413 protein-coding genes, 11 tRNA genes, 2 other RNA genes, 5 pseudogenes and 2 riboswitches (2 of these 433 running past the window's edge) are annotated in these 458,646 nt (G+C 63.6%); of the genes and pseudogenes, 155 read left to right on the top strand and 276 right to left on the bottom strand.

Features of this window, described 5'->3' with window-relative positions; all coding sequences use genetic code 11:
• The 10 genes from AC3ZI9_RS08080 to AC3ZI9_RS08125 form a co-directional block, all read right to left on the bottom strand.
• Window positions 1-319, bottom strand: the 5' portion of a protein-coding gene (locus AC3ZI9_RS08080) for a hypothetical protein (protein WP_444553647.1). Its footprint begins 818 nt before the window's first position; only the first 319 of its 1,137 coding nucleotides appear in the window; it begins with the start codon at window positions 317-319; its stop codon lies off the left edge, out of view.
• Window positions 320-343: 24 nt separating this feature from the next.
• Window positions 344-913 (bottom strand): nicotinate-nucleotide adenylyltransferase, encoded by a 570-nt coding sequence (gene nadD, locus AC3ZI9_RS08085; RefSeq protein ID WP_489923432.1) that lies wholly within the window; start codon window positions 911-913, stop codon window positions 344-346.
• Window positions 914-959: 46 nt separating this feature from the next.
• The gene (locus AC3ZI9_RS08090; RefSeq protein ID WP_444553649.1) at window positions 960-1,190 is read right to left on the bottom strand and encodes a hypothetical protein; all 231 of its coding nucleotides are present in this window, start codon (window positions 1,188-1,190) and stop codon (window positions 960-962) included.
• 101 nt (window positions 1,191-1,291) lie between these two features.
• The gene (locus tag AC3ZI9_RS08095) at window positions 1,292-2,584 is read right to left on the bottom strand and encodes a glutamate-5-semialdehyde dehydrogenase (RefSeq protein WP_444553650.1); all 1,293 of its coding nucleotides are present in this window, start codon (window positions 2,582-2,584) and stop codon (window positions 1,292-1,294) included.
• Between the two features lie 53 nt (window positions 2,585-2,637).
• The gene (gene proB, locus AC3ZI9_RS08100) at window positions 2,638-3,837 is read right to left on the bottom strand and encodes a glutamate 5-kinase (RefSeq protein ID WP_444553651.1); all 1,200 of its coding nucleotides are present in this window, start codon (window positions 3,835-3,837) and stop codon (window positions 2,638-2,640) included.
• Window positions 3,834-5,402, bottom strand: coding sequence for a GTPase ObgE (gene obgE, locus AC3ZI9_RS08105; RefSeq protein WP_444553652.1), 1,569 nt, complete (start codon window positions 5,400-5,402; stop codon window positions 3,834-3,836). The genes proB and obgE overlap by 4 nt, the downstream gene beginning before the upstream one ends.
• Window positions 5,403-5,530: 128 nt before the next feature.
• Entirely contained in the window at window positions 5,531-5,785 is a 255-nt protein-coding gene (rpmA, locus tag AC3ZI9_RS08110; RefSeq protein WP_086996933.1) for a 50S ribosomal protein L27, read from the bottom strand.
• 46 nt (window positions 5,786-5,831) lie between these two features.
• Window positions 5,832-6,140: a 50S ribosomal protein L21 gene (gene rplU / locus AC3ZI9_RS08115; protein WP_444553653.1), complete on the bottom strand. Its 309-nt coding sequence runs from the start codon at window positions 6,138-6,140 to the stop codon at window positions 5,832-5,834.
• A 385-nt stretch (window positions 6,141-6,525) separates the two neighbouring features.
• Complete coding sequence (locus tag AC3ZI9_RS08120; RefSeq protein ID WP_444561677.1) at window positions 6,526-9,924, bottom strand: Rne/Rng family ribonuclease; 3,399 nt, start codon at window positions 9,922-9,924, stop codon at window positions 6,526-6,528.
• Window positions 9,925-10,300: 376 nt separating this feature from the next.
• Window positions 10,301-11,911: a peptide chain release factor 3 gene (locus AC3ZI9_RS08125; protein WP_444553655.1), complete on the bottom strand. Its 1,611-nt coding sequence runs from the start codon at window positions 11,909-11,911 to the stop codon at window positions 10,301-10,303.
• A 119-nt stretch (window positions 11,912-12,030) separates the two neighbouring features.
• On the opposite strand from AC3ZI9_RS08125, the gene AC3ZI9_RS08130 reads away from it, so the two are divergent.
• On the top strand, window positions 12,031-12,678 hold the full coding sequence (locus AC3ZI9_RS08130) for a vitamin K epoxide reductase family protein (RefSeq protein ID WP_444553656.1): 648 nt from the start codon (window positions 12,031-12,033) through the stop codon (window positions 12,676-12,678).
• 85 nt (window positions 12,679-12,763) lie between these two features.
• Here the strand turns inward: AC3ZI9_RS08130 and ndk are convergent, their stop codons facing one another.
• The 4 genes from ndk to ileS are packed head-to-tail and all read right to left on the bottom strand — an operon-like array spanning window position 12,764 to window position 18,294.
• A complete protein-coding gene (gene ndk / locus AC3ZI9_RS08135; RefSeq protein WP_444553657.1) occupies window positions 12,764-13,180 on the bottom strand; it encodes a nucleoside-diphosphate kinase in 417 nt (138 codons plus the stop codon).
• A 40-nt stretch (window positions 13,181-13,220) separates the two neighbouring features.
• Window positions 13,221-13,667, bottom strand: coding sequence for a DUF4233 domain-containing protein (locus AC3ZI9_RS08140; protein WP_444553658.1), 447 nt, complete (start codon window positions 13,665-13,667; stop codon window positions 13,221-13,223).
• A gap of 7 nt (window positions 13,668-13,674) precedes the next feature.
• Window positions 13,675-15,036 (bottom strand): bifunctional folylpolyglutamate synthase/dihydrofolate synthase, encoded by a 1,362-nt coding sequence (locus tag AC3ZI9_RS08145; RefSeq protein ID WP_444553659.1) that lies wholly within the window; start codon window positions 15,034-15,036, stop codon window positions 13,675-13,677.
• The gene (ileS, locus tag AC3ZI9_RS08150) at window positions 15,037-18,294 is read right to left on the bottom strand and encodes an isoleucine--tRNA ligase (protein WP_444553660.1); all 3,258 of its coding nucleotides are present in this window, start codon (window positions 18,292-18,294) and stop codon (window positions 15,037-15,039) included. It lies immediately after the preceding gene.
• Window positions 18,295-18,651: 357 nt separating this feature from the next.
• Between ileS and AC3ZI9_RS08155 the strand changes: the two genes are divergently transcribed.
• The 3 genes and pseudogenes from AC3ZI9_RS08155 (at window position 18,652) to AC3ZI9_RS08165 (ending at window position 20,453) form a co-directional block, all read left to right on the top strand.
• Window positions 18,652-18,999: a PadR family transcriptional regulator gene (locus AC3ZI9_RS08155; RefSeq protein ID WP_444553661.1), complete on the top strand. Its 348-nt coding sequence runs from the start codon at window positions 18,652-18,654 to the stop codon at window positions 18,997-18,999.
• Window positions 18,996-19,541, top strand: coding sequence for a hypothetical protein (locus AC3ZI9_RS08160; protein WP_444553662.1), 546 nt, complete (start codon window positions 18,996-18,998; stop codon window positions 19,539-19,541). The genes AC3ZI9_RS08155 and AC3ZI9_RS08160 overlap by 4 nt, the downstream gene beginning before the upstream one ends.
• 222 nt (window positions 19,542-19,763) lie before the next feature.
• Window positions 19,764-20,453: pseudogene (locus tag AC3ZI9_RS08165) on the top strand (SDR family NAD(P)-dependent oxidoreductase).
• 13 nt (window positions 20,454-20,466) lie between these two features.
• On the opposite strand, the gene AC3ZI9_RS08170 reads toward AC3ZI9_RS08165, so the two are convergent.
• From AC3ZI9_RS08170 to AC3ZI9_RS08180, 3 genes are read right to left on the bottom strand one after another with little or no spacing between them, the layout of a single operon-like run.
• A complete protein-coding gene (locus AC3ZI9_RS08170; protein WP_444553663.1) occupies window positions 20,467-21,369 on the bottom strand; it encodes an aminoglycoside phosphotransferase family protein in 903 nt (300 codons plus the stop codon).
• A 29-nt stretch (window positions 21,370-21,398) separates the two neighbouring features.
• Window positions 21,399-21,911: a hypothetical protein gene (locus AC3ZI9_RS08175; protein WP_444553664.1), complete on the bottom strand. Its 513-nt coding sequence runs from the start codon at window positions 21,909-21,911 to the stop codon at window positions 21,399-21,401.
• Between the two features lie 51 nt (window positions 21,912-21,962).
• On the bottom strand, window positions 21,963-23,588 hold the full coding sequence (locus AC3ZI9_RS08180) for an amidohydrolase (protein WP_444561676.1): 1,626 nt from the start codon (window positions 23,586-23,588) through the stop codon (window positions 21,963-21,965).
• A gap of 79 nt (window positions 23,589-23,667) precedes the next feature.
• Between AC3ZI9_RS08180 and AC3ZI9_RS08185 the strand changes: the two genes are divergently transcribed.
• On the top strand, window positions 23,668-24,495 hold the full coding sequence (locus tag AC3ZI9_RS08185) for an MBL fold metallo-hydrolase (protein ID WP_444553666.1): 828 nt from the start codon (window positions 23,668-23,670) through the stop codon (window positions 24,493-24,495).
• 30 nt (window positions 24,496-24,525) lie between these two features.
• Here the strand turns inward: AC3ZI9_RS08185 and AC3ZI9_RS08190 are convergent, their stop codons facing one another.
• Entirely contained in the window at window positions 24,526-25,209 is a 684-nt protein-coding gene (locus tag AC3ZI9_RS08190; RefSeq protein ID WP_444553667.1) for a hypothetical protein, read from the bottom strand.
• A 108-nt stretch (window positions 25,210-25,317) separates the two neighbouring features.
• Here AC3ZI9_RS08190 and AC3ZI9_RS08195 point away from each other — a divergent pair, with 108 nt between their 5' ends.
• The gene (locus AC3ZI9_RS08195; RefSeq protein WP_444553668.1) at window positions 25,318-25,671 is read left to right on the top strand and encodes a serine/threonine protein phosphatase; all 354 of its coding nucleotides are present in this window, start codon (window positions 25,318-25,320) and stop codon (window positions 25,669-25,671) included.
• Window positions 25,672-25,681: 10 nt separating this feature from the next.
• Here the strand turns inward: AC3ZI9_RS08195 and AC3ZI9_RS08200 are convergent, their stop codons facing one another.
• From AC3ZI9_RS08200 to AC3ZI9_RS08250, 11 genes are all read right to left on the bottom strand, one after another.
• Window positions 25,682-27,199: an FAD-dependent oxidoreductase gene (locus AC3ZI9_RS08200; protein WP_444553669.1), complete on the bottom strand. Its 1,518-nt coding sequence runs from the start codon at window positions 27,197-27,199 to the stop codon at window positions 25,682-25,684.
• A gap of 17 nt (window positions 27,200-27,216) precedes the next feature.
• Entirely contained in the window at window positions 27,217-28,473 is a 1,257-nt protein-coding gene (cobA, locus tag AC3ZI9_RS08205; protein WP_444553670.1) for a uroporphyrinogen-III C-methyltransferase, read from the bottom strand.
• Window positions 28,470-29,366, bottom strand: coding sequence for an ABC transporter permease (locus AC3ZI9_RS08210; RefSeq protein WP_444553671.1), 897 nt, complete (start codon window positions 29,364-29,366; stop codon window positions 28,470-28,472). The genes cobA and AC3ZI9_RS08210 overlap by 4 nt, the downstream gene beginning before the upstream one ends.
• On the bottom strand, window positions 29,353-30,150 hold the full coding sequence (locus AC3ZI9_RS08215; protein WP_444553672.1) for an ABC transporter ATP-binding protein: 798 nt from the start codon (window positions 30,148-30,150) through the stop codon (window positions 29,353-29,355). The genes AC3ZI9_RS08210 and AC3ZI9_RS08215 overlap by 14 nt, the downstream gene beginning before the upstream one ends.
• Window positions 30,147-31,265, bottom strand: coding sequence for an ABC transporter substrate-binding protein (locus tag AC3ZI9_RS08220; protein ID WP_444566907.1), 1,119 nt, complete (start codon window positions 31,263-31,265; stop codon window positions 30,147-30,149). Before AC3ZI9_RS08220 ends, AC3ZI9_RS08215 begins: the two co-directional genes overlap by 4 nt.
• Window positions 31,262-32,602 carry a sulfate adenylyltransferase subunit 1 gene (locus AC3ZI9_RS08225; protein ID WP_444561673.1) on the bottom strand — a complete coding sequence of 447 codons (1,341 nt, stop codon included), beginning with the start codon at window positions 32,600-32,602 and terminating at the stop codon, window positions 31,262-31,264. The genes AC3ZI9_RS08220 and AC3ZI9_RS08225 overlap by 4 nt, the downstream gene beginning before the upstream one ends.
• Window positions 32,602-33,564 carry a sulfate adenylyltransferase subunit CysD gene (cysD, locus tag AC3ZI9_RS08230; protein WP_444561672.1) on the bottom strand — a complete coding sequence of 321 codons (963 nt, stop codon included), beginning with the start codon at window positions 33,562-33,564 and terminating at the stop codon, window positions 32,602-32,604. The genes AC3ZI9_RS08225 and cysD overlap by 1 nt, the downstream gene beginning before the upstream one ends.
• Before the next feature lie 60 nt (window positions 33,565-33,624).
• Complete coding sequence (locus AC3ZI9_RS08235; protein WP_444553676.1) at window positions 33,625-34,335, bottom strand: phosphoadenylyl-sulfate reductase; 711 nt, start codon at window positions 34,333-34,335, stop codon at window positions 33,625-33,627.
• A complete protein-coding gene (locus AC3ZI9_RS08240; protein ID WP_444561671.1) occupies window positions 34,332-36,050 on the bottom strand; it encodes a nitrite/sulfite reductase in 1,719 nt (572 codons plus the stop codon). The genes AC3ZI9_RS08235 and AC3ZI9_RS08240 overlap by 4 nt, the downstream gene beginning before the upstream one ends.
• Window positions 36,051-36,126: 76 nt before the next feature.
• Window positions 36,127-36,858 (bottom strand): sirohydrochlorin chelatase, encoded by a 732-nt coding sequence (locus AC3ZI9_RS08245; protein ID WP_444553765.1) that lies wholly within the window; start codon window positions 36,856-36,858, stop codon window positions 36,127-36,129.
• Window positions 36,858-37,625 (bottom strand): SDR family oxidoreductase, encoded by a 768-nt coding sequence (locus tag AC3ZI9_RS08250; protein WP_444553678.1) that lies wholly within the window; start codon window positions 37,623-37,625, stop codon window positions 36,858-36,860. Before AC3ZI9_RS08250 ends, AC3ZI9_RS08245 begins: the two co-directional genes overlap by 1 nt.
• A gap of 148 nt (window positions 37,626-37,773) precedes the next feature.
• Between AC3ZI9_RS08250 and AC3ZI9_RS08255 the strand changes: the two genes are divergently transcribed.
• The gene (locus tag AC3ZI9_RS08255; protein ID WP_489923433.1) at window positions 37,774-39,387 is read left to right on the top strand and encodes a carboxylesterase/lipase family protein; all 1,614 of its coding nucleotides are present in this window, start codon (window positions 37,774-37,776) and stop codon (window positions 39,385-39,387) included.
• Between the two features lie 69 nt (window positions 39,388-39,456).
• Here the strand turns inward: AC3ZI9_RS08255 and AC3ZI9_RS08260 are convergent, their stop codons facing one another.
• Window positions 39,457-39,813 (bottom strand): DUF488 domain-containing protein, encoded by a 357-nt coding sequence (locus tag AC3ZI9_RS08260; RefSeq protein WP_444553680.1) that lies wholly within the window; start codon window positions 39,811-39,813, stop codon window positions 39,457-39,459.
• A 115-nt stretch (window positions 39,814-39,928) separates the two neighbouring features.
• On the opposite strand from AC3ZI9_RS08260, the gene valS reads away from it, so the two are divergent.
• Window positions 39,929-42,595 carry a valine--tRNA ligase gene (gene valS / locus AC3ZI9_RS08265; protein WP_444553681.1) on the top strand — a complete coding sequence of 889 codons (2,667 nt, stop codon included), beginning with the start codon at window positions 39,929-39,931 and terminating at the stop codon, window positions 42,593-42,595.
• Here the strand turns inward: valS and AC3ZI9_RS08270 are convergent.
• The 7 genes from AC3ZI9_RS08270 to AC3ZI9_RS08300 all read right to left on the bottom strand — a co-directional run bounded on the left by AC3ZI9_RS08270 (window position 42,582) and on the right by AC3ZI9_RS08300 (window position 48,390).
• Window positions 42,582-43,226, bottom strand: a complete 645-nt coding sequence (locus AC3ZI9_RS08270; protein WP_444553682.1) for a mycothiol-dependent nitroreductase Rv2466c family protein — start codon at window positions 43,224-43,226, stop codon at window positions 42,582-42,584. The two genes, valS and AC3ZI9_RS08270, sit on opposite strands and share 14 nt — an antisense overlap.
• Window positions 43,227-43,305: 79 nt before the next feature.
• Window positions 43,306-44,598, bottom strand: coding sequence for an ATP-dependent Clp protease ATP-binding subunit ClpX (gene clpX / locus AC3ZI9_RS08275; protein WP_444553683.1), 1,293 nt, complete (start codon window positions 44,596-44,598; stop codon window positions 43,306-43,308).
• A gap of 157 nt (window positions 44,599-44,755) precedes the next feature.
• On the bottom strand, window positions 44,756-45,418 hold the full coding sequence (locus AC3ZI9_RS08280; protein ID WP_444553684.1) for an ATP-dependent Clp protease proteolytic subunit: 663 nt from the start codon (window positions 45,416-45,418) through the stop codon (window positions 44,756-44,758).
• A 46-nt stretch (window positions 45,419-45,464) separates the two neighbouring features.
• Entirely contained in the window at window positions 45,465-46,058 is a 594-nt protein-coding gene (locus tag AC3ZI9_RS08285) for an ATP-dependent Clp protease proteolytic subunit (protein WP_444553766.1), read from the bottom strand.
• A gap of 288 nt (window positions 46,059-46,346) precedes the next feature.
• The gene (gene tig, locus AC3ZI9_RS08290; RefSeq protein ID WP_443348794.1) at window positions 46,347-47,720 is read right to left on the bottom strand and encodes a trigger factor; all 1,374 of its coding nucleotides are present in this window, start codon (window positions 47,718-47,720) and stop codon (window positions 46,347-46,349) included.
• Between the two features lie 85 nt (window positions 47,721-47,805).
• Window positions 47,806-47,879 (bottom strand) — tRNA-Pro (locus AC3ZI9_RS08295).
• Window positions 47,880-47,967: 88 nt separating this feature from the next.
• A complete protein-coding gene (locus AC3ZI9_RS08300; protein ID WP_441392037.1) occupies window positions 47,968-48,390 on the bottom strand; it encodes a hypothetical protein in 423 nt (140 codons plus the stop codon).
• Between the two features lie 181 nt (window positions 48,391-48,571).
• Here AC3ZI9_RS08300 and AC3ZI9_RS08305 point away from each other — a divergent pair.
• Both AC3ZI9_RS08305 and AC3ZI9_RS08310 read left to right on the top strand, forming a co-directional pair.
• Window positions 48,572-48,642: transfer RNA gene (locus tag AC3ZI9_RS08305), tRNA-Gly, on the top strand.
• Window positions 48,643-48,716: 74 nt separating this feature from the next.
• Window positions 48,717-49,397, top strand: a complete 681-nt coding sequence (locus tag AC3ZI9_RS08310; protein ID WP_489923434.1) for an alpha/beta hydrolase — start codon at window positions 48,717-48,719, stop codon at window positions 49,395-49,397.
• On the opposite strand, the gene AC3ZI9_RS08315 is transcribed toward AC3ZI9_RS08310, so the two are convergent.
• The 3 genes from AC3ZI9_RS08315 to AC3ZI9_RS08325 are packed head-to-tail and all read right to left on the bottom strand — an operon-like array spanning window position 49,394 to window position 51,872.
• Window positions 49,394-50,302, bottom strand: a complete 909-nt coding sequence (locus AC3ZI9_RS08315) for an Fpg/Nei family DNA glycosylase (RefSeq protein ID WP_443384244.1) — start codon at window positions 50,300-50,302, stop codon at window positions 49,394-49,396. The two genes, AC3ZI9_RS08310 and AC3ZI9_RS08315, sit on opposite strands and share 4 nt — an antisense overlap.
• A 1-nt stretch (window position 50,303) precedes the next feature.
• Window positions 50,304-50,777 (bottom strand): ribose-5-phosphate isomerase, encoded by a 474-nt coding sequence (locus tag AC3ZI9_RS08320; protein WP_086998194.1) that lies wholly within the window; start codon window positions 50,775-50,777, stop codon window positions 50,304-50,306.
• A gap of 42 nt (window positions 50,778-50,819) precedes the next feature.
• The gene (locus AC3ZI9_RS08325; protein ID WP_443384245.1) at window positions 50,820-51,872 is read right to left on the bottom strand and encodes a lactonase family protein; all 1,053 of its coding nucleotides are present in this window, start codon (window positions 51,870-51,872) and stop codon (window positions 50,820-50,822) included.
• 235 nt (window positions 51,873-52,107) lie between these two features.
• Between AC3ZI9_RS08325 and pepN the strand changes: the two genes are divergently transcribed.
• From pepN to AC3ZI9_RS08345, 4 genes are all read left to right on the top strand, one after another.
• Window positions 52,108-54,654, top strand: a complete 2,547-nt coding sequence (gene pepN, locus AC3ZI9_RS08330; RefSeq protein ID WP_443427591.1) for an aminopeptidase N — start codon at window positions 52,108-52,110, stop codon at window positions 54,652-54,654.
• 100 nt (window positions 54,655-54,754) lie between these two features.
• Entirely contained in the window at window positions 54,755-55,222 is a 468-nt protein-coding gene (locus AC3ZI9_RS08335; RefSeq protein WP_443384247.1) for an OsmC family protein, read from the top strand.
• A 2-nt stretch (window positions 55,223-55,224) separates the two neighbouring features.
• Window positions 55,225-55,908 (top strand): DNA alkylation repair protein, encoded by a 684-nt coding sequence (locus tag AC3ZI9_RS08340; protein ID WP_443427590.1) that lies wholly within the window; start codon window positions 55,225-55,227, stop codon window positions 55,906-55,908.
• A gap of 44 nt (window positions 55,909-55,952) precedes the next feature.
• Complete coding sequence (locus tag AC3ZI9_RS08345) at window positions 55,953-56,558, top strand: globin (protein WP_443348774.1); 606 nt, start codon at window positions 55,953-55,955, stop codon at window positions 56,556-56,558.
• 33 nt (window positions 56,559-56,591) lie between these two features.
• On the opposite strand, the gene AC3ZI9_RS08350 is transcribed toward AC3ZI9_RS08345, so the two are convergent.
• Window positions 56,592-57,962 (bottom strand): HNH endonuclease, encoded by a 1,371-nt coding sequence (locus AC3ZI9_RS08350; RefSeq protein ID WP_489923435.1) that lies wholly within the window; start codon window positions 57,960-57,962, stop codon window positions 56,592-56,594.
• A 90-nt stretch (window positions 57,963-58,052) separates the two neighbouring features.
• Window positions 58,053-58,727, bottom strand: a complete 675-nt coding sequence (locus tag AC3ZI9_RS08355; protein ID WP_443348770.1) for a DUF8185 domain-containing protein — start codon at window positions 58,725-58,727, stop codon at window positions 58,053-58,055.
• Window positions 58,728-58,843: 116 nt separating this feature from the next.
• On the opposite strand from AC3ZI9_RS08355, the gene AC3ZI9_RS08360 reads away from it, so the two are divergent.
• Window positions 58,844-59,800, top strand: coding sequence for an acyl-CoA thioesterase (locus tag AC3ZI9_RS08360; RefSeq protein WP_443411265.1), 957 nt, complete (start codon window positions 58,844-58,846; stop codon window positions 59,798-59,800).
• Between the two features lie 79 nt (window positions 59,801-59,879).
• Here the strand turns inward: AC3ZI9_RS08360 and ettA are convergent, their stop codons facing one another.
• Window positions 59,880-61,562 carry an energy-dependent translational throttle protein EttA gene (gene ettA, locus AC3ZI9_RS08365; RefSeq protein WP_086998166.1) on the bottom strand — a complete coding sequence of 561 codons (1,683 nt, stop codon included), beginning with the start codon at window positions 61,560-61,562 and terminating at the stop codon, window positions 59,880-59,882.
• A gap of 132 nt (window positions 61,563-61,694) precedes the next feature.
• The gene (locus tag AC3ZI9_RS08370) at window positions 61,695-62,240 is read right to left on the bottom strand and encodes a single-stranded DNA-binding protein (protein WP_441392108.1); all 546 of its coding nucleotides are present in this window, start codon (window positions 62,238-62,240) and stop codon (window positions 61,695-61,697) included.
• 212 nt (window positions 62,241-62,452) lie between these two features.
• Here AC3ZI9_RS08370 and AC3ZI9_RS08375 point away from each other — a divergent pair.
• Together AC3ZI9_RS08375 and AC3ZI9_RS08380 are read left to right on the top strand one after the other, a co-directional pair.
• Window positions 62,453-62,528: transfer RNA gene (locus tag AC3ZI9_RS08375), tRNA-Arg, on the top strand.
• Window positions 62,529-62,753: 225 nt separating this feature from the next.
• The gene (locus tag AC3ZI9_RS08380) at window positions 62,754-63,998 is read left to right on the top strand and encodes an MFS transporter (RefSeq protein WP_443411264.1); all 1,245 of its coding nucleotides are present in this window, start codon (window positions 62,754-62,756) and stop codon (window positions 63,996-63,998) included.
• 13 nt (window positions 63,999-64,011) lie between these two features.
• Here AC3ZI9_RS08380 and AC3ZI9_RS08385 read toward each other — a convergent pair whose 3' ends face one another.
• Both AC3ZI9_RS08385 and AC3ZI9_RS08390 read right to left on the bottom strand, forming a co-directional pair.
• Window positions 64,012-64,671 carry an SDR family oxidoreductase gene (locus AC3ZI9_RS08385; protein WP_443348761.1) on the bottom strand — a complete coding sequence of 220 codons (660 nt, stop codon included), beginning with the start codon at window positions 64,669-64,671 and terminating at the stop codon, window positions 64,012-64,014.
• 28 nt (window positions 64,672-64,699) lie between these two features.
• Window positions 64,700-65,539, bottom strand: a complete 840-nt coding sequence (locus AC3ZI9_RS08390; RefSeq protein ID WP_441392106.1) for an aldo/keto reductase — start codon at window positions 65,537-65,539, stop codon at window positions 64,700-64,702.
• Window positions 65,540-65,636: 97 nt separating this feature from the next.
• On the opposite strand from AC3ZI9_RS08390, the gene AC3ZI9_RS08395 reads away from it, so the two are divergent.
• Together AC3ZI9_RS08395 and AC3ZI9_RS08400 are read left to right on the top strand one after the other, a co-directional pair.
• Window positions 65,637-66,347, top strand: coding sequence for an HAD-IA family hydrolase (locus AC3ZI9_RS08395; protein ID WP_441392105.1), 711 nt, complete (start codon window positions 65,637-65,639; stop codon window positions 66,345-66,347).
• 117 nt (window positions 66,348-66,464) lie between these two features.
• Complete coding sequence (locus AC3ZI9_RS08400) at window positions 66,465-67,091, top strand: malonic semialdehyde reductase (protein WP_086998146.1); 627 nt, start codon at window positions 66,465-66,467, stop codon at window positions 67,089-67,091.
• Between the two features lie 38 nt (window positions 67,092-67,129).
• On the opposite strand, the gene AC3ZI9_RS08405 is transcribed toward AC3ZI9_RS08400, so the two are convergent.
• Window positions 67,130-68,248 carry a GTP pyrophosphokinase gene (locus AC3ZI9_RS08405; protein WP_086998143.1) on the bottom strand — a complete coding sequence of 373 codons (1,119 nt, stop codon included), beginning with the start codon at window positions 68,246-68,248 and terminating at the stop codon, window positions 67,130-67,132.
• A gap of 290 nt (window positions 68,249-68,538) precedes the next feature.
• Between AC3ZI9_RS08405 and AC3ZI9_RS08410 the strand changes: the two genes are divergently transcribed.
• Together AC3ZI9_RS08410 and AC3ZI9_RS08415 are read left to right on the top strand one after the other, a co-directional pair.
• Window positions 68,539-69,171: a uracil-DNA glycosylase family protein gene (locus AC3ZI9_RS08410; RefSeq protein WP_086998263.1), complete on the top strand. Its 633-nt coding sequence runs from the start codon at window positions 68,539-68,541 to the stop codon at window positions 69,169-69,171.
• Between the two features lie 142 nt (window positions 69,172-69,313).
• On the top strand, window positions 69,314-70,801 hold the full coding sequence (locus AC3ZI9_RS08415) for a DUF2079 domain-containing protein (RefSeq protein WP_489923436.1): 1,488 nt from the start codon (window positions 69,314-69,316) through the stop codon (window positions 70,799-70,801).
• Between the two features lie 185 nt (window positions 70,802-70,986).
• Here AC3ZI9_RS08415 and AC3ZI9_RS08420 read toward each other — a convergent pair whose 3' ends face one another.
• From AC3ZI9_RS08420 to AC3ZI9_RS08430, 3 genes are all read right to left on the bottom strand, one after another.
• The gene (locus tag AC3ZI9_RS08420) at window positions 70,987-71,442 is read right to left on the bottom strand and encodes a hypothetical protein (RefSeq protein ID WP_489923437.1); all 456 of its coding nucleotides are present in this window, start codon (window positions 71,440-71,442) and stop codon (window positions 70,987-70,989) included.
• Window positions 71,443-71,480: 38 nt separating this feature from the next.
• The gene (locus AC3ZI9_RS08425) at window positions 71,481-71,819 is read right to left on the bottom strand and encodes a hypothetical protein (RefSeq protein ID WP_443411261.1); all 339 of its coding nucleotides are present in this window, start codon (window positions 71,817-71,819) and stop codon (window positions 71,481-71,483) included.
• A 540-nt stretch (window positions 71,820-72,359) separates the two neighbouring features.
• Window positions 72,360-72,965 (bottom strand): HAD family hydrolase, encoded by a 606-nt coding sequence (locus AC3ZI9_RS08430; RefSeq protein WP_086998132.1) that lies wholly within the window; start codon window positions 72,963-72,965, stop codon window positions 72,360-72,362.
• Window positions 72,966-73,100: 135 nt separating this feature from the next.
• Here AC3ZI9_RS08430 and soxR point away from each other — a divergent pair, with 135 nt between their 5' ends.
• The gene (soxR, locus tag AC3ZI9_RS08435; protein ID WP_086998129.1) at window positions 73,101-73,541 is read left to right on the top strand and encodes a redox-sensitive transcriptional activator SoxR; all 441 of its coding nucleotides are present in this window, start codon (window positions 73,101-73,103) and stop codon (window positions 73,539-73,541) included.
• A gap of 104 nt (window positions 73,542-73,645) precedes the next feature.
• Window positions 73,646-74,173, top strand: coding sequence for a flavin reductase family protein (locus tag AC3ZI9_RS08440; protein ID WP_096223452.1), 528 nt, complete (start codon window positions 73,646-73,648; stop codon window positions 74,171-74,173).
• Here the strand turns inward: AC3ZI9_RS08440 and AC3ZI9_RS08445 are convergent.
• From AC3ZI9_RS08445 to mptB (AC3ZI9_RS08460), 4 genes are read right to left on the bottom strand one after another with little or no spacing between them, the layout of a single operon-like run.
• The gene (locus AC3ZI9_RS08445) at window positions 74,170-74,997 is read right to left on the bottom strand and encodes a formylglycine-generating enzyme family protein (protein ID WP_443411259.1); all 828 of its coding nucleotides are present in this window, start codon (window positions 74,995-74,997) and stop codon (window positions 74,170-74,172) included. The genes AC3ZI9_RS08440 and AC3ZI9_RS08445 overlap by 4 nt on opposite strands.
• Window positions 74,994-76,310 carry a glycosyltransferase family 87 protein gene (locus tag AC3ZI9_RS08450; protein ID WP_441380396.1) on the bottom strand — a complete coding sequence of 439 codons (1,317 nt, stop codon included), beginning with the start codon at window positions 76,308-76,310 and terminating at the stop codon, window positions 74,994-74,996. The genes AC3ZI9_RS08445 and AC3ZI9_RS08450 overlap by 4 nt, the downstream gene beginning before the upstream one ends.
• Complete coding sequence (gene mptB / locus AC3ZI9_RS08455; protein ID WP_441392100.1) at window positions 76,307-77,914, bottom strand: polyprenol phosphomannose-dependent alpha 1,6 mannosyltransferase MptB; 1,608 nt, start codon at window positions 77,912-77,914, stop codon at window positions 76,307-76,309. Before mptB (AC3ZI9_RS08455) ends, AC3ZI9_RS08450 begins: the two co-directional genes overlap by 4 nt.
• Window positions 77,915-79,456 (bottom strand): polyprenol phosphomannose-dependent alpha 1,6 mannosyltransferase MptB, encoded by a 1,542-nt coding sequence (gene mptB, locus AC3ZI9_RS08460; protein WP_489923438.1) that lies wholly within the window; start codon window positions 79,454-79,456, stop codon window positions 77,915-77,917.
• Window positions 79,457-79,690: 234 nt separating this feature from the next.
• Here mptB (AC3ZI9_RS08460) and AC3ZI9_RS08465 point away from each other — a divergent pair, with 234 nt between their 5' ends.
• The 4 genes from AC3ZI9_RS08465 (at window position 79,691) to def (ending at window position 81,476) form a co-directional block, all read left to right on the top strand.
• Entirely contained in the window at window positions 79,691-79,888 is a 198-nt protein-coding gene (locus tag AC3ZI9_RS08465; RefSeq protein WP_096223455.1) for a hypothetical protein, read from the top strand.
• Between the two features lie 98 nt (window positions 79,889-79,986).
• On the top strand, window positions 79,987-80,604 hold the full coding sequence (orn, locus tag AC3ZI9_RS08470) for an oligoribonuclease (protein WP_489923439.1): 618 nt from the start codon (window positions 79,987-79,989) through the stop codon (window positions 80,602-80,604).
• A gap of 150 nt (window positions 80,605-80,754) precedes the next feature.
• Window positions 80,755-80,830 (top strand) — tRNA-His (locus AC3ZI9_RS08475).
• A gap of 67 nt (window positions 80,831-80,897) precedes the next feature.
• Window positions 80,898-81,476 carry a peptide deformylase gene (def, locus tag AC3ZI9_RS08480; protein WP_489923440.1) on the top strand — a complete coding sequence of 193 codons (579 nt, stop codon included), beginning with the start codon at window positions 80,898-80,900 and terminating at the stop codon, window positions 81,474-81,476.
• 84 nt (window positions 81,477-81,560) lie between these two features.
• Here the strand turns inward: def and AC3ZI9_RS08485 are convergent, their stop codons facing one another.
• The 4 genes from AC3ZI9_RS08485 to AC3ZI9_RS08500 all read right to left on the bottom strand — a co-directional run bounded on the left by AC3ZI9_RS08485 (window position 81,561) and on the right by AC3ZI9_RS08500 (window position 86,273).
• A complete protein-coding gene (locus AC3ZI9_RS08485; protein ID WP_489923441.1) occupies window positions 81,561-82,181 on the bottom strand; it encodes a hypothetical protein in 621 nt (206 codons plus the stop codon).
• A gap of 68 nt (window positions 82,182-82,249) precedes the next feature.
• Complete coding sequence (locus AC3ZI9_RS08490; protein ID WP_489924029.1) at window positions 82,250-83,668, bottom strand: glyceraldehyde-3-phosphate dehydrogenase; 1,419 nt, start codon at window positions 83,666-83,668, stop codon at window positions 82,250-82,252.
• A gap of 1,113 nt (window positions 83,669-84,781) precedes the next feature.
• Window positions 84,782-85,150, bottom strand: an RNA gene (gene rnpB, locus AC3ZI9_RS08495) — RNase P RNA component class A.
• 13 nt (window positions 85,151-85,163) lie between these two features.
• Window positions 85,164-86,273 (bottom strand): acyltransferase family protein, encoded by a 1,110-nt coding sequence (locus AC3ZI9_RS08500; protein WP_489923442.1) that lies wholly within the window; start codon window positions 86,271-86,273, stop codon window positions 85,164-85,166.
• A gap of 200 nt (window positions 86,274-86,473) precedes the next feature.
• Between AC3ZI9_RS08500 and AC3ZI9_RS08505 the strand changes: the two genes are divergently transcribed.
• Complete coding sequence (locus AC3ZI9_RS08505; RefSeq protein WP_443390220.1) at window positions 86,474-87,256, top strand: YaaA family protein; 783 nt, start codon at window positions 86,474-86,476, stop codon at window positions 87,254-87,256.
• A 16-nt stretch (window positions 87,257-87,272) separates the two neighbouring features.
• On the opposite strand, the gene AC3ZI9_RS08510 is transcribed toward AC3ZI9_RS08505, so the two are convergent.
• Genes AC3ZI9_RS08510 through AC3ZI9_RS08520 form a run of 3 tightly spaced genes read right to left on the bottom strand, consistent with a single transcriptional unit; the run spans window position 87,273 to window position 89,491 of the window.
• Complete coding sequence (locus AC3ZI9_RS08510) at window positions 87,273-87,659, bottom strand: VOC family protein (RefSeq protein WP_489923443.1); 387 nt, start codon at window positions 87,657-87,659, stop codon at window positions 87,273-87,275.
• A 44-nt stretch (window positions 87,660-87,703) separates the two neighbouring features.
• The gene (locus AC3ZI9_RS08515) at window positions 87,704-88,441 is read right to left on the bottom strand and encodes a zinc ribbon domain-containing protein (RefSeq protein ID WP_443390221.1); all 738 of its coding nucleotides are present in this window, start codon (window positions 88,439-88,441) and stop codon (window positions 87,704-87,706) included.
• 54 nt (window positions 88,442-88,495) lie between these two features.
• On the bottom strand, window positions 88,496-89,491 hold the full coding sequence (locus AC3ZI9_RS08520) for a Nif3-like dinuclear metal center hexameric protein (RefSeq protein ID WP_096223465.1): 996 nt from the start codon (window positions 89,489-89,491) through the stop codon (window positions 88,496-88,498).
• 187 nt (window positions 89,492-89,678) lie between these two features.
• Between AC3ZI9_RS08520 and msrA the strand changes: the two genes are divergently transcribed.
• The 3 genes from msrA to epsC all read left to right on the top strand — a co-directional run bounded on the left by msrA (window position 89,679) and on the right by epsC (window position 91,834).
• A complete protein-coding gene (gene msrA, locus AC3ZI9_RS08525; RefSeq protein WP_443413998.1) occupies window positions 89,679-90,203 on the top strand; it encodes a peptide-methionine (S)-S-oxide reductase MsrA in 525 nt (174 codons plus the stop codon).
• Between the two features lie 71 nt (window positions 90,204-90,274).
• The gene (gene cysK / locus AC3ZI9_RS08530) at window positions 90,275-91,210 is read left to right on the top strand and encodes a cysteine synthase A (protein ID WP_096223466.1); all 936 of its coding nucleotides are present in this window, start codon (window positions 90,275-90,277) and stop codon (window positions 91,208-91,210) included.
• Between the two features lie 39 nt (window positions 91,211-91,249).
• Window positions 91,250-91,834, top strand: coding sequence for a serine O-acetyltransferase EpsC (epsC, locus tag AC3ZI9_RS08535; protein WP_086998077.1), 585 nt, complete (start codon window positions 91,250-91,252; stop codon window positions 91,832-91,834).
• 84 nt (window positions 91,835-91,918) lie between these two features.
• Here the strand turns inward: epsC and AC3ZI9_RS08540 are convergent, their stop codons facing one another.
• A complete protein-coding gene (locus tag AC3ZI9_RS08540; RefSeq protein WP_443427884.1) occupies window positions 91,919-92,923 on the bottom strand; it encodes an aldo/keto reductase family protein in 1,005 nt (334 codons plus the stop codon).
• A 123-nt stretch (window positions 92,924-93,046) separates the two neighbouring features.
• Window positions 93,047-94,483, bottom strand: a complete 1,437-nt coding sequence (gene gndA / locus AC3ZI9_RS08545) for an NADP-dependent phosphogluconate dehydrogenase (protein ID WP_489923444.1) — start codon at window positions 94,481-94,483, stop codon at window positions 93,047-93,049.
• Window positions 94,484-94,836: 353 nt separating this feature from the next.
• Between gndA and AC3ZI9_RS08550 the strand changes: the two genes are divergently transcribed.
• The 4 genes from AC3ZI9_RS08550 to arfB are packed head-to-tail and all read left to right on the top strand — an operon-like array spanning window position 94,837 to window position 97,501.
• The gene (locus AC3ZI9_RS08550) at window positions 94,837-95,652 is read left to right on the top strand and encodes an endonuclease/exonuclease/phosphatase family protein (RefSeq protein WP_489923445.1); all 816 of its coding nucleotides are present in this window, start codon (window positions 94,837-94,839) and stop codon (window positions 95,650-95,652) included.
• On the top strand, window positions 95,649-96,278 hold the full coding sequence (locus AC3ZI9_RS08555; RefSeq protein WP_489923446.1) for a DUF2238 domain-containing protein: 630 nt from the start codon (window positions 95,649-95,651) through the stop codon (window positions 96,276-96,278). The genes AC3ZI9_RS08550 and AC3ZI9_RS08555 overlap by 4 nt, the downstream gene beginning before the upstream one ends.
• Window positions 96,275-97,075 (top strand): glycosyltransferase family 2 protein, encoded by an 801-nt coding sequence (locus AC3ZI9_RS08560; protein ID WP_489923447.1) that lies wholly within the window; start codon window positions 96,275-96,277, stop codon window positions 97,073-97,075. The genes AC3ZI9_RS08555 and AC3ZI9_RS08560 overlap by 4 nt, the downstream gene beginning before the upstream one ends.
• A 3-nt stretch (window positions 97,076-97,078) precedes the next feature.
• The gene (gene arfB / locus AC3ZI9_RS08565; RefSeq protein WP_489923448.1) at window positions 97,079-97,501 is read left to right on the top strand and encodes an alternative ribosome rescue aminoacyl-tRNA hydrolase ArfB; all 423 of its coding nucleotides are present in this window, start codon (window positions 97,079-97,081) and stop codon (window positions 97,499-97,501) included.
• Between the two features lie 53 nt (window positions 97,502-97,554).
• Here arfB and AC3ZI9_RS08570 read toward each other — a convergent pair whose 3' ends face one another.
• On the bottom strand, window positions 97,555-98,217 hold the full coding sequence (locus AC3ZI9_RS08570) for a mismatch-specific DNA-glycosylase (protein WP_489923449.1): 663 nt from the start codon (window positions 98,215-98,217) through the stop codon (window positions 97,555-97,557).
• Window positions 98,218-98,886: 669 nt separating this feature from the next.
• On the opposite strand from AC3ZI9_RS08570, the gene AC3ZI9_RS08575 reads away from it, so the two are divergent.
• The 5 genes from AC3ZI9_RS08575 (at window position 98,887) to AC3ZI9_RS08595 (ending at window position 101,348) form a co-directional block, all read left to right on the top strand.
• A complete protein-coding gene (locus AC3ZI9_RS08575; protein ID WP_489923450.1) occupies window positions 98,887-99,090 on the top strand; it encodes a hypothetical protein in 204 nt (67 codons plus the stop codon).
• Window positions 99,091-99,371: 281 nt separating this feature from the next.
• Complete coding sequence (locus tag AC3ZI9_RS08580; protein WP_489923451.1) at window positions 99,372-100,061, top strand: HNH endonuclease; 690 nt, start codon at window positions 99,372-99,374, stop codon at window positions 100,059-100,061.
• A complete protein-coding gene (locus AC3ZI9_RS08585; protein WP_489923452.1) occupies window positions 100,058-100,699 on the top strand; it encodes a hypothetical protein in 642 nt (213 codons plus the stop codon). Before AC3ZI9_RS08580 ends, AC3ZI9_RS08585 begins: the two co-directional genes overlap by 4 nt.
• 41 nt (window positions 100,700-100,740) lie before the next feature.
• A complete protein-coding gene (locus AC3ZI9_RS08590; protein WP_489923453.1) occupies window positions 100,741-100,983 on the top strand; it encodes a nucleotidyltransferase domain-containing protein in 243 nt (80 codons plus the stop codon).
• Window positions 100,984-101,105: 122 nt separating this feature from the next.
• Entirely contained in the window at window positions 101,106-101,348 is a 243-nt protein-coding gene (locus AC3ZI9_RS08595) for a transposase (protein ID WP_489923454.1), read from the top strand.
• Between the two features lie 107 nt (window positions 101,349-101,455).
• Here the strand turns inward: AC3ZI9_RS08595 and AC3ZI9_RS08600 are convergent, their stop codons facing one another.
• The 3 genes from AC3ZI9_RS08600 to AC3ZI9_RS08610 are packed head-to-tail and all read right to left on the bottom strand — an operon-like array spanning window position 101,456 to window position 104,627.
• Window positions 101,456-102,445: a tyrosine-type recombinase/integrase gene (locus AC3ZI9_RS08600; protein WP_489923455.1), complete on the bottom strand. Its 990-nt coding sequence runs from the start codon at window positions 102,443-102,445 to the stop codon at window positions 101,456-101,458.
• A complete protein-coding gene (locus AC3ZI9_RS08605) occupies window positions 102,442-103,383 on the bottom strand; it encodes a tyrosine-type recombinase/integrase (protein ID WP_443384260.1) in 942 nt (313 codons plus the stop codon). The genes AC3ZI9_RS08600 and AC3ZI9_RS08605 overlap by 4 nt, the downstream gene beginning before the upstream one ends.
• The gene (locus AC3ZI9_RS08610) at window positions 103,380-104,627 is read right to left on the bottom strand and encodes a tyrosine-type recombinase/integrase (RefSeq protein WP_443384259.1); all 1,248 of its coding nucleotides are present in this window, start codon (window positions 104,625-104,627) and stop codon (window positions 103,380-103,382) included. The genes AC3ZI9_RS08605 and AC3ZI9_RS08610 overlap by 4 nt, the downstream gene beginning before the upstream one ends.
• Window positions 104,628-104,850: 223 nt before the next feature.
• Between AC3ZI9_RS08610 and AC3ZI9_RS08615 the strand changes: the two genes are divergently transcribed.
• The gene (locus AC3ZI9_RS08615; protein WP_489924030.1) at window positions 104,851-105,747 is read left to right on the top strand and encodes an IS3 family transposase; all 897 of its coding nucleotides are present in this window, start codon (window positions 104,851-104,853) and stop codon (window positions 105,745-105,747) included.
• A gap of 625 nt (window positions 105,748-106,372) precedes the next feature.
• On the opposite strand, the gene AC3ZI9_RS08620 is transcribed toward AC3ZI9_RS08615, so the two are convergent.
• The 3 genes from AC3ZI9_RS08620 to AC3ZI9_RS08630 form a co-directional block, all read right to left on the bottom strand.
• A tRNA-Val gene (locus tag AC3ZI9_RS08620) sits at window positions 106,373-106,448 on the bottom strand.
• A 72-nt stretch (window positions 106,449-106,520) separates the two neighbouring features.
• A complete protein-coding gene (locus AC3ZI9_RS08625) occupies window positions 106,521-106,946 on the bottom strand; it encodes a redoxin domain-containing protein (protein ID WP_489923456.1) in 426 nt (141 codons plus the stop codon).
• A 50-nt stretch (window positions 106,947-106,996) separates the two neighbouring features.
• Window positions 106,997-107,413, bottom strand: coding sequence for a DUF3052 domain-containing protein (locus tag AC3ZI9_RS08630; RefSeq protein ID WP_441380672.1), 417 nt, complete (start codon window positions 107,411-107,413; stop codon window positions 106,997-106,999).
• Between the two features lie 362 nt (window positions 107,414-107,775).
• On the opposite strand from AC3ZI9_RS08630, the gene aceE reads away from it, so the two are divergent.
• The 6 genes from aceE (at window position 107,776) to fabF (ending at window position 115,710) form a co-directional block, all read left to right on the top strand.
• Window positions 107,776-110,517 (top strand): pyruvate dehydrogenase (acetyl-transferring), homodimeric type, encoded by a 2,742-nt coding sequence (gene aceE / locus AC3ZI9_RS08635; RefSeq protein WP_086994496.1) that lies wholly within the window; start codon window positions 107,776-107,778, stop codon window positions 110,515-110,517.
• 158 nt (window positions 110,518-110,675) lie between these two features.
• On the top strand, window positions 110,676-111,887 hold the full coding sequence (locus AC3ZI9_RS08640) for a PucR family transcriptional regulator (RefSeq protein ID WP_086994493.1): 1,212 nt from the start codon (window positions 110,676-110,678) through the stop codon (window positions 111,885-111,887).
• A gap of 77 nt (window positions 111,888-111,964) precedes the next feature.
• Window positions 111,965-112,921 carry an ACP S-malonyltransferase gene (locus AC3ZI9_RS08645; protein WP_096223479.1) on the top strand — a complete coding sequence of 319 codons (957 nt, stop codon included), beginning with the start codon at window positions 111,965-111,967 and terminating at the stop codon, window positions 112,919-112,921.
• Between the two features lie 49 nt (window positions 112,922-112,970).
• Window positions 112,971-113,978: a beta-ketoacyl-ACP synthase III gene (locus AC3ZI9_RS08650; RefSeq protein ID WP_443427892.1), complete on the top strand. Its 1,008-nt coding sequence runs from the start codon at window positions 112,971-112,973 to the stop codon at window positions 113,976-113,978.
• A gap of 87 nt (window positions 113,979-114,065) precedes the next feature.
• The gene (locus AC3ZI9_RS08655; protein WP_086994485.1) at window positions 114,066-114,311 is read left to right on the top strand and encodes an acyl carrier protein; all 246 of its coding nucleotides are present in this window, start codon (window positions 114,066-114,068) and stop codon (window positions 114,309-114,311) included.
• Window positions 114,312-114,471: 160 nt separating this feature from the next.
• Entirely contained in the window at window positions 114,472-115,710 is a 1,239-nt protein-coding gene (gene fabF / locus AC3ZI9_RS08660) for a beta-ketoacyl-ACP synthase II (RefSeq protein ID WP_086994500.1), read from the top strand.
• A gap of 190 nt (window positions 115,711-115,900) precedes the next feature.
• Here fabF and AC3ZI9_RS08665 read toward each other — a convergent pair whose 3' ends face one another.
• From AC3ZI9_RS08665 to AC3ZI9_RS08685, 5 genes are all read right to left on the bottom strand, one after another.
• A complete protein-coding gene (locus AC3ZI9_RS08665) occupies window positions 115,901-116,404 on the bottom strand; it encodes a DUF3145 domain-containing protein (protein WP_086994482.1) in 504 nt (167 codons plus the stop codon).
• Window positions 116,405-116,555: 151 nt separating this feature from the next.
• The gene (locus tag AC3ZI9_RS08670; protein WP_489923457.1) at window positions 116,556-117,572 is read right to left on the bottom strand and encodes a tyrosine recombinase XerC; all 1,017 of its coding nucleotides are present in this window, start codon (window positions 117,570-117,572) and stop codon (window positions 116,556-116,558) included.
• 87 nt (window positions 117,573-117,659) lie between these two features.
• Window positions 117,660-118,889: a DNA-processing protein DprA gene (dprA, locus tag AC3ZI9_RS08675; RefSeq protein WP_489923458.1), complete on the bottom strand. Its 1,230-nt coding sequence runs from the start codon at window positions 118,887-118,889 to the stop codon at window positions 117,660-117,662.
• A complete protein-coding gene (locus AC3ZI9_RS08680) occupies window positions 118,886-120,451 on the bottom strand; it encodes a YifB family Mg chelatase-like AAA ATPase (protein WP_489923459.1) in 1,566 nt (521 codons plus the stop codon). The genes dprA and AC3ZI9_RS08680 overlap by 4 nt, the downstream gene beginning before the upstream one ends.
• Entirely contained in the window at window positions 120,448-120,807 is a 360-nt protein-coding gene (locus AC3ZI9_RS08685; protein ID WP_096223483.1) for a YraN family protein, read from the bottom strand. Before AC3ZI9_RS08685 ends, AC3ZI9_RS08680 begins: the two co-directional genes overlap by 4 nt.
• Before the next feature lie 477 nt (window positions 120,808-121,284).
• Between AC3ZI9_RS08685 and AC3ZI9_RS08690 the strand changes: the two genes are divergently transcribed.
• Window positions 121,285-122,253 carry an Ltp family lipoprotein gene (locus tag AC3ZI9_RS08690; RefSeq protein ID WP_489923460.1) on the top strand — a complete coding sequence of 323 codons (969 nt, stop codon included), beginning with the start codon at window positions 121,285-121,287 and terminating at the stop codon, window positions 122,251-122,253.
• 45 nt (window positions 122,254-122,298) lie between these two features.
• On the opposite strand, the gene AC3ZI9_RS08695 is transcribed toward AC3ZI9_RS08690, so the two are convergent.
• The 6 genes from AC3ZI9_RS08695 to rplS form a co-directional block, all read right to left on the bottom strand.
• Window positions 122,299-123,498, bottom strand: a complete 1,200-nt coding sequence (locus AC3ZI9_RS08695; RefSeq protein ID WP_489923461.1) for a methyltransferase — start codon at window positions 123,496-123,498, stop codon at window positions 122,299-122,301.
• 9 nt (window positions 123,499-123,507) lie between these two features.
• Window positions 123,508-123,831 carry a DUF2469 domain-containing protein gene (locus AC3ZI9_RS08700; protein WP_086996372.1) on the bottom strand — a complete coding sequence of 108 codons (324 nt, stop codon included), beginning with the start codon at window positions 123,829-123,831 and terminating at the stop codon, window positions 123,508-123,510.
• Between the two features lie 15 nt (window positions 123,832-123,846).
• Complete coding sequence (gene rnhB, locus AC3ZI9_RS08705) at window positions 123,847-124,569, bottom strand: ribonuclease HII (RefSeq protein ID WP_489923462.1); 723 nt, start codon at window positions 124,567-124,569, stop codon at window positions 123,847-123,849.
• A gap of 3 nt (window positions 124,570-124,572) precedes the next feature.
• Window positions 124,573-125,301, bottom strand: a complete 729-nt coding sequence (lepB, locus tag AC3ZI9_RS08710; RefSeq protein WP_489923463.1) for a signal peptidase I — start codon at window positions 125,299-125,301, stop codon at window positions 124,573-124,575.
• Window positions 125,294-125,887, bottom strand: coding sequence for a signal peptidase I (lepB, locus tag AC3ZI9_RS08715; RefSeq protein WP_444566526.1), 594 nt, complete (start codon window positions 125,885-125,887; stop codon window positions 125,294-125,296). Before lepB (AC3ZI9_RS08715) ends, lepB (AC3ZI9_RS08710) begins: the two co-directional genes overlap by 8 nt.
• 118 nt (window positions 125,888-126,005) lie before the next feature.
• Window positions 126,006-126,362: a 50S ribosomal protein L19 gene (rplS, locus tag AC3ZI9_RS08720; protein ID WP_086996363.1), complete on the bottom strand. Its 357-nt coding sequence runs from the start codon at window positions 126,360-126,362 to the stop codon at window positions 126,006-126,008.
• A gap of 323 nt (window positions 126,363-126,685) precedes the next feature.
• Here rplS and AC3ZI9_RS08725 point away from each other — a divergent pair, with 323 nt between their 5' ends.
• Complete coding sequence (locus AC3ZI9_RS08725; RefSeq protein ID WP_489923464.1) at window positions 126,686-128,986, top strand: cell wall-binding repeat-containing protein; 2,301 nt, start codon at window positions 126,686-126,688, stop codon at window positions 128,984-128,986.
• A gap of 67 nt (window positions 128,987-129,053) precedes the next feature.
• Here AC3ZI9_RS08725 and trmD read toward each other — a convergent pair whose 3' ends face one another.
• The 6 genes from trmD to AC3ZI9_RS08755 all read right to left on the bottom strand — a co-directional run bounded on the left by trmD (window position 129,054) and on the right by AC3ZI9_RS08755 (window position 135,044).
• Entirely contained in the window at window positions 129,054-129,881 is an 828-nt protein-coding gene (trmD, locus tag AC3ZI9_RS08730; protein WP_489923465.1) for a tRNA (guanosine(37)-N1)-methyltransferase TrmD, read from the bottom strand.
• A 3-nt stretch (window positions 129,882-129,884) separates the two neighbouring features.
• Window positions 129,885-130,421, bottom strand: a complete 537-nt coding sequence (gene rimM / locus AC3ZI9_RS08735) for a ribosome maturation factor RimM (RefSeq protein WP_489923466.1) — start codon at window positions 130,419-130,421, stop codon at window positions 129,885-129,887.
• Between the two features lie 113 nt (window positions 130,422-130,534).
• Window positions 130,535-130,777 carry an RNA-binding protein gene (locus AC3ZI9_RS08740; RefSeq protein WP_086996354.1) on the bottom strand — a complete coding sequence of 81 codons (243 nt, stop codon included), beginning with the start codon at window positions 130,775-130,777 and terminating at the stop codon, window positions 130,535-130,537.
• A 2-nt stretch (window positions 130,778-130,779) separates the two neighbouring features.
• Window positions 130,780-131,208 (bottom strand): 30S ribosomal protein S16, encoded by a 429-nt coding sequence (gene rpsP, locus AC3ZI9_RS08745; RefSeq protein WP_086996351.1) that lies wholly within the window; start codon window positions 131,206-131,208, stop codon window positions 130,780-130,782.
• A 225-nt stretch (window positions 131,209-131,433) separates the two neighbouring features.
• The gene (locus AC3ZI9_RS08750; protein WP_489923467.1) at window positions 131,434-132,540 is read right to left on the bottom strand and encodes a PrsW family glutamic-type intramembrane protease; all 1,107 of its coding nucleotides are present in this window, start codon (window positions 132,538-132,540) and stop codon (window positions 131,434-131,436) included.
• A 650-nt stretch (window positions 132,541-133,190) separates the two neighbouring features.
• Window positions 133,191-135,044, bottom strand: a complete 1,854-nt coding sequence (locus AC3ZI9_RS08755; protein WP_489923468.1) for a glycosyltransferase — start codon at window positions 135,042-135,044, stop codon at window positions 133,191-133,193.
• A gap of 373 nt (window positions 135,045-135,417) precedes the next feature.
• Here AC3ZI9_RS08755 and AC3ZI9_RS08760 point away from each other — a divergent pair, with 373 nt between their 5' ends.
• Window positions 135,418-136,206, top strand: a complete 789-nt coding sequence (locus tag AC3ZI9_RS08760; protein WP_489923469.1) for an aldo/keto reductase — start codon at window positions 135,418-135,420, stop codon at window positions 136,204-136,206.
• Here AC3ZI9_RS08760 and AC3ZI9_RS08765 read toward each other — a convergent pair.
• The 12 genes from AC3ZI9_RS08765 to ffh form a co-directional block, all read right to left on the bottom strand.
• A complete protein-coding gene (locus tag AC3ZI9_RS08765; RefSeq protein ID WP_489923470.1) occupies window positions 136,203-138,749 on the bottom strand; it encodes a bifunctional lysylphosphatidylglycerol flippase/synthetase MprF in 2,547 nt (848 codons plus the stop codon). The genes AC3ZI9_RS08760 and AC3ZI9_RS08765 overlap by 4 nt on opposite strands.
• Window positions 138,750-139,763 (bottom strand): alpha/beta hydrolase, encoded by a 1,014-nt coding sequence (locus AC3ZI9_RS08770; protein ID WP_489924031.1) that lies wholly within the window; start codon window positions 139,761-139,763, stop codon window positions 138,750-138,752. It lies immediately after the preceding gene.
• A 160-nt stretch (window positions 139,764-139,923) separates the two neighbouring features.
• Entirely contained in the window at window positions 139,924-140,658 is a 735-nt protein-coding gene (gene istB, locus AC3ZI9_RS08775) for an IS21-like element helper ATPase IstB (RefSeq protein ID WP_443349346.1), read from the bottom strand.
• Entirely contained in the window at window positions 140,655-142,112 is a 1,458-nt protein-coding gene (gene istA / locus AC3ZI9_RS08780) for an IS21 family transposase (RefSeq protein WP_443349347.1), read from the bottom strand. Before istA (AC3ZI9_RS08780) ends, istB (AC3ZI9_RS08775) begins: the two co-directional genes overlap by 4 nt.
• A 251-nt stretch (window positions 142,113-142,363) precedes the next feature.
• The gene (locus tag AC3ZI9_RS08785) at window positions 142,364-142,564 is read right to left on the bottom strand and encodes a hypothetical protein (RefSeq protein ID WP_489923471.1); all 201 of its coding nucleotides are present in this window, start codon (window positions 142,562-142,564) and stop codon (window positions 142,364-142,366) included.
• Window positions 142,565-142,987: 423 nt separating this feature from the next.
• A complete protein-coding gene (locus tag AC3ZI9_RS08790) occupies window positions 142,988-145,648 on the bottom strand; it encodes a CDP-glycerol glycerophosphotransferase family protein (RefSeq protein ID WP_489923472.1) in 2,661 nt (886 codons plus the stop codon).
• 147 nt (window positions 145,649-145,795) lie between these two features.
• Complete coding sequence (locus tag AC3ZI9_RS08795; protein ID WP_489923473.1) at window positions 145,796-146,035, bottom strand: hypothetical protein; 240 nt, start codon at window positions 146,033-146,035, stop codon at window positions 145,796-145,798.
• 126 nt (window positions 146,036-146,161) lie between these two features.
• Window positions 146,162-146,365, bottom strand: a complete 204-nt coding sequence (locus AC3ZI9_RS08800; RefSeq protein ID WP_489923474.1) for an integrase core domain-containing protein — start codon at window positions 146,363-146,365, stop codon at window positions 146,162-146,164.
• Window positions 146,366-146,976: 611 nt separating this feature from the next.
• Window positions 146,977-147,330 carry a transposase gene (locus AC3ZI9_RS08805; RefSeq protein ID WP_489923475.1) on the bottom strand — a complete coding sequence of 118 codons (354 nt, stop codon included), beginning with the start codon at window positions 147,328-147,330 and terminating at the stop codon, window positions 146,977-146,979.
• Window positions 147,331-147,661: 331 nt separating this feature from the next.
• On the bottom strand, window positions 147,662-149,215 hold the full coding sequence (locus AC3ZI9_RS08810) for a glycosyltransferase (protein WP_489923476.1): 1,554 nt from the start codon (window positions 149,213-149,215) through the stop codon (window positions 147,662-147,664).
• A gap of 587 nt (window positions 149,216-149,802) precedes the next feature.
• Window positions 149,803-150,432, bottom strand: coding sequence for an NUDIX hydrolase (locus AC3ZI9_RS08815; protein ID WP_489923477.1), 630 nt, complete (start codon window positions 150,430-150,432; stop codon window positions 149,803-149,805).
• Window positions 150,433-150,452: 20 nt separating this feature from the next.
• Window positions 150,453-152,021 carry a signal recognition particle protein gene (gene ffh / locus AC3ZI9_RS08820; protein WP_443348373.1) on the bottom strand — a complete coding sequence of 523 codons (1,569 nt, stop codon included), beginning with the start codon at window positions 152,019-152,021 and terminating at the stop codon, window positions 150,453-150,455.
• 140 nt (window positions 152,022-152,161) lie between these two features.
• On the opposite strand from ffh, the gene AC3ZI9_RS08825 reads away from it, so the two are divergent.
• Window positions 152,162-153,646 carry a glucose-6-phosphate dehydrogenase gene (locus tag AC3ZI9_RS08825; RefSeq protein WP_489923478.1) on the top strand — a complete coding sequence of 495 codons (1,485 nt, stop codon included), beginning with the start codon at window positions 152,162-152,164 and terminating at the stop codon, window positions 153,644-153,646.
• A 130-nt stretch (window positions 153,647-153,776) separates the two neighbouring features.
• Window positions 153,777-154,220 carry a universal stress protein gene (locus AC3ZI9_RS08830; RefSeq protein WP_218778260.1) on the top strand — a complete coding sequence of 148 codons (444 nt, stop codon included), beginning with the start codon at window positions 153,777-153,779 and terminating at the stop codon, window positions 154,218-154,220.
• Window positions 154,221-154,388: 168 nt separating this feature from the next.
• On the opposite strand, the gene istB (AC3ZI9_RS08835) is transcribed toward AC3ZI9_RS08830, so the two are convergent.
• The gene (istB, locus tag AC3ZI9_RS08835; RefSeq protein ID WP_443349346.1) at window positions 154,389-155,123 is read right to left on the bottom strand and encodes an IS21-like element helper ATPase IstB; all 735 of its coding nucleotides are present in this window, start codon (window positions 155,121-155,123) and stop codon (window positions 154,389-154,391) included.
• Complete coding sequence (istA, locus tag AC3ZI9_RS08840) at window positions 155,120-156,577, bottom strand: IS21 family transposase (RefSeq protein WP_443349347.1); 1,458 nt, start codon at window positions 156,575-156,577, stop codon at window positions 155,120-155,122. Before istA (AC3ZI9_RS08840) ends, istB (AC3ZI9_RS08835) begins: the two co-directional genes overlap by 4 nt.
• A gap of 378 nt (window positions 156,578-156,955) precedes the next feature.
• On the opposite strand from istA (AC3ZI9_RS08840), the gene AC3ZI9_RS08845 reads away from it, so the two are divergent.
• Complete coding sequence (locus AC3ZI9_RS08845; protein WP_489923479.1) at window positions 156,956-157,414, top strand: universal stress protein; 459 nt, start codon at window positions 156,956-156,958, stop codon at window positions 157,412-157,414.
• 98 nt (window positions 157,415-157,512) lie between these two features.
• Here the strand turns inward: AC3ZI9_RS08845 and AC3ZI9_RS08850 are convergent, their stop codons facing one another.
• Window positions 157,513-158,562 (bottom strand): acyltransferase family protein, encoded by a 1,050-nt coding sequence (locus AC3ZI9_RS08850; protein WP_443349313.1) that lies wholly within the window; start codon window positions 158,560-158,562, stop codon window positions 157,513-157,515.
• Between the two features lie 409 nt (window positions 158,563-158,971).
• Here AC3ZI9_RS08850 and AC3ZI9_RS08855 point away from each other — a divergent pair, with 409 nt between their 5' ends.
• A complete protein-coding gene (locus tag AC3ZI9_RS08855; protein ID WP_443349315.1) occupies window positions 158,972-160,192 on the top strand; it encodes an IS110 family RNA-guided transposase in 1,221 nt (406 codons plus the stop codon).
• Window positions 160,193-160,516: 324 nt separating this feature from the next.
• On the opposite strand, the gene ftsY is transcribed toward AC3ZI9_RS08855, so the two are convergent.
• Window positions 160,517-161,728 (bottom strand): signal recognition particle-docking protein FtsY, encoded by a 1,212-nt coding sequence (gene ftsY, locus AC3ZI9_RS08860; RefSeq protein ID WP_489923480.1) that lies wholly within the window; start codon window positions 161,726-161,728, stop codon window positions 160,517-160,519.
• Window positions 161,729-161,763: 35 nt separating this feature from the next.
• Between ftsY and AC3ZI9_RS08865 the strand changes: the two genes are divergently transcribed.
• Window positions 161,764-162,951 (top strand): MFS transporter, encoded by a 1,188-nt coding sequence (locus tag AC3ZI9_RS08865; protein WP_489923481.1) that lies wholly within the window; start codon window positions 161,764-161,766, stop codon window positions 162,949-162,951.
• A 273-nt stretch (window positions 162,952-163,224) separates the two neighbouring features.
• The gene (locus AC3ZI9_RS08870; RefSeq protein ID WP_443349363.1) at window positions 163,225-164,604 is read left to right on the top strand and encodes an integrase core domain-containing protein; all 1,380 of its coding nucleotides are present in this window, start codon (window positions 163,225-163,227) and stop codon (window positions 164,602-164,604) included.
• A 72-nt stretch (window positions 164,605-164,676) separates the two neighbouring features.
• Here AC3ZI9_RS08870 and AC3ZI9_RS08875 read toward each other — a convergent pair whose 3' ends face one another.
• A complete protein-coding gene (locus AC3ZI9_RS08875) occupies window positions 164,677-166,215 on the bottom strand; it encodes a glycosyltransferase family 2 protein (RefSeq protein ID WP_489923482.1) in 1,539 nt (512 codons plus the stop codon).
• A 71-nt stretch (window positions 166,216-166,286) separates the two neighbouring features.
• Window positions 166,287-167,162: a polysaccharide pyruvyl transferase family protein gene (locus tag AC3ZI9_RS08880; protein WP_489923483.1), complete on the bottom strand. Its 876-nt coding sequence runs from the start codon at window positions 167,160-167,162 to the stop codon at window positions 166,287-166,289.
• Between the two features lie 1,184 nt (window positions 167,163-168,346).
• Between AC3ZI9_RS08880 and AC3ZI9_RS08885 the strand changes: the two genes are divergently transcribed.
• Window positions 168,347-169,315 (top strand): IS481 family transposase, encoded by a 969-nt coding sequence (locus AC3ZI9_RS08885; RefSeq protein ID WP_489923484.1) that lies wholly within the window; start codon window positions 168,347-168,349, stop codon window positions 169,313-169,315.
• Here AC3ZI9_RS08885 and AC3ZI9_RS08890 read toward each other — a convergent pair.
• Window positions 169,296-170,252, bottom strand: coding sequence for an IS110 family RNA-guided transposase (locus AC3ZI9_RS08890; RefSeq protein ID WP_489923485.1), 957 nt, complete (start codon window positions 170,250-170,252; stop codon window positions 169,296-169,298). The two genes, AC3ZI9_RS08885 and AC3ZI9_RS08890, sit on opposite strands and share 20 nt — an antisense overlap.
• 87 nt (window positions 170,253-170,339) lie before the next feature.
• On the opposite strand from AC3ZI9_RS08890, the pseudogene AC3ZI9_RS08895 reads away from it, so the two are divergent.
• Window positions 170,340-171,484 (top strand): annotated as a pseudogene (locus AC3ZI9_RS08895) (IS3 family transposase).
• Between the two features lie 38 nt (window positions 171,485-171,522).
• On the opposite strand, the gene smc reads toward AC3ZI9_RS08895, so the two are convergent.
• Both smc and AC3ZI9_RS08905 read right to left on the bottom strand, forming a co-directional pair.
• Entirely contained in the window at window positions 171,523-175,152 is a 3,630-nt protein-coding gene (smc, locus tag AC3ZI9_RS08900) for a chromosome segregation protein SMC (protein ID WP_489923486.1), read from the bottom strand.
• Window positions 175,153-175,494: 342 nt separating this feature from the next.
• The gene (locus AC3ZI9_RS08905) at window positions 175,495-176,916 is read right to left on the bottom strand and encodes an IS1380 family transposase (protein WP_444554719.1); all 1,422 of its coding nucleotides are present in this window, start codon (window positions 176,914-176,916) and stop codon (window positions 175,495-175,497) included.
• 198 nt (window positions 176,917-177,114) lie between these two features.
• Between AC3ZI9_RS08905 and AC3ZI9_RS08910 the strand changes: the two genes are divergently transcribed.
• From AC3ZI9_RS08910 to AC3ZI9_RS08925, 4 genes are read left to right on the top strand one after another with little or no spacing between them, the layout of a single operon-like run.
• Complete coding sequence (locus tag AC3ZI9_RS08910; protein WP_179204237.1) at window positions 177,115-178,140, top strand: 3-oxoacyl-ACP synthase III; 1,026 nt, start codon at window positions 177,115-177,117, stop codon at window positions 178,138-178,140.
• On the top strand, window positions 178,134-180,815 hold the full coding sequence (locus AC3ZI9_RS08915; protein ID WP_489923487.1) for an alpha/beta fold hydrolase: 2,682 nt from the start codon (window positions 178,134-178,136) through the stop codon (window positions 180,813-180,815). The genes AC3ZI9_RS08910 and AC3ZI9_RS08915 overlap by 7 nt, the downstream gene beginning before the upstream one ends.
• On the top strand, window positions 180,812-181,834 hold the full coding sequence (locus AC3ZI9_RS08920) for an NAD-dependent epimerase/dehydratase family protein (RefSeq protein WP_489923488.1): 1,023 nt from the start codon (window positions 180,812-180,814) through the stop codon (window positions 181,832-181,834). The genes AC3ZI9_RS08915 and AC3ZI9_RS08920 overlap by 4 nt, the downstream gene beginning before the upstream one ends.
• A 39-nt stretch (window positions 181,835-181,873) precedes the next feature.
• Window positions 181,874-182,689 (top strand): serine hydrolase domain-containing protein, encoded by an 816-nt coding sequence (locus AC3ZI9_RS08925; protein ID WP_489923489.1) that lies wholly within the window; start codon window positions 181,874-181,876, stop codon window positions 182,687-182,689.
• Here the strand turns inward: AC3ZI9_RS08925 and mutM are convergent.
• From mutM to AC3ZI9_RS08945, 4 genes are read right to left on the bottom strand one after another with little or no spacing between them, the layout of a single operon-like run.
• Complete coding sequence (gene mutM, locus AC3ZI9_RS08930; protein WP_489923490.1) at window positions 182,686-183,615, bottom strand: bifunctional DNA-formamidopyrimidine glycosylase/DNA-(apurinic or apyrimidinic site) lyase; 930 nt, start codon at window positions 183,613-183,615, stop codon at window positions 182,686-182,688. The genes AC3ZI9_RS08925 and mutM overlap by 4 nt on opposite strands.
• Window positions 183,616-184,335 carry a ribonuclease III gene (rnc, locus tag AC3ZI9_RS08935; RefSeq protein ID WP_443358948.1) on the bottom strand — a complete coding sequence of 240 codons (720 nt, stop codon included), beginning with the start codon at window positions 184,333-184,335 and terminating at the stop codon, window positions 183,616-183,618.
• Between the two features lie 9 nt (window positions 184,336-184,344).
• The gene (rpmF, locus tag AC3ZI9_RS08940) at window positions 184,345-184,548 is read right to left on the bottom strand and encodes a 50S ribosomal protein L32 (protein ID WP_086996298.1); all 204 of its coding nucleotides are present in this window, start codon (window positions 184,546-184,548) and stop codon (window positions 184,345-184,347) included.
• A gap of 2 nt (window positions 184,549-184,550) precedes the next feature.
• Entirely contained in the window at window positions 184,551-185,069 is a 519-nt protein-coding gene (locus AC3ZI9_RS08945; protein ID WP_489923491.1) for a YceD family protein, read from the bottom strand.
• Window positions 185,070-186,068: 999 nt separating this feature from the next.
• Between AC3ZI9_RS08945 and AC3ZI9_RS08950 the strand changes: the two genes are divergently transcribed.
• The 3 genes from AC3ZI9_RS08950 to AC3ZI9_RS08960 all read left to right on the top strand — a co-directional run bounded on the left by AC3ZI9_RS08950 (window position 186,069) and on the right by AC3ZI9_RS08960 (window position 192,466).
• On the top strand, window positions 186,069-187,283 hold the full coding sequence (locus AC3ZI9_RS08950) for a CDP-glycerol glycerophosphotransferase family protein (RefSeq protein WP_489923492.1): 1,215 nt from the start codon (window positions 186,069-186,071) through the stop codon (window positions 187,281-187,283).
• Window positions 187,284-187,808: 525 nt separating this feature from the next.
• Window positions 187,809-190,967, top strand: coding sequence for a CDP-glycerol glycerophosphotransferase family protein (locus AC3ZI9_RS08955; RefSeq protein WP_489923493.1), 3,159 nt, complete (start codon window positions 187,809-187,811; stop codon window positions 190,965-190,967).
• On the top strand, window positions 190,964-192,466 hold the full coding sequence (locus AC3ZI9_RS08960; RefSeq protein ID WP_489923494.1) for a CDP-glycerol glycerophosphotransferase family protein: 1,503 nt from the start codon (window positions 190,964-190,966) through the stop codon (window positions 192,464-192,466). Before AC3ZI9_RS08955 ends, AC3ZI9_RS08960 begins: the two co-directional genes overlap by 4 nt.
• Before the next feature lie 38 nt (window positions 192,467-192,504).
• On the opposite strand, the gene AC3ZI9_RS08965 is transcribed toward AC3ZI9_RS08960, so the two are convergent.
• From AC3ZI9_RS08965 to coaD, 10 genes are all read right to left on the bottom strand, one after another.
• A complete protein-coding gene (locus tag AC3ZI9_RS08965; protein WP_086998712.1) occupies window positions 192,505-193,932 on the bottom strand; it encodes a bifunctional cytidylyltransferase/SDR family oxidoreductase in 1,428 nt (475 codons plus the stop codon).
• Between the two features lie 89 nt (window positions 193,933-194,021).
• The gene (locus AC3ZI9_RS08970; RefSeq protein WP_086998709.1) at window positions 194,022-194,483 is read right to left on the bottom strand and encodes an FAD synthase family protein; all 462 of its coding nucleotides are present in this window, start codon (window positions 194,481-194,483) and stop codon (window positions 194,022-194,024) included.
• A 154-nt stretch (window positions 194,484-194,637) separates the two neighbouring features.
• Window positions 194,638-195,540 carry a glycosyltransferase family 2 protein gene (locus AC3ZI9_RS08975; protein WP_489923495.1) on the bottom strand — a complete coding sequence of 301 codons (903 nt, stop codon included), beginning with the start codon at window positions 195,538-195,540 and terminating at the stop codon, window positions 194,638-194,640.
• A 9-nt stretch (window positions 195,541-195,549) separates the two neighbouring features.
• Window positions 195,550-196,374, bottom strand: a complete 825-nt coding sequence (locus AC3ZI9_RS08980) for a CDP-alcohol phosphatidyltransferase family protein (protein ID WP_489923496.1) — start codon at window positions 196,372-196,374, stop codon at window positions 195,550-195,552.
• Window positions 196,371-197,441 carry a glycosyltransferase family 2 protein gene (locus AC3ZI9_RS08985; protein ID WP_489923497.1) on the bottom strand — a complete coding sequence of 357 codons (1,071 nt, stop codon included), beginning with the start codon at window positions 197,439-197,441 and terminating at the stop codon, window positions 196,371-196,373. The genes AC3ZI9_RS08980 and AC3ZI9_RS08985 overlap by 4 nt, the downstream gene beginning before the upstream one ends.
• Window positions 197,438-198,235 (bottom strand): ABC transporter ATP-binding protein, encoded by a 798-nt coding sequence (locus AC3ZI9_RS08990; RefSeq protein ID WP_489924032.1) that lies wholly within the window; start codon window positions 198,233-198,235, stop codon window positions 197,438-197,440. The genes AC3ZI9_RS08985 and AC3ZI9_RS08990 overlap by 4 nt, the downstream gene beginning before the upstream one ends.
• A 220-nt stretch (window positions 198,236-198,455) precedes the next feature.
• Window positions 198,456-199,301, bottom strand: a complete 846-nt coding sequence (locus tag AC3ZI9_RS08995; protein ID WP_489923498.1) for an ABC transporter permease — start codon at window positions 199,299-199,301, stop codon at window positions 198,456-198,458.
• 13 nt (window positions 199,302-199,314) lie between these two features.
• Entirely contained in the window at window positions 199,315-200,367 is a 1,053-nt protein-coding gene (locus AC3ZI9_RS09000; protein ID WP_489923499.1) for an LCP family protein, read from the bottom strand.
• 139 nt (window positions 200,368-200,506) lie between these two features.
• On the bottom strand, window positions 200,507-201,409 hold the full coding sequence (gene galU / locus AC3ZI9_RS09005) for a UTP--glucose-1-phosphate uridylyltransferase GalU (RefSeq protein WP_489923500.1): 903 nt from the start codon (window positions 201,407-201,409) through the stop codon (window positions 200,507-200,509).
• A 42-nt stretch (window positions 201,410-201,451) separates the two neighbouring features.
• Window positions 201,452-201,925 (bottom strand): pantetheine-phosphate adenylyltransferase, encoded by a 474-nt coding sequence (coaD, locus tag AC3ZI9_RS09010; protein WP_489923501.1) that lies wholly within the window; start codon window positions 201,923-201,925, stop codon window positions 201,452-201,454.
• A gap of 78 nt (window positions 201,926-202,003) precedes the next feature.
• Here coaD and AC3ZI9_RS09015 point away from each other — a divergent pair, with 78 nt between their 5' ends.
• Together AC3ZI9_RS09015 and AC3ZI9_RS09020 are read left to right on the top strand one after the other, a co-directional pair.
• Window positions 202,004-203,212, top strand: coding sequence for an aminotransferase class I/II-fold pyridoxal phosphate-dependent enzyme (locus AC3ZI9_RS09015; protein WP_489923502.1), 1,209 nt, complete (start codon window positions 202,004-202,006; stop codon window positions 203,210-203,212).
• Window positions 203,209-204,000, top strand: a complete 792-nt coding sequence (locus tag AC3ZI9_RS09020; RefSeq protein ID WP_489923503.1) for a spermidine synthase — start codon at window positions 203,209-203,211, stop codon at window positions 203,998-204,000. Before AC3ZI9_RS09015 ends, AC3ZI9_RS09020 begins: the two co-directional genes overlap by 4 nt.
• On the opposite strand, the gene rsmD is transcribed toward AC3ZI9_RS09020, so the two are convergent.
• From rsmD to AC3ZI9_RS09040, 4 genes are all read right to left on the bottom strand, one after another.
• Window positions 203,965-204,546: a 16S rRNA (guanine(966)-N(2))-methyltransferase RsmD gene (gene rsmD, locus AC3ZI9_RS09025; RefSeq protein ID WP_489923504.1), complete on the bottom strand. Its 582-nt coding sequence runs from the start codon at window positions 204,544-204,546 to the stop codon at window positions 203,965-203,967. The genes AC3ZI9_RS09020 and rsmD overlap by 36 nt on opposite strands.
• Before the next feature lie 6 nt (window positions 204,547-204,552).
• The gene (gene recG, locus AC3ZI9_RS09030) at window positions 204,553-206,715 is read right to left on the bottom strand and encodes an ATP-dependent DNA helicase RecG (RefSeq protein ID WP_489923505.1); all 2,163 of its coding nucleotides are present in this window, start codon (window positions 206,713-206,715) and stop codon (window positions 204,553-204,555) included.
• 64 nt (window positions 206,716-206,779) lie between these two features.
• Window positions 206,780-207,742 carry a DAK2 domain-containing protein gene (locus AC3ZI9_RS09035; protein ID WP_443359055.1) on the bottom strand — a complete coding sequence of 321 codons (963 nt, stop codon included), beginning with the start codon at window positions 207,740-207,742 and terminating at the stop codon, window positions 206,780-206,782.
• Between the two features lie 22 nt (window positions 207,743-207,764).
• Complete coding sequence (locus AC3ZI9_RS09040) at window positions 207,765-208,796, bottom strand: LCP family protein (protein WP_443359056.1); 1,032 nt, start codon at window positions 208,794-208,796, stop codon at window positions 207,765-207,767.
• Between the two features lie 210 nt (window positions 208,797-209,006).
• Between AC3ZI9_RS09040 and AC3ZI9_RS09045 the strand changes: the two genes are divergently transcribed.
• Complete coding sequence (locus AC3ZI9_RS09045) at window positions 209,007-209,357, top strand: DUF3515 family protein (protein ID WP_489923506.1); 351 nt, start codon at window positions 209,007-209,009, stop codon at window positions 209,355-209,357.
• Window positions 209,358-209,509: 152 nt separating this feature from the next.
• Window positions 209,510-210,502 (top strand): IS481 family transposase, encoded by a 993-nt coding sequence (locus AC3ZI9_RS09050; protein WP_489923507.1) that lies wholly within the window; start codon window positions 209,510-209,512, stop codon window positions 210,500-210,502.
• Here the strand turns inward: AC3ZI9_RS09050 and AC3ZI9_RS09055 are convergent.
• The 6 genes from AC3ZI9_RS09055 to leuC form a co-directional block, all read right to left on the bottom strand.
• Window positions 210,499-211,623 carry a D-alanine--D-alanine ligase family protein gene (locus AC3ZI9_RS09055; RefSeq protein ID WP_443359057.1) on the bottom strand — a complete coding sequence of 375 codons (1,125 nt, stop codon included), beginning with the start codon at window positions 211,621-211,623 and terminating at the stop codon, window positions 210,499-210,501. The genes AC3ZI9_RS09050 and AC3ZI9_RS09055 overlap by 4 nt on opposite strands.
• Complete coding sequence (locus AC3ZI9_RS09060) at window positions 211,620-212,651, bottom strand: NAD(P)H-dependent glycerol-3-phosphate dehydrogenase (protein ID WP_489923508.1); 1,032 nt, start codon at window positions 212,649-212,651, stop codon at window positions 211,620-211,622. The genes AC3ZI9_RS09055 and AC3ZI9_RS09060 overlap by 4 nt, the downstream gene beginning before the upstream one ends.
• Window positions 212,648-213,427: a lysophospholipid acyltransferase family protein gene (locus tag AC3ZI9_RS09065; RefSeq protein WP_443414002.1), complete on the bottom strand. Its 780-nt coding sequence runs from the start codon at window positions 213,425-213,427 to the stop codon at window positions 212,648-212,650. The genes AC3ZI9_RS09060 and AC3ZI9_RS09065 overlap by 4 nt, the downstream gene beginning before the upstream one ends.
• A gap of 7 nt (window positions 213,428-213,434) precedes the next feature.
• Entirely contained in the window at window positions 213,435-214,760 is a 1,326-nt protein-coding gene (gene murA, locus AC3ZI9_RS09070; RefSeq protein ID WP_489923509.1) for a UDP-N-acetylglucosamine 1-carboxyvinyltransferase, read from the bottom strand.
• A gap of 144 nt (window positions 214,761-214,904) precedes the next feature.
• Complete coding sequence (gene leuD, locus AC3ZI9_RS09075) at window positions 214,905-215,507, bottom strand: 3-isopropylmalate dehydratase small subunit (RefSeq protein ID WP_489923510.1); 603 nt, start codon at window positions 215,505-215,507, stop codon at window positions 214,905-214,907.
• Between the two features lie 10 nt (window positions 215,508-215,517).
• Complete coding sequence (gene leuC, locus AC3ZI9_RS09080; protein WP_443410528.1) at window positions 215,518-216,996, bottom strand: 3-isopropylmalate dehydratase large subunit; 1,479 nt, start codon at window positions 216,994-216,996, stop codon at window positions 215,518-215,520.
• A 106-nt stretch (window positions 216,997-217,102) separates the two neighbouring features.
• On the opposite strand from leuC, the gene AC3ZI9_RS09085 reads away from it, so the two are divergent.
• The gene (locus AC3ZI9_RS09085; protein ID WP_086998657.1) at window positions 217,103-217,822 is read left to right on the top strand and encodes an IclR family transcriptional regulator; all 720 of its coding nucleotides are present in this window, start codon (window positions 217,103-217,105) and stop codon (window positions 217,820-217,822) included.
• A gap of 1 nt (window position 217,823) precedes the next feature.
• Here AC3ZI9_RS09085 and thiL read toward each other — a convergent pair whose 3' ends face one another.
• The 8 genes from thiL to AC3ZI9_RS09125 form a co-directional block, all read right to left on the bottom strand.
• Entirely contained in the window at window positions 217,824-218,903 is a 1,080-nt protein-coding gene (gene thiL, locus AC3ZI9_RS09090) for a thiamine-phosphate kinase (protein ID WP_443411196.1), read from the bottom strand.
• Window positions 218,896-220,590 carry a GTPase family protein gene (locus tag AC3ZI9_RS09095; RefSeq protein WP_489923511.1) on the bottom strand — a complete coding sequence of 565 codons (1,695 nt, stop codon included), beginning with the start codon at window positions 220,588-220,590 and terminating at the stop codon, window positions 218,896-218,898. The genes thiL and AC3ZI9_RS09095 overlap by 8 nt, the downstream gene beginning before the upstream one ends.
• Entirely contained in the window at window positions 220,587-222,383 is a 1,797-nt protein-coding gene (locus tag AC3ZI9_RS09100) for a dynamin family protein (RefSeq protein ID WP_489924033.1), read from the bottom strand. Before AC3ZI9_RS09100 ends, AC3ZI9_RS09095 begins: the two co-directional genes overlap by 4 nt.
• 130 nt (window positions 222,384-222,513) lie before the next feature.
• Window positions 222,514-222,586 (bottom strand) — tRNA-Glu (locus AC3ZI9_RS09105).
• 48 nt (window positions 222,587-222,634) lie between these two features.
• Window positions 222,635-222,707, bottom strand: a tRNA-Glu gene (locus tag AC3ZI9_RS09110).
• Between the two features lie 64 nt (window positions 222,708-222,771).
• Window positions 222,772-222,843: transfer RNA gene (locus AC3ZI9_RS09115), tRNA-Gln, on the bottom strand.
• Between the two features lie 123 nt (window positions 222,844-222,966).
• Window positions 222,967-224,475, bottom strand: a complete 1,509-nt coding sequence (gltX, locus tag AC3ZI9_RS09120) for a glutamate--tRNA ligase (RefSeq protein ID WP_489923512.1) — start codon at window positions 224,473-224,475, stop codon at window positions 222,967-222,969.
• A gap of 330 nt (window positions 224,476-224,805) precedes the next feature.
• Window positions 224,806-225,567, bottom strand: coding sequence for a fumarylacetoacetate hydrolase family protein (locus AC3ZI9_RS09125; protein WP_441380803.1), 762 nt, complete (start codon window positions 225,565-225,567; stop codon window positions 224,806-224,808).
• A gap of 410 nt (window positions 225,568-225,977) precedes the next feature.
• Between AC3ZI9_RS09125 and AC3ZI9_RS09130 the strand changes: the two genes are divergently transcribed.
• Complete coding sequence (locus tag AC3ZI9_RS09130) at window positions 225,978-226,946, top strand: IS481 family transposase (RefSeq protein WP_489923484.1); 969 nt, start codon at window positions 225,978-225,980, stop codon at window positions 226,944-226,946.
• On the opposite strand, the gene AC3ZI9_RS09135 is transcribed toward AC3ZI9_RS09130, so the two are convergent.
• The 7 genes from AC3ZI9_RS09135 to AC3ZI9_RS09165 form a co-directional block, all read right to left on the bottom strand.
• Window positions 226,890-227,345 carry a hypothetical protein gene (locus AC3ZI9_RS09135; RefSeq protein WP_489923513.1) on the bottom strand — a complete coding sequence of 152 codons (456 nt, stop codon included), beginning with the start codon at window positions 227,343-227,345 and terminating at the stop codon, window positions 226,890-226,892. The two genes, AC3ZI9_RS09130 and AC3ZI9_RS09135, sit on opposite strands and share 57 nt — an antisense overlap.
• Window positions 227,346-227,995: 650 nt before the next feature.
• Window positions 227,996-228,652 carry a hypothetical protein gene (locus AC3ZI9_RS09140; protein ID WP_443411066.1) on the bottom strand — a complete coding sequence of 219 codons (657 nt, stop codon included), beginning with the start codon at window positions 228,650-228,652 and terminating at the stop codon, window positions 227,996-227,998.
• Window positions 228,653-228,980: 328 nt separating this feature from the next.
• Window positions 228,981-230,285 carry an IS256 family transposase gene (locus AC3ZI9_RS09145; protein WP_096197741.1) on the bottom strand — a complete coding sequence of 435 codons (1,305 nt, stop codon included), beginning with the start codon at window positions 230,283-230,285 and terminating at the stop codon, window positions 228,981-228,983.
• A gap of 66 nt (window positions 230,286-230,351) precedes the next feature.
• Entirely contained in the window at window positions 230,352-231,461 is a 1,110-nt protein-coding gene (gene galE, locus AC3ZI9_RS09150; RefSeq protein WP_489923514.1) for a UDP-glucose 4-epimerase GalE, read from the bottom strand.
• A 19-nt stretch (window positions 231,462-231,480) separates the two neighbouring features.
• A complete protein-coding gene (locus AC3ZI9_RS09155) occupies window positions 231,481-232,299 on the bottom strand; it encodes a hypothetical protein (protein WP_489923515.1) in 819 nt (272 codons plus the stop codon).
• Window positions 232,300-232,388: 89 nt separating this feature from the next.
• The gene (locus tag AC3ZI9_RS09160) at window positions 232,389-233,480 is read right to left on the bottom strand and encodes a branched-chain amino acid aminotransferase (RefSeq protein ID WP_489923516.1); all 1,092 of its coding nucleotides are present in this window, start codon (window positions 233,478-233,480) and stop codon (window positions 232,389-232,391) included.
• Window positions 233,481-233,549: 69 nt separating this feature from the next.
• The gene (locus AC3ZI9_RS09165) at window positions 233,550-234,608 is read right to left on the bottom strand and encodes a 3-isopropylmalate dehydrogenase (RefSeq protein WP_489923517.1); all 1,059 of its coding nucleotides are present in this window, start codon (window positions 234,606-234,608) and stop codon (window positions 233,550-233,552) included.
• Between the two features lie 140 nt (window positions 234,609-234,748).
• Here AC3ZI9_RS09165 and AC3ZI9_RS09170 point away from each other — a divergent pair, with 140 nt between their 5' ends.
• Window positions 234,749-235,942, top strand: a complete 1,194-nt coding sequence (locus AC3ZI9_RS09170) for a sensor histidine kinase (RefSeq protein ID WP_489923518.1) — start codon at window positions 234,749-234,751, stop codon at window positions 235,940-235,942.
• Window positions 235,943-236,632: a response regulator gene (locus AC3ZI9_RS09175; protein WP_489923519.1), complete on the top strand. Its 690-nt coding sequence runs from the start codon at window positions 235,943-235,945 to the stop codon at window positions 236,630-236,632. It abuts the gene before it with no gap.
• A 13-nt stretch (window positions 236,633-236,645) separates the two neighbouring features.
• On the opposite strand, the gene AC3ZI9_RS09180 is transcribed toward AC3ZI9_RS09175, so the two are convergent.
• Window positions 236,646-237,017 (bottom strand): hypothetical protein, encoded by a 372-nt coding sequence (locus AC3ZI9_RS09180; RefSeq protein WP_489923520.1) that lies wholly within the window; start codon window positions 237,015-237,017, stop codon window positions 236,646-236,648.
• 100 nt (window positions 237,018-237,117) lie between these two features.
• On the opposite strand from AC3ZI9_RS09180, the gene AC3ZI9_RS09185 reads away from it, so the two are divergent.
• A complete protein-coding gene (locus AC3ZI9_RS09185; RefSeq protein WP_489923521.1) occupies window positions 237,118-237,684 on the top strand; it encodes a hypothetical protein in 567 nt (188 codons plus the stop codon).
• A 63-nt stretch (window positions 237,685-237,747) separates the two neighbouring features.
• Here the strand turns inward: AC3ZI9_RS09185 and AC3ZI9_RS09190 are convergent, their stop codons facing one another.
• Window positions 237,748-238,908, bottom strand: a complete 1,161-nt coding sequence (locus AC3ZI9_RS09190) for an LCP family protein (RefSeq protein ID WP_489923522.1) — start codon at window positions 238,906-238,908, stop codon at window positions 237,748-237,750.
• 180 nt (window positions 238,909-239,088) lie between these two features.
• Here AC3ZI9_RS09190 and AC3ZI9_RS09195 point away from each other — a divergent pair, with 180 nt between their 5' ends.
• Together AC3ZI9_RS09195 and AC3ZI9_RS09200 are read left to right on the top strand one after the other, a co-directional pair.
• Window positions 239,089-239,838, top strand: a complete 750-nt coding sequence (locus AC3ZI9_RS09195) for an ABC transporter ATP-binding protein (RefSeq protein WP_489923523.1) — start codon at window positions 239,089-239,091, stop codon at window positions 239,836-239,838.
• A gap of 31 nt (window positions 239,839-239,869) precedes the next feature.
• Entirely contained in the window at window positions 239,870-242,431 is a 2,562-nt protein-coding gene (locus tag AC3ZI9_RS09200; protein ID WP_489923524.1) for an FtsX-like permease family protein, read from the top strand.
• A gap of 102 nt (window positions 242,432-242,533) precedes the next feature.
• Here the strand turns inward: AC3ZI9_RS09200 and AC3ZI9_RS09205 are convergent, their stop codons facing one another.
• From AC3ZI9_RS09205 to ilvD, 19 genes are all read right to left on the bottom strand, one after another.
• On the bottom strand, window positions 242,534-243,484 hold the full coding sequence (locus AC3ZI9_RS09205; protein ID WP_444561182.1) for a cytochrome b/b6 domain-containing protein: 951 nt from the start codon (window positions 243,482-243,484) through the stop codon (window positions 242,534-242,536).
• 14 nt (window positions 243,485-243,498) lie between these two features.
• Window positions 243,499-244,479: an electron transfer flavoprotein subunit alpha/FixB family protein gene (locus AC3ZI9_RS09210; protein ID WP_489923525.1), complete on the bottom strand. Its 981-nt coding sequence runs from the start codon at window positions 244,477-244,479 to the stop codon at window positions 243,499-243,501.
• 14 nt (window positions 244,480-244,493) lie between these two features.
• Entirely contained in the window at window positions 244,494-245,264 is a 771-nt protein-coding gene (locus AC3ZI9_RS09215; RefSeq protein ID WP_489923526.1) for an electron transfer flavoprotein subunit beta/FixA family protein, read from the bottom strand.
• The gene (locus tag AC3ZI9_RS09220; RefSeq protein WP_489923527.1) at window positions 245,261-246,181 is read right to left on the bottom strand and encodes a MaoC family dehydratase; all 921 of its coding nucleotides are present in this window, start codon (window positions 246,179-246,181) and stop codon (window positions 245,261-245,263) included. Before AC3ZI9_RS09220 ends, AC3ZI9_RS09215 begins: the two co-directional genes overlap by 4 nt.
• Before the next feature lie 108 nt (window positions 246,182-246,289).
• Window positions 246,290-247,792: an MFS transporter gene (locus AC3ZI9_RS09225; RefSeq protein WP_489923528.1), complete on the bottom strand. Its 1,503-nt coding sequence runs from the start codon at window positions 247,790-247,792 to the stop codon at window positions 246,290-246,292.
• 155 nt (window positions 247,793-247,947) lie between these two features.
• A complete protein-coding gene (locus AC3ZI9_RS09230) occupies window positions 247,948-249,414 on the bottom strand; it encodes an aldehyde dehydrogenase family protein (protein WP_086998589.1) in 1,467 nt (488 codons plus the stop codon).
• A 1-nt stretch (window position 249,415) separates the two neighbouring features.
• Window positions 249,416-249,844: a Zn-ribbon domain-containing OB-fold protein gene (locus AC3ZI9_RS09235; protein ID WP_086998587.1), complete on the bottom strand. Its 429-nt coding sequence runs from the start codon at window positions 249,842-249,844 to the stop codon at window positions 249,416-249,418.
• A gap of 11 nt (window positions 249,845-249,855) precedes the next feature.
• Window positions 249,856-251,061 (bottom strand): thiolase family protein, encoded by a 1,206-nt coding sequence (locus AC3ZI9_RS09240; RefSeq protein ID WP_086998584.1) that lies wholly within the window; start codon window positions 251,059-251,061, stop codon window positions 249,856-249,858.
• 98 nt (window positions 251,062-251,159) lie between these two features.
• On the bottom strand, window positions 251,160-251,981 hold the full coding sequence (locus AC3ZI9_RS09245; protein ID WP_489923529.1) for a VOC family protein: 822 nt from the start codon (window positions 251,979-251,981) through the stop codon (window positions 251,160-251,162).
• 58 nt (window positions 251,982-252,039) lie between these two features.
• Window positions 252,040-252,654: a TetR/AcrR family transcriptional regulator gene (locus tag AC3ZI9_RS09250; protein ID WP_086998579.1), complete on the bottom strand. Its 615-nt coding sequence runs from the start codon at window positions 252,652-252,654 to the stop codon at window positions 252,040-252,042.
• Between the two features lie 78 nt (window positions 252,655-252,732).
• Window positions 252,733-254,859, bottom strand: a complete 2,127-nt coding sequence (locus AC3ZI9_RS09255) for an acetate--CoA ligase family protein (RefSeq protein WP_489923530.1) — start codon at window positions 254,857-254,859, stop codon at window positions 252,733-252,735.
• 83 nt (window positions 254,860-254,942) lie between these two features.
• Window positions 254,943-257,150 (bottom strand): acyl-CoA dehydrogenase family protein, encoded by a 2,208-nt coding sequence (locus AC3ZI9_RS09260; RefSeq protein WP_443348083.1) that lies wholly within the window; start codon window positions 257,148-257,150, stop codon window positions 254,943-254,945.
• Window positions 257,151-257,445: 295 nt separating this feature from the next.
• Complete coding sequence (locus AC3ZI9_RS09265) at window positions 257,446-259,215, bottom strand: BCCT family transporter (RefSeq protein WP_443348082.1); 1,770 nt, start codon at window positions 259,213-259,215, stop codon at window positions 257,446-257,448.
• A gap of 184 nt (window positions 259,216-259,399) precedes the next feature.
• Window positions 259,400-260,962, bottom strand: coding sequence for a methionine--tRNA ligase (gene metG / locus AC3ZI9_RS09270; RefSeq protein WP_443348081.1), 1,563 nt, complete (start codon window positions 260,960-260,962; stop codon window positions 259,400-259,402).
• Between the two features lie 164 nt (window positions 260,963-261,126).
• Window positions 261,127-262,722: a phosphoglycerate dehydrogenase gene (gene serA / locus AC3ZI9_RS09275; RefSeq protein ID WP_441380597.1), complete on the bottom strand. Its 1,596-nt coding sequence runs from the start codon at window positions 262,720-262,722 to the stop codon at window positions 261,127-261,129.
• Between the two features lie 245 nt (window positions 262,723-262,967).
• A complete protein-coding gene (ilvC, locus tag AC3ZI9_RS09280; RefSeq protein ID WP_179204284.1) occupies window positions 262,968-263,993 on the bottom strand; it encodes a ketol-acid reductoisomerase in 1,026 nt (341 codons plus the stop codon).
• Between the two features lie 56 nt (window positions 263,994-264,049).
• The gene (gene ilvN / locus AC3ZI9_RS09285; RefSeq protein WP_086998562.1) at window positions 264,050-264,568 is read right to left on the bottom strand and encodes an acetolactate synthase small subunit; all 519 of its coding nucleotides are present in this window, start codon (window positions 264,566-264,568) and stop codon (window positions 264,050-264,052) included.
• A gap of 4 nt (window positions 264,569-264,572) precedes the next feature.
• Complete coding sequence (locus AC3ZI9_RS09290; RefSeq protein ID WP_096223544.1) at window positions 264,573-266,453, bottom strand: acetolactate synthase large subunit; 1,881 nt, start codon at window positions 266,451-266,453, stop codon at window positions 264,573-264,575.
• 271 nt (window positions 266,454-266,724) lie between these two features.
• The gene (gene ilvD, locus AC3ZI9_RS09295; RefSeq protein WP_096223545.1) at window positions 266,725-268,428 is read right to left on the bottom strand and encodes a dihydroxy-acid dehydratase; all 1,704 of its coding nucleotides are present in this window, start codon (window positions 268,426-268,428) and stop codon (window positions 266,725-266,727) included.
• Between the two features lie 101 nt (window positions 268,429-268,529).
• Between ilvD and AC3ZI9_RS09300 the strand changes: the two genes are divergently transcribed.
• The 4 genes from AC3ZI9_RS09300 to AC3ZI9_RS09315 all read left to right on the top strand — a co-directional run bounded on the left by AC3ZI9_RS09300 (window position 268,530) and on the right by AC3ZI9_RS09315 (window position 271,541).
• On the top strand, window positions 268,530-269,033 hold the full coding sequence (locus tag AC3ZI9_RS09300; protein WP_489923531.1) for a hypothetical protein: 504 nt from the start codon (window positions 268,530-268,532) through the stop codon (window positions 269,031-269,033).
• 180 nt (window positions 269,034-269,213) lie between these two features.
• Window positions 269,214-269,525 (top strand): hypothetical protein, encoded by a 312-nt coding sequence (locus tag AC3ZI9_RS09305; RefSeq protein ID WP_443359092.1) that lies wholly within the window; start codon window positions 269,214-269,216, stop codon window positions 269,523-269,525.
• A gap of 257 nt (window positions 269,526-269,782) precedes the next feature.
• Window positions 269,783-270,460 (top strand): DUF6318 family protein, encoded by a 678-nt coding sequence (locus AC3ZI9_RS09310; RefSeq protein ID WP_489923532.1) that lies wholly within the window; start codon window positions 269,783-269,785, stop codon window positions 270,458-270,460.
• A gap of 10 nt (window positions 270,461-270,470) precedes the next feature.
• The gene (locus tag AC3ZI9_RS09315) at window positions 270,471-271,541 is read left to right on the top strand and encodes a hypothetical protein (protein WP_489923533.1); all 1,071 of its coding nucleotides are present in this window, start codon (window positions 270,471-270,473) and stop codon (window positions 271,539-271,541) included.
• Window positions 271,542-271,599: 58 nt separating this feature from the next.
• On the opposite strand, the gene AC3ZI9_RS09320 is transcribed toward AC3ZI9_RS09315, so the two are convergent.
• Window positions 271,600-272,343 (bottom strand): NAD(P)-dependent oxidoreductase, encoded by a 744-nt coding sequence (locus AC3ZI9_RS09320; RefSeq protein ID WP_489923534.1) that lies wholly within the window; start codon window positions 272,341-272,343, stop codon window positions 271,600-271,602.
• A 381-nt stretch (window positions 272,344-272,724) separates the two neighbouring features.
• Here AC3ZI9_RS09320 and AC3ZI9_RS09325 point away from each other — a divergent pair.
• From AC3ZI9_RS09325 to AC3ZI9_RS09365, 9 genes are all read left to right on the top strand, one after another.
• Window positions 272,725-272,797: transfer RNA gene (locus AC3ZI9_RS09325), tRNA-Lys, on the top strand.
• 68 nt (window positions 272,798-272,865) lie between these two features.
• A complete protein-coding gene (gene bcp / locus AC3ZI9_RS09330) occupies window positions 272,866-273,354 on the top strand; it encodes a thioredoxin-dependent thiol peroxidase (RefSeq protein ID WP_086998535.1) in 489 nt (162 codons plus the stop codon).
• 76 nt (window positions 273,355-273,430) lie between these two features.
• Window positions 273,431-273,515: transfer RNA gene (locus tag AC3ZI9_RS09335), tRNA-Leu, on the top strand.
• A 106-nt stretch (window positions 273,516-273,621) separates the two neighbouring features.
• Entirely contained in the window at window positions 273,622-275,475 is a 1,854-nt protein-coding gene (locus AC3ZI9_RS09340) for an ABC transporter substrate-binding protein (RefSeq protein WP_489923535.1), read from the top strand.
• A gap of 78 nt (window positions 275,476-275,553) precedes the next feature.
• Complete coding sequence (locus AC3ZI9_RS09345; RefSeq protein WP_245806665.1) at window positions 275,554-277,047, top strand: malate:quinone oxidoreductase; 1,494 nt, start codon at window positions 275,554-275,556, stop codon at window positions 277,045-277,047.
• A gap of 188 nt (window positions 277,048-277,235) precedes the next feature.
• Window positions 277,236-278,381, top strand: a complete 1,146-nt coding sequence (locus AC3ZI9_RS09350) for an LLM class flavin-dependent oxidoreductase (RefSeq protein ID WP_086998527.1) — start codon at window positions 277,236-277,238, stop codon at window positions 278,379-278,381.
• Window positions 278,374-278,829, top strand: a complete 456-nt coding sequence (locus tag AC3ZI9_RS09355; RefSeq protein WP_086998524.1) for a MarR family winged helix-turn-helix transcriptional regulator — start codon at window positions 278,374-278,376, stop codon at window positions 278,827-278,829. Before AC3ZI9_RS09350 ends, AC3ZI9_RS09355 begins: the two co-directional genes overlap by 8 nt.
• 53 nt (window positions 278,830-278,882) lie before the next feature.
• The gene (locus AC3ZI9_RS09360) at window positions 278,883-280,529 is read left to right on the top strand and encodes an ABC-F family ATP-binding cassette domain-containing protein (protein WP_086998521.1); all 1,647 of its coding nucleotides are present in this window, start codon (window positions 278,883-278,885) and stop codon (window positions 280,527-280,529) included.
• Between the two features lie 28 nt (window positions 280,530-280,557).
• Window positions 280,558-282,474 (top strand): hypothetical protein, encoded by a 1,917-nt coding sequence (locus tag AC3ZI9_RS09365; RefSeq protein WP_441392348.1) that lies wholly within the window; start codon window positions 280,558-280,560, stop codon window positions 282,472-282,474.
• A gap of 25 nt (window positions 282,475-282,499) precedes the next feature.
• Here AC3ZI9_RS09365 and AC3ZI9_RS09370 read toward each other — a convergent pair whose 3' ends face one another.
• The 12 genes from AC3ZI9_RS09370 to AC3ZI9_RS09425 form a co-directional block, all read right to left on the bottom strand.
• Window positions 282,500-282,727, bottom strand: coding sequence for a hypothetical protein (locus tag AC3ZI9_RS09370; protein ID WP_086998515.1), 228 nt, complete (start codon window positions 282,725-282,727; stop codon window positions 282,500-282,502).
• Between the two features lie 268 nt (window positions 282,728-282,995).
• Window positions 282,996-284,387 (bottom strand): IS1182 family transposase, encoded by a 1,392-nt coding sequence (locus AC3ZI9_RS09375; RefSeq protein WP_489924034.1) that lies wholly within the window; start codon window positions 284,385-284,387, stop codon window positions 282,996-282,998.
• A 200-nt stretch (window positions 284,388-284,587) separates the two neighbouring features.
• Complete coding sequence (locus tag AC3ZI9_RS09380; protein ID WP_489923536.1) at window positions 284,588-285,778, bottom strand: cysteine desulfurase family protein; 1,191 nt, start codon at window positions 285,776-285,778, stop codon at window positions 284,588-284,590.
• Window positions 285,775-286,746 carry a carboxylating nicotinate-nucleotide diphosphorylase gene (gene nadC, locus AC3ZI9_RS09385; protein ID WP_489923537.1) on the bottom strand — a complete coding sequence of 324 codons (972 nt, stop codon included), beginning with the start codon at window positions 286,744-286,746 and terminating at the stop codon, window positions 285,775-285,777. Before nadC ends, AC3ZI9_RS09380 begins: the two co-directional genes overlap by 4 nt.
• Before the next feature lie 7 nt (window positions 286,747-286,753).
• Window positions 286,754-288,406 carry an L-aspartate oxidase gene (gene nadB, locus AC3ZI9_RS09390; protein ID WP_489923538.1) on the bottom strand — a complete coding sequence of 551 codons (1,653 nt, stop codon included), beginning with the start codon at window positions 288,404-288,406 and terminating at the stop codon, window positions 286,754-286,756.
• Window positions 288,403-289,686, bottom strand: coding sequence for a quinolinate synthase NadA (gene nadA / locus AC3ZI9_RS09395; RefSeq protein WP_489923539.1), 1,284 nt, complete (start codon window positions 289,684-289,686; stop codon window positions 288,403-288,405). Before nadA ends, nadB begins: the two co-directional genes overlap by 4 nt.
• Window positions 289,683-290,435 (bottom strand): NUDIX hydrolase, encoded by a 753-nt coding sequence (locus tag AC3ZI9_RS09400; protein WP_096223561.1) that lies wholly within the window; start codon window positions 290,433-290,435, stop codon window positions 289,683-289,685. Before AC3ZI9_RS09400 ends, nadA begins: the two co-directional genes overlap by 4 nt.
• A gap of 119 nt (window positions 290,436-290,554) precedes the next feature.
• A complete protein-coding gene (locus AC3ZI9_RS09405) occupies window positions 290,555-291,874 on the bottom strand; it encodes an MFS transporter (protein WP_158225924.1) in 1,320 nt (439 codons plus the stop codon).
• 384 nt (window positions 291,875-292,258) lie between these two features.
• Window positions 292,259-292,576, bottom strand: a complete 318-nt coding sequence (locus AC3ZI9_RS09410) for a hypothetical protein (protein WP_086998498.1) — start codon at window positions 292,574-292,576, stop codon at window positions 292,259-292,261.
• Window positions 292,577-292,656: 80 nt separating this feature from the next.
• The gene (locus AC3ZI9_RS09415; protein WP_086998495.1) at window positions 292,657-293,463 is read right to left on the bottom strand and encodes an energy-coupling factor transporter transmembrane component T family protein; all 807 of its coding nucleotides are present in this window, start codon (window positions 293,461-293,463) and stop codon (window positions 292,657-292,659) included.
• Window positions 293,460-295,094, bottom strand: coding sequence for an ABC transporter ATP-binding protein (locus AC3ZI9_RS09420; RefSeq protein ID WP_489923540.1), 1,635 nt, complete (start codon window positions 295,092-295,094; stop codon window positions 293,460-293,462). The genes AC3ZI9_RS09415 and AC3ZI9_RS09420 overlap by 4 nt, the downstream gene beginning before the upstream one ends.
• 86 nt (window positions 295,095-295,180) lie before the next feature.
• Window positions 295,181-295,813: an ECF transporter S component gene (locus AC3ZI9_RS09425; protein WP_241895363.1), complete on the bottom strand. Its 633-nt coding sequence runs from the start codon at window positions 295,811-295,813 to the stop codon at window positions 295,181-295,183.
• 34 nt (window positions 295,814-295,847) lie between these two features.
• A riboswitch (TPP riboswitch) is annotated at window positions 295,848-295,957 on the bottom strand.
• Window positions 295,958-296,014: 57 nt separating this feature from the next.
• Window positions 296,015-296,109, top strand: a riboswitch (TPP riboswitch).
• A gap of 324 nt (window positions 296,110-296,433) precedes the next feature.
• Here AC3ZI9_RS09425 and AC3ZI9_RS09430 point away from each other — a divergent pair.
• Complete coding sequence (locus AC3ZI9_RS09430) at window positions 296,434-297,198, top strand: 3-oxoacyl-ACP reductase (protein ID WP_086998489.1); 765 nt, start codon at window positions 296,434-296,436, stop codon at window positions 297,196-297,198.
• Between the two features lie 2 nt (window positions 297,199-297,200).
• Window positions 297,201-298,532: an LLM class flavin-dependent oxidoreductase gene (locus AC3ZI9_RS09435; RefSeq protein WP_086998486.1), complete on the top strand. Its 1,332-nt coding sequence runs from the start codon at window positions 297,201-297,203 to the stop codon at window positions 298,530-298,532.
• Between the two features lie 22 nt (window positions 298,533-298,554).
• Here the strand turns inward: AC3ZI9_RS09435 and AC3ZI9_RS09440 are convergent, their stop codons facing one another.
• A complete protein-coding gene (locus tag AC3ZI9_RS09440) occupies window positions 298,555-299,028 on the bottom strand; it encodes an Lrp/AsnC family transcriptional regulator (RefSeq protein ID WP_086998483.1) in 474 nt (157 codons plus the stop codon).
• 156 nt (window positions 299,029-299,184) lie between these two features.
• Between AC3ZI9_RS09440 and AC3ZI9_RS09445 the strand changes: the two genes are divergently transcribed.
• The 10 genes from AC3ZI9_RS09445 (at window position 299,185) to AC3ZI9_RS09490 (ending at window position 309,575) form a co-directional block, all read left to right on the top strand.
• The gene (locus AC3ZI9_RS09445; RefSeq protein ID WP_086998480.1) at window positions 299,185-300,216 is read left to right on the top strand and encodes a thiamine pyrophosphate-dependent enzyme; all 1,032 of its coding nucleotides are present in this window, start codon (window positions 299,185-299,187) and stop codon (window positions 300,214-300,216) included.
• Window positions 300,209-301,240: an alpha-ketoacid dehydrogenase subunit beta gene (locus tag AC3ZI9_RS09450; protein WP_198962409.1), complete on the top strand. Its 1,032-nt coding sequence runs from the start codon at window positions 300,209-300,211 to the stop codon at window positions 301,238-301,240. Before AC3ZI9_RS09445 ends, AC3ZI9_RS09450 begins: the two co-directional genes overlap by 8 nt.
• Entirely contained in the window at window positions 301,233-301,562 is a 330-nt protein-coding gene (locus AC3ZI9_RS09455; RefSeq protein ID WP_086998474.1) for a biotin/lipoyl-containing protein, read from the top strand. Before AC3ZI9_RS09450 ends, AC3ZI9_RS09455 begins: the two co-directional genes overlap by 8 nt.
• Window positions 301,563-301,564: 2 nt before the next feature.
• Window positions 301,565-302,422 carry an alpha/beta fold hydrolase gene (locus AC3ZI9_RS09460; protein ID WP_489923541.1) on the top strand — a complete coding sequence of 286 codons (858 nt, stop codon included), beginning with the start codon at window positions 301,565-301,567 and terminating at the stop codon, window positions 302,420-302,422.
• 200 nt (window positions 302,423-302,622) lie between these two features.
• Window positions 302,623-303,156 (top strand): hypothetical protein, encoded by a 534-nt coding sequence (locus AC3ZI9_RS09465; RefSeq protein ID WP_489923542.1) that lies wholly within the window; start codon window positions 302,623-302,625, stop codon window positions 303,154-303,156.
• A gap of 499 nt (window positions 303,157-303,655) precedes the next feature.
• Window positions 303,656-305,227, top strand: a complete 1,572-nt coding sequence (locus AC3ZI9_RS09470; protein WP_489924035.1) for a fumarylacetoacetate hydrolase family protein — start codon at window positions 303,656-303,658, stop codon at window positions 305,225-305,227.
• A gap of 9 nt (window positions 305,228-305,236) precedes the next feature.
• Window positions 305,237-305,896, top strand: coding sequence for a GntR family transcriptional regulator (locus tag AC3ZI9_RS09475; RefSeq protein WP_489924036.1), 660 nt, complete (start codon window positions 305,237-305,239; stop codon window positions 305,894-305,896).
• A gap of 27 nt (window positions 305,897-305,923) precedes the next feature.
• On the top strand, window positions 305,924-307,429 hold the full coding sequence (hpaE, locus tag AC3ZI9_RS09480; protein WP_489923543.1) for a 5-carboxymethyl-2-hydroxymuconate semialdehyde dehydrogenase: 1,506 nt from the start codon (window positions 305,924-305,926) through the stop codon (window positions 307,427-307,429).
• A 47-nt stretch (window positions 307,430-307,476) separates the two neighbouring features.
• Window positions 307,477-308,574: a 3,4-dihydroxyphenylacetate 2,3-dioxygenase gene (gene hpaD / locus AC3ZI9_RS09485; RefSeq protein WP_441380065.1), complete on the top strand. Its 1,098-nt coding sequence runs from the start codon at window positions 307,477-307,479 to the stop codon at window positions 308,572-308,574.
• 77 nt (window positions 308,575-308,651) lie between these two features.
• Window positions 308,652-309,575, top strand: coding sequence for an alpha/beta hydrolase (locus AC3ZI9_RS09490; RefSeq protein ID WP_489923544.1), 924 nt, complete (start codon window positions 308,652-308,654; stop codon window positions 309,573-309,575).
• On the opposite strand, the gene AC3ZI9_RS09495 is transcribed toward AC3ZI9_RS09490, so the two are convergent.
• The 3 genes from AC3ZI9_RS09495 to AC3ZI9_RS09505 form a co-directional block, all read right to left on the bottom strand.
• Complete coding sequence (locus tag AC3ZI9_RS09495; protein ID WP_489924037.1) at window positions 309,572-310,969, bottom strand: MFS transporter; 1,398 nt, start codon at window positions 310,967-310,969, stop codon at window positions 309,572-309,574. The genes AC3ZI9_RS09490 and AC3ZI9_RS09495 overlap by 4 nt on opposite strands.
• 192 nt (window positions 310,970-311,161) lie before the next feature.
• Window positions 311,162-311,725, bottom strand: a complete 564-nt coding sequence (locus AC3ZI9_RS09500) for a DUF6036 family nucleotidyltransferase (protein ID WP_489923545.1) — start codon at window positions 311,723-311,725, stop codon at window positions 311,162-311,164.
• The gene (locus tag AC3ZI9_RS09505; protein ID WP_489923546.1) at window positions 311,722-312,309 is read right to left on the bottom strand and encodes a helix-turn-helix domain-containing protein; all 588 of its coding nucleotides are present in this window, start codon (window positions 312,307-312,309) and stop codon (window positions 311,722-311,724) included. Before AC3ZI9_RS09505 ends, AC3ZI9_RS09500 begins: the two co-directional genes overlap by 4 nt.
• Before the next feature lie 355 nt (window positions 312,310-312,664).
• On the opposite strand from AC3ZI9_RS09505, the gene AC3ZI9_RS09510 reads away from it, so the two are divergent.
• A complete protein-coding gene (locus AC3ZI9_RS09510) occupies window positions 312,665-313,276 on the top strand; it encodes a phosphoribosyltransferase (protein ID WP_443425376.1) in 612 nt (203 codons plus the stop codon).
• Between the two features lie 84 nt (window positions 313,277-313,360).
• Here the strand turns inward: AC3ZI9_RS09510 and AC3ZI9_RS09515 are convergent, their stop codons facing one another.
• Together AC3ZI9_RS09515 and AC3ZI9_RS09520 are read right to left on the bottom strand one after the other, a co-directional pair.
• Window positions 313,361-314,692, bottom strand: a complete 1,332-nt coding sequence (locus AC3ZI9_RS09515) for an MFS transporter (RefSeq protein WP_086998443.1) — start codon at window positions 314,690-314,692, stop codon at window positions 313,361-313,363.
• A gap of 145 nt (window positions 314,693-314,837) precedes the next feature.
• Window positions 314,838-315,377 (bottom strand): flavin reductase family protein, encoded by a 540-nt coding sequence (locus tag AC3ZI9_RS09520; protein WP_489923547.1) that lies wholly within the window; start codon window positions 315,375-315,377, stop codon window positions 314,838-314,840.
• Window positions 315,378-315,536: 159 nt separating this feature from the next.
• Here AC3ZI9_RS09520 and AC3ZI9_RS09525 point away from each other — a divergent pair, with 159 nt between their 5' ends.
• Complete coding sequence (locus AC3ZI9_RS09525; RefSeq protein WP_441391719.1) at window positions 315,537-316,253, top strand: IclR family transcriptional regulator; 717 nt, start codon at window positions 315,537-315,539, stop codon at window positions 316,251-316,253.
• A 22-nt stretch (window positions 316,254-316,275) separates the two neighbouring features.
• Here AC3ZI9_RS09525 and AC3ZI9_RS09530 read toward each other — a convergent pair whose 3' ends face one another.
• The 3 genes from AC3ZI9_RS09530 to AC3ZI9_RS09540 all read right to left on the bottom strand — a co-directional run bounded on the left by AC3ZI9_RS09530 (window position 316,276) and on the right by AC3ZI9_RS09540 (window position 321,947).
• Complete coding sequence (locus AC3ZI9_RS09530; RefSeq protein ID WP_489923548.1) at window positions 316,276-317,568, bottom strand: MFS transporter; 1,293 nt, start codon at window positions 317,566-317,568, stop codon at window positions 316,276-316,278.
• Between the two features lie 66 nt (window positions 317,569-317,634).
• On the bottom strand, window positions 317,635-320,784 hold the full coding sequence (locus AC3ZI9_RS09535; protein WP_489923549.1) for an AAA family ATPase: 3,150 nt from the start codon (window positions 320,782-320,784) through the stop codon (window positions 317,635-317,637).
• Window positions 320,781-321,947 (bottom strand): exonuclease SbcCD subunit D, encoded by a 1,167-nt coding sequence (locus tag AC3ZI9_RS09540; protein WP_489923550.1) that lies wholly within the window; start codon window positions 321,945-321,947, stop codon window positions 320,781-320,783. Before AC3ZI9_RS09540 ends, AC3ZI9_RS09535 begins: the two co-directional genes overlap by 4 nt.
• Before the next feature lie 161 nt (window positions 321,948-322,108).
• On the opposite strand from AC3ZI9_RS09540, the gene AC3ZI9_RS09545 reads away from it, so the two are divergent.
• From AC3ZI9_RS09545 to AC3ZI9_RS09565, 5 genes are all read left to right on the top strand, one after another.
• Window positions 322,109-322,648, top strand: coding sequence for a CBS domain-containing protein (locus AC3ZI9_RS09545; RefSeq protein WP_443347319.1), 540 nt, complete (start codon window positions 322,109-322,111; stop codon window positions 322,646-322,648).
• Window positions 322,649-322,694: 46 nt separating this feature from the next.
• Entirely contained in the window at window positions 322,695-323,756 is a 1,062-nt protein-coding gene (gene pdhA / locus AC3ZI9_RS09550; RefSeq protein ID WP_489923551.1) for a pyruvate dehydrogenase (acetyl-transferring) E1 component subunit alpha, read from the top strand.
• Between the two features lie 20 nt (window positions 323,757-323,776).
• Window positions 323,777-324,769, top strand: a complete 993-nt coding sequence (locus AC3ZI9_RS09555; RefSeq protein ID WP_489923552.1) for an alpha-ketoacid dehydrogenase subunit beta — start codon at window positions 323,777-323,779, stop codon at window positions 324,767-324,769.
• 9 nt (window positions 324,770-324,778) lie between these two features.
• Window positions 324,779-326,074, top strand: a complete 1,296-nt coding sequence (locus AC3ZI9_RS09560) for a pyruvate dehydrogenase complex dihydrolipoamide acetyltransferase (protein ID WP_489923553.1) — start codon at window positions 324,779-324,781, stop codon at window positions 326,072-326,074.
• Between the two features lie 190 nt (window positions 326,075-326,264).
• Window positions 326,265-326,462: a DUF4177 domain-containing protein gene (locus AC3ZI9_RS09565; protein WP_086998421.1), complete on the top strand. Its 198-nt coding sequence runs from the start codon at window positions 326,265-326,267 to the stop codon at window positions 326,460-326,462.
• 137 nt (window positions 326,463-326,599) lie between these two features.
• Here AC3ZI9_RS09565 and AC3ZI9_RS09570 read toward each other — a convergent pair whose 3' ends face one another.
• Window positions 326,600-327,469 (bottom strand): DUF1295 domain-containing protein, encoded by an 870-nt coding sequence (locus AC3ZI9_RS09570; RefSeq protein WP_489923554.1) that lies wholly within the window; start codon window positions 327,467-327,469, stop codon window positions 326,600-326,602.
• 132 nt (window positions 327,470-327,601) lie between these two features.
• Here AC3ZI9_RS09570 and AC3ZI9_RS09575 point away from each other — a divergent pair, with 132 nt between their 5' ends.
• The 3 genes from AC3ZI9_RS09575 (at window position 327,602) to AC3ZI9_RS09585 (ending at window position 330,900) form a co-directional block, all read left to right on the top strand.
• Window positions 327,602-328,069, top strand: coding sequence for a MarR family transcriptional regulator (locus tag AC3ZI9_RS09575; RefSeq protein ID WP_489923555.1), 468 nt, complete (start codon window positions 327,602-327,604; stop codon window positions 328,067-328,069).
• Window positions 328,070-328,215: 146 nt separating this feature from the next.
• The gene (locus AC3ZI9_RS09580) at window positions 328,216-329,934 is read left to right on the top strand and encodes an AMP-dependent synthetase/ligase (RefSeq protein ID WP_443382665.1); all 1,719 of its coding nucleotides are present in this window, start codon (window positions 328,216-328,218) and stop codon (window positions 329,932-329,934) included.
• A gap of 30 nt (window positions 329,935-329,964) precedes the next feature.
• Window positions 329,965-330,900 (top strand): ADP-ribosylglycohydrolase family protein, encoded by a 936-nt coding sequence (locus tag AC3ZI9_RS09585; RefSeq protein WP_443384086.1) that lies wholly within the window; start codon window positions 329,965-329,967, stop codon window positions 330,898-330,900.
• On the opposite strand, the gene AC3ZI9_RS09590 is transcribed toward AC3ZI9_RS09585, so the two are convergent.
• Window positions 330,901-331,902: a 3'-5' exonuclease gene (locus tag AC3ZI9_RS09590; RefSeq protein ID WP_441380072.1), complete on the bottom strand. Its 1,002-nt coding sequence runs from the start codon at window positions 331,900-331,902 to the stop codon at window positions 330,901-330,903. It abuts the gene before it with no gap.
• A gap of 104 nt (window positions 331,903-332,006) precedes the next feature.
• Here AC3ZI9_RS09590 and AC3ZI9_RS09595 point away from each other — a divergent pair, with 104 nt between their 5' ends.
• Window positions 332,007-332,699 (top strand): DedA family protein, encoded by a 693-nt coding sequence (locus AC3ZI9_RS09595; RefSeq protein ID WP_443384090.1) that lies wholly within the window; start codon window positions 332,007-332,009, stop codon window positions 332,697-332,699.
• 89 nt (window positions 332,700-332,788) lie between these two features.
• On the opposite strand, the gene rdgB is transcribed toward AC3ZI9_RS09595, so the two are convergent.
• The 6 genes from rdgB to clpS form a co-directional block, all read right to left on the bottom strand.
• On the bottom strand, window positions 332,789-333,418 hold the full coding sequence (gene rdgB, locus AC3ZI9_RS09600) for an RdgB/HAM1 family non-canonical purine NTP pyrophosphatase (protein ID WP_443384085.1): 630 nt from the start codon (window positions 333,416-333,418) through the stop codon (window positions 332,789-332,791).
• Window positions 333,415-334,167 (bottom strand): ribonuclease PH, encoded by a 753-nt coding sequence (gene rph / locus AC3ZI9_RS09605; protein WP_086998408.1) that lies wholly within the window; start codon window positions 334,165-334,167, stop codon window positions 333,415-333,417. The genes rdgB and rph overlap by 4 nt, the downstream gene beginning before the upstream one ends.
• 43 nt (window positions 334,168-334,210) lie before the next feature.
• Entirely contained in the window at window positions 334,211-335,071 is an 861-nt protein-coding gene (locus AC3ZI9_RS09610; RefSeq protein WP_489923556.1) for an MBL fold metallo-hydrolase, read from the bottom strand.
• Window positions 335,068-336,030, bottom strand: coding sequence for a glutamate racemase (gene murI / locus AC3ZI9_RS09615; protein WP_443384084.1), 963 nt, complete (start codon window positions 336,028-336,030; stop codon window positions 335,068-335,070). Before murI ends, AC3ZI9_RS09610 begins: the two co-directional genes overlap by 4 nt.
• A 64-nt stretch (window positions 336,031-336,094) precedes the next feature.
• Window positions 336,095-336,679 (bottom strand): DUF2017 domain-containing protein, encoded by a 585-nt coding sequence (locus AC3ZI9_RS09620; protein ID WP_443347346.1) that lies wholly within the window; start codon window positions 336,677-336,679, stop codon window positions 336,095-336,097.
• 4 nt (window positions 336,680-336,683) lie between these two features.
• Window positions 336,684-336,989 carry an ATP-dependent Clp protease adapter ClpS gene (gene clpS / locus AC3ZI9_RS09625; RefSeq protein ID WP_086998398.1) on the bottom strand — a complete coding sequence of 102 codons (306 nt, stop codon included), beginning with the start codon at window positions 336,987-336,989 and terminating at the stop codon, window positions 336,684-336,686.
• Window positions 336,990-337,091: 102 nt separating this feature from the next.
• On the opposite strand from clpS, the gene AC3ZI9_RS09630 reads away from it, so the two are divergent.
• Together AC3ZI9_RS09630 and AC3ZI9_RS09635 are read left to right on the top strand one after the other, a co-directional pair.
• The gene (locus tag AC3ZI9_RS09630) at window positions 337,092-338,405 is read left to right on the top strand and encodes a nicotinate phosphoribosyltransferase (protein WP_443347348.1); all 1,314 of its coding nucleotides are present in this window, start codon (window positions 337,092-337,094) and stop codon (window positions 338,403-338,405) included.
• Between the two features lie 38 nt (window positions 338,406-338,443).
• Window positions 338,444-339,082 carry an isochorismatase family protein gene (locus AC3ZI9_RS09635; RefSeq protein ID WP_443384083.1) on the top strand — a complete coding sequence of 213 codons (639 nt, stop codon included), beginning with the start codon at window positions 338,444-338,446 and terminating at the stop codon, window positions 339,080-339,082.
• 27 nt (window positions 339,083-339,109) lie between these two features.
• Here the strand turns inward: AC3ZI9_RS09635 and AC3ZI9_RS09640 are convergent, their stop codons facing one another.
• Window positions 339,110-339,604: a GNAT family N-acetyltransferase gene (locus tag AC3ZI9_RS09640; protein WP_443384082.1), complete on the bottom strand. Its 495-nt coding sequence runs from the start codon at window positions 339,602-339,604 to the stop codon at window positions 339,110-339,112.
• Window positions 339,605-340,348: 744 nt separating this feature from the next.
• Here AC3ZI9_RS09640 and AC3ZI9_RS09645 point away from each other — a divergent pair.
• Both AC3ZI9_RS09645 and AC3ZI9_RS09650 read left to right on the top strand, forming a co-directional pair.
• Complete coding sequence (locus tag AC3ZI9_RS09645) at window positions 340,349-341,326, top strand: hypothetical protein (protein ID WP_443384081.1); 978 nt, start codon at window positions 340,349-340,351, stop codon at window positions 341,324-341,326.
• Window positions 341,323-341,826 carry a GNAT family N-acetyltransferase gene (locus AC3ZI9_RS09650; protein WP_443384080.1) on the top strand — a complete coding sequence of 168 codons (504 nt, stop codon included), beginning with the start codon at window positions 341,323-341,325 and terminating at the stop codon, window positions 341,824-341,826. Before AC3ZI9_RS09645 ends, AC3ZI9_RS09650 begins: the two co-directional genes overlap by 4 nt.
• Before the next feature lie 34 nt (window positions 341,827-341,860).
• On the opposite strand, the gene AC3ZI9_RS09655 is transcribed toward AC3ZI9_RS09650, so the two are convergent.
• The 5 genes from AC3ZI9_RS09655 to AC3ZI9_RS09675 form a co-directional block, all read right to left on the bottom strand.
• The gene (locus tag AC3ZI9_RS09655) at window positions 341,861-342,268 is read right to left on the bottom strand and encodes an ASCH domain-containing protein (protein WP_443384089.1); all 408 of its coding nucleotides are present in this window, start codon (window positions 342,266-342,268) and stop codon (window positions 341,861-341,863) included.
• 32 nt (window positions 342,269-342,300) lie between these two features.
• Window positions 342,301-343,284: an ArsA family ATPase gene (locus AC3ZI9_RS09660; protein WP_443384079.1), complete on the bottom strand. Its 984-nt coding sequence runs from the start codon at window positions 343,282-343,284 to the stop codon at window positions 342,301-342,303.
• Window positions 343,275-343,499: a cory-CC-star protein gene (locus AC3ZI9_RS09665; protein WP_086998377.1), complete on the bottom strand. Its 225-nt coding sequence runs from the start codon at window positions 343,497-343,499 to the stop codon at window positions 343,275-343,277. The genes AC3ZI9_RS09660 and AC3ZI9_RS09665 overlap by 10 nt, the downstream gene beginning before the upstream one ends.
• 73 nt (window positions 343,500-343,572) lie before the next feature.
• Window positions 343,573-345,300: a carbon starvation CstA family protein gene (locus tag AC3ZI9_RS09670; RefSeq protein ID WP_443347359.1), complete on the bottom strand. Its 1,728-nt coding sequence runs from the start codon at window positions 345,298-345,300 to the stop codon at window positions 343,573-343,575.
• Window positions 345,301-345,624: 324 nt separating this feature from the next.
• On the bottom strand, window positions 345,625-345,912 hold the full coding sequence (locus AC3ZI9_RS09675; RefSeq protein WP_441379718.1) for a hypothetical protein: 288 nt from the start codon (window positions 345,910-345,912) through the stop codon (window positions 345,625-345,627).
• Between the two features lie 420 nt (window positions 345,913-346,332).
• On the opposite strand from AC3ZI9_RS09675, the gene AC3ZI9_RS09680 reads away from it, so the two are divergent.
• Window positions 346,333-346,641: a hypothetical protein gene (locus AC3ZI9_RS09680; RefSeq protein ID WP_443347360.1), complete on the top strand. Its 309-nt coding sequence runs from the start codon at window positions 346,333-346,335 to the stop codon at window positions 346,639-346,641.
• Between the two features lie 427 nt (window positions 346,642-347,068).
• On the opposite strand, the gene AC3ZI9_RS09685 is transcribed toward AC3ZI9_RS09680, so the two are convergent.
• Together AC3ZI9_RS09685 and AC3ZI9_RS09690 are read right to left on the bottom strand one after the other, a co-directional pair.
• Window positions 347,069-348,199 (bottom strand): FAD-dependent monooxygenase, encoded by a 1,131-nt coding sequence (locus AC3ZI9_RS09685; protein ID WP_443347362.1) that lies wholly within the window; start codon window positions 348,197-348,199, stop codon window positions 347,069-347,071.
• A 793-nt stretch (window positions 348,200-348,992) separates the two neighbouring features.
• Window positions 348,993-350,672 (bottom strand): APC family permease, encoded by a 1,680-nt coding sequence (locus tag AC3ZI9_RS09690; RefSeq protein WP_441379720.1) that lies wholly within the window; start codon window positions 350,670-350,672, stop codon window positions 348,993-348,995.
• Window positions 350,673-350,850: 178 nt separating this feature from the next.
• Here AC3ZI9_RS09690 and AC3ZI9_RS09695 point away from each other — a divergent pair, with 178 nt between their 5' ends.
• Window positions 350,851-351,399 carry a DinB family protein gene (locus AC3ZI9_RS09695; protein ID WP_441391708.1) on the top strand — a complete coding sequence of 183 codons (549 nt, stop codon included), beginning with the start codon at window positions 350,851-350,853 and terminating at the stop codon, window positions 351,397-351,399.
• 22 nt (window positions 351,400-351,421) lie between these two features.
• On the opposite strand, the gene AC3ZI9_RS09700 is transcribed toward AC3ZI9_RS09695, so the two are convergent.
• The 7 genes from AC3ZI9_RS09700 to AC3ZI9_RS09730 all read right to left on the bottom strand — a co-directional run bounded on the left by AC3ZI9_RS09700 (window position 351,422) and on the right by AC3ZI9_RS09730 (window position 359,387).
• Window positions 351,422-351,883, bottom strand: a complete 462-nt coding sequence (locus AC3ZI9_RS09700) for an NUDIX hydrolase (protein ID WP_443347365.1) — start codon at window positions 351,881-351,883, stop codon at window positions 351,422-351,424.
• A 46-nt stretch (window positions 351,884-351,929) separates the two neighbouring features.
• Window positions 351,930-353,681 carry a DEAD/DEAH box helicase gene (locus AC3ZI9_RS09705; protein ID WP_443347491.1) on the bottom strand — a complete coding sequence of 584 codons (1,752 nt, stop codon included), beginning with the start codon at window positions 353,679-353,681 and terminating at the stop codon, window positions 351,930-351,932.
• A 217-nt stretch (window positions 353,682-353,898) separates the two neighbouring features.
• Window positions 353,899-354,210, bottom strand: coding sequence for a DUF3039 domain-containing protein (locus AC3ZI9_RS09710; RefSeq protein ID WP_086998353.1), 312 nt, complete (start codon window positions 354,208-354,210; stop codon window positions 353,899-353,901).
• A gap of 28 nt (window positions 354,211-354,238) precedes the next feature.
• Complete coding sequence (locus tag AC3ZI9_RS09715; protein WP_443347366.1) at window positions 354,239-355,813, bottom strand: transporter; 1,575 nt, start codon at window positions 355,811-355,813, stop codon at window positions 354,239-354,241.
• Window positions 355,795-356,574, bottom strand: coding sequence for an ABC transporter ATP-binding protein (locus AC3ZI9_RS09720; RefSeq protein ID WP_443347368.1), 780 nt, complete (start codon window positions 356,572-356,574; stop codon window positions 355,795-355,797). Before AC3ZI9_RS09720 ends, AC3ZI9_RS09715 begins: the two co-directional genes overlap by 19 nt.
• A gap of 104 nt (window positions 356,575-356,678) precedes the next feature.
• Window positions 356,679-357,635: a tetratricopeptide repeat protein gene (locus AC3ZI9_RS09725; protein WP_443347369.1), complete on the bottom strand. Its 957-nt coding sequence runs from the start codon at window positions 357,633-357,635 to the stop codon at window positions 356,679-356,681.
• A gap of 60 nt (window positions 357,636-357,695) precedes the next feature.
• Complete coding sequence (locus AC3ZI9_RS09730; protein ID WP_096223591.1) at window positions 357,696-359,387, bottom strand: hypothetical protein; 1,692 nt, start codon at window positions 359,385-359,387, stop codon at window positions 357,696-357,698.
• A gap of 199 nt (window positions 359,388-359,586) precedes the next feature.
• Between AC3ZI9_RS09730 and AC3ZI9_RS09735 the strand changes: the two genes are divergently transcribed.
• A complete protein-coding gene (locus AC3ZI9_RS09735; protein WP_443347493.1) occupies window positions 359,587-360,870 on the top strand; it encodes an AI-2E family transporter in 1,284 nt (427 codons plus the stop codon).
• A 62-nt stretch (window positions 360,871-360,932) separates the two neighbouring features.
• Here AC3ZI9_RS09735 and AC3ZI9_RS09740 read toward each other — a convergent pair whose 3' ends face one another.
• A complete protein-coding gene (locus tag AC3ZI9_RS09740) occupies window positions 360,933-361,277 on the bottom strand; it encodes an Rv1322 family protein (protein ID WP_245806661.1) in 345 nt (114 codons plus the stop codon).
• A gap of 73 nt (window positions 361,278-361,350) precedes the next feature.
• Between AC3ZI9_RS09740 and nucS the strand changes: the two genes are divergently transcribed.
• From nucS to AC3ZI9_RS09755, 3 genes are all read left to right on the top strand, one after another.
• Complete coding sequence (gene nucS / locus AC3ZI9_RS09745; protein WP_443347371.1) at window positions 361,351-362,046, top strand: endonuclease NucS; 696 nt, start codon at window positions 361,351-361,353, stop codon at window positions 362,044-362,046.
• 79 nt (window positions 362,047-362,125) lie between these two features.
• Entirely contained in the window at window positions 362,126-363,361 is a 1,236-nt protein-coding gene (locus AC3ZI9_RS09750; RefSeq protein ID WP_489923557.1) for an N-acetylglucosamine-6-phosphate deacetylase, read from the top strand.
• Between the two features lie 207 nt (window positions 363,362-363,568).
• Window positions 363,569-363,772, top strand: a complete 204-nt coding sequence (locus AC3ZI9_RS09755) for a cold-shock protein (protein ID WP_086998333.1) — start codon at window positions 363,569-363,571, stop codon at window positions 363,770-363,772.
• Between the two features lie 104 nt (window positions 363,773-363,876).
• On the opposite strand, the gene AC3ZI9_RS09760 is transcribed toward AC3ZI9_RS09755, so the two are convergent.
• The 10 genes from AC3ZI9_RS09760 to AC3ZI9_RS09805 all read right to left on the bottom strand — a co-directional run bounded on the left by AC3ZI9_RS09760 (window position 363,877) and on the right by AC3ZI9_RS09805 (window position 372,155).
• A complete protein-coding gene (locus AC3ZI9_RS09760) occupies window positions 363,877-364,308 on the bottom strand; it encodes a DUF2550 domain-containing protein (RefSeq protein WP_086998330.1) in 432 nt (143 codons plus the stop codon).
• Window positions 364,309-364,315: 7 nt separating this feature from the next.
• Window positions 364,316-364,600, bottom strand: coding sequence for a F0F1 ATP synthase subunit epsilon (locus AC3ZI9_RS09765; RefSeq protein WP_086998327.1), 285 nt, complete (start codon window positions 364,598-364,600; stop codon window positions 364,316-364,318).
• A gap of 2 nt (window positions 364,601-364,602) precedes the next feature.
• Window positions 364,603-366,063: a F0F1 ATP synthase subunit beta gene (atpD, locus tag AC3ZI9_RS09770; protein ID WP_441379725.1), complete on the bottom strand. Its 1,461-nt coding sequence runs from the start codon at window positions 366,061-366,063 to the stop codon at window positions 364,603-364,605.
• Window positions 366,064-366,120: 57 nt separating this feature from the next.
• Window positions 366,121-367,011 carry a F0F1 ATP synthase subunit gamma gene (locus AC3ZI9_RS09775; RefSeq protein WP_443347374.1) on the bottom strand — a complete coding sequence of 297 codons (891 nt, stop codon included), beginning with the start codon at window positions 367,009-367,011 and terminating at the stop codon, window positions 366,121-366,123.
• A gap of 70 nt (window positions 367,012-367,081) precedes the next feature.
• The gene (gene atpA, locus AC3ZI9_RS09780) at window positions 367,082-368,716 is read right to left on the bottom strand and encodes a F0F1 ATP synthase subunit alpha (protein ID WP_086998943.1); all 1,635 of its coding nucleotides are present in this window, start codon (window positions 368,714-368,716) and stop codon (window positions 367,082-367,084) included.
• A 112-nt stretch (window positions 368,717-368,828) separates the two neighbouring features.
• Window positions 368,829-369,644: a F0F1 ATP synthase subunit delta gene (locus AC3ZI9_RS09785; protein ID WP_443347376.1), complete on the bottom strand. Its 816-nt coding sequence runs from the start codon at window positions 369,642-369,644 to the stop codon at window positions 368,829-368,831.
• Entirely contained in the window at window positions 369,644-370,195 is a 552-nt protein-coding gene (locus AC3ZI9_RS09790) for a F0F1 ATP synthase subunit B (protein ID WP_086998937.1), read from the bottom strand. Before AC3ZI9_RS09790 ends, AC3ZI9_RS09785 begins: the two co-directional genes overlap by 1 nt.
• Window positions 370,196-370,250: 55 nt before the next feature.
• Window positions 370,251-370,469 carry an ATP synthase F0 subunit C gene (atpE, locus tag AC3ZI9_RS09795; RefSeq protein WP_086998932.1) on the bottom strand — a complete coding sequence of 73 codons (219 nt, stop codon included), beginning with the start codon at window positions 370,467-370,469 and terminating at the stop codon, window positions 370,251-370,253.
• 69 nt (window positions 370,470-370,538) lie between these two features.
• Entirely contained in the window at window positions 370,539-371,345 is an 807-nt protein-coding gene (atpB, locus tag AC3ZI9_RS09800; protein WP_096223596.1) for a F0F1 ATP synthase subunit A, read from the bottom strand.
• A 327-nt stretch (window positions 371,346-371,672) separates the two neighbouring features.
• Window positions 371,673-372,155: a hypothetical protein gene (locus AC3ZI9_RS09805; RefSeq protein WP_143413295.1), complete on the bottom strand. Its 483-nt coding sequence runs from the start codon at window positions 372,153-372,155 to the stop codon at window positions 371,673-371,675.
• A gap of 252 nt (window positions 372,156-372,407) precedes the next feature.
• Here AC3ZI9_RS09805 and AC3ZI9_RS09810 point away from each other — a divergent pair, with 252 nt between their 5' ends.
• Window positions 372,408-373,376 (top strand): IS481 family transposase, encoded by a 969-nt coding sequence (locus tag AC3ZI9_RS09810; RefSeq protein WP_489923558.1) that lies wholly within the window; start codon window positions 372,408-372,410, stop codon window positions 373,374-373,376.
• Here AC3ZI9_RS09810 and AC3ZI9_RS09815 read toward each other — a convergent pair.
• The 11 genes from AC3ZI9_RS09815 to argS all read right to left on the bottom strand — a co-directional run bounded on the left by AC3ZI9_RS09815 (window position 373,373) and on the right by argS (window position 388,249).
• On the bottom strand, window positions 373,373-374,380 hold the full coding sequence (locus tag AC3ZI9_RS09815; protein WP_489923559.1) for an MraY family glycosyltransferase: 1,008 nt from the start codon (window positions 374,378-374,380) through the stop codon (window positions 373,373-373,375). The genes AC3ZI9_RS09810 and AC3ZI9_RS09815 overlap by 4 nt on opposite strands.
• Window positions 374,380-376,200 carry a polysaccharide biosynthesis protein gene (locus AC3ZI9_RS09820; protein ID WP_444553576.1) on the bottom strand — a complete coding sequence of 607 codons (1,821 nt, stop codon included), beginning with the start codon at window positions 376,198-376,200 and terminating at the stop codon, window positions 374,380-374,382. Before AC3ZI9_RS09820 ends, AC3ZI9_RS09815 begins: the two co-directional genes overlap by 1 nt.
• A gap of 112 nt (window positions 376,201-376,312) precedes the next feature.
• Window positions 376,313-377,146, bottom strand: coding sequence for an L-threonylcarbamoyladenylate synthase (locus AC3ZI9_RS09825; protein ID WP_444553577.1), 834 nt, complete (start codon window positions 377,144-377,146; stop codon window positions 376,313-376,315).
• Window positions 377,130-378,035 (bottom strand): peptide chain release factor N(5)-glutamine methyltransferase, encoded by a 906-nt coding sequence (gene prmC / locus AC3ZI9_RS09830; RefSeq protein WP_444553578.1) that lies wholly within the window; start codon window positions 378,033-378,035, stop codon window positions 377,130-377,132. Before prmC ends, AC3ZI9_RS09825 begins: the two co-directional genes overlap by 17 nt.
• Window positions 378,036-378,042: 7 nt before the next feature.
• Entirely contained in the window at window positions 378,043-379,125 is a 1,083-nt protein-coding gene (gene prfA / locus AC3ZI9_RS09835) for a peptide chain release factor 1 (RefSeq protein ID WP_444553579.1), read from the bottom strand.
• Between the two features lie 151 nt (window positions 379,126-379,276).
• A complete protein-coding gene (gene rho / locus AC3ZI9_RS09840; RefSeq protein WP_444553580.1) occupies window positions 379,277-381,433 on the bottom strand; it encodes a transcription termination factor Rho in 2,157 nt (718 codons plus the stop codon).
• Between the two features lie 315 nt (window positions 381,434-381,748).
• Window positions 381,749-382,765: a homoserine kinase gene (thrB, locus tag AC3ZI9_RS09845; protein ID WP_444553581.1), complete on the bottom strand. Its 1,017-nt coding sequence runs from the start codon at window positions 382,763-382,765 to the stop codon at window positions 381,749-381,751.
• Window positions 382,766-382,768: 3 nt separating this feature from the next.
• Window positions 382,769-383,869, bottom strand: a complete 1,101-nt coding sequence (gene thrC, locus AC3ZI9_RS09850; RefSeq protein WP_444561567.1) for a threonine synthase — start codon at window positions 383,867-383,869, stop codon at window positions 382,769-382,771.
• On the bottom strand, window positions 383,870-385,177 hold the full coding sequence (locus AC3ZI9_RS09855) for a homoserine dehydrogenase (protein ID WP_444553583.1): 1,308 nt from the start codon (window positions 385,175-385,177) through the stop codon (window positions 383,870-383,872).
• A gap of 7 nt (window positions 385,178-385,184) precedes the next feature.
• Window positions 385,185-386,603 carry a diaminopimelate decarboxylase gene (gene lysA / locus AC3ZI9_RS09860; RefSeq protein ID WP_444553584.1) on the bottom strand — a complete coding sequence of 473 codons (1,419 nt, stop codon included), beginning with the start codon at window positions 386,601-386,603 and terminating at the stop codon, window positions 385,185-385,187.
• A gap of 2 nt (window positions 386,604-386,605) precedes the next feature.
• Window positions 386,606-388,249 carry an arginine--tRNA ligase gene (gene argS, locus AC3ZI9_RS09865; protein ID WP_444553585.1) on the bottom strand — a complete coding sequence of 548 codons (1,644 nt, stop codon included), beginning with the start codon at window positions 388,247-388,249 and terminating at the stop codon, window positions 386,606-386,608.
• A gap of 116 nt (window positions 388,250-388,365) precedes the next feature.
• On the opposite strand from argS, the gene AC3ZI9_RS09870 reads away from it, so the two are divergent.
• From AC3ZI9_RS09870 to AC3ZI9_RS09900, 7 genes are all read left to right on the top strand, one after another.
• Window positions 388,366-389,136: a DUF4129 domain-containing protein gene (locus AC3ZI9_RS09870; protein WP_444553586.1), complete on the top strand. Its 771-nt coding sequence runs from the start codon at window positions 388,366-388,368 to the stop codon at window positions 389,134-389,136.
• Window positions 389,133-389,630 carry a hypothetical protein gene (locus AC3ZI9_RS09875; protein WP_444553587.1) on the top strand — a complete coding sequence of 166 codons (498 nt, stop codon included), beginning with the start codon at window positions 389,133-389,135 and terminating at the stop codon, window positions 389,628-389,630. The genes AC3ZI9_RS09870 and AC3ZI9_RS09875 overlap by 4 nt, the downstream gene beginning before the upstream one ends.
• Entirely contained in the window at window positions 389,627-390,631 is a 1,005-nt protein-coding gene (locus AC3ZI9_RS09880) for an AAA family ATPase (RefSeq protein WP_444553588.1), read from the top strand. Before AC3ZI9_RS09875 ends, AC3ZI9_RS09880 begins: the two co-directional genes overlap by 4 nt.
• Entirely contained in the window at window positions 390,628-392,013 is a 1,386-nt protein-coding gene (locus AC3ZI9_RS09885; protein ID WP_444566474.1) for a DUF58 domain-containing protein, read from the top strand. The genes AC3ZI9_RS09880 and AC3ZI9_RS09885 overlap by 4 nt, the downstream gene beginning before the upstream one ends.
• Window positions 392,010-392,609 (top strand): hypothetical protein, encoded by a 600-nt coding sequence (locus tag AC3ZI9_RS09890; protein ID WP_444553590.1) that lies wholly within the window; start codon window positions 392,010-392,012, stop codon window positions 392,607-392,609. The genes AC3ZI9_RS09885 and AC3ZI9_RS09890 overlap by 4 nt, the downstream gene beginning before the upstream one ends.
• An 86-nt stretch (window positions 392,610-392,695) precedes the next feature.
• Window positions 392,696-392,768 (top strand) — tRNA-Arg (locus AC3ZI9_RS09895).
• Between the two features lie 217 nt (window positions 392,769-392,985).
• Complete coding sequence (locus tag AC3ZI9_RS09900; protein WP_489923560.1) at window positions 392,986-393,792, top strand: hypothetical protein; 807 nt, start codon at window positions 392,986-392,988, stop codon at window positions 393,790-393,792.
• Window positions 393,793-393,892: 100 nt separating this feature from the next.
• Here the strand turns inward: AC3ZI9_RS09900 and AC3ZI9_RS09905 are convergent, their stop codons facing one another.
• Together AC3ZI9_RS09905 and AC3ZI9_RS09910 are read right to left on the bottom strand one after the other, a co-directional pair.
• Window positions 393,893-394,348 (bottom strand): universal stress protein, encoded by a 456-nt coding sequence (locus tag AC3ZI9_RS09905; protein ID WP_444553592.1) that lies wholly within the window; start codon window positions 394,346-394,348, stop codon window positions 393,893-393,895.
• A 228-nt stretch (window positions 394,349-394,576) separates the two neighbouring features.
• Window positions 394,577-395,467 (bottom strand): LysR family transcriptional regulator, encoded by an 891-nt coding sequence (locus AC3ZI9_RS09910; RefSeq protein ID WP_444553593.1) that lies wholly within the window; start codon window positions 395,465-395,467, stop codon window positions 394,577-394,579.
• Window positions 395,468-395,537: 70 nt separating this feature from the next.
• Here AC3ZI9_RS09910 and AC3ZI9_RS09915 point away from each other — a divergent pair, with 70 nt between their 5' ends.
• Complete coding sequence (locus AC3ZI9_RS09915; RefSeq protein WP_444561568.1) at window positions 395,538-396,578, top strand: YeiH family protein; 1,041 nt, start codon at window positions 395,538-395,540, stop codon at window positions 396,576-396,578.
• Between the two features lie 73 nt (window positions 396,579-396,651).
• On the opposite strand, the gene AC3ZI9_RS09920 is transcribed toward AC3ZI9_RS09915, so the two are convergent.
• Window positions 396,652-397,656, bottom strand: coding sequence for an ABC transporter substrate-binding protein (locus AC3ZI9_RS09920; RefSeq protein WP_444553595.1), 1,005 nt, complete (start codon window positions 397,654-397,656; stop codon window positions 396,652-396,654).
• 364 nt (window positions 397,657-398,020) lie between these two features.
• On the opposite strand from AC3ZI9_RS09920, the gene AC3ZI9_RS09925 reads away from it, so the two are divergent.
• The 5 genes from AC3ZI9_RS09925 to AC3ZI9_RS09945 all read left to right on the top strand — a co-directional run bounded on the left by AC3ZI9_RS09925 (window position 398,021) and on the right by AC3ZI9_RS09945 (window position 401,081).
• Window positions 398,021-398,656, top strand: a complete 636-nt coding sequence (locus AC3ZI9_RS09925) for a biotin transporter BioY (protein ID WP_444553596.1) — start codon at window positions 398,021-398,023, stop codon at window positions 398,654-398,656.
• A gap of 61 nt (window positions 398,657-398,717) precedes the next feature.
• Entirely contained in the window at window positions 398,718-399,404 is a 687-nt protein-coding gene (locus AC3ZI9_RS09930; protein ID WP_444561569.1) for an energy-coupling factor ABC transporter ATP-binding protein, read from the top strand.
• Complete coding sequence (locus AC3ZI9_RS09935) at window positions 399,398-399,994, top strand: energy-coupling factor transporter transmembrane component T family protein (protein WP_444553598.1); 597 nt, start codon at window positions 399,398-399,400, stop codon at window positions 399,992-399,994. Before AC3ZI9_RS09930 ends, AC3ZI9_RS09935 begins: the two co-directional genes overlap by 7 nt.
• Window positions 399,991-400,320 (top strand): CHY zinc finger protein, encoded by a 330-nt coding sequence (locus AC3ZI9_RS09940; protein WP_444553599.1) that lies wholly within the window; start codon window positions 399,991-399,993, stop codon window positions 400,318-400,320. Before AC3ZI9_RS09935 ends, AC3ZI9_RS09940 begins: the two co-directional genes overlap by 4 nt.
• 62 nt (window positions 400,321-400,382) lie before the next feature.
• Window positions 400,383-401,081 carry a DJ-1/PfpI family protein gene (locus AC3ZI9_RS09945; protein ID WP_444553600.1) on the top strand — a complete coding sequence of 233 codons (699 nt, stop codon included), beginning with the start codon at window positions 400,383-400,385 and terminating at the stop codon, window positions 401,079-401,081.
• A 28-nt stretch (window positions 401,082-401,109) separates the two neighbouring features.
• Here the strand turns inward: AC3ZI9_RS09945 and AC3ZI9_RS09950 are convergent, their stop codons facing one another.
• Together AC3ZI9_RS09950 and AC3ZI9_RS09955 are read right to left on the bottom strand one after the other, a co-directional pair.
• Window positions 401,110-401,541 (bottom strand): VOC family protein, encoded by a 432-nt coding sequence (locus AC3ZI9_RS09950; protein WP_444553601.1) that lies wholly within the window; start codon window positions 401,539-401,541, stop codon window positions 401,110-401,112.
• Window positions 401,542-401,632: 91 nt separating this feature from the next.
• Entirely contained in the window at window positions 401,633-402,847 is a 1,215-nt protein-coding gene (locus AC3ZI9_RS09955) for an amidohydrolase family protein (protein WP_444561570.1), read from the bottom strand.
• A gap of 326 nt (window positions 402,848-403,173) precedes the next feature.
• Between AC3ZI9_RS09955 and AC3ZI9_RS09960 the strand changes: the two genes are divergently transcribed.
• On the top strand, window positions 403,174-403,572 hold the full coding sequence (locus AC3ZI9_RS09960) for a hypothetical protein (protein WP_444553603.1): 399 nt from the start codon (window positions 403,174-403,176) through the stop codon (window positions 403,570-403,572).
• A 410-nt stretch (window positions 403,573-403,982) separates the two neighbouring features.
• Here AC3ZI9_RS09960 and AC3ZI9_RS09965 read toward each other — a convergent pair whose 3' ends face one another.
• The 4 genes from AC3ZI9_RS09965 to AC3ZI9_RS09980 form a co-directional block, all read right to left on the bottom strand.
• Entirely contained in the window at window positions 403,983-404,525 is a 543-nt protein-coding gene (locus tag AC3ZI9_RS09965) for a GNAT family N-acetyltransferase (RefSeq protein ID WP_444566473.1), read from the bottom strand.
• A gap of 163 nt (window positions 404,526-404,688) precedes the next feature.
• Complete coding sequence (locus AC3ZI9_RS09970; protein WP_444555445.1) at window positions 404,689-405,480, bottom strand: ABC transporter ATP-binding protein; 792 nt, start codon at window positions 405,478-405,480, stop codon at window positions 404,689-404,691.
• Between the two features lies 1 nt (window position 405,481).
• On the bottom strand, window positions 405,482-406,393 hold the full coding sequence (locus AC3ZI9_RS09975; protein ID WP_444555446.1) for an ABC transporter permease: 912 nt from the start codon (window positions 406,391-406,393) through the stop codon (window positions 405,482-405,484).
• 89 nt (window positions 406,394-406,482) lie between these two features.
• Complete coding sequence (locus AC3ZI9_RS09980; RefSeq protein ID WP_444555447.1) at window positions 406,483-407,490, bottom strand: ABC transporter substrate-binding protein; 1,008 nt, start codon at window positions 407,488-407,490, stop codon at window positions 406,483-406,485.
• A 332-nt stretch (window positions 407,491-407,822) separates the two neighbouring features.
• Here AC3ZI9_RS09980 and hrpA point away from each other — a divergent pair, with 332 nt between their 5' ends.
• Window positions 407,823-411,818 (top strand): ATP-dependent RNA helicase HrpA, encoded by a 3,996-nt coding sequence (hrpA, locus tag AC3ZI9_RS09985; RefSeq protein WP_444561840.1) that lies wholly within the window; start codon window positions 407,823-407,825, stop codon window positions 411,816-411,818.
• A gap of 72 nt (window positions 411,819-411,890) precedes the next feature.
• Here the strand turns inward: hrpA and AC3ZI9_RS09990 are convergent, their stop codons facing one another.
• Complete coding sequence (locus tag AC3ZI9_RS09990; protein WP_444555474.1) at window positions 411,891-412,319, bottom strand: HIT family protein; 429 nt, start codon at window positions 412,317-412,319, stop codon at window positions 411,891-411,893.
• Between the two features lie 59 nt (window positions 412,320-412,378).
• Window positions 412,379-413,218, bottom strand: coding sequence for a sulfurtransferase (locus tag AC3ZI9_RS09995; RefSeq protein ID WP_444555449.1), 840 nt, complete (start codon window positions 413,216-413,218; stop codon window positions 412,379-412,381).
• Window positions 413,219-413,305: 87 nt separating this feature from the next.
• Between AC3ZI9_RS09995 and AC3ZI9_RS10000 the strand changes: the two genes are divergently transcribed.
• Both AC3ZI9_RS10000 and map read left to right on the top strand, forming a co-directional pair.
• Window positions 413,306-414,409, top strand: a complete 1,104-nt coding sequence (locus AC3ZI9_RS10000) for a PLP-dependent cysteine synthase family protein (protein ID WP_444555450.1) — start codon at window positions 413,306-413,308, stop codon at window positions 414,407-414,409.
• A 65-nt stretch (window positions 414,410-414,474) separates the two neighbouring features.
• On the top strand, window positions 414,475-415,242 hold the full coding sequence (map, locus tag AC3ZI9_RS10005) for a type I methionyl aminopeptidase (RefSeq protein ID WP_444555451.1): 768 nt from the start codon (window positions 414,475-414,477) through the stop codon (window positions 415,240-415,242).
• Between the two features lie 20 nt (window positions 415,243-415,262).
• Here the strand turns inward: map and AC3ZI9_RS10010 are convergent, their stop codons facing one another.
• Window positions 415,263-415,925 carry an MBL fold metallo-hydrolase gene (locus AC3ZI9_RS10010; RefSeq protein WP_444555452.1) on the bottom strand — a complete coding sequence of 221 codons (663 nt, stop codon included), beginning with the start codon at window positions 415,923-415,925 and terminating at the stop codon, window positions 415,263-415,265.
• A gap of 125 nt (window positions 415,926-416,050) precedes the next feature.
• Between AC3ZI9_RS10010 and AC3ZI9_RS10015 the strand changes: the two genes are divergently transcribed.
• Window positions 416,051-416,491 (top strand): Fur family transcriptional regulator, encoded by a 441-nt coding sequence (locus tag AC3ZI9_RS10015; protein WP_444555453.1) that lies wholly within the window; start codon window positions 416,051-416,053, stop codon window positions 416,489-416,491.
• Here AC3ZI9_RS10015 and AC3ZI9_RS10020 read toward each other — a convergent pair.
• From AC3ZI9_RS10020 to AC3ZI9_RS10035, 4 genes are all read right to left on the bottom strand, one after another.
• Window positions 416,488-417,369: a metal ABC transporter permease gene (locus tag AC3ZI9_RS10020; protein ID WP_444555454.1), complete on the bottom strand. Its 882-nt coding sequence runs from the start codon at window positions 417,367-417,369 to the stop codon at window positions 416,488-416,490. The two genes, AC3ZI9_RS10015 and AC3ZI9_RS10020, sit on opposite strands and share 4 nt — an antisense overlap.
• Window positions 417,366-418,226: a metal ABC transporter ATP-binding protein gene (locus AC3ZI9_RS10025; RefSeq protein WP_444555455.1), complete on the bottom strand. Its 861-nt coding sequence runs from the start codon at window positions 418,224-418,226 to the stop codon at window positions 417,366-417,368. Before AC3ZI9_RS10025 ends, AC3ZI9_RS10020 begins: the two co-directional genes overlap by 4 nt.
• 82 nt (window positions 418,227-418,308) lie before the next feature.
• A complete protein-coding gene (locus AC3ZI9_RS10030) occupies window positions 418,309-419,400 on the bottom strand; it encodes a hemolysin family protein (protein ID WP_444555456.1) in 1,092 nt (363 codons plus the stop codon).
• Window positions 419,397-420,719 carry a hemolysin family protein gene (locus AC3ZI9_RS10035; RefSeq protein WP_444555457.1) on the bottom strand — a complete coding sequence of 441 codons (1,323 nt, stop codon included), beginning with the start codon at window positions 420,717-420,719 and terminating at the stop codon, window positions 419,397-419,399. Before AC3ZI9_RS10035 ends, AC3ZI9_RS10030 begins: the two co-directional genes overlap by 4 nt.
• Window positions 420,720-421,176: 457 nt before the next feature.
• On the opposite strand from AC3ZI9_RS10035, the gene AC3ZI9_RS10040 reads away from it, so the two are divergent.
• The 3 genes from AC3ZI9_RS10040 (at window position 421,177) to AC3ZI9_RS10050 (ending at window position 425,857) form a co-directional block, all read left to right on the top strand.
• Window positions 421,177-424,980 carry a multifunctional oxoglutarate decarboxylase/oxoglutarate dehydrogenase thiamine pyrophosphate-binding subunit/dihydrolipoyllysine-residue succinyltransferase subunit gene (locus AC3ZI9_RS10040; RefSeq protein ID WP_444555458.1) on the top strand — a complete coding sequence of 1,268 codons (3,804 nt, stop codon included), beginning with the start codon at window positions 421,177-421,179 and terminating at the stop codon, window positions 424,978-424,980.
• A gap of 106 nt (window positions 424,981-425,086) precedes the next feature.
• Entirely contained in the window at window positions 425,087-425,692 is a 606-nt protein-coding gene (locus AC3ZI9_RS10045) for a GDSL-type esterase/lipase family protein (RefSeq protein WP_444555459.1), read from the top strand.
• A gap of 90 nt (window positions 425,693-425,782) precedes the next feature.
• Window positions 425,783-425,857, top strand: a complete 75-nt coding sequence (locus AC3ZI9_RS10050) for a 50S ribosomal protein bL37 (RefSeq protein ID WP_444555475.1) — start codon at window positions 425,783-425,785, stop codon at window positions 425,855-425,857.
• 59 nt (window positions 425,858-425,916) lie between these two features.
• Here the strand turns inward: AC3ZI9_RS10050 and rsrA are convergent, their stop codons facing one another.
• Together rsrA and AC3ZI9_RS10060 are read right to left on the bottom strand one after the other, a co-directional pair.
• Window positions 425,917-426,183 (bottom strand): mycothiol system anti-sigma-R factor, encoded by a 267-nt coding sequence (gene rsrA, locus AC3ZI9_RS10055; protein ID WP_444555460.1) that lies wholly within the window; start codon window positions 426,181-426,183, stop codon window positions 425,917-425,919.
• The gene (locus AC3ZI9_RS10060; protein ID WP_444555461.1) at window positions 426,183-426,839 is read right to left on the bottom strand and encodes a sigma-70 family RNA polymerase sigma factor; all 657 of its coding nucleotides are present in this window, start codon (window positions 426,837-426,839) and stop codon (window positions 426,183-426,185) included. Before AC3ZI9_RS10060 ends, rsrA begins: the two co-directional genes overlap by 1 nt.
• Before the next feature lie 279 nt (window positions 426,840-427,118).
• Between AC3ZI9_RS10060 and AC3ZI9_RS10065 the strand changes: the two genes are divergently transcribed.
• The 4 genes from AC3ZI9_RS10065 to hisN are packed head-to-tail and all read left to right on the top strand — an operon-like array spanning window position 427,119 to window position 431,001.
• On the top strand, window positions 427,119-427,646 hold the full coding sequence (locus AC3ZI9_RS10065; RefSeq protein ID WP_444555462.1) for a DoxX family protein: 528 nt from the start codon (window positions 427,119-427,121) through the stop codon (window positions 427,644-427,646).
• A 10-nt stretch (window positions 427,647-427,656) separates the two neighbouring features.
• Window positions 427,657-428,982 (top strand): 3-phosphoshikimate 1-carboxyvinyltransferase, encoded by a 1,326-nt coding sequence (gene aroA / locus AC3ZI9_RS10070; RefSeq protein WP_444561841.1) that lies wholly within the window; start codon window positions 427,657-427,659, stop codon window positions 428,980-428,982.
• Window positions 428,983-428,984: 2 nt separating this feature from the next.
• Complete coding sequence (rsgA, locus tag AC3ZI9_RS10075; protein ID WP_444555464.1) at window positions 428,985-430,088, top strand: ribosome small subunit-dependent GTPase A; 1,104 nt, start codon at window positions 428,985-428,987, stop codon at window positions 430,086-430,088.
• Between the two features lie 40 nt (window positions 430,089-430,128).
• On the top strand, window positions 430,129-431,001 hold the full coding sequence (hisN, locus tag AC3ZI9_RS10080) for a histidinol-phosphatase (RefSeq protein WP_444555465.1): 873 nt from the start codon (window positions 430,129-430,131) through the stop codon (window positions 430,999-431,001).
• 3 nt (window positions 431,002-431,004) lie between these two features.
• Here the strand turns inward: hisN and AC3ZI9_RS10085 are convergent, their stop codons facing one another.
• The 9 genes and pseudogenes from AC3ZI9_RS10085 to AC3ZI9_RS10125 form a co-directional block, all read right to left on the bottom strand.
• Window positions 431,005-431,454: a YrdB family protein gene (locus AC3ZI9_RS10085; RefSeq protein WP_444555466.1), complete on the bottom strand. Its 450-nt coding sequence runs from the start codon at window positions 431,452-431,454 to the stop codon at window positions 431,005-431,007.
• 172 nt (window positions 431,455-431,626) lie between these two features.
• Window positions 431,627-432,013, bottom strand: a transfer-messenger RNA (tmRNA) gene (ssrA, locus tag AC3ZI9_RS10090).
• Between the two features lie 115 nt (window positions 432,014-432,128).
• A complete protein-coding gene (smpB, locus tag AC3ZI9_RS10095) occupies window positions 432,129-432,608 on the bottom strand; it encodes an SsrA-binding protein SmpB (RefSeq protein WP_444555467.1) in 480 nt (159 codons plus the stop codon).
• A gap of 163 nt (window positions 432,609-432,771) precedes the next feature.
• Complete coding sequence (locus AC3ZI9_RS10100; protein WP_444555468.1) at window positions 432,772-434,331, bottom strand: peptidoglycan DD-metalloendopeptidase family protein; 1,560 nt, start codon at window positions 434,329-434,331, stop codon at window positions 432,772-432,774.
• Between the two features lie 71 nt (window positions 434,332-434,402).
• On the bottom strand, window positions 434,403-435,317 hold the full coding sequence (ftsX, locus tag AC3ZI9_RS10105) for a permease-like cell division protein FtsX (RefSeq protein WP_444555469.1): 915 nt from the start codon (window positions 435,315-435,317) through the stop codon (window positions 434,403-434,405).
• Window positions 435,314-436,096, bottom strand: a complete 783-nt coding sequence (ftsE, locus tag AC3ZI9_RS10110) for a cell division ATP-binding protein FtsE (protein ID WP_444555470.1) — start codon at window positions 436,094-436,096, stop codon at window positions 435,314-435,316. The genes ftsX and ftsE overlap by 4 nt, the downstream gene beginning before the upstream one ends.
• A gap of 203 nt (window positions 436,097-436,299) precedes the next feature.
• Window positions 436,300-436,950, bottom strand: coding sequence for a CoA transferase subunit B (locus tag AC3ZI9_RS10115; protein ID WP_444555471.1), 651 nt, complete (start codon window positions 436,948-436,950; stop codon window positions 436,300-436,302).
• Between the two features lie 4 nt (window positions 436,951-436,954).
• Window positions 436,955-437,746 (bottom strand): CoA transferase subunit A, encoded by a 792-nt coding sequence (locus AC3ZI9_RS10120; protein WP_444555472.1) that lies wholly within the window; start codon window positions 437,744-437,746, stop codon window positions 436,955-436,957.
• 133 nt (window positions 437,747-437,879) lie between these two features.
• Window positions 437,880-438,179: pseudogene (locus tag AC3ZI9_RS10125) on the bottom strand (SDR family oxidoreductase); the annotation flags it as partial.
• Between the two features lie 104 nt (window positions 438,180-438,283).
• Here AC3ZI9_RS10125 and AC3ZI9_RS10130 point away from each other — a divergent pair.
• Complete coding sequence (locus AC3ZI9_RS10130; RefSeq protein WP_301497610.1) at window positions 438,284-439,258, top strand: IS481 family transposase; 975 nt, start codon at window positions 438,284-438,286, stop codon at window positions 439,256-439,258.
• A gap of 5 nt (window positions 439,259-439,263) precedes the next feature.
• Here AC3ZI9_RS10130 and AC3ZI9_RS10135 read toward each other — a convergent pair.
• The 9 genes and pseudogenes from AC3ZI9_RS10135 to AC3ZI9_RS10175 form a co-directional block, all read right to left on the bottom strand.
• Window positions 439,264-439,725: pseudogene (locus tag AC3ZI9_RS10135) on the bottom strand (SDR family NAD(P)-dependent oxidoreductase); the annotation flags it as partial.
• A gap of 154 nt (window positions 439,726-439,879) precedes the next feature.
• The gene (gene prfB / locus AC3ZI9_RS10140; protein WP_444555101.1) at window positions 439,880-440,998 is read right to left on the bottom strand and encodes a peptide chain release factor 2; all 1,119 of its coding nucleotides are present in this window, start codon (window positions 440,996-440,998) and stop codon (window positions 439,880-439,882) included.
• Window positions 440,999-441,015: 17 nt separating this feature from the next.
• Window positions 441,016-441,447 carry a hypothetical protein gene (locus AC3ZI9_RS10145; protein ID WP_444555102.1) on the bottom strand — a complete coding sequence of 144 codons (432 nt, stop codon included), beginning with the start codon at window positions 441,445-441,447 and terminating at the stop codon, window positions 441,016-441,018.
• Window positions 441,448-441,538: 91 nt separating this feature from the next.
• Window positions 441,539-441,922, bottom strand: coding sequence for a hypothetical protein (locus tag AC3ZI9_RS10150; protein ID WP_444555103.1), 384 nt, complete (start codon window positions 441,920-441,922; stop codon window positions 441,539-441,541).
• Between the two features lie 64 nt (window positions 441,923-441,986).
• On the bottom strand, window positions 441,987-442,412 hold the full coding sequence (locus AC3ZI9_RS10155; protein WP_444555104.1) for a TadE family protein: 426 nt from the start codon (window positions 442,410-442,412) through the stop codon (window positions 441,987-441,989).
• 25 nt (window positions 442,413-442,437) lie between these two features.
• The gene (locus AC3ZI9_RS10160; protein WP_444555148.1) at window positions 442,438-442,617 is read right to left on the bottom strand and encodes a hypothetical protein; all 180 of its coding nucleotides are present in this window, start codon (window positions 442,615-442,617) and stop codon (window positions 442,438-442,440) included.
• 114 nt (window positions 442,618-442,731) lie between these two features.
• Entirely contained in the window at window positions 442,732-443,673 is a 942-nt protein-coding gene (locus tag AC3ZI9_RS10165; RefSeq protein WP_444555105.1) for a type II secretion system F family protein, read from the bottom strand.
• The gene (locus tag AC3ZI9_RS10170) at window positions 443,670-444,521 is read right to left on the bottom strand and encodes a type II secretion system F family protein (protein WP_444555106.1); all 852 of its coding nucleotides are present in this window, start codon (window positions 444,519-444,521) and stop codon (window positions 443,670-443,672) included. Before AC3ZI9_RS10170 ends, AC3ZI9_RS10165 begins: the two co-directional genes overlap by 4 nt.
• A pseudogene (locus AC3ZI9_RS10175) lies at window positions 444,518-445,324 on the bottom strand (TadA family conjugal transfer-associated ATPase); the annotation flags it as partial. The gene AC3ZI9_RS10170 and the pseudogene AC3ZI9_RS10175, both read right to left, overlap by 4 nt.
• Window positions 445,325-445,492: 168 nt before the next feature.
• Between AC3ZI9_RS10175 and AC3ZI9_RS10180 the strand changes: the two are divergent.
• From AC3ZI9_RS10180 to AC3ZI9_RS10200, 5 genes are all read left to right on the top strand, one after another.
• Entirely contained in the window at window positions 445,493-446,164 is a 672-nt protein-coding gene (locus tag AC3ZI9_RS10180) for a hypothetical protein (RefSeq protein WP_489923561.1), read from the top strand.
• Window positions 446,165-446,234: 70 nt separating this feature from the next.
• Window positions 446,235-447,296 (top strand): ImmA/IrrE family metallo-endopeptidase, encoded by a 1,062-nt coding sequence (locus AC3ZI9_RS10185; protein ID WP_489923562.1) that lies wholly within the window; start codon window positions 446,235-446,237, stop codon window positions 447,294-447,296.
• Window positions 447,297-448,490, top strand: a complete 1,194-nt coding sequence (locus tag AC3ZI9_RS10190; RefSeq protein WP_489923563.1) for a tyrosine-type recombinase/integrase — start codon at window positions 447,297-447,299, stop codon at window positions 448,488-448,490. It abuts the gene before it with no gap.
• Window positions 448,483-450,744 carry a tyrosine-type recombinase/integrase gene (locus tag AC3ZI9_RS10195; RefSeq protein ID WP_489923564.1) on the top strand — a complete coding sequence of 754 codons (2,262 nt, stop codon included), beginning with the start codon at window positions 448,483-448,485 and terminating at the stop codon, window positions 450,742-450,744. Before AC3ZI9_RS10190 ends, AC3ZI9_RS10195 begins: the two co-directional genes overlap by 8 nt.
• Entirely contained in the window at window positions 450,741-451,142 is a 402-nt protein-coding gene (locus tag AC3ZI9_RS10200; RefSeq protein ID WP_489923565.1) for a DUF6262 family protein, read from the top strand. Before AC3ZI9_RS10195 ends, AC3ZI9_RS10200 begins: the two co-directional genes overlap by 4 nt.
• A gap of 239 nt (window positions 451,143-451,381) precedes the next feature.
• Here AC3ZI9_RS10200 and AC3ZI9_RS10205 read toward each other — a convergent pair whose 3' ends face one another.
• The 5 genes from AC3ZI9_RS10205 to AC3ZI9_RS10225 form a co-directional block, all read right to left on the bottom strand.
• Window positions 451,382-452,722 carry a 5-methylcytosine restriction system specificity protein McrC gene (locus tag AC3ZI9_RS10205; RefSeq protein ID WP_489923566.1) on the bottom strand — a complete coding sequence of 447 codons (1,341 nt, stop codon included), beginning with the start codon at window positions 452,720-452,722 and terminating at the stop codon, window positions 451,382-451,384.
• Window positions 452,719-454,596: an AAA family ATPase gene (locus tag AC3ZI9_RS10210; RefSeq protein WP_489923567.1), complete on the bottom strand. Its 1,878-nt coding sequence runs from the start codon at window positions 454,594-454,596 to the stop codon at window positions 452,719-452,721. The genes AC3ZI9_RS10205 and AC3ZI9_RS10210 overlap by 4 nt, the downstream gene beginning before the upstream one ends.
• A complete protein-coding gene (locus AC3ZI9_RS10215; protein WP_489923568.1) occupies window positions 454,597-455,577 on the bottom strand; it encodes a DNA adenine methylase in 981 nt (326 codons plus the stop codon).
• 49 nt (window positions 455,578-455,626) lie between these two features.
• Complete coding sequence (locus tag AC3ZI9_RS10220) at window positions 455,627-457,294, bottom strand: N-6 DNA methylase (RefSeq protein ID WP_489923569.1); 1,668 nt, start codon at window positions 457,292-457,294, stop codon at window positions 455,627-455,629.
• A gap of 385 nt (window positions 457,295-457,679) precedes the next feature.
• Window positions 457,680-458,021, bottom strand: a complete 342-nt coding sequence (locus AC3ZI9_RS10225) for an ArsR/SmtB family transcription factor (RefSeq protein ID WP_489923570.1) — start codon at window positions 458,019-458,021, stop codon at window positions 457,680-457,682.
• A gap of 375 nt (window positions 458,022-458,396) precedes the next feature.
• Between AC3ZI9_RS10225 and AC3ZI9_RS10230 the strand changes: the two genes are divergently transcribed.
• A protein-coding gene (locus AC3ZI9_RS10230) for a hypothetical protein (RefSeq protein WP_489923571.1) crosses the window boundary here: on the top strand, window positions 458,397-458,646 show its 5' portion. Its footprint extends 986 nt past the window's final position; the window shows 250 of its 1,236 coding nt (coding positions 1-250); it begins with the start codon at window positions 458,397-458,399; its stop codon lies off the right edge, out of view.

A 458,646-nucleotide genomic window follows, 5' to 3' on the forward strand; every position in this document is an offset into this window, starting at 1 on the left:
GGGCCGCTTCGGCTTCCCGGCGGCTCTTCAGTGCCTCCCGGTCGCGGGCCCGTTGCAACGAGCTGCGTTCGCCTGCTTCGCTGTGTTCCTCACGGTCGGGCACCATGTCGAAGGGGACGTCGGCGGCACGTCGGCTGCGGTTGGCCTGAGCGATGCGGTCGAGCTGGTTGGTGTCCTCGGATGAGCGCGGCTCGGGCTGCTCAGCCGGGTCTTCGCCCGACAGGTGCCCACCCTCGTGGTGGCCGTCAGCGGTCTCGCTGGCACGGCGTTGTTCACGCAGGGACCGCCGCGTCGGCGGGAGCCCCAAATCGTCGCTCATGTTGTCCATTCCAGGCAATCCCCCTCAGGTGTCGCCGTCGTAGTGATACAACTCATATTTCGCAATGTACTGAACCACCCCATCGGGCACCAGATACCAGACCGGCTTATTTGCCTTGACCCGGTCCCGGCAGGCCGTCGAGGAGATCGCCATGGCCGGGACCTCCAACAGGCTGATGTCCGTACGCCCCAGGTCCGGTAGTTCGTGCCCGGGGCGGGTGACCCCGACGAAATGCGCCAGGCTCCACAGCTCGTCGATGTCCTTCCAGGACATGATCCGCTCCAGCGCATCGGCCCCGGTGATGAAGAACAACTCGGCGTTGGGTCGAAGCCGACGCAGATCGCGCAAGGTGTCGATGGTGTAGGTGGGTCCCGGCCGGTCGATATCCACCCGGCTGACCGTGAAGCGTGGGTTCGAGGCCGTGGCCACCACCGTCATCAGGTAGCGGTGTTCGGAATCGGCGACGTCTTTTCCCGACTTCTGCCACGGTTGACCCGTGGGAACGAACACGACCTCGTCCAAGTCGAACTCCGCGGCCACCTCGCTGGCGACCACCAGGTGCCCGTGGTGGATGGGATCGAACGTCCCGCCCATGACACCGAGGCGGACCGGGCGCCGGGACCCGATCGCCCCAGCCCGCCTAGAGATCGTCGTGGCCGTGCTTGTTCGAGAACTGCTTATGCGAGTCGGGGATCTCGGCATGTCCCTCGTGGCGGTTGCCGACGTTGGTGAATGAGACGACGACGAAGAGCATCAGGAGGAAGATCGCGAAGATTCCCCCACCGATGAGAAAGGGCCAGATGCCCTCGTTTCCGGCAACCTCGGCCTCCGCGCCACTTGCCATGACCGTACCCAAGACCTGCGTGAGCATTTTTCTCCTTCGTGCCCGTCGTCGACCGGCGCCCCCAACGGGCGATGCGATCCGTCGATCGTCTGATGTCTGCTTACCATCCTACCTACCCGGCAGGCACTCTACGAACGGATGTGGCCATCTCCTTGGACAATCCACTTCGTGGTCGTCAGCTCCCGCAGACCCATGGGGCCCCGGGCGTGGACCTTCTGGGTCGAGATGCCCACTTCGGCCCCCAGTCCCAGCTGTCCCCCGTCGGTGAAACGGGTGGAGGCGTTGACGATCACGGCCGCCGAATCGATCTCCGCGACGAACCGTTCGGCGTTGGCCAGGTCGTTGGTCAGGATGGCTTCGGTGTGCCCGGTGGTCCAGGTGCGGATATGGTCCAGGGCCCCGTCCAAGTCATCAACCACCGCCACCGCAAGGTCCAGGTCCATGTATTCGCGGGACCAGTCCTCTGCGGTGGCCGGGACCGCGTGGAGCCCCTCCATGAGGGCCATCGCCCGTTCGTCGCCGTGCAGGGTGACCCCTGCCTTCGACAGGGCCCGCAGGACTTCGCCGGCGGCAGGGGCCTGCGCGTGCAGAAGCAGGGTCTCCACCGTGTTGCACACGGAGGGGCGTTGCGTCTTGGCGTTGAGCAGGATCTCCGAGGCCGATTCGGCCGTGGCCGTGGCGTCGACGAAGATATGGACGTTGCCCTCCCCCGTTTCGATGACCGGGATCCGCGCGTTCTGCAGCACCGTCTGGATCAGTTCGTGTCCGCCCCGCGGGATCAGCACGTCGACCTTGCCGCGGGCCCCCATCAGGGCCGTGGCCCCGGCCCGGCCGAAGTCATCCACGCTTTGGACCACGTCGGCGGGCAGTCCCACCGATTCGAGGGCATCACGGATCAGGTACAGCAGCGCCTCGTTGGAGCGGGCCGCGGCCGAACCCCCGCGCAGCAGGACCGCGTTGCCGCTCTTCAGTGCCAACCCGGCAATATCGACGGTGACGTTCGGGCGCGCCTCGTAGATGGTCCCGAGCACTCCCATCGGGACGTGGACCTGCCGCAACCGCAACCCGTTGGGCAGGGTCTGCCCGCGTTGGACGGTACCCACCGGGTCCGGCAGTCCGGCCAATTCCTCGAGGGCCGAGATGAGGCCGTCGACGCGGGCGTCGTCGAGTTTCAACCGATCGAGCAGGCCTTCGCTAGTGCCGGCGGCCCGCCCGCGTTCGAGGTCCTCGGCGTTGGCGGCGATCACGGAGGCCCGCCGCTCATCCAGGGCGGTGGCGATGGCCCGCAGGGCGCGGTCCTTCCAATCACGGGTGGCCCGGGCCAACACGCGGGAGGCTTGGCGGGCTCGGTCGGCGCGTAGACCAACCTGATGGGCGATGTCTTCGGCTGTACTGGTGGAATCGGTGACGCTCTGGCTCATGACCCAAGCCTAGTCGGCTCCAGGGGGACGGTGGCGATTGTTGAGCAACAGTGTCAGGCCCGGGGCTCCGCGGCCGGTGGGGTCTGCTTTTTCCGGGTGCGCACGGGCGGTCGCAGGACCACCAGGTCATCGATGTGGACGACTTCGCGCTCGTAATGCGACCCGAGGGTCCTGGCCAGTTCCCGGGTGCCGTGTCCCAGCATGTCCGGGAGTTCCTCCGAGGCGTAGTTGACCAGGCCGCGGGCGACGACCGTGCCTTCCGCGTCGGTGATCTCCACGGCGTCTCCGGCTTCGAAATCCCCGCTGACCGAGGTGATGCCCGCCGGCAGCAGCGAGCGCGCCCCCGAGGCCACCGCGGCGACCGCCCCGTCATCGAGCATCAGCCCGCCCTGGGTGTTCGCCAGTTGGGCCAGCCAGAGCATCCGGGCCGGGCGGCGTCCGCCCCGGGCGGAGAACCAGGTGCCGACATCCTCGCCGGCCAGGCCGCGGCCGGCCTGATCCGTCGAGGTGATCAGCGTGGGGATGCCGGAGTCCGCGGCCATGGTGGCCGCTTCGACCTTGGTGACCATGCCGCCGGTCCCCACCCCGGAGCCCCCGGTGGTGCCGATGCTGACCCCGTCGAGGTCCGCGGCACTGACGACGTCCGCGATGCGGCTGGCTCCCTTCGCCGGTGGACCGTCATAGACGGCGTCGACATCCGAGAGCAGGATCAGGGCATCGGCCTTGACCAGGTGGGCCACCAGTGCGGCGAGCCGGTCATTGTCCCCGAAGCGGATCTCGTGGGTGGCCACGGTGTCGTTCTCATTGACCACGGGGACGACCCCCAGGGTCAGCAACCGGCCTAGAGCCCGGAAGGCGTTGGCATACTGTTGCCGGCGAATCAGGTCATCGGCGGTGAGCAACACCTGGGAGACGGTGATCCCGTGCGCGCCGAAGGCCTGGGTGTATTTGGCCATCAGCAGTCCCTGCCCGACGCCGGCGGCCGCCTGCTGGGTGGCCAGGTCCCGGGGCCTGCGACTCAGTCCCAGCGGGGCGATGCCGGCGGCTATGGCGCCCGAGGACACCAGGATCAGTTCGATCCCCCCGTTGCGCACCGCCGAGAGTTCAACGACCAGCCGGTTCAGGGCATCCTCGGAGATCCCCCCGTTGACGGTGGTCAGTGACGAGGAACCGACCTTGACCACGATCCGGGTCGCCTCGGTCAGTTGCGAACGGTGGCGGATCGAGGAGGGAAGGCGGTTCTGCCGGTTCACTTCCCGCTGTCCTTGGGTGAACCCTGCTTCTTCGGGTTCACGGATTCGGTCCACACGCCGGCCTTGCGTTCGCTCTCCAGTTCGGCGCGGGCCGCGGCCCGGGCATCCTTGCGATCCTGGTGGTCCTGACGCTTCTGGTCACGGGTGGGACGGCTGCCGTCGTCGAACCGGTCGTCTTGTCCACGACGTGATCCCAGCAGTTCGGCGCCGGCGGCCATGGTCGGCTCCCAATCGAAGACCACGCCGTTGTCATCGTCGCCGATGACCACGGCGTCCCCGGGTTTCGCCCCGGCCTTGAACAGCTTGTCCTCCACACCGATCTTGGCCAGTCGGTCGGCCAGGTAGCCCACGGCCTCGTCGTTGCTGAAATCGGTTTGCTTGACCCACCGGACCGGCTTTTCACCCTCGACACGGAACAGCGGCTCGAGGTTGCGTTCTTCGCGGTGGATGGTGAAGGGGGCCCGGTTCACGCCCCGGGGGCGCAGCACCGGGACTTCCACCTGGGCCGGCTCCTCGGCCGATGCGGTGCGTGCTTCGGTGACGAGCTCGGCCATGGCATAGCCCAGTTCCTTCAGCCCGGTCCGGGCCAGGGCGGAGACCTCGAAGACGCGGTAGCCGCGGGACTCCAGATCGGCGCGGACGAACTCGGCCATATCCGAGCCGTCAGGCATGTCGGTCTTGTTCAGGGCGATCAAGCGGGGGCGGTCGTTCAGCGGGATCACGGTGCCATCGGAGCCCGCATAGCTGGAGTCGGTCGCATAGGCGGCCAGTTCCGCCTCGATGGCCTCCAGATCACTGAGCGGATCGCGGTCCGATTCCAGCGAGGCACAGTCCAGGACGTGCACCAGCGCGGCACAGCGTTCGACGTGGCGGAGGAATTCGTGTCCGAGGCCCTTGCCCTGGCTGGCGCCCGGAATGAGTCCGGGGACGTCGGCGACGGTGAATCTGACGTCCCCGCTTTGCACGACGCCCAGGTTGGGGATCAACGTGGTGAACGGGTAGTCGGCGACCTTGGGACGGGCGGCGGACATGGCGGCAATGAGGCTTGATTTGCCGGCCGAGGGAAAGCCCACCAACGCGATATCGGCGACCGACTTCAGTTCCAGGACGATGTCCTGTTCCCCGCCGGGGACGCCCAGCAGGGCGAACCCGGGGGCCTTGCGCTTCTGTGAGGCAAGCCCCGCGTTGCCCAGTCCGCCCATGCCGCCGGCGGCGGCCACGTATTCGGTGCCGGCGCCGACCATGTCGGCCAGGATGTTTCCTTCACGGTCCTTGACCACGGTGCCGTCGGGCACCGGCAGGATCAGGGTCTCGCCGTTGCGGCCGGGCTGCATGTCTCCCCGGCCCGGTTCGCCGTTGCCACCGTGCCGGTGGGGGGAATGGTGGTAGGACAGCAGGGTCGTGGTCTGGGGGTCGACGCGGATGATCACGTCGCCGCCCTTGCCACCGCTGGCGCCATCGGGCCCGCCGAGAGGCTTGAACTTCTCCCGACGGATCGACACGCAACCGTGCCCTCCGTTTCCGCCGGAAACGTGAAGGACTACGCGGTCTACGAACGCTGCCACTACTGGGACTCCTCTATTGGGTGGCCGTTACGGTCCTGCTGGTCCGTGCTACGGCCGGTGATAAAAAGAACTGGAGGGCGGGCCAAGCGGCCCGCCCTCCAGTCTAGCTAAATTCGGTTCTGCCGAAACTAGCCGGCATCCACGATGTTCACGACACGACGGCCGCGACGGGTGCCGAACTCCACCGAGCCGGCTGCCAGTGCGAACAGCGTGTCGTCGCCACCGCGGCCGACGTTCGCGCCGGGGTGGAAACGGGTACCGCGCTGGCGAACGATGATTTCACCGGCGGAAACCACCTGGCCTCCGAAGCGCTTGACGCCCAGGAACTGAGGGTTGGAATCGCGGCCGTTGCGAGTGGAACTCGCGCCCTTCTTACTTGCCATTGAATGTGCCTACCTTTGAATCGTGGGTGATCTGGTCTCCGTCGCCTTAGGCGATGGAGGTGACCTTGACCTTGGTCAGTGCGGAACGGAAACCCTGGCGCTTCTTGTAGCCGGTCTTGTTCTTGTACTTCTGGATGACGATCTTCGGGCCACGGAGGTTCTCGAGAACCTCGGCAGTCACGGTGATCTTCGCCAGGTCGGCAGCAGCGGAGGTGACCTTGTCGCCGTCTACCAGAAGCAGTGCTGGGAGCTCAATGGTTCCACCAGCTGCCTCGGGGACGCGGTCAAGGGTCACCCAGTCTCCTACGGAAACCTTTTCCTGCCGGCCGCCTGCGCGGACAATCGCGTACACCACTTGGGAACTCACTTCTCTCGACGTCTATTACTCTTACTGCGCACATTCCACCGGACCAACCGATCGGGGATAAGCGCTGTGCTGTCACGCCGAGCGGAAAATCCGATGAGCGGCGCATGCACCGAGGATCTAGATTACGCTATTTCGGTCCGCAGGAGCAAATACATCCTCCGACGGCGGGTCGTCAAGACCCCCGGGAGGGTGAAGCACCTTTTAACGGTACCTTCCCGACCCGCGGACCGCGAACGGCGGGCCTTCCCCTGTGTCCCGGCCCCGCAGTGGTTCCGCCGCAAGGCAGGGGCGGGAACGCGTGGGGGCGGGACCCGATCGACCGGGTCCCGCCCCACGCATGGTTCCTGCCGACGAGCAGCCTCGTCCGATCCGGTTACAGCTCGGAGGCCGGTACCCCGACGCCGAACATCATCGGCGCGTCCTCGGAGGCCTTCTTCTTCGCTTCCGGTTCCGACTGCTCGAGCTTGGCCACGTGGCTGGTGCCTGCGGCAGGGGTCGACGCCGTGGCCTCCACCCGCTCGATCGGCGTGTTCGCGCTCCCCTGGGCGCTGGATGCCGCCCGGCTGCGCCGTGGACGGCGTGCCGGGGTGCTGGTGGCCGGCGGCGTTGCGGCCACGGCGGAGGAACGCTCCTGCGCCGGTGCCGACGCCACTGTAGCCGGTTCCTGCTTGGCCACGGCAGCCGGTTCCTGCTTGGCCGCGGGAGCCGGTTCGTGATCGGCTTCCCGGGACGGCTCAGGGGTGCCGCCGAAGGCGGCGCTCAAGGATTCCAGCGTCAGATCGGGGGTCTGCGTGGGCGCCGTGGCCCGGCGGCTGCGACGGGCGCCCGGCAGACGGACTTCCTCTCCCGCGATGCTCACCACGGGACCTTCCCCATCAGTCCCGGCCTCCGCCGTCGCGTCATGGCCTGGGCCCTGACCGGACTGCGTTGATCCGGGGCCCTGCTCGCGGCTGGAGGCGGCGGTGGAGGTGCCTGCGGTGTCCCCAGGCTGCTCCCCCGACCCGCTGGTGGGCGACATTTCGGCCGAGCCGGCACGACCACGTCCGCGTGAGCGCCCGCGTCCACGACGGCGCGAACCGGAGTCGGAGCCATCCTGCCCGTCGGTGCCCCCCTGGCCGGACGCGGCGGAGGTCCCGGCGTCGTGCCCGTCCCGCTGCTTCGTCTCCCCGGTCTGCTCGTGGGACGCCTGGGTGGCGGCGGCGATGGAAGCCAACGCGGCCCGGGTGGTTTCGGCCTTGGCCTCCGCCTCCGGGTCGTGCTTCTTCGGCTCCGGTGCCGACTGCTCGGGGGTCTGCTCGGTGCCTGCTCCCCCGCCCTTGCCGTGGCGGTTCCCGCGTGGCTTGCGCTCGTTGCGCTTCTGGTTGTTCTGGTCTTGCTGCTGGTTCGACGCCCGGCGATGTTCGACCGGTTCGTCATGGGTGACCACGCCGCGGCCGTTGCAGGCTTCACAGTTTTCGCTGAAGACCTCCAGCAGTCCGGTGCCCATGCGCTTGCGCGTCATCTGCACCAGGCCCAGCGAGGTGACTTCGGCGACCTGGTGTTTGGTCCGATCCCGGCCCAGGCACTCGACGAGCCGGCGCAGGACCAGATCCCGGTTGGCTTCGAGGACCATGTCGATGAAGTCGATGACGATGATCCCGCCGATATCGCGCAGCCGCAGCTGACGGACGATCTCCTCGGCGGCTTCGAGGTTATTCTTGGTCACCGTTTCCTCGAGGTTGCCGCCACTGCCGGTGAACTTGCCGGTGTTCACGTCCACCACGGTCATGGCTTCGGTCCGGTCGATGACCAGTGAGCCGCCCGAGGGCAGGAAGACCTTGCGGTCCAGGGCCTTGTGGATCTGTTCCTCCAGCCGGCGGGCGGCGAAGATGTCCTCGTCGCTCGTCCACTTCTCCAGGCGGTCCAACAGGTCCGGCGCCACGTAGGTCACGTAGGCCTCGATGGTGTCCCAGGCGTGTTCGCCGGAGACGATCAGCTTGGAGAAGTCCTCGTTGAAGACGTCGCGGACGACTTTGATGGTCAGATCCGGTTCCGCGTACAGCAGCTCGGGCGGGGTGGTCTTCGTCGAGGTGGACTTCGCCTCGATCTCCTCCCACTGGGCGCGCAGCCGGTTGATGTCGTTCATCAACTCCTGCTCGCTGGCCCCTTCGGCGGCGGTGCGCACGATGACCCCGGCGTTCTGCGGCAGGTGGTCCTTGAGGATCTTCTTCAGGCGGTTGCGTTCCACGTCGGGCAGCTTGCGTGAGATGCCGGTCATCGACCCGCTGGGCACATAGACCAGGTAGCGTCCGGGCAGGGAGATCTGGCTGGTCAGCCGGGCCCCCTTATGGCCGACCGGGTCCTTGGTGACCTGCACCAGCACCGGGTCCCCCGACTTCAGCGCATGCTCGATGCGCCGCGGCTGTCCCTCGAGCCCGGCCACATCCCAGTTGACCTCCCCGGCATAGAGCACGGCGTTGCGGCCACGGCCGATGTCGATGAAGGCGGCCTCCATGGAGGGCAGGACGTTCTGCACCTTGCCCACATAGACGTTGCCGATCAGCGAATCCTGCTGCGTCTTGGAAACGAAGTGCTCGGCCAGGACCCCGTCTTCCAGGACGCCGATCTGGATGCGCTCATCACGCTGGCGGACCACCATCTGCCGGTCCACCGATTCGCGGCGGGCCAGGAACTCGGCTTCGGTGATGACATGGCGTCGACGACCGGAGTCGCGGGAATCACGACGGCGCTGGCGTTTGGCCTCGAGCCGGGTGGAACCCTTGACGCTGGTGACCTTGTTCGACGGTGCCGGATCTGCGGCGGCCCGGGGGCCACGCACCCGGGTGACCGTGTTGGGCGGGTCGTCGTCGTTGCCGCCACTGAGTTCCAGGTCCGAGTCCCCGCGCCGACGACGCCGGCGGCGCCGTGAGCTGGTGCCGGCCTCCTCGGTCGAGTCCCCCGCCTCGGGCCCCTCGTCGCGGTTCTGTGCGTCGTCGCGGGAGCGGGAGCGGTTGCGGCGGCTGGTCCGGTTGCCCGAACCGCTGTCGTGGCTCTCCTCGGAGCCGGGCTCCTCCGCGGACCGCGCCTCGGGGGCGGCGGTGGCCAGATCGGGGGCCTGGAAGAGGACGGAGATCGCCGAGTCGGGGACGGCGAACGGATCCGCCGGAGTGGCTGTTTCGTCGCTGGTTTCGGCGGCCGGCTCACCGGGAGCCTCCGCGGCAGGTGCGGCGGTGCCGGTTTCCTCTGCCGTGGTGGTCTTCGGGCTGGCCGCGGCGGCGCGGGATTTGCGCGCCGGTGCCTTGCGCGCCCCGGTGCTCTTTGCCGGGGTCTTCGCTGCTTCCGGGCTCTCGGCGGCGGGGTCGGCGGAAGCGTCGCCGCCGGTTTCGGTGGCCACGGTCTGCTCGGCGTCCGCGGTGGTGGACGCGGCGGTCTTGCGGGTGCGGGGGGCCCTGGCTGGTTTCTTGGGCAGTTCGGCGTCGGCGTCCGGTCCGGCCGTCTGGGTGGCCTCGTCCTCGCTGGCTGCCGTGGCGGCCGGTTTGCGGGTCCGGGGTGCCCGGGTGGTCTTCTTGGCCGGTGCGGTGGCGGGCTCTTCCGCAGTGGCGGCGGCTTCGGGCTCCGGCTCGCTGGCGGCGGCGGTGGCCGGTTTGCGGGTGGTGGCCCGTTTGCGCGGTGCGCGTTTGGCCGGTGCCGGCGTCTGGGGGGCCTCGGCGGTCTCGGTGGTGGCGGCGGTGTCGTCATTCATCGGAAGGGACGACTGCGCCGGCCCATTCAGCTCTTCGTTCGTTGCTTCCATGAAAGGCCATGCTCCTAGCCGGAGTACCCTCCACAGCCGGGACGCCGGCGATCGGTTCGGGAACCGCGGCCTCGTCGGCCTTCCGATCCCCGGAAGTCAGTTTTCATATTTCCCGAGGTGTACCAACGTCGGCGGGTACGGCGGCCCGGGAAACCAACCCAGTTCCCCGGGCGAGCCGCTTTCTGTTGCGGCGACCGTCCGCGGTTTTCATCCGCCGGCATCAGGGTCGATGCCTACGGTGATCCATCGCGTGAGGGCCCGGAATCCTGTAGTTGGGTTGGAAACAAACTGTGGATTCGCCACCAACCACTGCCATTGTCTCATACGCGTCGAATCCCGAGTCGGTGGCCGGCGCCGGCGGATCATCCCAAAGGGCTCAGACGGCGGCGTCCTGGTCGACACCGATCCGGGTCAAGGGCAGGTCCGGGTGGTTCTTCGTCACCCGACGCAGCGCCCACACGTCGTTGAACAACGCCAGGTACTCGCCGTCGGAACGGATGATCACCTCGACACCCCGGACCGGCGCCAGCGCCGTCACCGCCTCCTTGGTGGTCAATCGCGCCAACGAGTACCCCAGGGCCTCCATCCGCATGGGGGCGTTGAAGTCCTGGGCCATCCTGTCTTCGACGACCTCGAACTGCATCGGTCCCACGGCCGCCAGCACCGGCGCCTGATCGCCCCGCCGGTCCGAACGCAGCACCTGGATGATGCCCTCGTGCTCGAGCTGGTCGATCCCCCGGCGGAACTGCTTATACCGGCTGGGATCCTTTGCGTGGGCCACCCGGAAGTGCTCCGGGCTGAAGTAGGGAATGGGCGGGTAGGTGACCGGCGCGTCCTCATAGAGGCTGTCCCCGACCCGCAGGGCCGAGGCGTTGACCAGTCCCACGACGTCCCCGGGCCACGCCTGGTCGATCACTTCGCGGTCCCGACCGAACAGATGCTGGGCATACTTGGTGGCGAACGGCTTTCCGGTATTGGCGTGGGTGACCACCATGCCGCGTTCGAAGATCCCCGAGCAGACACGGATGAAGGCCACATGGTCGCGGTGGGCCTGGTTCATGCCGGCCTGGACCTTGAAGACGAAGCCGGAGAAGGGGGCATCGACCGGTCGGACTTCCCCGTCGGCGTCGGCGCGCGGGGCGGCCGAGGGGGCCAGGTCCACCAGGGTGTCCAGGATCTGCCGGACCCCGAAGTTCTGTGCCGCCGAGGAGTAGAGCACCGGGGTCGCCGTCCCGGCATGGAAGCTCTCCAGGTCGAACCCTCCCGGGCTTTCGAGCAGCGACGCCTCATCCAGGGCGTCGGACCACAGTTGCCCTTCGGCCTCCAGGGCCTGTTCGGGGGTGAAATGTTCCTCCAGGGCCAGGGAGGCCCCGCTGGAATTACGGGTGAAGCGGACGTATTCGTTCTTGCGCAGGTCTGCGACGCCGTGGAATTCCCCGGCGATGCCTACCGCCCAGGTCAACGGCATGGGCCGTAATCCGGTGCGTTCGGTGATCTCGTCCATCAGCTCCAGGGATTCCAGCCCGGGGCGGTCCCATTTGTTGATCACGGTGATGATCGGCAGATTCCGTTGCCGGCAGACCTCGAAGAGCTTCATGGTCTGCACTTCCAGGCCCTTGGCCGCATCGATGAGCATCACCGCGCAGTCCACGGCGGCCAGCACCCGGTAGGTGTCCTCCGAGAAGTCCGCGTGGCCGGGGGTGTCGACCAGGTTGATCACCGTGTCTCGGTACTCGAACTGCAGGGCGGTGGAGCTGATCGAGATCCCGCGGTCCTTCTCCATCTGCATCCAGTCCGAGACGGTGTCCTTGCGGTTGGACTTGCCGTTGGTGGCCCCGGCGGTCCCGATCACCCGGGCGTGGAGGGCCAACGCTTCGGTGAGCGTGGATTTGCCCGCATCCGGGTGCGAGATCACCGCAAAGGTACGACGGCGGGAGGACTGGTCGATGATCCGGGGATCGGCGGCCTGGGTTGGAATCTGCGACACTACACTTCTCTCACGTTGGCGAACCAGACAAGTCTACCGTCCATGCCCCGGGCCCCGGGCCTAGAATCGAAGTGGATGGCGGCAACCGCCGCCGCCCCGATCGACCCGAGGAGCCCCGCGTGGCCCAGCATGCCCCGAACAGGAACGAACCGGTCCCCGCCGTGAGCCCCGCGGCCGAGGGGGCCCTTCCCGGTTACGCCCGGGAACCGGTGTTCGGGTGGATCCTGGCCATCACCGGTTTCGTGTCCTGGATCGCGTCCTCGGCGCTGACGCTCGAACGGCTGGAGATCTACAAGGACCCGGACTACGTCACCTCCTGCGACATGAATCCCTTCGTCTCCTGCGGCAGCGTCATGCGGACGGCCCAGGCGGCACTGTTCGGCTTCCCCAACCCGCTGATCGGCGTCGCCGGCTTCGCGGTGGTCACCACGATCGGCATCACGCTCATCGCCGGGGCCCGGCTGCCCCGCTGGTATTACGTGGGTCTGCAGGTCGGGGTCACCCTGGCCATGGCGATGATCGGGTGGCTGTGGTTCCAGGCCCTCTACGTCATCGGGATCCTCTGCCCGTACTGCATGGTCGTCTGGGCCATGATGATCGTCCTGTTCACCTACACCACCGTCAGGAACATCAGCCACGGGGTCGTTCCCGCACCCGCCGGGCTGCGCCGGTTCCTGGCCGAATGGCACTGGGTGATCGCCGCGTTGATCGTCTTGTTGTGTGCCGGGTCGATCCTGGTCACGTTCGCCAAGGTGTTCTTCGGATAGAGCGCCGCCGCCCTGGCCGGACGACGTCGGCCGCCGCTCCCCCGGCAGGGGTGCGGCGGCCGACGTCGTGGGAGGGTGGAAGGTGCTAGGAGAACCAGATCCCGATCTCGCGTTCGGCCGACTCGACGGAGTCGGAACCGTGCACCAGGTTCTGCTGGACCTTCACGCCCCAGTCGCGGCCGAGGTCACCGCGGATGGTGCCGGGGGCGGCAGCCGTCGGCTCGGTGGCCCCTGCCAGGGAGCGGAAGCCTTCGATGACGCGTTCGCCTTCGAAGATGGCGGCCACGACCGGACCGGAGAGCATGAATTCCACGAGCGGCTCGTAGAACGGCTTGCCGACGTGCTCCTCGTAGTGCGCCTCGAGTATCCCGCGGGTGGCCTGGACCTGCTTGAGTTCGACCAGGCGGTAGCCCTTGGCCTCGACGCGGGACAGGATGGTGCCGGTGAGCTGGCGCTTCACGCCATCGGGCTTGACCAGGACAAGGGTGCGTTCTGTGGACACGGTGGTGCTCCTTCTATGCTGCGTGGGGTCGGTGACCAGTCTAGTGGTCGGTTTCGGGCTCGGGGTTCGCGGCTTCCCATTCGGCCTGGCGCCGGTCCCGTTCGGCGTTCTCCAGATCGATGGTCCGGCCCTTGGTGACGGCGTACCACCAGCACAAGGCGAACAGGACCCCGATGACGAACATCGAGGTGTCCACGAATCCGAGCAGGATCAGCAGGATCTGGACGATCCAGCCGATCCAGTAGCCCAGGGGTTTGGTCAGGAAGGCGCAGGCGATGATGCACACGGCCATGATCCATCCGCCGGTCAAGAAGATCAGCAGCGGGTCGATCGTGTCCCGGTAGAGCCCGAAGACCGCCAAGGTGGCGAACAACGCGACACCGGCTTCGAGCACCAGGACCGTGGAGGCGAAGAGCACCCGGGTGGAGCGGCGCTTCTTCTTCATCCCGGGGCGCCACTCGCGCTGGGCTTTGGTCATGCGTGCCATGGGGTGCTTACTTTCCTAACAGGGTGCGTGCTTCGCCAACGACGGTAATCGATCCGGTGATCAGGACGCCACCGGTGAGTTCCTCGCTGGATTCGGAGCGCCCGATCGCCCATTCCAGGGCGTCGTCGAGACGATCGGTGACGTGGATGCCGGCATCGCTGAACCCGGCCTTCAGGGCCAGCTCCCCCAGTTCTTCGGCCGGGATGGACCGGGGGGAGGTGGACTGGGTCAGGCAGATGTCCTGGACGAGTTCCCCGTATTGCAGATACAGCTCGTCGAGCATCGCCGGGGCATCCTTTTCGGCCAGGATCCCCACCACCAGCACCAGGGCGCTGAAGTCGAAGGCCTCCTTCACCGCCTGCGCCGAGACGGCCAGGCCCGCGGGGTTGTGTCCGGCGTCGACCAGGACGGTCGGGGCCGAACGCACCAGTTCCAGCCGTCCCGGGCTGGAGACGTTCCCGAAGGCCAGCTGGACCAGATCCTCTTCCAGTGCCTTCTCCCCGCCCCCGAGGAAGGCCTCCATCGCAGCCACGGCGACGGCGGCGTTCTGCCCCTGGTGGGCCCCGTGCAACGGCAGCGCCAGATCCTCATAGCGTCCGGCAATGCCCTGGATCGTCAGCGACTGCCCGCCGACGGCCAGCTGGCGGGACTCCACGCCGAACTCCACGCCTTCGAAGCGGAAGGGGACCCCGGTGTCGCGGGCGGCCTCCAGGAGGACCTGGGCCGCTTCGGGCTCCTGGGCCGAGGAGATCAGGAATCCTCCGGCCTTGATGATGCCCGCCTTTTCCAGGGCGATCTCGTGCACGGTGTCCCCGAGCAGGTCGGTGTGGTCCAGGGAGATCGGGGTGATGACCGAGACCTGCCCGTCGGCCACGTTGGTGGCATCGGTGATCCCGCCCAGGCCGACCTCGATGACGGCGACGTCCACGGGGGCGTCGGCGAAGACCGCGAAGCACAGGATCGTCAGGGCCTCGAAGTAGGTCAGCGGGTTCTGACCGGCCTCCTCCAGTTCGGCGTCGACGATTCCCAGGAACGGCCGGATCTCATCCCAGTTGCGCACGAAGTCCTCGTCGGAGACCGGTTCCCCGTCGATGCTGATGCGTTCGGTCACGCTGGACAGATGCGGGCTGGTGTACCGGCCGACCCGCAGGTCGTGGGCCAGGACCAGTTGTTCGATGATCCGTGCGGTGGAGGTCTTGCCGTTGGTTCCGGTCACATGGATGATCGGCATCGCCCTGTTGGGCTCGCCGAGGACCTCCATGGCCCGGAACATCGGGGCCATGCGCGGCTCCATCTTGTTCTCGGGCGCGCGGCCCAATAGTTCGGCGTAGACGCTTTGGACCGAGAACTCGTCGTGGTCGGGGCTCATTCAGGCAACCGTCCGTTCTACCGAGATGGTGGTGTCGACATCGCCGGGGATCAGTTCCAGATCGAGGGTCAGGGTTTCGTGCTTGACCAGCTCGGCGTTGGCGTGCAGGGCGTCGATGATGTCCTGCGGGGCATTGATGGTGGTGAGGATCCGATCACTGACGTGCAGATCGGCGTCCTTGCGGGCCTGCTGGATCGACCGGACCATGTCCCGGGCGGTGCCTTCGGCCTCGAGTTCGGCGGTGACCTCGGTGTTCAGGACCACGAAGCCTCCCCCGGGGAGCATCGAGACGGCGGTGGACCCGTTGTCGTCCCCGTCGGCGACCACCGTCTCCAGGGTGTATTCGCCGTCTTGCAGCTCCAGTCCGCCCGAGGTGACGACCCCGTCGGTCAGTGACCAGTGGCCCGTTTTGGAGCCCTTGATGGCGACCTGGACGTTCTTGCCCAGCCGGGGTCCCGCGGCCCGGGCGTTGACGACCAGCTTCTGCTCGATCCCGAATTCCTCCGGGGAGGCGTCGGCGGCGTCGACCAGCCGGACGTGGCGCAGGTTCAGTTCATCGGCGATGACCTCGGTTCCGGATTCCAATTCGGAGGAGGCGGGAACGACGACGGTGAGCTCCTGCAGCGGCAACCGCACCCGTAGCTTGGCGGCCTTGCGCAGGCTGGAGCCCGTCGAGCAGACCTGCCGGATCCTGTCCATGCGGGCCACCAGCTCCGGATCCGCGGCGAAGGTGCCGGTTTCGGGCCAGTCGGTCAGGTGGACCGAACGCCCGCCGGTCAGACCACGCCAGATCTCTTCGGTGATCAGCGGCAGCAGCGGTGCGGCGACCCGGCAGAGGGCTTCCAGCGCCGTGTACAGGGCGTCGAAGGCATCGGTGTCCTCGGCGAAGAAGCGGTCGCGGCTGCGCCTGACGTACCAGTTGGTGAGCATGTCCAGGTAGTGCCGCAGCCCGTCGCAGGCCCCGGAGACGTCGTAGGCGTCCATATGGGCGCCGATCTCCGCCACCAGCTGACCCGTGTTGGCCAGCAGGTACTGGTCCAGCGTGTCGGTGTACCCGTCATACCGCAGCTTCGCCTCGTAGCCGGCCCCGGAGTTCGCGGAGTTGGTGTAGAGGGTGAAGAAGCTGTAGACGTTCCACAACGGCAGGATGACCTGGCGGACCCCGTCGCGGATCCCTTGTTCGGTGACCACCAGGTTCCCGCCGCGCAGGATCGGGCTGGACATCAGGAACCAGCGCATCGCATCGGAGCCGTCACGGTCCAGGACCTCGTTGACGTCGGGGAAGTTATGCAGTGACTTGGACATCTTCTGTCCGTCCGAGCCCAGCACGATCCCGTGGCTGATCACGTTGCGGAAGGCCGGGCGGTCGAACAACGCCGTGGACAACACGTGGAGCATGTAGAACCAGCCGCGCGTCTGTCCGATGTATTCGACGATGAAATCCGCCGGGCTGTGGGTGGAGAACCAGTCCTTGTTCTCGAACGGGTAGTGCACCTGCCCGTAGGGCATGGATCCGGAGTCGAACCAGACGTCCAGCACGTCCTCGACCCGGCGCATGGTGGATCCGCCGGTGGGGTCGTCCGGGTTGGGCCGGGTCAGTTCGTCGATGAACGGACGGTGCAGATCGACCTCGCCCTCGTGGTTCACCGGCAGCCGGCCGAAGGCCTCTTCCATTTCGGCCAGCGAACCGTAGACGTCGGTGCGCGGGTAATCGGGGTTGTCCGAGACCCAGACGGGGATCGGGCTGCCCCAGTAGCGGTTGCGGGAGATGGACCAGTCACGGGCGTTTTCCAGCCACTTGCCGAACTGTCCGTCCTTCACGTTGGAGGGGATCCAGTTGATCTGCTGGTTCAGTTCGCTCATCCGCTCCTTGAACTGGGTCACCTCGACGTACCAGGAGGAGATGGCCCGGTAGATCAGCGGGGTGCGGCAGCGCCAGCAATGCGGGTAGGAGTGCACGTAGCTGGCCTGGCGGACCAGCCGGGCCGAGGACTTCAGGTCAGCGATGATGGCCTTATTCGCGTCGAAGACCTGGACGCCGGCGATATCGGCCAACGGGCCTCCGGCGAAGAGCGGCAGGAACTTGGCGCCCTCATCGACCGAGAGGACCACGGGGATCCCGTTGGCCTCGCAGATCTTCTGGTCCTCCTCGCCGTAGGCGGGAGCCTGGTGGACGATGCCGGTGCCGTCGGTGGTGGTGACGTAGTCGGCGACCAGGATCCGCCAGGACTTCGCGGTGCCGTAGGTCTCGTCGTCGGCGAAGTAATCCCAGAGCCGCTCGTATTCCAGCCCCTCCAATTCGGAGCCGCGGTAGGTGGCGGTGACTGCTTCGGCGGCGGACGCCGCGTCCTCGTACCCCAGGTCCTTGGCGTAGGCCCCGAGCAGATCCGAGGCCAGCATGAAGGACTCCCCCGCCGCACTGGTTCCGGCAGGTCCTGCGGGCACCACGACGTAGTAGACCTCGGGTCCCACGGCGAGGGCCTGGTTGGTGGGCAGGGTCCAGGGGGTGGTGGTCCAGGCGATTGCCTGGGTTCCCGCCAGCTGCCGGGAGATCTCGCTCTCTCCGGCCAAGATGCCGAAGGTGACCGTGACGGTCTGGTCCTGGCGGTCCTTGTAGACGTCCTCGTCCATGCGCAGCTCGTGGTTGGACAGCGGGGTTTCGTCCTTCCAGCAATACGGCAGCACCCGGTAGCCGTTATAGGTCAGGCCCTGGGTGTGCAGCTGCTTGAAGGCCCAGAGGACCGATTCCATGTAGTCGACGTTCAGCGTCTTGTAGTCGTTGTCGAAGTCCACCCAGCGGGCCTGGCGGGTGACGTATTCCTGCCATTCGCCGGCATACTTCATGACCGAGGAACGGCAGGCGTCGTTGAACTTGTCGATGCCCATGGCCTCGATCTGCTGCTTATCGGTCATGCCCAGCTGCTTCATCGCCTCCAGTTCGGCGGGCAGTCCGTGGGTATCCCAGCCGAAGCGGCGCTCCACGCGTTTGCCACGCTGGGTCTGGTAGCGCGCAACGAGGTCCTTCACATAGCCGGTGAGCAGGTGGCCGTAGTGCGGAAGTCCGTTGGCAAAGGGGGGACCGTCATAGAAGACGAATTCATTGGACCCGTCGGTGCCGGCGGGTCGGGCGTCGATGGAGGCCTGGAAGGTGTGGTCCTCGTCCCAGTACTTCAGTACGCGTTCCTCGATCTCGGGGAACCGCGGCGAGGCGGGCGTGACGTTCTGCGGATCGGTGGAGGCCTTGGGGTACAAACTCATCAGCGGCAGTCCTGGCATCGGTTCGGCGTCGGGTCACAACGCCTGGTGTTCTCGATGCGGGGACGATTCCCGGCATTCGGTTGCCGGTTCTCGCGGTACCACCCCGCTTGTCCGCGGGCCCTCCGGAGAGAGGACTGCGCGAACCGCTCGCACTGGGCTTTCACGCGCCCAACCGCCCGGTTCTACTGGGTCCGCACGGGGCGGACCGTTCTTCCGGAAGCTCACCGGTGATGGCCGGGTCGTTGCTGGTGGGACCAGTCTAGCGGATACCACGGCGGTGGCGCTCGCCCCGTGCACCAGGAGAAGCATCCTGGTTCGGACGTTCCCTCAGGCCACTATTCATGATTCACTACTAGTATGAGTAGAACAGATGCGCAACGAGACGGGCAGCTCCTGCGCGGGGCTCTGCCCTTATTGATCCTCACCTTGCTCTCCGAGCGGGAGTCCTACGGCTATGAACTCGTCGAGCGTCTGAGCGCCTTGGGCCTGCAGGCAGGTACCGGACTGGTCTATCCCGCGTTGAGCAGGATGGAACGCGATGGGCTCCTGGCCGCATACACCGCCGCCTCCAGCCAGGGGCCTCCACGGAAGTACTTCGGGCTGACCGCTGCGGGAGAACACCAACGCAACGATTCCCACCAGCAATGGAAACACCTCCAACGAGCGGTCCAGGACGCGCTCACCTCGACAGGAGAGCTGCGATGAACGATCTCCACGACACCGACACCACTGCGCGTCGCTCCATGATGGACCGGCTACGCATCGATCTCTATCTGATGCGGCTGGACTGGCATTTGGAAGGCGGCCTGCCCGGAGCCGGCCGCAAGAACGTGATCCGGTCCCTCCGCGATGACCTGCTGGTCGAGCCACGCAGCACCGGCGCGGCGTTGCGCGACCTCGGCCCCGCCTCCGGCCTGGCGGCCCGCTACGGTGACGAAGGAATGAAACGACCCCTCTGGTCCATCGGCATCATCACCGCAGGCGCCGCCCTCCTGGTCTACTGGGCCCTCTTCCTCTCCTACGTCTGGGGCATGCTCGCTGCAGTCGATGATGCCGGAGCCCAGCAAGCCCATTCCGCGTTCCTCTTCCTGGTCCCGGTCACCGCCTTCGACACCGAAGCCGGCGTGGGGATCGGCTGGAGCAGCGGACTCGCATGGCTCGTCGTACCACTGGTCATCACCCTGCTCGCCTTCGCCCTCGGGGCCCACCTCTGGCGCCTGACCCGCCGACGCAACAGAAGGGGATGACACAAAACCCCTGACCACCAGCTCATTCCACCCTGCGCCCGTCCCCACGCACCCGTACCGGTTTGCGTCGCCGGGGGGACAGGAGTGGAATGAGGCCAGGACCCCAGGGAAGGCACTGGCCTTCCCGACCGGGTCCCAATCAGTCCTCCCCCTCTATCGAAGGAGCACGAGATGGGTTTGCTGGATCACAAGGTCGCGTTGATCACCGGAGGCGCACAAGGCATGGGTGCCTCGCATGTGCGCAAATTCGTCGAGGAAGGTGCGCGGGTCGTCATTGCCGACATCCTGGTCGAAAAGGGCCAGTCGCTGGCCGACGAGCTCGGCGACGTCGCCGCCTTCGTCGAACTCGATGTGACCCAGGCAGCTGCCTGGGACCAGGTGATTGCCCGGACGGAATCGACGTTCGGGCCGGTGGACATCCTGGTCAATAATGCCGGGATCGACGTGATGAAGAAATTCGTGGACTTCACCGAAGCGGACGTCCAGAAGATGTTCGAGGTGAATTTCTTCAGCCAGTTCCATGGCATGCAGAAGATCCTCCCCTCGATGCAGAAGGCAGGGGGAGGTTCGATCGTGAACATCTCCTCCGACGAAGGCCTGCGTCCCACCGCCGGCAATGCCGTCTACAGCGCCTCCAAGTTCGCCGTGACCGGGCTGACCAAGGCCGTCGCCTAGGAGTATGCCGAATTCGGGATCCGCGTGAACACGGTCCATCCCGGGGCCATCAAGACCCCCGGCATCGAACCGGAGAACATCAAGAAGGTCATCGAGGACTTCATGGAGAAGATCCCGATGAAGCGCATCGGCGACTCCGAGGAGGTCTCCAATCTGGTGGCCTTCGTCGCCTCCGACCGGGCCAGCTACTCGACGGGCGTCGAATTCATTGCCGACGGCGGAATCATGGCCACCTGATCCGTGCGGGCCTTCAGCGTGCCCCAACCTCGGGATCGTCCAAGAGGCGTTCCACCGTGCTGTGGCCCAACCCAGCCATCGCCGGGTTGGACCGTTGGTAGTACCAGACCAGCCCCATGGCCTGCTGGAAGGCCCAGGCTGCCCCGCGCTGCCATTCGACGTCGCTGCTTCCCAGGCCCTCCTTGAAGGTCGTCCGTGCCGGCCGTCCCAGCAGGTGCCAGGCGGCAACCAGATCGAGGGACGGATCGGCGGGGGCGAACCCTCCGCCGTCCAGGACTCCGGCCAGGCGCCCCCCGTCCACGAGGAGGTTGGCCGGGGTCAGGTCGCCATGGCTCATCGTGTCGTTGCCTCCGGCCGGAAGTCCGCGGAAACCGGCCCACATCCAGCGCAGCCGGGGAACGTCAAGCAGGCCGGCACTCCGGGTGAAGCAGTGCTCCATCCATTCGTCGTGATCAGGCAGGGCTCCCCCACGTCCACGTCCATTGAAGCTCCGGCCGTCCAGGTCGGTCGCCCGGAGGGCCTGGATGAACCGGACGAGGTCGGCGGCGAACTTCGGGGAGTCCGAGACCATCGTGGGGGTGGCGACGTGTCCGGGTATCCAGGTCTGGAGCGTGAACGGCAGGGGGTAGGACTTGTCGGGCCGGCCCAGACCGACGCAGGTCGGTGTCGGCACGGGGCTGCGCCCCGCGAGTTCGCCCATGGCATCGGCATCGGTACTCAGGGATTCGGCCAGTTCGGCCGGGTCGGATTCGTGGAGCGGGAAGCGGGCGGCCAGCAGGTCGCCGACGCGGAAGATGGCATTGACGGTTCCCGTGCTGGGAAGAAACCTGATGGGTTCGCTCCTCAGGTGTGGAAATTGTTGGCGGATCAAGGCCTGGGCAGTGGGAACGTCGATCGGAATCTGGTCGTGGCGCACGGATCCTCCTTGACCTGAGCTGGTCGGTTTCAATGGAGGAAGACCTTCAAGCCCACGATCAGCAGCCCCAACAGTGCCGTGCCGCCGGAGACCACCAGACGCACCCGGACCGTCGGGGCCCAGCGCAGGGACGAAAGATATCCCACCACCCCGAGTAGAACGACGTTGACCCACAATGCCGTCCACAGCGCCACCTCGTCGCTGATGACCCCCAGGACCCCCAGCAGCAGGACGCCCAGGGGAATGACGGCGGCCAGGAGCAACCCCGCCGAGTGGCGCCAGGCATGGCTGAGTTCGCCTCGAAAGCTGGCCTGGCCCGGTTCGCTCTGGTTCAGGTGCGCCACGCAGACGGCGAAGAGGTGGGCCGCCCAAAAGACGACCACCGTGCCGAGCACCTTGAAGAAATTCTCCGCCGAGGTGTCGCCGTACCTGCCCATGACAATGAGCATCGCGGAGACCACGATGAGCCCATATACGGAGGACTCGAACGAGAAGCCGGGGCGCCGGGTCCAGGTCCCGCTGCTCCCGGGTTTCTTCATCATGATGACAGTATCCCGAACAGACCGCCCCCGAACCAGAGGCAGCGGGACCCACTAGCCGAAACGCACCGCCCCGGCCAGACGGGTCTGGACCACGGCGATGTCCTGGATGCGGGTGGGATCCACCGCCGTCGGATCCTGATCCAGCACCACCAGGTCCGCATATTTTCCGACCTCGATCGAACCGGTGACGTCATCGGCCCGGCACTGCCAGGCGGCGTCGATGGTCACGGCCCGCAAGGCCGCTTCGACGCTGATGCGCTCGCCGGGGTTCAACACTTCCCCGCCTTCGGCCATGATGCGGGTGACCGCATCCTGGACGTAGCGCAGCGGTTCCAACGGGGTGACGTTCCAGTCGCTGTGCAGCGAGATGCGCAGGCCACCAGCCAGCGCCGAGGCGCAGGGGTCGTAGAAGTCGGCGCGTTCGGGGCCCAGCAACCGTTCACGGAACGCCCGGCCCCACCATCTGACGTGGCCGATCAGGAACGACGGCGAAATCCCGGCAGCTGCCATGCGGGCGATGTGTTCGGGACGGGTGAGACTGCAGTGTTCGATCCGGTGCCGGTGGTCGGGGCGCGGGTCGGAGGCCAACGCCTGCTCGAAGGCCTCCAGGGTCGTGTCGATGGCTGCATCACCATTGGCATGGACACCGATCTGCCAACCGTCCCGATGGGCCCGGGACACCACAGCCGCCAGTTCCGCCGGCGAATGGTTCAGGGCCCCGCGGCTGGTCTGGCCCAGATAGGGTTTGCGTTGGAATCCGGTACCCGCCTGGTTGGACCCATCCGACCACGCCTTGATGCCGTCGACCCGGAACAGATCGTCCCCGTCCCCCGGGCGGATCCCCTTCGCCATCCAGTCGTCATAGCAGCTCGAGACCAACATCCCCCGGTATCTGACCGGGGAGTCGTCGTCGAGCACCGTACGCAGCACGTCCAGATCCGACGTTCCGTCGATGGAGCCGATACCGCAGTCGTGCAGCAGGGTGACCCCTTGGCTGGCAGCCTGCCAAAGCAGATCGCGGATCCGCCCGGCCAGTGCCTCGCCGGTGGCAAAGGGAAGCCCTGCCCCGAACGCGGCCAGGGCAGAGGATTCCTCCAGCCGGCCGGTCGGCTCACCCTGGGCGTCGCGGGTATAGCGGCCCGCCGGTGGATCCGCGGTGTTGCGGTCGATACCGGCCCGGGCGAGGGCCGCGGAGTTGGCGTAGGCGATATGCCCGTTGCTTTCCAACACCAGCGCCGGAGCATGCGGAACGAGTCGGTCCAGTTCATGGCGGTCCAGCATCGGGTGGCCGGCGGTGATGCTCGGGTCGAATTGCTGGGCCAACACCCAACCGGTCGACGCCGGGATGGCCTCGCGCAGTGCGATAAAAACGTCGTCCGCGGTGGGACAGGTCATGGGGCTCACATCGGCCCAGTCGGCCAACTGGACCATGGAGGAATGCATATGCGGGTCGATCAACCCCGGCAGCAACGCCCTGCCCTCGAGATCGACCTGTTCGGTCCCTGCCCCGATCAGCGAAGAGAGTTCCTCGATGGAGCCCACGGCCAGGATGCGCCCATGCCCCACTGCCACCGCTTCGGCCCGCGGCCTCTGCGCGTCCATGGTCAGGATCGTCCCGCCGGAGAAGAACAGGTCGGCGTGCTGGTGGGTGGCCTGCGAATCAGTGGCTTCAGACATGTCCCCGATGATAGACCCGCCCGGCTTCGGCCCGGCGAGCCCTTGACGTGTCACCGGTTGAGCACCGAAGAATGGGTCCATGACCATCTGGATCTGTGCGACCTGCGGTATCGGGCACCCCGATACCGGGGCCCCGCCGTCGTCCTGCGCCATCTGCCTGGACGAGAGGCAATATGTTCCGGCCACCGGGCAGCGGTGGACCCATCAGCGAGAACTCTCGGCCGACGGCCACCGGATGCGGATCGAGCCCCTCGAACCGGGGTTGCACGGGTTGTCGGTGGTCCCCCGGTTTGCGATCGGCCAGCGGGGGCTGCTGGTGTGCACCCCGGCAGGGAACCTCTTATGGGAGCCTCCGGGATATCTCGACGAGGAGACCCTGGCTGCCGTCGAGGCGCTGGGAGGGGTGGCGGCGATCTCCGCCAGCCATCCCCATCTGACCGGGGCCTGCATCCAATGGAGCCATGCCTTCGACCGGGCCCCGGTGTGGGTGGCCTCTGCCGACCGGGCCTGGATCCGCCGCCCCGATCCGGTCATCGAGCTCTGGGCCGGAGTGCATGAGGTGTTGCCGGGATTGACGATGATCCAGTGCGGCGGCCATTTTGCGGGCAGTGCGGTGGTGCACTGGGACGCCGGGGCGGGTGGGAAGGGAGCCATGCTCAGCGGGGACACGATCCAGATCGGTGCCGACCGGGCCTCGGTGAGCGCCATGCGCAGCTATCCCAACAACATTCCGTTGCCGGCCCGTTCCATCCGCCGGATCCTTGAGGCCACCGCGGTCTATGACTATGACCGGCTCTACAGCGCCTTCGCCGTCATCGAGCAGGGGGCCAAACCGTTGGTGGAAGCCTCACTGTCCAGGTATATGGAGTGGATCCAGGGCCACGTCCCGGACGAACCGGAGCGGTAGCAGGCACCGGCCCCGGCCGCGGAGGGCGCACTATTTACGTGAGATGACGTCCCCGCTGTTGATGATGACGAATTCATGGTCCTGGGTCAGCAGGTTCAGGTAACCGGAATCGACGCTGAGGACGTAGGCGGTCAGCGGCCCGTCGGTGGTTTCAATATGTTCCTGCGGAACCCAGGGGGTCTGGACGAATGCGGCGACCAGCAGCAGGGAGATCCCCGACACCCAGCCCACGCTGGCCATGGCCTTGGCGAACGCGCGGCGCACCGGGTTCTGCGGGGAAAGTATCCGGATCAGGGCGAAGAGTCCGAAGACCGCAGCCACCGCGACGGGAAGCCACCAGATCTTGAAGGACACCGTCAGCGCGGCCAGGGTCACCAGGGCCAGCGTGGTGGCCAACAGCACCACCGGGCGTCGGCCCAACGGGGACCACACGTAGGTGGCCAACAGCAGTGGCAGGATCACGATCATCAGGTAGGTGACCAGCAGGTGTCCGGCCATCAGCGAACCGAACAGCAGGGCCAGGCCGTCACTCAACCCCAGCGTCGTACTGACCGCGAAGGCCGTGTTCCAGTCGTAGCCGGACACCGCGAAGATCCGCAGGATCAGAAAGACGAATCCACCGGCGGCGGCGGGGGCGACGCTTCCTGCGTACCGGTGGGCGATCTCTGCCGGCCGTGACTCGTCGAGGGGCGGCTTCGGGTTTTCGGCGGTCATCCCTCGAGGCTACTTCTCCCCCGCGATGCCTGCCGTGGGGCCGCGCCGCAGGGCAGGCTTTCCACCACGGCCCCCTTCTCCCGCCCAACGCCCCGATAGGGTGGCTGCATGAGTGAAGACGTGGTGTTTCCGCATACCCGGGATGGCGACAACGAGAAATTGGGCTACCTGAAGATGACGGAGGAAGGGTTCGTACCCATCGACCTGTTGTGGAACGAACTCGACGCGGCCATGGAACTGACCGCGGCCGAAGCCCGCCTCGAGGAGCCGGGGCTGCAGTATCTGGCGGAGGACTGGTGGCTCGATATCGACGACCATCCTGAACGGGTCAAGGTCAGCATCCGGGAAGTGTCGATGGAGCGGGTCGTGGTGGCCAATGCCGACTTCGGGTATCCGGCAGACATCGGCTTCGAGTTCATCCTGGCCAATCCCACGCCCCGGCTCCATCCCGCCGCCTCCTAGCTGAACGGCTTCAGGCCAAGGCACCCACCTCCGCGCGGCGGCGCTCGCCGTCGATGGTGGAGGCCTCCACCATGGCCTCCCGGTCGACGACCTTGATGCGTTCACGGGCCACCGGCCCCGCGGCGGTGGCCACTGGTCCGGCGGCCTCCCCCAGGGCCCGTTCATGGCGATCAAGGGCGACCCATCCTTCCCAGCCGGTGAACTCCACCCCTCGGGCGGCCAGCAGTCGGGGCACCGCCGCGGGGTCGGGGACGACGGCGGCCGGAAGGTTGGCCAGGTCCTCGAGCAGGAGCGTGATGGTCTCCAGGGCATCGCCCTTGGTATGGCCGATCAGGCCCACCGGACCGCGCTTGATCCACCCGGTGGCATATAGCCCCACCACGTGGTCTCCGGCCTCGTCCAGGACCCGTCCGCCGGCATTGGGGATGACCCCGTGGCTCCCGTCGTAGGCCAGTTCGGGCAGGGCCGAGCCGAAGTAGCCGATGGCCCGGTAGACGGCCTGGACCCCGTAGTCCACGATTTCCCCGGTCCCGCGCACGTTGCCGGTCCCGTCCAGTTCCTGGCGTTCGAACCGGATGGCTTCCACGGACCCGTTGGACCCGGTGATCTCCACCGGGGCGTGCAGGAAGTGCAGATGCAACCGCCGCGAGGCCGGGGTCCGAGTCCCGGCGTCCTCGGCCTCCTCGCGGTCCTCCTGCTCGACCAACCAGTTGGTGAGTGTATTGACCATCGTCTTGGCCTGGTTGTTCGTCTTGATCGCCTCATCGGAGGCATCGTCGAATTCGAAGTCCTCCGGGTAGAGGACGATGTCCACATCCCTCGAATGTGAGAGTTCACGCAACTCCAACGGGGTGAACTTCACCTGGGCGGGGCCCCGCCGGCCGAAGATATGCACATCGGTCACCGGTGAGGCGGCCAGGCCCGCATGGACGTTGTCCGGGATCTCGGTGACCAGCAGGTCCTCGGGATGCTTGGAGAGCATCCGGGCGACGTCCAGGGCGACGTTGCCGTTGCCGATGACCGCGATCTGCTGCGCGTCCAGGGGCCAGGTCCGCGGCACATCGGGGTGCCCGTCGTACCAGGACACGAAGTCCGCGGCCCCGTAGGCGCCCTCGAGGTCCATGCCCGGGATGTTCAGGTCGGCGTCCTTGATCGCCCCGGTGGCGAAGATGACCGCGTCGTAGTGGGTTTCCAGGTCCGTCAGGCTCAGATCGGTGCCGTACTCCACGTTCCCGAAGAAACGGATGTCCCCCCGGTCCAGGACCTTATGCAGTGCCTTCACGATGCCCTTGATCCGCGGATGGTCAGGGGCCACCCCGTAGCGGATCAGCCCATAGGGTGCCGGGTACCGGTCGAAGAGGTCGATGGATACGGTCAAGGCCCCGGAGCTCACCGGGCCGCTTTTGGTCAGCAGATCGGCGGCGTAGACGCCGGCCGGGCCGGCGCCGATGATCGCGACCCGTAACTGGCTGGCATCCAACGGGTGGGGCGGGGACGGTGTGGGACGGGGATGGTCTTCAGTGGTCATGGTTCTCCTTGGGTGGTTCAGACGGCCAGGCTGGCCGCGGGGGCAGGAACGGCAACTGTGTCGGGGGTGTAGGTACTCAGGTTCACGACGTCTCCGATGACGATGACCGCCGGGTTGGCCACGCGGCGTGCGGCGGCCTGGTCGGTGATCGTGGCCAGGGTGCCGATGGTCACGCGTTGGTCGACGGTCCAGCCGCTTTCGATGATGGCCACCGGGGTGTCGGGCCCCAGCCCGCGCCGGCCCAGGGTGGCTACGGACTCGGCGAGCCGGCGGACCCCCATCAGCAGCACGAGCGTGTGGTCGCTGCGGGCCGGCAGATCAGCCAGTTCATCGTGTCCGGTGGCCACGGTGAATCCTGCGGCGACCCCCCGATGGGTCACCGGGATCCCGGCGGCTGCCGGGACCGACAGGGCACTGGTCACCCCGGGAACGACCTCCACTGCGAGCCCGTGGCCCCGGCAGTGCTCTGCCTCCTCTCCCCCGCGCCCGAAGACGAAGGGGTCCCCGCCCTTGAGCCGGACCACGAGGTTCCCGGCCCGGGCCTGGCCCACCAGCAGGTCGTTGATCTGGTCCTGGGTGGCGGTATGGGCGCCGGGGGCCTTGCCGACCTCGATGACCCGGACGTCCGGGCCCAGTTCCTCGAGCAGGGCGCGTGGACCCAGCCGATCGGCGACCACGACGTCCGCCTCGGCCAGCAGCTGGCGTCCGCGCACGGTGATCAGCCCGCTCTCCCCCGGTCCGCCGCCGACCAGCGCCACCCGACCGGCCGGCGTCGTGCCCTGTTCCTGTGCAGCGCGGGGGCGGAAGCGTCGCCATGGCAGGAGTCCTGTCTGGGCGGCCACCCGGATCGCAGTGCGGATTCGTCCGGCCCGCCGCGGATCACCATCGGTGTTCACGGCCACCACGACCTCGTCGATCCGGGCCACCGCAGGCGTGAAGACCGTCGAGGTGCGATGGTTCGAGGCGTTGACGCACCAGAGGCGTGCCTTCTCGGCATCGGAAGCCACCGCGGAGTCCACCGCAGGGTCTCCCGTGGCGGTGTGGACGAACCAGGTGTCCTTCAGGTCGGTGGCGCGGTAGGGCCGGGGGTGCCAGTCGAGGAGCCCGGCGGCATGAAGCCGGCGGATCCCCTCCACCGCGTCGGGGGCGACCACGGTGACCCGGGCCCCGGCATCGAGCAGTGCCTTGAGGCGTCGTTCGCTCACGGGGCCGGCACCGACGAGCAGGACGCGGCGTCCGAGCAGGCGCAGAGAAGTGGGATACAGGTCGTTCATTTCGCTCCTGAGGTCAATAGGCCGCGGCGTTGGAGCAGACGGCGTTGGATGGGTGAGAAGACGAGCAGTTCGACGATGATGCCCACGCTGAGGATGACCAGGATCGCGGCCATCACCAGCGCCATGCTGGACAGATCACGGCCTTGTTGGAGCATCGAGCCCAGGCCGAAGCCGATGCTCCCGCCCACGGCGATGATCTCGGCGGCCATGAGCGAACGCCAGGAGAAGGCCCAGCCTTGTTTCAGCCCACCCAGATAGGCAGGCAGCGCCGCGGGCAGGGTGATCAGCAGGGTCTGTTGGCGCCGGGTGGCGCCGAGTACGGTGCCCACCGATCCGTAGTGCGGGGGGATCTGGTCGATTCCCGAGAGCAGCCCGTTCACGATCGAGGGCGTCGCGCCCATGAGGACCACGAAGTACACGGTCGCGTCGGTGAGCCCGAACCAGATGATGGCTGCCGGCACCCAGGCGACCGACGGCAGGACCTGGAGCCCGGAGACCAGGGGCCCCAGGGCGGCACGCAACGTGGCCGACTGGGCGAGCAGCAGGGCCAGTGGGGTGGCGATGGCCACGCTGATGGCAAAACCCGTCACGCCCCGGCCCAGCGAGGTGGCCACCGCATTTTGGAGGGTGCCATCCAGGAGGGCATCGCCCATGCCCGCAGCGACGGCTCCCGGTCCGGGGAACAGGTCGGGGCGTTTGAGGCCGCTCCAGGACAGGATCTGCCAGAGGCAGATGAGCACGAGCAGGGCCGCCGCCGGAAGCAGAACGGTCCCGAGGTCGCGTCGGGTGGCTGGTGCTGGCATCGGCAGCCGGTCCGGACCTGCCTCCGGGCCGGCGGGTTCCGTGGGATCAGGCCCTGTGGCGGGACGTTCCACGGTGTCAGGGGTGGGCATGGCCGCTGATCTCCTGTCGTAGCTGCCGGGTGATTTCTTCGGTCAGTGCGGCGGTCGCCGCCGGGTTCCTGCGTACCTCTGGTCCCACCTGCCATTGCCGGGCGATCCGGCCTGGCCGGCAGGAGAACAGGATGACGCGTTGGCCCAGCCGGACGGCCTCTCGGACGTTGTGGGTCACGAAGACGATGGTCCGGCCGGTGGAGGTCCACACGCGATCGAGTTCCTCATGCAGCAGGTCACGGGTGATGGCATCCAACGCGCCGAAGGGCTCATCCATCAGCAGCAGTTCGCGGTCCTGGGCCAGGGCCCTGGCCAGCGCGGTGCGTTGGCGCATCCCGCCGGAGAGCTGGTGGGGGCGCCGTTCGCCCACCCCTGCCAGGTGGACCAGTTCCAACAGGGCGTCCGCCAGTGCCCGGCGTTCGGCCCGGGGAACCCCGCGCAGCCGCAGCGCCAGTTCCACATTGGCCCGGGCACTGAGCCAGGGCAGCAGGGAGGCGTCCTGGAACATGAAGGCCGCCCCGTCGGAGGGGACCTGGACCGTTCCTGCGGTGGGGAGCTGGAGACCGGCCAGGATCTGCAGCAGCGTGGACTTCCCGCAGCCCGAGGCGCCCAGCAGGCAGACGAACTCGCCGCGGGCGATCGTGGTGCTGATCCCGTCCAGGACCGTTGGCCCCGCGGCGTAGGACGTGCCGAGCCCGTCGAGCACCACGGACGCCGGTGGGCCGGCCGGGGCCGACGGTTCGGTGCCGGTGCCGGGGTCTTCATCCAGGACGCTGGTGGTCATCGTCTCGTTCCTTTCGGTGGGGTGGTGTCCGGGTCGAAGAGGCCGTCCAAGGATCCGTCCCGGGTCACTCCGGCGGCGACCCCCTGCTCCAGGAGCCGGTCGAAGGCGCCCGGGAACGGGTCGGTGGTGAAGTCGGTGGTGTCCAGGGCCCGGGCCAGCACCTCATCGGGCAGCCGGGCCCCCGCGGCGTCTTCGATCCCTGCGTTGATCGTTTCGGCCCGTTCGGCCGCGTCCGCCTCCTGCAGCCAGGAAACGGCCTCGGCGTTTCCTGCCACGAGTGCGGTGACCGTGTCCGGGTGCTTGGCGGCGAAGTCGGCGTCGACCACCAGGACCGTGCTGGGGAAGTGGCCAGGGCGTGCGGTCGGGGACCCGTCCCGCAGATCACGTTCGTCGACCAGGACCCGGGCCCCGGCTTCGAGCACCAGACGCGAGGCCCATGGTTCGGGCAGCCACGCCCCGTCGATCCGGCCGGCCTTGAACAGGGCGAGGGCCCGGCTGTTGTCGGTGGGGTTGATGTCCACGTCCCCCGACCCGTCGGCGGCCACCACATATCCCTGGTCAGCCAACCAGCTGCGTAGGGCGACGTCCTGTGTGCCCCCGAGTTGCGGGCTGGCCAGGACCGTTCCCCGCAGCCGGGCCGGTGAGGTGATGTCCTGGCGCACCACCAGTTGGGCGCCCCCGGAGGTGGCCCCGGCCACGACCTTCAGTGACCGTCCGGCACTGGAGGTGTAGGAGCCGATGGCCGGGGTGGGTCCCAGGTAGGCGGCGTCGATGGCCCCGGCGTTCAGGGCCTCCACCGCCGCCGGGCCGGCGTTGAAGACCTGGGTGCGAAGCCCGGTCCCGTCCGCCGCCAGTTCCCGGGCCAGGAATCCGCGCTGGATGCCCACCAAGGCCGGGGCGTGGGTGACGTTGCCGAAATATCCCAGCCGCAGCTGCGAGGCGGGGTTTCCCTCCCCGCCCGGGCCTCCCCCGGCCGGCTCGGCGGCGGCCGCCGGACCGAAGGGGGCGGGAACCCAGAGTGTGGCCAGGGCGGCGCCGACCAGCAGGGCCAGGGCCACGGTGGAGCCGATCATCCGCCGTCGGGCACGGCGAGGCCCGGGGCCACCGGCGTTCACGAGGAGATCACCAGTCCGGCGGCCACGGTGTTGCCGGTCTGCGGATCGATGACCAGCAGGGACCCGGCCCGACGATTGGCCGCGTAGTCCTCCACCGGCAGTTCGGCGGCGACACTGAGGCCCACGCTGCCGATGTCGTTGAGTTCGAGCGTGTCGGCGGGAACGAGGGCGGAGGTTTCCAGATCCAGGAGCCCCTCGACGCTGGTGACCAGGCCGCGGACGGTGGCGGTGCCGTGCTTGATCAGCACCTTGGCCCCGGGGGCAAGCGGTTCCTGGCCGAGCCAGCACAGCCGGGCCGCGAACTCCCGGCGGGGCGTGGCCACGGGGCCGGAGACGATGGTGTCCCCGCGGCTGATGTCCACGTCGTCACCCAGTCGCAGCGCCACCGATGCCGGGGCGGCCGCCGCCTGACGGGGGCCGTCGGCGGTGTCGATGCCTTCGATCGTGGTGTTGCGCGGTGGTTGGCCGGAGGACAGGACGCTCACGCTGTCCCCGAGGCCGATGCTGCCGGAACTCACTTGTCCGGCATAGGCCCGGTAGTCGCGGTAGTCCTCCGCGGCGAGCCCGGGGGCCAAGGCTCCCTGCGGTCGCAGCACGGTTTGCACGGGGAACCTGAAGGGCAGGCCGAGCTCGGTGACTTCGTCCTGGGTGGGGAGGGTTTCCAGCAGTCCGAGCAGGGTCGGACCGGTGTACCAGTCGGTGAGTTCGGAGGGCACCGCGATGTTGTCGCCGAGCAGGGCAGACACCGGAACGGCCCGTGCCCCGGTGATCCCCAGCCGTTCGGAGACGGCCAGAACCTCGCGTTCGATGTCCTCGAAGACCTCCCGGGAGTAGTCGACCAGGTCGATCTTGTTCACCGCCACGATCACGTGCGCCGTGCGCAGCAGCGCCAGCACGCTCAGATGCCGTCGGGTTTGTTCCAGCACCCCCTTGCGGGCGTCGATGAGGACGACGACGGCGTCCGCGGTGGAGGCCCCGGTGACCGTGTTGCGGGTGTACTGCACGTGTCCGGGGCAGTCGGCAAGGATGAAGCTGCGCCGGTCGGTGGCGAAGTAGCGGTAGGCGACATCGATGGTGATCCCCTGCTCGCGTTCGGCACGGAGCCCGTCGGTCAGCAGGGCCAGGTCCAGTCCGCCGTCGGCGCCGCCGAAACCGCGTTCGGTGGAGGTGCGGGCCACCGCCTCGAGCTGGTCGGCCAGGATGGCCTTCGCGTCATGGAGCAGCCGGCCCACCAGGGTTGATTTGCCGTCGTCGACGGAGCCGGCGGTGGCGAAACGGAACAGGGTCCCGGTCGCTGCGGACTCGCCGGGGCCTTCTTCGATCAGGGTGGTGCTCATTAGAAATACCCGTCCTTCTTGCGGTCTTCCATGGCCGCTTCGGAGATCCTGTCGTCGGCGCGGGTGGCCCCGCGTTCGGTGAGCGTGGAGGCGGCCACTTCGGCCACCACCGCGGCGACGGTGGCGGCGTCGGAGAGCACCGCCCCGGTGCAGGACATGTCCCCCACCGTCCGGTACCTGACCGTGCGGCGGACGATGTCCTCGCCCTGGCGGGCCGGGGAGAATTCGCCGACGGCCCGCCACATGCCCTCGCGGTGGTACACCTCGCGTTCGTGGGCGTAGTAGATGCCCGGCAGTTCGATGCCTTCACGTTCGATGTAGCGCCAGATGTCCAGTTCGGTCCAGTTGCTGATCGGGAAGGCCCGCACATGGTGTCCGGGGCGGTGCCGGCCGTTGTACAGGTTCCACAGTTCGGGCCGCTGGTTGCGGGGGTCCCACTGGCCGAACTCGTCCCGCAGGGACAGGATGCGTTCCTTGGCGCGGGCCTTGTCCTCGTCACGGCGTCCGCCGCCGAAGACGGCGTCGAACCGGTGCCCGGCAATGGCGTCCAGCAGCGGGGTGGTCTGCAGCGGATTGCGGGTGCCGTCGGCGCGTTCGACCAGCTCACCGGAGTCGATGTACTCCTGCACGCTGGCGACCTCCAGCCTCAGTCCCCGCTGGATGACGGTGCGGTCCCGGAACGCCAGGACCTCCGCGAAGTTGTGGCCGGTGTCCACGTGCAGCAGCGGGAAGGGCACCCGGCCGGGCCAGAAGGCCTTCGCCGCGAGGTGGAGCATGACCACGGAGTCCTTGCCGCCGGAGAAGAGCATGGCCGGGCGGTCGAATTCGGCGACGACCTCGCGGATGATGTGGATGGATTCGGCCTCGAGGGCGTCGAGGACCTGTCGGGGGCCTGCCGGGCCGTCCGCGGGGACCGAGGCGCCGGCGTCCCGCGGATGGGCCACGTCCTGGGTGATGGTCATGGGGTGTTCCTCCCTGGGGAGTCGAAGGGTTCGTGGGGGCTGGCCGGGTGGGGGCCGGGGTCAGACATGGATGCCGCATTCGGTTTTGGTTTGTCCCGACCAGCGGCCCGCCCGCGGGTCCTCGCCGGGGGCGACCTTGCCGGTGCAGGGCCGGCATCCGATCGAGGGGTACCCCTGGTCCAACAGCACATTGCGTGGGAGCCGGTTTCGGGTGGAGTAGTCGTTCAGTTCCTTGGCGCTCCATCCGGCCAGGGGGTTCACCTTCACCAACGAGTGGGCTTCATCGAAGTCGACCAACGGGGTGTTCGTGCGGGTGGGGGCCTCATCGCGCCGCACCCCGGTGAACCAGAGCCGGTAGCCGGCCAGGGCACGGTTCAACGGGTCCACCTTGCGCAGGGCGCAGCATCGGCCCGGATCGGTGGCGAAGAGGTCCCGTCCTTCGGTGGCGTCCTGGTCGGCGACGCCCTGTTCGGGCCTGACGTCCACGACGTTCACCTCGAGTGAGCGGGCGACCTCGTCCCGGGTGTCCAGCGTCTGGGCGAAGTGGTAGCCGGTGTCCAGGAACAGGACGTCGATCCCGGGAAGCGTTCCGGAGACCAGATGCGGCAGCACGGCGTCGGCCATGGAACAGGCGACGGCGGCTTCGGCGGTGGAGAAGTGCCGGGCCACCCAGGCCAGGACGTCCTCGCTGGCGGCGTCGAAGCCGAGTTCGGCCGCTCCGCTGCTGGCCAGCTCGCGCAACGCTGCGGTGCCCGTGGACGGCCCGCTCATCGCAGGCTCCCGTCGTCGGCCCGATGGGCCCAGGCCGCGAAGGTCTCCCCCGTGGCGGATTCGTCGGCATAGGTGCGCACGAGCCGTTCGACATACCCGGGCAGGTCGTCGGCGGCGACCTTGAGCCCGCGAACGGTGCGGCCCAGACCGGCTTCCTCCCGGGTCTCATCCGCCAGGCCGCCGCCCAGGTGGACCTGGAAACCAGCCTTCTGGCCGCCCTCCCCGTCGGGCAGGAGCTGGCCCTTGAGCCCGATGTCGGCGGTCTGGACGCGGGCGCAGGAGTTGGGGCAGCCGTTGACGTGGAGGCTGAGTTTGCGCGGCATCTTCCCTTCAAGATCCGCCAGTCGTTCCTCCAGGCTGTCCACGGCGGCCGCCGCCGTGTCCTTGGTGTCCACGATGGCCAGCTTGCAGAATTCGATGCCGGTGCAGGCGATCGCGGACCGGCGCACCACGGAGGGCCGGGTTTCGAGTCCGAGCTCCCGCAGCCCGGTGATCACCGCTTCGACGTCGTCCTCCTGGATGTCCAGGACGACGATCTTCTGGTGGGGGGTGGTGCGCAGACGGGCGGATCCGTGGCGTTCCAGCAGTCCGGCCAGCCCGGTCAGCCGGGTTCCGGAGAGCCGGCCCATGCTGGTGGTGGCCCCGAGGTAGAAGAGTCCGTCCTTCTGCCGGTGCACCCCGCTGTGGTCCCCGGGCACGTTGGTGGGTTCGGGGGCCGGACCGTCGGGCAGCGCATGGCCGAGGTACTCGCGTTCGAGCACCTCGCGGAACTTCGCAGGGCCCCAATCGGCCATGAGGTATTTCAGCCTCGCCTTGTTCCGGAGCCGGCGGTATCCGTAGTCACGGAAGATCCCCACGACGCCTTCCCAGACGGCGGCGGCCTGGTCGGGGGCGACGAAGGCCCCGAGTCGTTCGGCCAGCCGTCCGTTGGTGGACAGTCCGCCGCCGACCCACAGGTCGTAGCCGGCCCCGAGTCCGGGGTGGCGGACCCCGACCAGGGAGATGTCGTTGATCTCGTGGACGACGTCCAGGGAAGGGTGTCCGGTGATCGCGGTCTTGAACTTCCGTGGCAGGTTCGAATACAGCGGGTTGCCGATGTAGCGTTCGGCGATCTCCTCGATGGCCGGGGTGGGGTCCAGGATCTCGTCGGCGGCGATCCCGGCCACCGGGGAGCCGAGGATGACACGGGGGACGTCGCCGCAGGCTTCGGTGGTGTGCAGGCCGACGGATTCCAGTCGCCTCCAGATTTCGGGGACGTCACGAACATCGACCCAGTGCAGTTGGATGTTCTGCCGGTCGGTGACATCGGCGGTGTCGCGGGCGAATTCGGTGGAGATGGAACCGATGACGCGCAGTTGTTCGGTGCTCAGGGCGCCGCCGTCGATGCGTACCCGCATCATGAAGTAGCGGTCCTCGAGTTCGTGCGGTTCAAGGGTGGCGGTCTTCCCGCCGTCGATCCCGGGTTTGCGTTGGGTGTAGAGACCCCACCAGCGGAATCGGCCGTGCAGGTCCTCGGGGTCGATCGAGTCGAAACCCTCCCGGGCGTAGATGGTCTCGATCCGTTCGCGGACGTTGAGCCCGTCGTCGTGCTGCTTCCATTCCTCGTTGGGGTTCAGCGGGGTGGTCCCGTCGACTTTCCATTGGCCCTGGGGCCTGGTCGGTGGGCGGGACCTGGAGGGCCCGGGGGTTGGCTGGGTATCGGTTGCCTGAGTCATGGCTGCGAGCCTAGGGCGGGGTTTTCACCGCTGTCGCGCCCGCCGGTCATCAGCCGACACGTTGCTTTTCGTGACCTCAGCCGGCCTCGAAATCAGCCTCCGACAGGGCACTGTGAAGTCTTGCGGCGACACATTCGGCGATCGTGACGTCCGGGAGCAATGGTGCGGTCACATAATTTGCCCCGGCGCCGCCGAGGCGTTCCTGGAAGAATCCCGGCGCCAACAGATAGGACACGACGCCGACCCGGACTCCGGGGGTTTGCCGTCCCGCCTGCTCCACCGCATCCTCCACCCGGGGGTCGGCCGCCGAGCAGAACGCGGCCTGGACCGGGGCCCCCAGGGCCGCTGCCAGGGTCCCGGCGCTGTCCCGGGCCTGCTGTTGGCCCGAAGGCACGCGGGTCCCTGCCGAGGCGAGCACCACGGCGTCGTCGGGGCCCCATCCGGCCTCGGCCAGGCGGCGGGCCATCACCCCGGCCAGCCGGGGATCGGCCCCGATGGGCTCCGCTGCGATGGTGTTCGTCCTGGAGGCGACGGCCTCGGCCACGTCGACGCCGGTGTGGATTCCCAGCGAGAGCAGCAGCGGCAGCACCACCGCCGCCTCCCCGTCGGGGAGCTGTCCCAGGACCCTGGGCAGGTCCGGGTCCTGGACGTCGACGTAGGCCTCATGGACCTGCACCGACCAGCCATCCTCGGCGTGCTGGTCGTCCACCAGTCCTGCGACCTGGGCCCGGAGCTGGTCGATGAGCTGGCGCCCGCGGGGATCATCGGTGCCGTGGGCGCAGGCGATCACGTGCAGTGGGCGGCGCATCACGTGGTGCGGATCATCTTGTGGTTGGCGGCCTGGGCCACGGGACGGACAACGATCTGGTCGAGGTTGATGTGATGCGGCAGGGCCACCGAATACAGCACGACGTCGGCGACATCCTCTCCGGTCAGCGGTTTCTCCACCCCGGCATAGACCTGGTCGGCCGCCTGCTGGTCCCCTCCCAGCCGGTTGAGCGCGAATTCCTCGGTGTGCACCAGACCGGGCACGACCTCGATCACCCGGATGTTGTTTTCGGCCTCCTCGAGCCGCAGCGCCTGGGTCAGCCCCTGTTGGGCGAACTTCGCGGCGTTGTATCCGCCCCCACCCTCGTAGCCGCCCAGAGCCGCCGTGGAGGTCAGGTTCAGGATCGTCCCCTCGCCGTCGGCCCGGAGCATGGGCAGGAACGCCCGGATCATGTTCATGGTGCCCACCACGTTGACCCGGTACATCCAGTCCCAGTCGGCGCTCTTAGCCGTACCGATCCGGTCGACCCCCCGGGCGCCGCCGGCGATGTTGATCAGGGTGTCGATCCCTCCGGATCCGGCGACCACGGCCAGCAGGGCCGCGACGTCGTCCGCGTCGGTGACATCGGCGACGACCGGGGTGATCCCCGTGTCCCGGGCCAGGGCCTCGAGCCGTTCCGCCCGGCGGGCCACCGCATAGACCGTCCAGCCCTCGGCCGCGAGCCGACGGGCCGTGGCCTCGCCGATCCCGCTGCTGGCACCGGTGACAACTGCTCTTTTCATGGACTGCTGGGTCATTGAGGTCATGCCTCCAGCCTAGCGAGGCCCGGGCCGGAACCCTGCCCCGGCAGCTGTGGACCTCCCGCGTCAACGGTGCAACTCTGGAGGGACAAACCTCCAGTTGGAGGACTGCCGACGCCGGAGGGCGTTGCCACCCCGACGAAAGCGGGCGACCGTGAGGCACCACCGGCATCTGATTCCCCGGCATGACGGGGCCCGACGTTCCCCGGCCCCGGGAGCAACCGGCCTGCCGGATGTCCAGGTGTTCGGCGGAGTGGTCCGCGGCGTGCGGGAAGGCAACGTGCTTTCCTGGCGCGGCATCCCGTATGCGGCGCCGCCGGTGGGGCCACTGAGGTTCCGGGCCCCGGCCCCGCCGTCCGGCTGGAACGGGGTCAGGGACGGCTCCCGGTTCGGGCCGACGGCTCCGCAACCCACCAGGGCCCATCACAGCCGGGCCGGGGCCCCGGACTGGTCCAGCGAGGACTGCTTGAGCCTGAACGTCCAGGCCCCGGTGCCGGCCCTGGCGGATGCGGATTCCCTGCCCGTCATGGTCTTCATCCACGGCGGAGGATACTTCCAGGGCTCTTCGCGCGACTTCTCGGGGCAGGGGGAAGGCTTCGTCGGGACGGGGCGGGCCGTCTACGTCAATTTCAACTACCGTCTGGGCCCCTTGGGATATCTGGATTTCAGCAGGTACTCCACCGCCGAGCGTCCCATCGAGTCCAACCTGGGTCTGCGCGACCAGGTGGCCGCCCTGGAATGGGTCCAGCAGAACATCAGGGCGTTCGGGGGCGACCCGGACCGGGTGACGGTGTTCGGGGAATCGGCGGGAGGGAATGCGGTGACCACCCTCATGGCCACACCGCAGGCCCGGGGGTTGTTCGCCCGCGCCATCGCCCAAAGCGCTCCGGCCGACGCCGTCTACCCTCCGGGGCTCACCGCACGGTGGGCGGAAGAATTCCTGTCGATCCTCGGGGAACAACACCCTGCCAGCTCCCGGCCGGGGCCTGCTACGGACCCGGTGCGGGATCTGCTGCTCAACGGTTCGGTCCCCGATCTGCTCGCCGCCGCCAGGATCCTGCAGGTGCACACCCCGGAGGCCTATCCGGGAGGTTTTTGTTTCGCCCCGGTCATCGACGGACGCTACGTCCCCGAACACCCGATCGACGCGATCGGCAGTGGCCGGGCGGCCCGGGTGCCGCTGATCATCGGGACCAACGATCGAGAGGGATCGGTCTTTCGTGGCCGCTGGGATATCCTGCCCGGTTCCCCCTCGCGCATCGCGGGGGTCTTTTCCCGCTCCCCCCGGGAGACCTGGTCCCAGATGCACGCCGCCTATCCCGGACTTCCCGAATCCAGGACGGCGGCGGACTTCGGTGGGGATTACGGGTTCTGGTATCCCTCCACCCGGGTGGCCGACCTGCACTCGCGCTTCGCACCGGTCCACGTCTACCGCTTCGACTTCGCCCCGCGGCTGCTGAAGATCGTCGGTCTGGACGCCACCCACGGGGTGGAGATGTTCGCCCTCTTCGACCGCACCGACGTGCCCTTGGCGCGGATGATCACCTCACTGGGAGGCCGGGAGGCCTATGCCCGCGCCGGGCAGCGGATGCGCGGGCGGTGGCTCAGGTTCGCCGAATCGGGCACCACCTCTGCGACGTGGCCGCCCTACGACGAGGCGACGAGGTCGACCCTGATCATCGAAAGCACCGACCACGTGGAGAATGATCCGCGCCGCCGGCGCCGAATGGCCTGGAGCGCGTTCATGCCCCGACCCGACCAGCCGTAGAGCCCGGCCCGGGCCCCGGAGGATGAGCCGTCACCCGGGGCGTGAGTACCCCCTGGGGGCTGCGGCTGCTCAGAGGTTTTCGTCCAGGAACTCCAACAGGACCACGGCATTATTATGTTCCTCGTCCTTGGTGGCATAGACGAGGACGACGTCGTCCTTGTCCTTGACCAGCTCCAGCAGGCGTTCGGCCTCCTCGGTGGCCGGACCGTCCTCGAGTTCGGCGATGTACTGTTCACGGAATTCCTCGAACCGGTGCTCGCGGTGGTTGAACCAGGCCCGCAGTTCCGCCGAGGGGGCGACTTCCTTGGCCCATTCGTCGAGCTCGGCGTCCTCCTTGGCGATGCCTCGGGGCCACAGCCGATCAATCAGGATCCTGTAGCCGCCGTCCGGGGCCGAGTAGGCCCGCTGCATTCTGATCTTGCCCATGACTCGATGGTAGGCCGAATCCTTCCGTGCTGCTCGTCGCCTCCGGACCTTGTGGATGACCAGGAGGCAGGGGAATGGAATCGGGGCTGACCTGCCGACATGGAATACTGGTCCCATGGCTGAACAGAACTTGGGCACAGACACGCCCGCGACCGTAAGCGTCCCCGACAAACCGGCACTGGAGGGCCTGGAAGCCAGGCTCGGACAGCGCTGGCGTGACGAGGGAACCTACGCCTTCAACCCCGAGACCACCCGCGATCAGGTCTACTCCATCGACACTCCCCCGCCCACGGCGTCGGGCTCCCTGCACGTGGGACACATGTTCTCCTACACGCAGACCGACGTGTTGGCCCGGTACCAGCGCATGCGAGGCAAGAACGTCTTCTACCCCATGGGGTGGGACGACAACGGCTTGCCGACCGAACGCCGCGTGCAGAACTTCTACGGGGTGCGCTGCGATCCCAAGACCGCCTACGACCCGGCCTACCGTCCCCCGGAAAAGCCGGCGAAGAACCAGCGTGATTGGGACGTCGTCTCCCGACGGACGTTCATCGAGCTGTGCGAGGAGCTGGCCGTCCAGGACGAGAAGGTCTTCGAGCACCTCTTCAGCACCCTCGGCCTGTCGGTGGACTGGAACCTGACCTACCGCACCATCGACGACACCTCCCGTGCCGTGTCCCAGCGGGCCTTCCTGCGCAACCTGACCGATGGCGACGCCTACATGGCCGAGGCACCGACGCTATGGGACGTCACCTTCCGCACCGCCGTGGCCCAGGCCGAACTCGAGGACCGCGAAGTCGACGGAGCCTACTACCGGTTCCCGTTCTTCGCCGAGGACGGCACCGAGATCCACATCGAGACGACCCGTCCCGAATTGCTGGCCGCCTGTGCCGCGCTAGTGGCCAACCCCGATGACGAGCGCTACCAGCCACTGTTCGGCAAGAAGGTCACCTCCCCGCTCTTCGGCGTCGAAGTCGAGGTGCATCCGCACCATTTGGCCAAGGCCGACAAGGGCTCGGGCATTGCCATGGTCTGCACCTTCGGCGACCTGACCGACGTCACCTGGTGGCGCGAACTGCAGTTGCCCACCCGCGCCATCATCGGCCGGGATGGCCGCATCCAGGGCCAGGCCCCCGAGTGGATCACCTCCGAGGCCGGGCGCGAGGCCTTCTCCCTGCTGGCCGGCAAGACCGTGTTCTCCGCGAAGGAAGCCGTGGCGTCGATGCTGGTCGATGCAGATCTGCTCGACGGCGAACCCCGCAAGATCACCCATCCGGTGAACTTCTTCGAAAAGGGCGATAAGCCCCTCGAGGTCGTCAGCTCGCGCCAGTGGTACATCCGCAATGGCGGACGGGATGCGGAGCGTCGCGAACGCATGATCGCCCGCGGCCAGGAGATCGAGTTCCACCCGGAATTCATGCGCTCGCGCTACACGAACTGGGTCAATGGGCTCAACGGCGACTGGCTGGTCTCCCGGCAGCGCTTCTTCGGTGTGCCGATCCCCGTCTGGTACCCGTTGGATGCCCAGGGCAACCCGGACTACGAGCATCCGCTCGTCCCCGACGATGCCCAGTTGCCGGTGGACCCGGTGGCCGAAACGGCTCCGGGCTATACGGCGGACCAGCGGGACGTCCCCGGCGGCTTCACCGGGGATGCGGATGTCCTCGACACCTGGGCGACCTCTTCGCTGACCCCGCAGATCGTGGGCCGGTGGAGCCGCGACGATGAATTCTTCGCCAAGGTCTTCCCCTTCGACCTGCGTCCCCAGGCCCACGACATCATCCGTACCTGGCTCTTCTCCACCGCGGTGCGCGGCGATGCCCTGCACGATTGCGCCCCGTGGAAGCATGCGGCGATCTCCGGGTGGATCCTGGACCCGGACCGCAAGAAGATGTCCAAGTCCAAGGGCAACGTCGTGGTCCCCACCGATGTCCTGAACGACTTCGGGGCCGACGCCGTGCGCTATTGGGCCGCATCGGCGAAGCTGGGCGCCGATACCGCCTACGAGGTCGCGCAGATGAAGATCGGCCGCAGGCTGTCGATCAAGATCCTCAACGCCTCCAAGTTCGTGTTGAATCTCGGGGCCACCCAGGCCAACGTCCTGGACGGTGATGCCCACCTGATCATCAATGGTCTGGACCGGTCGCTGCTGGCCCGCCTCTCGGAGGTCATCGAGGAGGCCGAACGCGCCTTCGGGATCTACGACTACGCCCGGGCCCTGGACATCGTGGAGACGTTCTTCTGGTCGTTCACCGACGACTACGTCGAACTGATCAAGGACCGGGCCTACGGGGCCCGCGGCGAGGCCGAACAGGCCTCGGTGCTGGCGGCCCTGGCCACCACCTTGGATGCCGTGTTGCGCCTGTTCGCACCGTTCCTGCCCTTCGCTACCGAAGAGGTCTGGAGCTGGTGGCGGACCGGCTCGGTCCACCAGTCGGCCTGGCCGACGAACACCCACCTGACCGGCGCGGTGGAAGGCGCGGACACCGCCGTGCTGCCCACGGTCGGTGACGCCTTGGGCGGGATCCGCAAGTCCAAATCCGAGGCCAAGGTCAAACAGCGCACCCAGGTGCTTTCAGGGGTCGTCCGCGGCCCCGCAGTGATCCTGGACCAGGTCAGGGCCGGACTGGGCGATCTGCTCGCCGCGGGCAACGCAGTGGAGTTGGACCTGCAGGAAGGCGGCGAGGAACTCGTGGTCTCCGATGTGGTGTTGGCCCCCGCCGAGGAGCCGGCCACCACTGTCGGGACCCTACCGGGCCCGGAGGCGCTTAGGACGCATTGACCTGGGAGAACTGCTGACGTTCCTTGGTGAACTGCGGTGCCCCGGTGCGGGTGCGCTTCAGTTCGAAGAAGTACGGGAACGAGGCCAGGGTCACGGAGGCGTCGAAGAGGCGTCCGGCTTCCTCCCCCGAGGGGATCTCGGTGATGACCGGTCCGAAGAAGGCGGTGCCGTTCAGTGCGACGACCGGGGTACCGACCTCCTGGCCCACCAGGGAGATACCCTGCTCGTGGCTGGCCCGCAGGGCCGCATCATGCTCGTCGTTGGCGCCGGCCTGGGCCAGCTCGGCGGGCAGCCCGACACGCTCCAGCGCGCGGGTGATGACCTCGGCGAAGTCCTGGATTCCGGCATAGTGGATGAGTTCACCCATGGCCGTGTAGAGCTCGCCGACGACTTCCTGTCCGTGGGCTTCCGCGGCGGCGATGACGACCCGTACCGGGGCCCACGCGCTGCTCAGTCCCTTAGGGAATTCGCGTTCGACATCTTTGTCCTCGTTCAGGACGGCCAGGCTCATGACATGCCATTGGACTTCGATGTCACGGACCTTCTCCACTTCGAGGATCCATCGCGAGGTGGCCCAGGCGAAGGGGCAAAGCGGGTCGAACCAGAAATCTACGGCCGTGGTCTCGGACAAGGTGTTCCTCCTGAAATCGGTGCATGAACTCGGTGCCGACCCATGACGAGCCTGCCCCGCATTCGGTACAACGACCGGATCAGGCGGACTTATTCCGTCGTTTATTCACTACTTCGGCAGAAATGAGCGTCGGTTCACTCACCCGGGCCACCACTTCGGCGTTGATGACGACCTCGGCGATGTCCTCGCGGCCGGGCAGATCGAACATGATCGATCCCAGGGTCTCCTCGAGGATGGCCCGCAGCCCACGGGCCCCGGTGCCGCGCTCCAACGCCAGATCGGCGATGGCTTCGAGGGCATCGAGTTCGAAGGTCAGTTCCACACCATCGAGGCGGAACATCTTCTGGTACTGCTTCACCAGGGCGTTCTTCGGCTCGGTCAGGATCTTGATCAGGGCCTCGCGGTCCAGGTTCTCCACGGTGGCGATGACCGGCAGGCGCCCGATGAACTCGGGGATCAGACCGAATTTGAGCAGGTCCTCGGGGCGGACATCGGAGTACTTGGCATCCTCGGAGTTCAGTGCGGTCAGCGGCGCCCCGAATCCGATCCCCTTCTGCCCGGCCCGGGAGCCGATGATCTCCTCGAGACCGCCGAAGGCCCCGGCCACGATGAACAGCACGTTCGACGTGTCGATCTGGATGAACTCCTGGTGTGGATGCTTGCGCCCACCCTGGGGCGGGACCGAGGCCACGGTTCCTTCGAGGATCTTCAACAGTGCCTGCTGCACCCCCTCCCCGGACACGTCACGGGTGATGGAGGGGTTCTCGGATTTACGCGAGATCTTGTCGATCTCGTCGATGTAGATGATGCCCTGCTCGGCCTTCTTCACATCGAAGTCCGCGGCCTGCAGGAGCTTGAGCAGGATGTTCTCGACATCCTCACCGACGTAGCCGGCTTCGGTCAGGGCGGTGGCGTCGGCGGCGGCGAAGGGCACATTCAGCCGGCGCGCCATCGTCTGGGCGAGGTAGGTCTTGCCGCAACCGGTGGGCCCGATGAGCAGGATGTTGGACTTGGAGACCTCGACGTCATCCAGGGCATCCACGTCGCCCAGCTGGGCCGCTGCCGTGGAGCCGGTCCCCGATTGGATGCGCTTATAGTGGTTGTACACCGCGACCGACAGCGAACGCTTGGCGCCCTCCTGGCCGATGACATATTCCTGCAGGGAGTCGAAGATCTCGCGGGGACGCGGCAGTTCGAAGTCGGGACCGGCCTCGATCTCGGCCAGCTCCTCCTCCATCAACTCGTTGCACAGCTCGATGCACTCGGTGCAGATGTAAACGCCTGGACCGGCGATGAGCTTGCGGACCTGCTTCTGGCTTTTGCCGCAGAACGAACACTTCAGCAGGTCGGAGCTTTCACCCATACGAGCCATGGTGTTCTTCCCCTAACGTGTTACAGAAACCACACGGCGGACGCCGCATGATGATGTCTAGCTACAACTCTAGGTGAGTTGCCCGACAGAATAGGTGACCGGACGGCCCGTGGTGCGAAAAACCTACGGGACGCCCGGTCACGGCAGCCATCATCGACTACTTGTTGATGGCCTGCTGCTTGATCTTGCGGGGGCTGAGCACCTCGTCGATCAAACCGTATTCCTTGGCCTCGTAGGCGGTCATGAACAGATCGCGTTCGATGTCGTTGCCGACCTGCTCGGGGCTCTTGTGGCTCTGCTCGGACAGCGTGGTCTCCAACCAGGTCCGCATGCGCATGACCTCTTCGGCCTGGATCTGCAGATCGGTGGCCGTGCCGCGTTCCCCGCCGCCCATGGCCGGCTGGTGGATCAGCACGCGCGCGTTGGGCAGTGCCAGGCGCTTGCCGGGGGCACCGGCGGCCAGCAGGACCGCAGCGGCGCTGGCCGCCTGGCCGAGGCAGACGGTCTGGATCTCGGGACGGATGAACATCATCGTGTCGTAGATCGCCGTCATGGCGGTGAAGGACCCGCCCGGTGAGTTGATGTACAAGGTGATGTCACGCTCGGGGTCCATGGACTCCAAGACCAGCAGCTGGGCCATCACGTCGTCGGCCGATGCGTCATCGACCTGGGTGCCGAGGAAGACGATGCGGTCCTCGAACAGCTTGGCGTAGGGGTCCTGGCGCTTGAAGCCGTAGGGAGTGCGTTCTTCGAATGAAGGGAGGATGTAGCGGGCGGACGGCATTTCGCCAGCGGTGCCTTCGTTGCCGGTGTAATTCATGTTCTTCTCCTGGGGGGGTCTGTGGGGATGCTCGTCGGCTGGGTGGCTAGTTCTTGACTCCGCCGCCGCCGGAGACCGTCACGGAGTTCACGGCGATGTGGTCGAAGAAGCCGTACTCCAGGGCCTCGGGGGCCGTGAACCACTTATCGCGGTCGTTGTCCTTGAGGATCGTTTCCAGCGTCTGTCCGGTCTGTTCGGCGGTGAGCTCGGACATGACCTTCTTCATGTGCAGGATCAGTTCGGCCTGGATCCGGATATCGGAGGCCGTGCCGCCGATGCCGCCGGAGGGCTGGTGCATCAGGATCCGTGCGTTCGGGGTCGCGTAACGCTTGCCCTTGGTGCCCGAGGAGAGCAGGAACTGCCCCATCGAGGCGGCCAGCCCGGTGGCCACGGTCACGACGTCGTTCGGGATGTAGTTCATCGTGTCGAAGATCGCCATGCCGGCGGTGATGGAACCACCCGGTGAGTTGATGTACAGGAAGATGTCCTTATCCGGGTCCTCCGCGGAGAGCAGCAGCAACTGGGAGGAGATGGCATTGGCCGACTCGTCGCTCACCTCCGTGCCGAGCCAGATGATGCGCTCCTTCAGGAGTCGGTTGTAGATGTAGTCCTCGCGACTGGCTGCATCGACCGAGGCCATCTTCGGGGTGTGGGATTCCGTCGTCATTTTCGAATACCTCTCCATGGGTGCCATGCGACGTGGCTCTTCCGGCCACGTACGGTAGCGCTTGCTTTCCTTGACACTACTGCAGTCACAACGCGCGCCGCGCCCGCGATCATTCGCTGTTCGCTGATGGCGCATACCCCTGTGACGGGCCCATCGCCCGTGGCTTAACTGCAGGTGCTTTCGGCTTAAAATACGACGGCGGGACCACCCTTTCGGGCAGTCCCGCCGAGGCCGCTCATCGGCGGCTCTACATCGCGGTGGTTACTTGGCGGACTCTGCTGAGTCGGCCGAAGCTGACGATGCCGAGGAGGCGGAAGAATCCGAGGACTCGTCGTCTTCTTCGCCGGCGGGCCGGACGAAGTCCGTCAGGTCGACGTCCTTGCCATCGGTATCGGTGACCTTGGCCAGCTCCAGGACCTTGGCCAGCGCCTTGCGGCGGCGGACCTCACCGATCATCATCGGCACCTGGCCGGCACTGTCGAGCATCTGGGCGAACTGGTTCGGATCCATGCCGTACTGGCTGGAGCTCTGGACGATGTAGTCGATGAGCTCTGACTGCTCGACGCCTACCTCTTCCTTTTCGGCGATCTCGTCGAGGATGACCTCGTTCTGGAAGGCGCGCTCCGTGTTGGTCTTGACCTCGGCGCGGTGCTCCTCGGTGTCGTGCTCTTCACCGGGGTTCTCGCCGCCCTGGGCGAAGTGCTGCTCAACCTGTTCGTTGATCACGGACTCGGGAACCGGAACGGGGACCAGCTCGGTGAGCTTGTCCATGACCTTGTCGCGGGCCTGTACTCCCTGATCGACGAGCTTGGACTCGGCAGCCTTCTGGGTCAGGTCCTCGCGCAGTTCGTCGATGGTGTCGAATTCGGAAGCCAGCTGGGCGAACTCGTCATCTGCGGTCGGGAGCTCGCGCTCCTTGACGGCCTTGATCACGACCTTGACCTGTGCGGTTTCCCCGGCGTGCTCGCCGCCGGCCAGCTTGGTCTCGAAGGTGGCATCCTCATCGGCGGACAGGCCGGTGACTGCTTCGTCGAGGCCATCGAGCATGGTGCCCGAGCCGACCTGGTAGGACAGATCGGTGGCTGCGTCGACCTCATTGCCCTCCACCGTTGCGGTGAGGTCCAAGGTGATGAAGTCCTGGTCGGCCGCGGGACGGTCGACGTTCTTCAGGGTGCCGAAGCGTCCACGCAGTTCGTCCATGGCGGTCTCGACGTCGGCCTCGGTGGCTTCGACGGCGTCGACCTGGACCTCCAGGCCCGAGTACTCCGGCAGTTCGATCTTCGGGCGGATGTCCACCTGGACATCAAAGACCAGGTTGCCCTCGGTGGCCGTCGGCTCCGGGACCTCGGTGATCTCAACCTCGGGGCGGGACAGCGGGACGATCTCCGTCTCACGGACCGCTTCCTGGTAGAACTCGTTGAGCCCGTCGTTGATAGCCGTCTCCAGCACATAGCCGCGGCCGACACGCTGGTCGATCAGGCGGTTCGGGACCTTGCCCTTGCGGAAGCCGGGAACATTGATCTGCTCCGCGATGGACTTGTAGGCCGCGTCGATGTTCGGCTGCAATTCGGTGAGGGGAACCTCGACATTGAGCTTGACCCGGGTGGGCGTGAGGTTTTCGACGGCGCTCTTCACTACGTAGCTCTCCTGAATGATCTGGGCTATAAAGACACTGCACACTCGTCCCCGTTGTGGAGCTGACGGGACTGAAAGTTCAGAGTCGGGGTGACAGGAGTTGAACCTGCGACCTCACGCTCCCAAAGCGCGCGCTCTACCAAGCTGAGCTACACCCCGATTGGTGCAGAGGCTAGTTTACGCAGAATCCTCGCGGAACAACTAATTGCTGACAGGCACCGCTTCCCGGCATGGCGCGGGCCCGGCCCTAGAAGCCCTCGGCGATGTCGGGGACCGGCCGACGAATGATCCATTCGTCGCTGGGCAAGCGGTCCATGTAGTAGAAGCCGCCGACGGCCGATGCACGATTCGGCGGGGCTTCCGGATGGTAGTTCAGCACCAGTCCTCGCCGTTGCACCCAATCCAGCCACGCGTGCAGGGCCTGGACCTCCTCGACCGGAACCTCCTGTCCCGCTCGCTGCCGCAGCAGGACCCGCACATGGGCCATGACGGAGCTGCGGTGGTGCTCGGTTTCGATGGCCCAGGGCAGGACGTCACGGTAGGAAGGCCGCCCCGCACGGGCCTTCCCACGATTCAGGGCCCGTTGGACGCCGGCTGCGGTGACCCCGTAGCGCTCGGCGATCTGCTCGTTGGTCAGTCCCAGCTCGCTGAGTCCTTGCAGGATCCGCACATCCGGTACTTTCCTGGGTCCAGCCATCTTCCACCCCCATGCCCCGCTGCCCGGGGCTTCGTCACGACGTCGGATACCGACCTTCCGAGCATGCGCCGCACGAGGACGAGCGTCAATTTTGCAGTGCTCCGAACCCACTGCTAATGTTGTCCAAGCAACGGGCCGCAAGGCCCGTCTTTGCGGGGATGTAGCTTAATGGTAAAGCCTCAGTCTTCCAAACTGATGACGCGGGTTCGATTCCCGTCATCCCCTCCGCAAACGTTGGGCCGCCTTAGGGCGGCCCTTCGTCGTTAAGGGGGTGCGGAACCGGCTGCTAGTGTCCGGCTATGCGCATCTACGTTCCGGGAGCCAACCGCACCGGCAGGGCCGCCTGGCCCCAATCCACCGATGAAGAGGGACTGTACGTCTCCTTCCCCATGGAGTCCCCTGTGGAGGCCCGGGCCGCCACGGTGGGAAATCTGACGACGGCTGAGCCGGTCACCGTCATTGCCCACTCCTTGGGCGCGATTCCTGCGTTGCTGGCAATCGCCGCGGGGCACCTGCAGCCGGCACGGCTGGTCCTGCTGGAGCCGGCGCTCTTCGACATCGTCAGGGGCGTTCCGGCGGTGGAAGAGCACATCGCGGTGATGACCCGGGCCCGGCAGAAGGCCGCCGACGGTGACCTTTTCGGTTGTTGGGCACTGGTCAAACCGTTCATGTTTGGCGGCCGCGCCCTGGTGGAGGATTGGCAGCAGGATGAACCCCACGCCCGGCGGTTCAGCACCCAACCGGCACCATGGGGTCACAACATCACGCCGGATCTGATCGCGACCCTGCCCACCCTGGTGCTCACCGGCGGCTGGAACGAACAGTATGAGGCAATCGCCGCGGTTTTGACCCAGCACGGGGCCGACCATCGCATCCTGCCAGGAAGTGGTCACCGGGCTCAAGACGCTCCGGAGTTCGAAGCACTGATCGCCGCCTTCGAACAGGACACGCCGGTCCGAGGCCGGAACCAGGGTCGCTAGGCCGACCGACCCGTGCGGGGCTGGCAGGCAGGACACCAATAGAGTTTGCGCGCCGCCAGCTCGGCCAGTCCGATCGGCGTCCGGCAGATCAGACAGGGCTGCCCCTGGCGTTGGTAGGTGTAGTAGGCATGATCGGGCCAGACCGGGGCCTCGGGGTCGGCACGGTCTGGGGCCCGGGTGGTGATGATGCGGCCATCGCGGACCCCATCGGCCATGAGCACGCAGATATCCTGCCACAACCGGCGCACCACCGGTACCGGCAGGTCGCGGCCTCGCGTCCACGGATCGAGTCCTGCACGGAAGAGTGCTTCGGCCCGGTAGATATTTCCGACCCCCGCAATCAGGGCCTGGTTCATCAGCGCGGCCGCGATCACGGTACCGGTGGCCCCGATCCGTCGGAGGAATTCCTCTTCACCGGTAGCGGTATCAGCCCCCAACGGGTCGGGTCCCAACCGCCCCCGAACCGCTTCGGCCTCCGGCACGGTCAGCACCTCGCAGACCGAGGGGCCGCGCAGGTCGGCCCAACCGTGTTCGGAGACCAGACGCATTCTGACTTGGCCCACCGGTTCAGGAGGTCCGTCGTAGGCGACGGGAGTCCCGTCGTCGTAGGCCTCCTTCTCGCCGATGCGTCGGGGGGCACCGATGCTCGAAGCGCCCCGGAAACTCTCGTCTCCCCCGAAGCCGAAGGCACCGTAGAGCCCCAGATGGACCCGCAGAATCTGTTCGCCAGCGAAGCGGACGAACAGCTGCTTGCCGTGGGCCGTGGCCTCCAGGAGCTCACGCCCGTCTAGCAGTGCGGCCCCTGCCGTGAATCTTCCTTGCGGGCTGGACACCCGCAGTACTTCTCCGGCGAAAACATCGTCCAGTTGGCGGGCAAGCCGGTGGACGGAGTGGCCCTCGGGCACCCTAGTCCTCGAGTTGGCCGGTGGTTTCGTAGGCACCGATCTGCTGGATTCGACGAATATGGCGTTCTGCTTCGCTGAACGGTTCAGCCAGGAAGGCGTCGATCAGGCCAGTGGCCTCTTCGATACTGTGCTGGCGCCCACCCACGGCAACAATATTGGCGTTGTTGTGTTGGCGGGCTAGTCGGGCGGTGTCCAGATTCCAGGCCAAGGCGGCGCGGATGCCCTTGACCTTATTAGCGGCGATCTGTTCGCCGTTGCCCGAACCTCCCAGCACGATCCCCAAGGCATCCAGTCCGCGGGCCTGTTCGGCGGCGACGGCTTCGGCGGCGTTAATGCAGAATCCCGGGTAGTCGTCCTCGGCATCGTAGGAGGTCGGGCCATGGTCCACGACGTCGTGGCCGGCGCCGCGCAGATGCGCCACCAGGTGGGCGCTGAGTTCGAGTCCGGCATGGTCGGTGGCAATATGAACGCGCATGATGTCCTTCGGGTCATCCGTGGGAGGGGAACGTTTCCTAGCCTACAAGGGGGCGACGACCTCGATCCACAGGGGCCCCTCACCGGTGGCTGCCCGTCCGGTGGCCGTGAGTGTTCCGTCGTGCGGGGAAATGCTGTAGGCGCTCAGGTGGCCCGAACGTTCCCCGCAGACAAAGAGGTATTCCCCGTCCGCATCCACGCAGGCCCCGCGGGGTTGTTCTTCGGTGTCAGTGGTGCGCAGATAGTCCAGCCTGCCGGTATCGGGGTCTATGGCGAACGTGGAAACCGTCGAGGTTGAGCGTTCGGTGGTGAAAAGGAATTTTCCCCGGCCCCCGATGCGGATATCGGCGCACCAGATGGCGTCGGGACCGGGCACCGGGCCTCCTGGATGGCGGGCGAAGCCGGGGACGAGGCCCAGGGAGGCGGGGACGGTGTCAATGCGCTGGATTTCGGTGAGGGCCCCGGTATCTGGATCCCGTTCGTGGGCGGCAACTTCCCCGGACATCTCATGGATGACGTAGACCCGGGATGCGTCGGCGTTGAAGAGGAGGTGTCGCGGCCCCGAGCCGGTCGGGGCATCGAGGGACCCGGCCAGCGTCAGTTCCCCTGTCTGGGTGGAATACCAGACCACACGGTCGCTGCCCAGCGAGGCAGCATAAACGTAGCGGCCATCGGGGCTCGTACGGACGCTGTGGGCTTTTTCCCCCGGGCTGGGCGCCCGCAGGGCATCACCGGTCGGCAGGCCGTCGGCGTCGAGCGGCACTGAGTTCACCGCGTCATGGTGGTAGGAAGCGCTGCGGACCGTCCGACCGTCGGCATCCAGACTGATATAGGCCGTGTTATCGGCCAGCTGGACCCTGGCGGCGTTGCTCAGTCGGCCGGTGGAGCCGTCGATGTCCAGGACGTTCAGCATCGGCGGTTTGCTGGAGGCCCCGGCATAGAGCAATCCGCATTCCCGGCTCGAGGCCAAAGAGCGGACCCCCTCCACGCCAACCGGTTCGCCGGCGGGGCTCAAGGTTCCTGTTGCGGGCTCGAAGGCGAAGGTCTCGACGGTTCCGGCCTTCGCGCAGCCAACGTAGACATGGGTCTGGTTCACGGTGCTTCTCCTGGTCATCGAGGCGGTGTGGCGGGACGGATCCCGTGAACCGATCCTATCCGGCGCCCGCGGGCCCGGACACGGGCCCCGGAACACACTGCCGGTATTTCCTTCCGCCAGGTAGCGCCATCGCGCCGTTTAAGTGAGACAATATCCGTAATGTTCAGGAATCGCTTCAGATATCCGCGCTCTCTGGACCGCCATCAACCGCGAAAGACCACAGGGAGGCATCACCGTGCCAGGATTGAATCTCACCCGCGACGAAGCGCGTGAACGCGCCGGGCTAGTCAACGTCGAAACCTACGACATCGAGCTGGACCTCACCCGCGGAGAGAAGGTGTTCGGTTCCACCACAACCGTGAGCTTCGAGGCCACCGCCGGAGCCAGCACGTTCATCGATGCGGTCACCGATACCGTCCATTCGGTCACCCTCAACGGGGTGGAACTGGATCCGAGCCAGGTCAGCGACGGCGTACGCATCCAGTTACCGCAGCTCGCTGCCCGCAATGAGCTGCGCATCGTCGCCGACGCCCTCTATATGAATACCGGCGAAGGCCTGCACCGTTTCGTGGACCCGGTGGATGATGAGGTCTACCTCTACTCCCAGTTCGAGGTCCCCGATTCACGACGGATGTTCGCCGCTTTTGAGCAGCCCGACCTGAAGGCAGCCTTCTCCTTCACCGTCACCGCCCCCGACTACTGGGACCTCATCTCCAACTCCCCCACCCCGGCTCCGACTCCCGCAGGCCAGGGAAAGGCCACCTGGGCGTTCTCCCCCACCGCGCGGATCTCCTCCTATATCACCGCCCTTATTGCCGGCCCCTATGAGGCGGTGCGCAGCGAGCTGACCAGTTCCGATGGGCGGACCATCCCGTTGGGCGTTTTCGCGCGCAAATCGATCATGGAGCACCTGGATGCTGAGAACATCTTCACGCTGACCCGCCAGGGCTTCGAGTTCTACGAGGAGCAGTTCGGCACGCCCTACCCGTTCGAGAAGTACGACCAGCTCTTTGTCCCGGAGTTCAACGCCGGGGCCATGGAAAACGCCGGGGCCGTCACCTTCCTGGAGTCCTATGTCTTCAGGTCCCGTCCCACCGATGCCATGGTTGAACGCCGGGCGATCACCATCCTGCACGAACTGGCCCATATGTGGTTCGGGGACCTGGTGACCATGCGCTGGTGGAACGACCTCTGGCTCAACGAGTCCTTCGCCGAATTCATGTCGGCGCTGGCCGCCGCGGAGAACACCGAGTTCAGCCAGGCCTGGACCACGTTCTCCTCCATGGAAAAGTCCTGGGCCTACCGCCAGGACCAGCTGCCCTCAACACACCCGATCAAGGCCGAAATCAAGGATCTGGAGGACGTACAGGTCAACTTCGACGGCATTACCTATGCCAAGGGCGCCTCGGTGCTGCGCCAGCTGGTGGCCTGGGTCGGACAGAAGGAATTCATGGCGGGGGTCCGCGAATACTTCTCCAAACATGCCTACTCCAACACCGAACTTCCCGACCTGATGCGCGAGCTCGAGGCCTCCAGTGGTCGCGACCTTTCCGAATGGACCCGGCTCTGGCTTGAAACGGCGGGCGTCAATAAGCTCGAAGCCGAGATTGCTACCGCCGAGGACGGAACGATCACTTCCTTCGCCGTCGTCCAGTCGGCCCCGGCGGATTACCCCACCATCCGTCCGCACCGGGCAGCAGTGGGCTTCTATGACCTGAACGAAGTCGGAAAGCTGGTCCGCACCCACCGTCAGGAACTCGATGTCGCAGGTGAGCGCACCGAGGTCGAGGCCTTCGTGGGCAGGAAGCGCCCCGACCTGGTGCTGGTGAACGACGACGACCTGGCCTATGCGAAGATCCGTCTGGATCCCGCCTCACTCCAGGTGGCGATGAAGCATCTGAAGGATTTCGAGGCTTCGCTGCCCCGCACCCTGGTCTGGGGTTCGGCGTGGGATGCCGCCCGCGACGCCGAAACACCGGCCCGCGAATTCGTCGAACTGGTGCTGCGCAATATTGGCCACGAATCCGACTCTTCGGTGGTCCTGGTCATCTTGGGCCAGCTGAACACCGTTGTGGACTACTACGTGCGCGCCGAGGATCGCCAGCGGATGGGTGAGCAGGCAGCCGATCAGCTCTGGGAGTTGGCCCGCAGCGCGGAGGCCGGCTCGGATAAGCAGCTCCAATTCGTGAAGGCCGCGGCCTCACGCTCACGGACCGCGGACCAGTTGGATACGGTAGCTGCCCTGCTCGGTGGCGAACAGCAGCTGAAGGATCTGCAGATCGACGCCGACCTGCGCTGGCATCTGCTCACCGTCTTGGTCGCCGGCGGGCGAGCCGGCGCAGCCGATATCGAGGCCGAACTGGCCACCGACGATACGGCCAACGGCCGGCTGGCCGCCGAGGTCGCCCGGGCAGCCATCCCCACCGCCGAAGCGAAGCTGGCCGCCTGGGAGGCCATCATCGATGGCAGCGAGCTCTCCAACACCCATCAGCGTTCGGCCATCAACGGGTTCAAGCAGGCCCACGATCCAGCACTGTTGGAGCCCTTCGCCGCGAAGTACTTCCAGGTCATCCAGGGTGTTTGGGAGTCCAAGAGCTGGGAGATCGCCCAGCAGATCATCGTCGGCTTGTTCCCGATGGCCCAGACGACGGAGGCGACGTTGACAGCCACCGATGCCTTCTTGGATCAGCTGGGTACCGGTAGCCCTGCCTTGCGCCGGATGCTGGTGGAAAGCCGCGACGCGGTGGTCCGGGCCCTGGCCGCGCAGGCAGTGGACGGATAGTCCCTGAGCGGCTGATCGGATCAACCGGCTGGGTCCTGGCTCCACATGGAGCCGGGACCCAGCCGGTTCAGGCCCGGGGATTCGGGCCTACAGTGGTGCCATGGACCCGAATCTGCATCAATACCGCGTCGACGTCGAGTGGACGGGCAACCATGGCACCGGGACCAGCGGTCATCGCGACTACGGCCGGGAACATTTCTTGCGGGCAACCGGATTACCGGATCTGCCAGGGACCGCGGACCCGACCTTCCACGGCGACTCCTACCGGTGGAACCCCGAGCAACTCCTGCTGGGTGCCCTCGCCCAATGCCATATGTTGTCCTATTTCCATGTGGCGGTGAAATATGGGGTCCACGTCACCGGATACACGGACTCCGCCGCCGGAACCCTGCGCTTGAACCGTGACGGGAGCGGCGAATTCACTGAAGCCCTCCTGAGTCCGCGCGTCGTGTTGGCCGATGAGTCCCAACGTGGCCTCGCCGATTCCCTCCACGAACGGGCCCACCAGCTGTGCTTCATCGCCCGCTCGGTGAACTTCCCGGTCCTCAACCGACCCGTCGCATCCTAGTCATGGCAGGTGAACTCGGGCAGTTGATCACCTCGCGGTTGGCGGCCGTCGCCGATCCGACCGCGGCGGGAGCCATGCAGCGCTATCTGAAGACCGAGATGGACTTCTTCGGCGTCCGGGCCCCCACGGTCCAGCGGATCGTCCGTGAGGCGGTCCGCGAAACGGGGGTCGGCCGCTGGGAGGATCTACTCGACGAGGCCAGGAAGTTGTGGGACGGTGCCCAGTGCCGCGAGCAATGGTATGCCGCCCAACAACTCACCGGTTACCGGCCCTGCAGGGGCCGGCTCGAGTTCCTGGACCTGTTCGAAGACATGGTCGTTGACGGGGCCTGGTGGGACATCGTCGATAATTGCCACCGCAGGTTCGCCCATCTGCTCGCCCACCATCGCGAGCAGATGGATCCGCTCTTGCGTCGCTGGGCGGTGGATCCGAACCATTGGAGACGTCGAATAGCCATCATCACCCAGCTCAGTTCGAAGGAAGACACCGACGTCGGCCTGCTGGAAGCTGCCATCTACCCGAATATGGCCGAACAGGATTTCTTCCTCCGCAAAGCGATTGGTTGGGCTTTACGCGAATACGCCAAAACCGATCCAATCTGGGTCCGCTCCTTCGTTGCCAGCCATCACTCTGAGCTCTCGGGCCTGAGCCAACGCGAAGCAGTGAAGCACCTGCGCATTCGATAGTGTGGAGAAGGCTGGACCGTGCCAGCCGTGGAAGGAAACGACTCGTGAGCGACCAACAAAACCAGCAAGACGGGCCCATCCGTTTGCCCGGAGGGGAATCCTTGGGCATCCATGTCGGACAGGCACGCCCGCTGTCCTCCCCCTCGGTATCCCCCGGCGCCCCGGGCGGGCATCCGGAGAACACCGATGCCTCCGGGCAGAGCACCGACCGGTTCGGCGGAACCACCCCGGCATCCGCAGACGTGGGCGATCATGAGGACCTCTCCCCCTATCTGGGGACCTTCTACGCCGAGGTCGGCGGCTCGAAGACCTTCCAGCAGCTGACCGAGTACTTCTACGAGTCCGTCGCCAACGATGCCGAGTTCCGGTCGATCTACCCGGAAGAGGATCTGAAGCCCGCAGCCATCCGACTGCAGTTGTTCCTGGAACAATATTGGGGTGGGCCCACCACCTACAGCCAACTGCGCGGGCATCCCCGGCTGCGGATGCGTCACGTCCCCTACATCGTGGACACCGCAGCCCGGGATACCTGGTTGGCCCATATGCGCCATGCCCTGGACCGGATCGCCCTACCACCGCTGCAGGATGCGACGATCTGGGACTACTTCGACCGGGCGGCCCGCTCGCTACAGAACGCCGCCGATAGTTAACCATCTGGGGAAACGTGTCCGCACCAGGTCAAGCTAGCTGGTGTCGCCGGGTAGGGGTGGTGCCTGGGACCGATAATGATGCCCGGTCGGGGTGGTGATCACCGTGGTATGCCGGTCCCCGGGCACGGTTTCGGTCGTCCAACCGGACGCTTCCTTGCTGTAATTGCAATCAGCACACAGGCCCGCGGAATTCTTTGCCGTGGTCTTGCCACCGGCAGCCCACCCCAACACGTGGTCGTGATGACGGACCGGGGCATCACACCACGGGCTACGACAACATTGGTCACGCGTCTCGATGAAACGAGCCAACCCCGCAGGGAAGATCCGTGCCCGCGAGTCCATGGCGACCAGGTCCCCGGTCTCCGGGGCCGTATATAACCGTCGGATCCACGCCAACTGTTCCGGCGCGGGAAGATCATCAGTCCCGCCGGCATCGGAGCCTGGGGCACGGGAATCTTCGGTACGGGTCCCGTGGGCACGGAGTCCGCCGGCTCGACGGATCAGATCCCGGGCGATCTGGGCCGGGATCACCCCGTACCCGGGAAGGAACGCCGGTTCACCCTCACCGTGGAACAGGGCCCGGTCGGTCATAACCAACTGGATCGCCACCGGCACCGCAGCCGCCGTGGCCTGACCGGTCAGGCGTTCGACCAGGGTATCGGCCATGATCTGCCCCCGGGTCCGCCCGTCCCCGATACCCACCAACCGGTCAGCCTCCCCGGTCAGGGCCTTGAGCACGGAAACGCCTTGAGCCACCGGTAGCAACCCCGAAAGGATCGACATGGTATCCGGGGCCGGCCGCAGGGAGACCCTGCGGTCGTTCACCGCCCGACGCGCCCGATCCACCACCGCCGACGGGGAGACCGCGTACGCCAATTTCTTGGCCCGGGCCACCAGCGCCCGGGTCCCGACACCCTCGAGGACCGAGGGATCAGCCAGGAGTTGCTCATCGACCTGGCGGCGTTGTTCAACACTGAGGCAGGCGGTTTCTTTCACGAGCAACGTCGCCCGCCATTCACTGAGCCGGCCGGTAGCCAACGCCTGGTGGGTATGGGGCATCTCATTCACCACGGCCTGAGCCATCCCCACCAACCGGTGCCCCATATGAGGTGACTCCGAGCGGGCCAACGCGACTTGGGTATGGATCCCGGCACCGGCCTTCTCGCGGGGGATTCCTTCGGCCGCGTGGCGGGTGCGAACTACCGTATCCAGGGCCACTGCAGCCCGGGCTTGAAGGGCGGAGAGGGCATTCTTGGTGGCCTCGGCGCCGGCCAGGACATCGATCAGTGCGCCTTCGTTCAGTTCGGTCGTGTCCAGAGCGGGCAGCAGGTCCAGGAACGAGGCCAGTGCCCCGATGGCAGGTACTGCTGCCGGGGTTTCTGGGGGCCTCGTTGATTCGAACATGTCTTCGACTCTATCGAAGGCACCCCACGGATTCCCCGAAATACCAGCCCTGTGAGGGGCCCGTGGAGGCACCGAACAGGGCGACTAGCCCTACAACAGCTGTGCTGCGTGACGGATGAGGGTGTGGCCCCCGGAGGAGGACAGGCGCAGCCAGCGACCTTGCCCGAAGAGCCGGCTACTGCCCCCGGGGCGCAGGAAGCCCAACGTATGAGCGGCGAAAGCAGCCCCCAGGGGCAGTTCGATCTCCGTGGGGCCGGTGCCGGTGACCGGTGCCGACCAGATTCTCCCGCGCACCGTATCGAGGACCGGGCGGCCCACGCTGGTCGGTACCGCCTCGGCCACCGAGCGCATCCCGGCTTCGGCCTGCCGGCGGAGCTCGTCGTCGTCGTAGGCTCCCCGTTCCTCCCACCCCGTTAAGGGTGGGGTGATGCCGGCCCATGCTGCCCTGGATTCTGCTGGTGGCAGGGCCAGGATCGTCTCTGACTCCTCCACCCGGGCCAGCCGGTCGGTCAGGGCACCGAGCTCATAGACGGCTTCGAAGCCGTCTGCTTCCGGGGTGGCTAATTGGGCCACGCGCAGCCCGAGCACCGTGGGAGTCACCGCGGCAATGGCTTCCTGGGCCAGCACCGGAACATATACCGCCAGCGCCGTCCTGACCGCTTGGAGCCTGACCTGTCCGTCTTCGACGGTCCGGGCCCGGGCCAGGAACGTGCGTAGATCGGTCATCGTGTCGGCATCGGCGAGGGGCAGCGTATCGTGAAGCATGATCCCATGCTGTCACCCCCGGAGTCGGCACGCTATTTTCCGGTTCTTCCCGCTTGATCGGCGAGGTGGCCCACGGATAGTCTCAAGCGCAGGACAATCCCTACCAAGGAGTAATAGTGCCCGAACATGAAGTGCCCGAATCCCTGGTCAGGGTGTTGGCTCTCGAAGGAGACGGTCAAACCCGCACGGACGAGGACATCTTCGTCGGCCACACGCCCGCACAGAGCCGGGACCGAGTTTTTGGCGGGCAGGTCTTGGGCCAGTCGGTCATCGCTGCCTCGCGCACCGTCGAGGGTGAACGCCCCATCCACTCCATGCACGGATACTTCTTGCGTCCAGGTGATGTGAAGGTTCCCATTACCTTCGGTGTGGAGCGGCTGCGCGACGGCCGGTCCTTTTCCGCCCGGCGGGTCCATGCGTACCAGAACGGCAAGCCCATCCTGTCGATGATCGCTTCCTTCCAGGAGCCCGCGGAGGGGCTCGAACATCAGGTGCAGATGCCCCAGGGCATTCCGGAACCGGAGTCCTTGCCGACCACCGCCGAGGTCATCGGTAAGATCAATCATCCGGTGGCCAGGGAATGGGCGTATAAGCGTCCCTTCGACATCCGCTACATTGACAAGCCGTTGTACTTCGAAGCTCCGACCGGTGACGCCCGGAAGGCGTCGAACGCCATCTGGATGAAGTCCTATGAAACACTCCCCGACGACCAGTCACTTCACCGGGCCGCGCTGGCTTTCGGCAGCGACTACACGTTATTGGAGTCGGTACTGCGCCGCCATGGTTTGCCGTGGATCACTCCGGGCATGAGCGTGGCCAGCTTGGACCATGCCATGTGGTGGCACCGCGATGTCCGTGTCGACGATTGGCTGCTCTACGTCCAGGAGAGCCCCAGTTCTTCCGGTGCCCGTGGTTTGGGCCAGGGAAGATTCTTCACCCGAGACGGCGTCCTGGTTGCCACCGTCGCGCAGGAAGGCATGGTCAGGGTCCCCACCGATACCAAGTCCACACTCATCGGTGGTGTCCAGGCGCGGCTGATGCGTGCGGCCATCAAGCACGAACAGAAGCGCTGAGGCTCCCCACCCCGCACGAAACGGTGCCCCCACTGGATGCGAACATCCGGTGGGGGCACCGTTTTTGGATCCGTAAACCCTAGCCGCGCGTCAGACGGCGGTGGGTGACACGGTGGGGCTTGGCCGCGTCAGGGCCGAGCCGCTCGATCTTATTCTCTTCGTAGGCTTCGAAGTTGCCCTCGAACCAGTACCATTTGGCTGGATCGTCTTCCGTGCCTTCATAGGACAGGATGTGGGTGGCCACCCGGTCAAGGAACCACCGGTCGTGGGAGACGACCACGGCGCAACCGGGGAATTCCAGGAGGGCGTTCTCCAAGCTCGAGAGCGTTTCGACATCGAGGTCGTTGGTCGGCTCGTCAAGAAGGAGCAGGTTCCCGCCCTGCTTCAGAGTCAGCGCCAGGTTCAACCGGTTGCGCTCACCACCGGAGAGCACACCTGCCTTCTTCTGCTGGTCCGGGCCCTTGAAACCGAAGGCCGAGACGTAGGCCCGTGAGGGCATTTCGACGTTGCCGACCTGGATGTAGTCATTACCCTCGGAAACGACTTCCCAGAGGTTCTTCTCGGGGTCGATCCCCCCGCGGTTCTGGTCAACATAGGAGATTTTGACGGAGTCGCCAACCTTCAGCACCCCGTCGTCGATCTCCTCCATGCCCACGATCGTCTTGAACAGGGTCGATTTACCGACGCCGTTGGGGCCGATGACGCCGACGATGCCGTTACGCGGCAAGGTGAAGGAAAGATCTTCGATGAGCACGCGGTCCCCGAAGCCCTTCTTGATCTTGTCCGCTTCGATGACCAGCGAACCCAGCCGTGGGCCCGGTGGGATCTGGATTTCCTCGAAATCCAGTTTGCGGGTGCGCTCGGCCTCCGCTGCCATCTCCTCGTAACGGTTCAAACGCGCCTTGGACTTGGTCTGGCGGCCCTTGGCGTTGGAACGAACCCATTCGAGTTCATCGCTCAGACGCTTGGAAAGCTTCTGGTCCTTCTTGCCCTGTACCGCCAGCCGCGCCTGCTTCTTCTCCAGGTACGTCGAGTAGTTGCCTTCGTAGGGGTGGAGCTGGCCGCGGTCGACTTCGGCGATCCACTGGGCCACATGGTCCAGGAAGTACCGGTCGTGGGTCACGGCCAGGACGGCGCCCGGGTAGGCCTGCAGGTGCTGCTCAAGCCAGAGTACCGATTCGGCGTCGAGGTGGTTCGTCGGTTCGTCAAGAAGCAACAGGTCGGGCTTCTGCAACAACAGCTTGCACAGGGCGACGCGGCGGCGCTCACCACCGGAGAGAATGGAAACTTCGGTATCGCCCGGAGGGCAGCGCAGTGCATCCATGGCCTGCTCGAGCTGGGAATCGATATCCCAGGCGTCGGCGGCGTCGATGGCCTCCTGCAGCTTGCCCATTTCTTCGAGCAGTGCGTCGAAGTCGGCATCCGGTGAAGCCATCTCCTCTGAGATCTCGTTGAAACGCGAGATCTTGTCGTAGATTTCACCGACACCTTCCTGGACGTTGCCCAAGACGGTCTTCTCTTCGTTCAACGGTGGCTCCTGGAGCAGAATGCCCACCGAGTATCCGGGGCTGAGGCGCGCCTCACCGTTTGAAGGCTGGTCGAGGCCGGCCATAATCTTGAGGATTGTCGATTTACCAGCACCGTTCGGGCCAACAACACCGATCTTCGCGCCGGGGTAGAACGACATGCTGACGTCGTCGAGGATCACCTTGTCGCCAACGGCCTTGCGGGCCTTGGTCATGGTGTAAATGAATTCTGCCATGCCCACTAGGCTAGTCGTTCCCGCCGCCAATTCCCTATTTAGAGGTAGGCCCACAGACTGTTGGGACGTCGGAAGCGGTGAGTGAGCTACCGGTGTCCATACTTATCGACGAGCAGGGCACCCGTGGAGAGATCAGCCCGCCAGCGGCTCGGTTTCCGAACCTGACGGCTCGTCCCACCCGGACACCGGATCGGTACCGAATCTTCCGGCGGCAGGATCTGCCGATTCGACCGGGCCACCGGCTTCCTCACCCTCCACCACCGGTGGGTCCGATTCCACGGACCGGTCTGCGGCACGGGCTGCGGCCAGCTGCGGCAGACGGGAAAACTCGGTGGTCCCGAATTTGAGGTCGTGACCAATGACCTCTGCTTCAACGTCAATCCCGGTACCCGTACTGCCGTCCTCCCGGGTGTATTGGTCCACCTTGGCGTAGCCGGCCACGAAAACCCGTTGTCCCTTACGCAGCGAGGCGTGGGCATTAAGACCCAATTGGTGGAACACCTTGATGGTGTACCAGTTGGTGCTTTTGGTCTCCCATTCCCCGCTCTGCTGGTTCCTGCCCCGAATATCGGCACCCAGCCGGAAGTGGGTGACCCGAAAATCATTCGCATGCGTGCGGACCACCGGGTCGGTACCGACATTGCCGACCACGGTAATGAAGTTGTTCACGTCTTTCATGGTGTCCTCCAGTGCTGATCTCCAACCGGGACAGGCAGTCCCGCTTCCCCAGACTGGCCGGGAGTCCAGGGAAGCCATGCCACCGTGATCCGGTCTGTGGACTCTTGGCGACCAACCCGGTGTTACCACCGGTTGTGAGGGGGATGTGGGCTCGAATGTGGCGCTGCAGCAACGGATCGCTAGAATGATTCCTGTTGCCCTGCGGGGCACCGGCCCCCGTAGCTCAGTGGATAGAGCAACAGCCTTCTAATCTGTCGGTCGCGCGTTCGAATCGCGCCGGGGGCACCATCCATGAACAGCGGGCCTCTGGCCGGATACCCGCGAGATTCCTGAGTCGCCCGAGGCACGAACCCTATATAGTCCACCCGCGGCACAAAAGCGATTAGACTGTACCCAGTGGTAGCAATCCTGCCCGTTTTGTCAGCAACGCCGTATATCTCTTCGGGCGATCTGTGGCCCTCACGGAGCCGCAACACCACCCGTATCCCCTCAGGAACAGGAAGAAGCATCCAGGTGCCCACGTCGCAGCCGATCATGGTTCGCGGAAGCCTCCGTGCGTGGCGCAACGCTGTTTTCGCTGTTTTTGCTCTCTCGGGTCTGGGTTTTGCTTCCTGGGTTTCCCGGATTCCCGCGGTGCGGGACGGCATGCACCTGAGCACGGCAACCATCGGACTGATGCTTTTCGGGCTGGCCTTCGGGTCCATTGCCGGACTCGCGACCGCGCCGAACTATATGGCCCGGATGGGAACCCGGAACGGGCTGCGCTATTCCCTTCTGGCCATGGCGGGGGCCACCGTGTTACTGGGCCTGGCCGCCGGAGTATGGGGTTCCTTCCTCGCCTCAGCAGGGGTTTTGGTGCTCTTCGGCTTCTTCTACAGCATCACCGATGTCGTCATGAACGTCGAAGGGGCAGACGTAGAAAAGGCCAATGGGCGCACCCTGCTGCCGATGATGCACGCCTTCTTTAGTCTGGGGACCATCATCGGCGCAGCCCTCGGCGCCGTGGCAGCCATGAACTCACTCCCGGTGGGCATCCACTTCACGGTGGTCGGCCTGGCGATTGCGGCGGCCGGCAGATGGAGTGTGCTTCATATCCCCGGCCCCGGCGCCAAGGTATCCAGTGCAGGCCCAGCCGCTCCAGCGGCGGCCGCCGATTTCGGACGCCACCCCCGCTTCGGTGCACGCCTTCGAGAAACCCTGAAGATGGCCGCGGAGCCGCAATTGTTTTTCTTGGGTCTCATGGTCATTGGGATGGCCTTCGTGGAAGGATCCGCCAACGACTGGTTACCCCTGGCAGCTGTCGATGGGCACGGTTTCAATAATGCCGGCGGAGCCCTGGTCTATGGGACTTTCGTCGCGGCAATGACCGTGGGGCGTGCTGCCGGCGGACCACTGATCGACAGGTTGGGTCGACGCCATACGCTCACGATCATGGGGGCTTTGGGTTTCCTTGGGCTCCTGGTCTTCATCCTGACCAACACACACTGGACGGCCTTCGGTGCCGCCGCACTCTGGGGTCTGGGGGGATCCTTGGGCTTCCCGATCGGCGTCTCCGCTGCGGCAGACCACCCCACCCATTCGGCCCGCAGAGTCAGCATCATTTCGATCTTCGGCTATGTGGCGTTCCTCGTCGGCCCACCGGTCCTGGGCCTGCTGGGCGAACACTTCGGAATCCTGAACGCCCTCTACCTCGTGGCGTTGATGTTGTTGCTCTCGCTGCTGGTGGCACCGCGCGCCATGCGCGCCTCGGCGCGCTAGCCACCGAGAACGCTCAGGCGCCCAGCGTGGCGAACCATTGGGCGATGGGCATCTCGCCGTCGCAGAACTTCAGCGTCGCTCCGACGGTGCGTGGTTGCACCAACGATTCGGCAATAGCCAACGCGACGTTGGCCCGTGAGGTCGAGGTATCCCCGGAGATCGGATGCTCCAGCGGGGTTACTTTCCCGGTAGCCGACTCCAGTGTGAGAGCCCCCGGGCCCAGAATGGTCCAATCCAGTGCCGATTCGCGGAGATGCTCATCGGCGGCGATCTTGGCCGCTTGGTAGGGGTAGAACGGGTCATCGAGGGGTTTCAGATACTGAGTATCAGCCGTGGCAAAAGAGACCATGATGAACCGTTGGACCCCTGCGGCCATGGAAGCATTCATGATCCGGATGGCCGCATCGCGGTCGACGGCGTACGTCCGGTCGGCGTCACCGCCACCGGCCCCAGCGCTGAAGACCACGGCGTCGAAACCTGCCAGGACCGGCTCCAGTTCGGGAGCCTGGGCGCGCTCGATATCCAGCACCACGTCAGTGCCGCCGGCGGCGCGGACCTCGTCGGCGTGGGCTGGATTGCGGATCACCGAGGTGACCTCGTCACCCCGGTTGGCCAGTTCGCGGGTCAACAACAGGCCGACCTTTCCGTGGCCGCCGATCACGATGATCTTCATACGTAGCTCCTGGGTTCAAAAAGGGTGATCAGTGACCGAAGACCATCGGATCGACCGGGGCGTCCCCGGTCCCATCGAGGGCATCGATGGCTGACATTTGTGCGGCGTCGAGTTCAAAACCGAACACATCGAGGTTGCTGGCCATGCGCCCGGGATCTTCCGACTTCGGGATGGGTGAGGCACCGTGTTGCAGGTTCCAACGCAGGACCACCTGGGCAGGGGTCTTCTGGTGGGCGGTCGCCGCTTCCACGACGGGCGCTGCCTCCAAGACACCGCCGCGGGCCAGCGGGGCCCAGGCCTGAGTGTGGATGCCATGGCGTTGGTGGAAGGCAATATCGTCTGCGCGCATCCACAGCGGGGAATGCTGGATCTGGTTCACGTCCGGCACCACACCGGTGGCATCCATGAGCTCGGTGAGCTGGGACTGGGTGAAGTTCGAGGTGCCAATCGCCCTGACTTTGCCCTTGGCCAGAAGCTTGGCCAAGCCCTTATAAGCGTCCACATAGGTGCCCCGCTCCGGGTTCGGCCAGTGGATGAGCAGCAGGTCGATGTAGTCCACGCCCAGCTGTTCGATCGAATGCCGCCACGCCTGGCGTACGCCGTCGAAGGAATGCCATTCGGCATTGAACTTTGACGTCAAAAACACCTCATTGCGGGCCAGCGGGGAACGGGCGATTCCTTCACCGATCCCGACCTCATTGCCGTAATTCTCTGCGGTGTCGAAGAGCCGATACCCGACGTCTATGGCGCTACGGACGGCAGCACCGGCCTCCGTATCGTCCATCGTCCAGGTACCCAATCCGATCATGGGGATCTCGGCACCGTTGGCGAGCTTCTGCAAGGGAACTGCTGCTGGATTCTCTGACATTCATTCATGCTAGCTTGCCCCGTCGCTTCCCGCCCGAGAACGGGGCAACGATTTTTATGCGACCCCGGGGCGCCGATACCGCCGATAGGCTGGGACCATGACGACCAGCGACTCTCCGGCAGCCCACCACGACGCCATCGGCGATGACCTCGACGTCGAGGCACTGCTCTTCGACCTCGATGGGACCCTCATCGATTCGACCCGGGCCACCGAAAGCTGCTGGCAGGAGTGGTCCCACAGGATGGGGTTGGGCGACCACGGCCAACACCCGCACGGGGTGCCAGCCCGCGATGTGGTGGCTCAACGGATCGAACCGGCCCGCCGCAGCGAAGCATTGGCGTTGATCGAAGCCCTGGAAGTCGAGCAGAAGGAAGGCATCACCATCAAGGACGGTGTCGCCGAACTGCTGGCGGCGCTGCCGTCTTCCCGCTGGGCCATCGTCACCTCGTGCACGGCGGAACTGGCTGCCCTGCGGTTGGCGGTGGCGGGGATCGAAGCCCCCACGGTTCTGATCTCCGCAGACTCCGTGGCCCACGGAAAGCCCGACCCGGAGGGGTACCTCGCCGCGGCGGCCAGCCTGGGCGTGGACCCGCAACGGACCGTGGTCTTCGAGGATGCCCCTGCAGGGGTCGAGGCCGGCCGTGCCGCCGGGGCGTGGACCTTGGGCATTACCGGAACATACGACGCGGGATCCTTGGCTGCTTCGAAGATCGTGGAGACCTTGGAGGGCATCACGGTGGCCGTGGCAGCCGGTGACGCCGGTCTGCGACTGGGCTTCCCGACCGCCGATGAACCTGTGGGTGACTAAGCCCACACCGGGATGCGGAAATATGCCTCGGCAGCGACTGGTTGGGGAGGGTGTACCAGCACACCGTCAGTGCCGGGCGGATCGCTCGCTTGGACCACTGCCTCCCGGAAGGACTCCATGACCACCACGATCTCCGATTTCGAGCAGGAACTGGCCATTGATCCAGCGACCGCCGACGTCCTCTTCCGTGAAGCGCGCACAGCCAATACGTTCACCGATGAGCCGGTCAGCGAGGAGACGGCCCAGGCCATCTACGACCTCATGAAAATGGGGCCCACCATGATGAACAACCAGCCGATGCGCATCACCTGGGTCCGCTCCGAAGCCGCCCGTGAACGCCTGGTCGACCGCATGGCCGAGGGGAACCGCGCCAAGACGCTCTCGGCGCCGCTGGTCGCCGTCCTGAGTTTCGATACCGAATGGCATGAGCACTTCGCGACGTTCCTGCCCCACGCCGCCGATCGCAAGGCAGCCTTCGACGGCGAGGACCAGGCTGCCGCCCGCTCCCACGTGGGCAACTCCAACGCCCACCTGCAGGCGGGGTACTTCATCATGGCCGTGCGCGCCGTGGGCCTGCATGCCGGACCCATGGGCGGTTTCGACGCCGCCGGGGTGGACGAGGATTTCCATGCCGGAACCACGCAGAAGACGTTCATGGTCGTCAACATCGGCAAGCCCGGCGAAAACGCCTGGCGTCCACGCCTTCCCCGTTTCGACTACCAGACGGCCACGACCACCATCTAGTCGGCCCGTCCCTCCCCCGGGATCGGCGGGCGTCGCCCCTAGGGCTCTTCGCTCGCTCGTCCCGGGGTTTTTTCTGCCTGATAGGAATCCATTTGGGCCAGCCGGCGTCGTAGGCTCTCTTGGCGCTGCCGATCCTTCCCGGCGGTCAGCTCGATATGGCTGGCCCCGAAGCGCCACAGCAGCACATCGTCCAAAAGACGGTCAGGTCCTGGTGAATACCGGTGATCCAGGGCCTTGCGCACTTCGGTGATCGCCGTGGCGTCGAGGAGCCCGGCCAATTCGATGGTCGTGGTCAGGTCGTGGGCGGCCAGGAGTTCGGCGGCCCACCCCCAGTCATCGTCTGCCTTGCGGTCCACATGCGGAAGCAATGTCTGCCAGACCTCGCGAATACGCGCAGGATCCAGTTCCACACCCCCTTCGCCCTCGCTGTCCCAGTAGCCAGTCACCGCCAGGTAGCGGTCATGTAGTTCCTCGAACGTCGACTCGACGGCCTCGAGCATCGCGGCGGTCGCGGTGAACTGCCGGTCCAGATACGGGCTCCAGGCGCGCGGATCGACTTTCTTGAACCTGATGTCATGCTCGATCTCGCTCCAGGCATGAGCCAGGATCGTCCGGATCTGGGTTTCAAAAATATAGTTACCGGTGACCCTGACGTTTTCCGCCAGTTCGCCCTGGTAGTCCCTGACGACGTCATTCTGCCGGGTGCGCAGGATCAGGTGCCGGCTGGAATAGCCGTAGGTTCCGGACTCCACCGAGCCAATGTCCTTCTCCCGGTCGGCACGGCAATCGAATTCGTTGCGTCGACGTTTGATCAGGTTGGCGGCCTCACGGACTTCATGGGGCAGACTCACGATGACCCTTACTCCCACGAGGTCATGCAGATCCCGCAGCGGGTGGGGGAATTCGAGTTGGCGGTCCCCTCCGGGTTCGTTGGGTTCGATCATCCGCGAGGCCTTATCGCGGAAGGAGTCCACCGATTTGGTGCGTCCGGTGACGAAGAGCGGCTGCACATCGACGCCTTCGAAAATCTCACGGATCCGTGCGGTGACGTCGGCGGTCACCTTCTCCAGGTGGGGGCGAAGGCGCTCATAGTCGAGCGTCACTGCTTCGACCCCGGGTTTCAACTGTTCATCCAGCCGGTCGAATACTGCTCCCATGAATGGTCGCTCCCTCGCCTCGTTGTGTACCGCACCACACACTATCAAGCGTCATCCGGGCTGAGCATCCGTCGGGATAGGAGCTCCGTGCCGAGGATCACCGACGACCGAGGGACCCTCTCGGCGTGTCCACAGAACAGAAGGAGTAGTGTGGGAAGCACGCAACGGCATTTTCCGCAGCGTTTCCCGTTCACCTCGGCGCCCCAGGGGGCATGTCCTCCCGTGCGCCGGACCTCACCGGCGGACCAGCTATCCGCAACCAGCAGCAACCCCAGGAGAAGCACCCCTTCATGACCGCATCTGCCCCGGAATTATCGACCGACACGCTGTTTAGCCGCCGTTACGAGGAGCAGATCGCCCCCGTCAACCGACTTCTTGACGAGACCGCCTTGCTGCGCCCGGGCTCCTCGGTCAGTTACGTCGACCCCCAGCATGACGTCGACCAGGTCAAGATCATCTCCCTGTTCTCCAATATCGGCACCGCCGATGACAGTGGCTTCATCACCCCGGGCGACTCCGACGCCGCAGAGCGCATGATCGCCCTGCAGTGGCAGCTGGGCCTGCGTCCGGAATACGTCATGCCGTGGAACGTCTCCCCCTGGCATACCCCCGGTGAAGCCAATGGCCGCTTTGAGCCGGCCCAGATCACCTCGGGCCTGAAGCCGCTGCTGCGCATGCTCAAGCAGGTTCCACGTGCCTCCGTTCTGGTCGCTCACGGCACCGAGGCACACCGCCTGGCCGATCAGCTGGCCAAAACGCAGAACCCGTTGCTGTGGCGTCGTGGTTTCAAGACCTATAAGGTCAAGTCCCTCGACGGCCGCGCCTTCGCCGGTTCCGCCGAACGTCAGCAGGGCCACCTGGATCAAATGCAGGCCGCTTACGCCGACGCCATGGCCCGCACCGGGCTGGCATCCATCCACTAGTCCGCCCTTCCGCCGGATCCAGCGGCAATCGTCGAAACGGTGTCCACCTTCGGGTGGGCACCGTTTTTTGTGATCAACACCGTGCCGTGCCACCGCCTGCGCGGTCCCACAAGGGAACCGACGCACCGCTAAACTCGTAGCCATGCCCGAAGCCCCACCCGCCACCGATTCTGCGATCCACCCCGTCAGCCGAGCACAGAAGCTGCAGCTGACCGCGGTCATGGTCGGCGCCACCATCCTGTACGTCGCCCACTCGTTGCTGCGCTACCGCAATTTTGAGGCCAAGGGCTACGACCTGGGCATCTTCGACCAGGCGGTGCACCAGTACTCGCTGTTCAAGGCACCGATCGTGCCGATCAAGGGCGTGGACTTCAATCTCCTCGGGGACCACTTCCACCCGATCATTGCGCTGTTCGCCCCGCTGTATTGGATCTGGCCGGACCCGCGCATGCTCAACTTCGGCATGATCGCCCTGCTGGTGGTCACCGCGATTCCCGTCTACCTCTTCTGCCGCAAACATCTGGGCCACCGTGGAGGATTGCTCACGGCGGCGGCCCTGCTGCTGTGGTGGCCGTTCCAGTCGATGGTGAACTGGGATTTTCACGAGGTGGCTTTCGCGGTACCCCTGATGGCCTGGATCGTCTGGGCGTTCGACGCCCGAAGGTACTGGCTGGTCGTGGGCCTGTCCTCCATTCTCTTGTTGGTCCGTGAAGACATGGGGGTGACGCTCATTGCCGTGGGCATCGTCCTGGCCTTCCACCGCCAGTGGGGCAAGGCCATCCTCATGGCCGTCGTGGGTGTCGCCGGCTACGTGGTGGTCACGGAAATACTGGTCCCCCATTTCGCACCGCCGGATGCCATGTCCTATTGGCAATACACGGCCTTGGGCCCCACAGCGGGGGCGGCGATCGCCTTCATCCTGTCCCACCCGCTGAAATCCATCGCATTACTGTTCAACCACGAACTGAAGATCCTGCTCTGGTTGATGTCCTTCGTCCCGCTGGCCTTATTGCCCTTCCTCTCCCCCTATGTGATCCTGGTGGCGCCGAGCCTGCTCAGCCGCCTCTTCAACGACCGGTTGAACACGTGGGCTCCGGTCTACCAATATGACGCGATGCTTGCCCCGGTGCTCATCATGGCCTCGGTGCATGTGCTCTCGAAGATCATTGCCCGCACCGGCAAAAAGAAGTTGGCCGTCGGGGCTCCCGCCTATTTGCTGATTTTGGCGTTTGTCTGCACCCTGTTCATCCACGCGGTCATCCCCTTGGGCCGCACGCTGACCGGACAGAATTGGTCGATGCCCGAAACGGCGAAGGCGCAGGCCCGGGCGGTGGCCCTGATCCCCGACGGGGTATGCGTGGAGGCGGCGGATACAGCGGTCCCCCACCTGGTTCAGCGCACCTATGTGGGCCTCCACGGGGATATCGGGGACGACCTGTCCAGCTGGATGATCATCGACTTCAATACCGACGAACTCGGCGGCTGGGATCCGCTCTCGCCGCAGGAAGCGCTGAAACGCGGCAAGGACCTGGGCTTCAAGGTGGTCACCCGCGACGATCACGGTATCTGGGTGCTCCACCGCGATATCCCGGTCAACCAGGTCTGTCGCGACTACCTGCCCCAGCACTGAGGCCGTTCCCTGTTTGCCGGGCTAGGGGCGCGTGAAGGTGGTTAAAGCCCCAGTTCGGCGGCCAGGTCGGTGCCTGCGGGGTAGTGAACGGTGCCCATCTGCGCCAGGACACGTTCGCAGATCCGTGGGTCAGTAAATGAACCGACTGCTGCTGAGCCCTTCAGTGCCTTTGCTGGGCACGCGGGTTATCCCGTGGCACTCACGCGAAAACGGCCGTCTTCGGTCTGTGCTTCAACCCGATCCAGCGCCGCAGTTTGTTCCCCGACGGCTGCGAGCATCACGGCAGCGATTGAGTGTAGATCGGCTTCGGTATCCGGGCCTTCAATGGAGTTGGCTACGTGAAGCACGACCACGCCGGGGGCTGGTGATTCCCAACCGGTGATGAGGCTATAGGGCTTCGAGAAACCAGAGATGCTGTGCGCGCCTTCGGCGTTGAGCCATCGGTTCATGAGCTCGTTTGCCCATACCTGGCGTTGAGCGTTTTCAGGCCTCGACTCAGCGGGCGCGAATGCTGCCGCGGGGGGCACTTCCGTGCTGACCATCGTCCGCTCGTTATCTGACAGTCCGCTCATACCACCGGTGCATCCCCAGAGACTGAGTGCTACGGCGCCGAGTGCCACGACGAACGCTATTTTCTTCATGTTTTACTCTCCGGTCGGATCTTGGGCCCCTCGTGGTGTTAGCGCCCGGACTTCGAGGGAAACAGCTCATATGTAGAGGACTTATCGGTTCCGGAAATTTTTGCCGTGACTTTCAAGAAGGGGAACCCATCCTGTTGGAGTCGCGGTCCGACGTTCCCGGCCACAAATTCAAGCCCCGAGATTCCATCCGTGTCATATTCCCCGCCCTGCCATCGACTATCCGGGCTGAGGGTGACCACCAAGTGCCCAGGCTCAGTAGAGGTAAAACTCTCGACGTAAGCATGTGGGTCGTTCGGCAGGCACTCGCGATACCCTTTGAGGTCATCGAACGGCGGGCAGAATCCGACGTCAGAGTCATCGATATAGGTGGTCTGCATCCCCTCGAACCATGATTCGTAAGCATCATCGGCCCATGCTTGGCCCGTTTTGAACATACTTGTCGGCCCCGCGCCGGTTGACGGCATCTCACTCGGCGACATCTGCTGCGTGGGTGCTGCTGTCGTTACTGCACTCGTTGGGCTCCCGCCGACCAACCCATCGGCGCTCGAGTTCCCGACAGACTCGCTGGTGCACGCCGACGCGCTGAGAACGGCGATAGCTAGGACAGCGGCAAATCCAGTTCTTTTCATGGTTCCCCCCAATTGTTGTGTATCGAGCCTAGGTGCGGACCACGACAGTTCGCGACCTGACCAGCTGTTTTGGGTATTTGATCGCGGATTGGTCACCTAGCCGATGCGGACGTCGCTGGCCGATCCGGCACAGGGCATCACGTGGCATCGTGTTCTGGACTGAACAGGAAGAATCCACCGGATCCGCACCGCCTGGACGGAGCTTAGTGGTTGAGAGTGCACGCTGCCCTTCCCCAGCACGGAGACACTTCCCTGCCGTGACAGGGGTCCAGCTGGCGCGGGCGGCGGTTAAAGCCCCAGTTCGGCGGCCAGATCGGTGCCTGCGGTGTAGTGAACCGTCCCCAGTCCCAGTGCCGCGGCAGCTTCGATGTTCTCCGACTTATCGTCGATGAACACGACCTCGGAGGCTTCGGCGCCCATCCGTGCCAGGGCGTGTTCGTAGATCCGCGGGTCGGGTTTGGCCAGGCGCAGCGGCCCGGAAAAGATCAGGTGCTCGAAGTAACCGGTCCACCAGCCCTCGGCCTCAAAGATCTGCGACATCCGCGCCGGCATATTCGAGAGCACCGCCATCGACGCCCCGCGTGTTTCCAGCGACTGGAGAACCTCCCGCGTCCGCGGATCGGGTTGGGACCACAGGGCTGTATCGAGCCGGTCCAACCGCTCGGCCTCTGCCGCGTCCACGGCCCGTTCCAACACGGCAGTCCAGTACGAGGGCGAATCCAAGGCTCCCGCGTCAAAGGAGTGTCGGTGAGCCCAATACGTGCTGCCTTGCTCTTTCAGGGCCCGACCGGTGGCCTGCTGCAGCCGCTCCCAGTCCCTGTCTGCCGGCGCCGCGGCGATCACCATTCCGTAGTCGAAGAGGTACCAGCCGACGTCGTGCTGTGCTTGTGCCATATTCCCCAGCCTATCGGCTCATCCCCCGCATCAGCTCAACGCCGGCCGGCAGCTTCGTCAGGCGATCCGGTGTATTCTTCCCATCGGCTGTGGTCCTCGGGGGCCACGCGGAAACGCAGGAGGGAAACCCAGACCATGGACGATGATTCACGGATCAGTGTCGGGCAGCTGTCCGCCCGCAGTGGGGTCGCCATTTCCGCCCTGCACTTCTATGAACGCAAGGGACTGATCTACAGCCGGCGGAGCAGCGGAAACCAGCGCAGGTATCCCCGCTCCACCCTGCGTCGGGTCGCCGTGATTCGGGCAGCCCAACGTGCCGGCATCCCCTTGGCCTCGGTCCTGGAGGTTTTTGAGCAATTGCCGCAGGAGGGGGTTCCCGACCAGTCCGACTGGCAGCATCTATCCGAGGCGTGGCGTGAAGAAATCGACGCCCGCATCACCATGTTGGAGCATCTGCGGGACCGGCTGGACGGTTGCATTGGCTGTGGTTGCCTCTCTTTATCCACCTGCGGTTTCGTCAATGCCGAAGATCATTTGGGAACCGCTACCACCGGTGCTCCGGGCCTCGAGCAATAGGGTGCAGCGGATCAAGACGTTCGGGTTTGACCTGAACCTAGGTTGAGGTTTTAGGCTCGAGGTGTTCTCGAGGACGTCGTGAACCCGCCGACGAAAGACCATCAATGACAGCCCCCGCCCAGTCCCTGCCAGCGACGCACCCGCAATCGCTCCTCTTCCGGGAGGCCTTCCGCGGGCACCCTGCAGGGCTGGCCGTCATCACCGCAACCGGGCCTGAGGGGCCGGTCGGGCTGACAGCTTCATCGGTCGCCTCGGTATCCGCCGATCCGCCGGCCCTGGTGTTCTCACTCTCGGGGCGGACCACCGCGCCCCTGCTGGCGGCCGCCGACACCGTGCTGGTCCACTTGATGGATGCCGGGCAGGCAGAGACCGTCCGGACCTTCGCCACCCCGGGCAGTGCCCGCTTCACCGAGGATATGGACTGGGAGTTCCTTCCCACCGGTGAGCCCTTATTGCGCCACAGCACCTGGGCGCTGCGTTGTTCGATCACCGACAGGGTCGATGTCGGCTCCTCCCGGGTCATCGTCGCTGCGGTACTGGGGATCCAGGGTCAAGCAACAGGTCATGGCCCGTTGGTCTACCACGACCGGACCTACCACCAGTTATCCGAAGGCTCCAGCCTGCGCGGCTAGGGCTTCAGACCGCGCAAAGGGGTCCACCCCATCGGCAACGGGCCCGCCATGGCGGCCCGGCGGGCGTCGGCTGCGGCACTCCAGCCCTGGCCCAGGTCACTTCCCTCCGGTCCAACGACTCCCCGCACCACCCGAAAACCCACATCCTCAATCCGGGCATCCGGGGCGCTGCCCCGGCGGACCGAGGCCCGGGCACTGTAGTGCGGATCCGCCCAGCCGGCACCGCGCAGGCTCCGGTAGTCGGCGTATCGGGCGGTGTCGGCGTAGTCCCAGCACCATTCCCAGAGGTTGCCGATCATATCGAAAAGTCCAAAAGCATTGGGCTCTTTCGAGGCGACGGGCTGCACTCCGCTGACCTGGTCGGCAGCGGTCCAGGCGATCCGGGTCAGTTCGCCGTAGCGGGGCCCGACGGTGCCGGCCCGGCAGGCGTGTTCCCATTCGGCCTCGGTGGGTAGCCGGTATCCGGTGGAGGAGACGTCCCAGTGCACCTCACGGCCCTCGATCGTGTAGGCGGCGCCGATCCCCTGGGTGGTGGAGGCGGCGTTGCACCACGTCACCGCTTCGAACCAGGTCAGCTGATGGGCCGGGAGCCGGGAGTCGTGGTTTGTCGTCGCGGGATCGGTGACAGGTCCTGGCCGGTGGACCGTCTGCCACTGCGCCCGGGTGACCGTGGTGGCGCCGATGGCGAAGGGCCTCAGGTCCACCTCACGGCGCCCGTTGGTGCGGGCGTCGCGCAGGGTGATCCGCCCGGCCGGGACCTCCCGCAGCGCGAGGGGGTTGCCGTCGTCGTCCTCGGTCAGGGACAGTCCGTCGCTGTGGTTCACCGTCGTCGGGGCAGCACGAACCGATCCGGCATATTTTCCACCGGACCGCCGAGCGGGTCGTCGTCTCCGTCGGCGCGAACGAGATCTCGTTCGGGGTGCCTGATATCCCCAATGATCTTCACGCACAGGTAGATGACCATCGCCATATGCGCGGCGATGCCGGTGCCATAAGCGATTTCAATCCATGCGGTTCCCTGCCCGAAGGTTCCTCCGCTGACGATTTTGGCGCTCATCAGCCAGACGGCCGCCCAGTGGTAGGCCTCCAGCACCTGCCAGAGCAGGAATTCGCGCCAGCGGGGGCGGGCCAGGACGTAGAGCGGGATCAGCCACATCACGAACTGCGGTGAATAGACCTTATTGAGCAGGATGAAGGCGGCGATGATCAAGAAGGCCAGTTGGGCCATCCGGGGGCGACGCTGGGCGGTGAAGCCCAGATAGGCGATCCCCAGGCAGGCCAGCCCGAACAGGGCGTTGGAGAGCAGCGAGAAGCCTTCCCCGTCCAGTCCGGTCCAGGTGAAGGCCAACCACATCGAGGAGAAGCTGATTTCGCGTTCGGAAGAGAACGTGTAGAAACGTGACCATTCATCGAAGGCGGTCAGCATGAAGGGCACGTTGACCACCAGCCAGGCGATCACCGCAGCCGAGAGCGACTTCCAGAAGGCAGACATCTTCCCGCTGCGCCAGCACAACACCAGAATCGCCCCGAAGAGGAAGAAGGGGTACAGCTTCGCTGCGGCCCCCAACCCGAGCAGTATCCCCGCCAGGTAGATGCGTTTGCGCGAGAACGCGAACAGCCCCAGGGTCGCGAACAGCACGGCCCACAGATCCCAGTTCAATTGGCTGGTCAGGATGATCCCCGGCGCCAGGGCGACCATGAGGGCGTCGCGACTGCGTTTGCGGGCGCTATAGGCCACCGCGACGACGATGATCCCCCAGCAGATGAAGGAACCCAAGGAGTTCAGGTCGAAGTAGGCCAGCTGCCGTTCGAGGCTGAAGCCGGTGCCGGGGATCATGAACGCGGTGACCCCGGCGATGACGGCCAGCAGGGCCGGGTATTCCAATGCCTGTTCCTGGGGCAAGCCGGTGAAGAAGGGGAAGAGTTTATCGGCGAGCCCGCGGGTGCCAAAGAGTTCGGAGAAATCCGAATAGCACATGTGGATATGCTGATCGGCCCCGGACCAGCCGTTCACCCGGCACCACTGTTTGCTCAGGACGGCCAGCACCGCCCCGATGACGGTGGCAACCAGCAGCCATCCGATCACCGGCCGGGTGGCTTCGCGGGAGTTGCGCAGGGTGGTCAGTGGTGAAGTCACGACGTGGTGGCCTCGTTTCTGTTCTCGGTGGATTCGGGGCCTGCGCCCCGGGTGAAGATGAATGACGTTTTGGGGTCGGAGAAGACCAGGTAGCCCAGATACAGCAACCCGATCGCCGCAGCGAGCACCCGGACCCAGAGCAGGCTGATCCATTGGGCGACACTGAGTTGGTCGACGACCCCGACCAGGACCAGGACCATGCTTAGGAGGTACCAGAAGCGGGTCCAGCGGCCGCTGTAGACGCGGGTGACCGCGAAGAAGGGAACCAGCCACAGGAGGTACCAGGGCTGGATGATCGGTGCCAGCAGGACGGAGGCCAACAGGGCCAAGGCGCTATAGAGCACCGGTGAGGTGGCGGGTCTGCGGAAGGCCAGCCAGATGGCCAGGGCCAGGGCCACGACCTTGAACCCGGTGTAGACGCCGTTGGCTGTGGAGGACAGGTTCCCCCCTGCTTGTTCGACGAGCCAACCGATGCCCAGCCCCAGCAGTCCCACCGGGGCGTAGGGGAAGGCCGCCGATCCGGCGGAGGCCATCGCCTTGATCCAGCCGAACCAGAGACCAGAGACCCACCCCAGGAACGTGAGCGTCACCCCCGACACCAGTGCCGTATAGGCCCAGGCCCGGATCCTGCTGCCGATCCGGGCCGTGGCGGGCACCATGGCCAAGCCGATGAACGGCAAGGCGAGCACGACAATGGGTTTGATGGCGATGGCTGCACTGACGGCCAAGACCCCGGCGAACCGGCGGCCCTGGTAGACCCAGAGGAACCCGAGCAGCACCCCACCCATCATCAGCGCATCATTATGGACGCCGCCGACCATGGTGAGCAGGAAGAGGGGGTTCGCCAACGAAATCCAGACCGCCCAGGTGGGGTCCGAGCCCAGCCGCTCGGCCAGCCGGGGTACCGCATATAGGCACAACAGCACTCCCCCGACCGCCAGGACGCGGAACAGCAGGACGGCCAGTTCGGGGATGCCACCGGTGATGAAGTAGACGCCCTGGGCGGCGAGCAGGAAGAGCGGCCCGTAGGGGGATGCGGATTCGGCCCAGAGGCTGTCCGAACCCTGGGCGAACCAGCCGGGGAGTTGGGAGATCCAGTTCGCATAGGGGCTTAGTCCGGCATGCATGAGCCGGCCTTGGCCCAGATAGGAATAGACGTCGCGGCTGAAGATGGGGAAGGCGAAAAGCAGTGGCGCAGTCCAGAGCAGGACGGTATTGCGTACCGTCACCACCGAGGCCCTGCTGTTCGGGCCACCGCGCTGACCGAAACGCAACCACGCACGGCACATGATCATTGAACCGAGCGCGAGCAGGATGGTGCACACGATGACCCCTGCCGTTTCCACGCGCAGGGGGTTCAGCACGGTGGTGCGGGCGAACAACGAATCCTGGGACTGAGCCAGCCAGCCGACCCCCCAGGAGCCGACCATGATCATCAGCGAGGCCAAAAATCCTTGGGCCATGGCCACACCGCGTTTGGCCTCGTCGCCGCCGGCCAGCCGATGCAAAATCGGCAGGTGCTCGATGTGATGGCGCAGCCCATAGACCGCCTCGGTGAGCGCTGCGGTACGGGCCCGCGTCCGCCCGTGGTTGCGTCCCACCATTCAGTTGGCTGCCTTGGGCCGTCGCAGGGCAGCCCAGGCGGTCCGCAGAGAATCACGGAAGTCCAGGAAAATATGTTTGGTCCGCGGATCCAGAAACGCCAGATAGGCCATGGCGGCCCAGGAAATGCCGGTGGACAGATGCTTCACCCAGGGGTCCAGCGACCCGAGGAACTGCCAAATGAAGATCTGGTCCGCAGCCCCGAAGGCGACAAAGAACGCCACCGTGAAGTAGACCCAGATGAGCTGCCAGTCATCCCGGATGCCGGTGGCCGCGAAGAAGGGCAACAGCCACAACAGGTACCAGGGTTGGATGATCGGTGAGAGGACGACCAGGGCGGCGAAGGCCAGGGCCAGGCGCTGGACCAGATGGGAGTGGCTGCCGCGGAACATCAGGAACAGCACGACGGCCACCGAGGCCAGTCGGGCGATCACCTTCACCACGCCCAGCACCCACTCCGATTCCAGGCCCAAGGTGTCCAGGATCCCGCTGAAGAAGTTCGTGAACATCCCGACGGGGGCGAAGAAGACGGTGCCGGTCCCGGTCCCCAGCATGACCTTCAGCCAGCCGAAACCGTAGCCGTTGACCCAGCCGATGAGGGCCATGATGCCCAGGCAGAGCGCGAGGGTATAGGCCCAATACAGGAAGCGACGACGCCAGGAGGAACCGGGCCCGGCCCAGAGCAGTCCGATGAACGGCAGGATCACCATGGTGATGGGTTTGATGCCGATGGAAGCGGTGACCAGGACGACGCCGAGTATTCCGCGGCGGGTGGCCGCATAGTAGGTGCCGGCCACGGCGAGGCCCACCATGAGGGCATCGTTATGTGCGCTGGCGATGAAGCTGATCAAGAACAGCGGGTTCGATACGGTGATCCATAGGGCCTTGGCGCCGGGAACCTGGTGCAGATCAGCCAGTTTGGGGACGTAGACCATGCACAGCACGACCCCGGCAAAGGCGACCAGCCGGTAGAGCAGTACCGAGGCATCCGGGGAGGAGCCGGCGACCATGTTCACGAGGCGTTCGATGGTCAGAAAGAGTGGACCATAGGGGGTTTCGGATTCCGCCCAGGTGACGTCGGCACCGAGCTGGAACCAGTTCGACAGGGTGGAGATTCCATCCTCGTAGGGGTCCTGCCCGGCGGTGACCAGCCGGCCTTGTCCGATGTAGGCGAAGACGTCCCGACTAAAGATCGGCAAGCAGAGCAGCAGCGGCGCCCCCCAGGCCCAGCAGGCCTGTCTGACGGTTCGCAGGGAGCCTTCGGCCCAACCGGCGAGTTCCTGCCCCAACCGCAGCCAGGCGCGGAACATGATCCAGCAGCCGACCGTGAGCACGACCGTGGAGGTGATCACCCCCCACTGCTCGGTGCGTACGGCAATGAGCAGGTGGTCCCGGTTCAGCGGTGAGACGCTCGCCAGCCAGCCGATGCCGTAGGAGCCCAGCAGGACCAGCATCGCGCCGATGAAGCCCTGGACCAGGACCGCCCGGGTCCCGTGGTCCATACGGCGGGTCCCCGCACCCGCCTCGACCCTGCTCATCGCCATCGGCTCGTTTCCGTCGTTTGCCCTCTCGGGGCTGCGCCAACCCATCACCGCGGACGCTGAGACGACCGGGCTCCGGGGCCGGCGGCCCGCTCAAATACTCACCCGATGTTAGCATCGCGTCTTCCCCAACAGGCGGCACGACGCCGGATCCCGAGTTCCCCGGCGACGGGACCTAAGGTGGTATCTGCTGCCGGGATCCTCCGGCGGGACAGGTAGCTGACGGAAGAGGCTTCAGTGGGTCGGCACGCATCGAGCGGAGGCAGCACCCCCACCCGGCAGAAGGCTTTGCTGGGATGGGGTCTATTCATCGCCCTTTTGGTGGTGGTCGTCTCTCCCCTGCTGGGGTTGCACGCCCTGGCCGCTGCCGCCCTGGGCGTCACCGCGGGCGTCGTCTTCGTGGTCCTGTATTTCCTCAGTGGCCTGACCACCTAGGACGCCCCACCCCTGCCGATCACCGTGGGGGTCGCCGAATCCGGTAGATTGGGGCTGTGCCTATTTCTGCTGAAAACATTGTGTGGATCGACTGCGAAATGACCGGGCTGAGCCTGGAAGCCGACGCGTTGATCGAAGTTGCCGTCCTGGTTACCGACCCGGAATTGAATATTCTCGGTGAGGGTGTCGATGTCGTCATCAAACCCGAAGCCCAGTCGTTGGAACAGATGAATGACTTTGTGCGCCAGATGCACGTCACCTCGGGGCTGCTCGAGGAACTCGACGCCGGCGTCGACCTGGATACCGCCACCGAGCAGGTCCTCGCCTATATCCGCCAATGGGTCCCCGAGCCGGGCAAGGCCCCGTTGGCTGGAAACACCATCGGCACCGACCGGAACTTCCTGGCCCGTGATATGCCCGGGGTCATCGACCACCTGCACTACCGCGTCATCGACGTCTCCACGATCAAGGAATTGGCCCGGCGCTGGTATGCCCGCGCCTACTTCCAGGCTCCCCCGAAGACCGGGAACCACCGGGCCCTGGGCGACATCCGTGATTCGATCAACGAACTGCGGTACTACCGCAAGGCAGTCATGGTTCCGGCCCCCGGCCCCGATAGCAAGACGGCCAAGGAGGCTGCCCGCTCCGTGGCAGCCGAAAGCGCTGCCCCTGAGGGTTCCGGGGCCGACGCCACGTCGGGCCCCCACACGAACTGAACAACCGCAGGGAGTGATCCCTGCCACAGTTCGGCGCGGGCGTGTCCCCATGTCGCAAGCCCTGCCGAAAGTGTGTAAACTAGTATTCGTTGCCCGGACCTCCCCGGTAGGAATACCGAAGGTGCGGGCACCGCGTTGAGAGACGCAATGGTGGGTATAGCTCAGTTGGCAGAGCGTCTGGTTGTGGTCCAGAAGGTCGCGGGTTCAAGCCCCGTTACTCACCCCATCAGCCGCCCCGGATCATTCCGGGGCGGTTTTTTGTTCGCTGTCATGATCACCAGCAGGAGGCACAGATGCCCGTCCGTCCCGTCGTCGTCTACGGCGAACCCGTCTTGCACTGCCGTGCCGCCGAAGTCACCGCCTTCGACGATGACCTGCGGGCACTGATCGCCGACATGTCAGAGACGATGCACGCCGCCAACGGTGTCGGTCTGGCTGCCCCTCAGATCGGGGTGGGCCTGCGGCTTTTCACCTACACGATGGAGAACGACGACGGGGTCCCCCCCGAAGGGGTGCTGGTGAATCCGCGGATCGTGCTCGGCAAGGTCTCCGGCGCGCAGCCCGACCCCGACGAGGAGGCCGAAGGTTGCCTCTCGGCCCCCGGCCTGTCCTTCCCGCTGAAACGTGCGGACTACGCCCGGGTGATGGGTTACGACGGCGAGGGGAACCAGCTCGACTTCGAGGCGACCGGCTGGTTCGCCCGGATGTTGCAGCACGAATACGACCACCTCGACGGCTACCTCTACGTCGATAAGCTCAATACCAAATGGGCGAAGCGGTGGAAGAAGGCCAAGAAGTCCTTGGACTGGGGCGTTCCGGGGAACTCATGGCTGCCGGGGGTCGATCCCGACCCGTTTGGGCACGATCACTAAGCGCACCTTCAGACCGCCCACGAAAGAGCCGGCGCCCCCCCGACGGGTCGGGGTGGGCGCCGGCTCTTTGGCGCGGGTGTCCGACTACTTCGCCGAGGCCACCTGGAAGACGTCGCCCTTGGCGCGGCACGGCTTGGCCTGTGAGGCCTGGTCCGTGCTCAGGTTGATCTTCTTGCCGGTGAAGGTCACCTGCTGACCCACGCGGATGGAGGTTCCCCCCACCGTCACGGTCGGCTTGCCCTTGCTGTTCAGCGTGGTGTCTTCGGGGAAGACGAGCAGCGTCGGGGGACCCTGCTGATTGACGGCGTGGAAGCAACCATGATCGGCAATGATCAGCTTGGTGTTCAGCGAATCCTTACCGGAAGCGGACGCGCCGGTGGAGACCACGGCAATCTTGTGCTCCTTGTTCTTCACGGTGTCCAAAGCCGACGTGTCCTTGGCCGGGGCGGCCTTCGCGGACTTGGTGGCCGGCGCCGTGGAGGAGGACTTCTCCGCGGTCGCGGTTTCCGACGCCGAGGAGGCAGCACTGCTGCTCACCGGTGCCGAGCTGGAGGCTGCTGCCGAGGTTTCCTGCGTGGCCGGCGCCGACGATGAATCGTCGGAGCTTCCCGTGGAGGAACATCCGGTGGCTGCCAGCAGTACCGCGAATCCGGCGGCGGTGACCCCCAGTGTGCGGCGTGCTCGGCTATCGATCAGACGATCCATGCTCTTGTCCTGTTTCCTGCCCGGTGCGTGGGCTGGTTATCCGGTGCCGCTGATGGCGCCGGTGGTGATTACACGGTGGCTTCTGCCTCGACCGTGATGTCTTCGGTTTTTTCTACTGCGGGGAAAGCCACCGGGTGGGTTCCCGCAAGTTCCTCGATGACGCGAACCACCTGGCAGGAGTAACCGAACTCGTTGTCGTACCAGACGTAGACGACGGCGTTTCGGCCGTTGGCGATGGTCGCCAGCCCGTCGACGATGCCGGCCCGGCGCGAACCGACGAAATCGGTGGAGACGATCTCCGGGGAGTCGATGTAGTCGATCTGCTTATGCAGTTCGGCTCCCAGCGACGTCTGACGCAGGTAGGTGTTCAGCTCTTCCTTGGTGGTGTCCTTCTCCAGGTTCAGGTTCAGGATCGCCATGGAGACATCGGGGGTGGGGACGCGAATCGCGTTTCCGGTCAACTTGCCCTCGAATTCGGGCAGTGCCTTCGACACTGCCTTCGCGGCACCGGTTTCGGTGATGACCATGTTCAACGCCGCCGACCGTCCACGACGGTCTCCCTTATGGAAGTTATCGGTCAGGTTCTGGTCGTTGGTGAACGAGTGGACGGTTTCCACGTGACCGTGGGTGACACCATATTCGTCGTTGATCGCCTTGAGCACCGGGGTGATCGCGTTCGTGGTGCAGGACGCCGCGGAGACGATCGTGTCGTCGGCGGCAATGTCACCGTGGTTGATGCCGTGCACGATGTTCTTCACATCGCCCTTGCCCGGAGCGGTCAGCAGGACCTGGGACACGCCCTTGGCCTTGAGGTGCTGGCCCAGTCCTTCGCGGTCGCGCCAGCGGCCCGTGTTGTCCACAACGATCGCCTTGTCGATGCCGTAGGCGGTGTAGTCCACGGTGGTCGGGTCGTTGGAGTAGATGACCTGGATCAGGGTTCCGTTGGCGAGGATCGTGTTGTTTTCCTCGTCGACGGTGATCGAGCCTTCGAAGGGTCCGTGCACCGAGTCGCGGCGCAACAGCGAGGCGCGTTTGACCAGATCGTTCTCGCCGTTCTTGCGCACCACGATGGCGCGCAGGCGCAGTCCGTAGCCGCCGCGCTCGATCAGGATGCGCGCCAGCAGCCGTCCGATGCGTCCGAAGCCGTAGAGCACGATATCGCGGGATTCGACGTCGGTGCGCCCGGCGCCGCCGGCCTTTTCGGCGAATTCGTCGGCCAGGAAGTCCTGCAGCACGGCGCCGTTGCCCTGTTCGTTGAATTTGCGGGCCAGTCGGGCCAAATCCACCGAGACCGCACCGAGGTCCAGTGCGTCAAGGCCCTGGAGCAGGGGAAGTGTTTGGGAGGGGGAGAGTTCCACGCCGTCAATATGGCGGGCCACCCGGTGGGCCTTGAGGATGTCGATCGGGGATTTGTTGATGAGCTTGCGCCCGTAGATGGAGGTCACCACATTGTTCTTGCGGTAGAGACGCCCAATGAGGGGAATCATGGCCTCGGCGAGTTCCTCGCGGCCGCTCCATTCATTCTGGGCGGCGACAGACTGCTGGGTCACTTTTTGTCCTTCCAATTCAGCCGGCAGGGATCCACTAGCCGGTTGGCACCGCGAAAGCACCATTGCAGATACGGTTGGTTGGGGTCCGAGATTCCTCTCCCCCGGGGCTGAGCCCACCTCCATCCTAGGTTGTTGACCCCCGATCACCGCATTGATGCCGGTGAACTCACTCACATGACCTGCCGAATTCCGGCCCGTAATCTTTCCGCATGCGACAACACATGATCAGCCCGGGGACGGCGCGCCGATAAACAACCCCCATTCGTAAATATATTCGATTACACTTGGAATGGCGGCGCCCCGTCTCTTGCGTCGCCGGCATGGTTCCCCCAGACCGTGCCCATCAACCGACCCTGCCCCTTCACCTCGGGCAGGGTCGGTTGCCCGTTGAGGAGCATCCACCCCATGGTCTTGCACAGACCCCACCCGTCATCTAGGCCGCGAAGGGGCACTGCGCGCCTACACTGGCGGAAGGTCCGGCATGTAGCCGTCAACCGACAACTGACTGGGGAGTTATGAGAATCGGGGACTTATCCCGCGAGCACCGTCACCTGGGAGTGGTTTTTCTCGATGAGACGATGGCCATCAACGGGACGTTGGAGTATTTCAGGGCTATTTGGGTCGGCAACGAATATCGGCAGGTGCTAACCATTAGTGGCTGGGTTTCACCGCCACTGTCATTGGATGCAGAGATCGAAGTCCAAGAACCCCACACCGGCCCACTGGCTGCCAGCGTAGAGATCACGTCATGAGGCGCGCAGCGGAGCACCACCGCACACACTAGAACATACTTTCGACTATGGTTAAACCTCGCCAACCACCGGGGAGGACACCATCAATAAGGTCGACGTCGCTCAAGCGTTGCGGATCCTCAACTCGGATTTGGCCAGCGGGGGTCGCCAACACCATCTCAAGCGGGCCCTGATGCCGGGCGACTACCCGCCACAGATCCATCCCGATGACTGGGAACCAGATGACGAGTCCGATCGCAGTCCCGTCCAACCCGAATGAGCTCGGCCGCCGAACGTGGCGGGACGTGGTGGATCATAGGGGACGGGATGGCCTGTACGCCGGGTTCTGTACCGGCAGCGGTTACCCGATTGCCGGTGACGATCATCCATCTAGGAGCACCGTTGCCGATGCCCTCACGCGGCCTACCCGACTACTGGGGCGAACAGCCCTCATACGCAGCCTGTCTGGCCTTGCTCCGGGTGGGGTTTACCGAGCCGCCCCAGTCACCTGGGGCGCTGGTGGTCTCTTACACCACCTTTTCACCCTGACCCGCACGAGGCGGGCGGTCTGTTTTCTGTGGCACTATCCTGCGGGTTTCCCCGAGTGGGCGTTACCCACCACCCTGTTCTGTGGAGCCCGGACGTTCCTCGGGCCGCTTGCGCGACACGCGATCGTCCAGCCATCCCGTCCGCCGAATAGTCTACCGTGCTCCGGGTCTGGTCTGGGCGGCGACACCTACGTGTCGATCGTCGGCCCCCTCCGAGACGTGCGGCTCCTCGGCTCGCAGTGGTTCTTTGTCTGGCCCGGGGTAGACAGGCTGTGCTCGGCCGGTGCCTGCCACCGGACTGGATGGCGACACCTTCTCGATGAGGGGCAGCAGGAGGGTGCCGATGCGGCCAATCGCCTGGTGGACCGGCTGCATCGAGGCAAGCAACGCAATTCCTGCCATGAGGATCACGTAGATCACCACGGCTTCGTATCTGTTGTCCTCCGCCATGATCTTCGCGTACCGCGCCACGGCAAGTATCGCGAAGCCATGGAGCAGGAAAATGGAGAGGCTCCGCTGGCCAAACCTGACCAGCAGGCCGGGGTCGCGGGGAACCAGGACCAGCAGACCGGCGGTGAGCACCACGGCACAGATCTGTAGCACGAGTCGATAGATGACACCCGTGGGATCGGAAACATCCAGGACGTCGTAGCCCCTGCTCCCGTAGAACCACTTGTGGTTCGGCGCCCAATACAGCAAGAAGCCGAACGTGAGCAGTGCCGAGACTGCCACCACTACCCGGCCCCTCCCCAGCAATCGGGAAAGGTAGGCCAGAATAGGCTTGCCGTAGGTGAAACCGAGCACGAAGAACGGGAGGAAGACCAGGGTCCGGGAGGCGCTGTAGGGGTAATCGAGCACGTCGATCATTCCGGATGCCAGCGAAATGAGGACTGAAAGAATAAGGCTCGTGCGGGGAATTTTCGCGATCAGCGGGGTCAGCACCGTCCACACGGTCATGGAGAGCAAGAACCAGAGGATCCAGTAGGGCCTCTCCCAGGAGAAGGTTGCGTCGGAACCCATTACCCACCGAGCCAGGAAATAAGCGACCTGGAAAACGACCAACAGGGTCAAAAACTGGGTGCAGCGCTGGAGGATTCCACGGGGTTTGGAAGTGATCCCGGCGAGGAAGACGAAGGCCGGCATATGGAAGGCATAGATCCCGGTAATCAACGCCTTGGTGACGAAACCGTCCTGCGGATCGGAACGGGCCAGCAAGTGCCCCAGGATCACCAAGAGGATCAAGATTCCCTTGGAAGCGTCCAAGACCGGGTCTCTACGGGTTGGAGGGGTAACCATCATGTACTGCATTTTCCTGACGACAACCGGTTGGGCATGACACCCCCCACTCATCCGTGGAACCCGGACATTCCATGGACCGATTGCGCGACGGAAGACCGTACGAGCGTCCCGCCCCGGCAGTCTACCGTGCTCCGAGCTGCCGGGGGCGCAGCTAGGATCGATGGGTGCTTATTTTGCTCCCGCCTTCCGAAGGAAAGAAGCCTGCCGCCGCGGGCCTCGCGTACGACGCCGATTCTCTGAGTTTTCCCGAACTCACAGGTGATCGTGCAGCAGTGCTTCAGGCCCTTGCCGCTGTCTCGGCCGAAGACGATGCCCTGAGCGTCTTGGGTGTGGGAGCCTCACTGGCCGGGGAAGTAACCCGCAATATTGCCCTCCACCAGGAACCGGCTGCTCCGGCTCACGAGGTCTACACCGGTGTGCTCTTCGAGGCGTTGGGCTACCGCACGCTGACCCCGGCCCAGCAACGCAGGGCGGATGCCTCCGTCGTGGTGGTCTCCGCCTTATGGGGCGCCGTGGGCTTCGCCGACCGGATTCCCGCCTATCGGCTGTCAATGTCGGTGAAGCTCCCGGGGATCGGAAAGCTGGCCAGCTGGTGGAAGACCCGGCTGAACCCGGTGTTGGGTGATCGTGCTGGCCAAGAGTTGGTGATCGACTGCCGTTCGAGCACCTATGCCGCTGCCTTCGCTCCCCCGCCGCAGAACACGGTGGCCGTTTCGGTGTTCCAGCTACGCGGGGGCCAGCGCAAGGTCGTCTCGCATTTCGCCAAGCACACCCGTGGCGAGGTGGCCCGCCATGTTCTGGCCCGACGAAGCACACCCGGCACTCCGGAAGCCCTGCTGAAGGCCGTCCAGGAGAGGTGGGATGCCGAGTTGGTTCCCGCCACCGCCAAGAAGGCCCACCAGCTGAACATCATCCTGCCGGAAGACCATAGCTTCGCCACCACATAATCCCGCAGCCGCAGGATCAGCGCCTGGGGGCTTCGCCCTCTGCCACCAGTTCGATTTCGAAACCGTCCGCGTTCTGCAGATACGCGGCGTAGTGGTCGGGTCCGCCCGCGTGGGGGTGCAGCTCGGCGAACATCAGGGTGAATCCCCGCCCCACGGAGGCACGGGTAAGCGCTTCAACATTTTCGGGGGTTCCAGCACAGAACGCCAGATGATTCAGCCCGGGACGCCGGCGTTCATGCACGGTTCCCAACACATCCGGACTTGATTCGAGGACCAAATACTCCCCCGCACCCTGCCAACTCGCGCCGCCTGACCATTCCTCGGCACGCACGTAGCCGAGGGATTCGAAGATCCAGCCGAGCGTCGTGGTGGCCTGCTCCAGATCAGCGACCCATATCTCCACATGGTGCAGCCGCCCCCGCGGAACCGGTCTGCGGGTGTTTTGTTCTACTTCCACTCGGGCGAGCGAACCAAGATGACGCCCGAGTCGGGGCAGGAGACGACATCGTCCTCGGCCGCAGCACGAATCTCGGCCAAGTCACCGGCAGCTAGTTGCATGCCGGATCCTTCCGAGGTGCCGTGGAAGAGGCGAGCGGCACCGATACCGCGCTGTGCCAAACGCTTTTCATACATTCCCACCAGGGTCGAGTCAATGCGTCCGGCCAGTTCGGTACGCTCGGTCACCAGCGTGGCACGCTCGGCGGCCAACTCCTCAGCCTTGTCATCTCGGGCGCGTTCGAGCTGGGCTAGTTGGGCCGCGGTTCCGTCGGCCGAGGCTGTGACCCCTTCGAGCCTGCCGGCCACTTCCTCGGCAGTTTCCATCAGTTCCAGCTCGGTGGTCTCGAGTTCTCCGCGCTTCAGCGTCAAGGAGTCGATCTCATGTTGGAGGGCCATCATGTCCCGTGCGGTGCCACGGCCAGCCTCGATTTGGGCGCGATCCTTCTCGATCCGGGCCTGCACCTTCTCGGTCTGATGCTCAATATCGGTCAAGGCATGTTGGGCGGCAGCAGATTCCTCGGCCACTTCTCGGCGGGCGGCCTCGGCTTCGGCCACGGTTTCGCCGGCGGCGATAATCTCCGGGTCGGAGGCCAGAACCTTCACGGCGCGGTCGATCTTCACGATCTTCGAGTCCAGTGCCTGCAGGTCCAACAGCAGCAGCTGGTCGGCGGGTGATGCCTTGGCCATCGGTGATTCTCCTCGTGCTCGGTGGCTCCCCAGCCTACTGCCCACCGGCGCCGATCAGTCCCCGGGGGTGAGGATGAAATCCCAGGGGTCGGTATTGATCGAGCTGACACCGATCTCCAGGATGAAGTTCTGGTCGATGAGCACGTTGTAGAGGCCTTCGGCGGCGGCCGGAAGCCACAGCCATTCACCGGCGAAGTGGGAGATGTCCACGAGGTAGGGCCGGTCTTCCACGGCGGCCTCGCGTGCTTCGGAAGCCGGGTGGTGGCGCAGATCGGCGGTGACGAACACGTCGGCCCGGGCCGCCCGCACCGCGTCGAAGAGGCTGTCCCCGGCGCCGCCGCAGACGGCCACCGTGCTCACGATCCCGTCACGGTCCCCGGCCACGCGCACACCTCCTGCGACAGCTGGCAGTGCGCCGAACACTCGGGAGGCGAAATCGGAGAGGGCCAATGCGTCCGGAAGGGTGCCGACCCGGCCAAGCCCTTCTTCGGGAAGGCCTTCGGAGGCCGCCACCAAGGGGGTGACGTTGGTGAGTCCGAGAATATCGGCGAGGACGTCGGAGACCCCTCCCACCGCTGAGTCGCCGTTGGTGTGAACGGTGACCAAGGCACACTGGTTTTCAATGAGCTCGTGGATGACTTCGCCCTTGAACTGGTCAGCAGCCACCGATTTCACTCCACGCAGCAGCAAGGGGTGATGGGTGATCAGCAGGTCTGCTCCACGGGCGATGGCGTCGCGGACCACCTCGAGCGTCGGATCCACTGCGAAGATGATGCGCCGTATCGGACGTTCGACCCGGCCGGCGACGAGGCCGACGGCGTCCCAGTCTTCGGCCAACGAGGCCGGCCAGAGCTCTTCGATCGCCACCAGGACCTCTCCCAGGGTAGGAACGGTGGCTCCGGGCCGGGGTTCGGGGGCGACCACGGCGCGCGTATCCTGCGCCCCGCCCTCGACGACCTCCACGGCTTCTTCACCCTCGGGGGCGTTGTCCGTCACGGTCGTCTCGCCTTCCGGGGAGTCCTGCGGCGTTTTATCCTGATCATTGCGCATGCTCCTACCGTAGTCCGAGACGAGTCAAATGAGCGTCAACTGGGCCCGGTTACCCTGACCGCGAAGACCTTCGGGAATGAATGAGCCTCTGCGCGCATTGACCATGAATGTGAATAGCGAGTCAGCAATCCCCACGTCAGAGACGCAGTTCGGTCCGTCCGATTCCGCCGTATTACCGGACCATGGCATCCACACCTTCATCCTCGGTGCCGGATGCTTCTGGTGCATGGACACGATCTACCGCAAGACCATCGGCGTTTCATCGGTGGTCTCCGGATACATCGGTGGGCACACCCCGAACCCGAACTACCGTGACGTCTGTAGCGGAACCACCGGACATGCCGAGGCGGTCGCCGTAACATTCGATGCCGCCGTCGTCCCCGCCGACGTCATCTTGGACATGTTCTTTACCGGGCACAACCCCACGACCTTGAACCGTCAGGGCTACGACGTCGGCACCCAATACCGTTCGGCCATGTTCTACACCGATGCCCGGCAACGGGAGTTCTTTGAGGCGTCCCTGCGGCGAAACCAAGAGAATTGGGATGATCCGATCGTCACCGAGATCGTCCCCGCCCCGTACTTCCACGATGCCGAACCGATCCACCAGGATTTCTACGCCATGAACCCCTACGAGGGCTACTGCCAGGTCATCATCAACCCCAAGTTGGCCAAAGCGAGGAAATATTACTCCCAGTGGCTGACCGAATAAACCGTGATTCGGCACCTCGATAGGCTAGAACACCAACGAACCCCTCATTTCCTACCGAAAGCAGGACGCTGATGGCACAGATTTATAATGACGTGACCGAACTGGTCGGACGCACTCCCCTGGTCCGCCTGAACCGGATGGCCGAAGGCCTGCCCGCCCAGGTCGCTGTCAAACTGGAGTTCTATAACCCGGCCAACAGCGTCAAGGATCGCATCGGGGTGGCCATCGTCGACGCCGCCGAGCAAGCCGGCGCGTTGAAGCCCGGTGGCACCATCGTCGAGGGCACCTCAGGTAACACCGGCATCGCCTTGGCCATGGTCGGCGCTGCCCGCGGTTACCGTGTCATCCTCACAATGCCCGAAACGATGTCCACCGAGCGCCGGGTCATGCTGCGAGCCTACGGAGCTGAAATCATTCTGACGCCCGGCTCAGAGGGCATGCGCGGATCGGTGGAAAAAGCCAAGGAGATCGTCGCCCATACCGAAAACGCCATCTGGGCCCAGCAGTTCGCCAACCAGGCGAATCCGGCGATCCACCGCAAGACCACCGGCCAGGAAATCTGGGACGATACCGATGGCGAGGTCGACGTCTTCGTTGCCGGTGTGGGAACCGGGGGCACCGTCACCGGTGCCGGCAATCTCCTGAAGGAACTCAAGCCTGCTGTACAGGTCGTCGCCGTGGAGCCGAAGGATTCGGCCATCCTCACCGGCGGCGCACCCGGCCCGCATAAAATCCAGGGCCTGGGCGCGAACTTTGTTCCGGAAGTGCTCGACACCAAGGTCTACGACGAGGTGTTCGACGCGACCATGGAGGATTCGGTCCGGGTGGCTCGCGAACTGGGCACGAAGGAAGGCATTCTGGGCGGTATCAGCTCGGGAGCGATCGTTTGGGCCGCCCTGGAACTGGCCAAACGCCCAGAGAATGCTGGGAAGCTCATCGTCGCCATCGTCTGCGACTTTGGCGAACGGTACATCTCCACGCCACTGTACGACGACATCCGCGGATAGCGGCAGCACCTGCAGGGCAACCACCAGCAAAGGTTTCGTGTGACTTTCCTATCCCGCCTCCAAGAAGACCTCGAAGGGGCGCGCGCCCATGACCCAGCGGCACGTGGGAATGCAGAGAACGCGTTGGCCTATTCGGGCCTGCATGCCATCTGGGTGCACCGCCTGACCCACCGGCTCTGGCAGAACCCTGCGCTGCGACTACCGGCGCGGCTCATCTCCCAGGTGGCCCGGTTCGCCACGGGTATCGAGATCCATCCGGGGGCCACCCTGGGCCATCGGTTCTTTATCGACCACGGCATGGGGGTCGTCATCGGTGAAACCGCCGAGATCGGCGACGACGTGATGATCTACCACGGAGTAACCCTCGGTGGCCGGTCATTGGCGAAGGTCAAGCGCCACCCGACCATTGGGGACCGGGTGGTGATCGGTGCCGGGGCGAAAGTCCTGGGACCGATCACCATCGGCGCCGATTCCGCGATTGGCGCCAATGCCGTGGTGGTCAAGGATGCTCCGGCCGATTCGATCATCACCGGTATCCCGGCGACCAACCGGCCACGGCAACCCCAGGAGCATCAGCCGGCCGTGGATCCAGCCGAATACATCGACCCGGCCATGTGGATCTGAGACCTTCCCCGGTCACCCGAGGACGAACGGTCCGGGACCCGCAGCGTGTCACTGCCGGTCCCGGACCGTTCCTCTGTGTCCGCGCTAAGCGGGCCGCTGTTCGGGGCTGACCGTCTTGGCCGGATCACGCTCGATGGAATCGCCGAGCACCTCATCGATCCGGCTCATGAGTTCGGCGGGGATGCGCACGCCGGAGGCCTTCACGTTTTCTGCGACTTGTTCGGGACGTGAAGCCCCAACCAAGGCGGTGGCCACGTTCTCATTTTGTAGCACCCAAGCGATGGCCAGTTGGGACATCTTCAAACCCAGTTCATCGGCAATCGGCCGCAGCTGTTGGACCCGGGTGAGGACCTCCTCGCTCATGAAGCCTGAGATGGTGTTCTTCCCGCCCTTCTCATCCGTGGCACGACTGCCTTCCGGCGCCGGTTGTCCGGGACGGTATTTACCGGAGAGGACGCCCTGGGCCATGGGCGACCAGACGACCTGGGACAGACCCAATTCCTTGGAAGCCGGGACAACTTCGTCCTCGATGACCCGCCACAACGCAGAGTACTGCGGTTGGTTGGACACCAGCGAGAACCCGGCCTCCTTCGCGAGGCGCTGCCCCTCACGCAATTGGTCAGCGGACCATTCGGAGACCCCGATGTACAGGGCCTTCCCGGTCCGGACGACGTCGGCGAAGGCCTGGATGGTCTCCTCCAACGGCGTCTGGTGGTCGTAGCGGTGCGCCTGATACAGGTCGACGTAGTCCATGCCCAACCGGCTCAGCGAACCGTTGATGCCCTCCATGATGTGCTTGCGGGACAGTCCGACGTCGTTGGGCCCCTTGGGTCCGACCGGCCAGTAGACCTTGGTGAAGATCTCCAGCGATTCACGCCGCTGGTCCTTCAACGCGTCACCCAGTACCTTCTCGGCGGCGCCGTTGGCGTAGGCATCCGCAGTGTCGAAGGTGGTGATCCCTGCGTCGAGGGCCGCCTGGACGCATTGGGAGGCGACATCGTTCACGACCTGGGACCCGTGGGTGAGCCAGTTGCCGTACGTGATTTCGGTGATTTTGAGCCCCGAGGCTCCGAGGAATCTGTAATCCATGTCCTCAGCCTATGCCCGGGGGCCACCAGCAGAACAGGGCACGACGGTGAAACCGGGAACGGTTCCCTCGTCGCGCCCTGAGACGGAACAGGTCGGCCTGTACTCCGTCGGGTGCTGCTTTTGTTAGTGCGTCGAGACGGCTTCGATCTCGGTCTTGTCACCGCTCCACTGGGTGTGGAAGGTCCCTTCGGCGTCCATCCGGTTGTAGGTGTGGGCGCCGAAGAGGTCGCGCAGCCCCTGGGTCAGCGCTGCGGGCAGCCGCTTGCGGCGCAGACCGTCGTAGTAGGCCAGCGAAGAGGAGAACACCGGTACCGGGATGCCCAGGGAAACTGCCGTCGAGACCACGCGTCGCCAGGCCGGGACGGCGCCGGCAATGGCCTCCGAGAAGGCCGGCGCGAAGAGCAGGTTGGCCGGCTGATCGTCCGAGGCGTAGGCCTTCATGATGTCGGCCAGCAGTTCGGCACGGATGATGCAGCCACCGCGCCAGAGCGAGGCGATTTCGTCGAGCTTCAGATCCCAGTCGTATTCGGTGGCCGCCGCGGTGAGCATATCCAGGCCCTGGGCGTAGGAGACGAGCTTGGAGGCGAAGAGGGCCTGACGGACGTCCTCAACGAAGTCGTCCCCGAGGGTGACGTCCTGCTCGTGTCCGGCCAACACCTCTTGGGCGATGGCCCGCTGGTCGCGCTGGGAAGACAGGCCACGAGCGAACACCGATTCGGCGATGGCCGAGGTGGGCGATCCCAGATCCAGGGCTGACTGCACGGTCCAGCGCCCGGTGCCCTTCTGCCCCGCGGAGTCGACGATGACATCCACGAGCGGCTTGCCGGTCTTGGCGTCCTGGTGGGCCAGCACCTCTGCGGTGATTTCGATGAGGAAGGACGCCAAGTTACCTTCGTTCCATTCCTTGAAGATCTTGGCCTGATCCGCTGGTTCGATGCCGGCGCCGGAGCGCAGCAGGTCGAAGGCCTCACCGATGACCTGCATATCCGCGTATTCGATGCCGTTGTGGACCATCTTCACGAAGTGGCCGGCGCCGTCGGTGCCGATCCAGGCGCAGCACGGATCGCCGTCGACATGGGCCGAGATCTTTTCGAGCATCGGGCCCAGCGCCTGATAGGACTCCTCGGAGCCACCGGGCATGATGGACGGGCCCAACAGGGCGCCTTCCTCGCCGCCGGAGACGCCGATCCCCACGAAATGCAGATCCTTCTTCGCCAGGGCTGCTTCACGACGGCGGGTGTCCTGGAAGTTCGAGTTGCCGCCGTCGATGACGATGTCACCGGCTTCGAGCAGCGGAACCAACGAGTCGATGACGGAGTCCACGGGTGCGCCGGCCTTGACCATGAGCAGCACGCGGCGCGGGGTCTCCAGCGACTCGACGAGCTCCTCCATGGTGTCGGTGCGGATGAAGTCGCCGTCGTCGCCGTGTTCCTTCAGCAAGGCGTCGGTCTTCTCGATCGATCGGTTGTGCAGGGCCACCGTGTAGCCGTTGCGGGCGAAATTGCGAGCGAGGTTCGCGCCCATGACCGCTAGGCCGGTGACGCCGATTTGTGCCTTCATCAGGACTCCATCCATTGGAAACAAGACGAGCTGGTGCCCCGGCACACTACGGTGCCGGACACGGCTCCGTGACTGATTCCCAGTCTAGTTCGCCCGCCCGTCGGCGGAAAGCCGATGAAGCCACGCTGGAGGATCCCGCCGGAACACCCTCCGGAGAACAACCCCTGCGATTTGTAGGATCAAATACAAGTTTTTGGGTTTGTGCCAGTTTCCCGCGTTGTTCGTTGGTCTGCTGATAACGTGACGGCATGGGCAGCAGGGCGGGCGAGGGAAACAGCGTTCTGCGGTCATTCCCCGCCCACTCCTCGCCTCCCCCGCTGATCGGCCCGACGCCGGCTCCTCTGCTGCATGTCATGACGTTGAACGTCCGGCGACAAATGCCCCGTTTTTGGTTCCCGGCGGCGGACCGTTGGGCACGGCGGCGCCCGCTCCTGCAACGTCTGTTGGCCGCCGAGCAGCCCAGCATGCTGGCCTTGCAGGAAGTGTTGCCCGGCCCCTCGCGGGAAATTCGCAACCTGCTCGGCAACGGGTATGCACACGTAGGTACCGGTCGTTCCACCGGTGGCCGGGGGGAACGCTGCGAGCTGCACTACGATCGGCGTCGACTCCGTCTCCTCGACTCCCGATACTGGTGGCTTTCGGTCCAACCCGAACGGCCCGGCTCACGCTCCTTCGGCAACCAGCTACCCCGCTTCGTGGTCCAGTGCCAGTTCAACGATCTAGAGACCGGCCTGAGGTTCCACGCCTTGGTCACCCATCTGGATCCGTTTTCCGCGCCGTCGCGCATCGCCTCGGCTCAACTCCTGCGCCGGGTCGTGGCAGGGCTTTGCGGCCCAGTGATCATGATGGGCGATTTCAATGCCACGGCCGGCTCACCGGCCCACCGTGAGCTGGTCGACAACCGCGTTCTGTCCGATGCCATGGACGTGTCGACGCGAAGGGTCGGCGCCGATTGTTCGACGTTCTCCAGGTATCGCAGCCCCACAACCACGGGCCCCCGTGTGGACTGGATCCTCGTCTCCCCCGATCTGGAGGTCGAGTCGGCGGGTGTGAATGCGCTGCGTCTGGGCGGCGCGGCCGTTTCGGATCATGAACCGGTGCAGGCAGTACTGAACCTCGGCCCGAACCTTTCGGCCAAACCCGAAGGAGGCCAGTCATCGAAACGGTGAAGCAGGCTCTCTTCGGGTCTGCCGTGAACCGGGTGGTGCTGCTCGCCGACGTCGCTCGGGCCGCGATGCTCATCAGCGTCGTGGTCGCTGGCGTGGGGTGGGGGTGGATCCAAGTGGCGGTTTTCATGCTGGCCGTGCTGGCGACCTTGATCCCCCGCGCGCTGGGACTACGCGGCAGCCTGGACCTCTGTGTCGGCATCGCCTCGCTGGCAGCCGCCTGGAGCAATGTCTTCGACCTGTATGTGCTCCTGCCGGGGTGGGATAAGTTCATGCACGCCGTCCTGGGCGGTCTGATTGCCGTCCTGTCCGTGGTGATCGCCCAACGGGCAGGCATCCTGCCACCGACCACCCAGCGTCCCGGTGCACTCATCCTGGCGACCGTCCTTCTCGGTTTGGCCACCGGAGCCGTCTGGGAGCTCTTGGAGTGGGCCGGACACACCCTCATCGACCCGGAGGTGCACGTCGGATACCAGGACACCATGGGCGATTTGGCGGCCGATGGCTTGGGGGCCCTGATCGGAGGATTCCTGCTTCCCTACTTGACGGCTGATCCCCCGGAATCCGCCGTCCCGTCGGGCTCCGCCGCGCAGGCTGCCGCGCAGCATGATCGATCGGAGCTCCCATGAACCGATCGACGGTCAGTGTGGTGATCCCGGTCAAGGACGACGCCAGGAAATTGCTGCATTGCCTGGAGGCACTCGCCCGGCAACAGATGGCCCCCCGGGAAATCATCGTCGTGGACAATGGCTCCAGCGACGATAGCGCGGGGGTGGCCCGGCGGAACGGGGCAGAGGTTCTCTTCGAACCCCGCCCCGGGATCGGTGTCGCCAGTGCTGCCGGCTATAACCGGGCACGTGGCGACATCCTGGCCCGACTGGACGCCGATTCGGTGCCGGCTCCGGATTGGATCACCACGATCCTCAGGTCCTTCCACGCCGACGCCAGCGTGGATGCGATCACTGGTCCAGCCCACTTCAATGACGGACCTTCGGCCCTCCGCAGACCGGCGCTGTTGGCTTACCTCCTGCCCTATTTTGCGCTCTCTTCTTTGGCCCTCGGGCATGTGCCGCTCTTCGGCTCCAATATGGCCTTCAGACGCCGGGCTTGGCACGAGGTCCAAGATCACCTCCATACGGATCGCTGGTTGGTCCACGATGATTTCGATCTCTCATTCCATTTGGGCGTCGAGCATGTGCTCCGTTTCGTGCCGACCCTGCGCACCGGCATCTCGATGCGCCCCTTCCATGATGGCGGGGCAGCCCTGCGCTTGCGACGCGGATTCCATACGGTGTTCCTGCATTGGCCCCACGACCTGCCCTGGCTTCGCCTCACCCGGCGGCTCCGCAGGAGGTTCCGGCGTCCCACCAGCAGGGGCCAGTACGACGGCGGGACTCCCGGGGACACTGCTTCGTGGGACGCTTGATTCATGGATGTGCACGTATCTCCGGCTCTGACGATCCCGGCCTCGGAGCTCGGCTGGCGTTTCTCACGCGCCTCGGGACCCGGCGGGCAACACGTCAACAAGACGGACAGCCGCGTGGAACTGTTCTGGAACATCGACGATTCGACCACGGTTAACGAGGAACAGCGTGAATTGCTGTTGGACCGTCTGGGTTCTCGGCTGGTCGCGGGAGCCCTCACCGTCACGTCCTCCGAGCAGCGCGCGCAGCGTCGAAACCGCGAGACCGCTGTGGAGAAGCTGGCCCAGCTCATCCGCGAGGGCCTGGCCCCGGCGGGACCCCAGCGGCGTCCGACAAAACCAACACGGGGTTCCAAACGCCGACATCGAGCCGCAAAGAAACAGCGATCGGACGTCAAAGCCCAGCGCCGTCGGCCCTCCGCGGAGTAGATGCCGCCCGGACGGGCGGAGTCATCCCTTCCACGGCGGGCAGGGTCCCCCGCTCAGGCACTGGCGTGCCAGACCTCTTCCCACTTCTGCGCGAGCGATCCGGCAGTTTCGTGGGCATTGAGCCCGCTGGGATTGGGGAGCACCCACAACTGCACCTCCTCAGGCCAACCTGGTGGCCGGGCTTCGGTTTGCAGCCCCAGCTTCGCTCGAGGTTGCCTGAACGCCACACGGAACGCCGTCACCCCCAACACACCGACCGCTCGAGGCTGCAGAGTGAGCACCCGCTCCACAAGCTGGGCACCACCGGTCCTCAGTTCTTCGGTCGTGAGTTCGTCGGCCCGTGCCGAAGTGCGAGAGACCATGTTCGTAATTCCGAGGCCCCGCTCCGCCAGCATCCGTTCGTCAATCGCGGCGAGTCCCCGCGAAGCATCAACTTTTCGATCGATGACTCCCGCCAAGGCCAGCGAAGTCCAGAAACGATTTCCGGGCCGGGCGAAAGGGGCATTCACTGCTGCCGTCCACGGGCTGGGGTTGATCCCCACGATCAGCAATCGGAGCAGCTCGGCCGATAGCCGGTCGCTCGGATAGGGCAGGACGTCTTCCCGGCCCTGCCCCGAGTCCACTGCGTGGGCCACCTCCGCCTTGGTGGGCCGTCTTCCCTCCAGTGGGGACCCCTGACGCCAGGGTGTCCAGTCGGAGGGTAGTCGGGTCTGCATACAGGACAGCCTAGATCCTGGTAGTTGATGCGGGACCCACAGGGCAGTAGCGTGCCCTCTCGGGCCTACGCCGAAGTACCCGCAGGGGAATGACAAAAATCCCCGTATTCCTCGCGGTTGTGCCGCGAGAAAAACGGGGATTTGAAGCGTGGGCCTCCATAGGTACTTCTCAAACCCTAGCAAGTCCCGAAGAACGTTAATTTTGCGTGTAATCAAGGGATCGAAGACATTGCGACCCCGCGCTGGAACCCGCCCGTTGGTAGATTCTCGCGGCCCGGTGCGAGAAAATTCGAGTCAGTCTCAAACCCGTTTGAGTGCCTCGAATCATGAAGAACTCCTCGCTGGGTACACGGAGGGGGTGCCTGTACAGGAGCTGGCAGCGAGGTTCAAGATACATCGTGCGACGGTGCGCGAGATTGCCAAACGTGCCGGTCACTCTAGCCGTACGCAGGAGCATACGGAACACCTACGAGCTGAGGCCGCACGTATCTATCTCCACGGCCTGACTCTCAGCCAAGTTGCGGACCAGTTAGGGATCGGTGACGGGGCTGTTCGTTCAGCTGTAGTGGCGCACGGCGGCACGGTTCGTTCGAGAGGTCGACGCCGCGTTCACGCGTAACCCTGGTTTTATTTGCTCCACTTCTCTTCAATGACGAAGGGATCGAGAACATGGAGACGCTATCGGCATTTGTGACCGATGAACGAACGGCGAGGGTTATGCTTTCCACGATTCCAGAGCCAGGTGATGCAACTGCGGGGCAGACAATCGTCGCTTTTGTGAGTATCAAAACGCAGCAGGATCTCTTGGCCGTTGAAAACGCCGAGGCTCTGTTGAAGAAACACGTCGCAGATCATATCGGCGCTATTGCTTAACCTCGAAACGTGTACGTGGAAAACGAGTTCTCAAAGACTCGATCCGGCAAGTTTATGAGAAGGCTACTTAGGGACGTGGCTGACGGTAAGGAGGTGGGCACCACCACTACATTGGACGACACGATCGTCATAGAGACAATTTCAGAGCAAATACGAAGTCGCACGAATCGATAACCCAGTGTCGTTGGTTAGCTACTCTCACTACGTGGCCAACCAACGTAACTGGCGGCGTCCGACTGGCTCTCCTAATAAGTCGGACACGTTCTGAAACAATAGTCCTCATGGGAAAACGCAAAAATATTCCAAAAGCGGAACAAGACTATCTTTGGTCCGAGTCTGGTGGCCATTGTCAAAACCCTGCTTGCCGTCGCGATCTACATGCCATATTGAGGCGAAAAACAGTCTCAGAACTTGCCCACATCATCCCTGCGAGTCTCGACGGGCCGCGCGGTGGGGATGAACAGCATCTGGACGAAGATGAAAGAGCCACAGCAAGCAACATCTTGGTGCTTTGTCCGACCTGCCATACGATGATAGACAAGGATCCTGCTGAATACCCAGTCGAGTTACTCCGTGCTTGGAAAGCAGCAAGTGTCTCGGCCCGCGCTTCCGCATTCGGAACCCCGCGGTACGGGACACGGACAGAAGCCCACGAAAGACTCAAGTCTCTACTGGCTAAAAACCGGACAGTCTTTGCAGCATATGGCCCCCAAGAAGGCGTCTACGATGAAGATCGCGCAGATCAGTGGGCTGCCTTGGCGAAGTCCAATATCATCCCAGTGAACAATCAGATCCTCGCCCACATTCGAGCTAACGAACACCTTCTCACTCCCGCCGAGGTTGCATTGATTGCCGAGTTCGAACTTCACGCTCGACAACTGGAAGAACGGCACCTGAATGGCGATTGGTCTGCAAGAACTTTAAGGTTTCCATTAGCCATTGACGACCTATTTCGAGGGGAGATCGCATGAGTATCCAGGCATGGGTGGAGGGTAAACTCACTAAGAGTGAACTTGAAACTGAATCAATTGGAGATCACGGCATCCTGACTAACTGCGAAGGCCGCGAGCGTTTGATTGTAGTAGCTGAGCCCGGCCCCGCCCCTCTCGGGATTGGTGAACTAGACACCATACTTTCTACGTATCCAGCATGTGAAGCAATAGTTCTTATCCGGCGGTTCCCAGACGTTGGAGCCTTCGAAGCTGCAAGGGCACGTGGTGTGCTGCTTGACACGTTCGGGAGAGCTTCAAAGGCACTCAAATCGCCGAGTCCCCTGCACGAATTCCAAGACAACGATGAGTCCTATCTGCGATCTCGGCTCATCCGACACAACAAGGTCACCAATATTGTTCGAATCGGACTCGAAGCCTGGAGGATTGAGCGCCGAGAACTACGGGATTTGGTTATCATCACACACGACCGATATGAGTTCCCAGTTGACGAGCTCTATCAGCGCTTAGATGAACACCCCAACTTAGAACCAGACGCGTTCGTAATTACCAACCCCAACACGAACGGTTTGAGCACGCGGGTCACTGACGCAGCGAAGCAAACCGGTGTGGAGATACATCTGCTAAAAGCAATATTTACACGACTCGGCAGAGATTGAACACACTAATCAACCGCTGGCCGGACCTGAAGCATCTCGTCTTGCTCGCAGACCAAGTTGGTGTGAACCAGGTTTGGCTCTTTGGATCAGCAGTGCGCTCGCCTACACCTCGAGACATCGATATTTTGGTTGTATACGTCGACGAGAATGTCCCTCGAACGTTGCGATCTCTTATGTTCCTTGAACTCCTCGATCCCCCAATCGACCTGATCGCGATGACTCTCGACGAGGTAGAGGAACTCAACTTCCTCGAAACAGTGCCTGCCACCCGCCTCTATCCATAGGCTTCTGTCCGTTTCGCATCTCGCAATAGGCCACGAATATCGTCTAAGTATGAACCTCTTTGTTCCGTAGAAATGCGGCCGTATGGTTTTGTGAGACAGCTTGATTGGAGCCCTCGTTTCAGATGACCGCCAGTAGCAAGAAGAATTACGATCCAGCTTTCCGTGAAGAATCCGTCCGCCTCGTCCTGGGATCTGACCGCTCGGTGAATCAAGTCGCCGAGGAAATCGGGGTGAAACCAAGCACCCTGGGCAACTGGGTCCGCCGGTATCGTCTGGCCAACCCCGAGACGGCCGGTACTGTCCAGGCCCGTGCCCGGTGCCCTGGGATGAACACCAGAAAGCACTGGCCGAGAACGCGAAGCTGAAGGCCGCGGTCGAGTTCCTGGGTTATCCGGATCTTCTGGTTATGCGGATGTCTTCATGACGTGCCTGATCAGCGGGCCAAGCGGTGCCGAAAGTTCCACATAATCCCTTAGAGTCCCTCCAGGAATGCTAGGAGGTCGCCTGTCGGTTTGTATCTTCCTGTTTCGGTGGCCAGCGGAGCTGTCCGATCCAGGGCGCGTTGCTTAATGGCCAAGTCGGCATGGAGATACGACGCGATCGAGGCGAGCGACTCATGTCCGAGCCAAAGTGAAATGGTCGCGGCGTCGATGCCGGAGGCGAGCATTCTCATCGCACAGGTATGGCGCAGAACATGGGGTGTCACTGATTTGCCGTGAAGCGTAGGGCATCTCGTCTGCGCAGTTTTTGCATGGGCAGCAAGACGCTTGGTGACGGCCGCGGTCGTGATCGCACGATTGCTGCCCTGGCCGGTGAAGACCGGTCCGTCCGCGTCGGCGACCTCGCCTCGCCAGGACCGCAGCGCCTGCACCAGCGGCGGCGGCAGTGGTGTGGTTCGATCTTTGCGTCCCTTGCCGTGGCATCGTAGATAGCTCGGCTGCTCGAGTTGGACTTCGGGCCAGCAGGTGCCGGTCAGCTCGGATACGCGAAGGCCTGTGACGACGAGTGTGCTTATGATCAGCCTGTCTCGGCGGCCGACCCACCGCGTGGCATCCGGTGCGGCCAATAGCGCGTTGACCTCGGGATCGGTGAGGTAGCAGATGTCGGGGCGGGCGGTGCGTTTCGGAGCGATCGCCAGCACCCTTGCGATCAGGTCTGCATGTTGTATCTGGTCGTAGGAGGCATAGGCGAACACGGCATGGATTCCGGCCAGTCGTGCGTTTCGGGTGACTGGGCTGTTGCCACGGACCTCTTCCAGATGACTCAGGAACGAGATAATCATCTCGGCGTCGAGATCACTGAAGTCTGCTTGGTCCGGGCGCACGTGCTTGTGCTGGTGGACATATTGCAAAAGCAGTCGCCAGGTGTCGCGGTAGGAGGCGATCGTGTGGTGGCTGGCCGCTTTCTGCCCGGTGAGATACGAGGTGAAAAACGTTTGCAGTGTCGAGGTGAACGCGCTCATGGCAGTCGTCCGTCCCGCTGGGCTGCGACGACCTTGGCCTGTACCAGTTCCAGCAGCTGGGGTGTGGCCGTCAAATACCAATACGTGCTGACCGGGCTGACGTGCCCGAGATATGTTGCCAGCACCGACACCGTTGCATCGACGTCGGCCCCTTCCCGGTGGGCTCGAACCAGTGCATTCGTGCTGAACGTGTGCCTCATATCGTGCAATCTCGGGCGCCGGGTTCCGGAGTGGGCGGCGTAGCCGAGTTTGTCGGTCAGGGAACGGAAGGCGACCTCGGCGCTGCTGGCGTGCACCCGGGTGCCGATGAACGTGAGAAAGAAGGCCTGAGCGTCGGGCCCGTCGATAAGGGCGGTCGTCGCCCGCCGGTAGCGGACAAGCGCGGCAGTGGTGCTGGGGTGGATCGGCACCAGCCGTGGCCGACCGCGTTTGCCGGTCACCGCCAGTACGTTGTTCCCGACATCGAGGTCCGCGACGTTCATTGCCAAGCATTCGCTGATTCGCAGGCCCGTGGCCGCCATCAGGCCAATGATCGTGGAGATGGTCAAAGCGCGAACCGTGGGATGCAGCGCCGATGCGGCAGAGATCAACGCTCGAATCTGCTCGTCAGTGTAGATATAGGGCACCCTCCGGACCGTCCGGGCAGCGATGGCGCCGGGCGGGATCAGCTCGGCCCGGTCGGGGTCACGGCTGTGAATATATTCGGCCAGGCCGCGCACTGCCGATAGCCGCTCAGCCCACCAGCACGGTGTGGCCCCGTCCGGAGCGCAGGCCCATCTGATGGCGCTATCGACGGTGATCGAATCCTGCCCGGTGGCGGCCAGCGCGGCGAAGAAGCCCGAGAGTATCTGCTCGTGTCGAGCCAGCCTGTGCCCCATCGCCCGGCGCAGCTGCAGATACTCACCGCTGTACTGGACCAACTTCTTCTCCGCGGTCACCACGACACCTGCGCACCACTGGCAGGATCGCTGACGGCCACCGCAGCAGTAGGCCAAGGCACGACCATTGTTCGCAATGACTGCAGGTCCACTTTCGCGTAGATCCGGGTCGTGGCACGATCGGCGTGGCGCAATAGTTGGCTGGCTTCGCTCAGGTTGCCACCGGCGGCCATAAGGGCGGTAGCGGCTGTGTGGCGCAACCGGTGCGCGCCGATCCGCTCGCTGATGCCTGCCCGGACGCCCAGGCCGGTCATGATCTGGCTGATGCCCCCGGCAGTCATGAACCTGTGCGGCGCCAGGGCGCGGACAAATACATGCCGATCGTCCGTGGCTGGGCGCCCCGCGCGCAAATAGTCGGCAAGGCCGGCTCCGACATCGGCCGGTAGTGGCATCAGCGCAGGCAGACCCGCCTTGCCGGGCACCGTGATTGTGCCCGCACGCCAATCGATGTCATCGATTCCCAACGCAGCGGCTTCCCCGGAGCGAAAGCCTAATCTGGAAAGTACCGCGACCAGCGCCACGTTGCGCAGTGCCTCGGCGCCGCAATCGCCTGCCTGCCGGCGTATATCTTGCAACTGCGTGTCGGATATGGCCTTCGGCAGCCCGGAATATGAGGAATAGGCGACCGGTCCGGCCGCTCCATCGAGCCTCGTGGCAGTCATGCCGGTCATGAACATCCACCGCAGCAACGACCGGATGGCGGTCGCCGCGACCGACACCGAACCAATGGATTGCCTCCCGGCAAGCCCCAACAGGAAACCGCTGACTTCATCGGCGGTCAGGGACCTGAAATCCTCGCCGCTGCGTTCTGCCCGCCACCGAATGAACGGCCCGGCCTGATTCAGGTAGTTCCTCACCGTTGCCGGGCGCAGCGCCCGCTCCGAGGTCAGGTGCAGAGCGAATCCGGCAAGCAGCCGATCCGCCTCCGAGAGCGGTTTCGGCGCATCGTGTTCGCGAGCGATGCCCTGCGCGTCGACAAAATCGATGAATGGCCGCAATGCCCGCGCCGTTCGCAAATTCACGTGCGTGCGCCGCCACGAGAGCAGAAACGATTCGACTACCGACTCCGATAGGCCGTCCGCGCCCATTTCTCTGTCGGCAAGCCAACGGGACAGGCCCGCGATAAACCGCAGCTGGTGCGTGACCGTGCCTGGGGCATAGCCCAGACGAAACAGTTCTTCCCTAAAGTCGGGCACCAGCCCCGCGAGCGGGCCCGAGACCCGCACCTTCAATGGATCGCCCATGATCCTTGTCCTTCCACTTGACGAATGGAAGAGCAACGATCCTCCGATCGGAGGGATTATGTGGAACTTTCGGCACCACTTGGCCCGCTGATCAGGCACGTCATGCAGACATCCGCATAACCAGACGATCCGGATAACCCAGGTTATGTGAACGTTCTCATAACCTGGGAAAAGTCAGCGCCTTCTTTGCCGCGAAGCAGAAGTAGAGGACTTCTACGAGTTCATCGAAGCAGAGAAGGCCAACCAGTCCATCGCCTGGCTATGCCGTGCACTGAAGGTCTCCAGGGCATCGTTCTACCGTTGGCGCCGGCCCGCGGGACCGACGCCGCGGGCGGTGCGCCACGAGCAGCTCACCGAGGAAGTGACCACGCTGTTCAACAAGGAAAAGGAACGCGCCGGACGGGACCAGTTGACCCTGTTGCTCAACGCCGCCGGGACCAAGGTCTCCGCCCCGACCGTCGGGGCGATCATGCGAGCCAACGGCCTGCGGGCGGTGCGTACGAAGGCCTGGAAGGCAACGACCGTGCAGGATCCGCAGGCCAAGACCGCCCACATCGAGAACCACATGCTCAATGACGACGGACGGAGGGACTTCACCGCCGAGACCCCCGGCTCCCGTCTGGTCGGGGACATCACCTACCTGCGAACTGGTGAAGGATGGCTCTTCCTGGCCACGGTGATCGACCTTTGCACGGGCATGGTCATCGGCTGGTCGATGGCCGATCACATGCGCGCCAGCCTCTGCACCTCGGCGCTGAAAATGGCGCGGGACCACGGCTATTTCGCTGGTCCGGGCACTATTTTTCACAGCGAGAGAGGGGCTCAATATACGTCGGATGAGTTCCAGAAATGGTGTTCAGGCAACGGGGTCACCCAGTCGATGGGGGCCGTGGGCGTGTGCTGGGATAATTCCGTCGCCGAGAACTTCTTCTCGCATTTGAAGACCGAGTTCTATCACCACGAGCGCTTCGCTAGCCGCGTCGCTGCCAGGAGTGCGGTCATGGACTACATCGAGTCCTGGTACAACCGCCGCAGGCCAAATCGTCGGGCCGGAGGCATTCCACCAGCAATGGCCTTGGCCAGCCATCAGAGTCGTGTCCAGGAACCCCTGGCCGCGTAAAAAAGAACACTACGAAACTGTCTCAAGAACTTGACGACCGCAATGTATGTGCCTGATGTCGAAGCCGCGGTCGAAGACTACTACCGGCGCATCCAAATTCCTCAGCACACCATCCAGGCATTGCGTACCCTCATCACGGCGCAGTTCTCTCAACTCCACGCCACCGTGAAGCAAGAACGCAACGCACACGTGCTCGAACGCGACGATCTCCAGGCAGAGCGATCAAAACTCTTACAAGCTCACTATGCGGGAGCGGTACCGCTTGATCTTCTCAAGTCAGAGCAGGATCGCATCGGCAGACGGCTCGCGTTTCTCGAAGCACAGATCGAAGCCGGTGACATGGAGTACCAACTGGCAAGTGCCCACCTTGATGACTGCCTCGCGCTGGCCAAGGACTGCTACAAGCTATACATGAGCATCGATGACTCGCTACGGCGCATCACCAACCAGGCATTCTTCGACAAGTTCTACCTCAGCGAAGAAGGCACCGTCATTGGTGAGCCAGGCGAACCGTTCAACGCATTCTTCGACCCTGGTGTACAGACGATAGCGGCCCGCCACGAGGGGCGGGCCGCTGAGTCGAGGTCTCAAACCGGTAATGTCGCCGGTTTGAATAACGACCTTCTGGTGGGCCCTACCGGGATCGAACCGATGACATTCACGGTGTAAACGTGACGCTCTACCAGCTGAGCTAAAGGCCCTTGCGGGGATCGAGCTTACCGGTAAACGGCTCCGCCACCAACTCGGGCCGCGGGGGCCGCTTCAGGAGCTCATCAGGGACTCAGCCGGGCGACCGCGTCGAGGTAATCCTGACCGCTTCGCGGTTCACCGATACCGCTGCTGAAATGGTCCACCACGCGCCCACCGGCGAGCAGGAACGTTGAGCGCAGGGCCCGGCCGTGGTCCTCATCGAAGCAGCCGAAGGCCCGGGCTACCTCGCCGTGGGGCCAGAAATCAGCCAGCAGGTCGAACCCGATGCCCTGCTCGGTCGCATAGGCCCGCAAGGCGTGCTTATGGTCCACGGAGATCCCGTGCAGTGAAACCCCTGAGGCCTCTAGTGCCGGACGCATTCGTTCCAAGGCAGCCAGTTCGCCCGTGCAGACCCGGGAGAAGGCAAACGGGTAGAACACCACAAAAGCCCGTGCGGCGCCGATGCCCTCCAGGGACACCGGCTCACCGAACTGATTCGGTAGGCTCACAGCAGGGATCAGCGAACCCACCAGTGGGTGAGTTCCGGGGTCAGTCGTCACTAGTTCTTTCGACGCCCCACGAGCCTGGTCGCCGTCCAGTCCTCGGAAACACCTTCGCTGCTGGTGACATGCAACCCGGCAGTCGGGGCGGCTTCCTGAATTTCGGGCACACCGACAAAGCCATCGCGTCCGGATTTGGGAGTCATCAACCAGATGACGCCTCCTTCGTCCAGGGTGGTCAGCGAGTCGACGAGTTCGTCTACGAGGTCGCCCTCGCCTTCGCGCCACCACAGGAGGACGCCGTCGACGACTTCATGCTCGTCCTCGGCCAGCAGTGCGTGGCCGGTAACTTCTTCCAACGTGTCACGGAGACCGTCGTCAACGTCGTCGTCATAACCCAGCTCTTGGATCAGGTCTCCATCCTTGAAGCCCATTTTCTCCACGGCTGCGGTCTTAGCCGCTCCGGCGTCGCTCACGTTTCTCCTCCCACTAGATGCATATACACCTCTCAAGCCAACACCTTTAAACAGTTCCCATCAAGCGCAGAGCCCGCAAACACGCTTCCAGAACGAAAATCATGCCTCCATGGCCCGCATGAAGGCCAGATACCACCGGTCGTCGCCAGCTCGGCGGCGGGTTGAGTGAGCGTAACCAAGGTCACCGACGACACCCTCGGCTACGCATCACCGGAGAAAGACAACTACAGTGGACGGGATGGACTCACACCCACGAGGCGTGCATCCATCGTCAAGCGGCCTTGCCGCCGCGACGCGCCCCGCTCCAACAACGGGAACGTCGCATTCCCCACGCTGTAACCCGTACCGAGGAGAAGTTGGACGTGGCTGAAGAGGAACACATTTCCCACATTCGCAGTGGCTTGACCAGCCAGCTGCCGGACCGCGATCCGGAGGAAACCGCCGAATGGATTGAATCCTTCGACGGTCTGGTCGAGGCCCAGGGCACCGAACGGGCCCAGTTCATCGTCCGCTCTCTCCTGCAACGCGCGGGTGCCCAGAGCGTCGGTGTCCCCATGGTGACCACCACCGACTATGTCAACACCATCCCCGTGGATCAGGAACCCGAGTTCCCCGGACACGAAGAGACCGAACGTCGTTACCGCGCCTGGATGCGCTGGAATGCCGCCATCATGGTCCACCGCGGCCAGCACCCCGATATCGGGGTCGGCGGGCATATCTCCACCTACGCCGGTGCGGCCACGCTGTATGAAGTGGGCTTCAACCACTTCTTCCGCGGCAAGGACCACCCCGGCGGCGGCGACCAGGTCTTCTTCCAGGGCCACGCCTCCCCCGGCATGTACGCCCGCGCCTTCCTGGAAGGACGGCTGACCGAGGAGGACCTCGACGGCTTCCGCCAGGAAAAGTCCAAGGAGGGTCATGCGCTGCCTTCCTACCCACACCCCCATTCCATGCCCGACTTCTGGGAATTTCCCACGGTCTCCATGGGGATCGGCCCGTCCAACGCCATCTATCAGGCCCAGCTGAACCGCTACCTGCATAACCGTGGCATCAAGGACACCTCCGACCAGAACGTCTGGGCCTTCCTGGGCGACGGCGAGATGGACGAGCCGGAATCACGCGGCTTCCTCCAGTTGGCAGCCAACGAACAGCTGGACAACCTCAACTTCGTGATCAACTGCAACCTGCAGCGCCTTGATGGCCCGGTGCGAGGCAACGGGAAGATCATGCAGGAGCTCGAAGCCTTCTTCCGCGGTGCCGGCTGGAACGTCATCAAGGTCGTGTGGGGCCGCGAATGGGACGATCTGCTGGACAAGGACGACACCGGCTCGCTGGTCGACATCATGAACCAGACGCCCGATGGCGACTACCAGACCTATAAGGCCGAATCGGGCGGATTCATCCGCGAACACTTCTTCGGCAAGTCTCCGCAGACCAAGGAACTGGTTGCCGACCTGACCGACGCCCAAATCTGGAATCTGAAGCGTGGCGGCCACGACTACAACAAGATGTATGCCGCGTATAAGGCAGCCACCGAGTTCAAGGGCAAGCCCACGGTCATCCTGACCAAGACGGTCAAGGGCTACGGCCTGGGCAACAGCTTCGAGGCGCGCAACGCGACCCACCAGATGAAGAAGCTGACCCTTGATGATCTGAAGGGGTTCCGCGATCACCTGCGGATCCCGATCACCGATGAGCAGCTCGAAGCCGACCCGTACGCCCCGCCGTACTACCACCCGGGGATGGATGCCCCGGAAATCAAGTACATGATGGAACGTCGTGCGGCTTTGGGCGGTTCGGTCCCCGAACGTCGGACCAAGCACACGCCTCTGCACCTGCCCGAGGACAAGGCCTACGCGGTCGCCAAGAAGGGCTCGGGCAAGCAGCAGGCGGCCACCACGATGGCCTTCGTGCGTCTCCTCAAGGACCTCATGCGGGATAAGGACTTCGGGGAACGCGTGGTCCCGATCATCCCCGACGAGGCACGTACCTTCGGCATGGATTCGCTCTTCCCCACGAAGAAGATCTACAACCCGAAGGGTCAGAACTACCTGTCGGTAGACCGCGACTTGATCTTGGCCTATAAGGAATCCCCTCAGGGTCAGATCCTGCATACCGGTATCAACGAGTCAGGTTCGGTAGCTGCCCTCACGGCGGCGGGAACCTCCTACGCCACCCACGGCGAACCGTTGATCCCGATCTACATCTTCTACTCGATGTTCGGGTTCCAGCGTTCCGGCGACTTCTTCTGGGCCGCCGGCGACCAGATGACGCGTGGCTTCGTCTTGGGCGCTACCGCCGGACGGACCACGTTGACCGGTGAAGGCCTGCAGCACGCGGACGGGCATTCCCCGATCCTGGCCGCAACCAACCCGGCAGTGGTCTCCTACGATCCGGCCTACGGCTACGAGATCGGGCACATCGTCAAGGCTGGTCTGGCCCGGATGTACGGGGGCGAGCATGAAGACCCCAACGTCATGTACTACATCACCTTGTACAACGAGCCGATGCTCCAGCCTGCAGAGCCCGAGGGCCTGGACGTCGAGGGGCTGCTCAAGGGCATCTACCTCCTCTCCCCGGCCACGGTCGACGGGCCGCGAGCCCAGCTACTGGCCTCCGGCGTTTCGGTACCGTGGGCCCTGGAAGCCCAGCAGATCCTCGCCGAGGAATGGGGCGTCTCGGCAGATGTCTGGTCGGTGACCAGCTGGAACGAGCTTCGCCGCGACGGGCTGGATGCCGAGGAAGAAGCGTTCATGAACCCGGGCAGCGAACCCCGCGTGCCCTATGTGACGCAGAAGCTGGCGGGGGCCACCGGTCCGATCGTCGCGGTCACCGACTTCATGAAGGCCGTGCCGGACCAGATCCGTCAGTTCGTCCCCAACGAGTTCGCGACCCTGGGTGCCGATGGCTTCGGTTTCTCCGACACCCGTGCCGCTGCCCGTCGCTTCTTCAAGATCGACGCCCACTCGATGGTCGTGCGAACCCTGGAAATGCTCGAACGCCGGGGCGAGGTCGCCAAGGACAGTGCAGCCCAGGCGTTCAAGAAGTACCAGATCGACAACGTGAACGCCGGCACGTCCGGCACCGCCGGGGGCGATTCCTAACCCCGACCCTTGGTGTCGACGGCGAAAGAAACGCCGTCGACACGTCCGGGCGGTGAAAGTCCCCCGGTCACCTGCTCTGGCAGGTGACCGGGGGACTTCTTCTTTTGTAGTGTTCCTCCAAAATGGAGCCACGGGCCGCCAGTGCGTAGGGTGGACGCATGACAGACGAACGTCCGGGCACCGGATCCCCGCGCATCCGCCCCGTGCGTCAGCCCAAGGCCAGCCCGGAGACACTGAAACGCTTGAAGTCCCATCTGGGTATCCTTTCCACGGTCGCCCTGAAGCATCTGGACCAGTCACTTCCCTGGTATCGGGGACTGCGACCCCAGGAACGCGCGGCACTGGGCCTGGTCGCCCAGAAGGGTATCGCCTCCTTCGTGTCCTGGTACGAACGCCCTAGTTCCCCACAATGGGTCCTCACCGATGTCTTCGGCACCGCACCCACCGAGCTCACTCGCTCGATCTCCTTGCAGAAGGCGTTGCAGCTCATCCGCACCATCGTCGAGGTCGTGGAGAACCAGGTCCCCGAGCTGGCCCCCGATTCCGAGCAGGTACAACTACGCGAGGCAGTTCTGCGCTATTCCCGGGAAGTCGCCTTCGCCGCCGCTGACGTCTATGCCAGGGCCGCCGAATCCCGCGGGGCGTGGGATAGCCGGCTCGAAGCCCTCGTCGTGGACGCCGTGCTGCGAGGCGAAAGCCCCGACGCACTGCGCTCACGTATTGCCGCCGTCGGGTGGACCTCACAGTCGGGGATCCACGTCATTGTCGGCAGTTCCCCCGAGGATGCCGGCGCCACCTTCGTCGGTGACCTGCGCCGCGCCGGGCAGCGGGTGGCCAAGGACTGCCTCGTGGGGATCCAGGGTGACCGGCTGATCCTGATGCTTGGCGGGGTGAGAGAGTTAGAAACCACATTCTCCCGGCTGGCCGAGTATTTCGGCCCCGGCCCCATCGTCTCCGGCCCTGAAGCTGCGAGCCTACGCGATGCTGCAGCGAGCGCCCATGCTGCCTTCGAGGGGATTGCCGCAGCCGGCGCCTGGCCGTTGGCCCCGCGCCCGGTCGCGGCCGATGACCTGTGGCCCGAACGCGTCATGAACGGCGACGCCGCAGCCCGCACCGCCCTGATCAACGAGATCCACAAACCCTTGGTTCGCGCAGGAAATGGCCTCGTGGAGACGCTATCCAGCTATTTGGCCCTGGGCCATTCATTGGAGGGAACGGCCCGCGAACTCTTCGTCCACGCCAACACCGTGAGGTACCGGCTCAAACGGGTCTGTGACGTCACCGGATGGGACCCGCTGGTCCCCCGGGAGGCCTTCGTTCTGCAGACGGCACTCGTCGTGGGACGACTGGAGGCGACCGAGTCGTTGTAGGATTCCTCTAAAGCCCCTCGCGCAGCTTCGTGCCGCAAGACACCCGTCATGTCCCCGATCTTTGGAAAGCTGGAACAGTGCTAGCTATCGTGTGCCCAGGACAGGGCTCCCAGACCCCCGGATTCCTCGAACCCTGGTTGGAGGTGCCCGGCGTCGCCGAACACCTCGCCCGGCTCTCCGAGCTGACCGGCCGAGACCTGGTGGCCCACGGAACCGTTTCCGATGAGGCGACCATCAAGGACACGGCAGTCGCCCAACCGCTCATCGTTGCCGCCGGTCTGATCGCCGCCCGCGCCCTGCTCGGCGAGGCTGGCCTGAGCCAGCTCCCCACCTCGACCGTACTGGCGGGGCACTCCGTTGGTGAGATCACCGCTGCCGCCTTAGCCAACGCCCTGCCCGAGGCCGACGCGATGGTCTTCGTGCGAGAACGTGCCAATGCCATGGCCGAGGCCGCAGCCGTCACCCCCACCGGCATGGCAGCTGTCCTCGGCGGGGACCCCGAGGAGGTTGCCGCGACGCTGGCCGCCTTTGGACTGACCGCAGCCAACGCCAATGGCGGTGGACAGACCGTCGCAGCAGGGACCTGGGAGCAGATCGACGCCCTGGTCGCCTCGCCCCCCGCCAAGGCCCGCGTGATGCCGCTGAAGGTGGCAGGGGCCTTCCATACCAAGCACATGGCCCCCGCAGTCGGCACGCTCCAGGATCTGCTCCCCTCGCTGCACCCTGCTGATCCGGCAGTAACGCTGCTGAGCAACTACGACGGCGGGGCAGTCAGCGACGGTGCAGCCAACCTCTCCAGCTTGGTGGCCCAGGTCTCCCGCCCGGTCCGCTGGGACCTGTGCATGGAGACGATGGCCGCTGAAGGTGTCACCGGCATCCTGGAACTGCCGCCGGCAGGAACCCTGGTGGGGTTGGCCCGCCGGGGGCTGAAGGGGCTGCCAACGATGGCGCTGAAGTCCCCCGAGGATCTCGAGGCGGCCCGCGAATTTATCAACGAACATGGCCAGACGGCCACCGCAGAGGACAGGAACTAACGTGAGCGCAGTACTTTCCCAGAACAGCCCGCGGGAGTACACCCGCATCATGGGTGTGGGCGCCGCACGCGGAGACGTCATCGTCACGAACGAAGACGTCTGCCAGTGGATCGACTCCTCCGATGAGTGGATCCAGAAGCGGACCGGCATCATCACCCGACGCCGGGCCGACGCCGAGACCTCCTTGGTCGACCTGGCCGAGACCGCTTCCCGCCAGGCACTGGAAAACGCTGGCATCGAAGGATCCCAGCTCGGTGCCGTCATCATTTCCACGGTGACCTCCCCCTATGCCACCCCCTCGGCGGCCTCGGCACTGGCCCACCGGCTGGAAGCCACCCCGGCCCCGGCCTTCGATATCTCAGCAGCCTGCGCCGGCTACTGCTACGGCATCGCCCAGGCCGATGCGCTGGTGAAGTCCGGTGCCGCCGAGTATGTTCTGGTCGTCGGAGCCGAGAAGCTCTCGGACATCATCGACAACCACGAACGCACCATCTCCTTCCTGCTCGGAGACGGTGCCGGCGCGGTCATCGTGGGGCCTTCAGACACACCGGGTATCGGCCCGTCGGTGTGGGGTTCGGATGGCGGGAAATGGGATGCCATCGGCATGACCCATTCAATGCTGGATCTGCGCGATGTCGCCGTACAGGCCGAAGAAGACCCCGAGGGTGACGCCATGGTCGCCAGCACCGAAGCCAAGCTGTGGCCCACCCTGCGCCAGGACGGCCAGACCGTCTTCCGCTGGGCCGTCTGGGGCATGGCGAAGGAAGCCAAGCGTGCCCTGGATGCTGCCGGCATCACCGCCGATGATCTCTCCGTGTTCCTGCCGCACCAGGCGAATATGCGCATCATCGACGAAATGGTCAAGCAGCTCAAGCTGCCCGATACCGTTGCCGTCGCCCGCGATATTGCCGATACCGGCAACACGTCCGCCGCCTCGATTCCGCTGGCCATGCACCGCATGCTGCAGGAACGTCCCGAGCTCTCGGGAACCCTGGCCCTACAAATCGGGTTCGGCGCGGGCCTCGTCTTCGGCGCGCAGGTCATCGTCCTGCCCTAGGCTGTTGACCGGACATCACTAAAGTTCACCGTCCGCAGGGCGGGAAAAATCGTCGGGAGAGTCCCGGCACCAAAGAAAGGGAGCCTCATGGCTAGCAACGAAGAAATCCTGGCCGGCCTCGCCGAGATCGTCAACGAAGAAACCGGCTTGGCCACCGACGCAGTCCAGTTGGACAAGTCGTTCACGGACGACCTCGACATCGACTCCATCTCCATGATGACCATCGTCGTCAATGCCGAAGAGAAGTTCGATGTGAAGATCCCGGACGAGGAAGTTAAGAACCTCAAGACCGTCGGCGACGCCGTGAACTTCATCGCGAACGCCCAGGCCTGATCGATTCCGGTACTTCCCGTGGGCCCCGCTAGGGCAGCCTGAACCGGGAAGCCCAGGTCTTCTGGGTGGTCCGCCGAACGTGGCGGACCACCCCACCTAAACCTCAAGCGCAGAGCAACCTGCTCTACGCACCCAGCAATACAGCACAGAGAGTATGTTGATGGCTCGCAAAGTAGTAATCACCGGCCTCGGCGCGACAACGCCGATCGGTGGGGACGTCCCCACCCTCTGGGCCAACGCCCTCAAGGGTGTTTCCGGCGCCCACACTTTGACCGCCGATTGGGTCGAGAAGTATTCCCTGCCGGTCCACTTCGCCGCGAAGGCCTCTACTCCGGCTGCGGAAGTCCTTTCTCGGGTCGAGCTCAAACGCATGGACCCCTCCACCCAGTTCGGCGTCGTGGCCGCACGGGAAGCCTGGAAGGACTCAGGGATAGAGGATGTCGACCACGACCGCTTCGCTGTCACCTTCGCCACCGGCATTGGCGGCGTATGGACGCTGCTTGATGCATGGGACACGCTGAAGGAGAAGGGTCCTCGCCGTGTGCTGCCGATGACCGTTCCCATGCTGATGCCCAATGGACCGGCAGCTGCCGTGAGTCTGGATCTCGGGGCGCGGGCCGGCGCCCACACCCCGGTGTCCGCGTGCGCCTCGGGAACCGAGGCCATGCATATGGGGCTCGAGCTGATCCGCTCCGGCAAGGCGGATGTCGTGATGTGTGGTGGTGCCGAAGCGGCTATCCACCCCATGCCGATGGCCTCCTTCTCAGCCATGCAGGCGCTGTCCAAGCGCAATGACGATCCCGAACATGCCTCACGCCCCTATGACATTGACCGCGACGGCTTTGTGATGGGCGAGGGCGCTGGCGCCCTGGTCCTCGAGGCCGAAGAGCATGCCCTGGCCCGTGGCGCTCATATTTATGCTGAGCTGGCTGGTACCTCGGTTACCGCAGATGCCTACCACATCACCGCCCCAGACCCCGAGGGTCTAGGTGCCACCCGGGCGTTGAAGGCAGCCATGTTTGACGGTCTCATTCAGCCCGAGGACGTCGTGCACGTCAACGCGCATGCGACCTCCACACCGGTGGGCGATAAGCCCGAATACACGGCGTTGCGCGCCGCGTTGGGCAACCGGCTCGATGAGGTCTGCGTTTCGGCCACGAAGTCGCAGATGGGTCACCTCCTGGGTGCCTCGGGTGCCGTTGAATCCGTGTTGACCGTGCTGGCCGTGCAGGAACGCAAGGCCCCGGTAACCATTAACCTGGAGAATCAGGATCCGGAGATCCCGCTGGATGTCGTCACCGGAAGCCCGCGCGAACTGCCTTCAGGGCAGATCGTGGCGCTGAATAACTCCTTCGGCTTCGGCGGTCACAACGCCGTGGTGGCGATCCGCAGCGTCTAGTCACGCCCCGCTCACAGACAAGGCCCGCACCAACGGTGCGGGCCTTGTCGTTTAATCTCAAAACCTTCGGAGACGAAGAGTCATCTGTAGGACCACACGACTAATCGACTGCTCTCCTGATCGTTGCGTGCCGGGAACTGGTCGGCAGGGAGAACTGGAGAGCGATGGCATCCAGAGAGGGTGCGGGCAGTCAGCCGACCTGGTGGAGCCAGCGGACCGGCGCGCCTTCGGCGGCGTGGCGGAAGGGATCGAGTTCTTCGTCCCACGCTTCACCGAGTGCAAGTGAGAGTTCTTGGTAGACGGCAGCGGGATCGCCGGCGCCTTGTTCATAGGCGAAGCGGATCCGGTCCTCTCCGACCATGATGTTGCCTGCGGAGTCGGTGGCGGCATGGAAGATGCCGAGTTCGGGAGTGTGTGACCAGCGGCTTCCGTCGACACCGCGGCTGGGTTCCTCGGTGACCTCGTAGCGCAGGTGGGCCCAGCCACGGAGGGCGGAGGCCAGTTGAGCGCCGGTGCCTTGGGGGCCCGCCCAGTGGATTTCCGTGCGGTACATTCCGGGCGCGGCGGATTGCGGCGTCCAGTTGAGGTCCGTGCGTTCATCGACGACGGACCCGATGGCCCACTCGATATGTGGGCACAACGCTGTCGGGGCTGAGTGTACAAAAAGTACGCCCCGGGTCATGGGTACAGACATGCCATCCTCCAGTTCCTGTTGGTACGTCTTCCCCAACGACCACAGTCACTTTTGGAGGCCAGCACATGCTGCCTGATTTCATTGTGCCCGATTCCGGGGCGAATCTCCACCGTGACGGGCCATCTCGTGTTTTTTATCGCGGCACGAGGCGTCAGGCGCGTGGATGGGCCTGCTGATAACTATTGCGTAGACGGTCCACAGATACGTGGGTGTAGAGCTGGGTGGTGGCTAGTGAGCTATGACCAAGCAATTCCTGGACGGTCCGAAGATCGGCTCCACCATCAAGCAGATGGGTGGCCGCGGTGTGGCGTAGGGCGTGTGGTCCCCGGGCTGCGGTATCGCCCAGCCCCTCCAAGGCCCGTTGGACCATCGAACGCACCTGTCGTGCGCCCATGCGCGCACCTCGCTCCCCCAGGAACAAAGCTGGACCCGAACCGTTGATGGCCAGCTGCGTCCGGCCGCGACTGATCCAATCACTCAATGCCTGATGGGCCGGCTGCCCGAAGGGGACGGTACGTTCCTTATCCCCTTTACCCAAGACGCGCAGGGTTCGCCGATCATGATCGATGTCGTCGACATCCAGACCGGTGAGTTCTCCCACCCGGATTCCTGTGGCGTAGAGCAGCTCGAGGATGGCCCGGTCACGGTCGGCCACCGCCCGTTGCCGTGGCGTTGGCGCGGGAGCCGGCGCCGCCCCGGGCTCAGCCTGCGGTTCGTCGTCGAGTAGCCGGTGCATCTGGGAATCCTGCAGGACGTGCGGGAGCCGTTTGGCGTTCTTGGGTGATCTCAGCCGGAGCGAGGGATCAGCCGGAATGATTTCCTCACGCAGGGCCCAGGCCATGAAAGTGCGCACCGATGCCGCATGTCTTGCCAGAGTTGCCGGGGCCTTGCCGCGGGCCTGTTGCTCGCCCAGCCAAAGGCGCAGAACGGCCAGGTCGATTTCAGTCAGGGCCTTGATGCCGTGCTCGGTGGCAGCGAATTCGAGTAGTGAGGTCACATCGCTCAGGTAGGCCCTGCGGGTGTGCTCGCTCCGGGAACGCTCCAATGCCAGATACCGCTCAAAGCGATCCAGTACCACTTCGTACTCGACCGGAAGACCGCTCGCGCCCCGAGACCCGGCAGACGACTGTGCTGCTGCCGGGTCCAGGGAATGCGGCTTACTACTCATATTCTCAGTTTGGATTGGTTTGTACGGTAACCGGTGCTGCCACGCCGCACTCTTGGTAGGAGACCCCGTCGTTTGGGTAGGACTGGTTCAGCCCCCACGGCGGCGTCGCCAGCCGTCGGCACTGGATTCAGCAAGGCCTCGCGCCTGTAACCGGCTGAGCCCACCGAGGACTGCTCCGATACCCAGCCCGGAAACCGTGGACAGCTTATCCGGGGTGGCCGGCTGGCGGATGGGCAGGGCATCCATGAGCAGTAGATCTTGGATATCGAGCCCATCATGGGGTCTGGTTTCCTCCGCTTGAACTCCTGTGTCACGGGCTGAGTCCCCGCTCGTGACGGGCTGGGCCATGGTGCCAAGCATCTCGAGGGCTTCGGCAGCATCGGTAATGGGGATCGCCGATCCTTCCCGCAGGAGTCGATGACAACCTGCTGAATTGGCCGAGAACACCGATCCGGGTACCGCCCCGACATCGCGCCCCAGTTCACTGGCGCGCCGGGCCGTGGTCAAGGCTCCCGAGCGCCATCGTGCTTCGACAACCAGCGTCGCCCCACACAACGCGGCGAGCAACCTGTTGCGTTGCAGGAACCTCCAACGAGTCGGTGCCGTCCCCGGGGGAACCTCGGCGAAGAGCATCCCGTTGGCTTCGACCCGGCGGAGGAGTTCATCATTTCCTGCCGGGTAGAAACGGTCCAATCCCCCGGCCATGACGGCCGCCGTTGCCAGGCACTCGTGGCCAGATGCCGCGTGAAGTGCGGCCTCGTGGGCGCGTGCGTCGATCCCGTAGGCACCACCGGAGACGATCGTGATTCCCCGGGTGCAGAGTTCGGAGACGATCTGGCTGCCCACTTGTCTGCCGTAGTCAGTGGCATCCCGGCTTCCCACCACGGCCATCAGGGCGTCCTTGACCGGCAGCTGCTGAGGAGGAACTGTCCCCCGCCACCAGAGACACAGCGGGGCACCGAGGCCGAGGTCGTCAACTTGCGCCGGCCAGGCGGGATCTTCGGGGACGAGCAGGCCGCCGCCGAAGCGCCGGATGGTTTCCAGATCCCGTGCCGGCCCCGAGGCGTCAACGCGCGGCCTCCATCGCTCGAGTCCCGCGTCGAGGCGGTGGGCACCCCGGGTTCCTGCTTCGCCGCCCAGGAGTTCGGCCACTGCCTGTTGTACGGCGGCTGGTGCTTTGCCGGTGGTCGTACTGATCAACCGATAGGCCTCCACCGGACCACTGACAGCCACGAGGGCGGTCCCGGTCAGGTCGTTGGGTTCCATCAGTCGAGACAGTCCGGCGCGCGCGACGAGTATTTCTGCTTCGACGCTCATGGTCTTCCTCCTCGTGCGTGGTGGCGTAGCTGCAAGGCCACTTCGATATCGCCTTGCCGCGGGCATTCCTGTCCTCCCAGGTCACTGATGGTCCAGGCCAGGCGAAGCACCCGGTGGTATCCCCTGGCCGTGAGCAATCCTCGCTCGACCTGCCGATCCGCAGTGGCGGTGACGTGCCCGGGCAGGGCCAGTTCGTGGCGCAGGATGGTTCCCGGAAGGTCGGCGTTGCGGCGCAGCCCCAGGGCCCGCAGTCGACTGCGTTGGGCTTGGCGTGCTGAGGCCACCCGTCCGGCGACGGTGGCGGAGGTTTCCTCACCGCGTCCCGTCCCCAAATGCACCGAGCTCACCCGGGGGACCTCGATCTGCACATCGATCCGGTCCAGCAGGGGGCCCGAGAGCCGGTCAAAGTAGCGGCGGCGTTGCATCGGTGTACACCGGCAGTCCAGGGCCTTGCCCGTGTTCTGTCCGCAGGGGCAAGGGTTAGCAGCGAGCACCAGCTGGAACCTGGCCGGGTAGGTGGCGATGCCTCCGGCACGGTGCAATGTGATCTGCCCAGATTCCAGCGGTTGGCGCAGACTGTCCAGAGATTTGGAACTGAATTCCGGTGCTTCGTCCAAGAACAGGACCCCGCGGTGGGCACGCGAGGCGGCCCCCGGTCGAGGAAGTCCTCCCCCTCCACCCATGAGGGCGACCATGCTCGCACTGTGGTGCGGACTTTCATACGGCGGCCTCAGCAGCAGCTGATCCATGCCTGCCGTCCCGCGATGCAGCGAATGGATGGCTGTGGCCTCCATCCCCTCGACGGGATCCAGATCGGGCAGTAGGCCGGGTAGCCGTTCGGCAAGCATCGTCTTGCCCGCGCCGGGAGGACCCACCAGCAATAAGTGGTGTCCACCGGCCGCGGCAACCTCCAGAGCGAAGCGTGCCAACGGCTGGCCGAGCACATCGCAGAGGTCAGCGCGTTCGGTGGCCGCGCCGGGCAGTTCGGCGGTGGTGCCCGGCGCTGCGGTAGGTGTCCGTACCTGCGCCGGGGCCCTCGGCGGGACCACGGTATCGAGGCAGCCATAGTCCGAGAGAACTTCGCCCAGGTGACGGTAGGCGCTGATATGGGCCCCGGGGACGAGGCGTGCCTCGGCCGCGTTGGCTTCGGCCACCACCACTCGTGGCCTTCCTGCCCTCACTGCTGCCATCACCGAGGGGAGGACTCCGGCGACGGGGCGCAAGGTTCCGTCCAGGCCGAGTTCGGCCACGTAGACGATGTCGGGAGGATTCTCGATCTCCCCCGCGGCGGCAAGTGCCGCGACGACGATCGCGAGATCGAAGGAGGATCCCCGTTTGGGCAGCGAAGCCGGAGTGAGGTTCACGGTGATGCGTCGCGGACACAGTGGCACTCCCGAATTGCGGGCCGCCGAGCGGATGCGGTCACGGGCTTCGATCAAGGAGGCATCGGGCAGCCCCAACAGCACGAAGGCGGGCAGCCCTCCGCCCAGATCGGCCTCGACGTCGATGATGTGACCGTTCAAACCGACCAGGGACACCCCGGCGGCCCTGCCCAGGCTCATGGGGTGACTTCCTTGAAATAGGCGACCCGGTGGTGTTGCCCCGGGACCGCGATAATGGCGATGACATCCACGCGGCGCCGCCGTCGGGGTTGGCCCGCCGCACGACACCAGGCGCTAGCCAATCGGTGCAGTCGTCGCAGCTTCACCGCATCCACGGCCTCGGCCGGATGACCGAAGCCGAGCCCCGAACGGGTTTTCACTTCCACGGCCACCAGGGTCCCGGCGTCGTCCGCGACGATGTCTATTTCGCCGATCGGGCACCGCCAGTTCCTGGCCAACACGTGGATGCCGCGCCCCATCAGGTATTGAGCGGCCAACACTTCCCCGCGTTGACCCAGCTCCTGGTTATGTCCCATGACCCACCTCCGCCTCTACTCTGGGCGGCAGGTGTGTTGGGTCGACCTGACGGGTCGGCAGCTGTGGACGCGGGGTTTAGGGCAGTACCTGTGGAGGACTCACACGAAGCTGAGGGAACGGGCGAAAACAACGAACATGATTCCGCGGCGAGGCTTGTCAAGTCACCGGTGGGCCCGGGCGGGCGTTCCCCTCGGTTGCCGCCTGAAATGCCGGTTGTGGTCATAAACCTGCGACATCAAGTCATTTTACAAAGCCAATGGATTTGGCGCCAAAAATCTGTGTATCATCCGTTGGACGGGCATCGACGCCCGCGGCGTCCTGGGGGGAACAAAAATGCTGGTGACTTGTGGTTGGCGAGAGATCTCGCTTCCGGGGCACGCGCGCCGCATCGGTCCTCCCGGTGACGCGCCCAGTCTCGCACCCATCCCGCACGATACGTATCGCACGTCGGTCAGGTGTCCCCTGAAAGGACTCTCATGAGCCAAACTCCCAACTTCGCGCCCTATCCGCCAGCCAATGGTTATGGTTACGGCCAACCTCAGCAGAGCTCGAAATCCTTCCTCGCCACCTGGCTGCTCTCGCTTCTGCTGGGGATGTTCGGTGTGGATAGGTTCTATCTGGGCAAAGTCGGGACAGGGATTCTCAAGCTGATCACCTTTGGTGGTCTGGGTGTCTGGGCTCTGGTCGATCTCATCCTCGTACTGGCGAATAGAACCCGCGATAAGCGCGGTCTCCCGTTGGAAGGCTACGACCAGCACAAGAAGGTGGCACTGATCGTCACACTCGCCCTCTTCGCTCTGAGTATCATCATCAACGTGGCCGGTGGCGGCACCGCTTCCGTGCCCGGCCCAGCCGATTCGGCGCCGAATGCTTCGGCACAAGCCGTAGCTCAGGCGGCCGACGATGAGGCGGCCCAGGAGAAGGCCGACGTTGAGGCATCCCAGAAGGCGAAGGACGAAGCAGCTCGGGAAAAGGCTGACGCCGAAGCCTCTGCGAAGGCGGAGGCTGATGCAGCGCAGGAGAAGGCAGCCGCGGAAAAGGCCGAGGCCAAGGCTTCGAAGAAGGCCAAGGCTGAAGCTGCCGAAAAGAAGGCAGATGCCTCCAAGAAGGCCAAGGCAGAGGCAGCCGCGCAAAAGAAAGCCGAAGCTGCGGCTGGCACGACCAGCCAGCAGAACGCTCAGCGGGCCGCTGAAAGCTACCTTGATTACACGGCCTTCTCCCAACCAGGGCTGATCGAACAATTGGTCTTCGAAAAGTATTCGAAAGCCGATGCCACCTGGGCCGTGAACCGGCTGACCGTTGATTGGAACGAACAGGCTGCCCAAGCCGCAGAGAATTACCTCGATTACACGGCGTTCTCCCGTTCCGGGCTGATCGAGCAACTGGTCTTCGAGGGATACACCCCGGCGCAGGCCAAATATGGAGTCAGCAAGTCGGGCCTCTAGCTCAGAGCTCCCGCCCGAGCCTGCCTCGAACCTCAGGTCGTGTCGCTAGGCGGGAATGAGCCGCCAGAGGGACGTGATTTCGGCAGATCGTGCCGCATGGAACGGGTCCTCGCGGTCCAGGGCGCGGCGATGGCTGGGTTTCACGTCGCTGCGCCCGGCGACCTGCAGCCCGGCGGCGGCGATCCAGCCCAGCAGCTCGTCCCGGCTACGCAGCCCCAGATGCTCTGCAAGATCCGAGATCACCAACCAGCCTTCACCTCCGGGTTCCAGATGCTCCGGCAGTCCGGTCAGGAAGGCACGGAGCATCCGGGACTTGGGGTCGTAGACGGCCTGATCGAGCAGGGTGTTCGCACTACCGGGAAGCCACGGCGGATTACAGACCACCAGGCCGGCACGCCGGCCGGTGGGGAACATATCGGTCTGCTCGAGGGCAACAGCCGCGCCGACGCCCAGCCGCTCTAGGTTCTCCCGGGCGCAGGCAACGGCCCGGGCGGACAGGTCGGTGGCAACGATCCGTTTCATGCCCCGTCGGGCGAGGATCGCTGCGATCACCCCGGTTCCCGTGCCGATGTCGAAGGCCGTGTCGGTCTCGGGCAAGGTTTCGCCGGCGACCAAGTCCAGGTATTCCCCGCGGATCGGGGCGAAGGTGCCGTAATGCGGGTGGATGGAAGCGTCCAGCGCGGAGACGGGCACACCGCGGACCCTCCACTGTTCGGCTCCCAGCACCCCGAGCAGGTCCTGCAGGGGGATGACGGAAGCCTCGGTGAGGGGGCTGTGGGCGTGGGACCAGGCGGACGCGACATCGGGGCCCCGGCGCAGGTCCACCGACGGTCCGGGGGCCAGCGGAACCAGGAGCGAGGCCAACATCCGCGAACGTCGGGAGCGGGCCTGACGGTGCCGGTAGAACTCGGCTCCGACGTCTGGCTCGCGTTCTGCCTGGGCGCCGGCCGCACGTTTTACGGGGCGGGGGCCGGGGATCCGCCGTCCGAGGGCGCTGAGCAGTTGACGGGCGTTATGGTAATCCCCGGTCCAGAGCATCGCGGTGCCCCGGTTGGCCATCCGGTAGGCGTCTTCGGCCGTCAACGTATCGTCGACGACCCGGATCTGTAGGGGGGCGGGGCCGCTACCGAACCAACGGGCGGTGCCCTGTGTCCCGCCGTCGTCCCAGACCAGCAGTGGTGGTTCCGGGAGAACGAGTTCGAGCGGGCCCGAGACGTCCCGGACGGGGGTGGGTTGGTCTTTCATAGCGGCGGCCTAGCTGCCCAGGCCGGCATCCTTGGTGGTCAGTTCCCCGGTTTCGGCGAGTTCTTCGACGTTGACGTCCTTGAAGGTAATGACCCTGACGTTTTTCACGAATCGGGCCGAACGGTAGACGTCCCAGACCCAGGCGTCCTTGAGGGTGACATCGAAATAGACTTCGCCATCGGCCGAGCGGATCTGGAGGTCGACCTCGTTCGCAAGGTAGAACCGTCGTTCGGTTTCCACGACATAGGTGAACAGGTTCACCACATCGCGGTATTCGCGGTAGAGCTGCAGCTCCATATCCGTCTCATAGTTCTCGAGATCGTCGGCGCTCATGGTTCCTCCCTGGGTCTAACGGGTTGCCGCCGGCGCCGTCAGCCGCCAGCTGCGGCGGTGGTAGTCGGTGGCACCGTGTTCGACGATGGCCTGGCGGTGGGCTGCCGTTCCGTAGCCCTTATTGATCGCCCACCCATAGTGGGGCTCCAGTTCATCATAGGTGGCCATGAGGGTGTCGCGTTCCACTTTGGCCAGGACCGAGGCTGCGGCCACCGACAGGCAGAGCAGGTCCCCCTTGATCTGGGTGCTCACCCGGGCGTCGGAAGCATCGAAGGGGTACGACGGCGATGTGGCACCGGTGCCCTGGCCCAGCAGTGCCGGTTGTCCGGGGGCCGTCAACCAGTCGTGGCTGCCATCGAGCAACACGGCGTGGGGCCGCGCCGATTCGGCGAGGTTCGCCCAGGCCCGGTTTCCGGCGAGGCGCAGGGCGCCGACGATGCCCAGCTCGTCGATTTCGGTCGCTGCCGCATGGCCCACACCCCAACCGGCGGCCCATTCCCGGATCACCGGGACGAGGGCTTCGCGAGTGGCGACCTTGAGAAGTTTGGAGTCCCTGACGTCCTCGAGCAGTCCGGCGGTCGCCGGGTCGATGACGACCATGCCCACGCTGACGGGACCTGCCAGGGCTCCGCGGCCGACCTCGTCGCAACCGCCGATCAGCTGGTTTCCTCCGCCGCCCAGGGCTGTAGCCAGGGCGAGTTCGGTGTCCAGGGTCGGGGCGGGGGTCCGATTGGCCATGGGTTAGTGGCCTGATTCGTTGGGGACGTCGGCGAAGACGTCGTGGTGTCCGTCGATGGTTCCGAAGCGGTCCAGGGGCCAGGCACGCAGGACCGCCTTGCCTTCGATGGAGTCCGTGTCGATGAATCCGTCCTGAATATCCGGGTGGAAGCGCGAATCGGCGGAAGCGTTGCGGTGGTCCCCCATGACCCAGGCCTTGCCTGCGGGCACGGTGACCTTGAAGGACTCCTCGGAGGGGGCTGCTCCGGGGTAAATATAGGGCTCCGTGATGGGCACCCCGTTGACGATCAGGCGCCCGTCCTCGGAGCAGCATTCCACGGTGTCCCCCGGCATGCCGATGAGGCGTTTAACCAGATGCTGGTCTGCGGTGTTGGGGAGCAGGCCGACGAAGGTCATCGCCTCGGTCACCGGGTTGGTGGGGGTCGGCGGGGTCTCGCCCAGCCAGCCCAGATCGTCGTTGAAGACGACGACGTCGCCGCGGTGCAGGTCGAAGGGGCCGGGGATCAGCAGGTTCACGAAGATCCTGTCGTTGATCTCCAGGGTCTGCTCCATGGAGCCCGAGGGAATGTAGAAGGCGCGGAAGAAAAAGGTTTTGATGACGAAGGAGAGCACCAGTGCGATACCGACCACGATGAGGAATTCGCGGACCCACCCCCAGACGGGGTTCCGGGGACCCTTGACGGGCGCACCGCCGTCGTCCTCGGCCGGTCCTACCGCCTGCTGCTCATTCACGTGGTGCCTTTCCCTCGATATGCCGCGCCGCGCCCATGGGCCAAATCACCCGTTCCACCCGTCCTATGACTCGTTCCTCGGGGATCATTCCTCCCCCGGGTGCCCCCAGCAGGGAGCGGGAATCGGCCGAAACCGAACGGTGGTCGCCCATAACCCAGATCCTGCCTTCGGGGACCACTGCCGTGAACTCCTGTTCGCTGGCTGCGTCCCCGGCGAAAAGGTAGGGCTCGTGGAGCGGTTCCCCGTTGAGCAGTAGCCGTCCGTCCTTGTCACAACAGCTTAGGGTGTCCCCGCCGACGGCGATGACACGTTTGACGAAGGCCGTGTCGTCCCCCGAGACGCGCAGTGCCCGCAGCACATCATCCAGGGGGCTGGCCCGTTGGTAGGGCAGCAGGGATCCGCGGCCATCGAAGACCAGGACGTCGCCGCGTTGTGGCGGATCCTGGTGGTAGGCGGTCCGGTTCACCAGCAGTCCCTCGCCGGGTTCCATGGTGGTTTCCATGGAGTCGGAGCCGATGTAGTAGAAGTCCACCAGCGTGGCCCGCACGATGATCGCCGCGATGGCGGCGACCATCAGTGCGCCCACGACAAGGCGCCAGCCCCGAAAACGGGACCGGCGCCTGCTCCGCCCGCTCGGCGAAGCGTGCGGGACGGATGATGTCTTCACGAACACGGACGGGACGAATTCGTCCCGACGCACGGCTCTACTTGGAGCCGAACTCGCGCTTTTCCTTGATGCGTGCAGCCTTGCCGTGACGATCGCGCATGTAGTACAGCTTCGCGCGACGCACGTCACCGCGAGAGACGACCTCGATCTTTTCGACGATCGGCGAGTGCACCGGGAAGGTACGCTCCACGCCGACGCCGAAGGTCACCTTGCGCACGGTGAACGTCTCGCCCACACCGTGGCCCTGGCGGCCCAAGACGTAGCCCTGGAAGACCTGAACACGAGTGTTCTTGCCTTCAACGATGTTCACGTGCACCTTGAGGGTGTCACCGGTCCGGAAGTCCGGAATGTCGTTACGCAGCGAGGCTGCGTTAACTGAGTCGAGAATATGCATCTGGTGCTTCTCCTTGGGCGGATGCCACAGGTCACCCACCTTCGACACGTTCTCACGGCCGCGATACGAGGAAAGCGGAAACCGTGGAAACGGAGTGTGGTGAACCGACCAACACGTCTGTGTCCGTCGGCGCTCTGACTGTTGGCGCACTCCCCCTGTGGCAGGGGCGCACCCAGTAGACGCAAGGTCCCATTTTGCCATACGCATCCCCCCGGTGGTTAATCCCCCTTGCCATTGATCGCGCGCAGTCTTCTATAGACTCTCACTCGTAGTACTCGCAGCTTTCCTCCATCACTCACCGCACCCAGATAGAAGGACCACCTATGACGGAGTACCCATCGCGCTTACGTCGCCTATCCACCCTTTCCGCCGCAGCCTTGCTGGCACTTACGCTCACGATTGCCGAGCCCGCACATGCTACCGTCACCGACGGCGGCTCCTCTCCTACCGGTGAGGGCCACACCCAGCCGTCCACGTCCGGCGACGACAGCGCCACGTTGCGGGATTCCGCCATGGGCTCCCCCGCCAAAAAGACCATGACAACGACACCCGACCCCGAGGTGATCACCGAAGCAACAGAAGATATCCGCGCCGAATTGGATGCAGGAACCAAGATCTCGGCCAAGAAACGGATCGAACTTTCCGAGCAGGCCCTGGATGCCCTCGATATCGAAGCACTCGATGCCAGGATGGGCCAAGGAAATCGCCGGATCCAGGAATCAGGGGATCCACAAGCCCCGACCATCGAAGAACTCAAGGACCTGGCCAGCGGCGCCGAAGAGCTGGCTGCGGAAACAACCAAACCGTCGCCAGACGCTCCCGCAGAGCGGGCCCCTTCAGCCACTGAAGGTCCGCAGGCCCAGGGCCTGACCTCCACCACCGAGAAGAGCTTCGAAGCCTCCCCTGCAGGTCTCGTTGCACCCACGTCCCTCCAGGATCTGAAGACCTACCGTCCACCGGGCGTCCTCGGTATTGATGTCTCCCACCACCAGGGCACGGTGAATTGGTCTCAGGCCTGGAGCAACGGCTCACGTTTCGCCTATGTGAAGTCCACCCAGTCCTGGCCCTCGACGCTGTACCAGGACCCGAATTTTGGGCAGAACTACAACGGCGCCTATAAGCAAGGCATGATGCGGGGCGCGTATCACTTCGCAATGCCTGCCCACTCTTCAGGCGCCACACAAGCCAAGGAGTTCCTCTCCAAGGGTGGGGGCTGGTCCAATGACGGAAAGACGCTCCCACCACTGTTGGATATCGAGTGGAACCCATACAACTCCACCCAGTACCCCCAGGGTAAGGGCAACAGCTGCTTCGGCATGTCCCCCTCCTCGATGGTCAAATGGATCCAAGATTTTGGCACTACGATCAAGGCCAAAACAGGCCGTTTACCGATGATCTACACCGCCCAGTCATGGTGGAACCAATGCACGGGCAGTTCAACGGCCTTCAAGGACTGGCCGCTCCACGTCTCCCTCTACCCCACCGCTTCCGGCCCGAAGAACCCCCGGGAACTTCCCAAGGGCTGGAAGACGTTCGACGTCTGGCAGTACTCCTCCAACTCCAATCTGATCGGCTCGAGCAAGACCGTCGACGCCAACGTCTGGAACGGTGACCTGGAGTCGCTGCGCGATTTCGCACGCAATAAGCGCTCCACACCGTATCGGCTGACCACAGACTACCTCGGTAGTGGCAATGGCCGCGCACAGCCCACCCGACTGGCCCCGGTACGGCTCTATGGAGCAACCTGGTGGGAAACCCCGATTGCGCTTTCGAAAAAGACCTTCCCCTCGGGAGCATCGACTGTCGTGATCGCTTCGGGAGAGACCTTCCCCGATGCCCTCGCCGGCTCCCCGATGGCCAGGTTGAAGAACGCTCCGCTACTGCTGACCAAAAAGAAGTCCCTGCCGGCCCCAGTTGCTGCAGAATTGAAGCGGCTCAAGCCCAAGAACATTTTGGTTCTCGGCGGTCCGTTGGCCATCACCGACGCCACCTTCAACAAGCTGAAGGCCTACGGAACCGTGAAGCGCGTCGCCGGTAAGGACCTCTACGAGACGAGCACCCAGATTGCCGGGAATTGGTCTTCGGCGCCGACGGTCTTCGTCGCTACCGGAGAACGCTTCGAGGACGCCATGTCATTGGCAGCAGTCGCCTCCGGCCGAAAGGCTCCCCTGGTGTTGACCAAACGTTCCAGCGTCCCCGCGACCACGCTGAAACAGCTCAAACGCCTGAAACCTGCACGGGTGTATCTGGCGGGTGGCCCGCTGGCCATCTCGGCCAAGGCAGAGAACCAGCTGCGCAAGGCTGTGCCTAATGCGAAGGTCGTCCGCTATGCAGGGAGCGATCTCTATAAGACTAGTGCCAAAATCGCCACGACGTTCTGGTCGGGCGGCTCACAGCGTCAGTTCATTGCCACCGGGTCTGCTTTCCAAGACGGGCTGACGGGGTCGGTGGCCGCCGGGTATAACGGGGCACCGATGCTGCTGGCCAAAAAGAAGTGCCTCCCGTCGTCGGTATCCAGTGCTTTGACCTCGATGAAGGGCTTCACCAACGTCCTCGTTGGCGGACCAACCGTACTGAATTCGACGGTGGCCTATCAGACGAACGGCCGACCGAACGTCTGCTAGAAAGAACCGGTCGGTTGCCCCTGGTCGTCCCCAGGGGCAGCCGACCGGTCAAGGTACTGCCCCATCGCTATTGTTCGTCGGTCGGAGGTTCTGCGGAAAGCCGGTCCACGACGCGGCCGTCCTCGAGCATGAAGCCCGCATGCCACAGGGTGTCGCGGTCGCGCCGGTTCAGGGAACCGGGGTCCAGCGACCGTATCAGGTCGGGGCGGCGTTCGGCGGTGCGTTCAAGCTGCCAGGCCCGGCGGGTCCGGGCAATGAGAGCGTGGTTGCCGTTGAGGAGGACCTCGGGGACGTCGCGGCCCTCCCAGCTGGACGGTTTGGTGTAGACGGGGTATTCGAGCAACCCGTCGGAGTGGGATTCCTCGACCAAGGATTCGGGGTTGCCCACGACTCCGGGAACCAGTCGCCCAATCGCCTCCACCATGGCCAGCACGGCAACTTCTCCCCCGTTCAGGACGTAGTCGCCGAGGCTGACGGGGCGGACCTCGTAGCGTTCGGCGGCGAATTCATAGACCCGCTCGTCGATGCCTTCGTACCGTCCGCAGGCAAAGACCAAATGTTCACGTTCGGACAGTTCCCGGGCCATGGCCTGGGTGAAAACCTCTCCAGCGGGTGAGGGGATCAGCAAGAGGGGCCGGGAAGAATCGGCGTGCTGTGGTCCTGACTTGGCTCCGGCGATCGAGGAAAGCGCTTCGGCCCAGGGGCCGGGTTTCATCACCATGCCGGCTCCCCCGCCGTAGGGGGTGTCGTCGACGGTGCGGTGACGGTCGTGGGTATGGTCGCGTAGATCGTGGATCCGCACGTCGAGTAGGGCCTCCCGCCGGGCCTTGCCGATCAGCGAGATATCCAGTGCCTGCAGGTATTCGGGAAAGATGCTGACGACGTCGATGCGCATGCCCTAGGCCTGGCCGTCCTCGGAGCCCTGCGCACGGTTGAGCGTGAAGAGCCCGTCCGGCGGGGTGAGCCGGATGAAGCCGGCCTGCGGGTCGACCTCGGGGACGATGGCTTCAACGAAGGGGACGAGGACTTCGGCGCCTTCGGTGTCTTCGATGACCAGGAGGTCCTGGGCATCGTTGGTGCGTAGTCCGGTCACCGTGCCGACGGCTTCCTCGCCGATGCGGGCCGTGAGGCCGACCAGCTCATGCTCATACCAGGCGTCCTCATCGTCTTCTTCAAGATCCGCGGTCTCGAGGAACAGCAGGGATCCGCGCATGGTCTCTGCGGTGTTGCGGTCGGGGATCTCCTCGAAGGCCACCAGCAGGATTTCCTTATTCCAGCGCGCCCCCTCCACGGTCAGGTGCTTGGCCGGGGAGGATTCGACATCGAAGACGGTTCCCGGTTCGAAGCGTGCGTCGGGGTCGTCGGTCATGAGCTGGACGGTGACCTCCCCCCGGATTCCGTGAGGCTTGCCGATGCGTGCGACCTGGAGGCGCATGGTGACTCCTTGAGACGGGAACGTTCTGCAACGTTCCGACGATGTGGTTAAAGCGCGCGGCCCCGCACCGGTGTACGGTGCGGGGCCGGCGGGGTGAAACTCTGCGACCGGGCCTAGCGGCGTCGGTCGGTGTCGACCACGTCGACGCGGACCGGTTCGCCGTCCGACAGGGCCGCTACCACGGTGCGCAATGCGCGGGCGGTACGTCCCTGACGGCCGATGACCCGTCCGAGGTCGTCGGGGTGGACCCGGACCTCGAGGGTGTCGCCTCGGCGGTTGGCCTTCTGCTCCACGGCGACGTCCTCCGGGGAGTCGACGATGCCGCGGACCAGGTGGTCGAGAGCTTCAACGAGCATTTCTACTCAGCCTCGGTGGCTTCTGCCTTCTCGGCCTCGGCTTCCGCGGCGGGTGCTTCTTCTGTCTTATCGGCCTTCTTGGTGATGGCCTCGGGCAGGATGACCGAAGACTTCTCGGGAGCAACGTACGCTTCCTTGGCGGTCTTGGTCTTCAAGGTGCCTTCCTGGCCCTCTATGCCCTTATGCTTCTGCCAATCACCGGTGATCTTCAGCAGTGCGGCAACCTGCTCGGTCGGCTGGGCGCCGACGGAGAGCCAGTAGCCAACACGCTCGGAGTTGACCTCGATGAACGAGGGCTCCTCGGTGGGCTGGTATTTGCCGACCTCTTCGATGGCATAACCGTCGCGCTTGGCGCGGGAGTCCATGATGACGATGCGGTAGGACGGTGCGCCCTTTTTGCCGAGGCGCTTGAGTCGAATCTTAACGGCCACTGTAGTGGTCACTCCTGTATCTAATACTGGGCGATCCCGCGTTTCTGCACCCGTGGGGCGGGCCATACTGCGAAGGGTCTGAGGACAAGATGCACACGCGGAGAGAGGGGCCACGTCGATCGAGTACCTTGCCATTATGCCAGAACGCGGCGCGCGACGCGACCCATCGTTCAGACGGGCGAGCCGTGGCCGCATGGCGCGTTGCTTGAAGCGGGTGCTGGCAGGTCAGCGCATGGAGCGGTCGACTGATTCCTGCTCCCTGCGAGCCCCGTGGCGCACTGATAGGCGCAGCCAGTTGATCCCGATAAGGGCAATGATCACCATTCCACCGATATACATCAGCAATGAGATGAAGGCGACCTCGGGAGCCACCGATGGGGGCAGATGACCGTAGGTGAGCTCAAATCTGACGGTTCCGGTGAAGAGAACGGCGAGGAAGGAACTCAGAGGCCCGATCAGATCCCAAAGGGAATGAAGTGCCGAGACGCCGACGAAGGTCAGGATCAGCCTCAAGACCGGCCGTCCGGGCCGCCTCAGGGAAAAGAGTGCGGCACCGAGGATGGCCGTCCACAGGATGTGCCCCACGGGAGAGAGGGCTGCCCGCAGGACCTCCGTCTCCAGAAGAGAGGTGAGGTTGATGGTGTTTTGGCCCAATGCTGCGTTGAAGGCGTATCCCGCGGACTCGAAGGCCGCGAAGCCTGCCCCAACCACCGCACCCAGCGATGCCCCCAAACCCACCGTGCGCCGGGTGATCCCGCGAGCGGCGATGGCCAAGATCAGGAGCTTGACGAACTCTTCAATGAACCCCACCAGGGCGAACTGGAGGGCTGATTTACCGAGGTCCACTTCGAGGAGGGAAGCCCCCAAGGCACCGAAGACCCCGCCGATGAAAAAGGCCGAGAATAAGCGGACCGGCGATAAAACGCCTTCCTGTCGGGCTCCCACGAACAGGACCACCACGAAGGGGACCAAGAAACTCCCCAACAGGATCAGCGTGGGGATCAGATTGGTGTTCTCTGTGCGGGCGGTAACGACGATGGTGAGGATCCACAAGGCGACTCCGCCCAGGAGCACCTTCCACCAATACCCGTGTAGACCCGGGCTCGAATCCCGTGGCGCTTCGACCACCGCTACGCCCCCCATCTTGCCGACCAAGCCGGGTGTTAGAGCCGCCCACGACTCGTGAAGATCCACCGGGACCGGAGAAACGAAGCCTACATCCAGCACGATGGGCCAACAACAGTTCGCGTTGACAGTTGAGCCATAAGGAACCTCCGCGAGCAGCGATACGTCGTCCCACATCAGAACCTTCGGATGCCGCAGAGTTGTCATGAGCCCAGTCGGGACGATGCTGCCTGGAGCGCTGGAATATCTGTTGCATATACTCAGGATCGAGAATGCCCCGGAAGTCACTGACGAACAACCCCGGATCACGGTTGAAGTCCCACCTCTAGTTCCGGACCTCGGGCGATGAAAAAGACGTATCCCTGTGCTCGAGGAGATCGTCCCGGCCTGCTCTGAGGACTCATCCCGCAGGACAGTTCTATTGAACGCTCACCGTCACGGGCCAGGCAGCGAACAATTCGGGTATCCCTTCCTCCGATGACGTCTGGTGCAGAGGAACCGTCGAGCGCGGCCACCAGCCGAACTACTCGCAGGCTGGTGGACAGTTTGATATCAGCGTTTCGACACGGCCGGGCTCGGCAGTTAGAGATGTTGAATCGGATCTTTCTCATAGAGCGAATTTTCACGAACTATCGCCTATCTCAGCAGAACTTCGTTTCCACGATTCTTCGTGGGGCAAGGCCTCCGAAAAGTCGCGCAAGCCAATTGGTGGACAGCAAGGTGACTTGGTTTGCCCCGTATTGGACGCGCCACTGAGTGCCACAATCAACGAGACTGCGGCTCATATCTGTGACGATAACTTTGCCCAGCCCGCGCGGTCGACACGGAACGTCAGGGGGACGGATGCCACCTACCCGCTAACGAATACTGAGGTTTCCATACCCGGTCAGGAAAGGAGACAGCGTCGTTTTGATATGGGGAACACCGAGTCTAGAAGTATGCGAAGCCCCATCACACTCGAGTTCTACGAACAGATCCACCGGTTCACCGGGTGCATGTGCCGTTCGTGACTTGGGGGTCAACGTGAACGTCGAGTCTTCCCCACGTCGAGCCCCTGCATCGACGACCACCAGATTCGTATCAGCAGGTTCCTTGCGTCCTTGAAGGACAAGACGGATCTTAGATTCCGGTGGAAGGCAGGTACATCGGACGGTGAGCTGGAGACTTCCCGTCTCATCCAGGGCGAAGCCTCTCAGCGAAATGGTTGAAGATTCGAGTTGATGTCGGATCAGGCTATGACTCCGTGCCTGTTCGAGCTCCTCTTGCCATCGTCGGTAGACCTTCTCGCTGCGTAGCGGCTGAGCCTCCGCGAACGCTGCTGCCGACATTCGTTGATGGAGACCTTCGTCAGTGACGAGTTGCCTAACGTAGTCCGCCATAGAGGATGAATCCCCATCGGAAACGAGGAACCCTGAGACCCCGTGGGTGATGACTTCACGTGGACCGAAATCAACGTCGAAGGCGACCGGAACACAACCGTGAGCTTTGGCCTCCAGTAGTGCCAGAGACTGACCTTCGAACTTGCTGCAAAGGAGTGCCACACCGGCCCGCTCCAGTCTGTCCGGCACATCCGACACGTGACCGACAAAGCGAACACAATTATCGAGGCCCCGCTCCAACACCTGGGTCTCAAGTTCTGGCCGGTAATCGCCATTTCCGACAATGTCCAATTCGACGTCGATTCCTGAATCCCGGAGGGTCTCAACGACGTCTAAAGCTCTTTCAACACGCTTATCTTCCTTAAGCCTGCCGACGATCAGGATCTTGCTGCGATCACGCAGATTCCATGGCGGTGGCCCGGTGGGACCATCCACGGGGTTTCCGATGACCGCAAGATTGGCGCTATTGCGGAAACGACGCTGAAAGGCAGCAGCCTGCGAGTTCGTTAAGACAATAATGCGGTCCCAGTGACTACGATGCTCGACCGTAGCTTTTACACTCGTGGCAAGCTGGCCATTTTGGGTATCTTCTCCTGCTTGCAGGTGAGTAGTGTGCAGAACCGTTGTCTTTCCCACGCCCGCATGTTCCCAAGGCCAAAGAAAACTTGCAGCCAGTTCACTATCAACGATGACATCGGGTTCGCAATCACCGATCAGTTCAGACAACCAGTATCTGTAGAATTTGGCGGCACCCCAGAATTCGGCGACCATTCCGCCCGAGGAACCGAACAGTTGCATGATGCGGCGAGGTTTGCCTGACGGCTTTACTGCTGGAAGCTGGCAGTCGAGCAAGTACAAGGACCCGTCAGGGCGGTAGTACTCCCGGCGAGAAAACGTGCCGCTGTCAGCGTCTATGAAATCAGCCCAAAAGAGAGATCCATCGTGCCCTCTCAGCGTTTGGTCTATTAACTGCCAGACCGTGAAGTCAGTGGGCGCTGGAGCCAAGAACGCACCGGAGCATCGAGGCTCATACACGGTGTAGAACTCATGAAGATTGATGATCGGCACGTCGGTCGAGGTCCGGCCTTCCGACAGGGCGCGACCAACTTGAGCCCGAAATTCTGGGTCCGGTTTGAACGTCACTACAGCGCTGGGGATTCCACGCTCGTGAAAAATTGAGCTCCGCTTCAGGCACATCGCTGTCAATCCGCCAAAATCCTCGGGAAGGCCCCAAGTAACCATCAAGACTGGACGCAGAGACCCTGAATCCAGCTTGAGGAACTCCCCCAGTAAATCCGGCGTCGTACTATTCCCCAACAGTGCACCTTTCAATTTTTGGCTCTACAACTACCCAACGGTGCAGTCTATCGGCGCTTTTGTATCTCGCACATTTCGCCCCGCGCACACCCAACACCTCGACGATTTGGACTACATACGTGCAAAGCTGCGGCCTAGGAGGTCCTTATAGAGCTGGGCCTCATTGGATCTCCTATAAAACTGCACGCAATGTCTTCTCGCCATGAAAATTCTTGCCCATACAGAGGGCCACGCCATTTCTGTAAGCTCGTTGCACCACAGTAAAATCGCTCCCACCTGCCGAGCAGCCAGATCGCCGCGCTTGCATGACAAATTGGTGGGCAACACGATGAGACGAGGTCGATCTATGCGAACAGTTCAACTACCTAACGGGACGACCATGCCCGCGATGGGCCACGGCACGTGGTTCCTCGGCGACAATCCCCAGCGTCGGGCGCAGGAGATCGCTGCGCTGCGTGCCGGCGTTGAATGCGGCCTGACCCTGATCGACACCGCTGAAATGTATGGAGGCGGTCGCTCGGAGGACCTCGTCGGTGAGGCCATCTCCGGCTGTCGCGACGACGTGTTTCTGGTCAGCAAGGTCCTCCCCGGATCCAACCGCGCCGAAACCATCGAAGCCTGCGAGAAGAGCCTGGAACGCCTGGGCACCGACCATCTGGATCTGTACCTGCTCCACGGGGTCGGACCCGCACCGTTTGAGGAGACGCTCGAGGGCTTCGAGCATCTCGTCGCTGCGGGCAAAATCGACCAGTTCGGTGTCAGCAACCTGGACCTCGAGGAAATGCAGTACTTCCACTCGTTGCCCGGCGGCGGTCACACCCAGGTCCAGCAGCTGCTCTACAACCTCAACCAGCGAGGAATCGAATGGGACCTTCTGCCGTGGTTGCAGCGGAAGGGTCTGGGCATGATGGCCTATTCCCCGTTCGACCGCGGCGATCTGGCCCATCACGCGGGGCTCACCGGCTTCGCTCGTGAACGTGGTGCCACCGCAGGCCAGGTCGCGCTGGCCTGGCTTTTGGCCCAAGACCAGGTCATTCCCATCCCCAAGAGCTCCCAGGTGGAGCGGGTCACCGAGAATGCCGGCGCCCTCGAACTAGAACTCACGACGGAAGATTTGGCGGCACTCGATGACCTGTTCGCTCCGCCGAACGGGCCCGAGTCGCTACAGATCTATTAGTGACGGCTCAGCAATGTCCTGGCCAGTGACCAGCCGGCGCTCAATGATGCGTCCCCGATATAAGCCTTGGAGATGGCGACGGAAATGGCTGGCAGGGCGGCTGCGTCGGGGTAAACCATGTATTGGGGGACGAACTGTGGCTGAAATTTTTTCTTGAAGGACATCAGCGATTGGAATCCATAGACCGGCTCCAAGGTGGCTGCCAGCCAACCCAGGACCCGCTCCATGGGCGGCACTCCGGTGTCATCTCCGGTCGGCGACACCGTGTCCTGTGGTTTGTTCGCGGAGACTAGCGGCGCACCGGACAGGCTGGCGAAGGAATAGCCCTGCGCTTGGAGCGTCAGTGCCGCGGTGCCAATCAGGAACTCCACGACCGGCCTGAACCCTCCCTGTTTCCGCCGCATGAAATCAAGCGTCCACCCTGTCACTTGCCCGCCGTGCCGGACCGGCAGCCACGAGGTGGCCCCTTGCAGCACACCCGCGTCGTCAACGGCCAGCAACAGCCTCACCTCGGGATCGTCCAGCTCAGCCAGCCCGCCGAGGGTGAAACCGAGCTCGGGCATGCCCCGATCGGCAACCCACTCCTCGGAGATGGCCCGGAGTTGTTCGCGCATGTTCAGGGTCAACAGCGAGTATTTGCTCCACACCGCCTCGACACCCGACTTCTCTGCCCGGTTCAGTGCCGTGCGCACATCCTGAAACTTCTTCCCGGTGAACGCCATCGAACCGAGTGGAAGCACCGTTTCTGTGGCGACGCGAACCCTGCTGAACGTCTCCGGCGGCAACGCGTCAGCGACTTCGCTCGTCACGGAGTAGAAGCACGGGATCCATGCGTGGCTTATGCAATACCCGGCGAACCCGCGAACCACCGCAGCAACATCCTGGGGCGCAGCGATGGGGTTGCTCGTGGTCAAGGCGACTCCGGCGATCACCCGGTAGGCGATGAACGAGCGATCATCTGGTGCGAACCAGTAACTGTTGCCCTCCCAGGTGGTCATCCACGAGAACGTTCCTCCCGTCCCCTCACGCAACAGGGCCCGGGCGCGGGTCCTATCTGCCGTCGAATCGTGGTCCCCTGCCGTGATGAAGGATGCGAGCAGCCAGAGGCAGACGGCAGCCCAAAAGAGGATCCCCAACCCCTCGAACAGGATGGTTGCGGCCGCGGTGATCGGGACGAACTCGGGGCTGATATGAAGGGCATAGACCAGGGGAACGAAACGCTCGGGCAGGTTCTCTGCCAGCTCGCCAAGATCCGGGACCGGCCGGAACCCCTCGCGCAACCAGAACCCCACCCCGAGGTAGAGCGCCGACAGGAAAACCCCGAGCAGCAGGATCTTCTGCAGTAGACGACCGTTCACTCGGGGCGGCGCACTGATGCTGAAGAGCCGCCGGGTGGCCAGCAAGAGGAGAAAGACGGCCAGTGGAGCCAGCAAGGGCAGGATGATGGCCTTGGCTTGCCCGTAGTCGGTGAAGTCATATTCGCCCAACCCCTCCAACAAGCCAGCGTCCGGGACCCTGGCCTGAAGCACGACGCCGACAAGGAAAATCAGGGTCAACCCGGCCATGGCCCCCTGGACCACGACTGCCGCCCACCAGGCGAGGCGGCGCCCCCGCCGCAGACCGTCTGCCAGAACCACCAGAAGAATGGAAGGAAGGACTGCGGAGAACATGGCGCCGAGGCCGGCTCGTTGTTGAAGCTGTGCTGCGGCGCATTCGTTGATGCGTTCCGGACTCGAGCACAACTCGGCCAGCGACTGGGGATCGACCGGCACGATGTTGGTTCCCAGATAACGCAGGACGGCCAGCGGCCCCACGGCCCCGGGTGAGAGGGCCGCCACCACGGGCCCCAGCGCCGCAGCACAGATGACAACCGCCACGAGGACGCGGCCCTCATGACGAGTAGCCCTGATCCGCGGTCTGCCCGGCCGTTGACCGATCAGCAGCGGACCGAGCAATAGCCCGATCAGTACCGCCCCCAAACGCATGACATCCGGCAGCGTCCCGGCATACAGCGCGGTCACCAGGACAACGGCCAGCAACCCGGTGCGCAGCCGCCTGCGCCACATCACCCGAAGGCCTGCGGTCGCGGCCATCGCCGTTCCGCAAGCAATGACCGTCACCCCCACCAGAAGCCCATGCTCTCCCCGATGGGCTGGTGCTGGTTGGACCAATGCCACGAACACTGCCCCGGATGCCAAGGCCGCAGACTGGGTGAACAAGAAGGCGACGAGAAATCTCAGGCTACCCATCCTGGTCTCCACCCACAGGGCCACCAACGCGATGAAGACCGCGCCGAGAATGAACGCCGTCAGATGGCTGGTGCTGGGCAGATAGACATCCCATACCGCTGGCACAGGCGAGAGAACGGCTGGACTGGGCGTACCCGGGCCCCTGGGATCCTTCGGTTCCGAGATATGTCCCCGGCTAGCGAGGCCGGCGGCGACATAAGCACAGAGCAGGACGAGGGTGACCGGCAGCCGCAGGAGCTTTCCCTGAATGCCGGCGCTCCAGGCATCAACCGAGTTCCTCTCTCCCAGGCTCATTTAGCGCACCATGCCCCAGTGAGGCGCCAGAAAATCCAGGCCCGCGGTAAGCCCCGCCCTGGCGGCCGGCCACGAGTGGCCCGCTCCGGGGACCCGGAGTTCCTTCACCTGCATACCTGCGGCACGGGCAGCGGTGACCACCACCTCCATATCGGGACCATATTGATGATCGCTGGCCCCCACCGAAAAGAAAGCGTGGGTTGAGGGAAAACGTCGGTGGTGCAGGAGCGTGAGTGGCAGGCGGGACTCGAAGGCAGCCGTGTTTCCGCCAAAGGATTTGTCGATGGTCTCGGTTCGGCTGACCGACAGGGCCGGCTCCTGCTGACCGGAGAGATCAATGATGTTCGGGTAGAGGTGCGGATGCATGGTGCCCATTTGCAGCGCGCAGGTACCTCCGAAGGAAAACCCGCCAAAGGCCCAGCCCTGGCTGGGCTTTTGTACGTTGAGCGTCGTGGTGATCCAGGCCGGCACATCGACCGAGAGGTAGGTGTCCGCCTGGGCGATGTCTGAATCCATGCACATTGAATTTCCGCTAGTGGTTCCATTGGGATCCGCGACAACGACCACGGGTGCCATGCCGTGGTGCGCAGCGGCAAAGGAGTCCATGACCCCTGGCAGATGCCCTGCGTCGAGCCAACGTTGCGGTCCGCCGGGCTGTCCGGCGACCAGAACCAGGACGGGTAGCTGTTTCGCCCCCGTCGGGTGATAGGCGGGCGGCAGGTAGATGATGGCATCGCGCGCGGTGAACTTCGAAACGGTCCCCGGGATCGATGCCTCACTGACGGTACCGTGAGCTGGTATCTTCTGGCTGCCAGTCCCGGATCCGCCGCGCATGAGGTTCGGTGGCAGGGCTTGCACCGCCACTTGATCCCCCCACAGGCTCCTCACATTCACGTATTGCCCGAAATAGGCGTTCAGTTGCAATCCGGCGAGGAGAACGACGGCGATGGTTGCCAGTGTGGCCAGGAGCTTCCAGGTCCAGGGAGACTTTGACGCCGAATACACACCCAGCACGATGCCCAACAGGGCCAACCCCGCCCAGGCGATGACGACCAGTGGGAGCGGATCGGCGATGACGAACCAGACGTACTGTGTTTCGTCAACTCGAAGTCGGCCATTAAAGCGCTAAGAATCAGGCCACTGCGGCACGCTTTCCTGCCAAATCAGCACCAAGCTATTTCATCAGCGCATTTTTGACCCGGTAGGACTCCCCGCGGAACTGCAAAAGACGACCGTGATGGACGAGGCGATCGATCACCGCGGCAGCCATGTTGTCGTCGCCGAACACGGTTCCCCACCGGGAGAATTCCAAATTTGTTGTCAAAATCAGACTCTGTTTTTCATACGCATCCGATATGACTTGGAACAACAGGCGTGCCCCTTCGGTATCAATAGGCAGATAGCCAAGCTCGTCAATAATCAAAACCCGGTTCCTGGCCAAGGCAGCGAGTTCCTTATCCAGACGTTGCTCCTCCTTGGCCCGACGCAACTGCATCACCAACGCCGAGGTCGTGAAGAACCTCGCCGGGATGCCCTTCCGGCAGGCAGCGGCAGCCAACGCCGATGCCAGATGCGTCTTGCCGGTGCCCACGTCGCCATAAAGGACAAGGTCCTGGGCCTGGTCAATGAAGTCCAGCGAGAGCAATGCCTCGCGGCCATAATCGGTCGGGAACCGCACCGCCGACCAGTCATAGCCCTCCACGGACTTCAGTGCCGGCAGCCGGGCAGCACGAAGCAGACGCTGGCGACGGGATTCCTGCCTCGAGGCATGCTCCGCCTGCAGGATCCCCAACAGGTATTCACGCTGCTTCGGAGTCCCCTTCAGCGCCCATTGCTCCAGAACACTGCTCGTCAACGACGCCGCCCTACCGGCGTCCACGATGTCCTGGACCTCCACGACCGCGCTCATGCCGGTTCTCCGGCAGTGGCGACGAGGTTGTCATAAACGCCCAGGTCCACCCCGGACACGTCAGGTTCGGCCCCGTTGGCGATCCGGCGGGCGAGCATCCCCAAACCGGCGGCATCCGGGGCATCGCCGCGACGTATCAGAGTCTCGGCTGCCTGTACGGCGGCATCGAAACCGGCCGAGCCCGCAGCGGCGTCCACCGCGTTGAACAGGCGTCGCCGATCCGGTGACCTGGCGGTATCGAGCCAGTCACGCACCGGGTCCGGAACCAGCTCACGCAGCGGTGAATGCGACCATGAACCGGGCTTGCGCTCCAACAACGGCAACAACGTCGCCGGCTCGAACACCGTCTTGGACTGCTTGCCGAAGACCCGGTTGAACGTGATGACGGGTTCTGCTTGCTCGTCGAGGATCTCGACCTTGTCGTGGCGCAGCCCGACCGTGAGGTCACGCGAATGCATCGAGGGTCCGGCGGCGTAGGTGTTGCCGTCAATGAGGACGTTCCCGGTCTTGTCGGCCCTACGGGACTCGTAGCGCACCGGGTCGAAACCAACCCCGGGCAACTCCATCGACGCGGCGATGTCCTCGGAGAAGAGTTCACCGATGGCCAGGCCCTTGCGCCAATGCGTGGCGGTGGCCAGTTCCTCGCAACGGGCCAGCAGGACCTCATTGAGGCCAGCCAGGGATTCGGCTTCGGGCTCGGGGACCATGAAGTTGCGGCGCAGGAACCCGACCGCGTTTTCCACGTTGCCCTTTTCATTCCCGGAGTTCGGGTTGCAGTAGCGTGCCTGGGCACGGTAATGCAGCTTGAACGCGGAGAACAGTTTGGACTCCACGACCTTCTCCCCGGTGCGCCGGCCGACGCCGGTCGCGTTGTCGAAGACCAAGTGCCGTGGGGCGGCACCCATGCGTTCGAAGATGGTGCGCAGCCCGTGGCAGACACATTCCGCCGTTTCGCCGCGGTAGGCCTGCACGAAGCGCATGTTCGAAAACGGGAACGTGATCACCAGGATATGAAGCAGCTGCCGCACCCCGGCGATGATGGCTTCGGCTTGGCCGAAATCGACCTGCGCGCTCCCCGCGGGCCAGACTAGTTCCGCGTAGCCCTCGCCCGGTCTCCGGTGCCGGGTGTGAAAGCGCTTCACGTGGCGTTGGACCGGGGAATAGGAGCCTGAGAAACCGTGCTCGGCGACCAGACGGTCGAAGACGCGCTTGGCGGTATGGCGTTGTTTGCGTGCGCGTCGCGCATCCTCTCTGAGCCAGGTATCGATGGTCTCCTCAAACCCTGCCAGCACCGAACCACCGGGGCGTGTTTGTGGTGTTGGTGGTGTTGGCGAGCAATCCTCGAGCCCGACGTACTTGGCCACGGAGTCGCGGCTGATGCCCAGCTGTCGGGCGATCGCCCGCCCTGTGGCTCCCTCGGCGTCCAGACGCCTGATATCTTCTTGCATGGACATGGGTACCGTCATCTGCTTTCCAGCCCTTCCGGCGCCATTTGCTAGTGGAATGGCGGCGCCGTAAGGAACTTATATGAGTGGTGGCGGGCCCATGTCCTTCCTTCCTTTTCGGGCATGGTCCTGGCCATCAGGGTGATCATTTCTCAGAGCGCTTTTCCCGGTTTGGGTTGTCGCTGTGGTGGCCGGATTCTTATCGCTCTTTTGGCGGGATTCCTGCCACTAACTTGGCAGGTTTTCCTTGCTGAACTGGCCTACAAACAGTCGATCACACACACGTACACGAGCAGAAGATAGATCACCCAGGTGACCAGAGCCGCGGCCAAGACAAGCAAGGGGTAGGCGAGCCACCAACGGCGGCGTTGACGCGGTAGCACCAGGAAGATGAGGCCGATAATACCCACGACCCAAACCAGTGGGGGTAGCCAGCCACCCACGAGGCTGATCGATTCCAAGCCGTCCATCGCCTTCGGCCTGCCAGTGCTGTGCCGGCCCGTGCCGGATCCACTAGGCCCCTCCGATGTGGACTCTACGCCTAGCACGTCACAGTTGACTCGATGGACAGGCGATTATTTATTGTCGGGGCTGCGACACGCAGCCTGCGCTCATCCTCGCGTTTGGCGCAACCCGGGTACCGGCGCGGTCGCGGGCAGCTCGGGCATGAGGCCGCGGGGAGGCTGCCGGTTACCCGGTACATGGCGAGGGGTCATGTCCCTGCCGTGCTCGAGTTCGGTCACTCCCCCGAGCTCCAGGGCACGGACACCGGCTGCGGCACGTTCTGCGTCCCCGGGTGGTCCCATATAGCCGCATTTTGCAGCTGCGAACTTCCAACAGAGATTCATGTGGGTGGCCTTGGAAACGCGCCAGCGGACGCACGCCTAGCTGGAGACTAGGCTCTTCGAGGCTTCATCATCGTGGCGCGCCGCCGGAGTAGGTGTCGCACCAATAGCTCGATAGAACTGCTCCAGTGCATCATCGTTGTAGCTTTCCACATCGAAGGTCGGAGCAGGGACGGAACCACCGATGAATTCCATCATGCCCCAAGCTAAGTCTTCTTCCGACTGTTCGACGATCAGGCCGGATCCTTTGGGTAGTGCCGATGACGCGGATCCGAAATTGGTGGTCACTACGGGCAACCCAAGGGTCAATGCCTCGAGAATCACCATCGGTTGCCCCTCATAGTCACTGGAGACCACTAGACAGTCAGAGCGCGACATGATGAGGTACGGGTTTTTCTGCTGCCCAGCGAATTTAACCACTGCGGCTAGTCCCAGCTCGGCAACGAGGGCCTGCAGATCCCGACGCAAGGGGCCTTCTCCAACAATCACGAGCCGCGCCCCCGCCGACGCCGCATATACCTCTGCGAACGCCCTGATCAAGCGCTCGTGGTTTTTTTCTGGCGACAAGCGCCCTACACTGACAAATCGAATCAAGTCGGGCGCCATTGGCACGATCGAGGCGACGTGCAGCATGCGACCTACTTCTTGTCGAATCGCCCTATACGAATAGCGCTTGGACAGGGTCTGGATGTCGTCCACGATGTTAGACAGTTTTAATTCCTGCGACACTTTCCCACTAGCGGCATCCTCGTATTCGGGCTCAGATCGGTCGCCATGGGCCAGAAGCTGAATTTTTGCGGGATTGATGGAATTCACGCAGGAGAGGAACTGAGCTTCCGGAGAGTTGTCGCCCAGATTTGCCAGGTTAACTTCGCGCAGGGCGGGGGAAACAGAGACTACCGAGTCGAAAGATCTGTACATGGCGAATACGCCGTGGAGACCCGACTTCAGGTTCTGGCGTCCAGCGACCGTTCTCTCAGCATCGGCAGCTAGGTCGTTGTGCTGCCAGATGGAATAGTGTTTGGCGCGGCCCTGTTGGAAGAGCAGGTCCCAGAACGGCGAATAGCCGCAGAAATCCACAATGTAATCAAATTTCGCATCCCCGAATTGTCTACGCCATTCGTTTCGCCAGATGGCGTCTTGTGCTCTTTTGTTTTCGACTGGGTCTTCCCACAAGGAGTTTGTCAACTTCCGACGCTGGCGTTCTTCAAAAAATCCCGTATTGAAGCGTCCGTCACGAACCATGACTCGCACATTTTCGTTGATGGCCCGGGCATTGCGTCGCTTATCTGCGTCTTTGCTTGCCGGGACTAAGACAGTCACATCGAAGCGCTCGTAATCTATGTTGTCGAGCAAGTTAAGCGCGGAAGTGGTTATGCCATTGGAGGCCATTCCCCCTGCATATAGGAGAATCTTCTCCCGACCGTCGCCAGGAGCGCAACGCTCGCCCTCCACTTCCTTGATGCTGCGGAATACGGTATCAACGACACGAGCGCAAGCGTTGCCATCGTCTTTTGAAGAATATTCTGCGCGAGCCTGTTCGTAGCGCGATGCCACATCCGGAGCGACTTCATGGTGGTCCAACCTCCTGATTACATCGGCAACCTCGCCCACCGTCTGTGCCAAATATCCAGGGAACTCCTCGGGGTCCACGTAGACGTCACGGTACGACCGGTATTCCTCAACGTCCGGGGTATAGAAGATTATGGGACGTTCAGACTCTAGAAAATCGTAAAAGATGCTCGAATAGTCGGTAATTAGAATTCCAGTGGCCCCAAGAATAAGATTCGTGGGGACCTCATTGGGTACCAGTTTGTTGTCAAGCCCCGGGAACCCACGGACTATGTCGGCGACTACTTGATGGACTTTAACAAGAACACGGAAGCGCCGTTTGTCCACGCGTTCTTCCAGCTCATCCACGAAATCTTGGATAGTGGCTGCGTCATTCAAGGGCTTCACATAACTAGCGCCTTTCCACGTCGGCGCGTAGAGAATGATCTCTCGGTCATCCAAATCGATGCCAGTTTCGGCCAGGACACCCTCAAGTTCATTCTTTTGTTCGGGTGTTCGCTGCTGTCGGTCTACCCGCGGGTTACCCATTTCCAGGATTCGTCCCTCAAAGATGTTCGCGAGTTTGAAAGCACGGGCATACATGCGTTCGGTCATGTTGGGCCCCGAAGATAGGAGGAAGTCGGCAGCCAGAAAGTTACGGATCATGTTCCGCGCATCGAGAGCCTTACCGGTGATGTCGTAGCCCATCTTCTTCAGCGGCACACCATGCCAGGTGTTCACATAGATCTGACCTTCGCGTTTCATGAATTGCTGCGGGAAAGAAACGTTATTGATGAGGTATCGCGACGTATGCAGAGCCTTGTAATACTCAAAGCTTCCATATTTCACGAAATGGACTCTCGGGTACTCGCTAAAACGATCAATGGTGGACGCGTAACGCCCAAGGTCCCTTAGCACCCAGATGTGTTTTAGGTGCTGCAAATCTGGGGCTTTCAAAAGATACTGGAATAGCGCTTCAGGGTGACACAACATTCCATTACCTGAGAAGGACTCATAAAGCACGGCCGAAGAATCGATCGGCATAGTCAAGAGCTTCGCCCGGCGTTCAAGCTGTATCGCTCGGCGCGAACCCTCCGTTATTCTTTTGACTCTTCTGACAGCAGTATTGGTTTTGATTGGCAAAGGCACGAGTTTGTTTCCTCTATCTACACCGTCCCAGCGACGGGTGTTCGTTTTTCGAAATGAACTGGGACAACTCCTTGGCCACCACTCATGAGAATCGAAAGACCACGCAAATCAATTGGCGCCCTACCGAGCGCAATTCCCCCAGGAGATCTACATTGCCACATTAAAGCGTGACGGTGGGAAACGATTCACCAACACGCGCTCATGCGTCCCCAGAGCATCGCAAGCCGCTAAGGACAATTCCCCGCCGCGGCTGACCTCGTCTAATTCGCGGCGAAAGCTCAACTCGGCGAAAAAGGTGTTTGTGAATTCATCGGGCAAAAGTTCGAGGATCAAAAAACGTTGAACGACGCCCGCGGCGATCGGGAAGAATGGACTATGGACTTCCACCGGCTCTGCGGCTCCTAGTCCAATCCTTGACCTCGTACATCGCAAATGTCCGGAGATGGATTTCGTTCTTGGCTTTGACTGGGCCCCACCGTAGAAGTCTGATGGCACCCGCGTTTTCCGCCGGTCTTATGTGAATAAGAGCGGGTTGTTGAGGTCGTTCCAGAGTACTTCGTACTGGTCGGGGCCCACATAGCCAACGTAGCTGTGCCGGCGTTTGCCATTGTAGAAATCCACCCAAGCGTCCATCGCCGTGATGAGTTCAACGACGGTCCTCCAGGCCTTTCGGGTGTCCAGGAGTTCGGTCTGCACACGGCCCCAGAATGACTCCATGGCTGCGTTGTCGAAACAGTCCCCCCTCGCTACCCAGCGAAGGTGTCACATCCCAAGTGCGAAGGTTCTCGCTGAACCCCAAGAAGTGAAGTTGGCTCCGTGATCCGAATGCATGACCGTCGCGCCCTCGCGCTTCCTGGTCCGTTGAGCCTGGGTGATGGCCGGTTGACCAGCGCGGTGTCGTTGATGGTCGCGAAGGACCGGCTGACAGCGGTGCGAGCGAAGCAGTCCAGCACTACACAGCAATAGACCTTTCCTTCCCTGATGGGGTGCTCGGTCACGTCAGTGAGCCAGAGCCTGTTCGGCCCATCAGCGGTGAAGATCCGATTGACCAAATCGGTATCCGTACGTTTATCTGCCAACGGGTTGCGGAAAGTACTGGCCCGCGGAACCTAAGGCAATTTCATGCTCGTTCATGATGGCCATGATGAGTTTTCGGTTGACGATCATCTCGTACTCATCCAGCAGTTCGGCCTTGATTCGGCGCCACCACTAGGCCCCGCCGGATTGCCGGTGAATCAGGCAAACGTAGGCGGCCACAATGGAACGGCTGATGGCCCGGATCGAGGGTTCTGCACACAGATGCTTGACGTAGGCCGACCTGTTCAACCCTACGGTGAGGCAGGACCGTCGGGCGGAGAATCCTTGGGCGACGAGTCCATCGACGACCACGGTCTTCCTTTTGGGAGCACCACCACCGTGTCGTCGTATAACGCGCTCGCGGCCTTCACGATGGCTATTTCGTCCTCGAGTTGTCGGATCCTTTTGCGGGCAGAAGCGAGGTCGCCGGCGGCCGGACTGGGTGTTGCTACCTTCATGCCGGCGTCTACAGGTGCTTGGTGTTTCCACCGGTAGAGAGTCCCTTGGCAGATGCCAGTTTGCGCGGAGACCGAGGCGACTGATTCGCCCTGTCGAAGGCCGATGCTGATGCCCCGCCAGATGGAACGTGGGTATTGGAAAGGCATAGCGTGACCTCCTGAAGTCACTATCCCCTACTCACACAAAAACGGACTACCCATAAGGGCCCACGCCAACTGGACTTCTATGGTGGGGACCAGCCATGGGCACTACCCTGGAGTACTTTCACAATCACCCCATCAGTGGTGTGTGCAAGTGCCCTATCTGTGAATTACCACCAGTATCCAGTATCGAATGCGAAACTCGTCTAGGCACCGGGGGTCCATAGGCGGGCCCGCCCATCCCTAGAAGAGAGCGAATTTTCACTCAAAAGAACCCAGGAAAATGCCAAGGACACTACCGTAATGGAGGCTTAACGTGTCCGCGCTTTTGAGCTTCTTATCCACGACTTTCGAAGGGGACAATATTTTGCCAAGCGCTGGCCCAGCTGGCTGGCGTGTACTGTTCAGCTTTTTCTCTCGACCCGAGTTCCAGATCACCCGAATCCGAAAAACTGCCGAGCGCCAGCATTATTGCCTCAGCCAACGAATCGATGTCCCCGTCCGGACAGAGGAAACCGTTCACCCCTGATTCTATGATATTCCTCGGTCCGTATATGACATCGTATGAAATCACCGGGGTCCCGGTAGCAAAGCTCTCCAAAATGACGAGTCCGAACCCTTCATAGCGGGATGTCAGGATAGACGCCGCGCTCCCAGCGAAACACTCAAGCGGTGCGTCAGTTGGACCCTCAAGTGATATTGATTCTTCGGCGTCAAGCTCCGCGACAAGCTCCCGTAGTGGTCTCTCAGCTGCACCAGCCCCATAAATCCTAAATTCCGCCTCTGGTATAGCAGGAGCTACCTTGGCGAAGGCGCGGATTGCATCTTCCAGACGCTTATCATCGGCGAGACGCGAGACCGACACAAGCCTTCGGGGATGCCGTTCGACCCAGGCAACGTCGCTTGCCGCGCCCAGAGGTGCCGCATGAGGAATGACGAAAGTCTTGGCAGGAGGGCAGTTCGTGTCATTAACGAAGTCGCGGCGCTGCATATCGGTGAAGAACACGATAGCGTCGACTCGTTCAAAGTTGTCAGTGTAGTGATTTGTCCAGTGTTTAAGTCCCTCACTAGAGTCCTGATTATTCCTGTAGTGGGTAGTGTGGACCGTAGTCACATGTCGGATGTTCTGGCCGCCGATAGTCAAAGCAAACGTCGTCCGAGGCTCGTCGGTAAAGACAACTACTGGGCCGATCTCTCCAAGCTTGCGAGTCAACCATGCGGCGTTCGCCCCACGGGCATCACCCCGGAAGATCGTTTCCGATCCGATGTGCTCGGCCGTACGGTACTCATACCCATTCTCATTCACCCATGTTGAAAGGTACGGGCGCATGTCGGCACCGATGTAAATGCGGAACCTAGGCCTCCCTCGATCATCATAATATTCACGTTTTGCTATAGCCCCATTTGCCCAAGGAGTATCCCTGAACTCCCGAACCCACGGGCGGTTCTCATCGTGTTTCTCGACCATTCGCAGGTGTCCGTCCATGTCTCGGGATACAAGTCCGAGAAAGGTGCCCTCTTGGAAGTATCGAATGAACGTCCCGGAAGACACCGGCTCTGGCGCACCCACTGCAACTCCTGTAGATTCCCAAGTGACATGCGGCGTCTCGATAGGACGGGCCTCATCACGCAACTGCGCTCTTTGATCCTCATCGAAGTTTAAGAGCGTTGCATGCGATGGAAGCTGTCCAGCTGCGACCAAACTCTCGAATACAGCACGGACATCCGGTTGGTAGTCGACCGTAACGACTATTGCACGGCGCCCCTCTGACACCAGCCTGAACCGGTCGAACACTGCGCGGGTCAGCCCTCCGCGGTTGAAACCCAGGCTGTCCATTACCTGCACGATGGTCTCAGAATCGCCCGATCCCTCTTCTTTATTTGGATCCACCCGTCCACCATACGCGTCTCACTCGGACTTCCAGCGTTGTCCTTTTTGGTAGCCCCTCAGTGAGCAAGACTTGAGCAACTGGCCTGTCGCACTAGGCATGATTTATTCCCCAATCATCGATGATCCGGGAGGCCGTCGCAGGCCTCTCTAGGCACCAGGGATATCGCCTCTAGGAGCCTGAGGAGGGCAGGGAACACTGTCCGGATCTGCCGTAGCGTGGATCCCCCGGCCAGCCGCAATAGGAAGTAGTGCTCGATCACAATTCTACTTTTGGACACGCATCTGGGTGCTTGGTGAGAACCCGCGGCCGGTCCTCACTGTGCACGTGGTCCTTAGGCTATCCAAGCTCAAATAAAGGGTCCTTGCCATGAGTGAAAGCAGACCAGCCACTGCGACGTGGCCAAGAAGCCGCACGCCTTCAACGTCACTACGGGTCCACGTTTTCGTGTGTCTTAGGCCGTGCCCCAAAAATAGGGTCCCTGTTCCGGCTGACCCTAAGGAATCTTCAGCTCCTAACATCACCGGAGTGTGTGGGGCGCTGGGAGGTTAGACCCAACTGTTTTGCCTCCGCACACTATCGCGACGATTCAGGCCGTTCTACCCTTCAATCCGGGTACCGGCGCTGTCGTCGGTAGTTCGGGCATGAGACCGCGGGGAGGCTGCCGGTTGCCCGGTACATGGCGAGGGGTCATGTCCTTGCCGTGCTCGAGTTCGGTCACTCCCCCGAGCTCCAGGGCACGGACACCGGCTGCGGCGCGTTCCGCGTCCCCGGGTGGCAACAGGACCGGAAGTTGATCCAGCGGGCAGAATCTACCCTGGAGCAGCCCGCCGTCGGCGGTGAAGCGTTCCACATCGGTGACCCAGGTGCCCCCGTCGTACACGAAGAACTCTTGGCCCGTGTCATTTCCTCCGGCCGAGTGCGCTCCTCCGGTAGCGGGGCGGAAATCATGGACCAGCATCCGGCCCATCGAGGGTTCCAAAGCCATCCGGGCCACGATCGAGGCGGCAGCCCCGCGCGGCGTCGCCCCTGACCTGACCTGGGCGGTCGGTAGCACCCAGTCCGGCTCCGAGTCCTCGCCGTAACGGGATTCGTTGACTCCCACAGCGTCCTTGACGGTCAGGACGGCCCCATCGGAGCGCCGTACCAGGGTCGAAGCGTAGGCCTGGTGCTTCCACCGGGCGCCGAGGAATCCGTCAAGTCCCTGCACAACAGTCATCAGCCGCTACCGCCGCCGACCTATTTGCCCAGGAACTTATCAAAGCCCTTGGGCAAGTTCAGGTCCGAGGGATTGAAGTCCTGCCCGCCCTGCTGCCCGAAGGAGGCACCCGTCGGGGCCGAGGGAGCAGCCGACTTGCGGTTCTTGGAATCCAATTCCGCCTGGGCAGCCTTGGCCGGGTTTCCGAACTTCTGCTTCTTCTTGCCAGCGCCTTTACCCTTTTTGGCGCCGCCCCGACCACCGCCACCGGGCATGCCCGGCATCCCACCGCCGGCGGCCATGCGCTTCATCATCTTTTGTGCTTCACCAAAGCGCTCGAGCATCTGGTTGACCTCGGAAACGCTCACGCCTGAACCCTTGGCGATACGGGCTCGACGAGAACCGTTGATGATCTTCGGAGCCACGCGTTCGTGCTGGGTCATCGAGCGGACGATGGCTTCGATCCTGTCGATCTGACGCTCATCGAATTGCTCGAGCTGCTGTTTGGAGATGGCGGCTCCGGGCATCATGGAGAGCATTTTCTTCATGGAGCCCATTTTTTTGATTTGCTGCATCTGGGACAGGAAGTCGTCCAGGGTGAAGTCCTCGCGGTCGGCGAACTTCTGCGCCATCCGTTCGGCTTCGCCCTTATCCCAGTTCTGTTCAGCCTGTTCGATGAGCGTCATCATGTCGCCCATGTCCAGGATGCGGCTGGCCATCCGGTCCGGGTGGAAGACCTCAAAGTCGCTCAGGTTCTCGCCGGTCGATGCGAACATGATCGGCTTGCCGGTCACCGAGGCAACGGACAGCGCGGCGCCACCGCGCGCGTCGCCATCGAGCTTGGAGAGCACCACACCGGTAACTCCGACACCCTCGTTGAAGGCCTGGGCAGTGTTCACGGCATCCTGACCGATCATCGCGTCGATGACGAACAGGACTTCATGTGGATTGACTGCCGAACGAATGTCAGCTGCCTGCTGCATCAGCTCTTCGTCAACACCCAGACGGCCGGCGGTGTCAACAATGACCACATCGTGCTGCTTCTGCCGGCCTTCGGAGACGCCGTTGCGGGCGACGACGACCGGGTCGCCGGTGGCCTCCTCAAATTCCGAGGAGACGCCTGGGTGTGGGGCATAGACCGGGACACCCGCGCGTTCACCGTTGACCTGGAGCTGCTTGACGGCATTGGGCCGCTGCAGGTCACAGGCCACCAACAGCGGGGTATGTCCCTGAGCCTTGAGGTATTTGGCCAGTTTGCCCGCCAGCGTGGTCTTACCCGCGCCCTGGAGACCCGCCAGCATGATGACCGTCGGTGGAACCTTGGCCAGATTCAAACGGCGGGTTTCCCCACCGAGGATGCCCACCAGTTCCTCGTTGACGATTTTGATGATTTGCTGGCCCGGGTTCAGCGCACCGCTGACTTCGGCGCCCAGTGCACGTTCCTTGACCTGTGCGGTGAAGGCACGCACCACCGGAACGGCGACATCGGCGTCAAGCAGGGCGCGCCGGATCTCCCGGACGGTCCCGTCGACATCGGCTTCGGAAAGGCGTCCCTTGCCGCGCAGGCCCTTGAAGGTCGCTGTCAGCCGGTCGGAGAGAGAATTGAACACGTGAGCTGAACTACTTTCGTGTGGGTGGCTGCGGGAAACCCCGCTGGACTCGACTACCAAGGTTACCAAGGTCCAACGTGCCCGACGGTATCGGCCAGCAGGGGCAGACACCGTGGGCGCAATGGTGGCAAGCTAGGCAGGTGAGTGAAGCAAAGAAATCCCATGTCAAGACGTTACTCATCCTCGGCGCCTCAGGGGACCTGACCGGAAGATTGCTGCTGCCAGGTCTGGCTGCCCTCATCTCCAAGGGAGATCAGCCTGACTTGATCCTCGCCGGGGCCGGCTCCCCGGATTTCACCCCCAAAGATTGGTCCAACCGCGTCACCGAGGCCTTCGCCGAAGCACGGACGAAGGCTTCCGGAGACGGTGCCGCACATTTGGACCGCATTGCCCGGCAGACGACGTACACGGCCCTCGACGTCACCGCACCGGGCGAACTCGGCAAACTACTGGCCACGTGCGAGGGCCCGATCGCCCTGTATTTCGCGCTTCCCCCGACGGTCAGTCAGAAAGCCTGCGAAGTCCTGACACCGGAAGAAGTCCCCGAGGGTACCTCGCTGGTCATGGAGAAGCCCTTCGGTTCCAGCGCCGAATCAGCCCACGCCCTGACCAAGACACTCACCCGCCTGGTGCCGGAGGAATCCATCCAGCGTGTGGACCACTTCCGGGGCAAGGCCACGGTCTTCAACATCCTGGGCCTACGCTTCGCCAACCGCTTCCTAGAACCACTGTTCAGCAGCGAACACGTGGCGAAGATGGAGATCTTCTACGACGAAGATCTGGCCCTGGAGTCCAGGGCAGGATACTACGACCATGCCGGTGCCCTACGGGACATGATCCAGTCACACCTCTTGCAGATCTTGGCCCTGCTGACCCTCAACGCCCCCGCCACTTTGGGCGAACGGGATCTACGCGACCACATCGGTTCGGTCCTTCGGGCGACGAAGGTCCCCACCGACTACACCAAAAGCACCCGGCGTGCCCGCTACACCGCTGGGACGAGCCGCGGACACCATGTGCCTGACTACACCTCCGAAGACGGTGTGGATCGGACCAACAACACCGAAACCCTGGCGGAGATCGAAGTCGAGATCAACAACTCCCGCTGGTCTGGCGTACCGTTCATCCTGCGTTCGGGAAAGGCTCTGGCGCAGCCCCGCAAAGAGGCCGTCATCACCTTCAAGCCGGTCGCCCACCTACCGGAAGGCTTCACCGGCAACGACTCCCCCACCCGCCTGCGCATCGGTTTCGGCCCGGACATCCTTCAACTCGAGCTAGACGTCAATGGCCCCGGGGACATGTACAACCTGGACCGTGTCGGTCTTTCAGCCCAGCTCAACACCCCCGACCTGCTGCCCTACGGTGAAGTCTTGGCGGGCGTACTGGCCGGGGACCCGACGCTGTCGGTTCGTGATGACACCGCCGAACAATGCTGGCGGATCATCGAGCCGGTATTGGCCGCCTGGTCGAACGACGAGGTCCCGATGGAGGAATACCCCGCCGGCTCCAACGGACCCACCCACTGGATGACTTCCCAAGAAGTCGAGTTGGAGAGCGAAGCGATGAAAGGCCTCCTTCCGGGCACCGAACTCTCACCACAGGACGCTCCTCCAGCAGCCGGCTGACCCCTCCGTACCCGCTGCTAAGCTGGCCTCAGGTGGACGAAACGGTCCTGCCATCCGGCACGTCCTCTGCAACAGCGACCGTGATCTTCGAAGGTGTGCTCGGAGCACACCGGAGGTGGTGAACGAACACATGGCAACCAAACCAGTAGTCGTCGGCATCGATGGCTCCAACGACTCCAAAGCAGCCCTTCAGTGGGCCGTGGAGTATGGGAAGCGCTTCGACCTTCCGGTCTACGCTGTGGCGGTCTGGGAACTTCCGTTGGCCTTCGGGAATATGGCCACCTACCCAGAGACCGGCGCACAAGTTGAGGAACGCACCAGCAAGGTCCTCAACGAAGCAGTTCAAGAAGCCGTCGGCGCAGATTCCGGAGTGCTTCAACGCACCGAGCGTGGGCACCCCGCCAAAACTCTGGTGGAAATCTCGGAGTCCGCCGAGCTCTTGGTCTTGGGCACCAGAGGGCGCGGTGCTTTCAGGGGCATGCTGTTGGGCTCCGTCAGTCAGCACTGCGCGTCTCATTCAAAATGCCCCTTCGTCGTCATTCGGCATCCGGAGAGCGACGTCGAAGCGAAGTAATTGATATTCGAGTCGCCGCAGGGTCGAAGGACCCTCCGGCGACTCCAGTCTGGCCCCGGATCAGGGCTCTGCCGCCTTGATATGTGTGTTTCGTCAACTCGAAGTCGGCCATTAAAGCGCTAAGAATCAGGCCACTGCGGCACGCTTTCCTGCCAAATCAGCACCAAGCTATTTCATCAGCGCATTTTTGACCCGGTAGGACTCCCCGCGGAACTGCAAAAGACGACCGTGATGGACGAGGCGATCGATCACCGCGGCAGCCATGTTGTCGTCGCCGAACACGGTTCCCCACCGGGAGAATTCCAAATTTGTTGTCAAAATCAGACTCTGTTTTTCATACGCATCCGATATGACTTGGAACAACAGGCGTGCCCCTTCGGTATCAATAGGCAGATAGCCAAGCTCGTCAATAATCAAAACCCGGTTCCTGGCCAAGGCAGCGAGTTCCTTATCCAGACGTTGCTCCTCCTTGGCCCGACGCAACTGCATCACCAACGCCGAGGTCGTGAAGAACCTCGCCGGGATGCCCTTCCGGCAGGCAGCGGCAGCCAACGCCGATGCCAGATGCGTCTTGCCGGTGCCCACGTCGCCATAAAGGACAAGGTCCTGGGCCTGGTCAATGAAGTCCAGCGAGAGCAATGCCTCGCGGCCATAATCGGTCGGGAACCGCACCGCCGACCAGTCATAGCCCTCCACGGACTTCAGTGCCGGCAGCCGGGCAGCACGAAGCAGACGCTGGCGACGGGATTCCTGCCTCGAGGCATGCTCCGCCTGCAGGATCCCCAACAGGTATTCACGCTGCTTCGGAGTCCCCTTCAGCGCCCATTGCTCCAGAACACTGCTCGTCAACGACGCCGCCCTACCGGCGTCCACGATGTCCTGGACCTCCACGACCGCGCTCATGCCGGTTCTCCGGCAGTGGCGACGAGGTTGTCATAAACGCCCAGGTCCACCCCGGACACGTCAGGTTCGGCCCCGTTGGCGATCCGGCGGGCGAGCATCCCCAAACCGGCGGCATCCGGGGCATCGCCGCGACGTATCAGAGTCTCGGCTGCCTGTACGGCGGCATCGAAACCGGCCGAGCCCGCAGCGGCGTCCACCGCGTTGAACAGGCGTCGCCGATCCGGTGACCTGGCGGTATCGAGCCAGTCACGCACCGGGTCCGGAACCAGCTCACGCAGCGGTGAATGCGACCATGAACCGGGCTTGCGCTCCAACAACGGCAACAACGTCGCCGGCTCGAACACCGTCTTGGACTGCTTGCCGAAGACCCGGTTGAACGTGATGACGGGTTCTGCTTGCTCGTCGAGGATCTCGACCTTGTCGTGGCGCAGCCCGACCGTGAGGTCACGCGAATGCATCGAGGGTCCGGCGGCGTAGGTGTTGCCGTCAATGAGGACGTTCCCGGTCTTGTCGGCCCTACGGGACTCGTAGCGCACCGGGTCGAAACCAACCCCGGGCAACTCCATCGACGCGGCGATGTCCTCGGAGAAGAGTTCACCGATGGCCAGGCCCTTGCGCCAATGCGTGGCGGTGGCCAGTTCCTCGCAACGGGCCAGCAGGACCTCATTGAGGCCAGCCAGGGATTCGGCTTCGGGCTCGGGGACCATGAAGTTGCGGCGCAGGAACCCGACCGCGTTTTCCACGTTGCCCTTTTCATTCCCGGAGTTCGGGTTGCAGTAGCGTGCCTGGGCACGGTAATGCAGCTTGAACGCGGAGAACAGTTTGGACTCCACGACCTTCTCCCCGGTGCGCCGGCCGACGCCGGTCGCGTTGTCGAAGACCAAGTGCCGTGGGGCGGCACCCATGCGTTCGAAGATGGTGCGCAGCCCGTGGCAGACACATTCCGCCGTTTCGCCGCGGTAGGCCTGCACGAAGCGCATGTTCGAAAACGGGAACGTGATCACCAGGATATGAAGCAGCTGCCGCACCCCGGCGATGATGGCTTCGGCTTGGCCGAAATCGACCTGCGCGCTCCCCGCGGGCCAGACTAGTTCCGCGTAGCCCTCGCCCGGTCTCCGGTGCCGGGTGTGAAAGCGCTTCACGTGGCGTTGGACCGGGGAATAGGAGCCTGAGAAACCGTGCTCGGCGACCAGACGGTCGAAGACGCGCTTGGCGGTATGGCGTTGTTTGCGTGCGCGTCGCGCATCCTCTCTGAGCCAGGTATCGATGGTCTCCTCAAACCCTGCCAGCACCGAACCACCGGGGCGTGTTTGTGGTGTTGGTGGTGTTGGCGAGCAATCCTCGAGCCCGACGTACTTGGCCACGGAGTCGCGGCTGATGCCCAGCTGTCGGGCGATCGCCCGCCCTGTGGCTCCCTCGGCGTCCAGACGCCTGATATCTTCTTGCATGGACATGGGTACCGTCATCTGCTTTCCAGCCCTTCCGGCGCCATTTGCTAGTGGAATGGCGGCGCCGTAAGGAACTTATATGAGTGGTGGCGGGCCCATGTCCTTCCTTCCTTTTCGGGCATGGTCCTGGCCATCAGGGTGATCATTTCTCAGAGCGCTTTTCCCGGTTTGGGTTGTCGCTGTGGTGGCCGGATTCTTATCGCTCTTTTGGCGGGATTCCTGCCACTAACTTGGCAGGTTTTCCTTGCTGAACTGGCCTACAAACAGTCGATCACACACATGATATGCTGGCTATTGAGTGGACGAGGCGGTCCTGCCAGAAGGCACGTCCACCAGAACCGTGGCCGCAGTCTTCAAGGGTGTGCTCGGTGCACACCGGAGGTGGTGAACGAAATCATGGCAACCAAACCAGTTGTGGTCGGAGTCGATGGGTCCGATGATTCCAAGGCAGCCCTGAAATGGGCCGTGGAATACGGGCAGCGGTACGAAGCTCCGGTAGAGGCACTGGCCGTTTGGGATATCCCGACGAGCTACGGATACTTGGCCGCGTACGCAGAATCCGGGGAGAAAATCGAGGCGCGTGCACGCGAACTTCTCGAAGAAACCGTCGCCGAAGCCGTCGGAGCGGACTCCAATGTTATTCGGCGGACCGAGCGGGGGCATCCTTCTTCAACACTGGTCGAGGCATCTAAAGACGCACAAATACTGGTCTTGGGCACCCGAGGCCATGGAGCCTTTGCCGGGATGCTGTTGGGCTCCGTAAGTCAGCACTGTGTGGCACATTCGAAATCCCCTTTCGTCGTCGTTCCCAGCGAAAAGGAAGATAAGAAAAAGCGCAAATAGCCGTGTGGCCTGGAGTAGATCGCCGGCGGCCTACTCCAGGCTCCTTGCCGCATTCGCGAGGCAGGCTCTCCTGCCGCTAGGCCATGTCGTGCCGATGACTAGTGTTGGCTTGCCCGAGTTAGTCTGCTTGGCACTCGCTCTTTCGTGTCTGCCTGCGACTGAATAGGGCGTTTGAAGAGATATCCGCTGACATCCCGCATCACCGCGTTAGTACGACGCCCCGAGGTCAGCAACACTGTTCCAGCCGCGAGGACAACAACCAGGACGATGGCAACGATGTTCTTGTCCGCCAAAACGTCGGGCAGGTACGGTTCAGCGCACAAAACAATGAAGCCATGGAGCAGGAAAACAGGCAGAGTGTGCCGTCCGACTTTCGCTAGCCCCATTTGTTCCTGCGTTGGGACGAGCATGAGAAAAGCCATGATAGATAATGCAGCAACTCCTAGGAGCAGACTTCTCATGGCTAGCCCCTCAGCTGGAGTGGCATCAAGCTCCTCTGAACTCAAAGCCGCGTGATACCACCCATGCTGGATGTCCTTGGAATACAAAACGAGGACGGTTATTAGCGCAAGGCCGACGACGACGCCCTTAAGGAGTCCTGGAGCTGCCATACACCAGTTGAGGGCGCGCTTTCCATAAACATAGCCAACGGCATAGAACGGCAGGAAGACAAGAGCCCGGCCCAGGGATAGTGGATAGCCAATCCAAGGAACCACGGTCACAGCGATGCCAAGAAGAATCGCCCCCAGTATCGAGGAACGAGGAAATCTATCAATGATCGGTGTCAGCAACAGCCACCAGATCATCGCCACTAAGAACCAAAGCATCCAGAACGGGGCGTTCCACTCGAAATCCGCGCCAGGCTTCAGAACGCGCGTTGCCCCGAAATAGAGGCTTTGAAAGAGGACAAGTAGCACTACCAGCGGGCCGATTCGTCGGACTAGTTTCTTTGGTGTTCCCGTGATTCCCGTAAGGAATGCAAAAGCCGGCATATGGAACGCATAAATGAACGTCAGTGGAAGACGTACCGTGTCTGCAGTCCAAAAATTTGTTCCCTCGAGCAAATGTCCGAGGACTACCAGGACGATCAGGAGCCCCTTCGCAATGTCCAGACGCTGGTCGCGTCGCTTCAGTTCGGGAGCTTTCATCACACTACGATAACAATTCTCGAGTTTTATGCCGAATGCCGCGACGTCACCAGCTTTAACATTGCTCTGTCAGCGGAGTGGTTCGATCGCCCATAAACACGACCATACTGTTGGATTTGCACGCATTCCTAGCAACCGGCTTGACGTGATGGTGTCCCAACTACGGGAACTTTTCCATCGAGAACTCCTTCAGGCCCAAAAGTACGTACTGCCCTTTCATAGGTAGCGGCCCGTTAGAGCGGTTCGGACCGTCAGGCGAAACTAGGATCGACCGAACACATAGCGTCCTGATATAAGTCGTAGGTCTTCCCAAAACACCTCCGGAGGTGCCAGAAGGGATATATCAAATCCCTCATCGAGGATCAGGCGTTGACGCGCCGGTCCTTCTGGCTGCCCCCGGAGGTGGGTCATGTCATTCCATCATGCAACACAGACCGTAGTCGTGGCTGCGGACGTCGGCAAGAACACCCTGGCCCTCTCGGCCACCGACTCTGAACATCAGGTTCTACTGGATCCATTCGATGCCGCGATGACCCGAACGGGTCTGAACGCCGCGTTGGAGAAGATCCAGCTCGTCATACCACCGGATATCCCGGTCCTGGTCGGCATCGAGACCGCCGGGCATTACCACCACCCGCTTTCGTCCCCGATGTCCTGGCCCCCGGGGTGGGACCTTCTCCAGCTGAATCCGGCCCACGTGGCCGAACAACGCCGCATCCAGGGCCGGCGCAAGGTCAAGACCGACGCGATCGATCTCGAAGCAATCACCGAACTGGTCCTGGCCGGACGTGGCCAGCCAATGACCGAACGCTCCGTGGTCATCGGCTCAATCACCGTCTTGGCCGCCCACCGGTATCGCCGTATAGAGGCCAGGACTGCGTTGAAGAACCAGATCCTGGGCCAGCTCGACGGCACCTTTCCCGGCCTGTCCCTGGCCCTTCCCAACGTCCTGGCCACCAAGGTCGGCAGGCTGGTCACCGAGCACTTCGCCGACCCGGACCGTCTTTCCTCACCGGGTACCGAACGGTTCATCCGCTACGCCCAGGTTCGTGGGCTGCAGGTCCGAGGCCCCATGGCGGCCCGGCTGGTAGCCGCGGCCAGAGATGCGTTGCCCCAGAACGATGCCGTCTCGGCCCGCGAAGTGCTCGTAGAAGACCTGGCAATGCTCCAACTCCTCGACGGGCAGATCTGCACGGTGGACGCCCAACTCGCCGCACTGTTGCCGGCCACCCCGTTCCATCCCCTACTGTCCGTGCCTGGCTGGTCAGTATCCCGGGCCGCGGCCTACGGCGCCTGTATCGGGGAACCATCCCGGTGGCCGGGACCGTCGCAGATCTACCGGGCCTCCGGGCTGTCTCCGTCCCAATATGAATCAGCCGGTCGGCGCCGGGACGGCTCAATCAGCCGCGAGGGCAGCGTCGAACTACGCCGGGCCCTCATCGGCTTGGGCAACGGGCTGTGGCTCCACGACCGGGCCTCGAAGGACTACGGGGCCAGCATGCGCAAGCGCGGGAAGAAAGGCAAGGTCATTGCCTGCGCGATGGCCAACCGGGCCAACCGGATCGCCTATGCCCTGGTGCGTGACCAATGCTCCTACGAGCCCACCCGCTGGACGACCCTGGAGGACTGAACCCCACCATTACCAACCCTTCACCAACGCCCGTGACAGAGGCAGACTGGAAGGTGGCGAGGGACCGGACCAGACGCCGATAGTCCTATGGCGGACCCCCAAGGGTTACGCCGCTACTAGCTTGGCGCCCGGCCCTTCGCCCCAAACGCAGCTCGAACGACGCCAGATGACCCACCGAGGTCGCATCAGTCAGTGTGAGCGCAACTGGGCGACTCGCGCCGCCCTCCATCCAACCCGCCACGGATCCTCAACAGCTTCGTGCAGAACACGGCCCGAAGGTAGGTATACCTGCGCCACCACGATATTGACAGACCTTATAGCCAGCTAGTCCAAGAGCGCGTCGACAAAATCCTCTGCATCGAACGGCGCCAGATCGTCCGGGCCCTCGCCGAGTCCCACAAGTTTGACGGGTACGCCAAGTTGGCGCTGGATGGCGACGACGATTCCGCCTTTTGCCGTTCCATCGAGTTTGGTCAGAACAATTCCGGTGACGTTAACAACTTCGGAGAACACCTTCGCCTGGTTCAGACCATTCTGGCCAGTGGTGGCGTCAAGGACGAGCAGAACCTCATTGACGGCAGCCTGCTTTTGAACGACTCGCTTAATTTTGCCCAGTTCGTCCATCAGTCCGACCTTGTTCTGCAGGCGGCCGGCGGTGTCGATCATGACGACATCTACTTCTTGATCCATGCCAGCTTTCACTGCTTCGAAAGCCACAGACGCGGGGTCTGCACCGTCAACATCGGAACGGACGGTAGGGACACCGACTCGGGCCCCCCACGTTGCCAATTGCTCGGCGGCTGCGGCACGGAACGTGTCAGCAGCCCCGAGGAGCACGTCTTTATCCTCGGCAACGAGGACGCGGGCAATCTTGCCGATGGTGGTCGTTTTTCCGACGCCGTTGACTCCAACGACCATGACGATCGACGGGCCGGTGGGCTGCCGAACGGATACGATGGAGCGGTCCATGCTCGGATCAACCAGTTTGATGAGTTCAGTACGAAGCATCGACCTGACCTGGACAGGGTCCCGGTGGCCTTCGACCTTCACCCGTTCACGAAGTGCTTCAACCAGTTCCTGGGTAGGTTCACTGCCGAGGTCAGCTAGCAGCAGCGTTTCCTCGATCTCGTCCCAAACGTCTTCGTCAATGTCGTCCTGCGACAACAGCGACAGCAGTCCCTTTCCCAGTGCATTGTTCGACTTGACCAGACGTGCCCGGAGGCGTGCGAGACGGCCAAGGACCGGTGAGGGAACGTCAATGGCAATGTCTTGTTTGCCTGCTGTGTCTTCATGCGCCGGCGCAGTTCCCGGGCCTCCCTCACCGTCGAGGCCTTGTTCCGGACCTTGCCCTGGACGGGTCAGGGTGTCGGTTCCATCACTGCTGGCACTCCCGGGGGCCGGATCGTTCGCATCCCGCGGCCCGTCGTACGTTCCGGGTGGCGTCTTGCGTCCGCGCAGGAAGAAGGCCGTCCCGAGGCCAACGACAAGGACCACGACGACGACAATGGCAATGATTAGGAGGGTTTCTGTAGACACGGGACAAGCTTCTCACAGACTAGGCTGTTGGCTTGATGAGCACACCCACCCTTCCTCCAAAACAACCGACGATCCCTCGTGAGATCAAGGTCCTGATTGCCGCCGCATTCGTCATTGCGCTTGGCTTCGGACTGATCGCGCCGATCCTGCCGCAATTCGCCAAGAGCTTCGACGTCGGGATCGCCCAAGCTGGCTTCATCGTCAGTGTCTTCGCCCTCACCCGGTTGGCCTTTGCCCCGGTCAGTGGTCGATTGACGTCGGCTCTCAGTGAGCCCCCGGTATATGTCGGGGGCGTGCTCATCGTCGCTGTATCTACCATTCTTTGTGGCTTTGCCCAGGACTACACCCAATTGCTCGTCTTCCGAGCAGCTGGTGGCGTGGGCTCGACCATGTTCACCGTTTCTGCGATGTCACTCATCGCCCGACTCGCACCCACGGAGATCCGCGGCCGGATCTCCGGGTATTACGCCGGATCATTCCTCATCGGCAACATCGTTGGCCCTGTTCTCGGAGGTTTCCTGGCGGTCTTCGGATACCGCCTGCCGTTCTTCATCTACGGTGGCGCCCTCATCATCGCAGCAGCATTCGTGTATTTGTCACTTTTGGGAGTGCGATCATCAGCGAAACGCGGGCCCAGTGACGAACGCCCATCGATGCCATTCAGCGATGCGTTGAAGAGCCCGACTTATCGGGCTGCCATGTTCTCGGGCTTCGCCAACGGATGGTCAAATTTCGGGGTACGGGTAGCGCTAGTACCGCTGTTTGCAGCGCAAGTCTTTGACGATGGGGCAGCGCTAGCAGGTCTGTCGCTAGGAATATTCGCTATTGGCAACGGTGCTGCACTCACTGTTGCCGGACGAATCACCGATAAATATGGGCGACGCATGCCGGTTTTGGTGGGACTCACGGTGGGGTCAGTAGCCATGGCCGGGATCGGACTGACCGACGACGCGGTACTGTTCATCGCGCTCTCGATCATTGCTGGCGCGGGTATCGGATTCATGAACCCTGCACAGCAAGCTGCCGTAGCCGACGTCATCGGCCGAGATCATAATGGTGGCAAAGTTATGGCCGGTTTCCAGATGGCCAGCGATTCGGGCGCCATTTTAGGGCCGGTGGTTGCCGGCCTCATCGCAGACCAGCTGGGCTTCGGGTGGGCATTCGTCGTGACGGGGATCATCGGATTGCTCGGTGCCTCCGCGTGGATCAGAGTCACGGATTAGTGGCTGGTAATCGAGATATTTTTCAAAAGCCGATCGTGATGGACTGTTACCGATGTATTTCGTTCTCCGAATAGCGTCCGATCCGCCCACAACCCACATTCACCGTAGCGACTTTAAATTCCCGACCCAATGTTTAAAGCTGTTATCTCGCAGGACATCGGTGACAGTTCTGCCTCAAGACATCGGTGACACTCCCGGGTGTTTTGGTGGTGACACTTCCCGGCGGTGTTAAGGGGCTTGGCAGCCCCCGATGCGGTCGGACAAGAATGACGGATGAATCCGAATGAGCCCGTCGACGCCCGAATACGCCTCGCGATTGCCCAATGGCCCGATGACGCGCCCCGCGGCGCGGTCACCACGTTCTGCGCCGAGCACGCCATCACTCGCAAGACGTTCTACGCCATCCGGGCCAGAGTCCGCACCGAGGGCCAGACGGCAGCCTTGGAACCGCGCTCGCGGCGACCCAAGTCTTCGCCCACCAGCGTTCCCGAGGCGCTGAAGGATGAAGCCGTGAAAGTGCGGGCCGCCATGGAGTCCTCCGGACTGGACCATGGTCCTATCAGCGTGCACGACAAGATGGCCTCCCTGGGGATGGAAACTCCATCCATTGCCTCACTGGCACGGATCTTCCGCGAAAGGAATGTGGCCCGGGCCGAGCCGAAGAAGAAGCCACGTGCCGCGTACCGCAGGTTCGTCTACCCGGCACCGAATGCCTGCTGGCAGCTCGACGCGACCGAGTACGTGCTCACCGGCGGACGCAAGTGCGTGATCTTCCAGCTCCAGGATGACCATTCGCGCCTGGCCATCGCGACCCACGTCGCCGGCTCGGAGACCAGCGAGGCTGCCTTGGCGGTCGTGAAGAAGGGCATCGAAGCCCATGGGGTCCCTCAGCGCCTGCTGTCGGATAATGGCATGGCGCTGAATCCCTCGCGCCGTGGATGGGAAGGCCAGCTCGTCGCCTACGTCTCCTCACTGGGCGTCGAAGCGATCACCGGCAAGGCGAACAAGCCGACCACCCAAGGCAAAAATGAGCGGTTTCATCAGACCCTGTTTCGGTGGCTGGACAAGCAGCCGATGGCGCAAAACCACGGCCAGCTCCAGGATCAGGTCGACCGGTTCGACCAGATCTACAACACGGAGCGCCCGCACCAGGGGTTGCCGGGACGCGTCACCCCGCAGCAGGCTTGGGACGCCACAGAGATTGCCGAGGCTCCTCGCCCGAAACCGGCGGCGGTGCTTTCCAAACCGCCGACCACGGCGCAAGAGGTCCAGGCCCAGCACCCCACCGAACCGCCGTCGCCGCCGCCGCCGCCGAAGGATGGCACGCGCGCGGCACCAGATGCTTACGACCTGCTGCGCATCCAGGCCCTGCGTGCGAACGCTGCGCCCAGGAAATTCAGCGGCAGTATCGGTCACCCGGCGCCCACCGGCAGCCAGAAGATGCAGGTCTATTCCAACGGCGTGGTCAACATCGGCAGGACCCTGTTTTCCCTGACCAAGCGGATGGGAGGACGGACAGTCACTGCCACGTGGGACCAAGAGAGCATCATATTCGCGAACACCGAAGGCGAAGTCATCGCAGAATACCTGTGGCCACCGAAGGGCACCGCCTACGTGGGTATCGGGAAATCCCGGACACGGTTCAGCAAATAAGCGGAGACATGTCCGGAACCATCACCGATGTCTTGATACACCGAACGCCACCATTGTCCTGAGGCAGAACTGTCACCAGTGTCTTGAGACATCACACCAATGTTTAAAGCGTCGCATTAATCCGTGAGGGCGCTCATCGGGCTCAATTAGCTTACGAGGTTCGCCCGTCGAATGAATCGTGTCCGTGCTTGAAAGGAGCTTGATGCTGATATTTCCGTACTGGGAGCGATACAAAGTGAACAGCCCCGGCTCCGATGATTCGAAAAGTCGATTCATTTCAAACTGAGGCGGTAGAGCGATTCTCCCCATATCCAACAACTGGCCATCCCCGCGAAGCACAATTCGGGGGTCCCAAATATCGTTCGACGCCAGACTCGGAGCGACGAAATCTCCACGGCCGATGACAAAAGACGATTCCGTAGCCCCATTCCACTCTGCAGGAAGAATAAAAATCTCATTCCCGCTTTTCCTTGTCCTCAAAAGTAACTCCGGAGGATTGGGGCATCCAGCAAGATTCCTATCGGCATGACTGACTTTGAGCGTCAATCCTTTGGGGTTTAGAACCAGAGCTGAAATGGCGGGCAGTGAATTCAACTCGTTCCGGCGAATTCGTAGTTCGGGGCCCACGAGTTTATTCAACGAGTGCCCTAAATCCAGCGCTAACTGCTCATTTTCCCATGTTGATTTCAGCCCACTTTGAATCAGGCGATTCAATGCAGCCAAATCTCTTTCGGTTCCCTCCCGAGCAACTGCCAATCGGAGGCGGGGTATATCGCGTTGTTCTCTCAGGTCGTCGTTAGACATATGCACCAGTACTTGCTCCTTCACCCCCGAAAGATACTTTGAACGATCGGACAAGCTCGCAGACATAAAGGGATTCCCTAGGCCAGGCGCCAGTGTCCGATAGATTACACGCTGAAAGTACCGTTCTCTTTGACGCCCCGGCTCCGTGTTCTCAACGATCAACGCGGCCATCCGTGTTGTTGTCATGTATTTATTCTCGAACGTCTGGCTGGTCTGCGAGAGGTTCCCGCCATCTGTGCGCCCACGAACGAAGTAGTAATCATAATCGGCTAAAACGCTGATGCGATTAGCGGCAAAGCAGCAGGCCGCGACAAACACTTGATCTTCGCCTTGAATCATGTCTTCAGGGAAACGCACACCTATCCGCTCTATCACCGAGCGACGAAACAAGCGACAGGGCGACAACACATTCCACAAGCCATCCTCTAAGAGGTCAGCGTCCAAAACAGTCTCACGGAACGCTGAACTAGAGACTGTTCGATTTTCCCCGCACTGTCGACCCAAGACTATATCCGACTCTGCCTCACGGGCAGACGCGAGCATACGTTCCAGCGATTCCGAGCCAAGCCGGTCGTCAGAGTCTAAAAAGAAGACGAACTCTCCATCGGCCACGTCGATGCCGCGGTTCCGACCGACGCTTGGCCGACCAGCATTCGACTGATACAACGGCATCAAGTTGGCGTGGTCGCTAGCCGCTTTTTGTAGATATTCCCACGTAGAGTCGGTAGACCCATCATCAATAACGATGATCTCAATTTCATCCTGAGCAAGTGTTTGCTCGAAAACGCTCTGAAGGGCTTCCTTCAACAGAAGCACGCTATTGAAAGTCGGTACAACGACAGAAACTGACGGTTTCATGAGGGCCTCTCGGAGTTCATCTAGCTAAAAAGGTGAGCCGGGAATGCTCGCTCCAACAGATCCAAATCATAGAAAGAAGTGGGCAGTCTCGCGCACAAGGCCAATTTCGATAGATCGAATTTATCAAGTTCGTTGATACTCAGATCTACCGTCGCAACCTCATCGCGATTCAAAAGGGAGAAGAAGTCCTCAAACTTAAACGTATCACCGCCCAATCGCTTGTCTTCTACCCGAATCCAGACCCACGGAATTCCATAAGCTTGCGCAATAATGAGCCCGTGCAGAGAGGTCGACAAGACAGCACTTGAGGTCGAAATCTGATCAACAACGCTCTCAAGTCCATCAGCAACGTCAACCAAGGTTGCGCCCGACCGAGGAATCCCAGCGAAATCCTTCTTGTGTTTGTAGTGCGGCCCTAGGGCAACTTTTGGATTCGGTTTGGCTGAAGGCGCCGCGTAAAATCTTGGTAGCAAAAGCGCGGGGTCCCCGTATACCTCAGGAACAGACCAACCAAGTTCCCCAATCAGGACTTCCCTCGTCCACTTTCCTCTGACCGCGTGAATCTGTGCTGGAGGGACGTTTCGTAGTTGGTCAAGTTTTGTTGGCCCAGGCTTCCCAATCAACCCTGAACCCCAAATATGCTCACCGGGCACCTTCAAATGTCCAATAACAGAACCAACAGTAAAAAGTGCAGGAACATCCTGCTGGACCCATTTTCTATTTGCCGGTCTTAGGCCCGTAACGGCTGATACAAGCCATGGCCCAATCGTGTCACCAAAATTCGATTTAGTATCCCACCAATACGTCAGAGCATCCACCCGACTCAATTGCCCTTCAGGATGCATCTCGCCTGGAAGCGACGCGATTCGTTCCATGGCGAGCAGGATCTCCGCCACGATCACCTTGCCTGATCGCGTTCTAAAGGGCGAAAAAGACCATTTCCCTAGAATGTTCCTCTCGCCATTTATGCGTACGTTTTCCCCTGCTCCAATGAAAGTATTTCGCAATATCCTGCGAGCAATATCGTCTCTACCGAGGACAGAGAGCTTGGCGCTCCTTGGGCCCACGTCAATATCGAAGGCAATTCCTACGCCTTCGATTCGACATTCAAGTACCACAGTATTCGCGCGATAAACCCGAGTCCGTGCCTTATCAGCTAAAGGGAACGTCGTTACTTCCAAAGCTTTAAGTACGGTAAGAAGATTGCGCCTGCATAAGAACACTCGCGTCCGTCTAAAGATTCCGCTTAAAGTATTTTGAGTCATACGCTGGTACCCGCACGCGGAGCGTTTAGGGGCGTCCCTCCATCTCGTGGCAACCACAAACAATGTTGATTATGTCGATAACAAATCCGACTTTCAGTCCACCGTCATTATACAAGACGGCGCTCAGATCATGCGGGCTACAAAGGCTCCGGGTAGATCTACGTGAGCCGTGAAATGAATACACACCGGCTCACTCGTCCCCGACGGCCAAAAGGCTCTGATAGCGCGGCGTGCTTCCAAAGTGTGGATGAATCAACGATGCATCCACACGTGGCAAGCCGGGGTGAACCAAGCCCCCGTTGCCTTTTTAGTAGCCCCCCCCTAATGAGCAACTATTGGGGTGGCTGCCTGTCGGCCCCGGCATTGATTCTTGCCCCCTAGTCTTCAATGGTCCGGGGGGGTGTTGATGCACCTATGCTTGTCAATTTGCTTCTTTGACCCTTTCATCGAGCCAGACTCGGTACCTTTCGGTGGTTTCGAGATCTCTTGAGGTCCCGACTTCGATTCGTGCGATCGAAGTCGGCCATGTTGCTAATTCTCTTGCCGCAAGCGCCAGTGTTAGGCCCAATGCCAGCCGCAGCGGACGTAGATCATTCATCGGCGGAACCGGTCGAGGATTGTTGACCACCCTATAGATTTCTCTCGCGACGTAGCGTTTGAGGCACCGTATGATTTCCTTCTTCCCCAGCCCCTCCCTGGTACGTCTAGCTGTATTGACCACGGACGTTGGTAACGCTCCGGGGTAGTTGAAATAGGGAAGACCTCCGGGTGAAGGTGGGCTTGTTCAGAGTCCGTTCCAACACCGGAGGTCTTCCATGCTCCACGCTAACGCACTTCTTGCCCCCAAGGGCCGCCTGTCCCTTGCCCAGAGCATCGTCGACGAGGGCTGGCCGCTACGCCGCGCCGCCGAACGCTTCCAGGTCTCCGTGACCACCGCAGCCCGGTGGGCCAAACGGTACCGGGAGCTCGGCCCCACAGGAATGCGCGATCGATCCAGCCGGCCCCAGCGCTCTCCCAACCAGACCCCGAAGCGGCGTGAGCGAAGGATCATCGCCCTGCGCGTGAACCGCCGCTGGGGCCCGGCACGCATCGCCTACCTGCTGGGCATGCACCCCTCGACCGTCCACAAGGTCCTCTCCCGCTACGGGCTGGCCAAGCTGGCTTGGCAGGACCGGGCGACCGGGCGGAACATCCGCCGCTACGAACACGAGAACCCAGGGGACCTGGTCCACGTCGACATCAAGAAACTCGGCCGGATCCCCGACGGCGGAGGCCACAAGATGCTGGGACGATTCGACGGGGTGCGGAACAAGACCGGCGCCGAATCCAACCGCCGACCCGGCTACATGTTCCTGCACAACGCCGTGGACGACCATTCCCGCCTGGCCTACACCGAGATCCTCGACGACGAGAAGAAGGAGACCGCCGCCGGGTTCTGGAAACGTGCCAACGACTACTTCAACAGCGTGGGCATCACGGTCCAACGAGTCCTCACCGACAACGGGTCGTGCTATCGCTCCCACGCCTTCCGGGACGCCCTGGGCGAGGACATCAAGCACAAGCGCACCCGCCCCTACCGCCCTCAAACCAACGGCAAGGTCGAGCGCTACAACCGCACCATGCTCGACGAATGGGCCTACGCCCGCCCCTATACTTCCGAGGCCGAACGCATCGCCGCCTTCGAACAGTGGCAACACCACTACAATCATCACCGAGGCCACACTTCACTACGAGGACTTCCACCCGCTGCCCGCGTACCCAACCTCAGTGGTCAATACATCTAGCTACGTATTCTCGAGTCCGCCTATCCTTTGACATACGTACCAGCACGATGCGGTAGATCGAGGCATTCGCCTGCCGGTCACCGCCGCGGCAAAGCCGATGACGGGTTGTTTTCCCAGAGGACGCCGGGACGGGTGCAACCCCAGCCAAGGCTGCGAACGAGGCCTCGCTTTTCACACGCTCGGGGTTGTCCCCAAAAGTGACCAGCAACTGGGAACCGATCACGGCCCCAACACCGTTGACCTTCAGGATCGATGGGAACCATGTTGAAACGATCTCTTCCAACTGGGCGTCAGTCTCCCTGACATCCTGACAGAGGAACTGATGCCTGACCGCCATCCGCTTTAACGTCATCAAGGTGGCCACCACCAAGTCCGCAGGATCTCCGGAGGGCCTGCTGCCGGCCATGGTCCTGGGACGTTCAGTGGGCGACAGTCCACGATACTTACCTCTGATCTCTTCCGGAGCAGCCACCAGCACGGCACTGATCTGCGCCAGGACAGCCGTACGAGCCTTGATGGCGCTGGCCCGAGCGGTGCGTAGCACGCGCAAAGCCTCGACATAGCCGTCCCGAGTCTTCGGCGTGGAAGTACCCCGGCCTGCCAGTACTGATTCGGCAGCCTGGTAGGCATCCAGCGGATCTGACTTACCGTGCAAGCGCCGATCTGCCCGATTGGGCCGATTCACCTCCCGAACGGTGAACCCCTCGCCCGCAAGAACCCTTGCCAATTCGGCACCATAGGAGCCCGTTCCTTCGACACCGACTGCGGCTACCGGACCGAAACCGGTCAGGTAGTCGATAATCTGACGGTATCCGGATCCTACTGCCAAAAACTGATGGTCACCGAGGCGCCTGCCAAAATTGGTGATCAAGGCAACGTGATGGGTATCGGCGTGCGTGTCGATACCGGCGATGACTTCGAACTGTTCGTTTTCCATAGTGGAACTGGTTGGGTCCCTTGGTAGAAGCCCGGTGACTATGTGAGTTTCGCGTCCGATAATGGATGCAGGAGGAAATTCATAGATATGGCACGTAGACATGCCCCTGATCAGGTCATCGCGAAGGTCCGGCAGGGCCAGAAAATGCTCAACGAGGGACGACCGATTCTCGAGGTCATCAAGGAACTGCAGATCACTGAAGCGACTTGGTACCGGTGGCTTCAGCAGTACGGATCCGAGAAGAACGCCGGCCAGACCAAGGCTGTGAAAAACCTCGAAAAGGAGAACGCCAGGCTCAAGAAACTCCTAGCCGATCAGGTCCTGGCCAATGACATTCTGAGCGAGGTGGCGCGGGGAAAATTCTAAGCCCCGAACCACGTCGCCGTGCCGTGCGCATGGCGCAGGAGAAGTTCGGGGCACTGAAAGATTTGCCTGCAAGGTGCTCAGCCAGAATCGCTCAGCCCTGCGCAAAGGCCGGCCGTCGGTCGGCTTCGAAGAGGCCCAGCTGCGCGCTGATCTACGAGCGGTCGCGGTGAAGTATCCGGCGTGGGGCTGGCGTAAAGCACGCTGGCATCTACTCGAGCAACCGCAGTGGGACGGGATAGCGCTGAATGAGAAGCGTATACGCCGGCTCTGGCGCCTGGAGGAACTCATCTGCAAGCCCAAGGTACGCAAGAAACGTCGTAGCGTGCCCGGTGCCGGGGAGCAGAAGAGGCTCAGGGCCGAGTATCCGATGCATGTGGTCAGCTTCGACTTCCAATCCGATACGACCTCCTGCGGGCGGCATATTAGGTTCTTCAACGTTATCGATGAGTACACCCGCACGGCCCTGGCGATCATCCCCAGACGTTCGTTCACGGCCACTGATGTGGTCGCAGTTCTGGAGGACATCATCGCCGAAACCGGCATCACTCCGGCCTACGTCAGGTCCGACAATGGGCCGGAGTTCACAGCTGCTGCGCTGATCGACTGGTGCGCCACGGCCGGAGTCAATACGGCTTATCGATCCAGGCTCGCCGTGGCAGAACGGCTTCGCTGAATCTTTCAATGCACAATTCAGAAGGGAACAACTGACCGGAGAAATCATGGACACGATGGCCGAGGCAAAGTACTTGGCCGAGGAATGGAAAGACATCTACAATCATGAACGTCCCCATGGGTCCCTCGGCGGAATGACGCCATTCAGACACAGGGATCGCTGGACCGCAGAGAACCAATTAGCTATCGCATAGCCGCTGGACTGCTAACGGGGACCCAACCATCCCTTTAGTCACAACTCTTTTGAATCAACCAACCGCTGGCTGATGACCTTCGTGACCCCATCGCCGCGCATGGAGACGCCATACAGTGCGTCAGCAATCTCCATCGTGCGCTTTTGATGCGTGATGATGATCAGCTGACTGACTTCTTGGAGCTCGCGGAAAATCACCAGTAGTCGCCCCAAGTTCGTATCGTCTAGGGCAGCCTCGACCTCGTCCATCACGTAGAACGGTGACGGGCGGGCCTTGAAGATCGCTACCAGGAGCGCAACGGCAGTCAGTGAGCGCTCGCCACCAGAAAGTAGTGAGAGTCGCTTGATCTTCTTGCCCGCTGGACGGGCTTGCACTTCGACCCCTGTGTTGAGCATGTCGTCTGGGTCGGTCAACACTAATTTGCCCTCACCACCCGGGAACAGTGTGGCAAAGACTTGTTCGAACTGTTCGGACGTATCGTGGAACGCCTCCGTGAAGACGCGTTCAACTCGTTCATCCACGTCGCGGATGATGTCCAGAAGAGCTTTGCGGCTGGATTTCAGATCCTCAAGTTGCTCCGCTAGGAACCTGTGACGTTCCTCAAGTGCCGCAAACTCTTCCAAGGCTAAGGGGTTGACCTTGCCCAAGGACGCTAGATCCTTTTCTGCCTTCCCTAAACGTTTTTCCTGCTCGCCACGGTCGAAGGGTCGTCCCACCGGCTCCGGGTTTCCGTCCATGTCCACGTCTTGACGCAAAGCCGCCCACTTATCGTTTTCCTGTTCCGGTTGTGGGACCGGTAGGTCGGGACCATAGTTTTCGATGAGATGCTCCGGCGTCATCCCCAACTCTGCGAGGGCCCGGGCTTCAAGGCTTTCAATGCGCAGGTGTTGTTGGGCGCGCGCCAACTCATCACGATGCACGGAATCAGTGAGCCCGGCCAACTCACTACCTAGTTCATTAGACCGGGTTCTGGTTTGCCGCAGCTCGCCATTTATTTGGTCGCGATGCTTTGTTAGCCGTGCGTGTTCATCCGCAGCTTCCTGCAATGAGCATTCAAGGTGTTCTTGCACCAACAAGATCGCCTGACCGACGCCTTGAGCACGTTTGGCTTGACGACGTCGTAGCGCGGTTCTCCGCTCAGCCTGTTCACGGTTACGGCGCTCCCCCGCGGCGGATTTCACGAGTGATTCAATTCGGCTCGACAAGCTCTTGACCTGCTCTTCACTGCCCCGCAGAGCCAACCGTGCGTTAAGCTCTCGGTCACGGGCCTTGGCGGCCTCAGCATCTAGCCTCTCGCGCGTTGAGCTGTCTGGTTCTTGATCAGCTGGGGCCTCCCGGGTAGTAGCCAGGCGCTCCTCAAGTGCAGCCAGGGTTTTCTTGGCTTCGGCTACCGACTCCGTGGCAACGCTGATCTGGTCCCTTGATCTTTCGACCTCTGCGCCAGCTTCTCGGGCCGTGGCTCCGAGAGTTGCCAGCTGTTCAGCAACGCCGGTAATGCGGGCATCTGATTGGTACAACTTTTCAAGTGCCGTATCGACAGCCTCGGCAGCCTCGCTGCGTGTAGTTTCCAGCGCTGAGCGTTGGAAACGAAGTTGTTCGTAGCATGAGGTGACGTCATATAGTTCGACGTTGGTGGCATCAATGGCCGCTTGCTGCTCCACAAGTGATGAACCGGTTCCAGCTCCCCCGGCAAGGCTATTCGTCGAATGGACCACGCCATCGCGAGTGACCACAGTGACTTGGGGTGCTGCGGTCAGGAGTTCAACAGCGCCTTCCCTATTTTCAGCGACGATGACGTTGCGCAGAAGATGCCGGACAGCTTCGGCGAGGCCGCCGCGGGCTGCTTCCTTGACATCCACGAGGCCCGAAGCCCACAAGCCACCAGCGGGCAATGGATTCCTCTTCGCGTGCGTTTCCGCCCGCTGGTCCGAGAGAAGAGCATCTGACTCGGTTGCCTGCGGAAAGATCAGGTGGACACGGCCTGATTCCTGTTCGCGGACTGTTTCCAAGACTTGCTGAGCGTCGTCGGCGCTACAGGCACTTAGCGCCTCGGCGTAGGTACCTAGCGCAGCGGCAATCGCCCCGTCGTATCCGGGTTCGACATGGAGCTCTGCACTAATACGCCCCCTAATACCCTGATGCCCTGCTGCAAGGATCTCCTCAGAGGCATCCTTGCGGCTCATCGCAGAGTGCAGTGCGTCAAGACGAGCTTGAAGAGCGGCCCGTTCACGTTCTGCTTTTTGCTCCCGAGAAACTAACTGCTCCAACTCTCGATCGCAGGACGCCAAACGTTCCTCGGCCAATTCGTGCGAAGCGTCCAGGTCCTCTTCCGTGTCCTCAACACCGCTAGCCTGCTGTTCCAGTTCGGTATATTTCATCTGTGCCTCAGAACCGCGTACACGTGCCAGTTCGGCCGATGCCCGCAGTCTGCCCAGCTCACCTTCGAGTGATTCGACGCGGCTGCGTGCCGAGGCGACTTTTCCGGCCAAGGTAGCCAGTCCCTCGCGACGGTCAGCTATGGCACGCATCAATTCGGTCATTCGGCGGCCTTCTACGGCCGCGGCCTGTTCCGATTCCTTCCGATCAGCAATCGCGGAATCGAGTACATTTGATGACTTATCGCGTTCGTTCTCAAGCTCTTCCAGATCAACGCGTAAACGCTGTGCTTGGCTTTCTAACCGGTCCGGTTCCCGCGACGGATCGTGCACGACGCGACTCTGCTCAGCCAAGCCGCGTTCGCGTTCTTTCGCCAAGGCGCCCAGAGATCTGTACCGTTCTTTCATGGTGTTCAACCCGTGCCATGTCTCTCGAGCGGAGTTTAGGGCAGGAACAGTGCTCGCGGCAGCAGATTCCAGCTCCGCGAGCCGGGCGCGGACTCGGGTAACCTCCACGTCGACTTCGTCCCGTCGCACAAGAATTCGTCGTTCGTCTTCGACCTCGCGATGGAGGGCTTCTTGGAGGGTCACCAACTCGTCGGCCAGGAGCCGAGAACGCGCATCGCGCACCTCAAGTTGGACCGATTGTGCCCGACGTGCAACGTCAGCCTGTTTACCCAACGGTGTCAGCTGGCGCCGAACCTCTCCTGTGAGGTCCTGAAGGCGCGAGAGGTTGGTGGCCATTGACTCGAGTTTGCGTACGGTCTTTTCCCGACGTCTGCGGTGCTTCAGCACCCCAGCGGCTTCCTCAATAAAACCTCGGCGTTCATCAGATGTGGCATGAAGGATACGGTCCAGTTGCCCTTGCCCGACGATGACGTGCATCTCCCGGCCCATTCCGGTGTCGGAAAGCAATTCTTGGATATCGAGCAAGCGGCAGGACTGACCATTGATGGCATATTCAGAGCCGCCAGCCCGGAACAGGGTCCGGGTGATCGTCACTTCTGAATATTCGATGGGCAGGGCACCATCTGCATTATCGATAGTTAGCGAGACCTGTGCTCGCCCTAACGCCGGACGGCCAGAGGTTCCGGCGAAGATGACATCTTCCATCTTGCCGCCACGGAGTGTCTTAGCTCCCTGCTCCCCCATCACCCACGACAAGGCGTCGACGACGTTGGATTTCCCAGAACCATTCGGGCCAACCACGGCAGTGACGCCGGGTTCGAACTCAAAAGTCGTCGCTGAGGCGAACGACTTGAATCCACGAACGGTCAGGGTCTTGAGATGCACGGAGGTCTTTCGGACGGCGGGGCAAAGGTCTTCCTCCCTCCAATCTACTGTGTCTGGACTCCCGCGGCGGGTTTGCCACTCGAGGGGAGAAAAGTCACAGGCGGCGTTCATACCGCATGGCGAATGTGCGGGAACCACTTCGCAGAGTGCATAGTTAACCCTTGATCCACCGATCGGCTGTTGCATAAGGCCGTGATTCGAAAAGAGGCGTGGATGGTCACGGTTCGTGCATAAGGGCATGACAACGGGCCCGGCGTCGCATCCGGTGTGTCCACAATTCGGTGTTGCCAGAAGCCTCCTACAACTTCTTCTGGCCGACGAGCCCGGGCCTGGGCGAGATGGTCAGGTCGCCACCGGGACCGGTGGGCTGAACACGGTGTTCCAGAGCCGACCGAACTCGGCCGCCTTGGGCCAGTGGGCTGGCAGGTGAAGAACGATCTTTCGCGCGTGGCAGGCGATGCGGGCCGGGATGCTGATGAGCTTGGCCCGCAGTGTTGGGGCCCTTGACTTCGATAGCCTGCCCCCTGCCAAGAGCGCGCCCGTGCGGGCGAGGTTGTGGGCCATGCAGGCCAGAGCGAGCCAGGCAGCATTGGCGTTAAATGCTCCGGCGGGCATATGCGCGATCGGTCCTGCCTTGAGCTCGGCGTTGACTTGCTCGATCACGGCATGGCGTCGGTGGGCTTTATCGGCTTGGACCGTGTCGAGAACATCGGCTGGAATCGTTGTGAACACGGCGTGGTAGCGCCACACGGTGAACAGGCCCTCTTGTCCGGCTTTGGCGAGTTTCTTCTGGTTCTTCTCCGGGATCCGGCGCACTACCAGACGCCCGGTCACCGGGTTCTTCGTGGTCGTGAACGCGGTATACACGGTTTCGGCGACTTCGGCTTCGGAGATCCATTCCTGGTTGTCTTCGTCCCAGATCGCCTGCGGGTACTGGATGCCCGTCCACGTTGTCTCGTCGATGCTGGTGATGGCTTTGCTAATGGAGGGGTTCATGCGAGCCGTGACCGAAACGTTGGCACCGGCCGACTTCGCCGCGGCGGCGACGTCGGAGGTGTAGTACGCCGAGTCGGCAGCCAACACGACACGCTTACCGGCCACCCCGGGCAGGCGGCCTACCGTCGAGAGTGCGTCTTGGGTGAACTTCTTGGCACCGCGGGCCGAGTGCACGGCTCCTTTACGCAACCGGTTGCCGATGATGACTGGTTGTGACGACGTCGTCGAGGCAACGGCGAGGAGACCGTTGAGCCCGCGCACACCGGTATAGCCGTGTCCGGAGCCTTGTTTGCGGGCGGAGTGGACGGCGATGACGGTGTCGTCGATATCGACAAACACCATCCGGTCGGCCGGATTCGACGAGTCGAGGCGGGTCGGGAAGAAATCGGCCCGTGAAGCCAGGCGTTGCAGGGACTGGTCGCAGGCGGTTTGGAGGGCGCGGACGTGACCGAATGTGAACTTACGTAAGAACTGGCCCAACGTTGACGGGGCGTAGACGCTGGTGGCGAGGTGTTTCATCCCACCGGTACGGTTGCGATTCATGTCGTCGATGCTGTCGGCCCCGGCGAGCATCCCGGCGATCAGGGACATGACTTTCCCGCCCGGGTTGGCGCCCTTGTCGGTGGGGATACGAACGCGGTCGGCCACGGCTGTTGGCAGGCCTGTGTCTTGGGCGAGTCTGACCAACGGGATCAGCCCGGTATCGGCGATGAGGCGTTCGTCGTCGAAGGCGTGGGACAGGCCGGTGGGAGTGTGATTGAATAGCACCTGCGAGGTGCTCCTTCCTTGTGGGTTTGATAGGACTTTAGACATCACTATTTTCCCACGTCAGAAGGGGCACTTCCACTTTATTTAGCCATCAACACCGGCTCATTTATCGGTGGATCAGGGTTAACGGTTGGAGAGTCTTCGCATCATAGGGATGCGTCGGCGGCAGATGAATCCTCTATGGACGAAGGCTGGATATTGAGCGGCAATGCAACGTTTCGACACACCAACTCGGCGGTTATTGCCGTTACGAGTGTGGAGGCTCCCGTCGTCGTCACCTCGAGCGAATTCGATAAGCGACTAGAGCCGAGCCTCAAGCGACTGCGTCTGTCCAAGAAGCTCCTCGAACGGGTAGCCGGTGTCAGCGAACGACGCTGGTGGCCGGAAGGAACAGGATTCGACGACGCGGCTATCGAAGCCGGATCCAAGGCGTTAGCCGAAGCCGGAGTTGAAGCCGGCGAGATCGGCCTGCTCATCAATACCTCGGTCACCCGCAGGAATCTTGAGCCCTCCGTAGCCGTCAAAGTCCACAATGGGCTCGGTCTACCGTCCTCAGCCATGAACTTCGACCTAGCCAACGCTTGCCTCGGATTCGTCAACGGCATGACGCTGGCCGCGAATATGATCGATTCCGGGCAGATTAAGTACGCACTGATCGTCGCTGGTGAAGATTCCCAGATTGCCCAGGAACCAACCTTCGATCGATTGAACCGCGAAGATTCCACACGTGAGGACTACCTCCGCGAATTCGCAACCCTGACCTTGGGCTCTGGTGCTGCAGCCGCGGTCATCGGCCGCGCCGACGAACACCCAGGCTCACACCGCATCCTCGGAGGCGTCTCACGCGCCGGAAGCGAACATCACGAACTGTGCGTTGGCGGCCCACAGGGGATGTACACCGACACGAAAGGCCTGCTCGACAACGGTCTGAAACTCGTCGTCGACGCCTGGGACGAAGCCCATCAGGACGGTTGGAACTGGGGGTCCATGGACCGTTACGTCACACACCAAGTGTCCAATTCGTATACCAATGCCATTATCAAGGCCGTGAACCTCGTTCGGGACCGGGTGCCGATCACGTTCCCGAAATGGGGAAACGTCGGTCCTGCTTCGCTTCCCATGACGCTGGCCCAAGAGGCGAACACGCTCAACCCAGGAGACAGAGTGCTTTGCATGGGTGTCGGTTCCGGTCTGAACACGGCAATGCTGGAGCTGGCGTGGTAGCAAGGAGCTGGCCCGGGGTCCGCCCGGAATTCTCCCGATACCTTACCGTCCCCTCAACAGCCAGCTGTGATCCCGCCGGGTCGTCCCACCAATGGCATTTATTGGACAACCTGCCAGCGCTCGAAGCTCGGGAGGCAGCACCAGCAGGAACCATTCTGGCCGTACACGGAAATCCCACCTGGTCCTACCTCTGGCGCAGCGTCCTTGAAGCCGGCGCCGAGGCCGAAACCCCATGGCGCGTAGTAGCCGTCGATCAGCTCGATATGGGTTATTCCGACCGGACTGGCACATTTCGCCGACTAGCGGATCGAGTCACCGACCTCGGGGACGTGACCGACGCACTGGGAATTGAAGGCCACGTGGTGACTCTCGGCCACGACTGGGGAGGGCTCATCTCGCTGGGATGGGCGACACGGCATCGCGAACAGCTGGCAGGCATCGTCTTGACGAACACCGCAGTTCACCCCGCAGGTTTCTCCCTACCACCTGCCCTCAGTCTTGCACTGCACCCTGCGGTCCATGGTTGGGGCACGCGCGCCACCCCGACGTTCCTCAAGGTCACCCACGCGCTGGCACACCCGAGCCTGCCGTCCGACGTTGAATGCGCGTTTATGGCTCCGTATCGCACAGCCCCGGCACGTGCCGGGGTCGCCAACTTCGTCGCCGACATCCCCGCTACCCCGCAGCATCCCAGTTGGCCAACCCTGGATCAGATTTCCACGGAGATCCGGACACTCGAGGTCCCGGCACTGATGATGTGGGGTCCGCGTGATCCTATTTTCTCCGACCGCTACCTGCGCGACCTGATGTACCGTTTGCCTCAAGCTGATGTGCACCGCTTCGAAGGCGCCGGTCACCTCCTTGCCGAAGATCGAGATATCGCCACCCCCTTGTTGGCCTGGCTCTCCTCCACGGTGCACCAAAGGTCGGAAATAAAGTCTGCTCTTCAAGACGACGCCCCGTCACGCGCCAATGTCGGCTCCGACGGCGGTCCTCGCGATCGCGACCTGGCTACCGGGTTCCGCAGCATGCTCGCCGAACTCGACGCCCATCGCGATGACCACGCAGACGCCGTCGTAGACATGGGACCCGCCGGAGAGGGCGTACGAAGTTCCACTTCCCTGTCGTGGGCTTCACTGGCCCGAAGCGTCGATGCCATTGCCCACGGTCTATCCGAACTGGGTGTCCGCCGTGGCGATCGAGTGAACCTGCTGGTTCCACCCAGCGCGGAGCTCACTTCCTTAATCTATGCCTGCCTCCAGCTCGAGGCCATCATTGTCGTCGCCGATGCCGGACTGGGCACGAAGGGTCTCGGCAGGGCGATCCGCGGTGCGGGCCCTAAGTACCTGATCGGCATCGAACGGGCCCTCATGGCCGCCAAGGCGCTGAAATGGCCCGGTCAGCGGATTTCCGCTGGCGACCTCTCCCCCGCCAAACGTCGGCTCCTGGGCGTGGTCGCCACGGTTGGCGACCTGGAGAAATCAGGGATGGGTAGCATCGCGGCCGGTGCTCCGCCGTTCGTGGCGGCAGATCCCGATACCGACGCCGCCATCTTGTTCACCTCAGGATCCACCGGACCGGCCAAGGGCGTCGTCTATACTCATCGGCAGCTAGCCGCCATGCGCGATACCCTGCAGGCCACCTACGGATTGAAGTCCGGCGACGCCCTCGTGGCGGGGTTTGCCCCCTTCGCCCTTCTGGGGCCGGCTCTGGGGGCAGTATCCGTTACGCCCGATATGGACGTGACCTCACCCAGGACCCTGTCTGCCTCCGCGCTGGCTGACGCGGCAGCGGCCATCAACGCCACCATCGTCTTCGCCTCCCCGGCCGCCCTAGTGAACGTTCTGGCCACCTCGGCGGAGCTCGACTCCATCCAACGAGCTGCTCTTGAACGCGTGGATCTGCTCCTCTCAGCCGGGGCACCACTCGGGACCACCTTGCTGCAACAGGTTCAGGACTTGGCTCCGCAGGCAGAGGTCCACACGCCTTACGGGATGACCGAGGCACTACCCATCACCGATATCAGCCTTCAAGGGATCCTCGCCGCCGGTTCGGGCGACGGAGTCTGTGTCGGCCAACCCGTGGCGGGCGCCCAAGTTTCCATCGCGGCGTTGGACGATCAGGGAGGGGTTTCCGATGAACTGGATGCCAGCCCTGGCCAGGTCGGAGAAATCGTTGTTTCGGCTCCCCATGTCAAGGATCGGTACGACCGGTTATGGGTCACCGAGCACGCCAGCGCAGTTCATCCAGGCTGGCATCACACGGGCGACGTCGGCCATCTCGACACCGCTGGACGTCTCTGGGTTCAGGGGCGGCTAGGGCACATCATCACTACCGCCGCAGGGGTGAGGACACCCGTTGCCGCAGAGTTGGCTGCGGAAGCTGTGCGGGGCATTCGTCGTGCCGCAGTCGTCGGGGTTGGACCAGCAGGTACGCAGGCAGTGGTCGTCATCGTGGAAACCGTGCAGAGAACTCGTCGTTCCGGGCTGGCTGCTCAGGCTTTGACGCAGGACGTACGTTCATCCATAACCCGAGCGACCGGTATGACGGCCGCGGCAGTAGTGGTCATCCCCGATTTGCCCACAGATATCCGGCACAACTCAAAGATCGACCGTTCTGCTTTGTCGAAGTGGGCTGCCGAGCTTCTGTCCGGGAAAAAGGCAACCCTGCAATGAGTACTGCCAATCACGACAAGCTCGTTCTGGTGACCGGGGCGAGTGGCATGCTGGGACGGGCGGTGGCCGAAGAACTGCTGGCCCGCGGCTACCGGGCCAGGACCTTTCAACGCGGTCCCACATCATTGCCCGGCGTCGAACCGTGTCGGGGCTCTGTCACCGATCCCCACGCCGTTGCCCGAGCTGTCGAAGGCGCTTCCGCGGTCATGCATTTGGCCGCGAAAGTCTCCTTCACCGGTGAGTGGGAGGAGTTCGTCGCAACAAACATCGAGGGCACCAGGAACCTCTTGTCCGCCGCTCGAACTGCTAGCGTTGAAGACTTCGTCTTCGTTTCATCGCCCTCCGTAGCCCACCTAGGGTCATCGATCGTCGGAGGGGCTGCCGGCGCTCCTGAACCTGCCGCTGCGCGGGGCTACTACGCTCGTTCCAAGGCCAGTGCAGAACTCTTGGCACTGGAAGCCGACACACCATCATTTCGTGTGACCGCTCTGCGCCCACACGTCGTCTGGGGCCCGGGCGACACTCAACTTGTGGAACGAGTTATCGATAGAGCTCGTTCAGGCCGGCTGCCCTTGTTGGATGGCGGCCTGGCTCTGATCGATACTACGTATGTCGACAATGCGGCTTCTGCGATTGTTCAAGGGCTGGAACGGATCAGCGTTGCCCATGGTCTCTCCTTGGTCATCACCAATGGAGAGCCGCGTCCAGTCGGTGAGCTCATTGCCGGAATCTGTGCCGCCGGCGGCGTCCCCGCACCAAAGTTCAGTCTCCCCGGATCCTTGGCCCGCAATGCAGGGAAAGTGATAGAGAGACTGTGGACAGGAGCGCTGCGTCGCGGTTGGGTCTCCGATGAGCCACCGATGACGGAATTCCTCGCCGAGCAATTGTCCACCGCGCACTGGTTCGACCAACGCACCACGCATGAAGTCCTCGCATGGAAGCCCCTGCTTTCCATTGACGATGGGCTGTCCCGACTCGCTGCCCACTATGGTGGTACTGCGCCGCGCACCGAGGAATAGGCTGCGTCACCACCCGCAACCGCTGAGGAGCACCGTTTCATGACCGCCCTGGACTTACTCGACACATGGACTGTCCCCCACGCCGCAGCAGCCGTGCTGGACACCGAAGGCAACACCTTGGACAGTCAGGGGGACCCCCAGCGCATTTTTCCGCTAGCTTCGGTCACCAAATTGCTCTCCGCCTTCGCATTCTTGGTCGCTCTTGAAGAAGAGGCACTTTCTCTCGATCAGCCAGCAGGCCCGGAAGGTTCAACTGTTCACCACCTGCTGGCACATACCGGCGGTTATGATTTTTCCTCCGATGCTACTCATGCCGAACCGGGGACCCGCCGCATCTATTCGAATACGGGCTTCGATGTCCTGGGACAGACCCTCGAATCGGAGACAGGCATCCCCTTTGCCACCTATCTCTCCGAAGCTGTGCTGCAGCCCCTGGGCATGACCAGAACGGCGCTCGAAGGTTCTCCCGCCGCCGACGCCGTCTCTTCTCTCCACGATTTGTCGCTCTTCGCAGCAGAGCTCCAGCGGCCTACCCTTCTGGCCGGACCCACCATGGAGCAAGCAACGACCGTGCAATTTCCCGGTGTTGACGGCATTCTTCCCGGCTACGGGCGCCAGAAGCCCAACGACTGGGGCCTGGGTTTTGAAATCAGGGACCACAAGTCACCCCATTGGACTGGCACTAGGAACGCGGCTCAGACTTTCGGCCATTTCGGACAATCAGGGACCTTCCTCTGGGTTGACCCGCCAGCCGGCTTAGCCTGCGTTACTTTGACCGACCGCGACTTTGGCCCATGGGCGATTGATGCGTGGACGCCGTTCAACGATGCGGTAGTCTCCGAGTTCTCCGCCTAGAAGCGGGCGTTGCGCGGAACTCGCTGGCAGACCGGGCACCAGTAGGACGAACGGCCCATAAACGCATCCCGACGGACCAGCGAAGTCTGTCCCCCGTCTGCGCATCGGTGGCACGGTTGTCCGCTGCGGCCGTACGCGTTTAATGACCGAGAGAAGTAGCCGGACGCACCGTTCACGTTGACGTAAAGCTGATCAAAACTTGTTCCCCCGGCAGCAAGAGCTCGGTCCATGATGGTCGATAAGGCATCGACTAGCCTGATGGTATCTGGGCGCCGCAAAGTGTCGGTGGGACGGGCGTAGTGCATCTGGGCTTCCCATAGCGCCTCGTCCGCATAGATATTACCTACCCCGGACACCAGTCCCTGGTCGAGGATCGCTCGCTTAATACTTGTCCTACGTGTCCGCAGCCGGCGATGGAACTCTTCTATATCGAAATCCGGGTCCAAGACATCGCGGGCGATATGGGAGGCAGCTTGGGGAATGGATGCAGCTTGGGAACCTTGTCCGCCCGGAGCTCCGTCAATGGTCGGCACCAGGGGTGAGACGAACATGCCCCCGAAGATCCGCTGATCGACGAAGCGCAATTGTTCCGGCTTTGCGGCCGAAGCCGATAGATCAAAGGTGATCTTAAGGTGTTTTTCGTCAGCTGCCGTGGAGTCCTCAACCAGCAGTTGGCCGCTCATTCCGAGGTGGGCAACGAGAGCTGCTCCACGTGTCACACCGCCCAGAGGCATCCAGAGGAACTTTCCACGTCGCACAATGTCGGTGATCGCTGTGCCGTGCAGCGTGGCCATGAAGTCAGCTGGGCCATCCTGATGTCGACGGATGGAGCGTGCGTCATGGACGTGGACTTCGTTGATTTTCCGGCCGGCCACCCAGGATTCCAGACCCCGTCGCACAACTTCTACTTCCGGAAGTTCCGGCATCTACTCGTGGGCCGTCTTCTCTTCCGACCCCACCGAAGGCTCTGAGGGGACCAGCGTCCGATAGGAGATCGCAGCTGCCTCTTGTTCGGCTTCCTTTTTGGAAGGGCCCGTGCCTGTTCCGTAATCAGTCGAGCCAATGCGTAGCGTTGCTTCGAACACCCGCGCGTGATCAGGGCCGGTGCCGGTGATGGAGTAGTCAATGGGGCCAAGTTTGCGCGCTGCCGCGATTTCCTGGATCGCTGTCTTCCAATCGGTGCCTGCGCCGAGGTGTTCAACGTCCGATAGCAGCGGGGCTACCAGACGCATCACGAGGGCTTGTGCCGCGTCAGGGCCATCGCTGAGGTACGTGGCACCGATCAACGCCTCCATGGTGTCGGCAAGGATCGAGGACTTGTCCGCACCGTGGGTCAGTACCTCACCTTGACCGAGGAGAATATGCTGTCCAACGTCAATGCTGCGCGCAATCCCGGCGAGTGCTCGGGTGCTGACGACGGAGGCACGTCGCTTCGCCAGATCGCCCTCCGGCAGGTCCGGGTAGGTCCGGTAGAGATGGTCTGTCACGGCATAGCCGAGCACTGAATCGCCGAGGAACTCGAGGCGTTCGTTGGTCGGAAGGCCGCCATGCTCATAAGCATAGGAGCGATGTGTGAGCGCAAGACGAAGCGTCTCGGGGTCGATGGTGACCCCGAGACGCTTCAGAAGCTCTTCTGTTGAAGGCATCAGACGTTATTAGGCGTCTGCTACCTTGCGCCCCTTGTATTCAAGGAACAACTCGGTGCCGGCAGAGTCGGTCACGACCTTCGCCTGGTGCGGCAGGCTGTAGGTGACGCGGCCGTTCTCCATGGTCTTGACCAGGTTCGGCGCAGTTGCCTTCCACTGGGACCGACGGGCCCGGGTATTCGAGCGGGACATCTTCCGCTTGGGAACAGCCACGGCTAACTCTCTTCTCTCTCGACTGAATCTGTACTCTGTACCGCATCTTCTGCGGTGGTGCCAGCCAGCTCGGTGAGAGCTGCCCAGCGGGGATCTAGGATCTCGTGGTGGTGCCCTGGCTCATCCGCGAGACGAATCCCGCATTCGGCGCAGAGGCCTTCGCAGCCCTCTCGGCACACCGGTTGGAACGGCAGCGCGGTCACCGCTGCATCCCTGAGTACCGGCTCCAGATCGATGAAGTCATCCACGATCTGTCGCTGGTCCATGTCCTCCTCATCGGGCACCTCAGTGCCTTCATGGAAGAACAACTCCTGAATGTCGGACTCGAGGTCGTACGCGATAGGCTCCAGGCAACGGCCGCATTCACCGGACACTTCCGAGAACGCTGTACCGGAAACCAAGATTCCCTCGTGTACGGCCTCGAATCGAAGATCCAGATCGATATCCGACCCCTCTTCGATTCCGATCAGTGCCGCCCCCATTTCAGGCGGAGCGGGCACGGTCCGTTCAAGAGTCTTCATGGTACCCGGGTATCCCCCGAATTCCTTGGCCGAAAAGACCAACGGCGAGCTGCGATCGATTCCGCGTGACGACGGACGATCTGAACGCTTATCGCTAATGAGAACTCCTGTAGAACAAAGACCGACATTACATCATAGCCTGCCGAGCGGCGGTGACCCAAACCAAGAGTAAAAGCCCCAGTACCCTACTTCGGCATGTAGATCATGCCAACACTCCAAGTTACTCAAGCCGATATCGCGAATCCGTCCACTTTCTTGAAGACCCCGCTGATGTCAATATCTTGTAGAATCCCGAAGCGCGGGCAAGCTTTTCATGCATCAAACTCTCCTCCCCGTCTTTACCTCGTGCATTCTTTGTCAACACGCTCAGTGTCATCCCCCAGCCTTAGGCCTCAAATCCGATGCTGTGCGGGAAGACAAGACCAGACAGGCAAACTTGACGAAATCACGCTGCACCTGCAGATTCATTTCGATGAAGTGCGCATCTTCAAGCATGCTCAAAAACCATCTCTGTATAGACTGTCTAGCTGTTCCTCCGCACTGATCAACTCAACGTACGAAAATTGCTTTCTAGGCTTGATAGAACCAGTTCAAGTCGCCATGGCAACAGCACATCAAGACAGAGCCCTTGGCCACCTTCAGGCAAAGTTCAGGGTTCAAAAGTTGGTTAGTCTCACATACCTGCCAAGTTCAAGTGCGTCTAAAAGTTGTTCACTGGACCTGCCAGTCATTCACCGCTGGAATGGTAAATCTCCTTTTGCGGCCCAGTAGGGTCTACAAACCCTTGGGGCACGTCCACTAAACGGAGCATATTTCGTCTCCGTTCGATCAGCTAGGCCCCCTTCATCCGCGCAAAAGAAACCGGCGATCAGACACCTCCAGTCGCACGGTGGTTTGGCAACTAAATCCTGTGTGGTGGGAAGTGAAGGCGCTGCTTCGACGCGTTTACAGACACGCCTCGTTCGGCGGACAACAGATCAAGACCACTAAACTAGACAAATGCCAACACTGACCACGCTCTCCAACACATCAAAGCGACTGATGTCACAAGTCAGCTCCGCTCTTCGAACCGGGTCGGTAAAAAAACGCATTGCTCGTCATGGGACCACCCTGCCGACGACTAGTCCATTTGCGGCCTATTTTGCAGACACACCTGATGGGGCATATCAACTAGAACAATGGATACCAGCCTTCGAGCGACTCGCCGAGGCAGGTACTCCAATCACTCTTTTAGTGACAAATGCAAATTCAGCAAGTCGGTTACTAGATTCCAGCCCGTTGCCGATCTTGCTCTGCTCGGGCTCGGCAGGCCTCGAAGCGTTCGTCAAAACTCGTAAAGTCCAAGTTCTGTTCTATGTCAACAACAACCAAGCCAACTTCACTCCACTCCGGCTCAACAATCTCACCCACGTGCACCTGTCTCACGGTGAGAGTGAGAAATCATCAATGGTCTCGAACCAGCTCAAAGCTTACGACAGAGCCTTCATCGCTGGGCTGGCCGCCCGGGAGCGAATTCTTGCCCACGTACGAGGAATTGACCCGTCGCATCTCGTGGAAATCGGTCGGCCACAATTGGACGGACATCAGACTTCTGAAACCCCTCCAATGGGCCGCCTGACGGTGCTTTATGCACCCACTTGGGAGGGGGACAGTGATTCGATGGCGTATAGCTCCCTGGCTAGTATCGGCCCAAAATTGGTAAACTTGCTAGGGAACGATCCCCGCATTCAATTCAAATTTCGGGCCCATCCGAAGACCGGTTCACGGTCTCTCGTACACCGTGAACATCTAAGACTCATTTCCCGCACCCTCGGATATCCCACCTCCCGCTTCGCACGTCGAAATACGGGATATCCACTTTGCGACGCTGTCAGTGACATCCGAGACGCAGATGTAGTGGTAACCGATATCTCGGCCATGGCGATGGACGCCGTTGGCCTGAACAAGCCAACCCTCATCCTTGCACCGCCGACTGATACTAGGGACAGCCCCACAAACCAGCTGATGTCGGTTGTACCGACCTGGTCTGATGTCCCCGCCGATGCTGTTTCAAGGCTTGTTGCTTTAGCTCACGAGGGCGCAAATGAGAAACAACGTGAGTTTAGAGAACATGTCTTCGGGGCGAACACGCTTGGTTCAGGAACCGAACGTTTCATTCATGCTGCACATGCCCTGATCTCATCCCCAGCGACCGGGCCCTCGAATGTCAAATAAGATGAACGATGGCGGAGAAAACAGAATGGCACTCGGCATAGCAGCGAACATGTCGGCACCAGCGACGAGGAAACCAGGAAATTGACGGAAACTGACCAAGAACTTGCATTGGCCCGAGCTCACACGTGGGTCCGTATCCGGACTGTTAGTGCAATTACCGTCGTTGTAGCCATCATGGCCGCTACGCTGCTTGTCGCAATTGAACACGGCGAAAAGAAGTCATGGGGCTGGCTCCTTGGGGTGTCCTGGATAACTGTAGTACTTCTTTGTTTCCTAATTCCGCGTAGAAACTTCCGCCCCGGTTTGGGACGCTACACCGCAATCCGGGCCGGCTTGCTGGCCTCCATGGGAATCCTTGCTGCGTCTACCACCGTGTCTACGTCCGAATCTATTCTTACTACTCTCTCAGTTTTGGTGGGGGCCGGAACCATCGTGGGAGAACGTGTGCTGCGCCGCTTCGGACTCGGTGGCGGCCACGCAATTCTTAACCTCCCTGGGGCACCACCGGCCCCGCGCGTCTGCCGCATGACACTGACCATCGTCTATCTCCAACTGGCCTTTCTCGGCTATGGGGTTCTGGTTGCGGCCATGGATCTCTCTGCCCTTGGATGGTTCCTCCTTGGGCTGGTTATCTCCTCGCTCATGTTGATGCGCGCCGTGAGCGTCTTCTTTCGGCGCCGCTACAACGGAAAGATCGAGCGCGAACTCCACTCCCTGCTCGCGGAATTTGCGCCGGAGTTCGCCATCTACGCGGCTCGTCCGGACGATGCCTCCTACCAGGTCGCCATGTGGCTGCCGTACCTGGAACGTACGGGAAAGAAATTCATCATCGTCACCCGAGCAGAGGGACCTTCGCACGCACTGGCTAAAATCACTGATGCACCAATCGTAATGCGCCGTAGGCTGGCGGACCTTGACGACCTCGTGGTGCCCAGTCTCAGCACGTTCTTCTACGTCAACGCCTCATCTGGAAATGGTGCCATGGTGCGCTACAGCCAGTTCACCCATGTCTATCTCGGTCACGGAGATTCGGATAAGGCACCCTCGTACAACCCGACACATGCCATGTACGATCAGATCTACGCCGCGGGACCCGCTGCAACTAGGCGATATGCAGCACACGGTGTACTGCTAGACCCAGGTAAGTTCACCATCGTCGGTCGGCCCCAACTAGAGACGCTCGAACCGGCTACCTCCACACTCACGGATCAGCCCACTGTCCTGTACGCCCCAACTTGGCGTGGCCATGTGGATGAAACGTTCCTTCATTCGATTCCATCAGCTCCAGGAATCATCGCCGCCTTATTGGAACGTCACGTCCGGGTCGTCTTTAGACCCCATCCGTTCAGCTACCAGTTCGAGGAGGACGCAGGGATCATCGCCCGGGTCCATGAGTTGCTTCGCGCAGACACACAGTCCAGCGGCATAAAGCACCTGTACGGCGAGGCTGCAGAGCAGGGATTGGGCGTCATCGAATGCATGAATCTCTCGGACGTGATGATTTCCGACGTATCCAGTGTCGTTTCGGACTACCTGTATTCATACAAACCCATGGCGATGGTCGTAGTGAACACGCCAGTAGAGGCTTTCCGAGACGAATATCCGATTGCCCGCGCTGCGTACCTGCTCCAGTCTGACCTGCGCAATATCAACGCCGTCCTCGACCAACTGCTCAAAGACGACTCCATGCGCGCGCGTCGGCTCGAGCTGCGTTCAGACTATTTGGGTGATTTCCCCAACGATGGCTACTCGTCGGTCTTCGTCGAGGCCGCCGTCGCCACCATAGAACAACATCCGCCCAGCCAGCAGATGGAATCTGTTGAGGCCGCCACGGCGGATATGACTACATCGGCAACGGCAGACGAATCTGGGCCCGATGACGACGATGAGGATCAACCCAGCGATTCAGATGACGTTCCACTCCTGGATACTGAAGCCTTAGAGAAGGCAAAGGACCGTAGGCGTCAGCGCCGGCGCGCGCGCAGGGTGCGCAATAAAGCACTACGGATGGCCCGACATTTCCTGCCGGATGTTCTGGCCTCAGCAGCTCTGGGAGCAGCGGCGGTTTTCGGGGTCAGCAGCTTCGCCTTCATCGTACCAGCCATACTCTCGCTGACGATCTTCGTCTATCTCCACCGCCGTGGCTTCAAAAGCCAAGCGTGGATGAACCGCGCGCTGGGTTCCATGCCCATTGCTAGGAGCCTAATTGCCGTGACCCTCCTAGCCGGTATGGCCACCTCAGGGCAAGGATGGGCCTCCATCGTTGGCCCGGCCTTGGCGTTCCTCGCCATCAGCCTCGAAGGGCAAGCCGTATCCACGTGGCGCGCAGAGGGGCTTCAGTCACGAAACCTCCCTGGTACAGAAGCAGCGGTTCCACTAGCATTTGCCCGCGGCTGGGCTGGGATGGTTTCTGCTTTGGCTCTGGCAGCGATGACAATCAGTGCAGCACTATTCCCACTCTGGGGATCCCTCCAGCTAGTTTTCGGGGCACTCTCTCTGGGAGTCACCACTTACGTTCTGGTGCGAGGCATACACCGCCGATACGTGAACTTGTCATTGGAAGCGCGGCTTCCCGAGCTGGTTGAGGACTATGCCCCGCGCTTCTGCGTGTATTTTGCTTCGAACGTGGGGGTGTCTTATCAGCTGGGTATGTGGGTGCCTTATCTCGACCGGCTTGGCAAGCCATACATCGTCATCGCCAGGGATCTAAGGATGGCTCGAGCGGCTGCTAAAGTCACCGAATCTCCCGTGATCTACCGTAAGACCCTTGGATCACTCGAAGCCGCCTTGGTGCCGGGCCTGACCACGGCCTTCTACGTGAACAACGCAGTCAAGAACACCCATTTAATTGAACATCGGGAACTGACCCACGTATGGCTCAATCATGGAGATTCGGAAAAGGCTGCTTGCTATAACCCTGTCCATGGAATCTACGATCGAATTTTCGCCGCGGGCCAAGCGGGGATAGACAGGTATGCGCGTCACGGGGTCACCATCCCACGGGAGAAGTTCGAGATCGTCGGTCGTCCCCAAGTCGAGGCAATCGCTCGTCGTCGTGGTGTTCTTGATGAGAAGAAGACAGTCCTCTACGCGCCAACATGGAGAGGGCCGTACGCAGATACGGCTGTGTACTCGCTCCCGCTGGGGGTCGACATCGTCCAAGCCCTACTCGACCGTGGGTGCACCGTCATTTTCCGGGCTCACCCCTTCAACTACCGCTATCCAGACGCAGTACGCAGGATGCGCCGAATCCGCAACTTGTTGGCTTTGGACGCCGCAGAAACCGGACGCGAGCACATCTATGGCGCACCTGCGGAAAAGGACATGGGAGTGGTCGACTGTTTCAACGCCTCGGACGCCATGATCTCCGATGTCTCCGCCATGGTGTCTGATTTCTTGCAATCAGAGAAGCCCTTCGCCGTTGCTGCCATCAATCACACTCCAGAACAGCTAGCAGCCGATATGCCTGCGACGTCGGGCGGCTACGTACTGCATGGTGACCTCGATAATCTTCAGGAAGTATTGAATCAACTGTTGAATGATGACCCACTGCTGCACCGCAGAGGACGCGTCCGGGAATATTACTTGGGCGGCTTCCCGCCCGCCAGCTACGCCGATGGGTTCATCGACGCTGCCACAAGAGTCCTCAATCAGGCGGAATCGGCAGAGACTGAAGCACTGTGAAAACCCTGAAGACTGCACTTGTAGCGTCCATTCCAAGCACGATTTTTGCTCTTGCTATTGCAATAGCCCTAGCGGGCGCTAAAGGGGTCGAGGGAACTGAACGGCTCTGGGAGATAGCCACCGCAACGGGGATTTGCGTCGCGATGGCGCCGTGGCCTGGGCTGGCAGTGCTCGCGTCTTTTCGCGGCTGGCCAGCGGCCTATAACTTGCGGCTTCCGCCGCCTCGCCAAGAAACACGGATCGTTGCCATCACCGCCGTGGTCACAGCCCTTGTTGTCCTGGCTTATGCTTTCTTGGCCGTAGCGGGGGCGCAGCTAGCCCTGCGAGTTATCGTGGCCAGTATCGCCTTAGGTCTGGCGGTGGCCGCTTCTTGCCGGCTCGCTATGAAATTCCACCGTGCACGAAGAAATCGGCCGATCCTACGACGAGCTATTGAGGACTTCGCACCTCAGTACATTCTGTACATGGGACGTCGCGATGGGGGCGCCTATCAGATCAAACAATGGCTTCCCCAGATCCTGGCTATTACGCCGCGGGTTATCATCGTCGTCCGCGACCCCGAAGCTGCCAAACACCTCGCAACTTCCATCTCCTCTGAGATCCCCATTATCTCGTGCCGCGAAAACAAGGATCTGGACGACGTCATGCCGAGCTCCGTTCGGGCGGTCTTCTACGTGAATTCGGTCACGAATAATGCCAACATGGTCAGCTACCGGAACGTCAAGCACGTATATCTGGGCCACGGAGACTCCGACAAGGAGATTTCGGCGCACCCAGCACACCGGATGTACGACGCAATTTTCGTGGCTGGGCAAGCTGCCATAGATAGATACGCGACAGAAAATGTGAACCTCAACCCAGGCCAGGCTCATATAATCGGACGGCCCCAATTGCAACGTGTCGACGTTTCGGAGTCCAGAAGTGCACCACAAACCGTGCTGTACGCGCCAACCTGGTCAGGGTACAATCAGGCAACTTCCCTGAGCTCACTGAGTATCGCAGTACCGTTTATCGCTGATCTCTTGGCCCGCGGAATTACGGTGTTGTTCAGGCCCCATCCCTTCAGCCGCTTCTCTTCCAAAGATCAAGACGACATCGCCGAGATTGACAACCTCTTGGTTGGCAAAATGCTGAGTCACCTTGGCTCCGGAGATACAGGCACCATGGAGCTTCTGGACCTGTTCAATGCTTCCGATGCCCTCGTGACTGACGTATCCAGCGTGCTGGTGGACTATTTAGCATCACACAAGCCGGCAGCAGTGCTTCTACCGGCTCATTGCCGAGCGTCAAACGAACAGGACTCAGACATCGGTACGAAATTCCCGTCGGTCCAACATGCATACCTGCCGACGTCGCCCGATTCAGAGTCCTGGCGCCTGTTCCTGGGGCCCGACCCAATGCGAAGTACTCGCATCGAGGCTGCGGCCTACTACTTGGGGGGTACTTCGCCAGACGCCTTCCGTGAGGCAGTTCTGTCTCTGCCGGCATCTTCGACGTGAAGACAGGACGGGCATGTTGGGCGTCCGGCTGTCTTCAGCTAAAAATCATTACCCTCGCCGAGTAGCGCCTTGGCAGACAAAGGATCATCTTTGCGTACATCGATGACGTGCCCCGTCCGCCCACCAATGAGGGTCTCCAAGGACGTCCGGGCCACCGTTTCCGACGCCAAAAGGGAGTTGGGGTCCTCAGCTCCGAAGGCCTTCGTGCGCATCGGCGTTCCCGTTCGTTCAGGATTAACGCAATTAACCCGAATACGGTCTTCTGCCCACTCATCGGCTAGTGCTTGGGTCAGGTTCACTGTTGCTGCTTTGGCAGAGCTGTAAAGGCTGTAGCCCGATCTGCCACGCGTGTACGAACTCGAGGTAAAGAGCAGCAGTGAGCCCCCAGAGGCACGAAGGGCTGAGTGGAAGGCCTGAGCAATGAAGATCGGGGCCAGGTAATTAATCTCCGTGGCTTGGTAGACGGAGTCGTCAGTTTCATCGAGTAGTAGACCTCGCGGCAAGATCCCCGCCGTATTGACCACGAAGTCCACCCGACCGAGTTCTTCCAAGACTTCATCTTTGGCCTTGACGACATCTGCGCGGCGGTCGACATGCGTGTTGGTGGACGAACGAGAAAAAGTTCTCACCGTGCACCCATGTTCCTCGGCCAGTGCGGCTATGTCCGCTCCGATGCCATACGCACCACCGAACACAACGGCGACCTTACCGGTCAACGCCGAGCGCAGTTCATCATCATCGAAAGTTGCTCGTCCGTCTGCACTGTACAGTTGGAAAAGTTTATCGGCGACGAAGATATCGATGGGCTCCGTGACTTTCATGTTGCGCTCTTCACCCTGGACAACCCCTATATCCACCTCGGGTGAGTAGCGGAGAACAACACTGCAGTCATCCGTAGCGGTGAAATCCGGGTCGTGGGAAGCACCGACATATGCCTTTCGCAGGGTGCTTAGCTTGAAAGCTTGAGGCGTCTGACCACGACGTAGTGCCGCTCTTGGAGGCACCTCGGCAATGGTGGGGATCCCCTCGCCTCGCTGGTCGACTTCGATGATGGTATCCGCTGATGGAATCGCTACGTCAACGGCCTTGAACGTGTCTAAAGCGGTGACGACGTCGTCGAGCACGCGTTGGGATAGCAACGGACGCACCGCGTCATGAAGAATGACGTTACAGTCCTCGTTGCCCATCGCAGCCAAAGCAGCTTGCGTTGTATCGTTGCGTGTTCCCGAGCCCTCCAGCACTTGGGACACCTTTTTGAAGGTGTTTCGTTTGACGATAGACCGAACATCGTCAAGGTATCCCGGTGTCATCATGACGATGATTTCATCGATTTTGGCGCTTTCCTCAAAAATCGCCATTGTGTGTTCGATAATGGGACGTCCCGCGATTTTTATCAGTTGCTTCGGGATACCCAAGCCAACCCTCTCGCCGACTCCCCCTGCAAGAATCACACCAACATTACGCATATATTGACCATCCCTCGTCTAGAAAATATTGCAAGTACGATATTGAAACTCGCGGGAACTACCGTCACAGTCCCGCGTTGAGTATCTTTTTAACTCAGTTCCTTGACGATCTGGCTCAAGCTATCAAGGGTTCGTTTGAGTTCTGACACGTGCCGTTCATCGAACGCACTGAGGACACGCTTCATTTCGGTGGTCGAAATCCCTGAAGTCCGTGGCAGGTAGATCACGTCTACCTTGTCTTCCAGATCATCGAATTTGCCGCGCCAGTCGTCCCCGATCCCGAACACGTTGACATCGTATTTGGTGATATCTTCGCGTTTTTGTCCCCAGTTGTCTTCCGGGATTGCCTCGTCTACGTAACAGATAGAACGGACGATCTCCACTCGCTGATCGTAGGGGACGATTGGCTTTTTACCCTTGACCGCGTTGAACTCATCCGTTGATACGCCCACAATCAGGTGGTCGCCTTGTTCCTTGAGTCGCTTCAAGATGTTCAGATGCCCGATGTGGAAGAGGTCAAATGTGCCGTAGGTCAATACGGTCCTGGTCATGTTCTATTACCTGACGTCGAGGGCTATGGATCCACAATCACTTTAGACGAACCCTGCCTCTCGATCACGTTCCAAGCGTCACGTGTTCCCAAAAGGCAGGTTTTTGAACGGCGCAGTTGCGGAGACACGGCTCATCGGTGAAACCCGGTCCCGTTCAGATAATCGGGGGACGACCAGCCAGCGTCATCCGGAGATGTGTACTCCACTTCAACTTGGGCCGCGGCGTTTGATACCAAGGGGAGGTGCGGTAGCCCGACATCAACCCGGCGAGGTGCTGGCGCAGGCCCTTGCGGTCTTTGCGCAGGCGGACGATGTTGATCAGCGTCCATGACCCCACGTAGGCCCAGCTGAAAGGCCACCTCAGATTCCTACGTGCCAGCCAAACGCGGTTTCGGGCGTTCAGCCGATAAAATTCACCGTGCCGGCGTGGATCTACGACAGGGTGGAAGACTCGCAGGTCCCCCGCGTACCAGACACGATGGCCTGTATCCCACACACGCCAAGCCAACTCAATGCCTTCATGGGCATACCAAAACCCGCCAGCCCAACCACGGGTCGCCTCAAAAATCGCCCTGGGTAGGAGAAGACAGGTCTCCCCAACATGGAAGATATTGCTTGACTCCCCCGCCGTCTTTTTATTCAGGCGAGGAATCCAACGACGGGGCGATTCCTCGTTTTCCGGGTCAGCGATGCGCGGCATCAGCATCCCCATATCCGGGTACGTCCGGAAACGGGTAACGGCATTTTGCAGAAAATCGATATCTGGAAGCCACGAATCATCGTCGAGGAACAGGATGAATTCACCCCGAACGTGCGGCACGCCGGCATTACGTCCGGCTGGGATGCCTAGATTCTCTTCCAAGTAGACCGGAACAAAACATTCCGGTAGTCCTCCCAGCTGTGTTGCCGGGTCCCAGCCATTGCCGACCACGGCAACATCCAAGCGGACGCCTTCTTGTAATTGAAGCGAAGCGAAGGCGCGCCGAAGTTCCTCCGGCCGGTCTCCCATGGTCAGGATCACGACTCCGACGCTGGGCTCTACATTCGTTGTGCCCATGAATGCCTCCTAGGCCCTGAGCCTGGGTGATGCGAGGCTGGCTGCGAAATGCCCGAGATTCACGAAAAGGGTGACAGGCACGAGCAGCCACAGCAACCAGCTTTCAGCAAGTCCTGAACTCCCGAAAATCGTGGATACGATGGTCGCTACCAGAAACAAAAGGCTCAATTCCACGGCGTGCAAAAGCCGGTGGAAGGGCAGGAAACGGGCGAGATTCCGCGACTTGCCCAACAGGGACGTCGACGGGATTGCCCGCGCATCCCCGGTATCGGGAAGTTTGCCGAGTCCAGCCATGCCGCGAGCAGCGTGGACCATCAGGCTCAAGGAGCGGTTGAGCACCAGCAGCAAGGCCACGATTGCGCCGATGAACAGCAACTGGTCATCGAGTCCGGCGGGGAGCCCCGCTTCGTTTCCAAGGGAAATCCGAGCCGCAAGGGCGATGGGTAGTAGCGCCTCGGTAGTATGGTGGCCGACCATGTCAATGAAAATGCCTTTGGGCCCCTGGGTTTCTCGCCATCGCGCGACTTCTCCATCGCAGCAATCAAAATATAGCTGCACTTGGGACAGCACGACAGCGAGTAGGGGGCCCCAGATTCCTGGAATCAGCAAGGCTGCGGACATACCCCAGCCGGCAAGAATCATGAGTCCCGTGACTCCGTTGGCACTGATCGGGGTTCGAACCAGTAATGCGGTGAGATAGATGGAGATATGTCGAAGATATAGTTCCGCAGTCCAATGCTCGGCGTTACGTCTGGATCTGACCTCCGGGGGCTGACATACGGCACGAAGCTCATCCAACGACGGTCTTGCCGGTCGTGTTTCCGACGGGGTCATTCTGTACCCTCGGAGTTTTTTTCCAAGTTCTTTACCGGTCGGCTCTGATCCGTGGTCTGGCCGGCCCCAAGAATTCGTCCACGGACAAAGCCGAAGGCCCAGGGAAAGTGGATGGTCGGTAAGACACGCAGCAGTTGGAGCCGCTCCAATCCGTTGCAACATTTCGTCTGGACTGAAGCCGCTATGATCATTGCTCCATAGACCGCAGGGGCACTGCGCACAGCTCGTTGAACTAAGCGTCCTAGGCCTCTGAAATGATATGAACGCACGAGCCACGAAACGACTCCCGCCGCAACCGTTACGGCCATGATCGGCGGCGCGAAATGCCTAATTGACTTTCCTTCCGGATACCTACGAGCCAATTCCCCCCGCCACACCCCGGAAGCGTAGCTTTGTGCGGCCAATCGACGGTAATCATCCCGAGGAAAATACGTCGTCTTCAGCAGTGGATCAAACCACACTTTTTCTCCGGCCTGTCGGATCCGGAGACACAGTTCCCAATCTTGTCCACGCCACAAGGACTCATCGTAGAAGCCGACTTCGTCGAAGATCGAGCGGCGAAAAACTCCAAGGTACGCCGATTCAGCCGGGCCTTCGGGAGCACCCGAGTGGTAAGCAGCTCCCCCCAGTCCCAGGGGCGAATTATAGGCAGCCGCGACGGCGCGTTGCAGAGAGTTGCGGCCTTGCGCGTCCATACGGCCGCCGACATCGGCCGCCCCACTGCGCAACAGGGTGTCCACGCCGCGGCGTGTGTACTGGGGATCCAGAACGCTGTGCGCATCCACCCGGATGATGATGGAAGCCGTAGACGCCTTGATGGCGAGGTTCAGGCCTGCTGGAGTGCGTCCAATGGGGTTGTGAACCCACCGGATCCTCGGGTCTTCTATTGCCATCTGCTCCACCACGGTCTCAGTCCCATCGTCGCTTGGGCCCAGAGCAAGGATGATTTCCTTGGGTCCATCGAAGTCCTGGGCGAGAATCCCTTGGACAGCGTCTCTGACGTACTCAGCCTCGTTCAGGACAGGCATGACGTACGAAACGGCTGTCTTTCGGTCGGGGAAATTCATTTCTTTGATTCCTTGTACGCCTTGACGACTTCCTCGGCGTCCCCGTCCATTTCCAGAACCCCCTGGTTGATCCAAAGTACCCTGTTGCAGGTATCGAGGATCGACTTCATGGAGTGTGAGACGAGGAACACCGTTCCAGCTTCTTCACGGATCTGACGGATCCGAGCTTCACTCCGTTTGCGGAAACGAGCGTCGCCGACCGCCAGCGCTTCGTCAACGATGAGAATTTCGTGTTGTTTCGAAGCGGCGATCGCAAATTTCAGGCGAGCCGACATACCGGACGAATACGTGCGCATGGGAAGATCGATGAAGTCCTCGAGCTCAGCGAATTCGATAATGTCACTCCGCATCGTCTCGACTTCCTTGCGGCTATAGCCTAGGGCCAGACCACCCAGAGTAATGTTTTTATCCCCTGACAATTCGGGAATGAGTGCAGCGCCGACACCAAGCATATTGGGGCGTGAGGTTGCATAGACTGCGCCCGAGGCGGGCGGGGTCAGTCCCACGATGCTGCGCATTAATGTCGACTTGCCAGAACCGTTACTCCCTATAATCCCAATTGATTCATTTTCATAGGCCGTGAATGAGATCCCTTTGACAGCGTGCACTTCCCGCAATCCCCGAGTTTTTGTCATCAGCCGTCGTCCATCGGCCGAACCCGCTGACTTTCCGCTGGAATAGACCTTGTATCGAACGTGAAGGTCGTCAACGACGACCACTGGACGTCTCTCTTCTGGGCGGGTTTCTGCGCGTTCCCTTGACGGAGATGCAGCGGCAGATTCCACATCCGACATACCATGTTTTAGTTCGGGAGATGGGGTCGCATGCGGGACCGGCTGTTCCGGCAAAGTCTCACTAGGAGAAGCGTCTTTCTGTTCTACATGCTGGTGAGTTCCGGCAGAAATCCGGCGCCTCGCCGGAATACCCTGTGAAGCTATCTGTGCGCCGGCTGCACTGTCCTTGGTACTGGCTCGGTCTTCGGACCATCGCCTGGGCCGAATCAGGTCATCAAAATCAGTTGACTCTGCCATAACGCTCCTCAGCTATCCAGAAAAAAATGACACCAAAGATCAGCATCAGCACCGACCAGATTGCAAGGTACCCCCAGTATTCGATGGGATAGTCAATGCCCATGATGCAGCCTCGGGCAATCTGCAGCGTTTGGTAGATCGGGTGGAAATCGAAAAGCGTCACCATGACTGGAAGCATGCTGAGAATGCGATCCACTGAAAAAAGTACACCGGACGTGTAGAACAAGAGCCTGTTGATCAGCGGCAAGAGCTGAGTTAAGTCCCGCACATGCACGGTAAGCCGTGCAGCAACCAGGGCGACTCCGGTATTAAACAGGGTGTAAATCCCGACAAGCGGAAAAATCAATAGCCAACTCCATGAAGGCTTTGCCCCCAGTATGAGGCAATAGATATACATCACCCCCAACATAGGGGCCAGAGTGAGTAGCTGCTGCAGGATAGTAGCCAACGGAAGGGTAATGCGCGGGAATGAGAGCGATTGCACCAGAGCGGTATTTCCGGTGATGGATTTAGCGCCTTGGTTCATGGACTGGCTAAAAAATTCGAAGAGGAAGACGCCGATCACGACGTACATCGGAAACCCAGGGGGCTTACTATCGCCCTGCAAAAGACCGAATATTGCGCCATACATCAGTGCATTCAGGGTCGGCTTCAGCACGACCCACAACATTCCAAGCCGGTTGCGGCCGTTGCTGGCCTCAATTCGACTGCGGGCCAACTCGTAGGCAAAGTCGCGTCGCTGCCAAGCTTGCTTCAAGTAAGCAAAGAACCGGGGCCTGGCGCCGACACGGTGAAGTCCTTCGGGACTCACTGAACCAATGACCGTCATGCGTTCAAACTCCTCATTTGGCCTTGGATTCCACATCTTCGAAATAGGAGCCCATCGTATCGTGACTCAGGGCTTCACCGACGTCAGCAACAGCTTGTTCATCTTCCAACACGATGGATTGCCCGTCCCTGCTCGTAGATGTACCCGCCGTTGGGAGGGTGAACAGGTGAACGTCTTTGGAACGCAGGCCCTTGAATTGGACGGCCAAGCCGGCAACGGTCCCTGCATCGAGCGAATCGTCAAGTGAAACATAGGGAGAGACCTTGTCGATGACCTTATAGACCTTGCTCGGATTAGTCAGTGTTTCGGACCGCAGGAGCTTATCCATGACGGCCTTCAAGAACGTTTGTTGGTTCTTCACTCGTTGGTAGTCGCCATCGGAGAAGGATTTTCTTTCGCGAACAAACCGGAGTGCACGGTCTCCCTCCAAATCAATGTTTCCTACCGGGTAGAAATAGTCGGTGTCGTTCGCTGTGAAGGGAATCTCATTCTTCACTGTCACGCCACCCAGTGCGGTGGTCAAGTCTCGGAACCCCTGGAAGTCCACCACGGCGACGTGATCGATTTTAGCGTCGAATAAGCCTTCAAACGTTTGAACCACCAAGGGGACTCCCCCAAAAGCCATCGCCGAATTGATCTTGTGCTTTCCATGGCCCGGAATCTCCAGCCACGTATCGCGCATGACTGACATGACGTAGATACCTTCACGGTCGGCCGGAATATGGACAAGCATCATCGTGTCGGAGCGCTGACCAGTACCACCAGTGTCGATGACGTCTTCGGTGACTTGGTTTGCGCCACCGTGATCGGCCCCCATCAACAGAATGTTCATGGACTTATCGCCCGGATCCTTCACAGGCCGAAGCGACTCCTCAGGAAAAGCCGAGCCCAGCTCGGGGGTTTGGTCATCGAACGTGTTGGCGAGTGTGAATAAGTATCCGCCGGCGACTAGAACAGCAACCACTATCAGCGCCACCAACGACAGAATGACGGCCCGTATTGGATGTTTTTTCCGCGGCGCCATTCGGCGCGGGGCATACCCGGATTCAGGCTGCGTACTGTTCAAGTCTTCTCCCGTGGGGGACGCCGGCCGTGAAATGGTCCGAATTTGGCCGCGACGATGCCCGAATCAAATGGATGGTCGTAGGCAAGCAAGTCTAGCGTCATTGGAAGACCAGATTCGCTCCGCCTAGATTCAGCTGAATCTAGGCCTCCAAGTCCGCAACGAATTCCTTGAGCCACGGAACCAGTCGTTCGCCAATGTCCTGTCGTTCTGCTGCGAGACTGATGACCGCTTGGATATAGGAGAGCTTATCTCCCGTATCGTATCTACGACCTCGGAAAATGACCGCGTGCACGCCGCCTCCAGTCAGATCCGAACCTGCAAGTTCTTGAAGGGCGTCGGTCAGTTGGATTTCGTTGCCACGGCCGGGTTCAGTCCGCTCAAGGATCTCAAAAACTGAAGGGTGGAGCACGTAGCGGCCGATAACCGCCAAATTAGAGGGTGCTTCTTCTGGGTTCGGTTTCTCGACCAATCGATTGACCTTGACGTAATCCTCACCGTCTACTGCAGTGACGTCAGCACATCCATACGCACCGATCTGTGCCGGATCTACTTCCATCAACGCAATCACAGACCCCCCGGTATTTTGTTGGACCCGGATCATTTCGCTCAGGAGATCGTCCCGTTCGTCGATAAGGTCGTCGCCCAGAAGAACAGCGAAAGGGTCATCCCCCACGTGCAGCTTCGCGCACAGTACGGCGTGCCCTAACCCCTGTGGATCTCCCTGGCGAATGTAGTGGATCTCGCCGAGGTCAGTCGCCTCCTGGATCAACGCGAGCTTCTCCGTGTCGCCCTTCTCCATCAAGACCTGCTCAAGATTAGGGACCCGGTCAAAATGATCTTCAAGGGCTCGTTTACTGCGTCCAGTGATCATCAAAACGTCGTCTAGGCCTGCCTTGGCCGCCTCGGCGACGACATACTGGATGGCTGGCTTGTCGACAACGGGGAGCATTTCCTTGGGCATCGCCTTGGTAGCCGGCAAGAAACGGGTCCCCAAACCCGCTGCCGGAATCACTGCCTTGGTGATGCGCTTCGATTCATTCATGATTCAACTTTACAAGATCGCCACCACTTCCGGCGGCAACCACTAGCGACCGTTCCGGAAACGGTTGACGACCGAGCGCGGAAGGTATTCGTCCACGTCACCACCCAGTGCCTGAACTTCCTTGATCAGACTTGAGGACAAATGAGCGTACCTGTTGTCTGCGGAGAGGAAAACAGTCTCGACACCTGTCAGGTGCCGATTCATGGCTGCCATCGGAACTTCGTATTGGTAATCCACCACAGAGCGCAGTCCTTTGACGATGGCGTCGGCACCCACCTCGCGGCAAAATCCTGCCAAGAGCCCGTCCCCCATCGGCACGACGCTGATTCCGGCGAGCCCAGAGACTGTTTCACGCGCCATGGCGATCCGCTCTTCTTGATCGAATCGGTACTTCTTGGAGTAGTTTGTCGACACGGCCACCACGACCTCATCGAAGAGGCTACTGGCACGGGCAATGATTTCCACATGGCCCTTATGAATGGGATCAAAGGATCCGGGGCAGACGGCGCGACGCATACGTGCAATCTATCAATTGGAGGCGTCCATGGCCTGCAATAGTCGTCATGTTGGCCGCGTCCTTGCCATACTGAGTCCATGTCCCACAGCTTTCCCTGGCAACGTGCCGCCCATGGCGCAAATCTCCTCGGCCCAGACGGCCACCTGGCAGCAACCATTTTCGAAGAGATCACAGTCCTCGCACGAAAACACGAGGCAGTTAATCTCGGTCAAGGATTCCCCGACACGGACGGGCCCGACTTCATGGCCGAAGCAGCCGCACAAAATATTCGATCAGGTCAGAACCAATATGCACCGGGTCCGGGTATTCCGGAGCTCCGCGAAGCTATTGCAGAACACCAGCAACACTTCTACGGGCTTTCGCCCGACCCGGCGGACGGCGTGGTGGTCACCACGGGTGCTACTGAAGCGATTGCTGCATCGGTCCTCGCTCTGGTCAACCCGGGAGACGAAGTTCTCACCTTCGAGCCCTTCTACGACTCCTACGGAGCCACCATCGCTTTGGCGGGAGGTATCCACCGAACGGTTCCGCTGCGGCTTCCTGATTTCCAGCCAGACCCAACGGATCTTCAACGCGCCATCACCGACAAAACGCGCATGATTCTGCTTAATAATCCGCATAATCCGACGGGAACGGTCTTCAAGCGCGAAGTCCTCGAACAGATCGTCCAGCTCGCTGAACGTCACGACGTACTGATCGTGTCCGACGAAGTTTACGAGCACTTGACCTTCGGCTGTCAGCACATTCCGGTAGCCTCCATCGATGGCGCTTGGAAGCGGACAATCAGTATTTCCTCGGCTGGCAAGACTTTTTCCTTTACCGGGTGGAAGGTCGGATGGGCGAGTGGACCAGCCGACTTGATTGCTGCAATCCGCACCGTGAAGCAGTTCCTTTCCTACAGTTCGGGTCCGGCCTACCAACCCGCCGTGGCCGAGGCACTCCGGCTTCCCGACGAATACTTCGCGAACTTTGCGACGGATCTGGCAGAACGCGGCACGTTCCTGGCCGATGGCTTGAAGAACGCTGGTATGAGGGTGTACCGACCGTCAGGCACGTACTTCGTTGTCGCCGATGTGGCACCCCTGGGAATCGACGACGCCGCGGACTTGGCGCGGCGGATGCCTGAGATCGTTGGAGTTGCCGGGATCCCTCTCTCGGTCTTCTGTCACGAGGAGGGTGCCACTGCCACACGTACGTTGATGCGTTTCGCCTTCTGCAAGCGGCCTGATGTCCTCGCCGAGGCGACGAAACGGCTGAGTCGGCTGCGTAAAGTAATCACCCGATGAACGTCCCGCACCACAAGACCCATCGCCGCTGGCTGTCCGGCGTCGGTCAACACGCGGAGCTCATTCCCGACACGTGGATTCCCGGCGCGTGGGTCCTTTCGATCGGCGGCGCCGAGCAATCCCACGTCAATCCTGCGGCTCCCCAGGAAATCTTCTACGAGTACCTCCGCAGAACTGCCAACCATCTGGATCTACTCGGCTCCCCTGGTACACCTTTGAAGGTTCTGCACTTGGGTGCAGGGGCCCTCACCCTGGCTCGCTACCTCGCCGCGACGCGTCCCGGAAGTACCCAGGTTGCCGTGGATTCAGAGCGGGAGCTCTTGGGCTTCGTCACCGAGGTCCTGCCGCTACCCGCCGAGACGAACCTTCAACTGATCATCGCTGATGCACGTGATGTTGTCGCTGGGAAGCTTGCCGGGGAAACCTTCGACGCCGCCATTCTGGATGTTTTTGCCGGAGCCGACGCTCCGGAACACTTGCGTGCGGATGAATTCCATCGAGAAATCCGACGATTGCTGTCCCCTGCGGGGATTTCATTGGTCAATGTCGGGGACGATCCGCCCTTTGCCTTCATCCGCCAACAGATCCGCGCCATGGAAGAGACGTACCGGCAGGTCACCGTCGCTGCTCCCCAGGATCTGTTCGAGCTCCGAGCCCCGGGAAATTTCATTCTCATGGGGACAGATACCGCGTGGGACGACTCTCGGCTAGACGACTTGCGTGGCATGGGCCCCCACCCCGGCAGTGTCCTTTCAGGCGTCGATCTTGACGACCTCCGCAAACCATAGGGTCGTCTCCCCGTATTTTTTCGTCGACAGTCCGGCCAGCTCCGCCGGCCACGAAGGTTCAGGAGAACGTGAGGAACGTTCCAGGACCACCAGCGCCCCCTCGTTCAAGACAGGCACCAACGTCAGGAGCGTGGCCGAGAGCTCGGCGTCAGTCAGAGGGTAGGGCGGGTCCATGAAGACCAGGTCCCAGCCACGCCCCGACTCGGTTTCAGCTGCCAAAAACGTCTTGACGGACCCGCGCCGGGCCGCGATAACTTCGCGGCGCAGGTGTTTGTTGACCAACGCGGCATTGGCTTGGCACACCGCCAAAGCCTTGGGAGCTTGTTCAACGAGCACTACTGCTCGAGCTCCCCGACTGGCTGCCTCAACGCCGAGTGCGCCGGAGCCAGCATAGAGGTCCAGAACACGAGCGCCGTCGAGTTCGTCCTGGCTTTCCAACCTCGAGAAGAGTGCTTCCTTCACACGATCGGTCGTCGGTCGAGTGGCGTCACCCGGTACGGAGGTGAGGCCCAGTCCCCCGGCTGCACCGGCTATAACACGTCCCATATGCGGTTAACCTCGTTCCAGAAAAGCTTGCATGTCATCATCCACCCAGCTGTGCACCAGTTGGCGCAGTCCCGGGTGCGCGGCGAGCCCTCCGATGCTTTCAACGATTTTTTCGGCATCGGTTCGGGCCGCCGTGATGATCTTCCGGTCACGGACGACCCGGAGGATCTTCAGGGTGTTCTGTGTTCCCGATTGTCTGGCCCCCAGCACGTCTCCTTCGCGGCGTTCGGCCAAATCAACTTCGGCCAGCTCAAAACCGTCGGTGGTTTGGGCCACGGCTGCGAGTCGTTGCAAGGAAGGGTGCTCCGGGGGCAGCCATGACGCCAAGAGACAGGTCCCTGGCAGGCCGCCACGGCCAACGCGTCCGCGCAGCTGGTGCAACTGCGACACACCGAAGGAGTCGGCATCAAGGATCACCATGGCGGTGGCATTGGGGACATCGACACCTACTTCGATGACCGTCGTGGAGATCAGGATTCCGGTCTCCCCCGATTCGAATCCTGACATGGCGGCTGCCTTCTCTTCGGTCGTCATCCGACCGTGCAGCGTATCGATGCCTACCCCGTTGAAAAGCGGCATGCTTGCCACACGTTGGTACATCTCCTCAACGGTAGCCTTCGGCGGTGCAGGCAGACCGGGCAGATTAGCGCCTTCAGATCCTGTGTCCGAGCCCATAGCTTCGGAGCCGTTCGGCCCCGGAGCCATGCCGTCTTCCGTCGCCTGTTCGGAGATGCGCGGGCACACCAAATAGACTTGGTGTCCCTGATCAACCTCTTCTCGCATGAGGGCAAACATTCGGTCGCGGTAGCGTTCGTCATGGAGGTCAACGACATAGGTACTGGTCGGGGCCCGGCCGGCCGGCAATTCCGACAACGTACTGATCTCCAGGTCCCCAAAGACCGTGATCGCGACGGTTCGCGGGATAGGTGTTGCCGTCATGACCAGCATATGGGGTTGAATGCTGTTCTTGGCTCGCAAGGTATCTCGTTGTTCGACGCCAAACCGATGTTGTTCGTCGACAACAACGAATCCCAGTTCGGCAAAGATCACGTTTTCCGATAGCAACGCGTGGGTCCCGATCAGGACTCCGGTCTCCCCGGAGGCAACCCTCAGCAGGACTTCCTTGCGCTGTGCGGCGGGCATGGACCCAGTGAGCAGATCCACGCGTGTCCCGTTCGGATGCCCGTCTAGCTGCCCTGCACGTCCTAGTGGGCCCAGCATCCGGGAGATGGACGCATAGTGCTGCTGCGCCAGGACCTCTGTCGGTGCCATCAAAGCCGTTTGGGCACCGGCATCGATCACCTGGAGCATGGCCCGCAACGCCACGACGGTCTTACCTGACCCGACCTCTCCCTGGAGCAGACGGTTCATCGGTCGTTGACGCGCCAGATCCGCTGAAATTTCCATCCCGGCCCGGATCTGGCCTTCGGTGAGCGTGAACGGCAGAGCTGCTTCGAAGGCATTAAGTATCCCGTCGACTCCCCCGACCCGAGCGGTAGCTGGCTGGCGGAAGCGGTGCGCCCGGCGCTCAGCCAAGGCCAGCTGGAGAACCAATGCCTCGTCGTATCGGAAGCGTTTCTTCGCCGCTTCACCATGGGCGACCGTATCCGGCGCGTGGACCGCGTGTAGGGCTCGTGCGAGCTTGGGAAGGCGGTGTTGCTCGCGGAGTGATTCAGGCAGCGGATCTGGGTATGTCGTCGATGAGACGCCAGCCAACACCAGGTCCATCATGCCCCGCAGTGCCGGGCTACTAACAGCAGCGGTCGCCGGGTAGATGGGGATTGGCCGGGGTTCGGCGTCCTCTGCGGTTTCCAAGAGTGCGTATTCGGGTTGGGCTAGTTGAAGTGTCTGCCGGTAGGCACCGACTTTTCCACTGAACATGGCCACGGTTCCGTGGGTCAGTTCCTTGGCAGCCTTGTACCCGTTGAAGAAGGTCATGTTGAGTCGGCCCTGCGTATCGCCGAGTTCGTCCTCGACGGCCACTTGGAGCAGCATGCCTTTGCGTCGCTGCATTCTGCGTTGCTCCGAGGAGACGACCCGGGCCACCACGGTCACGGTTTCACCGAACGGCAGTTCGTCGATACGCGTCAGTTCACCCACGTCGAGATAACGTCGGGGGAAGTGGTGGAGCAGTTCCCCACAGGTTTCAAGGTGAAAGGCCTTGGCCACTGCGTCGGCTGCTCGACTTCCAATTGCCGAGCGCAACGGTGTTTCCGGGCCGAAGGACGTTGAGTCAGCCACTGTGGGTACACAAGTCCGTAATAGAAACGTTGACCGGTTCACCGGCCTCACGGATGGCTTCCAGCGCGTCTTCTGCAGCAGGAACATGGACGTGGACACGCCAGCGATAAGCTTCGTTGGGACCATTGACCGCGCTCATGATGACCGAGTTACCGAGCGAGTCGAGCCGGGCACGCAGGGTGGCAGCTTCCAAGGCTCCCAACGTTATCGTGCACATCACTTCGACGCCTTCCTCAGTTGAGGACGTGGCATGAATGTGGGGATCCTGGATCCCGTACCCGTGTAACGAGGTATAGCGCGATTCCTCAGGTTCTTCACCCGTCAGCGCTGCACACAGCGTATCGAGGACCAGCAGCATGCCCACGGCTCCGGCATCTACCACCTTGGCTTTGGTCAGCGCCCCGAGCTGGTCTTCAGTACAGACCACGGATTGGATCGTTACTTCCTGCACGGCAGTCAGAACCTCGCGCAGGTTTGCTCGACTGGACGGATCGGCAGTCGACTGTGCCACCGCGCTACTTGCCGCCCGAGCCGCGGACTCCGCCACGGAGAGCATGGTCCCCGGAACCGGGTCGCTGAGCGCGGACCATGCCCGGACCCTTCCACGTTCCAGGGCGGCGGCGAGCAAGGGGCCGGTCAATCGTGGCTGTCCCAGCAGCGGTTCTGAAAAACCGATAAGGAACACCGAAAGCAGTGTGCCTGAATTACCGCGCGCCGATTCCATTCCGGCTCGACCTGCCGTCGCCAGATACTCGCCGAGGTCCTCTGATTCCAATACCGACACCGCGTCGTGGGCAGTCCGCGCGGTCAGGTAAAGATTGGAGCCGGTATCCCCATCAGCAACCGGAAAGATATTGATAGCGTCCAGCCGGTCGCTATGGTTGGCCAAGGCCCCGACCATCGATTCGAGCCAGGTGGCTGCTGCGGGCACCCCTGAAGCGATCTTGGCGGTCATGTTCGTTCCCCTTACGGGTTGCTTAGAGTCCGTGTGACTGGACGAATTCGCCGACTTTGTCATCCTTGAGTGCGGCGGCGAGTTCATCGATCGCCGCGTCGTCAGGGACGACGATTGACTGGCCGTCGTTGGACCAACCAGTGCCCTTATTCGGCAGTGTGAAGAAGTGCATGTCACCACTTCGCACACGAGCCAGAGAGGCGCCCAATTTACCAACCTCGACAGCGCCGAATTCATCGTCGACGGCGATATATGGCGAGATTTCATCGACCACATCGGTCATCTTGGCCGGGTTGGCCAACGTTTTCGGAGTCAACACCTTCCCCACGACAGCCTTGATAAAGGTCTGTTGGTTCTTCACTCGCTGGTAGTCGCCATCCTTGAACGACTTTCGCTCGCGGACAAAGGCCAAGGCCTTATCTCCTTCGAGATGTGTCTGTCCTTGAGTGAAGTCATAGTGCCCGTACCCTGACGTGAAATTCGATGGGACGTTGACATCGACACCACCTATCGCCTCGGTGAGCCCCTTGAAGCCTTCCATATCAATGGAAGCCACATGGTCAATACGCGTATCCAAAAGAGTTTCCAGCGTCTGGACCGCCAGCGGGACCCCACCGTAGGAGAAGGCTGCGTTAATTTTGTGGCTGCCCTTCCCCGGAATCGGCACCCAGGTATCGCGCATAATCGAGGTGACGAAAACGTTCTTCCGGTCTGCCGGTACGTGGATCAGCATGATGGTGTCAGATCTGCCGGCATTGGGGACACCCTTGAGGTTCTCCGAGTCACCAGATCCGCCTCCAGAGTCGCTGCCCAAGAGCAGAATGTTGGAGGCCCCATTGGCCGACTTCTCAGGGCGGACTGAGTCCGAAGGGAAAGCCGACTCGATTTTTGCGCTGTGCGAATCGAAGTTCTTGGCGAGCATGAAGACGTATCCACCGGCGACCAGGGCGGCAATCACGACCAGTGACAAGAGAGTGATGATGGTCGCTCGTACCGGGTGCTTCTTCTTATGTTCGGGTTCACCGAACGCCAAATCCATGTTCTCTTGGGACATGTCAGCCTTTCATCGCCGTGGTTGCCGTCTCATCTTAGCCGTGGCACCACGGGTTAGAGTGGAGGTGTGCGTTTGCCTGTTGATTTATTTGTTCAGCGCCGGGCCCTCCCGGCGGTCGTTGTCCTTCTCGCGGGCCTATCATTGGCAGGATGTGCCAGTCCCGCTACCGTGCAGCCGGCCGATGACGCAGCGAATCCACTCTGCGCTGACATGATGGTCGCGATGCCGGATGAGCTGGCCGGCTACAAACTTCGCCCCACGACCAGTCAAGCAACGGCAGTCTGGGGGGACCCTGCGAAAATCATCCTGCGGTGCGGCGTCAATGTTCCGGGCCCGACGACGGATCAGTGTGCCGGCGTGAACGGTGTGGACTGGGTGGCCAAGGAGGGTGAGGTCGCATGGACGTTGACCACCTACGGCCGGACCCCCGCCACCGAGGTACTCTTCAATCCGGATGAAGTGCCTTCCAGCTCCGTGCTGTCCCAGCTTGGATCCGCCGCCGAGCGTATTCCCGCTCAAGGAGGGTGCAGCACCCAAGACACCTCCGAGGACCTGCCGTAGGTTCCCGAAGGGAGCCACCGGGTCCTAGCTGTACTGCCCAGCAACGTTGGTTGAACTCGTGCGACGACACGGTCTGAATTGATGGGATGACGAAGGCCCCCCGATGTGGAGTGGAGCTGTCTAAGAAACCACTTCACAAACAGGAGGCCTTCATGTCCCACGCTAATGCAGCCCTGACCCCCAAAGCACGTCTGAGAATCGCCAAGCTCATCGTTGACCAGCAGTGGAGCGTCTCCACCGCAGCGAAAATGTTCATGGTCTCCTGGCCCACCGCCAAACGCTGGGCCGACCGCTACCGAGCCCACGGCGCGGCCGGGATGGCCGACAAGCCCAGCAGACCCCGGACAAGTCCTGCACGCACCCCGCAGGCAGCGGTCAAACAAATCGTGGCACTGCGCTGGCGCAAGCGCTTGGGGCCCGTCCAGATCGCCTACCGGCTGGGCCTGGCTGCCTCGACGGTGCACGCAGTGCTGGTACGTTGCCGGATCAACAGGCTGCGCTATATCGACCGGGTCACCGGTGAGAAAATCCGCCGCTATGAGCACCCCTATCCGGGATCGATGATCCACGTGGACGTCACCAAATTCGGCAATATTCCCGACGGCGGCGGGCACCGGTTCGTGGGCCGGCAGGCCGGAGACAAGAACCGTGCAGCAACCCCGGACAAGCCCCGCAATGCGAACCACACCCCGAAAATGGGAACCGCCTTCGTGCACACGGTCATCGATGATCACTCGCGTATCGCCTATGCCGAGATTCATGATGATGAGAAGTCGGTAACGGCCATCGCGGTACTGGAACGGGCCGTGGCGTGGTTCGCTGCCCGTGACGTCGTCGTGGAGCGCGTGCTATCTGATAATGGGTCCGCCTACCGCTCGCATGCCTGGCGTGACGCCTGCGCCGAGCTGGCCATCACGCCCAAGCGGACCCGCCCTTACCGGCCCCAGACCAATGGGAAAATCGAGCGGTTCCATCGGACCCTGAACGACGGTTGGGCCTACGCCAGGTTCTATGGCAGCGAGGCCACCCGCCGCGAAGCACTGCCGGATTGGATCCATGCGTACAATCACCACAGGCCCCACACTGCAATCGGGAACCAGCCACCAATCAGCCGCTTAACTAACGTCTATGGGCAGTACACCTAGCGGAGACCGGTTTTTCGGTTCACGGCCAACCAGATCAGTTCGTCGACGAGTTCCGCGTAGCCGATTCCGGTTTCCCCCCAAATACGCGGGTACATGCTCACTGGGGTGAAGCCAGGCATGGTGTTGATCTCGTTGATGATCCAGCGACCATCTTCGGTGTAGAAGAAGTCGACCCGGGCCAGACCTTCGCCAGCGATCGCGTCGAACGCGATGGCAGCCTGTTCCCTGATGATCGAAATTTGGTCCTCGGGCAGAGCGGCCGGGCAGGAGAGCTCGGCGGCTCCCCCATCCACGTATTTGGCGTTGAAATCGTAGAACGTATCGGCCCCCGCCGTCACGACGATTTCTCCGGGCAATGAGGTCCGCGGCGCATCGGAGCCGCGTCCTTCCAAAACTCCACATTCGATTTCACGGCCGGCGATGCCCTGTTCGATGATGACCTTTGGATCATGTTCGCGCGCCGCGTCGATGGCTTCGACGAGTCCAGCATCGTCGGAGACGCGGCTCACCCCGACCGAGGAACCTGCGCGCGCAGGTTTCACGAAGAGGGGGTATTCGAGGCGCGAAAGACGGCTCAGGCAGGCGTGCCGGTCCCGCAGCCATTCCTTATCGGTGATGACCTCGTAGGGGCCGACTTCCAGTCCAGCTGCCTCGAAGACGAGTTTGGCGAAGTGCTTATCCATTCCGATGGCGCTGGCGGCGACACCGGAGCCCACGTACGAAACGTCGGCCATTTCCAGCAGTCCCTGGACAGTCCCGTCCTCGCCGAAGGACCCGTGCAGGACGGGGAAGACGACGTCGACTCCACCGAGGCTGCGTGTAGCGCCGGATTCGCTATGTCCGATGAGTTCGGTTGCCTCATTGGTGTGGGAGAACTGCAGGGACTCTCCGCTGGGTTCGATTTCCGGAGCGACGCCGGAAGACAGTGACCATGACTCTGGGTCGGCTTCTTCAATGGTCCACTGTCCCTGGCGGGTGATGCCGATGGGAACTACGTCGTACTTCTCAGGGTCCAGGACCCGGAGGATCCCGGCAGCAGTCACGCAGCTCACGGAGTGCTCCGGCGACCTGCCGCCGAAGAGCAGCGCGATCCTTGTTTTTTTGCTGTTGGTCGCGCTCATGAGCCTTCTCCCTCGGATTTCAGTTCCCGCCCCAGCAGGCGTTCGGCCATCGCTGAAACGGTGAGTTTTCCTTCGAGGACCATGACCACGGCCTCGGTGATCGGCATTTCCACGTGGACGTTTCGGCCCAGGTCCAAGACGGCACGAGCGGATTTGATGCCCTCGGCAGTCTGCGTCATCGTGTCGTTCACTTCCTCGAGCGTGAGTCCGTTGCCGAGATGTCGACCTGCCGTGCGGTTGCGTGAGAGCGGGGAGGAGCAGGTTGCCACGAGGTCACCCAGACCTGCCAAGCCCGACATGGTCTCCAATTTTCCGCCAATGGCCAGAGCCAGCCGCTTGGTTTCGGCCAGTCCACGGGTGATGACTGAGGCTTTGGTGTTGTCCCCCATGCCGCGGCCGTCGCAGATGCCTACGGCCAAGGCAATGACGTTCTTGACGATGCCGCCAATTTCTACGCCGATGAGGTCGGTATTGGTGTACGGACGGAAGTAGTCCGGAGAGCAGGCATTGGCGATCCATGCTGCCGTGTCACCATCCGGGCAGGCGACCACCGAGGCAGTTGGTTCTTCACGGGCAATTTCCATGGCCAGGTTCGGGCCGGAAACGACGGCAATTTCGTCCTGGTTTCGGCCGAGTTCTTCCGCGATGACTTCCGTCATCCGTGAGTCGGTCCCCCGTTCGAGGCCCTTCATCAAGGACACGATGACCGCACCGGCAGGGATGAGGCCTACGACTTTTCGTAACTGTTCCCGCAGCTGTTGGGCTGGCACCGCCAGCACCACCATGTCGGCACCAGCTAAGACGGCACCAGCATCCGCAGAGGCAGTGATGTTGGACGGAAGGACGGTTTCCTTCAGATACGTCGAGTTCGTATGCCGCGAGCAGATTTCCTCGGCAACCTCAGCACGGCGGGCCCATAACTGGACCGTGGTTCCGTCGTCGGCGCAGGAGTCTGCCAGGACCTTGGCAAAGGTTGTTCCCCAACTTCCGGCTCCGAGGACGGCAATCTTCTGCGGTGCTGGCCTCATGCTGCCCCTCCTGGTCGGTCGTCTTCGTTGCGGTTTTTGTCTTCGGTGTTCATTCGTCCGGTCGCCGCCTGACCATGCGCAGCCGGGTCCCATGGTTTCTCTGGTGGCTGCTCGCCACGGAGCTCGCCCACCTCCGCCGATAAGGCGGCAATGATGCGCTGTGTCGCCTGGTCCAAAACCGTGCGGGTCATCGGTTGGTCTCGTAGATCGTCGAGGTCCACGGGCTGGCCGGCTCTGACGTACACGCGCTTTCTTGGGAAAATGCTCAACGACTTGCCGTAACGGGGCAGGACCTTTTGCGCGCCCCAATGTGCGATCGGTACCACCGGCGCCCCGGTCTGCAACGCGAGCCGGGCCGCACCGGTGCGTCCACGCATGGGCCATTCCTCGGGATCCCGAGTCAGGGATCCTTCGGGATAGATGATGATCACGTCCCCAGCGTCGAGTACTTCCTTCGCAATGGCTAATGATCCGCTGGCACCCGTAGTCGCACGGGACACCGGCACCTGATGGGAGGCCCGCAGGGCAGCACCCAGAAGCGGAACCTTGAAGAGCGAATCTTTCGTCAGATAACGCGGCAGGCGACCTTGGTTGTAGAAGGCATGGCCCACCACTACCGGGTCGATCTCCGTGACGTGGTTCGGGCAAGCGATGAAGCCCGCTGCCGGCAGGTTATCGAAACCGATCCACGTCTTGGCCATCAGCACGTTCATCAGGGGCCTGGCAATTCCGGCCAGGATCCCGAAGACCAGTCGCTGTCCCCGTTCTTCCTTCATCCGGGCCCTAGAGGATTTCGCTGATTTCGACGCGTGCTCCAAGGCCCTGGACCTTTTCCAGGAAACGCTCGTAGCCACGGCTAATCAGCTCGATCCCGGTCACATGGCTGGTGCCGTCGGCGGCCAAGGCTGCAATGAGGTGTGAGAATCCGCCCCGGAGGTCGGGGATGTCGATATCGCGGCCCACCAGCTGCGACGGACCGGTGATGACCGCCGAGTGCTTGAAGTTTCGCTGTCCGAACCGGCAAGGAACCGCACCGAGGCATTCGCGGTGCAATTGGATCGTCGCTCCCATGCGCACGAGGGCTTCGGTGAATCCAAACCGGTTTTCATAGACGGTCTCGTGGACGATCGACACGCCATGTGCCTGTGTCAGGGCAACGACCAAGGGCTGCTGCCAGTCGGTCATGAACCCGGGGTGGACGTCGGTTTCAAGAACCAGCGGCTTCAACTCCCCCCCGGGGTGGAAGAAACGAATGCCGTCGTCATGGACTTCAAAGTCACCACCGATCTTGCGGTAGGTGTTCAAGAAGGACGTCAGGTCCTGTTGGTCTGCCCCCTCGACGTAAATGTCTCCGCGCGTCGCCAGTGCGGCCGAGGCCCAAGAGGCACTCTCGTTGCGGTCAGGGATGGCGCGGTGGTTGTAGCCGTGGAGCTCGTTGACGCCCTCGATGCGAATGACCCGATCGGTCTGGACGGTGATGATGGCGCCCATCTTCTGCAAGAGCGCGATCAGGTCCATGATTTCAGGTTCCACCGCTGCGCCGGTGAGTTCGGTTATCCCTTCGGCCCGGACAGCTGTCAGCAGGACCTGCTCGGTGGCGCCGACGCTCGGGTAGGGCAGATCCACTTTGGCGCCCTTGAGTCCGTGGGGGGCGCTGATTGAAATGCCATTGGCGCGTTTATCGACCACGGCACCGAAATTGCGGAGGACTTCCAGATGGAAGTCGATCGGCCGGTCACCGATACGGCAGCCTCCTAGGTCGGGAATGAAGGCTTCCCCGATGCTGTGGATCAACGGGCCGCAAAAGAGGATGGGAATGCGCGAGTCCCCGGCATGGGCGTCAATCTCATTGGATGGGGCCGTTTTGGCACCCTGAGGATCTAGGGTGAGATCACCGGATTCAGGGTGCTTCTCAACCGTGACACCGTGGATCTGCAACAGACTCGTGACGACGTCGACGTCCTTGATCTCAGGGACGTTGCGCAGTACCGAGGGGGTGTTCCCCAAAAGAGAGGCCACCATTGCCTTCGGAACTAGATTCTTGGCCCCCCTGACCTTTACTCTCCCCTGTAGCGGGACACCGCCGTGGATAGTCAGGACCTTGCCCATGTATCAAAACCTCACACTTGTATGGTTCTTCGAGTTCTCCGAAGGTTCTCGGCAAGCATACAGCCACCACCCCTGACGACCCTTGAACGCGCGGCGGTTCGGCGTGCGCGATTCGCTGTCGGCTGAAGCGATGCCGGTCTACGCTCAGGAATACTTTGCTGGCAGCGTTTTCGGCTTCCAGCTGGGCCGGGTCTGCTCATAGGCAGTGATCTCCGGTTCCTGCTGCAGGGTCAGCCCAATATCATCCAGGCCCTCCATGAGCCGCCAGCGGGTGTAGTCATCGATATCAAACGGCGCGACAATCGATCCGCAGCTGACCGTCCGTGATTCCAGGTCAACGGTGACCTGGGACCCCGGGTGGTTGTCGAGCTCCTTCCAGATGAGCTCTATATCGCCTTGGTCGACTTGCGCAGCGACGAGGCCCTGCTTACCTGAGTTGCCGCGGAAGATGTCGCCGAACCGCGATGAGAGGACAGCACGAAATCCGTAGTCTTTCAGCGCCCAGACGGCGTGCTCGCGTGAGGAACCGGTACCGAAGTCCGGACCAGCCACGAGGACGGAACCGTGGGAGAAGGGGGCTTGGTTCAGCACGAACTCAGGATCCTTCCGCCAGCGAGCGAAGAGTGCATCGTCGAAGCCCGTGCGGGTGATCCGCTTGAGATAGACGGCGGGGATGATCTGGTCGGTGTCAATATCAGACTGCCGCAGCGGAACGCCGATGCCCGTATGTGTGGTGATCTTTTCCATATCTACTTCCTTAGGCTGCTGAGGCGGCTGCGCCGTCGGCTGGTTCCAGGTCCGAGGGAGAACTCAGGGTTCCCCGGATGGCGGTGGCTGCTGCTACGAGCGGTGAGACCAGGTGGGTGCGCCCGCCCTTGCCCTGGCGGCCTTCGAAGTTGCGGTTGGACGTCGAGGCGCATCGTTCGCCTTCGGCCAACTGGTCGGGGTTCATCCCCAAGCACATAGAACAGCCGGCAAAGCGCCATTCGGCTCCAAAGTCCTTGAAGACCTGGTCCAGTCCTTCGGCTTCGGCTTCGAGGCGGACGCGTGCAGAACCAGGGACGACGATCATGCGGATGTCGGGATCCTTTTCCCTGCCGCTGATGATGTTGGCTGCCGAGCGAAGGTCTTCCATGCGGGAGTTGGTGCAGGATCCCAGGAACACGGTGTCGACCCGGATGTCTTTCATCGGTGTACCGGCCGCAAGGTCCATGTAGGTCAGGGCCCGTTCGCAGGCGGCGCGGGCGTTCTCGTCCTCGAAGTCTTCAGGAGCGGGGACCGATTCGGAGAGGGAAACGCCTTGGCCGGGGTTGGTCCCCCAGGTGACGAAGGGTTCGAGGTCATCGGCGTTGACGTTGACCTCGGCGTCGAACCTGGCGTCATCGTCGGTACGCAGCGTCCTCCAGTAGTCGACGGCGGCGTCCCAGTCGTCGCCCTGCGGGGCGTGCGGGCGGCCTTCGAGGTAGTCGAAGGTGATCTGGTCGGGGGCGACCATGCCAGCGCGAGCTCCCGCTTCAATCGACATATTGCAGATCGTCATGCGGGCTTCCATGGACAGCGCACGGATGGCCGAGCCGCGGTATTCCAACACGTACCCTTGTCCACCGCCGGTCCCGATCTTGGCAATGACGGCCAAAATGATGTCCTTGGAGGTCACCCCGGTGCGCAGGGTTCCCTCGACGTTGATGGCCATCGTCTTGAAGGGTTTCAGCGACAGGGTCTGGGTGGCCATCACGTGTTCGACTTCGGAAGTACCGATGCCGAAGGCCAACGCGCCGAAGGCTCCGTGGGTGGACGTATGGGAGTCCCCGCACACCACGGTGACGCCGGGCTGGGTCAGGCCCAGCTGCGGTCCAACGACATGGACGATCCCTTGTTCCTGATCCCCGAGCGAATGCAGTCGCACGCCGTACTCGGCGCAGTTCGACCGCAACGTCTCGATCTGGGTCCTGGAGGTCGGATCCGCAATCGGCTTATGGATCTCCAGCGTCGGAGTGTTGTGGTCCTCGGTGGCAATGGTCAGATCAGGCCGGCGCAACGGCCGACCGGCCAGCCGCAGCCCTTCGAAAGCCTGCGGCGACGTCACTTCGTGAATCAGGTGCAGATCAATGTAGATGAGGTCCGGACGGCGTGCCGAGCCTTCTCCGCCACCTTCTTGGACCACATGTGCGTTCCAGACCTTTTCGGCCAGCGTCTTCGGCGTGGTGGTGGCCGTGGACCGTTCCTGTTCAGACATTGGGTTCCTCCTGGATTCTTCCCTTAGATCTAGGACACCACCAGCGGCACTCCACGCGCTAGCAGAATAGCGTGCATCTCAAATGGTGAGACGCTAGTATCAATAGATGGACACTTCTAGCGGGGTCGGCGTCATCGACAAGGCAGCTCTGGTTCTCGATTCACTCGAGGCTGGACCCATCAGTTTGGCTCAATTGGTTGCGGCCACCGGACTCTCACGCCCCACCGTCCACAGGTTGGCCCAGGCGTTGGTCCACCATCGGCTGGCGGGCAAGGACATCCACGGCCGGTTCATGCTCGGCAGCCGCTTGGTGGAACTGGCATCCGCCGCTGGCGAGGATCGCCTCATCGCCGCTGCCGGCCCACTCCTGGTCCAGCTCCGCGATGCCACCGGTGAAAGTTCGCAGGTATTCCGCCGTCAGGGTGAAAACCGAGTCTGTGTTGCCTCAGCCGAACGCCCCGTCGGGTTGCGCGACACCATTCCCGTGGGCACCCAACTGTCCATGAAGGCCGGTTCGGCGGCCCAAGTCCTGCTGGCGTGGGAAGACCACGAGAGACTGCTGCATGGGCTCAACCAAGCGCGGTTCTCCCCCACCATTCTCGCGGGTGTGCGGCGGCGAGGATGGGCCCAGTCCCTGGGCGAACGCGAACAAGGCGTGGCTTCCGTCTCGGCACCGGTGCGCGGCCCCTCGGGCCGGGTCATCGCCGCCGTGTCGATCTCCGGTCCTATCGAACGTCTCGGCCGTCAACCGGGCAAGGCTCATTCGGAAATCGTGTGCCGGATGGCCGCCCAGCTCAGCGAGGCGCTGAAGAAGCCGACCGCCTAAATCAGCTCGCCTCCTCCTGTCCGCTGAAATGGTCGAATCCGGGGGAGGAATCCCCCGCGGACCCGGAAGGGTACGGCGCGTCATCCAGCGAGATGCGTTGCCGTACGTCCTGGTCACCACTTTCGCGGCCCACCCTGCCCACGCGCATGAATCCCGAAGGCAGTGCTGCATCTGGGGGAAACGTTGCCAGCAACCCGTGGTCCTCTCCCCCGGAGAGAACCCATTTCAAGGGTTCCTGTTCCATGAGTTCCGCGGCGGCCCCGAGATCTATGCCTTCGCGTTCCATGGATCCGATGATGGCCCGTAGTGAGGTGGATTCAAAGTCAATGGACGCCCCGCTGGCTTCGGCCAGTCGTCCGGCGTCACGGGCCAACCCGTCGGAGATGTCCATCGCCGCGGTTGCTCCAGCCGCTGCCGCCCGGGGTCCCGCGGATAAGGGAGGGCGTGGCCGGAGCTGTCGTTCAACCAGAGTTGCGCACGACGGATCGAGAGCGGTGAAGTCATGCTCGGACTCCAAAAGGGCCAGCCCGGCGGCAGCGGCGCCCAGAACTCCGGAGACTGCCACGATGTCTCCCGGACGGGCCCCGCTCCGCAGCAGCGCAGGGCCGGGAATCGACCCGGTCAAGGCGGCCGTGATCGACAGTTCACTGCCCGAGCTCAAGTCCCCACCAGCTAGTGCGCATTGGTCGGCGCCGAGTTCCCTGACCGCTGCCGAGAAACCGTCGGCGATTCCCTCGACCCACGCCACGGGTGTCTCCGGGGGAAGCGTCAGGGAGATGACTGCGGCCGTCGCTACACCCCCCATGGCGTTGACGTCTGAGAGGTTCTGCGCCGCAGATTTCCAACCGACCTCGTATCCGCTGCTCTGGTACCCGTTGCGCCAGTTGAGACGGAAGTCCTGATCCTGGACGAGGGTATCGATGGTGAAGACGAAGCGCCCTCCCGGGGCGCCGATGATGGCCGCATCGTCCCCTGGCCCCAGCAGCATGCTCGCTCCGCGCAGACGCGGCAGGATCCGTTTGAGGACACCGGCTTCACCGAGTCCGGCCACCGTCTGTTCCTGATCCGATGTTTCAGCCACGGGCCCTCCGAACTGCGGAACTGAAGGAGTTGAAACGCCTGACTTCCTCGCTCACTGGTTCCACAATTGCGTTCTGTGCCACGTGGGCGATGGAGACCTTGAGTCTCTTACCCGCTGCCCGCGCCCTCCCGGAGGCAGCGGCCCGAGCCAGGAGGCCGGTCGCGAGCCCGAGGACAATACCCAGCAGCACTCCCCCGGCCAGCATCAAGGTCGGGACGGGAAGGCCTTCAACCCGGGGGGCTGGCGGAGCGTCGAACTGCAGATATCCCATGACCGCCAACACGGCCAACCATCCAGCTCCGGAGAGGGCAACGGCCAACGCCGCCCATTGGACCACGGAAACGACCGGCCACCACCAGGACCCACGTCCAGCCGAAATGTCCGTAGAAGCGATCGCCTGATCCAGCGCATCCGGCAGCTCCTCCGCACTTGCACGGGCGGCACGCCGGATCGATCCCCGCCAGGCTTCGGGGGCGCCCTGGCTCGCCCCGTCCGCGAAATCTCGTACGGCGGAATCCGCTTGGGCACGTTGGGCAGCACCGGGGGACGGGAGTGACGTCCTGTTCACTGCCGGATTGACGTCTCGACTGCGTAGATTCAGCCGGCGCAGTGGGTCGGGACGAAGCCGCGACAACCAGCGGGTCACCGGCCATCCGGTCCGGGCGCGAGCCTGGAGACGGTAGGAGGACCGCGTGGCGGCAACCACGGTGTCCACTCCAGCAGCTTCTGCCAAATGATCAGCCAGACGTCGCTGCTCGGCAGTGCCGGGCTCGGTCAGCCCCCTCCCGATAGCCATCGCCGGGTCCCCGCGCCACCCTGCTTTGGGATCCGTTGTTGAAGGTGATTCTCCGACGAGGCCGTCCGCGGCAGCGGCGACGTCTTGAAGTAGCCGATCCGTTGCCGCTGATCGGGCGACGACGACGTCGGCGATGGCTTCGCGCAAACCGTCGATGCCTTCTCCGGTTTTTGCCGATACGGCATGGACTCGGGGACGGCGGAGCCCATCGGCCTCGAGGATGCCGCGCAGGGAATCGATCACTGCTGCGCGATCCGAGGAATCAAGCAGGTCAATCTGGTTCAAGACCACGAGCGTGATACCGGCATAGGCGGCCAGCGGGCGGATGAATTCATGATGGACCGCAGCATCAGCGTACTTCTGTGGGTCGAGCACCCACACGAGGACATCTACCTGCCCGGCGAGTCGCTCGGCGGTTTCGCGATGTGTTGCCGTCGTGGAATCAAAGTCCGGAAGGTCCACGAGGATCAAACCGTTGGCTACCCCGCTTCGGCGTCGCATCAGGCCACTCTTACTCGTTCCCAACGGTTCATCAAGTTGGTGGCGCTCTGGAACTTGCAACCAGTCCAGAAGATCGTCACTGCCCGCTGCGTGCCATACCCCGGCCAGAGGCACGCTGGTCGTCGGGCGCGTGGCAGCAGTCCGAGCCAGTTCCCTACCGGTCACTGCGTTGAAGAGCGAGGATTTTCCGCTACCGGTAGCCCCGAAGAATCCAACGACGGTGTGTTCGGCTGACAGCGACCTGCGGGTGGAAGCCTGGTCGAGGACGATCCCCGCCCGCTCAATGTCCGCCGCGGGGACCCTGCCGGTTCCGAGTTCGGTGGCAGTCTGGAGCGCTTCGAGTCGTTCAATCAACGGCGTGGTGGCTGTCTCCTTCCCCCGGCGGCTCATGAAGTCTCTTTCGGAGTGGTTTGCGCCAGCTGATCCAGACGCGTGGACAAGTCCTTCAACCCAGCAATCTCCTCCATAGTTGGAGTGCCATGCAGCAAGGTCAGGAATCGTGAGCTTTCCTCACCGAGCAGTCGTTTCACCCGCTGTTCGAGTCCTTCACGGGCTTTTTTGGCGAGTCTCCGGACTGCGTCTTCCCCGAAAATGGATTCCAACAGTTTTTGCCCGACGACGGCGGTGCCTCCAGCAATACCCACCTCGAGTCCTGTCAGTCCGGCGGTGGAAGCGAAGACCACGACCATCAACGCCACGGCGACACCGTTGACGCCGAAGGAAACCATCCGGGCGGTAAAACGCTTTCCGGACCCTTCTGATCGGATCAGGGCGAGTAACTCGTTTTGCCAGTCACGGATTTCCGCGGCGACACGATTGCTGAAGCCTTCGGAGGTCGATCCGTAGTCGACGGTACCGATGAGCGAGCGGGCGGCGGGGTCGGATCGCCAGAAAGCCTCCGCTTGCTCGGCTGCCTTGGCCGCTTCGTCCACGATGACGGCATGCAGCCCGGATTCGATGGCTTCCTCGACGGTGCTGACCGGCTGAGGCTTGCCCGTGAGGAAGGCTCCAATGCGGTCACGTACCTTGCCGATGCCCGATTCCAGCGAGCGGAAGAACTCTCCGGTCCCTACGAAATCTTGCCATCGAGCCAGAACTTCGCCGCGCAGCAACGTCCCTTCGCTGGTGGCATGACCGATGCGTTCCGCGGCAGCCGCATAGGCTTCGGTGACGTGACCGGCCAGCTGACGGCCGGCGTCGTGTTGTTCCTGTTGTGCAACCGCAATTGCCGCGGTGCGGCGGCCCAGGCTATCGACTACCCCGGTCAGGGTCTTGCGGGCGATGGTTGCCCGGCCGGCGCTGTCTGCGGCGATATCGGCCAACCACTCGCGGATGGGTGCCACGGACTCCGCAGCGAGCATGCCCTGTCCATCAAGTTCGGATTCCTGGACGACGAAGAGCCGGGCGGTGTCCAATCCCTGTCGGTCGAGCATGGAACGCAGGTCTGCAGCAACCTCGTCTTCCACTCCCGGCGGGACACGGTCCAGCACGATGGCGAGAGTGATGTCGCGGGATGCTGCGTCTGCCAGGAGCCGCCACGGCACGGCGTCGGCGTACCTATTGGCAGTGGTCACGAAAATCCACAGGTCGGCTGCCGCGAGCAGTTGTCCTGCCAGTTGTCGGTTGGTGTCCGACACCGAGTCGATGTCTGGGGCGTCCAGCAAGGCGATGCCCTGCGGGATGGTCGCGTGCCCGAGAAGGAGCAGCGATGGTCCGCCCACGGGGCCGACGCTTTCACCTTTGCCCGGTACCGTCGCGGTCGCAGCCCCCTGAATCTGCCCTCTAGGCTCGACGGTCCCAGTGATCCTGGGTAGCCCGGGCAGAATCCGGTCACCGTCGAACCACTCTCTCTCATCCGGATGATGAACCAGGATGGGCTGACGTGTCGTCGGACGAATGGCGCCGGCTCTTGTCACCGGATAACCGACCAACGCATTGACCAGTGTGGATTTGCCGGCCCCTGTTGACCCACCGACCACTGCCAGCAGCGGAGCGTCGAGGCTGCGGTAGCGAGGCAGGATGTAGTCATCGAGTTGGACGGCGGCGTCGTGCACGATGCCGCGCACGCTGTCGGCCTCTGGGAGGTCAAGTGGCAAGGACACCGCTTCAAGGGCAGACCGGCACTCTTGGAGGAGTCCGAGGGCCGGTGGTCCCGTTTGGCCGTCGCTGTCGAGGGAAGTCACTACTACATCATGCCAAACCTGGGGAAAGAAACTGTGGAAGCGGTGCAGATGAAACACAGCCGAAAGCGGCCCCAGGGCGTCAAAAGAAAATCGCGGTACATCATGACGATGTACCGCGAAGTTCCATAGGTGACCCCAGCGGGATTCGAACCCGCGTTACCGCCGTGAGAGGGCGGCGTACTAGGCCGCTATACGATGGGGCCGCATAGCTCGCATCGTTGAGGGCTGATGCCGCCCTGTTCTGGTGAACGTGACCCCAGCGGGATTCGAACCCGCGTTACCGCCGTGAGAGGGCAGCGTACTAGGCCGCTATACGATGGGGCCATAGCTTGTCCTGATTGCTCATCGGACAATGCCAGCCGGTGCAAAAACTGCCCTGGCTGTAGCGCTGGGATACCAGGACTCGAACCTAGAATGTCGGTACCAGAAACCGATGTGTTGCCAATTACACCATATCCCAATGGTTTGCCGGACTCGGTTGACCTCTCTTTCGAGATGTTCCGTATGCCTCGGCACGAGAAATAACTTTACCCGAGGAATCCGACAAAACCAAAATCGGCTGGCCCTCCCCAGCCGTGGAGCATCAGACCAGCGTGGCCTTGAAGTTTTGCAGTCGCTTCAGGGACGATTCCTTGCCGAGGATGACCATGGATTCGAATAACGGCGGCGAGACGCGCTTGCCTGACATCGCGGTACGCAAAGGACCGAAGGCCAGTCGCGGCTTGATGCCCATGTTCTCGATCAGCGCGGACCGAAGCACTGCCTGGATCGACTCTGCATCCCAAACAGCCAGTTCTGTCAGTTCCGCTAGAGCGGCATCGAGGACCTCGTCGGCGTTGCCAGGCATGCCCTTGAGCGCTTCCGGTTGGATTACGATCTCGTCATCGCCACGGAAGAGGAATTCAAGCATTTCCGGTGCTTCACCAAGCAAGGTAATGCGTTCCTGGACCAGAGGAGCGGCCTGATCGAGAATGCGCTCCTGCTCAACGGTCAGCGTCTCCCCCGTGAGCCCGGCAGTCTGGAGATACGGCACGAGCCGGTCGCGGAAATCTTGCGCTTCGAGCATGCGCACATGGGTGCCGTTGATGGCTTCAGCCTTTTTGACGTCAAATCTGGCTGGGTTGCCGAGGACGTCGTGGATGTCGAAGGCCTCTACCAGTTGCTCGCGTGTGAAGATGTCTTCGTCTGCCGACAGGCTCCATCCGAGTAGCGCCAGGTAGTTCACCAAACCTTCAGGGATGAAACCTCTGTCACGGTGAAGGAACAGACTGGACTCAGGGTCACGCTTTGACAGCTTCTTTTTGCCGGCGCCCATGACATAGGGCAAGTGCCCGAAGAGTGGCATATGTTGGGCGATTCCCACGTCAATCATCGCCCGGTACAGGGCGATCTGCCGTGGCGTCGAAGAGAGGATGTCCTCGCCACGCAGAACATGGGTGATCCCCATCAGAGCATCGTCGACAGGGTTCACCAACGTGTAGAGCGGCTTTCCGTTCGCACGGACGACGGCATAGTCGGGGACCGTACCGGCTTTGAAGGTGATTTCACCGCGGACCAGATCGGTAAACGTCAGATCATCTTCGGGCATGCGCAACCGCAGAACTGGTTCGCGCCCCTCGGCACGGAAAGCAGCAATCTGCTCGTCACTGAGTGTGCGGTCGAAATTGTCATAGCCGAGCTTCGGGTCCTCCCCCGCCGCCCGGTGACGGGCCTCAACTTCCTCCGGCGTGGAGAACGATTCATAGAGATGGCCAGCGTTCCGCAGCTTGGAAATAGCGTCCTGATAGATGTCTGCGCGCTGCGACTGCCGGTATGGCTCGTGCGGACCGCCCACGTCGACCCCTTCATCCCAGGTGATGCCGAGCCAATTGAGAGCATCGAGCAATTGCTCGTAGCTTTCCTCGGAATCTCGCTTGGCGTCGGTGTCTTCGATCCGAAACACCATTTTTCCACCGGTGTGCCGGGCATACGCCCAGTTGAACAGTGCGGTGCGGATGAGTCCGACATGTGGCGTCCCAGTCGGGGACGGGCAAAAGCGGACGCGGACAGGGGTCTCGTCAGTGACGACTGGAATCTGGGAAGGTTCAATCATGATGGGTCCCATCCTAATACGGCTAGGAGAAGGCGACCCGCCTCATCGTTCTTTGGACTGGCGGTGATTACGTACCGCAGAGGCGATACGGCGGATCAGCAACGTCACGGCCAAGACGATGGCAATCACCAACAGCGTGGTGGTCACCGGCACGGGCCAACCCGCCCGATAAGAGATCCGTGAGCAGACCGCCAAAGCCCACGCGGCTCCCCAGAGGGCCGTGCGACGCTTCTGCCAAGCAGGGCGAGCCGCTCGACTACGTTGAGTCTCCATCATCGAGAGGCGAATGGCCCGCCCAGCACGACGTTTTCCGTACACCTTTGGCGTCCCTTAGCGACGGAAGGTATTGGTGAGCGTACCGATTCCCTCGATCTCGACATCGAAACGCTGTCCTTCGCGGAGCAGGCCGACTCCGGCAGGCGTCCCGGTGAGCAGGATGTCTCCGGGCAGGAGCGTGAACGCCTGCGAGGCATACGCGACCAGGTCCGGAACGCTCCAGACCATCAAGGTGGTATCGCCATCTTGAACGGTTTCGCCGTCCAAGCGTCCCTGGATCCGCACATCCTCGACGTCCAAATCTGTTTCGATCCATGGCCCGATGGGGCAGGAGCCATCCCATCCTTTGGCACGGGCCCACTGGTTGTCGGTCCTCTGCACGTCCCTGGCAGTGAGGTCGTTGGCGCAGGTGTACCCGAAGATGACATCGCCGGCTTTATCGGCCGGGACATCTTTGCAAATGCGCCCGATGACGACGGCTAGTTCGGCCTCATAGGACACTTCTTCAGAAAAGGCAGGAAGGGTTACCGGGTCACCGGGGCCGGCCACCGACGTGTTCGGCTTGAGGAACATCAACGGTGTGACAGGAACTTCGTTGCCCATCTCCCGGGCATGTTCGGCATAGGTGCGACCGAAGCAGACGACCTTTGATCGCGGGATGATCGGGGCAAGCAGACGAACATCATCGAGCCGGTGGCGGGTGCCAGTGGGCTTGATGCCTTGGAAGAAGGGGTCGCCGGCAATGACGATGACGTCTTCGCCGTCGACTACGCCGTACATGGGGTCATCGTCTAGTACAAACCGAGCAATACGCATGGACTACAGCCTAGTAGAGGTATCGCGGTCGTCGCGATCCGGACCAGTGTGTGAGGACTTGTCACGGCCTTTGTCTTCAGTTTCAGCGCAATCTTCCTCAACCGCGGAGCTGTCATCGACCCGCGTCTGAGAAATTGTCAAGACCTGTGGATCGGTGTTCCGCTACCCGACCGAGGAGTTGCTGGCCGGCGCTGTGAGCGCCGGTCACTCGGACCGGAATTGTTCCCCAGTCATCGCCTTCGTCTGCTCGTACTTCTTGCGGATGTCGGCTTGGGTGTCCCCTTCGACCCACGGGCGCTCTAGCTGTATTGACCACGGACGTTGGTAACGCTCCGGGGTAGTTGAAATAGGGAAGACCTCCGGGTGAAGGTGGGCTTGTTCAGAGTCCGTTCCAACACCGGAGGTCTTCCATGCTCCACGCTAACGCACTTCTTGCCCCCAAGGGCCGCCTGTCCCTTGCCCAGAGCATCGTCGACGAGGGCTGGCCGCTACGCCGCGCCGCCGAACGCTTCCAGGTCTCCGTGACCACCGCAGCCCGGTGGGCCAAACGGTACCGGGAGCTCGGCCCCACAGGAATGCGCGATCGATCCAGCCGGCCCCAGCGCTCTCCCAACCAGACCCCGAAGCGGCGTGAGCGAAGGATCATCGCCCTGCGCGTGAACCGCCGCTGGGGCCCGGCACGCATCGCCTACCTGCTGGGCATGCACCCCTCGACCGTCCACAAGGTCCTCTCCCGCTACGGGCTGGCCAAGCTGGCTTGGCAGGACCGGGCGACCGGGCGGAACATCCGCCGCTACGAACACGAGAACCCAGGGGACCTGGTCCACGTCGACATCAAGAAACTCGGCCGGATCCCCGACGGCGGAGGCCACAAGATGCTGGGACGATTCGACGGGGTGCGGAACAAGACCGGCGCCGAATCCAACCGCCGACCCGGCTACATGTTCCTGCACAACGCCGTGGACGACCATTCCCGCCTGGCCTACACCGAGATCCTCGACGACGAGAAGAAGGAGACCGCCGCCGGGTTCTGGAAACGTGCCAACGACTACTTCAACAGCGTGGGCATCACGGTCCAACGAGTCCTCACCGACAACGGGTCGTGCTATCGCTCCCACGCCTTCCGGGACGCCCTGGGCGAGGACATCAAGCACAAGCGCACCCGCCCCTACCGCCCTCAAACCAACGGCAAGGTCGAGCGCTACAACCGCACCATGCTCGACGAATGGGCCTACGCCCGCCCCTATACTTCCGAGGCCGAACGCATCGCCGCCTTCGAACAGTGGCAACACCACTACAATCATCACCGAGGCCACACTTCACTACGAGGACTTCCACCCGCTGCCCGCGTACCCAACCTCAGTGGTCAATACATCTAGCACGACAAGGGCGGCCCAGTAGACCACGGTGGTGACAGCCATCGTGTTCAGAGCCCCGGAGGACGCCGGCCCGAAGAGCAGTCCGATGAGGAAGCTGATCGGCAACGGAAGTACGGCGACAATCGCCGTCATCGGGACGCTTCCGGGGTCCGGGTGCCGGTGACGGAGAACGAAGATTCGCTCCACGCCGGTCGTGGCAAGCTCGACGGCGACCATCACGACCACAGCCGTGATGATCGCCGTTCCAGCAGGAAAGCTTGCAGTCCACCCAGTCAGACCCAGCCCCCATAGCAGCAGTGCAATTGCGACAACCTTGACCGCCCCAGTCGCAAGATGCCCCGTGAGGGCGAAGGAGAACGCCGGGGGAGTGAAGTCGCTGACATCGCTGTTACCTGCCATCACAGTGGATCCCTTCGGGTGAGCGATCGGGTCAGAGAGAACAGGCGGAGACGACGCCGCCCACTCCGAGGATTCTTTCAAGAACCTTCACCGCATCCTCTCCGATCTCCGCAGCTGCGGCTCCGGAGCGGATCGTCGTCCAGATCCCCGGACTCCACCCCCAGATCGCGCGGGCCGTCGAATCCAGCCGACGACCTTTGCCACAGGGAACCCGTACTCGACGATCAGCGGAACGATAGCTGCAGCGCAGGCGGCCGCGTTGAATGCTGGGGCGATCCCGCCCGAGGGAGTGGAGTGCCATGCCACACCCTTACCAGTCGAGATTTTCGCAGCGCTTCGCCTCCGCCCCACTCCATATCAGCGACGGCGATTTCGTGCTCTGCGTTCCTTCGCCTGTTCCCACAGATAGCTGACAGCGAGCAGGACGGCAATGCCCACTAGCGTACCGAAGAACGTGATGATGCCGTCTGTGGGACTGCCGAAAACGGCGTCGCCTGCGCCGAAGAGTAGGGCAGTAGGAAATCCGATGATCACCACCACGGCGACCACAGCGATCCAGCCGATGAACCTTCCGGAGGCACGACGACTCCTGTTGCGAACGGGCGAGTCGTGTCGCTCGGGCCGACCCGGGTCAGAGCTCCTCGCCAAGACTAGATCTCCCCGAGAGCGCACTGCCCGGCCGCCAGAGCGAGCACGCCGACTACGCCACCCGGAAGGACGGAGTGCGCGGCCTTCTTGATGAGGAATTTCGCGATCTTAGGAGACGTCTTCTTGAGGATATTGAAAGCGATGGACGAAGCCTTCTTCCATTGCTTGCTCTTCAGTGCCTTTCGCACCTTAGGTTCGGCAAACGCTTTGATAATTGCTTTGATGTCCGCGATGCCGATCTTCTTTGCGAGACACTTGCCGAAATGAGAGTTGTCCCATTGCGGAGTGACAGCTGCGGGACTCCTGGAAGTGGCGGCTGCGACCAGCGCGGTCTGGTTCGTGTGGCCACCATCTAGCGCCTCGAACAGCATGTCGAAGTCGAAAGCTTGGAAGGTTCCGTCCTCCAACCTAATTCCGCCGTTGGTCTCCACGTCCGCGAGTCCAGCAGCAGTGTTGTTCACGACAGCCACCTCTTCGTCGGTCAGCGAAGAGGTGTCTGCCAGAGGGTCGGAGCCCTCAGCTCGGGCAACGGCGGGCGCGGTCATCGAAACTCCAGCGACCGATGCGGCAACAAAAAGCGATCGCCGAGAAGGCGAGTAGTGCGCGCCCGTTGCCTCGTTCGGTCCTGCGGCTTCGTCATTGCGTGTTGAACGCTCCATTGCGTGCACTACCTCTCTGCGGGATCTAACGGAACCCTCGGGGAAAAACTCGACCGTAGCATCCTCCACGTAGTGGGTCGAAGTTGCCGGCCGGGCCGGACTTCCATCCGAAGCCTCTACGCTGAGTACTCCAGTGGCGAGCTGATCACGATGGTGTCGAGCTTCCGCCTGGTCCGCGTGGGGATGGCGCGCCTCGTCCGATGGCCGGATCGCACCGTTCGGATGTAGTGGTGCAACACCAGCATCCGCAGCATCGAACACGCCCTCCCATTCGCGAAGGGCGGCCCGGGCTGCGGTGGACGTGCCGGCACACGTGTTCGTCCACGTCTCAGGCGGCATGTTGTTGCTCTCCTGATTCGTGGTCGGTCTGGTCGTCGGGGCGTTCGACGAGGCGGCCTTTCTCGAAGGCCGCGCCAGCGCGGACGAGGGCGACCAGGTGGGGTGCGTTCACGGCCCGCCAGCGGGTCTGGGCGGACTCGATCAGCTTGAACGCCATCGCGATCCCGGCAGCCCGGGAACCGGGGCCCTTGGTGACGCGCTGGCGCAACCGGACGGTGGCGAAGGTCGACTCGATCGGATTCGTGGTGCGCAGGTGGACCCAGTGCTCGGCGGGGTAGTCGTAGAATTCCAGCAGCACATCGAGATCGTCGGCGATCTTCGCGACCGCCTTGGGCCACTTGACGCCGTACTCGTCGGCGAAGGTTGCCGCGGCGGCTTCGGCGTGGGCGCGGTCTTCGGCCTGCCAGATCTCGGCCAACGCCTTCTTCGCGCCCGGCTGGGCGGACTTGGGCAGCGCGTTGAGCACGTTGGCGATCTTGTGGAACCAGCAGCGCTGTTCCCGGGTGGCCGGGAAGACGTCGCGGACGGCGGACCAGAACCCCAGCGCCCCGTCGCCGATCGCGAGGACCGGGGCGGCCATCCCGCGGCGTTTGCAGTCGCGCAGCAGGTCGGCCCATGACTCGGCGGACTCGCGGTGGCCGTCATCGAGGGCGATCAGCTCCTTGGTGCCGTCGGCGCGGACGCCGATCATCACCAGCAGGCAGATCTTGTCCTGGTTCAGGCGGACCTTGAGGTGGATCCCGTCGACCCAGACGTAGACGTAGTCGGTGTCGGCCAGCGACCGGGTGTTGAACGCGACCGCCTCGCCCTGCCACTGGCCGGTCAGCCGGGTGATCGTTGCTGGCGAGAGCCCGGCAGCCGAGCCGAGGAACTGCTCCAGCGCCGGCGCGAAGTCGCTGCTGGAGAGCCCGTGCAGGTACAGCAGCGGCAGCACCTCAGCGACCTGTGGGGACTTGCGTGCCCAAGCAGGCAGGATCGCCGAGGCGAACCGTTTGCGCTGCCCGGTGGTCTCGTCGACGCGTCTGTCGTTGACCCGCGGCGCGGTCACCGGCACCGCGCCGGCCGCCGTGGTCACCTCCCGGGCATCGTGATAGCCATTGCGCACCACCAGCCGGTGACCGTTCTCGTCGACCTCGTCGGCGTGGGCATCGACGTAGGAGGCGACCTCGGCCTGCAACGCGGCTGCGAGCATCTGCCGGGCACCGTCGCGCACGATCGCATCCAGCAGCGACGATCCGTCCGCCGCGCCGTCGTCGTGGTTGGCGTCATCGTTGTCGGGGACTATCTTGAGCATAGGGCGTACCTTCCCGAACCAGCGCTCCAACGCCGGTCCTTGATCAGAGTCTTGGTTCCTTGCAGATCATCCTCGGGAAGGTGCGTCCCTTGCACGCCACCTCGCCGAGAGCCATCCACAGGTTCTGATCATTCCTCCCCGCGTCTCTTCCCCCGCCGCAGGTTCTAATGGGAAGCCTTCAGGATTATTCGACTGCCACCGCCACATGTCGGTGACCATCTCCTCCAGACCGCGTTCGGCCTTCCAACCAATCTGTTCACGCGCAAGTGCCGGATCGCCATAGGAAGCCGCAACATCGCCGGGGCGGCGTTCTACGATTTCGTAGGCGATCTCACGCCCCGCTGCCCGCTTGAAGGCGGCAATGACTTCGAGCACCGAGGAACCATTTCCCGTGCCGAGGTTCCATGCATGCAGTCCCCCATGATCCTGCAGGTATTCAAGGGCCGCCAAGTGCCCTGCACCCAAATCGACCACGTGAATGTAGTCGCGGACTCCGGTCCCGTCCGGCGTCGGGTAGTCGTCTCCGAACACGCTGACCTTCTCGCGTCGCCCTACGGCGACCTGCGCAACGAAGGGCATGAGATTGTTGGGGATGCCTTGCGGATCCTCACCGATCCTTCCCGATTCATGGGCGCCGACCGGGTTGAAGTATCGTAACTTGGCGATGTTCCAGCGGGAGTCAGAAACGGCCAAGTCATCAAGGATGCGCTCGATCTGTAATTTGGTCCGACCATAGGGGTTGGTGGCAGACAACGGTTGGTCCTCGGTCAGCGGCAGAATCTGGCTATCCCCGTAAACCGTCGCAGATGAGCTGAAAACCAGTGTGCGGACATCATGCGTGTCCATGGCTTCCAAGAGGTTCAGCGTACCGACGACGTTGTTTCGGTAGTACGCCAGTGGCTTGGCCACGGACTCGCCGACAGCTTTGAGCCCGGCAAAGTGGATGACTGCCTCGGCACGGCTTTCTGAGAGCACACGGTCCAGTGCCACCGGGTCCAGAAGATCGGCAACGTGCACCGTGGCTTGGTGCCCGGTCAGCTCGGCGACGCGGCGTAGCGACTCGGGTGACGAGTTGGCGAAGTTGTCTAGGACGTGGACGTCGTGGCCTTCTTCTAGGAGAAGCAGAACGGTGTGGGATCCGATGTATCCGGCTCCGCCGGTAACGAGAATGCGCATGGCCCCCAGTCTATGAGGTCTATCCCGCTGTTGGGGAAGATTGCGCTGCTGCGTCCCGTATCCATTCCTCCACAGTTGCTTTCGCTTCCGGCAACATGGTGTAGCCGTGACCTGCGTCAAAGCCCGCGAAGTCCTTCCCGGTTGCTTTAGCGACGTCCTGCAGATCCTGATAGCGGGTCTCGCCGTCGGCATGCGACGTGGCGAGCAGAACCGGCTGATTCGTTCGTTTCAAGTCATGCTGGAAGGAATCCGCGCCGGCCATACCGTAGCCCGACAAGCTGATGATCGAATCAGCAACGGCAGCTGGCCCGAAGTGCACGGCCAGGTATCCGCCTAGGGAAGCTCCGACGATGACAATCACCCGAGCACCGCTGTCTTGCAGTCGATCGATACCCGCCGTGATTTGCTGGCGCTGGTTGGTTTCGGTGCCGGCGCACTGTGCCTGCCCATACCCACAGAGATCAAAGGTCAGGAATCGAGCATCATGGGGGAGATCGTTGAAAGCCTGCGAGTGGGCAAGCCACCCGCACATGCCGTCACCATCGCTCTGGTGCAACAGCAGAACGCCGGTCCTACCGTTCCCCCAGCTGGCGGCTGGCGACGTGGTGGAGCCGGCTTTCAGCGTCTCAGGGACGATTTGCGTCTCGGAGGGGCAGCGGGTGTCGTTCGGTATATCCGAGCTTGGATCCGAGGCAGGCGATGCCACCACGGCTTTCGAGCCTGAGGGTTTTGAAGCGCCCCCGGTGGCTTCCGTACCTGCTCCGGCTGCGCAACCCGACAGCACCATGAGCAGGAGTGCGGTCATCCAGAACGACCAATGGCCGCTTTCTCGGTTCATGCTCTCAGACACTAAACCCGACATCCCCGCGGAGCAATGCTCCGCGAGGATATCGAGTTTGATGCGTTCGCCCAGGGGACCAGATAGGCCTACACGAGGCGGGTGAGCCACCCGTGGGTATCTTCGATGGTTCCGGTCTGGATGCCGAGCAATTGTTCACGGATGGCCATGGCCACCGAGTCCTTGCCGGTTTCCGGTGTCACGATCGATTCATCGGTGGTCTTCAGTTCCCCGATGGGAGTGATGACCGCAGCGGTGCCGCAAGCAAAGACCTCGGCGAGGGAACCGTCAGCCGCCGCACTACGCCATTCGTCGATAGTAATCTTGCGCTCTTGGACCGTCAGGCCACGCTCGCGGGCCAATTCCATCACGGAGGACCGGGTCACGCCGTGCAGGATATTCCCGTTCAGTTCCGGGGTGACCAGCGTGCCATCGGTAAAGACGAAGAAGACATTCATGCCCCCCAGCTCATCGACTGCGAAGTCGTTCGTGGGATCCAAGAAGAGGACCTGCTTGCAATCGTTGGTCTCTGCTTCGAGCTGGGCCGCCAAGGAAGCTGCGTAGTTCCCACCACATTTCGCCTCGCCCGTGCCGCCGTGACCGGCCCGGGCGTACTGGGTGGACAGCCAGATGGAGACCGGCTTCAATTCGCCGCCGAAGTAGTTTCCTGCGGGTGAGGCGATGACGCGGTAGGAGACCTCGTGGGAGGGACGCACCCCCAAGAAAGCTTCCGTGGCGATCATGAACGGGCGCAGGTACAGGGCTTCGCCGTCACCTGAGGGCACCCAATCAACATCGACCGATACCAAGCGTTTCAGCGAATCAATGAACACGTCGGTCGGGAGTTCTGGCAGGGCCAGCCGGCGGGCTGAGGTGTTGAAGCGTGCCGCGTTGGCTTCCGGCCGGAAGGTCCAGACGCTTCCGTCGGCGTGGCGGTAGGCCTTCAAGCCCTCAAAGATCTCTTGTCCGTAGTGCAGGACCGATGCCGCCGGGTCCATCATGATCGGGCCATAGGGTTCGATCCGGGCATCGTGCCAGACCCCCTTGCCGGAGGCATCCTGGGTCCAGTCGACGACGGCGGTGTGGTCGGTGAAGTAGTCGCCAAATCCGGGATCTGCCAGAATCTTGGCGCGTTCTTCGGCGCTCTTGGGGGTGGTGGAGAGCTGTTGTGAGAATTCCATGGTGCCTACGCACTTCCTCTGCAAAGTTTTCGTGCCGTCCCTCACACGGGACGTTGTTCCGGCACCAGCTTATGACAGCTCCAGCGTGATCGCGTCGCCGACTTCCGCAGTTGATCTCGGATCGGTAAGTTCCGCCCGTGAGTCGAGGTCCTTTTCAACGGCGGCTTCTACCTTGCGGGCAGCATCGGTCAGGCCCACATGTTCCAGCAGGAGCGCCGCGGAGAGGATCGCCGCGGTCGGGTCGGCGATCTGCTGTCCTGCGATATCCGGAGCCGAGCCGTGGACCGGTTCGAACATCGAAGGACCGGTACCGAGCATGTTGATGTTCCCCGAGGCAGCCAGCCCGATTCCGCCGGTCACGGCACCTGCGAGGTCGGTGAGAATGTCACCAAAGAGGTTGTCGGTGACGATGACGTCGAAGCGTGAAGGATTCGTGGTCATGAAGATCGTCGCCGCGTCGACGTGCATGTAGTCGTGAGTGACATCAGGATATTCTGCGGCTACGGCTTCGACGGTCCTGCGCCACAGGTGCCCGGCGTAAACAAGGACATTGTGCTTATGGACCAGGGTGACATGGCGGCGCTGACGTTCGCTGGCACGGCGGAAGGCTTCGCGGACGACGCGTTCGACGCCGTAGGCGGTGTTGACGGAGACCTCGGTGGCGATCTCGTGTTCGGTGCCAACTCGCAGGGCGCCACCATTGCCGACATAGGGCCCCTCGGTTCCCTCGCGCACAACAACGAAATCGATGTCACCGGGGTGCGCCAGCGGGCTAGGGATGCCCGGGTACAGGCGCGACGGCCGCAGGTTGATGTAGTGGTCGAGGCTGAAGCGCAATTTGAGCAGCAGTTCGCGTTCGATCAGTCCCGAAGGAATGCGGGTATCCCCCGGCGCCGCGCCGACTGCTCCAAAGAGGATCACTTCGTGGGCTCGGAGGGATTCAAGAGTCTCATCGGTGAGGGTTTCGCCGGTTTGCAACCAGTGTTGGGCTCCCAGGCTGTAGTCGGTGATCCGCAGTGGACGGTCCCCGTCTTCGGTAGCTTTTTTCAGGACCTTGATGGCTTCGGCAATGACCTCGGGGCCAATGCCGTCACCGGGGATGACGGCCACATCAATCGCGTTGCTCATGTATCCAGATTATTGCGGCGTCCGCATCCTGGACAAACCGTCTCGCTATTTGATACGGGGATATGTGGCTGCTCTCGACCGAGCCCAGACCATACCGAGGTATGACGCGGGGCGGGGACGACCAAAAGTAGAGTAGGCCCATGACCCCGCACCGCACCCTGGATGTTTGGATCCGAAACCACCCGGGCAAAGTCGACGGGGCCCTCGCCGTCGGGCTGTGGCTGCTCCTGACCCTTTCGGTCTTCCTCTTGGGTGGTTTTTCCGGGCAGCATCGTGTCCTCGAGTTCATCATCGGATCGCTGCAGGTCCTGCCGCTGATCTGGCGGCGCTCCCATCTGCTGCTGAGCAGCGCCGTCGTCGTGTTGGGTTGCCTGCTCCAGGTCATGCTGATTCCGTCATTCCTTCCTTCCCAGGTCACCGTGCCGATCGTGGTCTTTACCTTGGCGAAGTATGGGAAACGTTGGGCCTCCTACGCAGGACTCAGCGCCGGCATGCTCGGGGCCATATTGGCCACACTGCGCTATGGAAATCCGACCGGGCAGGCCATCGGCCTCCATATGCTGCCGAGCCTCGTTGGTCTGGCGTTGATCGTGCTCTTGGCCTGGACCTTCGGAGACCTGGCCCGTACCCGCAGATTAGCCATGCAAGCCTTGTCCGACCGGGCCAGCCGGCTGGAAATCGAACGCCAACAGGAACGCGACCTCGCCGCCTCCGACGAACGCGGCCGGATTGCCCGGGAAATGCATGACATCGTTGCCCATTCACTCTCGGTCATCATCACCCAGGCCGACGGTGCCCGCTACGCGAGCGAACACGACCCCGAGGTCGCGCGCGAAACCCTGGGCACCATTTCGGAAACCGGCCGAAAATCATTGCGCGAGATGCGCCGGCTGCTCGGTGTCCTGCGTGGCGACGAGCAAGCCTCCACCCGCCCGTTGCCCACGCTGGCCGATATCGACTGGCTTCTGGACGAAACCCGGACCGCCGGATTGGAAGTGACCTCCACCCTCTCGGGGTCCCCGCGACGTGAGCTCCCACCCGGCGCGGAATTGACCGCCTACCGCGTCATCCAGGAAGCGCTGACGAACACCATCAAACACGCTGGCCCGGCCGCTTCCTCCGAGATCCACCTGGAATGGACCTCCACCGGTCTCGAGGTGGAAGTCACCGACGACGGGCGCGGCGCTGCCGCCACCGAGGAGAACATCGGGGCCCGTCAAGGACTCATCGGCATGGCGGAGCGGGTCGCCCTCTACGATGGACGCATCGAGACCGGGCCACGGAGCACCGGTGGATTCTCCGCCCGCATCTTCATCCCCTACACCGAGGACTAAGTGGACACCCAGCCCAGCACCCCGATCACCGTCGCGCTCGTCGACGACCAGCTCCTGGTCCGCAGCGGATTCCGCATGCTGATCAACTCGCAGCCCGACCTCGAGGTGGTCGCCGAGGCAGCCAACGGCCGGGAGGCCCTCGCCTCCCCCGCCCTGGCCCGGGCCGACGTCGTCCTCATGGATGTGCGCATGCCCGAGATGGACGGGATTGAGACGACCGCCAAACTCCTGGCCCCTGGGCCGGGTACCGGACCGCGCATCATCGTGCTGACCACCTTCGATCTGGACGAGTACGCGCTGGCTGCCATCCATGCCGGGGCCAGCGGATTCCTCCTCAAGGACGCCCCTCCTGAAGAGCTGCTCGAGGCCATCCGCACGGTGTACCGCGGGGATGCGGTGATCGCCCCGTCGACCACCCGGCGCCTGCTGGACCACGTCGCCCCGATGCTGCGCCAACCGGCAGCCACCACCTCGGGGCACGAGACGGCCGTGGCTTCCCTGACGGCCCGTGAACGCGAAGTCTTCGAACTCATCGCCTGGGGCAAAGCCAATCCGGAGATCGCCGCCAAATTATTCCTCTCCGAAGCGACCGTGAAGACGCATGTGGGGCGGATCTTATCCAAGCTGCACGCCCGCGACCGGGTCCAGGCAGTGGTCATCGCCTATGCCACCGGGGTCGTCACCCCCTAGCTTTTTGCCGGCATTAGCGGCGGTACTGGGGTTTCGGTTTGGGCTGGCGGACGAACACGAAGAAGTACCAGAGCCCTCCCAAGGCCAGCAGGGTACCCAAACCGATGGCCGGGGCCGAAGGCGACATGACCAGTCCCATCACTGCGGAGGGGCGCCCAGTGGAAGCCTCCGCCTGCTGTGCCGGGTTCGACGGCGGAAGGACGCCTGCGGCGTTCGTTGCCCCGTCCCCGGCGCCGGCCGAGGACTCCGGCTCCCCAGGTGCCGAGCTGCCGTCGTGGTCTTGGATGGAGAGCTTCACGCTCTGGGTGGCCTGGTCGTAGACGAAGTCGCTGGCCTCCAGCGAACCACGCACCAGCATCCGTCCGGTGCCCGGTTCGATGAGCAACCCGGTCTTCGGGTGGATGGGATAGCCGCTGGCCGGATCGATCAGAAACCCAGTCCGGGCGTCGCGGGCACCATACTGTGCTCCCGGGCGCGGACCCTGGGTGTTGGTCGAGGACTGTCCGGGCCACGGGCTGCGCGTCGAGCTGCCGGGCTTGGACGGGTACTTCGGGGGCTTCGGTGGTGCCGGGATGACCCCCGGCGAGGTTTTCGACGGCGTGGTCGACGGCGCCGGGGCGGGGGGCTCCGCCGAGGAGCTCGAGGATGGCCCGCTGGATCCCGAGGAGGAGCCAGGCTCCGAGGGCTGCGTCGGCGATGGCGGCGGGGTCGTGGGGTCCGTACTGGACGGCTCCGTCGTGGGGTCGATCGGCTCCGTCGGTTCCGTTGATTCCGATGGCTCTGGTGTTTCCGTCGGTTCCGACGAATCGGTAGGAGTCGGCGTGGTGGGCGGATCGGTGGTTTCTTGCGGCGTGGCGGACGGCGATTCGGACCCCGTCGCGGTGGTGGTGCTCACCGAATCCGCGGCACCTTCGGGGGATGTTTCAGCGGCGGAAGCGGGGAGGATGCCGAGGGAGCCCACCAGCATCAGGGTGCCGAGGAGGGCGGCCCAGCGCAGGGTGGAGCACTGGTTCGAGCTTGGGGCCGTCGCGCGCATCCGCCTCCTTCACTAGGTCAGACGCCAAACGACGCCTCACCTATTGTAACGAAAAGGACACGATTGGCGATCTTTGTTGTTACTTCGGCAGGTTTCCATCCGCAAAATCCTTAAACACCTTCCGGGTTGCGCTGGTGGCTTCCAGGATGGATTGGCCATCTGCGCTGCGTCCATAGTCGGCGGTCGGCACCTGGTGCCCCATCTTCTTCAGATCGATCTGGTAGGCCCAGGCACCGAAGGTCAGGGCCTGTTCGGCGCTCAGGTTGGTGGAGACATGCCGATCGGCGATATCGAGCACCTTCGCCAGGCCTGCCGGGCCGTCGGCCACCGCCTTGGCCCCAATTCCCGCCAGGGCGATCCCCTGGTTGGAGGTCCTGTCGAAGTCACCGTTGGGCAGGGTCTTGCGTTCGCGGGTGAACCAGAAGGCGTCGTATCCGTCGACCTTCTGTTTGCCCTTCTCCACCGCCCGCACCTTCATCGGCGCGTTGATGGTGATCCCGCCGAGCTCGTCGATCATCTTCTGGAACCCGGTGAACCCGGTCAGGACATACCCCTGGATCGGCAGCCCGGTGGCTTTTTCAACGGTCTTCGTCTGTGCCGTGGGCCCACCGGTGGAGAGGGCGCTATTGATCTTGGCGTTCCTGCCGTTGGCCTGGGGCACCCACAGGTCCCGCGGGATGCCCATCACCCCGCCGCCGCCCCGACCGTCAACACCGACGACCTGCAGGGCATCGGCCCGTGCCTCGTCGATCTTTTCTCCTTGCTTTTCCCGGGCGTCCGAACCCATGAGCAGCACATGGCGTTTCCCACCCAGCGCCGCATCCTTGATCCCCAGTGAGGGCCACCAACCGCCCACTGCGGTCCACGTGCCCTCCTTCTTCACCACCAGGGTGACGTCCTTGCCACTGGTGAGCACGGCGAACTGTTCCTTCTTCCAGGTTCCGGTCGCAGCCTTGACGGAGGCGGCCCGCTTCGGAGCCTTCGCCTGTTTCAGCGCCTGGGTTGCCGGGCCACTGCTGGGCACCGATTTCCCGGTATAGAGCTTGGTGGTGAACCCTGCCAGGTCCTTCTTCATCCCCGAGGTTTTGACTGCCGGGGCGGAGGGGCTGGGAGCCGGCGTTGAGGAAGCCGCAGGTGTCGGGGGCGCCTGGGGTTCGGCAGGTTTGCTGCAGCCGGTGAGCAAGGCCAAGGTCATGAGGGGGGCCAGCACGGCGGCGGCAGTGGAGGAACGCACAGTCATGGGCTTATTCTGCCGTTCCTTTGCTGGACGGTCCGTGATCGCCACACCAGGTGCCGGCACCGATACCCCCAATCCGTCGCTGACCTGTGCCTCGTCATACCTCGGTATGACGTGCGGGACCGCTAGGACCCTCCGCCGGGTTGATCCGCCGGGAGGAAGGGTCCGCATAAATTATTCAGTATGACCATGACTCACACCTCAACCACCACCCAGGCAGTCTCTGCCCGCGGCCTCACCAAGGTCTATGGCAGCGGCAGCACAGCGGTCCACGCCTTGGCCGGCGTGGACATCGGCTTCGAGGCCGGACGCTTCACCGCCATCATGGGGCCTTCGGGTTCGGGAAAGTCCACGTTGATGCATTGCCTGGCCGGCCTCGACTCGGCCACCAGCGGTTCCATCACGATCGCTGGCCAGGACATCACCTCGATGAACGATGACCAGCTGACCCGGTTGCGCCGCGAGAAGATCGGTTTCGTCTTCCAGTCCTTCAACCTGGTGCCCACCTTGAGCGCCGAACAGAACATCCTGCTGCCGCTCCAACTCGCCGGGAAAAAGCACGACGCCGGTTGGCTCGCCACCGTCGTGGACACCCTGGGCATCACGGACCGCCTCTCCCATAAACCGCACGAACTCTCCGGCGGACAACAACAACGCGTGGCGGTGGCCCGCGCCCTGCTCACCCGCCCCGCCGTCGTCTTCGGTGACGAGCCGACCGGCAACCTCGATTCACGCACCGGCGCCGAAGTGCTTTCGCTGATGCGTTCGTCGGTCCGGGAAATGGGCCAGACCATCATCATGGTCACCCACGACCCGGCAGCCGCCGGCTATGCCGATGAGGTGGTGCTGATGCGCGACGGGGAACTGGTCGGCCATCTGTCGGATCCGACGCCGGAGAGAGTCACCTCGGCGCTGGCCGGTCTGGGGGCCTGAGATGCTCTCCCTCGCGCTGGCTAATATCCGCATGTACTCACGGCGTTTCATCGCCGTCACCCTGGCCGTCATGATCGGCACCGCCTTCCTGGCAGCCACCCTCATGGTCAATGCCTCGACCACCGCCTCGCTGGAACGCAGCATCGGTGAGGCCTACCAGAACGCCGATCTGGTTGCCGGCATCAGCCCCGATGAGACCGACGAGGCCGTGGGCCTCGGCCCCGAGCAACTCACCGCGGTCCGCAAGGCCCCCGGGGTCGCCGCCGCGGAGGCCCAAAGCAGCGCCGGAGCCAGGATCGAAACCGGCTCGGGCGACTATAACGCCATCGTGCAATCCTTTGTCTCCGACGAACAGTTGCGCACCACCGAGCTGGACTCCGGTGCCGTTCCGGCAGACCGCGAGGAAATCACCGTGGACCGCCAGCACGCCGAGAGCTATCACCTGAAGGTCGGCGACGAAGTCGGGATGTCCGGTTCCTCCCCGGACGGCTCCACCGTGGACTTCACGGCCCGGATCAGCGGTATCACGACCTCCAGCAACAGCCCTTTCATGGGTTCGAATCTGCAGGTTGCCGTCTCCCCCCAGCGCTACAACACCTTGATGGGTTCGGACCCGCAGTACGAATCCCTGCTGGTACGCCTCGATGCGGGCACCGACCCGGCAGAGGCCGCCTCGGCCGTTGCGGCCGCATTGAAGTCCGCGGGTGTCTCCCAGGCGTCGGTGATGACCGCTCAGGAACGCACCGTCGACGATCTGGCAGGCTTCACCGGCGGCCAGGATCAGCTCACCGGGGTTCTGTTGGTCTTCGCACTGATCGCCCTGGTGGTCACCGGGCTGGTGGTCATGAACACCTTCGCGGTCCTGGTGGCCCAGCGCACCCGTGAACTGGCCCTGCTCCGAACCCTGGGTGCCCTGAGCGCCCAGCTGCGCCGTTCGGTGCTCGTCGAAGCCTTCGTGGTCGGGCTCGTTTCCTCGGTGCTGGGGGTCCTGCTGGCCATCGGGGTGATGGCCGGGCTGGTGGGCTACGTTTCAACGCTGCCCTCCGCTTCCTTCGCCGTGCTGGCCGTGCCACCGAGCGCCGTGATCGCCGGCCTTCTCGCGGGCACCGTGATGACCCTGATCGCCGCTTGGGCTCCGGCCCGCAAGGCGATGAGCGTGGCCCCCTTGGCGGCCCTCCGCCCCGCGGACTCCGCCAGTGTTCATAACCGGGTGGGCAAGGTCCGCCTGATCTTCGGGTTGCTGCTGCTGATCGGCGGCGGAGGGTTGTTGATCGGCGGCGCGGTCCTCGGCCAGCTCCTGCTGGGCTTCGCCGGAGGCCTGTTCTCCTTCATCGGGGTGCTGATGCTCGCCTCGCTGTTCCTACCCGGTGCCGTCCGCGCGGTCGGCCGGCTCTTCGGCGGTTCGGGAGTTCCGGCGCAGCTGGCTTCGTTGAACTCGGTGCGCAACCCCGGGCGGACCACTGCCACGGCCACGGCGCTGCTCATCGGCGTCACCCTGGTGTCGATGATGATGGTGGGCGCCCAGACCACCAAACAGTCCTTCAACGACGAACTGGCCCGCAACTACCTGGTCGACGTCACCGTGGACTCCCCCGCCAACTACGGGGAGGGCTTCGATGGCGGAGCCCTGCCCGGCCCCGATGCGGCGGCGGGCGCCGGCCAGTTGGGCACGCAGCAGGCGAAGCTCGCGGCGGGCGTCGACGGGATCGAGGATGTCGCACTGCTCAAACCCGTGGGACGAACCGCCGCCGGGGAGCCGGTCTACGCCGCAGCAGCCGAGGAACTGGCCCTGGTCCTGAAGGACCCGTCGCTGGTCCCCGGCACCGGCGAAGTGTTGGTCGGCCAATCGACCACCAGTGACGACGTCGAGGTCACGGCGTTCGAGGGATCCACCGCCAGATCCTTGGCGACCAAGCATTCCCAGTCGGAGATCTCGGCACCGCTGATGAGCTTGGAAACGGCACAGCAGCTCGATGGATACACCACCGGCGCTTCGGCGGCCCGTGCCGCGGCCGAGGCGGGACCCGATCAGGTGGGCGCCTATCCGCTGCTGTGGCTCAAAGCCGCCAACGGGCTGAGCACAGATCAACTGCAGGAACTGAGCAGTACGTTGGCAACCGAACTACACGTGCAGGACTACCAGGTCGCCGGTGGCGCCCTGGAGCGCTCGCTGTTCAACCAGGTCATCGACACGCTCCTGCTCGTGGTCTCCGGGTTGCTCGCCGTGGCGGTGTTCATTGCGCTGATCGGGGTGGCCAACACCCTGAGCCTGTCGGTGCTCGAACGCACCCGTGAGTCGGCCCTGCTGCGGGCCCTGGGGCTGACCCGGGGCCAGCTGCGCTCCATGCTGGCCCTGGAGGCGGTCCTGATCGCCGGGGTGGCCGCGGCACTGGGGATCGTGTTGGGTACCGCCTATGGCGCCCTGGGGGCGCAATCGGCCCTGGGCGCCTTCACCGACGTGACGCTGTCATTGCCGTGGGCCCAGTTGGCGCTGGTCCTGGGGGTCTCCGTGGCCGCGGCGCTGGCAGCCTCGGTCCTGCCCTCCCGCCGGGCGGCCCTCCTCTCCCCCGTGGAGGGCCTGGCCACCGAATAGGCCCAGGACGGCCGGAAGCCCCGCCCCTCGTGCTATCGCCAGGAGCGGGGCTTCCGTTGTGTCGGATCCGGGTGGTCCGGCCTCGGAGAAGCCGGGCCTTGCCTACTTCGAGACCTTCCCCATCAACCCGGCCACTGGACGGAGGAACAGGGGCCTGGCCAGGAGCCAGGCGGCGACCATGACGGCCAGCGAGGCAGCGAAGAATCCGAAGCCGAGCCATCCTGCCCCCTCCCTCGCGGCATACATGTGGTTGAGGTTGGCCAGCATCCCGGTGGAGAACACCAGCACCACGTGCACGATGACGAATCCGACGAAGAAGACCATCACCGGAAAATGGATCCTGCGGGCGAGTTCGATCGGGAAGGCCTTATCCAGCCTACGGTGGCCCTTGGGCCAGGCAGAGCTCATCCGCACGCCGGTGATCGCTGCGAGCGGAGCAGCGATGAACACGATGGCGAAATACGCCAACAGTTGCAGCGAGTTGTAGTTCACCCAGCCGTTCTCGATCGGCCAGTTCAACGAGGCATATTGCAAGGCGGCACTGAGCGCATTCGGGACCACGTCCCAACTCGTGGGAACTATCCTCATCCAGCCACCGGTGACGAAGAGCAACACCACGAAGACCAGCCCGTTGAGCAACCACAGCACGTCCAGGCTCAGGTGGAACCACAGGTCCAGGCTGATCTTGGTCGGCTTGTTCCGGGTCTTGAACAGTCCGGTGTTCCGGCGCGTCCAATGACCCGGGGGTCGGGCGGTGTTCCTCACCTGCCAGCCCGTACGGATGATCAGCACCAGGAAGAACGCGTTGAGGAAGTGCTGCCACCCCAGCCAGGCCGGTATCCCGACCGGGGCCCCGTCGGGAAGTTCGGACCGTCCGGGGTAGGTGAGCAGGAAGTCCTGCACCGGTTCCAACCCCCGGATCCACCGGGCCAGCACGACGACGACGGCCAGGGTCACCATGGCCACACCGATCCACAGCAGAATCGCCTTCACCCCGGTGGGATGCCTCCGGGTCCCGGGCTTTGTCCGGCCGGGCTCGGTCTTCAACGTCATCTCCGGTCCCCGCCCTAGACGCCCGCGCCGACGCCCGCGCGGTCGGCGAGGCCCTGCTGGAGCTGCGGAAGGATCGTGAACAGGTCACCGACGATGCCGAAATCGGCAATGTCGAAGATGGGGGCGTCCTCGTCCTCGTTGATGGCCACGATGCGTTGGGCGGTCTGCATGCCGGCGCGGTGCTGGATCGCCCCGGAGATGCCCACGGCCAGGTAGAGGTCCGGCGACACGCTGACACCTGTTTGGCCGACCTGGTGGTTCTGCGTGATGTAGCCGGCGTCGACGGCGGCCCGGGAAGCCCCCAGGCCGGCACCGAGGGCGTCGGCCAGCTGTCCCACCAGGGCGAAGTCCTCCTCCGAGCCCAGTCCCCGTCCACCGGAGACCACGATCTTCGCCGACGCCAGATCCGGGCGACCCGAGGTCGCCGGGGCGGGGTGGGTGGCCGTGATGGCAGCTGCCGTGCTGGTCTCGACCTCCAGATCGAGGGTTTCGACCTTCGGGGTGTCGACGGGGGCAGGGGCGGCTTCTCCACTGGAGGAGACGGTCACCAGCGCAATGCCGGAGCCGATGGTGGACTCGGTGGAGTAGTTCCCTCCATAGACCGTATGCGTCGCGCGGACCCTGCCGTCCGCGGTGGTGACGTCGATGGCTTCAAGCATCACGGGGTTCCCCGTGCGGGCAGCCAGGCGGCCGATGGTCTCCCGGGCATCGGCCGTGGTGGAGGCCAGAACGGCGGCCGGTGCGTACCGGGTCACGGCCTCGGTGAGGGCGGCGACCGCGCCGGCGGCCACATGGCTGGTGGCTGCCGGGGTGTGGCCGATGAGGATCACGGGGGCGCCCCAGGCGGCGAGATCGGCACCGACCGTGGTCCCTGCAGGGGCGGCCACCACCGCGACCGGTTCGCCCAACCGGGCCGCCAGGGCCAGCAGATGGGCGGTATGGGGGCGCAGCGCGCCATTGGCCGCTATTTCACAGTTGACGAGAATCTTGCTCATGGTGTCCAGTCCCTTCAGATCAGGTGTTCGGCGCTGAGGTAGTCGATGAGTTCCGAGGCCGCCTGGCCCTCGTCGATGATCTTCGGCCCTGCGGTCCTGGCCGGACGTCTGCTCGAGGCGAGGACCAGGTTGCCGTCGTCGTGCGCGAGATCGGTAAGGCCAAGGGTGGCCGCGTCGCTCACGGTGACCGGCTTCCGTTTGGCGGTCATGATGCCCTTGAACTTGGGGAAGCGTGGTTCGGCGGCCCGTTCGGTGATCGAGACCACGGCGGGCAGGGGCACGCTCACCGTCTCGGTGCCCTCGGCGGATTCGCGCTCGCCCGTGATCGATCCGCCGGTGAAATCAGCGGTGTTCAGCGGGCCGGCGAACGGGATCCCGAGCAGTTCGGCGATCATCGCCGGGACCACGCCGCCGCGGCCGTCGGTGGATTCGTTGCCGGCGAGGATGATGTCGTAGCCATCGTCCTGTAGCCCGGCGGCCAGTGCGCGGGCTGTGGTGAGGGCATCGGCACCGGCCAGCGTGTCGTCGTTGATGTGCCTGGCTGAGTCGGCTCCCATCTGGAGGGCCTTGCGCAGCGCATCACTGGCCTGGGCAGGACCCATCGTGACGGCCACCACCTCCACCGATTTATCGGCGTCCTTCTGGAGCAAGGCGATCTCGAGGGCGCGTTCGGTGATTTCGTCGGCAATGCGCTCGCTGGCGGCCCGGTCGACGTGGCCGGAGGCCGTCAGTTGTCTCTCGTCCCACGTGTCGGGGACCTGTTTGATCAGAACGGCAAGCTTCATGGGGTTTCCTCCCTGCTGGTTTCCGGCGGAGCCGTGACTGCTCCCGCCGCGACGGTCCGGTCCGCTCCGAGGGATCGGTGGGTGTAGGTGCCGCGGTCCAGGACGACGGTGTCCCCGACGCGGACCTGGAACACGGCGCCGGTTTCGGTATGCCAGATGTTGGTCGTCAGTTCATCCCCGGGCACCACGGGGGAAGCCAGACGGACGCTGATGGCACCGAAGCGGTCGGGATCCGCATCGGCCACCTCCTCGAGCACGGCCACTCCGGCGAAGCCCATGGTGCACAACCCGTGCAGTATCGGCTTCTCGAAGCCCACCATGCGAGCCAGCTGCGGGTCGGAGTGCAACGGATTGCGATCCCCGTTCAGCCGGTAGAGCAGGGCCTGGTCCCGGGCAGTCCTGCGGGACACACTGATATCCGCCGGGCGGTCGGGGACGGCCCAGGTTTCCTTGGGTCCCGGATCCCCACCGAATCCGCCTTCGCCCCGGATGATCATGGTGGTGATGCTGGTCGCCACCGGTTCACGGGTCCGGGCATCCAAGAGCTCGGTGGTCAATTCGATCACCGCGTGCTTGCCCTTGTCGTGGACGGCAGTCATCCCGCTGACCGGGATCACGGTGCCCGCCGGCTCCAGGGTGCGGTGCAGGGTGATGGCCTGGCCGCCATGGAGGATCTGGGAGAGCTTGAAGTCCCCCAGCTCCTCCATCGAACCACCCGAACCGCCCAGGACGACGGCGAAGGTCGGCAGGACCTGCTGGTCGATGCCGCGGGAATTTTCTGTGGTGAACGCCAGGTTCTCCCCCGGGTTGGACGCCCCGGCTCCGACACTGAGCGCATAGAGCAACGCATCCCGGGATTCCCAGCTGTAGGGCTCTCCCTCAGTGGTCTTCCCGATATTCTCGACGTTGATCGTCATGGGGTTCGCTCCTTCCACGGGGATCCCCCCGTGCTGCTGTGGACACGCACCGGGACGGTGGTGCGGATCACGTACTTATAAATACTATAACCAGATTCTAGTTCTTGTCTATCTGTGATGTTTCGCCGGCACGGCCATGGCGTTCTTCCCGCGGCGCGCGTCCCTCTCGGCAGCCGTCTCGGGAACCCATTTCAGCGGATGGCGTTTGAGCATCAGCCCCAGTACGACCGACAGGACCGAGAAGGCCAGTACGAACAGGAAGGCTGCGCTGACGCCGGCCTGGTTGACCAAGGTCGTGCTGGGGTCCTGGTAGCTGGCCAGGATGTAGGCGCCGATGGCTGTCGCCGCCGACTGCCCGACGTTACGCACCATGGTGTTGGTCCCCGCGGTTTCGGAGGTATTGGCCTCGGGAATGGCTTCGATGAGCACATTGGGCAGCGCACCGAAGGTCAGCGAGATGCCGATCCCGTTGATTCCCTGCGCGATGATGAATAGCGGGGCGTTGCCGAAGGACAGCAGGATGATGGCCAGGGCAGCGGTCATCAGGGTCAGCCCGCAGACGAAGACCGAACGGGCACCGAACCGGTGGGCCATCCGCCCGCCCAGCGGGGAGAAGGCGTAGCCCAGCAACGCCGTGATGCAGCTGAGCACCCCAGCTGCCGTGGCGCTGAAGCCCAGCCCGAAGCCTTCGCTGGTGGGATATTGCAGGACCATTTGCGTCGGTACGGCCAACCCGCCGATCGGTCCGATGGCGGCACAGAGGGTGGCCGTCATGACCAGGGCGATCTGCCGGTTCTTGAACATCCGCAGATTCACGATCGGGGATTCCACCCGCAGTTCCCACCAGGCCCAGAGGCCGGCCACGACCAGTCCGGCGCCCATCAGACCGAGGAACCGGGCCGAGGCGAATCCTGTGGTGGAACTGCCTGACAGGGCCAGCAGGATGGCGCTGACGGCGATGGGCAGCAGCAGGGCCCCCAGGTAGTCGGGTTTTTCCGTGGTGGGCGCTGTCGTGTCCCGGGGGATGACGATCAGGATGGTGACGATGGCGACTCCAGCCAGAACCGCGGCGAAGGCGAAAATGCCATGCCAGGAGAAGACGTCGATCATGAACCCGGCGATGAAGGCCCCGGCGGCACCGGCGATCAGGGCCGAGGCCCCGATCATGGAGACACCCACCGGGACGCGTTCGGCTTCCAGGTGTTCCCGGGCCAGGCCGAAGGCCAGCCCCATGACCGCGCCTGCGGTGCCCTGGATGGCCCGGCCTAGGATGATCATCCCCAGGGTTCCACCCAGCAGGGAGATCAGCGATCCGACGCCGGCGATGGCCAGCACGATGATCAGGACCTTGCGTCGGCCGTAGAGATCCCCGAAGCGCCCGCCCATCACCCCGGCGGAGGCGGAGACCAGCAGGTAGGCGGTCACCACCCAGGCGACGGTGTTGGCATCGACCTGGAATTCGGTGATCAGTGTTGGAAGGGTCACGTACATCATCGACAGTTCGAAGGCCGAGACGATTTCGGCCAGGATCAGCACCACCACGACGGCGGCGAATCCCGACTTTTTGAGTTGTTGGAGCAGGGTGGCCTGTCGGCCAGCGGGTGCGGACATCGTTGTCCCAACCTTTCAGGGATGCGGCGAAAGAAACATGGTGCAAACATTTCTTGGGTCCGCAACCCGCCCCCGATCAGGAACGGTCACAGCCCACCGGTGGTCCCGCGGGTTGGGCGGGGGCCACCGGTTGTGACGTGTGGGTCGGGCCTGGATCAGCCGTTTCCGTAGGCGACGGATTTGGTCCAGAAGAATTCCTCCAGGCCTTCCACCCCGCCTTCGTTGCCGTTGCCGGAGTGTCCGATCCCGCCAAAGGGCCGTTCGGTGACGGCATTGGGGGCGCCGTTGACGATGACTTCCCCGGTCTCGAGTTCTTCGGTGATCCGGATGGCCCGGCGCGCATCCGCGGTCCAGAGGTAGCCGGAGAGTCCGTAGTCGGTCCCGTTGGCCAGGGCGACCGCCTCGGCTTCGTCGCTGAACCGCATCACGGCCAGCACGGGGCCGAAGACTTCCTTCTGGGCCAGCTCGCTGGCAGGATCGACGTCGGCCAGGATGGTCGGGAGGTAGTAGAACCCCTCGGCCAGTTCCCCGTCGCCGCGGGAGCCGCCCATGACCAGTCGGGCGCCGTCGTCCTGGGCCCTGGCAACCATGGCCTCGATCCGGTCGATCGCCGCCTGGTTGACCACCGGGCCGCAGATCGTTGACGGGTCCTGGGGATCCCCGATGCTGAAGGAGCCGGCGATGGCGGCGACCTTGGCCAGGAACTCATCGTGGATGGAGTCCTGCACCAGCAGCCGGGTCGGCATGGCGCAGCCCTGCCCGGTCATGATCGCGAAGGCCATGACGGCCGCCTGCTGGGCTGCGGCGTCCAGGTCGGCGTCCTCGAAGACGATGTTCGCCGATTTGCCCCCGAGTTCGAGCAGGACCGGCTTGAAGGTCTGCGCGGCGGTGGCGGTGATCTTGCGGGCCGTCTCCGGGCCACCGGTGAAGGACACCTTCTTGACCAGCGGGTGTTCCACCAGGGCGGCACCCGCGTCGGCGCCGCCGGTGACGACGTTGAAGACGCCGTCGGGGATGCCGGCCTCATGGACCAGGTCGGCGAAGAGCATGACCCCCAGGGGCGTCAGTTCGCTGGGTTTGACGACGACGGTGTTCCCGGCGGCCAGGGCCGCGGGGACCTTCATCGCCAGGGACATCAGCGGTGCGTTCCAGGTGATGATCGCCCCGATGACCCCGTAGGGCTGGCGCAGGGTGTGTCCGAAGACCCCTCCCGCGCCGACCGTCGAGGAGATCCGGCCCAGCGGGAGCTTATCGGCCCATCCCCCGTAGTACCTGATCCAGGTCGCGGCGGCATCCACCGAGAGTCGGGCGGTGGTCCGTGGGGTCCCGTTATCGGCGATGCCGAGTTCGGTGAACTCATCGACGTGCGCTTCGACGAGCTCGGCGAGTTTGAGCAGGGCCCGTCCGCGCTCGGCGGCCGGCGTGGCCTTCCACGTGGCGAAGGCCAGATGGGCGGCCTGGACGGCCTCATCGACCTCGGCTGGTCCGGCCATCGGCACGCGGGCATCCACCTGGCCGGTGGCCGGGTTCACGTGCTCGTGGACTCCCTGGGCGTGGGTGCGGATTTCGGAGCCGATGCGCAGCGTGACCGCTGGCAGGGCGTCGGTGGTTTCGGTGCTCATTTCATACCTCCGGTTCGTAGCGCAGCATGGTGATGTCCGATGCCGGGTAGTCGCAGAAGACCGGCTTGACGCGCATGCCGATCGTGAGGTCTGCGTGGTCGATGTTGATCAGTTCGGTGGAGAACTTCGGGCCCTCATCCCATTGCACGACGGCCAGGACCATCGGGCCCTCGGCCGCGAAATGTGGTGACACCGGCCGGGTGGTGATCGTGTAGGTGTAGAGGGTCCCGGTGCCGGGAATCTCTCGCCATTGAAGGTCGTCGGCCAGGGTGCGCGGGGCCAGCGGCCGGGGGTAGAAGACGTATTCGCCCAGTGACGGGGAGTACTGGATGCGAACCTTGTGTTCGGCCAGCGCATCCCAGAACGGCTGGGTCAGCGGGGTCGGGACGGGCAGGGGCCGTTCGAAAACGGGTGCTGTATCTGTGCTCATGGTCAAAGCTCCTATTCGCCTTCGAGGATCAGTGCAGTTTGTTCGCTCATGATGCCGCCGTTTCCGGAGACAAACGCCCGGTTGCAGTCGTTGACCTGGGCCTCTCCTGAGCGGCCCATGATCTGTCGGACGCCGTCAATGACGTGGTGCATGCCTCCGGCGATGCCCGCCTGGCCGAAGGACAGCTGGCCACCGGCGGTGTTCATCGGGAAATCACCGCGGAAGGTCAGGTCGTGTTCGTTGACGAACTGCATTCCCTTGCCCTTCTCGGTGAAGCCTGCGTCCTCCAAGGACATGAGCACGGTGATGGAATAGCAGTCATAGATGGAGACCATGTCCATATCGCCCCGGCCCAGGCCTGCCATGTCGAAGGCCTGGTCGGCGGCGTGGATCATCGGCGAATACATCAGGTCGTGGGCGTAGGTCGGCGTCTTATAGGGCACGCGTTCCCCGAAGCCCTTGATCCAGGCCGGACGGTTCTTTGACTTTTTGGCCTGGTTCTTATTGCCGATGACGACCGCGGCTCCGCCCTGGCAGGGCATGACGATTTCGAGTTTATGCAGGGGGTCGGCGACCATCGGTGAGGCCAGCACGTCCTCGATGGTCAGTGGCTGGCCGTGGAAGATGGCATCCGGCGTGGAGCAGGCGTTGGTGCGCTGGTCGACGGCGATCTTGGCCATCGCGCGTTCGTCGTAGCCGAATTCATGTCCATAGCGTTTGGCGATCTGGCCGTAGGGCCCGTTCTGGCCCAGATTGGCATACGGGATCTCGAACTCCGCCTGCGGGGATCCGTAGGCGTTGGAGGAGGCCCCGAAGAGCATGCTGTCATCGAGCACGAAGGGCCGACGTTCGTGGGTGGGCACCTCGTGGGTCCCGGGGAAGGTGACCAGGACTGTTTCGCACAATCCCAGTTCCACGGCGGCGGCAGCACGCCAGACGGCGGCAGCGGAGCCGGCCCCACCCAGGTCCACTATTTCGGCGAAGTTGGCGTTGATGCCCAGATATTCGGTGATGGTGGAGGGCACGAACATGCTGGCTTCGCCGATGAGCGGGGTGACGATTCCGTCGACGTCCGTGGCATCCAGGCCTGCGTCGTCCAACGCCGCCTTGGACAGGCGCGCCCACTGTTCGAGGTTGAAGGTCTTATCGCGGGTCAGCTTGCGCTGTGGCGGCAGTTCGTGGAAACCGAGAATCGCGGCTTCTGCTTTCAGTCCCATGGTGTTCTCCTGAGATCGGGGATGGTTGGTTCGGTGACGCGCCGATGGTCCGGCGCCTGAAGGTGGTGGTCGATGGTGACAGCTGACGACGGCGGGATCTAGCTGTCCGCCGGCACCGTTGCGGAACGCAGTGCGGCAATGCGGATCCCGAGTTCGGGATGCCCGGTGCCCTCGCCCAGCTGCGCGGTCAGGTCTGTGGGGTAGTCTCCCGGCGGCCAGAAAGTCTCGGCTGGCAGGATGCCGATGGCGTCCAACCCGATGGCTGTTCCTTGGCTCAAGACCAGGTCGGCGCCCTCGTTCCAGCCGAAGCCCAGAACATCGCTCTGGCCGCGGGGTGCGGGACCGATGCCGAAGGTGCGGGCACCGAGCACGTCCACGAGGACGGTGCGGGCGAGAGGCAGGTCCTCGACGACCCCATGGATGAGCTGGACCCGCACCGGATCGGTGTTCTGCTCATCCCACGGGCAGCCACCGGTGGAATGGGGCAGTTGCTCCGCCGACGCGTCGAGGAGGGTGGTGCTCTGGACCAGCTGGGCCAAAAAGCCCAGCCCGGTGTCCCGAGGGTGAAGGAAGGCCTCTTGCCAGCCCGGGTGCTCCAGATTCACCAGGATCGGCTCGATCCCTGCCTTCTGGGCCCCGGCGATGGCCGAGCGGATATCGGCCACCTTGAAGGTCACATGGTGCGGTGCAGCCGAACCATCATGGTGATCGAGGAAACGCTGAATGAAGGAGTGTTCGGACCCGCTGGGTTCGAGCAGTTCCACCCGCATGTCATCGACCACCGCCAACTGGCAGGGGTTGAAGGCTTCAGTGGTGAATCCTCCGCCCCACCGGGCGCCCAGCTCGCGGTTCAGCACCGGGCCGGCAGGCGCCCAGGCGGGCACCGCGATGGCCAGGTGATCCAATTCGTGGGCGCTCATGAGAGCACCCCAGTATCCGTGGCCGAAGCCGCAGCCGGACTGAGAAGGGCTGCGCCGGTTAGGCGCCCTCGGCCTCGAACTGAGCGACCCGCAGGCCGATCATCCGCACGAAGCTGTCGATCACCCGATGGGCTTCGGGAATCGTCTTGTCCCCGGTCAGCAGCCGGGCCACCAGATCCATCAGCACGCACCACACCATGGCGGTGATATCGGCTGCCTCCTCGTGACCGAGCATCGCAAAGTCCGCGTGGATGGGTTCCTCCAGCACGACGCCGAGTTGCTGCATCAACGCCGAAACCTGCGGGTCCGAGGTGGAGCGCAGCAGCCAAATGGCTTTGTAGAAGTTCGGCTGTCGTTCGAAGGCCGCCAGCGCCGAGCGCATCCGATACTGGACGCGTTCGGTAGTGCTCAGGCCCTCCGCCCAGGACTGGTCGGCCGAGTTGAAGGGCACGCTCCAGTCGTAGACGACGTTCGCATACAGGTGCTCCTTCGAGGAGAAGTACCGGTATAGGGTGCCCAGTGCCACGTTGGCTTCGGCGGCGACGTCCCGAATCTGGATGGAGTCGTAGTCGGTTCCCACCAGGAGGGTTTTCGCCGCGTCCAGGATGCGCTGCCTGCGCATCACCTGGTAGGCGGGAAGATCGACGAGATCCGCGGAGAGTTGGCCGGACATCGTGCTCCTTCGGCTGCCGGTCGGAATGGGACTCCAACGCTATCACCGGGCTACGCTCCCATGGCCCAGCTCCCGCGTTCATGCCCGGTCCTTCCACCGGACCAGTGCGTCGAGGGCTTCAATCTGGTTCCCCGCCACCCTCAGCGGGTTGATTTCCAACTCTTCGAGTTCGTCGCCCAGCCCGAGAGCGACCTGGGAGATCTTGAAGATGACCTCTGCCAGCTGGTCCAGATCGGTGGCCTCCCCGCCACGGAACCCGGTCAGCAAGTCGACTCCCTGGAGGGATTCGAGCATCCGTCGAATCTCTGCAGGGCCGACAGGCAGCAGCCGCAGGGCCGAGTCCTTGAGGATCTCGACCATGACGCCGCCGAAACCGACGGCCATCACCAGCCCCCACTGCGGATCACGGATGATCCCCACCAGCAGCTCGGTGCCGGACGGACGCATGGGAGAGACCGCGACCCCCTGGATGGTGGCCTCAGGGGCCAGATCGGCGACGGAAGACCTGATCGATTCGTAGGCTGCCGTAACAGCTTCCGCATCCCGCAACATCAATTTGACGCCGCCGACCTCGGTCTTATGGGCAATATCTTCAGAGGCCACCTTCAGCACCACGGGGTAGCCCAGGTCTTCGGCGACGGCGACAGCCTGTTCGGCCGAGCCCACGATGGTCGCCGGAACGTAGGGCACCCCGTGCTCACGCAGGAAGTCCCCGGTTTCGATTTCGGTCCACGTTTCCGTCCCGGAGGGTTTGGCGATGGTCGGCGCCTCGGGGAGCACGGGGTCGGAGGCCAGTTCTGCGGTGCGCTTCCCCCACCAGGCGCTGCGGGCCACGGCCGGGATGCCCCGGTCGAAGGAGTCGGAGGCGTGGGGGTAGCCGTATTCGGTCGCGAAGGCCCGCCCGAATTCGGTGACCTCGGTGGGCAGGAAGCTCATCGGGATCACCGGTTTCGGTGAGGAGGTGAGCTGGGCGAGCAGCGTGTCCTGAGTGGCCCTGCCCATATCCGCCATCATCTGGTTGGCCGGCCAGGAGGCGTTGATCACGACGAAGTCGAAGTTGGGGTCATCGATGAAGCATTGGTTGGCCTTGGTCAGGATGGAGGGATCCACTGAAATGTATCCGGTGGTGTCCATGGGGTTGTTGACCGTCGAATATTCGGGCAGGCCGGCGTCGTGCAGTGCCTGGACGGTGGACGCCGAGGGGGCCGGCAGCTGGAGGCCGAGCGCTTCGGACTTATCGGCGATGAGGGCGCACATGGCGCCGGAGCCGGTGACCACTCCCATCCGGTTTCCGTCCACGGCACCGTAGGATTCGATGATCCCCGCGGTCGCAATCAGGTCCTCGATGTTCTCCACCCGGATCACCCCGAACTGCCGGCAGGCGGCATCGATCACGCTGTCGTCTCCGACCAGGGAGCCGGTATGGGCGGCGGCGACACGGGCCGAGGCCTCGGAGCGTCCGGCTTTGAAGACCACTACCGGTTTGCCGGCCTTTCGGGCCCGTGCGGCGACGTCGAGGAACTGCGCGGGATTGGTGATTTGTTCGAGATAGGCGGCGATGACCGTGGTGTTCTCGTCATCGACCAGCAGGTCCATCACGTCGATGGCCGAGACCATTGCCTCGTTGCCAACCGTCACCGCGGTGGAGCAGCCCACCCCGCGTGAGGCCATATAGGGCAACAGGTAGATGGCCAGGGCACCTGACTGGCTGGCGATCCCGACACCACCGGAAATCATGGGCATCTGGGTCATATGGCTGAAAGCGGCGACCTTGGCATGCGCGTTGATGAAGCCGAGGTTATTGGGTCCCAGGATCAGCTGGTCTGCCGCCCTGGCCCGTTCGACCAGGCTGTCCTGCAATGCCTTGCCTTCGGCGCCGGCCTCGCTGAGCCCGGCGGCGAGCATCACGAGGTTGCGGATGCCCTTGAGCCGGGCGTCCTCCAAGATGGTCTCCAATGATTTGGTGCCGGTGAGCACGATGGCCAGATCGGGGGCAGTCGGCAGCTCGGCGATCGAGGTGTAGGAGGATTGTCCGTGGCATTCCTCGCCGCGGCGGTTGACCAGGTAGAGCTCACCGTCGAAGCCACCGGAGATGAGGTTGGTGTAGGTGAATTGTGACCAGGCTGACTTGCTGTTGGCCCCCACGATCACCACGGATCGTGGCTGGAGCAATTCGTGCAGTCGGTCGGTGGCGAGGGTTCTCACGTTCTGAGTATCGCGCGTCATCGTTGTCATGCGAAGGGTATCCTTTCGGGAATGGCTTGAGGTCTGGAGTCCTGCGGGGCGGTTTAGCCGCGCGGCAGGCCGAGGATGCGTTCGGCAATGACATTGAGCTGGATTTCCACGGTGCCCCCGCCGAGCAGCACCTGGGGGACGTCGAGTTGACGGGTCACCGCGTCGGCCGGGGCGTCGGCGAAGAGCATGGCCGGCCCGGCCAGGGCGGTCACCAAACTGGCTGCCTCGCGGGTCAGTCGGGCCTGGGCGACCTTGGCCAATGAGGAACCAACTCCCGGGTCGCTTCCATTGACCTGGCGCAGGGTTTCGCGCAGGTTCAGCGCCCCGATGGCCGAGCTGCTGGCCACGATCTTGCCCAGGGCGGTGAAGGCTTCGCGTTCGGTACCGATGTAGCCGTCTTCGCTGATCAGCTCGCGCATCCCGTCTTCGGTTCCTGCCGAGACGCCGGCGGAGATCTGGGTCCGTTCGTTCTGCAAGGTGGTGGCGGTGATGCGCCATCCGTGCCCCGGCTCCCCCAACAGGTACTCATCGGGGACGAAGACCGCATCGAGGAAGACCTCGTTGAATTCCGAGGCGCCGGTGGGTTGCATCAGTGGGCGGACGTCGACGCCGGTGCTGCGCATATCGACCAGGAAGTAGCTCAGCCCCTTGTGCTTGCGCACCTCGGTATCGGTCCGGGCCAGGCAAATGCCCCAGTCCGCTTCGTGGGCCCCCGAGGTCCAGACCTTCTGTCCCTTCAGCTCCCAGCCGCCGTCGACGCGGGTGGCCCGGGTGGATAGTCCTGCCAGGTCGGAGCCGGCGCCGGGTTCGGAGAAGAGCTGGCACCAGGCCAGTTCCCCGCGCAGGGTCGGCAGGGCGAACTGTTCCTTGATGGCCTCGGTGCCGTAGGCCAGGATCGTGGGCATCGCCCATTCCCCGATCACCGAGGTGGGCTGGACCAGGCCACGGCGGGCATATTCCTGCCCGATGACGACCTGTTCTGCCGGGGTGGCGCCGAGCCCGTAGGGGGCGGGCCAGTGTGGGGCGGCGAGCCCGTTCTCGGCCAGGAAGGTTCGTTGGGAGCCACGGGAGTACCAGCGGCCGCCGTCGTGCTCGTTGTCCAGTTGCGCCGCTTCATCGAGAAGTGCCCCGATGCGCGTGCGGAAGGCCTGGTCTTCGTCGGGCAGCTCGATATCGATCTGCCGGTCGGCATCCAAGGCGGTGCGGCCCAGGGCTGCGACGCTGTCGGCCACCGGGGCCACTTGTGCCGCGAGGCTCATGGCGCGGCGCCAGTAGAGATGTGCGTCGTGCTCCCAGGTGAAGCCGATGCCACCAAAAATGGTGACGGCCTCGGTGATCGCCTCGACGGCGGGGACGATGGCCGACTGGATGGCCGATCCTGCGGCCAGGGCCTGCTGGGTACGGTCCTGGTCGAGTGAGACCACGGCCGACCAGGCGGCGGCGGTGGCCAGTTCGGAGGAAATGAGCAGGTTCGCGCATTTGTGCTTAATGGCCTGGAAGGAGCCGATGGGCTGGTCGAACTGTTCGCGGATCTTGGCGTAGTCGGTGGTGGCTTCCACCGCCCAGCGCATGAGGCCAGACGCCTCTGCGGCGAGCAGGGCCGCCTTCAGGGCATCGACGTAGCTGGCCTCCAGTCCCTCGAGGATGGCTTCGTGCCCGATGGCCAGGCCGTCCAGCTCCAGGATTCCCGCATCGCGGGTGAGGTCCGAGGATGCTGCCACACGCTTGGTCAGACCGGCTGCCTGGGCATCGACCAGGGCGAAGCGGGTCACGTCCTCGGAGGTGAACCCGATGACCAGCTGTTCGGCGGAGAGCAACGAGGCGACGCCGATGCTGCCGCTGAGGAGCCAGCCCTCGGCGGAGGCGGCGACGGTCACGGCGGCCGTGGGCATCACCAGGGCGCCGGTGGCCCCATCGGCGAAGAGGTCCAGACCACTCGTGGAGGCCTTGCACTCGGTGGCCCCGGCCACGGCGGAGCTGGCGAGCACGGTGGAAACCAACGGGCCAGGGACGAGGCGGTGGCCGAATTCCTCCACCACGATCGCCGTGTCGGCCACGCTTCCGCCCTGGCCGCCACGTGCTTCGCTGATGTGCAGGGCGTGGAGTCCGTTATCCACGAGTTCGGCCCAGTGGTCGGGCCGGCCACCGGCGGCATAGGCCTGGAGGTGTTCGCGGGTTTCGAGGATATCGGCGAAGCGTTCGGCGAAGTCGGAGACTGCGGAGGCTAGGTCGGTGTGCTCTTCGGTGAGGGAAAGTGGCATCTGTTCACTCCAAAATCACGGACGAAGCACTCCCCTGCGACGGGGAGGATCGTCGAGCTGTGTTTCAATAACTGAAACTAGACTCTAGTTTAATTTAGTGAGCCACGCAACACCTCCTCGATGCCCCTGCCTGCGGGGAGAATCGGTGGCGGTCGTGGAGATGTTTCCTGCCCGGGCCGCGACGACGCGATGTCGCCGAGCAGCCATCCCGGCGGTCACAACAAAAAGCAGGGCCCCCTCTGGAAGAAGTTCCAGAGGGGGCCCTGCTGTGATGCTGCTTGGTCCTCGAGGCGACTTAGAGTCGAGGACGCCTATCGCGTGGCTTCCACGGGCGTGGAGGGGTCTTGACGTTGGATGGAAGTGCCGTTTCAATCCGGTCGTCCACCTGCTCGCCGAAGCGCTCATCGAAGTTGTCCGTGAGCTCGTCGGTCACGCCTTCGCCGACCTCGCGGGCCAGCTCACGCCGACGCTGGCGACGTTCGGCCCGCAGGAGCACCTGATGTTCGGCGTTCAGGGCCTTGAAGGTGGCCAGGCACATCCCGATGATCACGATGCTGACCGGCAGCGCGGTGAGGATGGACGCCGTTTGGAGGGCGCCCAGACCACCGGCCAACAGCAGCGCGATGGCGACGAGGCCTTCGAGGGACGCCCAGAGCACACGGCTCCACTTGGGCGGATCGGTATCTCCGCCGGAAGCCAGCATGTCGATCACCAGCGACCCCGAGTCCGAGGAGGTCACGAAGAAGATCGTCACCAGCAACACGGCGATGACCGACAACACCCCACCCAGCGGCAACTGGCTGAGCATGTTGAACAGGACGTTCTCCGAGACGATGCCTTCCTTCTCGTCGAACAGTCCGCCGTTCATATCATCCCAGGCGGCCTGGATGGCCGTTCCGCCCATGATGGAGAACCAGATGAAGCTGACGATGGTCGGAACCGCCAGGACGCCGAGGACGAATTCGCGCACGGTCCGGCCACGGGAGATCCGGGCGATGAAGACACCGACGAAGGGTGCCCAGGACATCCACCAACCCCAGTAGAAGATGGTCCAGTCGCCCAGCCACTCCTGACCGGCTGCACCGGTGTAGGTCGCGGTGTCGAGGGTCATGCCCAGGATGTTCTGCAGGTAGTAGCCCAGCGAGGAGATCAGGTCGCGGAAGATGAACAGGGTCGGGCCGAGCAGCAGGACGGAGATCATGAAGACCCCGGCCAAGCCCAGGTTGATGTTCGAAAGCCACTTAATGCCCTTGCCGACGCCGCTGACGGCGGAGACGAGCGCGAAGAGGGTGATGATGATGATCAACACCACCAACAACGTGTTGTTCACTTCACCGACAACGCCCATATGGGACAGTCCGGCTGAGATCTGCTGGACGCCCAGGCCCAGCGAGGTCGCGATGCCGAACAGGGTGCCGACCACGGCGATCACGTCAATCGTGTCGCCGAGCCCGCCCTTGACCTTGTCCCCTAGCAGGGGTTCCAGGGTCCAGCGGATGGAGATCGGGAATCCTCGACGGTGGATGGCATAGGCCATGGCCAGACCGACGACTGCGTAGATGGCCCAGGCATGCAACCCCCAGTGCATGAAGGTCTGTCCCATGGCGGCCCGAGCAAGATCCGCCTCGTCCCCGGTCACGCCGGGTTTGGGGTTCACGAAGAAAGTCAGTGGTTCGGCGGCGCCCCAGAACACGAGGCCAATGCCCATGCCTGCGGCGAAGAGCATGGCGAACCATGACAGCAGGCCGAATTCTGCCTTCTCGTCGTCCTTGCCGAGCTTGATGTTGCCGTAGCGGCTCAAGCCCATCCAGATCGCGAAGGCCACGAAGGCTCCGACCACCAACATGTAGTAGGGGGCCAGGCCCTCCACCACTGCAGACTGCATATTGCCGAAGACCTTCGACGTGCCATCGGGGGCAATCATCGCCACGGCGACCAGCGCCACGATGACGGCTAGTGCGGGCCAGAAGACGCGCGGTGCGGGGATAATGGGCTTCTTCGCCTCCGTCGGGGAGGCACGCCTCTGGTCTAGATTCTCACCGCTGATTTCCGGTGGGATGCTCATGACAGTCCTCAAATACGGGGTAGGGGGTACGAGTAAGTCCGTTGACCCACTTTACTGACAAGGCATCCACTGTCAATTTGCCGGTCTCTTCCCCCGGACCCGTCATCGGCGCGATCCCCGCCAGCCGGTACTCCCTGTCACCCGGCGGCAGGCACCCGCCGTCAGGCCGTTGACTAGCGCCTATTCACTCCGCGGCGGGCTCTTCGTACTTCGGGAAAATCGGCCTCGGGGCAGGCAGTTCGGCCCCCGGTTCAATGGCCGAGTCATAGGCGGCGAACGTGCGTGCCGCTCCCCCTGATTGGCCCAGGACGTCCAGCAGCTGGCTCCCCGCGGTGGGCATCACCGGCTGCACCAGCAAGGCGACCTTCCGCAGGATTTCCAACGTCACATACAGGACGGTTTCCATCCGGGCGGTATCCGTTTTGCGCAGCACCCAGGGCGCATTTTCTGCGAAGTAGGCGTTCGTATCCCCCAGCACATGCCATACGGCCTCGAGTCCCTTGCTGAACTCCTGGCGATCGTAAGCGCTGCGCGACAGCTCCAGCAGTGCCTCGGCGTCGTCCAGTAGTTCCCGGTCGGCGTCGGTGAAGTCGCCTGGGGTGGGGACGAGTCCCCCACAGTTCTTGGCGACCATGGACAGGGAGCGTTGGGCCAGGTTGCCGAGGTTATTGGCCAGATCCGAATTCATCCGGGCGACGATCGCGTCGTGGCTGTAGTTTCCGTCGGCGCCGAAGGGGACTTCGCGCAGCAGGAAGTACCGCGTCTGGTCCAGACCGTAGTTTTCCACCCAGTCGGCGGGGGCCACGGTATTGCCCAGGGACTTGGACATCTTCACGCCGTTGTTGTGCAGGTGGCCGTGGATCATGATCCGGCGTGGCAATTCCAGCCCGGCGGACATCAGGAAGGCCGGCCAGTAGATGGCGTGGAAGCGGGAAATGTCCTTGCCAATGACGTGCAGGTCCGCGGGCCAGTATTTACGGAAGGAGGCCGAATCGGTGTCCGGGAAACCCACCCCGGTCAGGTAGTTGGTCAGCGCGTCCACCCACACGTACATCACGTGGGCCGGGTTTCCGGGTACGGGGATCCCCCAGTCGAAGGAGGTGCGTGAGACCGAGAGGTCGTTCAGCCCACCCTCAACGAAACGGATGACCTCGTTGAACCGGTAGTGCGGTGCCCCGAAGTCGGGCTGGTCGCGATAGAGATCCAGCAGTTTGTCCTGGTAGGCGGAGAGGCGGAAGAAATAGGATTCCTCTTCGGTCCAGGTCACCTCGGTATCGGATTCGGTGGCGTACCGGATGCCGTCCTCGCGGACCTCGGTCTCGTCCTGACCGTAGAAGGCTTCGTCGCGCACCGAGTACCAGCCGGCGTACTTATCGAGGTAGATATCGCCGCGTTCCTCCATGCGCTTCCAGATGGCCTGGGCGGCTTCGAGGTGGTCCACGTCGGTGGTGCGGATGAACCGGTCGTAGCTGATCCCCAGTTCGTCCTGCGCCTCCTGGAAGACGTCCGAGTTGCGCTGGGCGAGCTGGCGGGGCGTGATGCCTTCCTTCTCGGCGGTCTGCAACATCTTCTGGCCGTGTTCGTCCGTACCGGTCAGGAAAAAGACGTCACCCCCGTCCAGGCGCTTGAAACGCGCCATGGCGTCCGTGGCAATGAACTCGTAGGCATGGCCGATATGCGGGTCGCCATTGGGGTACGAGATGGCCGTGGTGATGTAGAACGGGGTCTGATCCTGAGTTGAAGTCACCCCAGAAATCTACCGCACCCTGGAGCTCCGCCGCCCATCGACGCTGTAGTAACCGGACTCATCGGCCCCGGCGGGCCCATCCGCAGCTTGCGACGCAGGGCGTGGGGTGCACCGACCATGCCGATGTCCCACACGCCCTGCGGCGGGTTGATGCTGCGCGTGAATTACTCGGAGAGGTCTACTTCGCGGGCCGTGGTAGCGCTAATCGAATCCCTGACCTCATCCAGGACCCCCGCCGGCAGGGAGGAGTCCACAGCGAGCACTGCCAGGGCCGGGCCGCCTTCCTCATTGCGGGAGACCTGCATGGCGGCGATGTTGACCCCGTGCTGGCCCAAGGTGCTGCCCAAGGTGCCGATGACCCCTGCCCGGTCCTGGTAGATCAGCACGATCATGTGTTCGGCGATCGGGATCTCGAGTTCATACCCGCCAATTCCGACCAGCTTCTCGATCTGCTTCGGCCCCGTCAGGGTGCCGGTGACCGAAATTTGCTGGCCGTCGGACAGGGCGCCCTTCAGGGTCAACGCGTTACGGTATTCGGGTGATTCGGTGGTGGTGACCAGCCGGGTGGAGATCCCGCGCTGTTCGGCCAGCACGGGGGCGTTCACATAGGAGACCTGGTCGGAGACGATATCCCGGAAAACGCCCTTCAGTGCCGAGAGTTCCAGCACCTTGACATCGAGTTCGGCAATCTCCCCGGCCACCTCGACATCCAGGGAGGTGAGCGAATCCACGGTCAGCGCGGTGAAGATGCGTCCGAGCTTCTCGATCAGCGGGATGCCGGGGCGTACCTGTTCGTCGATGACGCCGCCGGCGACGTTGACCGCGTCGGGGACGAGTTCTCCCGAGAGCGCCTGGCGGACCGATTTGGCGACCGAGACGCCCGCCTTTTCCTGGGCTTCCGCGGTGGAGGCGCCCAGGTGGGGGGTGACGGTGACGTTGTCGAAGTCGAAGAACGGCAGGTCGGTGCTGGGTTCTGAGACGTACACGTCCACCCCGGCGCCGGCGATCTGGCCCTCTTTCAGCGCGGTATACAGGGCGTCCTCGTCGATCAGGCCGCCACGGGCGACGTTGACGACGTAGGCGCTGTCCTTCATTTTGCCGAAGGCCTCGGCACCGAGCATGCCCAGGGTTTCGGGGGTTTTGGGCATGTGGATGGTCACGAAGTCCGAGGTGGCCAGCAATTCGTCGAGTTCGAGCAGGCGCACCCCCATCTGCTGGGCGCGGGCGCTGGTGACGTAAGGGTCATAGGCGACCACATCCATGCCGAAGCCCTGCAGCCGGGCCGCCACGAGGGCGCCGATACGGCCCAACCCGATGATGCCCGCGGTCTTCTCATAGAGTTCGACGCCGGTGTAGGCCGAACGCTTCCAGGCACCGGATTTCAGCGAGGCGTTGGCCGCGGGGATCCTGCGGGCCAGCGAAACAATATGCCCGACGGTGAGTTCTGCAGCCGAGATGATATTTGAGGTCGGGGCGTTCACGACCATGACACCGGCCTGGGTGGCGGCCTTGATGTCCACGTTGTCCAGTCCGACGCCGGCGCGGGCGATCACCTTGAGCTTGGTCGCGGCGGCGATGGCCTCGGCGTCGACCTGGGTGGCTGAACGAACCAGGATCGCCTCGGCGTCCACGATGGCCTCCAGCAGCTGGGTTCGATCGGAACCATCGGTGCTGCGGATCTCAAAGTCCGGGCCCAACGCCTGGACGGTGGCGGGCGAGAGTTCTTCGGCCAAGAGGACGACGGGCTTGGTTTCTGACACGGAGGTGGCACCTTTGCGATCGACGGATGCGGATCGGGGCCGGGTCGTTCGGTCCCGAAGGTCCAGATTATCCTCCGGGGCCTCCCCTGCCCGTGTGCAAGTGCGGATATTACGATCAGCGATGCCCGGGCCGGCGAATATGACGTGCTGGTTCCCACACATGACCAGAAAAGGCGATCGCCCGCCCCGTCGGAACGGGACGGGCGATCACCGTCGTGCTGTGGGTGCGCCGGGGCGCTGTCGATCTAGCGGGCGGTGACGCCGTCGGTGTAGTCGTCGTCGGTCTGGATCCAGGAGAACAGCTTGCGCAGGTCCCGGCCGGTGGACTCGATCGGGTGATCCTCGCCCTTCTTGCGCAGCTCAAGGAATTCCTTCCCGCCGGCTGCCTGGTCATCCATGAAGCGCTTGGCGAAGGAGCCGTTCTGCACGTCGGCGAGGACGGCCTTCATGTTTTCCTTCACCTCGGGGGTGATCACCCGCGGGCCGGAGACGTAGTCGCCGTACTCGGCGGTGTCCGAAACGGACCAGCGCTGCTTGGCGATGCCGCCTTCGACCATCAGGTCGACGATGAGCTTGAGCTCGTGGAGGACCTCGAAGTAGGCGATCTCGGGCTTGTAGCCGGCTTCGGTCAGAACCTCGAAGCCGTACTGCACCAGCTGCGAGGCGCCGCCGCAGAGCACTGCCTGCTCGCCGAAGAGGTCGGTTTCGGTTTCTTCGGTGAACGTGGTCTCAATGACGCCGGCGCGGGTTCCGCCGATGCCCTTGGCATAGGACAGGGCCAGTTCCTTGGCCTTCCCCGAGGGGTTCTGCTCCACGGCGATGAGATCCGGCACGCCACGGCCTGCTTCGAATTCGCGGCGGACGATATGGCCCGGGCCCTTGGGGGCGACCATGGCGACGTCGACATCTGCCGGCGGCTGGATGTAGCCGAAGCGGATGTTGAAGCCGTGCCCGAAGAACAGTGCGTCGCCGGCCACCAGGTTCGAGGCGATCTCGTCCTGGTAGACCTTGGACTGGATCTGATCCGGTGCCAGGAGCATGATCACATCTGCTTCGGCTGCCGCCTCGGCGACACCCACGACCCGCAGGCCCTCTGCCTCGGCCTTGGCGCGGGAGGCTGATCCTTCGCGCAGGCCGACGCGGACGTCGACGCCGGAATCGCGCAGGCTCAGCGCGTGGGCGTGGCCCTGCGAGCCGTAGCCGATCACGGCCACCTTGCGGCCCTGGATGATCGAAAGGTCTGCGTCGTCGTCGTAGTACATGTCGGTCACGGTGATAACTCCTTGGTGCTATTCGGTATCTGAGTCTGGAAGTATTTTGTTGCTGTTCAGGCGGAGACCGCACGCAGGGCGCGGTCCGACATCGATTTGGAACCGCGGCCGATGGCCAGGGTGCCGGATTGAACGATTTCGCGGACCCCGAAGGGTTCCAGGACGGCCAACAGCGCATCGAGTTTATCCGGGGTGCCGGTGGCCTCGATGACCACTGAGTCCGTGGCCACGTCCACGATGGAGGCCCGGAAGAGGTCTGCCGCCTGGGTGACCTGCAGCCGGGTGGCTGCGTCGGCACGCACCTTGACCAGGATATGGTCGCGCTGCACCGAGGAATCGGGGGTCAGTTCAACGATTTTGATGACGTTGATCAGCTTATTGAGCTGCTTGGTCACCTGCTCGAGGAGGTCTCCTTCGGCGTCGACCACGACGGTCACCCGAGACATCCCGGGCACTTCGGTGGGGCCCACGGCCAATGAGTTGATGTTGAACGCCCTGCGGGCGAACAGGCCGGCCACGCGGGTCAGGACGCCGGGGACGTCCTCCACGAGCACTGAAAGGGTATGGCGTGCCATGGTCCTAGTCCTCCTCTTCCCATTCGGGGGTCATGCCGCGGGCGATCTGGATCGCATCATTGCTCACGCCGGTGGGGACCATCGGCCACACCATGGCGTCGGCACTGACGACGAAGTCGATCACGACCGGACGGTCATTGATTTCCAGCGCCTGCTGGATCGTGGCGTCGATGTCCTCATCGCGTTCGCAGCGCAACCCCACGCAACCGTAGGCGTCGGCGAGTTTGACGAAATCGGGCACCCGCGCCGTTCCGTGACCGGTGTTCAGGTCGGTGCTGGAGTAGCGGCCGTCGTAGAACAGGGTCTGCCATTGGCGGACCATGCCCAGGGAGGAGTTGTTGATGACCGCCACCTTGATCGGGATCTTGTTGATCACGCAGGTGGCCAGTTCCTGGTTGGTCATCTGGAAGCAGCCGTCGCCGTCGATGGCCCAGACCACGCGGTCGGGGTTGCCGACCTTCGCGCCCATGGCCGCCGGAACGGCGTAGCCCATCGTTCCCAGGCCACCGGAGTTCAGCCACTGGTGGGGGCGTTCGTACTTCACGAACTGTGCCGCCCACATCTGGTGCTGGCCGACCCCTGCCGCGTAGACGCCTTCGGGCCCGGTCAGGGCACCGATGCGTTCGATGACCCGTTGCGGTGCGGTGAGACCGTCCTCGGTTTCGGTGAAGCCGATCGGGTAGGTCTTGCGCAACCGGTCCAGGGTCGACCACCACTGGGTCAGATCCGGGTGGCCGTCGCTGGCGAACCGTGCCCGGCAGGCTTCGGTCAGCTCGGGCAGGATCTCCTTGACCGAGCCGACGATCGGAACATCGGCGGTGCGGTTCTTGGAGATTTCGGCGGGGTCGATATCGGCGTGGATGACCTTGGCATACGGGGCGAAGGTGGACAGCACCCCGGTCACGCGGTCATCGAACCGGGCGCCGAGGGTGATCAGCAGGTCAGACTGCTGCAGGGCCGTGACTGCCGAGACCGAGCCGTGCATGCCGGGCATCCCCACGTGCAGGTCATGCGAGTCGGGGAAGCCGCCGCGGGCCTGCAGGGTGGTGGCCACCGGGGCTCCGACCAGTTCGGCCAGCTCGATGAGCTCGGCCGAGGCATGGCCCTTGATGATGCCGCCACCGACGTAGAAGGCCGGGCGTTTGGAGGCGCCGATCAGCTTGGCGGCCTCGCGGACCTGCTTGGCATGACCACGCACGACGGTGCGGTAGCCCGGCAGGTCAATCTTTGGCGGCCAGGAGAAATCTGCCTTGCCCTGCTGGGCGTCCTTGGTGATGTCCACCAGGACCGGCCCCGGCCGTCCCGTGGCGGCGATATGGAAGGCCTCGGCCATCACCCGCGGGATATCGGCGGCCTTGGTCACCAAGAAGGAGTGCTTGGTGATCGGCATGGTGATGCCGACGATATCCGCCTCCTGGAAGGCGTCCGTACCGATGAAGGCCGAATGCACCTGTCCGGTAATGGCGACCATGGGGACCGAGTCCATATGGGCGTCGGCAATGGCGGTGACGAGGTTGGTGGCGCCGGGGCCGGAGGTGACGATGCATACCCCGACTTCCCCGGTGACCATGGCGTAGCCCTGTGCCGCGTGGCCTGCGCCCTGTTCATGGCGGACCAGGACATGGTTGAGCCTGGTCGAGTCCATCAGTGGGTCGTAGGTGGGCAGGATAGCCCCTCCCGGCAACCCGAAGACGTCTTTGACGCCCAGTTCTTCCAGCGAGCGGACGATGGCTTGTGAGCCAGTCATCTCAGTGGGTGCCACGGTGTTATTCGGACCCTGGACAGGGTTCGAGGCATCCACGGTGGAAGAGACAGGAGCATGATCCTTGGCACGGCCGGCGGCCTGGGCCACCAGTGACGGGCTGATGGGTGTTCCGTTACTCATCGGATATTCCTTCTCTTCTCTAGTTCTGCGCATAAAAATACCCCGCTGGCCATCATGGCTTCAGAGGGGTTCGCGCGTCACCGTGTCCTACAAACGAGGCTTAGGCTCCGCGCTTGGTAACTAGTAGGACTTCGGTTCGGATCTGCATGTCTTCAGTTTCCCCGGTGCTGCGGGGGCTGTCAACGAAACCCACTGCCTGTCTCAACATGTGGACGCGACGTCCAGTCCGTGGACATGCCCGGTGTCCGGACGTCGCATCCCGTTGCCTTAGTTAGCCACAGTAGGCTCCCGTGCTGGCGGACTTCACGAGCTTGGCGTATTTGCCCAGCACGCCGGTGGTGAACTTGGCCGGCAGCGGTTCCCAGCCTTCACGGCGGGATGCCAGTTCCGCTTCGTCCACCAACAGGTCGAAGGAGCGGGCGGCAATGTCCACGCGGATCCTGTCCCCGTCCTTGACGAAGGCGATGGGGCCGGCGTCCACGGCTTCGGGTGCCACGTGCCCGATGCACAGGCCGGTCGTCCCACCGGAGAACCGTCCGTCGGTCAGGAGCAGTACGTCCTTGCCCAGCCCGGCCCCCTTGATGGCTCCGGTAATGGCGAGCATCTCGCGCATTCCGGGTCCACCCTTGGGCCCTTCATAGCGGATGACGACGACGTCGCCAGCCTTGATCTCACCCTGATCCAGCGCGTCCAAGGCACCCTGTTCGCGCTCGAAGACGCGGGCGCTGCCCTCGAAGACGTCAGCGTCGAAGCCGGCGCTCTTGACGACCGCCCCCTCGGGAGCCATCGACCCCATGAGCACGGTGATCCCGCCGGTGGCGTGGATGGGGTTGTCCAGCGCGCGCAGAACGTGTCCATCCAATGCCGGGGGCTCAATATCGGCCAGATTCTCGGCCACGGTTTTACCGGTAACTGTCAGGCAGTCCCCGTGGATCAGGCCCGCGTCGAGCAGTGCCTTCATGACCACCGGAACGCCGCCGATCTTATCGACGTCGTACATCACGTATTCGCCGAAGGGCTTCAGGTCCCCCAGGTGCGGGATCTTATCGCCGATGCGGTTGAAGTCCTCGAGCTTGAGGTCAACGTTTGCTTCGCGGGCGATGGCGAGCAGGTGGAGCACGGCGTTGGTGGAGCCGCCGAAGGCCATGGTCACGGCGATCGCGTTCTCGAAGGCCTTGCGGGTCATGATGTCGCGGGCGGTGATGCCCTTGCGCAGCATGTTCACCACGGCTTCGCCGGACTTGCGCGCGAACATATCGCGGCGGCGGTCCGCCGAGGGCGGGGCTGCGGAGCCGGGCAGCGACATGCCCAGTGCCTCGCCGATGCAGGCCATCGTGTTGGCGGTGTACATGCCGCCGCAGGCTCCTTCGCCCGGGCAGATGGCCCGTTCGATGGTGTCCAGGTCCTTTTCGCTCATCTTGCCTGCAGCACAGGCCCCAACGGCTTCGAAGGCGTCAATGAGAGTGACTTCCTTCTCCGTGCCGTCCTCGAGTTTGGCGGTGCCGGGCATGATCGATCCGGCGTACACGAACACACTGGCCAAATCGAGCCGTGCCGCGGCCATCAACATGCCGGGTAGGGACTTATCGCAGCCGGCCAGCAGGACCGATCCGTCGATGCGTTCGGCCATCATGACCGTTTCCACCGAGTCGGCGATGACCTCACGCGAGACGAGAGAGAAATGCATGCCCTCGTGGCCCATGGAGATGCCGTCGGAAACCGAAATGGTGCCGAACTGCATGGGGAAGCCGCCACCTGAGTGGACACCTTCCTTGGAGGCCTGCGCCAAGCGGTTCAGGGAGAGGTTGCAGGGAGTAATTTCGTTCCACGAGCTGGCCACGCCAATTTGCGGCTTGGCGAAGTCGTCGTCTCCCATGCCGACCGCGCGGAACATTCCGCGGGCCGGGGCCGCATGGATGCCGTCGGTGACGGCGCGGCTGCGTGGCTTGATGTCTATGGTGCTGTCCTGGCTCATAAACCAGAGTCTAGAACTCCCCGGCAAACGCAACGAACCCGTGACCTGCTTTTGAAACATTTGCCCTGAACTATCAGTCCATTCCCTTTAGGATGGACGGCATGGGGAAAACAGACAGTGACGTCAGCGCGCCCGAGACGACGGAAGACTCGACGCTCAAGGCCCATCTGCACCGCGCCTTCGATCAGCAGATCCCTAATTTCGGTAGCTACAACCTCGTCTATGCGACGGGGCGTGCCGGTGAAGGCGGCAAATATATTGTCGGATACCGACGCGAGCCGATGGAAATCCTTGTTGCCCCCTTGCATGCAGGGACGTTGGCGGCCCTTGAACCAGCCGTGGCGATCAACCTGACCAACATCAGTCATTTGGCCGAGGATCGTGCCGGTGGCCACGAGGTGGGAACCAGCACCGGTCGCGTCTACCGCTTCGAAGTTGCCCCGGAAACGACAGTTGATGCACCGCCAGCTGCAACCAGCGCCCCGGGTGCCCGCGTCAGGCTCCAACAGCACCACGATGCCGAAGATTTCTCAGCATTTTTCGATGAGTTCCTGACCCTTTTGGACGGGTTCGGTGAGCCGGAGAACGTCGAGAGCGACCAATAGTCACAGCCCTGACTACCCAATGGCCCTCGGATATCCACACGGAATTTGCGCCTGCGGGCCGCAGACCATACGTTGAAAGCTCGAACTATCGTATTGCCATTAGCCGAAGGAAAAGGGCGGTGCCATAGCGGCCTTGACGGACTTCTCCCAAGGCTTCACGACGTCAAGTACTGGGGCACCATGTTTCAAGAGCACGAAGGCAGAAAATCCCTGACCGAACTGGATCACCCCCGCAGTTCCAGAAGTGTTCCCGTGGCATCTCAGTCTGGCGACCAGCACTTTTCTGGCGCCACCACGGCATGCTCGCTTGAGCGCATCCTCGGTCTACTCGAGGTGCTGGGGGGCGAAATCGATCAGTTCATGCGTTTTAATGCACGGCCCGACGACAAGGATGACGAAGTTGCCTTGTCCTGGATGCATACAGCGATGGAAGACATGTCAGCCACCCTCGTTGGCGTCTCAGCAGATCCGCATCATCGCAACGAAGCCTGATTCACCAGCTGCCGACGTCGCTGCATTTCGCGCCTGAGCGCCCTTTCAGCCCTGCAGGATCGACGCCCTCCCCTGGCTAGAGCGACGAGGCGCCACACCTGCGCTAAGCATCCGACGCGTCTTCGCAGGTCACCATCAGTTGATTCTTTTAGTGCTGGATCGCCTCGAACACGGAGTTGTGGATAACTATTCAACACGGTTGATTTTCGGGTTAGGGTGCTTTTACGCCCGTTTTCATTGTCGAACCCGGAGGCCTCATGCCGGTCACGATCGCAAGAAAGACGCTCAGCAGATTCGCCGTTGGAGCAGCCATCGTCATCGCCCTCAGCGCCTGCTCGCCCACAGACGGCGCAGAAACCACGGCTTCCAGAGACGACGAGTCCTCCTCATCCCCAGCCACACAGTCAACAGGTGATAAGGACAGCAGCACTGCTGCCTCCCCCACGACGAAGTCCTCCTCGCCAACTCCGATAGCCGCAAGCTCCGATGGCCCCGCCAAGAATTGGCCCGTGCCGAAAATGCCTGCAAAGGCCAAGAAGCACGATCTTGAGGGCGCAGCCGAATTCACCAAGTATTACTTCGAACTTATCGAATACACCTCGGTGACCAACGAGTCGAAACCCATCAGCAAGGTTTCCTCCTCGGACTGCGAACTATGCGACGAGGCCATTATCGAACCTGCAAAACACAACAAGGAAAAGGGCGGCTGGAACACGGGCGGCGCGTTCGATCTTTCAATCAGCTCTGCTCAAAAGGAGGGACCAGATGAAGTCTGGGTCTCCTTCACATACTTGCAAGCAGGAGGCCAAGTTTACGATCCAGACAAAACCGTACGGACGACTCTCGAGGAAACCTCAACGCCCGTCGTCGGTTCCTTCTTTTTGGGATGGAAAGATGGATGGCGCGTCAACTCGGTGGAGTTCCCTGAATCATGAGCGTCCAACAATGAACACCAAAGTCGGTTGTTTTCGCCCCGTTCGGGCCATTATTTTTGCGTTCGCGCTGGCACTAGTATTCGGCGGGAACGCTGCCTTCGGCGCCCCTCAGTCAAGACAACCTAATGATGACTCTGGGGCGATAATTGGATTCGAGAATCGGCATGCTACAGCGACAAAAGACGCGTCTATCGCTCCTCGAAAACGCCACCAAAACAAGGTGGGGAGTACGCGTAAGACCGACGTTTTGCCAAATACACCACCAAAAGAACGTGCTGGTGGAGCTAAGAAATCAACGGCAAAGGCTCCTTCGAACTCTATGAAATACAGAGTCTCGTATTCGACTACCTGCGCCCTACAGCTTGGTGGCAATGGAAGCTGCAAGACATTTGATGAAGCTCCATGCCCTGACAATCAACCGCTGAAAGTCCGCACTATTCGGACCCCGGCCGGCGCACTCGTATCCCGGGACACCTATTGCAAGACGGAGCCTCCACCGCAAGCACCCGAAGGTTCACCTGCGAAACCAGAAGATCTTCAGCGCGCAGTCCAGGAGCAAAGGACCATCGAAGTCACTCCTGCAGAGTTTCAGAGTTTTCCCATTCGTGGTTCTCAGGTTAAGAGTCAGCCCTCAGGATTCTCCTTGCGGAATGGTCACGCACATATGTACGCCGCTCCAAACCCTCAGACATTCAGCGTCGACATTTATGACGAGCCTGTTCGTGTCCGGGCAATCCCCCAGTCCTACCTCTGGAACTACGGCGACGGCCACAGCAGAAAACTGCAAAAACCCGGAAAACCCATCCCGAATCACACCTTCGATCAACCGACGGACACCAGCCATGTGTATGACGAGACCGGCGATTTCACCATCCAACTGAGCACCGCCTATCGCGGCGAGTACTCCGTCGATGGCGGGCCATGGATGCCAATCCCCGGTACGGCTAGCGTCCCGAGTGACCCCATGCCCATGAGCGTTTGGCGCACCAAGAAACTCTTGGTCGACCAGGACTGTGCCAATAATCCCGGTGGCCCGGCCTGTGATTCCCCGTTCCTCCGAGAGAAGTCCGCGGCAAAATAGTCATCCGTTCGCTAGCTCGACGGAACACCACAGGTCTTGACGGGAGCCATGCGTCGACCTAGAGCAGGTGCTCACCCTGATGCACGAGATTCTTCGGCCGCTCCCCCGCAGCCATGCTGGCCATCTGCTCACGAAGCAGCTGGGCGATCCGGGGTGGGAAGGCTTCAGTATTACCGCCGACATGCGGCGTGATCAATGCATTCGGGAGCTTCCATAGCGGGTGATCGCTGGGTAAAGGCTCGGGGTCGGTCACGTCGAGGGCACAGTGCAGTCGCCCTGATGCTACTTCGGCTGTCAGCGCATCGGTATCGACGACCGGGCCACGGGCCACGTTGACGACCACTGAGCCGTCGGGCAAGGCGGCCAAGAGTTCCCGACCCAACAGGTGGTGGGTTGAATCGTTGAGCGGAACGATGGCAATAACGGCTTCGAGCTCGGGGGCAAGCTCCATCAGCTCGTCCAGACCGTGCACCGGCCCGTGTTCGTCGGTTCGAGCGTGGGTGCCGATACGAACCAGGTCAATCTCGAAGGGGTCCAACCGGCGTCGAATTTCCTCGCCGATTCCGCCCACCCCGATCAAACCGACCCGGCGATCGGCCAGCCCCTTCCAGCGTGCCGAATCCCAGGTGCCAGTCAGCTGGTTCTGTGCCGCTTGGCCCATTCCACGCAAGGCCGCTATCAGCAGTCCGACGGCCAGTTCCGCGGTGGCCGCTGCGTGGACTCCGTGCGCCGAGGCAATGGCGATGTCTTCGCCTACTGCGTCCATCACGCCGTCGTAGCCCGTGGATTGGGTGTGGACCAAGCGGAGATTGGATGCTTTCCGAACGTTTCCCCACCGCTTCTTTGAGGCCATCGAGTACGGCAAGACCACCGCTCCGATGTCTTCCAGCGCCACTCCCTGCGGTTCGCTGTCCAAATCCCACACTCCGCAACGCACGCCCGCAGGCAGCGGCGAGCAGGCATCGAGCAGGTAGTGGTCAGGGACAGTAAAGGTAGAGATGGGTTCCATGCACACAGCTTAGGATTCATCCCCGGCAAGACCGCCAATTCGGGTCTGAAAATTCCTAAAAATGTGACACGGAACCCATTCAGGGAAGCGATTTTGCGCGGTCGGAAAAGTGCTGGTAATGTTTCATCTCGTTGCAAAGCGCGGCCTCGCAAGGGATTCGCAGGAAGCAATAATGCACCTCTAGCTCAATTGGCAGAGCAACTGACTCTTAATCAGTAGGTTTCGGGTTCAAGTCCCGAGGGGTGCACAACCGATAAAAGAGGCCGGCCGCGAGGCTGGCCTCTTTTTATATATCCGGACACTTGGAGGAAGCCCATGACCACCCCATCCCAGCGCCTCGCCGTCGGCGATCCAGCGCCCGCTTTCACCTTGACCGCCGCGGACGGCTCCGAGGTTTCGCTCTCTGACTATGCCGGACGGAAGGTCGTCGTCTACTTCTACCCGGCGGCCATGACCCCCGGCTGCACCAAACAGGCCTGTGACTTCCGTGACTCGCTCTCCTCGCTGGCCTCCGCCGGCTACCAGGTGCTGGGAGTGTCACCGGATTCACCGACGAAACTGGCGAAGTTCACCGAGAAGGAAGCGTTGACGTTCCCCGTGCTTTCGGATGAGGACCACTCCGTCGCCGCCGCCTTTGGCGCCTGGGGCGAAAAGAAGAACTATGGCCGCGTCTATGAGGGCCTGATCCGCTCGACGATCGTGGTCGGCGAAGACGGAAAGGTCCAGCTCGCCCAGTACAACGTCCGCGCCACCGGCCACGTGGCAAAACTGCACCGAGATTTGGGGCTCGACACCGTTTCTTAAGTGCGGGCGCCAATTCACGGTTCTTGCAAGGGGTTCCGTTACACTGGTTGAGGCCTTCCGCATGTAGAGGGCCTCAGCGAGCGTGGCGGAATTGGTAGACGCGCTGGATTTAGGTTCCAGTGTCTTAGGACGTGGGGGTTCAAGTCCCCCCGCTCGCACCAGGTGATGATGCACGACGACAACGAAGCACCCATCGGCTCGTCGCAGGACCGTCATTGGCCCCGCAAAACACAACGGGATGCGCCCCTAGACAAGGAGCAAGTGAGCGTGGAGTCCACCAACCGCCCCGGCGACGTTCAGGGCCCTGGTACCTCGTTCTCCCGGGGAATCCGCCCCTCGCGCCGCACGGTGTTGGGCCTCGGCTCCATCGCCATGGCGGGGCTGGTCGGCTGCACGAAGGCCACGACACCCGAAGAACTGCCCACCGCTGCACCTCCCTCGACGTCGATCGTGAAGAACCTGGAAATACGGTTCGGCACCCCCGCGGCACCGGCCATCCTGGATCCGGCCCTCGCCTCGGATAACGAATCCTTCCGGGTCACCCGACAAATCTTCGAATCCCTGATCAGCGTTGACCCGGATACCGGGGCCCCCACCCCGGGGTTGGCCACCGAGTGGAAGATCAGCAAAGACGGACTCACCTACACCTTCACCTTGCGCGACGGGGTTTCCTTCCACGACGGCACGGAGTTCAATGCCGATGCCGTCGTTCACAACTTCGAACGATGGGCCAACCTTCCCCAGGATCTCGGAGGAAAGGTCGGTCAGGCTTTCGAATCGGTCTTCCACCACACCGAGGTGCAGCCGGCCGGGGACACCGGCATTGCGCAGGACTCCCAGGCGGCCACCCAATCCATGCTGCGCTCCCCCAACGTCCTCGGTGGGTTGAAGCTGACCAAGGATTCCGGCAAGGACTCGGCTCCGAAGGACAAGTTCGAGACGGTGACGGCCAGTTACTACGACAGTTGCCGCGCCGTGGACTCCCACACGTTCGTGTTGAAATTGACCAAACCGATCACTGGTTTGATCGATGCCCTGACTCTCCCGGGTTTCGGCATCGCTTCCCCCTCCGCGCTCCGCAAGTACAAGGCCGACGAGGCGAAGAAGGATGCTTCGGGCAGTCTCAGCACCGGTTTCAGCCGGCATCCGGTCGGCACCGGCCCCTACCTCTTTGATGAAGCAGAAGCTGAATCGGTCACCGTGGTCGCCAACGAGGACTACTGGCGACACAGTACGCAGATCGGCTGGGCGACCTTTGCCGTGCTGCGGGATCCCTCCTCGCGTTTGCAGTCCCTGCGGAGGCAGAAGATCGCCGCCTATGACATGGTCACCGTCGGCGAGTTGCGTGAGCTTGTTCGTGAGGGCCAGCAGATCCTGCAGCGTGACCCGTTCTCCATCCTGTATTTGGGGATGAACCAGTCCAACCCCTTGCTGGCGGATCGAAAGATCCGTCAAGCAGTGGCGCACGCCGTGAACCGGCAAGAGCTCATCCAAAAGTTTTTCATCTCCGGGACGAAGGAAGCACGGAGTTTCGTACCGCCGAGCCTCGGGGTGCCCGACGGCCAGACCTACTTCGGCTATGACGTCCCCAAGGCCAAATCCTTGCTGAAGAGCTCCTCATACGACGGCGAGCCGATCCCCTTCACCTATCCGTTGAATGTCACCCGCGCCTACCTGCCGATGCCCGAACGGATCTATGCCGAAATCAGCGCTCAGTTGACCGCCGTAGGTTTCAACATCAAGCCGTACCCGATCGATTGGGAAGACGGCTATATGGACAATGTCGTCAACGGACGGCGTCCCGGCTTCCACCTGTTGGGCTGGAACGGCGGCTACCGGGATCCGGACAACTTCATCGGTACCCTCTTTGGCACCACGTCACCGGAATTCGGTTACGACGCCCCGAAGGTGCGCGCAAAGATCGTCAAGGCGCGTTCGATGCCCAACGGGGACCCACGGGCCACCACCTATCAGCAGATCGGCGAGCAGCTGGCGAAAGATCTGCCCGCCCTTCCGCTGGCTTACCCGATTTCCGCCGTCGCGGCCGACGATTCGGTCATGCATTACCCCACCAGTCCCACCCTGGACGAGCCCTTTGACCGGGTGAGGCTCGCCACCTAGGGCGGCTCAGGGAACCCCCTGATTTCATGGCGGTGATCTGACCGCGCTAACCTTGGCTTAAGCCACCAGAGTCGTCGGATGGAGAATCCTGTGCCGAGCCAAACCACCTCATCGAACGTTGATATTGCCCTGATCGGCGGTGGGGTCATGAGTGCAACGCTGGGAACGCTCATCAAACAGCTGGAACCCAGCTGGGATATCGCCCTGTTCGAGAACCTTGATCAGGCGGGCCAGGAAGCCTCCGACCCGTGGAATAACGCGGGTACCGGCCACTCGGCACTGTGCGAACTGAACTACTCCCCACTCGGCGCCGATGGCAAGGTCAACCCCGCCAAGGCAGTGGGCATCAACGAACAGTGGCAGGTCTCCCGCCAGTTCTACTCCCATCTGGTGGACCAGAAGCGGATTTCCACTCCCAGCTCCTTCATCAACCCGCTGCCGCATATGAGCTTCGTCCACGGCTCCGACAGCGCCGACTACCTCCAGAAGCGTTACGACTCGCTGCGCACCCAGCCGCTCTTTGAGCAGATGGAGCATACCGAGGATCTCGCCACCATCGCCGAATGGGCTCCGCTCGTGGCCGAAGGCCGCAACCCCGGCGAACGGGTTTCCGCTTCCCGAGTTCTGGGCGGCACCGACGTCGACTTCGGCTCGCTGACCCGCCAGCTGGTTGCCAACTTGGGTGAGGACGGGGTCGATCTGAACTTTGGCCATAAGGTCACCGGGCTGGAACGCAACGGCGCCGGCTGGACGCTGACCGTGAAGAACAGGGCCACCGGGGACAAGCAGACCGTGAACGCAAAGTTTGTGTTCGTCGGTGCCGGTGGCGGCGCCCTGCACCTGCTCCAGGCCGCCGGCATCCCCGAGGCCCATGGCTTCGGTGGTTTCCCGGTCTCCGGACAGTTCCTGCGCAGCACCAACGAAGATGTCATTTCCCGCCATCATGCCAAGGTCTACGGCCAGGCGTCCGTGGGCGCCCCGCCGATGTCTGTCCCACACCTGGACACGCGCTTCGTCAACGGCAAGCGTTCGCTCATGTTCGGCCCGTACGGCGGATTCTCACCCAAGTTCTTGAAGTCGGGTTCCTACCTGGACCTGGTCGCCTCGGTTCGTCCCGGTAACCTCATCCCGATGCTCGCCGTTGCCAAGGACAACCTCGGCCTGGTGAAGTACCTGGTCACCGAGGTCCTCAAGAGCCGCGAGGCCAAGAACGAGGCCCTGCGCGAGTACTACCCCAATGCCTCGGGAGACGGCTGGGAACTGATCACCGCCGGCCAGCGCGTACAGGTCATCAAGAAGGATAAGAAGCGTGGCGGTATCCTGCAGTTCGGTACCGAAGTCATCACCAGTGCCGACGGCTCGATCTCGGGGCTGTTGGGCGCCTCCCCGGGCGCTTCGACCGCTGCACCGATCATGATCGAGGTCCTGCGTCGCTGCTTCCCGCAGAACTTCGCCGGCTGGGAATCCAAGCTCACCGAGATCGTCCCCAGCTTCGGGGTCAAGCTCAACGAGAACCCCGACCTGCTCGCCGAGGTCACCGCGGCAACGAATAAGTCGCTCGCGCTCACATAGGTTGTCGGTGTTTTCAACGGTGGGACGGGTCAGACCCGTCCCACCGTTCGTTAACGGCAGACCCTTTCACCGCGTCGCCACACCATCGGGCCCCGGGACACGGGAATACCCAAGAGATGACTGATGTTCTTATATGCAAATGCATATATCTTCTGACATACTGAAGGTCGGATCCACGAAGGAGCACCATGGAAATCGGCGTCTTTTCGGTTAGTGACATCACGGCCGACCCCACCACCGGTCAGCTGCCGACCGAGCATGAACGCATTACCGCGATGGTGGCGATCGCGCGGAAGGTCGAAGAGATCGGGATGGATGTCTTCGCCATCGGCGAGCATCACAACCCACCGTTCTTCTCGTCTTCGCCCACCACCGAGCTGGCCTATATTGCCGCCCACACCGAACACATCACCCTCTCCACGGCCACGACGCTGATCACCACCAACGATCCGGTGAAGATTGCCGAAGATTTCGCGATGCTCCAACATCTATCCGGAGGCCGCACGGATCTGGTCCTGGGGCGAGGGAACACCGCCCCGGTCTATCCCTGGTTCGGGAAGAGCTCGGCGGATGCGGTGGAACTGACCGTGGAGAACTACCACCTGCTGCGCCGGCTCTGGGACGAAGAGAACGTTTCCTGGTCCGGTAAGCACCGCACGGCGCTACAGAACTTCACCTCCACTCCCCGCCCGTTGGATTCCGTTGCCCCCTTCGTCTGGCACGGTTCGATCCGCACACCCGAGGTTGCCGAAATTGCCGCCTATTACGGTGACGGGTTCTTCGCCAACAACATCTTCTGGCCCAAGGAGCACTACCAGGAACTGATCGGCCTCTACCGTCAGCGCTTCGAACACTATGGTCATGGCCGGGCCGATCAGGCCTATGTGGGTCTCGGCGGTCAGTTCTACCTGGCAGAGAACTCCCAGGATGCCGTGGCACAGTTCCGTCCCTACTTCGACAACGCCCCGGTTTATGGCCATGGGCCCTCCCTGGAGGACTTCACGTCCCAGACCCCGCTGACCGTGGGCAGCCCGCAGCAAATGATCGAGAAGACGCTCACGTTCCAGGAGTACTTCGGGGACTACCACCGTCAGCTCTTCCTCGTCGATCACGCCGGCCTGCCGCTGAAAACCGTGCTGAACCAGTTGGACCTGTTCGGCGAACGGGTGCTGCCCGAGCTGCGTGCCGAATACGCCAAACGCAAACCCGCAGACCACCCCGAACCCCCGACCCACGCCAACCTGCTGGCTGCTCGGCGGGCAGGCATCAAGCCGGCCACCGCCCGCAACGAGGTCCCGGTGCCTGAGAAGACCCCCGCGGAGTCCCATGTCTAGGCCCGCCACCCTCCGTGAGACCACCCAGGCCTGGGAGTCCTTGTTCCGGGCCCAGGTGACCATCATGCGACGACTCCAACGCCATCCGGCGTTCAAACGGTTGACGATGCGCGAATACGACGTGCTGGTCACCCTCGAACGCTGCCCCGAGGGTGGGATCCGTTTGGGTGAGCTCAACGAGAACGTCCTGCTCAGCCAGCCGAGCCTGAGCCGGATGGTTGACCGGCTCGAGGCCAAGGGTTTCATCGCCCGTGCCGCCGACCCGCAGGACCAGCGCGCGATGCGGCTCTGGCTGACCGAGGCCGGCAGCACCATCCAACGCGAGATCGGCCGCGAACATGTCCGCCATATCCACGAGGTGTTGGGCTCCGCCCTGGACGTGACCGAATTCGCGGAACTGACCCGGCTGACCCGCAAACTCGGCGCCTCGGTCCAGGCCAGGGACTGAGGGCAGGCGGCGACCGGTCGGGACCGGGGGTGAAGCGTCCTTAGAATGGTGGGATGAGCGCCCACCTCGTGGCCAAGGACCTCTCCGGAGGCCATGCCCACCGCACCCTGTTTTCGGATCTGAACTTCACCGTTGCGCCCGGCGACGTGGTGGGGGTGGTCGGCGCCAACGGGGCCGGTAAATCCACGCTGCTGCGCCTGCTCGCCGGCCTCGACACCCCCCAGGGCGGATCGGTGGCCGCATCCCCGCAGGGGGCCTTCATTGGCTGGCTGCCCCAGGAGCACGAACGCCTCCGGGGAGAAAGCATCGCCGCCTATCTGGACCGACGGACCGGTTGTGCGCAGGCCACCGCGGACATGGAATCCAGTGCAGAGGCACTCGGTTCCGGCATCCGCGGCGCCGACGACGCGTACTCCGCGGCCTTCGACCATTGGATGGCGTCCGGCGCAGCCGATCTCGAGGACCGAATCGCCCCGGTGCTGGCCGAACTGGGCCTGCTGGTGGACCCCACGACCTTGATGACGTCGCTCTCCGGCGGTCAGGCGGCACGAGTAGGGCTGGCGGCGCTACTGCTGAGCCGCTTCGACCTGGTCCTCCTCGACGAACCCACCAACGACCTGGACCTGGCCGGACTGGAACGGTTGGAGGCCTTCGTGCGGGGGCTGCGCACCGGCGTCGTGCTGGTGTCCCACGACCGCGAATTCCTCTCCCGCTGTGTGACCCGGATCGTGGAACTGGATCTGCCGCAGCAGAAGGTCTCGGTCTACGACGGCGGCTATGACGCCTATCTCGCCGAACGCGAGGTCGCCCGCCGTCATGCCCGCGAAGCCTACGACGAGTTCGCCGAGAAGAAGTCGGATCTGGTCTCCCGGGCCAGGACCCAACGCGAATGGTCCTCCCAGGGGGTACGCAATGCGATGCGCAAGGCACCCGACAACGACAAGATTCGTCGTCGGGCCAGCGCCGAGTCGTCGGAGAAGCAGGCGCAGAAGGTCAGACAGATGGAGTCGCGCATCGCCCGGCTGGACGAGGTGGAGGAGCCGCGCAAGGAATGGGTGCTGCAGTTCTCCATCGGCGCCGCCCCCCGCTCCTCCTCGGTGGTGGCCACGCTCAACGACGTGGTACTCACCCAGGGGTCCTTCACCTTCGGGCCGGCCTCGCTCCAGGTCAATGCCGGGGACCGGATCGGTATCACCGGGCCCAACGGTGCAGGAAAGTCCACACTGTTGCGCCTGCTCTTGGGATCCACCGCCCCCGAGTCGGGGACGGCGTCGCTGGGTGCCAGCGTGGCGATCGGCGAAATCGACCAGGCCCGCGGGCAGCTGGACGAGTCCCTGGACTTGGGGGCAGCCTTCGAACGGGTGGTCCCGGAGATGGGGTCCGGGCAGATCAGGACCCTCCTGGCCAAATTCGGTTTAAAGGCCGATCAGACGGCCAGCCTGGTGGGCGACCTCTCCCCCGGCGAAAGGACCCGGGCGTCACTGGCACTCCTGCAGGCCCGCGGGGTGAACCTGCTGGTCCTGGACGAACCGACCAACCATCTGGACCTGGCAGCCATCGAACAACTCGAGGAGGCGTTGGAGTCCTACAGCGGGGCGCTCCTGCTGGTCACCCACGACCGCCGGCTCCTGGAGAACGTGAGTCTGGACCAACGCTGGAGCGTGGAGAACGGGCGGGTCGGCGTCGAAGTCGCCCGCTAGCCTGCGTGCCAGCGGATAGCATGAAGGGGTGATCTCTCCCGACGCAGGACTGCAAAGCCCCAACGCCGCACAAGCTCCGACCAGCACGACCGGCACGACCGGCACGACCCCGGATCGTACTGAATTTCGGGCGCCGGTCCTCCTGCGGGGACGAATTCCCCATCTGCCCGGCCTCACGCGTGCCGGCGATTTCCTCGCCCTCCTCACCCCGCAGCCCGTGGCGCAGGTCGGCCCTCGGTCGTTCTCCTTGGATGGCGCCGCGATCTGCGGCGAACGGGTGTTGATCAATAGCTCCGACGTGGCGGCAGTGATCCCGGGCTCAGTTGTCTCGGGTGACGCGACGAGTCTGGCCAACTGGTGGTCAACCAACATCGCGAACCCCTCATGTTTGTTCATGATCGACGAGCACACGCAAGAGGCCTTATGTCTTCCGGACCCCCTCGGCGGTTCGCTGGTCTTCCACTATTCAGCGGGAGGTACCGAATTCATCTCGAGTGACATCGTTTCACTGATCCGCGCTGCCAATGCTGCCGGCAGCTTTCCCTCCAAGAGCGTCGATTATCAGCTCGAACGCCTCGTGCTCGGCAACGGTGGCCTGACCCCCTCCAGCTACGACGGTGTCGACAGGCTCGACCTCTTCACCTATTGGGAGTTGGACCCCAGCGGCGCCCGGAGGCGCGAGTATGCGTTGGCCGAAGAGATGCGTAGCCCGGAAGTGTCCTACGTTCAGGGGCTTGAACGCGTCCGCAGGCGTGTTCTGGAATCTGTCGTGGCCATTTCCAAAATGCCCAGCGAGTTCCGCGTCGCCCACCTCACCGGTGGTTTCGATTCACGGCTCGTCCTGGCGGCCATGGTCGAGGCCGGTTGCACTGACCGATTCAGCTTCTTCTGCTCCGGGCCGGAGGGCACGACAGATCGGCAAATTGCCGATGGACTCGCTGGGGTCTTCAACCTCCAGCGGACGCTCAATGGAGGCCTCACCGCGGCGCCGGCCTCCGGCGTTCATGAACGGTTGCTGGCCCCCTTGTTCTACAGCGGTGGCATGACCTCCACCGGACCGACGGGTCGTGAACTAACTTCCTCGGTGGTCGCCGCAGGCGGCGGCTATGGGGAAGTACTCAGGACGTTCTACGGGCCCCGATTCAGGAATCTTGACGAGAGTGGATTCACGGGACTCGATTTGATGAATAGCATGGTCCCCCACGTTCCAGACCGGAAGAAGATCTATACCAGTGCGGCGGAGAAAAGCATCGGCACCCGCCTGCACCAAGAGTGGATGAAACTGTCGACCAGTGGTGTACCCACCGATTTCATCGGCGACGCGATGTACTCCCAAGTACGGAACCGCTACCACATCGGGCAGAATTCGGTTCTGTGGAGCCGGATTGGATCACGTCTGGACCCGCTCTACTCCGTGGATGCCTACCGGCTGGCCAGTTCGATCCCGTTAGAGGCCCGAGAAGCAAACGTGATCGGCTTCGACCTCATGGATACTTTCGCCGGTGATCTCAAGGCATATCCCTTCGACAGGAACAGGTTTTCCTCGGCCTACGGTTCCATGCGCCGCGTCCCGTCTCCAAAGTCCTGGGGCAATGGAGCAAACCTTCGCAAGCCCACACGGTTTCAGGCACCCTTCGCGGAGGGAGACGTCCTTCCCGCTCACTTGGAAAACCTCGAGGTCCCCGAGCCAACAGTTACCGCGGAGCAGCGTAAGGAATTCGTCGCCACCGCGAATCGAATCGGCGTGAACTACTGGCAGGTATCGACTCTGACCGCAGCGCAGAAAGCTCTGAGTACCGCTATGGAAAAGAACGATAGCACCCAGTTCACGGACGCCTTGGATGGTGAATACCTCACGAAATTGGCCACGACAAAGCTGGCCAGACGCCAAGAGATCCGTGACGTCTACTCGGCCTTGGGCCTAATGGCTTGGCTGAGCAGCTGATCCGCCCGGTAGGCGCCGCCAGCGGTTAGTAGTGTCCCGGGTGGCGGCGCTTGGTCATCCCGATGACCCCGAAGATCACCATGACGAGACCGACAATAACGCCGAGCCAGAGCGGGGTATGGGTCTGGTCCACGAAGGGGTTCTGCACCAGCACTGCTGAGATCCCGTAGATCGCCATGATCACGATTCCCAGCACAAACCAGACGATGCCCGTGCGGTCACGGCTCTTCGTTGTCGTATTATTCGTTGCCATGGCAGGCTCCCTTCCACCAGTGGAAGAGGCGGCCGGCTGATCCGGGAGTCTCTTCGTCATGCCATTCGGAGCCGTCACCGCACCTAGGTGCGTGGGTCGGTAGTGGTTTGATGCCGGCCGGCGTTTCGTTGGAATATCACTCAGGGGATCGAGGCGGAATGATCCAGCTTGTGAGTCCGGCCGGTCATGGTCGCGGGCGTTCCCATGGTGCCGTTTTCAGCGCCTAATCAAGGGCTCCGGAAGCGCCTGCGTGGCCCCTGCCTACCGGTCAGGTGGCCGGATTGGCCCGGTATCCGTGCAGTTTCATCAGATTGTGGCAGGCTGCGATCAGCTTCCACTCACTGGCGGCCTGCTCCAAACCTCGCAACAGGACGTGCTTGCCCTGGCGGGTGTGGATCTGCCCGAAGACCGGTTCCACGATGGCCTTGCGCCTGGCGTAGGCCTTCCTGCCCGGGATGGTCTTCAGCTTACGCGCCATCCGTTCGCCGACGGTTGCGTTGGCGGGGATCCTGCCCCGGGGTGCCTCCGGGATCGGGGTGGAGTGCTTTATGCGCCGGGTGGAGATCAGGAACTCGGTGCCGTGTCCCTCTTGCAGGTTGCGGGCGTGTTCGAGGTTCGCCTTCGAGCAATACCCGGCATCGGCGAGCAACTGCCTGGGCATCGCCCCCAGGTTCTCCGACACCTGTTCGGCCATCGGTGCCAGCTGTCCGTAGTCGTTGGCCGCCTGGTTCATCTCGGCGGCGACGATGACCTGGTGGCCGGCATCGACCACGGCCTGGCCGTTGTAGCAGTAGTGGTAGGACCCGTCGGCGGTCTTCATGATCCGTGCATCCGGATCCGTGAAGTTTCGCTGCGCCGTCGGCTTCGGCACCGTCCTTTCGGCGGCTTTGGCCCCGGCCCCGGTGATGTCGTCATCGTCGTCCCCACGATCCCTCGCCTTCGCTTCCGCGTCGTCACGGGCCTTCTGGGCGGCTTCGGCCTCGATCGATTCCCTCGCGACCTGCATCGCTGCGGCCCGGCGTTCGCGGTTCGCCAGCTCCGCGGGCAGCTCGTCGCCGCGCTTCCCGACCCCGAATCGGGCATCCTCCTGCTCATCCACGGTCTTCGCTTCGGCCATCAGGTCGCTGATCTCATCGGCAAGGACCTTCTGCTTGGTCGTCAGCCTCGCGTAGGACATGGCCTTGTGCCGGGAGGCATTGGCCCGGACCTTCGTCCCGTCCAAGGCGACTTGGCCCAGCTTGAGCATCCCCGCGGCCCGGCAGAGTTCCAGGGCCTGCAGGAACACGTTCGCCAACGCGGCCAGGTGGCGTTCGCGGAAGCGACCAATCGAGCGGAAATCCGGGGCCTGCTGGGCGGCCAACCAGCGGAAGGCCACCACATCGGTGCAGGCCTTCTCCAACTCACGCGAGGACCTCACCCCGACGCAGTAGCCGTAGAGCACGATGCGCAGCATCAATCGCGGCTCGTAGGGCGGCTGGCCCTTGGCATTGCGATAGGAATCATAGAACCGGTCCAGATCCAGCTCATGGTCCACGAGCTCGGCGATGAACCGCGCCAGGTGGTTGGCCGGCAACCACTCATCCAACGAAGGCGGCACCAGCATCACCGCGTTCGGCTCGAACGCCTTGAATCGCTTGCGGGCCCCGCCGTTGGCATCCATCCGGTCATCGACAGCAGGCTCAATCCGCTCGACGAGGGACTCATCGAACAAGCCATCAGGGCCGGGAGAACTGGTATCCATACCCCCAATTCTCCCAGCCGCCGGGTAGAAGGACCGGCTATTGCATCGGCGTTTTAAAGTTCGGGCGCCGCATTACTGACCCACGCACCTAGGGTGCGGTGACGGTCGATACTTTTAAACTACGCCTCCGAGGTGGGTGCGGCAACGTGGGGGCCTGCGTCGGTCACCGTTTGCACCGCCGCGATGACGGCGCGGGCCGCTGTGGTCAGTTGCACCTCGGTGGTCTCGGCCGTGAAGCTCAACCGGACGGCGGTGCGGGCCAGATCGGGGTCCAGCCCCAACCCCAGCAGAACCGGTGAGGGTTCGGCGGATCCGGCGGCGCAGGCCGACCCCGAGGAACAGATGATGCCGCGCCGTTCCAGTTCCAGCAGGACCGTTTCCCCGTTGGCCCCGGGGAAGGTGAAGGAGACGATGCCCGGCACCCGCTGCTGGCGGTCTCCGGTGAGCACCGCGGCCTCCTCCCCGGGGCGCCTTCCGGTGTTGAGCCCTTCCAAGACGGTGTCGATCAGATAGTTTGCCTTGGCTCGGGAGTCCTCGAAGCCCGCCACCGCCTCGGTGGCCAACCGTAGTGCGGTAGCCGTGGACACGGCGCCGGCCACGTTTTCGGTTCCCGAACGGCGTCCGCGTTCCTGCCCGCCACCGTGCAGTCCAGGTTCCACGGCAAGTTTCCCGCGGATCATGGCCAGCCCGGCCCCCTTCATCCCCCCGAGCTTATGACCCGAGACGCTGAGGGCGTCCAGGTGCTGGGCCAGTTCAGCAAGGGGCAACCAGCTGGCGGCCTGGACGACGTCGCTATGCATCAGCGCTCCGACGGCTCGGGCGGCGGCCGAAATCTCGGCCAGGGGTTGGATGGTCCCGATTTCGTTATTGACCGCCATGACCGTGACCAGCGTCGTGTCCTCGCGCAGCAGCCCCGAGAGCACCGCGGGATCCACCAGTCCCTCGGAGCCCACGGGGACGACGTCGATGCTGAACCCGTGGTGACGGTGCAGGTAGTCGCAGGCTTCACGAACCGAGGAATGTTCGATGGCGGAGCGCACCACGTGCCTGCCGCGCGGGTTGGCCAGGGCCAGACCAATGATCGCCAGGTTGTTCGCCTCGGTGCCGCCCGAGGTGAACACGATGTCCCCGGTGCGCACCCCCAGGGTGCTGGCCGCCGTCGTGCGGGCATAGGTCAGGGCCCGGGCAGCGGTCTCCCCGAGAGAGTGGGTGCTGGAGGGGTTACCGAAATCGCGGGCCATCAGCGGCCAGATCAGTTCGAGGATTTCCTGCTTCACCGGTGTGGTGGCTGCGGCGTCGAGGTAGATCACGTCCGCACCGTTCCCTGCCCTGCCACGGCGTCGGCAGCGGCGGTGGTGGCTGCGGCGCCGCCGATGCGGATATCGAGCCCCAGGTCCAGGGACCTGACCGAATGGGTGAGCGCACCGGAGGAGATGACGTCGACCCCGGTGGCTGCCAGTTCGGCGACGGTTTCCAACGTGACGTTCCCCGAGGCCTCCACATAGGCGGCCCCGTTGATGCGGCGGACCCCTTCGATGAGGTCGGCCGGGGTGAAGTTATCGAGCATGATCGTATCCACCCCGGCGTTCAGCACCGCGTCGAGCTGGTCGAGCCCATCAATTTCCACCTCGAAGTGCACCGTATGCCCCAGTCGGGCACGGGCCGCACGCAGGGCCGCCGTCAGCTCGGCACCGGTACCCAGCAGGGCCAGATGGTTGTCCTTGGCCATCACTGCCTCGGAGAGCGACCCACGGTGGTTATGCCCACCGCCGCAACGCACCGCATAGCGTTCCAGGGCGCGCAGCCCGGGGGTGGTTTTGCGGGTGTCGGCGATCCTCGCCGACGTCCCTACGGCGGCGTCGACGAAGGCTCGGGTGAGGGTGGCGATCCCCGAGAGGCGTTGGAGCAGGTTCAACGCGACGCGTTCACCGGCAAGCACCGAACGGGCCGACCCACTGACGGTGGCCAGGACGTCTCCGGCGGCAAAGGGCTGCCCATCGGCGAGCGCGAGGTCCACGGTGAGGGCCGGGTCGGTCAAGACCATGGTGGTGGCGAAGACCCCCAGGCCGCTGGCAATGCCCGGTTCCCTGGCGATCACGTCGGCGATGGCCGTGGCATCTGCGGGCAGCAGCACATTGCCGGTCAGGTCGCCGGTGGGGTTGTCTTCGGCGAGCGCGGCTTCGACGATGTTCTCCACGACGCGTTGCGGCACGGGCATCGGTTCGGTCACGGCGACTGAAGGGGCCGCGGGGGTGGGTCCGTGGTGCACAGTGGTCATTCGTTCCTCAGGAGTTGGGGGTGCCGGTGAGCAGCAGGTGGTTGTCCTCTGCCCCCGTGCCGGTGAAGGGTGTCGGGGCTGCCCGGACGAAGCCGGTCCGCACCCGTGGCCCGTGGGTCACGGCATCGGGGGTATCGGTGCGGTAGTGGGCGCCGATGGAGGTGGTGCGGGCCAGGGCGGCTTCCGCGATGAGGCGCCCCACGGTGATCAGGTTGCGCAGCTCCGCCTCCTCCCGCGTGGCGGCCCCCGATCCGGCCAGGGCACCGGCCAGTGTTGTTGCGGTCTGGGACAAGCCCTCCCCGGTGCGTTCCACGCCCAGCTGGGCGGTGGCCAGGTCCTGGAGCCCTTCCCGGGTCAGCGGAACGGCCGGCGTTTCTCTACACCCCCCATCAAGTTCGAACACATATTCGAATTCGATGGGAGTGGAGGCCTGCCGGGCGTCTGAGGCCCCCAGGGTGGAGGCCGCGGCGAAGCCGTGCACGAGTGCTTCGAGCAGCGAATTGGAGGCGAGCCGGTTGGCCCCATGGGTTCCGGTGCAGGCCGTCTCCCCCGCGACCCGCAGTCCGGGGACGGTGGTGCGCCCCCTGGCATCGGCGTAGACCCCGCCCATCCAATAGTGCTGGGCCTCGGTGACCGGGACGGGTTGGACGGCCAGGTCCAGGCTTAGGGCGGCCAACCGGGTGGTGATGGAGGGGAACCTCCGGGCCAGGTACCCCCGTCCCTTCGCTGCCTCCACGGCCCGGGCGTCCAGGAACACCTGGCCACCCATGGCATAGACGTGATGAATGGCCCGGGCAACCACGTCGCGGGGAGCCAGTTCGGCCGCCGGGTGCACCTCTTCCATGAAGCGCCGCCCGTTTCCGTCAATGAGTACCGCGCCTTCTCCCCTGACGGCTTCGGAGACCATGAACCGGCCGGCGCGCACCAGGGTGGGGTGGAACTGCACGAACTCGGCATCCACCACCAGGGCTCCTGCCCTCCACGCCAAGGCGGCCCCGTCACCGGTGGCCCCCGCGGGGTTGGTGGTCCATTCATACAGTGAGCCGATCCCCCCGGTCGCCAGGAGTACGACGTCGGCCTGAACTCGGTGGCATTGCCCGGCCTGGAGGTAGTGCACCCCGGTGATGACACCGTCGTCGTCCACCAGGTCGGTGACGAAGGCGTCCTCGAGGATGCGCAGGCTCCCCTGTCCGGCCAATCGGCGGCAGACACCGATCAGGGTGGAGGCGATCACCTTCCCGGTGGAGTCTCCTCCGGCGTGCAGGATGCGGGGGTGGGTGTGGGCGGCTTCGAGCCCCAGGGCAGGGTGGTCCCCCGCGGGGTCGGCGTCGAAGGTGGTTCCCAGCCCGATCAACGCTTCGATATGCTCCCAGGCGGAGGAGCACACGGACCGCACCGCGGCCGGGTCGTTCAGCCGGGCCCCTGCGGTGAGGGTGTCCTCGATATGGCTGGCCACCTCATCCCCGCGGGATGTCCCCCGGGGTCCGACGGCGGCGATCCCACCCTGGGCGTACCAGCTGTTCGAGTCGGCCAGCGCGTCCTTGGTGAGCAGGGTGACCTGGTGGCCGTGTTCGACGGCGGTGATCGCGGCATAAAGTCCCGCGACCCCCGACCCCACGATCACCAGGTCCAAGGACTCCTTCACGGAGCGGCTGCTCATGGGCGCGCCGCCAGCATCCGCTCCAGGGCCACCCGGGCGTTGGACGCCACGGTTTCGGGGACGGAAATCTGGTTCACCACGCGTCCGGCAACGAGTTCCTCCAGGACCCAGGCGAGGTAGCCCGGGTGGATCCGGTACATCGTGGAACAGGGGCAGATCACCGGGTCGAGGCAGAAGATTTTGTGCTGCGGGTACTGGTCGGCGAGCCGGTTGACCATGTTGATCTCGGTACCGATGGCAAAGGTGGTCGGTTCGGTGGCCGCGGCGATGGCCTTCTGGATGAAGTCGGTGGACCCTGCCGAGTCGGCGGCGTCGACGACCTCCATGGGGCATTCGGGGTGGACGATGACGTTCACTCCCGGGTATTCGGCCCGCGCCTTGTCAATCTGACCGGTGTTGAACCTGCGGTGGACCGAGCAGAAACCATGCCAGAGCAGGACCTTCGCCTCGGCCAGTTCCTCGGCGGTGTTCCCGCCCAGGGGTTTGGCCGGTGACCACAGTGGCATCTGCTCCAGGGGGATGCCCATGGCCTTGGCGGTGTTCCGGCCCAGGTGCTGGTCGGGGAAGAACAGCACGCGCTGGCCGCGTTCGAACGCCCATTCCAACACGGTCGTGGCATTGGATGAGGTGCACACGATCCCGCCGTTCCGGCCGACGAAGGACTTCAGGGCCGCCGAGGAGTTCATATAGGTCACCGGAATCACCGGGACCCGCCCCGCGGCGTCGGGTTCGGTGCCGTAGAGGTCTTCGAGTTGTTCCCAGCACTCCTCCACAGAGGACTCATCGGCCATATCGGCCATCGAGCAGCCGGCGGCCAGGTTGGGCAGGATGACCTGCTGGTGGTCCTGGGAGAGGATGTCGGCGGTCTCGGCCATGAAGTGCACCCCGCAGAACACGATGTATTCGGCCCTCTCGCGGTTCAGCGCCTGGTTGGCCAGCTGGAAGGAGTCACCGATGAAGTCCGCGTACTGGACGACCTCGTCGCGTTGGTAGAAGTGCCCGAGCACCACCAACCGTTCGCCCAGGGTTTCCTTGGCGGCGCGGATGCGTGCGTCGAGTTCGGCGTCGTCCGCATTCCGGTACTTTTCCGGGATCACCCCTTGTTGCGGGGTGTCGGCCGGGGCGACGTCATCCATGGAGGAACCGGGCCCATAGGAGCGCAGCCCGGTATCGAGGTCCCAGGGGGACTTCACCAGGTCGGTGGCGCAGACCCCTGAGTCCGCCCCGTCCCCGACAGGAGTCAGGCTCAGTTGTTGGATGGTGCTGTTGACACTGGTCATGATCTATCCCGCTGTTCTTCCGTGTTGGTGGTCTCTTGAGGTACGACGGCGGCATCCCCCGCGTACCGGTACAGGCGTGGTGGGCGGTGTTTGCCCCCGTGCAGGTATTCATCGGTGGCCTCGATGCCGGAGGCTCCGCGCAGGTGGCGGCGGAAGTTCGCGGCGTCGAGGCGGCGGTCCAGGACGGCCTCGTAGACGTCCTGGACCTGGGCCAGGGTGAAGCGTGGGCCCAGGAAGCGGTGGGCGATCGAAGAGTATTCGACTTTATTCTGCAGTCGCCACAGCGCGTAGCGCACGATCTCGGCATGGTCGAAGGCCAGCGCGTCGATCACGGCCTCGTCGCGGGCGGGGAACCAGGCGACATGGGGGTCCTTCACCAGTTGCGGCGCGTCGGGATGTTCCTCACGGACCAGGGCCCAGTAGACGATCGAGACGACCCGGTGTGCCGGGGACCGGTCAAGCCCGCCGAAGGCGTAGAGCTGTTCGAGGTGGCTAGGGGCCAGGCCGGTGGTGGCCCTGAGGTTGCCGGCGGCGGCATCCTGCAGGGTTTGCCGGGCGCCCAACGGGCCACCCGGCAGCGCCCATTGGCCGCGGAAGGGTTCGCGCGTCCGGCGGATCAGCGGCAGCCAGAGGGTCCGGCGTCCGGTCGGTTCCCCGTCCCGGAGTTCATCACGCAGGGCGAAGATCACCGTCGAGACGGCCAATTCCGGGCTCATGGCTTGGCGTTCGGAAACATTGGCGAACTCCATCCCTGCTCCTTCCCGAGGCGATTAAGAGTTATTGTCGAATTGACAATAAGTCAGCATACGTCGGTGGACGGGCATTTCCAACACCTATGACGCGTATTTTTCCTCGGGACCCACGCCTTTTATTGACCGGCGGTTTCTTCGTCGTCAAGGATGACGTCTTCTAGGCGCACGGCGCGGAACGGGGAGATGCCCAACAGTGCCGTGCCCACTGCAATGAACCCCGCGGCGACCCACAAGGCAGTACCGACGCCTGCGGAGGTGGCGATGAAACCGCCCAGCGGGGCCCCGAGAACGATCATGCCTCGGTTGGCCGAACGCCGGACCGAGGTCATCCGGGCGATCATCCCATCGGGCGTCAGCCCCTGCCAGAAGCCCATCTCCAAGGGACTCTCGACCCCCATGGCCACGCCCCAGAGCAGTTGCGCGGCTCCCAGACACACCAAGAGGGTGACGCGATCTCCCGACGCGGGCCCCAGCTGCGGCAGCAGCGCGGCGATGCTGGCCACCGCGACCACTGAGACGACTTCGAGTCCCCGGGACAGGACGATGATGCGGCCCGTTCCCCACCGCTCGCCGCACCGGGCCGAGGCGCTGGTGCCCACCACTGCTCCGACGCCCGCGCAGCTGAGAACCACCCCCAAATCGAAGGGACCCAGCCCGGCAGTCTGCAGGATGAGCACCGGCAGGACCGTACCCACCATCGCCGATCCGATGAACCAGACATGCGTGCTCCAGGCCAGCGGGCCCAAGTAGTAGTGCCCATAGAGCCAACGCACCGATTCGACCACGCGGGCACGCAGGCTCGGAGTCGCACCGTGATTCGTGGCCGGAGCGGCCTTCCCCGTGGGTCGCCCGGGCAGAGTGGCGACCACGACCCCGGAGAACAAGAAGCTGCCGGCGTCCAGCAGCAGGGCCCAGGGGGCGGTGAGGACGGCGACCAGGCTGCCGGCCACGGCGCCGCCTACGGTCTGGGCCACCGTGTCGCTCTGCTCCAGGCGGACGTTGGCCCGCACCAACAGCTTCCGGGGCACCAGCTGCGGGATGAAGGATTGGTAAGCGGCATCCCCCACCAGCGACAGGGCCCCGAAGCCGAAAACCAACGCAATGACACCGGAAACGGACAGCCACCCGGACACCCCTCCGATACACAGCACCCCCAGCAGGACCGCCCGCCCCAGGTCGGCAACCATGAGGGCACGACGTCGGCTGAAGCGATCCACCCAGATGCCGGCCACGAGCCCAAAGATCAGGTACGGCGCCCATCGTGCGGCACTAACCCACCCCTGATCCTGAGCATTTCCGTCCAGGGTCACCAGGACCAGGACGGCGAGTGCGACGGAGGTGACGTAGGTGCCGAAGTCCGAGACGGTGGAAGCGGCCCAGAAGCGGACGAAGGGCGCGTGCCTGCGCAATCCTCCGGGCCCGCCTGCCGTGCTCATGGTTTCGAGGCTACTGCACGGCTTCGCCGACCCACCCGGGGCCGTTGGCCCGGGACGCAGGCAACATCCCGGCCACCGGTTCCCCTGATCCGCCCCCTGCCTGGGTCGCGGCTTCGGGTGTGCTGCCGGTCGATGGGACTCATCCGGCGGCACCGTACCGGTGGCCCGGGACATCGACGAGGTGCAACATGCCCTCGTCTCGACGCCCGGAGTAGCCTTGAACATGGTGCGAGTTTCATGTTGGTCCCCGCTGGGACACCGGCTGCTGCGATGACATCTGCCCTACCTCAATGTTAAGAACCCTTCATCGCCCGAACCAGCGAAGCTTCCCCCTGTTTTTCGCGGCAGAAACACTTGTTCACTGCCCCTGGGTACTCGAATTCCTCAGCCGCCGAACCCCGGCTCGTATTTCCACGCGTCCTCGAGGCAGTGCCGCTCCCCCACGGGGTGGCCCGGGTGCTTCTCCAGCCAGGCCTGTTGGGCGAGGAGCAGTTCGGCGGTCGCCTCCCAGGTCTCGCTGGTCGAGGGTGGGTGCACTCCTGCAGCCCGGGCGATGGACCGCAGTTCCTGCTCGGTGTACACGGCCAGTTCCTCGGGTCCCAGGTGGCGATCCCAGAGGTAGCGTGCGAGCGTCTTGGCCTTGGTACTGCGGTTATTCACTGCACGGGCAGTGGATCTGAAGGTACTCGGGTCCTGGCTCATGCCGCATTCCTCTCACCGGGGAGCAAGAAAGCAGCCTACCAAGCGAAGACGAGCCTGCTGAGCATGGCCCGAGTCCGGGCTTACCCCCAGAGGGCGGAGTATCCCCTGATCCACCCACCGGCGACACCCAGGCCCAACACCACCGCCAAAACGCTGAGCACACCGGTAGCCATGATCCAGTCCGCTCGTTGGAGTCTGATGGGCTTCCAGATGGTTCGGGGAGTCAGTCCCAGACCGCGGGACTCCATGGACTGGGCCATGCGCTCACCCCGGCGCAGCGAGACCACGAGCAGGGCGAAGGAGGCATGCCCGAACTCCCGGATCGTGGGGCGACGCAGCCCCGGAGCCAGCTCGGGAGCCCGCACCCCATGGGCCTGCCGGATCGTCTGCCAGGTGCCCGGCAGATCTTGGAGCATCTGGTATCCGGCCAGGACGGCATGGGAGAGACGCGGACCCAGTCTGGCCTGTTGATGCAGGCTGTCGGTCAGGGCCACGGCATCGGTGGAGAGGACGAAACCGATCGACAACACCCCCAGAACGAACGTGCGCAGGGCCAGGGAAGTCCCCAGGTTCACCCCCTCGACGCTGACCTGCAGGCCCAGCACCGTGAAGAGTTCCTCCCCCGGCCGGGTGATGGCATTGATCATGAGCATCCCGAGGGCAAAACCCAGGAACGGGATATGGGCCAGCAGCAGCATCCGGGGCGAGGGCCGGCCCCAGATCAGCACGGCGGCCAGCGCCAACGGATAGAGCAGGGCCGGGGTCAGCGGGTCGAAGACGAAGAGCAAGGCGAAGGAGACCACGAAGAGCAGGGCGAGCTTCATGGTGGGGTTGCGACGGCCCAAGGGCGTGGTCGTGACCACCCACGGAAAGGGGGCCGCGCTCACGAGGGCACCTGCATCCGTGCCGCAGGCGCAACTTCGCGATCCAGAGCATCCAGGATGTTCTTGATCTGCTCCGGACTCTTCCCGAGGCCCAGCAGCCAGTCCAGCAGCGGGGGCAGCACGATCCCTGCCCTGGCCAAGACGTCTCGGTCGCCCAGCACGTCAAAAATCGGCCCGTCGGCGATGATGGTGCCCTCGGCGATGACGATTCCCCGGTGGGCCAGGCTCGCGACACTGCGTAGATCGTGGCTGGAAAACAGGATCGACTGTCCGTCGGCCGCCGCGTCCCGGAAGGCTCCCATCATCGAGATGGTGGCTTTCCGGTCCAACCCGTAACCCGGTTCGTCGGCCAACAGGACGTTGCGGGAATGAGCGAGCATGGCCGCAACGCTGAGCCGCCGCTTTTCCCCGCCCGAGAGTCGGAACGGGTTGCTCGCGGCCAGATGCGTCAGCCGGTGTTCGGCCAGCAGGTCATCGATCTTCTCCTGGGCAGGACGACCATTGATGAGCGCCGGCAGGCCATGGCCAACTTCTTCTCGGACCGTGGTGGCCACGAATTGGTGTTCGGGGTTCTGGAACACCAGCCCGGGGCGGTCCCCCGATATCGTGCCGGCAAGTGGTTGCAGCAGCCCGGCGAGCGCGAGCAACAGACTGGTCTTGCCCGTCCCGTTGGCGCCCAACAGGGCGACGATCTCCCCGGAGCGTAGTTCCAGGTCGATGCCTTCAAGTTGGGGGCTGATCACCGCGGGTTCGCGGCGTCGTTTCCGGGCAGGGATTGGCGCCCGGGTGATCGAGAGGCCCCGGGCTGAGAGGACCACGCTGTCGGTGGCCTGCGTCGGCTGCGGAACCGTTGGTTGGCCCTCCGCCCAGTGCAGCAATTCTTCGCGGACGATGGGCGATGCCAAACCGCCTTCGGTGCCGCATGCAGCCTGCAGCTCGGTTTCCAACGGTGTCCAGCACCCGGCGTCCACGAGCTGGCGTGCCGATTGTTTTAACACGGTCTGTGTGGGGCCGTCAGCGATCAGGGCCCCTTCGGCGTCGAGCACGATGGCCCGTCCGGGAAGCCCCGCCACACCGTCGGCTCCCGCATACTCGTCGATGCGGTGTTCCACCAGCACCACGGCGGGGCCACGGTCGTGCACCGCCCGGTCGATGGACCGGCGCACCGAGGAGATGCCTTCGGCGTCAAGCATCGAGGTGGGTTCGTCGAGCAGCAGCACCGGCGGCTCCACGACCAGACTGGCCGCCAAGGCAACCCGTTGACCTTGGCCACCGGAGAGTTGCCGTGTTGACCTGTCCTTGAGGCTGGCTCCGTTGACCTGTTCCAGCACCTCATCGATCAGGCCCTCGATCTGTCGTGGGGGTACCGCATGGTTCTCCAGTGGAAGGGCGATCTCCCGCTGCACATCGGGCATGCACATCGCCGATTCGGGGTCCTGGGCCAGGACGCCGACGGTCCGTGACAATTCGGCGACGCCGGTGTGAGCGGTGTCCTGACCAGCGACGAGGACCCGGCCAGTGAACCGTGCCGCCACCGAATGCGGGATGACCCCGGTCATCAGGTTTAAAAGCGTCGACTTTCCGGCCCCCGAGGGCCCCAGGATGATGACCTGTTCGCCTGCTTCGAGACTCAAGGTCACCCGATCCAGGACCGGCACCTGCCTTCGGGGGTAGGTTACGGTCACGTTCTCAAGCACGACTACCGGCGTGCTTGCCGGTTTCATGCTCCCTCGGCGGTTGGCTGGTCCCGGCCGATGGCGTAGTTGTCCACGACGCCGGTTTTAGCCAGGGCGTTAACGGTCTTGCGGGCCAGGAGACCGCCGAGAATGAGCCCGGAGAGCAGTTGAACGATGAGCCGGATGACAAAGAAATCCTGGCCGTACCACCCGAAACGGAAGGCCGAGACGGCGAAGGCCAATCCTGCTCCGAGTAGTCCGGAGCAAGCGTAGGTGAGCCAGCTGAAAGACCGGTAGCGACGCAGGGCGAAGGGAAGTTCGCTGCCCAGACCTTGGATGGCGGCCACCAGGAAAAGCATGGGTCCTGCCGTCGAGCCGAGGAAAACGACCTCCACCCCACCGGCAATGACCTCCGCGAGGATCCCGGCGAAGGGTCGTCTGATGATGGCGACGGCGATCGGGGCCACGATGAGCCACCCGCCGAAGAGTAGATGCGAGGAGAGGTCCCCGAACGGGCCCATCAGCAGGGTCAGCCCGGCCGATGCCTGGACCAACGCCCAGTAGAGGAATCCGAAGACGACCCCCAGGACCACGATGAGCACCAGGTCCTTGAGGTCGAAGGAAAAGCGTCGTCGCGCCGGTAGTGGCGTGGTGGATGGCGGCGTTATTGAGTGCACTGTCGTGCCCCTTCTGTTGAGTGAACAGGGCACGGGATTTAGAGTTTTGCCTCCCTGCGCTGGCATGACCCAGATCAGGTTCGACGGTCGAAGCTTGATCAGCTTCCTCTCAGCCCGGCTCACCGGACTCCCGTGTTCAGCACAGACTGTACACGTGGACACGAAGTTGTCGAATCGCTGCGTGAAGTGTGTAGGGTGTGGTGCAGTGACACGGGGTGCCATGATTTCTGGCTGAGAGAACACCCGTTGAACCTGATCTAGTTCGAACTAGCGAAGGGATGTTGCAGGTGCTTCTTCACCTAAACCTCCATGTTGGAAGGTCCTGCCGGACCGCCACCCCACGGCCCGATGTCGCCATGCGTTGGTTGCGTCCACCCTGGCGCTCCGCATCCTGCCGTGCCGTCTCTCGGCCAGCGGTTTAGCCTCTGCCCGCCAGCTGCGGCCCAGCTGAAACCTCTCCTGCGCAGCCTGCTCTCCACCGTCGGACACCACAGCACGACCACCGTGCTCCCCGCGTGTCTCACGGGGCCCTCACCTCTCTCCCCCGGGCGATGCTGCCCGCAACGATCCTCTTCATTTCCACCACCACCTGCCCTCGGCAGCCATGAAAGCGAGACCAAATGAACCTCTCAGACCAGATTGTCCTTGTCACCGGGGGCGCCCGCGGTTTGGGCCGTCATATCGTGCAGGCCTTCGCCGCACAAGGCGCCCGCGTCGTCATCAACTACCGGCAGTCCGCCGAAGCCGCCGAGAAACTTGCTGCCGGTCTGGGGCCCGACCGTGCCCTGGCAGTCCAGGCAGATGTCACCGATCCGGCGCAGGTCACCGCCATGCTCGTGGCCTCCCAGGCCCATTTCGGTTCCCCCGTGACCACCGTGGTGAACAACGCGCTGGCCGATTTCTCCTTCAATGGCGAGGCCCGATCCTCGGCCGCAGAGATTGGTTGGGAGGAGTTCACCACCCAGTTCTCCGGTAGTGTTCGCGGCGCACTGAACACCGCCCAGGCGGCGCTGCCGGGGATGCGTAAACAGGGCTTCGGGCGGATCATCAACATCGGCACCAACCTCTTCCAAAACCCCGTGGTCCCGTACCACGACTACACCGCCTCCAAAGCCGCCCTGCTGGCCCTGACCCGAACACTCGCCGCCGACCTGGGCCAACACCAGGTCTCGGTGAACATGGTCTCCGGTGGTCTACTACGCACCACGGACGCCAGCGCCGCGACCCCCGAAGAGGTCTTCGACTTCATCGCCTCCTCCACCCCCTTGCGCAAGGTCACCACACCGGCCGAATTCGCCGACGCCATCCTGTTCTTCGCTTCCCCCTGGGCCCGTGCGGTCACCGGGCAGAATCTGGTGGTCGACGGCGGACTGGTGATGAACTAGAGATGAGCACACACCCCATCAACACAGCCGAAACGGCACCACGCCAACTACATTTCAACGCCTTCCTCAACGCCTGCGGGCACCACCAGGCAGCGTGGCGCCACCCGGACTCTGCGGTTGAGCAACTGGGCAGCATCGAGCATTACGAACGGTTGGCCCAAACCGCCGAGGCCGGCCTCTTCGATGCCGTGTTCTTCGCCGACGGACACTCGGCGGGAAACCCGGCAGCCGGCCCCCGGTGGTTCTTCGAACCGTTGACGGCGCTGGCCGCCATGGCGCGGAGCACCAGCCGCATCGGGCTGATCTCCACCGTCTCCACGACCTTCTACACCCCGTACCACGCTGCCAGGATGCTCGCCTCGCTGGATCACCTCAGCGCCGGGCGCATCGGGTGGAATGTGGTCACCTCGATGTTCGACGCCGAGGCGCGCAACCACTCGATGGATTCCATGCCGGCCAGTCCCGAACGTTATGCCCGGGCCGCCGAATTCATCGACGTCGCGCTGGCCCTCTGGGATTCCTGGGCCGATGACGCGGTGCTCGCCGATCGTTCGGGGTTCTTCGCCGATCCCGAGAAAGTCAGGCCCATCAACCACGACGGCGAGCATTTCGGTGTTGCCGGGCCGCTGAACGTGCCCCGGGGCCCGCAAGGCCGGCCGGTCCTGTTCCAGGCCGGGGCCTCGGAATCCGGTCGCCAGCTAGCGGCACGCCATGCCGAAGGGATCTACGCGGTGGCCTACGATCTGGCCAGCGGGCAGGACTACTACGCGGATCTGAAGCAGCGCATTGCCGCCGAAGGCAGGGACCCGTCGAAGGTCGCGATCATGCCCGGACTGGTCACCTACCTCGGATCCACCGAAGTCGAGGCGTTGGCGCGGCAGGCAGAGGTGGATGCCCTCCTACCGACCGAACAGTCGCTGGCCCAGCTGGGAATGTTCATCGGGCAGGATTGCAGCGAGTGGGACCTCGACGCACCGGTTCCGGCTCTGCCACCGGCGAGCGAATTCACCGGCCCACAGGGCAGGTACGCCACGATCCTGCGCATCGTGGAAGCCGAACGCCCCACGGTCCGACAGCTGCTGGGTCGACTCGCTGCCGGCGGCGGCCATTGCACGATGGTGGGGACCCCGGAGCAGGTCGCCGACTCCATCGAACGCTGGTTCACCTCGGGCGCTGCCGATGGCTTCAACCTGATGCCGCCGATGCTGCCTGATTCCCTAGAGGAGTTCGTGGACCGGGTGGTTCCAGTGTTGCAACGTCGGGGGCTCTACCGCACCGAATACTCGACTCACACGTTGCGGGGTCATCTGGGGCTGGAGCGGCCGGAGGCCTGAACGGCCCAGCGACCCTGAGGGCTCAGCCCCTCTGGGCCGCGGCCCGGGCCAGGGGCAGCATGCGCAAGGGGATCGGTGAGTTCAGCACCACCAACGAGGAACTGCGCAGCACGGTCCGGGTCGCGATGATCGCGTCCAGGACCCGCTGCAGATCGTCGTTCGACGTGGCCACAATGCAGGCCATGAGATCACTTTCACCCGAAACGGTATGCAGTTCGAGCACCTCGGGGACCTGGGACAGGGCGGCGGCCACGCCGTCGTGCCCTGCGTCCTGATCGATCGCCAGGGAACAGTAGGCACGCACCGGATATCCCAGCCCTTCGGCCGAGAGATGCGGCCCCCAACCGGTGATCACGCCCTCCCGCGTGAGCTTGTCCAGCCGCGACTGCACCGTCGCCCGGGCCACCCCCAGAACCCGCGACGCCTCCAACACCGACATCCGCGGGTCCGAGGAGAACTCCCCCAGGATCCGTGCATCCAATGCGTCGATTTTCATGGACGCTCCTTAACTAGACAATATGTATAGATGACTCGGTACCAGCGTAGACACTCTGCGCAGATTGTTGGTCATTGATTGATGCGATTGCGCATGAAACAGGTGGTAACTAGGGTCACAGCAAGCCCACCTCACCGAATCCACTGGGAGTCGAACATGACCGATGCACCCCGGCTTGAGCCGCACGCCGACGAGCTCGGCACCGATGAACTACTTGAGCTGTACCGCCTGATGGTGCGCACCCGGCAGCTTGATGTCGCCGCCATTGCCTGGCAGCGACAAGGCATCCTGCCGGGCTATGCCCCGGAACTAGGCCAGGAGGCAGCCCAGGTGGGCAGCGCCTACGCACTGGACTTCACCCGCGACTTCGCCTTCCCCACTTACCGCGAGATGGGCGTCGCTCTGGCCGCAGGGATCGACATGGTGGATTACATGTCCACCCATAAGGCCTCCTGGCATGGTGGCCTGTGGAATCCCGCCGAAACCCATGTGGCCCCCATTCAGGCCGTCGTGGCCGGTTCGGTGCTGCACGCCGTGGGCTGGGCCCACGGACAAACCGTTGACGGCACCGGCAACGTGGCCCTGACCTATTTCGGTGACGGCGCCAGCTCGCAGGGCGACGTTCACGAGGCCATGAACTTCGCCTCGGTCTTCAAGGCCCCGGTGGTTTTCTTCACGCAGAACAACGGGTGGGCCATCTCGGTTCCCACCGAACGCCAGGTCGCCGGCGGCTCGGTCTCCGCCCGTGGTGCCGGCTACGCGATCCCCTCGATCCAGGTCGACGGCAACGACGTCGTCGCCGTGGTCCGTGCCGTGCGTGCCGCCGTCGAACACGGCAGGGCCGGCAACGGTCCGGCGGTGGTGGAGGCCATGACCTACCGCCGCGGACCGCACTCCACCTCGGATGATCCGGGACGCTACCGCAGCCTCGACGACGAACGGCGTGACGGCGGCGAGGACCCGCTGAACCGCCTCGAAGCCACCCTGCGTGCCGCCGGTACCCTCGATGACACCTCCGTCGCCGCCATCAGCGAGCAGGCCGGCGAATTCGTCGAGCAGGTCCGTCTCGGCGTCGACGCCCTCGATGCCCGCCCGGGCACCGAGATGTTCGACTTCGTCTTCCAGGAACCCACCGAAGCACTAGCAGCCCAGGCCGCGAACTGGCGAGAGGAATCCGAACATGTCTAACCCGGCCACCGCAACCGTGCAGGAGCGTCCGATGGAAAACACCGTCGTCGAAATGTCCATGCAGAAGGCCCTGAACCGCGGCCTGGACGAACTGTTGACCGAAGACCCGCGTTCGATGATCTTCGGCGAGGACGTCGGCGGCCTCGGCGGTGTCTTCCGCATCACCGACGGACTGCAAGCCAAGCACGGCAGCAGCCGCGTCTATGACACCCCGCTGGCCGAATCCGGCATCCTGGGCATGTCCATCGGGCTGGCCATGGCCGGCTGGCATCCGATCCCCGAAGTACAGTTCGACGGTTTCGCCTACCCGGCGATCAACCAGATCGTCTGCCAGCTGGGCCGGATGAACTACCGTTCGCGCGGCACCCTGCCGATGCCGGTAACCCTGCGCGTGCCCTCCTTCGGCGGCATCCGCGCCCCCGAAATGCACACCGAGTCCCTCGAGTCGCTCTTCGCCCACGTGCCCGGGCTCAAGGTCGTCTCCCCGTCGAACCCGCACCAGGCGTACCACCTGCTGAAGAAGTCGGTCCTCATGCCCGATCCGGTCATGTTCATGGAACCGAAGTCCCGCTACTGGCAGAAGGGCGAGGTCGACACCGAGAATCCCGGAGATCTGGAAGGTTCGGTCATTGCCCGCGAAGGCCGCCACCTGACCCTCATTGCCTGGGGTGCCATGGTGGCTCGCTGCCTGCAGGTCGCCGAACTGGCCGAAGAGGATGGCATCAGCATCGAGGTCCTGGACCTGCGCTGGCTCAAGCCCATCGACGCCGCCGGTCTGGCGGCCTCGGTGTCCAAAACCAAACGCGCCGTCGTCGTTCATGAGGGGCCCCGCACCGCGGGCCTGGGCGCCGAAGTCGCCCAGCTGGTCTCCGAATCCTGCTTCGGTGTCCTCAAGGCACCCGTTGAGCGGGTGACCGGTTTCGACGTACCGTATCCCTCAGGTGATCTCGAGGATGAGTACATCCCCAACATCGACCGCATCCTGTTCGGCATTCAACGAGTATTGGAGTACCGCCGTGGCTGAAATTTCCTTCCCACTACCCGATCTGGGTGAAGGCCTCATCGATGCCACCGTGCTCGAGTGGATCGTGGCCGTCGGCGACCAGGTCGAACGCAACCAGCCGCTCGTCGAGGTCGAGACGACCAAGAGCTCACTCGAGCTGCCCTCCCCGCAGGCGGGCAAAGTGCTGCGCATCCACGGAGAACCCGGTGACACGATCAACGTCGGTGAGGAACTCATCGTCTTCGAGGTGGCCGATGACACCGCAGGCATCGTGGGCACCGTGCCGCAGGAGGCCGCCCCGAAGCGCCGGGTGCGCCTGAGCGCAAACCTGGATGAGGACTGATCGTGGCTCCAGCCGAGAACGGCACGGCGGCAGCCACGGCCCACCACGAGGCCGAGCACCGGGTCGAGGGCACCGAGAACTCCCTGACCGTACGGATCTTCTCCGCAGGGGATGATTCCGGAGCCCGCCCGGTCCTGCTCATCCACGGCTTCGCCTCCTCCACCGAGCTGAACTGGGTCGCCACCGGGTGGATCACCGCCCTGAACGACGCCGGCCGCAAGGTCATCGCCGTGGATTTGCCCGGGCATGGGCTCAGCCCGGCACCGGATGATCTGGATGCCTACACCCCCAGCAGGATCCGTGCGGAAATCCTGCAGATCCTGCAGGACCACCACGTGCGCCCGCTGGCCGAGGAGGATCCTGCCTCGGGGGTGGACGTGTTGGGCTACTCGCTGGGTTCGCGCCTGGGGTGGGAGTTCGCCGGCACCCAACCCCAGCTGGTGCACCGCCTGGTCCTGGGCGGGCCGGCGAGCAACGACCCGCTGTCCGACTTCGACCTCGACGCTGCCCGGGAGCACCTCTCCGGCGGACCCGAGATCGAGGATCCGACAACGGCGGAACTGGTGCGCATGGCGCAGCTGGTGCCCACGAACAACATGTTCTCCATGCTGTCCCTGATCGAAGCCATCAAGTCAGAGCCGTTCGACCCGTCCGAGGCCGTGCCCTCGATGCCTGTATTGCTCGTCGCCGGCGAGCGCGACGAGCTGGCGGCGACCCTGCCGCAGCTGGTGGAGCTGGCTCGGAAACACCAGGGCGCCGAGGCGGACGTCCGCGAGCTGCTCCTGCCGGTGCGCACCCACGCCAATGCGGTGACCTCGCGGGCCTATAAGCAGAGCGCCGTGGAGTTCATCAACGCTTGAGCCCCTTTACCCACACCAACGAAGGCTTGCCTGGCTTTTCGGACACGCTAGTTCACACCTAAGGACGGATAGTGCCATGGCCAATTAGATGCGCTTCTTCGACTCAGCGGAATCATCGTGTTTTTACTCTCCCCATTTTGGTTGTTTGATGCTTCACTTTGTTCATGAGTGCCGCGGGGGAATTGATTAGAGCAGTCACGATGACATCGATTGTATTGTTCGTCACTGGATGCAGTAGCGGTAGTGAAACATTGGCAGACGCCACATCCGAGGAGCCCTCGGCAGTCGCAGCCACCGAAGCGGCATATGCAAGTCCAACCGCTGCGACGACGACAGTCTCCGACTACCTCGCCGCCAAAATAAGTGTCCACCGCAACGTCAGCGAATGGCTGGAAGACTGGGATGAATATGGCTGTAGCGCTCTTATTGCTGATATAGACATTTCTTGTGGGCTTCAACTCGTAACGGCCGGCATGATCAGCGACACGGTCATGCTCGTGCTTGAGGGAGCACAGAAACCGGGCGTGCCCGCATACATAGGCCCTCCGCCACGGGAACTCGAAGCGGTCATAGATTCGACTCTCAGTTCAGCAGAATCCGTCAAAGAAACCTCGGAACAGTGGCAATCACTGGAGTGCCCTGGATCATCGCTTTGCGCAAATAGAGCTCTCTTTACTGAAATGGCCATGACTGAACTCCAGGACTCACTCGATGCATGGGAGCTGTACCGGTAAATGGGCGCTGCCAACTTACCATTCACTCGGCAAGGAGGAGTGCTGGCGACAAGAGCTAAGGCCAACTATCGCTCGGAGGGGAGTTCCTGGGCGCACACGCAACGCATGATCACCGACTGAGCCCGGAACGGAAGTCGACCAAGTCGAAACACCGGTCTGCATCGCGGCGCCGAGATGCCTAGACGGCCTCAATATCCGTTCCAACTTCCAATCCTCGAATAGTCCATGCCCTACTTCAAGGACTATTACTACCAAAGGCCTCGCACCCAGCCCACCCCGATCCGCTCGCGCCCGGACGCCCGGCGAAAGCTCCGATAAAGAAGTGGCGAAGAGAACGAAAACGCAAGGTGGTCGACGGGTGTTCCCTGTCAGCACATTGTCGAATGTTCGTTGACTATCTCCTCCAGCATGCACCAGGCCGGCCCCTCTTGACGTGACATGCTCCACAAGGCATGATGAATCGTATACGATTTCGTACATCACAGGAGGAACCGTGGCGTTGGAGCAGAACCCCGTAGCGAACACCGGCGAACAGGGCGCAGCAGGGACCGTCCCGGTCGACGAGTCCATGATCGATGCGGTCGGCAAGGTGCTGGCCGTCCACCTCAGCTACGCCTCGCGGGCCGCCCAGCGTGGCCGCACCCCGGAGCATCCTTCCTACTTCATGAAGGCCGCTTCCTCGCTTTCGGTCTCCGGCACCGGGGTCGAACGCCCCGCCGGCACCGAGGCCCTGGCCTTCGAAGGCGAGATCGCCTTGGTCATCGGCACCACGGCCCGCCGGGTCTCCCCCGATCAGGCCTGGGCCCACGTCGGCGGGGTCACCGCGTCGAACGATCTGGGCGTCTACGACATGAAATACGCGGATAAGGGCTCCAACGTCCGCTCCAAATCCGGCGACGGCTTCACCCCCATCGGCCCGGCCCTGCTGCCGGCGGCCTCCATCGATCCGGCGAACCTGCGCATCCGCACCTGGGTCAACAACGAACTCGTCCAGGACGAGACCACCGCGGGACTGATCTTCGACTTCGCCCGCATGGTCGCCGACCTCTCCCAGCTGATGACGCTGGAACCCGGGGACGTCATCCTCACCGGCACCCCCGCCGGCTCCTCGGTCATCGTCCCCGGGGATACCGTCGAGGTCGAGGTCGACGACCCGGCCTCGGGCCTGAGCACCGGCCGACTGTCCACCCCGGTCACCCAGGGCACCACGGCGATGGGCAGCTTCGGGAATCAGCCCCGGCTCTCCGAAACCGACCTCATCGACGCCTACGGCTCCCGCGAGGCAGCCTCCACCGCCGGAGTCCTCTCCCCCGCAGCCGACGACTCCACCGAGCAGTCTCCTGCCGTCGTCCTCACCGATGAGCTCAAGGCGAAGCTGAACGCCGTGGCCACCGCCACGATCTCCGCCACGCTGCGCAAGCACGGGCTGAACAACGTCTCGATCGATGGCCTGCACCCGACCAAGACCGGACGCAAGGTCATCGGCACCGCGCGGACCCTGCGCTTCGTCCCCAACCGCGAGGACCTCTTCAAGAGCCACGGTGGTGGCTTCAACGCCCAGAAGCGGGCCATCGACTCGGTGAACGAGGGCGAGATCCTGGTCATGGAGGCCCGCGGCGAAAAGGGCTCGGGCACCCTGGGCGATATCCTGGGCCTGCGCGCCCAGGTCCGCGGCGCGGCGGCCATCATCACCGACGGAGGCGTCCGCGACCTCACGGCAGTCTCCGAACTGGAGATCCCCGCCTACTACAGCGGCGCCCACCCGGCGGTCCTGGGCCGCAAGCATGTGCCCTGGGATACCGACCTCACCATCGCCTGCGGCGGGACCACCGTGCAGCCGGGGGACATCATCGTCGCCGACGACGACGGCATCCTGGTCATCCCGCCGGCACTGGCCGAGCAGGTCGCCGACGAGGCGATGGAGCAGGAACGCAAGGACGAGTTCACCTTCGAACAGGTCCGGCAGGGACACCAGGTCGAGGGACTGTTCCCGATGAACGCCGCCTGGAAATCCATGTACGACGCCTGGATCGCCTCCGGCGGTTCCAGCGTCGGCCTCGACCCGAAGTAGGACCCAGTGATTGCCACGAGTAAATCCGAGCAGGCCTACACCCTGCTCAGTGACCGGATCGCCTCCGGCGCCCTGGTGCCTGGCTACCGCCTGGTCCTGGGGACCATCGCCGCGGAACTGGGCTGCAGTGTGGTCCCGGTGCGGGAGGCGATCCGCAAACTCGAGGCCGAGGGTCTGGTCCGTTTCGAACGCAATGTCGGGGCCACCGTCGCCTCGTTGGATACCGACCTGTATCTGCACACCATGCAGACCCTCTCGATCATCGAAGGGGCGGCCACCGCCCTGGCCGCCCCGCTGCTGAGCACCGAAGACCTGGCCCGGGCCCGGGAGATCAACGAATCCCTGCGCCGGACGCTCACGGACTTTGATCCGCGCCGCTTCACCGAGCTGAACAACCAGTTCCATGCGGTGCTCTACGAAAACTGCCCCAATCCACACATCTTGGACCTCGTCCATCGTGGCTGGGCCCGATTGGCTGCCATGCGTTCGACGTCCTTCGGCCAGATTCCCGGCCGGGCACATCATTCAGTGGCCGAACATGATGCCCTGCTTGATCTCCTCTCCGCCGGGGCCCCGGCCGAAGAGATCGAAAATGCGGCCCGCGCCCACCGCACCAACACCCTCAACGCCTACCTCGCAGCCGCCGGCCAACCGCCGTCGGCCCTCTAAACCATCCGTCCACGGAAGGAACACCCCATGAGCAAGCATTTCGTCCCCGACAACCTGCCCACCCACCTGCAGCATTACATTGGCGGGAAGTTCGTCGATTCCGTCGGCGGTGAGACCTTCGAGGTCCTCGACCCGGTCACCAACACCACCTACGCCACTGCCGCTTCCGGTCAGCAGGCAGACATCGACGCAGCTGTCGCCGCCGCCCGTGAAGCCTTCACCCACGGCCCCTGGCCAACCATGAAGCCCCGCGCCCGGGCCAAGGTCCTCTACGCGATCGCCGACGCCGTCGTCGCCCAGGAGGACCGTCTGGCCGAGATGGAGACCTTCGATACCGGTCTGCCGATCACCCAGGCCCGTGGCCAGGCCCAGCGCGCTGCCGAGAACTTCCGGTTCTTCGCCGACCTGATCGTTGCCCAGCACGATAGCGCGCTGAAGGTCCCAGGGGCACAGCTGAACTATGTGAACCGCAAGCCGATCGGCGTCGCAGGGCTCATCACCCCCTGGAACACCCCGTTCATGCTCGAATCCTGGAAGCTGGCCCCCTCCATCGCCTCGGGTTGCACCGTGGTCCTGAAGCCCGCCGAATTCACTCCGCTCTCGGCCTCGCTGTGGGCGAAGATCTTCGAAGAGGCGGGCTTGCCCGAAGGCGTCTTCAACCTGGTCAACGGCTTCGGCGAATCCGCAGGGGACGCACTGGTGAAGCACCCCCAGGTCCCGCTGATCTCCTTCACCGGCGAATCCACCACCGGCCAGACGATCTTCCGCAATTGTGCTGAGGGCCTGAAGGGCATGTCGATGGAACTCGGCGGCAAGTCCCCCGCCATCGTGTTCGACGACGCCGACTTCGATGCGGCCATCGACTCCACCGTCTTCGGGGTCTTCTCGCTGAACGGCGAGCGCTGCACGGCCGGTTCGCGCATCCTGGTCCAGCGCGGGATCTACGACCAGTTCGTCGAGGCCTACGCGGATCGTGCGAAGAACATCGTGGTGGGCGACCCCCACGATCCCGCCACCGAGGTCGGAGCGCTCGTGCACCCGGAGCACTACGACAAGGTCATGTCCTACGTCGAGATCGGCAAATCCGAAGGCCGGCTCGTGGCCGGCGGTGGCCGCCCCGAAGACCTTCCCGAAGGCCAGGAAAACGGTTCCTACATCGCCCCGACGGTCTTCGTCGACGTGGCCCCCGACGCCCGGATCTTCCAGGAGGAGATCTTCGGACCCGTCGTGGCGATCACTCCCTTCGACACCGAGGAGGAGGCCCTGGAACTGGCGAATAACACCAAGTACGGGCTGGCCGCCTATGTGTGGACCAACGACCTCAAGCGCAGCCACAACTTCGCCCAGGCGGTCGAGGCCGGCATGGTGTGGCTCAACAGCCATAACGTGCGTGACCTGCGTTCCCCCTTCGGGGGCGTGAAGTCCTCTGGCCTGGGCCATGAGGGCGGCTACCGCTCGATCGATTTCTACACCGATCAGCAGGCTGTGCACATCACGCTCGGCGAGGTCCACACCCCCAAGTTCGGCGTCTGAACGCCGGCAACGACGCCGCCGTTGACCCCACTTCCTAAGGAACCATCATGAGCATCTCAACCGTCACCACCTCAGTTCCCGCACCGGATATCGTCCGCTGTGCCTACATGCAGATCGTGGTCACCGATCTGGCCCGCTCCCGCGAATTCTATGTGGACCTGCTGGGCTTGCACGTGACCTACGAGGACGAGCACGCCATCTACCTGCGTTCCTTCGAGGAGTTCATCCACCACAACCTGGTGCTGACTCTGGGTCCGGTGGCCGCCGTGGCAGCCTTCGCCTACCGGGTGAAGTCCCCGGCAGAGGTCGACGCCGCCGAGGCCTACTTCAAGGAACTCGGCTGCCGCACCGAACGCCGCCAGGACGGGTTCGTCCGGGGCATCGGCGACTCGGTCCGGGTGGAGGACCCGCTGGGCTTCCCCTACGAGTTCTTCTACGACGTCGAGCATGTCGAGCGTCTGCACCAGCGCTACGACCTCTACTCCGCCGGTGAGCTGGTCCGCCTGGACCACTTCAACCAGGTCACCCCCGATGTCCCGCGGGGCCGCGACTACCTGGAGGGGCTGGGCTTCCGCGTCTCGGAGGACATCCAAGACGCCGATGGCGTCACCTACGCGGCCTGGATGCACCGCAAACAGACGGTCCACGACACGGCCCTGACCGGTGGGGACGGACCGCGGATGCACCACGTCGCCTTCGCCACGCACGAGAAGCACAACATCATCCAGATCTGCGACAAGATGGGCGCCCTGCGCATCTCCGACCGGATCGAACGCGGCCCCGGCCGGCATGGGGTGTCCAACGCCTTCTACCTGTACATCCTGGATCCGGACGACCACCGGATCGAGATCTACACGCAGGACTACTACACCGGGGATCCCGATAACCCCACGATCACCTGGGACGTGCACGATAACCAGCGGCGCGACTGGTGGGGCAACGCAGTGGTCCCCTCCTGGTACACCGAGGCCTCCCTGGTCCTGGACCTGGACGGCAACCCGCAGCCGGTCACCATCCGTGAGGACAAGTCCGAGATGGCGGTGACCGTCGGTGCCGACGGTTTCTCCTACACCCGGGCTCCCGGGGACGGAACAACCGAGGAGCCGGGCGAGGACGTCGGTTTCAAGATGGGCCACCAGCTCTAAAACCCGGGAACCGGGGGTGCGGCGTCCTGGACGTTGCACCCCTTTTCCGTGTTCCTGCCCCGCTAGGCTGTGAACCCATGAGGATCCTTCGGCTCTATTCCGGCGCATGCATCCTGGCCCTGGTGGGTATCCCCGCGTGGATGCTGCTGGGCAATCCTGCCGTATTGCGTGGACATCCGCTGCTCCCGGCGCTCTGTGCCGCGGCCCTGCTCGGAGGCATCAGCTGGGCCGCCGTCCTGTTCATACGCCACAGCCGATCGGCCAGATCCCATCCGAAACGCCGTGTCCTACACCTGATCGGGGCCGTGGCCATCCGCACCCTGGTCTTTATGCTGCTCGCCGGACTCCTCTGGCTCAATCCCTTCAGGGCGCTCGCTCTGGAACAGGGGCTACCTGACGGCGTCGTGATGCGCGAGAGCCCCACCAGCATCACTCTGAGCGCACCCAACGCTTCCTCGACCGGTTTCGTCTTCTACCCTGGTGCGCGGGTGGAGGCGTTGGCCTACCGCGATCTATTGGCACCCCTGGCAGCAGGGGGAATCACGGTGGTCATCCTCAAGGAGCCCTTGGGACTATCAATCATCGATTCCGGTCAAGCCGGCCCACTGTTGTCCAAACATCCACGAATCACCCGTTGGGCCGTGGGAGGCCATTCCCTCGGCGGGGTTTCTGCAGGAATCTTCGCCGAGGACGAGCCACAAGTCTCCGGGCTCATCCTGTGGGGTTCCTACCCCGTCTCGGACCTTTCCCGAATCGACCGGCTGTCCGGCCTGAGCATCTCAGGATCCGACGATGGCCTGAGTACACCGGCCACGGTCCGCGACGCCGCACCACTACTCCCCCGGCCCACCACCTCGGTGGTCATCGACGGGGGTATCCACGCCTACTTCGGAAACTACGGTCCCCAACCCGGGGATGGAACCCCGCAGACCGGCCGGGCCTCGGCGCAGGAGGGAATCCTGGGGCCCACGCAGCAGTTCCTGACCGGGCTGGGCACCTAGACGGGCTGCTGTCGCCGTCGACGCTGATCCGCCAAGGCAACGGCCAGCGTCACCAACACGACGATCCCGATCACCGAGAATGCCGCGGTGAAGGCTGTCGTCCAATCCGTCAAGGCCAAGATCGCGAAGAACACGGCAGTGACCAGAGCCAGCCCCACCGCGGTCCCGATGCGCTGGCCGGTCTGCAGCACTCCCCCGGCGCTGCCAGCATATTCCTGCGGGACCTCGGCCAGGGTCAGCGCCTGGTTGGGGGAAATAATGGAGCCCTGCCCCAAGCCCACAAAGCACATCGAGCCCAACAGCCACCAGATGCTCAGGATGCCTGCCGCTTCGAGCTGGACGACCAGGACCGTGAGCACGAGCCCCACGAAGGCACTGATAATGCCGCCAATCACGATCTTCCGCCCGAAATCCATGACACGTTTCCCGGCCCAGTTCGAGCTCACCGCTGCCAGCAGTGCCGCGGGAAGACCCAGCAGGCCCGTCTGGAGGGCGCTGAGCCCCAAACCGTCCTGGACGTAGAGGGCGATCAGCACCCAGACGCTGGTGACGCCCAGGAAGTACAGTCCGGCGATGATGGTTCCCAAGGTGAAGCTGCGGGTCCTGAAGAGTTCCAAATCGACCATGGGGCTACCGCCGCGCTGCTTATAGGAACGCTCCCACATGATCCACAATCCCAACAGGGCCATTCCCACCGGCAGGAGCAGCCATGCCCAGGCCGAACCCTCCGACTCGACGAAGGGCAGCAGCAGACCCAACACGCTGAACCCCAACAGCAGGGCACCCACCGGGTCTAGATCAAATTTTTGTTTCGGTTGAGCGCTCGAGAGTTCCTTGCCGGTCTTCGGTGCCGCATTGCGACGGATCAGGAGCGGCCGCGGGAACCATTTAAGCGCCAGCACCACCGCGACAATCCCCACCGGAACGTTGACCAGGAAGGTCCAACGCCACCCGGTTTCGGCGCCGAAGGTCTCGATGATCAGACCGCCCATCAACGGCCCGAAAGCCACCGAGACCCCGACCACGCTGCCCAGGGCCCCGAAGGCCCGCCCGCGCTCGCGGCCCCTGAAGTATTGCTGGATCATCCCCACGACCTGGGGGTTCAGCAGCCCGGAGCCGACCCCTTGGACGAACCGGGCAATGTTCAGGCTCGTCGGATCCGGCGCCAGGCCGGCAGCGACCGCCGAGAGCGTAAAGACCGTGACCCCGGCCAGGAACAACGGCCCCCGGCCCAGGATGTCCCCGGCACGGCCGGCGGCGACCAATACGACGCCGAAGGTCAGGGCATAGCCCGAGAGGACCCACTGCAGATCCGATTGCGAGGCGTCGAGGCCGGATTGGATGGATGGCAGGGCCACGTTGACGATGCTGACGCCCACCAACGACATGAACATCGTGACCAGCAGGACGATCAGGATGCGCCACCGGCGTGGGTCCGGAACATAGGGCGTCTCGTCGGGGGCTGCGGGGGAAGGGGTCACAGCACCATTCAAGCACTGACGGGTCCGGTGCGTTGCCCAACTCGATCCACGTTGGTGGACATTACTTGGTGAAAAGCAGGCTTGGATGATCGCCGCGGAACCGGACTAGGGCCGGTAGTCTCCGCGAACGCGAAATGCCCGGGCTGCCGCGAGAGCCTCTCCGGCGACGATCAAGTAGTTTTCTCGTCCTGCTGACAAGGATATGGATTCTTCGCCGTACTTCTCGTAGGCGAGATCAACGATCTCCTCGGGAGTGTATATATCCAGTGCGCTGGCCACGCGTCCGAGGTCCTCGATATCCTTGCTACGTTCAGCTGCGAGTTTCATGGCGGCCAGCGTTGGCAAGTCAGCCAGCGATACGGCGGCAGGTGTTCCAGGAATGTTCGCGGCCCACTCGGCACCGTCCGGGATGAAAGCCGTGGCATGGGAATTCAACCAACGCGCTGGCAGCACGTACTCAGCGGCCATTTCTGTGGCGACCTCGTCGATGATCTTGTTGGAGTACCGGGCGTCGATGTCCTCGGTCGAGCGTTCCAATAGACCGTGAAGGATCAGCGCGGCACCGCCAACGATCTGAATGTCCATGGCGACGCCACGCTTCTCGAGCCGGGATTCGAGCTCAACGAGTAGCCCAAGGATTGCTTCTCGGGTGAATCCCGGCATGCTCATGCGCGAGTCAGGTCCCTCTCCCGCATCCAGACGTTCATGGAAGCCAATTCACGAGGTGTCTCCCGTCGGACCAGGTCCTTCATCGCCTTGCCCATGGGGTGGAGTTTTTCCGAGGGGAACATCGGGCTGGATGCCGGCTTCGAGTCCTTGGCCCATCGGGGAGAGCACGAACCAACCTTGGCTGCTGCCCAACGGGTGATGGCGGCAAGCGCGGCACGGTAGGCCTGATCCTTGATCCGCGGCGCCCGGGTGATCATCATGGACGGCCCCTCTTCGACGACCCGTTGGGCGTACTCCCCCAGAAGGCGCAAGGCAAACTCGTAGTCGCCCCGGGACAATGTGGACTCGAAGTCGATCCTGAAGTCGCGCTCGGGAGGGCCTGCAGTGACGTTCAAATCCAGTTTGTTCAGGACAATGAGAGTCAAGCCCAGCGAGGCGCCGGGGTGGCCAGCCTCGAGGTCACCAAGGAATTTCCTGGAAACCCCTGCCTCCCTAGCCAGTTCCAGCTGCGTCCAGCCGCGCCGCTTGCGGGCGGAACGAATGCGTTCACCTACCATCGCGGCATCAATTCCTCTGGTTTCCATGCCTCCATGATGTCACCAATCGGTGACATAACGTATACCTCGCGTTGACTCTTCCGGGATGCCTCCGAAGGTGGCCATACGTTGCCGCACAGCAAAACCTCCGGATGCTTCAGAGCATTCAGAACCGAATCAGGTCAAACCGCTATGGGTGGGACTGACCGGCTGGCACCGCGATCAGGCCCGGGGCGTTGCCCAGGCTGAGCAGCGCTCCCACGGGGGCCCGGGCCATCGGGCAGTCGGTTTCGACGCCACGCCCGAGACTGGTCACCCTAGAACTTCCGGGCGACAATAGGGCATGGGACTCTTTCGATCAGACGCCCGTCCCTTTTCGGACCGGGACTACGCAGGCAGACATTTGGCCAGCCATCTGGACACCTACCGAGACCAATCTGACTCCGTCGTCGTCCTCGGTCTGGCCCGTGGAGGCGTGCCGATCGCAGCCGCCGTGGCCCGCATCCTCGATGCCCCCTTCGACGCGCTGGTTGTGCGCAAGCTCGGCGTCCCCGGCCAGAAGGAACTCGCTTTCGGCGCCTTGGCCGCCCACGGACCGGATCAAGCCGAAGTACTGATGGACGAGGTTCTGGCCACCCTCCCCCCGGAAACACGCAGCAAGACCGCACTGGATGAAGTCCGGGACCGCGAATCCAGGGAACTACGACGCCGCCAGCTCTCCTACCTGCGCCGGCGCGGCATCGATGTCGGCGAACAAAACGTGATCCTCTGCGATGACGGGCTGGCCACCGGGGCGTCAATGCTCGCGGCCATCAAGGTCATCCGCCGGGGAAACCCCAACCGCGTGATCGTCGCTTCCCCGGTGGGCCCACCCGAGGTGTGCGCACAACTGGCAGCGGTAGCCGACGAACTAGTGTGCCCGCTGCAGCCGGAAGAATTCGGTGCGGTCGGTGAGTTCTATGCCAACTTCGCCCAGGTCAGCGACGAGGACGTGCTGCGCCTACTGGGCGGCTAGTCAAGAGCCTGTTCCACGCGAAAGGCCGCCCCACCCCCGAAGTGAATCCGGAAGGTGGGGCGGCCGTCGTCGTCCTCGGCGTTTCTACTTCTCGACGTAGTCCACGTGGTGTTCAACCATCAGGTCGACCCCGCGGGTTTCCTTCACCATGGAGACGGCGATCAAGGAGATGATCGAGATGACCACCACATAGATCCCGATGCTCCAGGAATGCCCGGTCTTCTCCAGCAGCAGCGCCGCGATCAGCGGGGCGAAGGCACCACCGAGGATCGCACCGAGTGCGTAGCCGATGGAGACCCCTGAGTAGCGAACCCTGGCGGGGAACATCTCGGCATAGAGTGCCGACTGCGGGCCGTAGGACAAGCCCAGTCCGATGGTCAGAACGAACAGCGCCACGAAGTACCAGTAGATGTTGGCTGTATCAATGAGGAACCACATCGGTACCGCCCAGAGGGCCACCAGGATGTAGCCGAGCTGGAAGGTGCGCACCCGGCCGATCTTGTCGGAGAGGATGCCCCCATACATGGTGAAGATCAGCCAACCGAAGGAGGCCAACGCCGTGGCCAGCAACACGGGGCCACGGTCCATCCCCAACGTCTTGGACGCGTAGGTGGCGAAGAAGGCGATGAGCAGGTAGCCGGCGGCGTTGTTGGCGATGAAGATCAGCGCGGTGAGGACCACTTCACGGGTGTTGTGCTTGAACAGCGTCTTCAGCGGTGCCGATGACTCCTTCTTGCGCTCCTGCAAGGCAGCGAAGACCGGGGACTCCTCCACCGAACGGCGGATGACGTAGCCGACGATGATCAGCACGATCGAGAACAGGAACGGAACGCGCCAGCCCCAGGAAAGGAACTCTTGCTCACCAATGAGGGTGGTCAACAGCCAGATGGTGCCGGTCGCCAGGATCATGCCGCAGGGGACACCGATCTGCGGGTAGGCGCCGAAGAACCCGCGGCGGTGATCCGGTGCGTGCTCAACCGACATCAGGGCGGCTCCGCCCCATTCGCCACCTGCCGAGAAGCCCTGCAAGACGCGCAGCAGGATCAGCAGGATGGCGGCCCATCCGCCGATCTGTGCGTGGGTGGGCAGTACGCCGATCAGCGACGTGGCCAGCCCCATCATGATCAGGGTGAAGACCAACATCTTCTTGCGACCGAGTTTGTCGCCCAGGTGGCCTGCGACGATGGCGCCCAGCGGGCGGAACAGGAACGAGATGCCGATGGAGGCCCAGGAGGCCAGCTGTGCACCGGTTTCCCCCAGCGGGGCGAAGAACAACGGGCCGAGGACGAGACCGGCGGCCTGTGCGTAGATGAAGAAGTCATACCACTCGATGGTGGTTCCGACGAGGGTTCCGGCCAGGACCTTGCGTTCCTCGCGCCGGGTGGCTGCAGTGGGTGCTGCTGCTGACAGGGACATGCGAACTCCAGTGTTCTGCGCTCTCTGCGCTAGGTGCATAACCGACCGAACGGACGGTAAGTGTGATCTATCTCATCGTAACCGATATGTTCGTCAATTTCTCGTCAACATTTCCCATATTTCGCCCAGATGACGACGGCACGGCTTAGAGCAGTTCTTCGACCCCGAGTTGGCTTCCCGGAATGGTGGTGAAGGCGCTATTGGCGAAGGCTAACGCATCGCCGGTGCGGTAGTTGAAGTCCTTCACCTCCCCCAGATACAGGGTGTGGTCCCCGCCGTCGTAGGCGGCCCAGGGGTCGCAGGAGAAATGCGCCAGCACGCCGGCGAGGCGTGGCGCTGTTTCGCCTTCGCCCCAGACGGGGTCCGGCCCCGGCTTGCCGGCAAAGTGCAGGGCCAAGGCCTGCTGTTCGGCGCCGAGGATGTTGACCGTGAAGGGCCGGTCAGCGAGCTCGTCGTGGGCACGGGTGCTGCGGGCAATGCTCACCAGCACCAGCGCGGGGTCCATGGACACGGAGGTGAAGGAGTTCACCGTGATCCCGTGGCGTTTAGTGGATCCATCGAAGGTCACGATGGTCACGCCGGTGGCAAAGCGCCCCAGGCTGCCCCTGAAGTGCCTCGGGTCGGTGGTCTCGATCCGGTGCGGTAGGCCGCCTTCGGCTACTTCGCCCTGCGGGTCCACGTCCATGTCCGAGCCTCCGTCGTCAGCGATCAGGACCTTGCCTTCACGACCACAGGTGTTCTATATTCGAACTTCTAGTTCTATGAGAGAACTACTTCAAACGTATCCCGGGGCTCTGCGGCGCACAAGAGCCCACGTCCCGGTCCCGAGCTCAAGGCGGTACCCGTGTCAGAGAGTTCCACGGCCGGTTCCCCGGCGCAAACCCTGTCCCGGGGGCTCCGCGCCCTGGAAATCATCACCGATCGTTCCGAGCCTCCCACGATCGCCGAACTGGCCGACGAGCTGGGCGTCCACCGCTCCATCGCCTACCGGATCCTGCGCACCCTGGAAGATCATGCCCTGGTCCGTCGAGATAGCACCGGCCGCCTCGAGGGTGCTCCGGGGCTGGCGTCCTTGGCCCGTGGAGTCCAACGTGATCTGCAAAGCGCCGCCCTGCCGGAACTGACCTCACTGGCCAACGAATTGGGGATGACGGCATTTCTGGCCGTCTGGGACCACGAGGACTGCATCACCTTGGTCTCCGTGGAACCACGACACAGCACGGCCACCGTCATGCAGCGTCCCGGTTCGCGGCATCCGTTAACCCATGGCGCCCCGGGCATCGCGATCCAGTCGGCGCATTCGCGCGCCGAATGGGAGGCGGTGGCACCGAAACATCCGTGGCGTGCGGCCGCCGACGAGGCCCGGAGGGCAGGTTATGCCACCAGCCTGGATGAGGTCATCCCTGGAGTTTCCTCCATCGCTGCGGCCCTTCACGTTCCCGGCCAGACCCCTGCCGCGTTAGCTGTCGTCTATGCCACGGCGGCCCATGAGGTGGACGCCGATACGGTGGGCCACCGCGTGGCCACCGCCGCGGCCACGGTCCAACTGGCGCTGGGCTGATCGTCGTTGCCCGGTCCGGCAGCTAAACGCTGTCGGTGCGCCGCACCCGTCCCAGCGCGAAGGTTCCTGCGCCCGCCCCAAAGAGGACGACGGCGGCAGCCGCCGCGACCAGGAACGCACCCTGCGGTCCCACCACATCGGCCAGCACCCCGGCGAAACCGTTGCCGATCGCGGTGCCGACGACAATCCCGCTGGCGAGCATCGTCATCACGGTGCCCATTCTGCCGATGGGTGCCACGTCTCCTCCGACGGTGAAGATCGTGACCAGAATCGGTCCGATCGGTAGGCCGATCAGCAGCAGGAACACGACCATGGTGCCCATCGTGTCAGGAACCTGCAGCAGCAGGGCCAACGGAATCAGCAGCAAGGCACAGGCCGCCCAGCGCACCGGTTGCGCCCAGCCACGTGGCCACAGCGAGACGGACAGGGCGGCGATGGCCGAGGTCAGTCCCAAGGCGGCATACAGCAGTCCGCCGGCGCTGGCATGACCGAAAAGTCCCGCATAGGACACGGCCCCGGCAGAGACTGAACCGAAGAGGGTCCCCATCCCCGTCATCCCCAGTACACACAGCCCCACGCGCACCACGCGGGCCGGGATCCATCCGGATCCGGGGACTGGTTCGGCGCCGGAATCCTGCAGTTCGATGGCGTGGGAGGTCGGGTGGACCGCGAAGGCCGGAACCAGAGCCGCGGTCAAGACGGCGGCCAAGGCCAGCGGTAACCAGGGCGCCGCGAGTGAGGCCAGCACGCCGACGAGCGCCGGTCCCATCACGAAGGTCAGTTCATCGACGGTGCTTTCGTAGCTCAGTGCTGTTTCGAGTTCCCGTCGGCCCCGGGAGCGCCCCTGGGTCAGGGCCATCCAACGCACGCGGGCCAGCGGGCCGACTTGCGGACAACTGGCCCCGGCAGCGAAGGAGATCACGATGACCAGGAGCAGGGATTCGGAGTCGATGATTCCGATGCCGGCCAGGATGAGCACCGCAACGACGAGTGCGTGGAGCAAGGCCACCGGGACCAGGACGGGCCGTTGGCCCCACCGGTCCGCAGCGTAGCCGATCAGCGGCGCACCGATGGCCGAACCAACTCCTACGGCCCCTGCAGCGATCCCACCGCTGGCATAGGAGCCGGTCGCGGTGCTGATCAGTGTCAGGGTGCCGATGGTGAGCATGGCCAGGGGCAGTCTGGCGAAGAAAGCCAGCGGGAAGAACCCCGGGCCGGCCAGTTCCAGCAGGCTGCGGAAACTACCACGAGAGCGGGTGGTGGTTTCAGTGGCGGGGTGCGCGCCCGTGGTGGGCGCCGAGGGATCGGTGTTCATGTATTTCACGGGTCCTCTAAGGTGCGCCCGTCCCAGCCACCCGGAGCGCCCTACCCTTTGCGCTCCCTATTCTACCGTGTCGGCCAAAACCACTTCGGTGGTGGAACCCGTGCGTTCCTTACGCACCCTCAACTGGGCAGGGATACGTTGTTTCATCTCGGCGACGTGGCTCACGAGGCCGACGACCCGGCCACCGCGGCGCAGCCCGTCGAGGGCATCCATCACCGTCTCCAGTGCCCCCTCGTCGAGGGAACCGAACCCTTCGTCAACGAAAAGGGTCTCGATGTCGATGCCTCCCGACTGCTGTTGGATGACATCGGCCAGCCCCAGGGCCAACGCCAACGAGGCCATGAAGGACTCCCCACCGGAAAGCGTCTGGGTGTCGCGGCGCTGGCCGGTCCAGGCGTCGAGCACATGCAATCCCAGACCGGATTTTGCGTTGCCCTTGGGGCTGTCGTCGTGGACCAGCGAATAGCGTTCGGCGCTCATGACCAGGAGGCGTTCGGTCGCGGCGGCCGCCACGGCTTCCAGCCGGGCAGCCAAAACGTAGGTGGACAAGGTCATCTTGAACCGGTTCTCCCCCAACCCCCGGGCGATATCGGCCATCGACTTCACCCGCGCATAGCGTTCCAGCACGGCGCCTTGGCTGGTCTCGAGTTCACGGAGGCGTTCGCTGCGCCGTCCGAAGCGTGAGGCATAGGAGCGCAGGACGGCGTCGCGTTCGAGCACCGTGTCACGTGCCGTGGCCGTTTCGGTGGCCGCGGCCCGGGCTTCGGCCAGTTCCTCCTGGCCAGGGACCGAGAACCCCGCTTCCACCTCGGTTTTGGCCCGGGCTACGGCTTCGGTTCCCGCCAGGGTGTCGATCCGTACTCCCTCGGCCGTGTGTTCGGCGATCTGGGCCTGTGCGCCGGCCCGTGCCTCCGGGTCCAGAAGTGCCGCGGCCCAGGCGGCGTCGTCGTGGAACCCGGCAGCATGGCGTTCGGTTTCCCAGGTAGCGGTGGCCGTGTCGGCGGCACGGCGGGCACTGTCGAGCGCACCGGCTGCCCGGGCTAGTTCCTCGAGCAGTCCCCTGGCACCCACCAGCAGTTCGTGGCGGGACCGTAAGGATTCTTCCTCGCCTCGCAGCCGTTTCAGCCGGGATTCGAGGGTGGTGATTCGTGTGCCGAGCTGTTCGATACTTCCGGCCAAGACGGTCAGTGCCGTGGCTTCGGCGGTGTTGTTCATGCGCAGGCGCTCGAACTTTTCGGTGGCCTCTTCAACCGCCGTTCGGGCGCGTTGGGCCTGCGCCGCGGACTCGGTAGCCTCCGCCAATGCTTGGTTGGCATCGGCGAGGGCTTGGTCGGCCTGTTCGGCTGTGGACTCCCCCGCTTGCCCTGCGGCCCGGGAGGCTGCCTCGCGGGCTGCATGGAGCCGGGAGGCCGCCTCGGTTTCGGCAGCATCGGCAGCGGCAGCCAGCTGACGGGCGCTCTCCTCGTCCTCTTCTTCGACGAGTTCACCGTCCGCTACCCTGGCCGGAGCCGGGTGCTCGGCCGAGCCACAGACCAGGCAGGCCTGCCCCGGAACCAGTTCCCGGGCCAAGGCCGCAGCCGCCTGGGCCAGCCGGGTCCGTCCCAGGTCCAGCAGCCGTTCACGGGCTGCCAGTTGTTCGTCCTTGGCCTGGGCCCACACAGTATGGGCTTGGGTTGCCGCGGCTTCGGCGGCCTGGCGGGCCGCGACGGCTGCCACCCGGTGCGCCGCGTCGTCCCGTGTGGCGGTGAGCGTCGGCAGCGTGCCGGCCGTCCCGGAGAGGGCTTCGGCTGCCTCCCGCAGTCGCGGCAGTGAGTCCCCGAGCGCCTCCTGTTCACGCAGTTTCTCGGCCTGTGCCGTCCTCTGCAGTTCAAGGTCAGCCTGGGATTTGTCCAGTTCAGTGTTGTGTTCGCTCAGTTCGCGCTCTTCGGGCAGGGCAGCCTCCAGCACGGCAGCGTCGCCGGTGACGCGCGAAGCGGCCTCGGCGGCGCGTTGCGACAGTTCTGCAGCTTCGGTCTCCGCCGGCCCATCATCGGTTGCGGCGTCCGTTTCGGTGAGCACGCCCGGTTCCGCTGCCGCGGCCAGGTAGTCGGCGGCCAGCCCACGGCCTGCGGCCTCGCGGACGGATTCCAGCGCCTGGTCGGCGTCCTGGACAGCTTGTGTTGCCCGGCGTCGTGCCTTGTCGCTGGGCTGAAGAGCCGCTGCCTGCTCATCCAAGGACACTCTGGCGGCCACGGCAGCCATCCGCTCGCCGCTCTCGGCATGGGTGGCGCGCAGCCGGTCCAGTTCGGCCAACGCCCGGTGGCGTTCGGCGGCTGCAGCGAGTTCGCTGGCGGCGGTTCGGGCCTGCGTCGCGGCGGCATCTGCCGCCGTCCGTTCGGTACTCAAACGTGCCGTGCTTTCCTGCAACCGTGTCTCCAGTAGCGTCAGCAGTTCCTTGCTGGAGAGCTCTTCCGGCGTCATGTCGGGCGCCGTACCCTCTTCGCCATCGACCGTATCGGCGGCAAACGGGGAGACTCCGTCGTCGTTGGAAAGGGATGCGGTGGCGTCTTCGATCAACTGGTCGACGGCTTCACTGCGGGCGCGGTCGGCCTCTTCGGCTGCCGTTCTAGCCGTCGCGAGTTCCTCGACGAGCAGCGCTTCGACGCTGTCGTAGAGACCGGTGTCGAAGAGTTTTTTGAGGAGCTCTTCGCGTTCCTTGTCCTTGGCGCGGAGGAAGGCGGCGAAAGCGCCCTGGGGCAACATGGCAACACGGGTGAATTCGTCCTTGCCCAAGCCGATGACTCCCCGTAATTCGGCGGAGACCTCGTCGTTGCGGGTGGAAATTTCCTTCCACTGGCCCTCCACGAGTTCGCGAAGCCGGCTCTGGGCCTGGGCCGTGGTGGTCTTCCCTGTCCCGCGTTTGGAAGGGCGCTGCCAGGCCGGTGATCGACGAACCTCGAAGCGGCGTCCGCCGGTACTGAATTCCAGGACGACCTCCGGCTCATCGGCTGGTCCCGCATGATCGCTGCGCAGCGATTTGGTGCCTTCCCGTGCCCCCGGGAGCCCGGCATACAGTGCGTAGCAAATCGCGTCGAGGATACTGGTTTTGCCGGCACCGGTTTCACCGTTGAGCAGGAATAGGCCAGCTGCGGAGAGTTCGTCGAAGTCGATATCCTGCCGCGCGGCGAACGGCCCGAAGGCGGCGATCTGCAGGTGGTGGACTCTCATCGTTCCACCTTCCCGCTGGTGGCCTGCTGAAGGATCCGGCCCAGCAATTCGGCCTCCGCCTCCGAGGGCGGGCGCTGGCGGACATGGTCGATGAATCCGGTGCAGACCTCCAACGGGCTTTCCGCCGCAGCCAGCCGGTCGCGGTAGCTGCGGGTGACCTCTGCCGGGCGGCCCTCGGGTTCGAAGTTCAGGACCAGGGTGTTCGGGAAGCGGGTTCGCAGCCGTTCCATCGCCTGGGAGGGACGTTCACGGTCCGTCAGCGTCACCTGGCACCAGGCTTCTTCGGCTCCTGCCAGGTCCGGGTCGGCCACGAGTTCCTCCAGGGGGCCCCGCAGAATGCGCAGCTCGGTGGCGGCGGGCCAGTCCAAGGCGTCGATGGAGGTGATGCCTTCGGCGGTGACCTCCAGCAACCAGGCCCCCTTGCGGTGGTTTGCTTCGGAGAAGGAGTAGGCGATCGGTGAACCCGAATAGCGGACCGTTTCGGCGAGGCGTTGGCGGCCATGCAGGTGTCCCAAGGCGGCGTAGTCCAAGCCGTCGAACTCTTCGATCGGAACGATGTCCAGCCCGCCGATGCTCAATTCGCGTTCCGAATCACTCGAGAGGCCCGTGGCTGCAAAAACGTGGGCCATGACGATGGAGCGGATGGGCGTCCCGGTTCCTTCCCGCCGCGTAGCCAGATCGGCACGAACCCGGCCCATGGCCGCCCGGACCACCGGCTGATGGCCGGGGGCCTCAACGCCCAACTGCTCGGCGACCATCCGCGGTTCAAGGTAGGGCAACCCGTAGATGGCCAGGGTGAAATTCTCGCCCTCCACCAGGGCCGGGGTGTCGAGGTCCGCGAGGCGGGTGCGTAGGTGCAGTCCGGCGCGTTCGAGCAGGCGGGAGCCGAAGCCCAGTCGCAGGGCCGAATCGTGGTTGCCGCTCGTGGCCACGACGGTGGCCCCCGCATCGCGTAACCGCACAATGGCGTCGTCGAACACGGTGACCGCATCGACGGAGGGCAGGGCCCGATCGTAGACGTCCCCGGCGATCAGGACCACGTCAACCCGTTCGTCCTTCACCGTTGTGAGCAGGGCATCAACGAAACCACGTTGGGCGTCCAGGAGTCCGGCGCCGTGGAAGGACCGGCCCAGATGCCAGTCGGAGGTGTGCAGAATCCGCATGAACCTAGACTATCGAGCACCACCGACGGGTTGGACCATGAAGACCCGGGTGGTGGAGCCAGTCCCCCGAGGGGCGGCTCCAACTGCGGGTTTCACCGCCCGCGATGGTCTTTGCCTCACCTTTGCTGGCCAGTCACGACGGGTGAGGGCACACTGGGGGTATGAGCGAACCTCAGGGCACCGGCGTTTCCCAGGATGCTTCCGAGCATCCTGACTCGGCCGGGACGCGAATTCCCACCACGGCCGCCGACATTATGAGCACCCCCGTGTTCACGGTTTCCCGTGACACGCCCGTCGAAGAAATCGCCGCCCTGCTGGGTCGGCACCGGATCAGTGCTCTGCCCGTCGTGGAAGATCCCGGGCATGTGCTGGGGCTGGTCAGCGAATACGATGTGCTCGCCAAACCCGGGCGGACCGCCGCCGAGGTGATGAGCCCCGGGGTCATCAGCGTTTCCGTCGACACACCGATCTCCGATATCCGGGCCCTGCTCGTGGATCAGCGGCTACGCCGTCTTCCCGTGCTGGACACCGGACGGCTGGCAGGAATCGTCAGCCGCCGCGACATCGTGGCCCTGCTGACCACCGAATGGGTGTGTGGAACCTGCGGCGAGCCGGCCCGTGGGATGGAAGCACCCGAAACCTGCCCCACCTGCGGGGGCTCCGGCAGCTTCAGACTTCAGGAACAGCCTCCCGGCCCCTAACCACAAAAGTGACGACGGCATGGAGGTAGGCCAGCAACGGAGGAACATGATGGTTGATCGGACGCAACAGCGCACCGCCGGGGAGGAAGACCCGCAGACGCTGATCGGGTTTTACCGGCAGATGGCACTGATCCGCAGATTCGAGCTGACGGCCGACCAGATGTATAAGCGGGCGAAGATCGGCGGGTACTGCCACCTCAACCTGGGTGAGGAAGCCAGCGTGGTGGGCCTGATGACCGCGCTCCAACCCCGTGACTACCTGTTTACCAACTATCGCGACCACGGTTATGCCTTGGCCCGCGGAATGAGTACCGGCGCGGTGATGGCCGAGCTGTTCGGCAAAAGCACCGGGGTTTCCAAGGGCCGCGGCGGTTCCATGCACATGTTCGACACCGAAACCCGCATGCTGGGCGGTTACGGCATTGTCGGTGGACAGCTTCCTCCCGCCACCGGGGCCGCCTTGGCGTTGACCTATCGCAGCGCACCGGGCCCGGACGCCGAAGTCGTCATGTGCCAGATGGGCGATGGAACCACCAATATCGGTGCCTTCCACGAATCGTTGAACCTGGCCTCCGTCTGGAACCTGCCGATCGTCTACGTGATCATCAACAACGGATTGGGCATGGCCACCACGGTCGATGCCGCCGCCGGTGAACCCGAACTATATAAACGCGGCTGCTCCTACCGCATCCCCGGTGAACGGGTGGACGGCAATGACGTGGTCGCCGTCAGGGATGCGGCCAACAGGGCCCTGGAGCGGGCCCGCCACGAACGCCAACCGTTCCTGTTGGAGCTGATGAGTTCACGGTTGCGTGGTCACTCGGTGGTCGACCCAGCACAATACCGCTCCCGCGAGGATGTCGAGGAAGCCCAGGCAGCTGACCCGGTTCCCGCCTTCCGTCAGCAGCTGGTGGCCTCGGGGGTGCTGGAGGAATCCGTGGCACAACAAATCGACACCGAAGCCCGCGAAGAGGTCGAGGCAGCGGTGGCCTTCGCCGATACCAGCCCCGATCCAACCCCCGATCAGCTCTTCGATTACGCCTATGCCACCCCCGTCGCCAATGCACCGGACACCCTGCCCGGACAACCAGTGATCGGCATGCCATGACCGGCGAAGAAGGAGTCCAGATGACCGTCACCACCTACCGGCAGGCCCTGAACGACGCCTTGCGTTCCGAGTTGACCCGCGACGAGAACGTCCTGCTGATCGGCGAGGAGATCGGCCTCTTCGAGGGTTCCTATAAGATCACCGCCGGACTCTTGACCGAGTTTGGTCCCCGCCGCGTTCTGGACACCCCCATTGCCGAAGAGGGGTTCGTGGGCGCCGCCGTCGGTGCCGCGATGCTCGGAATGCGTCCGGTGGTGGAGATCATGACCTTGAACTTCTCCCTGATAGCCATCGACCAGATCGTGAACCACGCGGCGAAGATCCACGGCATGTTCGGCGGCCAGAGCGCCGTCCCCCTGGTGATTCGGATGCCCGGCGGTGGTGGCCAACAGTTGGCCGCCACCCACTCCCAAAACCTGGAGGTCTGGTACGCGCATATCCCCGGGCTCAAGGTCGTGGCTCCTTCCACGCCCGCGGACGCCAAGGCCCTGCTGGTCGCGTCGATCCGCGATAACGACCCGGTGATCTTCCTGGAGAACTTGGCGCTCTACAACACTCGCGGTGAGGTTCCCGATGGGGACAACGTCGCCGAAATCGGCCAGGCTGCCATCGCCAAAGCGGGCAGCGACCTCACCGTCATCACCTACTCCCGGGCCACCACCGTGGCTCTCGAGGTGGCCCGGCAGCTGGAAGAGGAAGGCATTTCGCTCGAAGTGGTGGATCTGCGCAGCCTGCGCCCCCTGGACCGGGAAACCGTCTGTGCCTCGGTGCGCAAGACTAGCCGGGCCGTCGTGCTCGAGGACGACTGCCTCAGTTATGGCATCGGCGCCGAAATCTCGGCAACCCTCATGGAGGGGGCCTTCGACTACCTCGACGCCCCGGTGAGACGGGTGGCGGCGGCCGAAATCCCGCTTCCCTACGCGAAGCCCCTGGAAAGTGCCGCACTGCCGACCGCGAAGGACCTGATCCGGGTCGTCCGCGAACTTCTCGCCGCCACCAGCTTCACAGGATAGGAGACCGCGATGCCCGAGGTGAACATGCCCCGACTGTCCGACACCATGGAAGAAGGTGTCCTCAGCCGTTGGGTCAAAAAAGTGGGCGATACGGTGCGTGAAGGCGACGTGATCGCCGAAATCGACACCGATAAGGCCACCATGGATCTCGAGGCCTTCGACGAGGGCATTTTGGAGAAACTCCTCGTCGAAGAGGGGACGATGGTGCCCATCGGGGAACCTGTCGCCTTCATCGGTACCGGTGCCTCCGGCGACGGCGGTGGCAAAACCACCGGCGAACAGGCCGCCGCGGCCTCGAGCAGCCCGACCCCCACGGAACCCACCCCGGCCTCCGACCGCGTTCCTGCCGCACCGCCGGCGCAGCCCCGCACGCCGGCGGGCTCGACGGACCGGCAGTCCCCTGCCGGTGCCAGCAGCGGGCGTCTTCTTGCCTCCCCGCTGGCCCGCCGTATTGCCGAACAACACGGCATCGACCCGGCGGAAATCACCGGAACCGGCCCGGGTGGGCGCATTGTCAGGGCGGACGTCGAGGCTGCGGTCGCCGCCCAGGCCTCCGCTGCCCCCCGGCAGCGGCAGCCAGCGGACTCCACGCCGGTGAGTGCAACCGGCACGCAGCCGTCTGAATCGGTGGAGGTTCCCCTGACGATGATGCGCAAGGTGATGGCCCAACGGCTCACCGAAAGCGCCAGCGCCCCACACTTCTACCTGACTCACGTGGTGGCCATGGATCGACTCATGACCCTGCGCGCGGAGATCAATGAACGCTTCGCCGATTCAGGAGTCAAGATCAGTGTGACCGACCTGCTGGTCAAGGCGTGCGCACTCACCTTGGAGGACCACCCGCAGGTCAACGCCTCCTGGGCCGGAGATAAGATTCTGCAGCACCCCCGCGCACATATCGGGGTGGCGGTGGCCCTGGATGACGGGCTGATCGTTCCCGTGATCCGCGACGCAGCGACCAAGGGCCTGGAGGTGATTTCCACCGAAACCCGTGCGCTGGCGAAGAAGGCCCGGGACGGCAAGCTGACCCCCGCGGAATTCAGTGGCGGGACCTTCTCGATCAGCAATCTGGGCATGTTCGGAGTCGACAATTTCACCGCGGTGATCAACCCTCCCGAGGCAGCGATCCTGGCGGTGGGTGCCACCACCGAGGAGCCCTTCGTGCAGGACGGCCAGCTCTCCACCCGCCAGATCATGAAGATCACGCTCACCTCAGATCACCGGGTCTTGGACGGAGCCGTCTCGGCGGCCTTCCTCCGAGATCTCAAACGCACCCTCGAAGAACCCTTACGCATCATCATCTGATCGGCCTACCGGCCAGCGGTTCTCCCCACACCAGATGAGCTCTGGACTTTGGTACGGGGAAGTTGGTTAATGGGTTAAGAGCCGTCGCCCTGCAGAACACGGTTCTCGTGGTGGACCCACACGTTCGACGTGTTCTCCACGACGCCCGGGCGTCAGCGGGCTCCGCCACTCGCCGCGAGGAGGACCAGCCATGCATGAATATAAAGTCATCACCGACAAGATCAAGGACTACCCCGACTTCAAACCCTCGGATCTTGAAGCCAGTCTCAACGAGCATGCCCTGTCCGGGTGGAAGGTCGTCACCTGTTTCACGGACTCCACGGTGTGGCACGAAACCACGGTGACCACCATTCTGGAACGCCAAAGCAACTACACTACCAAGTCCTAGGGTGGCGGCAGGTCACCCGACGGTCCTCTGGACCAGTCGGGTGACTCAGACACCGCAAGACCCCGAACGACGCCGCAAATTTTCCTGCCGGGTCGAGGCGATTCCGCGGATCAGGGCCTTGGGCACCGTGGAGTCGGCTACCAGATTTTAGGAATCAAGACTGGGGTCCTGGCCTTATAGGCCTCGTAGTCAGCTTGGCCACCCCATTTGGCATCGGATTTCTTTTCCAACAGCGGGACCCCACTGACTTTGGTCAGGAGCAGAATGACAAGGACCGGGGAGATCAAGGCCACCAGCTGCCACCCTTGAAGCGCGGGGAAAGCGACGATGGCGACGCCGATCCACAGCAAGATCTCACCGAAGTAGTTGGGGTGGCGCGAGGTGGACCACAAACCGGTGGAAATGAATCCACCCTTTTTCGATGGGTTGCCGTTGAATCGTGATTTCTGCTGATCGGCCACGACTTCCAGACCGAATCCGAGCATCCACACCAGGACGCCAACGAGTGCGAACCAGTCCACGGCAACTCTATTTTCGGAGGTCATGGCAACCCACGCCGCCGCCGCGGTGAAGGTGACCCACAGCCCCTGGAGCGTCCACGTGCTCAAGAACCTGACGAAGGAGGGCTTGATCTCATCAAAACGATCATCCTTGCCAGCCCGGCTAATGCGACGGTACAAGAAGAGTCCGAGCCGCAGCGTCCAGATGAGAACCATGGTGGCCAAGATCAGCGAACGCGCGTCGATATCTGGAAGGGCCAGGAGAATCATGACCGTAATGGTGACATAGCTCAGCATGCCGGTGAGGTCGTAGTATTTTTCCGTCTGGGCCAGAAAAGCAGGAATAAAGGCTATCCACTGAATCACGATGGCCATGCCCACGGCCAGGGCAAAGACGGGGATTACTCCCAGAGTGACACCGCCACTGCTGCCAGCGGCAGCAAGCAAGGCTGCGATGATCAGCACGATGGGCAACGTGATCAGCGCCTTGCGCTCAGATTTTTTCACTGGACGGTTCCTCTCTGACATGCGGAGCTTGTGCGGAGACGTTTTCCCCGGAAACTATGGTGCATATAAAATTTCATTCAATCTTTTGATGATCAAAGAATATTGACTATACTCGAGGCTTGCCCTTAAGGAATGGAAGTAGCCATGTTGTCTTATCCTTCCGTCGCCACGACCTTGCAGGAAATGTTGATCCTGGCCCGCGAGAGCGAGAGGGAAATGGCTCTGGGCTTGGGCCTGAATCTCAACGATTTTCGTGCCCTTTCGGTGCTGACCCAATCAGGACCGATGACGTCGGGAGATCTCGCGCTGGAGCTGGGTTCCACCGCGGCTACCACTACGGCCATCACCAACCGTCTGGAGCTCAATGGTTACCTCACCCGTAACCGCGGCGCGGCAGATAGGCGACACGTCATGTTAACGGCGACCAACGAGGCCTTCCACGAAATCCGGAACCTGACCCATCCACTGGCGACCGCCATCTACGAACAGCTCCGGGCCCTCCCCGTTGAGCACGGCACCATCGTCAGCAATTTTCTTGACGCTACCCAGGACCTGATGCGTCACCACCTGCAAACACTGTCGAATGGGAACACCCCGTGAAAGAGTTCACCACGCCATCCTTGGTGGTTCCGGCCGTCTATCGAAACGCGACAGAGCTTTTGATGCAGCGGCTCAGGAGTTCGCCCCACCACATAGCTTTCGAAGTTCGTTCCGGCGGCTCGGCGATCGCCGATCCCTGGGTCCCAGTGAGCACCAGCGCGTTCGTCGGGCAGGTGCAAGCTCTGGCCAAGGGCTTCATGGCCGCGGGCCTCCAGCCCGGTGGATCCATAGCCATCATCTCACCCACCCGCTATGAATGGGCCCTGGCGGACATGGCCGCCTGGTTCGCTGGCGCTGTTGTCGTGCCGCTCTACGAAACCGCCGCACTCAACCAGATCTCGGCTATCGTCACCGACGCTGACGTGCGCTTCGGTGTTGCCGGTACGACAGAACACGCCCGCCTGCTTAAACAAGGATTCGAGCAAGCCGGTGTCCTCGACGGGCGCATCTGGACGATGGACCGCCAGACGGAGTCCTCCCTGGACGACCTGGTGCAGATCGGCGAACACCTGACCGACGAGGCCTTGGAGCAACGACGGCTACTGGCCACACTGGATTCGGTGGCAACCATCGTCTACACATCGGGGACCACGGCTGACCCGAAGGGCGCGCTCATCACCCATGGAAACTTCGTCAACCAGGTACTGAATGTGGCCGGATCCTACTCCGAGGTGGTCAAGGAATCCGGAAACACGGTGATCTTCCTCCCGATGGCCCACGTACTGGCTCGCGAGCTACAACTGATCTGCCTGGCCAACGGCATGCGCATTGCCCACTTGGACGATACGCGTGAGGTGGTACCGGCTTTGGGCGCACTGAAACCCACCTTCTTGGTGGTGGTCCCGCGTGTTCTGCAAAAAATACAGACATCCGCTGCGGCAGCCGCAGAAGCAAAACATCTCGGCCCCCTCTGGAAGATGGCACAGGAAACCGCTGTGCAGTGGGGCCGGCTGGCAGAGCGTCGCGATACACATCCGGCAGCACGAGCCGGGCTCGGGCTCGGGATCAAACACGCGATCTTTGATGGATTGTTCTATGCCCGCATCAGAAAACTCGTCGGTGGGCGCCTGGACTATCTCCTTTCCGGCGCCGCCGCGCTGGACGCTGAACTCTCGCTGTTCTTCCGCGGTCTGGGATTGCCCGTCATCGAAGGATACGGACTCACCGAAACCACGGCTCCGCTGACCGGTAACCTTCCAGGAGCCATCAAGGCAGGCTCCGTGGGAGTGCCCATGCCGGGAACCACCGTCCGCATCTCGGATCAGGGTGAGGTCCTGGCTCGCGGGGCCGGAGTATTTTCCGGATACAACAGGCCCGCGGATAACACCAATGCCTTCATCGATGGCTTCTTCCGGACCGGTGACCTCGGCGAACTCGATGACCTCGGGCAGCTGACCCTCAAGGGGCGCATCAAGGATGTCCTCGTCACAGCAGGCGGCAAAACCGTTTCCCCCACCATCTGGGAAGGCTACGTCGAAAACGATCCACTGATCGCCCATGCCGTGATGGTGGGAGAAGGCCGCCCGTTTCTCGGCGGCCTGTTGCTCCTTGACTTCGAAGCCGTCGTCGATTGGGCACATCAACACGGATTCACCCGTCTGGCGGGCCTTCGAATCCCCGAGGCCGGCGGGGCGGTATCCATCGAGGACCACGGACTTCTCGAAGCGCTCAATCAGACGGTCAGCAGCGCGAATTCGAAAGTGTCCCGTCCCGAGCAGGTACGCAAGTTCCTCCCGCTACTGACCGATCTCAGCGAAGCAAGCGGAATCATGACTCCCACCCTGAAGCTCAAGCGCGGGATCTTCACCCAACGTTCGCGTTCGTTCGTCGAGAAGATCTACGCGCACTCACCGGAGCAAGGCTAGATTTCCCGGGCCATCTCCTAGACTGTTCGGGTGACTCAGACACCGCAAAACCTCGAACCGCGCCCCGAATTTTCCGACAGGGTCCTCGCCGTCCTGCGGGCCACCGCGGCCGGCGCCGCCGCAGCTCGGGCCGGTCAGGTCCCGGGTGAGACGGAGACGCTGCAGCTCTTCCTGTTCGATGGGCTCCTGGAAGCCGTTGAATGGGCCAACGACGGGGTGGCCTCCGATGAGGCTGCCTGCCTGTGGTTGGCCGGGCTGCGCTGGAACCGCGCGGTCACCGGCTCCTTCCCCGACGGTGCCCCGGAACCGCTCCCCCGGTGGATCGACGCAGCTTTCTCGGCCACCGACGAGCTCGCTGCCCCCTCCCTGGCTCCTGCCGATCCGCAAAACCGGAAGGCCCTGGCCGACCCGGATATGGCCAGCACCGGCAGACCGGCCCACCCCACGGCGGATGGTCCGGGGGTCTTGCCGCGGGCAGCGGTCATGGCCCTGTTGCCGCGCGTCGATGAGGGAACGACGGCACGACTGGCCTCCGATGCCGCCGCCCTGACCCACGGCGCCCCCGGAGCGCACCGGGCTGCCTCCTATGCCGCCCGTGCGGTGCGCGCCGGCCTGGACCTCGGAGCCCAGGCCCCGCAGCGGTGGAAGGAAATACTGCAGGAGACAGCTGATGACGACGGTGCCGCCTGCGCCGCCTTACGCGCAGCACTGCAGGCGGCCATCGATGAACTAGCGACCCGGCAGGCAGCTACCGATGAGACCGGGGATGCCTCCGCCGTCGTACGGCGTCTGGGGACGACGCCGGATCCCGATACGGCAGGATACGCTGCGGCATTGGTCGCCTCGGCCACCGGGTATCGCCAGGCAGCCGAACTGCCGACCAGCACCGTGGATTCGGTGATCTCCCAGATGCACCACCGGTGGGTTGAGGCCGTGCTCGGCACTGCCCCCGATCAGGCCGGCTGATCAGGGAAGCCGGAACCCGCCGACGAGCTGCAGGAATTCGCCCTCCGAGAGCAGCGAGACCTCCCGTCCTGCCTCGCGCAGCCGCAGGACATGTTTGACCTTGGAGGTCAGACGCGTGGTGTGCAGGTCACCGGGAACGAAGCCGTCACCGACGATCAGGACCGTGGTGGCTCGGGTGACCCGGCTGGCACAGGTGGCCCCGTTCTCGGCGGCCCGGTTCTTGGCTTCCTGCCGGGTGATGCCCAGGTTGCCGGAAAAGACCACCGTTTCCCCATAGAGCGGGTTTGACGGGTCGGCCTCGGGATTCGGAGGCGGGTTCTCCCCCTCGGAGGGCCAGCCTCCGGCCCAGGTCGGTTGGGCGGGGACCAGCATTCCTGCTGCCAGCCGTTCCTGGGCCGATACCGTGGCCTTGGACAGTCCGTCCCCGGGGGCGTAGGCCGCTGCATGGCCCATCGCCACCCGTACCGCCGTCGCGGCGTTGGACACCGAATCGACGACATGACGGTGCCCGATGTCGATCATGATGGAGGCGCAGGCCCGCGCGTCCGCCAGGGCATCGTGGTGGTTCTCCATCGGGGATCCCGCTGCTTCGGCTACGAAGGGCAGCGAATAGGACTGCAGCGAATACGTTTTGCGCGCCAATTTCACCGTGCAGGCGAAATCGTAGGCGGGACCCGCCAGCTCGGAGACCTCCAGTGCGGAGCGGATGACGCCGAGGTCGAAGGCCGCATTATGGGCCACGACAGTATCCGAGCCGATGAAGGAGGCCAGTTCCCCGAAGACCTCGCCAAAGCGGGGCGCGGTGGCCACCATTTCGGCGGTGATCCCGTGGATCTGCACGTTGCGCGGGTCGAAATGGTCGAATCCCTCGGGTGGGCGCATCAGCCAATAGGCCTCATCGACGATCCCCCCGTCGCGGACGCGGGTGACGCCAACGGAGCAGGCCGACCCGCGAAATCCATTGGCTGTCTCGAAATCGATCGCCGTAAAGTCCAAAGCCACCCCACTACCTTAGCGGGGCCCGGCTGGGAGTCTGCCCACACTTTGGTCCGGCGGACCGTTTCGGAGCAGCCGGCGGCCCGGCCGCCGGTAAGCTGGGGCACGTGATGATTGACGCCCTGAGCCCGGCCCTGGACGCCGCAGTGACCCTCCAGCCTCAGATGGCCGGCTTGCTGCCGGACTTCCTGAACCCCGATGTCTTCCTGCGTGACCCGCGGTTGGCCCCCTGGATCGTGCTGCTGGTCTGCGGCATCGTCTTCGCAGAAACCGGCCTGCTGGTTGGTTTTTTCCTGCCCGGTGACTCCATGCTCTTCACCGCCGGCCTCCTCGTCGCCACCGGGGCCATCGACGTGAACCTGTGGGTCTTCGCCGGCTGCGTGTTCCTCGCCGCCTTCGCCGGGGACCAGACCGGCTATCTCATTGGTCATAAGGCGGGGCCAGCGGTCTTCAATAAACCCGATTCGCGTTTCTTCAGGAAAGAATATGTGGACAAGGCCCACGAGTTCTTCGAACGCTTCGGCGGCCGTGCGGTCATCCTGGCCCGCTTCGTGCCGATCGTGCGGACCTTCGTTCCCGTGATCGCCGGTGTCGCGAAGATGCACTACCGCACCTTCATCGCCTTCAACCTCGTCGGGGCACTGCTCTGGGGGGTCGGGGTGACCCTGCTGGGCCACTGGCTCGGGCAATACTCCTGGGTCGGAAACAACATCGACATCATCTTCGTGGCCATTGTGCTGCTCTCGGTGGTCCCGATCGCCGTGGAACTGATCAAGGCACGCCGGAAACCAGCCCAGAGGTAGTTCACCGCAAGAATACCCCTGATCCGCTGTGGATCAGGGGTATTCCTTTTTCTGACGGGGTGCCTCCACCCGGGAGACGAGTCGCCGGCTCAGCCGGCCTGCAGCACCTCGACCAGGTGGGGCATCAGGGCCCTGAAGGCCTGCCCGCGGTGGCTGATGGCGTTCTTCTCGCCATCATCCAGCTCTGCACAGCTCCGGTCCTCACCGACGGGTTGCAGGATCGGGTCGTAGCCGAAGCCTCCCTCCCCGCGTGGCACTTCCAAGACGGTGCCCTCCAAGCGGCCCAGTTCCACCGTTTCGCTCCCGTCGGGCAAGGCCAGGGCGGCGGCGCAGATAAAGGCGCCACCGCGGTGCTCGGCGGGAACATCCGAGAGCTGGGCCAGCAGAAGCGCCAGATTCGCTGCATCGTCACCATGGCTTCCAGCCCAGCGGGCCGAGAAGATGCCGGGCGCCCCACCCAGGACGTCCACCGACAGGCCCGAATCATCGGCGATGGCCGGCAACCCGGTGGCCTCGGCAACGGCGTGGGCCTTGAGCAGGGCGTTGGCCTCGAAGGTCACCCCGGTTTCACGGACATCCGGGGCGTCCACGGCACCGGCATCGACCACCTGAGTGTCCACGTCGAGTCCGGGGACCTGCCCGCGCAGCAACTCACGGAGTTCACGCAGCTTGCCCTGGTTATGGGTGGCCAGGACCAGCCGGGGGGACGGCGCCGTCACTGCTCGAGGGTTTCGCGCTGGATGACGGCCAGCTCGGCGGTCCCCGACAGGGCCAGGTCGAGCAGCGCGTCGAGTTCATCACGTTTGAACGGTGCGCCTTCGGCGGTGCCCTGAACCTCCACGAAGTCGCCGGAGCCGGTGACCACGACATTCATATCGGTTTCGGCCCGCACGTCTTCCTCATAGGGAAGGTCGAGCATCGGGGTGCCATCGATGATGCCCACGGAAATCGCCGACACACTGTCGGTGAGCACATTGGCCTTGGCGGCGATGAGCTTCTGGCCGCGGGCCCAGGTGATGGCGTCGGCCAGGGCAACGTAGGCTCCGGTGATCGCCGCGGTGCGGGTTCCGCCGTCGGCCTGGAGCACGTCGCAGTCCAACACGATCGTGTTCTCGCCCAGGGCCTTGGTGTCGATGACCGAACGCAGCGAACGGCCGATCAGCCGAGAAATCTCATGGGTGCGCCCACCGATCTTGCCCTTGACCGATTCACGGCCGTTGCGGGTGTTAGTCGCCCGGGGCAGCATCGCGTATTCGCCGGTGACCCAACCAGTGCCTTCGCCCTTGAGCCAGCGCGGGACGCCCGAGGTGAAGGAGGCGGTGCACAGCACCTTGGTGTTGCCGAACTCGATCAGGGCCGAACCTTCGGCTTGGAGGGACCAGCCGCGGGTGATGGTGACCTTCCGCAGATCGGCGGTTCCGCGCCCGTCGGCGCGCTGGATGGTGGAAGTATTGGAGCCTGTAGTCATGGTCCCCAGTCTAATGGTGCCGACCGGGGCCCGTGTCAGGGGTTCAGGGGCGGAAGGGGTCCCGCGGGGCGGGCCTGTCCTTCGGTTCCCCGAGCCGGTCCCCCGACCAGACCCCATAGGTGACCCCGGAAACGGCAATGGCCAAACCGCCGTCGTACGTGGTCTTGGCCTCGTCGACGACGGTGTTCACATCGGTCCACACCGGGATATGGGTGAGCAGGAGGCGTTTGGCCCCGGCGGCAGTCGCCATTTCTCCGGCCCGTTTGCCGGTGAGGTGTACCCCGTCGATCCCGTCGTCCCGCCCTTCTTCGAAGGCCGCCTCACAGAGGAACATATCCGCATCATGGGCTGCCTCCACCAGGCCGTCGCAGGAGTCGGTATCCCCGGAATAGGCCAGCACCGAGGTCCGGGTCGTCCCGTCCTGCAGCGGTTCGGTCGCCTCGACACGGATGGCATAGGCTTCCTCGACCGGGTGGCGGACCGGAACCGCCGAGACGGTGAAGGGGCCGAGCTTGACCTCTTGGCGGGGCACCCAGTGGTTGAAGTCGAAGTCCTCGTGCATGCCCGGGTCCAGTTCCAGTCCGTAGGCGGTGGCCATCCGGTCGGCGGTGGCCTCGGGGCCCCAGACGGTGATCCGATCCCGGTTCCAGCCGTTCGGGTTCCAATGCACTGCCACATGGAGTCCGCAAAGATCCATACAGTGATCGGGGTGCAGATGGGACAGGAAGATCGCGTCAATATCTTCCAAATCCATATAGCGCTGCAGCACGCCCAAGGCGCCGCTGCCCAAATCCAGCAGGATCCGCCAGATGCGTTCGCCGTCGAACGCGGTGACCAGATAGCAGGAGGCCGGGGAGCCCGGGCCGGGGAAGGAGCCGCTGCAGCCGATGATGGTCATTTTCATGGCTGCTCCCCCACGGTGATTCGTTCGGGTACGACGCCGGCGTCGACCGCATGCACTTGCGGGATCTCCCCGGTGGGGTGGACGGTTCCGCCATGGCTCATATGCTGCACGGATTGGACTTCGGGGCCCAGGAACCTGCGGGCCAGCACCTCGAAGTAGCCGGAGTCGCCGGTGGACATGAAGTCATGTGCCCCGTTCTGGCCGGCTTCGCTGGAGAGCCCGTGGCGCATCAGGGCTGCGTAGACATCCTTGGCGGTTTCTTCGGCACTGGAAACCAGGGTGACGCTGTCGCCCATCACGTAGGAGATCACACCGGTCAGCAGCGGATAGTGGGTGCAGCCCAACACCAGGGTGTCCACGCCGGCATCCTTCAGGGGGGCCAGATACTGTTCGGCGGTGCGCAGGAGTTCGGAGCCTGCGGTGACCCCGCTTTCGACGAATTCGACGAAGCGCGGGCAGGCCGCTGCGGTGATCTCCAGTTGCGGGGCCGCGGCGAAGGCGTCTTCGTAGGCGCGGGATCCGATGGTTGCTTCGGTCCCGATGACGCCGATGCGGCCATTGCGGGTCGCGGCGACGGCGCGGCGGACCGCGGGCTGGATGACCTCGACCACGGGGATCCCGTAGCGGGCCGTATAGCGTTCGCGGGCGTCACGCAGCACTGCCGCCGAGGCTGAGTTGCACGCAATGACCAGCAGTTTCACCCCGGCGTCGACCAGTTCGTCCATGACGCCTAGGGCGTTGGCCCGCACCTGGGCGATGGGCAGCGGCCCGTAGGGGCTGTTGGCCGTATCCCCGACGTAGAGCGTGGATTCATGGGGCAGCTGGTCGATGATGGCGCGGGACACGGTCAGGCCGCCGACGCCGGAGTCAAAGATCCCCAACGGTGCGGAGCGGTCACGGGCCGCCCGGCGATCCTGCGAGGCATCGCCGGGGGGCTGCGCGGAGGCGTGGCTGTTCATGATCTACCGACCATACTGCCTGCGTCGGCGACGTGGGAGTAATAAAACGCTGATGTAGCCCACGTCACAAAGAACCGAGCAGTGCCTGCATCAACGTTTCCTGCAGCCAGGTGACGAAGTTATAGACCAGAGCCAGATACTCGTCCACGTCGTCGACCTTGGCGGCGTCGTTCACCGAGGAGATCCGTTCGGCGTCCTCCTCGGAGCGCAGATCCAGCCGTTCGGCCAGCACCAGGCGAACATCGTTCAGGGCCTGGGCGAACTGGTTGGCCGCCGCAGCATCAAAAACCAGGGTGCCCGATTCCATCGCCAACGCGGCGGCTTTCAGCGCGCCGACCTTCCGTTCACGCAGCGCCGTCTCGGTCAGCCGCCGGTATTCCAGCGAGGCGTCCTGGTCCCCTTGCACCGCATCGGGCAATAACCGCAGCTCGGCGGGGTCCGTGGGGGCTGCGAAATCTGCGGCATGGGTGCGTGGATCCATCCCTACCATCGCCCACAGCGGATCGGGTTCCTGCCCGCCAGTAGCGCCGTCGTCCGCTGGAGCCAAGAGGGTGGCGACGTCTTCGAACAGACCCCTCAGCAGCTCGCGTTCGGTGGAATCCAGCCGGGCAGTGAAGCCGCGGGGCGTGGACTTGAAGGCACGAGCCACCGGTTCAGCCCTGGTCCGCGCGTTGGAAGGTCGCCCACAGCCCGTAGCCGTGCATCGCCGCAACGTCGGCTTCGATTTGTTCCAGGGCGCCGGTGGAGACGACCGAGCGCCCCTGCTGATGGACTTCGAGCATCAGTTGATCGGCTGTGGCCTCGGAGTAGCCGAAGTGGCTGCGGAACACATAGCTGACGTAACTCATCAGGTTCACGGGGTCGTTCCAAACCAGCAGGACGTACGGGGTATCGAGTTCCTGCTGCTCGGACGTCTCACTGCGTGGCAGGACGTCGGTGGGTGCGGTCAAGACAGGCATACCCTCCATTCTACGACGTCAGGGCCGCGGCAGCCGATAGAGTGTGGGTGGGATCGCGGCAGCGCGGTCCTGAATCGAACGATCCGAGGAGTCCTCCGACCGATGTGGCAGCAGCCGACCTCGCTCTTCACCGACCACTATGAGCTCACGATGCTCCAGGCGTCCCTGCACTCGGGGGCCGCGCACCGTCGCTCCGTGTTCGAGGCCTTCGCCCGCCGGCTCCCCGAAGGCCGCCGCTATGGCGTGGTCGCCGGGACGGGACGCATTCTCGAGGGGCTGGAACATTTTCGGTTCGGTACCGAGCAACTGGATTTCCTCTCCGATCGCGGGGTCGTCGATGACACGACGCTGCAATACCTCAGCGAGTTCCGGTTCAGTGGGGACATCTACGGGTATGCCGAGGGCGACCTCTACTTCCCCAACTCCCCCCTGCTGACCGTCGAGTCGACTTTTGCCGAGGCGTGCGTCCTGGAGACCTACATCCTCTCGGTCCTCAACCATGATTCGGCGATCGCCTCGGCCGCCTCCCGCATGATGGCCGCCGCCGGGGACCGCCCGTGCATTGAAATGGGTTCACGCCGAACCCAGGAGCATTCGGCGGTCGCCGCGGCCCGCGCCGCGGTGATCGCCGGCTTCCACAGCACCTCCAATCTGGAGGCCGGGCTGCACTACGGGGTCCCCACCGTGGGCACCGCAGCCCATTCCTTCACCCTGCTGCACGATTCCGAGCGCGCTGCCTTCGAGGCCCAGGTCGCGTCCATGGGGGCCGGGACCTCACTGCTGGTGGACACCTACGACGTCGAACAGGGGGTCAGGACCGCAGTGGAGGTGGCAGGGCCCGAACTCGGTACCGTCCGACTGGACTCCGGCGATCTGGTCGAACAGGCCCGCTGGGTGCGCCGCCTGCTCGACGATCTCGGCAACCACAACACCCGCATCATGGTCACCTCGGATCTGGACGAATACGCCATCGCCGCCCTGGCTTCGGCCCCCGTGGACGCCTACGGGGTCGGCACGGCCTTGGTCACCGGGTCCGGGGCGCCGACGGCCTCGATGGTCTACAAGCTGGTGTCACGACAGAACGACGACGGCGATTTCGTCGATGTGGCCAAGGCAGCCAAGAACAAGGTCAGCGTCGGCGGACGCAAATATGCGCTACGCCGGCTCAACGAACGTGGCCGGGCCACCGCAGAGGTCGTGGGCATCGGGGAGCCGCCGGTTTCCGACGGGAACGACCGCGAACTGCTGGTGCCGCTGGTGACCGATGGGGTGGTCGCCGCGGAATATACCGGCGCCAAGGGCCTGCGGCGCGCCACCCAACGTCATCGCGACAGCGTCAAGGAAATGCCAGGACTTTCCAAACGCCTGCAGCGCGGTGAACCAGTGATCCCCACCGAATTCGTGGATCATCTATAGGTACCCGACCACCGGGTGCCCAAGAAGGAGAGCAAGAGATGGAAACGGCCCTGATCATCGTCGACGTGCAGAACGACTTCTGTGAAGGTGGTTCGCTCGGGGTGACCGGAGGTGGCGCCACCGCTGCCGCCATTACCTCCTACCTCAGTGATAACGGCTGGAAGTATGCTGCCGTCCTCGCCACCCAGGACTGGCATATCGATCCGGGGACCCACTTTTCCGCCGAGCCGGACTATATCGACTCCTGGCCCGTGCACTGCGTGGCCGGCACCCACGGGGCCGAACTCCATGCCGGGCTCGCCCCGATCCTGAAGGCCGGCGCCTTGACCGCCACGTTCCGCAAGGGACGTTATGAGGCCGCCTACTCCGGTTTCGAATCCACCCTGGTGGACCCCAACGATCCGGCGGCGACCTCCGAGGAAGCCGACGTCGAATCCCTGGATAGCACCCCTGGCGAATCACTCGGGGAATGGCTGAGCTCGCGACACATCCACAAGGTGGACATCGTGGGTATTGCCACCGACTTCTGTGTGCGGGAAACCGCTCTGGACGCGGTCCGGGCACGGTTCGACACCACGATCCTGGCTCGGCTGACTGCAGCCGTCCACCAGGTCACGGTGCCCACCGTGCTCGGTGAGCTGGCCCGTGCCGGCGTCACGATCGACCGGGACTCCTAGTCGCTGTCACCGTTTTCGCGAGTGGGACTACCTGAGCATTCTCGCTTCAACGATGCGCGGTGTTCCCGGGTCGGTCTGTTCGGTGCCATCAAAGGCGAAACCGTTGCGTTGATAGAAGGCGATGGCCCGGGGGTTCCCTTGCTCAACCCAGAGCATCGCCGGTGTCTCGGCGAGAACCCCGTTGAAAAGGTCCTGTCCGACGCCGGTTCCGTGGCCGCTGTGGAGCACATACAGGCAGAACAGCTGACGCTCTCGCGGCGCCATCCCGTTGGCTGTAGCCACGCTCGGGCCGGAGAATGCGAAGCCGAGGGGTTCACCGTCCTGCTCGGCCAGGCGGATTGAGAAGTCGTCCCGGTCCTCCCCCAGGATCTGCTCCCACATGCCCCGACGCTTGCCCAGATGCTCCTCATTGAAGAACCCAGCGGGAAGCAGGTGGGCGTAGGTCTGTTGCCAGGTTGCCACATGCAATTCCGCCATCGCGGCGGCATCGGCGGAGGAGGGACGTCTGATCGTGTAGGCCATCGGGTCATGATGTCATGTCGAGAACAGAGCCGTGGATCGTTGCCGCCAGAGTGGTTCAGAGTCGTTGTTCGACCGCTTGTTCCAGGAGCCATTTCTCGGTATCGGGCCACGCGATCTGCAGCTGGCTGTTGAGTCCTTCATGGTCGTATCCCTCGTATTGTTTCCAGGGCACGCCCCGCCGGGTCAGTCCTTCGGCGAGTTCCTGTGGGGCATGACCATTCCGACGGCATCCTGATCTTGGGAACCCCAGAAACTGAAGAGTGGACAGGATATTTGATCGACCAAGGTGTCCGGCGGCTCCAGGGCGAGGTCTCGATAGAATTCCGCACCTGCCAACAGGTGAAACCGTTCGTTATATCGTGCCCAGTTCTCTTGATCCTGCTCTCATTCCACCATCTGGGCGTTGACGTCTCGGGAGGTGATTCGGTAGTCACCTTGCAGGGGAAAGCCTCCTGAGGCAACTGCTGCCACCGAGCGGCGTTCGGCCAGTTGATCAGCCAGCCACGGCCCGAACGCACCCGTGAAGGAGTATCCGGAGACCACGTGTGGTTGCATTCCGGGGCCAGCAGCGGAGGCCCGGAACCCGCGAGGTGGAAAGCGATCTCGGCTCCGTCGATCTTCATGAACTCCATGACCCGGACGGTATTGGCCTTCCCCGTCTCCGCCAACGCCCGGAGGACCGCTGGGCGATAACATCGACCAGCTCGACGCATCCTCAACGTAGCGACGCATTAGACTCGCCGAATGCTCTCTGCTGAAATCCTTGAAGCCGCCACGGCCTGGACCTCACCGCGCATCGTCGACTGGTCTCCGCCCCTGCAGCGCAACCTCAGCGAATGGCTTGAACCCAGCATGGCCCTGGTGGGTGACGCAGCATGGGGAGCGCGGATCCGCGATCTGGTCCAGTTGCCCATTGACGATCCGCTCGAATGGGCCAATCGCCGCATCACCCTTCCCGGCGGAGACTGGGCGATCGCCGGCATCCGCTTCAGGGACCGCGACATCAGCAAGCCGTTCGTCGACATCATCGCCACCTCGCTCGCACCGGAACCATCGCAGCGGGCAGTACTGACCGACGTGCTTCCGCACTTTGCCGGCTTCTCGCCGCTCTGCCTTCGAATCCACTGCCCCGATCCCCAGCAGACCCTCTCCGAGTTGGCACGGTCCGGCGCCTATGGCGGACACGCGACCACTGACTTGTTCGTTGTCGCCGGACTGTTGGAAACCCTTAAACGGCGCGCAATGCCGAGCACCTCCGAGAGCGTCGAGCTTCGCCCCGGCGCTCCTGAAGCAGTGGCCGACCGTGTGGCCGCGATATACGACGAGCTGGAACATTCGCGCCCCGGTATCAGGTCCTGGGCGCGCCCGGCCGACGTCGACCTTCTGTCCAGCGCAGCCGAAGAAAATCTGCTGTTCGAGGTATGTACCGATTCCGAATCGATCGGTGTCGTCGCCGCTGCTCGCGAGGACGCCTACGGCATGTCGGGATACAGCGTCCAAGAGCTGTGCATCGACGCGGAACACCGGGGGCGGCAACTGGGCATCGCGGTGCTGCTCCAACTCTGCGGCAGGTTGCCGATCACCTCGGTTGGCGACGTGCTTTGGGGCCACATCCACCCCGAAAACAAGCCGTCTCTGCGCAACTCCATCTCCATGGGCCGACAGGTCGTCGGCGGACATCTTTGGCTGACCCCTGCCGGCTATCCCGGGATGCCGGCATGAGCTTCGAGCCGAAAGTGGAACCCTCGCCCCCTGCCCCGGTGATCCACCGTGCAACCGACGACGACATCGGCTCACTCGTGGGGCTTCGGGCAGCCATGTTCGCAACCATGGGCCACGAGGCCGATCCGGAAGCTCTATGGCTCGACGAGGCGTCGAGATGGTTCTCCGAGCATCTGGGCGTGGATGCCTGTGCGTACATCGTCTATTCCTCGGGAACGGCCGTGGCGGCCGCCCTTGGCTATGTCCACACCACGCCACCGTCGCCTGCAAGCTGCGCAACGGTGACCGGGCATCTCTCCAATGTCGTCACCCTCGAGAGCCACCGCCGCCGCGGCTACGCTCGAGCCTGCGTCCAGGAACTCCTCGACTGGTTCCGCCACGAAACATCGGCGGCCAGGGTCGATCTGGCAGCCAGCGAGGAGGGTCTGGCGCTCTACGAATCCCTGGGGTGGGTGCGCCGACAGCAACCGACCATGCGTTTATCCCTCCACCGCGACTGAGCCCGCACTTCGACTCGCCAGAGGTCTGCGGACGTCAGGGAACGACGACGAACCGCTCCAGGACGACCAGCGTGTCGTCGCCGGGCTCGAATTCCGCTCCGAGCTCCGCCCGAATTTCGGCGGAAGTCCAGAATTCCATGTGTCCGGCCCGCCAATGGGCCACCGAGGTATAGCCTTCGCCTTCCGCCAGGGCATGGTCGAGGGGCACATCTGCCAGCCGCACGACGTCGACGCCTGTGGTCTGCAGCGCGAAGAGCCTTTCTCCGTCGGAGCCGACGACACAGCCAGTGTCGCCGACAGCCGGCAGCGCCTCATCCCCGACCTCGTATTCGCGCAACAAGGTGCTGGTTGAGGTTTTGGCGCCCGTTTCGATGGCAGCAATCAGGCTGTCACGTAGCGGCCCCGGGAACGCAAATTCAATGATCGGCAGTTTGTCATTCATCTCCACAGCTAACCAGAACCTCACTCCCCCCCCTATTCGACGATCCGTCCGGCCCCGGCCAACAGCGATGCGAGCTCCTCCAAGGCCTCCTCGCCCGTCAGATCCCGCGCCAGCAGTGGCAGTTCGGACATCGGTACCGTAGGGAGTTTCTGGCGGAGCACCTGCAGTGAAGTCTCCTCGAGTTCCCTGCGCTCCGTCAGGAAGGAACCGGCATCCGCGGGTGATCTGCGGTTGACCACCAGGGAAGCGACATCGATTCCTAGATCACGTAATTGCCTCACAATGTCCAGGGACTCTGCCACGGGCATTTTCTCGGCCAGACTCACGATCACGAAACCAGTGGCGGTCTCGTCGGTGATCGTTTCTCGCATGCGGGCGAATCGGTCACGGCGGGCAATCAGGTTCCGCCTCAGCTCCGAGTCTGCTTCCGCCTGAGGGTCTTCACCGCCGACGATTCCGCGAGCGGCAGCGGCGAATCGCTCGGATCTGGAGCGACTGGCGAGCAAGGATTCCGTCCATCCCGTCAACTTCTCCGGCAGGGTCAGCAGGTGCAGGGTATGCCCCGAGGGTGCCGTGTCGAAAAGAACCAGGTCATAGGCTGCGGCACCGTGATCGATCAGCTCGGCGATCCGCTCCAGGACTGCCGATTCGTGGGTGCCCGGCGCAGTCTTCGCGAGGTCGAGATGCTGTTGCGCGGAGCGGTGCAGCTGCTCGGGAAGAAGTTTCATCATCGTCGCGCTCACCGATGTGAAGTGACGCTCGATGGTGGCCTGCGGGTCGATTTCCACGGCATCGACATACCCGGCCGGTGCCGTAAACACCCGGGCAGCGGTATCCGAGAGCTGCAGGTCCCAGATATGTCCCAGGTTATGTGCCGGATCTGTGGAGACCAGTAGCACCCGTCCACCGCTGCGGGCGCGGGCCAGCGCCAGGGCCGATGCCACGGAGGTCTTACCGACACCACCCTTGCCCCCGACGAAGAGTACTTCGCGTTCACTAGCGAGTTTCAGCAACATCCAATATGGTCCAATGGCGATCGTGGGATCCCGACGCGGCGGTGCCAGGCATGGAAATTTTCCCACACGGCGGGCATGAGTTCTGCGGTGTAATAGGCGGCCGGGTCGGGTACCCCGAGGGCTTCACCCAAGACGGCGATCATGAACAGATCGTCCTCTTGTTGCTGCTCCCGTTTGAACATCTGGCGGTACGGTCCCACATAGAACTCGTACATCCCTTCCCGGAGAGCCGACCAGCGCCGGAAGAATCTCTCCCGGCGCCGGTTGGTCGATGCTGGTTCCATCGGGTTAGAGGTCTTCCCTCGTCGCCGCCATCTCAGCATCGGCGCCCTCGTGTTCGGGCACCATCGTCCTGGCGTTGCGCATGGCCAGGATCGCTTCGACGGCGACCCACACACTAGCCACGATGATGATGACGTCCAGCGCGAAGAGCATCCAGTCGGGGTTGGCCGGATCGGTGAAGCTACCCAGCTGTTCGATCGCGGCCCAGAAGGCCATGACGAAGATGATCACCAGCGGAATCAGTGCCGTGATGGGGTTGCGCCCCTTACGGATCAGAATGACCGCGATGATCGACAAACTGAGCGAGGCCATCAGCTGGTTCGTGGTGCCGAACAGTGGCCAGATGCGCAGTCCGCCTTCGCCTCCCAGACCCTGTGAGAACGTCAGTCCCAGACCGAGGACCACGACGATCAGGGTTGCCGGGATCTTGCCGATTTTCAGCTTGAATGCCTCACCTGCCTCTTGGACCACGAAGCGCAGTAGCCGCATTCCGGTATCCATGGTGGTCGCAGCGAAGAGCACGGCCATGGTCGCCAACACCGTGGCACTGAGCGAAGCAGGAAGGCCGATGCCGTTCTGCATCAGCGTTGCGCCCCCTTCGACGAAGGCGTTGACCCCTGCCGCACCGAACTCGCTGTAGATCTCGTTCCATTCGGCAACGGACTTGAAGCCACCGATGACCGCGAGGATCGTACCCAGTGAGAGCAGCCCCTCACCGACGGCACCGAAATACCCGACGAAACGGGCGTCCGTTTCCTTATCGAGCTGCTTCGAGGTCGTCCCGGAGGCGACCATGCCGTGGAAGCCCGAGATGGCGCCACAGGCGATGGTGACGAACAGCAACGGAATCATGCTCGGCGTTCCGTCGGGAACGTTCATGTTGATGGCTGGCGCCACAATGTCCGGGGGTGATGCGGAGAATAGCGTGGCAAGCAGGACCGAGCCGAACAGGAGGATCAAACCGACAAAGAGCTGGACGCCATTGATGTAGTCGCGCGGCTGCAGCAGAACCCATACCGGCAGCAGTGAAGCGATCGCCCCGTACACAAAGAGCGCCAGGATCCAGAAGGTGGCCGGGGACATGCCGAGCATGGATTCGGGAAGAACCACTGGCATCTTGTCCCCCACCACGATCAGTGCGTACAGGACGACGACACCGACGACGGTGACGGGCAGCAGCGGCCAGCGCAGCCGGTAGACGGCCACGCCCACCAGCAGGGCAACGACGATGGCGCCCCAGACGGGGATGACAGCTCCCGGCGTGCTGATGAGCAGGTTCTTGATGACGACGGCGAAGGCCGCGATCACCATCAGCAGCACCAGGAAGATGACCACGAGGAACAGATTGGCTCCACGTTTGCCAATGTAGCGGGCGGATAAAGCCCCGATGGACCGTCCCTTATTGCGCGTCGAAGCCCATAGGGTGCCGAAATCGTGCATTCCCGCGAAGAAGACGGTGCCCAGAGTGACCCAGAGCAAGGCGGGAAGCCAGCCCCAAATCACAGCAATCGCTGGCCCGACGATGGGTGCGGCACCGGCGACCGAGGTGAAGTGGTGGCCCCACAGAATGAACTTATTGGTGGGCATGTAGTCCACGCCGTCTTTGAGTTCATGGGCGGGCGTCACGAAACTGCTGTCGAGTTTATAGACCCTCTGCGCGAGGAACTTGGAGTAGACCAGATAGCCGGCCGCCATGACGGCCAAACCAATGATCATGAGTATCAGGGAACCCATGAAGTTCTCCCCTCCTTGGTGAGCTATCTCGGACATCTGGCCTTGAACAACCCGGCAGTGTCCGGTAGTGCGAGTGAACCGAGGCTGGTTTGCCACGGCGACCGACGTGACATCAGTCATATACCTGTCGACAATATCAGGGCCCCCGAGCGGCACGTCATCTACAGGACCCCGCTACGTAATGATCAACTTCGCGCAGCCGGGCCGTCGATCACCCAACCCGTGAGACTCTCGGACCAGCTCCAGCTGACGGTGATCTCGCGCTTCTTCATGTGCAGTATCTTCACGACGGGGACCCCTACGAGATCGATCAGGACGTATTGTCTATTTTCCATCCAAGCGCCACAAAGATCCGGGCCCCCTCCAGGCCATCTGACCATCACCGTCGATCGGGGCTTCGGCCCAGGCCACACGGCTTGGTCTGGCCAATATTTCCTGCCCGCGGTCGGCGCCGGGCCCCTCCACGATTACGAGCCCTTGGAAACCAATTCCACTGTTCATGGCCACTAAATGCCCCACCATCACCTGGTCGATAGCGGTTCGGAGCTGCATTTCCGGCAGCATCACCGAAACCGTAGTCTCCAGGGAGAGCAGGCCCGCGTCGATATCCATGCCGATGGCAAGGGCAACACGTCCTTGGAGGCCGGGTCGATGTTCTCTCGATCGATGCTGCGCCCCGTCCTGCCCGTTGAGTACGTACACCCCATAAGCGCCGAGCCATTCTGCCTCGACCGAGGAGGCTATGCGTTACGAGACAGCCGAAGCAAGCCTCATGAGCCTAGTCTTCCAGCCTTGTACCGAGCTCCTGCGGCTAGCGTCTTTGCTCAGCCACTGAACATGTCCAGCGAACGCGTTCAATGCGGTGGTTCCCAACGTCAAATACCTCAACGGAAAATCATGACGGCAGCGGAAGCACTCTTACTCGAAAGCAGCTTCACGACAACCTCCGTGCGCAAAGTTGCCGAGCAGACAGGTTCTCCGGGATCCAGCGCCCGGACCTCGCAGCTCTTATGTACTTTGGAAGAACATGGCATGTCTACTTCCCCGGCGACCGAGTCCGCCGCAGCCATCTACTTCGCCTATCTGGGGGCACTCCTCGCATGGGCCGATGGCGCCCTGGTGGCCCACGGCCCTGCTGGCCCTCGTTCTGCCGTTGATGCAGCCATTTACCTCCGGCCACCGAAGTTCGTTCGAAACTACCTGGACGGTGTCCGCTTCCCCCGGGACCGGCGGTGGGCGCTGGTTTTCATCAAGTTCCTCTCCGTGGCCGGCCTGATGGCGGAGATCCTCGTCCAGGGCATCACCTTCGCCGCGAACCTGGCCGTGGCCCCTACTTCCTAGCTGTGGCCTCTGCACACCTTCGAGCCCTCTTGCTCAAGCAGGAATTCTGGCTGAACCCCCTGGGCATCCTGGTCTTCACCCTGGCAGTCCCCCTCCTCTCCTCCAGGAGTTAGGCGGACGATCCCCCAGGTATCTCACCATGGTTGATTCGAAATAGAGCGTGTACGCTCGGTTCAACGGCACCCGACTTCCACGTGCCGTTTGGAGGTGACGCGCAATGTTTGGATCAATAGGCCAGCCTGTTTCCGGCGCGAAGAACGATCAGACCGCCCATATCTTCCTGAAGTACCTACGGGACCAAAACCCCGACCACGTATCGACCCAACGTCGCAGAAAGCGGCAGCGGCAGCGCTTCTACAGCATGGTCAAGGGTTGGTTCACCGCTCACTGAGTTTTTACCGGAATCGGCTGAAAACTGCTTCCCTGCTCAGTGGTTCGGGTGGTTCAGCAGGCTCCGGCCAAAGCCCTGACCGGACCTGACCATTCGTTGCGCAGTCCGCAATCGCTGCTTCTCATACGTTTTGAGGACTTCGACGCCCCGTCGCCCCACCACACCGTGGTCAGTGAGCTCGCCCAGCGTCTCGGCATCACCCAGCCCGGTATCGAATCCGGCGCCGGTCATGGGTGAGGGCACATGCGCTGCGTCGCCGATGATCGCGATCCGTCCACGCGTCAGACGTCGGGGTACATATTCGGCGATCGGTGTGGCGATAACCTGTCGCCGATGGACACTATGACGCACAATCTGGTCCCAGGGCGCCGGCCAATGCCCGGCACGGCGGTGGATGTCCTCGTATTTCGAGGCCGCGATTCCCTCGTTGACCAAGGAGTGCTGGGAGACGTTTTCCACCAGTGCACCGGATTCATGCAAGTAGTCGTCGCTGGTGGGGTCGTACCACTGCCAGAAATATCTCCGCGGTTCGCCGTTGGTCTTCGTTTCTCCCACGATCATCGCCCCGTCCCCGTGGGGCAGGGTGATCATATCCATGTGATTGTGGCCCTCGGCCCAGCCTGGCGCCGCTTCGTAGGGGGCTTTTCCGGTCCAGATCGTATAGCCAGCATAGGTGGCGTCAGGATGGGACGGGTCCACGCTGCGCCGCACCATGCTGCGGTGCCCGTCAGCACCCAAGAGAATGTCTGCTCCGTGGACCTTGCCGCTGGCATCCTTGATCCATGCGGTTTCGGCGTCTTGCCCGATCTCCACTACTTCGCTCTCATAGTGGATCGATATCCCGGGTTCCGTGGCAGCCGCATCGGCCAGTCTGCGACGGACCGTCGCCCACCCCTCGGGCCCTGGGACACCTGACGAAGCGATAGAGGCAATCGTCGGCGCCGAAAACCCAGAACCGTCCCTCCGACGTATGGTTTCACCCATCCCAGCCCAGAGCCGGAGGCCAGTCCCACCGTTGCGTTCCTCCGCTGCCCGTTCAAAGACGTTCACTGCCAGTCCAGATCTGGCCAATGAAATGGATAGCGCCAAACCAGCCAGCGAGGCGCCGACAACGATGGCTGTCCCCCGCTCAGGAATCGACCCAGAGAAAGTCTCTGCTCGAACCATGTTCCTCCCTCTACCGCCGGGGATGTCATCGAGCTGTCCAACGACAGCGATACGGCGAGAACGTCTGCTACGCCGCTGCGGGTTCAGTCATGAGGCCCACTACCCCGGACGGGCCATCCTATTGCCTCCTCCGGTAGGGGCTTGGGCGAGTTCGCGACGGGCGTACCCGGGGCACGTTCGGCTGGACAATTCATATGTCCTGCCCTGATCCGCCCCAGTCGGCCAAGGCCTGTAACCTGTCTTCGATGGTGAAGTTTCGGCGAACCAACCCGGTCCTCTCTCAGAATGTCCGATTCCTGGATATTGCGTTCTTCTTCTGTCCTCAGTGTGCATGCCAAGGCATCGAATGCGGCGGCTGCACGGGGATTGGCCACTGACCCCACGGCGCGGAATCCGAGGATAGGAACGTTGAACTCATGGGAAGTACACTCGATTTAATTCCCGTCGCCGAATTCATCCCCGAGCCGCTGGCCCGAAACGGTGCCTGCCCGAGCGATGTGTCGGGCGAGGTCAGTACATATCCAGTCGAGATCCGAAGTCAGTGAGTCGTCTTCAGACTGCTCACAACCCTGAGACCGCTGATGCCTTCAGGCAGCAATTCGGCGGGTTCGCCGCCAACGGGCTCACAGATCCACAGCACGGTGTCCGCGTTGTCAGGAAACATACGCACCATCTGGAGCTGTCCGGCCCGCTGGTTACTCGTGCCAAAAGGCTTTCGCGCTCCTCAGCAGGGGTGGGGCTTTTTCTTGCCCCTGCCGAGGCTTCATGCCTCGAAACCTCCAGCGGTGAGAACCTACTGGGTCTTATTGGTCGACTCCGCTTCGTCGCCTGCCCCGGGGTCCACCATATGGGTGCGTTCGACGTTGTCGACGACTTCCTGTGGTGACAAACGCCGCGTCACGGCTACCCAGAACACGATCGCCGTCAGAACCAGGGCTCCGAGCTCACCCCAGCCGAAGGTCAAGAGATCCAGCGACCCATCGCCGTAGTGACCGATCCAACTCAACAAGGCCAAGCCACCCATCCACAGGAGCATCCACCACCCGGACTTCATCTGCAGTGGCGGGATCTTGCTCCGGTCGCTAAAAGCGTAGTGCAGGCTCAGGACGATGTAGCCGATCGCCACCGCCAGGAACAGCTTCCAGTTCGTATCCCAGCCGGTCCAGTACACGATGAGGTTCGCACACAGGAACCCGAGGAACGGAAGCACATCTCCTCCGGGGAGCCGGTAGGGGCGGTCCTGATCCGGTAGTTGACGGCGCAAGGCCGCCACGGTGACCGGGCCACTGCCGAAGGACAGCACGGTGCCGGTGGTGATGAAGCCGACGAGCTTCGCCCAGGAAGGGAACGGGAGGAACATGAAGCAGGCGACCACGAACATCACCAAGAGCCCGACCCAAGGGACTCCCCGCTTACTCAGTTTTTGCAAACCCGACGGGGCATTGCCGACCCGGGCTTGAGAATAGGAAAGACGGGGCGACAGGGCCGTGTAGATCAGGCCCGTATCGGCAGGAGAGACCACCGCATCAACATAGAGGATGATGCCGAGCCACATCGCACCCAGCACTATCGCAATCTCTGCCCAGGGGCCGGCATCGTTGGTGAACGAGAGACCCGCCCATCCGTTGGAAAGCATGCTGTCCGGCACGGCACCGATGAAGGCGATCTGCAGCAGCACGTAGATGATCCCGGTGATCACGATCGATCCGATCAAGGCAAAGGGCACGTTCTTTTGCGGATTCGTCGTCTCACCGGCGAACTCGACCCCCTGACGAAACCCCAGGTAGGAGAACACGATGCCGGCGGCAGGAAGCGCCGCGAAGATCGGGCCTACTCCTTGGGGCATGAAACCACCGAACCGCGCTTCGTGGAAGTGTCCCGGATGGAAGGCCAGGATGCCGAGCACGACGATAACCAGCAGAATGACGCCGAGTTTCCACCAGACCAAAACGTTGTTGAACCGGGCGAAGAGTTTGACGCCAAACATGTTGATGACACAGAACACCGCCACCAAGACAACGCTCACGGCGATGCCCCCACCGGTCAGCACGAGGGTGCCATCCACGGTGTGCATCAGCCATGGCAGATAGCTGGAGGCATATTGCACCGCGGCCAAGACCTCGATCGGCACCGTTGCCACCACCGCCAGCCACGTGATCCAACCGCTGGTGTAGCTGGCGAAGGATCCGAAGGAGTAGTGCGGGAACCGGATGACGCCCCCGGCGACCGGGAACATGACGCCGAGCTCGGCGTAGTTCAGGGCGACGATGATGATCATGACGGCCCCGAGGATCCACGAGATAATCGCAGCCGGGCCGACCAAGGACGCCGCCTCAAAAGCACCGAACAACCATCCGGAGCCGATGATGGAGCCGACGCCGGTAAAGAGCAGCCCGATCTTGCCGATATCTGGTTTCAAACCCCGGTCCAGTTCGACCTTGACCTTGGTGGGGGGTGACGTTGGTGAAGACATCTTCGGCTTCTTCTGTAGAGCACAATAATCATCATGCGGCCACGTGGCTCGGTGATGCGGGTCACTTTTGCAGTATCTGCCTGTGAATTCCGGGTGTCAATAACAGTAATGCGGATCTTTCGGCTTTTTTGTGTTGCTCTTTCCTGGGTAGTTGCCGCGGTGCGTGTAGCGTCGGATGATGGACCCTCTCCCCTGCTCCACGGCCCCCGAACGCACCGATCCGCCCTTCGATGACAACGAGCGGCGGGCCCTTGAAGCGTGGCTGGAGTTCCATCGAGCGACCTTGCTGACCAAGTGCGTTGGTCTGAGCGCGGAACAGTTGGGCCAGCAAGCAGTACCGCCCTCGACTTTGAGCCTGCGTGGTCTGCTCCGCCACCTCACGGAGGTCGAGCGCTATTGGTTCGCCGACGTCTTCGCCGGCCGCGATCCATCAGATCTCTACTGCACGGCAGAAAACCCGGATGGTGACCATCATGGGTTCGATCCGCTGGCGGCGACGGCGTCGGAGGAAGTCCGCCACGAAGTCTCCGTCTTGGACGAGGCCATCACGACCAGCCGCGAGATCGCGCGGGCCCATGAGTCCCTGGATGAGCTCTCGGTTCGTCGCCGGGATGGCGAAGCCGTGACGCTGCGCTGGATCTTCCTGCACCTCATCGAGGAATACGCCCGACATAACGGACACGCCGACCTGCTCCGCGAGTGCCTCGACGGGACCACCGGGGAATAGGAGCATCCGCGGGTCCACCCGCTCAAACCGTATCGAATCCGAAGGTCGTCAGGGCCGGCAGGCCCGCTGCTAGACGTTCAAAGACGTACCTTTCGTGGGGAACCACAAAATGAGGCAGGCCATCCAGCGGGAACCAGCCCAGATCAGCAGCTTTATCAGGTTCCATGAGCCGCGGTTCTCCGTGCCACAACTCGCAGCTGAAGAAGAAATCCACCCGTTGCCCCGCAGCACCTGCTGATCGTTGCGTGCGGTGCATCGTGGTCAGCGGGACCAGTTGCTCTGGGTCAATAGTGATCCCCAGTTCCTCTTGGGCTTCGCGCACTGCCGCCTGGACGGCGGACTCACCTGCTTCGAGATGACCGGCAGCGGCCGCCGCCCAGCAGCCGTCCATGTATCCGGTGCCTTGTCTCAATTGCAGCAAGACCTGATCGGCACGACGAAAAGCGACGTAGCTGGCGGGGACTAAACGAGGACGTTCAGACATCGATGCTGTTCTCCTGACCGTCGTGTCCGTGAAACCCTGGCGAGTCTCAGCGCTTGCCGACGAACCAGCCCTGCAGCTTATCCAGGCGCCGGTTGAGCTGATCAGCATTGGCTTGGGCGACAGCTGGTCCGCCACACACTTCGCGCAGTTTGTTATGCACTACCCCGTGTGGCGTCCCGGTGCGGGCGGCCCACGCGGAGACGTTCTTGGAGAGTTGGCTGCGTAGTTCGGTGAGTCGGCGGTGGTCGGTGACTGACTGTTCCTCAGCCGGGGCGGCGGGCGCCCCGTTATTGCGACCACGGCGGGTGACTTGTTCCTGCTGGCGTTGACGCAACAATGCCCCCACCTGATCGGCGTCGAGCAAACCGGGGATGCCCAGGAAGTCCTGTTCATCTTCGGAACCGAGCATGGCCCCTGTTCCGAATTCACCGCCGTCGTAGAGGACCCGGTCAAAGGATGCGCGGGAGTCCAGGGCCTCGAACTTCTGCTTATTCAGTTCATCGGAGGCCTTCTCCTCGCGGTTGGCCTCGTCCATGAGATCTTCCTCGGGGATGAAATCCGGGTCGTCCACATGCTTTTCGGGCCGATCGAGTGCATGGTCCCGCTCGAGTTCCATTTGGTTCGCCAACGCCATCAGGATCGGCACGGACGGCAGGAACATCGAGGCGACTTCACCGCGTTTACGTGAACGCACATAACGTCCAACGGCCTGGGCGAAGAACAGCGGCGTCGAGGTCGAGGTGGCGTAGACGCCGACGGCCAAGCGTGGAACGTCAACCCCCTCGGAGACCATCCGCACCGCCACCATCCAGCGGTCGTTGCTTTCGGTGAAGGCCTCGATCTTGGAGGACGCCTTCGCATCGTCGGAGAGGATCGTGGTGACCTTCTCTCCGGTGATCTTCTTCAGTTGGGCAGCATAGGCCTTGGCGTCGGCATGGTCCGTGGCAATGACGAGGCCGCCTGCATCGGGAACGGTATGCCTCACTTCGGTCAACCGGCGGTCCGCGGCAGCGAGGACCGAAGGAATCCATTCGCCGTCGGGGTTCAATGCCGTCCGCCACGCGTGGGCAGTGATGTCCTTGGTGAAGCCCTCCCCGAGTTGGGCTTCCATTTCCTCCCCCGCCGAAGTGCGCCAGCGCATCTGGCCGGAATAGGCCATGAAAATAACGGGTCGCACGACGTGGTCCTTCAACGCGTCGCCATAGCCGTAGGTGTAGTCGGCCTTGGAACGACGGATGCCCTCGGCGTCCTCGATGTATTCCACGAAGGGGATGGCCGCCGTATCGGAGCGGAAGGGAGTGCCGGTCAGGGCCAGGCGACGGGTCGCCGGTTCGAAGGCTTCACGAATACCGTCGCCCCAACTCAGTGCGTCACCGCCGTGGTGGATCTCATCGAGGATGACCAAGGTGCGGGCGGCTTCGGTCTTGGCCCGGTGCAGCAACGGCTTGCTGGCCACCTGGGCGTACGTGACGGCCACGCCGATGAAATCGGCCCCGTGGCGCCCGTCGGCGTTCTTGAAGTTCGGGTCCAGCGCCAAGCCGATTCGTGCTGCGGCATCGGCCCACTGGCTCTTGAGGTGCTCGGTCGGGGCGACGACGGTGATCCGGTTGATGGTTCCGGCCTCGACCAGCATCGCGGCAACACGAAGGGCAAAGGTCGTCTTGCCGGCCCCGGGGGTCGCCACGGCGAGGAAGTCCTTGCGTTTGCTTTCGAAGTACTTCTCCAGTGCTTCGGCCTGCCACTGACGTAGCTTCGTGGCCGTTCCCCACGCCGCGCGTTCCGGATATGCCGGTGGCATGGACTCGCCCAGACTGAACAGGGCATCGCCCACAGCCAACCTCCTCAAATGCTCGGTGGCAGGAAAAATCGGCCGCGAACGGCCGGAAAGAAAAAACAATCTTATGGCGGTCGGCGCACGGCCCGTTCCACCGACACGGGATGACACCTGATCGGTACGTCACCTTGCCCCGCCGCCCTCTGCCCTGGAGCAGAAGCGGCCCTCTAGCAGCGGAGGCCTATTTCTTGTCGTCCTTGCCGCCGCCATCCTTCGGGGAACGGATGCCTTCGTAGACTTCCTTGCACTCCGGGCAGACAGGAAATTTATTCGGGTCCCGTCCCGGAACCCAGACCTTGCCACACAAAGCGATCACTGGTTCGCCGGTCAACGCCGACTCCATGATCTTTTCCTTACGCACATAGTGAGCAAAACGCTCACTATCACCAGGCTCGATGTGTTCGCGCAGCTCTTCACGCTCAATGGTCGCGGTGCCGCCGCCCTGGCCAGGGTCGTTGGGGTCGTTTTCAAACGGATCTGCAGGCATCGTCATGCCCCCAGTCTACCAACTCCCCACGTCCCTAACAGTTCAGTACGGTGGCCTGCATCAGTTCCGGGGTCCTGGAATCGAACCAGCGTCCGCCGATCCGCAGTCCCGCCACCAGCATCAGGGCCCCGAGAACGACGCCGGCGATCAGCACGAGCCAGGCGTAGAGCTCCTGCCCGGTGACCAGGAAGACGATATGCAGAATGATTTCGGGCAGCATCAGGACGATCGTGGACCCGAACGTCGCCAGCTGAGTGACGGCCATGCGGGCCCCGGTACCCGGGGGCGTCTTCATCGGGTTGTCCCCGGGCAGCGGGACCGCATAGGTGTAGCGGGCCGAGGCGATGCTCGAGACCGCCCAGCCGGTTCCCAGGGCCCCGAGCGAGAGCCCGAGGATGGCAGGCAGCAGTGCCGTTTCCCCCAGCAACGCCGCCGGCAGGATCGCGGCCAGCAGAACGATCGGCACGGCGAAGACCGCCGAGGCGGCCACCCGTCCCAGCCGATCGTCGAATCCGCGCAGTCCGGTGAGCACGTGCAGCGAGAACGCGGTGTTGTCATAGGAGATATCCGCCGAGATGCTGAAGGCCAGCAGCACGGCGATGATGGGGGCCAAGTACAGCATGGCCGTGTAATTGCCACCCTGTGAGGACCAGAACCAGATCAGTAACGGGACCAGCGGAACGAAGATGATGCTCATCGCGTAGCGGGGGTCCTTCATCCAGTAGGTCAGGCACCGTGAGGCCACCGCACCCCATGGGGTGGCCGGGAACAACCGGAAGGCGACGCCCAGGCCGGAAACGGCGCGGCTCCCGCCCGACTGCTGGGGCGGGGTTTCCAGGGCCCGGGCGAGCACCGTCTTCCACGCCCAGATGATCGCCACCAGATAGGCCAGCGAAAGCACCAGCCTGGCGGCCGCCAGACCCCAGGCCCCGATGGCCACGTCCCCCGGGACGGCGGCGAAGGCGCCCAGCGGCGTCCAGGCCAGTACCGCCGAGATATCGGGCAGCCAGCCCAGGCCCGCTTCGAGCCCTTCTGTCGCCGTCTGGAGGATGGGCCCGAGCATGATCAGCGGCACGAACAGCAGGATCATCCCCAGTTCACGGAACCGCCGGTTCGACGTCAGCGCCGTGGCTGCGGTGACGGCCAGCCGGGAGACGGCCAAGGCATTGAGCGCCGCCAGGATGCCGCAGAGGATGCCGACCAGCGCCAGTCCTGCATTGGCCCGCCAGGCCAGTCCCTGACCGGCGAAGAGCAGCAGCATCACCAGGCCTGGGACACCGATGAAACCGCTCAGCAGCAGGCCGATCACCAGTTGCCGCGGTGGGATGGGGTAGACCGAGAACCGTGAGGGATCCAGCGTCAGATCCACTCCCGAGAGCAGTACCGGGATGATTGCCCAGCCCAGGGTGATCAGCGAGACGGCCAGCACGACGACGGTGGTGATCAATTCGGCGGGTTGGTCGCCCAGGGCGAACATCCCCACGCAGAGCAGCACCGCCAGCCCGAGGCCGTAGATCCCCCCGATGATGACGCCCACGAGCTGCCACGGGCTGCGTTTGAAACCGTTGCGCAGCAGCGCCAGCTTCAGCTTCAGGAGGTGTGCAACCACGAGAGCCCTCCTCCTTCGGCGCGGCCACCGACCATTTTCACGAAGGTGTCCTCGAGGCTTCCCTCACCGCGGACCTCGTCCACGGTTCCGGCGGCGAGCAGGTTGCCGTCGGAAATGATCGCGACATGGGAGCACATGCGCTGGACCAGGTCCATCACATGGCTGGAAACCACAACTGTTCCTCCGTGGCCCACATAGTCGGCGAGGATGTCCCGAATATTCGCCGCCGATACCGGATCGACGGCTTCGAAGGGTTCATCCAGGACCAGCACTCGCGGTGAATGAATCAGGGCGGTGGCGAGGGCAATCTTTTTGGTCATGCCCGCCGAGTAGTCCACGACAAGTTTCCCGCCGGCGTCGGACAGGTCCAGGACCCGCAACAGGTCATCGGTTCGTTCGTCCACGGTGGCGGCATCCATACCGCGCAGCAGACCGGCATAGGTCACCAGCTGGCGTCCACTGAGCCGGTCAAAGAGCCGAACCCCGTCCGCCAGAACACCGAGCAGTGATTTGGCACGGCGCGTCTCCTTCCAGACGTCCACCCCATGGACCCATGCCTGTCCGGCATCGGGGCGCAGCATCCCGGTGGCCATGGAGAGCGCGGTCGTCTTCCCGGCGCCGTTGGGGCCGACGAGTCCATAGAAGGAGCCTGAGGGCACATCCAGACTGATCCCGTTGACGGCGATCTTCTGGCCGTAACGCTTGCCCAGGCCACGCAGGCTGATGGCGGGGGCCGTCGACGGGTTGAGTTCGGAGTTCATGCTCCGAACCTAACAGTGGGCCCCTGCCGCGGGCATCATCCTCATGGCTGAATCACCCCGTCAGCCTTCAGGGGTAGATCCCGCCGAGCCGCGGGAGGCCATTGCTAGAACAGGACGCGCGCCAGCTTTTGTCGTGACTTCACGACACGCTCGTCCTGGGCTCCGACCACTGCATACAGCGAAACCAGCCGGGCACGGACTCGCTCACGGTCTTCCCCTGCTGTGCGCCCCACCAAGGAAACGAGCCGGGCGAAAGCATCTTCGACATGGCCTCCCAGGACATCCAGATCGGCAACGGCTAGCTGTTCGTCGATGCCTTCGGGGTTGTCAGCTGCTGCTTTGCGGGCCGAATCGAGGTCGGAGAAGGCTGTGCGCTGGAGTAGCTCGACATGCTGCAGTCCGGTCTGGGCATCGTCGTCGTTGGGTTTCTCGGCCAATGCCTTACGGTAGGCGGCAATGGCCCCGGCATAGTCTCCGGCGTCGATGGCGTCCATCGCCTCTTGGTGCAGGGGCGGAACCGGCTGCTCCGCCTGGGGCGCACCGAAGGGCGGCACCGTCCCGGTGACGCCGTGCTGGACCCCGAGTTGGAGGAGTTCTTGCAGCAGTGAAGCAATCTGCTCGGGGGCCGCGTCGCCTTGGAACAGCGGAACGGGCTGGCCATTGAGCAAGGCCACCACGGCAGGGACCTGCTGGACCCTGAAGGCTTGCGCAATTGCCGGTTCCCGGTCGGTGTCCACCAACGCCAGGACCAGTCGGCCGGCATAGCCGTCGATGAGGTCGCGCAGTGTCGCGTCCAACTTCGCCGAGGCCGGGGAAGCACCGGTGCCCAGCGAGACGACAACGGGCGCCGTGTTGGAGACTTGGACCAGTTGGGTGAATTCCTGCTGGTTCACCGAGGCGGCCCACGTCGCCCCCTCTGCGGCGGGCGGTGGCGGCCCGCCCGGCGCTGCCGGGGCGTGCTCGGCGCCCGGTACCTGGGCGTCCTGCGGGTTCTGGGCGCCGAGTCCCGAGAGATCAACGGCGCCGCGGCTGGAAGCTGCTGCTGGTTCGGTATTGCTCATGCCCCTACCTTATGGTCTGCCTCGTTCGGGTGCCCAATGGGCAGCCGTGGACCACGAGGACTACTTCACCTTGGAAGACACCAAGGCCGACTCCCCCGCAATGAGGCGGATCTTGTCCTTGCTGTCCTTCCCGGGAATATAGAAGACCACGGGCTCGGCGGACGTGGTCACCACACCCTTTTTGGTGGTCTTGGCGTCGGCGAGCTTGGCGCTGGCGTCATCCAATTTCACGGTGCCTCCCTCTTCCTTCGGGGTGGCCGTCATGGTGCTCGTCAATTGACCGCTGACCAGCGCGCCGCCGTTGGGAGTGGATAGCACCTCGAGGGACTTCGCGTCGACAGCATGTTCGTACTTGATCTTGGCGTTCTTATTTTCCTTGATCTCCTTGGCCTGTCCCTTCTGGGTGGCCGTGATGAAGGCGCTCTCCGCGAACTGGCTCTTCTTCTTGGACTTCGCATCACCCAGGAAGGTCGCGAGATCCTTGGCAGCCGTCGCCGGAGGCGACATGAGCGATCCGTCCTTGACGCCCAAGGTACGCACCGAGGTATCGCCCACGGCCAACCCCGGGAACTCCGAACCGGGGAGCATGGAGACCTCATTGATGAGTTTGTAGTTCGCGCGGGGATCATCCTGCTTGAGCACCAGAACCCGCGGGATCTTCGCGTCCTTGGCCTGCGTCACGATCATCGCGGTACGCGGCCACTTGGTCGTGGTGGTCACCGCTGCCGAACGGATCGGCGCCGCAGCCACGGTGCCCGGTGCGGGGATCTTCAATCCGTCGCTTCGCTGGGAATAATTGGTTTTGCGCAACGACAGGGCATCCCCGCCGACACGGGCCGTCAGCTTCTTGGCATCGCGTGCCTTATCCCCGCTGGAGACGGTATCCGAGATGGATTCCAGAATACGGTCAAGCTGATCTTCCTGCAGCACGGCGTAGGACCCCGCGCCTTCCTGGTCCTGCGCCACACTGGATTCGGAAGGAGAGTCCGAGGCACTGTTGGTGGCAGCGGAAGCCGGCCCCGCGGGAACCAGGACCAATGCTGCCGCAGCAACGACCGTAGCCGTGCGCTGGAGCGTCGATGAGCCGGTTCCCGAGCCTGCGGTCGGGGCCGTCGAACCGCCGCCGGTGGAGCCTGAGCCCTCCGGGCCTTGTCCTCGCCCACGGCGTCCGACCAGAACGGTGGCCAGGCCGAAGAGCACCAGCAGGGAACCGACGATGATCAGCGGGATCGAGAACGGTGCGGTGGCGTCGTTCTCCCAAGAAACGGTGATTTCGGTGGGAGCGGCCTTCGTCCCGTCAGCGGCCAGCAAGAGCGACCAATCGCCCTCATCCGGCTCGGTCCAGCGGTGGACCATATGCGAATCAGCGGATTCGGAAGCGACCCAGAGGTCCGAGTTCTTAGGGTTCGGGACCTTGGCCTCTCCCTTGGAATGCTCGGCCGTCAGGGACATGGCTTCACTATCGATCCCCGAAATGGTGTTATGGGCTGCCTTGCCGACCCAGGCGTCGACGTCGGAACTACGCCCCAGTGCCGCGGTGAACTCACCGTCGGCTTCGATCGTGACATCAACTGGACGGTCCTCGATTTCCGCGACACCGGGCTCGACCACGGTCAGCGGAGCATCCTTCAGTTCGGTCTGCACAGTCGCCGTCACGGTCTCGGGCGGTGCCCAGAAGGTCCGCTGCCCGATCCCCACCACCAGGGCCAGGGCGCCCAATAATATGGAGATCGCAGCAATGAAGATTCGCACGTAATTACACCTAACAAAAATGGGGGTCGATGATCGGCCTCGGTTGTGATCGGGCACAGTTGCACCCTGACCACACTGCAATGATAACGAATCGGTTACCCCAGCGGTTCCCCCTTGTGTTCCGGAGCACGTGAGGTGTTGGTCCCCCGGAGGGGAAACACCCGCTGAATGGCGGCCGGAAGGTAGGCTCAAGCTCGTGATGAAGGAGAGCAACGCCACCCCGGAAGACGGCGAATCCACCCCCGGCACCGACGACGGTGTACCGGATGGTCCGCGCGCGGAGAGCATCGCTTCCCCGCAGCCCCCCGGCTCGGGGACCGCTGCCGCCGAAACACGTCCGCCGTCGTTCCTGACCCGTTTCCTGCGCTTCCTGAAGATCACCACTGCGGATTCGAACCGCCCTCCATCGGATCACGGCGACGACCCTGAACCCGCGATCGGCGTCGCGGGGGTCCGCCATCCGGTCTTCACCGGCTTCATGTTCAGTGTCGGCGTCGGATTGGCGCTGCTGCTCTACTTCATCCTGACCAACGTCGGCTCGTTGCTGGTCTGGATCGCGATCGCACTGTTCATCGCTCTGGGCTTGGATCCGATTGTCAGGTATCTGGAACGCCACCGGGTCCCCCGCCCGGTAGGCGTGCTCGCGGCCATGCTGTTGCTGGCCGTCATTTTCGGTGGAGCGGTGGGCATCCTCATCCCCACGATCGTCAAGCAGACCACCGCCTTCGTCGAGAAGGCCCCGGATATCGTCGACAGCTTCCTGAACTCCGATTTCTTCACCACCGTCGATGAACAGTTCCAGGTCCGCGAACGGATCACCGAAGAAGTCGATAAGTTCTTCCAGAACACCGATGCCCTGGGAGGGGTCTTCGGCGGGGTCATCGGGGTGGGCAGCGTCGTCGCCCAGGGACTGTTCGGTACGCTGATCGTGCTGGTACTGGCCATCTATATCCTGGCGGCACTGCCCGGGCTCAAGTCCTGGTTCTATCGGTTGGCCCCGCGCTCCAAACGCGAACGCGTGGAACTGCTCTCCGAGCAGATCTCCAACAGCGTCGGTAACTACGTGATGGGTCAGGCCATTGTTGCCTTGCTCAACGCCCTCTACGCCTTCATCATCATGTCGATCGTCGGCGTCCCCTATTCGCTGCTCCTGGCGCTGGTCGTCGTCGTCCTGGCCTTCATCCCCCTGGTCGGGGCCGTCATTGCCGGGATCCTGGTGTCACTGATCGCCCTGACGGTGGGCTGGGAGACGGCGGTGGTCTATGCCATCTTCTACTTCGGCTACCTGCAGTTCGAGGCCTACTTCATCTCACCCCGGGTCATGCAACGCACCGTCGCGGTTCCCGGTGCCGTCGCCGTCATCGCCGTCATCGCCGGGGGGACGCTGATGGGCATCGTCGGCGCCCTGATGGCCATCCCGCTGGCGGCTTCCGCGATACTACTGATCCGCGAGGTCTTCATGGCCCGGCAGGAACGGCGCTAGTCCCCCGCACGCCCCGCTTCTCCGCACGCCCTGCCGAATCGCCTCCGAATGAGGGGCCTCCTTTAGTAGCGGAAGCTGCGGCCGCTCCAGCATTTCAGGTGCCAGTGGCGCCGCGAAGCTGCCGAAGCCTCCTCGCCGCTCCAATGGTCCGCCCGCCAGGCGACAATATGCTCAATCCCCGGATCAATCGTGCGATGGCACCCCGGGCAGGTGTAGTTCTTACCGGCCCGGGCGGCCGAAATACGCCGCACATGCCATTGGCCATCCGGTGCGCTCTGCAACGACGGAATCGACAGGCCCGGGCCCTTGAAGCCCTCGTTCTCCCCGTCCCGACGCTGATCGGCGTGCGCCCATTTATTGGGGCGGGCCTGACGCTGGGGACGGCGCGAGCGGTTGGAACGGGGCATGTTCGTGATCGTATCGCTTTCTATCGCTCCTCCGGGAATGCCAGCTACCGGATCGGACGGTAGAGTGCTGGATGTGCGTTTAGTGATAGCTCGTTGCTCAGTCGATTACCTGGGCCGTCTGCGTGCCCATCTGCCGTTGGCGACCCGCCTGCTCATGGTCAAGGCCGACGGCTCCGTCCTCATCCACTCGGACGGCGGCTCCTATAAGCCGTTGAACTGGATGAGCCCACCGGCGACCATGCATATCGCCCCGGCCGACGAGGATGCCGCAGCCGAGGGCGTCGTGGAGACCTGGCGTGTCCAACACTCCAAGGTCGACGACCACCTGGTGATCAGGATCCACGAGGTCCTGCACGATTCCAGCCATGAGCTCGGTACCGATCCCGGCCTGATCAAGGATGGCGTCGAAGCCGACCTGCAGCGGCTGCTGGCCGAACAGATCCATACCGTGGGCGAGGGATTCAAGCTCGTACGTCGCGAATACATGACAGCGATCGGGCCGGTGGATATCCTCGCCCGTGATGCCGAGGGCTCGACCGTGGCGATCGAGCTCAAACGCCGTGGCGATATCGATGGCGTCGAACAGCTCACCCGTTATCTGGAACTGATGAACCGGGATCCGCTGCTGGCACCGGTACGCGGGATCTTCGCGGCACAGCAGATCAAACCCCAGGCACGCACCCTGGCCACGGACCGCGGAATCGAATGCCTGACCCTGGATTACGACGCCATGCGTGGGGTCGATGACAGCGCTTCCCGGCTGTTCTGAGTCCCCGACTCCAGCGGAGTCCAGCTTCACCCGCGGCCCCCATCTAGGTCGCCCGCCGGGCAGAAACTATGCTGGGGGCATGACTTCAACCGAAGAACCCACCCGGCTGTCACTGCGCGGCCGTGCCGTCACCGGAGGTAGCATCCTGGACGACGCCGTGATCGCCTTCGAAGGCGACCGCATCGTCTTTGTCGGCACCGCCGAGGAATTCGCCGACTGGCCAGACGCCTCCTCCCATCCCGATGTGCAGTTGCCCTCCGGTGCGACGATCCTGCCCGGATTGGTCGATGTCCATTGCCACGGGGCCGCGGGCGGAGACTTCCCCAGCGGTGACGCCGAAGCCGCAGCGCGCTCCATCAACTTTCTGCATGCCTCCGGGACGACGACGTTGCTCGCCTCCTTGGTGACCGCCACCCGGGCCGATATGCTCTCCGCCGCAACAGTGCTGGCCGATTTCGCCGAACGCGAGGTCATCGCCGGAATCCACGCCGAGGGCCCGTTCCTCTCCACGGTCCGCTGTGGAGCCCAGGACCCCTCACTACTCTCTGCTCCCGACCCTGCCTTCGTCGACGAACTGGTCGCCGCCGCGAGGGGCCAGCTGCGCACCATGACCTACGCTCCAGAGCTCGCCGGCTCCGACGCCTTGGTGGAGCAGCTCGTTTCCCACGGAGTCCTTCCTTCACTCGGGCATACCAACGCCGACGCGGCCACGGTCACCGCATCCCTCGACGTGGCCGTCGAGGAACTCTCCTCGGCCGGCTTCGATGGCTATACCGAACGCGCCACCGTGACCCACCTGTTCAACGGGATGCCCCCGATGCACCACCGCTCCCCCGGCCCGGTAGCCGCCTGCCTCGAGGCTGCTGCCGCTGGCAAGGCCGTCGTCGAGCTGATCGCCGATGGCGTGCATCTGGACCCGGCGATCGTCCGGGCGATGTTCGTGCTGCTGGGCCCCGAAGCCATCGTGCTGGTCACCGATTCCATGGCCGCTACCGGCCTGCCCGACGGGCAGTACACCCTGGGCCCGCAGGACGTCGTGGTCTCCGATGGCGCCGCCCGGTTGGCCGAAGGAAACTCCCTCGCCGGTGGCACCGCCACCATGTTGGATGTGGTCCGCAGCGTCGTCGAAGGCGGTGTGCCCCTCGAGCAGGCGGTGCTTTCAGCGACCTCTGTCCCCGCCGAATTGGTGGGTCTCACCGATGAGGTCGGCGCCCTGGGCATCGGCTTCAGCGCCGACGCCGTCATCGTGGATCGCCATTTCCGGCTCCTGAAGGTCTACCGCGATGGGGTCGAACTGGCTCCGAATCGCGGGTGATCCCCCGCCACATGGTCTTTTGCCGTTGAATACCTCACATTGATGTGTGATGATCAACTCAGTCTTTGTGTTGGTCATGTACATGCCCGCAAAGCAGGTTGCGGGTGTGAAGCACCGCCGGCCCCGTCGGCGTCTTCTCACTTCGGTACCGTCCGGACGCGGCAAGACGCCGTGTGCGGTTAGTTTCACATCAATGAGGAGATATACATGGCGCAGGGCACCGTGAAGTGGTTCAACGCTGAGAAGGGCTTCGGCTTCATCACGCCGGATGAAGCTGACGGCGATGTGTTCGTCCACTACTCGGAAATCCAGAGCAACGGCTTCCGCACGCTGGAGGAAAACCAGCGGGTCGAGTTCGAGATCGGTCAGGGTGCCAAGGGCCCCCAGGCCACGGGAGTCACAGGAATCTAGAGGGCCTCCCGGCCACCGGCCGGTCAGCCAGTCGAAAGAAGAATGGCGCGCACCCCGTTTTTCACGGGATGCGCGCCATTCTTCGTTCCGGGGTGTGCGCAGGATCAGCGCCAGGTGCCGACACCGGCCACCGGGCCGGCTTCGATCCAGCTGCGGAGGCCCGTATAGGAGCCATAGTCCATGGCCAAAAGGATCGGTACGCCTTCCGCGGTCAGGTCAACAACGACTGCCCCCGGCTGGATACGGATTCGTTCCTCGCCTTCGGATTCCCGCCACCCGATGAGTTCCAGTGATGTCCTGGCATACCGGTACAGGGGCACCGGTGTGACCGAGAACAACCGTAGGAATTCCAGATCGGTCCCCGTATAACGACAAACCCCCATCATCCACTTCCCTGAAGACGTGGAGATGGAGGCGTCGAAGGTGCCCAAGGCACGCCGCAACTGATGGCGACGCAATCCCATGGCACCCAACATCATCAAGAACAACAGCAAGGCAACAGCCAGAATGATGACGGGAATGCCGATGTCTTTCAAGGGCGGACTATCGGTTTCCTACCGTGGCGGTATCGTCGAGCTGCGCATTGTCAGCCACGATAACAACCCGGTCCTTGTCGACCGAGAAGAAACCGCCGTCGGCCTGGACCGTGAACCGCTCACCATTTGAGGGCACGATGGCCAGCTCGCCTGCCGCGAGAACCGCCAGGACCGGGCTATGCCCGGGCATGACGCCGATCTCGCCATCGCTGGTGCGTGCCTTGACCAGGGACGCTGCCCCGGACCACACGAAGTGGTCCGCGGCAACGATTTCGACTTCGAGTTCGGCCATGGCTACTTGCTCTTGCCCTGGATCTCGGCCCACTGGCGCTCGACGTCGTCCAGACCGCCGATGTTGAAGAACGCCTGTTCGGCAATGTGGTCCAGATCGCCGTCGCAGATGGCCTTGAAGCCCTCGATGGTGTCCTTGATCGACACGGTCGAGCCGTCAACGCCGGTGAACTGCTTGGCGGTGTAGGTGTTCTGCGACAGGAACTGCTGGATACGACGGGCCCGCGAGACGACAATCTTGTCTTCTTCGGAGAGTTCGTCGACACCCAGGATCGCGATGATGTCCTGGAGTTCCTTGTTCTTCTGCAGGATCGACTTGACCCGAACTGCGGTGTCGTAGTGCTCCTGGCCCACGTACTGGGGATCCAGGATGCGCGAGGTCGACGTCAGTGGGTCGATGGCCGGGTACAGGCCACGGGAGGCGATTTCACGGGAGAGTTCCGTGGTCGCATCCAAGTGCGCGAAGGTCGTGGCAGGCGCCGGGTCGGTGTAGTCATCCGCGGGGACGTAGATGGCCTGCATCGAGGTGATGGAGTGGCCCTTCGTGGAGGTGATGCGCTCCTGGAGGGTACCCATCTCATCTGCCAGGTTGGGCTGGTAGCCCACGGCCGAGGGCATGCGGCCCAACAGGGTCGACACCTCGGAACCTGCCTGCGTGAAGCGGTAGATGTTATCGATGAACAGCAGCACGTCCTGGTTCTGCACATCGCGGAAGTACTCCGCCATGGTCAGAGCCGACAGGGCCACGCGCAGACGCGTTCCCGGCGGCTCATCCATCTGGCCGAAGACCAGGGCGGTGTCCTTCAGGACCCCCGATTCCTCCATTTCAACCCAGAGATCGTTGCCCTCACGGGTTCGCTCGCCGACACCGGCGAAGACCGAGGTACCACCGAAGTTCCGGGCCACACGGGTGATCATTTCCTGGATCAGCACGGTCTTGCCGACACCGGCACCACCGAACAGGCCGATCTTGCCGCCCTGGATGTAGGGGGTGAGCAAGTCAATGGACTTGATACCGGTTTCGAGGATCTCCGTGGAGGCTTCCAGGGTCGCGAAGGCCGGGGCCCCGCGGTGGATGGGCCAGCGTTCGGTGATCTCCAGCTCGGACGCCGGAACGTCGAGCGGTTCGCCGAGCACGTTGAAGATGTGTCCCTTGACGACGTCGCCGACAGGCACGGAAATCGAGGAGCCGGTGTCCTGGACGACGGCACCGCGGACGAGTCCGTCGGTGGCCTGCAGCGAAATCGCGCGGACCAGGTCGTCGCCAAGGTACTGGCTGGTTTCGAAGGTGACCGTGTGGGTCTCGCCGTTAAGCGTGATATCTGCGGTCAGGGCGTTGTACAGGGAGGGAAGGGCATCGGCCGGGAATTCGACGTCGACGACCGGGCCAGTGACGCGCGCGATGCGCCCGGTTGCACCCGGGGCTGCGGCGGCGGTTCCCTGCTCGTTTAGTTGGGCAGTCATCTCTCTCACTTCGCTTGTATCTCTAGAGCGTGGGGGTAAATGGTGATCGGCCGGCTGCTACGCGCTGAGCGCGTCGGCGCCTGCCACGATTTCCGACAGTTCCTGGGTGATCTCGGCCTGACGGGCGTTGTTCCGAAGTCGCGTGTACTTCTTGATCAACTCGTTGGCGTTGTCCCCGGCTGCCTTCATCGCGCGCTGGCGTGCTGCCAGTTCCGATGCGGCCGCCTGCAGCATGGCTGCAAAGATGCGGGATTCGATGTAGCGCGGCAGGAGTGCGTCCAGAACCTGTTCCGGTTCCGGCTCGTACTCGTACAGCGGCAGCAGATCGCTCTCCTGTCGCACTTCTTCCTCCACGACTTCCAAGGGCAGTAGACGGATGACCGTCGGCTCCTGGAGGACCATGGACTTGAACTGCGTGAAAACGACGTGGATTTCCTCCACACCGCCTTCCTCGTACGGCGTATTGAAGGCCTCCAACAGCGCCTCGCCGATCTCCTGGGCGGTTTCGAACTTCGGAGCGTCGGTATCCCCGGTCCACACCCGTGTGTATTCACGGTTGCGGAAGTCGAAGTAGGCCTGGGCCTTGCGGCCGACGACGTAGGTGCTGATTTCCTTACCTTCGCCATGCAGCAGCTCGATCAACGATTCTGCCTGCTTGATCGCACTGACCGAATAGGCACCGGCCAAGCCGCGATCGGAGGTCATCACCAACACGGCCGAGCGGCGGACCTGCTCCGGCTCAGTGGTCAGCGGGTGTTCGACCTCGGACTGGGACGCGACGGCAGAAACGGCACGGGTGATCGCACGGGCGTAGGGCATTGAAGCCGAAACACGGCTGCGTGCCTTGCCGATGCGGGAAGTGGCGATCAGTTCCATCGCCTTGAAGATCTTGCCCATCGACGAGGTCGAGGCAATCTTCTGGCGGTAGACCCGAATCTGGGCTCCCATGTTTATCCTTTCCTAGTCCGTGGTGGTGGTGCTGCAGCCCGCGGGCTGCGGCACCACCTCACGGAGAACGTCAGCGTTTCTGCTTGACGATCTTTTCCTGGTCGACGTTCTCTTCGCCAAGGGCGTCGTGCTCCTCGTGCCCGGGGCCAACCAACTGCTCACCCTGGCCGAAGAAGCCCTGCTTGAAGTCCTCGATGCCGGTGTTCAGCGCCTCGAAGGTGGACTCTTCCAACTTGCCCGTCTGGGTGATGGTGGTCAACACGTCGGTGCGGTTGCGCAGGTACTCGAGGAATTCCTTCTCGAAGCGGCGGACGTCCTCAACGGGGACGGCGTCCAGGTGGCCGTTCGTTCCGGCCCAGACCGAAGCAACCTGCTCGGCGACCGGGTACGGGGCGTACTGGCCCTGCTTGAGTAGTTCCATCAGGCGAGCACCACGGGTCAGCTGTTGCTTGGTCGCGGCGTCCAGGTCCGAGGCGAACATGGCGAATGCCTGCATATCCCGGTACTGTGCCAGTTCCAGCTTCAGCGTGCCCGAAACCTTCTTCATGGCCTTCGTCTGCGCCGAACCACCGACACGGGACACCGAGATGCCCACGTCGACTGCCGGACGCTGGTTGGCGTTGAAGAGGTCCGACTGCAGGAAGATCTGCCCGTCGGTGATGGAGATGACGTTGGTCGGGATGTAGGCCGACACGTCGTTCGCCTTGGTTTCGATGATCGGCAGACCGGTCATCGAGCCGGCACCGAGCTCGTCGGAGAGCTTGGCACAACGTTCCAGCAGGCGGGAGTGCAGGTAGAACACATCGCCCGGGTAGGCCTCGCGTCCCGGCGGACGACGCAGCAGCAGGGACACGGCGCGGTAGGCTTCGGCCTGCTTGGACAGGTCGTCGAAGACCACCAGAACGTGCTTGCCGCCGTACATCCAGTGCTGGCCGATGGCCGAGCCGGCGTACGGTGCCAAGTACTTGAAGCCTGCAGGGTCCGACGCCGGGGAGGCCACGATGGTGGTGTACTCCATGGCGCCGTGCTCTTCGAGGGACTGGCGGACAGCGGCAATGGTGGAAGCCTTCTGGCCGATGGCCACGTAGATGCAACGCACCTGCTTCGTGACGTCCCCGGAAGCCCAGTTGTCCTTCTGGTTAATGATCGTGTCGACGGCCAGGGCGGTCTTGCCCGTCTGGCGGTCACCGATGATCAGCTGACGCTGGCCACGGCCGACGGGAATCATGGCGTCGATGGCCTTCATGCCCGTCTGCATCGGCTCGCCAACCGACTGGCGCTGCGTCACGCCGGGAGCCTGGAGCTCCAGCGGGCGGCGGCCCTCGGGGACAATGTCACCCAGGTCGTCGATGGGCTGGCCCAACGGGTCGACGACGCGACCCAAGAAGTTATCGCCCACGGGCACGGAGAGAATCTCACCGGTGCGGTGGACTTCCTGGCCTTCTTCAATGCCTGCGAAGTCACCCAGGACGACGACGCCGATATCACGGGTGTCGAGGTTCTGTGCCAGGCCCAGCGTGCCGTCTTCGAAACGAAGAAGCTCGTTGGCCATTACGGAGGGAAGACCCTCCACCTTTGCGATGCCGTCACTAGCCGTGGTCACGCGACCGACCTCGACGCGCTCCGCGCTGCCCGGGTCATAGGACGCGGCGAAGTCTGTCAAGGCGTTGCGGACGTCATCGGCGTTGATGGTCAATTCGGCCATCTGCAGTCCCTGCTCTCCTAGATTGTGGTTTCCGACCTGTCGTGCTGGTGGAAACCGGGGTTTGTTTCAGTCTGTGGTGTCGGTGGACAGCCACCCTCCCGCAGGGGGAGGGCTAGCTGGCCAACCGACGACGGAGTTCCGCGAGCCGGGTGGCTGCGGTTGCGTCAACAACCTCGTCACCGACGACTACCCGGATACCTCCAACTAGTGATGGATCCACTGCGGCGTTGATCTTCAGATCGCGTCCGTAGAGCTTGTTGAGCCCTGCCTGCAGTCGGTTGAACTGTTCGTCAGTCAACGGACGGGTGGCGCTGACATGCGCAATCCACCGCTGCTGGCGCTTGGCCACCAACTCCACGAACTTCTCCACGAGATTCGCCGGCTTCAGACCCCGAGGGGACTGAACAGCCTGGGCGATCAGGACTCGTGCGACCTCGCCGGCCTGCGGGGATACCCGGAACGCAAGTTTGCGCTTGGCATCGTCCGAGGCCTGCGGGTCATCGAGCGCACGCTGCAGATCATGACTGGACCCCACAACCCTGATGAAGCCGAAAAGGTCTTCTTCGAGGGCTTCGAGACCGGCTGGTCCCTCTGCTTGGCGCTCAGCCACGCTGATGGCCACCGTGGCGGCCAGCGTTTCGAGTGCATCTCCGATGTCACGTGCCGAGCCCCACCGGGAACCGGCGAGGCCGACCACGATGGATTCGGCCTCCGCGGAGACCTTGCCCCGCAGTAGCCGGGACGTCAGTGCGGTCTTTTCCTCGGTGCTGCGCGCTGGATCGGTCAAGGCACGGCGCAAGCCGGCATTGGAATCCATGATGCGCAACACGCCGAAGAGATCCTCGGCGAGCGGCAGCCCGACCGTCGGCAGTTTCGCCTCAAGGTCGGACTGGGCCGCTGCCAGGGAGTGGCTCGATACACCTGCCATTAGTTCGATGCACCTGCGCTCTGCTCGTTTTCGAGGTCGCTCAGGAAGCGGTCAACCACGCGGGCCGAGCGTGCATCGTCGTCGAGGGCCTCGCCCACGATGCGGCTGGCCAGCTGGGTTGCCAGCGTTCCGACTTCTCCACGGAGGGAGACGACGGCTGCCTGGCGTTCAGCTTCAATCTGGACCTGCGCCTGATCGGTGATGCGTGCGGACTCTGCCGCCGCCTTCTCCTTCAGGTCGGCCAAGATCTTGGACCCCTCCGCACGGGCTTCCTCGCGAATGCGATTGGCTTCCGTGCGGGCGTCCAGCAGCTGCTGCCGGTACTCTTCGAGGGCTGCGTTGGCTTCTGCCTGTGCGGCTTCTGCCTTAGCGATCCCGCCCTCGATGGCTGTTGAGCGTTCCTTGTACGTCTTCTCGAATGCCGGAACGGCAAACTTGTTGACGATGTACAGCAGAACGAGGAACGTCACCAGCGTCAGTGCGATTTCCCACACGTTGGGGACGAGGGGGTTGACTTTCCCCTCAGCCGCGCTAATTGCTGCGTAGATCATGTTTCACCCGTCTTTCTTAGACTCTAACCTTCGGTTCCGAATACGGAGCCGAAGTTTAGACGCGGCCCCAGATGAAGGCGAAGACGAGGCCCAGGATGGCAAGGGCTTCAGTCAGCGCCAGGCCGAGGAAGGCGATCGGCTGCAGCACGCGCTGTGCCTCGGGCTGACGTGCGACGCCGTTGATGTAGGCGGCGAAGACGAGGCCCACGCCGATGGCACCGCCGATTGCGGAGAGGCCGTAGCCGATGGCGTTGAGGCTGCCGTAGATGTCCATTTGGTTCCTTTCAGAATGCCGGTTGGCAGGGTGTTGGATACAGGGTGTTCCCCCGGAGGGGAATGGTTCTTAGTGTTCTTCGACCAACGCGCCTTGGATGTAGATGGCTGTCAGCAGGACGAAGACGTAGGCCTGGAGGGCCATGATGAGGACTTCGAAGAGGCCCATGGCCACGCCGCCAGCGAAAGTCAGCACGCCTAGGCCCTTGAGGAAGGCGCCTCCCTCCACGAGCATGAAGGACGTACCGGCTGCGGCGAGCATCACGATGAGGTGTCCGGAGAGCATGGTGGCAAACAGACGGAGACTGTGCGTGAGCGGGCGGACGAAGAAGTTGGAGATGATCTCGATGACGATGATCAGCGGCAGGATCGCCTTCGGGACTCCCGAGGGGACCACTGACAGCTTTAGGTAGGCAATCCCGTGCTTCTTGAAGCCGAGGTAGATCCAGTACACGTAGACGATGCCGGCCAGTGCATAGGCGGTGCCCACATGCGAGGTGGTGGGCAGCTGGAAAATCGGGACGACCCCGAAGAGGTTGTTTATCAGAATGAAGAAGAACAAGCTCATCAGCAGCGGGACGTAGGGCTTGAAGTCCTTTTCCCCGATGATGTCCTTGCCGACCGAGTTACGGACGAAGTTGTACGAAATCTCGCCGAGGAACTGGAATTTGCCCGGAACAATCTTGCCACGGCGCGAGGTGGCCATGAAGAACCAGGAAATGAGAACGACGGACAGGATGACCAGCAACATCTGCTTGCCGAAGCCACTGCCGTAATCGGCTCCCCACGGGATGATTTCGGGAAGGTGCATGTCCTCTAGGCCGGGGGCTTTGAACCCACCTTCTGCGGGGGCCGCCGGAAGCGCAAGCGCGATCAACGCGGTTCCTCTCTGCTGTGTCCGTCATTGGGCAAAATCGTTGGAAGGCCGTTCAGGTTTCCCAACGGATGAAGTTTTTTGGTTCTTACTCGTCCGCACCAGAAATCGGCCCGGAAGCACGATCTTTTCGGTGGAGGACTGCCAGGTAATATCCGGCGGCGGCTCCAAGAAGGGCACCTACCAACCAGATCCAGCGGGCATGCAACAAGAAGTCCAACAACCACCCTATCAAACCCCACGCGATGATCCCGCCAACGATGTAGTTGACGTTCTCACGGAAGGGTGAGATCCCTCCGCCGTGGGGGCTGTCGCCTTTCGGTTGGGACATCAGGCCCCACCCGTTCCGGCGTCGGTGGTGGGAATCGGGTCGTTGTACAGCTGCAGGCGCAGCTTGGAGAAGGCATGCAACTCCACTACCTGCCAGATGACCACGGCCGAGACGACCCCGACCAGCAGCCAGGTTCCGTCCGTCCACGCCGGTAGGCCCAGACCGAAGGCCAGACCTCCCAGCAGAACGACCTTCACCACGTACCCGATCATGAACGCCCCGAAGGCGGCAGAGGGATTCCGCCGGCCCACCAGATGTCCAATGGCCAGGCTGATGCCGAAGAAGATGATGACCACGACCACCGATCCCAGGGCACTACCCGCCGCTGCCGGCCCGCCGATGATCCAAGCCACCAAGGCCAGGAGGACGGCGGCGATGCCGGTGACGACAGAACAAGTCCGCAGGATCGCCAGCCAGGGAGACGCGGTCTCCCCCGACTCCTTGACGACGCTTGCGCCGCCTGAGCCAGTCGCCTGAGGCATGTACATCCCATCTTTGACGCCTCCCCGACACAACAAACTGAATCGTCAAGGAGGTGTGGCAGCAGTTCTACTTATTGTGTTTCCGCTGGAAACCTCGTCCGATTCTACACGAGATAGAAAAGTATTCTGCACCGGGGGTGGCTAGGTGTATTGACCACGGACGTTGGTAACGCTCCGGGGTAGTTGAAATAGGGAAGACCTCCGGGTGAAGGTGGGCTTGTTCAGAGTCCGTTCCAACACCGGAGGTCTTCCATGCTCCACGCTAACGCACTTCTTGCCCCCAAGGGCCGCCTGTCCCTTGCCCAGAGCATCGTCGACGAGGGCTGGCCGCTACGCCGCGCCGCCGAACGCTTCCAGGTCTCCGTGACCACCGCAGCCCGGTGGGCCAAACGGTACCGGGAGCTCGGCCCCACAGGAATGCGCGATCGATCCAGCCGGCCCCAGCGCTCTCCCAACCAGACCCCGAAGCGGCGTGAGCGAAGGATCATCGCCCTGCGCGTGAACCGCCGCTGGGGCCCGGCACGCATCGCCTACCTGCTGGGCATGCACCCCTCGACCGTCCACAAGGTCCTCTCCCGCTACGGGCTGGCCAAGCTGGCTTGGCAGGACCGGGCGACCGGGCGGAACATCCGCCGCTACGAACACGAGAACCCAGGGGACCTGGTCCACGTCGACATCAAGAAACTCGGCCGGATCCCCGACGGCGGAGGCCACAAGATGCTGGGACGATTCGACGGGGTGCGGAACAAGACCGGCGCCGAATCCAACCGCCGACCCGGCTACATGTTCCTGCACAACGCCGTGGACGACCATTCCCGCCTGGCCTACACCGAGATCCTCGACGACGAGAAGAAGGAGACCGCCGCCGGGTTCTGGAAACGTGCCAACGACTACTTCAACAGCGTGGGCATCACGGTCCAACGAGTCCTCACCGACAACGGGTCGTGCTATCGCTCCCACGCCTTCCGGGACGCCCTGGGCGAGGACATCAAGCACAAGCGCACCCGCCCCTACCGCCCTCAAACCAACGGCAAGGTCGAGCGCTACAACCGCACCATGCTCGACGAATGGGCCTACGCCCGCCCCTATACTTCCGAGGCCGAACGCATCGCCGCCTTCGAACAGTGGCAACACCACTACAATCATCACCGAGGCCACACTTCACTACGAGGACTTCCACCCGCTGCCCGCGTACCCAACCTCAGTGGTCAATACAGCTAGGCCGCGACGTTGCCGCGCAGTCGCCCAATCCAGGCAGGACTCGAAAGGTACAGCAGCACCACGAGCAAGATGAAGACGCCCCACAGGTACTGTCCCACCCCGTTCGACAGGACGGCCAGCATGGCACCACCAGCACATAGCGCGGTCGCGGCGGCGACCATCAGGGACGAGCCGAGATGGCTCAGACCGACATCGGTCAGTCGCTGGTAGACGTGCTGTCGGTGGGCGGCATACCAGCGTTCCCCGCCGCGGATCCTGACCAAAAGGGTGTACCCGGTATCCACCAGGTAGATGGCCACCGGGCCCAGCAGATAGCCGGCTTCCATCCCGTTCAGGAAGGCCGCGGCGCCCAGTGCCGCCAGCGTTCCGCCCAGCAGGTAGCTGCCCACGTCCCCGAGGAAGACGTGCCCCCGCCCCAGGTTCCAGGGCAGGAAGGAGGCGAAGGCGGCGGCGACGACCAGGGAGGGGGCGATGAGCCAGGCCTGGTCATCGATCGCCCCGGCCCCGGCGAAGAAGAGACCGACCACCAGCCCGTGCAGGCCGCTGATCCCGTTGATGCCGTCCATGAAGTTGGCGACGTTGATGTAGGCGCCCAGGGCCAGCGCCCCGACGAGGATCCACCACCAGGAGCTGCCGGTGAGGATGACCATCGCCGTGGTGCCGACGGCACCGATGATCAGTTGCAGGGAGAACCGCCAGCCCACCGAAACCCCGCGGTAGTCCTCGACCCAGCCCAGGACGGCCGCGGCCAGGGCGACCCCGGCCACCACGGGAAGCAGGCCCCCCGAGGCGTTGTCCGCGGTGGCCCAGATGATCGCGAAGCCGGCCATGATGGCCACGGTGATGGTCAACCCCAATCCGCGCACCGCGGTGATGGTGTGCGAGGAGCGGTCGTTGGGCACGTCGATGACCCCCAGGCGCTGTAGCAGCGGGATGAGGGCGAAAGGCAGCAGGACACCGGCGACGAATGCGACGGCGATGGCCACGATGGCGGTTCCGGCCACTACACGGCGTCCTGGGCGTCGTGGCCGGGACCATCGGTGAGGCCCTGGCGGTGCTTCCACTCCCCCAGGTCCATGACGGCGGGATCCAGGACGTCGATATGGGCATGGGAGATCTTCGGGTGCAGCGGGCGTTCATCGCCTTCGCCTTCCCCGATGAGGTCCTCGTGCAGCTTCTCCCCCGGGCGCAGTCCGGTGATTTCGATTTCCACGTCCTTGCCGCTGAGCTGGATCATGTGCTCGGCGACGTCAAGGATGCGTACCGCCTTGCCCATGTCCAGGATCATCACTTCCCCGCCCCGGCCGATCGCCCCGGCCTGGATGACCAGTTGGCAGGCTTCGGGGATGGTCATGAAGAACCGGGTGGCCTCCGGGTCGGTGACGGTGACCGGGCCCCCCTTGAGGATCTGTTCGGTGAACAGCGGCAGCACCGAACCACGACTGCCCAGCACGTTGCCGAACCTGACCGAGACGTATTTGCAGCCGGTCTGCTCGCCCATCCAGGCGGTGAGCTTCTCGGCGACCCGTTTGGAGTGCCCCAGCGCGGTGGTGGGGTTGGCCGCCTTGTCGGTGGAGATGTTCACGTAGGTGTCCACGTTGGCCCCCCGGGCCGCGTTGAGCACGTTCAGGCTGCCCAGCACGTTGGTCTTCCAGGCTTCCTCCGGATACTGCTCCAACAACGAGACGTGTTTGAGTGCGGCGGTGTGGAAGACGACCTCCGGCTTGCGGTCCACGAAGATCCCGGTCAGGGTCTCGGCGTCGCGGATATCGGCCAGCACCGTATCCTGCCCGTTGAGCAGGCCCCGGCCGGTCAAGGAGATCTGGGTGGTCTGCAACCCGGTTTCATCACGGTCGAGCATGATCAGTTCGGCCGGTTGGTACATGCTGATCTGTCGGCACAGTTCGGAGCCGATGGAACCGCCGGCCCCGGTGACCAGCACGCGTTTGCCCGTGACGTACCCGGCGATCTCGTCGACGTGGATATCCACCGGGTGGCGACCGATCAGATCCTCGATGTCGACTTCGCGGAAGGAGAATTCATGGCCTCCGGTGAGCATGTCGCGCAGCGGCGGGACGACCAGGACCTTCAGCCCCAGTGAGTGCCCCAGATCGCTGATCTCCCGGATCGCCACGGCATCCATGTTCGCCATGGCCAGCAGGATCACGGTGGCCCGGGTGCGGCGGACCACGTCGGGGATGTCTTCCCGGCGGCCCAGCACCGGCACGGAGGAGATGCGCAGATGCTTCTTGGACGGGTCGTCGTCGATCAGTCCCACCGGTTGCCAGGGCGAGAGCCGGTCGTTGCTCATCCGGGTCACGATGGAGGTGCCGACGAAGCCGGCCCCGTAGATCAGTGTGCGTTCGGCGTGGTCCCCGGGTTTGGTCTTGCTCTCGACATGCATGCGTTTGACGTAGCGGATCGCCGCCATGAAGATGCAGGCGAAGGGGAAGGCAATCAGGCCGATGCCGCGGGCGATCTGCATCGGGATGCCCGCGAAGAGCAGCACGATGGTCAGGATCACCGAGACCGTGACGGTGACGATGACCAGCAGTTTGGCTTCGTGGAAGGACCCGAAGCTGTACCGTCCCCGATAGAGCGACAGGGCGGTCCCGACCACCAGCTGGCTGACGATGGCCACCGCCGCGATGATGGCGACGCCGTCGATCTTGGCCGGGTCGAAGGTCATTTCGTAGCGCAGGATCATGGCGATGATGATCGCGATGACCCAGGCCACGGCATCCAGCAGGAATTGTGAACCGAGCCAGAGGATCCGGTCGCTGCTGGCGGTCTTGGGTAGATCGGGGCTTTGCCTGGTGCTCATATGTTCGCGACGCTCAGGTCTGTGCTCCTCGTCAATGGTCCGGTCTCCCGGCAGGTGCCACGGTGGGTGGCACCTTGGATCTTGGGTCCTGCATGCGGTTGGTTCCGCGGTCCTAGCTGGTGGTCGGCGGCGGGCCGTCGGCCTGGACGTCGGAAACACCAGGGTCGGCCGGGGCCGATTCCGGCGTCCCGGAGGCCTCGGCGTCGTCGTCGTCCTTCAGTTCTACACCAGAACCTTCGGGTTCGGCTTGAGGGTTGGCCGCGTCGGGCATGGCCTCGTCGATACCGAGCAGCGACGGGACGCGTTCGCGTAGTTCCTCCAGGCCCAGGGCGCCCTGGCGCACCACGCGCAGGACCTCGCCGGTGCAGTCGACGATGGTCGAGGGCAGGGCAGAGGCCTCCGCGTCCTCCAGCGGCTCGGGACGTGGCCCGCCGTCGAGGTAGACGGCGACCGATTCGGCCAGCATCTGCTCGGCTTCGGCCGCCGTCGTCGCGGCCGGCTGGCCGGAACGGTTGGCGCTGGAAACCGCCAACGGGCCGGTCTCCTTGAGCAGATCCCGGGCGATCCGGTCATCGGGGATGCGCAAGGCCACGGTGCCCCGGGTGTCGCCCAGATCCCAGGACAAGCTCGGCTGGCTGCGCAGGATCAACGTCAGGGCGCCGGGCCAGAAGAAATTCGCCAGCAGCCGGGCATCGTCGGGGATCTCGGCAGCGAGCCCGTCCATGGTCCCCACCCGGGCGATGAGCACCGGTGGCGGCATGTTCCGTCCCCGGCCCTTGGCGGCCAGCAGGGTGGCCACCGCCTGGGCGGAGAAGGCGTCGGCGGCGATCCCGTAGACGGTGTCCGTGGGCATCACGACGCACTGTTTGGCCGTAATGGCCTCCTGGGCGGCGGCGATGGCCTCGGAGCGGGTGGGTTCGGTGGTGCAGTCAAAGCGTTCGGTCACGGGGTCCATTCTTCCATGTCGATCCGGCGGGGACGGCGGTTTCGGCCAGGTAGGCGGCGGTCACCCGGTCGGCGTCGTTGAGGTCGCGGTGGCCGTGGATCCCCTGCCACCGACCACTTTCGGCGAAGAGTCCTTGCATCGGTCCGGCCTGGACCTCCGCGTGTTCCAGGGCCAGATAGCCTCCGGGGGCCAGCAGGCGGACCCCGGCGGCGATGACCGCGCGCGGCAGATCCAGTCCGTCGGGCCCTCCCCCGTAGAGCGCCAGCTCCGGATCGTGGTCGCGGACTTCAGGGTCCCGCGGGATGGCGCCGGGAGGGATGTAGGGGGGATTGGACACCACCAGGTCGAAGGTCCCGTGGTGCCGGGCCAAAGCGGTGCGCAGGTCCTCGGCGACCAACGTGACGCCGTGGGGGGCGGTGTTGCGCAGCGCCCACGGGTAGGCCTGCTCGCTGATTTCGACCGCGAAGACCTCCGCGCCGGGAACCTCGCTGGCCACCGCGGCGGCGATGGCCCCGGAACCGGTCCCCAGATCCACGACCCGTACGCCGCCCTGCCCGGCCAGGACCTCCCGGGCCCGGTCGATCGCCAGTTGGGCCAGCAGTTCCGTTTCCGGACGCGGGATGAACACCCCGGGTCCGACGGCCAGCTCCAGATGACGGAAATAGGCCACCCCGGTCAGATGCTGCAGCGGGATCCGTTGGGCCCTGCGGGCCACCAGCTCCTGGAATCCCTCGGGGGCCGGGGCCCCCGCCAGGGCCAGGGCCAGGACGCGGCCCCGGGAGACGGACAGCAGATGCGCGGCCAGCAGTTCCGCGTCGGCGCGCGGGGAGGAGACCCCGGCCTCGCGCAGTTCTCCCACCGCCGTGCGCAGTGCCTGCTCCAGTTCCACCGCGGGCCTACTTCTGGTCGTCGCCGATGGCGTCCAGGCGGTCCTGTTCGTCCATTTCGATGCAGGAGTTGATCAGCGGGTCCAGTTCCCCGTTCATCACGTGGTCCAGGTTGTAGGCCTTATATCCGGTGCGGTGGTCGGCGATCCGGTTTTCCGGGTAGTTGTAGGTGCGGATGCGCTCGGACCGGTCCATGGTGCGCACCTGGGACTTGCGGACCTCGGAGTTCTCCGCGTCGATCTGCTCCTGCTGATGGGCCAGCAGCCTGGACCGCAGCACGCGCATGGCCGCTTCACGGTTCTGGATCTGGGACTTCTCGTTCTGCATGGCCACCACGATCCCGGTGGGCAGGTGCGTCAGGCGCACTGCCGAGTCGGTGGTGTTCACGCTCTGGCCGCCGGGGCCCGAGGACCGGTACACGTCGACCTTCAGGTCGTTGGGGTGCAGATCCACCTCCTCCGGCTCGTCGACCTCGGGCAGCACCAGCACGCCCGCGGCCGAGGTGTGGATCCGCCCCTGGGATTCGGTGACCGGCACCCGTTGCACGCGGTGCACCCCGCCCTCGAACTTCAGGTGGGCGTAGACGCCTTCAGCAGGATCGTTGGACTTTCCCTTGATGGCCATCTGGGCGTCCTTATAGCCACCGAGATCCGATTCGTTGGAGGAGATCAGTTCGGTCTTCCACCCCCGGTGCTCCGCATAGCGGGTGTACATGCGCAGCAGGTCCGCGGCGAACAGTGCCGCCTCGTCGCCGCCTTCACCACCCTTGACCTCCAGGATCACATCACGGGAGTCGTTGGGGTCCCGCGGGATCAGCAGACGGCGCAGCTTCTCCTCCGCGGCCGGCAGTTCGGCCTCCAGGCTGGCGACCTCTTCGGCGAACTCTGCGTCCTCCTCGGCCATCTCCCGGGCCGCTTCCAGGTCCTCGGTGATCTGGACGTAGCGCTTATGCGCCTCGACGATCCCGTTGAGCTGGGCACTGCGGCGTCCGAGCTTCCGGGCCACCGCCTGGTCCTGGTAGACGGCGGGGTCGCTGAGCCTGGCCTGCAGTTCGGCGTGCTCGTCGAGCAGGCCCTGGATGGACTCGAACATGGCTGTACTTCTTTCTCGGCACCACGGGTGGTTGCGGTTTCCACGCGGATACCAGTCTAGGGACGAACGGGCCGTCTCCCGGCCTTAACGCATAACGCCCGGCCCGGTCCACGCCTTCAGGGGCGGGACCGGATCCGGGCGGTACGGGTAGCTAGGAGTCGGACTTGGACCCGAGGGTCGTCTTGGACACCAGCATCAGGAATTCCGCGTTGGACTGCGTTTCGCGGATCTTGGAGGTGAGGACCTCCAACGCCTGCTGCGTCTCCAGCCCGGAGAGCACCCGGCGCAGACGCCACATGATCTTGATCTCTTCGGGAGAAAGCAGGTTCTCTTCGCGGCGGGTGCTGGATTCGCGCACATCCACTGCCGGGAAGATCCGCTTGTCCGCCAACTGGCGGGACAGGCGCAACTCCATGTTGCCGGTGCCCTTGAACTCCTCGAAGATGACCTCGTCCATCTTGGAGCCGGTCTCCACCAGTGCGGTGGCCAGGATGGTCAGCGAGCCACCGTTCTCGATGTTGCGGGCGGCACCGAAGAAGCGCTTCGGCGGGTACAGGGCCGCCGAGTCGACACCACCGGAAAGGATCCGGCCCGAGGCCGGGGCGCTGAGGTTGTAGGCACGGCCCAGACGGGTCATCGAGTCCAGCAGGACCACGACGTCCATGCCCATTTCCACCAGGCGCTTGGCCCGTTCGATGGCCAGTTCCGCGACCGTGGTGTGGTCGTCGGCGGGACGGTCGAAGGTCGAGGCAACGACCTCGCCCTTGACCGTGCGCTGCATGTCGGTGACTTCTTCGGGACGCTCGTCCACGAGCACCATCATGAGGTGGACCTCGGGGTTGTTCACCGTGATCGCGTTGGCGATGGACTGCAGGATCAGGGTCTTGCCGGCCTTCGGCGGCGAGACGATCAGGCCACGCTGGCCCTTGCCGATCGGGGCGACCAGGTCGATGACGCGCGGTCCGACGAGCTTGGCGTCGGTTTCCATGCGCAGACGCTCGGAGGGGTAGAGCGGGACGAGCTTGTTGAACTCGACACGGTCCTTGTTCTCCTCGACCGGCTTGCCGTTCACGTTCGTCAGCTTCACCAGGGCATTGAACTTCGCCCGCTGGTTGCCCGAGTTGTTGTTCTCGCCATCGCGGGGGGCCCGGATGGCTCCGACGACCGCGTCGCCCTTGCGCAGGTTGTGGCGCTTGACCTGGTTCAGCGAGACGTAGACGTCGCTGGGCCCGGGCAGGTAGCCGGAGGTGCGCACGAAGGCGTAGTTCTCCAGCACGTCCAGGATCCCGGCCACCGGCAGCAGGACATCGTCCTCGGTGACCTCGGTGTCGTCCACCTCGGGCTGGTTGCGGTTGCGTCCGCGACGGTTGTTCCGGTCGTTCCGGTCGTTGCGGTCGTTGCGATTGCGGTTCCGGTCGCGGCGGTTGTTGCGTCCACCGCGGTCGTTGGAATCGTTGTCGCGACGGTGGTCGTTGTCCCGCTGGTTGTCCCGGCGGTTGTTCTCCCGCTGGTTGTCACGCTGGTTGCTGTGGTCGCGCTGGTTGTCCTGCTGGTTGTCCCGGCGGTTGCCGTGATCGCGCTGATTGTCCTGCTGGTCGTTGCGACCCGAGTCGTTCTGCTGGCCCTTCTGGCCCTCGTCGCGGTTTCCATCGCGGGAGTCATGGGAGTTGCCGGACTCGTTGTTGTCGCGGCGGTTACGCGAACGACGGTTGCGCGAACGGTCGTTGCCCCGGTCCTGGCGGTCGTCGTTGCCGCCGGAGGACTGGGCGCCCTCCTGCTGCTGGCCACCGTCCTGGCTTGAACCGGAGTTGGCGTCGTTGCCCTCGGTGGTCTCGGAGGTACGGCGCGCACCACGGCTGCGGCGCTGGTTGGAGCCGGAATCGTTGGAGGTCTCGGCCTCGGCGTCGGGAGCGGAGGCGACCTGCTTCGAGTCGGTCGACTCGGTAGCGGTGCTCTGCCCATCGCTGCTGGCTCGACGGCTGCGGCCACGGCCACGGGCCGGGCGATCCTCGGACTCGGACTGCGGGGCGGCCTCGGCCGGCGCCTTCTCGGCGGTCTTCGCCTTCTGGGCGGGGGCCTGTGTTGCTGCGGCCTTGGCTGGCTTGTCGCGGTCGGCGACGGAGCCGCCACGCTGGTGGTTCGAGATGGCGGTGACGAGATCACCCTTGCGCATCCGCGATCCGCCGGTGATCCCCAGTTGTGACGCCAGTGCCTGGAGCTGGGCGAGCTTGAGCCCGGCCAGTCCTGCGCTCTGTGGTGCCGTCGACGTTTCTTCCACGCCTGCGGTCAGGCTGGTGGTATCGGTCACGAAGGTTCCTTCCCCCTCGTCGGGCGGATCATATCGGAACGATCCGCTGGGTTGTCTTCCGGTACTCCGCTTCAGATGCGGGCCGGCTGCCGGGCATATCGGCAAACGCCGATGCTGCCCTGAAGCATTCATCCTGTGTGGTGGCCGCCGGTTCCCCGGCAATCGGGGCACGGCCAGCATGAAAGCCGCACGCGGTCTGCTTCGGGTCGACACAGGGGAACCAAATAAGTGGAGTTCGCGAAGTGCACGATCCGTGCGTTCCCCGATCCCGATGGTGACCAAACGTCTCCGTCGCGAATACCGGGGGTATTACCGCTAGTGCGACTCCACTCTAACACCCGTGAGGTCTATCCCGGGCATCAGGACACGCCACGTCACCGCGGCGGCCCTCGATCCGGGATCCCGGGTGACGGTCGGCGCGGCGGCGATGAGTTCGGCGACGGCATCGGCTTCCCGGGCCGAGACGGCCAGGATGAGCACCGTGGGCCCGGCGCCGGAAACCACTGCCGCATGCCCCGCGGACCGCAGCCGGGAGATCAGTTCGGCCGAGGCGGGCATCGCCGGGGCCCGCTGGTCCTGGTGGAGCCGGTCCTCGGTGGCCGCCAGCAGCAGCTCCGGGTGCCCGGCCAGGGCATGGACCAGCAGACCCACATGGGCTCCATTGGCCGCGGCCACCGCGTGCGGCACGGTGTCCGGCAGCAGCGAGCGGGCCGTCCGGGTGGAGAGTTCGGTATCGGGGATCGCCACCACCGGCACGATCGACGGGTCCAGCTCCAGTGCCGTGCTGCGGGCCCCGTGTTCGTCCTGCAGCGACAGCGTCAGGGCCCCCTCGACGGCCGGGGCGACGTTATCGGGGTGGCCCTCCAACCGGGCTGCGGCCGCGAACAGTGGTTCGCGGCCGGTCACCTCGCGGCGCAGGGCCTCGGGCAGCAGGGCGTCGGCGGCAGCCAGCCCCGAGACGATCGCCGCCGCCGAGGAACCCAGCCCCCGTCCGTGCGGGATCACATTATGGGCGTGCAGCCGCAGTCCGGCAGGTCCGGCCCCGGCGTCGGCCCACCGGGCAAGGATGGTGCGGGCGACCAGATGGTGGGCATCGGTGGGCAGGCAGCCGGCACCCTCCCCCTCGACCTCGACCTTGACCCCGGTTTCCGCCGTCGTGGTCACCGTCAACGTGTCGCGCAGACCCAATGCCAGCCCGAGGCAGTCATAGCCGGGACCCAGGTTGGCGGTGGTCCCGGGCACCGACACCGTCACCCGTTGGCCGGGGGCCACGACCGGGCCGTGGACCCTGGCCTGGGGGACGGGGATGCCCGCGGGATTCGTGCGGCCCATGCTTCAGGCCAGGCCGAGGGCGTCGGCCACTGCCACGACGTCGAAGTCCACCTTGGTGGGGGCGACGTCGGATCCGTCCGCGTTGCGCAAGGCCCATTGCGGGTCCTTGAGCCCGTGGCCGGTGACCGTGATGACGATCTTCCTACCGGCCGGGACGTCCCCGGCGGCATGGTGCTTGAGCAGTCCGGCGACCCCCGCAGCGGATGCCGGTTCCACGAACACCCCTTCCTTGGCCGAAAGCCAGCGGTGGGCCTCGAGGATCTCCTCGTCGCTGACGGCGTCGATCATGCCGCCGGATTCATCACGGGCGGCTTCGGCCTGGGCCCAGGAGGCAGGGTTGCCGATCCGGATGGCGGTGGCGATCGTATCGGGTTCGGTGATCGGGTGGCCGGCGACGATCGGTGCCGAGCCGGCGGCCTGGAACCCCCACATGATCGGGCGTTTGGTGGCCACGGGGGCCAGCTGGCCGGCACTGGCGGATTCGTAGGGCTCGGAATACTCCTGGTAGCCCTTCCAGTAGGCGGTGATGTTCCCCGCATTGCCCACCGGCAACAGGTGGTAGTCCGGGGCGTCCCCCAGGAAATCCACGATCTCGAAGGCCCCGGTCTTCTGGCCTTCGATCCGGGCCGGGTTCACCGAGTTCACCAGGAAGACCGGGTAGTTCTCGCTCAGCTTCCGGGCCACCTCCAGGCAGTTGTCGAAGTTGCCGTTGACCTGCAGCAGTTCGGCACCGTGGGCGATGGCCTGGGAGAGCTTGCCCATGGCGATCTTGCCGTCGGGGACCAGCACGGCGCATTTGATGCCCGCCTGGGTGGCGTAGGCGGCGGCCGAGGCCGAGGTGTTGCCGGTGGAGGCGCAGACGACGGCCTCGGCGCCGGAGGCGATCGCCGCGGTGATGGCCATGGTCATGCCTCGGTCCTTGAAGGAGCCGGTGGGGTTCATCCCCTCGACCTTCAGGTACACCTCGGATCCGGTGAGTTCGGACAACGCCGGGGCGAAGACCAGCGGGGTGCCCCCCTCCCCCAGGGTGATGACCCGGGTGGAATCGTCCACGGGCAGTCGGGATGCGTATTCGCGGATGACTCCGCGCCACTGGTGGGCCACTTAGTTTCCTTCGACTCGGAGTACGGACGTCACGGCGGTGACGACGCTGAGTTCCTTGATGTCCGCCACGGTCGCGGCCAGGGCTGCTTCGCTGCCGCGGTGGGTGACGAAGCGCAGCGACGCCGAGCCGGGGGCATCCCCTTCGACGTCCTCGGGACTCTGGCGCATGGTTTCGATGGAGACCTTGTGGTCGGTGAAGATCTTCGCGATCTTGGCCAGGACGCCGGTCTTGTCGCTGACCTGCAGGCCGATGCTGTAGCTGGTGCGTACCGCTTCGATGGGCAGGGCCTTGATCTGGCCGACGGTGGCCTCGGTGCGTCCCGGACCGCCCAGGACGACGCGACGGGCCGCGGAGACGACATCACCGACGATGGCCGAGGCGGTGGGACGGCCGCCGGCCCCCTGGCCGTAGAACATCAGTTCCCCGGCATTGTCGGCCTCGACGAACACGGCATTGAAGGCCCCGTGCACCGCGGCCAGCGGGTGCACGCGCGGGATCAGCGTCGGGTGGACCCGGACGCCGACCCCTTCGGGGCCGCTGCCGTTGCCCAGGCGTTCGGCGATGGCCAGCAACTTGATGACCATTCCCTGTTCGCGGGCGGCGGCCACGTCCTCGGCGGTGACGGAGGTGATGCCTTCGCAGTCCACATCGTCCAGGTCGAAGGGCGCGTGGAAGGACAGAGTCGCCAGGATCGCCGCCTTCGAGGCGGCGTCGTGGCCTTCGATGTCCGCCGTCGGATCGGCTTCGGCGTAGCCGAGCTCCTTGGCCTTGGCCAGGGCGTCGTCGAAGGCCGCGCCGGAGGTGTCCATGGCGTCGAGGATGTAGTTGGTGGTGCCGTTGACGATGCCCATGACCTTGGTGATCCGGTCACCCGCCAAGGAATCGCGGATGGGCCGCAGGATCGGGATGGCCCCGGCCACGGCTGCCTCGTAGGAGAGTTGGACTCCGGCCTCGTTGGCCCGGGCCGAGAGCCCCGGCAGGTCCTTGGCCAGCAGCGCCTTGTTCCCGGTGACCACCGTGGCTCCGGCATCGATGGCCCGGCGGATCAGGGAGGCGGCCGGTTCCAGGCCGCCCATGAGCTCGATGACGATATCCGCGGAGTCCACCAGTGCCTCGGCATCGGTGGTGAACAGTCCGGCGGGCAGTTCCACATCGCGCGGTGCCCCGGTGTTGCGCACGGCGATGCCTGCCAGTTCCAGTCCCGCCCCGGTGCGCTCGGAGAGGACTTCGGCGTCGTCCAGCAGGATCCTGGCGACCTGCGCACCGACATTGCCGCAGCCGAGGAGGGCCACCTTGAGTTTCTTCACGTGTTACCTACGCTCCCATGTCACGGGCCAACAAATCGTCTTCGGTTTCCCTGCGGATGATGACGCGGGCGGCACCATCGCGGATGGCGATCACCGCGGGCCGGCCCAGATAGTTGTAGTTGCTGGCCAAAGCCCAGCAATACGCACCGGTTCCGGGGACCGCGAGGAGGTCGCCCGCCGCGACGTCGTCCGGCAGGTAAACATCCCGGACGACTATGTCACCACTTTCACAGTGTTTTCCAACCACCCGGGACATAATCGGTTCGGCCTCCGTCACACGCGAGGCGAGCACGGCACTGTAGTCCGCTTCGTAGAGCACCGGCCGGGCGTTGTCGCTCATCCCGCCGTCCACCGAAACATAGCGACGCGGCAGCGTACCGGCCCCGTCGTCGACCTGGACGGTCTTGCGGACCCCGGTCTCGTAGAGGGTGAAGGTGCTCGGGCCGGCAATGGCCCGTCCGGGTTCGATGGAGATCCGCGGGACCGCCAACCCCAGGGCGGCGGCTTCCTCGGCCACGACGGCGGCCATCGCCCGGGCCAGCTCGGCCGGATCACGGGGGGTGTCGGCCTCGGTGTAGGCGATGCCGTATCCGCCGCCCAGATCCAGTTCGGGCAGCTCCACCCCGTGCCGGTCCCGGATCGCGCCCAGGAAGCCGAGCATGGTGCGGGCGGCGATCTCAAAACCTTCGGCCTCGAAGATCTGCGAGCCGATATGGGCGTGGATGCCCAGCAGATTCACCTCCGGCGCCTCCAGGGCCACCGCCACGGCCGCCGCCGCCGGCGAACTGCCGGTCGCGTCGGGGACCAGGGACAGACCGAACTTCTGGTCCTCGTGGGCGGTGGCAATGAACTCGTGGGTGCTCGCATGGACCCCCGGGGTCAACCGGAGCATCACGTTGGCGGTGGCGCCCTTGCGGCCGGCGAGGGTGATGATGCGGTCGAGCTCATCCAGGCTGTCCACCACGATCCGGCCCAGCCCCAGGTCCAGGGCGGTGTCGATCTCGGTCGCCGATTTGTTGTTCCCGTGCAGCGACAGGTTCGCCGCCGGGACCCCGGCGCGTCGGGCCACCGCCAGTTCCCCGCCCGAGCAGGTGTCCAGACGCAGTCCCTCCTCGGTGATCCAGCGGGCCACCTCGATGCTCAGGAACGCCTTGCCGGCATAGTAGACGTCGACCCCGCCGCAGAGTTCGGCGAAGGCCGCGTCGAAGGCCTCACGGAAGCCGGCGGCCCGGGCCCGGAAGTCATCCTCGTCCAGCACGAACAAGGCGGTGCCGTATCGGCGGGCCAGCTCCGTCACGCGCAGTCCCTGAACCGCCAGTTCGCCGTCATCGGTGCGGGCCACTCCGGAGGCCCATTGGACGCGGTGCAGTGCGTTGATGTCAGTGGGGTAGCTCAACCAGTCGGGAGCCAGATTCGAGGCCGCCACGGCTACATCCTCTCCGGGGCCGAAACGCCCAACAGGTCCAGGCCGTTGGCCAGCACCTGGGTGGTGGCGTCGTTGAGCCACAGCCGGGTGCGGTTGACGTCCTCGACCGGTCCGTCGGCCAACGGGGTGATCCGGGCCGCCGCATACCAGCGGTGGTAGGCCCCGGCCAGGGATTCGAGGTAGCGGGCCACACGGTGCGGCTCCCGGTGTTCCGCGGCACCGACCAGGTGGTGCGGGAACTGCGCCAGCACGGCCAGCAGGTCGTTTTCGGTCTCGTGGGTCAGCAGCGCGGCGTTGAAGGCGCTGCGGTCCACCCCGGCGGCCGCGGCGTTGCGCGAGGCCGCCCGGGACCTGGCATGGGCGTATTGGACGTAGAACACCGGGTTGTCGTTGGACTTCTGCTGCAGCAGATCCAGGTCGATGTCGATGTTCGAGTCCGAGGAATAGCGGGTCAGCGCGTAGCGGGCCGCGTCCACCCCCACCGTGTCCACCAGGTCCTCGAGGGTGACCACGGTGCCGGCCCGTTTGGACATGCGCACGGGTTTGCCCTCGCGCATCAGGTTGACCATCTGGCCGATCATGACCTCGACGCAGTCCGGGTCGTGGCCCAGGGCCGCCGCGGCGGCCTTCAACCGGGCGACGTAGCCGTGGTGGTCGGCGCCGAGCATGTACACGTTCAGGTCGAAGCCCCGTGCCCGCTTGTCCTGGATATAGGCGATGTCCCCGGCGATGTAGGCGGCCTGGCCATCGGACTTGATGACGACCCGGTCCTTGTCGTCCCCGTGTTCGGTCGAGCGCAACCACCAGGCCCCGTCGGCGAAGTACAGGCTTCCGGAGGTCTTCAGCTGTTCCAGCAGCTTCTCGACCGAGCCATCGCGGTGCAGGGAATCCTCGTGGAAGAAGACATCGAAGTCGACGCCGAAGTCGTGAAGGGAGGACTTGATCTCCCCGAACATCATGTCCACGCCGATCGCCCGGAAGCGTTCCTGCGGATCGGCAGCCTGCAGGATCTCCGGCTCGATGGCGAGCACACGCGCGGTGATGTCATCGATGTACTGCCCCGCGTAGCCGTCCTCGGGGGTTGCTTCACCGCGGGCGTTGGCCAGCAGGGACCGGGCAAAGCGGTCGATCTGGGCGCCATGGTCGTTGAAGTAGTACTCACGGGTCACTTCGGCGCCCTGGTTCTGGAAGATTCGGGCCAGCGAGTCCCCGACCGCGGCCCACCGGGTCCCCCCGAGGTGGATCGGTCCCGTCGGGTTCGCCGACACGAATTCAAGGTTGATCCGTTGGCCCGCCAGGCTCGACCCGGCCCCGTACGCGGCCCCTGCCTCGACGATGGATTTGGCCAGCTCACCGGCGGCGGCCGCGTCGAGGGTGATGTTCAGAAATCCCGGTCCGGCGATGTCGACGGAGGCGACCCCGGGGATCGAGACCAGGCGTTCGCGCAGGGCGGCGGCGAATTCGCGCGGGTTCATGCCGGCCTTCTTGCCCAGCTGCAGGGCGATGTTGGTGGCCCAGTCCCCGTGCTCACGGCTCTTGGGTCGTTCCACCCGCACTTCTTCGGGCACGTCGACGGTGAATTCACCGGCAGCGACGGCTTCGCGCAGGCAGGCGGAAATGGCGAGGGAGAGTTCTTCAGGAGTCACCCCCCAAGGATAACGGCCCGGCAGGCCCGCTTCCGACTCGATGACCCCACTGCGCCCGGAGCGCTGCTGCTGGTAGATTCACCCACCAACAGGTCAGCGACGACCAGGGGAACGAAATGGGACGAACCACAAGGCGGATGCCGCGGCCCACCATGGCCTTCATGGTGGTCTTCCTCGGGGCCCTGCTGGTGGTCTTCGGGGCCTCGGCCCTGCCCACCCTGAGCCACGACAGCCCCCCGGGGATCCCCCAGCAGAACGGGGCGCTGAAGGGGGACGCACCCCCGAGCGCGGAACCGGAACTCGAGGGTCCCATCGAAGGGACCGTCGCCCCGCAGAACCGCCCGGACGAGCAGACCATCTCCACGATCGGCCAGACCATCGCCGCCACCCTGTTCGCCGCGACCCTCCTGCTCCTGGTCGTCCTGGTGCTCTCGCTGCGCCGCAAGGACCGGGCCGACGTGGACCCCGAAACCGCCCCCGCCGACCTCATCGCCCGCGAGGCCGCCTTGCGGGCCGAAGTGGCCCAGAGCCTCACCCACGCAGGGGCCTCGCTCGACGGGGCCACCGCGGGTCAGATCCATTCGCGCCTCATTGCCTCCTGGGTCGAGCTCGAACAGCTGGCTGCTTCGGCCGGGCAGGAACGCCGGGGATCCCAGACCCCCACCGAACACGCCGGGGCCATGTTGGCGGCTTTCGGGGTCTCCCGCGCCCCCTTGGCCCGGCTATTGGCCCTGTATGAGCGGGCCAGATACGACGCCGGTACCCCTGGTTGGGAACCCGACCTCGCCCAGGGCCGCCGCGCCGGCGCCGATTTCACCGTGCTGGCCGAGGAAGTCGCCGCGGCCGGGAAACGCCGACCATCCCGACCCGCCAGCGTGGACGCATGAAGCGGCCGGCTGCGGGCCAGCGCGGAAGGACGGTGTGGATCGGCCCGCTCTCCTTCGGCGTCATCGCTCTGGGCTTCTGCCTCTACACCCGCATCGATGCCGGCCATACCGCGGTGTTCACCGCGCTGGGTGTCTGTGTGGGCTATCTGTTCACCATCCTTCCGCTGCTGACGTTCTCCACCCGGATCCCGCTGGATCCCGGACGCCCGGCCAACGGCAACCAGGGCTTCCGTGCCCTGTCCTTCGCCCTGCTTTCCAAACGCCTCAGCAGGCATTCCCCGGCGGCCCGGGGCCTGGAGCACGCGGTGGGGACGGCGGTCCGGTTCGCCGGGGACCCCGAAGCCGTGGGCCCTGCCACCGTCGTGGCGCACCGTGAACTGCAGGCCGGCCGCGACCTCACGTCCCGGCAGGCCACCGCCGCCGCCCACGAAGTCGACCTCTGGTTCTCCCAGGCCCCCCCACTGTCCGCCCTCACGACGAAAGGCCGCTCATGAGCGATCCCGCATCAGGCCCCCAGCAGTTCGATGGCCCCGCCGCCGAAGAAACCACCGCGCGCATCGCCGCCGCGGGCACCGCGGTCCTGGAAGGGGTCGGGCGAGCGGTGATCGGCACCCGCGCCCCGTTGCGACTGGCCCTGGCCGCCGTCCTGGCCGGAGGCCACGTCCTGTTCGAGGACATGCCCGGACTGGGCAAGACGCTGGTGGCCCGGTCCCTGGCCCAGACACTCGGGCTGGGTTTCCGCAGGTTGCAGTGCACTCCCGACCTGCTGCCCTCGGACGTCACCGGCTCCTCGATCTTCGATCCCGTCGAGCGCAGTTTCGACTTCCAGCCCGGTCCCGTCTTCACCGGCCTGCTGCTGGCCGACGAGATCAACCGCACCTCCCCCAAGACCCAATCCGCCCTGCTGGAGGCCATGGCCGAGGGGCAGGTCTCCATCGAAGGCTCCACCCACCGTCTGCCCGTGCCCTTCCATGTCTTCGCCACGTCCAACCCGGTGGAATTCGAAGGCACCTATCCGCTGCCCGAGGCCCAGCTGGACCGCTTCCTGGTCCGGTTGGCCCTGGGGTATCCCACGGCGGGAGCCGAAGCCGACATCGTGGCGAAGCGGTTGGAACGTGGCCTGGTGGAACCGGTCCTGGAGGCGGTGCTCGACCCTCTTGCCCTGCGCACCCTGCAGGAGGACCTGGCCCGGGTTCCTGTCTCGGCGGATATCGTGGCCTACGCGGTGCGTCTGACCGCGGCCAGCCGAGGGTTGGACGAGGTCCAGGTCGGTGCCTCGCCGCGTGGCTCCCAGGCCCTGGTGCTGATGGCTCGGGCCATGGCGGCACTGGACGGGCGGGCCTATGTGGTTCCCGAGGACCTCAAGGAGGTGGCCGTCCCGGTCCTGGCCCACCGGCTGGTGCTTTCCCCGGCGGCCTGGGCCCGGGGAGCGGATCCCGTGGGGCTCATCGACGAAATCACCGGGTCCGTCGAGGTCCCGGCCACCGCACCGTGAGCCCCGGCTCCGGCTCCCAGCCGACGACGACCGAACCCCCCGTATCCCGGTTGGTGGACGCCCGCCGGCAACCTGCGGTGGCGGGTCCTGCCGCCAGATCCCCGCAATGGGGGGTGGCCGTACTACTGGCCCTGCTCTTCGGCGTCGGGGCCGCCATCGCCCGCCGCCCCGATGTCGCGGTCCTGGGGGCCCTCTTCGCCCTGATCGCCGTGTCGACCCCGCGCCGGTTCGGCAACCGGCATGTCCCGACGCTGGAGTTCGATCGGTCCGTCCACGCCCAGGTCACTGGCGGGACCCGACGGCGGATCCTGTTCCGCGACGCGGGCCCCGACCCCCGGACCGTCCCCGCCCTGATGGTGGTGCGGGCGGTGGCCCCGGGAGGAAGGGAATCGGCGCTGATCGCCACGACGGCGGAAACACCCGGCTTGGGGATCCGGGTCCCCCGGGGCGGACGACGTGATCTGTTGGCCTACCGGGTGTCCGCCTTCAGCCCCGATCTGGGCATCTGTCGCCACGAGTCGCAGACCGGCAAACTCACCGCCATGCTCCAGCCCTCCCCCGATCCGGTGCGGCGCCTGCCCACCCCCTCGGCGCTGCGGGCCCATGCAGGGAGCCACCACGCCAGGCTCCGTGGTGGGGGAACCGAATTACGGGACGTGGGGCCGCTCAGGCCCGGAGATGACCGCCGGCATATCGACTGGCGGGCCACGGCCCGCAACACGGAGGCCTCGGGCATGCCGCTGGTCCGCCGCTATCTGGCACCGGCCGATGCCGGGGTCACCCTGGCCATCGATGCCCGCGTTGATTTCCCGGCCCGGGTCGCCGCCTGGATCGACCCTTCGTTGGATGCCCTGCGCATGGTCACCAGCCTCCAGCTCACGCGCAGCGCCGCCGGTTCCCTGGCTGCGGCCTATCTGGCTCGCGGTGATCGGGTCGGGATGCTGGACGCCGTCGGATTCTCCTCCCCGGTCCGTCCCGCCGGTGGACACCGCCAGCTGGAACTGCTGCGTCGGCGATTCGCGGCGCTGGCGGTCTCCTCCAGCAGCATCCTCCCCAGCCGGCTCCCGACACCGGCGCCCGGGACACTGGTCTATTTCTTCTCCCCGCTGCTGGACCACGACGTCGCTTCCATCCCGGCACGCTGGGCCCGGGCCGGACACGTCGTCGCCGTGGTCGACACCCTGCCCGACCCCGATGCCACCGATCTCCCGTTTTCCGAAGCACAGGCCCTGACCCTGCTCATGGCCACCCGTGGCGCGGTGCGGGCCGAGCTGGCCGCCGAAGGCATCGAGGTGCTCCCGGCGACGGTCCTGCGTGAATCCGTGGAACGCTGGGGATTGGCCCGGTCACGCGCCAACTCCCTGCCCGGCGGTGGCCGATGAACGCGTTGTTGCGCCGGCCCCGCCCCGAGCGCCGGCCCGCGTCACTGGAACCGTTGGCCCTGGGGACGTACCCGGCCTCGCTGCTGGCCCTCATTGCGGCCGGACTGCTCCTGGCCGGCTGCCTGCCCGCCGCGGTGCTCAATGCCCAGGGGCGGGACCCGGTGTCACTGGGCTCCGGGGTGGCCGTCGCGGTGGCCGTCGCGGCGTTGATCCTGCGCTGGCCCCAGCACGTCACGGCCCTGATCGCCTTGCTGCTGTTGGGGGCCGCCTATCTGCAGGTCAGCACGGTGGGTTGGTGGACGTTGCCGTTGTATGTGCTGGCCGCCCATGGCATCTACGTGCTGCTGGCCCTGTCCGCACTGGCTCCCCGCTCGGCCCGCTTCACCCGGCAGGCGCTCCTCGAAGCAGCTCGGGCCGCGGCGGCGCCGCAGCTGGCCGCCCAACTACTCAGCCTCGTCGTACTCCTGCTCTCCTGGTGGGCCGCCCCGGCCGCCGGAACCCTGGGAGCCGTCGCCGGCATCGTCTCGGCCGGGATCCTGATGGCCGGCGCCTGGACGGCGTCGCGGGTGGCCCGGCGCCCGGAGAATCCTAACTAGGCCCTCCGGACGCTCCGGGTTGCACGGGGGGCTCCGGTTCCTGCTAAGCTCTTTGAGGTTCCCCGCCGCGCAGCAATCTGCGGCACGCCCTCGTAGCTCAGGGGATAGAGCGTCTGCCTCCGGAGCAGAAGGTCGAAGGTTCGAATCCTTTCGAGGGCACATTCATCTGGGCACCCAAGATCAGGTCCCCGGCTTCGGCCGGGGACCTTTTTCGTGTCGGAACTTTGCGCCATGCTCCGGGGACGTGTTTCGCCCCGTTGTCATCCATCGGATAGGTTAATCCAAGCGGCACGGATTCCGTTGCCCATCGATCTGGGGGCCGATCACGATTTCAAGGCTTCTTCCCATCACTTGCACCCATCCGACGGAGGAGCACATGTCCAGGAAACCGCTTTATCTCACCCTCCCGCTGGCCGCCGCCCTGGCCCTGTCCGGCTGCTCCGCTTCGGGCTCCGCCTCGGAGGACTCCCCCGCGGCCGCCTCGCCCTCGTCCAGTGCCGCCGAGGCCTCGTCGTCCGCCCGCACCGTCGACGCAGGATCCTCCACGGCACCGGCCTCGCCGGAGGCCAGCTCCAGGGCCGGGAACAATGCAGCCCTTTCCGATGCCCAACTCAAGAAGGCGGTGACCGCCTACTTCGACGGGAAGACCGGCGTGCAGATCATGTCGGGCGAAACGCTGCGCGCCCAGGCCGGGGCGGCCGGAGCCATGGTTGAGGGGATGAAGATCTCTCCCGAGAAGTGCAACTCCGCCCAGGGAATCGACATCGAAGAGGAATTGAAGAAGAACAACATCGCGGTCGGCACCTACCCCAATCCCGACAACCCGATGCAGACCTTCACCCTCACCGTCATGTCCGCCGGTGACCCGGCTCAGAACCAAGCCAAGTTCGACGAGGGGGTCGACGCGCTGGATGACTGCAAGAACATGGACGTCGAGGTCATGGGCATCAAGACCACGATGAAGATGCAGGAGGCCACGGTGAAGACGGACGCCCCGTCGGCCCTGGCCCTCCAGACCGTCACCACCGTCCAGGACACCAAGATCCCCGGAACCAATGTCTCGTTGCTCGACGACGGGATCCAGGTACAGCTCCAGATCCAGGGCGAGGAGTCCGATCAGGAGTCCCTGCAGCACATCGCCGATGAGGCCCAGCGGGTCCTCGACACCCTGAAATCGGCCTGATCAACGCCGCAGGACGACGCCGTCCGCTCCCCTGATGCTGCGGGCCTCGGAACGATTCCGTGGCCCGCTGCCAGGCCTCCGCCAGCCGGGGTCGCGCGGCCTATTTCTTCTTCGCTTTCCCCTTGCTCCTGCCCTCCGGGTTCGGGACGACGACGAAGGGGCATTTGGAATGGGCGACGCAGTGCTGGCTCACGGACCCCAGCAGCATCCCGGCGAAGGCACCGTGCCCCCGCGTGCCCAGGACCAGCAGCTGCGCCGATCCCGAGGCCGCGACGAGCACTTCCGCCGGGGGCCCGTGTTCGATCCGCTGGATCACCCCGGCGTCACCGCCGACGGTCTCCTGCACGGTTTCATCCAGCATCTTCCGCGCATTCTCCTTGACCTCCGCGCGGCTTTCGGCATACGGGGGCATGTAGCCGAAGGAATAGGGGACGGACCAGACCGCGACCGCCTCGACGGGGGCTTCGTAGCGCCGACCGTATTCGACCGCCCATTCCAAGGCGATCCTGGAGTCCTCGGATCCGTCGACCCCCACCACCACTGGATTCGTTGCCATGCGTTGCTCACCTCTTCCGGTACGCCGCGAAGCGCACCTTTGACGAACAAGCCCGCACCGGACTGCCTTGTCGGCGGCGCCCAATTCAGGTCGCCACGCGAGCGGGTCGGTGACCCCAAAGCGGAGCAGGCCAGGGAGTCCGGGGCCCGCCAACCTGGCCGGACGACACCGTCCACCCGTGCTCACCGTAGCAGGACGGACTCCGGGGCCGGGAAGCCCCGCAGGCCTTTAGGCGGCGGCGATCGCCACGAGTTCCGCGATCGGGCCGGCCAAACGCTGCGGCCCCATCCACACGGCGGTCAGGGGGCGCTTGGGCGTCTCTCCTTCGAGGGGAACCCGCAGCAGCGAGCCGGAAGCCAACTGCTCACGGAGCGCGAGTTCGCTGAGTGCCGCCGGCCCCGCACCGGAGGCCACGGCCAGGCGCACGGCGGCATTGCTGTGCAGCACCTGCGCCGGCTCCGCTGCCGCCCGACCGGCCAGGAGCTGCTCCAGCGCCTCCCTGGTCCCCGAACCGCGCTCACGCACCACCAGCGGCGTCCGGGCCAGCTCCTGCAATCCCAGGACGCCGTGCCGCTCCGCCCACGGATGCTCGGGACCCACCACGACGGCCAACTCGTCCTCCTGGACCACCGCGGCACTGATCCCCACCGGCAGATGAGGGGTCTCCACGAACCCCAGTTGCAGCGTCCCGCCTTGGACCTTGGAGATCACCTGGGCCGAATTCAGGACCTGGAGCTGTACTCGTACCTCGGGCAGCTGACGGCGCAATTCGGCCAACCAGGCCGGCAACAGGTTCTCCGCCACGGTCTGGCTGGCCCCGACCCGCAATTCGACCGGTCCGGCGGCCTTCCGGGCCCCCAGCACGCCCATGAAATGCCGGGACTGCTCCAGCAGCGTCCGGGAGGCTTCGGCCAATTCCACCCCACGGGCGGTGGGAACCGAGCCCCGGGGACCGCGCTGCAGCAGCGGGGCCCCGGCCGTGGCCTCGAGCCGGGAGACCAACCGGCTGGCATTGGACTGCGCCATGCCCATGCTGCGCGCCCCGGCACCGACGCTGCCTTCATCCACCACGGCGACCAGGAGTTCGAGTGCATGCAGATCCGGCCAGTTCAAACCCATGCGCCCATGATATGACCCCATGCCGAACCGATGGCTACCGCCGGTGGGCGCGGCGTGAAAACCTCAGTTCATGAGCACCGATACCGATACACGTCCAGGCGTCGCGACCCGCGGCAGCCATCTCCTGCAACACTTCGCCCCCGGCCTGCTGGTGTGCGCGGTCGCCACCGCCCTGTCCATGACGCTGAGCCACTTGTTGCCGGGGGTTAGCGCCCTGATCATCGCCATCGTGCTGGGTATCGCGACCACGAACCTGCTGCGGCTGCCCGAGCGCACCGCCCCGGGCATCAACTTCGCCGCGAAGAAGCTCCTGCGGTTGGGCATCGTCTTCCTGGGCCTGCAGCTGGTCATCGGCGACATCGTCTCCTTGGGCGCACCGATGCTGGTGGTCATCGTCTGCATCGTCGCCGGCGGGATCTTCGGCACCCTGCTGATGGGCCGGCTGATGAAGATGCGTCCGGGGCAGGTGCTGCTGATCGCCTGCGGCTTCTCCATCTGCGGCGCCGCAGCCGTCGCCGGGGTCGAAGGGGTCGCGGACTCCGAGGAAGAGGATGTCGTGACCGCCGTCGCCCTGGTGGTCATCTTCGGCACGCTGATGATCCCGCTGGTCCCCCTGCTCGGGCAGATCCTCGGACTCAGCCCGGAAATCAACGGACTCTGGGCCGGCGGTTCCATCCACGAGATCGCCCAGGTCGTCGCCGCCGGCGGCATCATCGGCGGTGGTGCGCTCGCCGTGGCCGTCATCGTCAAGCTCGCCCGGGTCCTGCTGCTGGCCCCCGTCGTCGCCGTGTTGAGCATCCGCCAGCGCCGCAACGGCAATATCGCTGCTGCCGACGGCAAGCGCCCGCCCATCGTCCCGCTGTTCATCATCGGCTTCCTGGCCATGATCGCGTTGCGCTCCACCGTCGACCTGCCCGGCGGGGTGCTCGAAGCCGGCAAGTTCGCCCAGACCGCTTTGCTGTCCGCGGCGATGTTCGGTCTCGGCTGCGGGGTGAAGGTCCGCAACCTGGTGCAGGTGGGCATCCGCCCCTTCATCCTGGCGGCGGCGTCGACCGTCCTGGTCTCCTGCATCGCCCTCGGCGGGATCATGCTCGTCCACCTCGGCAGCTGAGTCCGCCGAACCCTCCCGCGGTGTCCGTTGGCCTGACCAACGGACACCGCGGGATCAGTGATTCGGCCAGGGTCTACTTCTCGTAGACCTCCGCGGCCTCATCGAGCATTTCTTGTGGAATCTCCACTCCAGCCTTCTCCGCCGCGGCCGTGTTCACGTACAGATCAACGTCCTCGAGGGTCTCCACGGGCATTTCGGCCGGGTCATCGCCGTCCTGGAGGATCCTCACGGCCATCTCGGCGGTCTGCACACCGAGCTTCTCGTAGTCGATGCCGTAGGCGACGGTGGCTCCTCGCTTGACCGAAGCACCATCGGCAGTGACCACGGGGACCTTCTTGGACTGGGCTGCTTGCAGCAAGCCCTCCAACGCCGAAACCACGGCATTGTCGTTGGGCACATAAAACGCATCGACATCGAGCGAAGCGGCGGCCTGTTGGACCTCGGAAGAGGCGGAAATGGAGGATTCCTTCACCTTGAGGTCGAGTTCGGCAGCGGCCTCCTTCACCCATTCCACCTGGATCGTCGAGTTGACCTCACCGGAGGAATAGACGATCCCCACCGTTTCGGCTTCCGGGTCCAGCTTCTTGAGGAGTTCGAGTTGTTCCTTGATGGGGCCCCTGTTCGAGGTACCTGTGACGTTGGCGCCCGGGGCTTCGTTGCTCGACACAAGTTTGGCTTCCTCAGCATCGGTGACCGCTGAGAAGAGTATCGGAACATCATTGATGGCCTGGGCAGCAGCCTGCGCCGTGGGCGTCGCGACAGCCAGCACCAGGTCCAAATCGTCACCGGCGAACTGGTTCATGATCGCGGTATTGGTGGACTGGTCCCCTTGTGGGTTCTGGAAGTCGTAGCTGACCTTGTCCCCCGTATAGCCGGCGTCTTCCATGCCCTTCTTGAAGCCCTTGACGACGGCATCCAACGACGGATGCGATTGGATCTGGGACATGCCGATCTTCACGGGCTCAATCTCACCGTCGGCTCCCCCGGCGCCCTCATCACCTGTCGATCCGCAAGCGGTAGCGAGCAGGGCGGTGGCCATCAGACCTGCGGCGAGCTTGCCGGCGCGATGGATTCTCATACTGTGTTCCTCTCCCGGGTCACGAGTCGATGACTGGTCAACATCGGCCTGACGCCGCTCAGGGCCAGTCATCCGCTGCAGGTCATTCGACATCTTCTTGACTCTTTGGCGACTCAAGATCACCTGACCCTACCTGTGAACCAGCTCACAGCACCTATGTGACTTCTGCACTCATGGACGCCACCCCGCGTTCTGTCATCCACTGAAGACGAAGCATGCCCCAAGCCACCACCAGTGACGGAAGTGTCCGCGGGAAAGGCTGGCCCGGGTTGTTTGATGGCCGGCAACGACGCTAAGCTGAACGGCGTTCAAATGAACGTCGTTCAAGTTTGTGGGGCCGGGTCTCCGGCCCGAGAGGGAGCCCATGAAACCCCGTCGTCTCGAGGCCACCGATCTGGCCCGTATCGCCGTCTTCACCGCCATCGTCGCCGTGTTGGGCCTGCCGGGCGGACTCTCCGTCTTCGGCTCCGTCCCGATCACCGCCCAGACCCTGGGGGTGATGCTCGCCGGGGCCGTCCTGGGCCCCTGGCGCGGAGCCCTGTCAATGGTGGTCCTGCTCATCCTGGTGGCCATCGGGCTGCCATTGCTCTCGGGGGGCCGCGGCGGGCTGGGGGTCTTCGTGGGACCCTCCGCCGGGTACCTATTGGGTTGGGTCGTCGGGGCCTTCGTGATCGGGCTGATCGTCCATGGCGGGCCACGGCTGACCCGGTGGCGCACGATCCTCGGGGTGCTCGTGGGCGGCATCGTGGTCATCTATGCCTTCGGAATCCCCATCCAGTCGCTGGTCACCCGTCTGCCCCTGGGCCCGACGGCGCTGCAAAGTCTCGTCTTCCTGCCGGGAGACCTCCTGAAGGCGGCCATCGCCGCAGCCATCACCATGACCTTGGCCCGGGCCTACCCACGGGCCTTCCGCCGGCAGGAGGCCGGTAGCCAGATCCCCGTCACCGCCTCCGCCCAGGTTACTTCGGACGGCGAGCGCCCCGCCGAGAGCATCCGGTGACGTTCCGGCCGCCGATCGCCGCCATCGCCCCTGCAGCGGTGGTGCTTTTCGAGGTCTGGCGATGAATTCCATCTCGTTGGACCAGGTGGGCGTGCGCCTGGGCGAAACGACTGCGCTTGAAGGAATCTCGTTGAATTTGGGGGCCCGCAGGATCGCCATCATCGGGGAGAACGGTTCGGGTAAATCGACCCTCGCCCGGGTCATCGGTGGGCTGGTGGCCCCGTCCTCGGGGTCCCTGCGCGTCCACGGTGTGGACCCGGTGAGGCAGAAACGTGAGTTGCGGCGGCTGGTGGCCTTTGTCTTCAGCAACCCCGATGCCCAGATCATCATGCCTACCGTCGGTGAGGATGTGGCGTTTTCGCTGCGTTCCGAGAAGCTTTCCCAGCCGGAAGAAGAGGCGCGGGTGAGCGGGGCACTCGCCGCATTTGGTCTATCCGAGTTGGCTGGACGTTCCGCCCATGAACTCTCCGGCGGCCAGAAACAGCTCCTGGCCCTGTGTGGGGCCTTCGTGCGACGCCCCGATCTGGTCATTGCCGATGAGCCCACGGCACTGCTGGATACCCGTAACTCCCGCACGGTGGCGGATCACTTGTTCCTCGGCGGTGACCACCAACTGGTGCTGGTCACCCATGATCCACGATTGGCCCTGCGCTGCGATACGGCCGTCCTGGTGGGCTCGGGCCGGATCCATGCCGTCGGGGATCCCGTCGAGGTGCTGGCCACCTATGAACGGTCCCTGGCATGCTGAGCCTCTACCGTCCGGGCCACGGCCTGCTGCACCGCCTGCCCACCGGACGCAAGGCCCTGTTGCTGATGCTGGTGGTGCTGGGATTGTCCTTCCTGCCGTCGACGTACTGGGCCGCCGGGCTGGCCTGGGTCGTGGCCGTACTCGGCTACCTCCTCGGAGGTCTGGGACTGTCCGAACTCTGGCGCCAACTGATCGCCGTGCGCTGGCTGATCGGCATCACGCTGCTCGCCCAGCTGATCTTCATGCCCCTTGAGGCAGCGGCCGCCAATTCCTCTCGCGTCGTCGCCGCCATCCTCCTGGCGGGGTTGCTGGTGCTGACCACCCGGCTGACCGACCTGTTGGCCGCCGTCGAACGGGGCCTGGCCCCGTTGGCCCGGCTGGGGATCGACCCCGAACGGATGGCCCTGCTGCTGGCAGTGACGATCACGACGGTCCCGGTATTGGCCCGTCTGGGCGCCGGGGTGCGCGAGGCCCAACGGGCCCGTGGCGCCCGCGGCGGCCTGGCCACCTTCGTGGTCCCGTTCCTGGTGGTCTCGCTCAAGCATGCCGATGAACTCGGCGAGGCGCTCTCGGCCCGGGGTGTGCAATGACCCGGCCCCGGGTTCTCGGCCACGTCATCGACGCACAAACCCGCTGCACGCACTACTCAACCGTCCTGGATGTGATCGCCATCCGGTTCTACTGCTGCGGGGAGTACTACCCGTGCCGCCTCTGCCATGACCAGGTCCCCGCCCAACACAAGGCACGGCGTTGGCCGGTCGCCGAACACGACGCGCGGGCCGTGATGTGTGGGGTGTGTGATCACCAACTGGGCATCATCGAGTACCTGGCCCGGGCCGACTGCCCCTGCTGCGGCGCACGGTTCAACCCGGGCTGCAAGCTCCACTCCGACCTCTACTTCGTTCCTGCGCCCTGAGTTTCCGCTGCCGGAGGGCCACTGCCCTCGAATTACCGGCCGGCGGATGGCATCATCGGGACATGGATCGCCCCTTCAGAATCATCTGCCTGCTGTTCCCCCGGGTCACCCAACTTGATCTCACGGGTCCCGTCCAGGTGTTCTCACTCGCTCCGGACGTCGCCATCGATCTGGTCTGGCGCGACATGGAACCAGTACCCACCGATTCGGGGTTCTCCATCCTGCCCACCAGGACCTTTGCCGACGCCCCGCCGGCGGATCTGTTGATGGTCCCGGGTGGGAACGGGGCCTTCGACCTGATGGACGACGAAGCGGCCCTGGCCTTCATCCGCGACCAGGCACGGTACGCCCGCTACGTGAGCAGCGTCTGCACGGGTGCCTTCGTCCTGGGGGCCGCCGGTCTCCTGGTCGGTAAACGAGCCACCACGCATTGGGCCTCCCGGCCGTTGCTTGAACTTTTCGGTGCCATCCCCCGGGAGGGACGGGTGGTCTGGGACGGAGCACTGGTCACCGGAGGAGGGGTGACCAGCGGCATCGACTTCGGGCTGGAGATCATCGCCACGCTATGGGACGAGGCAACGGCCAGACGGGCCCAACTGATGATCGAGTACGACCCCCATCCACCCTTCGATGCCGGGGCGCCCGGGCGGCCGGGCACGGATCCGGCGGTCGTCGACCAGATCATGGAAAGCAATCAGCGCATCCGGGGGCCGTTGGTCGACGCTGCGGCCGCGCGGCTTCGGGGGCACGACGCCGGCTGATCCCACCGGCCAGACTCCGGTCCCCTGCTCATCGGCCCCGACTCGACATCTGTTGGATCGCCCACCCGTTCCCGTCCGGGTCCGAGAGGAAGATCATTGCGACGTTATCGAGGGGATCTGCGGCCTCCTCTGGGTTCTCCGCCAGGACCTGCACTCCGCTGGTTTCGACCTGGCGTTCCGTGAGGATCCGGTGCGCTCGTTCGATATCGGAGACCACCAGTTGCAGACCCTTCACCGAGCCGGGCGGCATCTCGGGGACCACTCCACCGGTACCGAGCACAATCGAGCAGCCCGACCCCGGAGGCGTCAGTTGAATCACGCGCCGGCCTTCGCCCAGGTCGTAGTCGTGGTCCAGGTGGAACCCGAATTGGTCGCGGTAGAATGCCAAGGACCTGTCGAGGTCGGAAACCGGAAGCACCACCACCTCGAGGGTCCAGTCCATCTCGTTTTGGCTCTCCATGGCCAGAACCTACCAATGCGGTTGCCTCCTGCCAAGGGATGGCCCTCCCCTGTTCCGACGCTCGCAGGCGGAGCAACCGGAGCCGACGACCTCACCGGGAAGCGCCAGGGGGCCCGGAAACGGAGAGCTCCCCGGACCCGTGGAGCACCCGGCCGTCCTTGACGACTGCGGCAATATCGCGGAGGTGCCGCGGTTCGATGTCACCACTCCTCGTCTCCAGCAGGGTGAGGTCTGCAGCCATTCCGGGTTCCACGGTCCCCAGACTCGTGTCTCCGAATGCTGCGGCTGGTTCCGTGGTCAAGGAGGCAAGGATCTCCGGTGCGCCCAAGCCGCAGCGATGCAAAGCCTCGAACTCTCCGGCAGTGTCGTACTCGTCCATGTAGCCGACATCGGTGCCAAACAGGATTCGTCCTCCGGACTCCCAGAAAGTCCTCAAGGCCTGGTCAATGGGATCCGTGTAGGTCGGGGACTTCGTGACGGTGTGGGCGAACATGTGAAGGGTGGGGACCAGCCGCTTGCCCTGGGCGGCACAAGCCAGCAACAACGATTCGGTGCCCTCGGTTTCATCGGGGACGTGGGCGATGACGTCCACCCCGGCGTCCAGCGCCACCTTCAGCCCTTCCCGGTTGGAGGGGTGGGCAAACACCAGAACCCCTTGCTGATGTGCTTCCCCTACCGCGGCGTCCGCCACCTTGGATGTCATGGTCTTGATCCGGTCGGGTTCGACATAGGAACCGGTGAACAGCTTGATGACATGAGCTCCACGGCGAAGCCCCCGCCGGGCCGCTCGGCGAGCCCCGGCGGGGGTCCGTGGAGCCGGCAAGGCCCATCGCAAGAACCACGACACCGATTCCCTGGTATAGAACGGGACCCCGCGGGCAGGATGGATCGGTTCCGTCGCGGTATGAATGGTGGGACCGGTCAGTTCCCCTGCCTCGATACGAGCGATCAGCGGCAGCGTGTTTCGCGAATTGGACCCCAGATCGACCACGCTGGTGAATCCCCGGCTGACCAGCATGTCATCGAGTGCCCGTTGCAATGCCCCCGTCTCACTCCGTCTCGCTCGGGACCAGACGCCGTCGATGAAATGTACGTGGCAGTTCCAGAAACCCGCAGCAAGCACCCGCCCATCGGCGTCAAGAACCGGCCCCTCGACCGGCTCGGGATTCTCTGCTCTCGGCCGCACCGCATGGATCCGCCCGGAACGCTCCACGACGTCGCAGCCCTGGATCATAGCCGCCCCGGGATGCGCCCCCACCGTGACGTTCGTGATGAGCAGGTCAGCGCCCGCCGTGCCTCGTGCCATCCCAACCATCCCTCTCGTCCCCCTCGGACTTTCCGGACTCGTCATCGGTCAAGACAGCCCCGGGAACGCCAGGGGTCTTCGATCCGACGCCGCTCCCCCGACCTCGCCCACCCCACACGCTATAAGCCCTCCGGACTATTCCACATTCCAGCGCAGGCATGGGGCTTCCGCCCACGCATTCCCCCGACATTCCCGGTGGTTAGGGGGACGGGCCGCCGGATTGGAAGGTGTTGCCTGTGGCCCCTACGGTAAGGGGTCAATGGACGGCGCCGGGCAGTCATCCAAGACCCCCGCATGCGCAGGCCTCAGGTGAAAAGGAGAAGATCATGGGGATCAGGAAGAAACCGGTCTGGGTACTGGTGGTCGTTGCTGTGCTGTTGTTGGCATTGGGCGGTGTCGGAGGATTCCTGGCCCGTGGAAACAGTGCAACGCCAGACCCCACTGGCGAATCCTGGCGGCTCGATTATGCCTGCCCGATGGCCGAGCACCTCGAAAAGACGAAAGGCTCGGTTGAGGATTGGGAGGGGCCGGGTCTTGTGGATCCGGACCTTGATCGCGTCGCCGTCGTCGGGGCTGCCGTCGGCGGAATGACCGGAGGAGCCTCCACCGGGAACGAGGACCTGAAGCCCGTGGGTGCCAACCTCGTCAGGGGTATTTCCACGCTGCAACACGAGAAGATCGTGGAGGGACTCGACCAAGTGACGTCGTTATGCGCCAAGCGGTAATGATTTCTCGTGCCCGCGGCGAGGAGTCCCCTCGAACATGCGGGGAACTCGAGGGGCAGGGGCCGCGAACCTGACTGCCCCGGCGCACGGATACCCATCCCGGCTTACGTTCGAAAAGGTCGGGTTCCCGGGGCTCGACAGGCCCGCGAGCTGCTGGAAGAGTCGCGGGCGTGGAGATATTCAGTGCAACCGTCTGACTACCAGTCAGCGACCTGTCGGGCGCCGTGCAGTGGTATCAGCGGGTTTTCGAGCTCCAGGAGCCGGATCTTGAACCCGCGGATGGTGTCGTGGAGTTCAGGGTCGGACCTGTCCGGCTACAGCTTGGTGAGGAAACCACCACGCGCTCCGGGGCCGAGGTGGTGACACGCGTCGGCGTCGACAGCGCGGGCCGCGAACATGACCGGCTGGCATCATCGGGCGTGGACGTGGGGGTGCTGGAACACGCCGCGGTATCTCACCTCGGTGATCCCGGAGTCTCCCAGGGACGGTGTTTTCGACGCACCATCGGCCACCAACCCGGCCCGTTCGTAGAACCTGCGCCCCCGGTCATTGGCCTCGAGAACCCACAGGGTCACGCTGTCGTGCCCGGAGGCCCCCAGTTGATCGAGAGCGGTTGACCACAGCCGCCAGCCGATCCCCTGTCCTACATATTCGGGCAGCAGATAGATCGAGGTGACCTCCCCCGTGGTTGCCGAGGCGTCCACGTCACGGCTCGTCCCGGCATGGACCAGGCCCACGGCCTCGCTTCCCCAAAAGGCCAGATACGGTGCGGGGATGGCTTCATCGTCGAGCAGCCTCTGCCAGGCCAGCGCGCGCCGGTGAACGCTCAGCGAATCCAGATATCCATCCGGCAGCAGACCCCGGTAGGCCCACCGCCAGGCCCTGACATGCACCGTGGCCAACTGCTGGACGTCACCGGCCGAGACCGCCGGTCCGATCCTCAGGGTGGGCATCTGCCCAGCCTTGCACATCCCTCGGTCACCGCGTTCTCCCAGCACCCGTCGATGGGGCCCTGCCGCGACGAACCCGGGCAACAGACTTCCCGGCACGGCACGAAAAAGCAGGGCCCGTGGCCGGTTGATCCGGCCACGGGCCCTGCTTTGGTGGTGCCCCGCCCTACTGCAGCATGGTGCGGTCGTCGAGCTGGGCGCCCTTGATCTTCTCGAATTCCTTGAGCAGCCCGGGAACGGTCATCTTCGATTTGGCCTCGGCATCGAGATCCAGGATGATCTCCCCGTCGTGCATCATCACCAGCCGGGTGCCCAACCGCAGCGCCTGCTCCATGTTGTGGGTGACCATCAGCGTGGTGAGTCCGTGGCGTTCGACGATCTCCTCGGTCAGCCGGGCCACCAGGGCCGCCCGTTGCGGGTCCAGTGCCGCGGTGTGCTCGTCGAGCAACAGGATCTGAGGTCCACTGAACGTGGCCATGAGCAGCGAAAGTGCTTGCCGCTGTCCACCGGAGAGCAACCCGACCTTGGCCTTGAGCCGATGTTCGAGGCCCAATTCCAGAGATTCGAGCTCAGTGGCGAATTGCTCCCGCCGTCGTTTGGTCACCCCCAGGCCCAGCCCACGGAATTTTCCGCGGTTCAGGGCCAGGGACATGTTCTCTTCGATCGACATGCTCGGCGCGGTGCCGGCCATCGGGTCCTGGAAGACCCGGCCGATGTATTTCGCCCGCGCATGGTCCGCCAGTTTGGTGACGTCCTTGCCGGCGATCTTCACGTTGCCGACGTCGGGCTGGAGCTTGCCCCCGACCATGTTCAGGACAGTGGATTTCCCGGCACCATTGGAGCCGATCACGGTGACGAATTCGCCTTCGGTCAATTGGAGGTTGATGTTGCGTAGCGCCTTGCGCTCGTTGACCGTCCCGGCGAAGAACGTCTTGGACAGGTTGTTGACTTCCAGCATGCTAGGACACCGTCTCCTTCTGCTTCTCCGCGGCGTTGTTGATGGTGCGCATCCGGCGACCGAACTTATTGAAGCCCTTCCACTGCGGCAGAACGAGCGCGAGGACCACGAGGATCGCGGAGATCAGCTTCATGTCATTCGGCTCGAGACCGGCGTCCAGGGCCAGTTGGATGAAGACGCGGTAGAGGACGGCACCGAAGATGACGGCCAGCGTGGCGATGAAGATGTTCCGGGTCCCGAAGATCGCCTGGCCGATGATGACCGAGGCCAGACCGATCAGGATCAGGCCGATACCCATACCCACATCGGCGAAGCCCTGGTACTGGGCGACCATCGCGCCGCACAGGCCCACCAGGGCGTTGGAAATGGCCAGCCCGAGGATCTTCTGGTTGTCGGTGCTGACGCCCAGGCTGCGGATCATCTGTTCGTTGTCACCGGTCGCCTGCATGGCCAGACCGGTGTCGGTGTGCAGGAACCAGTCCAGGACGAACTTCAGCACCAGGGCCACCACGAAGAAGATCAGGATGGATACGACGCCACCGGTGAGCTGGGCCTCCCGCAGCGGGGAGATCAGGGTGTCCTCCCCCAGCAGCGGGACGTTGGCTTTGCCCATGATGCGCAAATTCACCGAATACAGGGCGATCATGGTCAGGATGCCGGCCAGCAGGCCGTTGATCTTGCCCTTGGTATGCAGCAGACCGGTCACGACACCGGCTGCCGCGCCGGCCAGCAGGGCCAGCCCGGTGGCCAAAAGTGCCGGCATGCCGTTGACGATGGTGATGGAGGCGACGGCGGCGCCGGTGGTGAAGCTTCCATCAACCGTCAGGTCGGGGAAGTCGAGGATGCGGAAGGTCAGATAGACCCCCAGCGCCATGATCGCGTAGATCAGGCCCAGTTCAACCGCAGTAAGCATGAAGAGATCCTTGGGTAGAGAGGGAAGAATGCGGGGTGCCCGGCCGCTGGAGGGCGGCCGGGCACCGTGATCCGGAAGATCGGCGCGGGCTACTTCTTGTAGACCTCGGCGGCCTTGTCGATCATGTCCTGCGGGATCTCCACTCCGGCCTTCTTCGCGGCGGCGGTGTTCACATACAGTTCGACATCGGTCAAGGTCTCCACGGGCATATCGGCCGGCTTCTCCCCGTCCTTGAGGATCTTCACCGCCATGTCGGCGGTCTGGACGCCGAGCTTCTCGTAGTTGATGCCGTAGGTGGCCGTGGCGCCACGCTTGACCGACTCGCCGTCGGCGGCGATGACGGGGACCTTCTTGGACTGCGCGGTCTGCAACAAACCTTCCAACGCGGAGACGACGGCGTTGTCGGTGGGCACGTAGTAGGCATCGACCTTCAGCGACTCGGCTGCCTGCTGGACCTCGGAGGAGGCGGAGATGGCCGCTTCCTTGATCTCCAGGTCGAGATCGGCCGCGGCTTCCTTGGCCCACTTCACCTGGACGGTGGAGTTGACCTCGCCGGAGGAGTAGACGATCCCGACGGACTTGGCGTCAGGGGCCAGTTCCTTGAGCAGTTCCATCTGCTCCTTCACCGGGTTCTTATCCGAGGTGCCGGTGACGTTTCCGCCGGGTTCCTCAACGCTCTTGACCAGTTTGGCTTCCACCGGGTCGGTCACCGCCGAGAAGAGGACCGGGGCATCAGTGATCGCCTGGGCGGCCGCCTGGGCCGCCGGCGTGGCGACGGCGAGGACCAGATCCAGGTTGTCCTGCGAGAACTGGTTCATGATCGCCGTGTTCGTCGAGGCATCCGCCTGAGCGTTCTGCAGATCGTAGCTGATCTTGTCCCCGGTATAGCCGGCGTCCTTCATCCCCTTCTTGAAGCCCTCGGTCACCGCATCCAAGGACGGATGGGACACGTACTGCGAGATGCCGATCTTCACGGGCTCGGTCGCATCCGCGGATCCGCTGGACTCCCCGGACCCTCCCGAGGATCCGCAAGCGGTGGCGAGCAATGCGGTGGCCATCAGGCCTGCGGCAAGCTTGCCGACGCGAGAAACGTTCATGGTGTTTTCCTTTCACGGGTCACGAGTTGATTTCCGGTCAACATCACCTTTGCTGCCACCGGATCCCGTCCCCCACTGCGAGTGATTCGACAATCTTTTGACCACCTCGTGCCTAAAGACACCTCGATACTACCTGTGAATCAACTCACATTGTCCATATGACTCAGGGGCCCATGGACGCCCTTGTGCGCCTCGAGGCCCATTGAAGACAAAACGTGTCCCATGCCACATTTCGGTATCATTCCGTACTTGGCCTCCCGACCACTTCCGGAAGCGCATCGGACGGCCGCTGGGCGCCGTCGTCGAGCGGACCCCCTTAGACTGGTTCAACCATGGCTGTAAAGATCACCTATCCCGAGTCCCTTCCGGTCAGCGCCCGCCGCGACGACATCATGGAAGCCATCCGCGACCACCAGATCGTCGTCATCGCCGGCGAAACCGGCTCCGGCAAAACCACCCAGCTTCCCAAGATGCTGTTGGAACTGGGCTTGGGCGAGGGCGGGATGATCGGCCACACCCAACCCCGCCGGCTGGCCGCCCGTACGGTGGCCGAACGCATCGCCGAGGAGACCGGGGTCGAGCTCGGGGCGGAGATCGGCTTCCAGGTCAGGTTCACCGGACACGTGTCGGCGTCCACCCAGGTCAAGGTCATGACCGATGGCATCCTGCTGGCGGAGATCCAGCATGACCGGCTGCTGCGTAAATACAACGCCATCATCATCGATGAGGCCCACGAACGCAGCCTGAACATCGACTTCCTGCTCGGCTACCTCAAACGGCTGCTGCCCAAGCGTCCCGATCTGAAGGTCATCATCACCTCGGCGACGATCGACCCGGAGAAATTCGCCACGCACTTCGGCTCCCCCGCCTCCGAGGGCGGAGAGGAGATCGTTCCGGCCCCCATCATCGAGGTCTCCGGGCGCACGTTCCCGGTGGAGCTGCGCTACCGTCCGCTGAATCCCGCCGAAGGGCGCGAGGACGACGACGACTACGACACGGACGAGGATCGGGACCCGCTGGACGCGGTCTGCGATGCCGTGGACGAATTGGCGGCCGAAGCCCCGGGCGACGTCCTGATCTTCTTTTCCGGCGAGCGCGAGATCCGCGATGCCGCCGAGGCCCTACGCGCCCGGGTGCGGACCAACCCCCGGCTGAGAGGCACCGAGGTGCTGCCGCTCTTCGCCCGGTTGTCCCTGGAGGAACAGCACAAGGTCTTCCACCCGGGGTCCAACCCTCGTCTGGTACTGGCGACCAATGTCGCCGAAACTTCACTGACGGTCCCGGGCATCAAATACGTCATCGATACCGGGACCGCCCGGATCTCAAGGTATTCGCACCGCACGAAGGTCCAGCGCCTGCCCATCGAACGGGTCTCCCAGGCCAGCGCGAACCAGCGGTCGGGTCGTTGTGGCCGCGTCTCCGACGGCATCGCCATCCGGCTCTACTCCCAGGAGGACTTCGAGGCCCGTCCCGAATTCACCGACCCTGAGATCCTGCGCACCAACCTGGCGGCGGTGATCCTGCAGATGTCCGCCATGGGGGTCGTGGAGTCCCCCCGCGACGTCGCGGGTTTCGACTTCGTCCAGCCCCCGGATTCCAAGGCCGTGAACGACGGCGTCTCACTCTTGCGCGAACTGGGCGCTGTCGGGGAGGGGGCCTCGGCAAAGGTCACCAGGATCGGGCGGCAGCTCAGCCAGCTCCCCGTCGACGTCCGGTTGGGCCGGATGATCGTGGAGGCAGGCCGGCGCGGCTGCGCCAAGGAGGTCATGATCCTGGCCGCCGCCCTGACCATCCGCGACCCCCGCGAACGCCCCTCCGAAGACACCGGTCAACGAGCCAATGCCATCGGCCTGCACCGCCGCTTCGACGACTCGACCTCGGACTTCTCGGGGTTCCTGAACCTCTACGCCTACCTGCAGGAGAAGCAGAAGGAGCTCTCCTCCTCGGCGTTCCGCAGGCTCTGCAAGAAGGAATTCATCAACTACATGCGGGTGCGCGAATGGCAGGACCTCTTCGCCCAGCTCCGCCAGCTCTCCAAACCATTGGGCATCACCCTGTCGACGGGGCCGGTGGACCCGGCAGGGCTGGAACGGGAGATCCACACCAGCCTGCTGGCCGGCCTACTCGGACACATCGGTGCCTGGGATGAGCGCAAACGCGAATATTCCGGCGCCCGCGGCACCCGGTTCTCCATCTTCCCCGGCTCGGCCTTGTTCAAGAAGAACCCCGAATGGGTGATGTCCGCCGAACTGGTGGAGACCAGCAGGCTCTGGGCCCGGGTCAACGCCCGCTTCGATCCCCTCTGGGTGGAGGAGGTCGGCAAGCACCTGTTGAAGTATTCGCATTCAGAACCCCACTGGTCCCGGAAGATGGGTTCGGTCATGGGCTACGAGAAGGCCACCCTCTACGGTCTGACCGTCATCCCCCAGCGCCGCATCCAATATGGGCGCGTCGATCCGGTCGTGGCCCGGGAGCTGTTCATCCAGCACGCCCTGGTGGAAGGCGATTGGAAGACCCACCATAAGTTCTTCCAACGCAACCGGCGCCTGCTGGCCGATATCGACGAACTCGAAACCAGGATGCGTCGGCGTGATCTGGGTGCCACGGACGAGGACCTCTTCGATTTCTACGATCAGCGGGTCGGTTCCGGCGTCGTCTCCGAACGCCACTTCGACCGGTGGTGGAAGAAGGCGCGGGCGGAGGAGCCCACCCTGCTGGACTTCGACCCGGAGGAACTCTTCAACGCCGACGCGGACGAACTGAACCAGGAGGACTTCCCCCGGACCCTGCAGCACGGGGACCTTGAACTGGAGCTGTCCTACGAGTTCAACCCGGCCGCGTCGGCCGGTGAATCCGACGGGTTGACCGTGCGGGTGCCCGTGTTGTTCCTGAACCAGCTGGACCCCGAACGTTTCCGCTGGCTCATCCCCGGTCTCCGCGAAGAACTGGTCACCGCCTTGATCAAGTCCCTGCCCAAGGCCATCCGCAAGAACTTCGTCCCGGCCCCCGACGTGGCCCGGCAGGCGGTGACCGCACTGAATGCCGATTTCGACCCCACGACCGATGACCTCGAACCCTCCCTGGAACTGGTGTTGCGTCGGATGCGCGGGGTGGTGATCCCGCCGGGATCCTGGGACTGGTCCAAGATCCCCGGGCACCTGTTGGCCACTTTCCAGGTCGTGGATGCCAGGGCCCGGATCCTGGATGAATCCACCGACCTGCCCACCCTGCAACGAACCCTGGCGACGCAGAACCGCCAGGCCCTGGCCGATTCGTTGGGAAGCGCGGGGCCTGCCCTGCTGGCGGCGGCCCGCGAGGCCGAACAACGCCACGGCAAGGAATCCTCGGGCGGTTCCGGAGCCGGAACCGGTGGGGCCCGGACCTCGCCCCGGCCCGGACGGGGCCGGGCGGGCACCACCACGCGGGAGCGTCCGACGCCGACGCTGGAGCAGACCGGGCTGACCGCCTGGCCCGAAGGGCTCGGCGACGGGGCCCGGATCGAGCGCCGGGTCAGCACCACGGTGGCGGGGGCGGAAGTCACCGCATTCCCCGGTCTGCTCGATACCGGGGACACGGTGTCGCTGACGGTGTTCCGCAACGAGGATGAACAGCTCACGGCCCATCGGGGCGGGGTGATCCGGCTGCTGCTGCTTCAGGTCCCCTCCCCGGCCAAGTACGTATTGGAGCACCTGAACAACCAGGAGAAGCTGGTCTTCACGCAGAACCCCCACGGTTCGGTGGAGAAGCTGATCGCCGACTGCACGCTGGCGGCCCTGGACCGGCTGGTCCCTGAGGAACTGCCCTTCAGCAAGGCGGAGTTCGATGCCCTGTTCGAGTCGGTGCGGGCCGAGCTGATCGACACGGTCTTCAAGGTCACCGCCATCGTCGAACGCGTCCTCTCCGGGGCCCGCCGCGTGGACCAACGGGTCTCCAAGGCCTCCTCGCTGGCACTGGTGAACGCGCTGGCCGATATCCGCAGCCAGGTGGAGAACCTGGTCTACCCGGGCTTCGTCGCCGGGACCGGCTACGCCCACCTCTCCCAGCTGCCCCGCTATCTGGAGGCGATCGGCAAGCGTCTGGATAAGTTGGAGGCCGGGAACGTGGCGCGGGACCACCAGGCGATGCTGGCGATCCAGGCGTTGGAGGATGAATACGATGCCGCCCGGGCCGCGGTGCCTGCCGGGGCACGGATCCCCGCGCCCCTGGCCCGGATCAAGTGGATGCTCGAGGAGTTGCGGGTGAGCATGTTCGCCCAGGAACTGGGCACCGCCTATTCGGTCTCGGAGAAGCGGGTGCGGACCGCCTTGCGCCAGGCCACCACCAGCTAACCGGCCGGTCCGAAAGGCCCGTCCCCGCCGTCGTCCCCGCGGCAGGGACGACGGCGGGACTGCGGGCCGGGATTACTGGTTCGGCACCATATCGGTATGCCCGTCCTCGCGCAGTGCGGTGCGCAGTCGTTCGGCATTGTCGTCCAGGTGGGCTTCCTTCGGGTCGGTATCGGCCCGGGAGAGGTCGAAGTCGGCCAGCGAGTTCGTCGGCCAGACGTGCACGTGCAGATGGGGGACCTCGAAGCCGGCGACCATCAGGCCGGCTCGTTCGGAGCCGAAGGCCCGCTTCTGGGCCCGCCCCACGACCCGGGCGACCGCGTTGAGCTTATTGAGCAGCTCGGGTTCGATATCGGTCCAGTCGTCGACCTCCTGGCGCGGCACCACCAGGGTGTGACCGTCGGTGATCGGTCCGATCGACAGGAACGCGACGACGTCGGGATCCTTCCAGACGAATCGTCCCGGCAACTCCCCGTTGATGATCTTGCTGAACAGCGTGCTCATGGTGTCCCTCTCTTCGGTAGTGGTCACGAATCTACTTGGCCTGCTCGGCCCCGGGCCAGTCAGCCGGTGGGGCCGGTGGCCACCTCCCGGGCGGGGTCGGAGGAAAACTGCGAATACGAGCCCGGATACAGGGCCGCGTCGATCCCGGCGATCGCCAGGGCGGCGATCTCGTGGGCGGCGGTGACCCCGGAGCCGCAGTAGACGGCTACCGGTGGGCCTCCTGCTGCCGGGCCCAGGGCGGCGAACTTCTCCCGCAGGGCTTCCGCCGACAAGAATCTGCTGTCCGCGTCCAGGTTCGCTGCGGTGGGGGCGTTCAGGGCCCCGGGGATGTGCCCGGGGCGTGGGTCCACCGGTTCGGTTTCCCCGCGGAAGCGTTCACCGGCCCGGGCGTCGAGCAGGACCCCGGTGGAGGGGAAGGCCGCCGCGCCGTCGGCATCCAGGACCGGCAGCGACCCGGGGTGCGGGACCCAGCGTCCCGGTAGCGGGGTGACCGGCCCGGTGGCGACCTCCCCGCCGGCCGCCGGCCAGGCGGCCCATCCGCCGTCGAGCAGGAACACCTCGGCCAGTCCGGCGTCCCGCAGCAGCCACCAGGCCCGCGCCGCCGACAGCCCGCCCACGGCGTCGTAGACCACCACGGTATCGCCGGGGTCGATCCCCCAGCGGGAGGTGGCGGCGGCGAAGGCTGCGGGTTCAGGCAGGGGGTGGCGACCGGCTTGCGGGCGGGCAGGGGCCGCCAGCTCGGTCTCCAGGTCCACATACACGGCCCCCGGGATATGCCCGGCCAGGTGGTCCTCCTCCCCCGTGGTCGAACCCAACGCCCACCGGACATCCAGGATGACGGTGCGCTGCCCGGCGGCGATCCGGGCGGCCAGGGCCTCGGTGGTGATCAAGACGTCCATGTCGGAACTTCCTCCCTCATGCCCCGCCGCCGGCTCCGGGGCGGCCGCCGAAGCGGGCCCGGGTAGGCTGGACGGGTGGATTCAACGATGCTGCCAACACTACCGCCGCCTGCCGGACGGGCTTGGGTCAACCAGGCCGTCCTGGCCCTGGAAGCCGATACCGCCCGCTCGGCGGATACGCACCTGCACCGGATCGGCCTGCCGGTGGTTTGGGGCATCGAGCTCTACCTGAAGGACGAGTCCACCCACCGCTCGGGCTCGTTGAAGCACCGCCTGGCGAAGTCCTTGTTCCTCTACGGGCTGGTCAACGGATGGATCACCGAGCGGACCACCATCGTGGAATCCTCCAGCGGGAGCACCGCGGTCTCCGAGGCGTATTTCGCCCGGCTGTTGGGCTTGCCCTTCGTGGCCGTGGTCGCCGCAACGACGTCGGAGCAGAAGATCGACCTGATCCGTGAGCTGGGCGGGACCTGCCACCTGATCGAAGAGGCCTCGGCGGTCGACGCCGAGGCACGCCGATTGGCTGCCGAAACCGGTGGACACTACATGGACCAGTTCACCTACGCCGAACGGGCCACCGACTGGCGCGGGAACAACAACATCGCCGAATCGATCTTCTCCCAGCTCGAACTCGAACCGCATCCGGTGCCCGCCTGGGTCGTGGCCGGGGCCGGGACGGGGGGCACCAGCGCCACTTTGGGCCGCTACATCCGCTACCACCAGCATCAGAGCCGGTTGGCCGTCGGCGACCCCGAGGGCTCGGCCTTCCTGCCGGCCTGGCAAGCCTGGAACGACGGCGGTGACCCGGCGGCTGTGACCGGGACCCCGAGCCGGATCGAGGGCATCGGCCGGCCGTCGCCCGAACCCAGCTTCGTGCCCTCGGTGATCGATCTGGTCCAGACCGTGCCCGACGGCGCCTCGGTGGCCGCAATGCGCCATCTCTCCGGATGGGCGGGGCTGCACGCCGGACCGTCCACGGGAACGAACATGTGGCAGATCTGGCGTCTGGTGGCGCGGATGCGGGCCGCCGGACAGCAAGGATCGGTCGTCTCACTGATCTGCGACGGCGCCGAACGCTATGCCGGATCACATTACGACCCCGGATGGCTTCACCGCGCGGGCATCGACACCACCCCCTATGAAGGGGTCATCGAGGCCTTCCTCGCCGGCGGCGACTGGGTGGAACCGTAGGATCCCGGCGTAGAATGACCCGGGCTGGTTCTTGGCCCACCCTCCTGAGTCGGAAGAAGTGCCGCATGATCGAAATCCTGAACCACAGCCAGCTAACCCGGGCCCGGACCAGCGGCGCCCTGGTCGCCAGGATCCTGCAGACCATGAAACGCCGGACCACCGTGGGGACGAACCTGCTGGACATCGACCGGTGGACCCGGCAGATGATCACCGAGGCCGGGGCCCGGTCCTGCTATGTCGACTATGCGCCGTCCTTCGGACGCGGACCCTTCGGCCACTACATCTGCACCGCGGTCAACGATGCGGTCCTCCACGGCCTGCCCCACGACTACGCCCTGGCCGACGGGGACCTGCTGACACTGGATCTGGCCCTCATCCTGGACGGGGTGGCAGCGGATGCGGCCATCAGCTTCGTGGTGGGTTCTTCACGCCCCGCCGAAAGCGTCGCGATGATCGATGCCACCGAGGCGGCCCTGGCCGCCGGCATTGCCGCGGCAGGCCCCGGGGTCCGCCTCGGCGATGTCTCCCATGCCATCGGCACCGTTCTGGACCGGGCCGGATACCAGATCAACGTCGAATTCGGGGGCCACGGCATCGGCTCGACCATGCACCAGGACCCGCATGTCCCCAATACCGGGCGCCCCGGCCGGGGCTACAGGCTCCGGCCCGGCTTGCTGCTCGCTCTGGAGCCGTGGGTCATGGCAGATACCTCACAGCTCGTGACCGACGCCGATGGCTGGACGTTGCGCAGCGCAACGGGGTGCCGGACCGCCCATACCGAACACACGATTGCGATCACCGAGGACGGAGCCCGGATCCTGACCCTGCCCTAGCCGCTCCGGGGCCCGGCCGCTCAGGCCTCGCGGGACTCCCCGACCTGCAGGTACTCGAATTCGGTGCCGTACCGGGCCCCGAACCGGGTGACATGCCCGGTCATCATCCCCAGCCCCCTCTCGTTGAGCAGCCCGTCGTGGATCGGGTAGGCATGGGCCGGCCGGACCGACACCACGAAGTCCACGACCTCGGCCAGCTTCGACCACGGGGCATGCAGCGGCACCAGCAGGGTCTGCACCGTGACCCCGTTCGGGACGATGAACGAGTCTCCCGGGTGGTACAGGTTCCCGTCGACGAGGTACCCCAGATTGGCGACCACGGGGATCTGCGGGTGGATCAGCGCATGCTGGCCGCCGAAGACCCGGACGTCGAACCCGGCGATCTGCCGGACGTCGTCGGGGGCCAGCACGTGGATCCTGTCCCCCGCCGCCCCGAGTGCCGGGTGGGCCAGCAGTTGATCGACCACCTCCCGCGGGGCGTAGACATGCACCCCTGCGGTGCGGTCCACGATCGGCAGGACGGCCGCCGCGTCGAGATGGTCGGCGTGCTCGTGGGTCACCAGGATGGCTTCGGCACCGGCCAGGGCCGCCGGCACGTCGGTGAATGTTCCGGGGTCGATGACCATGACGCGTGATCCCTTTTCCAGGCGGATGCAGGCATGTCCGTGTTTGATGAGCTTCATGCCCCCACCCTAGTTCGCCGCCGCCGCGCTGATAAGCTGTTTCTTCCAGTCGTCCGCGGCCCGTCCGGTCGACCCAGGACCCCTCACGTCGGGCCCGAAGCAAGACTCCAGGAGCACAGCAACGCATGTCGGAGAAGATCGTCCCCAAGCGCGGGCGGGAACAGCGTGTCACCAAGCAGCGGCTCGCCGTCGAGGCCGCCATGGGCCGGTTGGAGGACTTCGTCTCCGCCCAGGAACTCCACCGTCTGCTTCAGGACCAGGGCGATAAGGTCTCGTTGGCCACCGTCTACCGGATCCTGCAGTCCATGGCCGAGGACGGGCTGCTCGACGTCGTACGATCCGGCGAGGGCGAGGCCGCCTACCGCCGCTGCGAGGCCGAGACCCACCACCATCACCTGGTCTGCCGGACCTGCGGCAAGGGGGTCGAGGTCCAGGCTCCCGCCGTGGAGACCTGGGCGGCCCGGGTCGCCGCCGAGCACGGTTTCACGGAGGCCTCCCACACCGTGGAGATCTACGGCTACTGCCCCGAGTGCACGCTCAACCGGCAGGGAGCCGACGGCGCCTAGGCTGCGAGTTGCGGTGCCGCTTCCTGGATCCGCCGCACCCGTGAACGGCGCCAGTCGATGACCCGGCACACCACGTAGATCGCGAAGGAAATGGTGGTCACGTAGGGGCTGATCGGCAAGCGTCCGGCCAGGGCGAGCATGATGCCCCCGACCACGCTGGTCATCGCGAACACGATGCTCAGCGCCACCGTCAGGCCCGGGCGCGCGGTCACGCGGATCGCGGCGGCGGCCGGGGTGATCAGCAGGCTGAGCACCAGCAGGGCCCCGACGACCTGGATGGACAGGGCCACCGCGAGTCCGAGTAACAGCATGAACACCACCGAGAGCCGGCCGGCGGGGATCCCCCGGGCAGCGGCGACCGAGGGATCGACACTGACGAACATCAATGGACGCCAGATGATCAGCAGGCCCACGATCACCACGACCGAGCACACCGCCAGGACCCCCAGCTGGACGGAGTCCACGGCGACGATCTGGCCGGTGAGCAAGCCGAACTTATTGGCGCTGCGCCCCTCGTAGAGGGACAGGAACAGGATGCCCAACCCCAGCCCGAAGGGCATGAGGATCCCGATGATGGAGTTGCGGTCCCGCGCGTTGGCGCCCATGAGCCCGAGCACCAGGGACGCCGCGATGCTGCCCACCAGGGAGCCGGCCACCACATTGGCCCCGATGAGCAGGGCGAAGGCGGCCCCGGCGAAGGACAGTTCGGCGATCCCGTGGACGGCGAAGGCCATGTCCCGGGTCATCACGAAGACGCCCACGAGTCCGCCGACCAGGCCCAGGATCGCCCCGGCAATGATCGAGTTGGAAACCAGGGGCAGCAGTTCGGCATAGTTCTCGAAGCTGAAGATCGTCTGCCAGATGTCGTGCGCGTTCATGCCCGGCCCCCGTCCCTGCTGGTCGTCGACGCCGGTTCGGCGTCGGAGGGATGGTGGTGGCTCAGGGTTTCGGGCATCCCGACCACCACGATGCGTCCGTTGCTGCGGAAGACCTCGATCGGGCTGGAGTACAACTCGGAGAGGACCTCGGAGCGCATGACCTCTTCCGGGGTGCCGACGTGGAACCGCCCGCCGGCCAGATAGAGCACCCGGTCCACATATTGCAGGATCGGGTTGATCTCGTGGGTGACGAAGACGACGGCGCTGCCCTGGTCGCAGGCCTGCCGGTGGATCAGGGCGGACACCGCCTGCTGGTGGTTCAGATCCAGCGACAGCAGCGGTTCATCGCACAGCAGGAGTTCGGGGTTCCCGGCCAAGGCCTGGGCGGCACGCAAGCGCTGCTGCTCCCCTCCGGAGAGCAGCCCCACGGGACGGTCGGCATAGGCGGTCGCCCCGACCCGCTCGAGGAGCTCATCGACCCGGGCGTTGATCTCCCGGCGGTGGAAGATCCGTGGGCCCCAGCGGTGCCCGTCCACGCCCAGGGCCACCAGATCCCGGGCACGCAAGGCCGTATCGGGGGGAAACCCGCGTTGCTGGGGGATGCTGCCGATGGTGCGCGAGCCCCGGGTGACCGGGCGTCCGCTGATCTCCACGCTGCCGGTACTCAGTTCCTGCAGCCCCAGCAGCACCTTGAGCAGGGTGGATTTACCGGCCCCGTTGGGCCCGAGCACGGCCAGGAACTCCCCCGGCTGGACCTCCAGGTCCAGCCCGCTGAAGAGCCTCCGCGGGCCGAAGTCCAGGCCGGCGCCCCGCAAGGTCACCGCCGGTGTCGTATCGGGCTGGCTGTTCGGTGGCACGGGCGGCCTTCCTGGAGGGTGGGGGTGGCTGGCGGAGGGGAGCCGCGCCGCCCGTCGGCGGTGTCACGGCACGCATCCAACCCTAACCCAAATGAGACTCATTTTCATTATCGGCTTGTTGGTTGAAGCGACGGATCCCGCGGCGTTCGTTTGAATCGTTGATCTCCCCGACCAGCTGCTCCAGGACGTCCTCGAGGAACAGGATCCCCAGCGTGTTGCCGGCGGCATCGTTGACCCGGGCCAGGTGGGATCCGGTGCGCTGCATGACCCCCAGCGCATCCTCGACCTCGACCTCGGCGCCCAGATTGGCCAGGTTGCGCAGGCGGGTGACCGGGATCGGCTGGTCGTAGCGGGACTGCGGGATGGACATGACGTCCTTCAGGTGCAGGTACCCGGCGAGGTTCTCCTGGGCGTCGGTGATCACGAACCGGGAGAATCCCGTCCGTCCGACGGCCTTTTCGAATTGGGCCGGCGTCGTCTCCTGGGACAGGGTGACGACCTCGTGCAGCGGAACCATCGAGGTCTCGGCGGTGTAATCGGAGAACTCCAGGGCCCCATGGATGATCCCGCTGCCGTCCTCGACCAGGCCGGACCGGGTCGATTCCTGGACGATGGAGTGGACCTCTTCGAGGGTGAAGGAACTGGTCACTTCGTCCTGAGGCTCGACCCGCATCAATTTCAGCGCATGGTTGGCCAGCCAGTTCAACGAGTAGACGACCGGGTGCAGGATCCGGGACAGGAAGATCAGCGGCGGTGCCAGCAGCAGCACGGCCCGATCCGCCACGGAGACCGAGATGTTCTTGGGCACCATCTCCCCGAACGTGACGTGCAGGAAGGTCACGATGAGCAAGGCGATCACGAACGCGGTGGTATCGGCCACCGGGACCGGCACGCCCAGCGCCTCCAGCGGCCCGGCAAACAGATGGTGGATCGCCGGTTCGGCGACGTTGAGGATCAGCAACGAGCAGACGGTGATGCCCAATTGGCAGACCGCCAGCATCAAGGAGACGTGTTCCATGGCGAACAGTGCCGAACGGGCCCGCTTCACCCCGTTGTCGAGCAAGGGTTCGATCTGGCTGCGCCGGGCGGTCATGACCGCGAATTCGGAGGCCACGAAGAAGGCATTGCCCAGCAGCAGGATGATGAGCCACATGATTCCAAGCCAGGGATTCACTGCTCCTGCCCCCCTTCCTGGTCCTCGTCCTCGGAGGCCTCGAAGCTCAGCCGGTCCACCCGGCGGCCGTCCATCGCCTCCACGAACAGCTCCCCGTTGCCGGTATCGACGAAATCGCCGACGGCGGGGATCCGTCCGAGCATGGCCATGACGTAGCCGCCGACGGTTTCATAGGCGGGGTCGTCGGGGATCTTCAGCCCGGGGACCTGGTCCCCGAGTTCGTCCGGACGCAACAGGGCGGGGAAATGCCAGCGGCCCGTGGCCGAAACCAGCACCCCCGGTTGGGTCCTGTCGTGTTCATCGGTGACTTCGCCGACGATCTCCTCGACCAGGTCCTCCAGGGTGACCATGCCGGCGGTTCCGCCGTATTCGTCCAACACCATGGCCACCTGTTGGTTGGCCTCGCGCAGATCGGCGATCAGCGAATCCAGGTGCACGGTCTTGGGGACCGACATGATCTCCTCCATGACGGTCGCCGCCACCAGGCCCGCCCGCTTATGCCGCGGCACCGCGACGGCCTTCTTCACGTGGCAGACCCCTTCGACGTCGTCGGCGGAATCGCCGATCACCGGGAACCGTGAATAGCCGGTGCGGCGGGCCGTTTCGATGACGTCCTCCAGCGGTTCGTCCAGTTCGACGGTCTCCATGCGGATGCGCGGGGTCATCACGTCGGCGGCCGAGCGTTCCGAGAAGCGCAGGGTGCGGGAGAGGAATCGGGCGGTGTCGCCGTCCAAGGTGCCCATTTCGGCCGAGCGGCGGACCAGCGAATTCAGTTCCGCCGGGCTGCGGGCCCCGGAGATCTCCTCCTTCGCCTCCAGCCCCACGGTGTGCAGGACCTTGTTGGAGAAGCCGTTGAGCACCACGATGGCTGGCTTGAAGACGGTGGTGAACACCAGCTGGGGCCGGGCAATGGCCCGGCCGATGCCCAGGGCGCGGGCAATGGCCAGGTTCTTGGGGATCAGTTCCCCGACCAGCATGGAAAGCACGGTGGCGAAGATCATGGCGACCACCAGGGATACCGGGGCGGCGCCCGCACCGAGCCCCGCGGCCTCCAGGACCGGGGTCAGCAGCCGCCCGACCGAGGGTTCCATCACGAAGCCGGTCAGCAACGTGGTCAGCGTGATCCCCAGTTGGCAGGACGAGAGTTGCGTGGACAGTGACTTCAGGCAACGCATGAGCGGTTCCGCACCGCGTTCGCCGTCGGCCACCGAGCGCTGCACCGTGCTCTGGTCCAAGGCGACGAGGGAGAATTCAACGGCGACGAAGAACCCGGTCCCGGCGATCAGGAGCAGGCCGAGCGCCAGGAAGATCCATTCCACCTACGTGCTCACCGCCGTCGTTCCCCGCACGGGCATCACGGCACGACGGCGGGATGCGCGGTAGGTGGGTTTCATCGGTTCGGGGGAACCCGGTCTGGAAGGCTCCGATGAGCCGGCCGATGAGCTGGGCATGCTGAGACGGTTTGAGCCGGCGCTGCGCGTGGACGCGACAGGCCGGCACACTGAGTGGCTGTCCATAAGGGTTCCAGTCTACAGAATCGCACCCACGCCCGCGAGGACATCTCCGCCGGGAGCGGTGTCCTGGCCCGTGGCCCGTCCGTCGGGGCACCGACGCCCGTCATGACGGGGAACACATCCATTCAGGACAGGCCGCGTCTGATTGGCAACGCCGCGCGGAAAGTCATTAGACTGGCCAGAGGTCCAAGGCAAAGCCGGAGGACCGGCCCGGACACGATCGGGACCAGCGACGAGGCAATCAGGGAGAAGAGGCGTAATCGTGCCAGATCAACCACACCACCGACTGACCGAGGAGTTCGGCGGGAACGAGTGGCTCGTCGAGGAGCTCTACCAGCAGTATCTGCGGGACAGGAACTCCGTGGACAAAAAGTGGTGGAGCATTTTCGATTCGTTTGATTCCTCGGGACGCCCCGCCGCCCAGGACTCCGCCCCCGCCCAGAAGGCCCCGGCCAAGACCGGCTCCTCCCCCAGCCCCCGGGCTGCTTCCTCGGCCCGGGTGACCGAGGCCCCCGCGGAGCAGAAGACCGGGGCGGACGCCCCCTCCACGGCCACCACCTCCGGTGACACGCCCAAGGACACCCCCGAGACCCCGAAGGCCAAACCCGCGGATCCCGCCCCGAAGGCCTCCCCGATCCCCGCCGAACTGCCCAAGTCCAGCGCCGGGGAGCAGCAGCCCGAAGAAGACGTCGTGAAGCCGCTGCGTGGACCGGCCAAGGCCATCGCCAAGAACATGGAGGCCTCCCTCGAGGTCCCGACGGCCACCACCGTGCGTGCCGTGCCGGCCAAGGCCCTCATCGACAACCGCATCGTCATCAACAGCCACCTGGCCCGGGCCCGTGGTGGCAAGGTCTCCTTCACCCACATCATCGGCTTCGCCGTCATCCGCGCCCTGAAGCTCTTCCCCTCGCAGAACGTGAGCTACCGCGAGGTGGACGGCAAGCCCTCCTCGGTGCAGCCGGCCCACGTGGGTTTCGGCATCGCCATCGACATCCCCAAGCCCGACGGCTCCCGGATGCTCGCGGTCCCGAACATCAAGAAGGCCGAGACCCTGAACTTCTCGGAGTTCTGGAACACCTACGAGGACCTGATCCAGCGGGCGCGCGGCAATAAGCTGACCGCCGACGACTATGCCGGGACCACGGTCTCGCTGACCAACCCCGGCGGCATCGGCACCGTCCACTCCGTGCCCCGCCTCTCCAAGGGCATGGCCACCATCGTCGGTGTCGGCGCCCTGGAATACCCCGCGGAATTCCGTGGCGCCAGCGAAAAGACCGTGGCGATGCAGGGCATCGGCAAGGTCATCACCCTGACCTCGACCTATGACCACCGCGTCATCCAAGGCGCAGGCTCCGGCGAGTTCCTGCGGCTGGTCGAATCGCTGCTGCTCGGTGAGCAAGGCTTCTACGACGAGATCTTCGAAGCCCTGCGCATCCCCTACGAGCCGGTGCGCTGGGTCGTGGACAACCAGGTCGACGTCGATCTCCAGGTCAATAAGATCGCCCGCATCCAGCAGCTCATCCACGCCTACCGCGTCCGCGGGCACCTGATGGCGGACATCAACCCGCTGGAGTACGTCCAGCGCCGCCACCCCGACCTGGACATCCGCACCTACGGCCTGACGCTATGGGATCTGGAACGCGAATGGGTCACCGGTGGTTTCGGCGGCGCCGACCGCCTGACCCTACGCAAGATCCTCGGCGTGCTGCGCGACTCCTACTGCCGCACCACCGGCATCGAATACATGCACATCCAGAATCCCGAGGAACGCAAGTGGTTCCAGGACGAGATGGAGCATGAATACACCAAGCCCAGCCGCGACGAGCAGTTCCGCATCATGGGCCGCCTCAATGCCGCCGAGGCCTTCGAGACGTTCCTGCAGACCAAGTTCGTCGGCCAGAAGCGCTTCTCGCTCGAAGGCGGCGAATCCCTGATTCCGCTGCTCGATGGCATCATGTCCGACGCCGCGGACCAGGGCATGGACGAAGTGGGCATCGGCATGGCCCACCGTGGTCGCCTCAACGTGTTGACCAACATCGCCGGCAAGACCTACGCGCAGGTCTTCCGCGAATTCGAGGGAACGCAGGATCCCCGCTCCGTCCAGGGGTCCGGTGACGTGAAATACCACCTGGGCACCGAAGGCAAGTTCACCTCCGACAACGGCAACGAGACCCGCGTCTACCTGGCGGCGAACCCCTCGCACCTGGAAGCCGTCGACCCGGTGCTCGAGGGCATCGTGCGGGCCAAGCAGGACCGTCTGGACCACGGCACCGAATCCACCGGCTTCAGCGTCCTGCCGATCCTCATCCACGGCGATGCCGCCTTCGCCGGGCAGGGCGTGGTCTCCGAGACCCTGAACCTGTCCCAGCTGCGCGGGTACCGCACCGGCGGAACCATCCACGTGGTGGTCAACAACCAGGTCGGTTTCACCACCTCCCCGACTGCCTCGCGTTCCTCGGTCTACTCCACCGATGCCGCCAAGATCATCCAGGCGCCGGTCTTCCACGTCAACGGGGACGATCCCGAGGCAGTGGTCCGGGTCGCCCAGCTGGCGTTCAAGTACCGGCAGAAGTTCAACAAGGACGTGGTCATCGACCTCGTTTGCTACCGCCGCCGTGGCCACAACGAGGGCGACGACCCGTCGATGACGCAGCCGATGATGTACAACCTCATCGAAAACAAGCGCTCGACCCGCAAGCTCTACACCGAGGCGCTGGTCGGACGTAACGACATCACCCAGGACGAGGCCGATCAGGCGCTGCGCGACTACCAGGGCCGGCTGGAACGGGTCTTCACGGAAACACATGAAGCCCAGACCTCCCCGATCCCGGTCGTGAACTCCAGCGACGCCTCGGTCAACGACCTGGAGCTGCCGACCTCGCAGCTCGAGGACGCCCCGTCCACGAGCCCGGTCAAGACGGCCATCTCCGCCGAGGCGCTCGCGGCAGTGGGTGCGGCCCACCTGAAGATCCCCGAGGGCTTCACCATCCACCCCAAGCTCAAGGCCCTGCTGGAGCGTCGGGACACGATGTCCCGCGAAGGCGGGATCGATTGGGGCTTCGCCGAGATCGCCGCCTTCGGCGCCCTGTCCATGGAAGGCATCCCGGTGCGTCTGTCCGGCCAGGATTCACGCCGTGGCACCTTCGTCCAGCGCCACTCGGTCTTCCACGACCGCAAGACCGGCGACGAGTGGATGCCGCTGCGCAGCCTCTCCGAGGACCAGTCCAAGATCTGGTTCTACGATTCGCTGCTGAGCGAATTCGCCGCGATGGGCTTCGAATACGGCTACTCGGTCGAACGCCCGGATGCCCTGGTGTTGTGGGAAGCGCAGTTCGGCGACTTCGTCAACGGCGCCCAGACCATCATCGACGAGTTCATCTCCTCCGCCGAGCAGAAGTGGGGCCAGCGGTCCTCGCTCGTGCTCATGTTGCCGCACGGCTACGAGGGGCAGGGCCCCGACCACTCCTCGGCACGCATCGAGCGCTTCCTGCTGATGTGCGCCGAAGAGAACCTGATCGTGGCCAACCCGTCCAACGGCGCCAACCACTTCCACCTGCTGCGGCGCCAGGCGTACACCCGTCCGCGCAAGCCACTGATCATCTTCACCCCGAAGCAGCTGCTGCGCCTGAAGGCCGCCGCCTGCTCGGTGGAGGACTTCACCCAGGGCGGGTTCCAGGAGGTCATCCCCGATGTCCTGGACCTGAAGGGCCAGGAGGTCGAGCGGGTGCTGATGGTCTCCGGTCGGCTGTACTACGATCTGGAATCGGCCCGCAAGAAGGCCGGCGACGAGAAGACGGCGATCATCCGCATCGAGCAGCTCTACCCGCTGCCGGTCGGGCAGATCAATGCCGAACTGGCCAAGTACCCCAACGCCAAGCTCTACTGGACCCAGGACGAGCCGGCGAACCAGGGTCCCTGGCCGTTCATCGGCTTGAACCTGGCCCCGGAGCTGGACCGTCCGGTGGAGTTGGTCTCACGTACGGCGTCGGCGGCCACGTCGACCGGTTCGCATAAGCGCCACGAGGTGGAGCTGGCCGAACTCCTGCAGCACTCCTTCGGGAAGTAGCCGACGGACGAACGAACGCATCAGCCGAAGGGCGGGACCGTACGTCCCGCCCTTCGGTGTAGCAGGCCCCCCGTCATGGTGGGCGTACCGCGCAGAAAGGTCTTTCGTGGAACAACGAACCATTCGCATCGCCGCCATCGGCAACGAGATCCTCGCCGGACACGGTGACCCGCGGTCACTGGGTTGGTATGGTCGGGTCCTGGCCCGCACCACGGGTGATGACTTCCGACTCCAGAGCTACACGCTGGCTTCCCCGGACGAGGGCACCGAGGCACTGGCCGAACGGTGGTTGCAGGAGGCTGGCCGGCGTTTCGGCGAGGGCTGCGACAACCGTCTGGTGGTGGCCCTGTCCGATTTCGACCTCGACCTCGGGCTTTCCACCGCCCGCAGCAGGCTGAATCTGGCCAACATCCTTGATGCCGCGTCACAGATGAGCATCAAGGCCATGGTCGTGGGCCCGATCCCCTCCCTCGATCAGGAGCGCAACGCCCGGTTGGCCGATTTGTCGGCTGCCTATGCCGATGTCGCCTCCCGCCGCCACCACGCGTACGTCGACACCTTCACGCCGTTGCAGAACCACGAACAGTGGCGCAACGACCTGGCCGCCAACGGGGGCCTGCCGGGACAGGCAGGCCACGGTCTCATTGCCTGGCTGGTCCTCCACCGTGGCTGGTACAGCTGGTTGGATCTCGCGGAACCGACCGGGGCGTAGCTCCGTCCGGGTGCCGGTGAATAGGACCGGGTCCCCGGGTGTGACAAGATGGAGGGCAGCTAGAATCCCCGAGAAGAGCAGGAGGCAGCTATGAGCAAGCGTGCACGTAAGCGCCGCGGCCGCGCCAAGAAGGGCGCGAACCACGGTAAGCGTCCGAACACCTAAACCAGGTGAACAGCGAAGAGCCCACATCCTTCAGGATGTGGGCTCCTTTGTGTTGTGGGTCAGTCGTGCCGGGTCTCCACCCGCAGCTCGCTGATCCGGCTCATGATCCGGGTCTTGAGCGTATTCGGTGCCACTTCCTGGCAGCTGCGCTTCACGACCGACCGGATGATGCATTCAAGGTCGTATTCGTGGGTGCATTCCTCACACCCCTCGAGGTGTTCGCGGACGTCCTTGAGGTCATCCACCGACAGTGCACCGTCGAGGTATTCGTACAGACGGGCGATCCGTTCGTCTCCGCAGTCGCCCAACGATTGGCAGTCGCCCATCATTTCCTCCCTTGTCCGGCCGCCGCCGGGCGGTCCGTCTCCTTCTGCGCCGTGCCCAGTCCCCTGGTGGCGGCGTAGTCGGCGAGTAGTTCCCTGAGTTGCTTGCGCCCCCGGTGCAACCGCGACATGACGGTACCGATCGGAATGCCGAGGATCTCGGCCACTTCCTTATAGGCGTAGCCCTCCACATCCGTGAAGTACACGGCCAGACGGAACTCCTCGGGAATCGACTGCAGCGCCTGCTTCACGTCGGAATCCGGCAAGTGGTCCAACGCTTCCGCCTCGGCCGAGCGCAGTCCGGTGGACGTGTGCTGCGCGGCCTTCGCCATTTGCCAGTCCTCGACCGTATCGGTGCTGGAACGCAACGGTTCGCGCTGGCGCTTGCGATAGAGGTTGATATAGGTGTTCGTCAGGATCCGGTACAGCCAGGCCTTCAGATTGGTGCCTGGTTTGTACTGGTGGAACGCCGAATAGGCCTTGGTGTAGGCCTCCTGGACCAGGTCCTCGGCATCGGCGGGATTACGCGCCATGCGCATCGCCGCCGAATAGAGCTGGTCGACATATTGCAGGGCATCCCGCTCGAACCGTGCGCGCTGCTGCGCTTCGGTCTCGCGACCCTCGGGGACGGCTTCGGTCCCTTGCTGTGAAGTGCTCATCACGGCCCAGTCTAGACCGGGAGCCGGACGACTGGGCGTTGGCTGGGCCACTCGTTCGGCGCAAGTCAATGTCGGCATGCTCGGCAGCACCCCCTTTCGAAGTCTCATTAAGCCGCCATCGCGGTTGCGGTGGTTCTCTGCCACCGGCCTCTTGTACTTCACAACAGCACGATTTGGCTGCCTATTCCCTTCCGACGGTGATCGGGGCACCGTCCGAACCGAAAAAGTGCGAGACTAGGACAAGCATGTGAACGCACTCCCGACTCCTTGGAGGAATCGATGTCCCTGGCTCGCCTGATTGCCCGTCCCCTGCTGGCTTCCAGCTTCGTGTTGACCGGTCTGGACCGCGTCCGCAAGCCCGAGGAGAGTGGTGAGCGGTTGCGCCCGAATCTGCGTCGTGCCGCCTCGGTGTTCCCCCAACTGGAATCGGTTGCCGCGAAGCCGGCCCTGGCCGCCCGCTGCATCGGCGCAGCCCAGGTCCTGTCGGGGCTGATGCTGGCCCTGGGCAAGTTCCCGCGTTTCTCGGCCTTCGTCCTGGTCGGTTCCTCCGCCGTCACCGGTTTCAACGACAACGCCGGCGAGTCCAAGCTGTTGACGTCCAGCCGGGTCAAGAATCTTTCCCTCGCCGGAGGCGTCCTGCTGGCCAGCGTGGACACCGATGGTGCCCCGTCGATGGCCTGGCGTGCCCGCCACCTCGGCAAGGATGCCCGCAGGCAGCTGGCCAAGGCCAATAAGGAACTTTCCAAGACGGTGCGTGACGGGGCCCAGGATGCCCGCAAGGCCGCAGAAGACGTGGTCGGCCGCTAGAGCACACGTCATGAGCAGCAACACCATCACCCCCGAGTCCACCACCGACTGGCCGGCCCCGCGGGCGCATGGCCGGATCGATGCCACCGTGCAGGTCCCGGCGTCGAAGTCGTTGACCAACCGATACCTGTTGTTGGCCGCCCTGGCGGATGGCCCCTCGCGATTGCGCAAGCCGTTGCGTTCCCGCGATTCCGACCTGATGATCCAGGCCCTTCGGGTCCTGGGTGCAGGGATCGAGGAACGCCGCAGCCACGACGGGGCCGGGCAGGATCTGCTCATCACCCCCATCGACCGCACGGTGGCCCGTGGTGCGCTCACCGTCGACTGCGGCCTGGCCGGGACGGTCATGAGGTTCGTCCCGCCGTTGGCCGCCCTGCTCGATGCCACCGTGTTCTTCGACGGCGACCCGGCCGCCCGGGTCCGTCCCATGGCCCCCGTGGTCACCGCCTTGAAGGATCTGGGTCTGCAGGTCGTGGACGAGGACCCCGGCATGCTGCCCTTCACGCTCGAGGCCACGGGTGTGGTGGCCGGAGGGGATCTACGGGTCGATTCCAGCGGTTCCTCGCAATTCATTTCCGCCTGGCTGCTCGTCGGGGCCTTCTTCCAGCACGGCCTGCGGATCGAGCACGACGGCGATTCGGTGCCGAGCCTGGACCATATCCACATGACGATCGCCACGCTGCGCGAGGTCGGGATCCGGATCGATGAGCCCGCCCCCAACCAGTGGCTCGTCCACCCCGGGACCGTGGAGGCCTTCGACGTCGCCATCGAACGCGACCTTTCCAATGCCGGCCCCTTCCTCGCCGCCGCATTGGCCGCCGGGGGCACGGTCCGGGTGCCGGATTGGCCCGCCGAAACCACCCAGGTCGGTGCCCGTTGGCCGGAGATCCTCACCCGGATGGGGGCCACGACTTCATATGAGGGCGGGGTACTCACGGTCAACGGCCACGGAACCATCGACGGCATCGAGCTGGCCGACGCCTCGGAACTGGCCCCCACGGTGGCAGCGCTGGCTGCCCTGGCGGGTTCTGAAAGCCGCCTGACGGGCATCGGGCACCTCCGGGGGCACGAAACGGACCGGCTGGCCGCCCTGGTCACCGAGATCAAGGCCCTCGGCGGTGAGGCCGAGGAACTCGCCGACGGGATACTGATCCGCCGACCCGTCGACCGGGGAGGACTCTTCCACAGCTATGAGGACCATCGCATGGCCACCGCCGGTGCGGTGATCGGCTTGGCCGTGGACGGGGTCCGGATCGAAGACATCGGCACCACGGCGAAGACCATGCCCGATTTCCCCGGGTTGTGGCAGGAACTGGCTGCGACCGGCGGGGCCTGACGATGGCGCGTGATGCCCGCAGTTGGGACGAATCAGATGTCAGGATCCGCCCCAATAAGAAAGGATCCCGCCCGCGGACGAAGGACAGGCCCTCCTATGACGAGGCCGTCATCGGGCGGATCATCACCGTTGATCGCGGCCGCTATACGGCGATCCTGGACGAGGACACCGCCACCGAGCGGATCGTCATCGCGGCCCGGGCCCGGGAGTTGCGGCGCTCCCCCGTCGTCCCCGGGGACTTCGTCGCCTTGGTGGGCGACACCACCGGCCAGCCGGATACCCTGGCCCGCCTGGTCAGGATCCAGGATCGCGACACGGTGCTGCGACGCAGCGCCGATGACACCGATCCGGTGGAGCGCATCGTCGTGGCCAATGCCGATCAGCTGGTCATCGTGGTCGCTGCTGCCAATCCGGAGCCCAGGACCGGGTTCATCGACCGGGCGCTGGTCGCGGCCTTCGACGCAGGCATCGACGCCATCCTGTGCGTGACCAAGACCGATATCAAGGATCCGGCCGAGCTGCTGGAAAACTACCGGCATCTGGACATGGACATCGTCACCAGCAAGAGCATCGCCGCCGAGGGGACGGGCATCGACGCCCGTTCGGCCGACGGCGCCTCGGCCCGGCTGGACGAAGGCGCCATCGTGGAACTTCGACGGCTGATGGCAGGACGCGTGACCGTGGTGTTGGGGCACTCCGGGGTCGGCAAGTCCACCCTGGTCAATGCCCTGACCGGGGCGCAACGCGCCACCGGGGGCGTCAATGCCGTCACCGGTCGTGGACGGCACACCTCGTCTTCCGCCATCGCCCTGCGGGCCGAGCAGGCCCCGGCGGGGACCTGGATCATCGACACGCCCGGCATCCGCTCCTTTGGTCTGGCACTGGTCGACCCGGACCACATCCTGGACTCCTTCCCCGATCTGGTCCAGGGTTCGGTGGACTGCCCCCGCGGTTGCCGGCACACCCCCGACTCCCCCGGCTGCGCACTGGATGCCTGGGTCCGTCGCCCCGAGGCGGATGCCTCGGGGGTGGCCCGGCTGGCTTCCCTGCGGCGTCTGCTCGGGGTCGAGGAGAAGGCCAAGGGCAAGGAACTAGGGTCGGTCTAGGAGCACGGTCCGGAGCGGTTCCTGCGGTAGGTTTGAAGGCATGACCCGCGACGTAATGAGCTATAACGACGACCTGCGCCTGGCACATGCCATTGCCGATTCCGTCGATTCCCTGACCATGTCCCGCTTCAAGGCACAGGACCTGCAGGTGGAGACCAAACCGGATCTGACCCCGGTCACCGATGCCGACCGGATGGCCGAGGAGGCCATCCGCAGCCAGCTGGGCCGCACCCGCCCCCGCGACGCGGTGCTGGGCGAGGAATTCGGCAGCACCGGTCACGGCTCCCGCCGTTGGGTCATCGACCCCATCGACGGGACGAAGAACTTCGTGCGCGGGGTTCCGGTGTGGGCCACGCTGATCTCACTCATGGATGAAGGTCGCGCCGTGGTCGGTCTGGTGTCGGCACCGGCATTGGGTCGTCGGTGGTGGGGAGCCGAGGGCACGGGCGCCTATACCGGCAAATCCCTGGCCTCGGCCACCCGTTTGAACGTTTCGGGGATCAACGACCTGGCCGACGCATCCCTGTCCTATTCAAGCCTGGGCGGTTGGCGCGAACGAGGGCAGCTGGAGAACATGCTCGATCTGCACGACGCCGTCTGGCGCACCCGGGCGTTCGGAGACTTCTGGTCCTACTGCCTCCTGGCCGAGGGCGCCGTTGACATCGCCTGCGAACCGGAGCTGAACCTCTACGACATGGCCGCCCTGGTCCCGATCGTCACCGAGGCAGGAGGACGCTTCACGTCCCTGGACGGCGAGGACGGCTGCATGGGAGGCAACGCGCTGGCCACCAACTCCCTGCTGCACGAGGCCACCCTGGACCTGCTCAACGGTTCACCCGATTCCGTGGTGCCCGACTCCGGCGCCCCAGCCGACCAGCGGGCCGACCACGCCTCCCCGTGGGAACGCGCCTAGGCTTCAGCGCGCGGCGCGGCGTCCTGCGGGACGACGCCGGTTGCGGCGTTGGGCCTGCGCGTCGCTAGCCAGTTCCTCGCGCTTGAGCCAGTTCATGACTCCGCTGGCGAGTGTCAGCACCAACATGATGCCGGCGAGCCAGAGGTGTCCTGCACTCCACAACGCCGCCACACCCAGCAGGAACAGCACGTGGGCGACCACAGGGTGGATGGGCCATCCCAGCCGCCACGGCGCCTGGGGCGAGAGCAGGAGCCCCCAGAGGATGACGAGCGGGATCAACACCACGAGGACGGACACCACCGGTGCCAGCGGCAGGAACTCGATCGCCCAGAGCCCGGCGGCACACAGCAGTGCCACCTCCAGGACGAATGCCAAGATCCCGGCGGGACGGATCGGCGTTCCGGAAGGCTTGTCCGCCACGACTTCCGCAGCGTTCTGCGGTTCCTCTTCCATGCCTTCTGCCTTTCCCCTCGAGGGGCAGCCCGGGAGCGGGCAGCCTGAATATTTGGTACACCTTCTGGAACATTCGGGTCCCGGTGTCTCTTCCATTCTAAGCATGCGGCCCGCGATAGCCGGGACAGCACGCAAAAGGCCCCGGAATCACGAGGATTCCGAGGCCTTTCAACCGTGGAGATGGGGGGAATTGAACCCCCGTCCGATGTGGTGTTGCCAGGACTTCTCCGGGCGCAGTCTGCTATGGGTTTTCTCTGCTCCAACAGCCGTCTCACAAACATGCGGCTGGACCCTTTCGGGATACCCCGAGCACAGTCATCTGAATTATGCCCGACACCCCGATGACAAAGGTGTTGAGCAGTGGCTATCTAAACGACGCCAGTATCAGGGCCGATAGCAATCCCTGGCTGACGGACTGTCTGGCTGCTTAGGCAGCGAGAGCGAAGTCAGTGCGCTTTGAGTTGGCACTTGTGTTTTGCAAAGAGCGTTTACGAGATAACTTTGCGTCCTCGGCCCGCTTCTCCTGTCGCGACTCACATCGTCGAAACCGATCATCCCCGTATGAATTTCTCAATGCGGGTTTCCCCGCTCAACCTGCGGGCGAAACCCGCAGGACATCTAGCATAACCCACGATGGGCGGGATTCATTCCCTGCCCGAATCCAGGGGTCAAAATCAGGACACGCCGCGGTTCCGTTCGCGCAGGGCCCGTAGTGCATCGCGGTTGTCCTGCTTCTCGCGCAGGGTCTGGCGTTTGTCGAATTCCCGTTTGCCCTTCGCCACACTGATTTCCAGCTTGGCGCGCCCGTCACGGAAATACAGTTGCAGCGGCACGATCGTGTAGCCGGGGTCCTGGATCTTCCGTGTGATCTTGATGAGTTCCTCACGGTGCAGCAGCAATTTCCGCCGACGCCGGCCCGCATGGTTCGTCCACGATCCGTTGAGGTACTCGGGGATGTAGATCCCCTCAATGTAGAGCTCTTCGTTATAGAACTGGCCGAAACCATCAACCAGGGAGGCCTTGCCCTGGCGCAGGGACTTCACTTCGGTTCCGCTGAGCACCATCCCGGCTTCGTACGTGTCCAGGATCTGGAAATCGTGGCGCGCCTTGCGGTTGGTCGCAATGACCTTGCGCTCGGTGGTGTCCTTGGGCATGCCAACCTCCTCCTGTATACGTCATGGTGTCGGGCCGTGGCCGCGGTGAGTCGAACATCAATCCTACGTCATCGGGGCCGGCGCCCGGGCGGCACGGTTGCTCCTGCATGCGGGCACCATCTGCAGGTTCCCTGCCCGGAGCACCGGGCGCTGCGCGGGGTTGCTAGAGCAGTCCCGCAGGGTTGACGACCTTGCCGTCGAGGATCGTTTCGAAGTGCAGATGGCAGCCGGTGGAGTTGCCGGTGGTTCCGACATAGCCGATCAGTTGGCCCTTGGAGACCTTCTGGCCGCTATGGACGACGTAGCTGCTCAGGTGGTGGTAGCCCGTCACCAGGGCGTGGCCCTTGACGACGCCATGGCTGATCTGGACCTTGTTCCCCGAGGTCGGGGACAGGGTGGCATACCAGACCTCACCTGCAGCTGCCGCGTGCACGGGAGCACCGCACCGACCACCGAAGCCCCAGTCGAGCCCGGCGTGGACGTAGCCACCCCTGCCGCCGTAGTCGATGGTTCCTGCCGGAGTGGGGCGCCAGCCGAACGTGGAGGTGATATGCCCGCCGGAGGTCGGTTTGGACAGGCCCCAACTGCTCGTACTGCTGGAGGACCCGCTATTGCCCTGGCTGGATTTCTTCTTCGCCGGGGCGCTGGTCTTCTTGCTCTTGCTGCGTTCGGAAGCGGCCTTCCGGTCCGCCGCGTCGGCTGCTGCACGCTTCGCGGCGGCATCGGCCGCATTGGCCCGGGCGGCCTTCTCCGCGGCAGCACGTTTGGCCCGCGCCGCGGCTTCGGCCTTCGCCGCGCGTTCTGCGGCTTGTTCGGCGGCGACCTTGGCGGCCTTTTCCGCAGCGGCCTTGGCAGCCTCTTCCTTGCGCTTGCGTTCGGCGGCCTCACGGATCAGACGCTCCTGGCGCTTCTTGATCTTGGCGACCACCTGGTCGTGCTCATCCTCTTGCTTCTTGATCTGGGCCTTGATCTGAGGACGTTTGGCGTTGAGTTCCTCGCTGGCTTCCTGGGCGCCATCGATGAGTTCGTCGACATGGCGTTTTGAGGCTTCAGCCTCGTCCCGGGCCGCCTGCTCCCGGACCAGTGCCGCTTCTGCCTGGCCCTTGAGGTCGCTGATCTCCTCTTCGACGGCGGCCAGTCGTGCCTGGACGTTGGCATCGGTCGCCTGCTGTTGGCTCAGATCGCTCAGTACGGCATTCTGGCTGCGCAGCGCCTGGTTGGCCAGGCCCAGGCTGTCGGCGAGGTTTCCTTGCTCGGAGTTGGAGTTGAGCATCAGGCTCAAGTTGCTGGAGACTCCCCCACGCTTATAGGCCTGGGTGGCGATCTGCCCGATGACCTTGCGGGTGTCTTCCATCTTCTCGGCGTCCTGGTCCATTTGACTGCCGATCTGGTCCTTCGAGGCCTGCGCGGCATCCACGCGTGCGGAGAGTTCGTTCACCTGCTCCGTGGCACTCTGGACGCTGGCCCGGGCGCTCGAGAGCTTCTCCTTCGCCGCCGGAAGCTTGTCCTGGTAGCCCTTGAGCTTCTCCGCGGTCTTCTGGATGTCGGCATCGAGGAATTCCATATCGGTTTCCAGGGAATCAAGTTGCTTCTCGACCTGTTGCTTGTGGTCGTCCAACTTATCGGCCTGGGCCACCGGAGCCATCAGCGACAGGGACAGCAGGCTCACCAGGGCACCACTAATCACGGCACGGGACAGGCTCCGTCTATTGCGGTCCGCCACAGGGTCGGTCCTTTCAGTGGTACGGCAGGTTCATCCTCGAAGGAGCCCGGGGAACACGGGCTCGGAGCAACCTAAACCTTCAGGTAACGCCTTAAGGTCAGGACCGACGATACACCAGCCAGGACGATCCCCAACGCAAGCAAGCCGGGGGCGACCAGGAATACCTCGTTGGTGGCAATGAAGGCAGTGTCCGGATACTCGATCGCCAACTTTCCTTGGATCAGGTATTTCACCACCGCCCACAGCGTCCCCGAGGCCAGCACGGCACCGATGAGGGCGGCGATGACCCCTTCCAGGACGAACGGTAGTTGGATCACCGCCTTCGAGGCGCCGACCAGGCGCATGATCCCGGTTTCCCTTCGTCGGCTGAAGGCCGAAAGCCGGATGGTCGTCGCCACGAGGAGCACGGCGCAGAAGATCATGACCACCGCAATGCCCACGGCCACCAGGGAGGCGACATTCATGACCGAGAAGATCTTCTCCAACAAGTCGCGTTGGTCGATGACGGTGTCCACGCCCTTCATGGGGGTGAACAGTTCGTTGATGACGTCGTATTTTTCGGGGTCCACCATCTTGACGCGGAAGGACTCCGGGAGCTGGTCCGCCGTGACGGTATCCACGATCGGCGAGTTCTTGAACTGCTCGCGGAAATGCTCCAGGGCCTGATCCTGCGACTCGTACTCGTAGCTCTCCACATACGGCTTCACCGCTGCGGAGTCGAGCTGGCTCTTGATGGCCGAACGCTGCGAATCGGTCACTGCACCATCGGCGCAGGTCTGGGAGCCGTAATCGTCTCCACACAGGAAGATGGCTACTTCGACCTTGTCGTACCAGAAGCCCTTCATCTGCGTGATCTGCATTTGCGTCAGCGCGGCGGCCCCGACGAACGTCAGGGAAATGAAGGTCACCAGGACCACGGAGATGACCATGGAGAGGTTTCGACGTAGACCAGAACCGATCTCGCCGAGGATGAATGCGAGTCTCATGCTTCGTCCTCCTCGGTGTCAAAGGGGGCAATGGCCTGGTCCCGCGGGTCGGCGGTCCGCAATTCGCGCGAGCCATCCCGATTGACGATGGGGATCATGGCCGTGTATTCGCCGGCTTGTTCGTCGCGAACGAGTTTGCCTTCGTCCAGTTCGATCACCCGACGGCGCATCGAGTTCACGATGTCCGTATCGTGGGTGGCCATGACCACGGTGGTCCCGTTTTGGTTGATCTTGTCGAGGATGTTCATGATCCCCACGCTGGTGGCGGGGTCGAGGTTTCCGGTCGGCTCATCCGCGAGCAGGATCCCCGGTTGGTTGACGATGGCCCGGGCGATGGCCACGCGTTGCTGTTCACCGCCGGAGAGCTCGTGGGGCATCCGGCGTTTCTTGTCCTCCAGGCCCACGGTCTTGAGGACCTCGGGGACGGTGCTGCGGATCGAGGCCCGGCCCTTGCCGATGACCTGCATCGCGAAGGCCACGTTGGAGAAGACATCCTTATTGGGCAGCAGCCGGAAGTCCTGGAAGACGACGCCGATGCCCCGACGCATGCGAGGGACCCTCCAGTTGGGGATTCCCGCCACATTCTGGCCGGCGACGTGGACGGAGCCCCGTGAGGCCTGGTCCTCGCGCAGGACCAGACGGATGAACGTCGATTTACCGGAGCCGGAGGCCCCCACGAGGAAAGCGAAGTCACCGCGATTGATCTCGACATCGATATCGTCCAGTGCCGGACGGGACTTCTGGTCGTAGACCTTGGTGACGTGCTCAAATCTGATCATGGCAGTTCTGCCCACTCGGACCACCGGTCAGTGTCCGAAAATGCGGGGCTTTGCTGGGGGAACGTACAGCACCGGCATTGAGCACTCTAGCCCCGACATTCTGCCTCCGGGTGCAGGTGGAAGCGTGTGTCGGGGTTCCGGCCCCGAGAGAACGGGCCCGGTCCTTGCCGGACCGGGCCCGTGATCACGGGAGCTGCCGGGGCCTATGCGCCGGCGAGCTCTCCGCCCAAGGTCAGTTCCGGCTCGGTCGCGGCCCGGACCTCCTCGACGCTCACCCCGGGGGCGGTTTCCAGGAGCACCAATCCCCTATCGGTCACCTCGATCACCGCCAGGTCGGTGATGATCCGGTTCACCACGGCCTTGCCGGTCAACGGCAGCGAGCACTCGCGCACGATCTTCGCCGAACCGTCCTTGGCCGTATGGTCCATCAGGATGATCACTTCCCGGGCTCCTTGCACCAGGTCCATGCCCCCGCCGGGGCCCTTGACCATCTTGCCCGGAATCATCCAGTTCGCCAGATCGCCCTGGGTGGAGACCTGCATCGCTCCCAGGATCGCCACGTCGATCTTTCCGCCGCGGATCATCCCGAAACTCATGGACGAATCGAAGAAACTCGCCCCCGGGTTGACCGTCACGGTTTCCTTGCCTGCGTTGATCAGGTCGGGATCCATATCCTCCTCGAGCGGGTAGGGCCCGACCCCGAGGATTCCGTTTTCCGACTGCAGGACCAGGGTCCTGCCGGCGGGGATGTAGTTCGGAACCAGAGTCGGCATCCCGATGCCCAGATTCACATAGGCCCCGTCCACCAGCTCCTGTGCGGCCCGCTCGGCCATCTGCTCACGTGTCAGTGCCATCGTCTCAACCTTCCTTCGTCGTCGAACCGGCGGGGCGCACCGTGCGCTTCTCCACTGGCTTTTCGATGTCCTGGCCCACTTCCAGGACACGGTGCACATAGATCCCCGGCAGGTGAACCTGGTCAGGATCGATCTCCCCGGGTTCCACGAGTTCCTCGACCTGGGCGATGCACACCTTCCCGGCCATCGCCGCCGGCGGGCCGAACTGCCGGGTCGCCTTGTTGAACACCAGGTTCCCGTGCCTGTCGCCCTTGAGCGCGTGGACCAGGGCGAAGTCGGAGACGATCGCCTCTTCCAGGACGAAGTCGTTCTTCTCGCCTCCCGGGGCGAAGGAGCGCACCTCCTTGGGTTCCGAACCCTGCAGGATGTTCCCGTCGGCGTCGTACTTCTGCGGCAATCCGCCTTCGGCGACCTGGGTGCCGACACCGGCTGCGGTGTAGAACGCGGCGATCCCCGATCCACCGGCCCGCAGCTTCTCGGCCAGCGTCCCCTGCGGGGTCAACTCCAATTCGAGTTCCCCGGTGAGGTACTGGCGGGCGAATTCCTTGTTCTCCCCGACATAGGAGGAGGTCATCTTCCGGATCCTGCCGGCGGCCAGCAACACACCCAGCCCCCATCCATCGACACCACAGTTATTGGAGACCACCGACAGGCCCGTCGCGCCTTGTTCCAAGAGGGCCTCGATCAATGCCATCGGGTTGCCCGAGAGGCCGAAACCACCAACCGATATCAGGGAACCATCCCCGATATCCGCTACGGCCTCCGCCGCAGAACCGACACTTTTATCCATGGTCATTTCAAAGACCTCCCTCGCACGATGAAATATTGCCGCGGTCCCGCCGTCGGGCGTTGTGACCGTTATTACGTTCCAACCTATCGCTTTCGGTGGGGCCCGACCGCATTGGTCCGCCCTTCCCGGGGCACCTACATCATCGGGCGCTCCATCCGCCGTCGACGGTGTAGGAAGCCCCGGTGACCATGCCGGCGTCCGGAGAGGCCAGCCATGCCGCCAAGGATCCGACTTCCTCGGGCTCGACGAGCCGTTTGACGGCCGATTCGGTGAGCATGATCGAGGAGATGACTTCGTCCTCGCCGATGCCGTGGATCTTGGCCTGATCGGCGATCTGGTCCTCGACGAGGGGTGTTCTCACGTAGGCGGGTTCGATGCAGTTGCTGGTCACCCCGTACTCTCCCCCTTCCAATGCGGTGACCTTGGACAGGCCTTCTAGGTGTACTCGGCCGGGAGGTTGGTGACGGTCCCGGGCTCTTGACGTAGCGAAGACCTCCGGGTGCGGTGGGTGATGTCTAAGTCGCCAACCGTCCGGAGGTCTTCATGTCCCACCGTAATGCCCGGCTGAACTTGCGTGGCCGGCAATTGCTCGTAGAGCGGGTCTGTGTCCAGGGGTGGGCAGTCGCGCATGCTGCGCGAGCCCAGGGTGTGTCTCGTCAGTGCGCGCACCGATGGATCAATCGGTTCCGTAGTGAGGGTTCTGCGGGCCTTCTCGATCGGTCCTCGCGCCCGCACCACAGTCCACGCCAGACCTCGGTCGAGGTTGAGGAAAGAATCGTGGCGCTGCGCCACGAGCAACGACACGGCCAGGACTGGATCGGCGCTGACCTCAACATCCCAGCTCGCACAGTCTCGCGGGTGCTGCGCCGCCACGCGGTCCCCTATCTACGCGAGTGTGACCCGTTGACCGGTGAGGTGATCCGGGCCTCGAAGACCACAGCGGTGCGCTACGAACGCGACCGGCCCGGTGAGCTGGTCCATGTCGATGTGAAGAAGATCGGCAAGATCCCTGACGGCGGTGGGTGGAAAGCCCATGGCCGCCAGATGGGGTCAACCGCGGCGAAGAAGAAGGCCCGGATCGGCTATGACTACGTGCACTCGATGGTCGACGACCACTCCCGGTTGGCGTACTCCGAGATCCTCGGTGACGAAAAGGGCACCACCTGTGCGGGGTTCTTGCGACGTGCAGCGGTGTTCTTTGATGTCCATGGCATCGCCCAGATCGAGCGGGTGATCACCGACAACCACTGGTCGTACCGCCGCTCAGAAGACTTCGCTACCGCCATCAGCGATCTGGGCGCGAAGCACAAGTTCATCAAACCGCACTGCCCATGGCAGAACGGCAAGGTCGAGCGGTTCAACCGAACCCTGGCCACCGAATGGGCCTACCGCCAGGTGTTCACCACCAACGCCGACCGTAGCGCTGCCCTTGCCCCATGGCTCGAGGTCTACAACACTGTCCGACGCCACACCGCACTCGGAGGCAAACCCCCGACCAGCCGCCTGTCACCAACCTGATGGCCGAGTACATCTAGGCCATGCTTCGCGGCGACATAGGCACTCTTATAGGCGGAGGCGCGCAGCCCATGGATGCTCGAGAGGTTGATGATCCGCCCGAACCCACGTTCATACATGCCCGGAAGCACCGCACGGATGAGCAGGAAGGGCGCTTCGAGCATGAGCCGGTGGATCAGCCGCCAGTCGTCGGGAACGAATTCGTGCACGGGGTTGATGCGCTGGATCCCTGCATTGTTCACCAGGATGTCCGCTTCCAGGCTGAGGTCCTCCAGCGCCGAGGTGTCCCCCAGGTCGATCTGCCATGCCTTGCCGCCGATCTCGGAGGCGACCTGCTCGGCAGCTTCCCCGTTGAGGTCCGCGACCGTGACCGTTGCACCACGCTCGGCAAAGGCCCGGGCACATGCGGCTCCGATGCCGCTGGCTCCCCCGGTGACGATTGCCTGGCGTCCCTGCAGATATCCGCTCATTGCTTTGCTCCCGTTCTCGCACTTCACGCTGTTCCAGCGATCATCGAAGGCGGCCGGCCAAGCAGCACGCCGTTGATCGCTGCACTCGGATCATTGCACGGCAGCGGTGGAACTGTCAGGGGACGGCGGCCTCTGCGGGGCGTCGTGACGGGTGTTATTCGGCGTGTTCATGCCGGGCGTTGGCCCGCCAGCGGATTCCTGCGTCGATGAAGTCGTCGATCTCCCCGTCGAAGACGGCACCGGTATTGCCGACCTCGTGCTCGGTCCGCAGGTCCTTGACCATCTGATACGGGTTGAGCACGTACGAACGCATCTGATCGCCCCAGGAGGCCTTGACGTCACCGGCGAGCGCCTTCTTCGCCGCGTTCTCTTCTTCCTGACGCGCCAAGAGGAGCCGGGACTGCATGACGCGCAGGGCGGCGGCCCGGTTCTGGATCTGGGATTTCTCGTTCTGCATCGAGACGACGATCCCGGTGGGGATGTGGGTCATCCGCACGGCGGAGTCGGTGGTGTTCACCGACTGGCCTCCGGGGCCGGAGGAGCGGAACACATCGATTTTGAGCTCGTTGTCGGGGATCTCTACCGAGTCGGTCTTTTCGATGAGCGGGATGACTTCAACAGCAGCAAAGGAGGTCTGGCGACGTCCCTGGTTGTCGAAGGGACTGATCCGCACCAGCCGGTGGGTACCTGCCTCGACGGATAACGTCCCGAAGGCGTAAGGGGCATTGACCTCGAACGTCGCGGACTTCAGGCCGGCTTCCTCGGCGTAGGAGGTGTCCATGACCGTCGTCGTGTAGCCGTGGCGTTCGGCCCAGCGCAGATACATGCGCATGAGCATGTCGGCGAAGTCTGCGGCATCAACACCACCGGCGCCGGCACGGATGGTGACCACCGCGGCCCGCTCGTCGTATTCCCCGGCAAGCAGGGTGACGACTTCGAGCTGGCTGAGCGCCTTGCGCAGGGACTTCAGCTCCTTCTCGGCTTCGGCCCGGGAGTCAGCGTCGTTTTCCTCTGCCGCGAGCTCGACCAGGACCTCAAGGTCATCAATGCGGGCTTCAAGCCGCTCGATCTTGCCCAGTTCGGATTGCCGGTGGGAAAGCTTGGAGGTGATGACCTGCGCCGCAGCGGGATCGTCCCAGAGGTCAGGGACACCAGCCTGTTCGGATAGCTCGGAGATATCCGTCTTGATCCGCTCGATGTCGGTGACGGCTTCGATGGAGGCGAATGTATTGCGCAGGTCGCGGATTTCCGCGGGAAAGTCAGTAGAAGCCATGATCTTCCAAGACTACGTCATCTGGTGAGTCCGGTTCGGGCACTGGACTCGACGCTGATGGGAATCCCCTCGGGGACGAACCAACCAATAATGGGTGGGCGCACCACCGCGCTCAGGCGCACGACCGCTGTGGTGTCGTCTCCGCTGGAGCTGGCGCGCGCCAGGGCGAATCCGTCGAACCTCTCCGCCGCACCCACGTCGGCCACGTACTTGGCGGCGGCCGCCGCCACTCCTTCGTCGCTCAGACGCAAGTCCAGGGCACCGTCTTCGCCATTTTCCTCCACTTCGAAGCTGTCGGCCGCAGCCGTGACGGCACTATCGGCAACGCTCAGGAGTTTGCGGGCCTGCGTGTTGACCAGGGTTGCAGCCAGGGTCGCGCTGACGGCGAGGAGCACTATCAGTACATAGCCGATGATCAGGATCATCGATTGTCCGGTTTCCTCGGTCATGGGGGGTCGGTGGCGGCCCCACGCCCCGTGCACTCTGCGGCACCCGGGGCGGTGTCCGGTGAACCATCGTCTTCCGGTGGACATGTTCGACTCACCCATACCGATCAACGCGGACGGTTGCCGACGAGGAAGACCGCCCGAAATCAAGGTCCACTCCTGGTGGCAGGTACGGCAGTCCCACACGAATGGAGACATCCACCGTCACCGTCGACCCCGGCTCAAGGCAGGACGGCGAACACCGGTATTCCATCGTTGCCGCCTGGGAGTCCACGGCAAGATTTCCCAACGCCACCTCAACCGCGTTCCTGGCCCGGGCCGCCCCTTCCGTCTCGGTATCGGCAGTCGCGAACGTCCTTGCAGCATGGTCTGCAGCACCGACTGCAGCGAAGGAGGCAGCCTGCAACTGCGAAGCGCTGATGATGAGGTAGGTGACCGGAACCAGCAGGAGGACCCCGAGGAAGATGAATTCAACCATGGAGGATCCACGTTCCGATGAATGCCCATCGGCCCACGTCTGGCGGATTCGTTTCATGAGCTCCCTATCCGCCATATCGCGCCGCTTCCCCGCTGACATGCAGATGCCCACCCACCGCAAAGTACCCCAGCAGTGGTAAGGGAGTGCTGACTGTTATCTTGAGCCCAGGCTGACCGCCGATGGTCGTGGCTGTGAATTCGACGTCCTTGTTCAGTCCCGGCCCCAGCGAACCATCGATGAGTTCCCTCGTACGCTGCGCCCCCTCAGCCGGTGAACGATCAGCCAGTGTGCCGAACCGCGCTCCCGACGCGGCGGCGTCCATCAACGTGTTGCGTACGTGCAGGACAAGTGCCAGTTGCAGAACGGAGACGAACAGCATCGTCAACAGGGCAGATACCATGACGAATTCCGCGACGGCGGAACCGTTCTCCGGACCGGCTTCCGCGCCGTGCTTCGTGCGACACCTGTCGGCATGCTGCAGAGTCTTCATCGAGGCTATCTCGTCCTGGCTCCTCCTAGCCGAGACCGGATACCCGGTTGATGGCCTGGTTGAACAGATCGCTCAATCGCGGGCCCGCGACGGCGAGCAGCGCCGCCACCAGCACCGCAGACATCAGCGTGATCATGACCCACCCAGGTACATCTCCCCGTTCGTCATCGCGAAACCGCGAGCCGAGGCCTTGGACCCTGGCCATGCAGATCAACGTCGCCGTCAATCCGAGTGCCCTGGCTTGGCTCCATGCGTACTTCATTGTGTTGTGCCTTCCTGCTAGATGGCTGGATGCCGCGGATAAGACCCCATTCGGCATTCAGAGGTTCATGTCGATCAGCGAGAGACCCGGATAGACGGCGAAGACGATGGTGAGCGGGAGCATGCCGAAGACAACGGGGATCATCATGCTGATTTCCTTACGCCCGGCAGTCTCCATCAACTCTCTTTTGGCTGCGTCCCGGACATCTTGGGCTTGGGCCCGCAACACTTCTGCCAATGGCGTCCCGCGCTCTGCTGCGACCGTGATTGCGTCGGAAAATCGGGTCATTGCGTTGAGATCAAGTCTTCTGGCCAGCCGTTGGAACGCCGTTGTCATGGGCGTTCCGGATCGAACATCCGCCAATAGGGCCTTGAATTCGTCCGGTAAATCGCCTTCGGCAGTGCTGCAGATACGCTCGATGGCCCCCACTGTGCTCTCCCCCGCCCCCACGGCCAAGGCGATGAGTTCGGCAATGCTCGGAAACTGCCCCAGAATCCTCCGGCTCCGTCGGGTCCCCAGCTCCGTGAGATGCCATTCTCGGAACGCAAATCCCGCTACCCCCGCGATCAACAGCACCGTGATTGCCAGGACCCCGTTGAAGTTCCCCCTCGCCGCCGATGCGACAACGAAAATGCTTCCCAGCAGAAGTCCGGCACCTGCATAAGTCAATTGCGATATCCGGTATTCGGTAACGCTCGCCACCAGTCCTGCCCGTTGGAGCCGCCGTTGAATTCCTCCCCCAGCCGGATTGAAACGGTTCAACATGGTGACAAGATCCTTCAGGACCGGCCAGAGGATCTTGACCAGCGGACCCAGTGGCGTTTCCGCCGCAACTTGACCGGGGCGGGTCCCGGAAGGATTCGCGGCCGGGCGCAATTGCCCGGAAATGCGATCTGAGAACTTCACCCGACGCAGGGCGGGAAGTCTCACAAAACACAACCAGAGTCCTGAGCCCAGCAGCAGCCCCAACGCCAGGGACCAGGCAATTGAGCCCGTCATTTGAGGATTCTTTCCTCGGAGGGCAATGTCCCAATACCCAGCATGATCCTGTAGCACAAGAAGGAAATGAACAGCCCGCCCAAAAGTACGACGGCGCCTCCGACCGTTGAATATGCTTTGACCGCTTGTGGCTGGGACGCCATGAGTAGCAGGATCACCCAGGGAGCAGCGACGGCCAGGCGCGCCGCGTTCACCGTCCATGACTGTCGAGCTTCGAGCTCGCCACGGGTGCGGGCACTATCGCGGAGGAACCCGCCCAAAGTCCCCAGCATCTCTCCCAGATCCGAGCCACCGACCTCGCGGGTGATCATCAGGGCCGCAACGATCTTGTCGGCGACGGGATCTGCCAGTCGGTACCGTAGTCGCTCCATCGCATCAACAAAATGCGACGTTGCCCGGTAGTCGAGCCCGAATTCCGTAAAGGCCGGCCGGAGTTGCTCGGGGCCTTGAACCCCCAATTGCATCAGCGCCTCCGGCAACGACAGACCGGCCCGGATGGCCGACCGAAGATGGTCGACCACATCCGGCCATTGCTCCCGGAGCACCATTGCTCGCTTGGCTGCACGCCAGCGGACGACCAACATCGGGACGAGTGTGCCAAAAGCTCCGAATATGGGAGCGATCAGCGGCGACAACGTCACAACAAAGACGATCACGGCGACGATGACGAAACAGAGCAGCATGGCAGACATGAAGCCAGCGACACTGACCTTATCCAGTCCGGCACGCAACAGCAGCGCCTGGATTCGGCGCTTCCGTGGTTTCGCCGGCTTCGCTGGTTCGCTCCAGCATGCCTGCCAAACCAATAGGAGTCCCAGGCCCAAGACCAGCCCCCAGACCAAAGTCATTGTCCGACCCCCAAGAGCAAGGTCGGGTCGATTCCAGCGTTGTCGAACTTGTCGTGGGCCAGATCCGCCGACGGAGCCATCCGTAGTTCGCCGTCGGTCCGTTTGAACGTCGTCGAGGACTCGATGATGCCGTTTTCGACCCTGCGACCTAGCTTGATGATCTCGGAAACCCTGCGATGCCCCGCAGCACTCCGCTCGCAGTGCACCACCAGGTCGATGCAGGAGGCAACGGTCGGCAGCACGAAATTGGAGTTGATGTTTTCTCCGGCCAGCAGGGGCAGCGTACAGATTTTCGTGACGGCGTCCCGGGCGGAGTTGGCGTGAACGCTAGCCATCCCCGGAAGTCCCGAGTTCATCGCGATCAGCATGTCCAACGCTTCTGCTTCGCGGACTTCTCCGACAATGATCCTGTCCGGCCGCATGCGCAGAGCCTCCTTGACGATGCGGCGCATGTCGATTTGGCCGTGACCTTCCAAGTTCGACTGGCGGCACTGCATGGCCACTACATCGCGCAGTGGAATCTTGAGTTCAAAGATCTCCTCCACCGTGATGACTCGCTCGCGGCTACCGATCCCCGAAGCCAGGCAATTCAGCAGCGTAGTTTTTCCTGCCTGTGTGGCCCCGGAGACCAGCACATTGAGTCCAGCCCCAACAGCGGAGTGCAAATAGTCAGCGGCCTGTCGGCTGAGCGATCCCAGCTCAACCAGATGATCAAGGCGAGATGCCCTGGCAATGAATTTCCTGATGTTGACCGACCAGTGTTTTCTGGTGATATCCGGGATGACCACGTGCAGACGCGACCCACCGTGTTATCTGTAATTGCCATCACTTCTACCCATAGACACATACTATGAAACGCTGTTTGCATGTAAACTAAGTTCTGCCAACAACGTCAATCGGGCGTCGATGCTCCAGAAGCGACGCGCCGAAGACCTATCGAAGAATGTGGGAATAGCATGTAAAATTTCATCATGATTACACGTAGCATCGATCTCACCGAATGTGCCAGCATGGCTTCAAGCGAGCTCAAGACGTTGGCTGGAATCCTCGACAACTCAATCCAAGAATCGTCGCTCATGAGAAAAGAGAGGGAAAACCGCAAGAACGGCATCCTTCTTCACGCGCTTATTAGGGAAGGTGTGATCCTGGCGACGCAACACATGTCAGCCCTCACGTCCTCGCCAGTCCGAGTGCAGACAAGAGCGTCCGACGGGATACGGATTCGACTGAGACACCCGGACCTCAATGGTCCTGTTCCACTTGTCGCCCGACCAAGGACCGCCCGTCTCGCAGAGCCAACGTTGTCAGACAAGCCGGAAGACGGAGAAGCACTGTTCCCCGACCCGGTTGGACACATTGGATTGTTCTACACAGTTGCAGCAGGTCGGCTGGGGCAACTCACGCTTTCTCGGACGCTCACCCATCCAGACATGTACTACCGCGACTGCCAGATCCTCGAAGAGATCAGGATCCAGCCGCTCGCCCAGTTTGGGCATTCCCCGAATCACGACACAAGAAACGACGCGGACGACCTCACAGGGCTCATTACCCCAGGGAACTACTCCGACGAATCATCGGAAGAGAGCACTTCAATCGATGTTGACACTAGTACCGGAATCAGAAGAACAACCGACGCCGGATAGCCTTCGCGTGTATGGGACACGCCTGCGCGAAGCACGGCTACTCCGCGGCCTGACCGCTAAGAGCGTGGCCGTGTCGCTGGATGTTGGCCAAGTGCGGTATTCGCGTCTTGAAAACTCAGAATCGGCCTCTCTGGTTAGCAGTGTGGAGTTGGCTGCCCTTTCATCGGCGCTCGGATTCGACGAAAAGTACTTCCTCGCTCCGACCTCAACCAACATTCAATCCGAAGACATGTGCTTCCGGGCAAAGAAATCACTCACCAAAACCTCGATAGCCACAATCGGTTCCTGGGCAGGCATCTGCGGTGACATCTTGCACGAGGTGTTCAAAACCGCAACACCAATACCGTTAGGCCTACCCACACTTGCCACCAGGCCAGGCCCAGAGCCAGCCGCTCTCGACCTTCGCCGGCACATGGGTCTAGAAGACTATGAACCCATAGCGCACCTCACCCGTCGAATGGAACGCGCCGGCATCTACGTGTTCTCCGCCCCGTTCGAAGCAGGAACCTCTTCACGGCACGATGCGGTATCGATGTGGGTTGGTAGCCAACGTCAGTACCCGATCGTCCTACTCCGCGACATAGAGTCATGGGAACGCATCCGGATGTCCCTGGCACACGAACTTGGACACCTCGTCCTCCACCGATACGGGAAGCCCGAAACCGCGGAAGAAGAAGCCTTCGCCTTCGGAGGCGCGCTCCTCATGCCATTGGCAGCTTTTCGAGCCAGTTGGCCAACGCGGGTGACCCTCGGCACGCTGCTTCCTCTCAAACTCAAATGGGGTGTTTCCATCGGAGCCATCATCGAACGAGGCTTCCGCGCCGGACTGCTCAGGCCCGAAACCCGCACAACCTTGTACAAACAGCTCTCATCCCGGCGACACCCAGACACCGGACTCACCTGGCGGGTCCGTGAACCCGGATGGGACGAACGGGAACCAGAGCGGCCCCTGCTCGTCCGCAAATTAATCGAATCCCATTTCGGCGACAACGCACTCATCAAAGACATCAGCAGCGGCCTGGCACACCGACCACCCGAATTCGTCGAACCCATCATCAACGGTCAATTCAAGCTACCCACCCGACCAGGAAACGTCGTCAATCTCAATCAGCAACGGCCGGAACGTGCATAAATGTCACTCGTCCAGCAGGTCGTCCTTCCCGACGGAACCCGAACCCACACCATCACCGGTCCGGACCACCTCCCGGTCCCTGCTGCGGAAGAATATCTCGCTTACCTGCGCTTGAATTCTTCGCCCAACACCGTGAAGTCCTACGCTACCTCGATCAGCCAATGGCTCACGGTGCTCGACGACCTCGAATGCCAATGGAACGACTTCCCCACGCAAGCCTTCGGCGAATTCATCAAATATGTGCGCACAGGAGACCTTCCCACTGTTGAACGGATATCGGCATCGCCCATTGAACGGGCACCTTCAACCGTCCAGAACCGTGTCGCAGCCATCCTCGCGTTCTACACCTGGCAGTCGGACGCCAACGGACACCACAGCTCCTACGAACGCCTCTATTCAAGTAAACGCAAAGCAGGACGCAACCCCCACCTGGGCTATCTACATGGCATTGCACAAAGGAAAGAAAACAACGCCTCCATATACCGAATTCGTCCCGCTCAGCACACACGCGCACCAGTGCTCACCCCCACGCACGTCAAAACCATCCTCGACGACTGCTCCGTGCAGACCGCCGACGGAAATTGGACAGGCGGGCCATGCGGTGTTCGCGACCGTCTCCTATTCGCCACGATGATCGAAACCGGGATGCGCATCGGTCAAGCCCTCTCACTTAGAAACCAGGACTGGAACATCGGGGCAGGCAACACCCCCTGGATCGACCTCGTCCCACGGCAGGACCACCCACACCAAGTCCGAAACAAAACCAACCGAACCTACCGCGTGTACATCGGTGACGACCTGGAGGCCCTCTACAGCGCCTACATTTGGCATCTCGTCGAACATGGCATCGAAGCATTCATTGACGACATCAATCACCACTTCACTTTTGTGAACATTGCCCAAGGCAAATCATTCGCCCCCATGAGGCCCGAAACCGTGCACGCCAAACGGCGCTCCATCACCAGACGCAATCCGCAACTGCCCCGGGATTGGACAACACACTGGCTTCGACATACCCATGCCTCAGCACTACTGCTAGCCGGTGTGCAACCGCACGTTGTGATGCGCCGACTCGGACACGCCCACATCCAAACCACCCTGGAAAAATATGGTTGGGTCACCGAAGACGCCGAACTCCGCAGCATCGCCACGTGGCACGATTTCACGAGTGGATGGGGTGGCATCCATGAATAATGAACTGCAACTCTTTGACAGTTCAAATGCCGAAGAACCTCCGACAGCGGGCAATCCCGCAAGCCGCTGGGACAGACAATGGGCCATCGTCCCCGCCCTTTGGCGCACCGGGCTATACCGCCTTGATCAACCTCCCTTCAACGAGGTATTCAGCCGCAACACGGCCTACCTTCAATCGACCAAGAAACACGACTTCAGACCGAGAAACACTGCTCCCCGAATGGGCAACGAAGTCGCCTGGTGGATATGGACCTGTTGGAACGAAGGCTGGCGAAAAATCGAGCCCTCGATGCTCCGATGGTGGGCCGAAGCCACAACTGAACTCGCCGAACGCAGACAACTGTTCACAGGCAGCCCCCTCACCAGCATCAGCGAACTCGATCCAGAAGCAGTCACGGCCACCGCACTGGACCTCTTCCAGACAAGGAACTCCCGACACCCCAGCAGTGGAAATTCCCGTAACCTGCGCTCCATTGCCGAACACATCCACCTTCTCGTCTCCGCACGATGCACGGACAAGCCCTGGTGGGAGACAGACCGGTGGAACATCCGCGCAGACACGCGCATCCCGCGTCGAGAGCACGAACCATCCGCAGATCAGGCCATCATCTTCACTAACGTCAAACCGCGGTGGCTACGCGAAGGTATCCGTTTCTGGCTACACCAGATGATCACCTACGAACAGTTCACATGGACCACCGCAAGCCACAGAGCTCAAAATCTATCCCGGTACTTCGGAGAATTCTGCCAAGAGTACGGTATTTCCCATCCGGCCATAGCAGCGGACTCCCACGACATCCACTCGGTCTTCACAACACAACTTGATTGGCTACGCAGCCCTGAACGGTCCCCGCACGCCAAAGCCATTGGTCGCACAACAGTTGCGGCAGCCCAAAGCAACATCCAGTCCTTCTACGATTTCATGATCGACAACAAGACCGCCGCCGTCAAGGCAACTGGAGATTCCCGGTGGTTAGACCTCACGGCTGAACACTCACGTCTGTGGCCGCATCCCTTCAGGGTCCGCCGCATGAATACAGGAAGTACTCCCAGCGGAAGCGAACAAAAATGGATGTCTGCTGCCGACCTGGCATACCTCGTCTGTCACCTACCCGTCCTCTCAACCCCAACGAACGAAAGCGTGGCCATCAGCCTTCCCGACGGCTCCAGCACAACATATGGCGGACGAGGAGACGCACCAGCAATGCGAGTCTGGCTCATTCAGGCCATGACCGGCCGTCGAGTATCCGAGATCCTGATGCTCGATTTCAACCCCTTGACGATGCTGCATCCACCGGACCACACCGCCGACGCGGATCCCGATGCGTTCATCGCACGCCTTCGCTATCAACAAACCAAAGTCGACGGCGTTGATCCCACCATTATGGTCGAACAAGCCGTCGTCGATCTCATCGACGAACAGCAGCGATACGTCCGAGAAAAGTACCCCGAGGCGATCACCCCGCCCTACCTCTTCCCAGCCCCGAGGCACAACCATAGAGGCACCCAAGCACGTACCCGATCCTCTATGGAAGGTGCACTCAGGCGCCTCGACAAACAACTGCAACTCACCGACCAGAGCGGACGCCCACTCAAATTCACCAAGACACACCGCCTTCGCCACACACGCGCCACGGAACTCCTCAACGCCGGAGTCCCTCAACACGTCGTCCAACGCTATCTGGGGCATCGTTCCCCGGACATGACGATGCACTATGCCGCAACCTTGTCGCAAACAGCCGAGAACGAGTTCCTGAAATACAAGAAAATCGGCATCGATGGCAAGGAACTCGGATTGTCCCCACAGGACGTCTACGACATGACCATGATCAACAAACGCACCGACAGAATTCTCCCCAACGGTGTCTGCCTCCTACCCCCGGCGAAAACCTGCGACAAAGGCAACGCATGCCTATCCTGTGGACACTTCGCCACGGACCGGCGACACATCGAAGACTTGCGAGAACAACGAGAGCAAACCGTCGCCCTGATCGAAATGCGAAGAGAACAATACCAGCAACGCACAGGCCAAGAACTCGGCGATGAGAACATCTGGATCACCGGGAGACATGCAGAAATCTCCGTCCTCGACTCGATAATCGACAGACTAGAATCTGAGTCCGAAAACACCTCCGTATCAGGCCCAGGTGTCGGAAACCGCACCCGACTGCCCATCACCCCCGTTACCCACGGTGCACACCACCAGCTTCTGGCCAACGGTTCACCCACACCTACCCAGACATCGGCCAAATGACTGGCGGCAAGAACACCGACGGGCTGAAGGCCGCTGCACGACACAAAGCGGCACAAGCCCGACAAAGAGTCGAGAAGGCAATCCGCCAAATGCACAAAGCCGGCGAACCCATCAACATCAGCGCCGTCGCCACGCACGCCCAGGTTTCACGCACCTACCTCCAACAACACCCCGAATTCAGGGACCGTATCCGCCTACTCGGCCGAAAAGCCCCAGCCCCCGTACCCGAGCCACCAACCGGCAGCAACAACGCCATCATCGCCGCCCTTAGAAACCAACTTTCCGCAGAAACCGAACGCCACCAAGAAGAATTAAAGGAACTTCGCGGCGAAATCCGGCGGCTAAAAGCAGCTCTCGCAGAAACCCACGGGCACCTGATCACACAACGCCCCAGTTAGCTTTATTACTAGACAAAATGGCTCCCCACCCACCTCGCCAAGGACGCTGGTAACGAGTAGGCGCAGTACTACGATGCTATTCTCAGTGGACGGCAAACTGCTAGCAGCGGCGACAGTATCCCAACTATGCCGCGATGTACGGCCGACCAGCGGAGTCTCGTGAGCACCTACCGCATTTCAACTGTAACGGCAGATGGAGTACCACCGGCCCGTACCACGGGGAATCCATTGGAAACTGCTCAACCCATCAGGATAGACAGATTTGAACGCATCTCCTGGACCAAGGCGTCAAAGCCTCCCTCCCGCGCCATCCGGGCTAGATCGAGATTGAAGGCATACACCGACTTTGGTTGCTGACGGGAGTCAGAGCCCTTAGGCCAGGCAACGGGCCAACGTCGGGTCTCGCGGAATCCAGCCTGAGCCGGGTAAACAAGCGCGACACGGTCCAGTTCAGCTTGTCCAGCATAGAAAGAAACCTGGTAAACGTCTGCAGCGGAGGGGGCGCCAGCAGATGCGCTGCTCACTCGCTTCAACCTTTTGTACTTGGCATCCAAAATCGCTAACGGCACGCCGTGGCGATGTATCACCACATCGGGGGAACCTGTGACTGCCGTCCCGCCTCCGAGCCTTGTCGCGGCCTGCGTCCCTTCATATGGGTCCAGAAGTACTGGTCCTCTCAATTTGTCGGCACTGGCTCCTACGTATCCTGCGGCGCTCTTGCAGACTTCGAGGACAAATTCCTCGAACACCGTTTCTGTCTTCCACACGAAGCCAAAGGAGTTCTCTTGCTCGGTTTTCGACATGCCCAGGAATTCTCCGGAAGCAAGTATTTTGGCAGCCCGGACAGCGTCTTCGAGGAATGAGTATTGAATGGGCAACGATATTCCGTCAACTTCGAAAGGAGAGGGTCTCTCTGCCGGGATGTCATGCCAGATGCTGGCCAAGTTCTCGAGCTGATTTCCCAGCGGTTTGGAGATGACCGCGTGACGAAGAGAGGATGCTGCCCAAAGGAGGAGCCTGATAGCCGGCGTGTCCGAGCTAAATTCATCGTAAACAACAGGGATCCTCGTCGGGTCGAGAGAGATTCTCCAAGCCTGGCCCACGTCCAGGCGACCCTTGAATACAGGCGAGTCCTCACGACGTTGAATGTACTGGCGGGGAACGCCCTCTTGTACGGCTTGTGCGAGCCCGGAGGCGACGACTAGGCCGATGAGGTCTACGAATGATTCTGGAACGACCCCACCCGCGATTCGGGGGAGGTCGTCAAGCCCCCGAATATGCGCCAATACGGCTAAGAGACCTTCTCTCCAGGAACTCTTATCGTCGGACGAAGCGAGAAATTTGGGTTGGATCTCAATTACGTCTTCACCAACAGGAATGACTCCCGTGATCTCTCGCACTTGGAGTTTCAGCTCTGCCCTGTTTCCAATATTGCGACGGCCGGTGACCGCCATCGGAACAGACCTAGTCACTAGGGAGGCTTTCAGCTCGCGGCCGACCTCGTTGAGTTGAGCTTCGAGCCCCGGAGATTCCGGAACCCACTGTTCTTTCGCGTATTCACGAACACTAATGCGGCTCACGGCTCTGCCAGGAACCGCAAGGTAGCGATGGCGTCGGGAGGTGAAATATCGGCTAGGGGGCGGACGACGACATGTTTTGAAGTTGGCGTCCGCAGCGTAAACGCATAGTTCTTCGGTTGGCCGTCCTGGTTTGCGCGCAGCAGCTTTACGAGCTCCTGCGGTCGGGCACCAAAGCGGTCCCTGAGCTGCGGCCAGACCAGGGTATCCCAAGCGGAAATGAGATCCGACGGTTGGCTGACCGACCAAAAATATGTATGGCCCAATTCGAAGTCCACGCCGAGAACGTCATCGATGAAGTCATTGATGGTCTTTAGGAGGAGAACTGCCAGCTCCTGCGGCGTCCATTCTTGTGCCTGGCCGTCTGAACCCGGGTTTCCCTCGGTGTCCGATTTCGGAGCGATTTCGTTTTCGGTACCCTCCGCGTCTTCAAGGTTTTCAAGGTCTGCGTCCTCGGATTCGCTCGGGGCGGCTTCCGCAGTCGCTCTCAGTCTCGAATTAGCTGAAGTTCTAAGAAGCTCGTCCTGCCGTTCAGGTGGGATCCCGAGGTGTGTAGCCAACTCCCTCGTATTCGGAAAAGCATCGATCCTTTCGAAACGTCGACCAATTGCGCTATCTAGCGGAGCCACAGATTTATCGACGGAGTTCATGGTGGCAAGGACATAGACGTGGTGCGGAAAATACCATGGCACCGTCAGCGCAGTCTCATGACCGTTAAACCGTCCAATGGGCGTTGTCTGCTGCGCGCCTTTTTCGTCGTATTCTGCATGGACTTTGGTGAGTCTCACTGGGATTGCGTGGTCCGTACTTCCATCCGCCGTAGCCCTATAGCTATCGTCCATGAACGTCAAGAAGTCCCCTAGAATCTTAGGAACGTTTCCGCGGTTCATCTCGTCTACCATGACCACAGCCGACTGAATTCCATGTTCTTGTCCGGACACTGCAATGGCACAGTCGAGCAAGATGCCCGCGAACGGCTTGAGCTCCAGTGACGTTGCCGGCACGGGCCGAAGGCCAACGACAAAGTCCTCATAGCCAAAGTCTTGATGGAAGGTGATGAATTCGACCCGGGTCGGCGTCGGAATCGTAGCCGGCTGGGACTGGGTCACGAAAGGTGCTTCCAGGGATGAATCGTCCAGCTCAATCCGTGGGAGACTTTCAGCGCGATCGAGGAACTGTCTTACTTGGTTGAGGGCATGCGTTTTCCCAGTGCCGGGCGGCCCATAAAGCAGCACGTTTTTGTTTCTGGTAAGTGCATCCAGGATTTTCTGTGCTAATGGAGAAAGCTCAGCATCCTGCTGTACTGAACGGTGCACGTCAATCAAACCGGTCCTGACCTTTCTTTTGCCCGAAATTCTCGTAGGAACCGGAATTAGTTCCTGAACTGCTTCCGGCCATAGCGAATCGTCTGTCTTGTCCGTTGTGAAGCCAGCGAAGTATTCTCCTTCCGTTGTCTTTACAACGTAGATGAGGAGTCCCGCAGCGGCTATTGCCTCCGCTTCGGCGGCGTCCAGGGTGTTGGGGTCCTTTGGAACAGGCCAGCTCCCTGCGGCAGGCGACCAGACACGGGGCCGCAGGTTGTTGGCGCTGAAGACATTTTGCAGTTTAATCAGTGCCCGACCGCCTCGGCGAAGGGCAAACGGTATTTCGTTTGCTTGCGTTGGTTCTCCAATGGAGTACACGGTCTCCGTCAGATCGGCTCCCTCTTCAGCACCATACCCGGACGGGTAGGCGAAGAACGTCCGCAGGTTGTCGGCGTTGGGTACGTCATAGTGCTGTTGTCCTTTGGCTCCCGGAGCTTTGTTCAACTCCGTCATGTGGTAGTCGTTGCCGTTGATCTGTAGCCACCAGATCGAGTCGATACCGTGTCGTGTCAATTACCGGATCACCTCAAAGACGAACTCCTTTAGATCCCTTTTCAGGGGGCTGGCATTGCTCCTGAACCGCACGTGGGGAAACTCGTGCAGTCTGACGTCGCCGAACCTGCTCAGGGAATTCATCATGTCTGTTTGGCTAATCAAACCGTCTTCGCTGTAGCTCATCATTATTCGAGGTGCGTCTACTTTGCTGATGATGACGTCGAGCGCGTCGTGGATCTTCAGTTTGGAGCAAAAATCCGAATACTGGGGCCACCAGTTTCGAAGTCCGCTGACGCCGAAGGTCTCGGGCTTGTCACCGGCGGCAACGGTCTCTAGGAGGTGGTAGTTCGCCGCGTATTGTCGTTTCTTGTAGGGGGGGTCAAGATATACAAGATCAGCAGCTACCTCGTGCGCCAGGTCTTCGGCCCGGCCCAGCTTGACTTGATGGCTGTCGGTATTGCCCCAGGAGAAGAGAGACGGTCTGAGGGCCATCTCTTTCAAGGCACCCCCGCCGATTGTTGAGTGGTGATGGCCGTATGTCCCAGAAATGTTTGCAATTCGATTGACAGCCAGAACTAGATCGTGTCTGAGGAGCTGGTTTTCAGGCTCTGTGAGCTTTCCGGCAGTATCCCACGCCGAGATGGTATCCGAGATAGCACTCAGTTTTGCGGCGTTGGCATCTGAAAGGTAAGCCCTCGCCCCCTGGCCTCCAGCGGGCTTCCCACCTGGGGCGTACTCGCGGAGGAAATAGCCGGACTGGTCGGGTGCCAGAGCATTGAGAGTGCTAATGACCTCTTCATACGTTCTGCCTAGGGACGTGAACGGCGGCGCAGTCGGCATGGTTAGTCGTACGCTGGCGTGATACGAAGCGAAGGTCATGATGTCGGCGGCGGTTACCTTCATTCCGGCGAAACGCAGGCTCTCTGAAACAGAGGCAGTCCCGCACATGAGATCAGCAACTCTGGACCCGGGCTGGAGGCCGGCTGTGAGTATTGGCATCAACTGACCAAGGACCTTTGTCTTGTTGCCGATATAGCGATACAACTATTTACCTGCTCCCATTTTTCGTGCTATTTAGGCCGTGAGAAACGTTTACCAGCCCCGCTAGGTACGTACTCCCCGTTGCCGTCGACAGGGTTTCAAAGGCCCAATCCACTAGTTCTGGTCCGCATCCGAGCATTTCAGCGACCAAGTACTCCGTCCGCAGGTCCGTCGAAGATTCCAGGAAAGAGAACTCCGCCGATTTCTTCACGTTCTCAGCGATCTCTCTGGCCACCTTGTAGCGTGCACTCTCTGGTGATGGCTGCGGCAATGGAAGGGACTGAATCGAGGATAGCGTGAGATACGGGTGGGATCGCCACTCCATATCGCCTGACCTTGAAATATGCCATGCCATCAACACTCGGGAAGAGAGCATGCCTGCTGCATAAGCAACGGCAAAGTCCGGGGCGAACTCGGTCGGCGAGAAGTGATAAATCGTTTGTGTCGTGGCCGTAGGTTTCCACTCGACCGCAGCATGAATCCCCAGCCCGGTTTTCCGTACCAGTAGTCTGGGCTTGCGGTTCGAGGAAAGCTCATTCTTATAGTCCACTCCGTTAACGTCGGATTTGATCCACCGTGTTGGACTGAGGGAATGGCGATGCAGATCCTGCCCGACAGCCAAAGGCACCCAGTGATTGCCCGGCGGGATCCCTGCTGACCTAACTAGATCAAGACGGTTCTTGTGTATGGAGAGCGGGGTCTGACAGTTTGGGCATTCGAGTAGTGATGGTGTCCTCGGAAACGGTCTGAGGAACTGGCAGGCGGGGCAGATGAGTATGTCGCCGTTCTTGCCGATTTCAAGTCCCCGGCCTGAGACAAACCACGTTTTCCATGCGTCCGGACCAGAGATGTTCCGTACAGTCCTGGCTACGTCGTTGTGTTTGGCATCGAATACCCATGAACCGTGGTCCGGTTTCACCAAGTCCTCCTGCGGAAGGTCCTGCATCACCGCACCGAGTTTCGAGTAGAGCTCGGACCCGTCCGTGATGGTCGCACGATCTTTGGCGTTCAATCTCGCGTACTTCACCCTGTGGCCGGTTGGTGCTGACCCCTTGGAGAACACCAACGCCATTGCACCCATATTGACGCTGGGGAAAACGCCTTCGCCCAGACGATAGACCCCATGAAGCGTGCAGGACCCAGCGAGAAGCTCACGGGTAACAGTATGTTGGTGCAAGAGGAAGGAATCGGGCAGGAATACGGCGGCGATGTCGCCGCATGACAATTCGCTAGCGATCCGCTCCAGGAAGACATCGTAGGAGTCGTACTGGCCACGTGCTGTCTTGAATCCGGTCTCCAACTTTTTCCGATATTCAGGAGTCATGGCAGCGCCCCAAGGTGGGTTCGCCAGCACTAGTCGGCTCCCTCGGTCTCGCTCTGGCCAAACTGACAAGATGGCATCTGACTCGATCTTCAACGTCACTGATGAAGAAATGATCTCCAGCGCAAGCGGATTCACGTCTAGCGCGATCCGGGACGCGTCGGGCCAACGTTCGTGGGCGGCTTCGAGCAGTGCCCCTTCTCCCGCAGCGGGATCGAGCACTGTTCCTGGATTGAACCCAAAACGCTGCGACACTTCCTGTGTGAGCCACTCAGCCAGCCAGTTGGGAGTGTAAACCGCACCGAGATCCCTACGATCCTGGTCCAGGTCTGCCTCGACAATCGAAGCTGTCATGAGTGCTTCCTTTCCGTGCGTGTTGTTCGGAGCGACAAAGCATGGCCGTGCACTCGCGTCTTTATTGTCCCAGCCGTCCAAGGAATCGGCGTCGGCGCCACGATCCGGGCGGCGATGCTGGACAGGTGCGGGGAGGCATTCAAGGTCGATCCGATTGTCGAGGAAAGCGTGGGCATAGTATTCGCCAAGATTTCATGCGGCGTTGCCCTGGTCGTCGGTTGGGGCAGGAGACTACTGAGTCCGTGGCTACTGCCTACGTTATGATTGTCCACCGACAGAATAGGGCTTGGCCAAGCCAGCACAAGAGCGGGGACGCTTGTTTCCGTGGGCACTTCAATCCGAGTCGTCAGCTTCGGCGCTTGGCTCCACATGTGGCGAACCGGGCTCATGGACTGCGTTCCTTCCCGTCTCGGCGCTTGTTTGTACCCATGTACCCTCCGATTGCATTCGGCCCAGGGCCCCGAAGGTCAGACAACGTTAGGATTACTTCATCTAGTGTGGACGGATTCGCCCGATACTGAAATTCGGTACCAGAGCGACGCGCCACCAACAGCTCCGCGTGTCTCAGCACCTTCAAATGTCCGGACAAAGTGGAGTGTCCGATATTGAGCGCACCTGCTATGTCTCCAGCGCGCACATATTCCATGCCACGTAAGTGAAGCAGAATCCGGCGACGACTCGAATGAGCAAGTGCATCGAATACTGTTTCTTCGCTATTTCGCGGCATACCGAAATTATACCAAATGACTACCGTTTTTGTTCCAAGTTGGCAATCTTCCAAAGAATACTTCGCTTGGGGTCATTTCAAGGGTTTGGCGGCGACCGGCACTCGTGTGAAAGTGAAACACAAGGGCCTCGAAGTTGCCCCGCCAAAGTAGGAGCTATTCTGGCGGTCGCGCCGTTCATCTTGGTGCGTGATCGTGCCGATAGGGCCGAGGCCTCAGTGACCCCAGCGGCGGTGGAGGTTCTGGAGCCAGCCCGTATCCATGAAGCGCTTATCTTCGAGGGCGCCAAGGCAAATAGGCGAGAGTTAGCATCATGCCCAAATGCGGCCTCTCCAGATAGTTTCCCAAAGACCACTTTCCAGTGGCACCATCGGCACATGAAGTGGAGAGCATCGCCCGGAAACAGTTCAGCTGCAACGGTCCGACCGAGCCGCTCCAAGATGCAGCGAGAAGGGGCAGCCGAGCGTTCGACGCCAGCAGCTTTTTCGCCCTTGGCGCGGTGGGGCCGTTTACTGTTGGCGGCTCTCTTTCTGACGCCGGTCGTTGTGATAATCGTCAATGTCTTGGCTCAGTTGTCCTCACTTGAGGCGCTCTTGCTGGGCACCTATGTTCCAGTCAAAATAGATT

It is taken from the genome of Arthrobacter sp. AOP36-F1-5 (assembly GCF_058137995.1).

Bases quoted from the DNA above. Each gene is read 5' to 3' on its own strand.
- galE (WP_489923514.1), bottom strand. From the start codon at position 231,461: ATGCGCATTCTCGTTACCGGCGGAGCCGGATACATCGGATCCCACACC.
- AC3ZI9_RS08665 (WP_086994482.1), bottom strand. From the start codon at position 116,404: ATGTCTGTACCCATGACCCGGGGCGTACTTTTTGTACACTCAGCCCCG.
- AC3ZI9_RS09225 (WP_489923528.1), bottom strand. From the start codon at position 247,792: ATGTCCGCACCCGCTGGCCGACAGGCCACCCTGCTCCAACAACTCAAA.
- AC3ZI9_RS10145 (WP_444555102.1), bottom strand. From the start codon at position 441,447: ATGACCGAGGAAACCGGACAATCGATGATCCTGATCATCGGCTATGTA.
- AC3ZI9_RS09970 (WP_444555445.1), bottom strand. From the start codon at position 405,480: ATGCTGGAAGTCAACAACCTGTCCAAGACGTTCTTCGCCGGGACGGTC.
- AC3ZI9_RS09050 (WP_489923507.1), top strand. From the start codon at position 209,510: ATGTCCCACGCTAATGCAGCCCTGACCCCCAAAGCACGTCTGAGAATC.
- AC3ZI9_RS09535 (WP_489923549.1), bottom strand. From the start codon at position 320,784: ATGAGAGTCCACCACCTGCAGATCGCCGCCTTCGGGCCGTTCGCCGCG.
- AC3ZI9_RS09560 (WP_489923553.1), top strand. From the start codon at position 324,779: ATGCCCGAGGTGAACATGCCCCGACTGTCCGACACCATGGAAGAAGGT.
- murA (WP_489923509.1), bottom strand. From the start codon at position 214,760: ATGGGCAAGGTCCTGACTATCCACGGCGGTGTCCCGCTACAGGGGAGA.
- AC3ZI9_RS08215 (WP_444553672.1), bottom strand. From the start codon at position 30,150: ATGACCACCAGCGTCCTGGATGAAGACCCCGGCACCGGCACCGAACCG.
- clpS (WP_086998398.1), bottom strand. From the start codon at position 336,989: ATGCCTGTCTTGACCGCACCCACCGACGTCCTGCCACGCAGTGAGACG.
- AC3ZI9_RS08185 (WP_444553666.1), top strand. From the start codon at position 23,668: ATGACCATCTGGATCTGTGCGACCTGCGGTATCGGGCACCCCGATACC.
- AC3ZI9_RS10215 (WP_489923568.1), bottom strand. From the start codon at position 455,577: ATGCCAATACTCACAGCCGGCCTCCAGCCCGGGTCCAGAGTTGCTGAT.
- AC3ZI9_RS08695 (WP_489923461.1), bottom strand. From the start codon at position 123,498: ATGAAAGACCAACCCACCCCCGTCCGGGACGTCTCGGGCCCGCTCGAA.
- AC3ZI9_RS08995 (WP_489923498.1), bottom strand. From the start codon at position 199,301: ATGACGGTCATTGGTTCAGTGAGTCCCGAAGGACTTCACCGTGTCGGC.
- AC3ZI9_RS09520 (WP_489923547.1), bottom strand. From the start codon at position 315,377: ATGGACGTGGACCCGCAGGGCGAAGTAGCCGAAGGCGGCCTACCGCAC.
- AC3ZI9_RS08980 (WP_489923496.1), bottom strand. From the start codon at position 196,374: ATGACCCCGTCGGAAACACGACCGGCAAGACCGTCGTTGGATGAGCTT.
- AC3ZI9_RS09055 (WP_443359057.1), bottom strand. From the start codon at position 211,623: ATGAGCGCGACCAACAGCAAAAAAACAAGGATCGCGCTGCTCTTCGGC.
- galU (WP_489923500.1), bottom strand. From the start codon at position 201,409: ATGAATGAATCGAAGCGCATCACCAAGGCAGTGATTCCGGCAGCGGGT.
- coaD (WP_489923501.1), bottom strand. From the start codon at position 201,925: ATGCGTCGCGCCGTCTGCCCCGGATCCTTTGATCCCATTCATAAGGGC.
- rimM (WP_489923466.1), bottom strand. From the start codon at position 130,421: ATGCGCCTCCAGGTCGCACGCATCGGCAAGCCTCACGGAATCCGGGGG.
- AC3ZI9_RS09720 (WP_443347368.1), bottom strand. From the start codon at position 356,574: ATGAACTCCGAACTCAACCCGTCGACGGCCCCCGCCATCAGCCTGCGT.
- AC3ZI9_RS08415 (WP_489923436.1), top strand. From the start codon at position 69,314: ATGCCCGAAGCCCCACCCGCCACCGATTCTGCGATCCACCCCGTCAGC.
- AC3ZI9_RS09750 (WP_489923557.1), top strand. From the start codon at position 362,126: ATGACTTCAACCGAAGAACCCACCCGGCTGTCACTGCGCGGCCGTGCC.
- mutM (WP_489923490.1), bottom strand. From the start codon at position 183,615: ATGCCGGAACTTCCGGAAGTAGAAGTTGTGCGACGGGGTCTGGAATCC.
- AC3ZI9_RS08670 (WP_489923457.1), bottom strand. From the start codon at position 117,572: ATGAGTAGTAAGCCGCATTCCCTGGACCCGGCAGCAGCACAGTCGTCT.
- AC3ZI9_RS08540 (WP_443427884.1), bottom strand. From the start codon at position 92,923: ATGGATTACAGATTCCTCGGAGCCTCGGGGCTCAAAATCACCGAAATC.
- AC3ZI9_RS09630 (WP_443347348.1), top strand. From the start codon at position 337,092: ATGTGGCAGCAGCCGACCTCGCTCTTCACCGACCACTATGAGCTCACG.
- cysK (WP_096223466.1), top strand. From the start codon at position 90,275: ATGGCACAGATTTATAATGACGTGACCGAACTGGTCGGACGCACTCCC.
- AC3ZI9_RS09725 (WP_443347369.1), bottom strand. From the start codon at position 357,635: ATGAGCAATACCGAACCAGCAGCAGCTTCCAGCCGCGGCGCCGTTGAT.
- AC3ZI9_RS10150 (WP_444555103.1), bottom strand. From the start codon at position 441,922: ATGGTTGAATTCATCTTCCTCGGGGTCCTCCTGCTGGTTCCGGTCACC.
- AC3ZI9_RS09940 (WP_444553599.1), top strand. From the start codon at position 399,991: ATGACCCGGCCCCGGGTTCTCGGCCACGTCATCGACGCACAAACCCGC.
- AC3ZI9_RS10220 (WP_489923569.1), bottom strand. From the start codon at position 457,294: ATGACAGCTTCGATTGTCGAGGCAGACCTGGACCAGGATCGTAGGGAT.
- AC3ZI9_RS10225 (WP_489923570.1), bottom strand. From the start codon at position 458,021: ATGCCGCGAAATAGCGAAGAAACAGTATTCGATGCACTTGCTCATTCG.
- AC3ZI9_RS08600 (WP_489923455.1), bottom strand. From the start codon at position 102,445: ATGAGCGCGTTCACCTCGACACTGCAAACGTTTTTCACCTCGTATCTC.
- AC3ZI9_RS09155 (WP_489923515.1), bottom strand. From the start codon at position 232,299: ATGAACCGAGAAAGCGGCCATTGGTCGTTCTGGATGACCGCACTCCTG.
- AC3ZI9_RS09165 (WP_489923517.1), bottom strand. From the start codon at position 234,608: ATGAGCAACGCGATTGATGTGGCCGTCATCCCCGGTGACGGCATTGGC.
- AC3ZI9_RS09950 (WP_444553601.1), bottom strand. From the start codon at position 401,541: ATGGAGAGCCAAAACGAGATGGACTGGACCCTCGAGGTGGTGGTGCTT.
- AC3ZI9_RS08765 (WP_489923470.1), bottom strand. From the start codon at position 138,749: ATGAGCCTGGGAGAGAGGAACTCGGTTGATGCCTGGAGCGCCGGCATT.
- AC3ZI9_RS09655 (WP_443384089.1), bottom strand. From the start codon at position 342,268: ATGAATGACAAACTGCCGATCATTGAATTTGCGTTCCCGGGGCCGCTA.
- atpA (WP_086998943.1), bottom strand. From the start codon at position 368,716: ATGGCCGAATTGACCATCAACGCCGATGACGTCCGCAACGCCTTGACA.
- AC3ZI9_RS08520 (WP_096223465.1), bottom strand. From the start codon at position 89,491: ATGCGCAATGATCAGGATAAAACGCCGCAGGACTCCCCGGAAGGCGAG.
- AC3ZI9_RS09135 (WP_489923513.1), bottom strand. From the start codon at position 227,345: ATGGCAGGTAACAGCGATGTCAGCGACTTCACTCCCCCGGCGTTCTCC.
- AC3ZI9_RS09955 (WP_444561570.1), bottom strand. From the start codon at position 402,847: ATGGCACGAGGCACGGCGGGCGCTGACCTGCTCATCACGAACGTCACG.
- orn (WP_489923439.1), top strand. From the start codon at position 79,987: ATGACCGGGCTGAGCCTGGAAGCCGACGCGTTGATCGAAGTTGCCGTC.
- ftsX (WP_444555469.1), bottom strand. From the start codon at position 435,317: ATGAGACTCGCATTCATCCTCGGCGAGATCGGTTCTGGTCTACGTCGA.
- AC3ZI9_RS09020 (WP_489923503.1), top strand. From the start codon at position 203,209: ATGAACGTCCCGCACCACAAGACCCATCGCCGCTGGCTGTCCGGCGTC.
- AC3ZI9_RS08310 (WP_489923434.1), top strand. From the start codon at position 48,717: ATGCGCATCTACGTTCCGGGAGCCAACCGCACCGGCAGGGCCGCCTGG.
- AC3ZI9_RS09405 (WP_158225924.1), bottom strand. From the start codon at position 291,874: ATGAGCACGGCAGGCGGGCCCGGAGGATTGCGCAGGCACGCGCCCTTC.
- AC3ZI9_RS08870 (WP_443349363.1), top strand. From the start codon at position 163,225: ATGAATCCGAATGAGCCCGTCGACGCCCGAATACGCCTCGCGATTGCC.
- nadC (WP_489923537.1), bottom strand. From the start codon at position 286,746: ATGACCACTGTGCACCACGGACCCACCCCCGCGGCCCCTTCAGTCGCC.
- AC3ZI9_RS08260 (WP_444553680.1), bottom strand. From the start codon at position 39,813: ATGGGCAAGATCAGAATGCAGCGGGCCTACTCGGCCCCGGACGGCGGC.
- istB (WP_443349346.1), bottom strand. From the start codon at position 140,658: ATGAGCGCGGTCGTGGAGGTCCAGGACATCGTGGACGCCGGTAGGGCG.
- AC3ZI9_RS09205 (WP_444561182.1), bottom strand. From the start codon at position 243,484: ATGACGTTGAAGACCGAGCCCGGCCGGACAAAGCCCGGGACCCGGAGG.
- AC3ZI9_RS09095 (WP_489923511.1), bottom strand. From the start codon at position 220,590: ATGAGCCGCCGGGGGAAGGAGACAGCCACCACGCCGTTGATTGAACGA.
- AC3ZI9_RS10085 (WP_444555466.1), bottom strand. From the start codon at position 431,454: ATGGAAGAGGAACCGCAGAACGCTGCGGAAGTCGTGGCGGACAAGCCT.
- AC3ZI9_RS09410 (WP_086998498.1), bottom strand. From the start codon at position 292,576: ATGAGCCAGGACCCGAGTACCTTCAGATCCACTGCCCGTGCAGTGAAT.
- AC3ZI9_RS08350 (WP_489923435.1), bottom strand. From the start codon at position 57,962: ATGTTCGAATCAACGAGGCCCCCAGAAACCCCGGCAGCAGTACCTGCC.
- AC3ZI9_RS08425 (WP_443411261.1), bottom strand. From the start codon at position 71,819: ATGCAGACCACCTATATCGATGACTCTGACGTCGGATTCTGCCCGCCG.
- AC3ZI9_RS08595 (WP_489923454.1), top strand. From the start codon at position 101,106: ATGACCGCCAGTAGCAAGAAGAATTACGATCCAGCTTTCCGTGAAGAA.
- AC3ZI9_RS09215 (WP_489923526.1), bottom strand. From the start codon at position 245,264: ATGAAGCTTGCCGTTCTGATCAAACAGGTCCCCGACACGTGGGACGAG.
- AC3ZI9_RS08320 (WP_086998194.1), bottom strand. From the start codon at position 50,777: ATGCGCGTTCATATTGCCACCGACCATGCCGGACTCGAACTCAGCGCC.
- rsgA (WP_444555464.1), top strand. From the start codon at position 428,985: ATGGCGCGTGATGCCCGCAGTTGGGACGAATCAGATGTCAGGATCCGC.
- AC3ZI9_RS10020 (WP_444555454.1), bottom strand. From the start codon at position 417,369: ATGAACGCGCACGACATCTGGCAGACGATCTTCAGCTTCGAGAACTAT.
- AC3ZI9_RS09515 (WP_086998443.1), bottom strand. From the start codon at position 314,692: ATGTCCCTGTCAGCAGCAGCACCCACTGCAGCCACCCGGCGCGAGGAA.
- AC3ZI9_RS08285 (WP_444553766.1), bottom strand. From the start codon at position 46,058: ATGGCCTCGGTCGATGCAGCCAGTCGCGAGGACTACATCTACAACCGA.
- AC3ZI9_RS09925 (WP_444553596.1), top strand. From the start codon at position 398,021: ATGAAACCCCGTCGTCTCGAGGCCACCGATCTGGCCCGTATCGCCGTC.
- AC3ZI9_RS09965 (WP_444566473.1), bottom strand. From the start codon at position 404,525: ATGCCCACCCTGAGGATCGGACCGGCGGTCTCGGCCGGTGACGTCCAG.
- AC3ZI9_RS09200 (WP_489923524.1), top strand. From the start codon at position 239,870: ATGTACTCACGGCGTTTCATCGCCGTCACCCTGGCCGTCATGATCGGC.
- AC3ZI9_RS08865 (WP_489923481.1), top strand. From the start codon at position 161,764: ATGAGCACACCCACCCTTCCTCCAAAACAACCGACGATCCCTCGTGAG.
- AC3ZI9_RS09265 (WP_443348082.1), bottom strand. From the start codon at position 259,215: ATGAGCATCCCACCGGAAATCAGCGGTGAGAATCTAGACCAGAGGCGT.
- trmD (WP_489923465.1), bottom strand. From the start codon at position 129,881: ATGCGCATCGACGTCGTCAGCATCTTTCCCGAATACCTGCAGGCACTG.
- AC3ZI9_RS09575 (WP_489923555.1), top strand. From the start codon at position 327,602: ATGGAAGTAGCCATGTTGTCTTATCCTTCCGTCGCCACGACCTTGCAG.
- AC3ZI9_RS09980 (WP_444555447.1), bottom strand. From the start codon at position 407,490: ATGAACGTTTCTCGCGTCGGCAAGCTTGCCGCAGGCCTGATGGCCACC.
- AC3ZI9_RS09910 (WP_444553593.1), bottom strand. From the start codon at position 395,467: ATGGGTTTGAACTGGCCGGATCTGCATGCACTCGAACTCCTGGTCGCC.
- AC3ZI9_RS09315 (WP_489923533.1), top strand. From the start codon at position 270,471: ATGAACACCAAAGTCGGTTGTTTTCGCCCCGTTCGGGCCATTATTTTT.
- AC3ZI9_RS08405 (WP_086998143.1), bottom strand. From the start codon at position 68,248: ATGGGAGCAGTATTCGACCGGCTGGATGAACAGTTGAAACCCGGGGTC.
- smpB (WP_444555467.1), bottom strand. From the start codon at position 432,608: ATGCCCAAGGACACCACCGAGCGCAAGGTCATTGCGACCAACCGCAAG.
- AC3ZI9_RS08180 (WP_444561676.1), bottom strand. From the start codon at position 23,588: ATGTCTGAAGCCACTGATTCGCAGGCCACCCACCAGCACGCCGACCTG.
- AC3ZI9_RS09665 (WP_086998377.1), bottom strand. From the start codon at position 343,499: ATGTACGAGTTCTATGTGGGACCGTACCGCCAGATGTTCAAACGGGAG.
- AC3ZI9_RS09690 (WP_441379720.1), bottom strand. From the start codon at position 350,672: ATGTCTTCACCAACGTCACCCCCCACCAAGGTCAAGGTCGAACTGGAC.
- AC3ZI9_RS08760 (WP_489923469.1), top strand. From the start codon at position 135,418: ATGGGCCACGGCACGTGGTTCCTCGGCGACAATCCCCAGCGTCGGGCG.
- AC3ZI9_RS09685 (WP_443347362.1), bottom strand. From the start codon at position 348,199: ATGGTTCGAGCAGAGACTTTCTCTGGGTCGATTCCTGAGCGGGGGACA.
- ilvD (WP_096223545.1), bottom strand. From the start codon at position 268,428: ATGAGCCAGGACAGCACCATAGACATCAAGCCACGCAGCCGCGCCGTC.
- AC3ZI9_RS09915 (WP_444561568.1), top strand. From the start codon at position 395,538: ATGAGCACCGATACCGATACACGTCCAGGCGTCGCGACCCGCGGCAGC.
- mptB (WP_489923438.1), bottom strand. From the start codon at position 79,456: ATGGCGATGAGCAGGGTCGAGGCGGGTGCGGGGACCCGCCGTATGGAC.
- AC3ZI9_RS09435 (WP_086998486.1), top strand. From the start codon at position 297,201: ATGAGCACACACCCCATCAACACAGCCGAAACGGCACCACGCCAACTA.
- AC3ZI9_RS10065 (WP_444555462.1), top strand. From the start codon at position 427,119: ATGTCCCTGGCTCGCCTGATTGCCCGTCCCCTGCTGGCTTCCAGCTTC.
- AC3ZI9_RS10060 (WP_444555461.1), bottom strand. From the start codon at position 426,839: ATGAGCACTTCACAGCAAGGGACCGAAGCCGTCCCCGAGGGTCGCGAG.
- AC3ZI9_RS08420 (WP_489923437.1), bottom strand. From the start codon at position 71,442: ATGAAGAAAATAGCGTTCGTCGTGGCACTCGGCGCCGTAGCACTCAGT.
- AC3ZI9_RS09045 (WP_489923506.1), top strand. From the start codon at position 209,007: ATGATGGTCGCGATGCCGGATGAGCTGGCCGGCTACAAACTTCGCCCC.
- AC3ZI9_RS09125 (WP_441380803.1), bottom strand. From the start codon at position 225,567: ATGCGTATTGCTCGGTTTGTACTAGACGATGACCCCATGTACGGCGTA.
- ileS (WP_444553660.1), bottom strand. From the start codon at position 18,294: ATGAGTTTGTACCCCAAGGCCTCCACCGATCCGCAGAACGTCACGCCC.
- AC3ZI9_RS09565 (WP_086998421.1), top strand. From the start codon at position 326,265: ATGCATGAATATAAAGTCATCACCGACAAGATCAAGGACTACCCCGAC.
- ftsE (WP_444555470.1), bottom strand. From the start codon at position 436,096: ATGATCAGATTTGAGCACGTCACCAAGGTCTACGACCAGAAGTCCCGT.
- rpmA (WP_086996933.1), bottom strand. From the start codon at position 5,785: ATGGCAAGTAAGAAGGGCGCGAGTTCCACTCGCAACGGCCGCGATTCC.
- AC3ZI9_RS09705 (WP_443347491.1), bottom strand. From the start codon at position 353,681: ATGCCACCGGCATATCCGGAACGCGCGGCGTGGGGAACGGCCACGAAG.
- AC3ZI9_RS09345 (WP_245806665.1), top strand. From the start codon at position 275,554: ATGGAGAATCCTGTGCCGAGCCAAACCACCTCATCGAACGTTGATATT.
- AC3ZI9_RS09375 (WP_489924034.1), bottom strand. From the start codon at position 284,387: ATGGATGCCAACGGCGGGGCCCGCAAGCGATTCAAGGCGTTCGAGCCG.
- AC3ZI9_RS09210 (WP_489923525.1), bottom strand. From the start codon at position 244,479: ATGAGCAAGATTCTCGTCAACTGTGAAATAGCGGCCAATGGCGCGCTG.
- AC3ZI9_RS09260 (WP_443348083.1), bottom strand. From the start codon at position 257,150: ATGCCACTTTCCCTCACCGAAGAGCACACCGACCTAGCCTCCGCAGTC.
- AC3ZI9_RS08370 (WP_441392108.1), bottom strand. From the start codon at position 62,240: ATGAAAGACGTGAACAACTTCATTACCGTGGTCGGCAATGTCGGTACC.
- AC3ZI9_RS08725 (WP_489923464.1), top strand. From the start codon at position 126,686: ATGACGGAGTACCCATCGCGCTTACGTCGCCTATCCACCCTTTCCGCC.
- def (WP_489923440.1), top strand. From the start codon at position 80,898: ATGCCCGTCCGTCCCGTCGTCGTCTACGGCGAACCCGTCTTGCACTGC.
- AC3ZI9_RS09610 (WP_489923556.1), bottom strand. From the start codon at position 335,071: ATGAAAATGACCATCATCGGCTGCAGCGGCTCCTTCCCCGGCCCGGGC.
- leuC (WP_443410528.1), bottom strand. From the start codon at position 216,996: ATGTCTGAACAGGAACGGTCCACGGCCACCACCACGCCGAAGACGCTG.
- AC3ZI9_RS08685 (WP_096223483.1), bottom strand. From the start codon at position 120,807: ATGGGACATAACCAGGAGCTGGGTCAACGCGGGGAAGTGTTGGCCGCT.
- AC3ZI9_RS09440 (WP_086998483.1), bottom strand. From the start codon at position 299,028: ATGAAAATCGACGCATTGGATGCACGGATCCTGGGGGAGTTCTCCTCG.
- AC3ZI9_RS10115 (WP_444555471.1), bottom strand. From the start codon at position 436,950: ATGGCACTGACACGTGAGCAGATGGCCGAGCGGGCCGCACAGGAGCTG.
- AC3ZI9_RS09505 (WP_489923546.1), bottom strand. From the start codon at position 312,309: ATGGAAACCAGAGGAATTGATGCCGCGATGGTAGGTGAACGCATTCGT.
- AC3ZI9_RS09430 (WP_086998489.1), top strand. From the start codon at position 296,434: ATGAACCTCTCAGACCAGATTGTCCTTGTCACCGGGGGCGCCCGCGGT.
- thrB (WP_444553581.1), bottom strand. From the start codon at position 382,765: ATGGGCCGCACGAATCCCGCGGGCATCCCCGTCCCCCAGGCCAGGGTC.
- AC3ZI9_RS08195 (WP_444553668.1), top strand. From the start codon at position 25,318: ATGAGTGAAGACGTGGTGTTTCCGCATACCCGGGATGGCGACAACGAG.
- AC3ZI9_RS10190 (WP_489923563.1), top strand. From the start codon at position 447,297: ATGTCACTCGTCCAGCAGGTCGTCCTTCCCGACGGAACCCGAACCCAC.
- AC3ZI9_RS10015 (WP_444555453.1), top strand. From the start codon at position 416,051: ATGTCGGAGAAGATCGTCCCCAAGCGCGGGCGGGAACAGCGTGTCACC.
- AC3ZI9_RS09735 (WP_443347493.1), top strand. From the start codon at position 359,587: ATGAAGGAGAGCAACGCCACCCCGGAAGACGGCGAATCCACCCCCGGC.
- AC3ZI9_RS08340 (WP_443427590.1), top strand. From the start codon at position 55,225: ATGGCAGGTGAACTCGGGCAGTTGATCACCTCGCGGTTGGCGGCCGTC.
- hisN (WP_444555465.1), top strand. From the start codon at position 430,129: ATGACCCGCGACGTAATGAGCTATAACGACGACCTGCGCCTGGCACAT.
- AC3ZI9_RS09755 (WP_086998333.1), top strand. From the start codon at position 363,569: ATGGCGCAGGGCACCGTGAAGTGGTTCAACGCTGAGAAGGGCTTCGGC.
- AC3ZI9_RS09060 (WP_489923508.1), bottom strand. From the start codon at position 212,651: ATGAGGCCAGCACCGCAGAAGATTGCCGTCCTCGGAGCCGGAAGTTGG.
- AC3ZI9_RS08390 (WP_441392106.1), bottom strand. From the start codon at position 65,539: ATGTCAGAGAATCCAGCAGCAGTTCCCTTGCAGAAGCTCGCCAACGGT.
- AC3ZI9_RS10120 (WP_444555472.1), bottom strand. From the start codon at position 437,746: ATGACCATGGATAAAAGTGTCGGTTCTGCGGCGGAGGCCGTAGCGGAT.
- AC3ZI9_RS08560 (WP_489923447.1), top strand. From the start codon at position 96,275: ATGAACCGATCGACGGTCAGTGTGGTGATCCCGGTCAAGGACGACGCC.
- AC3ZI9_RS08145 (WP_444553659.1), bottom strand. From the start codon at position 15,036: ATGAGCCCCGACCACGACGAGTTCTCGGTCCAAAGCGTCTACGCCGAA.
- AC3ZI9_RS09355 (WP_086998524.1), top strand. From the start codon at position 278,374: ATGTCTAGGCCCGCCACCCTCCGTGAGACCACCCAGGCCTGGGAGTCC.
- AC3ZI9_RS08885 (WP_489923484.1), top strand. From the start codon at position 168,347: ATGCTCCACGCTAACGCACTTCTTGCCCCCAAGGGCCGCCTGTCCCTT.
- AC3ZI9_RS08965 (WP_086998712.1), bottom strand. From the start codon at position 193,932: ATGCGTAATGTTGGTGTGATTCTTGCAGGGGGAGTCGGCGAGAGGGTT.
- AC3ZI9_RS08490 (WP_489924029.1), bottom strand. From the start codon at position 83,668: ATGATTCCCCTCATTGGGCGTCTCTACCGCAAGAACAATGTGGTGACC.
- AC3ZI9_RS08680 (WP_489923459.1), bottom strand. From the start codon at position 120,451: ATGAGCCTGGGCAGGGCCGCCGGGGTGTCCCTGGTCGGTTTGAACGGT.
- AC3ZI9_RS08515 (WP_443390221.1), bottom strand. From the start codon at position 88,441: ATGGCCAAGGCATCACCCGCCGACCAGCTGCTGCTGTTGGACCTGCAG.
- AC3ZI9_RS08800 (WP_489923474.1), bottom strand. From the start codon at position 146,365: ATGGAGTCATTCTGGGGCCGTGTGCAGACCGAACTCCTGGACACCCGA.
- AC3ZI9_RS08830 (WP_218778260.1), top strand. From the start codon at position 153,777: ATGGCAACCAAACCAGTAGTCGTCGGCATCGATGGCTCCAACGACTCC.
- AC3ZI9_RS08440 (WP_096223452.1), top strand. From the start codon at position 73,646: ATGACAGCCCCCGCCCAGTCCCTGCCAGCGACGCACCCGCAATCGCTC.
- AC3ZI9_RS08240 (WP_444561671.1), bottom strand. From the start codon at position 36,050: ATGACTCAGGCAACCGATACCCAGCCAACCCCCGGGCCCTCCAGGTCC.
- hpaE (WP_489923543.1), top strand. From the start codon at position 305,924: ATGAGCAAGCATTTCGTCCCCGACAACCTGCCCACCCACCTGCAGCAT.
- AC3ZI9_RS09640 (WP_443384082.1), bottom strand. From the start codon at position 339,604: ATGGCCTACACGATCAGACGTCCCTCCTCCGCCGATGCCGCCGCGATG.
- AC3ZI9_RS08160 (WP_444553662.1), top strand. From the start codon at position 18,996: ATGAACGATCTCCACGACACCGACACCACTGCGCGTCGCTCCATGATG.
- AC3ZI9_RS09555 (WP_489923552.1), top strand. From the start codon at position 323,777: ATGACCGTCACCACCTACCGGCAGGCCCTGAACGACGCCTTGCGTTCC.
- AC3ZI9_RS09035 (WP_443359055.1), bottom strand. From the start codon at position 207,742: ATGACCGCCAAGATCGCTTCAGGGGTGCCCGCAGCAGCCACCTGGCTC.
- ilvN (WP_086998562.1), bottom strand. From the start codon at position 264,568: ATGGCACGCCATACCCTTTCAGTGCTCGTGGAGGACGTCCCCGGCGTC.
- AC3ZI9_RS08990 (WP_489924032.1), bottom strand. From the start codon at position 198,235: ATGTCGGATGTGGAATCTGCCGCTGCATCTCCGTCAAGGGAACGCGCA.
- AC3ZI9_RS08950 (WP_489923492.1), top strand. From the start codon at position 186,069: ATGCCAACACTGACCACGCTCTCCAACACATCAAAGCGACTGATGTCA.
- AC3ZI9_RS09650 (WP_443384080.1), top strand. From the start codon at position 341,323: ATGAGCTTCGAGCCGAAAGTGGAACCCTCGCCCCCTGCCCCGGTGATC.
- AC3ZI9_RS09790 (WP_086998937.1), bottom strand. From the start codon at position 370,195: ATGATCTACGCAGCAATTAGCGCGGCTGAGGGGAAAGTCAACCCCCTC.
- AC3ZI9_RS09945 (WP_444553600.1), top strand. From the start codon at position 400,383: ATGGATCGCCCCTTCAGAATCATCTGCCTGCTGTTCCCCCGGGTCACC.
- rph (WP_086998408.1), bottom strand. From the start codon at position 334,167: ATGACTACAGGCTCCAATACTTCCACCATCCAGCGCGCCGACGGGCGC.
- AC3ZI9_RS08410 (WP_086998263.1), top strand. From the start codon at position 68,539: ATGACCGCATCTGCCCCGGAATTATCGACCGACACGCTGTTTAGCCGC.
- AC3ZI9_RS10130 (WP_301497610.1), top strand. From the start codon at position 438,284: ATGTCCCACCGTAATGCCCGGCTGAACTTGCGTGGCCGGCAATTGCTC.
- AC3ZI9_RS09530 (WP_489923548.1), bottom strand. From the start codon at position 317,568: ATGAACACCGATCCCTCGGCGCCCACCACGGGCGCGCACCCCGCCACT.
- AC3ZI9_RS08955 (WP_489923493.1), top strand. From the start codon at position 187,809: ATGACACTGACCATCGTCTATCTCCAACTGGCCTTTCTCGGCTATGGG.
- AC3ZI9_RS10165 (WP_444555105.1), bottom strand. From the start codon at position 443,673: ATGACGGGCTCAATTGCCTGGTCCCTGGCGTTGGGGCTGCTGCTGGGC.
- AC3ZI9_RS10160 (WP_444555148.1), bottom strand. From the start codon at position 442,617: ATGGCCAGGGTCCAAGGCCTCGGCTCGCGGTTTCGCGATGACGAACGG.
- AC3ZI9_RS09545 (WP_443347319.1), top strand. From the start codon at position 322,109: ATGAGCGAACCTCAGGGCACCGGCGTTTCCCAGGATGCTTCCGAGCAT.
- AC3ZI9_RS09930 (WP_444561569.1), top strand. From the start codon at position 398,718: ATGAATTCCATCTCGTTGGACCAGGTGGGCGTGCGCCTGGGCGAAACG.
- AC3ZI9_RS09235 (WP_086998587.1), bottom strand. From the start codon at position 249,844: ATGAGCACAGATACAGCACCCGTTTTCGAACGGCCCCTGCCCGTCCCG.
- AC3ZI9_RS09220 (WP_489923527.1), bottom strand. From the start codon at position 246,181: ATGACGATCAACGTCGAGAATATCGGGAAGACCACTGAGGGAGAGCCC.
- AC3ZI9_RS09140 (WP_443411066.1), bottom strand. From the start codon at position 228,652: ATGGAGCGTTCAACACGCAATGACGAAGCCGCAGGACCGAACGAGGCA.
- AC3ZI9_RS08155 (WP_444553661.1), top strand. From the start codon at position 18,652: ATGAGTAGAACAGATGCGCAACGAGACGGGCAGCTCCTGCGCGGGGCT.
- AC3ZI9_RS08235 (WP_444553676.1), bottom strand. From the start codon at position 34,335: ATGAGCGGGCCGTCCACGGGCACCGCAGCGTTGCGCGAGCTGGCCAGC.
- AC3ZI9_RS10170 (WP_444555106.1), bottom strand. From the start codon at position 444,521: ATGACTTTGGTCTGGGGGCTGGTCTTGGGCCTGGGACTCCTATTGGTT.
- AC3ZI9_RS09900 (WP_489923560.1), top strand. From the start codon at position 392,986: ATGTCCAGGAAACCGCTTTATCTCACCCTCCCGCTGGCCGCCGCCCTG.
- AC3ZI9_RS10195 (WP_489923564.1), top strand. From the start codon at position 448,483: ATGAATAATGAACTGCAACTCTTTGACAGTTCAAATGCCGAAGAACCT.
- mptB (WP_441392100.1), bottom strand. From the start codon at position 77,914: ATGGTGGGACGCAACCACGGGCGGACGCGGGCCCGTACCGCAGCGCTC.
- AC3ZI9_RS10200 (WP_489923565.1), top strand. From the start codon at position 450,741: ATGACTGGCGGCAAGAACACCGACGGGCTGAAGGCCGCTGCACGACAC.
- AC3ZI9_RS10180 (WP_489923561.1), top strand. From the start codon at position 445,493: ATGATTACACGTAGCATCGATCTCACCGAATGTGCCAGCATGGCTTCA.
- AC3ZI9_RS09595 (WP_443384090.1), top strand. From the start codon at position 332,007: ATGATTGACGCCCTGAGCCCGGCCCTGGACGCCGCAGTGACCCTCCAG.
- AC3ZI9_RS08750 (WP_489923467.1), bottom strand. From the start codon at position 132,540: ATGACAACTCTGCGGCATCCGAAGGTTCTGATGTGGGACGACGTATCG.
- AC3ZI9_RS08610 (WP_443384259.1), bottom strand. From the start codon at position 104,627: ATGGGCGATCCATTGAAGGTGCGGGTCTCGGGCCCGCTCGCGGGGCTG.
- AC3ZI9_RS09775 (WP_443347374.1), bottom strand. From the start codon at position 367,011: ATGGGAGCCCAGATTCGGGTCTACCGCCAGAAGATTGCCTCGACCTCG.
- AC3ZI9_RS09680 (WP_443347360.1), top strand. From the start codon at position 346,333: ATGTCTACTTCCCCGGCGACCGAGTCCGCCGCAGCCATCTACTTCGCC.
- istA (WP_443349347.1), bottom strand. From the start codon at position 142,112: ATGTCCATGCAAGAAGATATCAGGCGTCTGGACGCCGAGGGAGCCACA.
- AC3ZI9_RS08210 (WP_444553671.1), bottom strand. From the start codon at position 29,366: ATGCCCACCCCTGACACCGTGGAACGTCCCGCCACAGGGCCTGATCCC.
- AC3ZI9_RS09805 (WP_143413295.1), bottom strand. From the start codon at position 372,155: ATGCCTCAGGCGACTGGCTCAGGCGGCGCAAGCGTCGTCAAGGAGTCG.
- AC3ZI9_RS09645 (WP_443384081.1), top strand. From the start codon at position 340,349: ATGCTCTCTGCTGAAATCCTTGAAGCCGCCACGGCCTGGACCTCACCG.
- atpE (WP_086998932.1), bottom strand. From the start codon at position 370,469: ATGGACATCTACGGCAGCCTCAACGCCATCGGCTACGGCCTCTCCGCA.
- AC3ZI9_RS08655 (WP_086994485.1), top strand. From the start codon at position 114,066: ATGGCTAGCAACGAAGAAATCCTGGCCGGCCTCGCCGAGATCGTCAAC.
- clpX (WP_444553683.1), bottom strand. From the start codon at position 44,598: ATGGCTCGTATGGGTGAAAGCTCCGACCTGCTGAAGTGTTCGTTCTGC.
- AC3ZI9_RS08250 (WP_444553678.1), bottom strand. From the start codon at position 37,625: ATGACCTCAATGACCCAGCAGTCCATGAAAAGAGCAGTTGTCACCGGT.
- AC3ZI9_RS09990 (WP_444555474.1), bottom strand. From the start codon at position 412,319: ATGAGCACGCTGTTCAGCAAGATCATCAACGGGGAGTTGCCGGGACGA.
- AC3ZI9_RS09765 (WP_086998327.1), bottom strand. From the start codon at position 364,600: ATGGCCGAACTCGAAGTCGAAATCGTTGCCGCGGACCACTTCGTGTGG.
- AC3ZI9_RS10010 (WP_444555452.1), bottom strand. From the start codon at position 415,925: ATGAAGCTCATCAAACACGGACATGCCTGCATCCGCCTGGAAAAGGGA.
- leuD (WP_489923510.1), bottom strand. From the start codon at position 215,507: ATGGAAAAGATCACCACACATACGGGCATCGGCGTTCCGCTGCGGCAG.
- AC3ZI9_RS08570 (WP_489923449.1), bottom strand. From the start codon at position 98,217: ATGCAGACCCGACTACCCTCCGACTGGACACCCTGGCGTCAGGGGTCC.
- AC3ZI9_RS09350 (WP_086998527.1), top strand. From the start codon at position 277,236: ATGGAAATCGGCGTCTTTTCGGTTAGTGACATCACGGCCGACCCCACC.
- AC3ZI9_RS08280 (WP_444553684.1), bottom strand. From the start codon at position 45,418: ATGAATTACACCGGCAACGAAGGCACCGCTGGCGAAATGCCGTCCGCC.
- AC3ZI9_RS08850 (WP_443349313.1), bottom strand. From the start codon at position 158,562: ATGAAAGCTCCCGAACTGAAGCGACGCGACCAGCGTCTGGACATTGCG.
- AC3ZI9_RS09465 (WP_489923542.1), top strand. From the start codon at position 302,623: ATGACATCGATTGTATTGTTCGTCACTGGATGCAGTAGCGGTAGTGAA.
- AC3ZI9_RS09960 (WP_444553603.1), top strand. From the start codon at position 403,174: ATGGGGATCAGGAAGAAACCGGTCTGGGTACTGGTGGTCGTTGCTGTG.
- gltX (WP_489923512.1), bottom strand. From the start codon at position 224,475: ATGATTGAACCTTCCCAGATTCCAGTCGTCACTGACGAGACCCCTGTC.
- AC3ZI9_RS09710 (WP_086998353.1), bottom strand. From the start codon at position 354,210: ATGACGATGCCTGCAGATCCGTTTGAAAACGACCCCAACGACCCTGGC.
- AC3ZI9_RS09400 (WP_096223561.1), bottom strand. From the start codon at position 290,435: ATGGAGTTCGCCAATGTTTCCGAACGCCAAGCCATGAGCCCGGAATTG.
- AC3ZI9_RS09305 (WP_443359092.1), top strand. From the start codon at position 269,214: ATGTTTCAAGAGCACGAAGGCAGAAAATCCCTGACCGAACTGGATCAC.
- AC3ZI9_RS09360 (WP_086998521.1), top strand. From the start codon at position 278,883: ATGAGCGCCCACCTCGTGGCCAAGGACCTCTCCGGAGGCCATGCCCAC.
- murI (WP_443384084.1), bottom strand. From the start codon at position 336,030: ATGAACAGCCACGCCTCCGCGCAGCCCCCCGGCGATGCCTCGCAGGAT.
- soxR (WP_086998129.1), top strand. From the start codon at position 73,101: ATGGACGATGATTCACGGATCAGTGTCGGGCAGCTGTCCGCCCGCAGT.
- AC3ZI9_RS08815 (WP_489923477.1), bottom strand. From the start codon at position 150,432: ATGACTGTTGTGCAGGGACTTGACGGATTCCTCGGCGCCCGGTGGAAG.
- AC3ZI9_RS09085 (WP_086998657.1), top strand. From the start codon at position 217,103: ATGGACACTTCTAGCGGGGTCGGCGTCATCGACAAGGCAGCTCTGGTT.
- AC3ZI9_RS08740 (WP_086996354.1), bottom strand. From the start codon at position 130,777: ATGCTCGTTGAAGCTCTCGACCACCTGGTCCGCGGCATCGTCGACTCC.
- istB (WP_443349346.1), bottom strand. From the start codon at position 155,123: ATGAGCGCGGTCGTGGAGGTCCAGGACATCGTGGACGCCGGTAGGGCG.
- AC3ZI9_RS08890 (WP_489923485.1), bottom strand. From the start codon at position 170,252: ATGGAAAACGAACAGTTCGAAGTCATCGCCGGTATCGACACGCACGCC.
- AC3ZI9_RS09190 (WP_489923522.1), bottom strand. From the start codon at position 238,908: ATGACTGTGCGTTCCTCCACTGCCGCCGCCGTGCTGGCCCCCCTCATG.
- AC3ZI9_RS08245 (WP_444553765.1), bottom strand. From the start codon at position 36,858: ATGCGCCGCCCACTGCACGTGATCGCCTGCGCCCACGGCACCGATGAT.
- AC3ZI9_RS09160 (WP_489923516.1), bottom strand. From the start codon at position 233,480: ATGGAATTCTCACAACAGCTCTCCACCACCCCCAAGAGCGCCGAAGAA.
- AC3ZI9_RS08575 (WP_489923450.1), top strand. From the start codon at position 98,887: ATGGAGACGCTATCGGCATTTGTGACCGATGAACGAACGGCGAGGGTT.
- AC3ZI9_RS08855 (WP_443349315.1), top strand. From the start codon at position 158,972: ATGTCATTCCATCATGCAACACAGACCGTAGTCGTGGCTGCGGACGTC.
- AC3ZI9_RS09540 (WP_489923550.1), bottom strand. From the start codon at position 321,947: ATGCGGATTCTGCACACCTCCGACTGGCATCTGGGCCGGTCCTTCCAC.
- map (WP_444555451.1), top strand. From the start codon at position 414,475: ATGATCGAAATCCTGAACCACAGCCAGCTAACCCGGGCCCGGACCAGC.
- AC3ZI9_RS09905 (WP_444553592.1), bottom strand. From the start codon at position 394,348: ATGGCAACGAATCCAGTGGTGGTGGGGGTCGACGGATCCGAGGACTCC.
- rsrA (WP_444555460.1), bottom strand. From the start codon at position 426,183: ATGGGCGACTGCCAATCGTTGGGCGACTGCGGAGACGAACGGATCGCC.
- atpD (WP_441379725.1), bottom strand. From the start codon at position 366,063: ATGACTGCCCAACTAAACGAGCAGGGAACCGCCGCCGCAGCCCCGGGT.
- AC3ZI9_RS08640 (WP_086994493.1), top strand. From the start codon at position 110,676: ATGACAGACGAACGTCCGGGCACCGGATCCCCGCGCATCCGCCCCGTG.
- AC3ZI9_RS09040 (WP_443359056.1), bottom strand. From the start codon at position 208,796: ATGTCCCAAGAGAACATGGATTTGGCGTTCGGTGAACCCGAACATAAG.
- AC3ZI9_RS09870 (WP_444553586.1), top strand. From the start codon at position 388,366: ATGGGACGAACCACAAGGCGGATGCCGCGGCCCACCATGGCCTTCATG.
- AC3ZI9_RS08485 (WP_489923441.1), bottom strand. From the start codon at position 82,181: ATGGATCGTCTGATCGATAGCCGAGCACGCCGCACACTGGGGGTCACC.
- aroA (WP_444561841.1), top strand. From the start codon at position 427,657: ATGAGCAGCAACACCATCACCCCCGAGTCCACCACCGACTGGCCGGCC.
- AC3ZI9_RS09445 (WP_086998480.1), top strand. From the start codon at position 299,185: ATGACCGATGCACCCCGGCTTGAGCCGCACGCCGACGAGCTCGGCACC.
- cobA (WP_444553670.1), bottom strand. From the start codon at position 28,473: ATGAACGACCTGTATCCCACTTCTCTGCGCCTGCTCGGACGCCGCGTC.
- AC3ZI9_RS09300 (WP_489923531.1), top strand. From the start codon at position 268,530: ATGGGGAAAACAGACAGTGACGTCAGCGCGCCCGAGACGACGGAAGAC.
- AC3ZI9_RS09810 (WP_489923558.1), top strand. From the start codon at position 372,408: ATGCTCCACGCTAACGCACTTCTTGCCCCCAAGGGCCGCCTGTCCCTT.
- AC3ZI9_RS08550 (WP_489923445.1), top strand. From the start codon at position 94,837: ATGACGTTGAACGTCCGGCGACAAATGCCCCGTTTTTGGTTCCCGGCG.
- dprA (WP_489923458.1), bottom strand. From the start codon at position 118,889: ATGAGCGTCGAAGCAGAAATACTCGTCGCGCGCGCCGGACTGTCTCGA.
- AC3ZI9_RS09975 (WP_444555446.1), bottom strand. From the start codon at position 406,393: ATGCTTACTGCGGTTGAACTGGGCCTGATCTACGCGATCATGGCGCTG.
- AC3ZI9_RS08400 (WP_086998146.1), top strand. From the start codon at position 66,465: ATGACCACCACGATCTCCGATTTCGAGCAGGAACTGGCCATTGATCCA.
- hrpA (WP_444561840.1), top strand. From the start codon at position 407,823: ATGGCTGTAAAGATCACCTATCCCGAGTCCCTTCCGGTCAGCGCCCGC.
- AC3ZI9_RS08090 (WP_444553649.1), bottom strand. From the start codon at position 1,190: ATGCTCACGCAGGTCTTGGGTACGGTCATGGCAAGTGGCGCGGAGGCC.
- AC3ZI9_RS08945 (WP_489923491.1), bottom strand. From the start codon at position 185,069: ATGAAGACTCTTGAACGGACCGTGCCCGCTCCGCCTGAAATGGGGGCG.
- AC3ZI9_RS09230 (WP_086998589.1), bottom strand. From the start codon at position 249,414: ATGAGCACCGAAACCACCGACGCCCTGCCAGCGGTCACGCTGCGCATC.
- AC3ZI9_RS09370 (WP_086998515.1), bottom strand. From the start codon at position 282,727: ATGGCAACGAATAATACGACAACGAAGAGCCGTGACCGCACGGGCATC.
- AC3ZI9_RS08585 (WP_489923452.1), top strand. From the start codon at position 100,058: ATGAGTATCCAGGCATGGGTGGAGGGTAAACTCACTAAGAGTGAACTT.
- AC3ZI9_RS08430 (WP_086998132.1), bottom strand. From the start codon at position 72,965: ATGGCACAAGCACAGCACGACGTCGGCTGGTACCTCTTCGACTACGGA.
- AC3ZI9_RS09875 (WP_444553587.1), top strand. From the start codon at position 389,133: ATGAAGCGGCCGGCTGCGGGCCAGCGCGGAAGGACGGTGTGGATCGGC.
- AC3ZI9_RS09890 (WP_444553590.1), top strand. From the start codon at position 392,010: ATGAACGCGTTGTTGCGCCGGCCCCGCCCCGAGCGCCGGCCCGCGTCA.
- AC3ZI9_RS09310 (WP_489923532.1), top strand. From the start codon at position 269,783: ATGCCGGTCACGATCGCAAGAAAGACGCTCAGCAGATTCGCCGTTGGA.
- AC3ZI9_RS08805 (WP_489923475.1), bottom strand. From the start codon at position 147,330: ATGCCTTTCCAATACCCACGTTCCATCTGGCGGGGCATCAGCATCGGC.
- AC3ZI9_RS09670 (WP_443347359.1), bottom strand. From the start codon at position 345,300: ATGGGTTCCCTGATACTCATGATCATTGGTTTGGCCGTCATGGCGGCC.
- AC3ZI9_RS10155 (WP_444555104.1), bottom strand. From the start codon at position 442,412: ATGAAGACTCTGCAGCATGCCGACAGGTGTCGCACGAAGCACGGCGCG.
- AC3ZI9_RS08225 (WP_444561673.1), bottom strand. From the start codon at position 32,602: ATGAGCACCACCCTGATCGAAGAAGGCCCCGGCGAGTCCGCAGCGACC.
- AC3ZI9_RS08140 (WP_444553658.1), bottom strand. From the start codon at position 13,667: ATGGCACGCATGACCAAAGCCCAGCGCGAGTGGCGCCCCGGGATGAAG.
- AC3ZI9_RS08970 (WP_086998709.1), bottom strand. From the start codon at position 194,483: ATGACCAGGACCGTATTGACCTACGGCACATTTGACCTCTTCCACATC.
- AC3ZI9_RS10000 (WP_444555450.1), top strand. From the start codon at position 413,306: ATGCTGCCAACACTACCGCCGCCTGCCGGACGGGCTTGGGTCAACCAG.
- hpaD (WP_441380065.1), top strand. From the start codon at position 307,477: ATGAGCATCTCAACCGTCACCACCTCAGTTCCCGCACCGGATATCGTC.
- AC3ZI9_RS08335 (WP_443384247.1), top strand. From the start codon at position 54,755: ATGGACCCGAATCTGCATCAATACCGCGTCGACGTCGAGTGGACGGGC.
- rnhB (WP_489923462.1), bottom strand. From the start codon at position 124,569: ATGGCCAATCGGACCCCCGCCCCGACCCTGGACACCGAACTCGCCCTG.
- AC3ZI9_RS09450 (WP_198962409.1), top strand. From the start codon at position 300,209: ATGTCTAACCCGGCCACCGCAACCGTGCAGGAGCGTCCGATGGAAAAC.
- gndA (WP_489923444.1), bottom strand. From the start codon at position 94,483: ATGAAGGCACAAATCGGCGTCACCGGCCTAGCGGTCATGGGCGCGAAC.
- AC3ZI9_RS08580 (WP_489923451.1), top strand. From the start codon at position 99,372: ATGGGAAAACGCAAAAATATTCCAAAAGCGGAACAAGACTATCTTTGG.
- rsmD (WP_489923504.1), bottom strand. From the start codon at position 204,546: ATGGGACGTGTTATAGCCGGTGCAGCCGGGGGACTGGGCCTCACCTCC.
- AC3ZI9_RS08690 (WP_489923460.1), top strand. From the start codon at position 121,285: ATGAGCCAAACTCCCAACTTCGCGCCCTATCCGCCAGCCAATGGTTAT.
- AC3ZI9_RS09290 (WP_096223544.1), bottom strand. From the start codon at position 266,453: ATGAGTAACGGAACACCCATCAGCCCGTCACTGGTGGCCCAGGCCGCC.
- AC3ZI9_RS08975 (WP_489923495.1), bottom strand. From the start codon at position 195,540: ATGGGCACAACGAATGTAGAGCCCAGCGTCGGAGTCGTGATCCTGACC.
- AC3ZI9_RS09785 (WP_443347376.1), bottom strand. From the start codon at position 369,644: ATGGCAGGTGTATCGAGCCACTCCCTGGCAGCGGCCCAGTCCGACCTT.
- AC3ZI9_RS08120 (WP_444561677.1), bottom strand. From the start codon at position 9,924: ATGGAAGCAACGAACGAAGAGCTGAATGGGCCGGCGCAGTCGTCCCTT.
- AC3ZI9_RS09245 (WP_489923529.1), bottom strand. From the start codon at position 251,981: ATGAGCGCCCACGAATTGGATCACCTGGCCATCGCGGTGCCCGCCTGG.
- AC3ZI9_RS08920 (WP_489923488.1), top strand. From the start codon at position 180,812: ATGAGTACTGCCAATCACGACAAGCTCGTTCTGGTGACCGGGGCGAGT.
- fabF (WP_086994500.1), top strand. From the start codon at position 114,472: ATGGCTCGCAAAGTAGTAATCACCGGCCTCGGCGCGACAACGCCGATC.
- valS (WP_444553681.1), top strand. From the start codon at position 39,929: ATGGCTGAACAGAACTTGGGCACAGACACGCCCGCGACCGTAAGCGTC.
- AC3ZI9_RS08355 (WP_443348770.1), bottom strand. From the start codon at position 58,727: ATGCTTCACGATACGCTGCCCCTCGCCGATGCCGACACGATGACCGAT.
- AC3ZI9_RS08985 (WP_489923497.1), bottom strand. From the start codon at position 197,441: ATGAATTTCCCCGACCGAAAGACAGCCGTTTCGTACGTCATGCCTGTC.
- nadA (WP_489923539.1), bottom strand. From the start codon at position 289,686: ATGACCAGTGTCAACAGCACCATCCAACAACTGAGCCTGACTCCTGTC.
- AC3ZI9_RS08650 (WP_443427892.1), top strand. From the start codon at position 112,971: ATGGGTGTGGGCGCCGCACGCGGAGACGTCATCGTCACGAACGAAGAC.
- AC3ZI9_RS09500 (WP_489923545.1), bottom strand. From the start codon at position 311,725: ATGAGCATGCCGGGATTCACCCGAGAAGCAATCCTTGGGCTACTCGTT.
- prfB (WP_444555101.1), bottom strand. From the start codon at position 440,998: ATGGCTTCTACTGACTTTCCCGCGGAAATCCGCGACCTGCGCAATACA.
- AC3ZI9_RS09250 (WP_086998579.1), bottom strand. From the start codon at position 252,654: ATGTCCGGCCAACTCTCCGCGGATCTCGTCGATCTTCCCGCCTACCAG.
- AC3ZI9_RS09145 (WP_096197741.1), bottom strand. From the start codon at position 230,285: ATGCTCAAGATAGTCCCCGACAACGATGACGCCAACCACGACGACGGC.
- AC3ZI9_RS09995 (WP_444555449.1), bottom strand. From the start codon at position 413,218: ATGGACGTCTTGATCACCACCGAGGCCCTGGCCGCCCGGATCGCCGCC.
- istA (WP_443349347.1), bottom strand. From the start codon at position 156,577: ATGTCCATGCAAGAAGATATCAGGCGTCTGGACGCCGAGGGAGCCACA.
- AC3ZI9_RS09490 (WP_489923544.1), top strand. From the start codon at position 308,652: ATGAGGATCCTTCGGCTCTATTCCGGCGCATGCATCCTGGCCCTGGTG.
- AC3ZI9_RS08395 (WP_441392105.1), top strand. From the start codon at position 65,637: ATGACGACCAGCGACTCTCCGGCAGCCCACCACGACGCCATCGGCGAT.
- AC3ZI9_RS09695 (WP_441391708.1), top strand. From the start codon at position 350,851: ATGGACCCTCTCCCCTGCTCCACGGCCCCCGAACGCACCGATCCGCCC.
- AC3ZI9_RS09495 (WP_489924037.1), bottom strand. From the start codon at position 310,969: ATGTTCATGTCGTTGGTGGGCGTCAGCATCGTCAACGTGGCCCTGCCA.
- AC3ZI9_RS09675 (WP_441379718.1), bottom strand. From the start codon at position 345,912: ATGGATATCGACGCGGGCCTGCTCTCCCTGGAGACTACGGTTTCGGTG.
- AC3ZI9_RS09240 (WP_086998584.1), bottom strand. From the start codon at position 251,061: ATGGGACTGAAAGCAGAAGCCGCGATTCTCGGTTTCCACGAACTGCCG.
- AC3ZI9_RS08925 (WP_489923489.1), top strand. From the start codon at position 181,874: ATGACCGCCCTGGACTTACTCGACACATGGACTGTCCCCCACGCCGCA.
- AC3ZI9_RS09700 (WP_443347365.1), bottom strand. From the start codon at position 351,883: ATGTCTGAACGTCCTCGTTTAGTCCCCGCCAGCTACGTCGCTTTTCGT.
- AC3ZI9_RS08190 (WP_444553667.1), bottom strand. From the start codon at position 25,209: ATGACCGCCGAAAACCCGAAGCCGCCCCTCGACGAGTCACGGCCGGCA.
- bcp (WP_086998535.1), top strand. From the start codon at position 272,866: ATGACCACCCCATCCCAGCGCCTCGCCGTCGGCGATCCAGCGCCCGCT.
- AC3ZI9_RS09880 (WP_444553588.1), top strand. From the start codon at position 389,627: ATGAGCGATCCCGCATCAGGCCCCCAGCAGTTCGATGGCCCCGCCGCC.
- AC3ZI9_RS08700 (WP_086996372.1), bottom strand. From the start codon at position 123,831: ATGAGCGCCGACGATCTCGAGAACTATGAGACGGATATGGAGCTGCAG.
- AC3ZI9_RS08385 (WP_443348761.1), bottom strand. From the start codon at position 64,671: ATGAAGATCATCGTGATCGGCGGCCACGGAAAGGTCGGCCTGTTGTTG.
- AC3ZI9_RS09130 (WP_489923484.1), top strand. From the start codon at position 225,978: ATGCTCCACGCTAACGCACTTCTTGCCCCCAAGGGCCGCCTGTCCCTT.
- AC3ZI9_RS08175 (WP_444553664.1), bottom strand. From the start codon at position 21,911: ATGATGAAGAAACCCGGGAGCAGCGGGACCTGGACCCGGCGCCCCGGC.
- ettA (WP_086998166.1), bottom strand. From the start codon at position 61,562: ATGGCAGAATTCATTTACACCATGACCAAGGCCCGCAAGGCCGTTGGC.
- pdhA (WP_489923551.1), top strand. From the start codon at position 322,695: ATGATGGTTGATCGGACGCAACAGCGCACCGCCGGGGAGGAAGACCCG.
- AC3ZI9_RS09635 (WP_443384083.1), top strand. From the start codon at position 338,444: ATGGAAACGGCCCTGATCATCGTCGACGTGCAGAACGACTTCTGTGAA.
- arfB (WP_489923448.1), top strand. From the start codon at position 97,079: ATGGATGTGCACGTATCTCCGGCTCTGACGATCCCGGCCTCGGAGCTC.
- AC3ZI9_RS09660 (WP_443384079.1), bottom strand. From the start codon at position 343,284: ATGTTGCTGAAACTCGCTAGTGAACGCGAAGTACTCTTCGTCGGGGGC.
- AC3ZI9_RS08095 (WP_444553650.1), bottom strand. From the start codon at position 2,584: ATGAGCCAGAGCGTCACCGATTCCACCAGTACAGCCGAAGACATCGCC.
- AC3ZI9_RS09170 (WP_489923518.1), top strand. From the start codon at position 234,749: ATGACCCCGCACCGCACCCTGGATGTTTGGATCCGAAACCACCCGGGC.
- AC3ZI9_RS09820 (WP_444553576.1), bottom strand. From the start codon at position 376,200: ATGAGCACCAGGCAAAGCCCCGATCTACCCAAGACCGCCAGCAGCGAC.
- rplS (WP_086996363.1), bottom strand. From the start codon at position 126,362: ATGCATATTCTCGACTCAGTTAACGCAGCCTCGCTGCGTAACGACATT.
- rnc (WP_443358948.1), bottom strand. From the start codon at position 184,335: ATGCCTTCAACAGAAGAGCTTCTGAAGCGTCTCGGGGTCACCATCGAC.
- AC3ZI9_RS09015 (WP_489923502.1), top strand. From the start codon at position 202,004: ATGTCCCACAGCTTTCCCTGGCAACGTGCCGCCCATGGCGCAAATCTC.
- AC3ZI9_RS09920 (WP_444553595.1), bottom strand. From the start codon at position 397,656: ATGAGAATCCATCGCGCCGGCAAGCTCGCCGCAGGTCTGATGGCCACC.
- AC3ZI9_RS09740 (WP_245806661.1), bottom strand. From the start codon at position 361,277: ATGCCCCGTTCCAACCGCTCGCGCCGTCCCCAGCGTCAGGCCCGCCCC.
- AC3ZI9_RS09065 (WP_443414002.1), bottom strand. From the start codon at position 213,427: ATGAAGGAAGAACGGGGACAGCGACTGGTCTTCGGGATCCTGGCCGGA.
- prfA (WP_444553579.1), bottom strand. From the start codon at position 379,125: ATGTTCGAGTCCATCCAGGGCCTGCTCGACGAGCACGCCGAACTGCAG.
- nadB (WP_489923538.1), bottom strand. From the start codon at position 288,406: ATGAGCAGCCGCTCCGTGAAGGAGTCCTTGGACCTGGTGATCGTGGGG.
- AC3ZI9_RS09935 (WP_444553598.1), top strand. From the start codon at position 399,398: ATGCTGAGCCTCTACCGTCCGGGCCACGGCCTGCTGCACCGCCTGCCC.
- cysD (WP_444561672.1), bottom strand. From the start codon at position 33,564: ATGACCATCACCCAGGACGTGGCCCATCCGCGGGACGCCGGCGCCTCG.
- AC3ZI9_RS09195 (WP_489923523.1), top strand. From the start codon at position 239,089: ATGACCATGACTCACACCTCAACCACCACCCAGGCAGTCTCTGCCCGC.
- AC3ZI9_RS08200 (WP_444553669.1), bottom strand. From the start codon at position 27,199: ATGACCACTGAAGACCATCCCCGTCCCACACCGTCCCCGCCCCACCCG.
- nadD (WP_489923432.1), bottom strand. From the start codon at position 913: ATGGGCGGGACGTTCGATCCCATCCACCACGGGCACCTGGTGGTCGCC.